The organism is Pyruvatibacter sp., from assembly GCF_040219635.1.
Lineage (GTDB): Bacteria > Pseudomonadota > Alphaproteobacteria > CGMCC-115125 > CGMCC-115125 > Pyruvatibacter.
Map to the genome: position 1 here is coordinate 644010 of NZ_JAVJSC010000003.1, position 454967 is coordinate 1098976.

Genomic DNA, 454967 nt, shown 5'->3' on the forward strand with positions numbered 1-454967 from the left:
GAACAAGGCGGCTGGCCGCTCACCATGTTTTTGACACCTGATGGGGAGCCGTTTTGGGGCGGCACTTATTTTCCAAAGACAGCGGGCTACGGGCGGCCCGGGTTTCCAGACGTGCTGCGCGAAGTGTCGCGCATCTACCATGACGAAGGCGACAAGGTTGCCAAAAACCGCGACGCCCTGCGTGAAGCCCTCAGGGCGCAGGCAGCCCGGCAGGCCCCCGGAAAGCCCGCCCCGCAAATCCTTGACGAAGTCGCGGACCGTCTTGTGCGCAACATCGATCCGGAGAACGGCGGCATTGGCGCAGCACCCAAGTTCCCGCAGCCGTTCTTGCTAGAGCTTTTGTGGCGCACCTGGCTGCGCATCGGCGACGAGCGCTGCCGCAACGCTGTGACCCTCACCCTCACCCGCATGTGCCAGGGCGGTATCTACGATCATCTGGGCGGCGGGCTGGCCCGCTATGCGGTGGATGACACATGGCTGGTCCCGCATTTTGAAAAGATGCTCTACGACAATGCCAGTTTCATAGGCCTGCTGACCCACGTCGCCAAAGGCACCGCCAACCCGCTGTTTGAAAACCGTCTGCGCGAAACAATCAGTTGGGTGCTGCGCGAAATGGTGACCGCCGAAGGTGCCTTCGCAGCCAGCATCGATGCCGACAGCGAGGGCGAAGAAGGCAAGTTTTATGTCTGGAGTGAGGCGGAAGTTGACGCTGCCCTGTCAGACTTTGCCCCGGCTGAAGTCACGCACTTCAAACAGGTGTACGACGTAACCCCTCACGGCAACTTCGAGGGCCACACCATTCTCAACCGGCTGGCCCACCCCGACGCACTGCCCGATGAAACCGAAGCCCTGTTTGCCCGCATGCGCCAGGTGCTGTTCACCACCCGCAAACCACGCGTCCGCCCCGGCTGGGACGACAAGGCCCTTACGGACTGGAACGGCCAGATGATTGCAGCCCTCGCCCGTGCGGCAGGGGCCTTCGATGAACCCATATGGCTGGAAGCAGCCTCCACCGCATTCAGTTTTATCCGTACACAGATGATTAGAAATGGCAGGCTGCACCACGCATTCAGGGCAGGCCGCCTGCAACACCTTGCCATGGCGGACGGCTACGCCAACATGATTTCCGCAGCGCTGGCGCTCTACGAGACAACCGGCACCGACACCTATCTGGCACAGGCACGCCAGTGGGCGGATGAGCTGCACACCCATTACTGGGATGCTGAAGGCGGCGGCTATTTCTTTACAGCCGACGATGCCGAAGCGCTGGTTGTGCGCACCCGCAGCGTCACAGACGACGCAACACCCTCAGCCAACGGCACCATGATCGAAAACCTGGCCCGCCTTTGGTATCTGACCGGCGACACCACATATCAGGACCGCGCCAATAGCCTGGTCCGGACGTTTGCCGGTGAACTGGCGCGCAATTTCTTCCCCATGTGCACCTACCTTAACGGGCTGGATACACTGCTGAACGCCGTACAGGTGGTTATCGCCGGCGACGGCGAGGAAGCCGACGACATGCGCGCCACAGCCCTTTCCGCCTCGTTGCCCTATCGCGTCATCAACTATGCACGGGCAGATCTGCCCCCGGGGCACCCGGCATTTGAAAAAACCGTGCCCTCCGGCTGGCAGGCCGCAGCTTATGTGTGCGAAGGCACAAACTGCTCTTTGCCGGTTGAAACAGCAAACGCCCTGCACAGCATGTTGGCGCGGCCGGTTTGATCCGCCAAACAGGCCGTCACCAACAAGGCTTGCGCAGCCCTTCAACCGCGTTAAGGTGCCGGTAAATTACCCCCATCAAGACACAACCAGACACAAAATGGAGCCTCGACCGTGAGCGGACGCGACATTGAGATCAAAGGCCCGGACGGCACCTTCAGCGGCTATCTGGCGACGCCCGATAACGGCAAGGGCCCCGGCATCGTCGTCATTCAGGAGATTTTCGGCGTCAACCAGGTGATGCGCGACATCTGCGACGACCTTGCCCGTGAGGGTTTTGTAGCGCTGTGCCCGGATCTGTTCTGGCGGCTTGAACCCGGTATTCAGATTACCGACAAGACCGACGAAGAATGGGCCAAGGCATTTGAGCTGTTCGGCAAGTTCGATGTGGATGCAGGCATCATTGATGTGGACGCAACCATCGAGCATCTGCGCCAGATGGAGGTGTGCAACAACAAGGTGGGTGCTGTGGGATATTGCCTCGGCGGCCTGCTTGCCTACCTGACGGCAGCGCGCACGGACGCTGACGCCAGCGTCGGCTTTTACGGCGTCAACATTCAGGAGAAGCTCGACGAAGCCGAGCAGATCAAAAAACCATTGATGCTGCACATTGCCGAACTCGATGAGTTCGTTCCCGCTGAGGCGCAGGCCGCGGTGAAGGCGGGACTCAAGGAAAACCCTAATGTCACTATCCACACTTATGCAGGCCGCGACCACGCATTTGCCCGCGAAGGCGGTGCACATTATCACAAGAGTGACGCGGACCTCGCCAATGGCCGCACGCTGGCATTCTTCCGGCAGCACCTGAAATAGCCGCCGGACTGACTCAATCCGGCCATCGTTCCGTACACGAATCAAATTACCCCTGAAAGTAATCCACGATGGTCAAAGCTGTTCGTATTCACAAAACCGGCGGGCCCGAGGTTCTCTCCTATGAAGACATTGACCTCACCCCTCCCGGTGCCGGTCAGGTGCGCGTGCGGCACACAGCGATCGGCCTCAATTACATCGACACCTATTTCAGGTCAGGCCTTTACCCGGCCCCCATTCCCTGCGGCCTTGGGCTTGAAGCCGCCGGCGTCGTCGAGGAACTGGGCGACGGCGTAACCACACTGGTTGTGGGCGATCGTGTTGCTTACGGCTCAGGCCCGCTGGGTGCCTATTCGCAGGCCCAGAACGCTCCCGCCAATCGTCTGGTCAAAATCCCCGACGGTGTGAGCGATAAAGATGCCGCAGCCATGATGCTCAAAGGCATGACGGTGCAGTATCTTCTGCGCCGCACATATGAAGTTAAGGCCGGTGACACGATCTTGTTTCACGCAGCCGCCGGTGGCGTCGGCCTCATCGCCTGCCAATGGGCAAAGCACCTGGGCGCAACCGTGATCGGCACTGCTGGCAGCGAAGAAAAAGCACAGCTAGCCAAACAGGCCGGTGCCGATCATGTGATCCTCTATCGCGACGAAGACGTGCCTGCCCGTGTCCGCGACATTACCGACGGCAAAATGGTGCCGGTTGTTTATGACGGTGTTGGCAAAGATACGTTCGACATGTCGCTTGATTGCCTTGCGCCCCTCGGCCTGATGGTGAGTTTTGGCAATGCGTCCGGTGCCGTGCCACCTATCGACATCAGCATCCTCAACCTCAAGGGGTCACTGTTCGTCACCCGCCCGTCCCTGGCCGCCTACACGGCAAGCGATGCAGACCTGGCAATGACCGCAGCAGACCTGTTTGACGTCATGGCAAAGGGTGCTGTGAAAGCAGATGTGCGTCAGGAATATGCTCTGGCCGATGCGGCACAGGCACACACAGACCTTGAGGCCCGCAAAACGACCGGCGCGACAGTGCTTATTCCGTAGTCAGCCGCTTATCCGCAGACACAGGCAGGCCAAACCCCAAGTCAAGATAGCCGATACGCTTGATGACTGTGCGCGGCCCGGCATCCAGCTCAAAGCGGTCAGCAGCCTGTTCATCGCACATGGTGCCGGTGCCGATCATCCGCAGCGCGCCATCCGCACCAGCCGACACCGGCAATGTCAGAAACTCGAACACATGCACCAGCCCGCGCGTGTCGGTAACCTCACGATGTTGCACAAATCCACACGGCATCGAATGCAGCAAACGCATCCGCTCCTGCTCAACAGAGCGCTCCTTCTCAGGAAGCAGATCAAAAACGTTGTCTCCGGTAAGATCGGTTTTCATCCACTCCGCCAGCATTGTGCCCCATACCCGGTACACCACACGGTCAGACCCCTCCCATCGCAGATATCGCATGTAAGGCAGAAGTGAAACAAACGCGGACGGATCAATGTCATCGGGAGACGGCATCGACGCGGAGCCTCGCGCCCTCATCCAGTAGGCCAAAAACGCAGCACCGCGCTGCGACAGGTCACCCGTTTCGATAAAGCCGCAAAGCGGACTTGCCTGTGCAGGGCCGTCGGCATGGCGGGCCGACAACAAGCCACTCATGCGCCCGCCCCGGGAATACCAAAACCGACATCGATATAGCTGAAGTCAAGTGTATCCATGGGCCGCGTGCGATCAGCCTCACCGTTCCAGCGCTCAGGAATCTCGCGCACCATGACCGTGCCAAGAATACGGCTGGGGTGTCCGCGAACGGGCAGATGAACAAGTTCAATCTCACGTGCGCTGCCGCCTTCAAAATAGGCATGGCGCACCGTAACACTACCGCAGGGCTGAGCGTGCAGTGCTCTGAATCGTTCCACCTCAAGTGGCAGTGTTTCGGGCTCAAAAAGGTCGAGCAGGTTGAACCCCGTAAGATCCATCCCGAACGCGGTACTTAACGCACTGCCAAAAACGCGGATCCGCAGATCCTCCGGCCCGTCCCAGCTCATGTAGCGCGCATAAGGCAAAATCTCGTGAAAGTTTTTCGGACTGATGTCAGACGTTGCGGGAACCGGATTGTCGCCGCGTGCACCATGCCAGTAAGCGATCAACTCCTGACCCACATTGGTGAGCGCAATACCACCATGAGCAGACGCCAGACTTTGACGCAGCCCTGACGAAGCCGTTTTCGCCGTTCTTGCATGGTGCGGATCAAAGGCCTTTGTCGCCCAACCGGGAACAACGCCACTTTGTCGTGACCCGAGCAACCAACCTGAAGCGTCTTTGGGCACCCGATTACTCCACCCCCGCACCTGCCAACATGGCAGGCGAGCATCAGCAGACTAGGGCTCGAAGGTTACGTATTCATTGAATCGAAGAACTCGTCGTTCGATTTTGTCTGCTTGAGCTTGTCGAGCAGGAACTCGATGGCATCCGTTGTGCCCATCGGGTTGAGGATACGCCGCAGCACATACATTTTCTGCAGCACTTTCTTGTCCACCAGCAGCTCTTCCTTGCGGGTGCCGGACTTGAGAATGTCCATCGCCGGGAACGTCCGCTTGTCGGCCACCTTGCGATCCAGAACGATTTCCGAGTTGCCGGTACCCTTGAACTCTTCAAAGATCACTTCGTCCATCCGGCTGCCGGTATCAATCAACGCCGTTGAAATGATGGTCAGCGAGCCGCCTTCCTCAATGTTGCGGGCCGCACCAAAAAAGCGCTTGGGACGCTGCAGCGCATTGGCATCCACACCACCGGTCAATACCTTGCCGGACGATGGCACCACCGTGTTGTAGGCACGGCCAAGGCGGGTGATGGAGTCGAGCAGGATCACAACGTCGCGGCCATGTTCCACCAGGCGCTTGGCCTTCTCGATCACCATTTCAGCCACCTGCACGTGGCGCACGGCCGGTTCATCAAAGGTGGAGGACACAACCTCGCCTTTTACCGAGCGCTGCATGTCGGTCACTTCTTCGGGTCGCTCATCAATCAGCAGCACAATCAGGTAGCATTCGGGATGGTTGGCTGCGACCGAGTGCGCAATGTTTTGCAGCAACACGGTCTTACCGGTGCGCGGCGGCGCTACAATCAGGGCGCGTTGCCCCTTGCCGAGCGGCGCCACAATGTCGATCACGCGGGCCGACTTGTCCTTGAGGGTCGGGTCTTCCACTTCCATGTTCAGCCGCTCATCAGGATAAAGCGGCGTCAGGTTGTCGAAGTGAACTTTATGCTTGGCGGCATCCGGGTCTTCGAAATTGATCGAGTTGACCTTGAGCAGCGCAAAGTAGCGTTCGCCGTCCTTGGGGCTGCGAATGTCGCCCTCAACGGTGTCACCTGTGCGCAGCGAGAAGCGGCGGATCTGGGTCGGCGAGACATAAATGTCGTCAGGGCCGGGCAGATAATTTGATTCAGGAGACCGCAAAAAGCCAAAGCCATCCTGAAGCACCTCCAACACGCCTTCACCGATAATATCGATTTCTTTTTCAGCGAGGTTTTTGAGGATAGCAAACAACAGCTCCTGCTTGCGCAGGGCGCTGGCGTTTTCCACTTCGTGCTCGTCTGCGGTGGCCAGCAGCTCAGTGGGGCTCTTGGCTTTCAGGTCAGCAAGTTTAACGGGTTCCATCGGGTCTCTTCATAACTCTATCAAAGGGGTCCGCGGCAGCCGGTTCTCAGGCGTCGGCGAACTTCAAACAAACACTGTGGTGCTCACAACCAAAGCGGTCGGCACCGAATGGGAAAAATCCTTCTGGCCGGGTCTGCCTGGGATACGGCCCCGGCAGCCTGGTTCTCGTGGCCTTCCAACAACCGGTCATCCCGGCGTCTGGTTTCAACTCAAAACCCGCTCGCGAAGAGCAGCAGGCGAAAATCGTCGGCGAGGATTCAGTATCGGGCGGGATGTTTGCCAAAACCAAAAAGGCTTTTGCGCGAAATCAAGTGCGCGGCAGCAATCTGAAATACAGCAAACGGGAAAAGGGGTTCCGGTGCGCTTCTTGATATGCTGGATCGGGCAAAAAGCACGTCACAACAACAGCGGCGATCAGGAAAACAGTCAAGAAGCGCCTATTATAGCGCTAAAAGTCGAAAACCGGAAGCATCTTTCAGACACAGTCAGAACGGTTTTACGATCACCAGAATGACGATGAAAATAGTCGCTACAGGGGCGATTTCATTGATCAGCCGGAAGAACCGTTCCGTCTTTGGCCGTTCATCGCGCTCAAATGCCTTGCGCCAACCCGACAACATGCCGTGCAGCGCACTCAGACCCACAACAACCAACAGCTTTGCGTGCAACCAGCCCGCCTGCGCAAAGCCGTCAAGGCCCGGATACAAAATAAAGACAAGCCAGATGCCAAGCAGCCATGTCGCCATCATCGCCGGATTGATGATGATGCGTAACAAGCGGCGCTCTGCGGCTTTCATCGTTTCCGACAGCTCAGAACCAGTCGGCGCTGGATAGTGATACACAAACAGACGCGGCAGCATGTACATCCCCGCCATCCAGAAGATGACGGCAATGAGATGAAAGGCTTTTACCCACAGGTATAAATCCGCCATCGAAATATTCCTTGCCTGCCGCTGTTCTTATTTGTTTCAGGCCGCTTTGCAGGGGCACTTTGAGAAACCGCGCGGGCACACGCGCCTGCCACCAACAGGCGCAACGCCCGGCCCGGCCGCCATAACAGACTGCGTCAGCGCCCTCACATAAGATGCATCCGTCCCCAGTGCCGGCACCCGCTTGTAGGAGGGGACACCGGCTTTGTGCGCCAGTTCGCCATACTCGATATCAAGCTCGACCAGCGTTTCGGAGTGCTCTGACACGAACGCTATGGGTACAACGACAAGCGACTTGCCTTCATCTCCCGCGCGCTCAATCTCATCCTCCGTAGCAGGCCCGATCCACTCCAGCGGGCCGACACGGCTTTGATAGCAGGTAACATAATCAAGGTCGGGTTTACCCAGTGCTGCCACTGTTGCAGCAACGGTCTGCTCGATTTGCCACTGATAAGGGTCACCGCGCTCAACAACACGTTTGGGCAGGCCATGGGCTGAAAAAAGAACCCGCGTATTTGCATCACCAACATAGGGAGCCAGCATTGCGGCATGGGCCGCCACAAAATCAGACTGTGTCGGATAACAGCACACTGTCTTTGTCGGCACGTCGCCAAGGCCGGCCTGACGCGCCACTTTTTCCCATTCAAGGGCGGATGATCCGGTGGTGGTGGTTGAAAACTGCGGATAGAGCGGCAGCAGGGTTATTTCATCGGGCAAAAACGCCTTGAGCTGCTGCGCTGCTTCGCTGGCAAACGGATGCCAGTAGCGCATGGCAATGACAACCTTGAACTCATCTTCCGGTGCCGCTGCATCGAGCGCCACTTTCAATGCATCCGCCTGGGCCTGCGTCAGGTCCAGCAAGGGCGATTTTCCCCCGATATGCGCGTAAATCTCCTGCGCAACAGGTGCCCGCCGCGTGGAAATCAGCTTTGCAACCAGCCAGCGCAACGGCTGCGGCAGAGCGATGATTGCCCGATCACTGAACAGATTGAACAAAAACGGCTGCACGGAGTGAGGCGCATCCGGCCCGCCCAGATTGAACAGTACAATTGCCCGCTTCATTCGCCCCTCACCCGCTTTACAAGCTGACCGACATGCTCCGGCGGCGTTTGCGGCACAATGCCGTGGCCCAGGTTGAACACAAACGGCCTGCCATCAAATGCCTCAAGAATGGCATCCACCGCACGCACCATCCCGTCGCCCCCTGCCACCAGCAAGAGCGGATCAAGATTGCCCTGACAAACAGTTTTATCCGCAACGTGAGGCACAGCCCATGACAGCGGCGTCGACGGATCAAGGCCGACAGCATCAACACCGGTCTCAGCCACATACCGGGGCAATAAGGCCCCAGCACCCTTGGGAAAGCCGATGATAGGCACCCTCACACCCAGCGCCCTCAAACGAGCGACCAGCGCCTTGGTAGGCGCTATCGACCACCGGGCAAACTCTGCTTCCGGCAATACCCCCGCCCAGGTATCGAACAACTGCAACACATCCGCCCCGGCCTTCACCTGAGCAGCCAGGTAGATGGCTGTTGCCTCGACCAGTACATCCATCAGCGCCTGAAAGGCGACCGGATCACGATACGCAAACAATCTGGCCGGTGCCTGATCCGGTGTGCCGCGCCCGGCAATCATGTAGGTCGCCACCGTCCACGGCGAACCGGCAAAGCCGATCAAATCCGTTTCGCCCGGCAATGCGGTCCGCAGGCGGTCCACGGTTTCAAAAACCGGTGCGAGATGAGCTTCAACATTGCCGATATCCAGCGCCGCAATGGCAGCACCACCCTCCAGCGGATCAAGCCGTGGTCCCTCGCCGGTTTCAAACCAGAGCTTTTGCCCAAGTGCCTGCGGGATCAGCAATATGTCAGCAAACAGGATCGCCGCATCAAAGCCATATCGTCTGATTGGCTGAAGTGTGACTTCCGCTGCCATCTGCGGCGCGTAGCACAAATCCAAAAACCCGCCCGCTTTGGCACGAAGCTCACGATACTCAGGCAGATAACGTCCGGCCTGCCGCATCAGCCATATGGGAGGAGGTGACAAACACTCTCCCTTGAGAGCCTTAAGAAGCCTGCCGTCTGGCCGGGACGCTGTTTGATCGGATTGAAGTGCAGACACGTTACTCTTCCAGACTATGGAGTCTTATTAGGTAGTTGAGGGAAGTAGGAGGGATGCAAAGCGGGGATCAAACCCATATTCTTTTTTTGCCCGCATGTTGTCCCCATATCGCAGCAGCACAAAAGCACACCGGCAAAACCATCCTCAAGTCGGACACCACGCTGTTTGTAACTGCTCAACTAGCAGGAAAACTAAGCCAAAGGAAAACGGGGAAAACCGGGTTAAGTGACGCAGGCAAATCGTGTTGATCTGTTTTCTCCCTGCAATCCACATGCTTTGGTATGCCAGCAACCTTTTTCACCCCCAGACTCATGGGTTTGCCGTTAAGGTTTCATTAACCCTTGTGACTCACAGCCCTTCGCCTAAACCACTTACTTATCCCCGCTGGCAAAAGCTGCTCCACGCGTTGTCCCGATATTCAGCCCTCATATTTGAGCCCGCCTGACGGTAAGCAAAAACACGTCGCTGATTGCCTCTCAGCCAAACAGCCTGTAACCACCCCACAGCACCTGTCGCAAAATCCTTTCCGTCGAGGGACAAAACCCTGTGTCAGCAGCAGACGCAAACAAGTCGTTTTTCCACCTGCACCTCGTCTCGGATTCAACCGGCGAGACCCTCAACGCTGTAGCCAAGGCGGCGGTTGCCCAGTTTGAGATGGTGCATCCCGTGGAGCATATTTATGCGCTGGTGCGCGGGCCCCGCCAGCTGGACCGGGTTCTGCGCCAGATCGAGGCGGCACCCGGCATCGTCATGTTCACAATGGTCAACGACAAGCTGCGCCGCGAGCTTGAAACGCGCTGCCGCGACCTTCAGGTCCCCTGCATTGCGGTGCTTGACCCGGTGATGCAGGTGCTGGGTGCTTATCTGGGTACCGAACGCACCCACAAGCCCGGCTCGCAGCACACGCTGGACGCGGATTATTTCGGCCGTATCGACGCGCTGAACTACACCATGGCCCATGATGACGGTCAGGGCCTTGAAAGCCTGGAGGATGCAGACGTGGTGCTGGTGGGTGTCAGCCGCACATCCAAAACACCCACCTGCATGTATCTGGCAAACCGCGGCATCAAGGCAGCCAATTATCCGCTGGTGCCGGAAATACCGGTGCCTGACGAGATTGAAAACCTGACCGCGCCGCTTGTGGTGGGGCTGTTGGCGTCACCCGAACGGCTGATGCAGATCCGCCGCCAGCGCCTGCTGTCTTTGAAGGAAGAAACCCAGACCGAATATGTGGACCTTGACCGCATCCGGGCCGAAGTAACCGCCGCCCGCAGATTGTATGCACGCCACGGCTGGCCGGTTATTGATGTCAGCCGCCGCTCCATCGAAGAAACTGCCGCGGCTATTCTCAATCATGTGGCAGACCGCAAGGCCTCTTTTTCACAATGACGTCACTACCGCAAAACATCATTCTTGCTTCCGGCTCAGCCGTGCGCGCCACCTTGATGCGCGGCGCACACATTCCCTTTAAACAGGTGCCCGCAGACCTCGATGAAAGTGTGCTGAAACAAAAACTGGAAAATGATCCCGCAAGCCAAACGGAGCATGGCGCAGGCCCCGCCATAGCCGTGGCGCTTGCAAAGGCCAAGGCCGAACAGGTATCGGCTGCCAACCCGCAGGCCCTGGTGATTGGTGCAGATCAGGTCATGACCCTGGGAACCGCGTGTTACGACAAACCAAAAGACATGGTCGAAGCCCGCGCCCGCCTTCAGCAGTTTCGTGGACACCCGCATGTGCTGCACGCAGGCGTAGCGCTCGCGGTGGCTGGCAAAACGATCTGGCATCACTACCAGCCGTCGCATCTCACCATGCGCACTTTCTCCGACGCGTTTCTGGATGCGTATCTCGCACAGGCTGGCGAGGCGGTTCTTGCAAGCGTTGGTGCGTATCAACTTGAAGGCATCGGTGCGCAACTGTTTGACAAAATCGACGGTGACTATTTTTCAATTCTGGGTCTGCCGATGTTGCCGCTGATGGATGAGCTGCGCCGCCATGGGGCCATCGCAACGTGACAGACACATCTCCATCAGGCCCGAAAAAAGTCTGCGTCATCGGCTGGCCGGTCGAGCATTCCCGCTCTCCGCTGATCCATAATACCTGGCTGGCGCGCCATCACATTGAGGGTGAATACACGAGACTTGCTGTTTCACCCGACGAATTGGCAGACACGTTGCGCTACCTGCCGACACTGGGGTTCAGGGGTGCAAACATCACCGTTCCCCACAAGGAAGCAGCGTTTGAGGCGCTGACACCTTTTGTTGATGAACCTGCCGCCCGCCTTGAGGCAGTTAACACCATTTATCGTGATGCACATACCGGCGAGATGCGCGGCACCAACACGGATGGTGCAGGTTTCTGGACCCACCTCAAACAATCCGTACCCGGATTTAACGGGAAGACCGCTGTTGTGCTTGGCGCCGGTGGTGCTGCCCGCGCTATTGTTGATGTACTGGAGAATGAGGCCGGCATGTCCGTGCGCCTCGTCAATCGTACCGTTGCGCGCGCCGCCGACATGGTGGCCGCCCTTGACCTCAAGGCGACAGTCTATGACTGGCGACACCTGCCCGGTGCTCTTGAGGGGGCGGACCTGCTGGTCAACACAACGTCGCTTGGCATGACCGGCGAGCCACCTCTTGAAATCGATCTGGCGCCACTGCCTGCCACCGCTGTTGTTTATGACATTGTGTATGTGCCGCTTGAAACGCCGTTGCTGGCGCAGGCCCGCGCGCGCGGTCTCAAAACAGTGGATGGTCTTGGCATGTTGCTGTGGCAGGCAGCCCCCGGTTTTGCCAGATGGTTTGGCGGCGAGGTTGATGCCGACGACGTGGCCGCGGCCCGCACGCTGATTGAGGCGGATCTGAAAAAGGAAAGGTCGTAATGCTTCTCGTTGGCCTCACCGGCTCCATTGGGATGGGCAAATCGGAAACCGCCAAAATGTTCGCGCGCCTTGGCCTGCCGGTCTATGACGCGGACGCCGCTGTCCATGCGATCTATGAAAAAGGGGGTGCCGCCGTTGAACCGCTGCGCGCGGTCTTTCCCACCGCCATCGTCGATGGGGCGGTTGACCGCGCCAGACTGTCCGGCCTTGTGCTCAACGACAAGGATGCGCTGAAGAAACTTGAAAACATCGTGCATCCGCTGGTTGGCCAGTCGCAGATGCAGTTTTTGCAAGACGCTCTTGCATCGGGCGCACCTATGGCAGTGCTCGACATTCCGCTGCTCTATGAAACCGGCGGTGAAGCGCGGGTGGATGCAGTGGTGGTTGTATCGGCCCCGGCGGATGTGCAACGGGCGCGCGTTCTGGAGCGCCCCGGCATGACCGTTGAAAAGTTCGAGCAGATTGTAGCCAAGCAGGTGCCCGATGCTGAAAAACGTCAGCGTGCGGACTTTATAGTGGAAACCGACAAGGGCCTCGATCACGCATTTGAACAAGTGACGCGAATCACCGAGGATTTGAAGTCCTGGCCTGCCAAAGTGCTGGCTAAACGGATGAAGTAGCATCTTTCATGTGCGGGCGAGGTGCATTGAACGATGGCTGGGACCAACGCGGCTCTCGAGTGTGCAGAGCGGGGTGTGTGTGCCTATTGGGGTGAGTGATGCGCGAAATTGTGTTTGATACCGAAACAACCGGCTTAAGACCGGCCGAGGGCCATCGGTTGGTTGAAATCGGTTGCGTCGAACTGCTCAACCACATGCCCACGGGTGAGGTGTTTCACCAGTATATCAATCCTGAGCGCGACATGCCTGACGGGGCGTTTCAGGTGCACGGCCTGTCCGAACAGTTTTTGTCCGACAAGCCGCTTTTTGCCGATGTTGCTGACGCCTTTCTGGCGTTTGTCGGCTACGCACCTTTGGTGGCGCACAATGCCAGTTTCGACATGGGCTTCATCAACGCAGAGCTTGAGGCAATAGGCCGCGCACCACTGCCCGATTCTCAGTCGATAGATACGATGCAAATCGCCAAGGCGCGGTTTCCCGGTGCCCAGGCGTCACTTGATGCCCTGTGCCGCCGGTTCAACGTGGACAATTCAGCGCGCGAAAAACACGGTGCATTACTGGATGCTGAATTGCTGGCAGAAGTATATCTGGAACTGATCGGCGGCCGCGAGCCGGGGCTCATTCTTGAAGAAGCGGGGGGCGACACCAGCAACAGCTCGACCGCGGCCGCAAAAACCCGCCGCACCCGTCCACAACCGCTGGCAACCTTGCTGAGCGATGACGAACGCCTCGCCCACAAAGCCTTTGTCGCGGATCTGGGCGGCGAGCCACTGTGGCTCAAGCCCTCGTCTGACTAGGTTCTGAACTCAGCTGGTGCCGGCGGTGGCATGCTGGTCGGCCTGCGCCTTTTCAAGCTTTTGCCGATACAGCCCGGCAAAGTCGATCGGGTCAATCATCAGCGGCGGGAAGCCGCCGTCGCGGGTCATGTCGGCGACAATCCGACGGGCAAACGGAAACAGGATGCGCGGACATTCAATCAGCAGCACGGGCTGCAAACCCTGTGCGGGAATGTTTTCCAGCCTGAACACAGCGCCATAGACCAGCTCAACGAGAAAAACCTGTTGCTCGTTTACCTTGGCATCCGCTGTCAGCCGCAGCTCAATTTCGTAGTCGTCTTCCTTCTGGCCCGCCACGCGCACATCAACACCCACATTGATTTGCGGGGCTTCGTTGGCAAACCCCCCCGGCGCATTCGGGTTCTCGAACGACAGATCCTTGATGTACTGGCCCAGAATCCTGATCTGCGGCGGCATCTGCTGCTCGCCTGCCCCGTTGCCGCCGTTGGCAGCACCATTTTCGGATGACGATGTGTCGGACATTGAGCAAGCCTTCTGAGTGCAAATAAACAAGGGTGCCGCGCCGGTGGCGCAGTCATGGTGGGGGGTGGCTAACACGCAGCGCTTAAGGCCCGCAAGCCATCCCCGCCATTCAGCGCGTTATCGGTCACGCCACGGGCTGTCATCACGTGGCGGCGTTGGCGTGTTGTCGGGGTCCCCGCTTTCAATATCAGTCGCTTCAATATCTGTTGCATTGCGGTCAATCGCCGGCCCCTTGCCGCTATCGCCGCGCTGCGGGGTGGGGTCACGCCACATATCGCTTTCATGCGCATGAGCCGTACCGGTGGCCGTGCTGGCGGCAGCACCCGTCGAATACACTTCAAACGCGCCGCGCTTTTTGGCGGCTGAGATCAGCCGACCTCGCAGCCACCCGCGTATCTGCGGTACGAACAGCGAAAAGCCAATAGCATCCGTCATGAAGCCGGGCGTCAGCAGCAGCCCTCCGGCAAACACCAGGAACATGCCGTCAAACGCCTGTTCGACGGGCATTTCGCCGCGTGAGAGCTTGGTTTGCGCCATCCGCGCCGTGGACATGCCTTGTTGGCGCAGCAGCGAGGCCCCCAAAACAGCCGTGGCGATCACGATTGCGATGGTGGCCACCGTGCCAATGGCCCCGCCGATCTCAATGAACAGCGCAATTTCGATGAGCGGGATGCCCACAAATGCGAGCAGAAGATAAAAAAACATCAGGTCTCCGGACGGGCCTGCTTGTTTGGCCCTCATCAGGTAAGGTGTTGCAGTAGCAGTTATAGATGCTATCTCACCAATGAAGGTGCAATGCGGCGATTGCTGGACCCGGACAGGCTGCCGAAGGTATGATCGCCCAAATGCTGTGCGTTTAGATCGCGGCCAAACTCAACAGAAAATGCGCATCCCCCATGACCGGCTATGACCTGATCAACCTGTTTTTTCTCGCCATCGCGGTGGTTGTGTTCTTCCGCCTGCGCAGTGTGCTGGGCAAACGCACCGGCAATGAGCGACCACCCAGCGACCCTTATTCGTCAGGCCCGTTTGAGCGCCGTTCGCAGGATGACGACACCGGGGATAACGCGGGCGACGACAATGTCATTCGCCTTCCCGGCAGTGACGAGCCTGCAAAGTCGGCGAAGCCCGCCTATGCCCCTGAGGGCACATCGCTGGCTGCGGGCCTCGCTCAGATTGAACTGGCGGATCGTTCGTTCACACCAGAAGGTTTTCTCGATGGGGCCGGCAAGGCCCACGAGATGATCGTCACAGCTTTTGCCGCTGCCGACCGCAAAACCCTGGCGCAGCTCCTCGATGACCAAATCTATCGTGACTTTGAAGCCGCCATCGAAGAGCGCGAAGTTGAAGGCCGCATTCTTGAACAAAGCTATGTAGGCCTCACGGGTGCCACCATTACCGATGCTGAACTCGACGGGTCGCGCTCCCGCATCACCGTGCGCTTCACCAGCGACATGACCTCAGCCCTGCGCGCCGCCAATGGCGACATTGTGGAAGGCAGCCCGGAAGCGGTGCGGCAGGTGATTGATGTGTGGACCTTCGAGCGCGACACCACCAGCCGCGACCCGAACTGGAAGCTCGTCGCCACCGGCACCAGCTAGAGCGTGGACGCACGCGATGTGGGCAACTGCCATCCGCACGCTGCGCTCCGGCCCGCCCCTGTGGATTGCAGGCGGGGTGTTGTTCGCGGGTATGGCCCTACTTTGGGGAGCGGTCGTACTTTTCATGGACGAGGGTGAGACCCGGCGGCTGATACTTGCCGAAACCCGGTTTGCTGATCTGCAGGGCTGGCAGGCCGATGATCATGCCAAAGCACTGGCGGCCCTTGCCCGGTCGTGCACGGTTTTGGCCCCGTTGCCGCCGGATCGCTCATTGCGCGGCGATCCCCGCCTGGCGCTCACGGCAGGCGACATGCACGGTGTGTGTGCCGCCATCCCTGAAGTGACCCCGGATCAGGCAAGGGATTTTTTCGAATCTGAGTTCATTCCGTTTCGCATCCGGAACGGAGACGAAAAAACAGGGCTCATGACGGGCTATTTCGAACCCGAAATAAAAGGGTCGCGGGTCAGAACCGCAGACTTTCCGGCCCCTGTTCTGGCGAGGCCTGATGATCTGGTGTCCATCGAACTGGGGGATTTCCGCGACAACCTGCGCGGTCAACGGCTGGCCGGGCGCGTGGAAGATGGTCGTTTGGTACCCTACCCGGACCGCGAAGCCATTATGGCGGGGGAACTGGCCCACCACGAGGCCGAGCTGATATGGTTGCCCAGCCCCATCGATGTCTTTTTCCTCGAAATACAGGGTTCTGGCCGGGTCATACTCGCGGGCGGACCCGACGCGGGAAAAGTCATACGCTTGTCCTACGCAGGCCAGAACGGACACCCTTACACAGCCATCGGTAAGCCCCTGATCGAGCGCGGGCACATACCGCGCGAGGCCATGTCGATGGCGGCCATCCGGCAATGGCTTGAGGCCAACCCCGACGAGGCGCAGGGCGTGATGAACCTCAACGCATCTTTTGTGTTCTTCACCGAACTGGAGGTCGAGCACCCGCAGCTTGGTCCCCCCGGCGCGCAGACCGCCCTGCTCACGCCAGGCCGCAGCATTGCGGTAGATCGAAAATACCATGCGCTGGGATTGCCTGTGTGGTTTGAACTTCCCGACCCCACGCCGGTCTCTCCCGATGGTCCGATGCGCCGGTTAATGGTGGCGCAGGACACCGGCGGGGCCATTCGCGGGCCGGTGCGGGCTGATTATTTTGCCGGTGTCGGTGCGAATGCGGGTGAGATTGCCGGAAGTATGCAGCACGACGGCAGCCTGACCTTGCTGTTGCCCAAAAGCGCCGCCGAGCGTGCCCGGACTGTTACATGGTAAAGCTCCAGGTAACGCAGATTCGCCCGCTGCCGGAACAACCTGTCCCCGCGGGATTCGCCGCTGGCGAAAGGCGCTGTCTTTCTGCCTTTCGGGCGGGGCGCTGACATGGCCCGACGGCGCGGCAGGCGCGGGCTCGATGACGAGGAAGCGCGCCTGTGGCGCACGGTGACGGATGTAGTCACGCCCCTTGAAACCAAGCCCCCCGGGACAATGGCCGGGCTGAAAGCGACCACCAGCGCTGGCGGCCAGATGCCTGACACACCGGCATGGCCGCCAAAAAAGCTGACGAAAAAAGGCGCCTCAAAGCCAAGTCTCTCTCCCGGCCGCACGGCAGACAGTATTATGCCCCGGCCCGTGGCCCGGCACCCCGCCCCCCATGACCCCGGCTCCATTGATGGGGGGTTACAGCGCAAGTTGCGGCGCGGGCGCATTGAGCCCGACGCCAAGATCGACCTTCACGGACTGACGCAGGCCCAGGCCCATCAGCGTTTAAGGGCAGAAGTCCCGCGTTTGAAGGCGTCAGGAGCCCGGTGTTTGCTGGTGGTCACGGGCAAGGGCTCTGCCACCTCGCTGACCCGCCACACCCTGCACGGCAGCGATATTTCCCATACACCCGAGCGGCGCGGCGTGCTGCGCGACAGCCTGCCCCACTGGCTGGCCGACGCCGAGTTCCGGCCCCACGTCGCTGCAGTGCGTCCGGCACATCCCCGCCATGGCGGCGGCGGTGCCTTCTATGTGTGGCTTCGCCGCCAGCGGTGAGAACGCGGGACAGGTTGCTGGATTCGCGATCGGCGAAAAACAATCCGGGGCCGAATCAAGCCATATTTCAAAACGGATTCGCTTCTGGCCAGGGCCGCATCGCGTGCCGGATTCGCAAGCGGCGACTAATTCGGCACGAACCCGCTTTGCTGAAGCGCATCAATCACTTCGGGTTCTGTCGGTGCAAGGCCGTGCGCCTTGAGATAATCAGAGCGTGCTGCGGCGTGCGCGCCCCGGTCCCAATGGACATGCCCGCGATAAAGCCATGTCTCCCACATGCCCGGGCCAAGTCCGACAGCGGCATCAAGGTCGGCAAGCGCCAACTCAAAATCGCCCTTCAGCCGATAAATGTCGCCCCGTGTGGCCAGTAAAATGGCATCGGTCGCATTCAAGGCGAGGCCGACGTTACATGCGGTCAGGGCGGTGTCGTACATGCCCGATAACCCCAGCACCCAGCATTGGTTGTTGAATGTCGGTGCGTCGTCAGGGTCCAGCTCTGCCGCTCGGTCCAGATCAAGCATTGCCGGTCCAAAGTCCTCCAGCCCCGCATAGGCGATGGCGCGGTTGTTGAGCGCGTACACGTCGTCAGGGCTGATCTCAAGCGCGCGCGTGGCATCAGCAATCGACTTGTCAAAAAGCCCGAGCGTCAGGTAGCTCGACGCCCGATTGTTGTATAGCGCACCCAGGTCGGCATCTCTCACCTGGCCCGAATTGATCGCGCGCGTGCAGGCTTCAACGCCTGCCCTGGCGTCGTACGCCAGCGCGTAACATCGCTCCGCGTCATCCGTCCAGTCCGCGTGCGCAGGCGCGACCACAAGGAGCCCGCCAAACCCGGCTGCGAGCGCGAAAAGCAGAATGCGTGTCACCAAACCCTCCTGAGCACACTAAAGCTCAGCTTAGGCCAGGCAGGCCACTTACAAAATGAACTTCTGCAGGTCAGTGTTGCGCGCCAGATCACCGATGCGGCTTTCCACATAGGCACGGTCAACGCTGATGGTCACACCGCCCGCATCCGTGGCCTCGAAGCTGATTTCATCCAGCACCCGCTCCATCACGGTATGCAGCCGCCGCGCGCCGATGTTTTCAACGCTGCCGTTCACGTCGGCCGCGATATCGGCGATTGCGTCAATGCCCTCATCGGTGAAGGTCAGGGTTACGTTTTCTGTGCCCATCAGCGCCACATATTGTGTAACGAGACTGGCTTCAGGCTCCGTCAGAATCCGTTTGAGGTCATCGCGGGTGAGCGCGTTCATCTCAACACGAATGGGCAGACGCCCCTGCAGTTCCGGCAGCAGGTCTGACGGTTTGGCAATGTGAAAGGCACCCGACGCGATGAACAGTACATGGTCCGTCTTGACCGGCCCGTGCTTGGTCGAAACCGTCGTTCCTTCAATAAGCGGCAACAAATCCCGCTGCACACCTTCGCGGCTGACATCAGCTCCTTGCCGCTCCGACCTGGCGCATACTTTGTCAATTTCATCCAGAAACACGATGCCGCTGTTTTCGACCAGGGAAATGGCGTCGCGGGTCAGCTGTTCATTATCAAGTAGCTTGTCACTTTCGTCGGCGATCAGCACTTCGTAGCTGTCGCGCACTTTCAGGCGCCGCGGCTTGGTGCGACCGCCAAAGGCTTTTCCCAGCATGTCGCTGAGGTTGATCATGCCCACATTGCCCGCTCCGCCCATGTCGGGCATGCCGGGAATATCCATCATGCCCATGCCGCCGGTGTCGCGCACTTCCAGATCAATTTCCTTGTCGTCCAGCAGCCCGTCACGCAGCTTCTTTCGGAAGCTGTCGCGCGTGGCGGCGCTGGCACCTGCGCCCACCAGAGCCTCCAGCACCCGGTCTTCCGCCGCCGCATGGGCCTTTGCCTTCACGTCCTCGCGCCTGGTTTCGCGCACCATGCCGATGGCTGCTTCCACCAGATCGCGTACAATCTGCTCAACGTCGCGGCCCACATAGCCAACTTCTGTAAACTTGGTGGCCTCCACCTTGATGAACGGGGCCTGTGCCAGCTTGGCCAGCCGCCGCGAAATCTCGGTCTTGCCGACACCTGTCGGCCCGATCATCAAAATGTTTTTGGGCATCACCTCTTCGCGCAGTCCGGCGTCAAGCTGTTGCCGCCGCCAGCGGTTGCGCAGGGCAATCGCAACGGCCCGCTTGGCATCCTTCTGGCCGACAATATGACGGTCCAGTTCAGCAACAATCTGGCGAGGCGAAAGCGCGGTCATGCGTGATTCCTTGAGTGGTGAAAGACAGCGAAAATGAAGTGGGCGCCGGAACGGGCGAAGTCAGTCGGCATCCAGCACTTCGACAACCAGATTGCCGTTTGTATAAACACAGATATCCGCCGCGATGCCCATTGCCTTGCGGGCAATGGTTTCAGCGTCAAGATCCGTGTCGGCCAGCGCGCGGGCCGCAGCCAGCGCGTAATTGCCGCCGGAGCCGATGCCGGCAATGCCGTTTTCAGGCTCCAGTACGTCGCCGGTACCCGTCAGAATAAAACTTTCGTTTTTGTCCGCGACCAGCATCATCGCTTCGAGCTTGCGCAGATAGCGGTCCGTGCGCCAGTCCTTGGCCAGCTCCACGCACGCGCGCGCCAGTTGTCCGGGATATTGTTCCAGCCGCGATTCAAGCCGCTCAAACAGCGTGAACGCATCCGCCGTGGCGCCGGCAAACCCGCCGATGACGGCCCCGTCAGCCAGCCGCCGCACCTTGCGGGCGGTGGATTTCATCACCGTGTCGCCCATCGACACCTGCCCGTCCCCCGCAATCACCACCTTGCCGCCCTTGCGCACGGTGAGAATGGTGGTTGCATGCCAGTTGGGAAAGTCGGAACGAGTAGCCATGAGGTCGAGCGTCCTGCTGAAAGGTAATTGTGTTGTGCTGCAACAGGTGGCCCGCCGGGCGTGCGGGGTCAAGCCATGCCCCCAAATCACCCGGTTTCAGGCTGCACACGGTAGCTAATCTGTCGGCAGACCGGCCTTAGCCAACCGCTGCTCCAGCCGGGCCAGCCGGGCGGTCAGGGGGGCCACCGCCTGGTCCACGTCGGCCTGCGTAAAGCGCTGCGAAATATGCGCGTTGCAGTTGGTTTCCCAATATTCGATGCGGATAACGATCGCCCGCTCCACCTGTGCATCGTAATTGGGGTCAGCCAGCGAACGAATGACATCCGGGTCGGTGACAATCCCCGCCGTGCCTCTGATCTTGAGGCGGCGCTGCGCCGGGTAATCCATCAGGAACAAAAACACGTTGTCGTTCTCGCCCAGATTACCAACGGTCACATAGCGCCGGTTGCCGGCGTAGTCAGCGAAGCCCAGCGTGCGCTCATCCATCACCTTCAAAAATCCGGCAGGCCCGCCGCGATGCTGAACGTAAGGGCGGGCCTTGGCATCAGCCGTCGCCAGATAAAAATGCGTCTGCCGGGCAATGAAGTCAGCCACGGGCTGTGTGATGTCTGAAGGCATGAAGTATCTGTCCTGCGTTAAGAGCGGTCTTTACGGGTGCTGCGCGAAAACCTGTCATGTGGTGCCGCATATGGCACCTTGTGCGCGAAGCTGCTAGACCGCGTATCACTTCGTGACGTATCGGCCAGGCATCTGGCCAGCCAATAACGGACCCGTGCCATGGAACGCGAAAACGGCAACCGCATTGCCACCGTCGAACGCAAAACCAAGGAGACAGAAGTCTTCGTCTCCCTCGACCTCGACGGCACCGGTGAATATGACGTGGATACCGGCATCGGTTTCCTCGACCACATGCTCGAGCAGCTGTCACGCCACTCGCTGATAGACCTAAAGGTGCGCGCCGAGGGCGACCTGCACATTGATTTTCACCACACCACAGAAGACACGGGCATCGTCATTGGCGAAGCCGTGTTGCAGGCGCTGGGCGACCTCAAGGGCATCACCCGCTACGGCAACGCGGTCATCCCCATGGATGAAACCTGCACGCGTGTGACGCTTGATGTGTCGCAGCGCCCCTACCTGATCTGGAAGGTCAACTTTACGCGCCCCAAGCTGGGCGACATGGACACCGAGTTGTTCAAGGAATGGTTCCAGGCGTTTGCTCAGGCGGCCGGTATCACGCTGCATGTTGAAAACATGTATGGCGAAAACAACCACCACATTGTGGAGAGCTGCTTCAAGGGTCTGGCGCGCGCATTGCGGCAGGCAATTGAAATTGATCCGCGCAAGGCAGACGCTATTCCCTCCACCAAGGGCGTGCTGGGCAGCTAGGACAAAGCCGTGACCGTCGCCATCATTGATTACGGCTCCGGCAATCTGCGGTCCGCAGAAAAGTCGTTTGAACGTGCCGCGCGCGAGACCGGCGCGGACACGGACATTCGCGTGACTGACAATCCGCATGTCGTTGCCAGGGCAGACCGCATCGTACTGCCCGGCGTTGGCGCGTTCGCTGATTGCAGGCGCGGGCTGTACGCTGTGGACGGTATGGTTGAGGCCCTGCGCGAAGCGGTTGAGCAGCGCGCCGTGCCGTTCTTTGGCATTTGTGTGGGGATGCAGCTCATGGCCTCGCGCGGCCTTGAGCACGGCACCCATGAAGGCCTTGGCTGGATTCCCGGTGACGTGGACAAGATCACCCCTGACGACACGCGCCTCAAAATCCCCCATATGGGCTGGAATGCTCTTGAGCCGGTGGATGTGGCGGGTCGCCCGCATCCGGTGTTTGAGGGGCTGGAACACGGCGAACACGCCTATTTCGTGCACTCCTACGCCCTCAGGCCCACAACACCTGAACATGTGCTGGCGCGGGTCCATTATGGCGGCGAAATCACCGCTGCCGTGGGCCGCAACAACATGATTGGCACGCAGTTTCACCCTGAAAAAAGCCAGCTTGTCGGTCTGCGCCTGATCGCCAATTTTCTGCAATGGACGCCTTAAAACCCATGATTCTGTTCCCCGCCATCGACCTCAAAGACGGCCAATGCGTGCGCCTTGTGCAAGGCGACATGGCGCGCGCCACCGTGTTTTCAGACACCCCCGCAGCACAGGCCAGAACATTTGAGGATCAGGGCTTCGAGTGGCTGCATCTGGTGGATTTGAACGGGGCCTTTGAAGGCAAGCCCGTGAATGCCGCAGCAGTTGAAGACATCCTCAAAACTGTCTCTATCCCTGCCCAGCTTGGCGGCGGCATCCGCTCGCTGGCGCAGATCGAAGCCTGGCTGGATAACGGCATCACACGCGTCATTCTGGGCACCGCCGCCCTGCGTGACCCGGCGCTGGTTATCGAAGCCTGCAAAAAATGGCCCGGCAAAATCGCCGTCGGCGTGGACGCCAAAGACGGCTACGTGGCCGTTGAAGGCTGGGCTGAAGTCTCTGACATCAAGGCCCTTGATTTGGCCAAGCGCTTTGAAGATGCCGGCGTGGCAGCGCTCATTTACACCGACATTGCCCGTGATGGCGCCATGCAGGGCATGAACGTGGAAGGCACAGCCCAGCTTGCCAACTCAGTTGGCATTCCGGTTATTGCCTCAGGCGGTGTGACGTCGCTGGAAGACTTAACAGCCCTCAAACAGGTTAACGCGCCAGGCATCATCGGCGTCATCTCAGGCCGCGCCCTTTATGATGGGCGTCTGGACCCGGCGCAGGCGCTGGCATTGCTGAAGGACGCCGCATGAGCCTCAAAGCCCGCGTCATTCCGTGCCTCGACGTCAAGGACGGCCGCGTCGTCAAGGGTGTCAACTTCGTTGATCTGCGCGATGCGGGTGACCCTGTGGAAGCGGCCACAGCCTATGATGCGGCGGGGGCGGATGAGCTGTGTTTTCTCGACATTACCGCCAGCCACGAAAACCGCGGCACGTTGATGGATGTGGTGCGGCGCACCGCTGAGCGCTGTTTCATGCCGCTCACGGTCGGCGGTGGGGTGCGCACCGTGGAGGATGTGCGGCAACTGCTGCTGGCGGGGGCCGACAAGGTGGCAATCAATACGGCTGCTGTCACGAACCCTGAGTTTGTGCGCGAGGCCGCACAAAAGTTTGGCTCGCAATGCATCGTTGTGGCGATCGACGCCAAGCGGGTGTCTGCAGACGGCGAAACACCGAAATGGGAGATATTCACCCATGGCGGACGTACCGCGACAGGCATTGATGCGGTGCAGTTTGCCAATAAGGTTGTCAAGCTGGGTGCAGGCGAACTGCTGCTGACCTCCATGGACCGCGACGGCACCCGGTCAGGCTTTGACGTTGAGTTGACCCGCACCATTGCCGACAGTGTGCCCGTGCCGGTCATTGCGTCGGGCGGCGTTGGTACGCTCGACCATCTGGTGGACGGCGTGAAACAGGGCCACGCAACGGCGGTTCTGGCCGCGTCGATTTTCCATTTCGGCGACCATACCGTTGGCGAAGCCAAGGCGTATATGGCGCAAAACGGCGTTGCCGTGCGCCTCTGAAGCTTACAGATCTGCAAAAACGCCGAAAGATCGCATTTGAGCGATTGTGTCACCGCCGGTTTAACGTCTTACGCGGCAGACTATTTTCTCATACTTGAGCCCGATTTGGTTCAAAGCCGAGTGAGAGGATTTTTTGTACGCCCATGAGTGAGACCGCCCCCTCACCCACAACCGCTGCGCCCCCAACGGCCACACCGATCGCCGCCCCCAGGGGAACGGCCCCCGGCCCGGCTGATGGCCTGGGACGCCGCAACCGGCTGCCCGAAATCCCGGCCGGTGCGCGCATTGAGCTGGATTTGCTGCGCGCCCTGTGTGTGCTGCATGAGCGGTATCTGCGCGGTATCCGCGGCGGCCGGAAAATCATCCTGCGGGCCTGCGATCTGTCCAACATAGACCTGTCGGGCCTTGATCTGGAGGGTGCGGATTTTCTGGGTTGCGACTTTTCCGGTGCCCGTCTTGAAACCACCCGCCTGTGCCACGCCAACCTGTTTGGCTCCAACTTCACCGGCGCCAACCTCACCGACGCCGATTTCGAGCGGGCCGACATGCGCGGCACCCGTCTGGACGAGACCGACATGAGCTACGCCAACCTGCTGCAGGCCGATTTGCGCGCCGGGACTGTGCTGGATGCTGAAAAGGCAACCGACAGCGGTCCAAAGCTGCCCCGGTCCGGCGTTGTGTCGCTGGTGGGGGCCAAGCTGCTGGAAACGGACATGTCGGAAGTGCGCATGAAGGGCGCAAACCTGTCACAGGCCCGGCTGTTGTCGGCCCGGCTGACCCAGGCAGATGCCCGCGCTGCCAGTTTTACCCGCGCCCAGCTTCGCTCGGTTGACCTGCACAGTGCCCAGTTGGCCGACGCAGACTTTGAAGGGGCGAGCATCGACCGGCCAACCCGCATGAGTGCCAATCTCATCCGCTCCACAAACATTGCACCCCTGCCATCTCAAAACCTGATCGAGGAAAAGCTTTCATTGCATCAGCGCTGGGTTGCCAGCGATGGCAAGCTGGGCACCCGCGGCGACTTCTGCCGTCAGGATCTGTCGGGCATGGATCTGTCGGGTCGGATGCTGGCGGCCGCTTTGATGACCGATGCCGTATTGGTGGGAACCGACCTTACCGGGGCGCGCCTGGCCGCGGCCGATCTGTCCGGTGCCAACCTGATGGGGGCCAGTCTGTCCAGGGCAGACCTCAGGGGTACCGATTTGCGCGATGCCTGTATGCGCGGCGTCGCCATGGATGCTGCAAGGTCCGGCGAACTGTCAGGCACCGGCCTCAAAACCCGCACGCTTGCGGCAAACTAGCCAGCAGAACCCGACCGCGAACCCATATGGTAGGGCGCGGCCATATCTGGTAGGGCTGTGCCCATGAGCGACCCAAAATCATCCCCCGACATTGAGACGACAGCCGCCGCGCTGGACCGTCTTGCGGCGTCCATCGCGGCGCGCAAGGGCGGCGACCCGGCGCAAAGCTATACAGCAAAACTGCTCGACAAGGGCATCGAGAAGTGCGCCCAGAAGCTGGGCGAGGAGGCGGTTGAAACCGCAATCGCGGCCGCTGCAAACAAGCGCGACGAGGTGGTGAGCGAAAGCGCCGACGTGCTCTATCACCTTCTGGTGCTTTGGGCGGCAATGGATATTGAGCCTGCCGAGGTTTATGCCGAGCTTGCCCGCCGCGAAGGCATTTCGGGCATCGCCGAAAAGGCATCCCGCCCCAAAAGCTGACCTTCCGGATCAGCCCGTCACTCAAGGCAAACCTGACCGGAGACATTTCAGAGGCATTTCAATGGCTGATCCCTACGACCACGACAATATTTTCGCCAAAATCCTCCGCGATGAGATTCCGGCGAAGAAAGTCTATGAAGACATCCACGCGCTCGCCTTTCACGATATCAATCCGCAGGCTCCGGTGCATGTGCTGGTCATTCCCAAAGGCCCCTATGTGAGCCTCGACGATTTTCTGGCCGATGCACCCGACGCTCTGGTGACCGGATTTTTCCGCGCGGTGGGAAAGGTTTCCCGCGAGCTTGGCATCGCTGAGAGCGAAGGCGGGACCGGCTTCAGGGCCATGGCGAACGCAGGATCGGACGCCCATCAGGAAGTGCCCCACCTGCATATTCATTTGTTCGGCGGCAAGCCGCTTGGCCCGATGCTGGTCAAATAGGGGTCATTTGGCCCCCGAATGCATCAATGACTCGCCAGTCGCGAACGCTGATGCCCTACATTGATTCACAAGGCTGATTGTTCCGTTTCCGGAACTATCAAGATTCGCTGTTTGCTATCCCGCGCGTGTCTAAACGATTCACAGGCCTTTTGAGGCAACCAGCTCTGCAAGCACCACTTCGGGCCGTGGGCCCATATGCGAAATCACTTCTGACGCACAGATCGACCCCATGCGCCCGCACTCGGCCGCAGGCCGTCCGGTGGCCCACCCGGTGAGGAACCCGGCCGCGAACTGATCGCCCGCGCCGGTGGTGTCCACCAGTGCAGAAGGCTTCTCGGCGTCCACAACGTGCACTTCCCCGTCCACCACAATAACCGAGCCTGCTTCCGAACGCGTGAGGGCGGCGACGCGGGCGTCTCCACGCACCGCCTGCAGCGCTTCATCGAAGGTTTTCACCTGATACAGCGAAATGATCTCGTCCTCGTTGGCAAACAGAATGTCGATGTCGTCCTTCACCAGCTTGCGGAACTCATCGCGGTAGCGATCAACGCAAAACGAGTCAGACAGGGTGAGCGCCACCTGACGATCTGCATCGTGGGCAATTTGCGCGGCCTTCAAAAACGCCTCTTTTGCGGCGGGCGGGTCCCACAAATAGCCTTCAAGGAATGTAATTGCGGAGCGCGAGATCACCTCCGGGTCCACATCCGCAGGCGTCAGGTCCTGCGCCGCGCCCAGATATGTGCTCATCGAGCGCTGAGCATCCGGCGTTACCAGGATGAAGCAGCGCCCCGTCGCCGGCCCCCGGTCCGCCGGAGCGGTATCGAAGTGAACCCCCAGCGAGCGGATATCGTGGGTGAAGGCCGTGCCCAACTGATCGTTGCGGACCTTGCCAAGAAACGCGGCCTTGCCGCCAAGCGAAGCCACGCCCGCAATGGTATTGGCGGCGGACCCGCCGGATACCTGCACCGTCTGCCCCAGCGCATCGTAAAGCTGGGTCGCGCGCGCTTCGTCCACCAGCGTCATCGCGCCTTTCTCGACACCATGCGCGACAAGAAAGTTGTCATCTGCGTGGCTCAGCACATCAACAATGGCGTTGCCCAGTCCGGCAACGTGAAACTCTGGCGCACTCATGGGCGGTGTCACTTTCAAATTAGGGAAACGGATTTTGATACTGGAAAGTCGGCGCGACTATAGGCTGCACAAAGGCGAAGGGCCAAGGGCCAGCCACCTGGCCCATGCGCAAATATGACAAACACCCTGAAACAGTCACTTTTACCCGGCCCCGCTTTGGGGCATGGTGCGCGCCTAATGATTGGTGCATTCGGCAAAACCCTGTCGCAGATATTCTCGCGCCCGTTCCGCAGCATCCTGTGGCGGTCGCTGGGCATGACAATACTGTTGCTGGTCACGCTGGGGGCGCTGGGCCTGTGGGGCACGGGTTTCATTCCCAATCTGGGCATTGCCTGGGCCGACACGATCATCGATGTGTTAATCGACGCGCTGGTGATTATTGCGCTGATCTTTCTGGTCATCCCGGTGACGGCCATTTTCATTCCGCTGTTTCAGGATGAGGTCGCAACGGCGGTAGAAACACGCCATTACCCCGCAGAGTCCGGCCCCCGCGAGCAGGGCATTTTTGAGGGAATATGGCTCGGCCTAAAGGCGTTGTTTGTGCTCCTGGGCGTCAACCTGCTCGCGCTGCCGCTGGTCTTTTTGCTGCCGGGCCTTGGCTTTGTTATCTTCCTCATCGTCAACGGCTTTTTGCTCGGCCGTGAGTTTTTTGAGGCCGCTGCCGTGCGTCACTATCCACCGGCCCAGATCAAAACCCTGCGCAGGCGCCATTCCGGTCGGGTTTTTCTGGCCGGCATGGTGGTGGCCGGTGTGCTGGCGATACCTTTCATCAACATTCTGGTGCCACTGTTCGGGACCGCCTTCATGGTGCATGTGCTGCACCGGATAATGGCAAAAGATGCAGCCAAAGGAACGCCCGGTGCGGTCTAGACTTTTTGTTTCAGCCGCGCTGGCGTTGACGGTTACGGCATGTGCCGCGCCCACGGCGTCAGGCCCCCAATCCAGTCTGACGGCACCTGCGCCCCAGCGCACGGCTTTGCTCCGCCCAGCACCAAGTCCGCTAAGCCTGATGGATGCCACACCCCAGGCCGTTGAACAGGCGTTGGGTGCCCCCGCATTCAAGGGCCATGACGGTGACGCGCGGATCTGGCGCTACTCAGGCACCACCTGCGCCGTGCTCATTTTCTTCTATGAAGGGGAGGGCGGTCTTGTTCGGTCTGCCCACGTGGACGCCCGTCGCTTGTCCGGCGGCAGTGCAGATGTGTCGGCCTGTCTGCGCGAAGTGGTCAATACACCTCAGGCCTAGCCACGCTTCTTCGGTCGGGCTTTCGGCTTCGCCGGTACTTTCGCTGTTGGTGCTTCCATAGTCGTTTTGGCCTTGAAGCTGCACAAATCCGACACATAGCAGGCGGGGCATTCAGGCTTGCGCGCCTTGCAGATGTACCGTCCATGCAGGATCAGCCAGTGATGTGCGTGCTGCCGATACGCCTTGGGAATACGCTTGTTGAGCTTGAGCTCAACCTCAAGCGGGGTTTTGCCCGGCGCCAGCCCAAGCCGGTTGGACAGTCGGAAAATATGCGTGTCCACCGCCATGGTCTCTTCGCCAAACGCCACGTTGAGCACCACGTTGGCAGTCTTGCGCCCCACCCCCGGCAACGCTTCCAGCGCCTCGCGGCTTTGCGGAACCTTGCCACCATGTTGGGTCAAAAGCTGCTGCGACAGCGCGATCACGTTTTTGGCCTTGGTGCGATACAGGCCGATCGTCTTGATGTAGTCGCGCACTTTGGCTTCCCCCAGCGCGACAATCTTTTCCGGCGTATCGGCCACCGCAAACAACGGCCCCGTTGCCTTGTTGACACCCACATCCGTAGCCTGCGCCGACAGCACAACGGCCACCAGCAACGTATAGGTGCTTGAGTACTCAAGCTCCGTTTCGGGGTTCGGGTTTTGCGCTTCAAAGAGCCTGAAAAGCTCTTCGCGGATTTCGGGCTTCATGGACGTAACTCTAGCCGAGCTGCACCGCACTGGCACCTGCACCTTCCCGGGCAACGGCATGTCACCTTGCGGCATCTGGCCGCGCCCAGTTGGCACGCACCGGGGCCGCGCCCTAGGTTTTGGGTATGTCCGATACCTCACCAGACCACGTCTATTTTGATGCCGTGCTGCACCCGCATCGCTCGCTGCCCCCCAAAGGCTTTCTGGCGGTGATGGTCGCCATCGGCCTCATCAGCTTCGTCGCCGGTGGCGCCTTCCTGCTGATGGGCGCGTGGCCGGTGTTCGGGTTTTTTGGTCTCGACGTCCTGCTCATCTATTGGGCGTTCCGCATGAACTACAGGGCAGGCCGCATGATCGAACATGTGCGCCTTACCGATACGGAACTGTCCATTGAACGCGTCCACCCATCCGGCAAAATCCAAAGATGGTCTTTTGAGCCTGCATGGGCCCGTGCTACCATCACCGCCACGGCGCGCGGGCGAATGCTGCGTATGAAATCAAAATCCCACTGGGTGGAGCTGGGCCGGTTTCTGCCTGACGATGAACGCGAAAGCTTTGCAGACGCCTTTGCAAAGGCTCAACTGCGCCGCCGCGACGGCATGGTTGCTGCCGCGCAACTGGCGGCCTACGAGTAGTCGCGGTCCACCAGCACTTTCTTTGACAACACCTTGCCCGCATCATCCAGCTCATAGGCAATGGGAACGCCGGTCGCAATATTGACCTCGACAATTTCGTCGGGACCCAGATCATCAAGCTGCATGACGAGGGCCCGCAGGGAGTTGCCATGCGCGGCCACCAGCACCCGCTCACCCTTGAGTACGCGCGGCATGATTTCTGCGTCAAAATAGGGCAGCACACGTTCAGCCGTCATTTTCAGGCTCTCGCCGCCGGGAGGGGGAATGTCGAACGAGCGCCGCCAGATATGCACTTGTTCTTCGCCCCATTTTTCGCGGGCATCGTCCTTGTTGAGGCCCGCCAGGTCGCCGTAATCACGCTCGTTCAGCGCTTCGTTCTCAATGATGGGAAGGTCGCGCTGGCCAAGAGCCTCAAGCGCCAGCGCGTTGGTTTCCTGTGCTCGCTTGAGACCGGACGTAAACGCCACATCAAACCTGTAGCCCGCAGCTTTCATCAGCTCGCCAGCCTCGCGCGCCTCCTTGCGGCCCTGCTCGGTCAGCTCCACGTCGCGCCACCCGGTAAACAGGTTCTTCTTGTTCCATTCGCTCTGGCCATGGCGGACCAGCACAAGCGTATGAGCCACGTCATTACTCCGTATAAGGATAAAAATGCTTCAAAAGTCTGAGAGGCCGAGCACATCCAGCATGGAAAAAGTACCGGGGCCTTTTCCTTGCCCCCATTGCGCCGCCTTGACGGCACCGCGGGCAAATATCGAGCGGTCCTCTGCAATGTGGGACAGCACAATGCGTTCTTTTTCGCCTGCAAAAATCGCCGAGTGATCGCCCACGACCGAGCCGCCGCGCAGGGCTGCAAAGCCGATGTCGCCGCGTGTGCGTTCGCCGGTCTGGCCGTCACGACCACGATCAGCCACGTCATCCAGCGCAACACCGCGCCCGGCAGCGGCAGCATCACCCAGCATCAAGGCTGTGCCCGATGGCGCATCCACCTTGTGCCGGTGATGCATCTCGACAATTTCAATGTCCCAGTCCGCATCCAGCGCCTGCGCCACCCGTTTTGTAAGCGCGGCCAGCAGATTGACGCCCAGCGACATGTTGCCCGCGCGCACCAGAGTTGCGTGTCGGGCCGCAGCGGCCAGACGGGTTTCATGCTCGGCGCCAAAGCCGGTGGTGCCGATCACATGAACAATGCGCGCCTGTGCGGCGAGATCCGCAAAATCAACGGTTGCATCAGGTGTGGTGAAATCAAGTACCGCATGGGCTGACGCGAACGCAGGCAGTGCATCATCGGTGATCGGAACGCCAATTTCGCCCACGCCCGCGAGCACACCGGCGTCCTTGCCAAGGTCCGCATGACCGGCATATTCCAGCGCGCCAGAGATCCGGCAGTCATCTGTTGCCTGCACAGCCTCAATCAGCGCGCGGCCCATGCGTCCGGCGGCACCTGTCACAACTATGGATAACGTACTCATCGGCTGAGGTCCGTGGGGAAGGGGCGCTGACGCGCCTTGTATCAGGCCCGTCCCGATCGGCAAACCCTAGCTGCCGGCCCCATTCAAAAACTCTTTGACCCGCGAAAAGAAGCCGGTGGATTCAGGGCTCGTCTTGTCGCTGGATTCGCTCTGGAACTCTTCGAGCAGTTTTTTCTGTTTTTTGGTGAGATTCATCGGTGTTTCCACCGTCACCTGAATGTACAGATCGCCATGCTGCGAGGAGCGCAGCACCGGCATACCCTTGCCCTTGAGGCGGAACTGCTTGCCGCTCTGGGTGCCTTCGGGAACCTTCACCTTTACCCGCGCCCCCTTGAGAGAAGGCACTTCAATTTCGCCGCCCAGCGCGGCTGTCGGCATCGAGATCGGCACGCGGCAGAAAAGATCCGCCCCGTCGCGCTGGAAGAACTGATGCGGCTTTATCGACAGGAAAATGTAGAGATCGCCCGCGGGTCCGCCGCGCATCCCCGCTTCGCCTTCACCGGCAAGCCTGATGCGCGTGCCGTCTTCCACGCCTGAGGGAATGTTGACTTGCAGGGTACGCTCTTTTTCCGTGCGGCCTGCGCCGTTGCACGCGTCGCAGGGCTCCTGAATGACCTCGCCACGTCCACCGCAGGTCGGGCAGGTGCGCTCAACCGTGAAAAAGCCCTGCGAGGCCCGCACTTTGCCTGCACCCTGGCACATGCCGCAGGTGGACGGCGAAGTACCTTTTTTTGCTCCGGACCCGGAACATGTATCGCAGGCGACTGCTGTCGGCACGCGGATTTGCGCTGTCTTGCCTTCATACGCCTCTGTCAGGCTGACTTCCATGTTGTAGCGAAGGTCAGCGCCGCGTGTGCGCCCGCCTGAGCGTCGCCCGCCGCCGCGCTGGCCCTGTCCGCCCATGAACTCGCCGAAAAGATCGTCAAAAATATCCGACATGGACGACGCGAAGTCCTGTCCGAAGCCGGGACCGCCCGGCGCACCCGGCCCGCCGGGGCTGCCGTTTTCAAACGCCTGATGGCCAAACCTGTCATAGGCCGCTCGGCTCTGCGGATCCTTGAGGGCATCATAGGCCTCGTTCAGTTCCTTGAACTTGGCCTCAGCATCAGGGTTGTCGCGGTTCTGGTCCGGGTGAAACTTCTTTGCGAGCTGACGATAGGCAGATTTGAGCGCCGCGGCGTCCGCGGTTCGCTCAACGCCCAGTATCTCGTAAAAATCGCGCTTGGCCATTTGCTTGGAATATCCGTATGCGGATCGTTATCTCCTCGCGGGAGGAAATCGGCCCGGCACTGCACAGAGGTAGCGCCGGGCCTTGTCCCGTGGGGAGCGCAGGGCGCGTTACGCCGTGCCGTCCTTCTTGTTGGCGTCGTCATCAACTTCAGTGAAGTCGGCATCAACCACGTCATCACCGTCAGATTTACCCGATGACGCTGCTTCAGACATGGCGTCTGCGGCCGCATCCGCGTTGGCCTGCTCGGCCTGGCTTGCCGCATACATGGCTTCACCAAGTTTCATGCTTGCCTGGGCCAGTTCCGCAGCCTTGGTCTTGATGGCTTCGGGGTCGTCGCCTTCAAGGGCCGTCTTGACGTCGGCAATCGCGGTTTCAATGGTTTCCTTGGTTTCGGCGTCCACTTTGTCGCCGTTTTCTTCCATCGCTTTTTCGGTGGAATGAACCAGGGCTTCCGCATTGTTGCGGGCTTCAACCATTTCGCGACGCTTCTTGTCGTCTTCAGCGTGGCTTTCCGCATCCTTCACCATCGCGTCGATGTCAGCGTCTGACAGACCCGAAGATGCCTGAATGCGGATTGCCTGCTCCTTGCCGGTGGCCTTGTCCTTGGCGGTCACATTCACAATACCGTTGGCATCAATGTCGAACGCCACTTCCACCTGTGGCACCCCGCGCGGTGCGGGCGGAATGCCCACAAGGTCGAACTGCCCGAGGATCTTGTTGTCCGCCGCCATTTCGCGCTCGCCCTGGAACACGCGGATGGTCACCGCGTTCTGGTTGTCCTCGGCGGTCGAGAAGGTCTGAGCCTTTTTGGTGGGGATCGTCGTATTGCGCTCGATGAGGCGCGTGAATACACCGCCCAGCGTTTCAATGCCAAGCGACAGCGGCGTCACGTCGAGCAGCAGCACGTCCTTGACGTCGCCCTGCAACACGCCCGCCTGAATGGCGGCGCCCATGGCCACAACCTCATCCGGGTTCACACCCTTATGCGGTTCCTTGCCAAAGAACTTCTGCACCACTTCCTGGATTTTCGGCATCCGCGTCATGCCGCCAACGAGCACAACCTCGTCGATGTCCGATGCCTTGAGGCCCGCGTCTTCCAGTGCCTTCTTGCACGGGTCAACCGTGCGCTGCACCAGCTTGTCCACGAGCTGCTCCAGCTTGGCGCGGGTCAGCTTCATGGTCAGGTGCTTGGGGCCGGATGCATCAGCGGTGATGAACGGCAGGTTCACTTCGGTCTGGGTGGCCGATGACAGCTCAATCTTGGCTTTTTCAGCGGCTTCCTTGAGGCGCTGCAGGGCCAGCTTGTCGCCCTTGAGGTCAATGCCGTTGTCCTTCTTGAACTCTGCGGCCAGAAAATCAACCAGCAGCATGTCGAAGTCTTCACCGCCCAGGAACGTGTCCCCGTTGGTGGACTTCACTTCAAATACGCCGTCGCCGATTTCAAGAATGGACACGTCAAACGTACCGCCGCCAAGGTCATAAACGGCAATCGTCTGCCCTTCGCCCTTGTCCAGCCCGTAGGCCAGGGCGGCGGCCGTCGGCTCGTTGATGATGCGCAGCACTTCGAGGCCGGCGATTTTGCCGGCGTCTTTTGTGGCCTGTCGCTGGGCGTCGTCGAAATAGGCAGGAACGGTAATCACCGCCTGCTCGACTTTTTCGCCAAGATAGCTCTCAGCGGTTTCTTTCATTTTCTGCAGAATGAAAGCCGAAATCTGCTGCGGTGAATATTTCTCGCCATGGGCTTCCACCCATGCAGCACCATTGTCGGCCTCAACAATGGAGTAGGGCACCATCTTTTTGTCTTTTTGCACCGTCGGATCAGAAATCCGGCGGCCGATCAGCCGCTTGATCGCAAACAATGTATTTTCAGGGTTGGTGACCGCCTGGCGTTTGGCCGGTTGGCCGGTCAGACGTTCGCCGTCTGCCGTGAAAGCCACCATGGAGGGCGTTGTGCGCGCGCCTTCCGAGTTTTCAATAACTTTCGGGTTTGCCCCGTCCATGACCGCGATGCACGAGTTTGTCGTGCCAAGGTCAATACCGATGACTTTCGCCATTTTTATTTGTCTCCACGTTAGTTTAGGCGGACCAGGACTGCTCCGGCCTTGCTTTTCAAGCACCGGATGCGCCCGTGTTGCGGGGTCTATACGCGCCTTGACGGCAAAGTGTTAGACCCTGCGGGTCCCCTCGTGATGAACCCAGTGAGCAGCGTGTCCCAAAAGACCCGCCAATTCAGCCGTGTATATAGGAAGCAGGGTGGTGCACCGCAACACCGCCCGCCCGGTTTTCCACCCAATTTGTGTGAATCAGCAGCGTCCGCCAGATGACCTCAACGAAAATCGCCCCCGGCGTTGACCTTCTCAGCGCCCATCTTGATACGAGGGCCCAAAAGGCAATGGTGTCCGCCGTGCGTAAGACTGTGAGAGCCGCCCCGCTCTATACGCCCACCATGCCGCGCACCGGCAAGCCGTGGACCGTCCGCATGACCAATTGCGGCCCTCTGGGCTGGGTGTCGGACCGGTCAGGCTACCGCTATCAGCCAACCCACCCGGACACCGGGCGGCCGTGGCCCGCCATTCCGCAGATGCTTCTGGATCTCTGGGACGAGACCACCGGCTACAAAGCACCGCCGGAATGCTGTCTGGTCAATTTCTACACAGACAAAGCCCGTATGGGCCTGCACCGCGACGAAGACGAACAGGCACTGGACGCCCCGGTTCTCTCCGTCTCACTGGGCGACACCGCCACGTTCCGGCTTGGCGGCCTGGAGCGCAAAAGCAAAACTCAGAGCTTCAAACTCCACTCAGGCGACGTGCTGCTCATCGGCGGTGACAACCGCCTCGCCTACCACGGCATCGACCGCGTGTTCCCCGGCACATCAACCCTGCTGAAAGACGGCGGTCGCATCAACCTCACCTTGCGGCGGGTGACAAAGCCTTGATGCAATCCGCAAACTGATCTTTTAGGCTCGAGCGTGAAGTAGAGTCGGGAGAGACCAAATGGGCGCAGCACATGATATCGGCGTGGCTTTCAAGCGCTGGCGCTATATCAGCAAGCACGGCAAGGCCGAGCCGCCCATGTCCAGCGAGCAGTTCAGGACACAGGCACAGCCACTGATTGATGCAGCAGCAGCGCAGATTGCCGAAGCAGCCTTTATTGACCTGCCGCCTGCGCGCATGCCCTGGACGTCCACGGATATTGTTCTGGAAGACGGCGATGAAGTGACGTTGCTGTCGGTCGGACGGCTGTGGCTGAGCCGGGGCCTCGACATCTGGGTCGGGCCGCAGTTTCAGGTCTGGGGGCGCATCGGTGAAACCGGCGAGGTCTTCAATGGCAGCCGCGAAACCATGACGGTGCGGGCATCCAAAACAGATGCGACCGGCGGCAGGCTGTATCTGGGTGGTCAGTTTCCCGGTCAGTTCTCTGACAAGCAGGGCCGTATGCTGCCGGACCTCAACGCCTATGAGGGCGCGGACGGCGAGTTCACTGTGCTGGCGATCAGGTGGCGCGGCAGTGCTGCCGACGGGCTGGCTGCCATGGCGTCCGGGGGTGCGGCAGGCAGCGCGTCAGGTGAGGTGTCGGCGCTTGTTGCAGCCGAGCGTCAGCGTCTCGCTGAGCCTGACACCCCGCCGGAAGGCTGGAACCACCTTTGGTTTCTGGGACAGAACAATATCTATACGGATCAATCCGTCAGCGAGACCGGCAAGCCATGCATCCACTGCCATACGGACAAGAATGTCGGCATCCTGCAAAAGGAAACACCCTTTGCGTTGACGCCGGAAACAGAAATTTCCTGGGACTGGAAGGTGGATGCGCTGCCGTCAGCCCTGCCCGAAGACACAGCCGCCAGCCATGACTACATCTCGATTGCCGTCGAGTTCGAGAATGGCCGCGATATTACCTACTACTGGAGCCGCGACCTGCCAGTGGGGCATTCCTACTGGTGCCCGCTGCCCACCTGGAAAGACCGGGAGTTTCATGTGGTGATCCGCTCAGGCGAGCGCGAGCTTGGGCAATGGCTGAGCGAAACACGCAATCTGTATACGGACTATGAGAAGTATATGGGCGCACCGCCCGAACGCGTGGTGCGGGTGTGGTTTATCGCCAATAGCCTGTTTCAGCGCATCCCCGGACGCGCCGACTTTAGCAATATTGAACTTGTCAACGGCAGCGACAAGCTGCGGGTACTCTAAAGCGGGCGCTTTGCGTACGGTGATGAGGGAGTGCTGCCCCCCAACGTGCCTTTCCGCGACTGGAACGCGGAATCCAGGGGCGACACGTAAGCATGTAGCCAGGTAGCCCTGGGCCCCGCGATCAAGTCGCGGGGAGACAGGGGCGGTTAAAGGTTCAGGCCGCTAAGCCTTGGTGTCGATCTTGGAACCCGGCGTTGGCTTGTCGTCACCGCCTTTTGCAGCGTCCGGTGTGTCCGTCGCTGCGGGGGTGTCAGCTGCATCCGATTTGGGGGCTACCGCGGGGCCGCCCTTGGAGACGCCCACCATGGCCGGGCGCAGCAACCGGTCGCCGATGATGTAGCCGGTTGCGACCACTTCCATCACCGTGCCGGCGGGCTGTGTGGGGTCGGGCGCTTCAAACATGGCCTGATGCAGGTTGGGATCGAACTTCTCGCCTTTGGGGTCGATGGCTTTGACGCCGTGGCGCTCCATCACCGACAAGAACTCGCGCTCGGTCATTTCCACACCCTCAATGAGATTGCGGATCGGATCAGGCACGCCCTTTTTGTCGTCGTCTGACAATGTGTCGATGGCGCGGCGCATATTGTCGCCAACGCTCAGTACGTCGCGGGCAAAGCTGGTGACGGCATATTTGCTGGCATCCTGCTTGTCGCGCTCGGCACGCTTGCGGGTGTTTTCAGCGTCTGCCACCGCGCGCAGCAACCGGTCCGTGAGGTCGCTTACCTGCGCTTCAAGCTCGGCAATGCGGGCGTCCGGCCCGACGGCCTCCGGCGCATCGTCCTGTGCCCACGGTGTGTCGTGTGCATCATCCGGGGCAGCCTGTTCGGGGGTCGCGCCGGGTGCATCAGCGCTGTCAGGTGTTTCGTCGGGATTTTGGTCTTTGGGGTTGTTCATCGTCGTTGCATCTACCGTTTCAAATATCGCGAATGGGTCGCCGCGACACAATCCGAGCCCTCATCTGGAGCCTGCGGCGGCGTATGGCAACCCCCATAAACCCGGCATCGCGTGGACTCACCGCACCAGTTGCGTGACCAGACGAGCGGTATAATCCACAATCGGGATCACGCGGGCATAGTTAAGCCGCGTCGGACCCACCACGCCCAGAACCCCCACAATCTGGTTTTCAGCATTGGTGTAGGGCGACACGATGACGGACGAGCCCGACAGCGAAAACAGCTTGGTTTCAGAGCCGATGAAAATGCGCACGCCTTCAGCCTCTTCGGCGAGCGTGAGCAGTTGCAGAAGCTCTTCCTTGGTTTCAAGGTCGTTGAACAGGCGGCGTACGCGCTCAAGGTCTTCCTGCGCCTGCACATCCTCCAGCAGGTTGGCCCGCCCGCGCACAATGAGCGACCGGCCAGCAGACCCGGACACGGCATCGGTGCCGGACCATACCGCAAGCCCCGCCTCAACCACGCGGGTGGTCAGCTCATCAAGCTCGGCACGGCGGGCGTCAATTTCCTGCTGCACACGCCTTTGCGCTTCATCGAAGTTGCGGCCCTTGAGGCGCGCGTTGAGATAGTTTGAGGCCATCGTCAGCGACGACGCAGGCATGTCGCGCGGCGTATCAATGATGCGGTTTTCAACCGAGCCGTCCTCAAACACGATGACGGCCAGCGTCTGCCCCGGCGACACCGGCACAAACTCAAGCTGCTTGAGCCGCGCCTGACGTTTGGGCGCCACCACCAGGCCCGCGCAGTGCGACAGGCCGGAGAGGGTCTGTGATACCTGCGCCAGCGGGCCGTCAGCGGTCCGATTGGAGCCGGACAACTGGCTTTCAATGCCCGCGCGTTCATCATCGGTGAGGTCGCCCACCTGCAACAGCGCATCCACAAACAGCCGCAAACCTGCCTCTGTCGGCATCCGCCCGGCGGATGTATGCGGCGACGACAAAAGCCCCAGTTCTTCGAGGTCCGCCATCACATTGCGGATCGAGGCAGGCGACAGCGTTACACCGCCGGTCCTGGAACCCGCCTTGGAGAGCGTGCGCGAGCCCACGGGGTCGCCGGTGGCCAGATAGGTTTCCACAAGCTGCCGAAAAACCTCGCGCGAGCGCTGGTTGAGGTCGAGCAGCGTATTGGGGCCATCGGGCATCTATCAGACCTGTGAAAAAGAAAACTGCCGGCAGGCGGCGCACCTGCAGCTTTGGCGCACTATGACACTGAATCTAGGAACACCCTCATCCAACGTCAATTTTGTGAAGGGCTTGCGAGTGCGGCGTCGCGGCGATAGGACAGGTCCGACATTTTCCCCAAAGCACTGGAGTGCCCATGCGCCCGTCTGGCCGCCGCCCCGATCAAATGCGTTCTGTCTCTTTCGAGCCGGGTTTTTCCAAACACGCGGAAGGCTCATGCCTTGTGCGCTTTGGTGACACCCATGTGCTGGTCACCGCCAGCCTTGAAGAACGCGTGCCGCCATTTCTGCGCAACTCAGGACGCGGCTGGGTGACGGCTGAATACGGTATGCTGCCGCGCGCCACAGGCGAGCGTATGCGCCGTGAAGCATCGACAGGCAAGCAGTCCGGCCGCACGCAGGAAATCCAGCGGCTAATTGGCCGTTCCCTGCGCGCTGTGGTGGACCTGGGTGCCATGGGCGAACGTCAGGTGTCGGTAGATTGCGATGTTCTTCAGGCCGATGGCGGCACCCGCACCGCATCCATAACGGGTGCATGGGTCGCCCTGCACCAGTGTTTTTCATGGATGAAAGAGCGCGACATGATTTCAGAGATACCACTGAAAGATCATGTGGCGGCCATTTCCTGTGGCATCTATCAGGGCATGCCTGTGTCTGATCTGGACTACGACGAGGATTCAACCGCCGACACCGACGCAAACTTCGTCATGACCGGCGCCGGCGGTATTGTCGAGATTCAGGGCACCGCCGAGGGTGATCCGTTCACGGAAGAACAGTTCAAGGACCTTATGGGCCTCGCCAAAGCCTCTATCCGTGATCTGGTGGAAATGCAAAAGCAGGCGGTGGCCTGAGCCATGCAGCCCCCGCTGCCGCATCGCCGCTTTTCGGCTTCAAAGCTGGTGGTCGCCAGCCACAACGAAGGCAAGGTCACGGAAATCCGTGATCTGCTCAAGCCCTTCGGTGTGGAAACCGTGTCGGCCAGCGAGCTGGACCTGCCCGAACCCGAAGAAACCGGCACGACATTCAGGGCCAATGCCGAACTCAAGGCGTTGGCAGCAGCAACGGCTGCCGACATGCCCGCGCTGTCGGATGATTCGGGGCTTGCAGTCGAGGCGCTTGACGGCGAGCCTGGCATTTATTCTGCGCGCTGGGCGCAAATGCCGGGCGGGCGGGATTTTGATGCGGCAATGACGCGCGTCGAAAAAGAGGTCTGCGCCCGTAACGGCGGACCCGGCGGCAACCGCGCCGCCAGCTTTGTGTGTGCCCTGACGTTGGCCTGGCCCGACGGTCACATGGAAACATTTGAAGGTTCCGTGGCGGGAACGCTTGTGTGGCCGGGGCGCGGCACGCGCGGTTTCGGGTATGATCCCGTGTTCGTGCCCAACGGACACACAAAAACCTTTGGCGAGATGGACCCGGCGGCGAAACATGCAATCTCCCACCGTGCAGATGCCTTTGAACAGCTCATTGACGCCTGCTTCGCACAGCCCGCGCGTAGCTGACGCCACAAATGACGCGTTTGGCGTTTATGTGCACTGGCCGTTCTGTCAGGCCAAATGCCCGTATTGCGATTTCAACAGTCACGTAAAGCAGGGCGTCGATCAGGCCCGCTACGCAAAAGCGCTTGCCCGCGAACTTGCCACCATGGCGCAGCGTATGCCGGACCGCACGGTGACCAGCATCTTTTTCGGCGGCGGCACGCCCTCCCTGATGGATGTTGCAAGCGTTGAAACGGTGCTCGACGCGATTGCCGCGCGGTGGGCGGTGGACCCGCAGGCGGAAATAACGCTGGAGGCCAATCCCACCAGCGTCGAGGCTGAGCGCTTTCGCGGCTATCGCGCAGCAGGCGTCAACCGCGTGTCGCTGGGCGTTCAGGCGCTGGACGACAAAAGCCTCAAGGCTCTGGGCCGATTGCATACGGCTGACGAAGCGCTGGCGGCTGTGGCGCTGGCGCGCACTACGTTTGAGCGCATCTCATTTGATCTCATCTATGCCCGCCCGCATCAAACAGTTGACAACTGGCGCGCCGAACTTGCCACTGCCCTTGCCTACACAGCAGGCCACATGTCGCTCTACCAGCTCACCCTTGAAGAGGGCACGCCGTTCGCCGCCCTCCATGCGGCGGGCAAGCTGCAGGTGCCCGACCAGGATGTCGGGGCGCATCTGTACGAAGTGACGCAGGAGCTGTGCAGTGCGGCGGGCCTTGCGGCCTACGAGGTGTCTAACCACGCGCGGCCCGGCGATGAAAGCCGCCACAACCTGGTTTACTGGCGGGGCCAGCCTTACGCGGCTGTTGGTCCCGGTGCCCACGGCAGGTTGCTTGTCGAGGGGGTGTGGCATGCCACCAAGGCCCACGACGACCCGATGCGCTGGCTCACGCAGGTGGAACGCACCGGCCATGGCCTGGATGTGGATGAACCTGTGGATAACATCGCGCGTGCCGTGGAAATGATGCTCATGGGCCTGCGGCTGCAAGAGGGCGTGGCGCTCTCAGCCCTGCCTGCCCCTGCGTCCGCCATCATTGACAAGCAGGCTGCCGACGCACTGACCGTGGACGGCCTTCTGGCGCGAACAGGGGATAACCTGCGGGTAACGGCCCTGGGCCGCCCGGTTCTCAACGCCGTGTTGCGCGAAATACTGCTCTAGAACCGGTCTGTTAAAAAACAGGCCCCGCAATAAGCGATTGCGGCGCCGGGCTGACCACCACAAACCCGCCGGGCCGCACTTCCATCACCGCCAGCCCGCGCTCATTGAGGCCGTCAGGGCGGAACCTGAACACGCCGTCGATGCCGGCAAACCCGTCATCTGCGGTGAGTTCGCTCACAGTGTAGCGCTGACCGGGCGTGCCGCCGGACAGGGCAATCGACAGGCTCATGGCATCATAGGCAAGACTTGCAATGCGGTGTGGCTGTGTGCCGTACACCCGCTCAAACCGGCTTTGAAAGGCGGTGCGGGCCTCAGGCGGCGGGGCGGCAAACCAGCCGCCTACAAGAGCCGGCTCGCGCATAACCGACGGGTCGTCCCACAGCCCGGTGCCGATGAACTTCACCTGCCGCGGGTCCACGTCATAATACGGCAACAGCGGTGCCAGTCCCTGTAACTCGGTGCCGCCTGCGGGCAGCAACACAATGTCGTAGGTGTCCTTGAGTTTTGCCAGCCGCTCGGCGGGGGCCAACATGCCGTCGGTGGTGGGGGTGTATGTTTCGGTTGCGGCAAGCTGCGCCCCGCGGGCTGTCACCGCCTGCGACAACTGCATACGCACCCGCTGGCCATATTCGTTTTGCGGCAGCATCGCTGCAAACCGCAAATGGCCTTCAAGCACGGCAAAATCGACAATCCGCTCGATGTCTTCTTCCGGCAGGAAGCTGAGCAGATAAACTCCGCCGCCCGCCACGTTGCGGTCGGTCGAAAACGCAATCACCGGCACGCCGCTAAGTTGCGCAGGCCCAGCAACGGCTGAAACAGACGATGCAAACAGCGGCCCCAGAATGATGTCCGCGCCCTCGCTGATGGCCTCGCGCGCCACGGTTGCCGCCCGGTCCGGGTTGCCGGCCGTGTCTTTGGGGATCAGCAAAATGTTGGGGTCATCAAACTCGAACAGCGCCAGTTGGGCAGCGTCCAGCATCGCCTGACCGACCTCCGCCGCCTGACCCGACAGCGGCACAAGCAGGGCGACCCGCACCGGCTCCGCCACATCAAGATGGCGCGGGCGCAGGAAGCCAGCCGTATTGCGCACGGGTCCGGCCTGTGGCGGTGGTGTAATCGATACATTGGGTTGTGTGGGTTGCTGAGGCGGCGGCGGTGTGTTGGAGCCCCCTGACGTACACGCGGCGAGCGTTAAACCAAGCACCCCGATTACGCCAAGCCGGACAAACTCCGCCCCAAGCATTTTGCCGAGTGATGAGATTGAAAACCGCCGTACCGAAATCACCACATCAGCCTCTTGCATCTGTTGCCGCACCACCCGCGCGCATAGTTCTTGTCGCTATATACCGGCTGACGCCGACAAATGCATCTACGCCGTTTCTGCGTGCTGTCTTGCCGCGCCCTTTCGCGTAGCCTATTGGGCAGCATGACATCCGGCAAAGACATATCGCAGGCGAGCATCGCCGCAGCATCGGGCAGCAATAGGGCAGGACGGCCCCTTGAGCCGGGCCTGCACATTGCAGCCACCCCCATCGGCAACGCCCGCGACGTGACGCTGCGGCTGCTGGATGCGTTCGCGGCGGCCGATCTTGTGCTGTGCGAAGACACCCGCGAGACTGCGAAGCTGCTTGCCATTCATGGCATTGCAGCGCGCCTTGAGAGTTATCACGAGCATAACGCTGAGCGAATGCGCCCGCGCATTCTCAAACGCCTGGCGGATGGCAACGCGGTGGTGCTGGTAAGTGACGCAGGCACGCCGCTCATTTCAGACCCCGGTTACAAGCTGGCGCGCGATGTCATTGCGGCAGGTCATGCCATAACAGCCCTGCCTGGCCCTTCGTCCGTGCTGGCGGCGCTATGCGTTGCGGGTCTGCCGACCGACCGTTTTTTCTTTCAGGGGTTTTTGCCTGCCAAGGCAGGTGCGCGCGACAAAACCATCGCCGAGCTGAACAGTGTTCCTGCCACGCTGGTGATCCTTGAAGCGGCAAAACGGCTGCAACCAACCCTTGATGCGCTGGCGCTTGGCCTTGGTGCCCGCGATGCCGCTGTGACCCGCGAACTGACAAAGCGCTTTGAAGAAGCCCGACGCGGCAGCCTTGATGAGCTGGCCGCGCACTACAAGGCCGAAGGCCCGCCACGCGGGGAAATCGTCATCGTCGTGGCCCCCCCGCAGGACGTGCAGACGGATGATGCGACGCTCGACACGGCCCTTGCCGTCGCGATGAAAACCCAAAGTGCCAGCCGCGCCGCCGCCGATGTTGCCAGGGCGCTTGGCATTCCGCGCAAGCGCGCCTATGCCCGGGCTTTGGAGCTTGCGCCTGCCGACCCGCCCCACAACGAACCATGACGCCTGTCCCGCGCAAACGTGCCGCTGAAATCCGCGGGCGCAGGGCCGAGACGCTGGCCGTCTGGATGCTGCGCCTCAAGGGCTATCGCATTCTGGCGCGGCGTCTGCGCACGCCATTGGGCGAAATCGATATCGTCGCCCGACGGGGCAACACGGTTGCCATTGTAGAGGTCAAAGCCCGCGCCACCCATGACGCTGCCGTGGCCTCGTTGTCGCCGCATCAGCAACAGCGCCTTGCCGCCGCCGCTGCATGGCTTCCAAACTGGAAGCCCGCCCTGACCGGGCTTGATATGCGCCTTGACGTTGTGGCCGTCGCCCCACGCTCGTTGCCGTTGCATGTCCAGAATGCGTGGACCGCCTAACATTCCGGGTCCGACTCAAATGACCATTGCTCGAAGTTTCGGCCCGTGTGTGCTATGAACGGGTGTCTGCCGCGAATCAGTTACATGAAGTTGGAACTGAAACACACGCCACCAGAACACCGGCACCAAACCGCCGGAACCAAAAACAAGGCGTGAACCATAGCGGACCAGACGCGCTGCCCAGAAAGGCGCAGCGACCCTTACCGGCTTACCGGGAGGGATCCGGCCATGAAGGCTTTTCCCCAACAGGGATGCGTTTGCCCCAAGCCAGCCACCACTTCTGTGCGTGCGCGTTTGCGCGTGCCCGCAGGAGCCGTTGCCGCGTGCCGCCTGATCGCAGGGCTGCCCTCGGTGTCATGTGTCCGCCGCGTTCAGCCCCTTGTGGGGCGGGATGCGCTGTCATCAGGTGAAAAGCTCATGCCCCGCATGTCTCTTGTTCTTTTCTGTTCCTGCGTTGCTGCACTTGTGGCGGCGTGCTCCCCCATCGGCATGGCGGTTGGTGCCGGTGCCACCGCAGGCGTTGCCGCCTTTCAGGAGCGCCCGATCGGCGAGGCGATGGATGACGCCGGCATCAAGCTGGGTCTGACGGACCGGTTGATAAAAAGCGACGCTGATCTGTTTGGCGATGTCTCATCCAAAGTGATGGAAGGCCGCGTGATGCTGACGGGCCTTGTGTCCGGCGAACAGGAACGTGCCGAGGCGACGCGGCTGGCCTGGTCCATTGAAGGCGTCCGCGAAGTCATCAACGAAATTGAGGTCGCCGACCGCTCCACATTCGAGGCCATGCCCGGCGACACCTGGATCGACACCAAGCTGCGCGCCCGGTTGCTGACTGACTTCAGCATCTCCGACATCAACTACTCAACGGATGTGGTCAACGGCTCGGTCTATATTCTGGGCATTGGCCGCGATCCGACCGAGATTGACCGGGTGGCTGCCCATGCGCGCGACATTTCAGGGGTGCGACGCGTGGTGATGCACGCCATTACCGTTGACGACAGCCGCCGCCTTGCGTCGCGTCCGCCAAGCGCGCCCGCGCCGGAGCCGTTCAGGCGTGAACCGTCCGGCGACCGGCAGGGCCACGTGCTGACCGAGGCCCAGCCGCACGAAGATCTGCTGACCGGGCAGGCCCCCCTGCGCAAGGACTTTTCAGCCTACGAAAATACACCCGCTATCGAAACAGCCTCCACCCAGCCCGCATATTATTACGAGCAACCTGCCTATCAGCCGCCCGCGCCCGCACCAGCTGCAGCCGCCTCGTCAAGTGGCCCCCGCTCGCTGGCTCCGCAGGACCGGGCAGCGGTTGAAAGCCGGGCCTTAGCGCCGATCCGATGAGAGCGCTATCATTCACCCGCCGGGGCGAGGCCGATGCGCGGGCTCGCCGCTCACCTGTGGGATACGCGACCATGACGCCGGAACAAGACCGCGTGCTGCGCGCTGCGGGCGACGCTGCCGACGACGCTATTGATCTTGCACAAACAGCGCTCGCGCTGGGCGCTGCTGACATGCCGGATTTGGTGCTCGACCCCTATCGCGCTCACCTTGCACGCATCGTTGCTGATGTCGCGGCGCGTGCCGCAGTCCTGCAGGCGCAGGCAGACAAGCGTCACTCGCCCGGCGATCCGGCCATCGAGGCCCACGCTAAAGCACTGTTGCAGGCTCACGCGCTGGCAGACGTTATTGCCGGAGACTTCGGCTATGACGGTGACCGGGTGACGTATGACGACATGGCCAACGCCAATCTGGTCCGTGTCATTGACCGCAAGCGCGGTCTGCCGGTGGCGCTGGGGCTGATTTATATTCACGCAGGCCGTGCCAATGGCTGGGCGGTGTCCGGTGTCAACTTCCCCGGCCACTTCCTCATCCGGTTGAACGGCATGGTGCGTGGCGGCCCGCCGCCGGTGCTGATTGATCCGTTCTCAGGCGGAAGCATTCTGGACGAACAGGGCGTCGTTGCCCTTCTGGCCCGTGTGCAGGGCCTCGAGGACGAAGACCCGACAAAGGCCGACCTTGAGCGCGCCCTGGCGCCGGTGTCTGCCCGTGCCGTGCTGCTGCGGTTGCAAAACAACATTTATGCGCGCGCAACCAGGGCCCGCGATACGGCCCGCGCCAGTGCCATTCTCGCCCGCATGACAGCCATTGCCCCGCGTGACCCGGCGCTGTGGCTTGAGCGAGGCGACCTTGACGGGGCGACAGGCAGCCTGATGTCGGCACGCACCGCCTACGCCCGTGCCGCCGAACTGGCCCTTGCCGAAGGCCGCACGCAGCTTGCCCGCGACGCCAGGACCCGCTCCGACAAGCTGCGTATCAGCCTCAACTGATCGCCGCGCCGGGCAATGCGGCGAATCCGCATTGACCTTGGCCGTCCGCACCCCGACATTCCGCCGGACACAAAAACGATCATGTTCGAGGGGGCGCGCTGCGCATGGGCTTGAAAGTGGCAATTCAGATGGACCCGGTTGAGGCCATCGACATCAAGGGCGATTCAACCTTCCGTCTGGCGCTCGAAGCGCAGATGCGCGGCCACACGCTAAGCTATTATCTGCCCCGCGACCTGTCGCTGCATGACGGCAGGGTGCTGGCCCGCACGCGGTCACTGGAAGTGCGCGATGCAAAGGGCGACCACTTCACCCAAGGCAACCAGATTGTCACAAACCTGCGCGACGTGGATGTGGTGCTGATGCGCCAGGACCCGCCCTTTGACATGAGCTACATCACGGCGACCCACATCCTCGATCACATCCACCCCCATACGCTGGTGGTCAATGATCCCGCGCATGTGCGCAACGCACCCGAGAAACTCTTTGTTACACAGTTTGAAGGCGTCATGCCGCCGACGCTGATTTCCTCTAATGAAGACGACATCCGGGCGTTTCGGGCCGAACACAAGGATATCATCCTCAAACCGCTGTATGGCAATGGCGGTGCGGGCGTGTTCAGGGTCAGGCCTGACGATGAAAACATGGCATCGCTGCTGGAAATGTTCACCCAGATGTTCCGCGAGCCGCTCATCGCACAGGCCTATTTGCCGGCGGTGCGCGCAGGCGACAAGCGCATCATTCTGGTGGACGGCGAAATTGCCGGGGCGATCAATCGGGTGCCTGCCGAGGGTGAAAGCCGCTCCAACATGCATGTGGGCGGCAGGCCGGAAGCAACTCAGTTGACAGATCGTGAACGGGAGATCTGCGCCACCATCGGCCCCGAGCTCAAGCGCCGCGGGCTGATTTTCGTCGGCATCGACGTGATCGGCGATTACATGACAGAGATCAACGTCACCTCCCCCACCGGCCTGCGCGAAATAGAACGCTTTGACGGCACCAACATCGCCGCCATGATCTGGGATGCGATTGAAGCGAAGGTCAGCTAAGCCCTTTTTAGCCTGCCATAAACGTTAACAACGACCCCCCAAAAAGAACGCGCGTTCTTTTAATGTTCGTGTTATGATCCTGCTACGCGGGCCTGATTGGGGACAAGTCGTCTGGGTTGTCACTTTGACCTGACTAAAACGGAACACGGCCTGAACATCCCAAACGACCGTCAGTGTGCGGAATACGCAGCGACTGTATCTGTTGGTGCCCGGGGCGGGCTGATTAGGGGCAAGGCGATGGTGGCGCGGGTTTATACGGTTGCATTTGAGGGCGTTGAAGCGCGCGAGGTGGGCGTTCAGGTGCAAATCTCGCCCGGTGTTCCGGCCTTCGCGGTGGTTGGCCTTGGCGACAAAGCAGTTGCTGAAAGCCGCGAACGGGTGCGCGCGGCCCTTACTGCCATCGGTCTGGCGCTGCCGCCCAAGCGTATCACCGTCAATCTCGCGCCTGCTGATCTGCCCAAGGAAGGCAGTCATTACGACCTGCCCATTGCGCTTGCCCTTATGACTGCGCTGGGCGTGGTGCCTCAGGATGCCATGGACGGCCTGACGGTGCTGGGTGAGCTGGGTCTTGATGGCACAATCGCACCCGTCACCGGCGCGTTGCCTGCAGCCATTGCCGCCAACGCCGCAGATCGCGGGCTGGTGTGCCCTGCCGCCTGCGGGCCCGAAGCGGCATGGGCAGGCGATATGCAGATTATTGCCCCGGCAACCCTGCTTGAGTTTGTAAATCACATCAAGGGCGTCCAGACATTGGCAGCCCCGCAGCCCGGTCAGCCTCCACAGCTTGGCTCGGTGCCCGATATGGCCGACATCAAGGGTCAGGAAACCGCCAAGCGCGCCATCGAGGTGGCGGCTGCGGGCGGCCACAACCTGCTGTTTGTCGGTCCGCCCGGCGCGGGCAAATCCATGTTGGCAAGTAGGTTGCCAGGTATCTTGCCCCCTATGAGCCCGCGCGAGATGCTCGGCATTCGGTAGCAAACACACCAAGCTACCGAAGCCGCTTCCAACAGAAAGGAAGACGGCTATGATCGGGCGATGTGGAGTTTGCAGCGAATCCTGCGCTGGGCAGCCGCCGGGCTGTTGGGCCTTATGTTGTCTCCTGTGGTCAGTGAGTTCTTTATCGAACTTGCCCGCGAGCGCGGCGTTTACGATAACCCAACAGAAACGTTGGAAGGCGGCATAGCCATGTTGTCTGGCCTCGTAAACTCACAATACTTCATATCCACATTAGCACTAGTTGCTGGACTCAGCGTTGGCCTGTGGCTGGACCACTTCCTGCGCCGCATTGAGCGCAAACATGCGCCTGAAGCGACTGCCGGTGAACAAGAAGACAAAGAAACAAGACGGCCCTTGTCTATGGACGACACTGTTTTGCTTGCGAAAGTCGAAGAGCTTGCGTCGAAGCTGTTATCTCATGGTCAATTTAGCGAAGAGAAGCCGCGCTTATTGGAGCTTTATAGAGAAATAGCCGAGGCAAAGCACGGGTACTTGTTCAATCAGCCTACATACTTGGCACTAGATGAGTTTCTCGCGGCTTGTGGGTTGCATATCGAAAATAGGAAGGAACCACGCGCAAAAGAGGAATGGAATGAGGTCCGAGCCAACATAAAAAAATACGCTTTTGACCTGCGCAACAAACTCAGTGGGCGCATTTAATCCTAGATAAAGTCTGTTTTCTCTGAAGCGCTTAGCGCCTTTAAGCAAGCCAGCATAAACGCTGCCGTAAACTTCCCCCGGCTCACCTTGTTTCTGAGGTTCCGTTCATCTTCGGAAACCCCAATTTCCGCCAATTTTTCAACTAACTGCGCGTAAGTCACGTTCTGCCGGGCCATTTCCGCCCGAATAATCCCACGGGCCTTGGCTTCCCAGTCTGTACGTTCCGGCATGTCATTCTCCAATTATGTGGCGAATGTCATCATATAGAGTGCGAAAGCCCTTGAAAAGATGATTATCTATCATCATATTTAGTGCACAAGCACTGGAAATGATGACAATGGCACAGCACTTCTTACTTTCAGCCTCAGCCCGCACACTCTCGCTGGCAAAGGTCATGCGCCTGAGCGATCAGGAAGCCTATGACGCATTCAAGGCGCTGCGCTGGCATGAGAATGATGGGAACCCCATCTGTCCTCGCTGTGGCTGTGCAGAGGCTTACGAGTACGCCTCACGCCGCATCTTCAAGTGTAAGGGCTGTCATTCGCAGTTCTCAGTCACCACGGCAACCATCTTTGCCAGCCGCAAGCTGGCTTACCGGGATGTGCTGGCTGCCATCGCCCTGTTCGTGAATGGGGCCAAGGGCATGAGCGCCCTTCAACTGAGCCGCGATCTGGACGTTCAGTACAAGACGGCCTTCGTCCTGGCTCACAAGCTGCGTGAGGCTATGGGCGAGGAAATGAAGCAAGCCAAGGTATCAGGCGACGTTGAGGTTGATGGGGCCTATTTCGGCGGTCATGTGAAGCCCGCCAACCGGAAGGCTGACCGCAAGGACTTGCGATTGAAAGAAAACCGGACTGGCAAGCGTCGTGTGGTGGTTGTCCTGCGGGAACGTAATGGCCGCTCACTGCCGTTTGTGGTGAAGCATGAAGCCGACGCAGTGCCCACCATTGAGGCTCGCGTAGCCACTGGCTCAACGGTATATGCAGACGAAGCATCATCATGGGATGCCCTGCACGCCACCTATGAGACGAAGCGGGTCAATCACTCGGTTGAGTTCAAGGACAAGGACGCTTGCACGAACGAGGCTGAGAGCTTCTTTAGCCGCCTGCGCCGGGCTGAGATCGGCACGCACCACCACATTTCGGGGCGTTACTTGGATCAGTACGCTAACGAAATGGCTTGGCGTGAGAACAACCGGCGAGTTTCAAACGGTGGCCAGTTTGTGTTGGCTACGGTTGCGGCGCTTGGTTGTGGGGTGTCGCGGGACTGGAAGGGGTATTGGCAACGGAAAGCTGCTTAAATGAAAAACCCCGGGCCGAAGCCCGGGGGGTGCTAGCGGCGTACCGCATCGCGTTGATAGAGAATCATGTACGTTAAGTCGGCCACATTGTCAATAGGATTGTAATTTGAAACGCGCCGCCTTATACATTGACGGGTTCAATTTGTATCATGCAATCAATGACTTAGGTGAGCCGTTCCTAAAGTGGTGTGACTTGTGGCGGCTTGGTGAGATTATTTTACCTTCTACCACAGAGAAGCTTGTTAGGTCTGTTTACTGCTCCGCTTTTTATCCGGGCGACGACAAAAAGAAATGGCGTCATAAAGAATATATTGCAGCACTTGAAGTAAAAGGGGTCGAAGTCGTTCTCGGTCACTACATCCATGAACCGCAAGAATGCCGCGATTGTGGACGACGGTGGGAAAAGCCAACTGAGAAAGAATCGGATGTTAATGTGGCCCTCCATCTTATTAGGGATGGGTTACATGACCGATTTGACGTTGCTTACTTAATCACGGCTGACTCGGATCAGGCGGCAACAGTAAGAATGTTCAAGGCTGAGTTTCCCAGCAAAGAGTTTGTAACTGTTGCCCCGCCGGACAGGAACTTTTCCACCTCCATCAATACCCTCTCTCACCGCCGAATTGCACTGAACAGGGATCATCTGGATAGATGTGTGATGCCTGAGATTGTAATGGGCAACAACAAACGAGCTGCTCGACGCCCGCGGGAGTATGCGCCGCCAGCAGCGTGGGTACATCCAGACCATCGTCCAAAATGAACTTCACCTACGCCCCAGCCGCCCTAGCGATCCTCGCCCTAGTGGCCCTGTATTTTAGTAATAGCTTGGGCCTTATCTAACTCCCAAAGCATGTACTGCCCCGGCCCCTGAGTGGCTTTGACCACACCGCCCTCTCTCTGGCGTCTCAGGGCCACCCCTACACGCTTTGCCATGAGCCGGAGCAGCTTGGGTTCATCTGGGTCTAAACCCCTCTCAGAAATCAATCTGGCGGCTACGTCGCGGGTTGTGAGGGGTTCTTTAGCCAGTCTGAGAATGCCCAATACGATACGGGTCATTTCACCCCGTTTGGACCAGTTCTCAGGGGGGCGGAACCTTGGGGCTATGGTCTGTGTCTCGATATGCGGGGCGAATACCTGGAGGCTCCGATCAATACCCTCTAGGTCTTTGATTAGTTGGGCGATGCGGTCATGCAGGGTTTCTATCTCGCCTGATATGTCAGCGCGTTTCTTTATCAGTGCTGTGACTACGTGAGGTTCTGCCATTTACTTCGGCTATATCGCGCTGGAGGGCTAGTATTTGCTCCCGGATAGAAGGCTGTTTGGCAATACCCTTGGAGGGTCTGCCTAGTGGGGTCCGGGGTTCTTTTGGTGCGATACTCATGACACGAGCCTAGCATATCTGTCTTGGTGTGGTTGCTACCTAATGGCGGAGATGCTGGATGTGGCAATGGTAGCCTCTTTGGCCGGCGTGCTTGAGGGCGGTGCCCTCAGCCCACAACGGCCGTTTCGGGCCCCGCATCATTCAGCGTCCATGGCAGCGCTCGTGGGCGGCGGCATCAAGGCCAAGCCCGGCGAAGTCTCGCTGGCCCACAATGGCGTGCTGTTTCTGGATGAACTGGCCGAGTTTGCGCGCCCGGTGCTGGACGCCCTGCGCCAGCCGCTTGAAACCGGTACCGCGGTTATTGCCCGCGCCAATCACCACGTCACATATCCCGCCCGCGTGCAGCTTGTAGCTGCCATGAACCCGTGCCGCTGTGGCTATGCGGGCGAACCTGGCATGGCCTGCGGACGGTTGCCGCGCTGCGCGCAGGACTACCAGACCCGCGTCTCCGGCCCCCTCATGGACCGGATTGACATCCAGCTTGACGTGCCGCCCGTCTCCGCCGCCGACATGCGCCACGGCGCCGCCGGGGAACCCTCCGCCGCAATTGCCGCACGCGTGCGCGCTGCCCGGCAAATGCAGGTTGAGCGCTATGCAGCGCTGGGCCCGCAAAACGCCGATGGCACACCTGCCGTAACAACCAACGCCCAGGCCGACGGCAGGCTGCTGGAGAAGGTGGTGAATCTTGATGCTGCCGGGCTCGACCTGATGGATAAGGCTGCGGCCGGTATGCGGCTTTCAGCGCGCGGCTATGTACGTGTCTTGCGGGTTGCGCGTACCCTTGCCGACATCGAAGCGGCTGTGGCCGGTACGGGTGAGTGCGGTGTTACGCGCGCCCATCTGGCGGAGGCCCTGAGTTTCCGCCGCGCTCCGGCGCAGGCGTTCGCTGCGGCCTGACCGGCGGCTTCCCATTGCCATCTTTTGAGATAATCCACAGTTTTCGCTGATTTTCCGCGGCTTTTGCTGCTGGCTTAACGCGATCTTCAACGGTTCGGCGCCATTTTAGGCAGGTTGGAGCGGCATCAGCTTGATGCCCGGCTGCCACCCAGAACCGGAGACCGCCGCCATATGCGCCGCGCGCACATCTTTCCAGCCCTGCAGTCGGCGATCAGCTTAGCGCGCGCCGCATTTTTTCGTGTGGGTGTCTGGACGCGTGCCCGGGCGCGTGTCTGGACACATATCTGGCCGAACGAGAAAGCAGCCCTGCGCGAAGAAGTGCGCCTGTTGCGCGGACTGCTGGCGGGGCAGGCTGACATCATTTTCAGGCGGAACACACGCGGCCAACTGACATTCGTCAATGATGTTTTCTGCACCACGTTTGGCATCACGCGAGAGCAGGCACTTGGGCACCCGTTTACGCCTCACGTCGATGCCAGTACCGGCGAAGGCCTGGTCGGCCATGCGCCCGCTCCCCGTCCCACCCAAACGAGGGATGTCACGGGCATAAAGTTCCGCATCCGAACCGACCAGCGAGTGAGAACGGTGTCGGGCTGGCGATGGATCGGCTGGGAGGAGTTGCCGATCCGCAATGCGGACGGCCAGCTTGTTGAAATCCAGTGTGCCGGGCGCGACATCACCGAGCGCAAGGAAACCGAACACGCCCTTGCCCGCGCCCGTGACGAAGCCGAACAGGCCAACCACGCAAAATCAGCATTTCTGGCAACCATCAGCCATGAAATCCGCACGCCGATGAATGGCATCATCGGTATTTCGGCGCTGTTGAACGAGACTGATCTGTCGCCTGAACAAGCCAACTATGTGCAGGCGGTGCGCCGGTCGGGCCGCGCATTGCTGCGCCTGATCGACGACATTCTGGATTTCTCCAAAATTGAAGCCGGACATCTGGAGCTTGAAAAACAGCCGTTTTCCCTGGAAGAAATGGCGGAGGGCCTTGCCGAGTTGCTGGCACCGCGTGCCCAGCAGCGCGGCATCAGCCTGTCAACGGTCATTGACCCGTCGCTGCCCGAGCAGGTTATTGGCGATCAGGGTCGGCTCCATCAGGTTTTTGCCAATCTGGTTGGCAATGCCATCAAGTTCACCGACAAAGGCGGCGTCACGCTGCTCCTCGAACGCGGCCCGCGGATGCCTGATCAAGCCCCAAACGAGGAGACCGTCCCGCTCGTGGCGCGCATCATAGACACCGGCATCGGCATGGGCCCCGAAGACCAGCGCATTGTCTTTGAGGAGTTTCAGCAGGCCCGCGCTGCGGCCGCCCAACGTCGCGGCGGCACCGGTCTTGGCCTTGCCATCTCGCGGCGCCTGGTGGCCACCATGGGCGGCGACATACACCTTGAAAGTGCGCCTGGCGCAGGCACCACTTTTACCGTCAGTGTGCCTCTGCCAATCCATGCAGAAGCGCCATCGGCAGCCCCCGCGCCGCTTGCGGATAACTATGTAGTGGTGGCCCTCAAATCGCCCGCCGCCCATGCGCTTGCCCAGACAGTGACCCATCACGGCGGCAGCACATGGGTACCCGAAAACCCCGCCACGGCGCTGGCGTCCGCTGCATTCAAAAACACCCAGGCCATCATCGCACCGGCAGATGTTCTGGACCCGGAGATGGTCGCATCGCTGCGCCACCGCGCGCCTGACATGCGCATTGTCGCCGCAGCCCAGGCAGACGACCGCACAACCGCCCGCAGCGCAATCTCGCGCGATGACAACCCGGTTGACGCTTACGTCCTGCTCCCGGCCCGCCGCCAGACGCTCATCGCTGCGCTCTCCGGTAACCTTGAGCAGCAAGCGTCCGAGCCTGCCGATGTGGACGATGCGCCCCGCGACGCGCCGCCCGTTATTGGCCGCCGCGTGCTGCTCGCTGAAGACAACGACGTGAATGCCCTCCTGACGGTCAGCGTGCTTGAGCGCGACGGCCACGAGGTCATTCGTGTGCTCAACGGGCGTGAAGCTGTTGAGGCACTGGACACAAAAGCGCGCTTCGACATTGTGCTGATGGACATGCACATGCCAGAAATGGATGGCATTGAGGCCACCAAAGCGCTGCGCGCAGCGGGCCACATGGTGCATGTGGTGGCGCTCACGGCCAATGCCTATTCGCAGGATCGCCAGCGCTGCCTTGATGCAGGCATGAACGACTACCTGTCCAAGCCGGTTGAGCCTGATGCGCTGCGTGAGGTGCTGGCGGCCCTGCCGCCGCCAACCACGAGCAGCGAAGCCGCCTGACATCACGACACAAAACGGCCTTCGTTGTGTCGTCCTGCCATAGCAGATATAGTCGTTTTCAGTCCTTCGGCGCGCGACGTCAGATACGCAAGCGCGTCCAAAAGGGCTGGACAAGGCTCGTTAATCTGACGACAACCGCACCCGACAGCCGCGCCCGCTAGCCGCACCCGACAGCCGGGTGAAAAAGGCGGGTGAGAAAGCCGGGTTAAGAGCGCGACGGCCACACTTGAAGTGGCCGCACGTGCCCCGCACGTAACGCGCAGGTAGATGCCCCGCTCCATTTCCAGGAGCGCCCGTTTCGCGGACGATGGGCTGACACAAGGGAGACGCCGGTTTGCTGAAGAAGCTCGCAGCGCGGGGGCTGCGCCGAAATCTTGGCGCGCGCACCCCACTATCCATGAGGGCCTCCACTGGCGGATCTGCCCTCACCGCATCCCCACGCGGCGCGTCCCGCACGCCCGCGCGCACCTCAAAGTCCGGCCAACCCGTCAACCGCGCCGCGCGCTTTGCCGGCAAATATGGCCCGCCGCCGCGTCCGCTCGCCCGGCGCAAATCGCTGGAAGTGCGCGTCGCTGAAACAGAAGCAGAAGTGCGTGCCGCCCAGCGCCTGCGGTATCAGGTGTTCTATGAGGAGATGTCAGCCTCCGCGAGCCCGCGCATGGCCGCTGAGCGCCGTGACTTTGACAATTTTGATGTCTTCGCCGACCACCTGCTGGTGATTGACCATTCCCGCATCCCCGCCGACTATGAAGGCCGCGAGGTACCCGAAGACGCTGTTGTGGGCACCTACCGGCTGATCCGTCAGGAAGTAGCCGAGCCTCATGGCGGCTTTTACACCGCCAGCGAGTTTGACATTGGTCCATGGGTCGAGGCGGCAGGGCCGAACACCCGGTTTCTGGAGCTTGGCCGCTCGTGCGTCCACGCCGATCACCGTTCCCGCCCGACGCTTGAACTCATGTGGCACGCCATCATCAGCTATCTGGTGCACTACGACCTGGATGTGATGTTCGGCTGCGCCAGCCTCGACAGCACGGACCCCGACGCGCTGGCCCTGCCGCTGTCGTTCATGCATCACTTCTGCCTGGGCCAAACCCCGTCAGGCGAACCGATGGTGAAGGCGCGCCAGGAACTGTACGTCTCCATGAACCGGATGCCCGTTGAGCAGGTGGATGCCAAAAAAGGCCTGCGCGCCCTGCCGCCACTCATCAAGGGCTATCTGCGCGCGGGCGCCAAGATCGGCGACGGTGCCGTGGTGGACCACCAGTTCGGCACAACCGACGTGCTGATTATCTTCCCGTCCAGCCAGTTGAACGATCGCTACCGCGGCAAGTTCGGCAAGGGCGACATGCGCGACGAGAAAACAGATCCCGTCCCATAAGGCCGCCGCATAAAAACGCCTAGCTGTCGAGTCCGTATGCTGCAATCGCAGCCAGGTTCACGAGGTCAGAAACCGTTGCCCCCATGGGCGCGATCTGCACCGACTTTTCAAGACCCACCAGCAGCGGCCCGATGATCGACGCGCCGCCCAGTTCCGCCAGCATCTTGGTGGATATCGACGCCGAGTGAATGGCCGGCATCACCAGCACGTTTGCCGGTTCCGACAGGCGACAGAACGGGTACATCGCCATCGCCTCTCGGTTGAGCGCTACGTCAGCGGCAATCTCGCCGTCATATTCAAAATCACGCTGCGTGCGGTCCAGAATCTCAACCGCCTCGCGCACCCGCTCCGAGCGCTCGCCCATAGGGTGGCCGAAGGTGGAGTAGGCCAGCATCGCCACGCGCGGCTCATAGCCAAGCCGCCGCGCCACTTCGGCGCTTTGAATGGCAATCTCGGCAAGTTCCTGCGCGGTCGGCATGTCGTGCACGTTGGTGTCGGCTACCAGTACGGTGCGCCCGCGCGCCAGCACCATGGATATGCCCATGGCGCGCTTGTTGGCGGCATCGTCAATGACGCGGCGTACGTCACCCAGCGCCACCGAGTAAGAGCGCGTGACGCCGGTAATCATCGCATCGGCGTCACCCACCTGCACCATGGAGGCGGCATAGATGTTGCGGTCATTGTACACCATGCGCGTGCAGTCACGCGCCAGGTAGCCGCGCCGTTGCAGCTTGCCGTAGAGCGCATCGGCATAATCAGGCGCTGCATCCGACGTGCGCTGGTTGATGATCTCGATGCCGTCGGCATCTTCCAGCCCCATCTGTTTCATCTGTGTAAGGATGATTTCTTCGCGGCCCAGCAATATGGGCGTGCCCAGACCCTGGTCGCGGAAGGCAACAGCCGCACGCACGACTTTTTCTTCCTCGCCCTCGGCAAACACAACCCGCTTCGGCTCGCGGCGAACGCGGGCCACAATGAAACCAAGCGATGCCGCCGTTGGGTCCAGCCGCACGGTCAGTTCGTGCTGATAGCCTTCCATGTCGATGATCGGTCGCTGCGCCACACCTGATTCCATGGCGGCTTTGGCCACCGCAGGCGGAATGGTGGTGATCAGCCGCGGGTCAAACGGCACCGGAATAATGTAGTCGCGCCCATAGCGCGGGCGCATACCGTGATAGGCTGCCGCCACTTCGTCGGGCACGTCCTCGCGCGCCAGAGAGGCCAGCGCTTCAGCGGCGGCAATTTTCATGGGTTCGTTGATGGTGGATGCGCGCACATCCAAAGCGCCCCGAAAAATATACGGGAACCCCAGCACGTTGTTCACCTGGTTGGGATAGTCCGAGCGGCCCGTCGCCATGATGACGTCGTCGCGCACCTCGTGGGCTTCTTCGGGCGTAATTTCCGGGTCCGGGTTCGCCATCGCGAAAATGATCGGGTTGGCGGCCATCGACGCCACCATGCTCGGCGTCAGCGCGCCTTTGACCGACACACCGAAAAACGCGTCGGCACCGTCCATCGCTTCTTCGAGGGTGCGTTTGTCGGTGGGGGCGGCATGAGCCGACTTCCACTGGTTCATGCCTTCGGTGCGGCCCTGATAGATCACGCCTTTGGTATCGCACAACAGCGCGTTTTCGGTTCTGACACCCATCGCCTTCACCAGCTCAAGGCAGGCAATGCCCGCCGAGCCCGCGCCGTTGACCACCAGTTTCATGTCTTCAAACTTGCGGCCTGTCAGATGACACGCATTGATGAGGCCGGCGGCTGCAATGATCGCCGTGCCGTGCTGGTCGTCATGAAACACCGGAATGTCCATGAGTTCGCGCAGGCGCTCTTCAACGATGAAGCACTCCGGTGCCTTGATGTCCTCAAGGTTGATGCCGCCAAACGAAGGGCCCAGATAGCGCACCGCGTTGATGAAATCGTCTGCGTCTTCGGCGTCCACTTCAAGGTCGATCGAGTCCACGTCGGCAAAGCGCTTGAACAGCACGGCCTTGCCTTCCATCACCGGCTTGGAGGCCAGCGCGCCCAGGTTGCCAAGCCCCAGAATGGCCGTGCCGTTGGAGATCACGGCCACCATGTTGCCCTTGGCGGTGTAGTCATAGGCGCACGCCGGGTTTTCGGCGATGGCGCGCACGGGGGCGGCCACGCCGGGCGAATAGGCCAGCGACAGATCGCGCTGGCTCGCCATCGGTTTGGTGGCGGTAATCTCAAGTTTGCCGGGCCGCCCCTCCGCGTGAAACAGCAGGGCTTCTTCATCAGTATAGCGGCGACGATCTTTGGCGTGGTCGCTGGAACTCTTAGTCATGGGTGAAGCGCCTGTTTCTAAAGCGGGAGGTCACAAAGTGTCATATGCGGCGAATGACGCAGGGGCGGGCAGGGCAGAGCCTTGAAAAACCGCCGGGGCGCTGTGGTGTAGCCGAGGGGTGCCGCTATAGGCAAGTGCGTGCCACGTAACAAACGCTGCTGTGACCTAAGTATCTCGCGGTCATCGCGCACACTTGCTAGGGTCCGGGCATCATGAACTCCCCTGTCATTAAAGAAACAGCACCCCCCCAGCCGCAGGAGCGATCTGCGCCCACGCCCATGATGGCGCAATATCTCGACATCAAGCAGGCCCACGACGATTGCTTGCTGTTCTACCGGATGGGCGACTTTTACGAGCTGTTCTTCGATGACGCCGTCAAGGCGTCCGCCGCCCTCGACATCGCACTCACCAAACGCGGCAAGCATCTGGGTGAGGACATTCCCATGTGTGGCGTGCCGGTTCACGCCGCTGACGCCTATCTGTCGCGGTTGATCCGCAAGGGCTTTCGGGTGGCTGTCTGTGAGCAGACCGAAGACCCGGCCGAAGCGAAGAAACGCGGCTCAAAGTCGGTGGTGGCCCGCGCCGTGGTGCGCATCGTCACGCCGGGCACCCTTACCGAAGACGCGCTGCTTGAAGCCCGCGACGCCAATCTGCTGGCAGCGCTTGCAAGAGTGCGTGCCGACGGCGACCACGCGCTGGGGCTGGCCTATGCGGACGTCTCCACCGGCGCGTTCCACGTGGAAGCGATTGAGGCTGACGGTCTGGGTGCTGCGCTCGCGCGCTTGTCCCCCAGCGAACTTGTGTTGCACGAAGGCCTGCTGTCAGACGAGACCGTTGCTGATGCCATCACCAGCGCAGGTACACCGCTGACCCCGTTGCGGGCATCTGCCTTTGACAGCGATGCCGCCCGCAGCCGCCTCGAAACCCTGTTTGGCGTAAAAGCGCTGGACGGCTTCGGCGATTTTTCCCGCGCCCAGATAGCAGCGGCAGGCGCGCTGGTGGACTATGTGACGCTGACCCAGGCAGGCAGGGCCCCGGTGTTGTCGCCGCCACGCACCCCCGGCGATGCGGCACTGATGGACATAGATGCCGCCACCCGCGCCAGTCTGGAGCTCACCCGGGGGGCGTCCGGCAGCCGCGAGGGCAGCCTTCTGTCCATCATGGACATGACGGTCACAGCCGCTGGTGCCCGTGCCCTCAAGGCCCGGGTCGCAGCGCCGCTTGCCAGCGCGGTGCCCATCAACCGCCGCCTTGCGGCCGTCACCCTGTTTGCCGAGCACGGCCGCCTGCGTGCTGACCTGCGGGATGTGCTGCGCACCGTCCCTGATCTTGAACGTGCCATGTCACGGCTGGCGCTGGGGCGCGGCGGCCCGCGCGATCTGGCCGCCGTCGGCACATCCATAAAGGCCGCGGCCGCAATGGCGACATTGCTTGACCCCGCGTCCGGCACCGCCCCTGACTTTCCGCCCCTGCCTGAAGACGTGGCGCAGGCCGCCCGCACCCTGGATAACGCCCGCACAGGCGCGCCCGCCGCCCTGTGTACCCTGCTCGCGCGCGCCCTCGTTCCTGAACCGCCGCTGCTGGGTCGCGACGGCGGTTTCATTGCGCGCGGCTATGACGCGGACCTTGATGATCTGGTGGCGCTGCGCGACGGCAGCCGCAAGGTGGTTGCCGGACTTGAGGCTGAGTATCGCGAGAAAACCGGCATAAAAACACTGAAAGTCCGCCACAACAATGTGCTGGGATATTTCATCGAGGTATCCGCGAGCCAATCCGACCGGATGATGACCGGTGATCTGGCAGATGATTTCCGCCACCGCCAGACGCTGGCCAACGCCATGCGGTTTTCAACGGTTGAGCTGGCCGAACTGGACGCAAAAATAGCGCGCGCAGGCGAAAGCGCGCTGGCCCGAGAAAAAGAACTGTTTGAGGCGCTGGTTGCACAGGTTCTGGACATCACGGCGCTTGCAGACATTGCCCGCGCCCTGGCCTCCCTCGATGTGGCGTCGGCGCTGGCAGAGGTCGCCCGCGCCAATGGCTGGACGCGACCGCTGATGGACAACTCGCTTGCCTTCAACATCGATGCAGGCCGTCATCCTGTGGTGGAGCGGGCGCTCAAGGCTTCCGGCTCCGGCGCATTCGTTCCCAATACCTGTGATCTGTCCGCCGATGCCGAAAATGAAGCCGCCCGCTCCCTATGGTTGCTCACCGGCCCCAACATGGCAGGCAAATCAACATTTTTGCGTCAAAACGCGCTCATTGCCGTGATGGCGCAGGCGGGCAGCTTTGTGCCTGCGACGTCGGCCCATATTGGCATCATTGACCGGCTGTTTTCGCGCGTCGGTGCGTCAGATGATCTGGCGCGCGGCCGCTCGACATTCATGGTGGAAATGGTTGAAGCCGCCGCAATCCTCAACCGCGCGACCGACAAATCGCTTGTCATTCTGGATGAGATAGGCCGCGGCACCGCCACCTATGACGGCCTCTCCATCGCTTGGGCGACCCTTGAGCATCTGCATGAGGTCAACCGCGCCCGCACGCTGTTTGCTACCCACTATCACGAGCTGACGGGCCTTGCGGGCACGCTGGCGCGCCTTGGCAACGCCACCATGCGCGTGGCCGAACACGGCCAGGATGTTGTGTTTCTGCACGAAGTGGTGCCCGGCGCGGCTGACCGCTCCTACGGCATTCACGTGGCGCGCCTGGCTGGCCTGCCACCGGCCGCTATCGCCCGCGCCGAGCAGGTGCTTGAGGCGCTTGAAGCGGGGGAAACCCAAAGCGGCGGGCAAAATGGCTGGCGCGCTGACCTTGCAACCGACCTGCCGCTGTTCGCCGCCGCCACGCGCCCCCGGTCATCAGGTCACGCCACCAAAGGCACGGACCCTATTCACGAGGCGCTGAGCACCGCCGCCCCCGACGAAATGACCCCCCGCGAGGCGCTGGACCTGATCTATGCCCTGCGGCGCAAGCTCGACGATAAGCGTTAATTGTCCAGGTGCTGAAACCTGCTGCCAGATACAAATCAGCGCGCTACATGGTTAATCCTGAGACTTTGATTAAACAGCCCAACACCCTCCCAAACCAAAAGAATTGTTGCCCCCCGGTGCGCAAACCCTGTGCAAAAGCGCTATATGTGTGCCCATGAGCACAGCAAACCCAACACCCAACCCCGCCGCCAAACCCGCCAGCAATCCGGCCGCGCGCAAGCGCGATTCCACGGCTGTCACTCTGACACCGGATGAGATTGTGGATGGCGAGGCGCTGCGCATCGCCCTGACGGCTTCTTTCCGGGAGAATGACGGCGATGAAGCCGCCCGCCGCGCGGCAGCCCTCGACATTCTCAAATCCACCATGGGCACCGGTCGGGCGCTGATCCGCGAGAAACTTGAAGCGGGCATGAAAGGCATCGAGACGGCGCAGGCGCTGTGTTACCTGCAGGATGTCATCATTCAGGCGCTGTATGACTATTGCCGGGTGCACGCGTTTCCCTCCGCGCATCACACCGAAGCTGAAAATATCTGCATCGTGGCCGTCGGCGGCTACGGGCGCGGCACGCTCGCCCCGTCCTCCGACATCGACCTGCTGTTTGTGCTGCCCCACAAGCAAACCCCGTGGGGCGAGAGCGTGGTCGAATACATGCTCTACATGTTGTGGGACATGGGCCTCAAGGTCGGTCATGCCACACGCTCGATCAACGAATGCATCCGGCTTGCGCGCGAAGACATCACCATCCGCACCACCATTTTGGAGGCGCGTTACCTGTGGGGCCACGAGCCGCTGCTTGATGACCTGATGGATGCGTTCTGGAACCAGCTTGTGCCGGGCACCGGCCGCGAGTTCGTGCGCCTCAAACTTGAAGAGCGCGACCAGCGCCACAGGCGGGCCGGCCAGTCACGCTATCTGGTGGAACCCAACATCAAGGAGAGCAAGGGCGGGATGCGCGACCTCCAGACCCTGTTCTGGATCGGCAAATATCTCTACGGCGTTCGCGATCCCCAGGAGCTGGTGGACAAGGGTGTGTTCCGCGCCAGTGAAATGCGCACCTTCATGAAGGCTGAGGAGTTTTTGTGGGCGGTGCGCTGCCACCTGCATTTTGTCACCGGCCGCGCCGAAGACCGGCTGAGCTTCGACATCCAGATCGAAATGGCGCGCCGTCTTGGCTATGTCAGCCACGGCGGCATGAAGGATGTCGAGCGCTTCATGAAGCACTATTTTCTGGTTGCCAAGGATGTGGGGGATCTGACGCGCATCTTCTGCGCCACCCTGGAAGACCAGCAGCGCAAGGCGGCCCCTGCTGCAAGCGCTGCCACCTCCCTGCGCAACAAGCTCGAACCGCTGATGAACGCTGTCGGGCTTGGTGCCCGCCTGCGCAAAAGTGCGGCTGCCCTGCCGCCTGGTTTCGAGCTTGACGGCGCGCGCATCAATGCCGCCAGCGAGGATTTGTTCAGCAAGGACCCGGTCAATATCATCCGCCTGTTTCACATTGCAGAAATGACGGGTACGGACATTCACCCCGACGCGCTGCGGCTGGTCCGCCGCTCGCTCAAACTGGTGAACGCAGACCTGCGCGCTGACGACGAAGCCAACCGCTTGTTCTGCGAGATACTGGTATCAAAGCACACCCCCGACATCGCCCTGCGCCGCATGAACGAGGCGGGCGTATTGGGCCGCTTCGTGCTGGACTTTGGCCGCATCGTCGCGCTGATGCAGTTCAACATGTATCACCACTACACAGCCGACGAGCATCTGATCCACGCGATTCATATTTTGTCCGGCATTGAAAAGGGTGTGGACGCCGACCAGCACAGGCTGGCCAACGACCTGATGAAAAAAGTGCAGTCCCGCAAGGTGATTTACCTCGCCATGTTCCTGCACGACATTGCAAAAGGCCGCCCCGAAGACCACTCCATTGCCGGCGCCAAGATTGCCCGCAAACTCGGCCCCCGTCTGGGCCTGAGCCCGGCGGAAACAGAAACCGTCGAGTGGCTGGTGCTTGAACATCTCATCATGTCTGACGTGGCCCAGACCCGCGACATCTCGGACCCGCAAACGGTCAAGGCCTTTGCTGACAAGGTGCAAAGCCCCGAGCGCCTCAAATTGCTCACCATACTGACGACCGCTGACATCAAGGCTGTTGGCCCCGGTGTATGGAACGGCTGGAAGGCGCAGTTGATTGAGCAACTGTACGATGAAACCCTGCCGTTGCTCTCCGGCAAAAACAATGCGCCCAGCCGCGCCAGCCGCATTGAAGCCGCCAAGGAAACGTTCCGCGCGCGTCTGGCGGACCTTGGCACCTCGACCATTGACACGCTGATCGAGCGTCAAAGCCCCAGCTACTGGCTGGTGGTGGACGCCGATACCCAGGAGCGTCACGCCCGCCTGATGGCCGGGGCTGACGAAAGCAACGGCTCAAACAGCGTGCTCGAAATTGGCGTCACCCCGCTGCCCGACGACGAAGCCACCGAAATCACCGTGTTCACGCCCGACCATGCGGGGCTGTTCTCGCGCATTGCAGGCGCGGTGGACATGACCGGCGCCAACATTGTGGACGCGAAGATTTTCACCACCACCGACGGCATGGCGCTGGATACGTTCTGGGTCCAGTCCGACAACTCCAAGGTGGTGGATGAAGCCCGCCGGGTTGAACGCCTGAAAGAACTGATCGAGAAAAACCTGCGCGGCGAAACCCTGCCCAAGGAAGCCATCGCCCGCGAGCGCAAACGCACCCGCCGTCAGCAGGCTTTTGAAATTGAGCCGCAGGTCATCATCGACAACACCGCCACAGACCGCTTCACCCTGATTGAAGTCAACGCGCTGGACCGCCCCGGCATCTTGTATGACCTCACCCGCGCGCTGTTTCACCTGGGCCTGACAATCACCTCAGCCCACATCGCCACCTACGGCGAACGGATCGTGGACGTGTTCTACGTGAAGGATGTCACCGGCGGCCAGGTGGTGCAGGATGGCAAGAAGGAAGCCGTCACCACCGGACTTCTGTCAGCCATCAACTCCCGCCTCAGCCCGCAGCCCAAAGACGTCAAGGACCGCGTCCAAAAACGCAACGAACGCCGCAAAGCCGCGGGTGAGACGGGCAAGAAGGCAAGGGCAGCGAGGACCAAGCGGCTGAAGGGGGCGGCGGGGTAGAACAGCTTGCTTTCGCCATCAATCACGCGCATCCCTTAGCCCTATGAACCTCCTCCGCGCCTTCGCCACCGTTGGTGGCATGACGATGATCAGCCGGGTGCTTGGCTTTGTGCGCGATATATTGATCGCAGCCGTGCTGGGGACCGGGCCGGTGGCGGACGCGTTTTTTGTGGCGTTCAAGTTTCCCAATCTGTTTCGGCGGTTGTTTGCCGAAGGGGCGTTCAACTCGGCCTTTGTGCCGTTGTTTGCCAGGCGGCTGGAAGGCGAAGGGGCGAAGTCGGCGCGCCAGTTTGCCGATGAAGCCTTCGCGGTGCTGCTCACCGTCCTGCTGATCTTCACGGTACTCGCCCAGCTGGCCATGCCGTGGCTGATGTATGTGATCGCGCCGGGCTTTGCGGATACGCCGGACAAGTTCGATATGGCGGTGGTGTTCACGCAGATCGCGTTTCCCTATCTCTTGTTCATGTCGCTGGTGGCGCTGCTGTCGGGCGTGCTCAACTCGTTGGGCCGGTTTGCCGCCGCTGCCTTCGCGCCGGTGCTGCTCAACATCATTCTCATTGCCACGCTGACGCTGGCCGCGCCCTATTTTGCCAACCCTGGTCTCGCGCTGGTGTGGGGCGTGGCGCTGGCGGGGCTGGTGCAGTTTGCCATGCTGGTGTGGGCCGCCCACCGCGCGGGCTTCGCGCCGCGCCTGCGGATGCCCAAGATGACACCGGGCGTAAAGCGGCTTGTGACGCTGGGCATTCCCGGCGTGATTGCCGGTGGCATTGCCCAGATCAACTTGCTGATCGGGACGATCATTGCGTCCCTGCAGGACGGCGCCGTCTCGTGGCTGTATTACGCCGACCGGGTGTACCAGTTGCCGCTGGGCGTCATCGGCATTGCCATCGGCATTGTGCTGCTGCCTGATCTGGCGCGACGCCTGCGCGGCGATGATGCGGCGGGTGCCATGTGGTCGCAAAACCGGGCGATGGAGTTTGCCATGCTGCTGACGCTGCCTGCCGCTGCGGCCCTCGTCGCCATTCCCGGCCCGATCATTGCCACCCTGTTTGAGCGCGGTGCGTTTGACGCGGCCGATACCCTCAAAACCCAGATGGCGCTGGCCGCGTTTGCCGTCGGCCTGCCGGCATTTGTGCTGATAAAAGTGTTCTCGCCGGGCTTTTTCGCCCGCGAAAATACCATGACGCCGATGCGCTTTGCGGCCATCGGCATCGCGGTCAATATCGCGGGCTCTCTGATCCTGTTCTATCAGATCGGCTTTGTCGGCATTGCCATGGCCACGTCAGCGGCGGCCTGGGTCAATGCCGGGTTGCTGTGGTGGAGGTTGGTCGCCAACGGCCACTTTGAGAGCGACGCGCGCCTCAAAAAACGTCTGCCGCTGATCGTGCTGGCGAGTGCCGCCATGGGCGGGTTGTTGTGGGCAACGGCGACGTATGCAGGCCCCTACGCTGCCTCCTTCATGCCCGGCGGCTGGACGGCGGAAGCGCTGGGCATCATTGCGCTTGCGGGTCTCGTTGCAGGCGGGGGGCTGGTCTATGCACTGCTGTGCCAGATCACCGGCGCCGCACGCTTGTCAGATATCCGGCAGGCCATCCGCCGTTAGCCGCTTGCAGCATCCCGACGGGCACGCCATAAGGCGCGTGCCCGGCCTCCACCTCCGGGTGTATTGGAGCAAGTCGCAAAATGTCTTTCGCTGAACGTGTGTTTTCCGGTGTGCAGCCCACAGGCACGCTGACCCTTGGCAACTATCTGGGTGCCATCCGCCGCTTTGCTGACTTTCAGGACAGCTACGAGTGCCTGTATTGCGTTGTGGATATGCACGCCATCACCGTGTTTCAGGATCCCAAAGAGCTGCACCGAAATACGCTGGGCGTAACCGCAGCCTATCTGGCGGCGGGCCTCGACCCTGCCAAAAACATCATCTTCAACCAGAGCCAGGTGGCCGCCCACGCTGAAATGGCGTGGATATTCAATTGCGTGACGCGCATCGGCTGGCTTAACCGCATGACCCAGTTCAAGGAAAAGGCCGGCAAAAACCGCGAGAATGCGTCTGCGGGCCTGTATGTGTATCCAAGCCTGATGGCGGCGGACATTCTCACCTACAAGGCAACGCATGTGCCGGTGGGCGAGGATCAAAAGCAGCACCTCGAGCTGGCCCGCGACATTGCCCAGAAGTTCAACCATGACTATGGCGATGCTATCCGTACACAGACGAATACAGATGAGTTCTTCCCGCAGCCCGAGCCGTTGATTGAAGGCCCCGCCATGCGCGTGATGAGCCTGCGCGACGGCACCAAGAAAATGTCGAAGAGCGACCCCTCCGACATGAGCCGTATCAACATGGATGATGACGCCGACACCATCGCCCAGAAAATCCGCAAGGCCAAAACAGACCCTGAACCGCTGCCCGGCGAAGCAACCGGCTTTATCGGCCGCCCGGAAGCAGAAAATCTGATCGGCATCTATGCCGCCCTTGCGCAGGAGCCAAAGCTCGCTGTCGTGGACCGATTTGCCGGGACGCAGTTTTCAGAGTTCAAGAAAGACCTGACCGAATTGGCGGTGTCCACGCTCGCGCCGGTGTCCGATGAACTGCGCCGCCTCAAGGCAGACCCCGGCCACCTTGAAACCGTGCTGAACGAAGGCGCTGGCCGTGCGGCAGCGCTGGCCGCGCCCATCATCGCGGATACCAAGGCAATTGTGGGGTTTGTGGGAGCCTGACCGGGCGCTGACTTGATCCAAACCCCAGGGTTCTTATGTAGAAGCAGCGCTTCACTTTGATGCGCCGCCGGCCACACAGCTTTGGCCACACAGCTAAAGAGGCACATCCGCCATATGGGCATGCTCGACAAGGTTCGCGACAGCGCCAACTCCCTGCGCACCAAATGGGCCTATCGCGACGCCGGCACCAAAGCCGCGCGTCCGGCGCGCTCAGGGGCCCGTAGCTGGATGCCGCGCCTTGAAGGCGTATGGCTGCGCCGCATCGCGCTCGTGCTGGCGGTATTTTTGCTGCTGTATTATCCGCTCGGCGCGTGGTGGTCCCACAAGGTGGACGACAATCTCAATTTTGAAATCCAGGGCGAGGTCTTGCCCGGTCAAAGCCGCGCGGTGGCCATCGCCGCTGATCTGATCGACCGTGAGGTCAACCAGAATGGCTGGGTGGCCAATGACCCGTTCTTCATGCCCACCGCCATCATCGACAACATGCCCAATTTCCAAAAGGGCGTTATCGCCGCGTTGGCACGCTTCTCGTTTGAACTGACAGACCAACTGGGCCGTACCCGCGGTTCCAGCGAAGCAGACGCAGACCTGCAATCAGCCGCAGGCCTGCTGCAATATCCCGGCGACGTATGGGTGTGGGACCCAACGGTGTCGCTTGCCCCCACCGCCACGTCCGAAGCGCAATACCGCCGTGCCCTGCGCGCGCTGCGCACCTACAACTCGCGCCTTGCCGCCGGTGACGCCACGTTCCAGAAGCGCGCCGACAATCTGCTGGCCACGCTGGACCGTATTGCGCTCGACATCGGCTCCACGTCTGCGGTGCTTGACCGGCACGTGGTTGAATCGTCGGGGTTCCCGATTGATCCGGACGCGGACGATATCTTCTATTTCACCAAGGGCCAGGTCTATGGCTATTACCTGATCCTGCGCGAACTGCGCCGTGATTTTGATGCGCTCATTGTGGAGCGCGAACTGGGCGACGCATGGGACGAGCTGATGTCCTCGATGCAGCAGACCGTTGATCTCAATCCGTGGGTGATTATTGATGGCGCGCCGGACGCGCAGTTTGTGCCCAGCCACCTGGCATCGCAGGGTTTTTACCTGCTGCGCGCCCGCACCCAGCTGCGCGAGATCAGCAACATTCTGCTGAAATAAGTCATTAAACCTGTGGGCGTGGTTAAGTCGCGGCCGGACAAACTTGCCGCTTGCAGCATCCCCCCAAGGTCGGGCAGCCTTCGTACATGAGCAAAGCACCCACCCCAACCGGGTCCAAAACCGAGTGGTCAGAGCCGATGCCTGACAATCCGGCACCCAAAGCGCCGCCGGTGCGCAAGCGCAAGTTTCTGGTGATTGCCGATGGCTCACCGGAAGCAAGCAAGGCGTTGCATTTTGCCACTCTGCGTGCCGCCCACACGGATGGCGCGGTAACGCTGCTGGCGGTCATCGGCCCGGCTGATTTTCAGCATTGGCTGGGCGTAGAAAACCTGATGCGCGAAGAAGCCATGGAAGAAGCCGAGCGCGTGCTGCACAAGTTGGCCGCCCAGGCCTATGACCAGTTTGGTGTGCGCCCTGAACTCATCATCCGCGAAGGCAAGCTGCGTGAACAAATGGCGCAGCTGATTTCAGAAGACCCTGACATTTCCGTTCTCGTGCTGGGCGCAGGCACCAGCAAGGAAGGCCCCGGCCCGCTGGTCTCCTCCATCGCCAGCGACGCGGCGGGCGGTTTCGGCATCCCCGTCACCATCGTGCCCGGCGATTTGTCCGAAGAGCAGATCAACCTGCTGGCCTAGACCCAAATCCCGGCACGCGGTTATTCCCACACGGTTCAAATGGTTGAACTGGGGCATGGTTTGCTCCATTTAGAACATAACCAACGCTACAAGTCGGGTATTCACCCGCAACCGGAGAACAAGCATGTTTATCCAGACCGAATCCACGCCCAACCCGGCCACAATGAAGTTTTTGCCGGGACAGCAAGTGATGCCGTCAGGCACAGCTGATTTCACCGATGCGCAAGGCGCCAAGGCCTCGCCGCTGGCAGACCGGCTGTTCGCGCTGGGCGACATTGAGGGTGTGTTTTTCGGCAGCGACTTTGTAACCGTCACCAAGTCGGATGCCGTGGACTGGACCCACATCCGCCCCTCGGTGCTGGGCGCGATCATGGATCATTTCACATCGGGCGCTCCGCTGATGGCCGAAGGGGCTGAAAACGCCACCGGCCATGCCGCCGCCGGGGACGACGACGGCCCGCTGGTCACCCAGATCAAGGACATTCTCGACACCCGCGTGCGCCCCGCCGTTGCGCAGGACGGTGGCGACATCGTGTTTCACGGCTTTGAGGATGGCGTCGTCTATCTCAACATGATCGGTGCCTGCGCCGGTTGCCCGGCCTCAACAGCAACGCTCAAAAACGGCGTTGAAAACCTGCTCAAACATTTCGTGCCCGAAGTTCAGGAAGTCCGCGCGGTCTAGTCGCCCTTCTAATTTTTCCAGCGCATGTCGTCCCGGATCAGCTCCTCCCGGATCGGGTCTGAGATGACGCGTGCTTTTGTGTACTATGCCGCACCACGAACCGCGCAATATCAGGACAAGCCTCATGGCCGAAAAGATCGCTCAATCCGCCCTCGACCAGATTTTCATGGATGCCCGCACGCACAATTTCTGGCTCGAAAAGCCCGTGAGCGAGGCGACGCTGACAGAACTCTACAACATCATGCGCATGGGGCCGACCTCGGCCAACTGTTCACCGGCGCGGATCATCTTTGTACAGAGCAAAGAGGCAAAGGAAAAACTCAAGCCGCTGCTGATGGAAGGCAATCAGCAAAAGACCATGGCGGCGCCCGTCTGCGCCATCATCGGCCATGACCTTGAGTTCTATGAAAAAATACCGGAGCTTTTTCCGCACAACCCGGATGCAAAAAACTGGTTCAACTGGTCTGCGGAGTTTGCCGAGCAGACAGCGTTTCGCAACGGCACCCTGCAGGGCGCCTATTTCATAATTGCTGCCCGCGCGCTGGGGCTTGATTGCGGGCCGATGTCGGGTTTCGATCAGGCGGGTGTGGACGCTGAGTTTTTTGCCGGCACAACGATCAAGTCAAACTTCCTGTGCAACATCGGCTACGGCGATGCGGCAAAACTCGACCCGCGTTCGCCGCGCCTTGCGTTCGACGACGCTGCAAAAATAATCTGACGGCGGAACGCTCCGTGCCCCCCCCTTCAGATGTTTATGTGCTCGGCTTTGATACGGCGATGGATGCCTGTCAGGTCGCTGTCGTGTCCCGCACGGGTCATGTTGTGGCGAGTGCCTGCGAGCCCATGAAGCGCGGCCACGCCGAAGCGCTGATCCCGATGATCGGGGCTGTGCTGGAGGCCGCAGACATTGGCCTTGAAGACCTGACGCGTATCGGCGTTACCGTCGGCCCCGGCACATTTGCGGGACTTCGCGTCGGCCTCGCGGCTGCGCGCAGCTTTGGCGTGTCTCACGACATTCCCATAGTTGGCGTATCGACGCTTGAAGCAGTGGCCGTGACGCTTCCAGAGCCCGAAGCCGACCAGCCGTTGCGCGCGGGCGTCATCGCGTTTGATGCGCGTAATGATGAAGTCTATCTGCAGATTGTTGATCCCCTGGGCACGCTGGTCGTCGCGCCATCCGTTGTGGACATCACAACCGCCGCCGATGCAGTGCCATCGGGGCTGGTAAACCTGACGGGTTCCGGTGCGCCCAAACTGGCTGAGGCCCTGGCCGCGCAGCAGCGCAGCAGCGACGTTGTGGTGGTGGACCAAAGCCTCTGGGCCCCCAAAGCTGACTGGGTTGCGCGGCTGGCGCTGGTCGCACCTGACGACCGCGTTGGCCCGCCGTCGCCGCTTTATCTGCGCCCGCCTGACGCCAAAGAGCCTGCAAATGGCGGGGCGCTGCCCCATGCCTGAAGCCAATGCGGACAAGGATCAGGCCGCAGGCCCTGGCAAAACCGACTTTGCGCCCGACATTCGCCCGGCAACGGTGCATGACGTTGCGGACCTTGCTGATATTCATGCCCGCGCGTTTCCACCCGAAGCTACATGGCACGCTCCTGCCATTTTGCGCCTCCTGCAAACGCCGGGCACGTTCGGGCTTGTGTCCGGCAGCGACGCAGCGCTTACCGGCTTCATCCTGATGCGCGCCGCAGCAGGCGAGGCTGAAATACTGACGCTCGCCGTGGACCCTGACCATGAACGGCGCGGCAATGCCCGTGCGCTGGTGATCGGCGGCCTCACAACCACGCTGGCGGTGGACTGCCCGGAGGTTTATCTGGAGGTGGCCGCCACCAACGCCCCGGCAATTGCGCTCTACCAAAGCCTTGGTTTTGTGCAGACAGGCCTGCGCAAGGGTTATTACACCCACCTGGGGACAACGCCTGTGGATGCGCTCGTGCTGCGATGGGCGCCTGACAAAGACGCCTAACCCCATAAAGGGCATATGGGATTGGGCGCGGCAAAAAGATGACGCCGCCCCCCTCATGGACTAGGTTAATTGCGGCGCGCGGTGGCCGACAAGCTCGACCGCGTCTGCGCGATTGAGCAAAAGACGGATAGTTGAGACACATGGACAGGCTGGAAAATCTCTGCATCGAAAAAGGTATGCGCATGACCGAGCAGCGCCGCGTCATTGCGCGCGTGCTCTCTGCCGCCGACGACCACCCGGACGTGGAAGAACTCTATCGCCGGGCCTCGGCGGTTGATTCAAACATCTCTATTGCCACCGTCTATCGCACCGTGCGCCTGTTTGAAGAGGCGGGCATTCTGGAGCGCCATGATTTTCGGGATGGCCGCTCGCGCTATGAACCTGCTACCGACGACCACCACGACCACCTGATTGATGTGCAGACCGGCGAAGTTGTTGAGTTCAACAACGAAGAAATCGAGCGTCTTCAGGAGATTGTCGCCCGCGAACTGGGCTACGAACTGGTGGACCATCGCCTTGAACTGTATGGCGTGCCGATTGCAAAGAAAAACACCGCAACCGGCTAGCCCGCATCAGGGCGGGCGGATGGTCCGCTGCGGGTTTCAAGAAGGCGAAAAAAGATGGCGACCTGGCGTGCGGTAACAAGAGCATTCTGCTTTGTGGCGATGACGCTGGTCATGATGCCGTTCCAGTGGGTGCTGGTGAAGTTCAACCTTCCCGGCTCGCGCAGACTGCCGCAGATATATCACCGGCTCCTGTGTCTGGTGATCGGCATCCGCGTCACCGTCAAGGGCAAGCCCGTCACCGATAAACCAGTGCTGATCTGCGCCAACCACACGTCCTATCTCGATATTCCGGTCATGAGCACGGTGACGCCGGTGTCGTTCATTGCCAAAAGCGAGGTGGCGACATGGCCCCTGTTCGGGCAGATGGCCAAGCTTCAGCGCACGGTATTTGTCGAGCGCGAACGCCGCACCAAAACCCGTGAACACCGCAACCAGATACATGGCCGCATCGTCGCGGGCGATACGCTGATCCTGTTTCCCGAAGGCACCTCAAGCGACGGCAACCGGGTGTTGCCGTTCAAGAGCGCATTGATGTCGGTGGCACAAATGAGTGTCGTGGGCGATGACGGCGCGCTCGACGATATGGTGATGGTGCAGCCCGTGTCGCTGGCTTATACGCGCGTGCACGGCATTCCGATGGGGCGCTATTACCGGCCCTATTTTGCCTGGTATGGCGACATGGATCTGGTGCCGCATCTGTGGGAAGTTTTCCAGACCGGGCCGATTGACGTGGTGATGGAATATCACGATCCGGTCTCCATCACCCATGCAGGTACGCGCAAGGCGCTGGCCACCTATTGCGAGGCGAAAGTGGCCGACGGCGTGGCGCGCGCGATCTCAGGCCGGGTGGCTGCCTGACCCGCAGCTGGCCAATGCCCCCGTGAGTAAGGGGCGCGCGCGCGAACGCGAAGCGGCTGTCATCAGCCTGCAACACCTCTGTGGGCAAGGTCCATATCACCGGTGCCCGTTAAGGCTGTGAGTTGAGGTCTGGGTAAAACGGGCGCATAAATAGGCTCTGATCTTCGTCGCGTATCCGCCATTTGAAAGATGTGATCCCATAAGGAGCCACCCACCCGCTTTGCCGAACATACCCAACAGTCCCAAGCTCTTTATCAAGACCTATGGCTGCCAGATGAATGTCTATGACAGCGACCGCATGTCGGACGCTTTGGCGCCTCAGGGCTACCAGACAGTGCCCGCCGCAGACGGCGCAGACCTTGTCATTCTCAACACCTGCCACATCCGCGAAAAAGCTGCCGAAAAGGTCTATTCGGAGCTTGGCCGCCTGCGCGCCCTCAAGGAGCGCCGTCTCAAGGCAGGCCAGCCACTCACCATCGGTGTGGCCGGCTGCGTCGCGCAGGCGGAAGGCGAGGAGATGCTGGCGCGTGCCCCGGTTGTGGATTTTGTCGTCGGCCCGCAGGCCTATCACCGGCTGCCCGGCCTTGTTGAGCGCGCCCGCGACGGCGAGCGTCCGGTGGAAACCGAGTTTCCCGAAGAAGACAAGTTCGAGCACCTGCCTGCCGCCAGCAAGAAAGTCACGCTTGGCCGTGGCCCCACGGCATTTCTTACGGTGCAGGAAGGCTGCGACAAGTTTTGCACGTTTTGCGTTGTGCCCTACACCCGCGGCTCTGAAGTCTCGCGCCCGATGGCACAGTTGCTGGCAGAAGCGCGCGGGCTGGTGGACGCGGGCGTGAAGGAAATCACGCTGCTGGGCCAGAACGTCAACGCCTGGCATGGCGATGACGGCACCGGCGCGCCGTCAAACCTTGGCCGCCTTTTGTTTGCGCTGGCGGACATTCACGGCGTCGAGCGCCTGCGCTACACAACAAGTCACCCGCGCGACATGCACGATGATCTGTTCGCTGCTCACCGTGATCTTGAAAAAGTCATGCCCTATCTGCATCTGCCGGTGCAGGCGGGTTCGGACCGTATTCTCAAGGCGATGAATCGTCAGCATACGGCGCATGACTATCTCACACTGATCGAAAAGCTGCGCGCTATCCGCCCCGACATTGCGCTGTCCGGTGACTTCATCGTCGGCTTCCCAGGTGAAACCGACGCCGACTTTGACGCAACCATGAGCCTCGTCCGTGAGGTCGGCTACGCGCAGGCCTATTCATTCAAATACTCCCAGCGCCCCGGCACGCCCGCCGCCACCAATGACGCGCAGGTGCCGGAAGACGTGAAGGCTGGACGGCTTGCCCGCCTGCAGACGCTGCTGAGTGAGCAATCACATGCGTTCAATCAGTCAGTGGTTGGCCGCACCTTGCCGGTGTTGCTGGACCGTGTGGGAAAACGTGATGGTCAGCTTGCCGGCCGCACACCCTATTTGCAGGCGGTGCATCTCGACGCCCCCGCCCACCGCCGCGGACAGATTGCCGACGTTGTGATTGAAGCGGCCCACCCCAACAGCCTGTCCGGACGGCTGGCGAACGCGCCTGACCACACACCCCACCACACCCCCCACCCCACACATGCCGATCTGGCCAAGGGAGATGCTGCTTGAGCGTTGGAACACCCGCACCCGCTGCAAACGCTGATGCTCAGTCAACACCACAGTCCGGCCCCCAATCAAGCGGCGTGCGCGCCCAGAGCGGCGCCCGGCCTGACGTTGTGGTGCTTGATTTTGATGACAACCACCTGCTGGGCGCATTGGCCGGCGTTGCCGATTGCAACCTTGCACGGGTTGAGCAACTGACCGGCGTCACCCTCACCCCGCGCGGCAACCGCGTGGCCATTCGCGGCTCGCAGGAGGCGCGCGATCAGGCAGCGCGTGCACTGAGCGACCTTTATGCCAAACTCAAGCGGGGGCAGGATGTTGCCATGGCCGATGTGGACGGGGCCGTGCGCATGACCGCCAGCACGGTGCCTGCCGCGCGGCGCGGCTCCGGCAGTGTGCAGCTTGTCACCAAGCGCCGCATAATTGAGCCGCGCTCGGAAAATCAGGCGTTGTATATGCAGGCGCTGCAATCAAGCGAACTTGTGTTTGGTCTTGGCCCTGCGGGCACCGGCAAAACCTATCTGGCGGTGGCGGCTGGTGTATCGCTGTTCATTCAGGGCCAGGTGGACCGTATCATCCTGTCGCGTCCCGCTGTTGAAGCAGGCGAGCGGCTGGGCTTTTTGCCCGGCGACCTGCGCGAAAAAATCGACCCGTATCTGCGCCCCTTGTATGACGCGCTGTATGACACGCTGCCCGCCGAGCAGGTGGCGCGCTCGCTTGAGTCCGGCGAAATAGAAGTCGCCCCGCTTGCCTTCATGCGCGGGCGCACGCTCTCCAACGCCTATATCATTCTCGACGAAGCACAGAACTGCACATCCGTGCAGATGAAAATGTTTCTGACCCGTCTGGGCGAAAACTCCCGCATGGCCATTACCGGCGACCCGACACAGGTTGACCTGCCGCTGGGGGCCAAGTCCGGCCTGCGCGAAGCCCGCGACGTGCTCGACGGTGTTCCCGGCGTGGCCGTCACCGAGTTTGCCAATGTGGACGTGGTGCGACACCCGCTGGTGACACGCATTGTCGAGGCCTATTCGCGCAGCGAGCGGTCGTTGCTGGAGACCAAAACCACCCCCCGCACAGCCCCGACCGCCCCCAGGGCAACCCCCGAGTCAGATGCCGACAATGCCGACGATTAGCCATCCCGGCACCGCTGAACTGCAGGTGCCCGGGTCGTCCGCTTCGGTGGTGATTGATGTCACCCATGCGCACGAGGCATGGAAAAACATTCCGTATGCAGAGCAATGCGTGCGCAGTGCCGCCATGGCCTCACTCGATCGCGGGTTTGTGGGTGAGGTCAGCGTCGCCCTTGAAAGCGACGCAGCCATGCAGGCGCTCAACCTTGAATGGCGCGGCAAGGACAAGCCCACAAATGTGCTGTCATTCCCCTCCCCGCAGGTCGCGCCGCCGCTGCCGGACATGCCGCGCCACCTGGGCGATATCGCGCTTGGCCTTGAAACACTGATCGCTGAAGCCGATGCGCAGGGCAAATCGCTGGCCCATCACCTGACGCATCTTGTGGTGCATGGCATGTTGCATTTACAGGGCATGGACCACGAAACGGATGCCGATGCTGAGGCGATGGAGGCCCGCGAACGTGCTATTCTTGCGGGTCTTGGCGTGCCCGACCCATATGCGGCATAACTGATAAAACACACCAAAGCCGGGCCGACCGAACACACATCGCCCTCCCGCCCGGCAACAGGAATCTTACCCTCATGGCTCTGGCCTCCAAGACCCCAGTCGAAACGCCGACCCAAGCCCCCCGCGAGATACCCGCAAACGGCACGGCAAGCGCAAACGGCAGCAGCACCCAGCCGCTGGGCCAGCGTCTTGCACGCGCCTGGCGCTATGTTATGGGCGGCACCGAACCCGGCTCGCTTGGCGCATCGCTGGATGCGGTGTTCGGCGACGACCGCGAAGGCGGGCCGGAACTGTCTCCCGCTGAACGCGATATGTTCGTTAATCTGCTTGGGTTCAGCGAACTGCGCACTGAAGACGTCATGGTGCCCCGCCTCGACATTGTGGCGGTGGAAGAGGGCATTTCGCTGGACGACCTTGTGGCAGCCTTCCGCGAGGCCAATCACTCCCGCCTGCCGGTCTATCGTGAGACCCTCGATGACCCGCGCGGCATGGTCCACATCAAGGATCTGCTGGGCTGGATGGCCGACACCCAGCCCGACTCCAAAGCAGAAGCCAAAGCACCCTTCACCGTCGCCAGCATCCAGCGCGACCTCATTTATGTGCCCCCCTCCATGCCGGCCATCGACCTGCTGTTGAAGATGCAGGCCAGCCGCGTCCACATGGCGCTGGTGATTGATGAATATGGCGGCACCGACGGCCTCGTCACCATCGAAAATCTGGTTGAGGAAATAGTCGGTGAAATCGAAGACGAGCACGACACCGAAGAATTGCCCGACCTCGTGCGCCGCCCTGATGGCCTGATAGACGCTGCCGCCCGCGCCGAAATCAACGACCTCGAAGAGATGCTGGGTATCACCCTGCTGGACGAGGAGCGCGAAGCCGAGCTCGATACGCTGGGCGGCCTTGTGTTCGACATGCTGGGCCGCGTGCCGCAGCGCGGCGAGATGGTGCCGCACCCTTGCGGCATTGAGTTTGAAATTGCCGACGCTGACCCGAGGCGCATCAAGCGTCTTGTGGTGCATCCCGGTACGGCCGCGATTTCCGCTGCAAAAACGGCCGACACCAGTAACGACCCTGATACCAAGCCGACGACGGACTGAATATGCGCCTTGTCGCTTCTATTGCTGCGTGGTGCGCGGCGCGCACTGCGCGTCAGCGTCTCGCGCTGTCACTCGCGGCGGGCGCGATCACCGTTCTGGCAATGCCGCCTTTCGGGCTCTGGCCGTTGCTGTTCGTCACGTATCCGCTGCTGATCTGGATGCTCGACGGCATTGAGCCGGATGCTGACCATCCGTTTGCCGGCTGGCGCGCAACGGCGCTTGCGGCATGGGGCTTCGGCTTTGGTTTTTTTCTCGCAGGCCTCTACTGGATCGGCTCGGCGTTTTTGGTCGAAGCAGATGCCTTTGCGTGGATGATCCCGTTTGTGGCCGCCATCCTGCCCGGCGGACTGGCCTTGTTCTTTGCCTTTGCCGCCGTCGCCGCGCGCGCTATCGCGCGCCGGGGTGTTGCGCGCGTGTTGGCGTTGGCCTTGATGTTTGTCATCGCCGAATGGCTGCGCGGCAACATTTTGACGGGTCTGCCGTGGAACACGCTGGGCTACACGCTTTCGGTGTCGGACGCCTTGGTGCAGGCCACATCGGTGTGGGGCTTGTATGGCCACACGGTGGTTGCAGCGCTGGTGGCCACAGCGCCAGCGCTGCTGGCCGGCCCCGGCCTTGCGGCAAGCCCCAAAGCCGTGCGTGCCCGCGTGATTGCAGCGGGCGTTCTGGCCATCGGCCTGCCTGCGGGCCTGCTGGTGTTCGGCATGGTGCGGCTGGCGCAGCCCCTGCCCGCAGATGTTGGGGGTGTCACCCTGCGCATCGTCCAGCCCAACATTGCCCAGAAAGACAAATGGCGCCCGGAACTGCGTGCCGCCAATTTCTCCCGTCTGCTGCGCCTGAGCCGTGGACAAAATGATCTGGCGGGTATCACCCATGTGATCTGGCCCGAAAGCGCGCCGCCCTTCTTGCTGGCCGACAACGCCGATGCCCGCGCGCTGGTGGCAGACATATTGCCTGACGGCGTGCACCTCATTACCGGGGCGGTGCGCGCGGAGCCCCTGCCCCGCGCTGAGCCCGATGGCCGGTGGGCGCGCTTTTTCAATTCCGTGATGGTGCTGGATCACGATGCCCGCATCGGCGCGATTTACGACAAGGCACACCTGGTGCCGTTTGGCGAATATCTGCCCGCCCAGGGGCTGCTTGAGGCCATCGGCCTGCAACAACTCACTCGCCAGCGTGGCGGTTACGAGACAGGCCCCGGCCCGCGCACCATTTCGGTGCCCGGCGCACCGGCCATGGGACCGCTGGTCTGCTACGAGGTGATATTTCCCGGTAATGTTGTGGGAGAGACCCGTCCCGGTTGGCTGCTGAATGCAACAAACGACGCATGGTTTGGTGATTCGATCGGCCCCCGCCAGCATCTGTATCAGGCCCGGATGCGTGCAGTGGAGGAGGGGCTTCCGCTTGTCCGTGCCGCCAATACAGGCATTTCCGCAGTTATCGGCCCGCGTGGTCAAATGCGCCGAACGCTGGACATTGGAGAAGCCGGAGTAATAGATGAGTATTTGCCCGGTGCATTAAATGAAACCATTTACGCGCGCGCAGGATATTCCATCTTCATTGTACTCCTTGTGCTTCTGGCGGCATCTATATATTGGTTGAGACCTGCCCGACCTAACGAGTAGTTTCGCATATTAACCACAACCATAAGTTGTGCGGCAGGGCGCGCCTATAGTCTTTGACATACGCTTCCGGTAAAGGCCAAAGTCGTGCGATGCACTCATAGGTATGTGTGCATTTCAGGAAAACACGAAATATTTGTGTAATTTTGGCCGGAAGGAACACCAGGTGGCCCGCAAAGAGCCTAATCCGATCGACGTTCATGTCGGCAGCCGTGTGCGGCTGCGCCGCCTGTTGGTGGGCATGAGCCAGGAGAAGCTGGGCGAGCAGCTTGGGCTTACCTTCCAGCAGGTTCAAAAATACGAAAAGGGCACCAACCGTATCGGTGCCAGCCGCCTTTTTGAGGTGTCGCGCATTCTGGGCGTTCCGGTGCAGTATTTTTATGAAGAACTGGCTCCCGCGTCTGCGGGCGAGGGTGAAATGGCCTTCGCCGAAGGCGACGGCGCATCCTTTGTCATGGATTTTGTCTCGAGCTCAGAAGGCCTGCAGCTCAACCGCGCTTTCTTCGAGATCAGGGATCCTGCCGTCCGCCGCTCGGTCATCGACCTGCTGAAGCATATGGCGAAGGCGCAGGACGTAGCTGCCGATTAACATGGCTGCCCGCGCATACATTCTCACGCCACACCGTTCCAGCCACCTGTAGCCCCCGCACCTTGACGGCAAGCGGCAAACCCGGCAAGAACGCCAGCGTTTCCAAGTCCCGCCGCCTTTTGGCCTTAAGCCGCATCTTGTGACCAGCCCCTTGCCGGTCCGCATTCCAGTTGGGGAGATTTTCCGCCGTGGCACGTTCAAGCTACCTGTTCACCAGTGAATCCGTTTCAGAAGGCCACCCGGACAAGGTCTGTGATCGTGTCTCCGACGAAATTGTCGATCTGATTTTCCGTACCGCCGCCGATGAAGGCATGGATGCCTCGCTGGTGCGCGTCGCCGCTGAAACCCTCACCACCACAAACAAGGTGGTGATTGCCGGTGAGGTCCGCGTGCCCGACAGCCTGCATGGCGACGGCGACCGGGTGAAGCCCGCCCCGTTTGAGGAAGTGGCCCGCGCCGCCATCAGGGATATCGGCTACGAGCAGGACGGCTTCCACTGGAAAAATGCTGATGTCGACGTGCTGCTGCACGCCCAGTCCGTGGATATTGCCCAGGGTGTGGACGCTGCCGGCAACAAGGATGAAGGTGCGGGCGACCAGGGCATCATGTTCGGCTATGCCTGCCGCGAAAGCGACGTGCTGATGCCCGCCCCCATCGTGTTCTCCCACCGCATTTTGAAATCGCTGGCCGATGCCCGCCACGCCGACGCCAAATCCGGCCTTGGCCCAGACAGCAAGAGCCAGGTGACCCTGCGCTATGAAAACGGCAAGCCCGTCGCCGCCACCTCTGTTGTGGTGTCCACCCAGCATGATGAAGGCCTCACCACCGAGCAGGTGCGCGAGATTGTCCGCCCGCATGTGCTGGATGTATTGCCTGACGGCTGGATGTGCCCGGAAGAAGAGTTTTACGTGAACCCCACCGGCAAGTTCGTGATCGGCGGCCCCGACGGTGACGCGGGCCTGACCGGCCGCAAGATCATTGTCGATACCTATGGCGGGGCCGCTCCCCACGGCGGCGGCGCCTTCTCCGGCAAGGATCCCACAAAGGTGGACCGTTCCGCCGCCTATGCAGCGCGCTACGTTGCCAAGAACGTTGTGGCCGCGGGCTTTGCCGACAAATGTACGTTGCAGCTTGCCTACGCCATTGGCGTCTCCAAGCCCCTGTCTGTCTATGTGGACCTGCACGGCACCGGCAATGTGGACGAAGCCAAACTTGAAGCCGCCATTCAGGAAGCCATGAACCTCAGCCCGCGCGGCATCCGCGAGCATCTTGCTCTCAACAAGGCGATCTATGCCCGCTCGGCAGCCTACGGCCACTTTGGCCGCGACGCTGACGCCGACGGCGGCTTCTCGTGGGAAAAGACCGATCTGGTCGAGCCGCTCAAGGCAGCGCTTAGCTAGTCGGCATCATCACCCCCTCTATGGCTGAAACAGACAAAAAACAGGGGCTGCCGTTCACACGGCGGCCCCTTATTTATGGCCGCGCCAAAGGCAAGGCCCTGTCACCACGCCAGCAAAAGCTGTTTGCCGGGGTGTTGCCGCGCGTTGCGGTTCCGCAAACAAAACCACTTGATCCGTATACAGTGTTTTCCTGCGTTTGCGCTGTGCACCTGGAAATTGGCTTTGGCGGTGGCGAACATCTCATCGCGCGGGCACGCCAGAACCCGGACACCGGCTTCATCGGCTGCGAGCCGTTTCTCAATGGCGTGGCCAAAACGCTTGCCGCCATCGAAGAGCACGATGTGGGCAATGTCCGCCTGCACCATGGCGACGCCCGTGATGTGCTCGACCGACTGGAGACAGCCTCGCTTGACCGCGTGTATCTGCTCTATCCCGACCCCTGGCCCAAGACCCGCCAGAACAAGCGCCGCTTCGTGGGGGCGGATACGCTTGAAAGCCTCGCCCGCGTCATCCGCCCCGGCGGCATTCTGGAAATCGCCAGCGACATTCCCGATTATATCGTCTGGACGCTGCGTGAGATCGCAGCCGACGGCCATTTCACCGAATGCGCCGGGAATGATCGCGCAACACCCCCTGACGCCTGGCCCGGCACCCGCTACGAAGCCAAGGCCCTGCGCGAAGGGCGGACACCCTGCTACCTTGAGTTCGCCCGCCGCAGCTAATCCGCAGACGGATCAGGCGTCGAGGATCATCTCGAAGCCGCCGAAGATCATGCGCTGCCCGTCAAACGGCATGGCGGCATCCTCGCTGGCCATGCGCGCGTCCGACATCACCTTCTGCATTCCCGCGTCCCTCACGCTGCGCGATGGCCACTCGATGAGCGAACAGCACACGGTCTCGTCCGCCGCGCATTTCACCGCCAGAGGAAACGATGTGACCTTGCCCTGCGGAACATCATCGCCCCAGAACTCGAGCACCCGCAGTGCGCCGTGCTCCTTGAATATCTCCGCCGCCATGCGGGCATGGGCGATATAGGCGTCCTTGTTGGCGGTCGGCACGGCGGCCGCCATCACATCCACATACGTCACGTCTTTTCTCCCCTGAACGCCGCTTCCAGCGCGGCAATGTCGATCTTGCTCATGGTCATCATGCTGGCATGGGCACGTTGCGCGGCTTTCTTGTCATCCGACATCATCAGCCGGGGCAGAACCTCCGGCACGATCTGCCAGGAGACCCCGAACCGGTCCGTCAGCCAGCCGCATTGACTTGGTGTCCCGCCGTCCGCCGTCAGCGCGGCCCACAAGGAGTCTGTTTCCGTCTGATCTTTCGTCAGGACACTGATGGACGCCGCCGGGCTGTGATCGAAATGCGGCCCGCCATTGAGCGTCATGTAGGGCGCGCCCGCCAGCGTGAACTCGACCACCAGCGCCGGGCCAGCGGGGTCCGGCCGCGAGACGGACTCGATAAAACTTTCCGGCATCAGCGAGACATAGAAACTCGCCGCGTCTTCGCCCTGGGTGTCGAACCACAGGCAGGTGCGGACTTTGGATGTAGGGTTCATTGTCTGCTCTCCTCTCTCCGGTTCGAATGACTAATCCCCGGGCATCTGTGACGGGTCCATCCACATGATTTCCCAGATATGGCCGTCGGGGTCGCGGAAGGCCCGGCCATACATGAAGCCGTGATCCTGGGCGGGTCGGAACTCGTCGCCGCCATGGTCGCGTGCGGCACCGACCAGTCGGTCGACCTCTGCGCGCGTATCGACCTGCAAGGCGACCAGCACTTCCGTCACCGCGTGGGCGTCGGCTGGCGGGGTCGGCGCGAACTGTGCGAGCTTCTCATGGGTGAGAAGCATGGCCGACATCTGTGCGCCGATTTCCATGCCGGCCGCAGTGTCGTCACTGAAGTCCTCGTTGAACGAGAAGCCCACGCCTTCGAAGAAGCGGCGGGACCGGCCGAGGTCTGCCACAGGAAGATTGACGTAGATGTGCTGGATCATGGGGAGTCACTCCGTTGTGGGTCTGGTCTCAAACAACAGCTCGATGTAACGGCGCAGATGGCGCGTGCTGGAAATGGCCACGCCCACATTGCCGGTGGCCTTAGCCAGAACGAACGCGCCCTGCAGCACCGCCTGGGTGTGCAGGGCAAGGCTGCTCGGTGACCAGTCAACTCTGTCCGGAGCAATGCCGTGGTCAGCCATGGCAGCGGCAATGTCAGCTTCGAGTGTGGCGGCATGGCCGCAGATGCTGTTGGCGCAGGCATCGCGGATCGCCGGGCTGGTATCATAGGCCTCCTGCACCATAGTGCCGACAAGACATGTCACCTGTTCGACAGGGCCATCAAGAAGCGCAATGCGGAAATCCACATAGGCGAGTACGCGCTCAAGCGGATCCGCCGGTGCATGGTAGGGCGCGGCGGCGAACAGGGCGCTTGTCGTTTCGTGCCAGAAATCCGCAGCCGCGACGCCCAGCGCATCCTTGCTCGCGAAATGATGGAAGAACGCGCCCTTGGTGACCCCGGCAGCCGCACACAGGTCATCCACCGTCGTGGCTGAGAAGCCCTGCGCCCGGATGACGTCCCGGGCGGCCTCCAGCAGCTTTGTTCGTGCCATCGCTTTGCGCACTCATGCCTCCATTCCAAATAACATACCAACCAGTTGGTATGTTATGCAATGCCGATTTGCGGGTGGGGCCGATATGCGGGTGGGGTGGCCTGGCCCCATGCCTGCCTTCTGCCGGGCCAACCGGTTGCAATTCCCAACGAAAAGCGTATGGTCCGCGCCAAGTTGAGACCCCGGTTGTTTTGCTGACCAAGGCAAAATGGCTGCGACGGTAGGTTTGGGGCCCTCGCGGGGCCCTTTTTTTTGCCTTTTTGCGGCATCAGGAGACATCTGGTTTGAGCCTCAAGGCCAAAACACCGGCGGAAGAAAAGATCGAGGCGCTGATAGCACCGCTCATCGAGAGCATGGGCTATGAGATTGTCCGTATCCGGATCATCGGCTCCGGCACGCCGGTGTTGCAGGTGATGGCGCAGCGCGCTGACGGCACCATGCCGATTGAAGGCTGCGAGGAAGTATCGCGGGCCATTTCGGCGGCGCTGGATGTGGATGACCCGATTTCGGGCAAATACACGCTTGAAGTGTCGTCACCCGGCATCGACCGTCCGCTGACCCGCGAAAAGGATTTTGACACCTGGGCCGGGCATCTCGCCAAGGTGGAACTGCAAATGCCCATTGATGGCCGCAAACGCTTTCGCGGTCTGCTGGACGGATACGCCGACGGTGAAATACGCATCGCCGTTGAGATTGAAGGATTTTCGCAACCGCAGGTCGTCGGCCTGCCGTTCGCTGATCTGCACGACGCCAAACTTGTTTTGACCGACGCGCTTATCAAGCAGGCCCAAAAATCAGGCGGTGCCAATCCGGCACCTACCGAACTTGAAACACTCGAAGAAGACATAACGGAGTAAGTCACCCATGGCACAGGCTGTTAGCGCCAACCGGCTGGAGTTGTTGCAGATCGCAGATGCGGTCGCCCGCGAAAAGTCGATCGACAAGGCCATCGTCATTGAAGCGCTGGAAGACGCCATTCAAAAGGCGGCGCGCTCACGCTATGGCGCGGAAAACGAAATCCGCGCCGAGATTGATCCCACCACCGGCGAGATCAAGCTCAACCGTCTGCAGGAAGTGGTGGAGGAAGTCGAAAACGACGCCACCGAGATTTCCCTCAAGGACGCGCAGGTCCGCAACCCGGCTGCCGTGGTTGGCGACTTTCTGACCGAGCCGCTGCCGCCGATTGATTTTGGTCGTATCGCCGCCCAGACCGCCAAGCAGGTGATCGTGCAAAAAGTGCGCGACGCAGAACGCGACCGCCAGTTCGATGAATACAAGGACCGTATCGGCGACATCATTCACGGGCTGGTCAAGCGCGTTGAATATGGCCACGTCATTGTTGACCTTGGTCGCGCCGAAGCCATTGTCCGCCGCGACGAACAGATCCCCCGCGAGGCATTCCGCACCGGCGACCGCATCCGCGCCTATGTGTTTGATGTGCGCCGCGAGCCGCGCGGCCCGCAGATTTTCCTGTCGCGCACCCACCCGCAATTCATGGCCAAGCTGTTTGAACAGGAAGTGCCGGAAATCTACGATGGCATCATCGAAATCCGTGCCGTGGCGCGTGATCCCGGCAGCCGTGCCAAGATCGCCGTGATCTCCAACGACGGCTCGATTGACCCTGTTGGCGCCTGCGTGGGTATGCGCGGCAGCCGTGTGCAGGCCGTGGTCAACGAGTTGCAGGGCGAAAAGATCGACATCATCCAGTGGTCGCCGGACCCTGCAACCTTCATCGTCAACGGGCTGGCCCCGGCGGAAGTGGTGAAGGTGGTGCTCGACGAAGATGCCGAGCGCATTGAAGTGGTGGTGCCCGACGACCAGTTGTCGCTGGCCATTGGCCGCCGTGGCCAGAACGTGCGCCTGGCCTCGCAGCTGTCCGGCTGGACCATTGATATTCTGACCGAGGCCGAAGAAAGCGAACGCCGTCAGGCAGAGTTCGCCGAACGCTCGCAACTGTTTGAACAGGCGCTGGACGTGGACGAGGTAATTGCACAGCTTCTGGCGTCCGAAGGCTTCGCCACGGTCGAAGAAATCGCCTATGTGGACGCCGAGGAAGTGGCTGACATCGAAGGTTTTGATGAAGAGACGGCGTCCGAGATCCAGGCGCGCGCCACCGAATATCTTGAAAAGCTCGACGCGGAACGCGACGCCAAACGCAAGGAGCTTGGCGTGGCCGATGAAGTGGGCGAGGTGCCCGGCATCACCGCGGCCATGCTGGTATCGCTTGGCGAAAACGACGTGAAATCGCTGGAAGACCTGGCGGGCTGTGCAACGGACGACCTCACCGGATACTACGAAACGGTGGATGGCGAACGCCGCCGCGAGCCGGGCTTCCTTGATGGCCACGATGTGTCGGCGGCGGACGCCGAAGACATCATCATGGCGGCCCGCGTCAAGGCCGGCTGGATCACCGAAGAAGATCTGGCGGCCATGCGGGCTGACGCCGAAGCGGCGGAAGCAGGAGACGACGCGGGCGACGGTGAGGTGGACGCTGAGGAGGCACCGGCTGAGTGAAGCCTGAGGACGTAACCACACCGCAGCAACGCCGCGAGCGCGCCGGCCACAAGAAGCGCCCGGAGCGCAAATGCATTGTCACCGGCGAGCCGGGCACCCCGCAGACCCTTGTGCGGTTTGCGGTCAGCCCGGATGGCACCGTGGTGCCGGATATTGACGGCAAGTTGCCGGGGCGCGGTATCTGGGTGTCGGCCTCCCGGCAGGCGGTGGACAAGGCGGCCCAAAAAGGGCTGTTTGCCCGCGCCGCCAAGGCAAAGGTGAAGGCCGCAGAAACACTGGCGGATCAGGTGGAAGCGGGCCTGAAGGCGCGGATTCTGGCGCTTTTGGGGCTGGCAAAGAAGGCGGGGCAGCTTTATGCGGGCCTCACCAAAGTTGAAGAAGCGGTTGAACAGACAACAGCCAGAACCCACGTGGCGGCGCTGTTTCTGGCGTCTGATGCAGGCAATGAAGGCCAGCGCAACGGGCGGTCGCTGGCGGCCAAAGTCGAGGCCCCCGTTATTGCCGTTTTTTCGGCAGAACAATTGGGTTTGGCATTGGGGCGGGCAAATGTGGTACATGCTGCCCTGACTGCAGGCGGCCCCCCCCCAAAAGGAGGGGTGCCGGATAGGTTGCCATCCGATGCGCCGGACACGGTTAAGGGTCCACGGGCGCGGACGGACGACAGGTTAGCCGACCTCATTTTGGGTGAGGTCGGGCGTTTGCAGGGGTTCCTCGGCGGAGCTTGAGTGGGGGGTTGCCCCCGTATGGTGGGTCATGCCACGCCTTGGATATTGGGCGGGCGGCACCCGTGACGACAAGGTTTTGAAGGGTTCGCATGAGCGAGACGAAGGATACGGACACCGAAGACGGCGAAACCGGCGGAGCAGCAGGCCCCACCCGGACGCCGCGCGCATCCGGCGGCAAGCTGACGCTTGGCCGCACGGTCGAGTCCGGTCATGTGCGGCAGAACTTCTCCCATGGCCGCTCCAAGGCGGTGCTGGTTGAGAAGAAGCGCCGTCGTGTTGCGCCGACAAAAGACAAGGCGGCAGCCGCGGCTGCTGCCGAAAAGAAGCCTGCGGCGAAAACCGCCGCCAAGGCACCTGAGGCTGTACCGGCAGCAGAGAAAAAAGCCGCCAGCACGCCCGCGGCCGAACAGGCCGCAGCTACGCCTGCCGCGAAGTCCACGGCAAAGGCTGCCTCCACACCAGCCGCCAAACCGGCTGCCAAGCCTGCCGCTAAGTCTGCCGCCAAAAAAGCCGCACCCGCAGCAGCCCCCCAGGACGCCAAACCCGCCCGTGCCGAACGCCCCGAGCGTGAAGCCCGCGCGCGCGGCAACATGGTGCTGCGCACGCTGACCGATGATGAAAAAGACGCCCGCGGTCGCGCCCTTGTAGAGGCCCGCGAACGCGAAAAGACCGAACGTCAAAAAGCCAAGGAAGACGCCGAGCGCCGCAAGATTGCCGAAGAGGCCGAGCGCGTGGCAGCCCTTGAGGAAGCCGAGCGTCTGGCGCAGGAAGAAGAGCGCGCGCGTCGCGAGGCCGAAGCCAAGGCCAAGGCCGACAAGGCCGCCGCCCTGCAGGCCAAGGAAGAAGCCGAAGCCGACGGTGTGCCCCTTGAGCCCGGCGAAGCTAAGCCTGGCGCCAAGACCAAAACACCCACGCCGGTCACCAAGAAGCGCGAAGAAGATGCAGCAACCACCAAGCGCGCGCCCACTGCCGAGCGCCGCCGTGGCCGACTGACCATCTCAAACGCATTGGACGACGAACCGCGCCAGCGCTCGCTTGCCGCCATGCGCCGCCGCCAGCAGCGCGAAAAGCGCGCCCGGGGCGGTCAGCAGGAGCAGGTGAAGGTTCACCGCGAGGTCAAGATTCCCGACACCATCACGGTTCAGGAACTGGCCAGCCGCATGACCGAGCGCGCCGTGGACGTGATCAAGCTGCTGATGGCACAGGGCCAGATGATGCAGATAAATGACGTGATCGACGCGGATACCGCGCAGTTGATTGCCGAAGAAATGGGTCACACCGTCAAGCGCGTGTCTGCTGCTGACGTGGAAGTCGGCCTTGAAGGCACGGACGACGACGAAGCTGATCTGCGTCCGCGCGCGCCGGTTGTCACCGTCATGGGCCACGTTGACCACGGCAAGACATCACTTCTTGATGCCCTGCGCCAGACCGATGTTGTGGCGGGCGAGGCCGGTGGCATCACCCAGCACATTGGCGCCTATCAGGTGCGGATGCCGGGCGGTGAGCGGATTACCTTCCTTGATACGCCGGGCCATGAAGCCTTCACCACCATGCGTGCGCGTGGGGCCAAGGCGACTGACATCGTTATCCTGGTTGTGGCAGGCGATGACGGCGTGATGCCGCAGACCATCGAAGCCATCAATCACGCCAGGGCGGCGAACGTGCCCATCATCGTGGCCATCAACAAGATGGACAAACCTGATGTGGATGCCAACCGTGTACGGACGGATTTGCTGCAACACGAAATTGTCGTGGAAAGCATGTCCGGCGACGTGCAGGAAGTTGAAGTCTCCGCGCTCAAGAAAATGAATCTCGACAAGCTGGAAGAAGCCATTCTTCTGCAGTCGGAGCTTCTTGAGCTCAAAGCCAACCCGGACCGGGCCGCCGACGGCCTTGTGATTGAAGCCCAGCTCGACAAGGGCCGTGGCCCCGTGGCCACCGTGCTTGTTCAGCGCGGCACGCTGAAAGTCGGCGACGTGCTGGTCGCCGGTGCTGAGTGGGGCAAGGTCCGCGCCCTCATCAATGATCGCGGCGAGCAGGTAAGCGAAGCCGGCCCGTCTGAGCCCGTTGCCGTGCTTGGCCTCGGCGGCACACCGGAGGCCGGCGACAGCATTTCCGTTGTGGAAGACGAAGCCCGCGCCCGTGAAATCACTGAATACCGTACGGGCCTCGCTCGCGACAAACGCGCTGCCGGTTCAGCGCGCGGCTCGCTGGAGCAGATGTTCACCCAGCTTCAGACCGCAGACAAAAAAGAAGTGCCGCTGGTTGTGAAGGGTGACGTGCAGGGGTCGGTTGAAGCCATCATCGGTGCGCTCGATAAGGCGGGTACGGACGATATCATGGCCCGCATACTGCACGCAGGTGTTGGCGGCATCACCGAAAGTGATGTCACGCTGGCAGCAGCTTCGGGCGCTGCCATTCTGGGCTTCAACGTGCGTGCCAATGCGCCCGCACGGGATGCGGCCCGCCAGCAGGGTGTGGACATTCGCTACTATGCGGTGATCTACGATCTGGTGGACGACGTCAAAGCCGCCATGGCCGGTGTGCTTGGGCCGGAATTGCGCGAGACGTTCCTCGGCAATGCCGAGATTCTGGAGGTCTTCAACGTCTCGAAGGTTGGCAAGGTGGCCGGCTGTCGCGTCACCGAAGGCACCGTCAAGCGCGGCTCGAAAGTGCGCCTGCTGCGCGATGACGTGGTGATCCACGAAGGCACGCTGTCAACGCTCAAGCGCTTCAAGGATGAAGTGAAGGAAGTTCAGTCGGGTCAGGAATGCGGCATGTCGTTTGAGAACTATCAGGACATCCGCAAGGGCGACACCATTGAGTGTTTCGATGTGACCGAAGTGGAGCGGGTGCTCTAGGGAACTCCGGGGTCATCCCAAACCGGTTACAAACATGCAGCGACGTGAAAAAGCCTCAGGCCCGCGCGGCCCCTCGCAACGCCAGTTGCGGGTTGGAGAACTCATTCGCCATGTGCTGAGTGAGCTTCTTGCGCGCGGAGATGTGCACGACCCGGTGCTGGAAACCACCATCGTGACCGTAACCGAAGTGCGCCCGTCGCCGGACCTGCGCAATGCCCGTGTGGCTATTGAGCCGCTGGGCGGTAAGGGCGAGGCAGACGTGCTGGAAGCACTCCGGCGCAACCGCAAATATCTGCGCGGCGAACTGGGCAAGCGCATGACCACCAAATACACCCCCGATCTTACCTTCGAGATCGACAAGAGCTTCGCCGAGGGCTCCCACATCGACAGCCTGTTGCGGTCGCCCGAAGTGGCCCGCGACACCAACTCAACCGATAAGAGCGACTAACCCATGGGTCGCCGCAAAAAAGGCCTGCCTGTTTCAGGATGGGTGGTGGTCGATAAGCCCGTTGGCCCCACATCCACCCACGTGGTGTCAAAAGTCCGCCGTGCGTTCAACGCGCAAAAGGCCGGGCACGCGGGCACGCTGGACCCGCTTGGCTCCGGCATTTTGCCGGTCGCTCTGGGCGAGGCGACCAAGACCGTGCCCTTTTTGGTGGATGCCTCCAAGGAATACCGCTTCACCATCCGCTGGGGCGAGGCCCGCGACACCGATGACCGCGAAGGCAGGGTGACGAACACCAGCGATGCACGCCCCACCCGCGAGCAGATCATTGCTGGTCTGCCAAAATATATCGGTGAAATCAGCCAGACCCCGCCGCAATATTCTGCCGTCAAGATCAATGGCGAACGCGCCTATGATTTGGCCCGCGACGGCGAAACGGTCGAGATAAAGTCCCGGACGGTCGAAATCCACCGTCTGGAGCTGATCGACCAGCCATCCGCGGACGAAGCAACGCTGGAAATGACCTGCGGCAAGGGCACGTATGTGAGGGCCGTTGCCCGCGATCTGGCGCAGGATCTGGGGACTTTTGGCCATGTGGCCATGCTGCGCCGCCTGCGCGTCGGCCCGTTCAGCGAGGCGGACGCCGTGGCGCTGGACACGCTCACCCAGGCAGGCTCCCAATTACAGGTGGAAAAGCCGGACGATTTGAGCAATAGTCCGCCCGCGCCAGACCCCAAGGCGCCTTTTTTATTGCCCCTTGAGACCGCGCTGGACGACATCCCGGCACTGGCCGTGAGTGGCAATGATGCGGCGCGATTAAAGCAAGGTCAGGCGGTTCTGTCGCGTGGACGGGACGCTCCCATTGTCAACGGCACTGTATGCGCCATGCTTCACGGGCAACCTGTTGCCTTGTGTGAAGCCGGACAAGGCGAGCTTCGCCCCACGCGCGTTTTCAACCTTCCCTCCTGAGGGAAGACATCAAACAGCGCCTCGTTTTGGACGGGGTGCCAAAGAAAGGACGCCCGATGTCGATTACCCAAGAGCGCAAAACAGCGCTCATCAAAGAATACGGCACCAAGGACGGCGACACAGGCTCTCCCGAAGTGCAGGTCGCCATCCTCACCGAGCGGATTGCAAATCTGACGGATCACTTCAAGGGCCACGGCAAGGACAATCACTCCCGCCGCGGCTTGCTGAAAATGGTCAGCCAGCGCCGCCGCCTGCTGGATTACGTCAAAGCCAAGGACGAGCCGCGCTACAAGGACTTGATCCAGCGTCTGGGCATCCGCCGCTAACACACCAAAAACAAACGCCCGCCCCGGCAATTTTCCGCGGCGGGCGTTGGTACAAAAAAATCCGCACACGGATCATCGGGAAGGCCCGCTTGGTTCGCGTGCGGTCCGGCAGAACGGGAAGGCCCGTTTTCCGGCATCTGGGCGGCCCTAGGCAAACGAATGCCCCCGCCCGTGCCACATGACGGCACACGATCAGGAAATGAAATATGTTCGATATCCACAAGCAAGAAATTGAATGGGGCGGGCGCACGCTCACCCTCGAAACCGGCCGCATCGCCCGTCAGGCTGACGGTGCCGTGCTGGCGACATATGGCGAGACAACAGTGCTCGCAACCGTGGTTGCCGACCGGCAGCCAAAACCGGGGCTGGATTTTTTCCCCCTTACGGTGAACTACCAGGAGAAGTATTACGCAGCGGGCAAGATCCCCGGCGGCTTCTTCAAGCGCGAAGGCCGCCCCACCGAAAAAGAAACGCTGACCTCGCGTTTGATCGACCGGCCCATCCGCCCGCTCTTCGTCAAGGGCTTCAAGAACGAAACGCAGGTGATTGCGACGGTTCTGAGCCACGACCTTGAAAATGATCCCGACATCGTGGCCATGGTCGCTGTGTCTGCGGCACTCACCATCTCCGGCGTGCCGTTCCTCGGCCCCATCGGTGGTGCCCGCGTTGGCTTCAAGGACGGCGCCTACATTCTTAATCCGACCACGGACGAACTGCCCGAAAGCGACCTTGATCTGGTCGTGGCCGGCACCGGCGACGCCGTGCTGATGGTTGAATCAGAAGCAAAAGAGCTGGACGAAGACACCATGCTGGGTGCCGTGATGTTTGGTCACCGGGAAATGCAGCCGGTGCTCGACATGATCGTCAAGCTGGCGGAAGGCGCTGCAAAAGAGCCGCGTGATTTCACACCGCCCGACAACTCAGCCCTCGAAGCCAAGGTGCGTGAGATCGTTGAGGCTGACCTGCGGGCGGCTTATCAGATTGCTGACAAGGCCCAGCGTCAGGAAGCCATCGCCATCGCCAAGGACAAGGCCGTTGCGGCCCTTTGCACCGGCGAAGACGGCGCGGCTGATGCTCAGGGCGTTGGTGGGTCATTCAAGGCCATCGAGTCCGACATTGTGCGTAACTCGATCCTTGATACGTCCAAGCGCATTGATGGTCGCGGTCTTGCTGATGTGCGCCCGATTGTCTCTGAAGTGGGCGTGCTTCCGCGCACCCACGGCTCGGCGCTGTTCACCCGTGGTGAAACCCAGGGCCTTATTGTGGCAACGCTGGGCACCGGCGACGACGAGCAGATGATTGATGCTCTGACCGGCACCTACAAAGAAAACTTCATGCTCCACTACAACTTCCCCCCTTACTCTGTGGGTGAGACGGGGCGTGTGGGCTTTACCGGCCGCCGCGAAGTCGGCCACGGCAAGCTCGCCTGGCGGGCTCTGCGCGCCATGCTGCCGGAAAAGACCGAGTTCCCGTACACCATCCGTCTGGTGTCAGAAATCACCGAGTCCAACGGGTCGTCTTCCATGGCAACCGTCTGCGGTGGGTCACTGGCCATGATGGACGCGGGCGTTCCGCTCAAGGGTCCGGTGTCGGGCATTGCCATGGGTTTGATCAAGGAAGGCGACAAGTTTGCCGTCCTGTCAGACATTCTGGGCGACGAATATCACCTCGGCGACATGGACTTCAAGGTGGCGGGGTCTGAATCAGGCATCACGTCGCTGCAGATGGACATCAAGATCACCGGCATCACCGAAGAGATCATGAAGACGGCGCTGGAGCAGGCCAAGGGTGGGCGTATGCACATTCTGGGCGAAATGGCGAAGGCCCTGACGGCAGGCCGCGATGAAGTGGGCGAATTCGCCCCGCGCATCGAGGTCATCACCGTGCCCAAGGACAAGATCCGTGACGTGATCGGCACCGGCGGCAAGGTTGTGCGTCAGATCGTTGAAGAGACGGGCGCGAAAGTGAACATCTCTGACGACGGCTCCATTTCGGTTGCATCCAACGATGCCAACTCCATCAAGGCCGCCATCGACTGGATCCGCGGTCTGACGGCGGAACCTGAAATCGGCCAGATCTACGACGGCAAGATCGTCAAGGTGATGGACTTTGGTGCCTTCGTGAACTTCTTCGGCCCCAAAGATGGCCTCGTGCACATTTCACAGCTTGCCGCCAACCGGGTGGAAAAGGTGTCCGATGTGGTCAATGAGGGCGACAGCGTGAAAGTGAAGCTCCTGGGCTTTGATGATCGCGGCAAGGTGCGCCTCTCCATGAAGGTCGTCGATCAGGAAACCGGCGAAGACCTTGAAGGCAAAGACGACTAGTCTTTTACCTGCCGGAGTGAACTGAAACGGGCGCTGGGGTCACTCAGCGCCCGTTTTTCGTTATCCTGTTTTGCGTGCCCGCCTGAACTGAAAGAACGCGCCATGAGAATTGTTGCCCTTACCGCCACGCTACTGCTTCTGCCGTTTGCAGCCCTCGCCGCAGACGACTGGCGCGAGGTGGCGCATCCCTATGACGTGGAACGGATAGATACGCTGCGCGCCGCCATCAACAAGGGCGACGCGGAAGCACAGGGCGCAGGCTCGGGCTACGAACAGGCCGTCAAAACCCTGCTGATGCATGCCCCCGCCGGTGACATTGATCCAGGCGGGATGGTGGGCACATGGCAGTGCCGCACCATCAAGGTCGGCGGCACGTTCGTAAGGCTGGTGATATACGACTGGTTCAAATGCCGGATCAGCTTTGATGCGGAAACGCTCAAAGTCCAGAAAATCACCGGCTCGCAAAACTTCGCAGGCACGCTCTATGCGGATGGCCCGCGCCGCATGGTGTTTCTGGGCGGCGGTTTTTACGGCTACGAAGACCCGCGCCCCTACCAGGCCGCCGACAGCGCGCGCGGCAGGTCACCGGACAACCGCGACAAGGTGGCGGTCGCCCAGATGCTCAGCCCCGACTGGCTGCGCTTCGTCTTCCCATACCCCGCCCGCGAAAGCACCTACGACATCATCGAGTTCCGCCGCGGCGAGTAGCCCTCCTGTGGCCTCACTCTCGCTTGGTTACGCTGGGGGGCGTGGCTGTTTGGACAATAATTCTCCGGATCCCCGGACCTGATCCGGGGTCCACTGGCATTGCAGCACACCAAAAAACTTTTTTGCAAAAGTTATCCACGGTCGCGCTCATGCCCGCATACTTGTGCTCACCTGCCGCCTGAGGACACCCCGGACCGTCCGGGATTGGGTGGCAGGGTGAATGCCCGGAATGCCGGTGCGCCAGTACCTCCTTGGGAACATGGAGCAAAAACGCATGAGGCGCGGTGTGCGAGTAACGCGCGCATGTCAGATGGGCGGCATATTTCCGGCCCCGGTCACGCCCTGAAAAAGCTGGCCCCGTCTTAAACCGTGCAGTTCCAAAGTGCGGGAGGCGGACGCAAGGGGTCGCGCAACGAGTGTAGGTGTAATCAGCCGACACCGTTGCGGGACGAGATATGCCGAAGAGCATTCATGAGCAGGAGCGCCGCGCGGCGGCAAACTCTTTGCGCAACCACCATCGGCACCGCTTCCGGCGGCGCTCCTGCTCTTCCTCATTTTTGAGGGGGGAGACCATCGACGACCTTCGCAGACCTTATGGTATGCGGGGCTTTTGGTGGTGCACTGCTGCTCCACCCTCGCCATTCTGCTTCCCCGCGGCTTGACCGCGGGGTCCAGGGTTGAACGGCACGGCATTGCCGTATTGCTCTGGGCTCCGCGGTCAAGCCGCGGGGAGGCGGGGCTGTGGGTTTGAGGGCAAGGGTTTCAGGCGTCGGCAAGACATCAGGAGTGTGGACACGTCTCCCACCCATCAGTACACGGACGGCCTATTCAGCGGCGTCATTCAGCCGCGTCGGAGGCACCCGCACTGTCATTGTCTGGAGCCTTCGTAGCGTCATTGCTTTTGCCGTTGCGGGATTTGGCGACCTTGGCGTAGCCGTTGCCAACCAGATCCTTGTCCAGATCGCGCGCCTGCGGCATACCCACCACGTTGTAGCCTGCATCAACGTGGTGCACTTCGCCGGTCACACTGCGCGACAGATCAGAGAGCAGGTAAACACCAGCACCGCCCACGTCATCCAACTCAATGGGTTGCTTCAGCGGTGCGTGCGTCAGGTTCCAGTTGAACACCATCTTGGCGTCTGAAATGGCAGAGCCGGCCAGCGTGCGCATGGGCCCGGCCGAAATCGCGTTGACGCGAATACCGTCGCGGCCAAGATCCACGGCCATGTAGCGCACCGATGCTTCAAGCGCGGCCTTGGCAACACCCATCACATTGTAGTTGGGCATCACGCGTTCAGCGCCCGCATAAGTGAGCGTCACCATGGAGCCGCCCGCCGTCATCAACGGCGCAGCCCGCCGGGCAATGTCCACAAAGGAGAAGCACGAAATATCCATCGTCTGATGAAAGTTCTTGCGGGTCGTATCGACATAGCGGCCTTTAAGCTCGTTCTTGTCGGAATAGGCGATGGCGTGAACCAGAAAATCGATCCGGCCCCATTCGGCCCTCAGCTTTTCAAACACCGCATCCAGCGATGCTTCGTCAGCCACATCCGCCGGCAGCACGAGGGTGGACCCGACGCTTTGCGCAAGCGGTGTGACCCGGCGGCCAAACGCATCCCCCTGATATGTGAAAGCCAGTTCCGCGCCCTGCGCGGCGCAGGCCCTGGCGATGCCCCAGGCAATCGAGTGGTCATTGGCGACGCCCATGATGAGGCCGCGCTTGCCGTGCATAAGGTTGCCTGCAGGCGTCCCGGTTGCAGTCATGATCGGATGTCCCCCATCCACGAACCCCGGAAAGCCGTTACCCGGCTAACCGTTATAACGTTTGAACACAAGCGAACCATTTGTGCCTCCAAATCCAAAACTGTTTGAAAGGACACAGTTAAGCTCCGCGTTATCCACCCGTTTTCGGACGATGTTGGCATCTCCCAAAGCCGGGTCGAGTTCTTCAATGTTGGCGCTTTCACAGATGAAGCCCTGCTCCATCATGATGAGCGAATAAATGGCCTCGTGAACGCCCGCAGCCCCCTGGGCATGGCCCGACAGGGATTTGGTGGCGGAGATCGGCGGCATGTCGTTGCCGAACACTTCACGAATGGCGTTGATTTCCGGAATGTCACCAACCGGCGTCGAGGTGGCGTGCGGGTTGATGTAGTCAACCTTTTCGCCCACGCCGTCGAGCGCGATACGCATACAGCGCGCCGCACCTTCGCCGGACGGCGCCACCATGTCGGCCCCGTCAGACGTGGCACCGTAACCCGCCACTTCCGCGTAGATTTTTGCACCGCGCGCCTTGGCCACTTCAAGCTCTTCCAGCACCACAACGCCGCCGCCGCCGGTAATCACAAACCCGTCGCGGTTGACGTCATAGGCGCGCGACGCCTTGGTGGGTGTGTCGTTGTACTTGGAGGACATCGCGCCCATCGCATCAAACAATGACGAAAGCGACCACGCCAGTTCCTCGCCGCCGCCGGCAAACATCCGGTCCTGCTTGCCCCACTGGATTTGCTCCGTTGCATTGCCGATGCAGTGGGTGGAGGTGGTGCAGGCAGATGCAATGGAGTAGCTCGGCCCCTTGATCTTGAACAGCGTCGAGAGGTTGGCCGAGATGGTTGACGACATCGCCTTGGGCACGCTTGTCGGGCCAATTTTCCGCGGACCTTTTTCGCGGGTGATGTCAGCGGCCGCCACAATGGCCGATGTGGATGGCCCGCCGGATCCCAGAATGGCCCCGGTGCGTTCGTTCGACACTTCGCTGTCTTCAAGGCCTGCGTCACGCACCGCCTGCTGCATGGCGAGATAGGCATAGGCCGCCCCATCGCCCATGAAGCGGCGTGTCTTGCGGTCCAGCACCTCTTCCAGGTCAATCTTCAGCGTACCCGCCACCTGACTGCGAAAGCCCATCTCCGCATAAGTGGGTTCGGCCACGATGCCTGATTTCGCTTCGCGCAGGGAGGCAGACACCTCCTGCGTGTTGTTGCCGATCGAAGACACGATGCCCATGCCGGTAACGACCACTCGCCTCATCGAAAAACCCTCTTCAAAAGGATGTGGAACCTGAACGGTGCGCGCCCGTCTGTCTGGCGCACGCTACCGTTACGCGGTGGACAGGCCGACCTTCAGGTCGCTCGCCTCAAAAATTGTTTCGCCGTCAGCCTTCACGATGCCGTCCGCAATGCCCAGCACCAGCTTGCGGTTCATCACGCGCTTGAAGGTCACGTGATAGGTCACGAGTTTGGTCTCCGGCACGATCTTGCCCTTGAACCGTACTTCTCCGACGCCCAGCGCAAAGCCCGCGCCCTTGCCGCCGGTCCAGCCCAGATAAAAGCCCACCATCTGCCACAGGGCATCAAGACCCAGACAGCCGGGCATCACCGGGTTGCCTTCAAAATGGCACGGGAAGAACCACAGGTCCGGTTTGATGTCGAGTTCGGCAATCATCTCGCCCTTGCCGTTGGCCCCGCCGTCGGCGTTGATTTCCGTCACCCGGTCAAACATCAGCATTGGCGGCAGCGGCAGTTGCGCATTGCCGGGGCCAAACAGGCGGGAATGGCCGCACTCTATGAGGTCGTCATAGGTGTAACTCGACTTTTGGGTGTGCTCGACCTGGTTTTGTGCGGCTGTATCCATGAAAAGTCTCGACGGTTCCTGGTGCGTATTTTTATGTCGTGTCTTAGCGTTGGTAGCACACGCTGCCGACAAGCAAAAGCAAGCAAAATCCGGCGAAACATGGCTTTATGGGGCGGACAAAGCGCCCTGGCGCTGCAAAACCTTATTCCCGCTCCCAATTCAGATGAGAGACTGAGCAGATGATCGTAATCCACCACCTCAACAACTCCCGCTCGCAGCGCATTTTGTGGCTGCTGGAGGAGCTTGGCCTTGAATACGAGATCAGGTTCTACAAGCGCAACGAGATCAACCGCGCCCCACCCGAACTCAAACAGGCCCACCCGCTGGGCAAATCTCCCATTGTCGAAGACGGCGTGCACAAGATCGCTGAATCAGGTGCTGCCGTTGACTACCTCATCCGCACCTATGGCGGCGGCAAATACATGCCCGCGCCCGGCGCTGCGGTGTTTGAAAAATACAACGAGTGGATGCACTACGCCGAAGGCTCCGCCATGGTGCCATTCCTGATGAAGCTGTTCACGTCCATGCTGGGTGAGGGCGGCGAGCCGCTGCAACCCGTCATCGACGCGGAAATCGCGCTGCATCTGGGCTACATGAACGATGAGCTTGGCAGCAAACCGTTCTTCATGGGTGATGAGCTGACCGGTGCCGACATCATGCTCACCTTCATCTGCGAAGCCGCAGACAGTCGGATCGGCCTTGATGGCTACGACAACCTGAGTGCCTATGTGGAGCGTATGCACGCCCGCCCGGCCTACCAGCGCGGTCTTGAAAAAGGCGGACCGTACGAGCTTATCCGCACGCGCAAAGATTAGGCGAAACCACAATGGCAGACCCGGACATCCACCGTACAGGGCGCGTTATCCTGCTTGATCCTGCGGGCCGGGTTTTGCTGTTGCGGTTTTTGGTAGAGCAGGCCGGGGAGCCGTTTGAGTTCTGGGCCACCCCCGGCGGCAGGGCCGAGGAGGGGGAGACGGACCATCACGCTGCCACCCGCGAATTGGCTGAGGAGCTGGGGCTGTCAGTACCGCTGGAAGGCCCGGTCCACAGCCACGCCAGCACCTTTGAGGTCAATGGCCAAACCTGGCGGGGGCAGGACGTGTTTTTCACGGCTCGCTGCGCACCGGATGATCCGGTGTTCAGCGGCGGCACGGATGCGCAGGAGCGCGCCACCCTTCAGGAGATGCGATGGTGGGCGCCGGACGATGTGGAAATGTCCCCGACACCTGTTTTCCCGCCGGATCTGGTGCGTGTTTTGCGGCGGCTTGTGCCTTGACAACCCTTTGATGCACACCACATTTTGACTGTTGTTGTAACCGTTCCAAACACCCGTACACATTCCCCGTACAGATTCAAAGGGTGCCGGGGTTCGTTCCGGCCTTACCGCCCATGCCACCGCTAAATCCGCACGAACGCCCTTATGCCCACACGCTCACCGCGTTGCGCGAAAAAGGCCTGCGCCCGACGCGTCAGCGGCTTGCGCTGGGACGGCTGTTGTTTGAGGGCGGCAACCGTCACGTGACGGCGGAAGCGCTGCATGGAGAGGCTGCGCAAACCGGCGTCAAAGTCTCGCTGGCCACGGTGTACAACACCCTGCACCAGTTCACCGATGCCGGCTTGTTGCGGCAGGTGGCGGTGGATGGCGGGCGGACGTATTTCGATACCAATCTCGACGACCACCATCATTTTTACCACGTGGACGAAGCGCGCCTTGAAGACATTCCAGGCATTGGCGCAGCCGGTGCCATTGAAGTGCATGGACTGCCGGACGTGCCTCAGGGGGCGCGCCTTGAGCGCGTTGATGTGATTGTGCGTGTGCGCGGGAGCAAGGCGGAAGCCTAGGGGCCATTTGCGGCCATACGGCGGATTTTTCTTTTGTCTCAAGGGCTTGCCAAAACCGACACGCACAACGGCAAATTGGTGCTTGATGTTGCTGCGAATGACTCTCAGAAAACCCCCAAAAAATCTTTGGAAAACAAGGCTTTTTGTCCTTGTTTAGACGTATTCCAGTCTTGACGCACAAGCATGTGCCACTACGTTTGCGGTGTACAGCGTCGCCTGCGGTTTCGCGGGCCAGCGCCGCGGACCATACCGGGGCGGATCGCTACGGATTTTACCGTTTGCCTGTTCCTCTATAAGGAGAAACCCTGAAATGTCGTCACTCGCAGAGTCCAAGACCCTCGAAAATCTGAAAGAAGCCTTTTCCGGCGAAAGCCAGGCCAATCGCCGTTACCTCTACTTCGCCCAGAAGGCCGACGTGGAAGGCTACAACGACGTGGCAGCCGTGTTCCGCTCAACGGCGGAAGGTGAAACCGGCCACGCCCACGGCCACCTTGAGTTCATGGAAGCTGTTGGCGATCCCGCAACGGGCGAGCCGATCGGCTCCACCGACAACAACCTCAAGGCCGCCATTGCCGGTGAAACCCACGAGTACACCGACATGTATCCCGGCATGGCGCGCACTGCGCGCGAAGAAGGCTTCGACGAGATCGCTGACTGGTTCGAGACGCTTGCAAAAGCAGAAAAGAGCCACGCCGGCCGTTTCCAGAAGGCTCTGGATACGATGGACGCCTAGTCCACTGACACGTCTGGCAGGGCCGGGGCATGAACCCCCCGGCCCTGTTTGCATTTCCGGCACACCCCGCACCAAACATCAGGCAGAACAAAATGGCAGAAGGCAGCCTGGAGGCCCCGACCCGGCATCCGATCAACTGGCAGGACGACGCGTTTTACGACGAGGCCGCGCTCGACGAAGAGCTGCGCCGCGTCTTTGACATTTGTCATGGCTGCCGCCGCTGCTTCAATTTGTGTGACTCGTTCCCGCGCCTGTTCGACATGATCGACGAAAGCGAAAGCGGCGAGCTGGACAGTGTCACGTCTGATCAGTTCGCAGCTGTGGAGGAAGCCTGCACCCTGTGTGACATGTGCTTCATGACCAAGTGCCCCTACGTGCCGCCGCACGAGTTCAATCTTGATTTCCCGCATTTGATGCTGCGCTACCGCGCCGTGAATGCCAAAAACGGCAAGACCAATTTCACAGCCAGACAACTTGCCGAGATGGACCGTAACGGCAGGCTCTTGAGCCCGGTTGCAGGGCTCGCAAACTGGGGTGCGAAAAAAGACAACAAGCTCACCCGCCCGCTGATGGAAAAAGTTGCGGGCATTGACGCGAAAGCCGAGCTGCCGACCTTTGCCCGCACGCCGCTGATGAAGCGCGCGGCGGCGAGCCAAAAATCCGGTGCGCTTGCTCCATCGCCTGATGGTAAGGCGCACGGCCGCAAGGCGGCGCTGTTTGCCACCTGCAACGGCAATTACAACAACCCGCAGATGGGCGAAGCCGCCCTTAAAGTGCTGGCACGCCAGGGCGTGACGGCAAAGCCTGTGTATCCGGGGTGCTGCGGTATGCCATTCCTTGAGCAGGCCGACATGAAGCGCGTCGCCGAGCAGGCCAAAAAAGTGTCTGCTGATCTGCGCCCGCTGGTGGATGAGGGCTGGGATATCATCACCCTCATTGCGTCCTGCGGTTTGATGATGAAGTTCGAGTGGCCGCTCATCGTGCCCGACAACGACGACGTGATTGCGCTGTCGAAGGCTGTGAAAGACATCGACGAATACATTGTTGATATCGCCAGGACCGAAGGCATGGCCGACGGCATGAAACCCCTTGAGGGCGGGGTTGCCGTGCATCTGGCGTGTCATGCGCGGGCACAAAATGTAGGCGCAAAGGCCGTTGAGCTTCTGAAGCTCATTCCTGACGCAAAAGTGACGCCCGTTGAGCGGTGCGCAGGACACGGCGGCACATTTGGTGTGCTCAAAGAAACACATGATGTGGCGATGAAGGTTGGCAAAACCGCTGCGCGTAATATCTCCAGGGCTGAAGCCGCGCATGTGGTGAGCGAGTGCCCGCTGGCCCTCAAACACATCATGCAGGAAATTGATGAGCTGGGCCTCGCGGACGTTACAAAACCCAGGCCCTCGTCATCCCACCCGGTAGAACTGATTGCGCGCGCCTACGGCCTTTGAGCCAATAAGGATTTCCGCGCTGAGTGAATAAGGACGCAAATGACTGTAATGCCAAACCCCACACAGATCACCCACGCCGACATCATGCCTGTTGAAGACTATGGCAAGCAACGCGCCGAACGGCGCAAGGCCATGATGCCGGTCAAGCGCGAGCGCCGCATAGAAGTTGGTCCCCATGCGACGTTCTATTTCGAGAGCTACGAGACCATGTGGCATCAGGTCCACGAGATGCTCTACATCGAAAAAGGCGGCGAAGAGCAGATCGAGGACGAACTGTCCGCCTACAACCCGCTCATCCCCAAGGGCAAGGAGCTGGTGGCGACGGTGATGTTCGAGATTGATGATCCCGTGCGCCGCAAGAACGTGCTCTACAAACTGGCAGGCATCGAGGAAACAGCCTTCATTGATATTGACGGCGACCGCGTGATGTCTGACCCCGAACACGACATTGACCGCACATCCGAAGACGGCAAGTCATCATCGGTGCACTTCCTGCATTTTCCGTTCACGGACGAACAGATTGCAGCGTTCAAAAAGCCCGGCGCGAAAGTGATGATCGGCTTCAGCCACGACAACTACCAGCATCTGGCCGTGGTTTCGGATGCGATGGTGGCACGGCTGGCGGGTGATTTCGCTTAACGGCTTGCGGCGCGGCGGCTAGTCCACTTCGCGGGCATAAACGCCGTAAAGCGCATCTGCCTGCACAAAGCCCTCATAGCCGCCCGCGCGCACGGCGCACCAGCCCTGGCCGCATTGCGCCAGTTCGCCAACGACGCCCGGTTCAATCAGCGCCACGGTGTCGCTGGCGGTATCGGGGGCAAACTGCAATGCCACAAGGTCGCCGGTGCGTGGGCTTGAGGCATCCGGCCCCACCACCATCACGGTGCGTCCGCCATCAATCAGGGTATGAAAAACCCACCCCTGGTCGCCGTCCACGTCGCGGATGCGGCGCCAGTTTTCAAACTCCGCCGTCACTTCCACCGGCACGCCCTTGCGCACGAACACCCATGCCACCTGATGGTTGGTTGACGGCCCGCCGCGCACATTGACGGGGCTGGACTTGATCGCCACGAAGCGCGGCATCGGCAGCCCGGTCACCGTGCCGATCTTGATGCCGCCGGACAGCGTGCTGGCCGCAGAGGGCTGCGCCATGCTCGCAGGGCCGGTGGCGACGCCTGCCATGCATAGGGCGGCGAACAGGGCAATGGCGCGCAGGGCGCGAGGCATGTAGGGGGCAACCAGAAGGGACACGGGCGAGCGTTCTTGTTGTGCCGGGTGGTTCGGAAAACCGGCTGTTTATCGTGGGTGTCGTTGTTATGCCAAGCAGGTTCCCGTGTGGTCAAGCAGACTGGCCCACGGCATGTGCAGCCCGCAATCTGTGCAAGGGCTTTGATAGCCGCACGGGCTGGTGCTAGGAATAGGGGTCACATCCTATCAGGGTTGAAGTTTCGTGCCGCACACCAAGCCCCTTGTCACCGTCACCCGCAAACTCCCCGACATCGTGGAAACGCGGATGCGCGAGCTGTTCAACACCCGCCTTAACCTCGATGACACCGCCCTGTCGCGTGAGGCGCTGGAGCGCGCGGTGGCTGAAAGCACAGTGCTTGTGCCCACCGTGACCGACCGCATTGACGCAGCCTTGCTTGAAAAAGCAGGCGACAAGTTCAAACTCATCGCCAATTTTGGTGCGGGCGTGGACAACATCGATGTGGACGCCGCCCACGCGCGCGGAATCACCGTTACCAATACCCCCAATGTGCTGACCGAAGACACTGCCGACCTGACCCTGGCGCTTATCCTGGCTGTGCCGCGCCGCCTCACCGAAGGCGCGCAGATCATTTCAGCGGATAACCAATGGCAGGGCTGGTCGCCCACCTGGATGCTTGGACACAGGATTCACGGCAAGCGGCTGGGCATCATCGGTATGGGCCGCATCGGCCAGGCAGTGGCGCGGCGGGCAAAGGCGTTTGGCCTGTCGATCCATTATCACAACCGCAAGCCCGCGAATTCCGCCATAGAAGAAGAGCTTGAAGCCACCTACTGGGACTCGCTGGACCAGATGCTGGCGCGTATGGACATCGTGTCCATCAACTGTCCGCATACGCCCGCGACCTATCACCTGCTCAATGCGCGCCGGTTGAAGCTGATGAAGCCGGACGCCTTCATCGTCAACACCGCGCGCGGCGAAATCATCGACGAGACGGCGCTGGCGCAGGCGATTGACGCGGGTGAGATTGCCGGCGCGGGCCTTGATGTGTTTGAAAACGAACCCGCCGTAAACCCCAAGCTGCTGGGGCGTGCCAACGTTGTGCTGCTGCCGCATATGGGTTCGTCCACCTATGAAAGCCGCATCGAGATGGGCGAAAAGGTGGTCATCAATATCCGCAGCTTCGTAGATGGCAACGCACCGCCCGACCGGGTGCTGCCGATCGACGTTTAGGCGCTACTCAGCCACTCCCGCTCCCGCCTGCGTCGCCACCTCGTGTTGGCCACTCAGTATATTTGCCGGGTCATGCACGATCCGAACCTTGCGGATGCGTGTATCCAGTGCGTCATACAACAACACGTGACCCGCCATGCTGGTTCCCGCGCCGGTAATTTCCTTGATCGCCTCCATTGCCATCATCGAGCCGATGACGCCGGTAAGCGCACCCACCACCCCGGCCTCCTCGCAGGTCGGCACGCTGCCCGGCGGCGGTACCTCCGGCACAAGATCGCGGTAATTGGGTGCGGGGGTATCGTCGTTATCGGTTTCCCACGCGCGGAACACTGCAAGCTGCCCGTCAAAGCGGCCAACAGCGCCAGAGACAAGCGGCACGCGCGCGCGATAGCACGCATCATTGACCAGAAAACGCGTCTCGAAATTGTCGCAGCCATCAAGCACCAGATCGTAGCCGCTGATGATCTCGTCCGCATTGTCAGCCGTCAGTCGCTGAGTATAAGACACAATATCCGTATCCGGATTAAGTGCCCTGAGTGTTCGTGTGGCACTTGCTGTCTTGGTTTCACCAACGGCACTGGTGGTATGCGCAATCTGCCGTTGCAGGTTGGACAGCGACACCGTGTCGTCATCCACAAGCCCAATGGTGCCCACGCCTGCTGCTGCCAGATAAAGCGCCGCCGGAGACCCAAGGCCGCCCGCGCCGATAATCAGCACCCGCGCCGCCAGCAATGCCTGCTGCCCGGGCCCGCCAATCTCCTTCAACAGAATATGCCGCGCATACCGTTCAAGCTGCGTGTCGGTTAGCGGCATGGCGGCTGCGATCCTAAAGCCCGTCGAACAACGCGGTGGAGAGATAGCGCTCGGCGAAGCTGGGTATGATGGCGACGATTGTCTTGCCTGCCATGTCAGGGCGCTCGGACACTTCAAGGGCCGCCGCAATGGCAGCGCCTGATGAAATGCCGCCGGGGATGCCTTCTTCGCGGGCCGCCTGACGGGCGGTCTCGAAGGCTGTTTCATTGCCGATGGTAATCACTTCATCAATCAGGCTCTTGTCGAGGTTGCCGGGGATGAAGCCTGCACCGATGCCCTGAATCTTGTGTGGACCAGGCTGACCGCCCGAGAGAATGGGAGAATCCTCCGGCTCAATGGCGATCATCTTGAGCTCAGGTTTTCTGGCCTTCAGCACGGAGCCCACGCCGGTAAACGTGCCTGCCGTGCCGATGCCGGAAATCACCACATCCACCTTGCCATCGGTATCATTCCATATCTCTTCGGCTGTCGTGCGGCGGTGGATTTCGGGGTTGGCCGGGTTGTCAAACTGCTGCGGCATCACGGCATTGGGTGTGGACTGCAACAGCTCTTCGGCGCGTGCGACTGCGCCCTTCATGCCTTTTGCAGCTTCGGTCAATTCAAGCTCCGCGCCCAGCAACGCCAGCATCTTGCGGCGTTCCAGCGACATGCTTTCGGGCATCACCAAAATCAGCTTGTAGCCTTTGGCGGCTGCCACAAACGCCAGCGCAATGCCGGTGTTGCCGGACGTCGGCTCAATCAGCACGGTGTTTTCGTCGATCTTGCCCGCAGCTTCCAGCGCCTCGATCATCGCCACGCCGATGCGGTCCTTGACGCTGGCGAGCGGATTGAAGAACTCAAGTTTCAGCAGCACGTCTGCCTTGCCGTTGGCGTTCATACGCTTGAGGCGCACCAGCGGCGTATTGCCGATTGTCTCGGTGATGCAGTCATAGATGCGGCCGCGGCCTGGCTTGTCAGTCATCGTGTTGCCTCCTGTCGGCGCGCCGGGGGTGCGCGCATTAGATTGTGAAGTCAGTGCCCACCATTGCTGCGGGCTTGATGTCTTTGCTCTCTGCCTCTCGGCACAGATCGTCAATGGTTATGGCATTGAGTTTGTCCATGATGTCGGTCTGGAAGGTGTCCCACATGGGCCGCACAACCTGCTCGCCCAGCGGCGAACCGCCACCGGACATCGGCATGTCGTCGGACCGGGCATGGCCATTGGCTTCGCGCGCTGCCGCCTTGGCTTCATCGCGTGCGTCGTCCGCCGCTTCCATGGCACCGACAATGCGCACGATCTCGCCAACCGTAATGCGCCGCCGCTCGCGCGCCAGCCGGTAGCCGCCGCGCGGGCCGCGCACACCCTTGAGCACACCCTCACGCACAAGCTGCTGCATCACCTGTTCAAGATAGCGCTGGGGAATGCCCTGCCGCTTTGTAATCTCTTTGGATTGCACCGGATCAGGCCGCGCGTTGTAGGCCACGTCCACAACGGCTTCGAGCGCCAGCAGTGTTTTTTTGGAAAGCCGCAACATACCCGTCACCCGGCCTTCTTGACATCGGTGCCGGTCGAGCCGAAGCCACCCGCACCGCGCGCTGTTTCATCCAGCGTCTCAACCGCCATAAACGTGCCGCGTGTGACCGGCGCAAACAGCATCTGCGCAATGCGCATACCGCGTGTGATCAACACCGGCTCATCGCCGTGGTTGATGAGAATGACCTTGACCTCACCACGATAATCCGCATCCACCGTACCCGGACTATTGAGCACCGTAACGCCCTGCTTGGCCGCCAGCCCGGAACGTGGACGCACCTGCGCCTCAAAGCCTTCGGGCAGTGCAATGGCCAGCCCCGTTGGCACCATGGCGCGCGCACCTGGTGCAAGCGTCACCTGTTCGCCGTCAGCCAGCGCGGCGCGCAGATCCATGCCCGCCGCGTGATCCGTTTCATAGGCCGGCAGATCAAGCCCCCTGCCGTGGGGCAACTGCATGACCTTGATGTTGATAGCTGTCATGACATTGCTCCCAGCGCGTCCGCCACGCGGGCGGCAAGCTGCGTTGCCACCTGCGCCTTTGGCATCGGTGCCCAGTTTTCGGTGCCGGACGCTGAAATCAGATGCACCGTGTTGCTGTCGCCACCCATGATGCCGGTGCCTGGTGACACATCATTGGCCACTATCCAGTCGCAGCCCTTGCGCTGGCGTTTGGCCGTGGCGTGGGCAACCACATCATCCGTCTCCGCGGCAAACCCGATCACAAGCCGGGGGCGATCAGGGCCTGCGCTGCTCAGCGTCGCCAGAATGTCCGGGTTTTCAATCAGGGCGAGCGGCGGCACGGCACCCGTCCCGTCCTTCTTGAGTTTTGAATTGGTGGACGTATCCGCCCGCCAGTCCGCAACGGCTGCGGCACACACCGCAACATCGGCAGGCAGGCACGCCTGCGTCGCCGCCAGCATTTCGCGCGCCGTTTCAACGCGGGTCACACGCACACCGCGCGGGTCCGCAAGGCTGGTGGGGCCGGACACCAGATGCGTCTCCGCGCCAAGCTGCGCCAAAGCTTGCGCAATCGCATAGCCCTGTTTGCCTGAAGAGCGGTTGGCGATGTAGCGCACCGGGTCAATCGGTTCATGGGTCGGCCCGGCAGTCACGATCGCGCGGCGTCCTGCTAACACGCCCGATCCGCCAAGCTGTTGTTCAATGGCGGCCAGAATGTCTTCGGGCTCCGCCAGCCTGCCGGGGCCAAACTCGCCACACGCCATGGAGCCCTCGCGTGGCCCCACAACGCTCACGCCGTCAGCTATCAACTGCGCCAGGTTGCGCTGCGTCGCCGGGTGCTCCCACATGCGCACATTCATGGCAGGGGCAATCAGCACCGGCTTGTCAGTGGCCAGCAGCGCTGTGGACGCCATGTCATCAGCGCGGCCTTGGGCGATCTTGGCCATCAGGTCTGCGGTGGCGGGTGATACCACCAGCAGGTCCGCGTCGCGCGACAACTGGATGTGGCCCATGTCGGCTTCGGCGGTGAGGTCAAACAGATCCGTATAGACCTTGTCATGGGTCAGCCCGCCAACAGACAGCGGCGTTACAAACTCCTGCCCCGCCTTGGTCAGGATCGCCCGCACCTCGCCATTGCGCCGCCGGATAAGCCGCGCCAGCTCCAGCGACTTGTAGGCCGCGATACCGCCGCCGATGATCAGAAGTATCCGTTTGCCGTCGAGCACGTTGAAAAGCCTTTCACGACCAGCGCCGAAGATTCCCGCCGCATTCACGGCCAATATAAGTATTTACGGGCCAAATGTGTAGATAGGCCCTCAAAAGTCATTTGAGACCTGATCAGGGGCAATATTAAAGTGCCGGGGCCGGGCTAGATCACCACCGCCACGGCAATAACCGCCAGCGCCACAGCACCCACCCACAGGGCAATGCGGTTAGGCCGTTCACGTTCTGCCTGGGCATTGGCGATGGCCTTGGCGGTGTCGGGGTGGAGTTTCAGGCCGTCCGCAACGCCACCTCCGCCCCCGAACCCACGCGGCCCGGCAAGGCTGCGCGCGGCGCGTTCGGCGGTTTCCAGAAGGTCCGGCAGGTCACCCATCAGGCGGCCCATGCGTTCAGCGCCTTTGACGGCATCCTGCAACCGGCCTTCGGGGCCGATGCGGCTTTCAAGCCACTGGCGCAACACCGGCTCGGCGGTTTTCCACATGTTGAAATCCGGGTCCAGGTCGCGGGCAACGCCTTCCACCACGACCATGGTTTTTTGCAGCATGATGAGTTCGGGCCGGGTTTCCATCTCGAACTGGCCGGTCACTTCAAAGAGCTGTGCCAGCAACCGCGCCATGGAAATCTCGTGCGCCTCACGGCCCAAAATCGGCTCGCCGATGGCCCGCAACGCCTGCGCGAACCCGTCAACGGATTTGTTCTCCGGCACATAGCCCGCCTCGAAATGCACTTCCGCCACGCGGCGATAGTCGCGGATCACGAAGCCAAACAATATCTCCGCCAGAAACCGGCTCTCCTTGGCGTTGAGACGCCCCATGATGCCGTAATCCACCGCCACCAGAGTACCGCCGGGCGAGCCGTCGGCTTCCACAAACAGATTGCCGGGGTGCATGTCGGCGTGGAAATAGCCTTCGCGCACCGCATGGGTCAGAAACGTGGTGATGAGATTGGCCGCCACAGCCTTCGGGTCCAGATTGGCGGCACTGATGCGAGCCCTGTCGGCGATGGGAATGCCCGGTATCCACTCAAGCGTCATCACCCGCTTTGATGTGCGCTCCCAGTCAATGGCGGGCGTGCGAAAGCCCGCGTCGCCTTTGGTGCGCTCGGCCATTTCCGACATGGCGGCGGCCTCAAGGCGCAAATCCATTTCCAGCGCCATCGAGTCGGCAAGTGTTTGCACAACGTCAATGGGCTTGAGCCGACGCGACGACGGCACCGCGCGGTCAATCAGACGGGCCACCCAGAAGAACGTTTCAAGGTCTGCCGCAAACCGCTGCTCAATGCCGGGGCGCAGCACTTTCACGGCCACATCACGTGTGGTGCCGTCCGCCTCAACGGTGGTGGCTTTGTGCACCTGTGCGATGGAGGCCGCCGCAATCGCGTCACTCATCTCGCCATAAAGCGCAGACCACGGCTCCCCGAACTCTTCCACGATGATGGCTTGTGCGGTGTCCGTATCAAACGGCGGCAGCCGGTCCTGCAGTTTGGCGAGGTCGCGGGCCAGCGCCGGGTCCACCACGTCAGGCCGCGTCGCCAGAAACTGGCCCAGCTTGATGTAGCTGGGGCCAAGCTCTGTGAGAGCGGCTGCCAGCCTGTCGCCTTCAGAAGCCTGAGCCCCGTCCGCTAATTTGTTTGCGCCGCCGATTTTCTGGCGTACGCGGGCAATGGCGCGGGCGGCCTTCACCGGTGCTGGCGGCTCGCCTGCATCAATGGCAAACAGGGCGTCGTAGCGCGACAGCACCCATGCGGCGCGGATCAGCCGACCAAGATTGCGCACATGGCTGAACATCCGTGTACGCCTTAAATCTTGAAACCGGAATGCATCGCCGCGATGCCGCCGGTAAGGTTACGGTGAGACACCCGCGCAAAGCCCGCTTTGGCAATGCGCTGTTCAAACGCCTTTTGCTGCGGAAACTTGCGGATGCTCTCAACCAGGTACTGGTAGGAGTCGCGATCGCCCGCCACCAGTTCGCCGATGCGCGGTATCACACCAAACGACCAGCGTTCGTAAATGTCGTCCAGCAACGGCACCACCACATGGCTGAACTCAAGACACAAGAACCGCCCGCCGGGCTTGAGCACCCGGTAGGCCTCAGCCAGCGCCGCATCAAGGTCCGGCACATTACGAATGCCAAACGCGATTGTGTAGGCGTCAAATCGGTTGTCTTCGAGCGGCAGACGCTCCGCATTCATGCAGGCAAATGACAGTTGCTTGCCCATTGCGTCACCGGCGGCGCGCACCTTGCCTTCGCCCAGCATGGCATCGTTGATGTCGGCCACCAGCACCTTGGCGTGGCCGTGTGAGCGCTCGGCAATGCGCTGGGCAATGTCGCCGGTGCCGCCCGCCATATCCAGCGTCTCATAGGCGCGGCCACGTTTGGGCGGTGCAAGCCATGCCACCAGCGCGTCTTTCCACAGACGGTGAACGCCTGCGGACATCAGGTCGTTCATCAGGTCATAGCGCCCCGCCACATTGCGGAACACGCCATTGACCAGCCCCTGCTTCTCAGCAGGGTCCACGTCGCGAAACCCGAAATGGGTCGCGTTGCTGGGTGCGGTGTCACTCATGGGCGCGGACCATAGCGCAAGAGGGCCTGATTGCGCTATGAGACCTGCCCGAAGTGGTAAAATGCCGCTGCGCTCAAGGATAAGCCGCACCCGATGCCCGAACTTCCCGAAGTTGAAACCGTCCGCCGCGGCCTCGCGCCCGCCATGGAAGGTCAACGCTTCATGCATGTGGAAGCCAAGCGGCCTGACCTGCGGTTTCCCCTGCCGGAGGATTTTGCCAATCGCCTGACAGGTGCCCGCGTGGAGACGCTTGCGCGGCGCGGCAAATATCTGATTGCGCGGCTCGATGATGCGGCCCTGCTCATCATGCATCTGGGTATGTCGGGCCGGTTTGTGGTCGAGATGCCCGATGTGGTGGCACGGCCCGGCGCATTCCACCTTGATACCGGGGCCAATGCCCACGCCATGCATGAGCATATTGTGTTCCGCATGGAAGGGGGCGGCGTGGTGCGCTACTCCGACCCGCGCCGGTTTGGTTTCATGGTGATTGAAGAAACCGGCGACGAAACCAAAAACAGCTTTTTGAAACTGCTCGGCCCCGAACCGCTGTCGCGCGACTTTGATGCGGACGCTCTGGCGCGCGGGCTTGCAGGCCGCAAATCCCCGATCAAGATGGCACTGCTTGATCAGGCGGTGGTCGCGGGCCTTGGCAATATATATGTGTGTGAGGCGCTGTTTCGGTCGCGCATATCGCCAAAGCGCATTGCTTCGTCGTTGGTAAAGCAATCAGGCGCGCCGACGGACCGGCTCAAAAAACTGACCGCCGAAATAAAGCACGTTCTGCGCGAGGCCATTGAGGCGGGCGGCAGTTCGTTGCGCGACCATGCCCAGGCAGATGGCTCGCTGGGTTACTTCCAGCACACCTTCAAGGTCTATGACCGCGAAGGCGACCCGTGTTCAACGCCGGGGTGTAACAAAGACATCCGGCGTATTGTGCAATCAGGACGCTCGACATTTTACTGCGGACAATGCCAGAGGTAACGTTCTCTCGCTTCTATCCGCCCCGACACTTAAGGATTTTTCCCCATGGCCTACGACACCATCAAAACCGAAAAGCGCGGCGGCGTGGCGCTCATTACGCTCAACCGGCCCGATGCGCTCAATGCGCTCAATGCCCAACTGGTGGACGAGCTGATTGATGCCGTGCGCGGGTTTGATGCGGACGACGCCATCGGCTGCATGGTGATCACGGGTTCTGAAAAAGCGTTTGCAGCCGGGGCCGACATCAAGGAAATGCAGCCCAAAAGTTATATGGATGCCTATAAGGAAGACCTGTTCGAAAAAGCAGGCCGCATCGCCGAAGCACGCAAACCCGTTATTGCAGCCGTTTCCGGCTATGCGCTGGGCGGTGGCTGCGAGCTGGCCATGTTGTGCGACTTTATTCTGGCGTCAGACACGGCCAAGTTCGGCCAGCCTGAAATCTCCCTGGGCGTGATGCCCGGCATTGGCGGTTCACAGCGGCTCACGCGGTTTGTGGGTAAATCAAAATCCATGGAAATGTGCCTGACAGGCCGCATGATGGATGCAGAGGAAGCCGAGCGAGCGGGCCTTGTCAGCCGCATCATTCCCGCCGCTGACCTCGTGGAAGAGGCCGTCAAGACAGGCGAGAAGATTGCCGGCATGTCGCGGCCCGTCACCTCGCTCACCAAGGAAGCGGTCAACCGCTCCTACGAGACAACGCTTTCTGAGGGTGTGCGCTTCGAGCGGCGCCTGTTCCACTCGCTGTTTGCCCTTGAAGACCAAAAAGAAGGCATGGCCGCCTTCATCGACAAGCGCAAACCCTCTTTCAAGCACAAATAGGCGCGGTTTCCAGCGGTCTGCACAGGTGGAAAAATCCGCAGCCTGGTGCGCTTGACCGCGCTATGGTGCGCGGTTATAACGCCGCCTCTTTAATTACCTGATCCAAGCGCTGTCTGCCTTGGCCTTTTTCGGGCCGGATGACGTGCCGCTGAGACAAGAAAATGGTTCTGCCACATGGCTAATACACGTTCTGCAAAGAAGATGGTCCGCAAGATTGCGCGCCGCACCGAAGTGAACCGCGCGCGCCGCAGCCGCATGCGCACGTTCATTCGTCAGGTGGAAGAAGCTATCGCCACCGGCGATGCGGCAGCCTCAAAGGCCGCCCTTCAGGCCGCACAGCCTGAAATCATGCGCGCTGCGGGCCGGGGCATCCTTCACAAGAACACAGCCTCTCGGAAGGTCTCGCGCCTTTCAAGCCGCATTAAGGCGCTTGGATAGCCGCCAACCGGCACGGCTTGATTTGTGTGCCAGGAACATGTGCCAGGAACAAAGGCGCCTCCCGCAATCGGGGGCGCCTTTTTCGTGCGCGCCACACGGTGGCTTCATGCGCTAACCCTGTGGCGAGTGCCTTGCGGCGCCGGGCCATCATTCCCGGTGGGGAATGGTTTTATTTGTGCTTGACTTAAATATATCTGTACGAAAATCACGCCTCCTATGGGGTGAAAAGGCGTCCACCACAACCCGCGCTGTGTGCGCATTTGGCAACGATGGTTAATTTTTGCCGCCGCCATCCGAATCGGCCTTGCGCTTGCGGCAAAGCCTTTCCTAAACTCGGTTTCCCGATGTTTTGGCCTCGCATCCGCGAGCTGAAACCCGGGCGTGCCTGATGATCCGGCGTGACGGTTGAACAAAAGATTTGCGACGTTCACCAAATGGTCCGGTTGATGTTTCAGGGGCACGAGCGTTAATATTGGTTTCTCGGCGGCGGCAGTCATTACTTGAAGTTTAAGCATACATCCGGCCATTCATTTGCATCTTGTGTAATGGTGGCAAGCAGATTTGCTTTGCTTAAATAAAGTTATGGCATCCATTAGTTTAGTGTAGTGCGTTTGTTGGGTGGCGGCCTTCCTGGGCGAGCCGTGTGGCAAGCGCGTAGCTGACGGCAAGTGCCGCTGGGCATGAGCTTTATTGCTCCGCAAGGAAACACGCTGTGCGACGGAAGGAAACACGCTGTGTGACGGGCTGTCGGCGCGGTGTGTTTGAGGGATTGGATTGACGCGGCGCGACACACAGGGCCGCGTTTGGGGGGACAAGCTACGCAGATGAGCGGATATGCAGGCGACATAGATGTGCATGAGGCATGGCGCATTCTCAATGAGGACGCGCGCAGCGTTCTGATTGATGTGCGCACACAGGCCGAATGGGCCTTTGTCGGCCTGCCCGACATCAGCGCGACGGGACGTCCGTTGATTACCGAAGAATGGCAGGGCTTTCCCGGTGGTGCGCCAAACACGTCGTTTGCCGACAACGTGGCGTCACAGCTTGCTGCGGCCGGTGTGACGGCGGAAGTGCCGGTGCTGTGCATCTGCCGCTCTGGCCAGCGCAGCGCGGCTGCCGCGCAGGCGCTGACGGGGCTTGGTTTTTCTGCCTGTTTCAATGTCGCGGGAGGCTTTGAAGGCCCGTTGGATGGTGATGGGCATCGCGGTGGAGTTGGCGGCTGGAAGGCGGCAGGCCTGCCCTGGCGGCAAAGTTAAACGGCCGACAAGGCTGCTGTCCGCCCGCGCTTGGTACGTGAGCCGCGGGGCAAGTGAGCAGCGGGGTTGGTGAATTGAGAAGCAAAAGCCCGGTTGCGGGCTGAAAAGCCTCAGCTGAGGTGATTGGGACGAGATGATTACGCGAAAAACAAACCCCGGCATGGTTGCCGAAGAAACGCCCCACGTGGCTGCGCCCGACCTTTCTTCAAATGAGCACTCTGCTGTTGGCGGCCCGCCCCGCGAGCAGGCGGCCCCCCACACCCCGGCGGCATCCGCTGTGCAGCGCGACATGTTCATGAAAAACCCGGAGACCGACGCGATGCATGATGATGTTGCGGACCAATGGAGCGCAATTCAGGCCAAGCTGTGCACAAACCTGGGGACAGCGCGCTTCAAGAGCTGGTTTGGCAACGTATTGCTTATTGGTGTCGGCGATGGTGCAGTCTCCTATTCGGTGCCGACGGCTTTTTCGCGCGACTACATCCGCCGCGAGTTTGGTGACCAGTTGCTTGCCTTGTGGCGCCAGCAGGATGCCTCCATCACCAAGATAACGTTGATTGCGGAAGGCGCCGCCAGCGCGGCAGATGCGGCCCGCACGCTGGCCGCGCGCTCTTTGCCGGGGCGCGCCCCGGTTGCAAGCCCCGGCCCGGATAACGACGCGCCACGCGCCGCAACACGAAACCCGTTCCCCGTGTCAGCCGCGTCGCATTCTTCAGCCGGTGCAACCATGACCGCGCCCTTTACCGCAACAGCGGGTGACGACACACCCATCGGAGCACCGCTGCTGCCGCATCTCACCTTCGACAATTTTGTTGTCGGCAAGTCCAACCAGCTTGCCTATGCCGCCGCGCGTCGGGTCGCCGAGTCGGATGGGGCCGTGCCGTTCAACCCGCTTTATCTGTATGGCCCGGTCGGCCTTGGCAAAACGCACCTGATGCATGCAATTGGCACAGAGATTTTGCGGCGCGACCCCGGCAAGAAAGTTGTCTATCTGTCGGCTGAGCGCTTCATGTATCACTTCGTCAATGCGTTACGCCACAAGGACACCGTGGCCTTCAAGCATGCCTACCGCTCGGTGGATGTGCTGATGGTGGATGACGTGCAGTTCATTGGCGGCAAGGATTCAACGCAGGAAGAGTTCTTCCACACGTTCAACGCGCTGGTAGATCACAACCGCCAGATCATCATCTCTGCTGATCGCTCGCCGTCGCACCTTGAAAACATCGAGGAACGCATTCGCTCGCGTCTGGGTCAGGGTCTGGCCTGCGATATTCTGCCGACGGATTATGAGCTGCGTCTGGGCATCTTGCAGGCCAAGGCCGAAACGATGCTGCCCAACCACCCCGGTGTGCAGTTAAGCCCTGACGTCATTGATTATCTTGCAGCGTCCATTTCGTCGTCCATCCGCGAGCTGGAAGGCGCGCTGACCACGCTCATTGCACATGCGGAACTGATCGGCCGCCCCCTCACCATCGAACATGCGCAGGATATTTTGCGCCATCTGGTGCGCGCCAACGAAAAGCGCATCACCATTGACGACATCCAGCGCAAGGTGACCGACTACTACAATCTGCGCATTGTCGATATGTCATCGCCGCGCCGTTCGCGCTCAGTTGCCCGGCCCCGACAGGTGGCGATGTATCTGTGCAAGCACCTGACAACGCGCTCGCTGCCGGAGATCGGTCGCAAGTTCGGTGGCCGGGATCACACCACGGTTTTGCACGGCATCAATAAAATTGAGGAGCTGCGCGCTCAGGATAAAAGCCTGGACGAAGACATCAACGTCATCCGCCGCACGATTGAAGAATAGGGCATCACGCCCGGGCGCTGAAACATGCATCTTGGGGCAGCATGTGTCGCGGCAGCGAACAAACCGGGGCGCTGGTGATTCCAGCGTCCCGGTTTTTTTGTCTACAATCGCCGATCAATCCGCATATGCGGGGTGCCATCCGACAACCTGGTTGGTGCCACCAGATCGCGGTCCAGCGTGCAACTCACCCGCTGGCGAAACGACGAAAAGCTGTCGAACGTCACCACGTCCACCGGCGTGTCAAAATGCAGCGTCAGCCGCATATGCCCACCCGGCAGGGAGTGCACCCCCTTGACGCACCCGGTAAACGGCTGTCCCAGATAAGTGCCGGCCACAGCATCTCCAACCCCTGGGGGTCGTTGTGCGTCGGCCGTGTTCAGGGCGTTTTGCTGCTGGCGTTTGACCGCCGCACTCAACGTATTCCAGTCCGCATACCCGTGTGCACCCGCCACAAGCTCAAGAGCCTGGGCGTGCGACATGGGGGCTTCAGGCGTGTCAAGGCGCGCACGCAGGCGTTTGGCCTGTGCTTTCAGCGCGTCAGTCCCCGGCAGCCCTACGGGTGTATTCGGGGCGCCCGTTTTTGTCATGTCAGATGTCATGACCATCTCAAGCCTCATTGTTTCCGCACATGCCGGATGTTTCGAATGATGGAGCCCGCATTGCCACCAATCAGCATGTGCTGAAAAGGCTGACATGGTTCGATGTACCGGAACTTCACCGTGGGTCAGGGCAAAAAGCGCAAGACCTGCGGGCGGCGGGGGTCCGGACCCCATATGCGGGGCATACGCCCGCACGCTGTGTATGTCAAAGCCCGCAGCCGGTTTTTCAAGGGGGCAAGGGCGTGGGCACCTGAAGGTGGCACCTGAAGGAAGCGGGGCGATGTGTGTTTGATCAGCGGCGCATCATCAAAAACCCCTTTTACAAACAGCGGATTTTGTACATTAGCCGGTTGAAGCTGCTATAACTTTGAGGCTGATTCTGGCCTCTTGTACCCCTGCTTCGGGGGCGCTGGCCAAAGCGGGGTTGGCACAGGCCGACCCGGCATGGGCGCTGTCTGTTTTTCACCCCGCATGTCAGCAAACGCCTTGTTCTGCCCTGCCTTATCCGCCCCAACTGACCTGCCACAACTGACCCGCCACAACGGAAAAAACATAAGTCCCATGAAGATCACGATTGAACGCGGTGCCCTCCTCAAGGCCCTCAACCACGTGCAAAGCGTTGTCGAGCGGCGCAATACCATCCCTATTCTCGCCAATGTGCTGCTCAGCGCCGAGGACGGCCAGCTAAACCTCACCGCCACCGATCTGGATATCGAGATTGTTGAGGGCGTGACGGCGGATGTGGCCACAAGCGGCGGCACAACGGCCCCCGCTCACACCATGTACGACATCGTGCGCAAACTGCCCGACGGCGCGCAGGTGGAAATCAATCTCGACCAGGAAAACGGCAAGGTCACGATTGTGGCCGGTCGCTCGCGTTTTGCCCTACAAAGCCTGCCGCGCGAGGATTTTCCCGCCGCTGCCGCAGGCGACCTGCCCTACAGCTTTGAGGTCACCACCAAAGACCTGTTCCGACTGGTCGAAAAAACCCGTTTTGCCATTTCAACGGAAGAAACCCGCTATTACCTCAACGGCATCTACCTGCATCCGGTCGAGGGCAAGCTGCGCGCTGTTGCAACCGACGGCCACAGGCTGGCCCGCGTGGACATGCCGCTGCCAAAGGGCGCCGACGGGATGCCCGGCATCATTGTGCCGCGCAAGACCGTGACCGAACTGCTGAAACTTCTGGAAGCCGGTGACGGCACCGTCCGGATTTCCGTGTCCGACACCAAAATCCGCTTTGAGGTCGGCACGGTAACGCTCACCTCCAAGCTGATTGACGGCACGTTCCCCGATTATGGCCGCGTCATCCCGTCTGAGAGCAACAAGTCCATGGAAGTGGACGGCAAGCTGTTTGCGTCGGCCGTTGACCGCGTCTCGACCATTTCCACCGAGCGCAGCCGCGCCGTAAAACTTGACCTTGACGACGGCAGGGTAACCCTCGCCGTCAACAACCCTGATTCAGGGTCTGCCACGGAGGAGTTGGGTGTGGACTACAAGGGCGAAGCCCTGGAAATCGGCTTCAACGCCCGTTACCTGCTCGACATAACCCAGCAGCTTGATGGCCCGACGGCGCATTTCGAATTGTCGGACGCAGGTTCCCCCACCGTCGTGCGCGATGGCGACGACCCTGAAGCGCTGTATGTGCTGATGCCAATGCGGGTCTGAGCCCGCGCCGCACCTGATTTGGACATATCGTGTTGACCCTTGCCGAAACAGACCGCCCCGTGACGGCGTCAACGCATAACACTGCGTCGCGCCTTGCGGTGCTGCGGCTGGTCGTCACCGGCTTTCGCAATTACAGCCGCACGGCGCTGGCGCTCGATTCGCGTAGCGTGGTTCTGGTCGGCGACAATGGCGCAGGCAAAACCAATCTGCTGGAGGCAGTGTCGTTTCTGGCCCCCGGTCGTGGCCTGCGCGGTGTGCGGCTGTCTGATATTTCCACCCGCGACATGAGTGTGGAAGATCCGGCGCCTGCCGCAGGCCCCTGGGGTGTGGCTGCCACACTCACAACGCCTGATGGCACCATTGACCTTGGCACCGGCATCGAGCGCGGGGCAGACGGCGACAAGCGCATCGTCAAGGTGGACGGCGCGGCCAGATCCGGCTCCGGCGTGCTTGGGCATTATGTGCGGGCCTTGTGGCTGACACCGCAGATGGACCGGCTGTTTGCTGAAGGCGCGGGCGGCAGACGCCGCTTTTTGGATCGTATGGTGCTCGGCTTTGACCCCGGCCACTCTGCCCGCGTCTCCTCCTATGAGCGCGCCATGCGCGAGCGCACCCGTCTGTTGGCCGAAGACACCTGGAACACATCCTGGCTGGCAGCCCTTGAAGGCCAGATGGCTGAACACGGCATTGCCATTGCCGTGGCGCGTGCCCACATCATATCTCAACTGGCAGCAGCCATTGCCGAACACACAGGGCCTGACGCGGGCGCGTTTCCCCGGGCCTCCATCGCGCTGGCTTCGGGCTTTGCAGACGCCACGCTTCAAACCGGCGCGTCGGTTGATGCGGAGGATGCCTTTGCAAAACGCCTCGCGTCATCGCGCGGGCGCGATGCAGCGGCGGGCCGCGCCCTTGAAGGCCCTCACCGGGCCGATATGCTGGTGCGCCACGCGCCCAAAAACATGGATGCGCAGGCGTGTTCTACCGGCGAACAAAAAGCGCTGCTGATCGGCCTCGTGCTCGCCAATGCGCGGTTGCACTGCGCAAGCTTTGGTGCGCCGCCGCTGCTGCTGCTCGACGAAGTGGCTGCCCACCTGGATGCCACCCGCCGCTCGGCCCTGTTCAACGAACTGGACAGGCTGGGCGCGCAGGCCTGGATGACCGGAACCGACGCCGCCCTGTTTGAAAGCATGGGCACCCGCGCCCAGCTTTTTGATGTGGCCGATGGAGACATCACCCCGCGCGGATAGTCCGCGCACGGACATTACTGAAACAACACGAAATAAATCACGCAGGAAAGACCAGACACAATGAACGATGCAGACCCGATGGACATCGCCAAGAGCTTCGCCAACCCGCTGATGGAAACCGCGCTTTTCAAGTCGCGCACCGTGCTCGTGACCGGCGAAGTCAACGACCGCCTTGCCCGCGCCACCACCGAACGGTTGTTGGCCCTGTCCGCTGAAAGCGACGACCCGATCACCATGATTGTGTCATCGCCCGGCGGCCATGTTGAATCCGGCGACATGATCCATGACATGGTGAAGTTCGTGAAACCCAAAGTCCGCATGGTCGGCTCGGGCTGGTGTGCCTCTGCCGGTGCGCTCATTTATGTGGCTGCCGACAAGGAAGACCGCGTATGCCTGCCCAACACGCGCTTTTTGCTGCACGAACCGCGCGGCGGCATTGGCGGCTCTGCGTCCGACATCGACATTCAGGCCCGCGAGGTCATCAAGATGCGCGAACGCCTCAACCGCATTTTTGCGGAAGCCACCGGCCAGTCCTACGAGCAGATCGTCAAGGACACCCACCGTGACTACTGGATGAGCGCGCAGGAAGCCAAAGAGTATGGCGTCGTGTCCCGCATCATCACCAATATCAGCGAACTTGGCTAAAGCAACCTCGTCCGCATACGGACAAAGGATACCAAAATGACCAATGACGCCAGCACACCGCAAGATCAGGACACCAGCGATTATGGTGCGGATTCGATCAAGGTTCTCAAGGGTCTTGATGCGGTGCGCAAGCGTCCGGGCATGTATATCGGCGACACCGATGACGGGTCGGGCCTGCATCACATGGTCTATGAGGTGGTGGACAACGCCATTGACGAGGCGCTGGCGGGCCATTGCGACACGGTGGATATTTCGCTCAACGCGGATGGCTCCGTCACCGTGCGCGACAATGGTCGCGGCATCCCCACCCAGATGCATTCGGAAGAAGGCATTTCAGCTGCTGAAGTCATCATGACCCAGCTTCATGCCGGCGGTAAGTTTGACCAGAACTCCTACAAGGTATCGGGCGGTTTGCACGGCGTGGGGGTGTCGGTGGTCAATGCATTGTCTGTGCGTCTTGATCTGGTGATCTGGCGCGGCGGCAAAACCCACGAAATGCGCTTTGTGCATGGCGACGCCGAAGGCCCGCTGGCTGTCACCGGCGATGCCCCGCTGGATGAGGCCAAGGGCAAGAAGCGAACGGGCACGGAAATTACGTTCCTGCCGTCGTCCGATACCTTCACCATGACGGACTTCGATTTTGCCACGCTGGAACACCGGCTGCGCGAACTCGCCTTCCTCAACTCCGGCGTCCGCATCAACCTTTCAGACCTGCGCGGCGTTGAGCCCAAAGAGGTGGAACTGTATTATGAAGGCGGCATTGAAGCCTTCGTGCGCTACCTCGACCGCAATCGCGGCTCGCTGTTTGATGCGCCGGTTGCCATCCACGCCGAGAAGGACGACATCACCGTTGATGTGGCGCTGTGGTGGAACGACAGCTACCACGAGAACGTGCTGACCTTCACCAACAACATTCCCCAGCGCGACGGCGGCACGCACCTTGCGGGCTTTCGCGGCGCGCTCACCCGCGTCATCAATGGCTATGCCAATGCGCATGGCCTGCTGAAACGTGAAAAAGTATCACTCACCGGCGACGACGCGCGCGAAGGCCTCACCTGCATCGTGTCGGTGAAAGTGCCCGACCCCAAGTTCTCGTCTCAAACCAAAGACAAGCTGGTGTCATCCGAAGTGCGCCCCGTCGTTGAAAGCGTCGTCAACGACCAGCTTGCAAGCTGGTTTGAGGAGCACCCCGCCGAAGCCAAAAGCGTCATTGGCAAGGTGGTGGATGCCGCCGCCGCCCGTGAAGCCGCCCGCAAGGCGCGCGAACTCACCCGGCGCAAAGGCGCGCTTGATGTGTCGTCGCTGCCCGGCAAGCTTGCCGACTGCCAGTCCAAGGATCCCGCCGTCTCCGAGCTTTTTCTGGTGGAGGGCGATTCAGCCGGTGGGTCTGCCAAGCAGGCGCGTGACCGCGCCAACCAGGCGGTGCTGCCATTGCGCGGCAAGATCCTCAACGTCGAGCGCGCACGCTTTGACAAGATGCTGTCGTCCAACGAAATCGGCACGCTCATTACAGCGCTGGGCACCGGCATCGGCCGCGATGATTTCAACATCGCCAAGCTGCGCTATCACAAGATCATCATCATGACCGACGCCGACGTGGACGGCGCACACATTCGCACGCTGCTGCTCACCTTCTTCTATCGGCAGATGCCTGAAGTGATCGAGGGCGGCTACCTCTACATTGCCCAGCCGCCGCTCTATAAAATCAAGCGCGGCCAGTCAGAAACCTACGTCAAGGATGAACGCGGCCTTGAAGACTATTTGATCGCCACCGGCCTCGACGGTGCCGTGCTGAAACTGCACACCGGCGAGCAGATTGGCGGCGCCGACCTTGCTGCGGTGGTCGAAGAAGCCCGTCAGGCCCGCACATCTCTTGATTCAGTGCGCGCCCGCTACCCGGTATTCATCGTCGAGCAGGCAGCTATCGCCGGGGCCCTCAATCCTGAGCTGATGGCCGACGAGGCCAAAGCCGGTGACGCCGCCACCTACATCGCCGCCCGCCTTGATCTGCTGTCGGATGAAACCGAACGCGGCTGGAAAGGTCAGCCTACAGACGATGGAGGGCTGGCATTCGAGCGCGAAGTGCGCGGCGTGCGCGAAGTGCAGGTCATTGATGGCCGCCTGATGGCCTCCGCCGATGCCCGCCGCCTTGACCGCATCTCGGCGCGCCTGCAGGAAGTCTATCTCAAGGCTGCAACCCTCACCCGCAAGGATGGCACAACGATTGAGATCCGCAGTCCAATGGCGCTGCTGGATGCGATTTTTGATGCAGGCCGCAAGGGCAACGCCATGCAGCGCTACAAGGGCCTTGGCGAAATGAACCCGGACCAGCTCTGGGAAACCACGCTTGACCCCTCCGCCCGCACCTTGTTGCAGGTCAAGGTCGAGCACATGGACGAAGCCAACGACCTGTTCGAAAAACTCATGGGCGACGTCGTAGAACCCCGCCGCGCCTTCATCCAGGAAAACGCGCTGCAGGTGGCAAACCTGGACGTTTAGCTAGTGTGGTCGATTCGGATGTAGGAAACTACGAGGACGCCATAGTTCCATTTCTGCTCCGTTAGCCCCCACTTGTCCCATGATCCAAGATACGGCATCGGCCCGCATGTTGAGGCGCGCCTTACCCAGCCGTCACTCTCTGCAGGTTCTTTTTCTAGTTCAGCTAAGAGCTGCTTCTGCTTCGCTGATACTCCATCCCCTTTCTCAGCGAGAAAGCCGACGAAGGCTGTTTGAGCGATGTGGTCGCTATTCCGGGCAACATCTATGCGTTTTAGATCTTCCCCCCATTTGCCCCATGTTCGCTTGACCTCAATAATAACTGATTTGGAGCCTGCCGCCTCATTTGGCGGGTTAATACAGATATCCGCACGGGCCTTGCCGAGCGTGGCAACGCCTACTTTGGAATATGGCATTTCTAGGCGTACCGGGAGTTGCCATTCACTACGGATCAAGTCTGCGATTGACGCGACAAGGTAGCCCTCTCCTGCGATATCGCTAAGCCAGCTTCCATCTGACATTGCAAATATCTTTCGGTTCGCCTGTAGAACCGCCTCAATCAACATGCCGTGGTCAATCATCCTACCCTCTTTCTGCCGCCCAATTCACGCCATCGCGCCGCCTCACTGCGGCCTTCACCTGCCGTTAAGACATTGGCACAGACAATAACGTCTGGTTAACCAATTCGAGTGCGGGCGGCTGGCTCGCGGGGCGTATGACGACGCGAAAAACGGCAGGACGCCGGGGGTTCCGTGATGGCGGTGGCCCCCGCGACAATGATGACGAGCAGGACATGCCGGATGAAGGCGTGATCCCGCGCGACCGCATTGCGCGTGCCGTTGCCGGCAAGCCTGAGCGACCGCGCCCTGCTGCCGTATCGCCACGCGAGATGCTGGCAGGCGTTGAAGCGCGTCGCGAGCGTATGCGGCGTGCGCGCGCAGCCGAGCCGGATGCTGTTCCCGATACATCTTTTGACACGGGCTTTGAGCCGGGCAGCCGATCGGCAACGACATCCGGCCCGCGTATCATCCGTCCACGGAGCATGCCGGTTTCTGAAACAGCTGATCTTGATGAAGATGTTCCGCGTCAGCCTCTCAAAACCCGCAAGCCAAACCCAAAGACACGATCTGACAAACGCCGGTCGGCACCAAAACCCGGCAGTGGCCATGGTGGTGGCGGTCGTGGCGGTCAGGGCGGCGGCAACACCAGCAACAGGGGTTCAGGCGGCGGTGGATTCACGCCACCGGCCTTCATAAAGCGCATCACCGCGCGGCATCTGGGGTATTGGGCTGCCGTTGCCTTGCTGTGGCTGGGCGTTGGCACCGTTGGGCTAGCGTTCACCTGGGCCATGGAACTTCCCGAAACGCAGGATCTGGCCGTGCCCACCCGCGCGCCGACCGTCACCATTCTGGCCAATGACGGCACGGTTCTGGCGCGGCGCGGCTCGGGCTTTGCGCGCGCGGTGGGGGTGGATGAACTGCCGCCGCATGTGGCGCACGCCTTTGTGGCCATCGAAGACCGCCGGTTTTATTCCCATGCGGGCGTGGACCCCTACGGCATCGCCCGCGCCATGGTGGCCAATTTCAAGGCCATGGATGTGGTGCAGGGCGGCTCGACCATTACCCAGCAGCTTGCCAAAAACCTGTTCCTCCAGCCTGACCGTACATTGAAGCGCAAAGTGCAGGAGACCATGCTGGCCCTGTGGCTGGAGAGCGAATACACCAAGGACGAATTGCTGACGCTGTATTTAAACCGCGTCTATTTCGGTGCGGGTGCTTACGGTATCGAGGCGGCAAGCCAGCGCTATTTCGACAAGCCCGCCGCTGAAATCACTGTTCCCGAAGCCGCCATGCTGGCCGGCCTCGTCAAGGCCCCGTCACGCCTCGCGCCGACAAATAACCCCGACGCTGCGCAGGCCCGCGCCAACATCGTGATCGACGCCATGCAGCGATACGGGTATCTGCCGCAGGCGCAGGCCGATACCGCGTCTGCGTTCCCCGCCGAACTGGCCCGCCGCGCTACGACTGAAACAGGCTATGCCGTTGACTGGATCGAGGAGCAACTGACCGATTTTGTCGGGCGCGCCGACCGCGACGTGACCGTTGAAACGACCCTCGACCCTGCGCTGCAAGTGGCGGCTGTCGGCGCTGTAAAAAGCGGTCTGGCGCTGGTCGGCGAAGCTGCCCGGGTCAGCCAGGGTGCGTTGGTGGCGTTGTCGCCCGACGGTGCCGTGCTGGCGCTTGTGGGCGGACGGTCATACCGCGACAGTCAGTTCAACCGCGCCACAACAGCGCAGCGCCAGCCCGGCTCCGCGTTCAAGACATTTGTGTATCTCACGGCCATGGAGCGCGGACTGACCCCCGTGACCATCCGGCGCGATGCCCCCGTCCAGATCGCCAACTATGCGCCGGGCAACTATGCCGACCGCTATGAAGGCGATGTGACGCTGATGCACGCGCTGTCCAAAAGCATCAACACCGTGGCCGTGCGGCTGACCCACGAAGCAGGCCCTGCCGCCGTTGCCCGCACGGCGCAGCGCATGGGTATCACCTCGCCCCTGCGCGCCGATTTGTCTTTGGCGCTTGGCTCGTCCGAAGTAACCCTCGCGGAGCTGACAGGTGCCTATGCCCCGTTTGCCAACGGCGGCAACGGCGTTATCGCGCACATCATCAACCGTGTGCTGATCGAAGCCGAAACCCAGCCTGAGGGTGATTTGCCTCCCGTCATGGAGGTGATCTATGAGCGCACCGGCGGCGGGCCGGGCAGGGTAATGACCCACACCAATGTGGCACGCATGAACGCCATGCTGGCCAGAACCATTTCAGACGGTACCGGGCGCCGCGCCCAGATAGGCCGCCCGGCCGCCGGCAAGACCGGCACCAGCCAGGACAATCGTGACGCCTGGTTCATCGGCTATACGGCAGATGTTGTGGCGGGTGTTTGGGTGGGTAATGACGACGGGTCATCCATGGTGGATGTCACCGGCGGCAAACTGCCCGCCGACATCTGGCGCAACTTCATGACTGCCGCCCATACCGGCAAAGCCCCGCGCGACCTGCCGGGCAACTGGCAGCCGCCCGTTGCTGTCGCCGCAGCGCCAATCTATGACCCGGCCATTCTGGCACCCGCCCCGGCGGGGGGGCCGGCAGCGGCACCGGCCTACGACCCGCGGTTCGGCCCGCCCGGCTATACACCCAACGGCTATGAGCGCCGCACCCCCGACCCCGAGCCCGGCTTCTTCGCCCGCCTGTTCGGCGGCAACTAGAGCGCCAACGCCCTTCGACAAAAGCCATGTCATCCCGGCCCGCGGCGGCGGGTGTTTTCTGGCGACGGTCTTGTCGGGCTTTAGTCCGTCTCGACAGTATCCATGATCGCCTGCGGGTAGCGCGCGCCGGTGACGGCATCGGCGCTGAAAATCGCATCGAGCTCTGCCATATCATCCGCAGACAGAATAATATCTGATGCCGCCGCGTTCTCCTCCAGATAGGCGCGGCGTTTGGTGCCGGGAATGGGCACGATGTTGCCCCCTTTCGCCATGACCCATGCCAGCGCCACTTGCCCTGCTTTGACGCCGCGCGTGGCAGCCATGTCTTCTACAGCAGATACAAGCGCCCGGTTGGCATCAAAGTTTTCATCGCTGAAGCGCGGCAGGATCGTGCGCATGTCGCCCTTGCCAAGGTCGTGCTTCTTGAGGGCCCCGGTGAGGAACCCGCGACCCAGCGGCGAGAACGGCACAAAGCCGATGCCAAGCTCGGCGCAGGCGGGCAGTACGTGGGCTTCCACGTCCCGCGTCCACAGCGAATACTCCGATTGTATCGCCGTGATCGGATGCACCGCATGAGCACGGCGAATGGTTTTGGCGGACACTTCACATAGCCCCAGATGCTTCACTTTGCCCGCCGCCACCAGATCAGCCATCGCGCCCACCGTGTCTTCAATGGGCACGGTGGGGTCGAGCCGGTGCATGTAGTAAAGGTCGATGTGGTCCAGTCCCAGCCGGGCAAGGCTCGCGTCGCAGGCCTGCTTCACATAAGCGGGGTCGCATTGTACGCCCATCAGTTTGCCGTCCTTGCCTGGCACAATGGCAAACTTGGTGGCGAGCTGAACGCGGTCGCGATGCGGCTTGAGCACCCGGCCCACCAGTTCCTCGTTGTGGCCCGCGCCGTAGGCATCAGCGGTATCGAAGAACGTAATGCCAAGGTCGAGCGCCCTGAGCAGCGTCGCCTCGGATTCAGCCATGTCCGCCACACCATAGGACTGCGACATGCCCATGCAGCCCAGGCCCTGTGCCGAAACGTCAAAGTCAGTGCCGAGTGTTCGCCGGTCCATCTGCCGCCCTCCTAAATGACTTATGGTCATTTAGATAGACGCTGCACCAAAGCGATGCAAGGCCGCGCCGTTCTCGGTCAGCCAGATTTTTGCCCGGTCTATGTCGTCAATGCGCGTGCGCACCAACGCCCAGAAGCGCGGCCCGTGATTGTGCTCAATCAGGTGGGCGGCTTCGTGCGCGGCCACATAATCCAGCGCATAGGGCGGTGCGAAAATCAGCCGCCAGGAATAATTGATGACCCGCGATGTAGAGCATGAGCCCCACCGGCTGGCGGTGTCGCGCAGGGTGATGCGTGCGGGGGCTGTGCCAAAGGCGGCAGCGTGCGCCAGGGTCGCCTGCGTCAGGTCGTGGCGGGCCTCCCGCTTGAGCCAGTCAGCAACCCGGCGGCTGATATGCGCCTTATCGCCGGAGACGATGAGGCGGGGTGCCACATTATCCTGCGCAAAAAGCGGCAGGTCAGGCTCTGTGTTCATGCAATGCGCCTCGGCACGCACGGGCGCCCGCGCCTTGCCGGATGCATCATGCGTGATCTGATGCCCGATCCCACGCACGGGAACGATTGCCCCGTCCGCAAACGGCACCGGGTCCGGCAACGCGTCCAGCCGTTCGGCAATCCAGCTTTCGTGCTGGCGGGCAAAGGTCAGAGCCTTTGCAAACCCGCGTGCGGTAGGGCTGGTGATGGTCACCTCGCGGGCAACGGGGTCCACCTTGAGGATCATCCGACGCGCCCGCTTGTTGGCGCGCAGCACCACGGGCACCTCGCGCCCGGCCACCTCAATGGTGGTGGGCAAAACTGCGCCGGTACTGGTCAGGGCCTTGTTCACGCGGGGGCTGCCATTATGGTTTGCACAGGAACTGTACGGAATCTGTACAGAATCAATTTCACACTACACCGCAAGGATACGCTTAATGAGCCCGCCACGCTTTCACCTGGCGTTCCCGGTTGATGATCTCGCCCGCGCCCGCACATTTTACGGCGATTTGCTTGGCTGTGCGCAAGGCCGCTCATCAGACGACTGGGTGGATTTCAATTTCCACGGCCACCAGATCGTTGCCCATCTCGCCCCTGCCGAATGCGCTCCGGCGGCAACCAATGCGGTGGATGGTGACGCTGTGCCCGTCCGCCATTTTGGGCTGATACTGGACTGGCAGGCGTGGGAAGCCCTTGCACAACGCCTGCGCGCTGCAAACACGCAGTTCATCATCGAACCGCATGTGCGCTTTGCCGGTCAGCCCGGCGAACAGGCGACGATGTTTTTGCAGGACCCGGCGGGCAACGCCCTTGAGTTCAAGGCATTTCGTGATGATGCAGATATTTTCGCAACAAGCTAAAGAAACTGGCGCAGGCGCGCGGCCATACGGTCAGGCAAGGTTTCATGGGTGAAGTTGGCCAGAAACGTGCCGTCCTCACCCATCAGATATACGACAGACGAATGGTCCATCGTGTAGCCACCGCTTGATGCCGGGTCCTCGACCTTGCGGAAATACACCTTGTAGGCTTTGGCAGTGGCTGCAATCTGCTCCGGCGTGCCGGTCAGCCCCACGAAGTTGTCGCCAAAATGATTGACGTAGGCCGCCATGGTTTCCACGTCGTCGCGTTCAGGGTCCACGGTGATAAACACCGGGGTAATCGCATCGGCATCCTCACCCAGTTCTTCCAGCGCCACGGCCATCACCTGCAGGGCGGTGGGGCACACATCAGGGCAGAACGTAAAGCCGAAATAGACCAGCGTCTTGCGACCCTCGAAGTCTGCTTGCGTCACAGCTTTCCCCGTATGATCAACCAGTGAAAACGGGCCGCCGATATTAGGTACACCAGTGCTGCGAACCGGCGCGGATTTGGCAGCGCTTTGCCCCTGCGGTGAGGAAAAACCGCCGGTTGCTAGCAAGCCAATCCCCGTGAGGGCAATGGTGGCAGTGGCGGCAATGGAGACGATCAACAGGCGGTTCATGGTACGTTCAGCCTCACAGGGTCACGATCACATTTCACTATGCGCCCGCCGGGTGCTTGACGTGGTGAAACGTCATGGCTTTAACAGCGGGCAGACGGGCACTCCAATCAGCGACCCGCCACACCAAAGACTATAACCAACAGGCCATCGGATCATGCAGACCAAGCGTCGCACACACAAAAGTAATCAGTCTCGCCCCGGCACGGTAGTGATTGTGGCCCTCACATTCATTGCGTCCGCACTTTTTGTGTCAGCCCCCGCATCCGCCCAGCTTGTGGCGGAAAACGACATGATAATCGCCGTGCGCAGCGGTGATGTCGCGCGGGTTGAAGAACAGTTTCTGGCGGGTCTTTCCGCTAATGAGCGCAGCATCCGCACGGTGCCGGCCCTCATTGAAGCGGTGACGGCAGGCAGCAAGGATGTGGTGGCGCTGCTGCTTGAGCGCGGCGCACGCGTGAACACGACACCCATTCGTGCCAACCAGACCGCCCTTGAAGCGGCGGTCCGCACCAACCGCATGGACATTGCCCAATTGCTGATTGATGCCGGAGCCGACGTGGACAAGGCAGGCACAGACAATGAAACCCCATTGATGATCGCCGCCAAACTTGGCCACACCAATATGGTGCAGTTGCTGATTGACGCCGGTGCCTACCTCAACGACACCGACAATACCGGCCGCACCCCGCTTATGCTGGCGGTCGAGCGCCGCCACCGCAGCACGGTTGAGGTGCTGGAGGCTGCCGGAGCCCAGTAGGCAGATGCAGCGCAGCAGGCACCAGGCGCTGGTTTCGTGAGCCCTTGCCTGTGTGCGCGCAATGCGTATATCCCCAAGCATGGATCGCAAATGGCCGGTGATCGGCAAACAGACACCGGTAGCCAAAGGGCAGCCCCAAAACGGCGCTGACAAAACGCCTTGGCATCATTTGCCTGACGGGCGTTTTCGCAACCCGCCGGGCAGCCCCAACCGCACTGCGGGCCTCAGGGACATGCTGCCCTTCATGGAGCGCATGTTCCGCCACAGCTTTCGTGATATTGAGATTCCCGACCACCACGTGGTGCCGCGCGAACAGGCGCGTGGTGCCCTCAACAAGGCGCTTGCGCCGGGCAACGCAGACCGTGGCGTTGTCACGTGGCTGGGTCATGCCTCTTTTTTGCTGCGCATCGGCGGCAAGACAATTCTGACGGACCCCTACCTCACCACCTATGCAGGCCCCGTCGGCTTTGGCCCCAGGCGCTACGTGCCGTCAGGCATCGCCGTGCGCGACCTGCCGCCCATTGATGTGCTGGCAATCAGCCACAACCACTATGACCATCTGGACGAAACAGCCCTGCACCGCCTGCCCGGCAAGGACACCATGACTGTTGTGGCGCCGTTGGGGCTGGGCGATTTTTTCCGCGAGCGCGGGTTCCGGTTTGTGGTGGATATGGACTGGTATCAGTCGCTGACGCTCAACGACCTCACCATCAAGGCGCTGCCGTGCATTCACTGGTCACGGCGCTCCGGCCTCGACACCAACAGGTCACTGTGGGCAGCGTTCTCCTTTGAGGGGCCCCAAGGCCGTGTGTTCTTTGGCGGTGACACAGCCTATGGCCCTGTCTTTGAGGAAATAGGCACCCGCGAAGGCCCATTTGATCTGGCGCTGATCGGCATCGGTGCCTACGAGCCGCGCGCCATCATGAAGGCCAGCCACGCCAACCCGGAAGAAGCCGTGCAGATCGGCATTGATATTGGTGCACGCACATTGGTGGGTATGCATTGGGGCACCGTCATTCTCACCGAGGAGCCGCCGTTTGAGCCACCTGAACGGTTTGTGGCCGCAGGCCGCGAGCGCGGTTTTGCCGACGACGACATCTGGATCATGCGCATCGGTGAAACGCGCTTTTTGCCGTCGCGGCGGACTGACATTGATGGCCATGACGGCAACGACTAGCGCTCGTTTCGCTGGTTATTCCCCAATCGTCAGCAACATGCCGCGCTCTTTGGCAGCGCGCAGAAACGCCATGAAAATGACGTAACCACCGGCAAAAAACACAACATTGAGAGCCGCCGCAAAGGCCAGCCGGCTCCAGTCAATCACGCCGTCAAACAAAATGCTCCGCATACCCTCAAATACATATGTCGGTGGCAGACACAGCGCGATGGCTTCAAGCCAGCCGGGCATCACACTGACCGGGTAATAGATGCCGCACAGCGGCACGAAAATAAACGGCACTGCCCAGGCCAGGCTTTCAGCCCCCAGTCCGTTGCGCAGAATGATGCCGGTCACAACCAGCGCCACCGCCCAGCCAAACACAACCAGGTTGGCAAAGAACGCCACCAGCGCAATACCCAACTCAAAAAGGTTGAACCCGAAAAACCACACGGCGATCAGCAGCGCCGGTGCCATGCCGATGATCGTGCGGATGATACTCATGCCAACAAGTGCGGTAACAAACTCAACAGGTCTCAATGGCGACACCATGAGATGCCCGAAATTGCGGCTCCACATCTCTTCAAAAAATGAAATTGTAAAGCCAAGCTGGCCGCGAAACATCAGCTCCCACAGCAAGACCGATCCCACTAGCACCCCGCCTGCCATGGCAAACACGTCTGTTGTTTCCGCCAGAAAGGTTTGCAGAAACCCCCACATGACAAGGTTCATGCTCGGCCAGTAACCAAGCTCAAGCAGGCGCGGCCACGACCCGCGCAGCAGATACCAGTAACGCAACACCATGGCGCCGATGCGGGCAAACGAAAACGCCGGGTTGGCGCGGGTGATCGGCGGCAGACGGGTGGCCGTGCTGGTGGGTGTGCTGGTGCCCGTGCTCGTTGGTGTGCGGTGTGTGTCCGGAACGCTCATGACACGGATCCTTGCAGTTCGGCGGCGCGGATGCCTGTGCCGCGCGCCACATCCAGAAACACGTCCTCAAGTTTTGTGCGGCCATAGCGGCCCAGCAACTCAGCCGGACTGCCACGGTCAACGATGCGGCCTTTGGTCATCATCAACACCTGGTCGGCCAGCCGCTCTACCTCGCCCATATTGTGAGAAGCCAGCAGAATACTTGCGCCGGTGCGCGCCTTGTAGGCTTCGAAATAGCCGCGCACCCAATCCGCCGTATCCGGATCAAGTGAGGCTGTGGGTTCATCCAGCAGCAACAGTTCCGGTTCATTGATAAGTGCCTTCGCCAGTCCGACGCGGGTTTTCTGCCCGGCTGACAGCTTGCCTGACGGCCGGTCGAGGAACTCCGTCAACGCCAGATCATCCGCGATTGCCAGCACCCGCTCGCGCACATGGTCTAGGCCGTAGAGACGTGCATACACCGTGAGATTTTCCCGCACGGTCAGTCGCATGGGCATGTCCACATAGGGGCTTTCAAAGTTCATCAGCGCGTTGGCCTGCCGCCGGTGCGTTGTCAGATCAAAGCCAAGCGCGTGCAGTGTGCCGCTGCTGGGTGTCACCAGTCCCAGAATCATTGCAATGGTCGTGGTCTTGCCTGCGCCGTTGCCGCCCAGCAAGGCCAGGGTGCCGCCGCGTTCCATCGTGAAGCTCACACCATCCACCGCCACCACGTTGCCGTAGTGTTTCACCAGGTTGGCGACGTCAAGTGCGGGTGTGTCGGGTGGGTGTGACATGCAGTCTCCGTCAGCGGGCAAACAGGTGGTACAAGTGTCTATACTCCTGATGTCGCCTCTTGCGCGACCACCAAAGAGGTTTTGTTGTACCCATGGCAGCAGACAATCAACTGCTGGCGCCCGACGCCCCTGAACGCGGCGGTGCATTGGCGCGCGCGGTGACGGATATTTTCGAGGCCGGGCGGCTGCGGCTTCAAACGCTTATTTTGTTGCGCTGGCTTGCGGTCGGCGGCCAGCTTGCGGCGGTGTTGTTCACAGCCTTCGTGTTGAACTTCGACCTGCCGCTTGAACTGTGCCTTGGTGCCATTGCAGCATCTGCCTGGCTCAACATCATTTTGGCGCTGCGTTACCCCGCACCACGCCGGCTGGGTGAAACAGAAGCAGCGCTGTATCTGGCCTATGACATTTTGCAGCTTGCGGTGCTGCTCTATCTGACGGGCGGCCTGGAAAACCCGTTCGCATTCCTGTTCCTCGTGCCGGTAACTATTTCGGCAACCACCTTGTCTTTGCGCGCCACCATGTGGCTGGCAGCGCTTGCCTTTGTGGCCATCACTTTACTGGGCCCGTTTCACCTGCCGTTGCCGTGGTTTGCAGGTGAGGAAGTGAAACTGCCGCCGCTGTGGATTCTCGGCATGTGGGTGGCGCTCGTACTGGGGTTGGCGTTCATGGCGGCGTATGCGTTCAGGGTTGCGCGCGAAGGGCGACGCATGGCGGCAGCGTTGTCTGCGACACAACTGGTGTTGGCGCGCGAGCAGCGGCTGTCAGCGCTCGACGGATTGGCGGCAGCCGCGGCCCATGAACTGGGCACACCGCTGGCCACCATCACACTTGTGACCAAGGAAATGAAACGCGACGCTGCCCCAGGCACCGACCCCGCGATGCTTGAGGATCTTGATCTGCTGCACAGCCAGGCCGAGCGGTGCCGCGATATTCTGGCAACGCTCAGTATGCGCAGCGAGGCGGGAGACGAAATGCACGCGCGCATGTCGCTGGCCGTTTTGCTGGACGAAGCTGCGGGCCCGTTCCGCGACAGGGGCTGCGACATTGCCATCGAGTTGTCGCCACAAAGCGGTGCCGATGCAGGCGAGCCCCCTGATTTTGTCCGCCGCACGGAGATCCTCTATGCGTTGCGCAATCTCATCGAAAACGCCGTTGCCTTCGCCAAGAGCCACGTCACGGTGAGCGCCCGCTGGTGGGCGGACACGGTGGAAATTGCCATCACCGATGACGGGCCGGGATTTTCGCCCGATATCATCGACCAGCTTGGCGAGCCCTATGTTTCCACCCGCCGCACCGTACCCGGCGAACATGCCCCCGACAGTGCAGTTGATGGCGGCGGGATGGGGCTGGGCTTTTTTATCGCCAAAACGCTGGTCGAGCGCAGCGGCGCACGCCTCATTGCCGCCAACCGTACGCGCGGCCAGCGCGGTGCGGTCGTGCGGCTGGTGTGGCCGCGGGCAATGATTGAAGCACCGAGGAGCGAGTTAACCCATTGAAAATTCATGGATATAGGTCCGGAATAGCGCCAAATCTGCTTTGATTTCGGGCTCAACTGCGCCATATATCGGGGTGAATGAAAGTGCATGACGCGTGTGCGGCCCCCCAAGTCTGCCAGGAAGCCCGCAACCTCAGAAGCCGAAACCTCAGAAGCCCGCAAAGGTGCCAGTGATGAATATGCCGGACAATGTCGATACCCAGCGTGATACGACGCGAGTTGATGCGTTGGCCGACAAGTCCCTGTTGATTGTTGATGACGATCAGCCGTTTCTGACGCGTCTGGGCCGGGCGATGGAGCGACGCGGTTTTGAGGTGCGGCTTGCATCAAGCGTGGTCGAAGGCTTGAGCGAAGTGCGCAAACAGCCCCCGGCATTCGCCGTGGTTGACCTGCGCCTTGAAGACGGCACCGGGTTGGATGTGGTGCAGGCGCTGCATGGCGCCCGCGCAGATGCGCGCGCCATCATGCTGACAGGCTATGGCAACATCACAACCGCAGTTGCCGCCGTAAAGCTTGGTGCCGTGGACTATCTGGCAAAGCCTGCGGATGCGGACGACGTGGAAGCAGCCTTGCTGGCCCAGCCGGATGCGTTGCCTGAGCCACCGGAGAACCCCATGTCCGCTGATCGTGTGCGGTGGGAACATATTCAGCGCGTTTATGAACTGTGCGGGCGCAACGTCTCAGAGACCGCGCGCCGCCTCAACATGCACCGACGCACCCTGCAGCGCATTCTGGCCAAGCGCTCACCCCGCTAGGCGGCCTATCGGTATGGGTTGTCGGTTTCCAGATACGAGCGCACATACTCCGCCACACCATCTTCGAGTGACGTAGGTGTGCCGGTATAGCCCGCCGCGCGCAGCCGCTGCATGTCGGCCTGCGTAAAATACTGATACTTGTCGCGGATCGCCACCGGCGTATCGACGTACGAAATATCCGGCGTGCGGTTGAGGGCAGCAAACACCGCTGTTGCCAGATCCTTGAAGCTGCGCGCCTCGCCGGTGCCAACATTAAAAAGTCCGCTTACGGACGGTGTATCCAGAAGCCACGCGATGATCGCAGCACAGTCCTTCACATACACGAAGTCGCGCAGTTGTCCGCCGTCCTCGTAGGCAGGGTTGTGTGAGCGGAACAGCTTTACTGTTTCACCCGCGCTGGCGGCCGGGTGAATATGCGCCACAACGCTCTTCTGGCCGCCCTTGTGATATTCGTTTGGCCCGTAAACATTGAAGAACTTGAGCCCCGCCCATTGCGGCGGTGTTCTGTCGCCTGCAGCCACGCGTCGGGCAATGCGCTGGTCCACCAGATGCTTTGACCAGCCATAGGCGTTGAGCGGCGCGAGAGTGCGCAGCGCATCCACGCTCATGTCATCATCAAAGCCCGCCTCGCCATTCCCATAAGTTGCCGCCGATGAGGCATAAATGAATGGCGTTTGTGTGCGCGTGCACCAATCCCAAATGTCGTTGGTCAGGCGGATGTTGGAACGAACAATCAGGTCAACGTCAGTTTCAGTTGTTGATGATATGGCCCCCATGTGAATGACCGCCTCAATCGCATCGGCGTTGTCATCCAGAAATCTTGCCAGTGCTTCGGGCGCGATCACATCGTCGATGGCGCTGCTGGCAATGTTGCGCCACTTGTCACCGCTCTCCAGCCAGTCGCACACGACAAGCTGCGACCGCCTGCTTTCAGACAAATGCGCCAGAACGTTGGAGCCGATGAACCCGGCTCCGCCGGTAACAATAATCATGTGAAGCGTCTCATTCGAAAATCAGCCGGTCATGCGTTTGACTGTGTGCGACGTGCTTTCGCCCGGCACCAGCTTCGCCAGCACAATGCGGCCTCCCGCGGCCTGCACAACATCTGCGCCTACGACGGTGTCCACGGTGTAGTCAGCACCCTTCACCAGCACGTCCGGTTCAAGGATTTTGATCAGCTCCAGCGGTGTGTCGTCTGAAAAGATCACCACCATATCCACGTCTTCGAGGGATGCCAGAACCAGCGCGCGGGCCATCTCTGATTGCAACGGCCGCGCCTCGCCCTTGAGCCTTTTTACCGAACTGTCGGAGTTGAGCCCCACCACCAGCCGGTCGCACTCTGCTTTTGATTGCCGCAGCAGCGACAGGTGGCCGGGGTGAATGAGATCAAAGCAGCCATTGGTAAAGCCGACGCTTTGACCCTGTGCTTTCCAGCGGTGCGCCATGCCGGCGGCCTCATCACGGGCGCAGATTTTGCGATCAGCCTTGCTGACACCTTCAGACTGCAGCGCGTGGGACACCTCGTCTGCGCGCACAACGGCAGTGCCGATCTTGGCGACCACCAGCCCCGCAGCGGCATTGGCAATGCGTGCTGCCTGCGCCATGGGTGCGCCCGCAGCAATCGCCAGCCCCAAAACCGCAAGCACCGTGTCACCTGCGCCTGACACGTCAAACACTTCAATGGCCCGCGCCGGAAAGTGTGCCGCATCAAGGCCATCGTCCGTGCGGGTCACAAGCGTCATGCCGTGCTGCGACCGGGTGATGAGCAAGGCAGTGGCATTGGATTTTGTCAGCGCTTCATGCGCGGCATCCATAATCTGCGAATCCGTCTCGCAGGGCAGGCCTGTGGCCAGCGCCAGTTCCTTGAGGTTGGGTTTGATGAGTGTCGCGCCGCTGTAGCGGGTGAAGTCTGCCGACTTGGGGTCAACAATCACCGGCAGTTTCATCTCGCGGGCAGCGCCGATGATGGCCTGCAGCACGTTGTCCGACAGGCACCCCTTGGCGTAGTCCGACAGAACAATGGCACCGGCATTTTCCATTTCAGCGCGCGCAGCGGACACCACATCATCCACGGCGGTCTGCGACAGTGGCAACGACACTTCATGGTCTGCGCGCAGCAGTTGCTGGGCTGCGGCCACAAACCGTGTCTTGACGGTGGTGGCGCGGCCGATGTCAGTGATGAGATCCGGCTCAATGCGTGTTTCGTCCGCCAGCAGTCGCACAACTTCGCGGCCCGCGTCATCGTCGCCGATGGTGGCAACCAGGCTGGCTGTGCCACCCAATGCCGCAACATTGCGTGCGACGTTTCCAACGCCGCCCAGCATCGCCGCCTCACGCTCGACGGTGATGACAGGAATGGGTGCCTCAGGCGAAATGCGGTCCACCCGGCCATACACATAGCGGTCCAGCATGATATCGCCCAGGCACACAACGCGTGCCGTTGCGAACCTGCCGATCACCTCAGGGTCGGTAGGCGCATCTGTGTCGGCAGGAGTTGCTGGTGGTGTCATGGGGCCGGTTATATCGCGAGGGGGTGTGTGACGCGCTGACTGCGCAGGGTCGCAAGGCAGGGTTTAGGAGTGGTGTAAGCAACAATCATAGGGCGCTAACCCACGGGCTGAAAGGCCGCAGCATCAGGCCGGTTAATGCCGACCATCCGCTGCGGCATCTGCTTTCCTATCCCATTCCGGCCCGTTATCCCATACCCGCCTCAGGGTCTGCCAGATGCGACAGGCGCAACGCGCCGGCCCGTGCGATGCGCAGCGTCACGGCCCTGCGGCGTGCCGCATTGAGCTTGTCCAGCGGGGCTTCCCGCAACATGTCAGCACCATACCGGTCAGCCACCAAAAGACCTGCGTCGCGGGGCAGCTCATGCATGGGAAAGTCGCCGGGCACGGCAAAAAACAGCCGATCACAAAAATCGAGATAATCAGGCCATTTGCTGTCGGCCCGCAGGTCCGCGAGGCTGGTCTTGATTTCAATGATGAGGATTTCGCCGCCGCTGCCCAGCGCCACCACGTCGGCCCGCCTGCCGCCGGCCAGCGTGAACTCTGTGAGCGGTGCAAGCCCCAGCCCCATCAGATGGCGGCAAACGCCACGCTGTACATCAAGCGCGCGGGCCGACTGTCGCCCGTCGTGCGGCAATGTGAGGTCTCGCCAGCGGGCTTGCTGATCGGTGTCAGGTATCCGGGACATGGCGCAACGCTAGCCGCCCCGAAAGAACAAAACAAGATCAACCAAGAGCCTTGAGGGCTTCTTTGGCGCGGTCGCGCGCGGCGTCTGCATCAAGCTCTTTGACCGTACCCAAAGTTGCGATGGCAAGCGTGCCCAGCGCGTTGAGGGCAAAAGCCGCCGCCAGTCGATGCGGGTCGGGCGGTGGTCCGCCTGCCGCGCAATACCCGTCGATCAGGGCCTGCGGTGGCCCGCCAAGGTCGTGGGCGTGGCGCAACTCCACCTCGATACACCCCGCCTGAGCCTCACCCAGATCAACGAACCCGACACCGTGCGGGCCTGTGTCTGCCGATGGGCCGTCGGCCAGCAGCACATTGCCTGCGTTGATGTCGCCATGCAGAAACGGGTGCGGCGCACCGGACGCGAACACCGCCTCAACCTCGGCACATGCTGCTGCCATGTCAGGAACAATCTCGGCGATTTGCGCCAGCCGAACATGTGTGAGGTTGGGCAGGGGGGCGTGACGAGCTGCAATCGCAATACTGAGCATCTGGAATTGCGCGGCAGCCGCTCCGATACGCTGCATGATGCTGTTGCGGGCCTGTTCGTCAGTGGCATCGGCCAGAGCTGCCGATGCGCGAACGCCCGGCAATATGCTCATGCGTATCCAGCCATAATAGTGTGCCAGCTGATGCCTGCCCTGGGGGACCAGACCTGACGCCACCAGCCGCGCAGTGCGCACATCACCGCCAAGCCCGTTCAGCCGCGCCAGAGCCTGCACTTCACCGTCAAAAATGGTCACACCGGAGCCAATGCCGCCGGTGTGTCTGACCAGCTTGAGCGCCGTGCCGTCGCCCAGATCAAAAACGTCACCCCACACGCCGCCGCCAATGCGGCACCAGCGTGAGGCGTCGGGCAGCGGGGTGGCTGTGAGAGTCTGCGCAATGATGTGGGGGGATGACATTGCCAAGCCTATCCATGCGCGGCGGCAAAAGAAAAGCGGCCCCCCGGTTTGCCGGGAGGCCGCCTTTTTGTTTTGACAGTGAGACGCGCGCCTTATTCGGCAGCGGACACCGTCTTGAGAGCATCAGAGCGGGCACCGAAATTGATGGTCTGAAGGAACTTGATGCCTTCTTCCGCAATGTCGTCACCAACCATGTGATCGCCTTCTGCCTTCAGTTCGTCCATGTCAACATAGGTTGCATAGAACGCCTTGGTGCGATCAGTGATGATGCCGGCCTTGAGCAGCGTTTTAATCAGCACACGGAAAATATCCGTGCCCGACTTCATGCGCTCCTTGCGGTCCTCGTCGGTGAAGGCTTCGAGCATTTCAGCCTGAACCTGCTGCCAGTCGAGACCAAAGCTTTCATAGATCACTTTTTTCTGTTCCGGGTTCACCAGATTGAACAGCAGTGTCTGGAAGCATTCAGCCGCCCAGTCTTCAATCAGGTGCTGCTCTTCTTCGGAAAGATTGGGAACCGTGCGGTCTGCCCAGATCTTGCCGAACTTGTGGTGGAACGCTTCGTCGGTCATGACGAGCTGCGTCAGGCGCACCAGCAGCGGATCCTTGGCGTGGGTGTACAGCATGGCAAAGGCGCCCATGGCGAGGCCTTCAACCAGCATCTGCATCCCAACAACTTTCTTGTACACCTCAGGTGCATTGACGATGTCGGTGAGCAGGTTTTTCAGGGTTTCACCGCACGGCAGCGGTGTGCCCCAGCGGGCCTTCACGTAAGCGGCAAAGCCTGTGACGTGACGGGCTTCTTCGCGGGTCTGGTTGGCGGCATATTCCTGCGCGCCGGGATCACGAAGGATGTGGCAGAGCGAGGCAGAGAGGCCAAGCGCGCCCGATTCGCCGTGCAGAATGGCTGACAGGTTCCAGCGCGCGCTTTCATTGATGAAGCGGATGCGCTCTTTCTGCGGCATGTTCTTGAAGCTGGGCAACTGAAGCTCAGGCACCATGTCTTCAGGCATGATCGACTCGTTTTCCATGTCGAACGGCTCGGAAAAGTCGATGTACTTCGTGTCCAGCGGGTCCCAGAAATGGTCATGGGTGGCTGAAATGATCTTGTCGAACGCAGTTGAGCGGGCGCCATAGCGGTCCACTTCAATCATCGCAGCGAAGTCATCAGGCGCAACCGCGTCGTAGGCGGCGTCATAGGTAATCTGGCGCGTCGTCATGAGTGAGGTGCCTCCTTGCAAGAAGCCAGCATCCCCCCACTAAAAGGTGCCGGCAAACAACTCTGAAATCAGGATGCTGCAACGCTATGCCGCGTTGGCATGACCTGATGCATGTGCCCCCAGGGCTCATTTCGCCGCCGTTTTCGATAGTTTTCGAAGGAAAACCGGCAAAAAAGCGCGCAAATGACCGCCGAGCAGACAGTGCTGACAAAAAAGTAGGTGTGCCATGCCGTCTGGGCAAGTGAAAAGTGACGCAGGTGTCACTTTTCGTGGGCACGGGCATGGGCTGGGGCAGGGGCAGGGGCTGGGGCTTGGCTGACGACTGACATGATGCTGATGGGCATCCATCCGCCATTAACCATGTCACAAGCTTCACGGCGCATCGGGCAAGGTTATGACTGGTGCTGCTGTGGCAAATTTGCTCATGTTCTGACAAGGTTTTGATACCAAGATGCCGCGTGGCATGCTATCGGGAGCATTGGAATGCGGTTAAATAGTCACCGAAACGGGTGGCCGGTCGCAAACCAACCAGAGAAGAAGCCGATGTCAATTCGGCCGCTGATAACAAAAAGACGACAAACGAAGGTCCCGGTATTCATCCGGGCACGGAGGAAACCATTGGGGAGGGGTGCATTCGGGCTAGCGTCCGTATGCAGTTGATCACGCGGGGGGGCGTACACCTTGTAGGTTTGGGTGGTACGCCGAAGAACACGATCAGCAAGACTGCCCCTGACACTGGTATGATTAAATATCTGGTGCTTGGCAACGGGACTTTCCTGGTGTTTGGCATCGGACGGTACTGTTATGTGCGTTGGCGGTTTGTCGCCTGAGCTTAAAGGCGAGCTTCGCGAGCGCACTCAATTCAGAACCGACATAAAGTGATTGGGTTTGAGTACGCGCGGCAGCAATGGGGTGTTCTGCCTTTAAGCCCGCGCGGCGTGGAGCGAAACGGAACTTAAAATGATCAAAGTCCTGGAAAACATGTTGTTTGGCGCAAAGCCCATTATTTTGGGCCTGTTTGCGCTGATCACCATTTACTGCGCGTATTTTGCCTTCCAGCTTCGGATGGATGCAGGCTTTGAAAAGCAGCTTCCCACCGGCCATGAATACATCGAGACCTTCCAGGAATACCGCGACAGGCTGTTCGGCTCGAACCGTGTCATCATTGTGCTCGCCGAGCGTGAAGGCACGATCTGGAACGAAGACTTCTTCCGCACCTACAAGGACGTCACCGACGAACTGTTTTACCTGCCCGGCGTTGACCGCCGCACGGTGACATCGCTGTGGACGCCCAATACGCGCTATCTGGAAATCACTGAAGAAGGCATCAACGCCGACGACGTGATCCCCGGCACAGTGACCGTCAACAACATGACGCCCGAAGCGCTGGAGCGGATCGAGAACAACGTGGTCCGAGGCAACTTCCTTGGCCGCCTGGTGGCGGAGGATTCAACCGCCGCCATGGTGGTGGCCGAACTGCTGGAAATTGATCCGCAAACACAGGAACGGCTCGACTACTTCGACCTCGCCGACCAGCTTGAAGAGAAAATACGCGGCAAGTACGAAAACGAAGACTACACGGTCCACATCATCGGTTTTGCCAAGCTGATTGGTGATATCGCCGATGGGGCGCAAACCGTGGTGATCTTCTTCATCATCGCGTTCATTCTTACCGCCATATCCGTGCATCTGTATGCGCAGTCATGGTCCCTTACCTTCCTGGCGCTGTTCTGTTCGCTCACCTCGCTGATCTGGCAATTTGGTGTGCTGCATATTCTGGGCTTCGGGTTGGATCCATTGGCGATCCTTGTGCCCTTCCTGGTGTTCGCCATCGGGGTGTCCCATGGCGTGCAACAAATCAACCTCATAACCAAAGAGATTACCTCCGGGGCCAATGGGGACGAGGCGGCGCGGGCCAGCTTCCGCCTGCTGTTCATTCCCGGGTCCATGGCGCTTATCACTGACCTTGTGGGCTTTGGCACACTGATCCTGATACCGATCGGCATGATTCAGGAACTGGCGATTACGGCCTCCATTGGTGTGGCGCTCAAGATCATCACCAACCTGGTGATGCTGCCGCTGCTCGCCAGTTACTTCACCTTCGACGAGAAGTTTGTTGACCGTGCCAACAAGGCCCGCGATTTCCGTATCCGCGTGATGACCCATGTGGGCCGCCTCGCCGAGCCGCGTATTGCCGTGGTGGTTTTCTTCGGTACGATCGTTTTGTTCGGTGTTGCCTTCTGGCAGAGCATGGGCCGCCACGTGGGCGACCTGCACGCCGGTGCCCCTGAACTGCGTGAAGATGCGCGCTACAACCAGGACAGCCGGTTTGTGGTGGACAAGTTTGCGCTTGGCCTCAACCTGCTGACGGTCATCAACGAAACACCATCAGAAGCGTGTATCGATCACGATGTGATGCAGTACCTCGCCCGCTTCTCCTGGTACATGGAAAACGTGCCAGGCGTTGCAGCAGTGATTTCACTGCCAACAGCCGCCAAGGCATCGTCTGCGGGCTGGAACGAAGGCAACCTCAAATACCAGACCCTGCCGCGCAACAAGTTTGCCCTTGTGCAGGCTGTGGGGCCGGTGCCCACGTCGTCCGGCCTGCTTGACGTGGATTGCACCACGTTGCCATTGCAGATCTTCACTGATGACTCAAAGGCAACAACGGTTGAGGGCGTGATTGCCGGCGTGAAAACATGGCGCGAAGCCAACCCGCGCGATGACGTCACCATCCGCCTGGCCTCAGGCAATGTGGGTGTTATGGCGGCGGTGAACGAGGAAATTGAAACCTCCGAACTGCCGATGATGCTCTATGTGTATGCCACCATCATTTTGCTGGTGTATCTCACCTACCGCGATTGGCGGGCCACGATCTGCTGTTGTGTGCCGCTCACCGTGGCGACCTTCCTTGGCTACTGGTTCATGAAGGAACTGGAAATCGGCCTCAAGGTGGCGACGCTGCCGGTGATGGTGCTGGCTGTGGGTCTGGGCGTGGACTACGCGTTCTACATATACAACCGCCTGCAGTTCCACCTGGCTGAGGGCCTCAACATCACTGACAGCTTCAAGCAGTCAATGTTCGAGACCGGCATGGCCGTTGTGTTCACGGCGATCACGCTGGCCATCGGCGTCAGCACTTGGACCTTCTCACCGCTGAAGTTCCAGGCTGACATGGGCCTGCTGCTGACATTCATGTTCCTGGTCAACATGATTATGTCGATTACGGTTCTGCCTGCTATCGCTGTGGTGCTCGACATGGTGTTCCCACGCCGCGCACCCATCAAGGCGCCATCGGGCATTCTGGCTCACTAGGAGCCTGAGCAGACAAACAAACACCGGCGCGGGCAGCAATGCCCGCGCCACTTAAAACAATCGGGTTTGGAAGGGTCTTGCTCAATGAGCAGGGCTGCTACCAGCAGCGCCACACCACTCATGGCGCGCTCGCAAGGGGAAGCAAAATATGCTTGATCGAATTGTTGCCTTTCTTGAACGCCGTCCGGATGCAGACCAGTCCGGGTCCGACCCGTTTTCCGTCAAACAGGTTGCCGCGGCTGCCCTGATGGTGGAAGGCGCGCGTCTCGACAAGGACTTTGACGCCAGCGAACGAGCCGCGATGGAGCGTATCGTTGGCGAGCGGTTTGAGCTCAATGCTGACGATGCATCAACCCTCATCGACATTGCGTATGCGCGTCAGTCGGCCAACTATGACAATTGGCAGTTCGCAAACGCCGTCAAAAAGAACTTCAGCCCGGAAGAGCAAATCGACATCCTCTCCATGATGTGGGAAGTCGCTTATGCTGATGGCGAACTGCATCGCTTCGAGGTGCACCAGATCAAGAGCGTGGCAAGCCAGCTTGGCCTGAGCGACGCCGATCTCGAAAAAGCCCGCAAGGATGCACAGGCACGGCTGGGCATCACTGACTAGTCATGCGCCGCATCCATAAACGAAAAAGCCCCGGCAGGAATGCCGGGGCTTTTTTGTGTGCTCTGCCTGGACCCGTCAGCGCAACGCGAAGCCCACCAGCGCCTCAAGATCACTTATGGCCTGCTCGGCAGTTGTGACTTTGATGGCTTTCATGCCCACCTCATGCGCCGCCTTGCAGTTGATGCCCAGGTCATCAAGATAAATGGCATCCGCTGCCGACACACCCAGTGCCTCAAGCGCCATTTCATAAATCTGCGGGTGCGGCTTGCGCACGCCCGCCTTGCTGGATTCAATAATGTGCTCGAACTCGTCCATGATGGCCTGAACGGCTTGCGCCTTGCTGTGGCTGGTCGCCATGCCCGCGCCTTCGCCCGCCGCCACATTATTGGTGATGCACCCGACCCTGAGACCATGAGCCTTTACGGTCTTGAGGGCGTGCACCATTTCAGGGCGCACATCGCCTGACAGCAGCGCAATAATTTCACGTCCGCGCACCTCATGGCCCAGCGCACTTGCTTCCTGCGCAAACAGATCGTCAAACTCATCCATGGTTACGTCCGAGCGTTCAAACCTGGCCCAGGCATTGTCCAGATAGTTGGTTGAGTTGATCTTGCGGATCAGGTCCACCGGCAGCCCGCGCTCACGTTCAAAGCGTGCAAACGCTTCGAACGGGCTTGTTGTGAAAACGCCACCAAAATCCCAGATAACCGCCTTGACCATTTTCTTATGCCTCTTGTGTGTGCCGTGTGCCCCAGTCACGCACGACCCCTACCATGGCTGACGTTATCTGCATCAGCTCGGCAGGAGAAATGACCAGCGGTGGCGTTGTATAGACGATGTGACCGAACGGGCGGTTCCACACCCCGCGCGCAATGAACTCAGCCTTCATCCAGTCATGGTCCGTATGCGGATGAAGGTCAATAGCACCGATCGCCCCTTTAACGCGCACATCACGCACGCCCGGAAGCGCACGCGCTGGTTCAAGTTCGCGCCTGAGCTGTGCTTCAATCGCAGCAACGCGCGGGCCGGGCGGGTCATGCTCAAACAGGTCCAGCGCCGCGTTGGCGGCAGCGCACCCAAGCGCGTTGCCCATGTAGGTCGGGCCATGCATCAGCGCGGTATCGCCCTTGTCAGATAAAAAGGCATCGAACACATGTTGCCGCGCCAAAGTTGCCGCCAGCGGCAGCGTGCCACCTGTCAGCGCCTTTGAAAGTGTCATGATGTCCGGCACGACATTGGCCTGTTCGCAGGCAAACAGCGTGCCCGTGCGGCCAAAGCCCGTAAAAATCTCGTCCAGTATCAAGAGCACGCCGTGCCGGTCGCAGGCAGCGCGAATGAAGGCCAGTGTTTCGGGTGGGTGCATAATCATGCCACCTGCGCCCTGCACCAGCGGCTCCATTACGACAGCCGCAATGTCACCGCGCCGCGTTTCAAGCAACGCATCAAATGCCTGTTCACGGTCCGCTGTTGTGGGCAGGTCGGTAATGATCTGTTCTGCCAGAAGCCCCGCAAAAAGCGAGTGCATGCCTTCTTCGGGGTCACACACCGACATGGTGGCAAAAGTGTCGCCGTGATACCCGCCGGTAAACGACACAAACTGCGCACGGCCCTTCTCACCTTTGTTAATCCAGTACTGCACCGCCATCTTCATGGCGATTTCAACTGAGACCGATCCTGATTCAGAAAAAAACACCCGCGTCAGATCGCCCGGCGCAAGCGCTGCAAGCCGCGCGGCCAGTTTGTAGGCCTGTTCATGCGCCAGCCCGCCCAGCATCACATGCGGCATGGTCTCCAGTTGCCGGGCTACGGCATCGCGGATATGGGGATGGTTATAGCCATGAGCTGCGGTCCACCAGGAGGCCACTGCGTCCACCAGTTCGCGGCCGTCTTCAAGTATCAGCTTGCAGCCGTGGGTGCGGGCAATGGCAGCGGGCAGGGGCGTCGTCTGCATTTGCGTGTAGGGAAGCCAGATGTGCTCGTATCCATCGGTCAGCCAGTGCGGCGCAGCAGCGGGTGTTGGTCGCGTGTCAGCCATAAAAAGCGGGAAATCCTTGAGGCAAAGTGGGTGGCAGAGCATAGTGTCGCCTGCGCATCCTACAAGAGTTGCACAGACACAATCTTGAAAACCCGGAAACATAAGAGGGCGAATGCCCAGCCTTGATGATTTTGCCCGCAGCAAACTGACGAACCTTGAAGCGCGGGGCCAGCGCCGCGATCTTACCGTCACCCGGCGTGGCCTGGCGGGCGCAGCGCAGCGCGATGGCCACGAGGTCATTTCGTTTTGCTGCAACGATTACCTCAACCTGTCGCAGCACCCCGATGTCAAACAGGCTGCCATGCGCGCCGTGGAAACTGAGGGCGCAGGCACCGGTGCCTCGCGGCTGGTCACCGGCAATTCGCCGCTGTTTGTGCAGCTCGAGAACAAGCTGGCAGAACTTAAGGGCACGCAGGCTGCTTTGGTTTTCGGCTCCGGCTACATGGCAAATATGGGGATAATTCCCAGCCTTGTTAGCGCCGGTGATCTGGTGCTGGCTGACGAACTGAGCCATGCCTGCCTTGTATCCGGCTCGCGGCTTTCAGGGGCGCGGTTTCATACCTTCCGCCACAATGACATGGCGGACCTCGAAAGCCATCTCGTTCGTCTGCGCGCACAGGCCCGCAACGCGCTGATTGTAACCGATGGTGTGTTTTCGATGGACGGTGATCTCGCGCCGTTGCCTCAGTTGGCAGCTCTCGCACGCGCTCATGATGCCTGGCTGATGACGGACGACGCGCATGGTCTGGGCGTTGTGGGGGGCGGGCGCGGGTCATCCTTTGCATTTGGCGCTGACAAAATGGACGTACCCCTGCAAATGGGTACGCTATCGAAGGCTGTGGGCGGCTATGGCGGCTATCTGTGCGCCAGCCAGCCGGTGATTGACCTGCTCAAGAGCCGCGCCCGCACGCTGGTCTATTCGACAGGTTTGCCGCCGGCCAGCATTGCCGCCGCCAGCGCCGCGCTGACCATCATCGCGGGCAACAAGTCGCTGGTGGAAAAACCCGTTGCAAACGCTGCGCAGTTTTGTAGCGAAGCCGGGTTGCCCGTGCCTCAAAGTCCGATTGTGCCGGTGCTGATAGGCGATGAGCGTGCAGCCCTCCAAGCCTCACACATACTTTTCAACGAAGGTTTCCTTGTAACCGCCATCCGCCCGCCCACAGTGCCCGCAGGCACCGCGCGGTTAAGGCTTACCTTTATGGCAGAACACACAGCAGCCGACATTTCCCGGCTGGCAAAAATAATCCGTGAACAAATTATCCGCAGGCCCGCAGCATGACCGGCAAGACCTTGTTCATCACATCTTCCGGTACCGAAATCGGCAAGACGTATGTCACGGTCGGCCTCATCGGGGCGCTTCGCGCACGCGGCATTGGCGTCCGTGCCCTCAAACCCCTGATTACCGAATTCACCCCGCAAACTGCGCCCGGCAGCGACACGGCGCTCATTCTCAAGGCGTTGGACGAGCCCGTGAATGACGCCACCCTGGCCGCGTGCTCTCCGTGGCGATATGCAGCCGCCCTCGCCCCCGACATGGCCGCTGCCCGCGAAGGCAAAACCGTGCCGTATGATGATGTGGTCGCCTTCTGTGCGGCACAGCGGGCAGCTAACCCGAATGATGTGCTCATTGTAGAGGGCGCAGGGGGTGTGCTGGTGCCGGTGGACGACACTCACACCATGCGTGATTTGATGGTTGCCGTTTCAGCCACACCGATTGTTGTGGTCGGCAGCTATCTGGGAACCATCAGTCATACGCTCACCGCCGTAGAGGCGCTTGAACGTTCCGGCCTGCCGCCCATGGCGGTGGTGGTAAGTGAAAGCCCGGATGCCGGCATTCCGCTGGATGAGACGTGCGCGGCCATCAGGCGCTTTCTGGGCCCCGTGCCGCTGGTGCCGCTGCCACGCAACACCACGGCAGCATTTGCTGATCTGGCAGACCTGGTGCTGGCCTGAACGTCCGCGCCGAAAATCAGCCTTGAATGCAAAAAAGGCCGGGATCAATGAAGCTGATCCCGGCCTTTTGGTGTTTACGAGCTACTGCCCTAATGGTGTGGATGCAGTTTGTAAAACGCCATCCGGCGCAAAAAGGACTGCTCATCCTCTGGTGTATGACCGGCGATGACGCGGCGCTCCTGGCGCGGCTGCCGCCGGGGGGTGACCCCGAGCGAAAGCCAGTACATCATATTTCTAAGCATATGTTGGCCCTCTGATAAGTGGACGCCTCAAGTACGAGACCTGAAAGACGGACGTTTGTGAACGACAAGAAGTGTCATAAAACCGTAACGTACTACCTATATACGCACAGGGTGCGCAGAAGTCAACATAAAAGCGCACAAAGTGCGTAAATGCGTCTTTTGAGAGCGACAAGTCAGGAAGTAAAAACCATGAATGAAAAAGATTTCAAGAGTTGGCGTAAGTCTCTTGGCATGTCCCAGAAAGATGCTGCTAAAGCACTCGGCCTAAAGCCGCGCATCATTCAGTATTATGAAAAAGGAGAGCGTAATGGAGAGAAGGTAAAAGTACCCCGTTCCATTCGCCTGGCCTGCTACGCACTGTCACAAGGAGTTACAGACTATAACGGCCCAAAAGAAGGCGAAGAAGTTAACGACCGTTAATCGATACTTGCGTGTCATATTCCGCAGAAAAAAGAGGGAAAAATTTCAAAAAGGGACTGAAAATCAGGGTGTTACACAGTCCAGAAGAGGCCCTAACTGGTCAATTCTGTTGGCCACGACGCGCGCCTGACGGGTGACGTGTCCCGTAGAGGCCGTGGCGTGCAGGTCAATAGGATTTGGCAGAATAACCGCCAGCCGTGCAGCTTCCTGCCGGGTCAGGCTTTGTGCGGATACACCGAAGTGATGCCGGGCTGCCGCTTCAATGCCAAACACCCCCGGTCCCCATTCCGCAATGTTGAGATAGACCTCGAGTATCCGCTGCTTGGGCCATAGCGCCTCAATAAGAGTGGCGACATACAGTTCCAGCCCCTTGCGGATGTAGCTGCGCTGTGGCCACAGCATGAGGTTGCGCGCCGTCTGCATGGTAATGGTGCTGGCCCCGCCCCGTGCGCCGCCATCCAGTTCGGCCCCGGCCGCCCGCCAAAGCGCCGTCCAGTCAACCCCGCGATGGGCACAAAACCGATTGTCCTCCGATGCCAGCACCGCATACCGCACATTTGGGGCAATATCACGCAATGGCACCCAGTCGCGGCTGATCGCCTGGCCTTCCAGCAGCCTCAGCATCATGACTGACGTCACCGGCGGCGGCACGACCCGGTACAGCAAAATCAGCAGCACGGGCAGGGCAACGAACACCACCAGGAGCGCTGCCACGACCCACTCCAAGATCGACAGGTCACCATGCATCACCCGGCCGATGAAGCCGCGCCCGCGATGTCTGATGTCGTCTGAGCTGCGTGTCCGTCTGCGCGCCAACCGTGTGTCCGCCGATAGTCATGTTCAGGGAATGCCGCAGCATACCGCCTGAACACAAACAAAAAGAAACCGGGACCAGCATAACAGGCTGATCCCGGTTTGATTGTGGCAGACTTTTCAGGCGTCACCGGCGCCCGATCAGGCGGCTTTCATGTTCCTGAGAAAGCCCTCGATTTCAGCGCTTGAGTGACCCCAAAACACCGCGAATAAGTTCGCGCCCCAGCACCCGGCCCACCTGCCGAACCATTGATTTCACGAAGGCTTCAGTGGTGCTCTGGCGATTGGAGGCACGCGGACGCGCCCTGGCTTCAGCCTTCTCGCGGGCGATGCGTTCTTTCTCGGCTGTTGCGGCCTGTTCTTGCCTGGCTTTGGCCGCTTCAAGTTCGTCACGGCGCTTGCTCAAAATCTCGTAAGCAGATTCACGGTCAACCGCCGCGTCATACAGCCCGCCGACCGGGCTGCCTCCCATCGCCGCCTTGCGCTCGTCCGGCGTTGCCGGGCCGAGCCGCGAACGAGGGGGCCGAATAAGTGTACGTTCGACAATTCCGGGCACACCCTTTTCACCAAGTGTTGACGTCAGCGCCTCGCCTACGCCCAACTCCGTGATGACAGTCGCGGTATCGAGATTAGGGTTTGCCCGAAAAGTATCTGCTGCCACCCGCACGGCCTTCTGGTCGCGCGGCGTAAAGGCGCGCAACGCATGTTGAATGCGGTTACCAAGCTGGCCCAAAACCTCGTCGGGAATATCAAGCGGATTCTGCGTCACAAAATAGATGCCAACGCCCTTGGAGCGGATCAGCTTCACCACCTGGGCAATCCGGTCCAGCAGGTGTTTGGGCGCGTCATCAAACAGCAGATGCGCTTCGTCAAAAAAGAACACCAGCTTTGGCTTGTCCGGGTCGCCTACCTCTGGCAGTTCCTCAAACAGTTCCGACATCAGCCACAGCAAAAACGTCGCATAGAGCTGCGGCGCCTGAATGAGCTTGTCAGACGCCAGTATGTTGACCTGGCCGCGCCCGTCATAGGTGGTGCGCATCAAATCCTGCAGCTTGAGTGCGGGCTCGCCAAAAAACTTGTCGCCGCCTTGCGTTTCCAGCGTCAGCAGCCGCCGCTGAATGGCGCCAATAGAGGCCCCCGTCACATTGCCGTAGCGCGCTGAAATGTCTTTGGCATTGTCGGCCAGAAATACCAGCATCTCGCGCAGGTCTTTGAGGTCAAGCAGCAGCAGGCCTTCTTCGTCGGCGATTTTGAAGGCGATCGTCAGCACACCTTCCTGCGTGTCGTTGAGCCCTAGTTGCCGCGACAGCAAAATAGGCCCCATTTCCGAAATGGTGGTGCGTACCGGGTGGCCCTGTTCACCAAACACATCCCAGAACACAACCGGATACTGAGTGAACGAATAATCATCCAGCCCGATCGTGGCCGCGCGCTTCGACAAAAAGTCTTTGGCCACGCCCGCCTGACACAGCCCCGACAGATCGCCCTTCACATCTGCCATGAACACTGGCACGCCCGCTTCTGAAAAGCCCTCCGCCAGTATCTGCAACGACACTGTCTTGCCGGTGCCGGTCGCCCCGGCAATCAACCCATGCCTGTTGGCAAGTTTAAGCGACAAATGCTGGTCAATCGTGCCGCGCCCGATAAAAAGCTGTTCGGTCATGAGGTTTGCCTGTTTCAAGGTAATGCGTGTACGGAATACTAGTCGTCGAGAAAGGTACGCGCCAGCGTCAAAAACTCGTCCAGCCGGTCGTGATGAACCCAGTGCCCGGCCCCTTCCACATTCACAGCCTTCGCATTCCGAAACGCCTTGATGCGGCCGTCCTCCACCGGGTCAGATGCCCAGCTGTCAGTGCCGCGCACAAGCATTACCGGCGCGTCAATGCGGCCCCAAAGTTCGTTGCTTTCGTCCGAGTCCCACCGGTCCGGCGGGAACGCCCGCACATAGTTGTCAAACTTCCACGACCACGTGCCGTCTTCATTCTGGATCATGCCGTGCACAGTGAGGTGGCGGGAGCGATCTGGGCTCAGATGCGGGTTTTCCGTCTGCATCCGCTTCACAGCGTCTTCAAGCTCCGGGTATTTGCGCGGCGTGCGGCCGGACAGCCCGCGCATCTGGTCAATCCAGCCCGACAGGCGCTCATGGGCCGGTTTGCCCGTGCGCTCCGCAATCATCTTGGGCGGCGGTCCAAGCCCTTCGATGGCAATCAGCTTTTCAACGGTTTCAGGATAGATGCCCGCATATCGCAGCGAAATGGCGCCGCCAAACGAGTGCGCCAGAATCTTGAGCGGCGCGAGCTTCAACTGATGGATGAGTTGCGCAATGTCATACACATAGTCATTCACAAGGTAGGTGCCCCCCACCATCCACTGGCTATCACCATGCCCGCGCAGGTCCGGCGCAATGATGTGATACTCATCGCGCAGAGACTCAGCAACCCAATCCCAGTTGCGGCAATGATCCCGCCCGCCATGCACCAACAACAGCGGTGGCGCATCCGGGTTGCCCCAATCCACATAATGCAGCCGCAGCCGCTGCGAATAATACGTGCGCGAGGCAGGCCCGATTGTGTTGGGAGACATGTCTGCAAAATCCGGATTCTCAAGAGATGTGGCACTATAGCAGAAAGCGTCGCGATACCAGTAAGGGCCGGACAGCAATGAGTTACGCCTTTTTGAGAATCCGCTTTCTGCGCGCTAGTGTAGGTGGCAATGCCGATCCGGGGCCCGCACTGCACGGACAAACCCTCAGATGAGTGAGCGCAATACATGATCATCGATGCATGGGGTCAGCACCCCACCCTGCGCCACAGTCAGGATCCGGTGTTTGACAGCCTGCGCCGCTGGACCCGTACCGGGCCGCCAACTGAGCAATTGCCCGTCTCCGCCACGCTCGCACTAATGGATCAGGCGAATGTGGACATGATGCTCACAAGTGCCTGGATCGCGCCGCGCAACGTCATGATCTCCAACGACGAAGTGGCAGGATTTGTCGCCGAAGCGCCAAAGCGGCTTATGGGCGTCGGTTCGGTTGATATCTCCCGGCCTATGCAGGCAGTCCGCGAAGTACGCCACTGCGTCCGCGAACTTGGCTTCAAGGCCATCCGCGTGCTGCCCTGGCTGTGGGAAGTGCCGCCGACGGACCGGCGGTTCTATCCGGTCTATGCCGCCTGCGTTGAAGAGGGCGTACCCTTTTGCACCCAGATTGGCCACACCGGGCCATTGATGCCCTCGGAAGTCGGCAGGCCCATCTATTTGGATCAGGTGGCGCTTGATTTCCCCGAACTCGTCATCGTCGCCGGCCACATAGGTTATCCGTGGACGGACGAAGCGATTGCCGTTGCAACCAAACACGAGAATGTCTTCATCGATACCTCTGCCTACACCGCCAGGCGCTACCCGCCCCAACTGTTGGACTTCATGCGAGCCAATGGAGCCCGCAAGATTCTGTTTGGCACCAACTACCCCATGCTGACCCCGGCACAGGCCCTCAAAGACCTCGACACCCTCTCCCTGCCGCCTGAGGCCCGCTCAGCCTTTCTGGGACAAAACGCCCAACGCATTTTTGGCCTCTAGCAGCCTGCAAATGGTGCACGGTACAGCTGGAACATGCCCTCAGGCACCTATCCATAACGGTCAGGCGCAGGCATTCTCGGCGAGTGAAGAGTTAAAGTGGCGCGCACAAGCGAAAAAGTGCGAATGAGCTTTTCAACGCCTTGGCTGACTGGAATGAGCAGCTAGGTAGCTCAAAACCGGCGGATGCTTTGCCTCACAGCCGATGCGGCCGTCCTTATCCCCGGTTCTGAAGTTCATGAGAAAATTGCATTTTGCAAACCTCAAGGACATTCAAATGCATGACGCTCAATCCTGCTGGTATCTGGGGCCACCGACCCCGCACAGCACACTGCTTCGACTGAAAAAATCCAGCCCGAAGACTCTCGTCCGTAAGATGAGACTCGATGACGCCTATCGAAGATATCGATGTCTTCTCGAGGCGAAGAAGGCTTCATTTGATTTCTTACGGCAAGTGACTGCGGGAACCACTCTGTTAGTTGTTGAAGGAAATCTCAGTTTTGCTCTAAGTCTGGCGAAAGTGAGTTCACATCATGCACGCAACCTTTTCGCGACAACCTTCGAGCCGGCCACTGACTTATCGAACCTAACCAAATTTAACGTTTATCAACTGAGATCACTCGGCTCGTGCGTAGAACACAATGTTGACGCGACCAAATTGACCAAGTCCATTGGTCTGGTGCAGTTCCGGCACATCATTTTCAGTTTCCCAACGTCCACAGCAGGGATCCAATCCACGGCAGAAACCCAAACCATGTGATGATGCGCCGGTTCCTGAGGTGCGCCAAGAGCCACCTTTTGCCTGGCGGGATGGTGGTGACTTCTATTGTGGACAGCCCCTACTATCTTGGAGCGTTCAGCATGCCCGATGCTGCGGGCGCTGCGGGCTTTGGCGACGCGGAGGTCTACCCATTCCGTCCGAAGGATTTTGCAGGTTACGTCCATGTAAATACAGACGGCCCTGACAGTGCACTGGTGCAATACGACTCGTTCAGCACCTGGGTTTTCAGACCAAAGCAGCGAGACGTCTCATGAACAACGTTTTGACGAATGTCCCTTCTGAGTTGCCGCCCGGTGCTGTGATGATCCCCGATTTCGTGTCTTCAAGGCGCGAGTCGGAATTGTTGTGCTGGATTGATGATCAGCGCTGGCGAGATGATCTGCGGCGCCGGGTCCAGCATTATGGGTGGGCATATGATTATCGTGCCAGGCATGTTTCGACCGATGCTTATATCGGCCCACTACCAGCAGAACTGCGGGCAGAGTGTAATACGCTGTGCAGTACTGGCCTGTTTGACGAAGAGCCAAGCCAGATCATCGTGAATGACTATCAGCCCGGGCAGGGAATAACGCCGCACATTGATTGCGTGCCGTGTTTTGGACCGGTCATCGCGTCGCTTTCATTGGGGTCTCAATGCGAGATCGTTTTCACCAAGAAGGGCAACAGCGCAAAAGTCAGCTGGTTGCTCGAGCCTCGAAGCCTGCTGGTTCTTGCAGGAACCGCCCGCTTTGAATGGTTACACGGCATTCCTGCCCGCAAGTCAGACCCAGTTTCCGGAACGCGCAAACCTCGCAAACGACGCGTGTCGCTGACCTATAGAACCATGCAGTTTGAATAGCCGCCTTCGCGGTAGGGTGCTGTGATCCCCAGCGCGCATACCACTGCCGTAGCGTATTGCGGAAAAGTGGCGCGCCCGTTCGAACTGCGTTCGACTCACCTTTTAAAGAGAGGCGACTATTCCTGAAAGGAATGGCGCGCCGGGGAAGATTCGAACTCCCGACCCCCAGATTCGTAGTCTGGTGCTCTATCCAGCTGAGCTACCGGCGCAGGTTTCGCGGACATGGATGGGTTGCTTGGTGCAACAAGTGACAGCGTGCCGCCACTTTGCGGGGCGCAGGAAGGCCTCGACCGCGAAGGCGCGTAGCTCTAATGCAGGTTGGCGGGATGCGCAAGTGGCAAGGCGCGTCTTGGGCAAATTCATGGCTGCCGATTGCATTATTGGGGCGATCGGGGGCTGATCGCGTCCAAAAGCAGTGTCAGGAGCCCAAATTCACCATAAAACCCCGGCTTGTGAGCGGATTCTGCATTGGTTAGAGTGACTTCGGTTTCGCGCTGCACTATAGGAGCAGGGTGGAGCCAATGTCGGTATCAGTTATCAACCGGTCGCCAGGCAACTTTGTGTCTGGGCGCCAGTTTCAGGGGGGTGGACCCTCCCTGCATACAACAAAGGGTAATAAGAGCGCGTGATGACCACCCCCCATTTCTCAAAGACACCCCGCGCCCATTCTTTCAAACTCTCGTCGGCGGTCATGTTGACCGGTGCTGCGCTCCTGCTGAGCGGCTGTGCGGCGCTGGGTGGTTCGGATCTGTTCAGCGGGTCTGGCTCCGGCACCACATCCGCCTCCAACGCTGCAGGCACCACCGCCGTTGCAACGGACGTAGGTGTTTCAGCCCGCAGCTTTGAGACCCTGAGCGTCACCGATGGCCGCAATACCGGCACAACTGTGGGCGCGCGCGTTGAAACGCTGCGCAGCGAACTGCGCACCCTGCAGGACACGATGGTGACGCAGACCGGCCGCGTGAACACGCGCCGTGCGCAGGCCACCGCCAATTCCCGCGATTACCACACAACCCGCGGTGCCATTACCTCGCGCCTGCAGCGCGGCACCACGCCGGGCAACCCGGAGCTTGTGGCCCAGTGGAACCAGGCGCAGGCCCAGCTTGACGCCATCTCGTCCGACATCAACGCGATGTCCGGCCTTTCAACCGAAATTGCCACCAACGCGTCCACGGCCAACTATCTGCTGGAAGCAACCCAGGCCACGTTCTCCCTGTCCGGTGCCATCGAGGAAGACCACCGCCAGTTGCGCATCCTTCAGGATGAAACCCGCCAGACAACAGTGCTGATCGAGCGCCTGCTCACTGAGCTGCGGGACGACATCGCGCGCCAGACAACATACGTGGCGAATGAGCGCGCCAGCCTCACCACGCTGGCCAACGCCATCAAGGCGGGCGAACTTTTCGGCTCCGGGCTGACCGTTTCCAATATCGCACCGGCCGCGGCCACAGCGGGGGCAATGTCGGCTCCCGCTGCCGCAGGAACGCCGGCACTGGTCACTATCTCGTTTGACCGTCCCGACGTGCAGTATCAGCAGGCGCTGTACACAGCATTGAGCCGCGCCCTTGAAGTGCGCCCGGCGGCCCAGTTCGACGTTGTCGCAATCAGCCCGTCAGCGGGCAGTCCGGACCGCGTGCAGATTGCGCAGAGCCAGTCGCGCCGCAACGCTGAAACAGTGGTGCGCACCATGAACGAGATGGGCCTGCCTGCAGATCGCATCCGTCTGTCCGCCACCACCCGTGGCGATATTGCAGCCAATGAAGTGCGCATCTACGTTCGCTAAAACGTGAATGTAGCAGGTGGGGCATGTCTGACCGACCGGATACGCCGTCCAATACTCTCGACCATGAGGCCATGCAGGACGCCGCCGCCGAGGGGCGTCCGCAGCCCCATCACCGGCGTGCCGGTTTGTGGGGCGGCATTGCAGCTTTTGCAGTCATTGTTGTCGTAGGCCCCCCTGAAAACATAAGTGAGCCCGCATGGCTGACGCTTGCGGTCGCGGCGCTGATGGCGGTGTGGTGGGCAACCGAAGCCCTGCCGCTGGCGGCAACGGCGCTGGTGCCGCTGGTCGCGTTTCCATTGCTGGGCGTACATGATTTTCGCCCTACGGCCGCGTCCTACGCCCATCCGCTGATCTTCTTGTTCATGGGCGGGTTTCTGGTCGCGCAGGCCATGCAGCGGTGGGATCTGCATCGTCGTATCGCGCTTGCCATCGCCGTGCGCGCGGGGGCCGAGCCAAGCAGGCTGATTGCAGGCTTCATGGCTGCCACGGCGTTTTTGAGCATGTGGGTCTCCAACACCGCAACCACCATCATGATGCTGCCGATTGCAGCGTCAGTGGTGTCGGTAATCATTCTCAACAGCCCGCACGCCTCGCATACCGACACACAGCGGTTCGGCCTCGCCACCATGCTGGCCATTGCCTACTCCGCCAGCGTTGGCGGGCTGGCGACACTGGTTGGCACGCCGCCAAATGCCCTGTTTGCTGCTTTCTTCGCGCAGCAATATGGCATCGAGATTTCGTTCGTCGGCTGGATGATTGTGGCCATGCCGCTGGTCATCATCATGCTGCCGCTGATCTGGTTGCTGCTGACCAAAGTCGTTTATCGGTTCGACCTTGCCCACACCGCCGACGAAGCCGCCCAAGGCCATCAGGTGGTGCAGGACCAACTCGCCGCCATGGGAAAAATGTCGTCAGCTGAAAAGCGGGTGGCAGTGGTTTTTGCGTGCATGGCCGGTCTATGGCTTGTGCGTCCGCTGCTTGATGATCTGCCTTTGCTCGGGGGCCTGTCAGACAGCGGTATTGCAGTGGCTGGTGCGCTGGCCCTGTTCCTGATCCCCGCAGGCAAGGTTCACCGTGACAGTGCGCCATTGGAAGACGGCACACGCCTGCTCGACTGGGAGCACGCCCGGCGGATTTCGTGGGACGTGTTGATTTTGTTTGGCGGTGGACTGGCGCTGGCTGGCGCATTTTCGCACACAGGCCTTGCGGCCGCCCTGGGTAACGGGCTGAGCGGCCTTGCATGGTTGCCTTTGATCGTCTTCGTCCTCGCCATAGCCGCAATGGTGATTTTCCTCACCGAACTCACCAGCAATACGGCAACTGTCGCAGCCCTGCTTCCGGTCATTGCCGCCATTGCGGAAGCAACCGGCCATGCCCCCATGGTGTTGGCGGTAGCGGCGGTGCTGGCTGCGTCCTGTGCTTTCATGTTGCCGGTGGCCACACCGCCAAACGCCATTGTGTTTGCCTCAGGCTACGTCACGGTGCCGCAAATGATGCGCGCAGGGTTTGCCCTTAACATCATCGGCATCGTACTGATCGCGCTGCTGGCGACATTCCTTGCACCGGTCGTTTTTGGTGCGGGCGGTTAAACCCCGAATACATCCCGGTAAGCCTGCGCCTCGCCCAGCGTGCGCGCTTCATACACACCGCGCGCCACAGCGCGCGCCAGTGTGTCGGCTGCAAGCGCCCCCAGCATGGCAACCATGGCCGGACGTCCCGGTTCATCGGGCAGGGCGCGGGTGCCGGTGGAAAGCGCGAACACAATGTCACCATCAAAAGGCGTATGAACGGGCCGTACGGCGCGGGCATAGCCATCCTGCGCCATCATCGCAATGCGCCGCGTTTCAGCGGGCGTCAGCGCTGCATCCGTCGCCACAACGCCGATGGTCGTGTTCATGCCGGGCGACGCGCCCAGCTTGCTGTCCGTATAAGGATCATCGGGGAGCGGATCCGGTGTGCCATGCCGGCTCTGCCCGCCAAGTTCGTTTGCTTTTTCAAAAGGCGCTGCCCAGAACCGCGCACTGCCCGGCATCACCGTTGAGCCAAATGGGTTGCTGGCCGCGAGCGCACCCACAGTAAATCCCGCCGGTGCAGCAACAGAAGCACTGCCGATGCCGCCTTTCAGTGCGCCCGCCCGCGCCCCAAGCCCCGCACCGGCGTTGCCAAGCGCAAAGGCCGTGCCCGCATTCTGCAAGGCCTGTATGCCCAGCGTGCGATAGGGCGGTGTCTCACCCCAGTCCTTGTCGCCGCCATTTGTCAGATCAAACAGAATAGCCTGGGGTACAATCGGCGCGACCAGATGCGTCGAGTTGAAGGTAAAGCCGCGCCCGCGCGCGCCAAGCCATGCCGCAACCCCTGACGCCGCCTCAAGCCCATAGACGGACCCGCCGGACAAGACCACCGCGTCCACCGCGTCCACCAGACACTCAGCCGACAGCAGGTCCGTTTCGCGCGTGCCCGGCCCGCCGCCACGCACATCAACAGCCGCGATCGCCCGACCCGTGGGTACCACCACCGTGACACCGGATCGCGCGCCGGTGTCTTCCGCCTGCCCGACATGAATGCCTTCGACATCTGTAATCAGGTTCAATGGACCGGGAGAAAATATCTGCGTGCTCATGAGGTCTCGCTGACGGGAAATATGCGGTTAAGGCCCGCGATAATACGCGGTCAGTATGCGCGCAAAGTGTAGTGCTGAGCAAAGCGCGCCCGCGAAATCCCGGATCTGTGCATATTGATGCTGGCATAGTCGTCGGTCGCCCCGCTATTGTGCGACCCCGCCTGTTCCCTGCCTTGCGCGCACACACCCGAAAGCAGAAAATGGCCCGCCTGAAACTTTTCCTTACCTTGCTTGGTTCATTGCTGGGCTTTGCCGCAATCGGTGTCTTGCTGACTGCGGCTTTGACGCCGCGCCCGGTTCACATGGTCAGCGCAGCACACCCGTTGGCCAGTGCTGCGGGTCTTGAAATGCTTGAGGCGGGCGGCTCTGCGGTTGATGCAGCCATAGCCGTGCAGCTTGTGCTGACGCTGGTGGAGCCGCAATCAAGCGGCATCGGCGGCGGCGCGTTTTTAGTCTATTGGAATGACGACACCAAGAAAGTTGAAACATGGGACGGGCGGGAAACCGCGCCGGCCAGTGTAACGCCGAGCCATTTTCTCAAAGCCGACGGCACCCCCATGGGCTTCATAGAAGCCGTGGTCGGTGGCCACGCCGTTGGTGTGCCGGGTGTTGTGGCAATGCTGGCGGAAGCCCACGCCGAACATGGGCGGCTTGCCTGGCCAGATCTGTTCGCCCCGGCAATCCGGCTGGCAGAAGGCGGCTTTGAAGTCACACCCCGCCTCAATAAACTCATCAACTGGTCTCCCGCGCTGCCCCGTATGCCGGGCACCAGCAGCTATTTTTTTACACCGCCCGAAACAGCAGATGGCGCGCCCGTCCCGCTGCAGGTCGGAACCGTGCTGCGCAACCCCGACTATGCGCAGACGCTGCGCATTCTGGCGGAGCAAGGCCCGCGCGCATTTTATGAAGGCCCCATTGCCGACCAGATCTTGGACGCCGTCAACAACGCGCCGGTCAGCCCCGGCATCATGACGGCCGACGACATGGCGTCGTACACACCGACAAAGCGCGAGCCCGTCTGCGCGCCCTACCGCATCTACACCGTCTGTGGCGCGCCGCCGCCCACATCAGGCGGCACAACGGTGCTGCAGATACTGGGCCTGCTTGAAAGCTTCTATATGGCCGGTGCGCCGCACCAGTCGGCGGGGGCCATCCATCTGATTTCCGAAGCCAGCAGGCTGGCGTATGCGGACCGTGATCTGTTCCTGGCCGACCCTGACTTTGTGGACGTGCCGCTGGAAGGCATGATCGACCGTGCGTATCTGCGCCTGCGCAGCCGGTTAATTCATCCCGATGAAACGACCAGCGCCGAGCCACTGAAAGCAGGCCGTCCTGCAGGCGCGGATGCATCTTTGGCCCCGACGGCACCAAAGCCGGCGCACTCAACATCGCATTTTTCAATCCGCGACCGCTGGGGCCATGCCGTATCGATGACTACGTCCATCGAGGCGCCTTTTGGCAGCCACCTGATGGTTGGCGGGTTCTTGCTGAATAATCAGCTTACGGATTTTTCGTTTGTGCCTGAGAAAGACGGCAGGCTGATCGCCAACAGGCCCGAACCCGGCAAGCGCCCGCGCTCCTCAATGTCACCCATGGTTGTGCTTGATGAAAACGGAGAGCTATACGCGCTGGTGGGGTCGCCGGGCGGCAGTCGCATCATTGCCTTCGTCGCACAAACGCTGATCGGCATTCTCGATTGGAACATGACGATGCAGGAGGCAATCAATATGCCCCGTCACGTTCACCGCAACACTGTGCTGGAGCTGGAAGAAAATACACCGCTTGCAACGCTGGCGGCGGGCTTGCGTGCGCGCGGCCATACGGTAGAGGTCAAGGAAATCACCAGCGGCCTGCACGGCATTCGCATTGTGGGCGGTAAGCTGGAAGGCGGAGCTGACCCGCGCCGTGAAGGCGTCGTTCTCGACTAGGCGCGCACCAGTGACGCAAGCCCGGTCAGCGCCACATCCTTGGCCGTAATCAAAAGGATCGGGATGTCCGCAAGGTAGCTCTTGAACCGTCCCTTTGCTTCAAACCTGTGCCGCAGCAACCGTTCATCAAGCAAGGATCCCCAGCGCGGCAGAATACCGCCTGCGAGAAAGACGCCCCCGCGCGCACCAAGCGTCAGCGCCAGGTCACCCGCGACCGCGCCAAGCTGCCCGGTGAAAACCTCAATGGTCTCCCGTGCCAGGGGCGATGTCCCATCCCCGGCCATGCGTGCGATGTCGGCCGCCGTTGGCCTGCCGATTTCGGCCGACCCGGTGAGCGCGCCAAGGGCTCCATAAAGCTCCTCAAGCCCCGGCCCGCACAAAATACGCTCCGCCGACACATGGCCGTGGGTCTGCATCAACTGAAACAAAACCGAGATTTCGCGCTCGTTGCCCGGAGCCAGCGACACATGCCCGCCTTCCCCCGACAGCGGCACATACCGGCCCGTGCCGGTGGGTATTAATGCGGATACGCCAAGGCCTGTTCCAGGTCCAAGTACCGCCATCGGCGCGCCGCGTGCTGCCGTGCCGCCGCCAATCTGCGTGTAGTCATCACTGGTCAGATGCGGCAACGACAGGGCAACGGCGGTAAAGTCATTGACCAGCATGGGTTCTGCAACACCTGTTGCATCCGTAATCGTCGCGGTATCCACAACCCATGGGCAGTTGGTCATGGCGATGGACGCCATACCTGCCTCGCCCTCAACCGGCCCCGCCGCGCACAGTGCCGCGCCGCCAAGTTCGGTTACGCCCTTTTGATCCAAAAACGCTTTCAATGCGTCCTGCAGGGTGGGGTAGAGCGCCGTCATCAAAACCACCGGCTCATCCGCGCGCACAGCGCGAGGCTGCACGAGCGAAAAGCGCGCATGGGTGCCGCCAATATCAGCCACCAGCGCAGGCAGGTCATCGCGCCGCGTCATTCAGGCAACATTGCCGTTACGGTCCGGGCGGTCCGCATGAATGCTGCCGCCGGTAATGCCCGCATTTTCGACGCTGCCCAGCGCAGCAATGAATGTGGTGCGCCAGTGGTCGATGTCTTCTTCGGAAATATTCTTCAACAGCGCCTGATGCCGTTGCCGACGCTCGTCAAGTGGCATGTCCAGTGCCTGCGCCAGGGCATCAGCCATGCCCTGCACATCATAAGGGTTGACGATTACCGCGTCAGTCAGCTGCTTGGCGGCGCCCGCAAAGCGCGACAGAACCAGCACGCCGGGGTCATCCGCATCCTGTGCGGCCACATATTCCTTGGCAACAAGGTTCATGCCGTCGCGCAGCGGTGTCACCAGCCCCACATGGCTGGCGCGATACAGCCCCGCCAGCGCCTGGCGCGCAAATGAGCGGTTGAGGTAGCGGATCGGCGTCCAGTTGAACTCGGCAAAGCGCCCGTTTACATGCCCGGCCATACCTTCAAGATCGGCGCGCAGGTCCTGATACTCAGTCACCTCCGAGCGTGATGGCGGTGCCACCTGCAACAGACTGACCTCACCGCGTTTTTCAGGATAGTCCTCAAGCAACCGTTCAAACGCATTGAAGCGTTCCGGCAGGCCCTTGGTATAGTCCAGCCGGTCCACCCCGATGATCTGCTTGCGACCGCGCAGCATGTCGCGCATCGAGGTGAACTGTTTCTGGCCTTCGTCTGATGTTGCAAACTCCTTGAAGGTTGCAGCATCAATGCCGATGGGGAAGTGCCGCGCCGTCACCGTGCGGCCAAAGCACCGCGCCTTGTCGCCCAGCACGCTGCCGCCCACTTCCATGCGTACATAATCAAAAAACCGGTCGCGGTCATGTTCGGTCTGGAAGCCCAGTATGTCGAAAGCAAACAGCGCCTTCACCAGTTGCTCGTGGTGGGGAAGCGTCGTCAGCAATTCGCGCGGCGGAAACGGGATGTGCAAAAAATGCCCGATCGGGCGTGTGCAGCCCAGCTTGCGGAGTTCTTCGGCGAACAGCAAAAAATGATAGTCATGCACCCAGATCAGATCATCCTGCTGCAACAGCGGCATCAGTGTTTTTGCAAAGCTCGCATTGACGCGCTCATAGCCTTCAAAGTTCTGCCGGTCATATTGCACAAGGCCGGTACGGAAGTGAAACAGCGGCCACAGTGAACTGTTTGCAAACCCGTTGTAGTAGTCTTCATAATCATCCGCAGACAGATCAACGGTTGCGAGCGTCAATGGTCCTGCTGATTCAAGTTTCAGTCGTGTGTCCGGTTCAGGCGTCACCTCGCCAGTCCAGCCAAACCAAACCCCGCCGGATGTCTTGAGCGCTTCAACCAGCGCAATGGCTAGGCCGCCAGCCCGCTTTGCGTCGTCGATTGGCCCCACACGATTGGACACAACAACAAGCCGGCTCATACCGCTTCCTCCCAGTTGCGTGACAGGCGCATGGCAGCGTTGATGATGCCCACCAGCGAATAGGTTTGCGGGTAATTGCCCCACAGCTCGCCGGTTTTCACCTCGGTATCTTCGGACAGCAGACCAAGCGCATTGCGCGCGCTCAGCATCTCTTCAAAAATCTCCCGTGCTTCGTCCGTGCGCCCCACGCGCGCCAACGCATCAATGTACCAGAAGGTGCAGATGTTGAAGGCTGTCTCCGGTTCGCCAAAGTCGTCGGCTTCCGCATAACGGTACATGTGCTTGCCGCGCCGCAGCGTTTTCTCGATGGAATCCAGCGTCTTCAAAAACCGGTCATCGTCCGGCTTGAGAAAGCCCACTTCCGCCATCAGCAGCAGGCCGGCTTCCACGCCTTTTCCACCAAAGCTTTCAGCAAACGCACCTTTGCCGCCATTCATCTCAGGGTTCCATGCCTTTGTTGTAATGGTGTGGTGGATCGTGTCCGCCCGCTCCTGCCAGTATGCGGCGCGATCTGTGAAGCCCATGTGACGCGCAATTTTTGCCAGCCGGTCACACGCCGCCCAGCACATGAGGCTGGACGATGTATGAACCCGTGCGCGGGTGCGAAGTTCCCACATGCCCGCGTCAGGCTCGTCGTGATTTTTGAAAGCCAGCTCGCCCATATGCTCAAGCCGCTGGAAGTTTTCAGCCGTGCCCGGTTTGAACAGCCGCTCATCCAGAAACGACTGCGCCGCCGCCAGCACAACATTGCCATATACGTCGTGTTGAAAATGTTCGTAGGCCTGATTGCCTACGCGCACCGGCCCCATGCCGCGATAGCCCGACAACGATGTGATTTCACGCTCCACAAGGTGCGCTTCGCGGCTGATGCCCCACACCGGCTGCAAATGCGCGTTCGCCTCGCCTACAATGTTGTGCAGGTAACGCAGATAATTCTCCATCGTCTCCACTTCGGAGAGTGAGTTGAGCGCGCGAACCACAAAAAACGCGTCGCGCAACCAGCAATAGCGATAATCCCAGTTGCGCTGGGTGCCGGCTGCTTCCGGCACAGATGTGGTCATTGCAGCAATAATTGCCCCGGTCTCTTCATAGGTGCACATCTTGAGCGTAATCGCCGCGCGGATAACCGCCTCCTGCCACTCAAGTGGCAGCGCCAGCCGCCGCACCCAGGTGCGCCAGTAGTCTGCTGTGCGTTCCTCAAAGATATTGGCAGTCTCGCGCAGGCTACCGGCCAGCGGCTCGTCAGGCCCCAGCATCATGTCCACCGGTTCTTCCAGCAGAAACGGAACTTCATCCATCACGTAGGGCAGCGGGGCGTTGGTGTTGAGGCGCAACGTCTGGGCGGTGTGGAAATAGCGGATATGGTTGGACCCATAACTCACATCCGGCTGGCGTGCCCCCCAGTTAAAGCGAGGCCGCAGGCGGATGGTAATGCGTGGCGTGCCCGCGATGGGGCGCAGACGGCGCATGATGGCGACGGGCCGGAACATGCGCCCCAGATTCATGTAGCGCGGGGCAAAGTCAGTTATCTCAACCGCATTGCCGTCGTCGTCAAACAGCCGGGTCTTGAGAATGGCGGTGTTGCGTTCGTAGTGCTGTTCCGAGCGTGTAAAGCCCGCAAGCAACACATCCCAGAAGCCGATCTCGCCTTCTTCAACGGCATTGTCGCCGCCATTCAGAAGGTCGCAGAACACCGGGTCACCGTCAAAGCGCGGCAGGCAAGACCAGACCACACGTCCGCGCGGGTCTATGAGTGCGCCATAGCTGCTGTTGCCGATAACGCCGAGATCAAGTGTGGACATGGAGACGCTTGCAACCATTTAGAAAGGGGCCGGAAAATCAAGAAAGCCAAGGGTCGCAGACCACGCGCTTGGTTGCAATGCACCATAGGCCGGCGGCCGGGCTTTAAAGCGCAGCCACAATGAAAATGCGTTTGAACGCAAACAGCGTGGTCCCATCAGGCTCGCGCGGATAGGCATCTGCAAGTTTGTCCCGGTACAGGCCCACAAAATCATCGCGTGCGGTGCCGTGCAGGGCTGATGTAAACGGCATGAGCGCAGTTGCGCTGGTCCATGCCAGCACCGCATCGTCGCCGCTCAGAACCTGTGTGTAGGTGGTTTCCCAAATGTCGGTGCGCGCGACAAGGGGCGCCAGCATCCGGTGATACACCTGCGGCGCTGCGACGGGATCGTGACGCACAAGCGCTGCAAGCGACGGATCGCCCGTCGCCGCGCACCACTCGGTAACCGTATCGCGCAGCAGCGTATGGCTGGGTGCATCGAAATTACGCGGCATCTGCACCGCCAATACGCCACCGGGAGCAAGCTGCGCCACCATCCGCGCGAAAAGCACATCATGGCGGTCAAGCCATTGCAGCGCGGCGTTGGAAAAAATCACGTCCGGCGGACAGGCGGCTTTCCATGTATTGATATCCGCTTCAAGCCAGTCTGCCGAAACGCCGGATGTTTGAGCCCTCTCAAGCATCTCAGGCGAGCTGTCCAGGCCTGTCAGGGTGGCATCCGGCCAGCGGTCCGCCAGTAAAGCTGTCGAATTGCCCGGTCCGCAGCCAAGGTCAACAATCGTGCGCGGTGCTGCATGGCGCACACGGGCCAGAAGCTCGATGGCCGGCCGTGTTCGGTGGTCGTCAAAGGCCAGATAGATTTGTGGATCCCAACTCATGCGCCGGATTTAACATCCAGCGCCCCGGCGAAACCACCGCGCACGGCTGCATGACTGCCATCAGGTCCGCCACCTTCTGGCGGCAGATAAATGTGGAAAACCGTGCGGCCGGGGCGTGTTTCGTGCAGCTTGATGGTGCCGCCGTGGGCACGCACCAGATCAGCGGCCACAGCCATGCCAAGACCAGTGCCACCCTTGCGTGCGCTGCCAGTAAATGGCTCGAACAAATGATCGCGTGCGGTCTCTGACAGGCCGGGGCCGGTATCTGCGATCATCAGCCGCCCGCCGCCATCAACCATCTCGCAGGCAATGGTAAGCGTGCCGCCATCCCCGTCCGTATCGTCCATCGCCTGCACCGCGTTGCGTGCCAGATTAAGCAGTACACGGAACATCTGATCCGGGTCAGCGAAAATGGTTTCAGATGGATCAATGTCAATATCCGTCCTGATGCGCGTCTGTTCGGCGGGAAGCACGGCTTCCGCCACTTCATCTGCCAGCGCTTTGAGCAATATATGCTGCTTGCGCGGCGGTGCCTCTTCCGCCTTGCCGAACTTCATGGTGTCGGTCGCCAGTGCAATGGCACGGTCAATTGAGGAAAACAGACGCGGCGCGAGCTTTTGCACCTGCGGATCATCAACACCACTCAGGCGATCTGAAATAAGTTGAGCGCTTGCCAGAATGTTGCGCAGGTCGTGGTTGATCTTGCTCACTGCCGTGCCCAATGCGGCAAGCCGGGTTTTTTGGCGCAATGCCTGGCGAATATCGCCCTGCATTTCGGCCAGTTCGCGCTCGGCAGTGCCAATCTCGTCGCGCCGCCCGGAGGGCACCATCACGCGCGAGGCATCCTCCGGGTACTGACGGAACCGCACCATGTTCTCCGACATGCGCATCATCGGCTGCACAAGCACACGGTTGAGTGCCAGGAAAACCAGCGCGGCCGTAATAACAGAGATGAAAATCGACAGCGCCAGGATATTGCCGGAAAAAGCAACCAGCGCCTGCCGCAGCGGAGCTTCATCAATAACAATTTCAATGAACTCGCCGCCGCCAAACCGCGGCTCGGCAGCAACCGCAATGGTCCGGTTGCCACCAAACAACAATGTGTCGAATGCATCCATGATCAGCGTTAGCGGCCCGGCGGTGCGCAGGTCAAAGCGCGCTGCCACCATGCCGGGCATCGGGCTTGCCAGCAGCAGTTCGCGGCGGTTGTCTCGCTTGAGCGCCACAGCCTTTACCTCGGCGTTTTGCAACAGCTCCGCTTCAAGCTCCGGCATCACGCCCTGTTCAGCGGCGGCCTCCACAGCCAGCGTGGCAAGTTGCGCCGCATTCACCCGGTCCATCAGCCAGTTGGCGCGAAAATTGGCAATCGACGGGACATAGATCAGCACTTCCGCGATCATCACAAACAAAACGGTGAGCACCAGAAGCTGTGCTGACAAGCGTCGCGCCAGCCAGTTGGGTAGCGCCCGGCGCAACCGCGTTGATGGACGTGTCACAGGGAGGGGAAGAGTGTCTTCTCCCGTATTGTGTGACGTCTCATCCGCCATTTATGCACCACCTCCACGCAGGCGTTGTTTCAGCCAAACAGCCGCATCAGCAGCCGAACCACAAAGCGGGTGCGCGGGCTGTACAGCGTGCCGGTATAGTAGGAGCCTGCCGCGCGCTTGGACACTTCCGTCATGGTCGGGTAAGGCGCAATGAATTGCGCCATGGTGCCTATCTTCTGCTTCTGACCAACAGCCAGAATCCATGGTGCCAGCAGGTCTCCCGCACCGGCTCCCACAATCGACGCGCCGATCACAACACCCTTGGGGTTGGTCATCACCTTGATGAGGCCTTCGGTGCGGCGCTCTGCTTGTGCGCGGTCATTCTCGTCGAAGCCCCAGTGCAGCACGCGCGCCTTGTCGCCATGTGCGTCACGGGCCTGCGCTTCAGTCAGCCCCACATGCGCCATTTCCGGGTCCGTGTAGGTCACCCAAGGCACAGCCGAATGGTCAGCCTTCGCAGGCAACTTGAACAACGCATTGCGGATGACAATGCCTGCGTGATAGCCGGCCACATGCGTGAATTGCAGCCCGCCGGATACATCGCCAATGGCAAACACTTTCTTGTTGGTGGTGCGCAGACGCTCATCCACGGTGATGCCACGGCGGCTGTACTCAATGCCGGCCTTTTCAAGTTCAAGCCCGTTTACGTTGGCGGCACGCCCAACTGCCAGCAGCAGATGCGACCCTTCGACATTTTGCTCTCGGCCATCCTTTTCAAAGACCACCCGAACGCCGCTATCAGCTTTTTCAATACGCTGAACCATGGCGTTCTCACGCAAATCAATGCCTTCTTCCACCAGCCGCCTTTTGACGATGGCCGTAAGCTCCGGGTCGTCCTTGCCCAGCGCCGTGCCGCCTTCCAGCGTGGTCACTTTCGCACCCAACCGCCGGTGCGCCTGGCTCATTTCCATGCCGATCGGCCCACCACCGATCACAATCAGATGCTCCGGCAGAACTTCATTGTCGAAGATGGTTTCGTTGGTAAAGAACGGCACGCTGTCGAGGCCGGGGATCGGCGGCTCCATCGGGCTGGACCCGGTGGCCACCACAATCCGCCTGGCAGTGATTTCCGTCTCACCCGCCACAACCGTGCGGGCATCCTTGAACTTTGCAAACTCACGAATGACCGTGACACCCAGACCTTCAAACCGTTCCTGACTGTCGATCGGGGCGATGGTGGCAATCACGTCCTTGACGTGGTCATGCACCTTCTTGAAATCCACCTGCGGAACAGCAGCCGCAATGCCAAACGCCTCGGAGTGGCCAAACATATGCGCGTGCTTGCCTGCCGCCAGCAACGCTTTTGATGGCACGCAGCCATAGTTCAGGCAGTCGCCGCCCATCTCACCAGCCTCGATCAGCACCACCCTGGCACCCATCTGTACCGCGCCTGCAGCCACCGACAGCCCGCCTGAACCTGCTCCAATAACGCAGATATCTGTTGAGATCTTTTTCATGTGACGTGTCCTTAAGAGGCGTTTTTGCGGTCGCGGATGCGGCGGATGGCAACGGGGATCAATGCGACCACACCCAGCGCTGCAAAAGCGAGGAGTATTTCAGGTGTCAGGAGTGAACCGGGATCAAGCGCAAAGCTGCACCCGCCGTCGGTACCTTGTGCAGCAACACATGCATCAAACGACGCCTGCTGCGCTTCAATGATTGAGTCAAGGCCCGCTCCCACAAAGGCAAAGGCGAATGTGCCGGGAATGATGCCCACGAATGTGCCGATTGCGTAAGTGCCAAGGCCCACGCCCAGAACGGCAGGCGCAAGGTTCACGAGCCAGAATGGAAAGGCGGGGACCAGTCGCAGGAACAGCAGATAAGACAGCGCATCTTTCCGAAATCCGTCGCGCAGCTTTTCAAGCCACGGCCCGGCCCGCGCGGCCAGCGGCTCACCAAAAGATGTTTTGGCAATGAGGAAAATGATCGTCGCGCCGATGGTGGCTCCGATAACGGCCACCAGCCCGCCCAGCCACGGCCCGAACAGAAAACCGCTGGTAATGGTCATCAGAGCGCCACCGGGCAGCGACAGCGCAACCACCACCACATAGATGCCAATGAAGGCAAGAATGGCGACCAGAATGTTGGCCGCAACAAAGCCCGTAAGTGCTTCACGGTTCTCTGCTACCGTCTGCAATGAAAGATACGTATGCAGATCAAAATAGAACGCCAGCGCGATGAGGGACGCCAGAATGATAAGTGGCAGCGAGCGCCCAAGGCTGAAGCCCTTTGTCCCTTGGGTCTTCTTATTGTCCGTTTCGTTGTTGTCAGTCATCGCGTTGTCCCCCGCAGATGAGAATATGAAAAAGAGCCTAGCTGTCTGACCCTTCCGGTGCGTTTGCCGTGTCGTTGAGTGACCAGTCATAGGCATAGCGGATGCGGCCTGTATGGGCCCTGAGCTTTTTGGCAAGCGCCGGTTTGGCGTGCTGCGCAATACTCTCAAGCAGTTGGGCGTTTGAAGAGCCAAAGTCCTTGCCGTACCAGTCGTAGATCTTCGAGATGGTCAGCCGGTCGCCATCAAACGAAACACCGCGCGGATGATTGACATAGCCAACGGCCGCCGCCTCAAGCATCGCTTCCAGTGTTTTGCCGGTGAAAGGCTTCAGTGCCAGGTTCGGGCAGCCATAGGATGCGCAGTTGACGGCGTAATGCACGCGCGGTTCATCCCACACCTTGCGCAGAATATCGTGCTCGATGTTGTCCAGCGACAGGTCTTCGCCCTCAACGGTCACCAGCTTCTTGCCCCATGGACCGGTGGAAAACAGACCCGGTGAAATGCCAATGTCGCGGATCGAGGCGACCGGGTAGTGATCCAGGATAACCTCTACTGTCACCGCGTTATACAGATTGACCCAAAAAGCGTATTGCTCGTCGCGGTTGAGCGCCGACACCTTCGTGTCCTGAAGCAGGTCAATATATGCGCTGAGCTTTTGACTATCTGCCTTGTTGGCGCCCAACGCTGCATAATCCACACGCGTCAGCCCGTCGCTGGAGGCTGATACATAGGTGGACAACAGGTCTGCCCACCCGCTGTGGTCAACGGTTTTTGTGCTCATGGCATCGTGGCCTTTGAAAATGTCGGCAAGGTCGGCGGCATCGGCTGGCTTGGGCCCGGCAAGCAGGGCTATCGCCAACACAACCATGCCGGTGACGAGGGTGAAAGCTCTCCCCATATACGGGGCCTCATGCATCATGGATGGAGCGGGCATCGGGTTTGATCCTTCGCGGAGGTGTGCAAAGCATAGGGGGTATGCGTGTCGCGCCCTAACTGGCCCATGTAACCGGTCTGTAAAACCCCGCATCGCGCGCTTGTGAACGGGCGTTCCCTAAAGTGAAGTACGTATGCAGTCTTTGCGCGTCCATGGCTGCGAAACCAGCAGCCATTGGTGGCCGACTGATTGACAAGCCCCTGCAGCTTCCTTAAAACCCGCCGCTTACAGCGGTTGGGCATGTGTCCAACGCCCGCTGGCCTGCGCGCGGCGCTTAATCTGCTCGCGTGCGGCAAAAATTGGCGGTTGTGCCCGCCCATCGTGAATTTTCCCCGATTTTCGGGGCTAAGACCGGAGTTTTATGCCGTGAAACGCACATTTCAGCCAAGCCGCCTCGTGCGTAAGCGCCGTCACGGCTTTCGCGCCCGCCTTGCCACCAAGAATGGCCGCAAGGTGCTGCAGCGCCGCCGCGCCAAGGGCCGCAAGGTGCTTTCTGCCTAAAGGCAAAGCCCTTTTTGGCTGATACCGGCCAATTTTGGCATAACGTCGGATCAAAAAATGATTGAGCGCCTGACGCGCCGGGCGGATTTTCTCAAGGCCGCCCGCGCCAGACGTGTGGCCATGCCTGGTCTGGTGATGCAAATGCGCGCCCGGCCCGAAGCGCCTGAAGCCCCTTTTCGCATCGGCTTTACCGTCACAAAAAAGGTTGGCAATGCGGTTGTCCGCAACCGCGCCAAGCGTCGGCTGCGCGCGGCAGCGGATGCGACACTGCCACGCTATGGCCTTCCGGGCCGTGATTATGTAGTTATCGGGCGTGCTGGCACGCTCACCCGGCCGTTCGCCCTGCTGCTCACCGATTATGAGCGGGCACTGGCAAAGCTGCATGGGGGCGCCAAGGCCCCGACTGCACACATATCGCCTGTCTGAAAACTGTCTGATGACCCGTCATCCCCTCATAATGCACGAGACGCACAACGCCGATGACCGACGAAAATCGTAATTTTATCCTCGCCGCTATCATGTGCGTCGCCGTCCTTGTGGGCTGGCAGTACTTTTTCATTACGCCGCCTGATCCCGCAGCGGACCGCCAGACTGCCGGCCAGAGCGTCGATCCCGCATCCGGCGAAAGCGTTTCGGCAGGCACTGCGGGCACAGCCCCCGTCCCCACAAATGACATGGCCGGTGTTGCAGGCTCGGCCCCAGTTGTTGATGAGCCCGCCGCATTGCCCGGCGGTGCTGCTGCCCGTGCCGTGCTGCCGCGCGCACTTGCCCTTGAGCAGTCACCGCGCATCATTCTGGACAGCCCGCGCGTTGACGGGTCGATCTCACTTGTAGGTGCGCGCATTGATGATCTGCAGCTCAAGCAGTATCGCCAGACGGTTGACCCCACGAGCCCGGAAATTGTGCTGCTGTCGCCGCGTGGCTCCGAGAGACCGTACTACGCCGAGTTTGGCTGGACAGCGCCTGCATCTGCCGACGTAACGCTGCCAAAAAGCGACACGCTGTGGACGGCTGAAACATCCAGCACACTGACGCCGCAAACGCCGGTCACGCTTGCCTACAACAACGGCGAAGGCGTCATCTTCCGCAAGACCATCTCGCTCGATGACAAATACATGTTCACCATCGAACAGACGGTGGAAAACAACACCGGCGAAGCTCTCACGCTTTTCCCCTATGGCCTGGTTGCCCGCACAGGCACGCCGGAAACCGAAGGCATCTGGATTTTGCATGAAGGCCTCATTGGCTATTTTCCGGATGCGGACGGTTTGCAGGAGCTTGATTACGACGACCTGCAGGACACAGGCGCCCTGCGCTCCCGCACGTCCGGCGGCTGGCTCGGCATCACCGACAAATACTGGATGACGGCACTGGTGCCAGACCAGTCCACGGAAAGTCGCGTGTCGTTCTCAGACACACCGGTGCGGGGCCAGGATGTGTATCAGGCTGATTTCCTGCGTGACCCGTTGGTGGTACCCGCAGGCGGCACGGTGACGGCCACTGACCGGCTCTTTGCCGGCGCTAAAGTAGTCGAGATCGTGGACGGCTACGAGGCGCAGTACGGCATCACCAACTTTGAACTCGCCATCGACTGGGGCTGGTTCTACTTCATTACCAAGCCGCTGTTTCTGGCGCTGCTTTATATTCAGGGCATGGTCGGCAACTTCGGTGTGGCCATCCTTGTGCTGACGGTTCTCATCAAGCTCGTTTTCTTCCCCCTTGCCAACACGTCCTACGTGGCCATGAGCAAGATGAAAAAAGTGCAGCCGGACATGATGAAAATCCGCGAGCGCTTTGCCGACGACAAGCAAAAGCAGCAACAGGAACTGATGGAGCTGTACAAGCGCGAGAAGGTAAATCCGCTTGCAGGCTGCCTGCCCATCCTGATCCAGATTCCGGTGTTCTTCGCGCTCTACAAGGTGCTGTTTGTTACCATCGAAATGCGCCATGCGCCGTTCTTCGGCTGGATCAACGATCTGTCGGCACAGGACCCCACATCGGTTTTCAACCTGTTCGGCTTGATCCCGTGGGATACGCCTGCCTTCCTCACCATCGGCATCTGGCCGGTGCTGATGGGTGTCACGATGTATCTTCAGATGAAGATGAACCCGGCACCGACGGATGAAATCCAGCAGCAGATTTTCCGCTGGATGCCGATCATCTTTACCTTCGTTCTGGCAACATTCCCTGCCGGTCTGGTCATCTACTGGACGTGGAACAACGCCCTGTCGATTTTGCAGCAATACATCATCATGCGCCGTCAGGGTGTGTCGCCTGAATGGGGTCAGGACTTTGAGTGGCTGACCAAGCGCATCAAGGCGCGTACCGGCGGCGGCAAAGACGCCTCCTGAGGAAAGCGGTTTGATGGCGAACAGCGACGAGGCAGAAGCCGCCCGGCTGACTGAAGCAGGCCGCCTGCTGTTTGCTCAGCCCGTTGCGTTCGTCAAAGGCGTGGTCAACGTGGATGGCTTGCCCCCCGGCGACCGGCCTGAGTTTGCCTTTGCCGGACGCTCCAACGTGGGAAAATCAAGCCTCATCAACGCGTTGACCAACCGCAAGGACCTGGCACGCACATCCAACACACCCGGCCGCACCCAGGAAATCAATTTCTTTGCACTTCCCGCTCAGGATCCTGACAGCGTCTATCTGGTGGATTTGCCGGGCTATGGGTATGCCCGCGAAAGCAAATCGAAAGTCCGCACCTGGACATCGCTCATCACCCGCTATCTGGCGGGGCGCGCATCCCTGCGTCGGGTCTTTGTGCTGATCGACAGCCGCCACGGCGTCAAAGCCAATGATGAGGAGATTTTCACGTTGATGGACACCGCCGCCGTGTCCTACCAGGTGGTGCTTACCAAGGCCGACAAGCCAAAACGCGACGAGCTTGAAGCCGTAATTGCAAAGACCGAAGAAATCATCCGTAAACATGTGGCCGCATTTCCCCAGGTGCTGGTGACAGCGTCGCGCACGGGTGCGGGGCTGGAAGACGTCCGCTCTGCGGTCGCGCAGCTACGCGAGCATTAACGTCCTTTAAGCATCGCCTGTTGGCCGAACGCGGTGTGTTTCGCTATAGAAAGACAGCGGTCGTCCAGAAAACCGCCCGAAACGAACAAACCAACCCGGACCCAGATGGCGGACATCCGCGCAATGACAGACAAAACCGCTGAGGAATGGCTTGAAAAAGCCCACATCCTTTCAGAAGCGCTACCCTATATGCAGCGCTACGAGAACGAAGTGGTGGTCGTGAAATACGGTGGCCACGCGATGGGCGACGCCCTTTTGGCGGCGCAGTTTGCCCGCGACATTGTGCTGCTCAAACAGGTCGGCATCGACGTGATCGTTGTGCATGGCGGTGGCCCGCAGATAGGGTCCATGCTTGAGCGACTGGCCATTGAAAGCGAGTTCAAGGGCGGCCTGCGTGTGACCGATGAAGCCACCGTTGAAGTGGTTGAAATGGTCCTGTCCGGCAAGATCAATGGCGAGGTCGTGACCGCCATCAATCAGGCGGGCGGCAAGGCTGTGGGTCTGTCCGGCAAGGATGGACGGTTGATCGTCGCCAGCAAGGTCACGAAAACCGTGCGCGATACCGACAGCAACATCGAAAATGTTCTCGATCTTGGCTTCGTCGGTGAACCGGCGCAGATCAATCCGGATGTGCTCAAGGTTCTGCTCGGCTCCGACCTTATTCCGGTGATTGCGCCCATAGGTGTGTCCATTGAGGGTGACACATACAACATCAACGCAGATACAGCCGCCGGGGCCATCGCTGGCGCACTCAACGCCAAGCGCTTGCTGATGCTGACAGATGTGCGCGGTGTGCTGGACAAAGACGGCAATCTCCTCACCAACATCACGCCCGCAGACGCGCAGCGGTTCATCGAGGATGGGACAATATCGGGCGGCATGATCCCCAAGATCGAAACCTGCCTTGCGGCGCGCGCGGCGGGAACCGAGGCGGCCGTTATTCTTGATGGGCGCGTCCCTCATGCGGTGTTGCTGGAGCTGTTCACCGAACACGGTGCGGGGTCACTCATTGGCTAGGGCTCTCCATATTGGCGCTGCTGCTCTGGCATTTTTCCTCTGTGCACTGATGATATCTGCCCCTGCACACGCTGCGCTGGAGTTCTGCAATCGCTCCAGCTATCTGCTCGACGCGGCAAGCGCGCAGGAGGTGGAGGGCGGCTGGCGGGTCAGGGGCTGGGTCAAGCTTAATCCCGGCCAGTGCAGGGAGGTGGTGTCCGGCGCGCTTGGTGAGGGCGAGTATTTTGCCTTCGCCCGCACCCGGCAGGCTCATGGGGCAAGCCGCCGACTCACATCCGGTGACCGGATGCTGTGTATTGATACCGGTGATTTTGATTTTGTCAGCGCTAACGGCTGCACGCAGCGCGGTCTTCAAAAAGTAGAGTTTGCGCGGATAGACACCCAGGGCAGGGCCGAGTGGACGGCAACATTTGCGGAAAGTGGCAACTTTGATAACAAGCGCGCCCGTATTGCCGGCGCCCAGCGTTTGTTGCGCGAACTGGGCTATGAAGCCGGCGCGGTAGATGGTTTCTCAGGCGGCCGCACCACGCGCGCTATCAAGGAGTTTCAGGCCGCAAACGGCCTCGCGGCATCAGGTGAGGTGAACGCCACGCTTTTTGCAGCGCTTGAGGCGGCGGGCGAACGTCGCCAGCGCCGCAGCGGCTTTCACTTTTGCAACGACACCCAGCTTCTTGTTTGGGCGGCCATCGGCTACCGCCAGTCTGACGAATGGCGCTCGTCGGGCTGGATACGTGTGCCTGCAGGCAACTGCGCACCCGCCATGACAAGCGCGCTGGATCAGCCGGTATATTATGCGTATGCGGAAGCTGTGGGCGAAAATGGCGAGATAGCAACCCGCAACAGCGTACCGCTGGTGTGGGGTGGCGACAGAACATTCTGCACCAAGCCCACGCGATTTTTCATCGGCGGACGTACCAACTGCGCGGCCCGCGGCTATGATGAAGTGCCGTTTCAGGAAGTGGATGTGTCGGGCGCTGAAACCTACACCATGCGCCTTCGCTAGCCTTGCGTGCTAACACAGGCTTTATGCAGCAAGCCCGAAATAGTCGAGCAGCCGCGTCATCTCTTCGTCACTCATGGGAAAGTCACTGCCCCCGCGCGCAGGCAACAACGCCGGCGGCGTGAGATGCATCACATGTGTCTGGATCAGAACCGAAACCCGCATCGGCAAACGCGCACGCCACACCAGCGACGTCACAGCCTTGCCGTTGCCCGACGCCAGCACCCGGCGCACATCGGCAAGACCAAGCCCTGACAACATCGTCAGTGCCAGCGCCACCTGCTCGCCTAGTCCGGCTTCAGCTGCCTCTGAAACAAAGCCTGCATCGAGGCGGCCCTGCTCGCGGGCGCGCTGAACAATCTTTGCCGCTGTGGCCTGCGTCTGCGATTCAGGTGTTTTCTCCAGCCGGTCATGCAGGCGACCTGAGAGCAACCGCCTTGTTTCGTCATCAAGACCCAGCCTGTCTGCCAGCCCAAAAAGCAGATCCCGGCCCACAAACTGTGCAATGCGGCGCACGGCGCGGATCGAGAGATCAGGACGCATGGTGATCGGCGCGTGCCACTGCGCCACTTGTTCGGCGTTTCGCACAATCTCTTCCATTGTGCTGGCTCGTATCTGTGCGCTTGGGTTGGCAAGCAGGGTGGCCACGGCGGGAATATCCAGTGACGCCACCACCTCGTCGGAAACATCAGCGCTCAGGGTATCGCGCCCGGCAATCGCTTCGATCACGCCGGTGATCTGTGTTGTGGCAATCAACTCAATAAGGTCCGCATCGCTTAGCAGTGGCGAATAGCGCAAAACAGGTCCGCATACGGATAGCTTATTGTCATGAGCGAGCAGCCGCACAACATCGCGCGGCACGAAAGTGGACGACTTTATCTCTTCTGCGAGAATGGCCCGCACACGCGGTTCCTGGTCGCGGGCAAGCTTTTCAATCAGATCTATCGTCTGGTCGCGTAGCTGCTCTGTGGCATGTTTTGAAAGATCAGGAAGCAGCCGCGCAATCTTGCCTGCGAGTTCAGCGCGCACGCTTTCTTCGTCGTCGTCGGCAAGGTTCTGGTTGGCCTGATGCGGTGTTGTGGGATTTGCAGCCACAAGCGCACGGGTAGGCGTGTCGTCGTCGGATGCCAGAAAATACAGCATCTCCGGCTCAAGGTCATCGCGTGCCGCAAGCGCCCTGCGTGCCCTCGTGTCTTTTGACTCCAGCAACGTGCGGGCTTCCTCATAGGCCAGCGCCTCGCGCGACTGCGCGTTAGGGCCGGTAAGCCGCTTGAGAAAGTCCAGCATCTGGTCGTGCCTCTGAGTAAACCCACGGTCTTCTGCAAGACTAGCGGGACGTGCCTAATGGGAAATTAACCTCCCCGCCGCCGTCAGAATCCGCATGAAACGCCTCGACACCAGTTGCCAAGTGGCAGGGCGCGCGCCACATTCGTGTGCATGACAGACACACTCACATCCTTGGCGGCAACCATCAGCCACCCTGAGTTCGACCATGTGGACGCGTGGATTTTCGATCTCGACAACACGCTCTACCCTGCGCATTGCAACCTGTTTGCCCAGATTGATGAGCGCATGGGGTCGTTCATTGCCAAAGAGCTGCAGGTTGACCGGGTCGAGGCGCGCCGTATCCAGAAGAAGTTTTATGTTGAACACGGCACGACGCTGGCAGGCCTGATGGCCGAACACGGCATGAAGCCCGGCCCGTTTCTCGATTACGTTCACGACATTGATCTTGCCGTTGTGGAGGAAAGCAAAGCGCTGGACGAGGCTCTTGCCCGGCTGCCGGGAAAACGTTTCATCTTTACCAACGGCTCGCGTCGACACGCGGAAAATGTTGCAGGTAAGTTGGGCGTGCTGAACAGGTTTGACGCCATCATCGACATTGCGGCGTGCGATTTTGTGCCGAAACCTCATGCGGATGCATTTGGTCGTTTTCTCGGCCACTCAAGCGCCAACGCTCGAAAAGCCGCCATGTTTGAAGATATTGCCCGTAATCTGGAAGTGCCCCATCAGCTTGGTATGCGCACCGTATGGGTGCATACCGGCGAGGAATGGGCCACGGAGAAAGCTCATCATGGCAGCGATGGCGAACACGTCCACCATGTTACAGACAATCTTATCGGCTTTCTCGAAGCGCTTTAGGCTGTTGCCGCCCGCCACGGCTTGACTGGAAACGGGCGGCGGCTATCGTGCCCGCGCATCCCTTGAATCTGCCCAAAAATGAGACCTCACCCATGAGCCTGGACCTCGCCGCCACCATCAACGCAGCCTTTGACGCCCGCGACACCATCAACACGTCGACCCGTGGCGAGGTGCGCGACGCTGTGGATCACGCGTTGCTGGCGCTCGATAGCGGCAAACAGCGCGTGGCTGAAAAACAGGGTGACACATGGGTGGTGCATGAGTGGCTGAAAAAGGCCGTGCTCCTGTCATTCCGCCTCAACGACATGGCCCCCATCGAAGGCGGCCCCGGCGAGGGCACCACCTGGTGGGATAAAGTACCCAGCAAGTTTGAAGGCTGGGGCGACAACCAGTGGCGCGCAGCAGGTTTCCGCGCCGTGCCCAACTGCACCGTGCGCCGCTCGGCCTATATTGCGCCCGGCGTAGTGCTCATGCCTTCGTTCGTCAATCTGGGTGCCTATGTGGACTCGGGCACCATGGTGGACACCTGGGCCACCGTCGGCTCCTGCGCTCAGATTGGCAAAGATGTCCACATCTCGGGGGGCGCCGGCATCGGCGGCGTGCTGGAGCCGTTGCAGGCAAGCCCTGTGGTCATCGAGGACAACTGCTTTATCGGGGCCCGCTCCGAAGTGGCCGAAGGCGTGATCGTGCGAGAGGGTTCCGTTCTGTCCATGGGCGTGTTCCTCGGCCAATCGACAAAAATCATTGACCGCGCCACGGGTGAAATCTTCATGGGCGAGGTGCCTGCCTATTCAGTTGTGGTGCCCGGCTCATTGCCCGGCAAGCCACTTCCTGACGGCACGCCAGGCCCAAGCCTCTATTGTGCTGTCATCGTCAAGCGCGTGGATGCACAAACGCGCTCCAAGACCTCCATTAACGAGCTGTTGCGCGATTGACCGGCAACCCCACCAGCATCAACCCTGTCGAGTTGGCGGCCGCGCTTATCCGCTGTCCCAGCGTCACGCCCGCGGAAGGCGGCGCGCTCGATCTGCTTGAAAAGACACTCAGTAACCTGGGCTTTGTTTGCCATCGCTTGCCGTTTGAAGAGGCGGGCGAGGACCGGGTGGATAACCTCTACGCCCGCATTGGCACGTCAGCGCCCAACCTCTGCTTTGCAGGGCACACGGACGTTGTGCCCGTGGGTAGCTCTGCTGACTGGCAGGTTGGCCCGTTCGATGGACGCGTCGAGAACGGCATCGTGTGGGGCAGGGGGGCCGCCGACATGAAAGGCGCCATCGCAGCCTTTGCATCCGCCGCATCACAATATGTGAACGCCAACAGCAGCAATGGTGGCAGCAACGCGGGTTCCATCAGCTTCCTCATTACCGGCGACGAAGAGGGCCCCGCCGTCAATGGCACCATCAAGATGCTGGACTGGCTGGAACGCCACAATGAGAAAATTGACCATTGCGTTGTCGGCGAGCCCACCAATCCGCACGCGCTGGGCGACATGATAAAGATCGGCCGCCGCGGCAGCGTCAATTTTGTCATTACCGCCACCGGCAAACAGGGCCACGTCGCCTATCCACACCTGGCGGACAACCCGGTGCCGCATCTGATTGCCGCCCTTGGCGCGCTGAACGCTCTGGAACTCGATCAGGGTACAGATCACTTCCAGCCGTCAAACCTTGAAGTGACCACGGTTGATGTTGGCAACGAAGCAACAAACGTTATTCCGGCATCCGCTCGTGCGCGCGTAAATATCCGCTTCAACGATCAGCATACGGGTGCAAGTCTGGTAGCGCTGATTGAGAAAACCGTGGCTGTTGCGGCCCGTGAGCGCAACGCGACCCTTAAGGTGACAAGCACAATTTCAGGCGAAAGTTTTGTAACGCAGCCCGGCCCCTTTGTGGAACTTGTTGCAAGGTCCGTTGAAACCATCACGGGCCGCACTCCCGATCTGTCCACGACCGGCGGCACCTCTGACGCGCGTTTCATCAAGAACCACTGCCCGGTGCTGGAGTTCGGCCTTGTGGGCGAGACCATGCACAAGGTGGATGAGCGCGTTCCCGCCGCCGATATTGAAAAACTGGCCGCAGTTTATCACGCTGTCATTGAAGGCTATTTTGCCAACGCGGCGGAGTTTGCCGCCGAACGCGCACAGCGAGGCTAGCCATGCCGACATTCGCCGAAGCCCGCAGCACGCTTGAAGGGTCCATCGCCATTGCCCGGCGAGACCCCAAAGCAGACCGGTTTTTTGATCTGTCGGCGGACGCGTTCTGGCGCTCATTCGGGGCGATCATGTTCATCGCGCCGGTCTATCTCATTTTCGTGCTTGCAGAAGCGCGCATGGCGGCTGAACTCGTCACCGAGCCGGCAGCACCGCTCCCCGGCATGGGCGTGCTTCTGGTGTCAGAAATGGTGACACTTGGCCTCGACTGGATAGCGTATCCGTTGGCAATGTACTTCATTACACGGCAGTTCGGGCTGGGTGCACGGTTTGTTGCCTACATCATTGTGTACAACTGGTCGTCGCTTCTGGTGGCGCTCGTCATGGCACCGCCCTTCCTGCTTTATGCGGCAGGGTTCTTGCCTGCCGAGTTGACGGTTCTTCTCAACCTCATGACGGTCATTGCCGTGCTGTGGTATCGCTGGCTGCTGGCGACCGAGATTCTGGGTGCGCCGGGAATGACAGCAGCAGGTTTTGTGGCCCTCGATGTTGTGTTGAGCCTGTTCATCAATTTGAGCATTGCCGCCGCGCTCGTCAGCCCGGCCTGACCATGCCAGACCCGCGCCCGATCGGCGTTTTCGATAGCGGCGTCGGCGGTATCACCGTGCTGCGCGCGATCAAGGACCTTCTTCCTGCCGAAAACCTGATTTATCTGGGCGACACAGCCCGCCTTCCCTATGGCACCAAGAGTGCGGACACGGTTGTGCGTTATGCGTCGCAGGCCGCCCGAAAGCTGATCGCGCAGGACGTCAAGTTGCTGGTGATTGCGTGCAACACCGCAAGTGCGGTGGCGACATCCGCCCTTGCTGGCCAGTTCGCGCCCGTGCCGGTTATTGGCGTGGTGGAGCCAGGGGCGGAAGCAGCTGTTGCCGCCAGCCAAACCGGCAATATCGCGGTGATCGCCACGGAAGGCACCGTGCGCGGCGAGGCATACCCGCGCGCCATCAACGCCCGCGCCCCAACCGCAAAAATTGTGCAGGCATCGGCAACCGTGTTCGTGGCACTCGCAGAGGAAGGCTGGACATCAACTGCCGTCACACGTGAGGTCGCCCGTGCCTATCTCGCGCCGTTGTTCTCAGGGCCTGAAAAGCCAGACACGCTGGTGCTCGGCTGCACGCATTTTCCAGTATTGCTGGACGCCATCCGCGCCGAACTTCCCGCCGGCGTGGCGATTGTCGATTCAGCCAGCACGACAGCGCAGGCTGTGGCTGCTGCACTCAAAGATGGTTCCGCCGCCCCGGCAAACCAGAAAGGCGCTGTAAGGTTTATTGCAACTGATGGACGGGAGCGCTTTGCCCGCGTCGGCCGCATCTTTTTCGGCAATGAAATAGACGCCGACGCGGTCGAGTTAACGGACCTTTAGCGGCGCGGGTCAGTCATAATCAACCCGCATCAGATAAAGCCCGTCAGCGGGTGCAACTGCGGCACAGCGTGACCTGTCTCGCGCCTCAAGCGCCCGCTGCACATCACGCGGCGTCATCTTCCCTTCACCCACTGCCTTGAGCGTTCCTGCAAAAGACCGCACCTGACTGTGCAGGAATGAGCGCGCCCGCGCGGTGATGACAATCGCGTCCGCCTCACGGCGCACATCCAGGGCATCCAGCGTCTTGACCGGTGACGCTGCCTGGCACTGGGCGGCGCGAAAAGTCGTAAAATCGTGTTGGCCAACCAGAAGCTGCGCTGCCTCGTCCATCGGTGTCACGTCCAGCGGCACGGCAACCTGCCATGCGCGATGCCGGTCAACTGTCAGCGGCGCGCGCCGGTTGATGATGCGGTAGAGATAATGCCGCCGCGTGGCAGAGAACCGTGCGTCAAACCCGTTGTCCACAGCCTGCACAGCAATGATTGCGACCGGCTCAGGCTTGAGATGAAAGTTCAGCGCATCCCGTACTGTATTGGCATCAGTGTCGCGGGCAATATCTATGTGCGCCACCTGTCCAAGCGCATGAACACCTGTGTCCGTACGCCCGGCCCCGGCCACGGTCACCCGTTCGCCGCAAAACCTGTGGACGGCATCGGCAATCGCATCCTGCACACCGCGCCCGTTGTCCTGCTTCTGCCAGCCCACAAAGGGTGTGCCATCATACTCAATGGTAAGTTTATAGCGCTGCATCAGACAAGCTTCGTACCAGCAGGCACAGAAAACCCACGCAAAAACTCGTCCGTCTGCTGAACACCTTTGCCCGCACGCTGAACCTGCACAAGCTGCAACGCGTCTGTACCGCAAGCGATGGTCAGCCTGTCGTCAAGGGCTGTACCTGCACCGCCTGATCCTGAAACGGGCGTTGCCCGCAGCACTTTCACACGCGTCGGTTTGCCGTCCTTTACAATCTCGCACCACGCACCGGGAAAGGGTGACAGGCCGCGAATGTGGCAATCAAGGGCGCTCGCCGACAAAGACCAGTCAATGCGCGCCTCGGCCTTGTCTATCTTGTGGGCGTAGGTCACGCCCTGCGCAGGTTGTGCGGTCGCTTCCAGCGACCCACGCTCAAGTGCTGCCAGTGCCCGCACCATGAGGCCGCCACCGATGAGCGACAGCCGGTCGTGCAGCTCGGCGGCGGTGTCCGTGGGCCCAATCTCCACGCGCTCCACCAGCAGCATGTCGCCGGTATCAAGTCCCGCATCCATCTGCATGATGGTGACACCTGTCTGCGTGTCACCCGCCATGATGGCACGCTGAATGGGGGCGGCTCCCCGCCAGCGTGGCAGCAGGGACGCATGAATGTTGAGGCATCCAAGCCGGGGCGCATCCAGTATCGCCTGCGGCAAAATCAACCCGTAGGCCGCAACCACGGCGCAATCCAGATCGAGCGCTGCAAAGGCTTGCTGCGGGTCTGTTTTTTTCAGTGAAAGGGGCGTGCGCACGTCAATGCCGTGCGATTGAGCAAACGCATGTACCGGCGACGGTGTTTGCGCCATGCCGCGCCCGGCCTTGCGCGGGGGCTGGGTATAGACGGCCACCACGTCGTGCCCTGCCGCAAGCAGCTCGGCCAACGCAGGCACAGAAAAATCCGGGGTGCCCATAAAGGCAAGGCGCAGGGTCATTGGCCCCTCACGCGGGTTCAGCGAGCTTCTTCGCCTTGGCCAGTTTTTTAAGCACCATGGAGCGCTTCACCCGCGACAGGTGATCGACAAACAGGATGCCTTCCAGATGGTCCATCTCGTGCTGAATGCAGGTGGCCAGAAGCCCGTCACACTCAATTTCGCGCAGCTCGTTTTGATAATCCAGAAACTTGACGCGGCACGTGGCGGGTCGCTCCACGTCCTCATAAAACTCCGGCACCGACAGGCAGCCTTCTTCATAGGTCACCATTTCATCAGTGGTGGGAGTGATTTCAGGGTTAGCAAAGTACATCGGCTGCGGCTCTTCTCCGTCCCGCGCCAGATCAATGACAATCACCCGCTTGGGCACGCCAATCTGGATCGCCGCAAGCCCGATGCCTGGTGCCGCATACATCGTCTCCAGCATGTCATCCATCAACGCGCGAACGCTGTCGTCCACCTTCTCAATGGGCGCTGAAACCTGCTTTAGCCGGGCGTCCGGCGCAGTAATGATCTTACGAATGGCCATGAGCGGTGAGATAAGCGAGCCTGCGGGAGCCGTCAACCTGAACGCCCGCGCTATACTGTAAATGTGTACCGCCGATTCTCCCGCCGTTTTGAAGGGTTTTCCTGCCGATGGATATGGTTCTGGTCATTGCTGCAAGCGTGGTTGCCGTCCTGCTTTTGGCAATTCTGGGCGTATTGGTGCTGCGCCGCCCTTCCACAAGCAGCGCGGATGAAGCGGCGGCGCGGGCTGCTGAAATCCAGCAAAAAGCTTTCGCCAGCCTGATGGAGACCCAGTCACATCTTTCCGGTCGGCTGGCCGCCATGGCGGATGCACAGGCCAAGCGCGAAGCCGAACTGACCCGCACACTGAACGAGCGTCTGGATGCCGTTTCCAAACGGCTGGGGGACGGACTTGAAGACAACACCAAGAAAACCAGCGAGACCCTCGGCACCCTGAACACCCGCCTTGCGCTGATCGACGAAGCCCAAAAGAAGCTCGGCGAACTGTCCGGCCAGATGGTGGGCCTGCAGGATATTCTGGCCAACAAGCAGGCACGCGGTGCGTTTGGTGAAATCCAGTTGCAGGATCTGGTAAGCGCCGCCCTGCCGCCATCGGCCTATGCGTTTCAGGCCACGCTCTCCAACAAGGCGCGTGCCGATTGCCTGATAAAACTGCCCAACCCGCCCGGCTCCATCGCGGTTGATTCAAAGTTTCCGCTGGAAAGCTACCGCGCGCTGGTGGACGCCAAGACCGAAGACGAAAGCACCAGGGCCAAGCGGTTTTTTCGCGACAGCATGCTCAAGCACGTCAACGACATTGCAGCCAAATACATTGTGCCCGGCGAAACCGCCGATTCAGCCCTGATGTTTTTGCCGTCAGAAGCGGTCTATGCCGAGCTGCATGCCAACTTCCCCGCAACCGTAGAAGCCAGTTTCAAATCCAAGGTGTGGATCGTGTCGCCGACAACACTCATGGCCACGCTCAACACCGTGCGCGCCATTTTGAAAGATGCCCAGATGCGCGAGCAGGCCGGCGTCATTCAGGCGGAAGTCGGGAAGATGCTGGAAGATGTGGGTCGGCTTGATGGCCGGGTCTCAAAACTCAAGACACACTTCTCGCAGGCTGAAGATGATTTACGTCAGATCGGCATCTCCACCGATAAGATCACTCGCCGTGGAGACCGCATTACGGAGCTTGAGCTTGGAGATGACGACGAGGCGGAAGTGCTTGAGCCCACGCCGCCGCAGTTGAAGTTGTCAGGCGGATAGGGCCTGCCGCATATCCATCCAAACGCCCCTTAAAAAGGCCGCCGGGCTTTCATGGCGGCCGCCAGCGTGCCGTCATCCAGATAGTCCATCTCGCCGCCCACAGGCACGCCGTGTGCCACCTGGCTGATGCTGGCCCCGTAGCTTTGCACCTGATCCGTAATGTAATGTGCCGTCGCCTGGCCATCCACGGTTGCGTTGAGTGCCAGCACAATCTCGCGCACGTCTCCGCCTGATATGCGGTCAACCAGTCCGGCAATGTTCAGATCATCGGGGCCAATACCATCAAGCGCAGACAGCGTGCCGCCTAACACATGATACTGACCGGAGTTGGCGCCCGCACGTTCAAGCGCCCACAGGTCCGCAACGTGTTCGACCACGCAGATGACGCCCGCATCGCGCCGCGTATCGGTGCAGATGGAGCAGGGGTCTTTCGTATCCATGTTGCCGCAGGTGCTGCATGTCAGCACATGGTCGGCCGCCTGGCTGATGGCATCCGCGAGCGGGCGCATCAGTGTTTCTTTCTTGCCGAGCATTTGCAGGGCCGCCCGCCGTGCCGAGCGCGGCCCAAGCCCGGGCAGTCGCGCCAGAAGCTGGATCAGCCGCTCAATCTCAGCGCCTGCGCTGTGTCCTGACATGTCCGGTGCCTAAAGTGAGAAGCCGGGCGGCAGGGCAATGCCGCCGGTGACCGCTTTCATCTCGTCCTGCAGCTTTGCGTCCAGTTTTGCCTTTGCATCCGTGTGGGCTGCCACCAGCAGGTCTTCCAGAATCTCGGCTTCGTCAGGTACCATCAGGCTGGGGTCGATTTTGACGCCGCGCAGTTCACCCTTGCCCGCCAGCGTGACTGTGACCAGTCCACCGCCGGATGACCCTTCCACTTCAAGTGCTGCGACTTTTTCCTGCATTTCGGCCATGCGGGCCTGCATTTCCTGAGCCTGCTTCATCAGGCCGCCAAGGTTTTTCATCAGATCAAATCCTCTGTATCCGGATTATCATCACCGTCAGTCGGCGCGGGTGACGTGGCTGCTTCAGCCGCAGCATCCGCGGCAAGGTCACGTACCTCAATGATTTTCGCCCCGGGAAATGTCTCCAGCGCTGCCTTGACAAGTGGCTCCGCGCTTATGGATGCCATCAGCGCATCTTGCGCATCGCGCCTAGCTTCAGCGATGGTGGGTTGGGCGACCGGGGCATCCTGCCTGGCCTGCGTCACGAACCAGCGCTCGTTTGTCCAGCTTTGCAGCTTGGCGGAGAGTTGCTGGATAACGCTGCTGTCGCCCTTGAGCACAGCAAGTTCAATACGTCCCGGAGCAAAGGCTACAAGCCGAACATCATGCTCAAGGGCATTTTGCAGCATCACGTCACGCTTGTTCTCGGCAAGCGCCACGACGTCTTCAAACCGCTTGAGTTGAATACGTGGAGGCAACTCCTCCTGGGGTGCCGTTTGGACGCCCGTCTGCGCCATTCTGGAAGCCGACTGCGGTGCTGACGAGCCGACGCTGGCGGTTGGTCTGGCTCCTGTCGGCATCATTGCAGATGTGCGGCCGCCATCTGCAGCCTGCGTACCCGCAGAACCGCCCGCGCCAGCGGACGTTGGCGCATTCTGCAGCTTCTTTATCAGTTCGTCCGGGGTTGGAAGGTCAGCCGCATAGGCAAGCCGCACAAGCACCATTTCAGCCGCTGCCAAAGGCCACGGCGCGCGCTCCACTTCACCCAGACCCTTGAGCAGCATTTGCCATGTGCGCGCCAGCGACTTGACCGACAGCGTGGCCACCATGTCGGTGCCGCGCTTGCGGTCCATGTCCGAAACGGTTTTGTCGTCGGCGGCAGCATCAACCAGTTTCAGCCGGGTCAGCCAGTGCGTCAGTTCCGCCATGTCAGATATGACCACGGCCGGGTCAGCACCATCCTGGTATTGCGCGGTCAGTTCGCCAAGGGCTGACGCCACATCACCCTTCATGACGTGCTCATACAGGTCGAACACCCGGCCTCTGTCCGCCAGCCCCAGCATGGCCCGCACGCTGTCGGCTGAAATTGTCTCGCCTTGTGTGCCGTGTGCAATGGCCTGATCCAGCAACGACAGGCCGTCACGTACAGAGCCTTCAGCAGCGCGCCCAATCAGCGCCAGTGCCCCGTCATCGACACTCACGCCTTCCTTGCCCGCAATGTTTGCCAGATGCTGGCTCATGGCTTCCGTATCAAGCCGGCGCAGATCAAACCGCTGGCACCGCGAGAGCACCGTCACTGGCACCTTGCGGATTTCTGTGGTGGCAAAAATAAACTTCACATGTGCGGGCGGTTCTTCAAGCGTCTTCAGCAGCCCGTTGAAGGCCGCGTTCGACAGCATGTGAACTTCGTCGATGATATAAACCTTGTAGCGCGCTGACGTGGGCGCATAGCGCACACTTTCAATGATCTCGCGAATGTCGCCGATGCCGGTGCGCGAGGCCGCATCCATTTCCAGCACATCCTGATGGCGTGATTCCATGATGGCCTGGCAGTTGATTCCAGGCCCCGGCATGTCGATGGTCGGCCCGTCAAACCCATCGGCTTCATAGTTGAGGGCGCGCGCCAGAATGCGTGCAGTGGTTGTTTTGCCAATACCGCGCACGCCGGTGAGAATAAACGCGTGCGCAATGCGGTTGGTGGCAAACGCATTGTGCAGGGTGCGCACCATGGCGTCCTGGCCAACAAGATCGTCAAATGTCTGAGGGCGGTACTTGCGCGCAAGCACCTGATATTCGACAGGTGCCGCTGGCGCTTTGGCCTCACCGCCCAGCAGGTCGAAGCCGCCATCCTCCGCTGTCATGCCCAGATTGGGCTCGCCCTCCTCAGGCCCTTTATCGTCAACGGATGTATCGGACGGGGGCGTCATGAGAAGGGGCGGCACTCCGGAGCAAACGGCGGTAAAAGAGGTGGGAGGCTGGACAAACGACCCAGGCCGAATTCGTTACGGCTGCTTCCTTCCGGATCTGACCGGGTTGGCGACTTGGCCTGTCCATCGCCAACCTCCCAACGGCACTATATCAGACGCGGGGGTGGCAAGTGCAACCCGCCAGCGGTCTAATTCGGCCCGGCTGGGGCGTTAAAGTGAGGCTGTTTGCGCCAATTCCCGGCGCGTGGCAGGTTTCGGCCCGAAACCAACACATTACATGACAAACAAGAGGCCGCACGCCCATGGCGCTGGAAGCAAACCCCAACATTTTCGCCAACAATCCGCTTGATCGCGTGAGCGACAAACGCACGGATGATGATTGGCTGGCTGAAAAAATGGCGGACCCCGAAAGCCGCTATGTGCCTTTTTACAAGCTGATGCCGTTTGTGTTGCCCGAAGCCGCCCCCAGCGAAGGCAAGGACATTGCGTGGATGCCACCAGACATGGTGAAGCCGCTGATGAACCCGGCGTCCGTCACCGTGCTGCTGGGCATCAACAAGCGCGGACGCGCGCTGTTTGCCACCGACGTCACCTTTGGTGAAAACCCGGAAAACGGTGCTCTCAAGGGCATGGGGGAGTTTGAAGACCTGCGCGGCCTTGCCATGAAAGGCGAGATTACCTCCGGTGAACTGGCCATCATGGCGCAGGGCAAGAGCATGATCGACTGGCACCTGCGCCACGGCTATTGCTCCGCCTGCGGGCATCCCAGTCGCCTGGCCGAAGCCGGGTACAAGCGCGTATGCCCGGAATGCAAAGCCGAGCATTTCCCGCGCACAGACCCGGTGGTCATCATGCTGGCCACACGTGGCGACAAGGCGTTGCTGGGGCGACAGCCGATGTTCCCGCGTGGCATGTTTTCCTCGCTCGCGGGCTTCATCGAGCCGGGCGAATCCATCGAAGAAGCCGTTGCCCGCGAAATGATGGAAGAGGCAGGCGTTGCGGTGCGCAATGTGCGCTACCACTCAACACAGCCCTGGCCCTACCCGTCGCAACTGATGATCGGCTGCCACGCCGAAGCTGAAACCGAGGAAATCACCGTGGACGGCGTCGAGATAGCAGAGGCCCGCTGGTTCTCCCGCGACGACCTGCGCGCTGTTTTGGCTGGTGAAGACAAAGGCTTCTGGGTGCCCCCTCCTTTCGCCATTGCCCATCAGCTCATTAAAAGTTGGGTGGAGGAAGGCTAGGGGCCTGCGATCTCCGCGCGATATTTGTTGGCGGGATAAATGCCGAGAATCTTCAGTTCGCTGCAAAAGAACTGCAGTTCCTCTAGCGCCAGCCGCACATTGCGCCGGTCCGGGTGGCCTTCGATGTCGGCATAAAACTGCGTCGCGTTGAACGAGCCTGACACCTGATAGCTTTCAAGCTTGGTCATGTTCACGCCATTGGTCGCAAACCCGCCCATGGCTTTGTAAAGTGCCGCAGGCACGTTCCGTACACGGAACACAAAACTGGTAATCACCGGCTCTTCTTCCGGCGTTGCGTCGTCTGGTTCAGCGGCCATGATGAGAAAGCGCGTTGTGTTGTGGTCCGCGTCTTCCATGTCGGTTCGCAGAATATCAAGGCCGTACATTTCGGCCGCCGCCGGCGCGGCCAGGGCTGCGTGCGTAATGTCGCCGCGCTCGGCTACCTGGCGTGCAGAGCCGGCCGTGTCCGCGGCCACTTCGGAAAACAAGCCCAGTGCCTGCAGCGTCTTGCGGCACTGCCCAAGCGCCATCACGTGGCTCTGCACGGATTTGACGGTCTCCAGCGTTGCGCCTTTGGGCGCCATCAACGCAAAACGGATACGCAAAAAATGTTCGCCGATAATGTAGAGGCCTGAATCCGGCAGCAGATGATGAATGTCCGCCACCCGCCCCGCCAGCGAGTTTTCAATCGGGATCATGCCAAGACGTGCGTCACCGTCGGCAATGGCGGCGAATGCTTCCTCGAAGGTGGCGCAGGCCCGCGCCTGCATGTCCGGATAGACCTCGCTGCAGGCAATCTGCGAATTGGCACCCGGTTCGCCCTGATAAACGATGGTGTTGTCTGCGCTCATGCGCCTGCTTCGCTCCCGGCTTTATCGTGGTCAAAATAGGCCCGTGCACGCGCCAGATCATCCGGTCCGTCCACACCAATGCGCGTACCGGTTGGAATGATCGCCGCATCTATACGCATATCATGTTCAAGAGCACGCAACTGCTCCAGCTTTTCGCGGATTTCCAGCGGTGACGGCGCAAGCCTGACAAATCGCTCAAGGGCTGCGCGCCTGAACGCATAGATGCCCACATGATGATAGAGCGGCCCGTCACCGGTGGGGGCAACAGCGCGGGTGAAGTAAAGCGCGCGTGCCAGCGGCACATCCGGGTTGGGAAAGCTGGGCACCAGTTTCACCACGTTGGGGTTGGTGCGTTCGTTGCTGTCGCGAATGACCGACGCCAGCGTCGCGATGTCAACCCGCGCATCTGTGAGGGGCGTCAAAACCGCGCTCAGACTGTCCGCGTCAAATACCGGCTGGTCGCCCTGAAGGTTCACTACCACGTCGAAGGCACCATCAGGGTCGAGTACTTGCGCCGCAGCGTAACATCTGTCCGTGCCTGAAGGCAGGTCAGGGTCGGTCAGCACGGCCTTGCCACCCGCATTTGTCACGACATCGACAATTTCCGGGTCACCAGCGGCTACCACAACCTCAGCGCCGGGCATTTTCTGCGCCCACGCAGCGGCAATTTCCCACACGCGCACAATCATCGGTTTGCCGGCGATATCCAGCAGCGGTTTCCCCGGCAGGCGCGTGGCGGCCATGCGCGCAGGAATGGCAACAAGGGGACGGATACCGGAAGGCGGGGAAGGAAGCGCCAAGACGTCAGGCTCCTGAAGACAAATGGGAGTCGGTAAAACCCGCATGGAGGGCGGGCCACACCCGTTGAAACGGCTGATGCGACGCTTCGCCGCGCCTGTCAGCTTGCTTCAGCCCCAAAAGATGAGCGAAAGGTGAGATGACCATATGATTGCAGGGCTTATACGGCTTGCCCGCCAAAACCGGAAGCGGGTAGTGTGCCACCGCTACTGCACAGCGCTGCTTTGCCCGGTTCGCCGGGCTGGGTGGTGCGGCAACCCGCCTCTTGGCGCGCCGGACAAAATGACCTTTGTTCTGGTGCGTTGCCTTAAATGACATCCACACCCTATTTGACACCTGCAAACGAAACACCGGACACCGAGCATTATGGACAGTTTTGAATTCAATAAAATTGCAGGCGCCGTTCTGGCGTCGCTTCTGGTGCTTCTGGGCGTCGGCATGTTCCTCGTACCGGCGCTCTATGATGCAGCCGAACCTGAACAGCAGGCCTATGTCGTGGAAGGTCTTGAGGAAGAAGGCGGCGAGGCTGCCGGTGGCGGCGAACCTGTTGCCGACGTACCCATTGAGGCGCTTATCGCCATGGCAACCGCTGACCGCGGCGAGCGTGTGGCTCGCAGATGTGTGGCCTGCCACTCTTTTGATGATGGCGGTGCCAACAAGATTGGTCCCAATCTGTGGAACATCATGGGCGGAAAGAAAGCCCATCTGGATAATTTCAATTATTCATCTGCCATGGCCACATTCCCCGGGGAGTGGAACTGGGAGACCATGAATGCGTTTCTGGAAAAGCCCAGCGAATATATTCCCGGCACCATCATGTCGTTTGCCGGCCTCAGCAAGCCTGAAGACCGTGCCGCTGTGATGGTTTATCTGGCGGCCCAGGCACCAACGCCATATGCCAAGCCCGCTGTGCCGGAAATGGAAGCGGCCCCGGAAGCGGAAGCGACACCCGAAGAAGCGGCTCCGGCGGCAGAAACAGCTGGTGGCGGTTCAGACAATGAGCGCGACGGCACACCAGGTACCGAAACAAACGCGCCGTAGCACCAACACACCCACAACACGGTTTTTTGAAGAGGCGGGCGCTCCAAAGGCGTCCGCCTCTCGCATATGCGGCGCACTTTCGTCACAATAGGCAAGTCATCTGGTTCACCCCGCAATGATTTGTCAGGCATCTTTCATGTTCATGTGGCCCCGCGCGGCAGTTTGTTTCACGCCCCTCATCCTGGTTGCGGCCACGCTTGGCCTTGCTTCCGCACCTGAACCTGTCAAAGCGCAAGAGGTATCCTCCCGGACCACCCACGCCCTGTCGCTCATCGGTGAGCCCAAATATCCGGCCGACTACGCCCATTTTGACTATGTGAACCCCGCCGCCCCCAAAGGCGGCCGCCTGCGTCAGGCGGTGCCCGGCTCGTTTGACAGCCTCAACCCCTTCGTCGTGAAGGGTGTGCCCGGTGCCATCACCCCGATCTACGAAACGCTGATGTCCAATTCCATGGACGAGCCGGGCGCTGAATACGGCCTGATCGCCAAAACCGTGACGTATCCGGAGGATTACAGTTGGGTTGAATTCGATCTGCACCCTCAGGCCCGCTGGCACGACGGTGAGCCGCTCACGGCGGCAGATGTTATTTTCAGCTTTGAAGCGCTGACCAAAAATCACCCGCATTTTGCAGGCTACTACGCCAACGTCACAAAAGCTGAGGCGCTGAATGACCACCGCGTGCGCTTCGAGTTTGATGAAACCGGCAATCGTGAACTGCCGCAGATCATGGGCCAGCTTTATGTGCTGCCCGAACACTATTGGGACGGGTCCGACGGTCGGGATATCGCGTCGTCAACGCTCGTGCCGCCGCTTGGCTCCGGCCCCTACCGGCTGGTGACGGTGGATGCAGGCCGCCGTCTGGTCTTTGAGCGTGTGGAGGACTATTGGGCCAGAGACCTGCCGGTGAATGTGGGCAAACACAATTTTGATCGGCTGATCTACGACTATTATCTTGAAGAAACAGCGATGGTCGAAGCCTTCAAAGGCGATAACTATGACTTCCGTATTGAAAACAGCGCCAAGCGCTGGGCCACAGAGTATGATTTTGATGCGGTGAAAGATGGCCGCGTGGTGTTGCAAACCTTCACCACGCAAAGTGCCGCCCCCATGCAGGCGTTCATCTTCAACCTGCGCCGCGACAAGTTTTCAGACCCCCGCGTGCGGCAGGCGTTCAACCTGGCGTTTGACTATGAGTGGATGAACAAGAACATCTTCTTCAGCCAATACGCCCGTACCGATTCATTCTTTGAAGGCTCCGAACTTGAAGCCACGGGCCTGCCCGGACCCATAGAACTGGAACTTCTGGAGCCATTGCGCGACCAGGTGCCGCCGGAGGTTTTTACCACCGACTACGAAAACCCCGTCAACGGCGATCCCGCTGCCGTGCGTGCAAATCTGCGAACGGCCACGGCCCTGCTTCAGGAAGCAGGTTGGGGCATTACAGATGGCAAACTCACGAAGAACGACACCGGCGAGAAGCTCACTGTCGAGTTCCTGCTGGTATCGCCTACCTTCGAGCGCGTCGTACTGCCCTACAAGCAAAGCCTTGAGCGGCTGGGAATCGATTCGACCATTCGCGTTGTGGACACGTCGCAATATCAGGCCCGCGTCGATACGTTTGATTACGACATCATTGTCAATTCGTTTGCCCAGTCCCTGTCACCCGGTAATGAGCAGCGCGATTTCTGGGGCTCTGCGTCTGCGGACCGTGAAGGCAGCCGCAACCGCATCGGCATCAAGAACCCGGCTGTGGATGCGCTGATCGAAAAAATCATTTTTGCTCCTGACCGCGAAACGCTTATAGCGGCATCGCGCGCGCTGGATCGTGTGCTGCTGTGGAACCATTATGTCGTGCCGCAATGGTGGAGCCCGCTGCGCACCGCGCGGTGGGACAGATTCGGTCTGCCTGAAACACTACCCGCTCATGCAGCCGCAGGCGGCTTTCCGGACATCTGGTGGTACGAAGAAGGCGCTGCGGCCACAGCCGCCGCCAACACGCAGGCAAGCGAATGAGGCCCGCACGCTGGGCGCTTGCCGCCAGCCTCTTCGTGTCGCTCGCTATTCCTGCCGCTGCACAGGACTGGATGTCTGACCCCGCGCCCAACGGCGGCGACTGGCGCCACGGCATATCGATTTTCGGCGACCTCAAATATCCCGCCGACTTCACGCATTTTGACTACGCCAACCCGGATGCACCAAAGGGCGGCACGCTGCGCCTCACGCCCTCAGAAGCCTATCTCAATCAGGGTTTTACCACGTTCGATACGCTCAACGTGTTTGTTCTCAAGGGCACCGGCGGGCACGGCATTCGCCTCAACTTTGATACGTTGATGACCCGCGCCCATGATGAACCAGACGCGATGTATGGTCTTGCCGCTGAAGCCGCCGCCATTGCGCCCGACGGCATGTCAGTGGCCTTTCGGCTGCGCGACACCATCACCTTTCACGACGGCACCAGGGCAACGGCAGACGATGTGGTGTTCACATTTGATCTGCTGAAAGAGCATGGACACCCCCACATCACCACCGCTATTCGCGATGTGATATCAGCCAAGGCGCTGGACGAACTGACAGTACTTTATACGTTTGAGGGTGATTTCGTACGCGACCTGCCTTTTACCGTGGCGGACCTGCCTGTTCTCTCAAAGGCTTACTACACTGCCAATGACTTTAAAGCCTCCACACTTGAGCCGCCATTGATGTCCGGACCCTATCAGGTGAGCGATGTGCAGCAGGGCCGCAGCATCACTCATCGTCTGGACCCGGACTATTGGGGCCGCGATCTGCCGGTCAACGCAGGGCGCTTCAACTTTGGCGAAATCCGCTACGAATATTTCCGTGAGCGTACTGCGGGCTTTGAGGCGTTCAAGTCTGGCGAATATGATTTCCACGAAGAGTTTACATCCCGCTTCTGGGCCACAAAATATGATTTTCCCGCGGTGCTGGATGGGCGTGTCCTCAAGCTGACCATGCCCGATAACCGCCCGTCGGGCACGCAAGGCTGGTTCATCAACACCCGCCGCGCCCATCTGTCAGACCCCAAAGTGCGCGAGGCCCTGAACCACGCCTTTGATTTTGAGTGGACCAACCGGTTTCATTTCCACGACCTCTACAAACGCACCCACAGCTACTTTGAAAACTCCGACATGAAGGCAATGGGGGTGCCAGATGGCGCGGAACTGGCGCTGCTTGAACCGTTCCGCGATCAACTGCCTGAAAGCGTTTTTGGCGAAGCTTACGTACCGCCGGTGTCTGATGGTTCCGGTCAGGACCGCCGGCAACTCAAGATCGCCCGCGACATGCTGGCTGACGCAGGATGGGAAGTGCGCGATGGCGTGCTGAAGAACGCCGCCGACGAGGTGCTTGAGATCGAGTTCTTGACCGACGCGCCTACGTTTGAGCGGGTTATCCAGCCCGTCGTCAAGAACCTCGCGCTGCTGGGGATAGATGCCAAAATGCGGCTGGTGGACCCCGCACAATATGAGGAGCGCCTCAAGGATTTTGATTTTGACATTACCACCCGCCGCTTCTCCATGCAGGAAACGCCGGGCGTCGAGCTTCGGGCCTTTATGGGGTCGCGAGCGGCCGCGGAACCTGGCAGCCGCAACCTTGCGGGCATTTCAAGTCCGGTGGTGGATGCCCTCATTGACCGCGCCATCAGCGCCACATCGCGCGAGGAACTGACAACTGCCGCCCGCGCGCTGGACCGTGTGCTGCGGGCCGGGCACTACTGGATACCCCAATGGTACAAGGCCGAGCACAATCTGGCGGTCTGGAACAAGTTCGGCTGGCCTGACACCAAACCGAAATACCATCGCGGCGTTGTTCACCTGTGGTGGATAGACCCGGAAAAAGAAGCCGCCCTTAACCGGTAGGCTGTATGTTGCGCTTACTGTTTGAGACATCTGCCGATTAGGGCACACTGCGATTCGGCGTCTTCGTGCCGCCCCTCATCTTCTGACGACGGATACAGTTTCCCGCCCGATGGCTGCTTACATCATCAGACGCCTGCTGCTCATGATACCGACTATTCTCGGTATTCTTCTGGTTGCGTTCGCCATTGTGCAGTTTGCGCCCGGCGGCCCGATTGAGCGTATCATCGCGCAGCTTTCAGGAAATGACGTGTCGGCCACCGCCCGCATCGGTGGCTCTCCCGGTGGCGACATGGGTGCCGGCAACCAGGCGGCAGCCGGGGACGCAGGCGCAACCGCCAAATATCGCGGTGCCCAGGGTCTGGACCCAGAGTTCATCGCCGACCTTGAGCGCCAGTTCGGGTTCGACAAACCAGTGTATGAGCGTTTCGCCGACATGGTGTGGAATTATGTGCGCTTCGATTTTGGTGAAAGCTACTTCCGCGACGTGAAAGTGATTGACCTGATTGCGGAAAAACTCCCGGTCTCCATTTCACTTGGCCTGTGGACCATGCTGATTGCCTATGGCGTGTCCATCCCGCTGGGCGTCATGAAGGCCGTGCGTGACGGTGCGCCCTTTGACGTGTGGACCTCCGCTGTCATCGTTGTCGGATACGCTATCCCTGGCTTCCTGTTTGCCGTCCTGCTCATCGTGTTGTTTGCCGGCGGCAGTTACTGGGATTTGTTCCCGTTACGCGGGCTTACCTCCGACAACTTCGACGAATTGTCCGTATTCGGAAAAATACTCGATTATCTCTGGCACATCGTTTTGCCGGTGGCCTCACTGGTCATCTCAGCCTTTGCCACAACAACCCTGCTGACAAAAAACTCGTTCCTCGACGAAATAAAAAAGCACTACGTGGTCACAGCCCGCGCCAAGGGTTTGAGCGAGCAGCAGGTTCTGTACGGCCACGTGTTCCGCAACGCGATGCTGATTGTGATTGCCGGTTTCCCCGGTGCTTTTGTCGGCGCGTTCTTCACCGGCTCGCTACTGATCGAAACCGTTTTCTCGCTGGACGGGCTGGGGTTGCTTGGCTTTGAATCCATCGTCAACCGCGACTACGCGGTGGTTTTCGCCACGCTGTACATCTTCGGACTGATCGGCCTCATCGTCACTCTCATCTCGGACCTGACCTACACGCTGGTCGATCCGCGCATCGATTTTGAGGCGCGCTGACCATGGCGCTGCTTGCAAAAACACCCCTCGCGCGCGTCAACTGGGAAGCGACCTGGTTTGGTCGGGTCAACAAGGCCCGCACGTCGCCCATCAATCAACGGCGCTGGCGCAACTTCAAGGCCAACAAACGCGGCTACTGGGCCATGTGGCTGTTCGGCACGCTGTTTGTGGTGAGCCTGTTTGCGGAGTTCATTGCCAATGACAAACCGCTGCTCATCACGTTCGACGGCGCCATCTACGCGCCGGTGTTTTTCGCCTATGCGGAAACAGAGTTTGGCGGTGACTTCGCAACCGAGGCTGACTATCGCGACCCGTTTGTTCAGGAACTCATAGAGGACAAGGGCGGCAGCATCATCTGGCCGTTGATCCCCTACAGCTACGACACCATCAACCTCGACCTGCCGGTGCCCGCCCCTGCACCGCCAAGCACTGAAAACTGGCTGGGCACCGACGATCAGGGTCGCGACGTGCTCGCGCGCGTCATCTATGGCTTTCGCATTTCCGTTCTGTTCGGCCTGATCCTGACACTGTTTTCCTCCATCGTCGGCGTTGCGGCCGGGGCTGTGCAGGGGTTCTTTGGCGGCTGGACGGACCTGATTTTCCAGCGCTTCATAGAAATATGGACATCCATACCCGCGCTCTATCTCATCATCATTATTGCGGCCGTCATCGAACCCACCTTCTGGATATTGCTCGGCACGCTTTTGCTGTTCTCATGGGTGGCGCTGGTGGGCGTTGTGCGTGCCGAGTTCCTGCGCGGCCGCAATCTTGAATATGTGGCTGCTGCGCGTGCGCTTGGGCTGCGCAACCTCACCATCATGTTCAAGCACGTGTTGCCCAACGCCATGGTAGCAACACTCACCTTCCTGCCGTTCATTCTCAACGCCTCCATCACCACCCTCACAGCGCTGGATTTTTTGGGCTTTGGCCTGCCGCCCGGCTCCCCGTCACTGGGCGAATTGTTGGCGCAGGGCAAAAACAATCTCCAGGCGCCGTGGCTCGGCTTCACCGGCTTTTTTGTGATCGCCATCATGCTTAGCCTGCTGGTGTTTGTCGGCGAAGCCGTGCGGGATGCATTTGACCCCAGAAAGACGCTGCAGTAATGGCGTATACGGATCAAAAGCTCGTTGAGGTCAAAGATCTGTCCGTTGCGTTTACGCAGGACGGCGAACAAACCCTTGCTGTCAACAAAGTGTCTTTCGACATGGCGGAAGGCGAAACGCTGGCATTGGTAGGCGAAAGTGGTTCCGGTAAGTCTGTGACGGCATTGTCGTTGATGCAGCTTCTGCCCTATCCAGCGGCGTCCCATCCGTCAGGCACCATCCACTATCGCGGGCAATCCGTGGTGGGTGCCAGCGAACGCACACTGATGGGCATTCGCGGCAACGAGATTTCGATGATCTTTCAGGAGCCGATGACATCCCTCAACCCGCTGCATACCATTGAGCGGCAGGTGGGGGAGGTGCTGGAAGTGCATCGGGGTATGAGGCCCGAAGCCGCGCGTGTGCGCGTGCTCGAATTGCTCAACAAGGTGGGCCTGCAAAATCCTGAAAAACGCTTGGGCGCCTATCCTCATGAACTGTCCGGTGGACAGCGCCAGCGCGTAATGATTGCCATGGCACTGGCCAACGAGCCGCGCCTGTTGATCGCCGACGAGCCGACCACCGCGCTTGATGTCACCGTACAGGCGCAAATCCTCAAGCTGTTGAAGCAACTGAGCAGCGACATGGGCATGGGGATGCTGCTCATCACCCACGACCTGGGCATCGTGCGCAAGATGGCAGATCGGGTCTGCGTCATGAAGCAAGGCCAGATCGTGGAGAGTGGTGAAACGAAGAGCCTGTTCGCCAATCCGCAGCACGAATATACGCAGCACCTGCTTAGCAGCGAGCCAAAGGGCAAACCGCTGACCGCGCGCGCAGATGCGCCGGAAATCATGTCCACCGAAAACCTCAAGGTCTGGTTCCCGATCAAGAAGGGCGTGCTGAAGCGCACTGTCGATCACGTCAAAGCGGTTGACGGCATTTCACTCACCGTGCGGCGTGGTCATACGGTGGGCGTGGTCGGTGAAAGCGGCTCCGGCAAAACCACGCTGGGTCTTGGTCTCCTGCGACTGATAGATAGTGAAGGCCCGATCGTCTTCATGGGTCAGAACATCGAAGCTGATAGCTGGTCAGACCTCCGGGCACGCCGCGCAGACATGCAGATTGTTTTTCAGGACCCATTTGGTTCATTGAGCCCGCGGCTGTCAGTGGCGCAGATCGTGGAAGAGGGCTTGCTGGTTCATGGCACGGACCTCAACTATGAAGGCCGCCGCCAGCGCGTCGCCGAGGCCCTGACGGAAGTGGGCCTTGATCCGGCGACAATGGATCGCTATCCGCACGAATTTTCAGGCGGCCAGCGCCAGCGCATCGCAATCGCCCGCGCCATGGCGCTGAAACCTGACTTTGTTGTGTTGGATGAACCCACCAGCGCGCTTGATATGTCGGTGCAGGCACAGATTGTTGACCTCCTGCGCGACCTGCAACAGCGCCACGACCTGGCTTATCTGTTTATCAGCCATGATTTGAAGGTAGTCCGTGCACTTGCCGACGAAGTGATTGTCATGCGCAACGGCAAGGTGGTGGAGCAAGGGGCATCAGACCAGATTTTTGACGCTCCGCAGACGGACTATACCAAGGCGCTGATGGCCGCGGCCTTCGACCTTGAAGCAGCTCCCGAGGGCGTGGTGGCGTCTTAGCGCTTGCCAGTGGATGGCAAACGCCGGACCGACGTGACCGGCCCGTCTGTTTCAGCAATACGCCTGATGGCCAGCTCCACAGGTTCCAGAACAGTTTTCATATGGGTGGCGTTGGCATGAAGCAGGGTTCTTGCATCCCGCATGATGCCTACATGCCCTTTCCAGAAAACAAGGTCACCGCGCTGCATTGGTTCTGTCTCAGCCAAGGCAATCCCAACAGCCGACTCCTGCATATCCGTGTCCCTCGGGCATTCGATGCCTGCCGCTTCAAGGGCGCATTGCACCAGTGCTGAGCAATCAAGCCCCAGGCTTGACCGGCCCCCCCACAGATACGGCGTTTCAAGAAACCCCTCAGCCACCCCCACGAAATCTGGCGCGGTCTCGTTCGTGGCGTGCAGATGGTCCGTGAACACGCAACCTCCGCCTGAAAGCAGGCTGAAACGGTCCTGCTGGGAAATAACCTGAACCGGTGAGTTCAGTGACATCCACCCAAGCACCGGCGATTTCAGGTTAGCAGCCGCATAGATGAAGGTGCGCAGTGCCGCAACACGATGCGTGGGTGTCTGTTCATGACGGGCCAGCGTATCACCTGCTACATACCCCACATAGCGATCGCGATCTGCCTGCACCCATGCCCACCCCTGTGCCTCATCAAGGACGACCACGCTTTCACCAAACAAAAGCTCTGTGTCCCGCGGTCCATCTGGCGCAGGCGTGCGGCGCAGGGCGGTCACTGGTACGGTTACGCAGGCGGGCGTTCCCGTAACAAAGCGCGGCGCCGCCACTCTGCCTTCCAGCGTCGCCCGTGCAAGGTCAGGTCTGAATGCATTGACGCGCGGATCCAACGTCTCCTGCATCGTCTGGGGTGGGTCGGGTTGAGGCATTACAGTTCTTTGGCGCGCCTTGAGATCAGGTCTGCGAAGTCTGAAAGATAGACCGAGCCCTTTACCGTTCGCTGAACAAGCACGTTGCGGCGATCTGTTTCATCACGTTTGCGTTTCAACAGTTCAAGGCGGCCAAGCGCGTCCAGCGCGCGCGTAATGGCGGGTTTGGAAATGTTCAGACCCTCCGCCAGACCCCGCACCGTATGGGGTGGGGGCGACAGATAGATCGTGAGCAAAATAGCCATCTGCCGCGACGACAAATCGGGCCCGTCATCACGCACGGTCGTAGCAACAACATCATGCCACAGCTTCAAAGCCTCAACCGGCTTCAGCTCCATTTCGATGTGCCCCCAAGCCCCGACTATCCCATGCCGTTTTGCACGGTTGCCGACCTTCCCCCCAAGGTAAGGTCCGGCGCGTCCTGTTTATGGTTAATGGTAGCGGTCACCGGTAACGAAGTGCAACCGCCTGCGAAATGAAAGTGCGCGGCCGATTCAGCCGTAGCGCGTGCACAAAAGGTGATAGATCGCGCGCACGGCCTGCAATTCACCGCCTACGGGTCGTCCTGGTCGCGGTTTCGCATTCCACCCGTAAATATCAAAATGAGCGTATGAGCGTGTTTGTGTAACAAAACGGTTGAGAAACAGCGCGGCCGTTATGGAGCCCGCAAATGGTCCGTCGGAAATGTGGTTCAGGTCGGCAATTTTGCTGTCGAGCCATGCGTCATAGGGCTCCCAAAGCGGTAGCCGCCACATCGGGTCGGCGGCATGGTCACCGGCCTGCGAAAGCTCGGCTGCCAGTGCGTCGTCCTTTGTGTAAAAGGGCGGCAGTTCCGGTCCAAGCGCCACGCGGGCAGCCCCTGTGAGGGTGGCAAAATCAAGCAGCAGGTCAGGTGCTTGCGTGTCAGCTTCTGCCAGCGCGTCCGCCAGTATCAACCGGCCTTCAGCATCTGTATTCCCAATTTCGACGCTCAGGCCCTTACGACTTGCCAGAACATCGCTGGGACGAAAGGCGTTGCCGGAAACCGAGTTCTCAACAGCGGCCACGAGCAGCCGCAGCCGCACATCCAGCCCGCGCTCCATAATCATCTGCGCCAGCGCCATGGCGGCAGCAGCACCCCCCATATCCTTTTTCATCAGCGCCATGGAATTGCCGGGCTTGAGATTGAGCCCGCCGGTATCAAAGCAAACGCCCTTGCCCACCAGCGTAATGGCAGGCGCATCAGCACGCCCCCATGTGAGATCAATCAGCCGTGGAGCCCGGTCACTCGCGCGACCCACGGCATGGATCATCGGGTAATTGTCACGCAGAAGCTCATCGCCGGTGGTGACCGTAAGGTGCGTGTCAAAGCGCCGCCGAAGCGTGTCGGCGGCGGCCTCAAGCTCCGCCGGTCCCATGTCGCTGGCGGGTGTATTGATGAGGTCTCGCGCCAGAAATACGCCGCGCGCAATGAGTGATGCCTCGTCGCATCCTGAACCATCCGGCACGACCAGGCGCACATTTGCCTGTGTGGTTCTGGACTTGTAGCGATCAAAACCATAGGTGCCCAAGGCAAAGCCCAGCAGCGCGCGGGGCATGTCTGCCGGGGCCGGGTCAAACCTATAGTCGCCGGGCTGAAGCTGTGCAGCCAGCGCGCCATACACAAACGGGTCAGTTTCGTTTCCCAGGCCGAACAATACGCGGGCGAACCCGCCAGCGCTGTCGGGCAGCATCAGCGTTTCGCCAGCCTGCGCCTTGAACCCATGCGCCCGTACCCATGCGGCATGGTGCGGCTCGGCAGCATCCAGCCATGCATCCACGGCCTCGCTTGCCAATGGTGTAACGGGGATGGCGGGGCCGTTGTCGAGAAACACATCAAGCATCAAAATACACTTATCCGGGGTGTCGGGCGCAGGTGCCGGTGGCGGGGTTCAAATCTATATGGCACGGTCTTGCAGCGTTTTGGAATACGCAACGGCCTGAGGCAGGAGAACCCCATGAAAATGCCGCCGCTCACTTTGGTCATCGGAGATAAAAACTGGTCGTCGTGGAGCCTGCGGCCCTGGCTCGCCATGAAGCGCGCGGGTCTTGCCTTTGAAGAGGCGCACGTAACCTTGCGCCAGGGGGACGACACAAAGGCGCAATGTCTGGCTTATTCCCCTGCGGGCAAGGTGCCGGTGCTCAAATGGGGTGACGAAACCATCTGGGATTCGCTGGCCATTCTCGAAACGCTGAACGAGCGTGTGCCGGGGGCGCATCTTTGGCCTGCCGACGGTGTCGCCCGCGCCCATGGCCGCGCCATCAGCGCTGAAATGCATTCGGGCTTCACAGCCCTGCGCCGCGACATGCCCATGGACTGCACCCATCACCGTCCCGGCGAAGGCATGAATGATGCTGTTGCCCACAACATCAGCCGCATCATTGCCATCTGGACGGAAGCGCGCGGACGTTTTGGCGTCACGGGCGGCGGCCCCTATTTGCTGGGTCCATTTTCCATTGCCGACGCGATGTATGCTCCTGTGGTCTCGCGGTTTGATACCTATGCGCCGGATCTTGTGGCTCTGGGCGACCGCGACAGCGTGGCCCGCGCCTATATGGAGACGATTAACGCCATGCCTGAAATGCGTGAGTGGGTAATGGACGCACGGGCGCAGATGATGGCTGCGTCCTGAAGGTGGCCCGCTGCCGCACAACACGCTTAAACGCCTGCCGACAATCCGGCTTTCATGTTTAACAGTTTCTTGACCGCTGCCTGCCACCATAGCGCCATATGATTTTGGCCCACCCTGTCTTTGGGCAGCAACTGGTGGAACACGCCCGGTGAAAACACGGTCACATTCTGTTTCGAGTACTCCTCCGAATGCGCGCACCGTCCGCCGCATGGCGGTCGCCTGTGCGCTTGCAGCGCTGCTGGCCGGGTGCCAGACGGTAGGCGCGGGATCGCCATCAGGCCCTGACCTTGATACACGCCTTCACGATGCAGACGTGATGTCCGAGGTGAACGGAAATGTTGTGGCCAAGGCTGCCTATTGGGGCGGTCTTTATGAACAAGACCCCCGAGATGCAGAAGCGGCTGCGGAATATGCATCAGCCCTGCGGGCTGTAGGTTCAACCGCCGCGGCAATTGACGTGCTGCGCCGGGCAGAAAGCCTCAACCCGGATGACCCGCGGATTCTGGCTGAATATGGCAAGACACTGACATCATCCGGTCGTGCAGCAGAGGCCCTGCCCGTATTCGACAAAGCCTTGGCGGTTGATCCGGATAACTGGCGCACGTTGAGTGCGCAGGGTGTGGCGCTGGATCAGGTTGGCCAGCACGACGCGGCTCGCGCTGTTTATCGCGCTGCTATTGCAGCGGCACCTGGCGAACCCACGCCGTGGAATAATCTGGGCATGTCGTATGCCCTTACAAACGATCTCAAAGACGCTGAACTGGCTATGCGAAAAGCCGTATCTACGCCCAGGGCGACGGGAAAAATGCGCCAGAACCTTGCTTTGGTGCTGGGCCTGCGTGGCGATTACACCGACGCTGAACGCCTTGCCAGTGCCCCGACTGCACCTGCGGCAATCAGCGGTGACGCTGAAAAACTCCGCGCCATTGTCACCCAGCCCGCGTTGTGGGCTCGCGAGGCAAACGCCGACAACAACCCCGTCATCATCGAGTAGCTCACCAACGCTCTCACTTTTCCATGCGTCGTCCCGGACTTGATCCGGGATCGGGCTAGTGACGTGTGTGGCGTACCGCGCGCGATCCGAGGTCAAGTCCGGGATGACAGACTATCTTTGACGAGCGGAAGTCTTGCGCCTGCATGGTGGCGCGGGCCTGCGGCTGATAGACCACCCCAAACCTAGTTCATGGTAAAGCGGATAACTGCTGGACCAAGAATGACGACGAACAGCACCGGCAGAAAGAACGCAATCATCGGTACCGTCAGTTTCGGCGGCAGGCCTGCTGCTTTTTTCTCGGCGGCCGCCATGCGTATGTCACGGTTTTCCTGCGCCATGACCCGTAGGGCAGAACCAAGCGGCGTGCCATAGCGCTCTGCCTGAATGAGCGATGTGGTGACGGCCTTCACGCCTGGTAAGCCCGTGCGTTTGCCAAGGTTCTCATAGGCCACGCGCCGGTCCTGCAGGTAGGAAAGCTCAGCCGTCGTCAGTCCCAGTTCCTCGGCCAGTTCAACAGACTGGACGCCAATCTCTGCGGCTACCTTGTTGAAGGCAGCCTCCACCGACATGCCAGCCTCAACACAGATCAACAGCAGGTCCAGTGCATCGGGAAAAGCCTGCTGAATCGCCTGCTGGCGGCGCGTGATGATGTTCTGCAGAAACACATTTGGCAGATAGAACCCGGCCAGTCCTGCCAGCCCCGCCATGCCCAGCTTCGCCATTGGCGGCTGGCTCAAATCAAGCACAAAAAAGACGTAGAACGCAGCTATCGCAAACACGATGGGGGGCATGGCGATGCGGAAAAACAAGAACGTGTAGATCGGCCCCTGACCCCGAAATCCGGCCATCTTCATTTTAAGTTGCGTGTCTTCGCTCTCCAGCATGGTGCGCAGGTTGAGACTATCCACCAGCTTCTTGGCAAAGCCCTTGGGTGTGGACCGCAGCGTGCCGCGTTTGCTGCCTGCGCGGTCTTCCATCTCGGCGCGCAGCTTGGCCCGCAAGGCCTCGCGTTCGCTCGCCACATATTTCATCCGCGTGGCAAGCGTGTCTTGGCTGAGATAGGGCATACCGAGCGTTATGATTGTGGCAAACGCAGCGCCGCCTGCAAGCAGCATCACCATGAGCTGCGGGTTGGTCACAAAATCTACGAATGCCATCATCGAAAACCAATGCCCCCCGGGAGCTGTCATTAGCCAGACCAGTCTAGTAGTCGAAGCTGATCATCTTCTTCATAACCAGCACGCCGAGCAGCATCCAGAATGCGCCACCAATCAGCATTGCGTTGCCCATCCGCTCTTCAAACAGCAGGTTTATGTAGTCGGGCGTAGTGATGTAAACCAGCACCATCACGCCAGGTGGCAGCGCGCCAATTATGGCGGCAGACGACTTGGCCTCCTGGCTCATTGCCTGGATCTTGCCCTGCAACACCTTGCGCTCACGCAACACCTTCGACAGGTTGCCAAGCGCTTCCGACAGGTTGCCGCCTGTCTTTTGCTGGATTGAAATAACAATCTGGAAAAACCTGAGTTCTGCCGTTGGCACGCGGTGGGTCATCTTCTCAAGACCCTGCTCAAGCGTGATGCCAACCCGCTGACCTTCAACCAGTTCCCTGAATTCTTCGCGAACAGGCCCCTGGGCTTCTGATGCAATAATCATGATGCAGTCATGCAGTGGCAGCCCGGCTTTGAGCCCGCGGACAATCACATCCACAGCGTTTGCAAACTCCTCGGTAAACTGCTTGAGGCGTCGTTTGGTCAAAAAAGACAGCGTCCAGCGCGGCAGGCCAAAGCCCGCTGCAAAGCCCGTTAGAAAACCAACAAATGGTGTCTGACCAGCCAGCATCACACACCCCGCCGTCACAAGACCCACTATGGCGCTGATGATGGTGAAGGTTCGCACAGGCATTTCAAGGCCGGCCTGCTCGATACGTTCGCGCATTGACACCTTCTTCTTGCGCGCGGCCTGAGCCTCGTCCAACTCCTTCAGGGTTTCCTGAACCTGTTTGCGCCGTTGCGCGTTCTGGTCCACTTCCGCGCCGCCGCGCCGCGCGCTGCGTGCGCGCTTGCCACCGGTAGCCACATTCATGCGTTTGTTGTTCTGCTGGCGCTTTTGAAGCGCCGGCGCAATGGCTGCATAGGCCAAACCGCCGACACCAAGTACGCCCATAAAAACTGTGGCAATAAAGACAAGTTGCGCATCAAGCATAGCTTTGCACCCCTAAATCTCAGCGGCTTCAAGCGCTGCAACCAGCTCACGTTCCAGGCCATAGTAGCGTGCGCGATCCCAGAAAGCCGGGCGGGCGATGCCGGTCGATTTGTGGCGCCCTGTGATCTTGCCCTGGGCGTCTTCGCCGTCCATGTCATAGACGAAAAGATCCTGCGTAATAATCACGTCGCCTTCCATGCCCGTCACTTCAGTGATGTGGGTGATGCGGCGCGAACCGTCGCGCAGGCGTGCCGCCTGAATGATGACATCAATCGATCCCGAAATCATTTCGCGGATCGTTTTGGACGGCAGCGAGAAACCGCCCATGGTAATCATGCTTTCAAGACGTGACATGGCTTCGCGCGGGGTGTTGGCGTGCAGCGTGCCCATTGAGCCGTCATGGCCGGTGTTCATGGCCTGCAGCAAGTCAAACGCTTCTGGTCCACGCACCTCGCCCACAATAATGCGTTCAGGACGCATACGCAGACAGTTGCGCACAAGCTCGCGCATGGTGATCTCGCCTGACCCTTCAAGGTTCGGCGGGCGCGTTTCAAGACGCACCACGTGGGGCTGTTGCAACTGAAGCTCAGCGGCGTCCTCACACGTGATCACGCGCTCATCCTCTTCGATGAACGCCGTCATGGTGTTGAGCAAAGTGGTTTTCCCGGAGCCCGTGCCCCCGGAAATCAAAACATTGCAGCGGCACTTTCCGATGATGCTGAGAACCTTTGCGCCTTCTGGCGAGATAGACCCGAACTTCACGAGGTCATCCATCCGCAGTTTGTCTTTTTTGAACTTGCGAATAGTCAGTGTGGGGCCATCAATCGCCAGCGGCGGCGCAATGACGTTGACGCGGCTGCCGTCAGGCAGGCGGGCATCACATATGGGGCTTGATTCATCAACGCGGCGGCCAACCTGGCTTACAATGCGCTGGCAGATATTCATCAGCTGCGAGTTGTCGCGGAACTTGATGCCGGTTGCCTGCGTCTTGCCAGACACTTCAATGAACACGTGTGCCGCCCCATTGACCATGATGTCGGCAATGTCATCACGCGCCAGCAGGGGTTCAAGCGGACCATAGCCCAGCACGTCGTTGCAGATATCCTGCAGCAGCTCTTCCTGCTCGGAAATCGACATGACAACGTTTTTGATCGAGATGATCTCGTTGACGATATCGCGAATCTCTTCGCGTGCGCTCACGGCATCAAGCTGGGCAAGCTGTGTGAGGTCAATCGTATCGATCAACGCATTAAAGATCGTGGTCTTGATGCGGTAATAGTCTGATGAGCGTTCGGGCGCGCGCGCCGGTGCAGCCGCGACAGGCGCTGGCGCTGAAACCTTTACGGTCGCGGACGCCGACGGCATTGCACTGGTCTTGGGAGCAGCCTGCCTGGGCGCTGAGGTCTTTTGGGCTGCGGGGCGTGGGGCGGCAGGCGGTGCAGCCGGTCCCTCCGTATCGCGACGACCAAACATGTCAGATTATCCCTTCCTGCCCAGCAGCCGCGAGAGCAATGACCCTCCCACAGCAGCCCTGGCTGAGATGGGCCGACCCGAAACCACAGATGCCAGATGGCGCATTCCCTGCGCAGTTTTGCTGCGCGCATCAATCTCTTCAATCATCTGGCCGTTGTTGGCAGCTTCACCAAACAATGCCGCATCAAAAGGCAAAACAAGCGCCGGATCGCTGCCAAGCGCCTCGGCAAAATCCTTGATGGGAATCTCTGGCCGCTTGGCAACGCCCACCTGATTGATAACAAGATGCGGCGTTACGTCGTTGGGGCGCGCTGCCGATAACATGTCCAGCAGGTTTTTTGTGTTGCGCAGGCTTGCCAGATCAGGCGTTGCCGTTATGACGATCTCGTCGGCTTCCAGAAGCAGCTTGCGAGTCCACGGACCCCACACATGCGGCAGGTCCAGCACAACGCAGGGCACCGAATGGCGCACCACATCAAGCACCACTTCAAACGTATCGTTATCAATCGCGTAATCGCGATCAAGTGTGGCGGGCGCTGCAAACAGGCTTAAATGCTCCGTACACCGCACAAGAAGTCGTTCAAGCAGCACATCATCAAGCCGCTCAGGCGCATACAGGGCGTCCGCAACGCCTTGTGCGGGATCCTGGTTGAAATCCAGGCCACCGGTGCCAAACGCGAGATCAAGATCAACAATCGTCACGTCTTCGTTCATGTGCTCCGAAATGCACCAGCCTGCGTTGTGCGCAATGGTGCTGGAGCCGGTGCCGCCGCGTGCGCCGGTGAACGCGATGGTGCGTCCTAGCGGTGGAGCTTCCGGGTCTGCATACAGCGTTGAAATGCTTTCAACGATTGAAATCGGGTGGAGCGGAGCAACCAGATAGTCATTCACACCTTTGCGGATAAGTTCGCGGTAGAGCGAAATATCGTTGGCGTGACCGACCACGACAATGCGTGTGCCCGCGTCACACACTTCCGCGAGGCGATCCAGTGAATCAAGCAACTGCTGACCACCCAAAGCACTTTCGACAATAATAAGGCCGGGCGTTGGTGTGTCGGAATAGTGTGAAATAGCAGAGAGAATGCCGCCCATATGGACAGTCAAATGCGCCTTGGCCAGTCGCCGGTCCTGTGCCGCCCGCTGCAATGAGACGCCCACATCAGGCGTTTCGCAAAATGCCTGAATGGTGACGCGCGGCACCGGCCGAATGACCGTGCCGTCGCTCGTGTGCGGGGCTTCGTGTACACGCCCAGGCTCACCTTGCGCTTCATTTGGAAACGGTGGCATCTGCGGGTCTATCTGATGGGCTTCGCTCATCTTCTTTACGCTCAGTTCTGATTGACCTGGCTGACCGCGCCGGATTCTTCTTCCGAGCGTTCAGACTGGGTTGTTTCACCGGCGCGATAGCGCTCAAGAATGTCGTCGCGGCGTTGTGCATCCGCAGGGTCCATGCCGCGTGGCGCAACAAGATCTCCGGGATCAGCCACCATCACCGCGAGGTTATTGCGTGCTGCGCAGCCAAAATTGGGTGACGCCGTATTGCGTGGGTTAAATGCATAATCCTGTGACCAGTTTCCACATGGGCTTGGCGTTGCCACATGCTGAGTGAACGACAGAATGAGGGGCGCATTAGAGGCTGCGCCGGACGCGCGGTAATGGCTCAGGCGTACATCGCGCGCACCCAGTGCAAGTGCATCGAGACGTGTTTCAACTTCTGCAGCTGCCCGCGACGCAGCACCTCGGTTGGGTGCGCCGGTGGGAATGGACATGACCATTGGCCCGTCACCACGTGCTTTGTATCGCGCGGCAAAGCCGTCAATGCGCGCAATATCATCATCGCTAAGCGACACGCTGTCTGGCGCAACATCAATCATCAGCGTTGCTGCCTGTGTATCCACCGTAATCGGATGACGTTCGGAAATGTTCGTCGCCTGCAACGGACCATTCTGACCAAGATTGGCGCAAGCGGTGAGGCCCAATGCCAGTATGGCAAAGCCGACCGTACGAAGATTGAAAAACACATCCATCGCCGCACTACTCCATGATGAAGCCAACAGGGCCCTGAAGTGTCTTCTTCAGGTCGCTCTTGCTGGCGCTCTCGGTGCCGTTCAGGCGGCCGAGCAGAATGGTTTCAAGGTCGCTGGCTGGGATGCTGTCGTCAGTTGGCAACACGAACTCGCTTTCGTGTTTGGGGTCCACCAGATAAGGCGTCACGATCACAACAAGTTCGGTTTCAGCATTCAGATAGTCGCGTGACCTGAACAGGGAGCCGAGAATGGGAATGTCCTTTGCGCCGGGAACACCATCAATGTTCTGGCGCGTTGTTTCCTGAAGCAGGCCGGCAAGCGCCAGCGAGCCACCGGATGGCAGCTCGACCGCTGTTTCAGCGCGCCGTACCCGCAAGGCTGGAATGGTCACGCCGTTGACCTGCACAAGATTACCGTCAGAGTTGGTGAATGTGCCGCCCTGCGCTACGAACGCACCGTCTGACGACAGTTCACTGACTTCAGTTGAAATCTTGAGGCTGATCCGCCCCTCGGAAAGCACAACGGGCGTGAAAGCAAGGCCCACACCAAAGGGTTTGAACTCAATGCGCACATTGCCGTTGGTATCGCGGTCAGACGGCACCGGAAACTCGCCACCCACAAGGAAGTTAGCGCTTTCACCGGAGATCGCAGTCAGGTTGGGTTCCGCCAGCGTACGCAGCAGGCCTGAACGTTCAAGCGCACGAATGGCGCCATCCACATAAGACCCGCCATTGGCATCGCTGAAGTTGGCCCCGCTTGACTGCGGAAACACAGAGCCGCCCGCCGTGGGCGCACGCTGGCTTGTGGGAGCCGTCGTCAGCCCGCCAAGCGACTGCCCCTGAAGCGAAAAATTGTTGCTGGTGGCAAGCCGAAGTGCCAGATCACCGATTGATGTGACGGAAGAAAGGTCGATGCCGAGTTGTTTAATCAGGGTACGTTGCATTTCAGCAATCGTAACTTTGAGCAGCACCTGCTCCTTGCCTTCAATCGACAGCATGTTGAGGACTTTGGCTTCGTCCCCCACAAACCGGGCAGCGATGTCGCGTGCCTTGCTGGCAGCCGCTGCATTGGGGACGGCACCCGTCAGCATGATGTTGTCGTTGATTGCTTCAACCTCAATGCGCGCTGTCGGCAAATGCCGCCCAAGCACGCTGAGGAGTGAATCAAGGTCGCGTTCGACCCGGATTTCCAGGTTCAATACCTGTCGTCCGGCGGCGTCGAAGAAAAATGCATTTGTCTCGCCAACTTCCATACCCAGAAGGTACGTGCGGCGTGCGCTGCGCACGATGGCGTCAGCAATCTCAGGATTGGATATCAGCACATCGGCGGCATCAACCGGAAGTTCCACAACGGCCGCCTTGTTGAGACCAAGCGACATGATCTGGCTTTTGGCGCTCTCTCCGCCCGGATCAATCCGAACAACGGGCGTGCCCTCTTCCCCGCCCAGGAGCTGAGCGGCGTTTGTCGGGGCCGCTGCAGGGCCCGCGACGAAAACGAAGGCTGCAAATGCCGCAAAACTGACATGCCGGGACAGAAACCCGGCGCGCTGTGCAAGGCAGCTCAAATGATGTGCATAAAGGCTCATCGGCTACTCCTTGGCTGCTCAAGCGACCGCACGCCATAGCGCACGACGGTTACAGTATCGCCGTGCGATGTGTTTGCGGGTTTGTTTGCTGAAAGGGCGCCTGTGTCCTGCGGCCCACCCGTGGACATGTCGGCCAGGCTGCGAAGCGACAGCCAGATGTCGCCAACAGCCTGCGAGCGTGCCAGCGTTTCAGCCTGCATGGGTGTCAGCTCCAGCGTTGCGGTTTTACCCACCACAACTTTTTCGCCGGTTTCGTCCGTTGCTTCGGCAAAGGCCTGGTCGATCGCCAGCACCCGCACATTGGTCAGCACGGTATCGCTGCGCACTTCAGGCTCGCGGCTGCCGTCGCTGCGTCCTTCGCGGGTTACAATCACATCCACCCGGTCGCCGGGCAGAATGAACCCGCCGGCACCGGTTTCAGGTGATATGCCCACAGAGACGGCGCGCATTCCCTCGCCCAGCCGTGCTGCCATGAACCCCGTGGCATCTCCGCTGATGACTTTGGCATCGGTAACGGGTTCGCCTTTGAGCATTGGCGCACGCACAAGCGCCCCCTGCATGGTGGTGGTGATTTCAGGCGAGCGGGCCTTGACGATGAACCCTGGTGCCAGTGCCTCGCTGGGCCAGGTCTGCCACCGCAGATCGCCCGGCGCGATGCGTGAGCCGACCGGCAGATCATTTGCAGCCACCAACACCTGATCTGTAACCATCTGCGGTTCAGGTGCCTGGGCTATCTGCTGATCGCTGCCGACAAACGACGAGGCAAGCCATGCTGCTGCAGCCGCAGCGAGCACGGCTAGAATAAGAACGGCGATGCGGGCAACAGACATAAGCCAGGCTTTCGCGATGAGGTGGGATGCAGGGCCTGCCTGATCCGCACGGAAGGGTTCAGGCGGTATCAGACCGGGAATTCGTCAATTCCCGGTTAACCGTGTTGGTCAGAATTTCGGTCAAATGAGATGTGATTGCGCAGCGTCGGGTCATGCCGCACCTGCCAGCCACCCGCTTTGGGCAAATGCGATGAGGCCGCCGGCAGCGAGCGCAATGCCATATGGCACGCCTTCTTTAGGGTCGTGCAGGCGCATGATCCAGCCTTGTGCTGCCAATGGCCCGGGCATGGGCAGTTTGCGGAATGACAACAAGAACAGCGTCAACAGGCCGCCCAGAACAGTGGAAATCAGGGTGAAGGCCAACACCTGGTCCGGCCCCAGCCATAGGACCGTGGCGGCAAAAAACTTGGCGTCCCCACCACCAATCCAGCCGGTTGCAAACAGCCCCATGCCTACCAGCAGCGCCGCAAAGCCCACAAGCCCATGCCAGCCCAGCGCTTCAAGTGGCATGGCTGTGCCCGCAGCCGCAATCGGGAATGCCAATGCCAAAGTGCCGGTCAACCAGTTGGGGATGCGCATTGAGGCCGCATCACTTGCAGCGGCTGCAAGCATGAAAACGGGGAATGTGCTGATGACGAGCCATTGCAGCAGCGTGTAGTCGGGCAGGGTGGCAAGGTTGAGCATAAGGACCATCGCAAAAGGCGGCGGAGGAACGTTGGCCCATTAGGCGCTGCAAGCTGTAAAGGGTGGGTAAACCTTAAAATGCGACGCACCGTCTAAACGGTCGGGTATCAGCGGGCACCACATGAAAAAGGCCGCCGGATTGCTCCGGCAGCCTTCATCTGTTCAGACGGCAAGAGCCGTCCGATCATGCCTTGCGGCTTACTGCATTTCGTCAGAAACGCTACCGAACGTCGTGCCGATGTTCGTGCCGAGCGTGTTGACGGCCGTGATGATCGCAACAGCGATGCCGGCAGCAATAAGACCATATTCGATGGCAGTGGCGCCGGACTCATCACCGGCAAAGCGCTTGATAAAATGGCTCATGAAAGCCTCCTCTGGATCAATCCAAGTTCGCGAACTGCATAGTCAACAGTCCCAGTTCAGTGCTGACGGTCGGGACAGGCCGCCTTCGCACCTGTGCAGACCTTAGCGCTGACGGCTTACCTGCTCCTTAATTTCAAAGTTAAAATCAGATATCTCAAGCGAAAATGTCAGGGTATGAGAAAACGAATATGTATAGACATAATAAAAATAAATATAGAATAGGTCGAAGAGTGAATGGCGATTTATATATGCTGACTCTGATACGTAGTTTGGTTAACAATATGTTATTCGCTCAGATAAAGACGAGTTATTCAAGGCTGTGTTGTGGGAAGGTGAGCATGGATGTAGAGATTTAGGGCCGGGAAGCGGTATCTTCAGTGTTCGTTTCCTGACCAACGGCCAGAACGCGCAGTCTGTCGGCGTCCAGTATGCCCAGTCCTGGGTATCGGCGCGCGGCACAGCCCGTTTTGACCAATGCGGCAAGCGCTGCAGCCACGTCGTCTTCGTGCAAATCCGTCCATTGGGCCAGTTCACGATGCCGGGGCAAGCGGGCAATGGTGAGTTCGCCGGGCATGTTCGGGTCTGGTTCCGCCATTCGCAGAAGTTCAGCATAAAGCTTGTGGGCGCCTGCGTTTGCGACACCCAGCGTACGGGGTGCCGCATTCACCGTCTCGTGCGCCTGTATGCGCAACAATGCCAGCGCCACCTTGGGGCTGTCTTCGAGAAGGCCAACAAAGGCTGATGCGGGCACCAGCACGACACGCGTTGCTGTCAGGCAGACAGCGGAAAGATTGGGCGTGTGGTTCGCCAGCGCCTCAATATGCCCAAACAAGCCACCCGTTGGCACGTCATGGAATGCGACTTCACCATGCCTGTCGGGCGGGTAGGAGACCCTGACTGAACCCTCGCAGAGCATGGCAACACTCGCCAGTCCGGATGCGGGTCCTCCCACAATATCGCCTGCTGCATATGAAACAGCGCGCCCCTGAGCAGCAAATGCCGCAAGAGACACATCATCCAGATGGGCAAGGCACGCAATGCTGCGAAGCGCCTGCGCTACATCGTCGGCAAATCCAGGGGCGTCTTTGGCCTGAACCGTCTGTGTCATGGCTGTGTGCGGCTCGCGTGAATGAGGAGTGGAATGATGTTCAGGCTAGCCTGCCAGCGAATAAGCGGCGTTTAAGCCCATTGCCAAATCCTTAAACAAAGCTGATCCCCCGCCTTTGGTGTTTCTTCACCATTTCCGGCGACGCTGCTCCCACGCTTTTCAGCCAGCGCCACCTGACACCGTCATACGCTGGCCATGACCCCGGGAGCAGGCTAATGCGCCGCACGACCAATTCACCGTTCAACGCCAAGGTGATTACAGCCCTTGCTGCTGCTTTGCCGTTTGCTGCCATAGGTGCATCAACGGCACCATCACATGCCGGCGGTATGTATGAAATGGTATCTCACGACTACAAGGTGGGCATTGATCAGGCAAAGGTGCTGCGCATTGAAGGCGCAGCCTCCATCGTTGCCGTAGGCAATCCATCAATCGCAGATGCGATCATTCAAGGGTCCGACATGCTGCTGCTCATTGGTCGCTCCTACGGCGCCACCAATATTCTGGTGTTTGACCATGATGGAAATGAAACAGCATCGCTGATTGTAAACGTGGTGGACATGGCGCCTCGCCTGCTGACGGTCAATCGCGGTGGCGCCCAGGCCAGCTACAACTGCGCACCGGACTGCAAGCCTATACTGCGTATCGGTGATGCGCCTGAATACAACGAGACAATTGGCAAGCAGACCGGCGTGAAAATGGGTCTTGCTGCTGATGGTGCATCAGCAACTGCTGAGGGTGCCTCTGAGGAATAGAACCAAACTGACGACGAACGAAAAAGCCCCGGCACGCATCTGCGCGCCGGGGCTTTTGTTTGGTGGAAAAACCCTAACGGGCAATGCGCAGGTTACTGAGGTCAAAAGCGATAGACTGAAAGACACGCCGCAGCTCCTCGTTGCTTGGCGAATCGAAATACAACTCAGGCTCAGTGGCGCAGTTGCGGAAGATCTCGGCCAGGCTCGACGAGTTCAGCTGGAATGTAATTGTGTAGATACGCACGCCGTCAGCCTTCACGCGCGTGCACATTTCAGCAACCTTCTGGTCAATGATATTGCGGGCAGTGCCGCGGTTTGTCGTGCCCAGGCGGCCCGTGCCGACATATCCAAAGCTTGTGTAATCGGAATCGTTGTGGGTGCTCTGACTGACGATCTCATTGTTGCCGTCAGTCAGCAGGATCAGCGCCTTTTGAACATCCGGGTTGCCAAAACTCGCGCCTTCACTGAACGGAGCCCCCGGCGATAGCACACGCCACCCCCAGGCAAGACCCTCGGCAATGTTGGTGCCTGAATTATACCAGGGTTCCATCGCGCGCACTTCGTTGATGAGTGTGCTCTTGGAGTTTGTCAGTGGCACCAACGGGCGCGCGCAGGCCTTGTTTGGGCCTTCTGTGCTGGACGGTGTCTCATCAACCGAGACGTTGCGGTTCATGTATTTTCCGCCATTGCTTTGGCGCTTATTCTTGTTCCCGCCGATGCGGTCATTGGCGTAATTGTTGTTGTAGCCGCTGCCGTTGTCGGGTTCATCGGGCCAGAAATAAGGAACAAACAAAGTATCCGCGTTACCCAATGTAGGCGCAGTATCCAGGGTGTCATATGGCTCAGGCCGCATCTCAACGCAGCCCTTCCACGAAGCATTGTTGATGCCGTCAAAAAGTTCAAAGTGGTTTGTCGGTCCCCGGTTGGGGTCAAAGTTCTCACCGTGAAACTCCGAGTTGCCGTCCACATCCATCCAGTTCATGTCAAAGCCGGGTGTTTTGATGTTGACGGCAGTAACGAACGGCACCAGCGACATTGTCAAAAGATCGGGCGTGTCCTGATCGCCGAACAGAATACTTACCAGGTCTTCGGCTGCCGTGCGCAACGCTCCAATCTTGCCGTTCCACGCCATCGATCCGGTGTTGTCCAGAACCATCGCGACTTCCAGAGCCTTGGATTCACGCACGACCTCAATTTCACTGCCGACAGTCAGTTTGTCATAACCGATGATCTTCATGATCGTTGTGGGCAGTTCGGCTGTGGCTGAAAGCGTAACGCGCCCGTTAGCCGCTGCCAGCACCAGTTCCCCTGGTACGCCCATTTCTTCGTCATTGTAGTTGGCGTCAAAGAAGCTCTGCGCCATTGCCTTCATCTCAGCGTCGCTTGCCGCGGGGGCTGACCCCACGGCAAGTCCTGCCGCGTCAAGCGCGCGCTCAAGCCTTTGCTGCACAATGAAAGCCCGGTTGAGGTCAATGGCCGCGCCTGCCGCTGCTGAAAGCGGCATCAGCGACAATGCGAATATGATCGCCAGGTTGCCGCGTTTGTTGCGGAAAAATCGGGTGAGGAACGTATTGTCCGTTTGTTGTGTGCACGGAGGTTTACAGTCGCATGGCCGTTCGCCAGGGAGTGCCGCGCAGGCCGCCGCCTTACCGCGACTATGACGGTCTGAGAATATACGCATCTGTTTCTACCGATGCTCCTTGTACCGACATAATGTCGGACATGATCCGCCCCGGACCTCTTGTGATCACAAAAATAGCGCCGGGATCATGAAGCAGGACTTAAGAAAGCTGGTTAGCAAAAGGTGAAGCCGCGACGGACAATTCACGATTGTCCGTATGCCTTGCGGTAACGCATCAGCGCTAAAACTGGCGTCATGAAACAGGCCCGCACCATCACTCCTGGCAAGCTGCTAAGCCGTCGCGTACGTGGCGGTGTGCTGCGTAGGTTCCGACGCTCAAGCGAAGGCTCCTCAGCGGTAGAGTTTGCTTTGCTGGCAATGCCGTTCTTCGGAATCCTGTTTGCGACGCTTGAAGCAACGGCTGTTTTTTTCGCCTCAGTCAGTCTTGAAACAGGTGCTGCTGAAGCGTCACGTATGGTGCGTACAGGTCAGGTGCAGTTGCAGGGCCTGTCGCGTGAAGATATTCGCAACACCATTTGCGATGCAATGTTCATGGGCTGCGATAACCGGATGCAGATTGACGTGCGCCGGTTTGATAATTTTTCGGCGATTGATTTCACCGACCCGCTGACCGAGGACGGTGATCTGCGTACGGATCTTATGTTCCAGCCTGGCAACCCGGGTGACATCGTGCTTGTGCGCGTTTTTTACGTCTGGGAAATAGCAACGCCGTTTCTGGGTGCGGCCATGTCAAACATGTCATCAGGGTCACGCCTCATCATCTCAAGCGCAGCGTTCCGGAACGAACCGTTTGGCAACGCACAGGCGGCGGGAGGCTAACTGCTCATGACTTGCTTCAGTTATCCATTGCGGCGCATACAAAAAGATGACCGGGGTATGTCTTCGGTCGAGTTTGCGCTTTTGCTCCCGGTGATGACTGCCATGTATTTTGGCGCGGTTGAACTGTCCGCTGCGTTGATAGCCGATCGCAAGGCAACCGCCGTCGCCAGCACCGCTGCTGACCTTGCCGCGCAATCAATGGTGCTCAACAATGCACAGATTGCGGATATTTTTGGTGCATCGACGGCCATCCTTGAACCATTTGATGGAACCGGCACGAGGATAATTCTCAGCAGCGTGTCAGATCATGGTGGCGGCAATTACCGCGTGGATTGGAGCGACGCGCTCAATGCCACCGCGTATGCCAGGGGCGCGTCATATGCAGTGCCGGATGATCTCATCATCGGTAACGGCAGCGTTATTGTTGCGGAAGTGACCTACACGTACTCGTCCACGATGGGGCAGTACCTGACCGGCGATCTGGTGATGGAGGATGTTTTTTATGCCCGTCCACGCCGCACCCTTGTGGTTGCCCGCGTAAACTAGCACCCCTCCCGTTAAGGTGCCTGTGGCGCCCGCTGCATACCCCCGATCATGCGTTAACCAACATTCATCGCGGTGTGTCACATCAATACCGCACGCTGTCGCGGCCCTGGTGGTGCGTGAAAAATGCTTTTGGTGCCAAGGGGTATCAGGCGTATCAGCGCTGGCGTCTGGCGGTAAAAACCAGGCAGCTTTGTGCCGTTCCGCCGATCTGACATGCAGTGTCGCGATGCCGGGTTAACCAGAATAAATGGCGGAGAGAGAGGGATTCGAACCCTCGAGACGGTTACCCGCCTACACACTTTCCAGGCGTGCGCCTTCGACCACTCGGCCACCTCTCCGCGAAGTTCCCTTAAGTCTGCAAGACCGGGGAGGGGCGGGAATAGCCCATCAGATGGTCCGCATCAAGCGGCATCGGTAAAGGTGAGGCGCATATCTGCCTTAAATCCGGGCATTCTTTAGGCTTGCGTCATGCAGGCTAGTTCGGGTTGACTATAGGCAGCGACGTTGCAGCCGCATCGCGATGCGATTGCCATGGTCATGTGCGTGTTTGTTCGGGGGCATGGGGATGCCCGAAACACGGTTTTGCAGGACAAGTTTGAGTTGGTTCGGCCGCTGGGGGGCCTGAGAGACAATGGTTATTTTCCGACTGATCGGTTTGATTTTTATCGCCGGCGCTTTGATGGTATTTGGCGCTGATGTGTTGCGTTCGCTTGAAACCGGCGAAGTGGGCATCAACTCGTTTGCGCAGGTATGGGCGCTTCTTGATGAGCGCATTGGCCTGACAACACTCGAAGGCTTCAGGGCATGGGCAGAAGCAACCCTGCCACCCGCAGCCTGGGATCCCGGAGTGGTCTCCGTTCTCAGCTATCCTGCATGGGCGGTGCTGGGTGTGTTTGGTATCATCATCGCGTTGATCTTCCGCCCCCGAAACGGTTAGTCGATCCCAACCCCGCGTTAACCTCGGTACTGGACTGTAGAGCCCATGATCCTGCGTGTGCTCACAGTTTTGTTTCTGGCGGCCACCATTGCATCGGCCGCAAACGATCTCCTATCCCGGCAGGGATTGGCATCGTTGGGCGAGCTGTGGTTCGCGGTGCATTCAGGCTCGCTCAATCTGAGCCAGGCTGTTGTTCAACGCTATATCTCACCTGATCTGTGGGACCCTACGATCATCTGGTTTTTGGGTCAGCCGGCGACGATCATCTTCGGGCTTCTGGCACTGGTGTTTTTTATCGGTGCCTGGCTACGCAGCCGTAACAGCTAGTTGTCGTCCATCTTGAGGGCGGAGATAAACGCTTCCTGCGGTATCTCGACACGGCCGAACTGACGCATCTTCTTTTTGCCCTCCTTCTGCTTGTCCAGAAGTTTGCGCTTTCGGGTTGCGTCCCCGCCGTAGCACTTCGCGGTCACGTCCTTGCGCATGGCAGCAATGGTCTCGCGCGCAATCACCCGTCCGCCAATGGCCGCCTGCACAGGTATTTTGAACAGATGCCGGGGGATCAGATCCTTGAGCTTTTCGCACATCGAACGGCCCCGCGCCTCGGCGCGGGCGCGATGCACAATCATTGCCAGCGCGTCCACCGGCTCCGCGTTGACCAGCACCGACATACGAACAAGATCGCCAGGCTGATAATCTTCGATATGATAATCAAAGCTCGCATAACCGCGCGTGACGGATTTCAGTCGGTCGTAAAAGTCGAACACAACCTCGTTTAGCGGAATGCGATAGACCGCCATCGCCCGTCCGCCCACATAGGTGAGGTTCTGCTGCACGCCGCGCCGGTCTTCACACAATTTGAGAACAGCTCCCAGATATTCGTCGGGCACCAGAATTGTCGCGTTGATCCACGGCTCATCAATGGTGTCGATCTTCATCGGGTCAGGCATGTCGGCCGGGTTGTGCATGTCGATGGTGGTGCCATCGGTCATGTGCAGATGGTAGATCACGCTGGGCGCGGTTGTGATGAGATCAATGTTGAACTCACGCTCAATCCGTTCACGGACAATTTCAAGGTGCAGCAAACCCAAAAAGCCACAGCGGAAGCCAAAGCCAAGTGCTGCTGACGTTTCCATCTCATATTCAAAGCTTGCATCGTTGAGCCGCAGTCGGCCCAGCGCCTCACGCAAATCCTCAAACTGGGCCGCGTCCACCGGGAACAGGCCACAGAACACTACGGGCTGCGCGGGTTTAAAGCCCGGCAGCGGTTTTTCGGTGCGGCGCTTGTCATCGGTAATCGTGTCGCCGACGGCGGTATCGGCCACCTGTTTGATGGATGCTGTGAGATACCCGATCTCGCCGGGGCCAAGGGTTTGAACCTTTTCTTTTTTGGGCCGCATTACGCCCACCTCATCCACCTGGTAAGTGGCGTCGGTGCGCATCATGTGAATGCGCTGACCCTTCTTAAGCTCGCCATCGATGATGCGCACCAGCACAACGACCCCAAGATAGGAATCATACCAACTGTCCACCAGCATCGCCTTCAGGGGCGCTGTGCGATCGCCGACGGGCGGTGGCAGCTTGTGCACGATGGCTTCAAGCACCTTGTCGATGCCAAGACCAGTCTTTGCCGAAATCTCGATGGCGTCGGACGCATCCAGCCCGATCACATCCTCAATCTGTTGTTTGACCCGGTCTGGTTCTGCCGCAGGCAGGTCAATCTTGTTGAGGACGGGCACAATTTCGTGGTTCACCTCAATGGCCTGATAGACATTGGCCAGCGTCTGCGCTTCCACGCCCTGGCTTGCATCCACCACCAGCAGCGAGCCTTCGCAGGCCGCAAGCGAACGGTTCACTTCATAGGCAAAGTCCACATGGCCCGGCGTGTCGATGAGGTTCAGCACATAGGCCTCGCCGTTCTGGGCAGTGTATTCCAGCCGTACGGTCTGCGCCTTGATGGTGATGCCGCGTTCGCGCTCGATATCCATCGAATCGAGCACCTGCTCTTTCATCTCGCGCTGGGTCAGCCCGCCGGTGAACTGAATCAGCCGGTCGGCCAGTGTTGATTTACCGTGGTCAATGTGGGCCACGATGGAGAAGTTGCGGATGTGTGAAAGATCGGTCATTTGCAGCGGCATATAGCACCCGCAAACCCTTGCGCCTAGCGGAATTGACGACAGCAGGCATGGCGGGCTGATTACATGCCCGGCCGTGGCCGTGCTTCCTCTTCGGCTTCAGCTTGTTCGCGCTCGCGGCGCTGGCGCAATTCATCCTGAAAGGCGCCCGCAATAATGCCGGAGGGAAGGCTCACAAGGCCGATGGCACCCAAAATGAGCAGGCCTGCTGCCACTCTGCCACCAAGCGTCGCCGGCACCACATCGCCATAACCAACCGTCGAGAGCGTGACCACGCTCCACCACATGGCCTTGGGTATGGACCCAAAAGCCTCCGGCATGGTGTCGCGCTCAAACAGATACATGATGACGGCGGCGGAATAGATCACCAGCGAGGCAATGACGGCTGCGACCAGAAGTTGTCGCCATGTAGAGCGCAATACCCGCACCACTACCCTCGCGGGCTCAAAATATTTTGCCAGCTTGAACAAACGGGCCAGTCGGAACGCCCGAAGCCAGGCAAGGTCGGCTCCCGTAAAACCTGTAATAATCAGCATGATCAGTTCCGGCCCGAATGCCAGAAAATCAATTGTTAGCCAAAACCGTCCTGCGTACTGCGCGCGGTTGCGCAGGCCACTGACGCCCCGTGTTTCGCCTGCACACCAAAGCCGCAGGCAGAACTCGACAGCAAACACCAATAAAATGGCATCGTTGGCCAGATCCAGCAAAAATGCAGTGCCCGGAGCGAGCCCTTCGATGGTCTCGACCGTGAACAGCACCACACTGAGAATAATCAGAACAAGGATGACCCAGTTGAGTGGTGAAAGGCCCGGACCATCCCACGATTCAAGGAGCAATTGACGGTCAAACCAGTTCCGCGCGTCACTGGCACCTTGCTCGTAGGCGGGTTCATCAGATGGTGGCATGTTGCCGTTTGGAGCGGTCATTGGGTCTTTATCCGCAATATGGGCCGTTCGCGAATCACGGAACGGCCAATGGGCAAGGTTACCCTCGCAACGTGCCTCCCGTCGCCTTGTTCACGGCTGCGATGACTTTATCTGACACAGCATCAATATCTTTGTCGGTCAGTGTCTGGCCGGTAGGTTGCAATGTTACCTCGATAGCCATCGACTTGCTGTCGGTGTCGATACCGGCCCCCTGATAGATGTCAAACACCTGTGCATCTGTAATCAGCTTCTTGTCGGCGCCCCTGGCAGCGCGCAAAAGCGCATCTGCCGCAACATCACTGGCAACAACAAAGGCAAAGTCGCGGCGCACCGGCATCAGGTCTGCCGCCTCAAGCGGCGGCTTGGCGCGTGTGGGCTTCTTGCGCGGTGCGGGTATGGCATCAAGATACACCTCAAAGGCTGCGACGCGGCCAGACAGCCCCATCGCCTCAACGACGCGCGGATGCAACTCGCCGAACTGGGCAAGGATTGTCTTCGGCCCAAGGGTCAGCAGGCCCGAGCGACCCGGATGATACCAGTGAGCGGCACCCGTCGAGACCTGAACACTTTCAGCCGGACCACCCGCAGCGGCCAAAGCCGCCAGTGCATCTTCTTTAGCAGTAAACACGTCCGGTGCCGCCGACCCGCGCCAGTCGCGGGTTGTATTGCCCGCACGCAGACCTGCCGCAGATATGCGTTGCCCCTCGGGCGTTTCGTCTGCGTAGTGTGCGCCCACTTCAAACAGCGCCACGTCACGAATGCCGCGGTCAACATTGCGCTGGGCTGCCGCTGTCAGCGTTGCCAGAATGCTCGGGCGCATGTCTGACAATTCAGACGAAATGGGGTTGGCAAGTTCCAGCGTTTTTTCACCGCCGCCAAACAACTCAGCTTGCTGCTTTGAGCAAAACGCCCATGTCACGGCTTCTGATAGTCCGCGCGCCGCCAACGCCCTCCGCGCCTGCCGGACCCGACTTTGCATCGGTGTCAGAATAGCCGTCGCCACCGCGTGGCGGCGCGTAAGCGGCACAGGCTTCACTTCATTGATGCCATGCACGCGCACAGCCTCTTCCACCAGATCAGCCGACCCATGCACATCAGGCCGCCACGAAGGCGGTGTAACGCGTGCCGGGGAGGATGCGCGGTCGCTTTCAAACCCCAGCGCATCAAGGATTGTAAAAATACGGTCATCCGAGAGCTCAAGGCCGGTCAGCTTGCGCACGCGCGACGTATCGAAGGCAATGTCGCGTCGCCACGCAGGAACACTGCCCGTACTTTCAACCTTGCTGGCCTCACCGCCGCACATATCAAGAATTAGCTGCGTGGCCATTTCCATGCCGTCAGCCGCAAACGCAGGGTCCACACCGCGCTCAAAGCGAAAGCGGGCATCGGAGGTAATGCCTGTCTTGCGTCCGGCAGTAGCAATGGTGATCGGGTCAAACAGGGCGCATTCCACAAACACATTTACGGTGTTCTCGGTGCAACCGGTTGCCTCGCCGCCCATCACGCCACCCAAACCCAGCATCCCGCTATCATCGGCAATGACACACATGCTTTCGTCGGCGGAATATTCTTTACCGTCGAGCGCCAGGAACTTCTCCCCCGGCTTCCCCATGCGCGCATGAACCGTTCCCTTGAGCTTGTCAGCATCAAACACGTGTAGCGGTCGTGCCCGGTCAAACGACATGTAATTGGTAACATCCACCAGCGCATTTATCGGGCGCAGACCGATTGCGCGTAGTTTCTGCTGCAGCCAGTCAGGGGAGGGGCCGTTCCTTACGCCCCGTATCATCCGTCCAAGGAACAAGTGGCAGGCGGGATCACCCGCAAACTCAAGCCCCACCTTCGTGGCGCTTTCAAATGTTCCCGCTACACGCTTGATCGCATCCGGCCTAAGCGTGCCAATACCCATAGCCGCCAGATCGCGGGCGATGCCACGCACACCTGTGCAGTCAGGTCGGTTGGGTGTGATGGCAATTTCAATCACCGGGTCATTGATGCCGAGCGCATCAGCTGCAGGCGTCCCCACCTCAAAGTCACCTTCAAGGTCGATGATGCCGTTATGCTCATCTGAAAGTTCAAGCTCACGCTCGGAACACAACATGCCGTTGGACTGAACGCCGCGTATTTCTGTAGGCTTCAGCGTCATGTCGATGCCCGGCACATAGGCGCCTTCGGGGGCAAAAATACCTGTCAGGCCTGCGCGCGCGTTGGCAGCACCGCACACCACCTGCATTTCACCGCGAGCCGTAGCAACCTTGCAGAGTTTCAGCTTGTCTGCGTTAGGGTGCGGCTCGGCTGAAATAACTTTGGCAACCGTAAAAGCAGACAGCGCCTTCGCCGGATCGTGGATGTCTTCCACCTCCAGCCCCAGCATGGTCAGGGCATCGGAAATCTCGTCCAGCGTGGCTGTGGTCTCAAGGTGGTTCTTGAGCCAGGAGAGGGAGAACTTCATCGGCTCAATCCTCCGTACAGGGAGGGTATGTCGAGCGCAGCAAATCCATAATGCCTGAGCCAGCGAAGATCGCCGTCAAAAAACGCCCGCAGGTCCGGGGCGCCATATTTGAGCATCGCCAGCCGGTCGATGCCGATGCCGAACGCAAATCCCTGATACACATCAGGGTTCAGCCCCGACGCACTCAGTACATTCGGGTTCACCATGCCGCAGCCCAGAATCTCCATCCAGTCGTCGCCCTGGCCAATCTTGATATCCTTGCCGGAACGATCACAGCGGATGTCCACTTCCATGGACGGTTCGGTGAACGGGAAATAGCTGGGGCGGAACCGCATCTCGACGGTGTCCACCTCAAAATACGCGCGCGCAAACTCTTCAAGCGTCCAGCGCAAGTGCCCCATATGGGTTTCTTCATCAATGACCATGCCCTCCACCTGATGGAACATCGGCGTGTGGGTCTGGTCACTGTCGCAGCGGAATGTGCGGCCCGGCGCAATGAAGCGATGCGGCGGCTTTTCGCTGCGCATCGTGCGCACCTGCACGGGGCTTGTATGCGTGCGCAGCAGCAGCCGCGAGCCATCCTCGTGCTCATGGAAATAGAACGTGTCATGCATCTGCCGGGCAGGGTGCTCAGGCGGAATGTTGAGGGCTGTAAAGTTATGCTCGTCCGTCTCGATGTCCGGGCCTTCTTTTACGTCAAAGCCCATATCCGCAAAAATCGCGATGATTTCGTCCATCACCTGGCTGTTGGGGTGAATGCGGCCCTGCTCGGCAGGCGGCAGCGCCACGGGCAGCGTTACGTCTACACGTTCCTGTTCCAGCTTCACCTCGAGGGCTGCGTCATGCAGCATGGCTTGGCGCGCGGTGATGGCATCCGCAATGCGCGTCTTGAGGCCGTTGAGCAGGGGGCCGGCATCCTTGCGCTCCTCCGGGCTCATCTTGCCCAGACCCTTCATCAGCTCCGAGACGCGCCCTTTTTTGCCAAGAGCCGCCACGCGCACCTGCTCCAGCGCATCGAGGCTCTCAGCATCTGCGATGGCAGATGTGAACTGGTCTTCGAGGGTTTTGGCTTCGGCTTGAAGGTCGCTCATCTGGTCTAATTCCCGGCCTGTTGGCCACCTGCTTGATGCAGGCCTTGTTGCATAAAAAAATCGCTGTTGCACGCGCGTGACTGCTGATGCGGTTCTGGTCAGAACCGGCAGCAGCCCGCGCGGGCAAACAGCGATGTGTATCGTGTGGTAAGTCCGGGAGGACTACTTCAGCGCGGCGGCCGCCTGATCGACCAGAGCCTTGAAGGCCTCAGGTTCGCGGATCGCGATGTCGGACAGCACTTTGCGGTCCACTTCGATGCCCGCAACACTAAGGCCGTTGATAAATCGGCCATAGGTCATGCCATGCTCGCGCGTGGCGGCGTTGATGCGTTGAATCCACAGCGAACGGAACGTCCGCTTGCGGACCTTGCGGTCGCGATACTGGTACTGGCCAGCCTTGTCCACGGCCTGGGTGGCGACGCGGAAAGTGTTTTTGCGGGCGCCGTAGTAGCCCTTGGCGGCCTTGATAACTTTGCGGTGACGGGCGTGAGTTGTGACGCCCCGTTTGACACGTGCCATGTCGGGTTCTCCTCAAACGAGATTTCTAAAGGTGGGGCGCTCAGCCGTAAGGCAGGAACTTTTTGACAATCTTTGCATCCTGCGGTGACAGGATGGTTGTGCCGCGCAGATTGCGGATCTGCGTCTGCGTGCGCTTTATCATGCCGTGACGCTTGCCGGCCTGGCCCGCGCGCACTTTCCCTTTAGCCGTAAGAGAGAAACGCTTCTTGGCGCCGCTCTTTGTCTTCAGTTTGGGCATTTCGCATCTTCCTTCACATCAAAGCGCCGGACCAAAAATCCGACGCTGGAACAGCAACCAAGCCGCCATGGCATGCCCTACAGGCCAGGCGGCACTAAGACGCGGGGTTATAGAGGGGGTTTGAGGGTGGTGCAAGGGGTGTTGGCGGCTGCAAATAAGGTGCGAGACCCTCCGGTCAAGCCATTGAGTTTATGAGGGATGTGAGAAAAGGGGGTGAAACCCAACGACTGAACGCGGCGCGGTTTGCCTCAAAGGTAATATCTGGAAATATTCCTCCGGCTCACCTTCCGGGCAAAACTCAGGATATAGTTTGAAGCCAAAGCGACTGTAATAAGCCGGATCCCCGACCAACACACAGCCCGCAGCATCGCGTTCGCGCAGCATGGCCAGCCCCCTCTCAATCAGACGAGCGCCAATGCGCCGTTTTTGAAGGCCGGGTTCAACGGCCACTGGCCCCAAGGCGTACCAGTTGGCTGATCCATCCGCTGCAAATGCCGGTGTGTAGGCAATGTGTCCTGCAACTGTGCCTTCGTATTCGGCCACAAGCGAGATGGCCAACACGCCGGCATCTCGCAACTTGCCGATCAGCTCATGCTCGTCGCCGTCTGAGAACGGCATTGGGGCAAATGCACGTTCGGTAATGCTCGCAATAACGGCATAGTCATCAGCCATTTCTTCCCGGATTATCAGGTCCATCCGTAGCTTCCAAGCATGTGCCGTTACTCCGCCGCCGTCTGGTTGACCTGCGGTTTGGAAACAGCCGCGGGAATAACCGGAATGTCCTTGTCGGCGATTGGCGGCATCGTCTGTTTGCGGGCCAGTGCCGCCTCAACGTAAGGCGCAAGTTCCTCAGCCTTTTCAGCCTCGCGGTTTGCCACGTCAGCCTTGAAGTCCGGCATCACATCGGAGGCAAACAGCTCCAGACTTTCACAGATATGCTGATGCGAGTTGTTGCCCGCCTGCTGCATGAAGATCACCTGGTCCACGCCTGCGCTCTGCATGGCCTTGAGATGCGCGCGCATGTCGTCCGGCGTGCCGATGCCGCCAAGCCCGCCCGGCGCCTGCGACGCCGCCTCCTTGATGACATCTTCCGTGCGGTCGCCCCGGCGCTCGATGTATTCGGCCCACATGTCCGTGCGGCCGGGCACAAAGTCCTGCGTTACCATGCGGCCAAGCGCGTAGCCGAAAAATTCAAAACCCTCATGGCCCCGGCGGATCGCCTCCTCACGGTCATGATGGATAGAGAACGACGACACCATGGCGATGTTGGCATTCACCCGGTGGCCCAGCGGCACGCACTGGTCGGACTTGATGATACCGTAATAGATGTCCGCCCACGCGCGGGCTTCATCAGGGTCAACAAACGAAAACGCCAGCGCGCCAAGGCCAAGAGATGCCGCCACCTTAATGGTGTCGCGGTTGGTGCACGCCATCCACATCGGCGGATGCGGCTTTTGCAACGGCTTGGGAATGACATTGCGGCATGGCATGGAGAACGTCTTGCCTTCAAACCCCGGATACGGGTCCATCACCATCATGTTGGCAATCTGTTCGGCGGCCTCCAGTGACATGGCGCGTTTTTCGCGGGCGGGGATGTCGAAGCCGCCAAGCTCAAGCCGGGTCGCGCCTTCGCCAATGCCAAAATCAACGCGGCCATCGGAAATGAGGTCCAGCGTGCCGATGCACTCAGCCGTGCGGGCAGGGTGATTGTAGTTGGCGATTACCTGACGGATGCCGTGGCCAAGGCGGATGTTTTGGGTTTGTCCGGCGGCGGCGGCGAGAAAAACCTCAGGCGCTGCGGAGTGTGAATACTCTTCAAGGAAGTGATGCTCCACCTCCCATGCGTAATCATAGCCGAGTTTGTCAGCCAGAACGATCTGCTCCAGCGCCTCTTTGAAAAGACGATGTTCCCCGTCCTCGCCCCACGGGCGCGGCAGTTGAAGCTCGTAAAAGACCCCAAAACGCATGGGTTCAGTCCTCCCGGTTTTTGTTTCGGGAAGTATGACGCTGAATGGCACGAATGCAAAAGGCCGACATGCGTCCACGCGTCGGCCTTTTGAACTCTGTGATGGACATAGCCCTTTAGCGCGGTGCGAGCACCATAATCATCTGCCGGCCTTCGAGCTTGGGGTGCAACTCCACCTTGGCAATCTCGTCCACCTGATCGCGGACCCGGTGCAGCAGCTTCATGCCCAGATCCTGGTGCGCCATTTCGCGGCCCCGGAAACGAAGCGTGACCTTCACTTTGTCCCCTTCTTCAAAGAATCGCAGCATGTTGCGCATCTTCACGTCGTAATCGTGCGTGTCGATGTTGGGACGCATCTTGATTTCCTTGACGTCCACCGTCTTCTGGTTCTTGCGCGCTTCGGCGGCTTTTTTCTGGGCCTGATACTTGTATTTGCCAAGGTCCATGATTTTGGCGACGGGCGGTGCGGCGTTGGGAGACACCTCCACCAGATCAAGGCCTGCTGCATCGGCCATTTCCTGGGCGCGTTGTGTGGCGACAACGCCTACGTTTTCGCCTTCAGCGTCGATAAGTCGAACGTCAGGGGTGTTGATCTGTTCATTGGCGCGCGGGCCCTCCTGCTTTTGAGGGGGCGCCATATTGGGGCGGCGTGCGATGTTGGTTCTCTCCCGTCAAGACGGCGCGGGAGTTCGTCCAATTCAAGTGTCCCGCAAGCCCCGTCCAGTTAAAACAAAGGTGTGTAGCCGTTATATTTCGTGAATCCGCGCATTTTTCAAGTTTTTAAGGTGGAGGCCTCTAACGCTTCCATAACGCGGGCGGGCGAATGCGCTGAAATATCAGGGGCTTCCAGCACACAGACTTGTGGGCCGCGCGGAGCACAAAGGGCGGGGTCACTGTCCGCGCCGAACAGAGCCACGCTTGGCGTGCCGGCCAGTGACACCAGATGCATGGGCCCGGTATCGTTGCCCACAGCGTACTTTGCCCCCAGCGCCAGCGTCACGATGTCGTTCAGGCTGGTGGAGCCGGTCAGGTCCACCGCAGTGGGTTCATGGGCGCAAATCCACGCTGCAAGCGGCGTTTCGGCCTGCGTGCCCAGCACCAGCGGGCGAACGCCGTTTGTGGCCCAGATCGAAGCCACTTCGGCAAACCGCTCAACCGGCCAGCGCTTGGCAGGGCGGTGGGGAGCCGCGCCGGGGATCAGCAGCCCATAAGGGCCCTCGTGCCCCATGATTTCCCCGGCGCTTCGCACTCCGGCGAGCGGGGCGACATTTGCCAACGGGGTGCGGGCAATGCCTGCATCGCGCAACTGCTCAGCCTGCCGCTCGACGGTATGCATGAAGTCACGTTGCGGGTTTGTGTGTGGATGGGAGCAGCCGCGCGCAATGCCTGACCACTGCGTGCGCGGCCACAGCAGATGAAAGTAAAGCGACGAGCGCGACGAGGTTTGCAGATCATATACCCGCGTGAACTGTGCCCAGCTCATGCGCCGCACAAGCGACAGCAGCGCGCCAAATCCTTTGGCCCGGCCATCTTCCCACACGTCGTCAAAAAAACCTGAGTCGCGGGCAAGCCCGGCAAACGGCGGCGTGGTCAGCAGCGTGATGTGGGCGTGGTCCGTATCGTCCAGCGCATTGTGATGTGCCCTTATGGCCTCAAACGGTCCCAGCGCCTGAACAAAGTCTCCAAGCGCACCCAGCTTGATAACCAAAATCCGCTGCGCCGTCATAAGCCCAGTACATCCCGATAGACTTTGAGTGTAGCCGCACACATGGCGTCAGACGTGAAGGCGCTGACGGCATGGTGACGTGCCCGCGTGCCCATCGCTGTTGCTTCTTCCGGTGTCAATGCCAGCGCATCGTCCAGCGCGCCGGCCAGTGCGTCTGCATCTCCTGGCTCAAACAGCCATCCGGTACGGTGGTGAGCGGGTTCGGTTATCAACTGTTCGCGCGCACCGCCATGGTCGGGCGCAATCATCAGCTTTGCCATCGCCTGGGCTTCAACACCAATGCGCCCGAACGGTTCAGGGTCAAGCGATGCGGACACCACAATGTCTGCAGCCTTGTACGCGGCAGGCATGTCGTCCACATGGTCTGCAAGCGTCACCTGTCCAGTCAGGCCAAGCTCGGCGATGCGGGCACGCACTTCTGCCTGAAAATCATCACGGCCCTGGGCATCCCCGGCAATCACGTAGCGTGCGGGCATACCCACCTTTGCGGCGGCATCGAGAAGCAGCAACGGGCCTTTCCAGCGCGTGAGCCGCGCGGGCAATAAAACCAGCGGCCTGGTGTCACCCTCAATGCCCCATCGGGCGCGCAATGCCGCTACACGGTCAGCATCCACAGCGGCGGGATCAAACTGTGCAAGGTCAAAGCCGCGCGGTATCGGGTGAACGCGCTTCGCCGGCGTGCCGTGCACCTTCATGATGCGGTCTGCCGTAAACTGCGAATTGGCAATCACCGCCTGACCTGCCGCCATCACCGAATTGTAGCCGACCTTCCAGCGCGGGCGCTCATGCACCTTGCTGTGATAGGTGGTCACGAAATACCGGTTCTCCGCCCGCGCGGCCGCATATGCACTCCATGCTGGCGCGCGGCTGCGGGCATGAATAATGAAAATATCGCGCGCACGGATGATGCGGCGCAGCTTGCCTACATTTTCAAGCATCACCAGCGGGTTTTTGGACGCGGCCTGCATATGAAAAACAGTCACGCCTGCGCGCAGCAGATCGCTTTCAAGTCGCCCGCCCTGCGTTGCCACGAACGACCGCCACCCGGCGCGCGCCACAGCACTTGCCACCTCAACGCAGGAGCGCTCAGCACCTCCCGCGTCAAGCTGCGGGATTACCTGCAGCACACCAGGTACGCTAGGCTCGTGTTGAGTGTCGTCGCTCACCGGTTTTTCGCTATTCACCAAAGGCCCCCATGACCATTGTTCAAAACCTTACCCGCCCTGACGGACAAACGCTCGCTTTTCAAAAACGCGAGGCCGTCGCTGGCACCGCCGCGTCGCCCACAGTCGTCTGGTTCGGCGGCTTTAAGTCCGACATGACGGGCACAAAAGCAACCGCCGTGGACGACTGGGCCAAAGCTCATGGCCGCGCTTTTGTGCGGTTTGACTATTTTGGCCACGGCGCATCTTCCGGTGCTTTTGAAGATGGCACGATCAGTCGCTGGCTGGACGATGGTCTGCATGTGCTGCGGGAGCTTGCACCCGGTCCGGTCGTGCTTGTTGGGTCCAGCATGGGCGGCTGGCTGTCGTTGCTTGTCGCCCGCGCGCTTTCAGCGTCGGGCGAGGCACAAAGGCTCAGAGCCATGGTGCTGATTGCGCCGGCTCCGGACTTTACGGAGGCATTGATGTGGGAGGGGTTCTCAGACGAAGTCAAAAACCAGATCATGACTGCAGGGGCTTATCGTCAGCCTTCGGATTATGACGACGAGCCATATGTCATTACGCGCAACCTAATTGAAGATGGGCGCGCGCACCTGCTGATGGACAGGCCCGTGGCTGTTTCGTGCCCGGTGCGCATTCTGCAGGGTATGCGGGACGAAGATGTGCCCTGGCAACATGCCCTGAAGCTGGTTGATCTGCTGGAGGCCGACGATGTGATCTACACGCTGATCAAATCCGGTGATCACCGGCTCTCAACGCCCTCCGATATTGCCCGGTTGCACACTGTGCTGGATGAAGTGGCGCGGTGTAAATAAGGGGTGAGCCGCCCGCCAGCTCCCTCATTTTACCCGTGCCCTTCACCGGCATCCAACAGCGCTTTCAGCCCCTCACGGTAGGTTGGGTGCTTCAGCCGAACGCCCAATACGTCCTTTATACGGTCATTCTTTACCCGCTTGGATTCGCTGTAGAAGCTGCGGCCCATAGGCGACATATCCGCCTCGTCATATGGCACCAGTGGTGGCGGGTCCAACCCCAAAAGGGTTGCGGCGTGGGCCACCACCTCCTGTGGAGGGGATGCTTCGTCATCGCACACGTTAAACGCCTGCGATGGAGCATCGCTGATGGCTGCAGCCACCAGCACCTGCGCAATGTCATCCACATGAATGCGCGAGAAAACCTGCCCCTGCTTGTCAATACGCTTTGCCGTGCCTTTGCGCAGGCTTTCAAGCTGGTTGCGACCCGGCCCGTAAATGCCCGCCAGTCTGAACACGTGCAGCGCAACACCCGCCTCGACAGCAAGGTCGCCCCATCCAAGCTCGGCGGTCACGCGCCGCTTGCCGCGATCTGTCGAGGGTACCAGCATACTGGTCTCGTTGACCCAACCACCTTGCCTGTCGCCATAGACGCCAGTCGTCGAGAGATAGCCAATCCACTGCAGGGTCGAAATCGCGGCAATATCGGCTGAATGCATCTGCAATACCGGGTCGCCTGTCTGGCCGGGCGGCACCGAGGCCAGCAGGTGTGTTGTACCAGCCAGCGCTGTTTGGGCATCGTCAAGCGGCGCATCGCCAAAAACAAATGCTTCAATGCCCTGTGCTTTTAGTGCGTCAGCTTTTTCAGCGGTGCGGCAGGTGCCCGCAACATGCCAGCCCTGCGCCTGAACGCGCCGGGCAAAGGCCAATGCTGAAAAGCCAAGACCAAAACAAAACAGTCGGTATGAGGACACGTCAATGCCTGCTTTCTTTTTAGTGTCGGGTTGTTGCCCGCCCAGCGCCTTGAAAACGCCACGCGTGTTGGCGACGTTACCCGCCATGAAAGACATCATAAATGCCATAAGACTGTTTTTTATCTGGGTGTGCGTGCTAATAGCAGGCGGCCTTGGCCTTCTGTTTTTCATCAGTCCGGCACCGGCATTGGCGCAGGGCACGGCGCCAAACCTCGACAGCGCCGCGCGCTACGCACAATGCATACAGCTCGTCTCGCGCGATCCCGACCAGGCGTTTGATCGCGCTCAGGCATGGCGCACAGATGGGGGTGGAGCTGCTGCCCGCCACTGCGAAGCACTGGCGCTGGTTGAACTCAAGCTTTATGGCGAGGCTGCAGTCCGGTTGGGCGATCTGGCTGATGCGCCCGATGCCGGCGGGCCGGGTGATCGCGCGGCCCTGCTTGCGCAGGCAGGGAATGCCTGGCTTCTTGCAGGCTCCGGCGAAAACGCAGTTGTCGCGCTTAGCGCCGCGCTGACCCTTACCCCCGGCGACGTTGATATGCTGATTGACCGTGCCCGTGGTCATGCAGCAGTCCAAAACTATGCTGCCGCTGATGCTGATCTGACGCAGGCCCTTGCCCAACGCCCTGACGCTACGAATGTGCTGGTCCTGCGCGCTGCCGCCCGTCGCGTGGACAACAATCTTGATGCTGCAAGCGCAGATATTAGCCAGGCACTGTCCCTCACACCCAACGATCCGTTTGCTCTGGTTGAGCGTGGCTCAATCAGATTGGCGCGCGGCGATACGCAAGGTGCTCGCGCCGACTGGGTGGCTGTTGCGCGCATCGTTGGCGAGGTGGACCCGGATGATCCACACGCAACGGCCCTGCGCGATGCACAGCGCAACCTTGAAGCGCTGGACGTTGAGCAGTAGCTAGAAATCCAGGTTGGCGTAGTGCTGCGCGGCGGGCATGCCTGGCACATGGTCTGCCAGCAACGGCCTGAAGGATGGGCGCGACTTGATGCGCGCATACCATTCCTTCGCCTGGGGAAAATCCGTCCACGGAACATTTCCCAGATAATCAACAGCTGAAAAATGCGCCGCTGCGGCAAGGTCAGCGATGGTCAGGGAATCACCGGCCAGCCAGTTGCGCCGTTCCACCAGAAATGAAACATAGTCCAGGTGGTAACTCACATTGTGCATACCGATGCGCACAATTTCTGTGTCAGGCGGCCCGCCACCCAGATCGCGCGGCAAAAAGCGCTTGACGATTTTTTCGTCCACCAGATTGCGGGTCACTTCGTCAGCAAACTTATCATCGAACCAGTCTGCAATGCGCCGGGCTTCTGCGCGATCCACAGGCCCGCCGGGCAACAGCACCATGCCGCCATCGGGGTCCTGGTAAATCTCGTCCAGATATTCCTGGATCACCCGGTCGCCGGCTACAGTGGTGCCATCCGGTTCCACAAGCACAGGCAGCATACCGGCAGGGTTGAGCACCAAAAGCTCTTCGCGCCGGTCCCATGGCCGTTCGGTTTCCATCTCGAAGGCAAGTTTCTTTTCGGCCAGCGCCAGACGGATCTTGCGGCATTTGGGGTCAAGCGGCTGGTGAAGGAGACGTCTCATGAGGCGCGCACTCTAACTGAATCGGCCATTTACAGCTGCCTCAAATGTATCTTTGCAACGGCCTCTTTGTAACGGGGCCATCATTGCGTAATGGTTTGGCGCTAGTCTGATTTGCAGCGCCCGCTTTCAGCCCACCTTACACCGAGACGCAAATGCCCCTCACCCAACTTATCGTCCTGGCCATCATTCAGGGGCTGACCGAGTTTTTGCCCATCAGTTCGTCCGGCCATCTGGCGCTTGTCGATGAATTGACCGGCTGGGCAGATCAGGGCGTGCTCATTGATGTGGCGATCCATGTGGGCTCGCTGTTTGCTGTACTCATCTATTTTCGCAGGGACGTGGCGGAACTGGTCGCCGGATCATTTTCTCTGCTTCGGGGCGAGATGACACAGGCCGGGCGGCTGGCGCTTTATCTCGTTGCTGCGAGCATTCCGATTTTTGTCATCGGCTTTGCCGTTGTGAACGCCGGGCTGGTGGATGGTCTGCGGGCCGCTGCCACAATCGCCTGGGCCAACATGATTTTCGCGCTGCTGCTTTACTGGAGCGATAAAGCGGGTGGCACAACACGTAAACTCGAAGACATGACATGGGGTCAGGCGATGCTCATCGGCATCGTGCAAATTGCTGCCATTGTACCCGGTGCCAGCCGGTCCGGTGTCACCATGATGATGGCGCGTTTTCTGGACTTTGACCGCCGCGAGGCAGCGCGTTTTTCCATGTTGCTCGCGATCCCAACTATTTTGGGTGCCGGCGCTGCTGCAACGCTGGAACTGGCGCAGACCGCAGATGTAACGTTGCAGGGCGACGCCGTTCTGGCTGCGGTGCTGTCGTTTGTTGCAGCACTGGCATCCATTGCCATTTTTATGCGACTGCTGGAAAAAATCTCGCTGACGCCATTCGTAATTTACCGCGTCGTACTCGGCGCGGCTTTGCTCGGGTGGCTCTATCTGGCCTAGGCGTTTTCGCGGTTGATATCGTGCTGGTACTGGCCCTGTCGGCGGTACATCCACAAATAGCCCGGCACAATCGCTTCCACTGATTTGGGCGTTATGCCCAGCGCCTCGATTGTGCGGTTCTCAGCCTTGGCCGTATCACTCACCACATTGTCGCTTTGCAGCATCTTGACCTGGTCAAGCGTCAGCAGCGGTGCGGGCAACAGTCCCAGAATACGTCCCTGCAATTTGGCGATGCCCCAGGGCACCGGTGCCAACAGGCGCTTGCGCTGGGTTTCACGCAGCACGATCTGCATCAGTTCCTTGAATGTGTAGGCCTCAGGGCCGCCCAACTCGTAGATTTTGCCGGACGTTGATGTGTCCGCCAGAGCCGTGCAAACAGCATCCGCCACATCATCCACGTAAACCGGCTGCATGCGGGTGTGCCCGCCGCCCAGCAGTGGAAGTGCAGGCAGGTATTTGGCCATTGCCGCAAACCGGTTGAAAAAACCGTCGCCGCTGCCAAACACGATCGAAGGCCGCAAAATCACAGCGTTAGGCAAGGCATCCAATACGGCCTGTTCGCCTTCGCCCTTTGAGCTTGCGTAGTCAGCAGCGCTTTCTTCATCTGCGCCAATGGCAGATACATGCACCAGCCGCTTGATGCCCTTTGTCTTGGCCGTCCACGCCACGCGCCCCGCGCCTTCCGTCTGCAGCGCGTCAAATGTCTGTTTGCCGGTCTCATACAAAATGCCGACCAGGTTGACGGCCATCTGCGCGCCGGAAAGAGCGCGCGCGACAGAATCGTCATCGCTGATGTCGGCATAAACAGCCTCGACCTGACCCGGAAGCCCCATGGTGCGCAAAAATCCGGCCCGCGAGGGGTGCCGCACGGCAGCGCGCACCCGATAGCCGCGCTTGGCCAGTTCGCGCACGACATGCCGCCCGATAAATCCCGATCCGCCGAAAACCGTTACGATTGTAGCGCTCACGCTGGTTATATCCTCAATCCAAGAAACCCCATCTACCGCCGGTTCGCGCACCGAACGGCATACCGTGTAGATAGCCCAGCACAACCTCCACGCCTAGGGGCGCACGGCACCATCATGAAATCGTCCTCAGAATCTCCTCAACCGCATCGACCGGCGCCATTGCAGATGACGCAATGGCTTGCTCGATAGAATCAACCCGAAGATAGAGCGCGCCCAATCGACCGGCCAAAGGGCGCGACGCGGTTGTCTTGCCGGTGCCGGGCAGGCCGCACATCACGATCAATCGGGGCAAGGAGCGTTCCTGAGGTCAAAGCGCAAAAGCAGTTCAACGTATTCTACTCTTGATCCGCTGTCAGCGCAGCGCTATGTCTCGCCCCCCGCACACACGGTTGGTGCGGGATTAAGGCCCAGGTGGCGGAATTGGTAGACGCGCTAGCTTCAGGTGCTAGTGTCCGAAAGGACGTGGAAGTTCGAGTCTTCTCCTGGGCACCACTCTTCTTTGACTTATGGTATGGCAGCAGTTTTTGGGAGCATGGTCGATAGATGACAACCACGCTCCACAAGTCTGATCTGCCGGATGGCCTCGACCTTGGGGCTGTTGTCGCCGTTGATACGGAGACAATGGGCCTTAACCCGCACCGCGATGAATTGTGCGTTGTGCAGTTGTCGTCCGGTGATGGCACCGCTCACGTGGTGCAGATGGATCGGGCGACCTACAACTGCCCCAATCTCAAGGCGCTGTTTTCCGACCCCGATTCCGTGAAGTTGTTCCACTTCGCGCGCTTTGACGTGGGTATGATCCGCAAATATCTGGGGGTTGAGTGTGCCCCTGTGTACTGCACAAAAATTGCCTCCAGACTGGTGCGCACCTATACGGATCGCCATGGGTTGAAGGACCTGAGCCGCGAGTTGCTGGGCCTTGATATGTCCAAGCAACAACAAAGCTCTGATTGGGGCGCGGATACGCTGACCGACGCGCAACTGGCCTATGCAGCGTCTGATGTGCTGCATCTGCATGAGTTGAAGGCGACGCTGGACATGATGCTGGCCCGCGAGGGCCGAAGTGAACTGGCTCAGGCGTGCTTCGATTTCCTGCCGACCCGTGCAGCACTTGATCTGGCTGGCTGGCCCGAAACCGACATTTTCGCGCACTAAGCGCCCAAAACTGCTTGTCGGCCAGTGCCTCTAAAGCGCCCGATTTTTGGGCAATATCATTGACCTCACGCGACTGCCGGACACATACTCCGCACCGGTAGCTTGCGTTTGGCAAGGTTTTTGCTTAAACGCGCCGCTTGCGTGCTCCGCGAGCCCCGTATTTTCCCGTGACCATCAGGACAGCGGCACTTCAACCAATGGCAAAGACGCAAAAACCGCTGCCCACATCGCCCGTTAAGGCGGCTGGTCCGGCTCTCAGCGCGCAGGACCGCGAGGCTGCGGGGCGCGTTCTGACTTTGGCGTCCCAGGCGCTTGCACACCTGCGCGACACCTTGGATGGAAGGTTTGCTCAGGCCATTGATGCCGTGTTGCAGACCCAGGGCCGCGTGATTGTGTCGGGCATGGGCAAGAGCGGTCATGTGGCCCGCAAGATTGCAGCGACGCTGGCCTCCACAGGCACGCCTGCGCAATACGTTCATCCCGGCGAGGCCAGCCATGGCGACCTTGGCATGGTGACGCGCGCGGATTGCCTGCTGGTGCTTTCCAACTCCGGTGAAAATCAGGAACTGGGTGACATTATTGCGCACGGCAAGCGCATAGCCATTCCATTGATTGCCATTACCAGCAAGCCTGCATCCACGCTGGCGCGTGCGGCCACCATATTGCTGCCGCTGCCTGCTGCTGAAGAAGCCTGCCCCATGGGCATGGCCCCCACCACGTCGTCCACCATGATGATCGCGCTGGGCGATGCGCTGGCTGTGGCCTTAATGGAGCGGCGCGGTTTCACCAAGGACAAGTATCGCGAACTGCACCCCGGCGGCAGGCTTGGCCAGATGCTGGTGCGAGTCGCTGACGTGATGCGCCCTGCTGATCGTGTGCCGCTTGTTGCACCTGATACATCCGTGCCTGACGCTGTGGCGCGCATTACCGAAGCTGGTGTCGGGTGTACCGGCGTTGCTGATGCGCAGGGCCGTCTTATTGGTGTCATCACCGATGGTGACCTGCGGCGGCATCTGGGCGCTGACCTTGTCACCAGAACGGCGCAGAGCATCATGACAAACACTCCGCGCATCATCTCGCATGACGCGCTGGCAGGCGAGGCGATTGCGCGCATGAACGATGTCAGTCCCCCCGTCATGGTGTTGTTTGTCGTACCCCAAGAAGGTGCGCAGCCGCAGGTACCGGTGGGCATTTTGCATATGCATGATCTGTTACGGGCGGGCTTTGCATGAGCGCAGCCTCACCCACATCCAAACACCGGCGCCGCGTGGCACCCTCGCGCCCGCGCAGGCAGGTCGATGCTGCGCGCACGGCAGCCTATAGCCGTTTTGTCAGTGCCATGAAAGCGGGCCTTGCCCTCACGGCCCTGTCGCTTGTCGGTGCGCTGTTGTTCTTGTCGGGTACGTTTGACGGGCCGGACGAACTGGACATTACCTTTGCCGAGGTTACGTCGCGCACGGATGATCTGCGCATGGTCAGCCCGCGCATTGCTGACGTGGATGAGTTGGGCCGCCCCTACACCATCACTGCCGCCAGCGCCGTTCAGGATGCGGACAATCCCGGTCTTATTCACCTTGATGATGTGGCCGGTGATCTTGTTGGCAATACCGGTGCCTCATGGACGGCTGTAACGTCCAGAAACGGGCAGCTCAACACTGATGAAGAATGGATCGACCTCATAACGGACGTTGAGCTGTTCACTGATGACGGCTTTCAGTTTCGCGGCGACGTTGTGCGCGTCAATCTTGGCTCCGGTGATATTTCCAGCGACACGCCTGTTTTTGCTCAGGGACCTGCGGGCACCGCTGAGGGTGGCGGGCTGCGTGTGACCGATTCAGGCGACACCATCACACTCATCAACGGGTCGCGGCTGGTGATATTTGATAGCGGCACAGGCGGCGGTTTTGCCAGCCTGTTTGAGCCGGGGGACGGCTAGGGGCCATTGAGAAGGCGCAAAATAAAGTGAACAAGCAAATGACACCTGACCTTACCCGAACTTTTGTGGCGCGTGCCGCCGCGTCATTTTTGGCGTTGGCGTTGGCGCTGACCGCCAGTGCTGTATTTGCTCAGGGTACGGATGGGTCAGGTGGCGGGTTTACGTCTGATCCCGGCGAACCCATTGAGGTTGTGTCCGACACCGCAGAGTGGAAGCGAGCTGAAAGCGTGGCGATCTTCACAGGCCGCGTGGACGCGGTGCAGGGCACCATGCGGCTGCGCGCAGACCAGGTGTTTGTGCATTATGTTCAGCACGATGATGAGTCAGAAGCCATCCCAACGCCCTCTGAAAATGTGCCTCCAGGCTTTGAAGCAGACCCGGTGCCCGCTGAACAGGGCCCCGCGCCAGGGCAGAGCATCACCAAGATTGACGCCAGGGGAAACGTCATCATCACCGATGTGGACGAGCAGACCGCTAACGGCGACTGGGCACTCTATGACGTTGCAACCCGGCGTATTTATATGGGCGACACAGTTGTGCTGACCCAGGGAGCGAGCGTTATCCGGGGTCAGAAGCTGGTGATGAATCTCGACACCGGCGAAACCGTGGTGGATGCAGGTGACGCAGGTGTTGGCGGAACCCAGGGCGGCCGTGTTCGCTCGCTGTTTGTGCCTGCTGAAAACGCCTCGGACCCCACACCCTGACCAGACATTGAGGGCAAAACACCCTGCTTGGGCGTCATAGAGGCAAAAATCGTGCCTTTTTCTCCGTAGCCTCAACATGGTTCACAGAATTTTAAGCGCAAGGCGAACTAATGAACGGTATGAACCGCACGACAACACACCCTGGCACACAAAAAGCTGACACGGCGGCAGGCTCAGGCCCGCGCCTTGTTGCGGCCTCGTCGGGTCTTGTCGTGGAGGCAATCGGCAAAACCTACAACAAACGCCCTGTCGTGCGCGGCGTTTCCATGCATGTGGAACGTGGTGAGGCTGTAGGTCTGCTCGGCCCGAACGGCGCGGGCAAAACCACTTGTTTTTATATGATTGCCGGGTTGGTGGAAGCTGATTACGGGCGCGTCGAACTCGACGGTGTGGATATTTCAAACCTGCCAATGTACCGCCGCGCCCGCATGGGCATTGGTTACCTGCCACAGGAAGCATCTATCTTCCGTGGGCTGACGGTTGAAGAGAACATTCGTGCCGTCATTGAGCTGGTGGAATCGGATCACGCGAGCCGCGAAAACATGCTGGACGAGCTTCTGGCAGAGTTTTCCATCACGCATCTGCGCCGGACTCCATCCATTGCGCTGTCAGGCGGTGAACGGCGCCGCGTCGAGATTGCCCGCGCCATGGCGGCCCAGCCTAACTACATGCTGCTCGATGAGCCGTTTGCGGGCATTGACCCCATTGCCACAGGCGACATCCACGAACTTGTCAGCCATTTGAAAGAGCGCGGCATCGGCGTGCTCATCACGGATCACAATGTGCGTGAAACCCTCGAATTGATTGACCGCGCCTACATCATTCACGATGGGCAGCTTCTTCTGGAAGGCCTGCCCTCCGAGATCGTCGGCAACGAAGACGTGCGCCGCCTTTATCTCGGCGAGCGCTTTTCGCTGTAGGCGGGAAGGCGGGGCGCGATGGCATTAGCACCACGTCTGGAGATGCGTCAGGGCCAGTCCCTTGTCATGACGCCGCAACTCCAGCAGGCCATCAAGCTCCTGCAACTCTCCAACATCGAGCTCGCGTCGTTCGTAGAGCAGGAACTCGAAAAAAACCCGCTTCTTGATCGCGACGAACGCCCCGACGTGCCGGACGCAGCTGCTGAAAGCGCCGACCGTGATACGGCAGGTGCTGAGGCCGACACGGCAATGAACGGTGATGCCTCGGCGGCAGGCGGTGATGATTTTGCTGACCCCGACCCGGCACCCATGTCGCTGGACGACGCGTCGGCAACCTCTGAAATCGACACCAGTTTCGACGATATCCATCCTGAAGATGCGGGGTCTGACCGGGCAGGAACGGACGGCGACACGCCGCCCGCAGCGTTGGGCGGTTCCGACTGGTCATCGTCGGCAGGCGGCAGTGGCGGTGGCGGCATGGACGGGTCCGACATGGACCTTGAGGGCCGCCTGACCCGCGACCTTACCTTGTGGGAAGCCCTCACCGAACAGCTTGATATGGCGATTTTTGACCCTGACAAACGGATGATCGGCCGGTTTCTGATTGATGGCGTGGATGACGCCGGGTACCTGCGTCTTGACGCAGGCGAAGATGGCGCACCCGGTACACTGGCTGACCTCGCCGAACGCCTTGGTGCCTCGTTGCAGGACGTGGAGCAGGTTCTGCAGGTTTGTCAGGGTTTTGAACCTACCGGTGTCTTCGCCCGTTCTTTGAAGGAGTGCATGGCGCTTCAACTGGCGGAAAAAAACCGCCTTGACCCGGTCATGCAGTGCTTCCTCGACAACCTTGAGCTTGTCGCGCGCCACGACCTCAACCAGCTGTGCAAGGTGTGCGGCGTGGATGAAGAAGACATCCGCGACATGATCGATGAAGTCCGCGCGCTTGATCCGCGTCCGGGCCTGGTCATGGGCGGCGAAACTGCGGCTCCTGTTGTGCCGGACGTGTTTGTGCGCGCCGCTCAGGGGGGTGGTTGGACCGTTGAGCTCAATACCGAAACCCTGCCGCGCGTGTTGGTGAACCAGCAGTATTACGCAACCGTTGCCGGGGCGACCCAAAAGAAAGACGACAAACTGTATCTGTCAGACTGTCTGCAGACAGCAAACTGGCTGGTGAAGAGCCTTGACCAGCGCGCCCGCACGATTTTGAAGGTCAGCCGGGAAATCGTCCGTCAGCAGGACGGATTCTTCGCCCATGGCATTTCGCATTTGCGCCCGCTCAATCTCAAGACGATTGCAGACGCGATCGAGATGCATGAATCAACGGTCAGCCGGGTGACCTCAAACAAGTTCATGGCCACATCGCGTGGCGTATTTGAACTGAAATATTTTTTCACGTCCGCCATTTCAGCAACCGATGGCGGCGACGCGCATTCCGCTGAAGCCGTGCGCCATCGCATCCGCGAACTGGTAGATGCAGAAAGCCCTGCAAAAATCCTGTCGGACGACAAAATTGTCGAGATTCTCAAACTGAGCGGCATTGATATTGCCCGGCGCACCGTCGCCAAGTACCGAGAGGCGCTGCATATACCATCGTCTGTTGAGCGCCGCCGCGCGAAGCGGCTAAGCGCCTGATAGGTAAGTATAATTCAGGCCAGCCTCTGTGCTCGTTGAGGCTCTTAAAGGGCGTGTTGACACCCATGGGGGAGATAACTAGGGTCCGGCGCTCAGGCGATGTGTGCAGTGTTATGCAGGCATATCCTGGACCCGGCGGGACCACCGCCAACGCGCATTGAACGACTACGCGTTATACCTACTGGCAAGCGCGCCACCGGCGCAAATGAGGCTCATGCAGGTTCAAGTCACCGGCAAACACATCGATGTGGGAGACGCACTGCGCACCCACGTTACGGACCGTCTTGCAGCGGCTGCCGAAAAATATCTCAACCGCGCAACGGATGCACATGTGGTGTTCTCGAAAGAGGGGCATGAGTACCAGGCTGACTGCACGCTGCGGTTGGGCCACGGCGTGGTGTTGCAAAGCAAGGATCGCGCAGGCGACATTTATGCAAGTTTTGACGGCGCTGCCGACAAGATGGAAAAGCGCCTGCGCCGCCACAAGCGCCGTCTGAAAGACCACCATGCAGAAGGACGGGCCGCTCCGGACGAGTTCGAGTTGCCAGCCCGCGTTCTTGCGGGCGAGAGCAGCGATGCCGATATTGATACTGAAATGAGTGATGACGGGTCAGACGGCCCGGCAGACGACCAGCCCGTCATCATCGCCGAAACAACAACCAAGTTGCAGCGCCTGTCCGTGGGTGAAGCCGTGATGCGGTTGGATTTGGCGGATAAGCCTTTCCTGCTGTTCAAGGCCGGATCGGATGAGGTCGTGAGTATGGTATATCGCCGCGACGACGGAAACATCGGCTGGGTGGAACTGGGCAAATAGCCCGACACATGAAGGCGCACAACAGACGGACACAAGCTCCGCGAGCGCGCAGTTTATAGTTTGACTTTTTGCTCGCTCTGGGCGCCCCGCAAGCGGGGCCGGGCGTGCAGCATTTAGGGACGTGATATGGATCTGTCAGATCTCGTGACGGCCGATCGTGTTTTTGCGAGCCTGCATTCAGGCAGCAAAAAACAGGTGCTTCAGGATCTCGCGAGCCGCGCCAGTGAGGCCAGCGGCATTGATACGCGTGTTATTTTTGAAGCACTGATTGAACGCGAACGGCTTGGCTCCACCGGCGTTGGTCATGGTATTGCCATACCCCATGCCCGCTTGGCGGACATGACGCAGCTTGAGGGCTTTTTTGCGCGTCTTGAAACACCCATAGAGTTTGATGCTGTGGACAGCGCGCCGGTTGATCTGGTTTTCCTGCTGCTGGTCCCCGAAGAATCAGGCGCGGACCATCTTAAGGCTCTGGCCCGCATTTCGCGCCTGCTGCGAAATGAAGCCGTGACCAACCAGCTTCGCAGTGCGAGCACGGTAGCCGAACTCTTTCAGACACTCACACGGCCCGCTGAAAGCCACGCCGCCTAGTCTGCGCCGGACTTCGTCGGCTTATGCGTACATTAGTGTACGCTGACGGGATCCAGGTCATACTGGCGCGCGCCCGCAAAGGCTGCTTCACGATCATCAACAATAGCCATACGGGTACCGTCAGCGGCGTGCACCGCAAAGAACCGGGCATCCGTTGGAATGTCGGTGTCATCGCCGATAACATCGCGCACTGCGTCCTGTCCGACTTCTCGCACATACACAATCTTGGGCGCGCCAAGCGCTGCAAAGTCCTGTGTGCTCATTGCGCTACGGACCATGGGTGAAACCTGTTCGTTATTCATGACGCATACTCCTTGTTACGCCTGCCTCTGGGTTAGACGGCAGATTTTTGCGACACGGGTTCGGGGGCGGTGTCATCAAGCTGGCGGACTTTCTGGCGCGTGTTTCCAGTTGAGGGGCCAATCTCGATACGTCGCACCGATTGAGCGGGTTCCGGCTTGACCAGATCAATGCTCAAGAGCCCATTTTCAAGGTCTGCGGCAATAACATCCAGACCATCTGCCAGCACAAAAACACGCACGAACTGCCGTGCGGCAATGCCGCGATGTAGATAGGCGCGATCTTCGTCCTCGGACTGCTTGCCGCGGATCACAAGCTCGTTACCTTCAACGCTCACGGCTAGCTCGTCGCGGGTGAAGCCGGCAACGGCAAGCGTAATGCGGAACCGGTGGAGATCACCATCTCCGGCACTGTCAGCGCTGTGCGTCTGCTCAATGTTGAAGGGAGGGTAGCCATCATTCGACAGCCTGCCGACCCGATCCAGAAGCTGCTCAAGGCCATCAAAACCCAGCAGCAACGGGTGGGTAAAAGGGGTAACCCGTGTCATGTGCAAAAGCCCTCATACAAAAGCGGCTTTATCTCAGGGCTGATGCGCGGAAAACCCGCAAAGTCAGCCCATCCAGCCCCAGTATGGGCACCAGACCCTTAATAAATGGGGGCATTGCCACCAAGATCAAGATGCCCGAGTGAGTGTGCTCTACTGCGCCTTAACCCTTGGAAACCGCAACAATGTGCCCGTCTCCGGGGACTACACCTTCAAGTAGCGAGGCATAGGTCGTCCCCATGTCGGTAAAGGCGTGGCTTCGCAGCTCAACCCAGTTTTCAGCGACGCTGCAAAACGCCAGCGACCCTTCCGCAATGCGCGCGTCATGCGCTGCAAGCCCGTCCTTCTCGCGCTGCTCAACCATGTGGGTTGGCACAAAAAAGAAGTCCGGAACGGGGCCTGGCAAGGGGGCTGCATCATTACGGGGCGCATCCCAGTGGGTGGCCCCTACGCCCGTGCTGTTTTTCAGCCTGTCACCTAAATGCGCGTGAACCTGCGCAAGCACGCTGCGATTGCCCGACATGTCCACATATATGCTTGGTTCACTTCGAGGGAGTTTCGCAACCTCGTCATAGGACAATACCGTGTCGTAGAGGCCCAGCCCCTCGACAAAGCTCTTGTTTGATTCCGACGTAAGGCCAACCACCTTTACGCCAGGTCGCTTGCCGGCGAGATAGGCCAGCCCGTACCCGGTTTTGCTGGAAGCGCTGCCGATGATGAGCGTAGATGCACCAAAAAAACCGTTGGCCGCAAAATGATCGTCCATATGCATCGACGTCACGTACAGAATACGCAGGATGCATTGCAGGTCGTCCGTCCTGCCGTCAAAACCGTTGGCGGGCGTGACTGCCAGATACTCCTGATAGATAGCAGGCAGGTCGGCGCGATGGCTTGATCCGTCATTGAAGCCCCGCGCCGACACCGCCACCGGCATCATCAACACCTCATTGGACATCGGCACATAGCCGAAAAATCTGTCACCGACGGTTATGCCGGGATGATTGCTTTTGGTTACACGGGCAATGCCCCAGGCCGGAATGCGGCCCAGTCCCTCGCTGGCCGGGAAAAAGTTCCAATAGCCCAGCATGTCGCCCGCCATGCCATAGGAAATGTTGTTGGCGGTCAGCGCGAACCGCTCAACCGCCAGCACCACCTGGCCGTTACCAGGCTTAAGAGGGGCAGCCTTGGCAAGGCGGGCATCCCGCAGGTCGGCGCGGCTGACCACAAAATCATGAGTCATCGGGTGTCCTTGTGTTGAGCTTTAGTGTTTTCCGCAAAATGGTGCCTGCAGTGTCCATGCTGATCAAGAGCTCCTTGTTGCTCAGGGCCCCGTATTGCTCAGGGCCCCGTATTGCTCAGGGAGGTGAACTGCCTATTGTGGTGCGCGAAAAAAACAACCTGAGGAAACGCCATAATGATCCCCTATCAGCCACTTGACCGGTCTATTGCCGGACGTACCGCCATCGTCACCGGAGCCGCCAGCGGCATGGGCCGGGCGACGGCGCATCTGTTTGCCCGAGAGGGCGCAAATGTGGCCGTCACCGATTTGGAGCAAGTGGGATGTGACGCCGTGGTTGCGGAGATTGAGGCCGCCGGTTTCAAGACCGCCAAAGCATGGGCACTCGATGTTGGGGATCATGACGCGATCAAGCGGGTGGTTGCGGCAACGGCTGAGACATTCGGCGGCATAGACATCATCGTCAACAACGCGGGCCTTGCGCGACCCGTACCGCTGGGCGAGGACGGATATGACGAAAGCTGGGATCTGAGCCTCAACGTGATGCTTACCTCGCACCAGCGCATGGTGCGCGCCGCTCTGCCGCATCTGCGAAAGTCTGACGCTGCGCGCATTGTTAATGTGGCCTCGACCGAGGGGCTGGGCGCGACGCCAATGAACTCAGCCTATGTTGCCGCCAAAACAGGTGTCATCGGCCTGACACGCGCGATGGCTGTTGAGTTTGGCCGCGATGGGATTACGGCCAACTGCATTTGTCCGGGGCCGATCATTACAGGCATCACGTCGGGCATCTCAGACGAACACAAAGAGATCTTTGCCAAGCGCCGTGTTCCCCTGCGCCGTTATGGCATTCCCGAAGAAGTGGCAAATGTCACGTTATCCGTTGTGCTCCCTGCTTCCAGCTTCCTCACGGGTGCAACCATTCCCGTGGATGGAGGCCTGACGATCAAGAACGCCTGACGCAAAGTCGGCAGCATCACGATTTACATATCCAGGCAAGGGAGAGAAGACTGTGACGAATTACATTGAAAACAAAGTCATTATCGTGACGGGTGCGGGCGGCGGCTTTGGCCGTCTGGTCGCGCAAAAGGCAGCTGCACTAGGCGCAAAAATCATTTGCGCCGACATTGATGAGGCCGCGCTCGCTGAAACCGTGCAGCAAGTGACGGATGCCGGTGGCACAGCATCGGGCATTGCCACCAATGTGGCCGACTTGGCGCAGATGCGCGCAATGGCAAAACATGCCGTCGATACCTATGGCGTCATTGATGTGATGGTAAATAATGCCGGCACCATGCCGCTGGCTTTCTTTGCCGATCATGAGGCCGCCGCCGACCAGTGGTCGCGGTGCATCGACGTCAACATCAAGGGCGTGCTGAACGGGATTTCATCCGTGTACGATCAAATGATGGTGCAGGGCCGTGGCCACGTCATCAACCTATCGTCGATCTACGGCAATTTTCCGGTGCTCGGCTCCGGGGTATATCAGGCTACCAAGACGGCTGTAAATTATCTGTCGGAGTCGCTGCGCGTCGAAGCGCAGGGCAAAATCAAGGTCACGGTCATCAGGCCAACAGGCGTGCCGGGCACAGCGCTTGGCACCGGCGTTGTCAACCCTGACGCGGTGGTGGGCATCCTTGGGCAAAACGCGCTCAGCTATGGCGAGATCATGGCAAAGTATGCAGAAGGCCAGCTCAGTGCCGACCAGGCCAACCCCGACAGCCCGCAATATGCCGTGCTCGATCCCGGCTATATCGCAGATGCCATTATCATGGTCATTAACCAGCCATGGGGTGTGTCGCTAGGCGACGTCACCGTGCGCGCCACTGGCGATGGGTACATTCTTTAAAAATCCGTACAGGGAGCAAATAGATGCAGATAGACAGCACGACGGCCGCCGTTGTTACGGGTGGCGCATCAGGTCTTGGCAAGGCAAGCGCACAGGCGCTGGCAGATGCGGGTGTGAAGGTTGCAATCTTTGATCTGAACGAAGATGCAGGCGAAGCAATGGCCAAATCGATTGGCGGCCTCTTTTGCAGGGTGGACGTCACGGACGAGGACAGTGTGATTGCCGGTTTTGAAAAAGCTCGCGCCGCCCAAGGCCAGGAGCGCATTTGCGTCCACTGCGCCATGACCTCGCGCGGCGGCAAAAAGACAGTGGGGCGAAATCGCGATACTGGTGAGTTCATGCGCTTTCCCACCGAAGACTATGCGTATTCGATCAATGGTATTCTGGTTGCGAGCTATCGTGTCGCGTCCTTGTCGGCACTTGGCATGGCATCCCTTGAGCCAAACGAAGACGGCGAGCGCGGTGTCATCATCATGACGTCGTCAGTCGCGGCACAGGATGCCCAGATGGGGCAGGTCGGCTATGGCTCCGGCAAGGCGGGTGTGAACGGGCTGGTGCTGCCGATGGCCCGCGACATGATGGATCTTGGCATTCGCGTCAATTCCATCATGCCCGGCATCTTTGCAACGCCGCCCATGCAGGCCGCGCCGCCAAAGGTCTTGCAGGGTCTGTCGGCTTCCGTGCCGTTCCCCAAGCGCCTTGGCAACCCGCCGGAGTTTGCAAGTCTGGTGCTGGAACTGGTCCGCAACACCTACTTTAACGGTCAGGCCATTCGCCTGGACGGCGGCATCAGAATGCCACCACGCTAAACGCGCTCAAGCGGCACAAATGGCTCCGGCGGAAGTGTCACCTCAATGACATCGCCGGGGCGTACCGTTCCGCCCAGCACTACAACACCCATAATGCCCGCTTTGCGGACAAGCTTTCCGTCCGCACCTCTTTGCACAACCGCCTTCAACAGGTTTGTGCGAAAGGCCTCTATTTGCTGGCACGGGTTGCGCAGACCGGTGACTGCCACCAGTGCCGTGTCACCTATTTTCAGCATTGCGCCGGTAGGCAGGGACAACAGGTCGATGCCACGGGTGGTGATATTCTCCCCCAGATCACCTCCGTTGATGTCAAAGTCCGGCCGCAGTTCGTCGAACAGCTCTGCAGGCATCAAATGCACCTGCCGCAGATTGGGCTGCCCGGGGTCCGCCGCAACACGCGATCGATGCCTCACCTGTGCCCCCATGTGGCAATCACCCATGACCCCAAGCCCGGCTACAAGCTCGATCCCGGAAACCGGCTGTTTACTGAAACTATGCTCTGCGCTGATGTAAACACCCTGCACGCAGCTCGAGGTTTGTGTGCTCATGGCACGCATTTAATTGCACAGCGTCAAAAACGCATCAACCATGACAGCCATCAACCCGAACCGGATATAACCTGAAGATCACTTCGTCCATTACCGGCCTGCGGACTTGCCCCCCGGCACCCCAATAGGGTACCTCCCGGTCAGCAAATTGGCAGCGCTCTGGCTTTCAGCGGGCGAATGTCCTGCCGCCGCGAGCGCGTCCCACAGGTATTGAGGAAAATCCATGAACTATCTCGACAAGGCTGACATCAAGGTCGCAGCTCCTCTGGTGGAGTTTGTTGAAACCAAATGCCTGCCCGGAACGGGTCTCGATGCCGATGCCTTTTGGGCCGGTGCATCTGCTATCTTCACTCGGTTTTCTGCCCAAAATGATGCTCTGCTCGCCGAGCGCGAAGATCTTCAGGCGAAGATTGATGCCTGGCACACGGCCAACCCCGGCCCAATCACCGATCACGCAGCTTACGAAGCATTCCTGCGCGAGATTGGCTATCTGGTCGATGAGCCTGCACCGTTTGAAATCACCACGGCCAATGTGGATCCCGAAATTGCAACCATGGCTGGGCCGCAGCTTGTTGTGCCATCGCTCAACGCCCGTTTTGTGCTCAACGCCGCTAACGCGCGCTGGGGCAGTCTGTATGACGCGTTCTACGGCACGGATGCGCTGCCGGGCAAAGCCAAAAGTCCCGGCTATGACGAAGACCGTGGTGCACAGGTTGTGGAGCGCGCCAAGAGTATGCTCGACGAGGTGGCACCGCTGGCTTCTGGCAGCCACAAGGACGTAAAAGGCTACACGGTAGAGGGCGGCGCGCTGGTGCCGGCGCTCAAAGACCCGTCGCTGTTCGCGGGTTTCACCGGCCTGCCCGCCGACCCGCAGTCGATATTGCTGAAGCACAACGGCCTGCACATCGAAATCCTGATCAACCGCTCCACAAATGTCGGCTCGACGGACCCCGCGGGCGTCACCGACATTCTGATGGAAGCAGCGCTTACCACCATTGTTGACCTGGAAGACTCAGTCGCCGCTGTTGATTGCGCGGATAAAGTGGACGCCTACACAAACTGGCTCGGCCTGATGAATGGCGACCTTGTGGAGAGTTTTGAAAAGGGCGGCGCAACGCTGACCCGCAAACTGGCCGCTGACAAGGACTATACAACCCCGGACGGCAAAGCCGCCACGCTGCAGGGCCGCAGCACGCTGCTGGTGCGCAACGTAGGGCATCTCATGAAAACCGAGGCCGTGCTGCTTGCCGATGGCAGTCAGGCCCCTGAGGGCGTGCTCGACGGCATTATCACCAACCTCATTTCCCTGCGCGATGTCGGCAGGAACGGTCGCCGCGTCAACAGCCCGGCAGGGTCTATTTATGTTGTGAAGCCCAAGATGCACGGGCCGAAGGAAGTTGCCTTCACCGACAGTCTGTTTGCTGCCGTTGAAGACCTGCTGGGTCTCGCCCGCAACACCATCAAGGTGGGCGTCATGGACGAGGAGCGGCGCACGTCCGCCAACCTTGCTGCCTGCATCAAGGCAGTTTCGGGGCGCATCGTGTTCATCAACACAGGTTTTCTGGATCGCACCGGCGATGAAATGCATACCAGCATGAAAGCCGGACCGATGATCCTTAAGGCCGACATGAAAACTACCGACTGGATCAAGGCCTATGAAGAGCGCAATGTCGCCATTGGCCTGGCCTGCGGTTTGTCGGGCAAGGCACAGATAGGCAAGGGCATGTGGGCCGCCCCTGACCGTATGGGCGATATGCTGGAACAGAAAATCGGCCACCCGAAAACGGGCGCCAATACCGCCTGGGTACCAAGCCCCACAGCCGCTACGCTGCACGCCATCCACTATCATCAGGTTGATGTGTTCGGCCTGCGTGCCGAAATTGCCAAACGCGAAACCCCGGCACTCAGCACGCTTTTGACAATCCCGCTGGCAAAAGACACCAACTGGCCAACAGACGTTGTGGAGCGCGAGCTGGAAAACAACGCCCAAGGCATTTTGGGCTATGTCGTGCGCTGGATCGACCAGGGCGTTGGGTGTTCAAAGGTGCCGGACGTCAACGACATCGGCCTGATGGAAGACCGCGCAACCTTGCGCATCTCGTCCCAGCATATGGCCAACTGGCTGATGCACGGTATCTGCACCCCTGCGCAGGTGGATGCAGCCTTTGAACGCATGGCCACAAAAGTTGACGGCCAGAATGCGGGCGACGCGGCCTACGAACCAATGGCACCAAAGTTTGACGGTCTGGCCTACGAAGCCGCCAAGGCTCTGGTCTATGAAGGCGCCAAACAGCCCAGCGGCTATACCGAGCCGCTGCTGCACGCCTACCGCGTCAAAAAGAAGGCGCCGTAGACCAGTCAATCTGATCCGTACAAAGACATAAACCCCGGCGGACCATCGCCGGGGTTATTGTGTTTTGCGGGGTTGCGCTGGTTCCTTAGCTAAGGGACCTCGCAAGATCACCACCCGCGGCGGATACCGCCCGTGTGAATCGGCAATGCGCGGTTCTCAGCCTTACGATCTGTTGTACCCGCTGACCTGGCAGCTGACCTGCCAGCGGGCGTGGGCCGCGCACCGCAGCGAACCTGGTAGTTCCCTCAGGCGTTGAAACGCAGGTCGAGCGTTAGCGGAAACGACGGATTGTGTTCTGGCTGTGGGACCGAAACTTTGCCAGGCGTGTGCCCCATGGCCTCGAAGCGCGACAGTCGGCGCCCCTCCGCCTCATTTTCATTGACCGGAAACGTGTCGTAATTGCGCCCGCCAGGATGGGCAACGTGGTAGGTGAAGCCGCCAATCGAGCGCGCCCGCGCTGTGTCGATCACATCAAAAACAAGCGGCGCATTGACCGGCAACTTTGGATGCAGGCTGGAGGGTTGCGCCCACGCCTTGAATCGCACACCCGCAACCTGAACACCATTCTCATGTGTTTGTTGAAGGGGCACGCGCCGACCATTGCAGGTCACAATGTGGCGGCCATCGGTGAGACCACTTGCCGTTAGCTGCAAGCGCTCAACGGTTGCATCGACAGACCGGCTGACGCCGCCGCCTGCTGGTTCCTCGCCCATAACCGGCCACGGCTCCAGCGCAGTGCACAGGGAGAGCGTTGTACTGCCAACCTGGGTGCGCCCGCATTCAGGAAACCGAAAAGTGAAAAACGGCTCAAACCATTCCTCAGAAAATGCATATCCGCCCGATTTCAACACATGCAGCACATCGCGAAAATCGTCGCGGATGTAATGCGGCAACATGAACTGGTCATGCAGCCGTGTGCCCCACCGCACGAACTGGCCGTCATAGGGACGTTTCCAGAAGTGAGCAATGCAGGCACGCAGCAACAGGGCCTGCACCAGCCCCATCTGTGAATGTGGCGGCATTTCAAAGCCCCGCATCTCAAGCAGCCCAAGTCGGCCGCGGTCGCTGTCGGGACTGTAGAGCTTGTCGATGCAGAACTCGGCACGGTGGGTGTTGCCTGTCAGATCAACCAGAAGGTTGCGCAACAACCGATCTACCAACCAGGGTGACACTTCGTTGCCCTTCTCCGGCATCTGCTGGAAGGCGATTTCCAGTTCATAGAGAGCGTCGTGGCGCGCCTCGTCTATCCGCGGCGACTGGCTGGTCGGGCCGATATACAAACCCGCAAACAGGTAGGAGAGCGAAGGGTGGTTTTGCCAGAATGTGACAAGCGACTGCAGCAGGTCGGGACGTCGCAGAAACGGGCTGTCAGCAGGCTTTGCGGCCCCCATAACAATATGGTTGCCCCCGCCGGTGCCGATCCGTCTGCCATCAAGACTGAACTTCTCAGACGACAGGCGCGTTTCGCGTGCTTCGCGATACACAGTGCTGCTGATGGTTTTAAGCTCTTCCCATGTCCCTGCCGGCTGAACGTTGACTTCGATGACACCGGGGTCTGGCGTCACACTGAAGTGCCCCAGTCGCTGATCGGCGGTCGGTGTGTAGCCTTCCAACACAACGGGTGTTTTCAGTTTTTTCGCAACGGTTTCGATGGCTGCGATCAATTCGAGAAAATGCACAGCCCACGGCACAGGCGGCAGGAACAGATGCAGCACGCCATCACGAACCTCCGCACACAGAGCAGAGTAAACCAGTCCGTTGGGATCATCACGGAAAGCCGTATCGTCGGCATCCAGGCGTGCCGAAATCCGTTTCCTGAATGAGCTGTGTGAGGGCAAAGGCTCAACAGCTTCAAAGGCACTCAGTTCGGGACTTTTCTCCTGCTCTGCCTCTTTGGGGGAGGGAAGACTTGCAAGAGGCAGTCTTAGCCCGATTGGCGAGTTGCCCGTCAACAAAACCATATGCGGACTTTTGAATGTCCAGCGATTGCTGATCCATTGGTTGCGCCGATGTGAATAGTGAAGCGGTAACGCATAGCCCACCGGTTCATTCAGGTCCTTCTCCATCAGCGTCTGCAGACGCTCACGTTCAGTTTTTTCAAAAACGTCTGCGCCCATCATGTCGTCCTGCAAAGGAAGACGGCGTTCTTTCCAAAGGTAGTACGGCGTATCCTCGCGTGCCGGAATAACGTATTCGTCGGGTATGCCAAGGGTTTGCGCCACGGCACCAAGAAAACGCTCAGCGGTTTTCAGTGTGTGTTTCAGCGGTGTGTCGGGATCAGCAAGCAAGTCCGGGTCTTGCCATATAGGCTTGCCGTCCAGACGCCAGAAGCACGGCAGTGCCCATCGCGGAAGGATTTCGCCCGGATACCATTTGCCCTGGGTGAACATATGCAACCCGCCAGGCGCAAAGCGCCCACGCAGCCGGCGCGCCATCTCCTTACCAAGTTTTTTCTTGTCGGCACCCAGGGCCGCGTAGTGCCAAGCATTGTGCTCGCGGTCATCAAGCGACACAAATGTGGGTTCACCTCCCATCGTCAGTCGGACGTCTTGCTTCTCCAGTTTTTCGTCAACCTTGCTGCCCAGCGCGTCAATATTCTGCCACATCGCGTCGCTGTAGGGCTTGGTGACACGCGGCCCCTCAGTGATCCGCGTGACCGTCATTTCATGCATGAGTGTCGCCTGAACACCGCTTTCCAGCGTGCCCGTTACCGGTGCAGCGCTCGACGGGTTGGGCGTGCAACACAGCGGGATATGCCCCTCGCCTGCAAACAGGCCGGATGTCGGATCAAGCCCCACCCAGCCCGCGCCAGGCAGATAGACCTCGGTCCATGCGTGCAAATCCGTGAAGTCCACTTCGGTTCCCGACGGACCATCAAGTGATTTTACGTCTGCGGCCAGCTGAATGAGATACCCGGACGCAAATCGTGTTGCCAGACCAAGGTGCCGAAGGGCCTGGCACAGCAGCCACGCCATATCGCGGCATGATCCGCTGCCCAGTTGCAGGGTTTCATCGCACCCCTGAATGCCTGGTTCCAGCCGCACCACGTATTTTAGGGAGCCACTCAGTTTCTGGCAGGCGGCGACCAGAAAATCGATGATGCTTTGTGGTTTGCGGTCGAGGGTATCAATCCAGGCCATCAGGGCCGGATCGCCCTCCTTGATTTCCAGATAGGGGGCCAGTTCGTCACGAAGGTCTTTCTCATACGAAAAGGGAAAGTCCTTGGCATAGTCTTCAAGAAAAAAGTCGAAAGGATTGAACACGCGTATTTCAGAAAGCAGGTCTACTTCAATCTTGAAATTACGCACCGGCTCCGGAAAGACGACGCGGGCCAGAAAGTTGCCAAAAGGGTCCTGCTGCCAGTTTATGAAATGGTCCTTTGGCGAAACTTTCAGGGAATAGGACTGGATATTGGAGCGGACATGCGGAGCTGGCCGAAGGCGGATCGTTTGCGTTCCCAGCGCTGCCGACTTGTCGTATCGATACTCGGTGACGTGGTGCAGCGCGACAAGGATGCTCATAGGCAAAGGCCTTCCGGTAAGACGAAAACGCGACTGGGCGAACCATAGTCCAATAGTGAGTGTCGGATGCCCCATTTTGTTCAGGGCAGCAGTCTCCAGATGTCCGGCGTTGTCATGCCGTCATTTGGAGAAAGGGCGAAGGGGGCAGGTTAACCCTTGAACCGGAACAAGTCTGCGACCGCAGGCAGGGCTTTGGTTGACCTCCACGCAGGAACCAAGCGACGCGGGTTTTCCGTTAGTGAGAAATGGTGGAGCCAGGCGGAATCGAACCGCCGACCTCTTGCATGCCATGCAAGCGCTCTCCCAACTGAGCTATGGCCCCTGAAGTTCAGGTTTGACCGCGCGTGGCACATTCCACGCGGCACATTCTCTGTGCGGGCGGTGTCAGGACGGCACTTGGGGGTGCGCCCTTTGAAAGAGGCGGGACATTACGTCTGCGCCCGGTTCATTTCAAGCAGCCATTTAGTGCTGCTGGATGAGCAATGTGTTGCTCATCTCGCTATCGCTAGTCGTTATCTTTCTTACCGGGGATGACGTCTGACAGGTCATCGTCGTCCTCATCATCATCGGTGAGGAAAGTGTCGTCGTCCTCGTCATCGTCATCAAGGTCGGTATCTATATCGTCGTCGCCCAGATCCGGCAGATCGTCATCGTCCTCTTCATCCTCGTCCTCATCATCGTCAAGGCTGGGTGCGCGCTTGCGCCCGGATGATGTCTTTTTCTCGCCGGTCGCCACCTCGTCGAGGCTTTCGGTGCCGTCGTCCTCAACATCGTCCTCGTCTTCCAGTTCCTCAGCCTCTTCTTCTTCGGCTTCCTTGGCTTCGGCTTCCTTGGCTTTTGCCTTGGCGCCACGACGCGGCTTTGGCGGTGCTGCCTGGGGCCATTCGTAGTCGCATTTCGGGCAATGGATGGGATCTTTCTTGAAGTCATAGAACTTCGCCCCGCATTCAGGACAAAGCTGCTTCGTTCCCCATTCGGGCTTTGGCACGGGCAAGCCTCTTTCAAGCAATTCTGGATGCGGCGGAGGTTTCCGCCTGACATAATTCGGGCTGCGGCGGACGTTTCCGCCGACAAGGGTTTTCCCATTGCCACGATCATTGGGGACTGTCAAAAGAGAAATGCGCGCTAACGCCCTTATATTTGGTAAGGGAGACAATTTGCGCACGCTGAAACCCACCACGCCAGACCTGTAAGGCCGCATGTCCCCTCACGCCCACACCCCCCAATCTCCCTGGCGCGCCGCCTGTGCAGGCCCTTTGAAAGGAACTGTCCGCGTGCCGGGCGACAAGTCGATGTCGCATCGGGCACTCATTCTGGGCGCGTTGGCCGTGGGCCGCACGCAGGTGCATGGCCTGCTTGAGAGCGACGACGTATTGGCTACCGCTGGTGCCGTCAATGCATTGGGAGCCCGCGCGACAGATTGCGGCGGCGGCCATTGGACGGTTGACGGTGTTGGCATCGGCGCGCTGGCAGAACCAACGGGCGCCCTTGATTTTGGCAATTCCGGCACCGGCTGCCGCCTGATGATGGGCGTTGTAGCGGGCCATCCGATTGCAGCAACTTTCATTGGTGATGCCAGCCTGTCGCGCCGCCCGATGCGCCGCATCACAACTCCGCTGGCGTTGATGGGTGCAACTTTTGCAGGCCCGGCAGCGGGCACCCTGCCATTGACGCTTACCGGTGCACGACCGCCCCTGCCCATCACCTACACATTGCCGGTGGCCTCCGCGCAGGTGAAATCAGCTGTGTTGCTCGCCGGCTTGTCCGCACCCGGACAAACCACCGTGCTGGAGCCTGTCCGCACCCGCGATCACACCGAAAACATGCTGCGCGCCTTTGGGTGCCACGTATCAGTTGAAGAAGGCCCGCACGGCATTCATGCGGTGCATGTCACAGGTGAGTGCGAATTGACGCCTGCTGCTATTTCGGTGCCTGCAGACCCTTCATCGGCGGCTTTTCCTCTGGTTGCGGCCCTGCTGGTCGAAGGGTCTGATGTAGTGGCAACAGACGTGATGATAAACCCGCTGCGCGCCGGGCTGTTCACAACGCTTCAGGAGATGGGGGCGGACATCACGTTTGAAAACGAGCGCGAGGAAGGCGGGGAGCGGGTGGCCGACATTCGTGCCCGTCATTCTGCGCTTACAGGCATTGATGTGCCGCCGGAACGTGCCGCCTCAATGATCGACGAATACCCTGTGCTCGCTGTTGCCGCTGCGTTTGCGCAGGGCAAAACCACCATGCGTGGCCTTGAAGAACTGCGGGTCAAGGAAAGCGACCGCATCTCGGCCACCGTGGCAATGCTACAGGCCTGCGGCGCGCAGGTGCGCGAGCTTGAAGACGGCATGATCGTTACCGGTGCAGGTGGTGTCATCGCGGGTGGCGGCCATGTGGCCACAGGCATGGATCACCGTATTGCCATGTCCGGTCTTGTTGCAGGGCTGGCGGCAAAATCCGCCGTGAGCATTGATGATGCGACGATGATCGCCACCAGCTTTCCCGCCTTCCGTGACCTGATGACCGGTCTGGGCGCGCAGATTGCGCCCGCCAATGGTTGATGTTGCGCCAATGGCTGATGATACAGCGACCAGGAGCCTCGTAATTGCCATTGATGGACCCGCGGCGGCCGGCAAGGGCACCATCGCACGCAACGTTGCCGAGGTGCTGAACCTTGCGTATCTCGACACCGGCTCACTCTATCGCGCGGTCGCCCACGCAGTGATCTGCGCTGATGGTAACCCTGCCGATGAAACAGACGCTGTGACGGCAGCAAAGACGCTGGACGTTGATGCGATTGACCCCGTTGCCATTCGCACCCGTGAGGTGGGAGCGGCCGCATCATTGGTGGCGGCCAAACCGGCGGTGCGCGCAGAACTTCTGGAAACCCAGCGCCGCATCGCCAAGCACCCGCCAAAAGGCAAAGCGGGCGTGGTGATGGACGGGCGCGACATCGGCACGGTTGTGTGCCCGGATGCGGACGTAAAACTGTTTGTTACAGCGTCTGATGATGCCCGCGCTCACCGACGGTGGCTGGAGTTGAAGGGCAACACTCCCGACTTGACCCCGCAAGAGGTGCTGGAAGACCTGCGTGAGCGTGACCGGCGGGACTCTGAACGCGCTGCATCGCCGCTGGTTCAGGCACCTGATGCCACCTTGCTCGATACCACCAATTTGAGTATAGAAGCGGCGATCCAAGCGGCGCTCGATATTGTCGGGCGGCGATAGTCACGTTTTTAAGGGGACATGCTCTTAACGAACCGCTGTCTGACGCCACTCACTTTATTCGCCGTCGCAAGGTGTGATTGACCCCAAAACCGGGAGATTTCGCGCCTTTTTTATTGGGTCGTACAACGACCAATAAAGCCGCAATCAAGCGGAAGACCGCCGGAGACAACCGTGCGGCCCGAAAAATCGATCAAATTGGAGCTACCACCTATATGTCTCAAACAGCCGCCGATCCCGGCCTGAACCCCAGCACAGACGATTTTGAAGCCCTCCTGATGGAGAGCCTGGAATCCACCAACATGACCGAGGGTTATGTTGTTAAAGGCACTGTCACCGCCGTCGAAAACGACATGGCGATTGTGGACGTGGGCCTTAAAACCGAAGGCCGCGTGCCTTTGAAAGAGTTTGCAACCCCCGGACAGGACGCCAACATCAAGGTTGGCGATATTGTTGAGGTCTATCTCGAGCGCGTGGAAAACGCGATGGGGGAGGCTGTTCTCTCCCGCGATAAAGCCCGCCGCGAAGAAGCCTGGGAAGTGCTTGAGCAGGCCTTTGAAAAGCAGGAGCGTGTGGAAGGCCACATCTTCGGTCGCGTCAAAGGCGGCTTTACAGTTGACCTGGGCGGCGCGGTCGCGTTTCTGCCCGGCAGCCAGGTGGACATCCGCCCGGTGCGCGACATCACTCCGCTGTTGAACATTCCCCAGCCCTTCCAGGTGTTGAAGATGGACCGCCGCCGCGGCAACATCGTTGTATCCCGCCGCGCCGTTCTGGAAGAAACTCGTGCCGAACAGCGTGCAGAGTTGGTCGAGAACCTCACTGAAGGTCAGGTGCTTGAAGGCGTGGTGAAAAACATCACGGACTACGGCGCATTCGTTGATCTGGGCGGCGTTGATGGCCTGCTCCACGTCACCGACATTGCATGGCGTCGCGTCAACCATCCGACAGACGTCCTGTCCATCGGCCAGTCGGTCAATGTGCAGGTCATCAAGGTCAATCAGGATACACAGCGCATTTCGCTTGGCATGAAGCAGCTTGAAGCTGATCCATGGGATGGAGTTGAAGCGAAGTATCCGGTCGATATGAAGATCAAGGGTCGCGTCACCAACATCACTGATTACGGCGCATTCGTTGAGCTTGAGCCAGGGGTTGAAGGTCTGGTTCACGTCTCTGAAATGAGCTGGACCAAGAAGAACGTTCATCCGGGCAAGATCGTTTCCACTTCGCAGGAAGTGGAAGTGATGGTGCTGGAAGTCGACCCGGTGAAACGTCGCATTTCGCTTGGCCTCAAGCAGTGCCTCGACAACCCGTGGTCATCGTTCCTCGACCGCTACCCGACGGGCACCGAAGTCGAAGGCGAGATCAAGAACATCACCGAGTTTGGTTTGTTCGTTGGGCTCGACGGCGATGTGGACGGCATGGTCCATCTTTCGGACCTCGACTGGAACCGTCCCGGCGAAGAAGCCATTGCCGAGTACAACAAGGGCGACATGGTGAAAGCCACCGTTCTGGATGTGGACCCGGACAAGGAGCGTATTTCGCTGGGCATCAAGCAGCTTGGCGGTGATCCGTTTGAAAGCGTTGGCGACATCCGCCGCGGTGAAGTCATTACCGTGACCGTCACCAATGTGGAAGAAAACGGCCTTGAAGTGTCTGTGGGTGAGGAGAAGTTTACGTCCTACATCCGCCGCTCCGAACTGAGCCGGGACCGTTCCGAGCAGCGCCCGGACCGTTACAATGTGGGCGACAAGATCGATGCCCGCGTCACACAGATCGACAAGGCTGGCCGTCGCGTCTCCCTGTCGATCAAGGCCAAGGAAATTGCGGAGGAAAAAGAAGCGGTGGAGCAGTATGGCTCGTCCGATTCAGGTGCCTCACTGGGCGATATTCTGGGTGCAGCCCTCAAGGGCAAGGACGACGAATAAGTCAGCCTACGTTGCCGGTCCGCCTGATTTTTCAGGCTGACCCTGCGAAAAACACACAAGTTGCACAATGGCGGCAGGTAAACCCCTGCCGCCATTGGTGTTTTACGCCCCGCCTCCACTGTGATGCGTCAAAATGACACCGGCGTCACCAAATCGCCTGCCGCACTGCTGAAAATGTATAAGCCTTTGAAAAGGCTACCTAGTTTGCACGTCTGCAACTTGACGCCCCCCGTCGTGTCAGGCATCGTTCAGCCTCAGGAAACAGAGGCAAGAACCTGATGATTAAGTCAGAACTCGTGCAGCGTTTGGCGCAAGCCAATCCGCATCTTTATCAGCGTGACGTTGAGCGCATTGTCGGCACAATCTTCGAGGAGATTTCGCAGGCACTGGCCAATGGTGACCGGGTTGAACTGCGCGGCTTTGGCGCGTTCTCGGTCAAAACGCGCCCCGCTCGCACCGGCCGTAACCCGCGCACCGGCGAGCCTGTGGAAGTTGACGCCAAGTGTGTGCCCTTCTTCAAAACCGGCAAGGAGCTGCGTGAACGCCTCAATAAGCGTCCGCTGGGAGCGAAGGCTGCGAACGACGAAGCGGGCACGACTGATGGATTCCGTGAAGCTGAACGCGACATGCCATCAGGTGTGGCGGCAGGTGAATAATTCGCACCTTCTGCGCTTCTGCCGTGGTCCACACTTCAAAATCTGACCCTTCGCGCGAAAGCTGTATGACGTGAAACTCAAGACCTTGTTCATCCTCGTTCCCTGCGCGCTGATTGGTATTGTTTTGACGCTGGCCAATCTCACCCCGGTCCAGTTCAGTCTTGATCCGTTTTCGGACACGCGCCCGGCGCTGGCGGTCACCGTACCGCTGTTCGTTGTGATCCTTGCAGCGTTTCTGGCCGGGTTGCTGGCAGGCGGGCTTGGTGCATGGATCGGGCAGGGCGGCCACCGTCGGGAGGAGCGCGTTGCCAAGCGCGAACTAAAGCGTGTGCAAAAACAGACGACTGCTGCCAACGCCAACACGCCTGCAACCGGCACGGCATTGGCACTCCAGCCCATCGGAACTGCGCCAGTAGCACATGCGCCTCGTAACGGCGGCTGAGCTTTCAGAAGCGCTTGATGTCCGCTCGTTGATGGAGCGGCTGCGCAGCGCATTTCGCGACGATATTGCGAGCCCGCCGCGTACCATCCACCACATCTCGTCACATCTGGGCGACGGCGAACCTGGCGGTGGCGACCTGATGCTCATGCCTGCTTGGGTGAAGGGCACAGCGCGTGCAGGCGATATGCGCGGGCGGCGCGGTTTCATCGGCGTCAAGGTGCAAGCGGTGTTCCCTGAGAACCGCCAGCACAAAGTCCCCTCGCTTACTGGCGTTTATGTGCTGATGTCGGGACGTACGGGCGAGCCTGTCGGCCTGATGGATGCGCCAACCTTGACTGCGTGTCGCACAGCGGCAGCCTCCGCGCTGGCCGCAAGCTACCTCGCCCGGCAGGACGCGCAACGCTTGCTGATGGTCGGCGCAGGCGCGCTGGCACCGCACCTCATACGAGCCCACGCACAAGCCCGCCCCATCTGCAACGTGCTGGTCTGGAACCGTACCCCTGCAACGGCTCAAAAACTCGCAAAGCGCCTTACCCGCCCGGACCTGAAGGTCGCCGCCACCACTGACCTTGAAGGCGCCGTACGCGGCGCTGACATAATCTGCACCGCCACCGGCAGCACGCAGCCGCTTGTCAAAGGCGACTGGCTACAGCCCGGTGTACATCTTGATCTGGTCGGTGGCTATCGGCAGGACATGCGCGAAGTGGATGACACGGCCATTTCTCGCGCCCGCCTGTTTGTCGATACCCGCGCCGGGGCCATGGCCGAGGCAGGTGACATCACCGCGCCCATGGAAGCAGGCATAATCTCAGCCGACGACATCACCGCTGACCTCTATGAATTGGCCCGCGGCGAAAAAGCCGGCCGCCGCTACCATGACCAGATCACGCTGTTTAAGTCAGTCGGCACTGCGCTGGAGGACCTGGCAGCGGCCACACTCGCGTTTGAGCGGACATAGCATCGCGATGAACAAGGGGAGAGATGTGGTTTCACGGCTGGGTGACCTATTCGAATCTGCCGCTTATCCAGATCATGCCGCGTTGCTTCGTGAAACACTTGAACACGACTCCGAGCAGGAATTCCTATTAGCACTCAATTCCAATAACATCTGGGGTGGAGCTGGTTCGATCGCCGATCAGGCGTTCTCATCGTCGCCACTATCCGACGTTAACAGAGCTGAGTTCGCCCGGCTCATGGCGGAACTGGCCGATTTCATGCTGGATTGCGATGTTGTGAAAAACGACCGTCTGCACATGTGGCGCAAGTCTTTCAGGCAGACATAGATCTGGATCTTTCGGCATTTTCAATGCTGTACCCAAAGCCACATACTAACCGAAGGCGCGCCACACACTCGAAAAGCTCCGCGTCCCCGGACTTGATCCGGGGCCTACTCGCAGATACCACACACCGCAGCGAAAGAGAGTGGACCCCGGATCAAGTCCGGGGATGCGTGAGGGTGACTGATTTCTGGGTCACCCAAGTCTGAAAATACAAAGCCTGACTCGGCGCTTTTCTCACGGTATGCTTTTTCCAAACGCTGACGACCGCCACCAAAAGAACGGCGCAGCTGGAGGAAACTGATGAGGGGAGGCGGGCTTCATGAGCAACGCCATTACGATTGATCGGCTGACGCCGACCATTGGCGCGGAAATTTCCGGCGTGGATATGCGCCAGCCGTTGGGAAATGAAACCTTCACCGTCGTCCACGATGCGCTGATGGAACACGGCGTCATCTTTTTCCGCGACCAGGAGATCACGCCCCAGCAGCACAAGGATTTTGCCGGTCGGTTCGGCCACCTGCAGGTGCATCCTTTTGCGCCCAATCTGGGCGACGATCACCCGGAGATCATCGTCATTGAACATGGCGAAAAACGTCCGCCCGATCTCAACAACTGGCACACCGATGTCACCTTCATGGCGGAGCCGCCGCTTGGTTCTGTCCTGCACGCCAAAGTGATGCCGGATACCGGCGGCGACACCATGTGGGCCAGCATGTATGCCGCTTATGATGCGCTCTCTGACAAGATGCAGCGCCTGCTCGGCGAGCTGACAGCGGTGCATGATTTTGAACATGTGTTTGGCAAGTCCGGTCGCCTGTATCGAAATCAGGGCGATGGCAAAATGGACACCGAGCGTCAGAAGCATCCAGCCGCTGAACATCCGGTTATCCGCACACACCCTGTCACCGGCAAGAACGGCATCTTCGTCAATTCCAGTTTCACGGTCCGCATCAAGGACATGAAAACCAAGGAGAGCGATGCTCTGCTTGCGTTCCTGCACGAGCACATCAAGTTGCCGGAGTTCCAGTGTCGCTTCCGCTGGCAGAAAAACTCGGTAGCCTTCTGGGATAACCGCTGCACCCAGCACTACGCCATCGCCGATTACTTCCCGCAGCACCGCATGATGCACCGCGTTACCATTGATGGAGACGCACCGCGCTACCTGCCTAACTAAGAACCAAAAAGCAAAAGAGGAGAGGAAAAAATGGAAGACATCGTCAACACCGTCACAGCCTCCGCCACCTATTCAGGCGATATGCTGGGCGCGCTTTACGTCATGGCTGCCTGGACCGCCATCACATGGATCATCATGACTTTTGTGCGGCTGGGGGCCATGAACGCCGCCGGCCTTAAGCCGGACGACGCAAAACACACGGACGCACTTTCCGTGCTCCCAACGCGCCCGCGTCAGATGGCAGATAACTACAACCACCTTTTTGAAGTTCCGGTTGTGTTCTATGCCGTGGTCCTGGCAGTCATCGTCAGCGGCAGTGCTGACCAGATCCACATGTATTGCGCCTGGGGCTTTGTTGCGTCCCGCGTTGTCCATTCGCTATGGCAGTGGACTTCAAATGCGGTCGCCATCCGCTTCCCGCTATTCGCTCTGGGCTGGATTTTGCTGATGGTCATGATCGTGCGCGAGCTTCTGGCCTATCTCGGCTAGCACGCCAGAAATGTGATCCCCGGAGCAGCATGTTCCGTAACCTATTGAACTGTTGCTCCGGGAGACTGCCCCAATGTCAGACGAACGCCGCCAGGTCCTCAACATTGTAACCGCCATTTCGCAAGCGCTTGCACCCGCCATGCCTGCGCTGGGTTTTGGCATCACGGTCGGCGCGCGTGACGGCGTATCGTCGCCGCTGGAAGTACCTGCCGGATACGCGTTTTCCATCTGGGGTCTGATTTTTCTGCTCGGCCTTATCTACGCCGTGATGCAGGCGCTTCCATCTGCCCGCACATCGCCACTTTACCGCGCAATTGGCACCGGCACCTGGATGCTGTTTGGTCTGTCCACCGCATGGATGCTCGTTGCCCAGTTCGAGGGGCCTAACATCGTTCTCGCCACAATCATTGTCATCATGCTGGTGATTTCCCTGCGGATCCTCGTCGTCGCCTTCAAGACGGGCGACGAGACCCGGAACACTGTCCGGCAAACTGTCGTCTTGCCGTTGCTGGGGCTGTATGCGGGGTGGCTGACGCTTGCAACGGCCCTCAATGTCTCAGGCGTGCTGCGCGATTATGCGCTTGCGCCCTTTGGTCTGCAGGAATGGCAATATGTTGCGCTTGTGCTCGGTGCCGCTGCTCTGGTCGCTGTGCCTATGCTCCTGCGTTTGCGCGGTCTGATCTGGTACGCCGCGGCCGCCATCTGGGGCCTTGTCGGGATCATTCTTAAGGCATATCCGCTGGCCGCTCCTGAGGCCTATGTGGCCTATGTCGCCGCGGCTATCACGACACTGTTGCTGCTCATCGTTCTGCGCGGCTTTCGCAGGGCATAGCAGCCTTTTGCGTTCAGGAGTTGGGGCCATGCGTGCGGTGCTGCTATAAGCCAGCCCATGAGCACACTTGAAAATCCGGTTTTCTGCGCCCTCGACACCCCGTCGCCTGACAAGGCCGCGAAACTCACGCGCGATTTGGGCGCGGCTGTAGGTGGCATCAAGCTGGGTCTTGAGTTTTTCATGGCAGCAGGCCCTGAGGGCTACGGCATTGTCGCCAGGGAAGGCCGCCCGGTTTTCCTTGATCTCAAGCTGCACGACATTCCCAACACCGTGGCGGGTGCCGTACGTTCTTTGTTGCCGCTGGCACCGGCAATCCTCAACGTCCACGCGCAGGGCGGCATGGCCATGATGCGCGCCGCAAAGGCCGCCGCTGACGACGCCCCAGACGGCAAGCGCCCGATGATGATTGGCGTCACCATGATGACCAGCCTGGACCAGTCCGACATAAAAAGTCAGGGCAACAGTCTTTCCACAACGGATTATGTCCGCCGCCTCGCGGAGCAAACAGCGCAGGCAGGGCTGGATGGCGTTGTATGTTCCGCCCTCGAAATTGAAACCCTGCGCGCTGATTTGGGCCCCGACTTCAAACTCATCGTCCCCGGCATCCGCCCGGCAGGGGCTGATATCGGCGACCAGAAGCGCGTCATGACCCCGGCACAGGCGCGCGCACTGGGGGCGGATGTGTTGGTTATCGGCAGACCCATCACAGCCGCTGAAGACCCCGCCGCAGCCGCCCGCAGCATTGCTGCTGAACTGGGCCTGTAAATGACTGCGCCCGTCATCAAGATTTGCGGCCTTACCACGCTGGAGGCGGTAACAGCGGTCAATGACATCAAGGCCGATATGGCGGGTTTCAACTTTGTTGAAAAAAGCACCCGCTATGTAACGCCCCAGCGTGCCGGCGAGCTGGTGTCGGCGCTCACCCCGCATGTCCAGTCCGTCGCTCTCGTTCTCGATGCGGATGACGTTGAACTCGATGCCATCATTGCTACCGTATCCCCAGATCTCATTCAGATGCATGGGCGCGAAAGCCCTGAGCGTGTGGCACAGACCAGGGCAAAGTACAGCCTGCCGGTCATCAAGGCTTTGTCAGTGGAAAATGCTGACGACGTGCAAAAAGCCCATCTTTACGAAGGTGTGGCTGACTGGTTGCTGTTTGACGCCAAACCCCCTAAATCACTCGCTAATGCCTTGCCCGGCGGCAATGGGCTGGTCTTTGACTGGAACCTGTTGGCAGGCTTCACGAGCACATGCCCGTGGATGCTCTCCGGCGGGCTGGATGCCGATAACGTGGCCGAGGCCATCCGGATTTCCGGGGCAACGGCTGTTGATGTCGCATCCGGCGTTGAGAGCGCGCCGGGCATGAAAGATCCCCGGCGGATCAAGGATTTTGCCGCTGCAGCGCGGGCATAAGCACCGGCGCGGCGTGAAAGGATATGTCAGTGAGCGCGTCAGCCTCTTCAGCGGATATGCCAAACTCGTTTAGGACGGGTCCGGACGATACCGGCCATTTCGGCATTTACGGTGGCCGCTTTGTAGCTGAAACCCTGATGCCCAACGTGCTGGAACTTGATGAGGCCTACCGTGCCGCCAGGCTGGACCCGACATTCGCGCAGGAGCTGCAGGACTATTCGCAGCACTATGCCGGCCGTCCCAGCCCGCTCTATTTTGCGGAGCGCCTGACGGAACATCTGGGCGGAGCCAAAATCTACTTCAAGCGCGATGAGTTGAACCATACAGGCAGCCACAAGATCAACAACTGCCTTGGCCAGATTTTGCTTGCCAAACGCATGGGTAAAAAGCGCATCATCGCTGAAACCGGAGCCGGTCAGCACGGCGTTGCGACTGCTACGGTCGCTGCCCGCTTTGGTTTTCCGTGTACGATCTATATGGGCGCAACCGACATTGAGCGCCAGGCGCCCAACGTATTCCGCATGAAATTGCTGGGTGCGGAAGTGGTGCCGGTTACATCTGGCACCGGCACCCTGAAGGATGCCATGAACGAAGCCCTGCGCGACTGGGTAACCAACGTAGAGGGTACTTTCTACATTATCGGCACCGTCGCAGGTCCGCACCCGTATCCTGAGCTTGTGCGCGACTTCCAGTCAGTCATTGGCAAGGAAGTCCGTACACAGATGATGGAGCGCGAAGGTCGTCTGCCGGATTCGCTGGTGGCATGCATTGGTGGCGGTTCAAATGCCATGGGGCTGTTCTACGATTTTCTTGACGAGCCATCGGTTGATATCTATGGCGTTGAAGCGGCGGGGCACGGCGTGGACAAGCCCGGCGAGCACGCAGCCTCGCTGACAGGCGGGTCGCCCGGCGTGCTGCACGGCAACCGTACTTACCTTTTGCAGGACGCCGACGGCCAGATCACCGAAGGCCATTCAATCTCCGCGGGTCTGGATTATCCCGGCATTGGCCCCGAACACGCATGGCTCAAGGATCAGGGCCGCGTCACATATCTGTCAGCTACCGACAACGAGGCGCTTGATGCGTTTCAGATGTGCACGAAACTCGAAGGCATTATCCCCGCCCTTGAGCCGAGCCACGCCTTGGCAAAGGTGAAAGAACTGGCACCCACTTTGCCCCGCGATCATCTGATGGTGATGAACTTGTGCGGCCGGGGTGACAAGGATGTTTTTGCTGTTGCGGGCTACTTGGGTGTGGAACTCTAGGCAATGACCACTCGTATTGAAGCCCGGTTTGCCGACCTCAAAGGCCAGGGCAAAAAAGCCTTTGTGGCTTTCGTCACCGCCGGTGATCCGGACGCCGACACATCGCTTGAAATCGTACGGGGTCTGCCTGCCGCCGGTGCAGACATCATTGAACTTGGTATGCCGTTTTCAGACCCAATGGCGGATGGCCCGGCCATACAGGCTTCCGGCAAGCGCGCGCTGGACGCTGGCGCAACAATGATAAAGACACTCGATCTTGTGCGGGCATTCAGAAACGACGACGGCACAACACCGATTGTGCTGATGGGCTATTACAACCCCATCTATATCTACGGCGTAGAACGTTTTCTGGCTGACGCAAAGGCTGCGGGCGTTGACGGTTTGATTGTTGTCGATCTGCCGCCGGAAGAAGACGACGAACTGTGCCTTCCAGCGATGCAGGCTGGCATCAACTTCATTCGTCTGGCAACACCGACAACCGACGAAAAACGCCTTCCTGCGGTCCTCGCCAACACGTCTGGCTTTGTCTATTACGTGTCTATTGCGGGCATCACAGGTTCGGCGTCTGCGGATACTAATAAGGTGGCCGAAGCGGTAAAGCGGGTTAAAGCCTCAACTGACCTGCCGGTTGCCATTGGCTTTGGCATCAAGACACCGCAACAGGCGTGCGCAATGGCAGGCGTGGCTGACGGTGCCGTGGTAGGCTCTGCGCTGGTGGAGTGTGTGGCGGCAAGTCTGGACGTGCAGGGACGCGCAACAGCGGGCACAGTTGAGAATGTTCTGGCGCTGGTGCGCAGCCTTGCCGATGGTGCACACGCGGCGGAATAACCGCTTCAAGTTTTTGCCTGATTTCTCCGGCACTGTCGGATGGCACGGCACAAGAGATGGTTGGGAGATGTTGAGATGAGTTGGCTTGATAATGTAGTGCGGCCAAAAATCCGTACTTTTCTCTCCGCCAAACGCGATACGCCGGACAATCTCTGGCACAAGTGCAAGAACTGCGGTGAGATGATTTTCCACCGTGACCTCGCAGAAAATCTTCAGGTCTGTACCAACTGTGGTTTTCACGGGCGCATCGGCGCACAGGAGCGCCTCGACGGACTCTTCGGCGAAGGCAAATGGGAGAAAATCCCGATGCCGGACGTGCCCGCAGATCCACTCAGGTTTCGCGACCAGCGTAAATACACCGACCGCCTGAAAGAGGCCCGCGCCAAGACCGGCGAAAAGGATGCAGTGACGATCGCCCTTGGCCAGCTTGGTGCGCACAAATCTGTTGTACTGGTGCAGGACTTTGCCTTTATGGGCGGCTCGCTCGGCATGGCGGCAGGTGAGAGCATTGTGAAGGGTGCCGAGCTTGCGGTTGAGCACCGCGCGCCCCTCATCATTTTTGCCGCCGCCGGGGGTGCGCGTATGCAGGAAGGCATTTTGTCCCTGATGCAGATGCCGCGCTCAACGGTTGCTGTGCAGATGGTGCGAGAAGCAGGGCTGCCCTACATCGTGGTGATGACGGACCCGACAACGGGTGGTGTCACCGCGTCTTACGCCATGCTGGGCGATGTCCACATTGCCGAGCCGGGTGCCCTCATCGGCTTTGCGGGCCCGCGCGTGATTGAACAGACCATCCGCGAGAAGCTGCCGGATGGCTTCCAGCGCGCTGAATATCTTCTCGATCACGGCATGGTCGATATGGTGGTGAAGCGCGGCGACATGCGCGAAACGCTGACACGGCTTGTATCGCTTTTGATGGTGGAGTCAGTTGCAGCGCCCGCTGCGCCGAAAACCGCCAACGCCCCGGTGCCCTATCAGGCATCCCAGGCAGCGCCTGCTGCAGATGGTGCCTAGAAACCAGCGCCTGTGAGCAATCCGCCATCCAAATCGTCTGAGCCATCAGGTGGAAAAACACCCGCAGGGTCGCCGCCCTATGCGCCGCCGTCTGAAGCCCGACGGCAGCCGAGCGACGCGATTCTGGAGCGGCTCACGGGCCTGCACCCCAAACTCATAGACCTGTCACTGGGGCGGCTTGAACGCCTTTTGGCAGCGCTGGGCAATCCACAGCAAAACCTGCCACCGGTGATTCACGTCGCGGGAACAAACGGCAAAGGCTCCGTTGTGGCCTATCTGCGGGCCATGTGCGAAGCGCAGGGGCTGCGTGTGCACGCATATACGTCGCCGCATCTTGTGAACTTCCACGAACGCATCCGCCTGGCAACGGATGCCGGTACGAGCGCACCAGTGAATGAGGATGCGCTGGCGAAGTTGCTCGCGGACTGTGAGGCCGCCAACGCGGGCGAGGCGATTACCTTCTTTGAAATCACCACGGCCGCAGCCTTTCTGGCGTTCTCGCGCGTGCCTGCCGATATTGTGTTGCTGGAAGTCGGGCTGGGTGGTCGCTTTGATGCCACCAACGTTGTCGCGACACCGAAGGTATGTGTCATCACGCCCGTGTCGCTCGATCATCAAAGTTTTCTCGGCGACACAGTGGCAAAAATCGCCGGCGAAAAAGCCGGCATTTTGAAGCGGTGTGTGCCAGCTATTATTGCTCCGCAGACGGACGATGCGCTTGGTGTTATTGAAGAGCAGGCAATGTCCCTCGCGGTGCCGCTCGCCCGCTTCGGGCAGGAGTTCACAGCCTGTGAAGAGCATGGACGACTCGTGTTTCAGGATGAAACCGGCTTACTGGACCTGCCGATGCCCGGCCTGCGGGGTCGCCACCAGATTGCGAATGCGGCAACAGCAATTGCGGCGGCACGGGCGTTTGGGGGCATTGAAGAGGCTTCCATTGCTGCGGGGTTGGAGCGCGTGGAGTGGCCTGCACGTATGCAAAGGCTGAGCGCAGGCCTGCTTGCCGAAAGTGTCAAAGGGGCGGAACTCTGGCTTGATGGTGGTCACAATCCAGCGGCTGGTGAGGTCATTGCCGAAACGCTCGCAGACCTTGAAGATACCAATCCGCGTCCGCTTGTGCTTGTGAGTGGCATGATGGCATCCAAGGATACTGGCGGTTTCTTCGATGCCTTTCAGGGCCTTGCTTCCCGCGTCCTCACGGTTGGTATTCCGGGTCAGGAAAATGCGCGAAGTGCCGGCGATGTGGCGCTGCTCGCACGAGAGGCCGGACTGGAAGCAACGCCGATGGCGAGTATTGAGGAGGCGCTGGCCCTCGCGGCAAAAACAGAACCAAGCCCACGGATTGTCATCTGCGGGTCGCTCTATCTGGCAGGTGAAGTCCTGGCACGCAATTTCGGCCGCTAAAACGCTGCGCGTGGCCGAAACAAAAAAAGGGACGGCCGATCAGACGGCAGCCCCTCTTTGATTTGCCCGATTTCGGCGGCAAGATCTCTGCGGCAAGGCGTGTGTCGGCTATTCAGCAGCGCGCAATGGCACAACCTTTGTGTCCGTCGTAGCGGCGGTGGCCTTGGCTTTTGCCGAAACAGGTTTCTTCTTCGTGGCTGTCTTTTTCTTGGCCGTCGTTTTGCGCTTCGCCTTTGTTTTGGCCTTTGCCTTTGTTTGTGCCTTAGCGACAGGTAGCTCGTCCGTGGTGCGGCTGCCGAGACTTGTATCGGATTGATGCGCAGGTACCGCTGAACGGGTCAGCGACGCCCGTTTCTTTGGCGAGGCCGCCATCATTTTCTTGAACTTTGGTGATGCCGCACGGGTTTTTGCAGCAGCCATCAGCTCGTCAAAGCTCTCCTGAATGCACTGTGCGAAGAACGCAGGATCCGGCACCATCTCACGGCATGACGTAAGCGAGATAGTAATCTGCCCGCCATAGCTGAACACCGGCATGATGAGGCCCATGCCATCCAGAATGGGCCCAAGACCAAACTGCGTGACCAGACGTGCGCCGGTCATGTAGAGCGGGATATTGGGTCCGGGAACATTGGTGATGACGCAGTTCATCGGCAGCGTCATGCGGTTGGCAAGTCCAAGGCCTGTATAAAGCCGTGCCGCCAGCCCGGCTGTCGTGGACGGAATGAACTGGGTGTAGTCCGTCATCGTCTTGGCACCAACGGCGTTGGTCAGTTCCTTGGAGTCAGTGGTGTGTTCAAAAACCGCTTCCAGACGCTTCATCGGATCTGCAATGTCGGAACCAACGGCAACTGTCATTGCTGACACTTGATTACCGGCCGATTTCTGGTTTTCCGGGGGGCGCACTGAAATAGGTGTCATCGCAATCAGGCTGTCGCCGGGTAGCTCTTCTTTGTCTTCAAGGTACTTACGCAGCGCGCCGCCACAGATGGTCAGCACCACATCATTGATGGTGGCACCAGGCACGACAGTGCGAATGAACTTAAGATCGTCGATGGCAAAGCTGCGGCCATCAAATACCCGATGCGGTGAGACGCAGGCATTGAAGCGTGTGCGCGGCACGGGACCAGACGATTTGAGATCGCCGGTGGACATTTTAAGGCCGGCACGGGCCAATGCGGGAACCGACCGGGCGATTACGTTTGCTAGTCGGAACGGCTGCACCGCCGTGTGGCCTGCCGTGCGCGCCAAAAGCTCAAGTGCCAGCGGTTCGCGTTCCGGCACCCATGGTTCTTTGGGCGGCTCTGGCTTGGCGTCAGGCTTGAGGTCGTGAATGGCAGCGGTCATTTCTGCGCCGGACACACCATCAATGATGGCGTGATGCACCTTTGAAACGACGGCAAACGACCCCTTGGGAATGCCTTCAACATTGTCGAGGCCTTCCAGCACATAAAACTCCCAAAGCGGCCGGTTGGTATCCAACGCGCGGCTGTGCAGCCGGGCAACTTGAATGCACAACTGCCGCCAGTCACCGGGGTGCGGCAGCGCGATGTGGCGCACATGGAACTCGATGTCGAAATCAGGGTCTTCAAACCAGTAGGGATGGTCCAGATTGGCAGGCACATAAGCCAACCGTTGGCGGAAGGCGCGTGACAGGTGCAGGCGCGCTTCGTAGTTTTTCAGTATTTCCTTGAAGGCCAGAACGCCGCCGGGCACCGTGGTCTGATCATAAACGGCGACCGAGCCGATATGCATTGGCGCGTTCTTCGTTTCAAAATACAGAAACGATGCGTCCATTCCGCTGAGCTGTTCCACGGCCTTAGTCTCCCCATTGGTTTTGTTGGGATAATTTCACCACACTTCGCACGCTCGTCAAAGGGCCATGCGCAACGGCGTGCCGGATCGGTGTATTTCCGGGCTATTTCAAAAGACGTAGCGGCTTCAATGATATAGCCCGGTGCGCAAACCACCGGCAATGTAAAACCCACCGCCTTACTGAAACGGCAACCAACACTCAACGAAAAAGCCGATGGTCCTTTAGGACCATCGGCTTGGTTGTTCTCGGCCTCAAGGAACTGCCTTGAGGGAAAAAGTTAGAGTGAGGCTTCAATCCATTCGCTGATCTTGCTCTTGGGTTGCGCGCCAACCTTGGTGGCAGCAACCTGACCGTCCTTGAAAATCATCATGGTCGGAATGCCCCGCACGCCGTACTTCGTGGGAATGTTGGGGTTTTCGTCGATGTTGATTTTGGCAATCGTGAGTTTGCCACTCATCTCGCTGGCGAGTTCTTCCAGGGCCGGGGCAATTTGCTTGCATGGGCCGCACCATTCAGCCCAGAAGTCCACCAGCACAGGGCCGGATGCATCAATCACGTCGCCTTCAAAACTGTCGTCCGTCACTTTGGTCGTAGCCATGCGACATCTCCTGAAAAAAGCCCCAAAAATCTGTGGGGCTGGCGGCCTGCGGTGCGTTGCAGACCAGTTGGTTCGTGTTGGGGTGAATGTAGGAATGCCCGGCGGGAGGGTCAAGCACATTAACAATATGTGATATATCTTAAATCACAGTTTTTTGCTGTTGTATAAGCAGTGAGTCAGGAATATCCATCAGCCGTGGCCCGTCGGTCCATACCAGGGCGCATCTCACCTGCCGGCCCGGATAGGCTGCCGCCACCAGCGCCCGATAGGCTGCCATTTGGTCGATATAAATCTGCGCAACTCCCTTCACGTCAGCAGGTGGTGGCCTGTTGGTTTTGTAGTCCGCAATCATGACGGTGGTTTGTGTGACTGCGAGGCGATCTATTTGTCCGGCCACTGGCACGGATTTGCCCTTCCACATGATACGTCCGGCCAGCGCGACTTCGGCACGGCTGCCGGGTGCAAACAGCGGCGCAAACTTCGGGTCGTCAAGCACCGCCATCACTTCGTCGGCCATACCTTCACATGCTGATGCATCAAATGCCGGGTCCGCGTTGGCCTTGAGATAGGCAAGTGCCGCCGGTCGGCGGTCCCTGGATGCAATGTCCGGCAGATGCTGCAGCAGCGTGTGAATAAGCCGCCCGCGCGCAAACCGCTGCGATACGCCAGCTTCATGCCCAAACCCGGTCAGCGGGGAAAGGGCAGGCGGCAGTGCGGCGCTGGCAGATCCTTCTTCATCCGATGGCATGAGGGAGGGGGCAAGCGGCCCCATGGGTGCCGCATCTGCCGGCGCGCGTGCCGTGACCCAATCGGGAAGGTTTACTGCGCCGGCCGCCGCGTCGTGCGCCTTGTCGGGGGCCGCTGCAACCTTCTGCGGGCTTTCAAGTCGCAACACGGTTGCGGGGCCATCGGCAAACTCGACATCCACGGTCTTCGCGTGCGGTTGGGCTTCAAGGATTTTATACACGCGCTCATACCAGCTTGTTTCGCGCGGCTTGGTCTTGCCGTGATAGGCGGCGATATAGAGCCGGTCCATGGCGCGGGTCATGGCCACATACAACAGCCGCCGATACTCCTCGTTGTCGCGCTGCTCGCGCGCCAGTATGGCGGCGGCGGAGGCTGCGTCTGCGTCGGTCTTGCTGGGGCTATAGGTCACCAGCCCGGTTTCATGGGTCAGCAATGCTGCCCGTCCACCTGCGGCCCCCGTCACAATTGTGTCTGGCAGAATGACCACATTGGCTTCAAGGCCCTTGGCACCGTGCACGGTCATGATGCGCACCTTGTTGCCGCTCTGGTCCAGGTCGCGCTTGATCTGCGTGGTATCCGCATCCATCCATGCCACAAAGTCCTGCAGGGAAGGCGTATTGGTTGCCTCATAGGCAAGGGTCTGGTTCAAAAACTCATCAATGGGATCATGGGCATCCATGCCCAGCCGCGTCACCAGCGCCTCGCGGCCTCGCCGCGGCCCCAATACCTGGCTGAAAAACTCGTGCGGACGCAGCCGCCCTACATCATTGCGAATATCGGTCAGATACTCATAGGCAGCGCTCGCTCCGGGCACTTCAGCGCGGCGGTTTTTGAGCGTTTCCCAAAGGGTTGCGTCACCACGGTCATGCGCCAGCGCGAACAGGCCCGTTTCATCAATGTCACAGAGTGGACTGCGCAAGACGGTTGCAAGGGTCAGGTCATCCTCCGGCAAGAGGGCAAACCGGGCCAGCGCCATCAGGTCCATCACGGCGATGTGGTCTCCCAGCACCAGCCGGTCCACGCCGGCGACGGGAATGTCCTTTTCCTTCATCTTGCGGATCAACTCATCCACCAGCGCATTGCGGCGGCGAACCAGAATGAGAATGTCACCAGCCTGCATCGTGCGGCCGCGCTGGGGCAACATCTCGGTGCCAATCCAGCCCGCTATCGCGTCGGTGATGCGGTCTGCCAGTCGTGCCAGCGGGCTGGTGGCGCTGACGGCATTCAGCGGCGCATCCCACAGAGAACTTTCCTCTGCGTCCTGCGGCCCGATTGCGGGCCAGACTTCCACGAGGCCCGCACGTCCGGTCCACACGCTCTCGTGATGGATCGGGCTTTTATCTGCCGACTGATTGCCCGCCACAACACCCTGCCGCATGTCCATGGGTTCAAACACCGCATCAACGCTGTCCAGTATTTCCTGAGCCGTGCGCCATGACACCGTCAGGTCCAGGTCCCGCCATGTTTGTTCGGCTGCTTTTGCGGCGTCGCGAAACTGTTGCCGCTTCTGCGCAAATGTTCCCGGCTCTGCGCCCTGAAACGAAAAGATGGATTGTTTCTCGTCGCCCACAGCAAACAGGGTGCGCGTTACACCCATTCGGCCCGCATCGTCAGGCGCAAAGGCGCGCGCGCCGTCGCCGGCAAAAAACTCCTGCACCAGCGCTTCGATCACTTTCCATTGCTGGGGGCTGGTGTCCTGCGCCTCGTCAACCAGAACATGGTCAAGGCCGCGGTCCAGCTTGTAAAGCACCCATTGCGCGGATGTGCGGCTCGACAAAAGCTGCGCCGTGCGCGTGATAAGATCGTCATAATCAAGCAATGCATGGTGCGTTTTGAGGGCCTCGTATGCCGCCAGCACCCCATGCCCCAGCCGCAACACGGCACAGGTCATGGCGGATGTCTGCGCTGCGCGGCACCTGAACACTGCTTCAACAATGTTCGACCGCTCCTTAATCAACCAATCCTTGATATGCGGCGAACCATCAGCAAGCGATTTGGTGATGATGTCTTTATCGGTGCGCCCTTCGCGGTTCTGCTTCAGAAAAACCCACTGAAAATACGTCAGCCAGCCAGAGGGTGTGGGGTCATTCAGAAAGGCTGCAATCGATTTCGCCTTCTTCTTGTCGTTGGTTGAGCCGGTACTCAAGACGCTCATCGCTTCGCGCACAGCGCCCATATCCAGTTGGGCAATGGCATCGGCCAGAATGCTGGTCTCGTCGGCGCCCGGCGGCACGCTCAGGGCATCGGCAACAGCACGCTCTGCCCCGTCAATGCCCTGCGCGGCGTCTATCCAGCGCGCCAGCTTGTGCCTGTGGCTGCTGACTTCGGTCAGCAATCCCTCAAGCGCGGCCTCGTCGGCCACACCGGCAATGCGCACCATCGCCTGCGCCAGTGGAGTTTCGGGGGCATCAACGGTTTGTTGCAAAACCTGATCGCGCGCTTCGGCCAGAAGCTCCGCAGACTGACGGTCGTCTGCTAGGGCGAAATGCGGGCTCACACCGGCTTCCAGTGGAAAGCGACCCAGCAGGCTTTCGCAAAACGCATGAATGGTCTGGATTTTGAGGCCGCCGGGGGTTTCAAGGGCGCTGGCAAATAGTCGGCGCGCTTTGGCAATTTCGTCTGCCTCAAGGTCGCGCCCTTCCAGGAAAGCCAGTTCCCCGGCCAGTTTGTGTTCGGGCATGGTGGACCATTCGCCCAGCCGCTCATACAGCTTGGTCTGCATCTGGGCGGCGGCCGCGCGGGTGAAGGTCAGGCACAGAATGTGTTCGGGGCGCGTGCCGTTGAGCAGCAACCGTGCCACACGGCTGGTCAGCGTGTAGGTCTTGCCGGTACCCGCATTGGCAGACACCCAGACGCTTGCGCGCGGGTCGGCCGCCGCCAGTTGACTGGCGGACGAGCGTTGGCGCAATTGGGCGTTTGCACCATCAAAAGGCTTTGCCGACGCGTCTGTGGCGTCGTCGCCTGCCTTTAGTCCGGGTCGGATGCCGTCTGCCATTCCTTCACCCGTGCCAGATGGTTGTAATTGCTGAATGCCGCCAGGAACTGCGGACGCGGTTGCGAGAGGTACGGCGTTTCTTCTTTCTCGAATGTCTCGAGCAGCGCCAGTGTGTGCTCCATAATTGACGCTGCCAGGCCCATCGGGTCGTCCAGTGGCTTGATGGCGCCCGGTTCGCGTCCGCCGCGCAGCTCCACGTAGGCGAGTTCGGATGTGTCGGCTGCGGGGAGCACAAAGTCCTTTTTGCCAAAGGTTCCGGCTCGTGCCATTTCGGCCTCAAGCGGCAACTGCACGGAAAACTTTGCGTTGGTTTGCTTGACCGTAGGTACAACGCCGGTCTTGTAATCGAGAATGGCAAGTGTGCCGTCGGAAAGAACGTCTATGCGGTCTGCGATACCGGACAGGGTAAAAGTCCGGGTGCCGACGGGGAACACATATTTGCCTTTCATCTCCACATGGGTCCGGGCAATGCGCGTGCGTCGCTCGGTCTCCCACGGGATGAACCATTCCGCCACCCGCAAAAAACGCGGATACCAGATAGCCCGCACGGCCGGGCGCGTCGCGGCGGCGTCGAATGCCTCGCGGGCAATGGCCAGCAGACGCTGGTAGCCATCGGCTGGCATCGGTCCCGGGTTTTGCTCCGAGAAGGTTTCCAGAATGGTGTGAATGAGGTTGCCGCGGTCAGCCGCACCGGCAAACGCATCCAGATCATCCAGTGGCGATAGTCCCAGAACACTCTCGGCATAAATTGAGTAAGGGTCGCGGAACAGGTCGTTGATGCGGGTGACGGACAAACGGCTAGGTCGCGCGGCCACCGGCGGTTTTGGGGCCGGACGCGGTGCCTGTAGCGCTTCACGTTGCGGCCTGTCCAGTGTGCGGGCCACTTCCAGCCACGGGCCGCTATCAATAGCGTGGTCCAGTCCGCGCGTGAGGTTTTCAATCCTCAGCCACCAGCGTGACGGTACGGTGGGTTGCCCCTCGGCGCGTTCTGCGCGGGTGAGAATAATGTCTTCGGAGCCCAGCCCCTGCGCTACGTCATGCGCTGCCAGACCGATTTGCCGCTCCGGCACTTCAAGGCCAAGCTGGATACGCATCGGGCGGTTCAGCCACGCGCCGGTTTCAGCGCGTGCGGGCCACACACCTTCATTCAGCCCGCCCATGATGAGCCGGTCTGCATGTTGCAGGCGGGCTTCGAGCGGACCCAGTATTTGTAACCGCGAATGAGAGCGTCGCACGGGCCGCACCATACGCCCCGCCATCAGCGCACCCAGAATGGACGGATAGTCCGCGCATGACAGTGTGCCAAGCAAATCTGCGTGGGTCAGCACATCGGCCATCAGCGACGCTGCCGCCTCGCCCGCCACATCGCTCCACATGGCGTGCGCCCCGGTGGTCTTGTGTGTTGCCGCCAGTGCCTCCACGGCCTGCAGATGAGCTGTCGCCAGTTCCGCAGCGTCTGCTTCGTCGCGTGCAAAAAGTTCCGCAGCAGGTCCGATGAGGGTTCGCAGCGTTCCGGCCGCCTTGCGCGCTGTTTCCAAACGCGCGCCTTTAAGGCCTCCATGTCTGAGGTCGGGGTTGGTCAGTGCGGTGATGGCGCTATCAAGCCCGTCAAGACCGGGGGCCGGGCGCGGGCCCCTTAAAACATGCTTATCCAAAAAGCCAATGCGGCGATGAAACACGCCGGGGCCTTCGCCGCCCTGGGCCAGCCGGTGCTTGAGGGCGGCGAGCATCGGCACCGGGGCAAGGTTCTCTGCCAGCATCTGCGCAGTCAGCAGCAGAAAACTTCCGGGCAGGCTATGCATCAGCGGTTGACCGCCGCTATCGTCAACGGCAATGCCCCAGCGCGCCAGATCACCAGCTACACGGCGGGCAAGGGCGCGGTCTGGCGTCACCAGCGCGGCCGTCCTGCCGGGGGTCTCCAGCGTTTCGCGCATGGCAAGAGCAATGGATAGCGATTCAAGCTGCGGGGTGTCCGCCGTCAGCATGGTCAGGCCCGCAAGCGCATCATCCATTTGCGGTCCAAGTGTTGCACCCGCATCGCGCCACTTGTCGGTTGTCTCGGCTGGCCGCAGTGCTTCACTTACAAGCCGGGTGCGGGCTGATGCCTCTTTACGTGTGTGGGTGCAGGTATCGGTGTGGGGCCATATCTGCACGTCACTGCGATCAACGCCCATGCGCTCGAGCAACTGCCGCATACCAAACTGCGGATGGGCGGGGCCGCAGGCTGCCCATGACGCATCATCAAGGCGCTGGTCGAGCCCCGGCAGAACCACCGCGCCGTCTTGTTGGGCGGCAATTTGCGCCAGCAGCCGTGCGGTTGCGGGAATGGAGCCGGTGGAGCCGGCGGCAATCACCGGGCCGGGCGGGTTTGCCTGCCAGCGCACGCAAGTGGCGTCAATCAACATGCGCCGCCGCCGGGCGGCTTCCACCAGCCCAAGGTCGCTGAGCATTTTGGGCCAAGCATCGGTGATGACCTCAAGAAACGCCAGTGTCTCTTTCCAGTGGCCGGCAAAGTCGTCATGCACCACGCCTGGCAGTTGATCGAGGCTCACTTCCTCGGTGGCGAACGCATCCAGCAGGGCGGCCAGTTCATCCGCCAGCGCAATGGCCTGCGCGGCGTTCTCAGGCCCCAGCCCCGTGGCGTGTGCGCGTGCCATGATGAGCCGGGCCAGCGCCAGCGTGCGGTGCATGGGGGCGATGGCTGCAGGCAGTGTCAGCGCGTCATTGCCGTCGGTCGTGGATGCGGCCTGCGCGGGAAACTCTTCGTCCACATCGCCGAGCGGGCGGATGACGGGCAGCAACACGGCATCTGCGTCGCTTGCCTCCAGCAGGGCTTCTGCCAGTGCCCGCGCCGCCCGTCGCGTTGGTACCAGCACCGTAACGTCAGGCAGGGCATCGCCATGCGCCAGAAGCCCGTGTGCCAGCGCCTGCAAGAACGGCACATGCGGGGGAATCGTGAATACCTGTCCCATGAGTACATGGTAGCGCGAAACCGCGAGGCTGAGGCGGATAAGTTGCGCCTAGAGGCTTTGCAGAAACTCCTGCGCGTCGGCAAGTGCTGCGGGTGTCCCCACATGCATCCACACGCCGTCATGGCGCAGGCCAAAGGCGCGTCCTGCATCAAAGATGCCTCGCCAGACCCTGGTGGTTGAAAACGCCGTCTCGTCGATGTCGGCAAATAGCTGTGGCTTGATGATCTGGACGCCGGTGTACATGAAGGGTGCAACGGAGCTTGGCTCGCGCCACTCAAGTTTGCCTGCCGCATCCATGATGAAGTCGCCCCTCGACACATCGCCGATGATCGAGGCTGTAACGGCCACAACCAGCAGCGCGTCCATCTTGCCGGCGTCAAACGTTTCGATCAGGCGTGGCAGGGTCTTGCCCATGCCTTCCACCCACACGCTGTCGCAATTGTGCGTGATGATGGGTTTGTCGCCCAGCAACGGCAGCGCTTTTTTGATGCCGCCGCCGGTTTCCAGCAATTCGCCGCTTTCATCCGAAATGAGAATGTCGGGGTCGTTGCGCGCTTCGAGATGCGCCCGCATCAGGTCGGCGAAGGCATGAATGTTGACGACGATGCGCTTGATGCCCGCGGCCTTGAGACGGTCAATCGCATGGTCCACCATCGCCTTGCCGCCCACTTCAATCAGCGCCTTGGGCTTGTCGTCTGTGAGCGGTTTCATGCGGGTGCCGTGGCCCGCCGCCAGCACCATGGCTGTATCGATTGCGTTGCTCATGGTTTGACCGTGCCCGGATCAATGGGGGTGCGCATCTGTGCCAGCGACACATTTTCCGCATACCACTTTGCAACCGGCGCAAGCGCTGGATGCGCCAGATCGCGGGCCAGATAATCCGCAAGGCGCGGCATATGTGCAAGATACTGCGGCTTGCCGTCGCGCAGCAAAAGTCGGGCGAAAATGCCGATGATCTTGGTGTTGCGCTGCGCACCCATGATGGCATAAGCGGCGCGGAACTGCTCGGCATCAAAACCGGTGTCCTGGGCTGTGCGGGCAGCCTCGTAGCGCGCCAGAAGCCGGGCTTCGGTCTGCGCAGGCACCGTGCGGCGGGCGTCCTGCAACAGTGAGACCACGTCATAGGCTGCAGGACCGATCAGCGAATCCTGAAAATCAATGATGCCGACGCGCGCAAGGCCGGTGCGCTGCTCAAGCAACAGCAGATTGGGTGAATGGTAGTCGCGCAGCACCAGCACATCCGCAGCACCACGCGCATGGGGCAATATGCCTGCCCACGCGGTGTGAAAGTCAGCTTGCGCCTGTGCGCTGGCTTCGCTGCCGGTTGCAAGGCGCACATACCAGGCTGGCAGCAAGGCCACTTCGGTCAGCAGTGCCGCGTCATCATAGGGCGGCACATGATGCAGCGGGCCGTCATCACCACAGGGCAGCGCGTCGGGCGCGGCAAGTGTATGCAGTGCGGCGAGTGCATCCACAGCAATGCCATACAATTCTTCTTCGCTGTCGCCTGCCGCAATGCGTGAGGCGAACAAGCCGTCGCCCAAATCTTCGAGCAGCAAAAATCCGTTGGTCAGATCCTGTGCGAAAATCTCCGGCGCGCTGAAGCCGTGTGCTGAGAGATGCCGGGCTATGGCCGCAAAGGGGCGCATGTTCTCGGCCAGGTGCACAATCGTGCTGTAGCTCTTGCCATCCACAATGGGTGGGCCGTCGGGGCCAGGCGGAGCGTTCATCAGCACGGCGCGCTTGCCGTTCAGTGTCAGGCGCTCGTAGCTGCGGCTTGAGGCGTCACCCGCCAGCGGACCGGACGTGGCATCAGCCCATCCCGCGCGTGCCAGAAATGTGTCACGCATCTGTATGCGGTCAGACATCTAGTGTGCCACCCGTTTCAGTTTTGCGGCCCACGCCCCATGACCGGTCATGGTCAGTTTGCGTTTCTCGCTGGTCGGGTCGGCGTCCGCATCATCCAGCGTCAGCACAATGTCGAGCCGGCCTTTGACCCGCGATGCGTCAAATGCGCGGCCAAGACGCGCGGGCCATTCAACCACCAGCGCGCCGTAGTCCAGCGCATCTTCAAGGCCCAGTTCTTCAATCTCGCTGTCATCCTCAATGCGGTAGAGGTCCACATGGGCGACCATCAAATAGGGCGTGTCGTATTGCTGAATGAGCGTGAATGTCGGGCTGGGGATTTCACCGGTCACACCAAGCGCCCGAATAAGGCCGCGGGCAAGAGTGGATTTTCCAGCCCCTAGATCACCGGCAAGGGCGATGATCTCGCCGGGCTCAAGCAGGGCAGCCAGCCGTGCGCCAAGTGCCTGCGTAGCAGCTTCGTCGGCCATCACAAACTCAGCCGTTTCAACGTCAACAAGACCTGGCATTCAAGGGTCCGGCAAATGAACGACGATACACAACAGGTGTACGCTATTGGCGCTTTTAGACGGGCGCCCGCCGCGCCTCAACCCCCCGGTAATATACTGCGTGCGGGCGTGCCTCTTGGCTGGTTTCCGCCTTTCATGCTACCCGCTCACCTGACTACGCACTATGAGCACAGGACGCCGCCCTAAAAGCGCACGAACAATCGAAGGACGCGATCAATCATGAGCAACACTGTGGTGATTATCGGCGCTGGCCACGCGGCCGGCCAAGCCGTTGCCAGCCTTCGGCAGGAAAAGTTCGAGGGCAACATCGTGGTTGTTGGCGAAGAGAGCGTGGTGCCGTATCAGCGCCCGCCGCTGTCGAAAAAGTTTCTGGCCGGCGAGATTGGCCTTGATCGGGTGCTGTTCAAGCCGGTGGAGTTTTATGCCAAGGCCGACGCCGACATGATTTTGGACACGGTCGTCGAAAAAATTGATACCGCTGCCCACAAAGTGCATCTCGAAGAAGGCCGCACGCTGGACTACTCCAAGCTCATCATCACCACCGGCGGGCGGGTGCGCAAACTCACCTGCCCCGGCGCTGATCTGCCCGGTGTGCATTACCTGCGCACGATCGCTGATGTTGAAGCCATCCGCGCTGATTTCTCGCCCGGTGCAAAACTTGTGATTGTCGGCGGTGGCTATATCGGTCTTGAGGTGGCGGCTGTGGCGGTGAAGCACGGCATTGATGTGACAGTGCTGGAGATGGCGCCGACAGTGCTGGGCCGGGTGACATGCAAGGAAGTTGCGCATTTCTTTGAGCGCGTGCACGGCGAGGAAGGAGTCAAAATCCTCACCAATACAGCGCTCGAAAGCATTGAAGGCGACGGCAAGGTATCGGGCATTAAAACCGGCAACGGCGATATTATTCCCGCAGATTTCGTGATCGCCGGCATCGGCATCCTGCCCAATATGGAGCTGGCGGCGGACGCGGGCATTGAATGTGGCAACGGCATCGTGGTGGATGACCTGTGCCAGACATCTGACCCCGATGTGTATGCAGCGGGCGACTGCACGTTTCACCCCAACCCGATTTACCAGACCAGCCTGCGCCTTGAATCCGTACATAACGCGCTGGAACAGGCCAAGACGGCCGCTGCCGCCATTTGCGGCAAGCAGAAGCCATATGGCCAGGTGCCATGGTTCTGGTCCGACCAGTATGACCTGAAGTTGCAGATTGCAGGGCTGAGCCAGGGCTTTGACCAGGTGGTGATCCGTGGCGATATTTCAGGCCGTTCGTTTGCAGCCTTCTATCTCAAGGACGGCAAGATGATCGCGGTAGATGCCATCAACCGCGCGCCTGAGTTCATGATGTCGCGGATGCTGCTGCAAAAAGGCACGACCGTGAGTGCGGAGCGGCTGGCGGATGAAAGCATCGACATGAAAGAGATTGCCGACTGACTCACATGCCGTGCAGGTGCCGGATGTCAGGGCGCTTGACGTAACGCGCGTGAGCACTTATTTCGGCAGGTATAAAAATGACGGGTGCGTCAACTTTGCGGAGTGCGGAGCGGGGTTTGCCGTCCGCGCTTGTGGCTGCCATGCGGGACTTGCGCTCACCTGTGGCAACCCCGTAAGAAACGCTCCGGCAGTAAAATCAATTCGTGGGTCTGCGTCCTGCAGCCCGCCCCGGGGGCTCCCCCCAGGAGAGTTACGCGAGAGGGAACATGGCGAAGATCACCTATGTTGAGCATGACGGAACCGAGCATGTTGTGGATGTGGACAATGGCCTGTCCGTCATGGAAGGGGCGGTCAACAACCTGGTCCCTGGCATTGACGCTGACTGCGGTGGCGCGTGCGCCTGCGCGACTTGCCATGTGCATGTAGATGAAAAATGGCTGAGCAAGCTCGATCCGAAAGAAGACATGGAACAGACCATGCTCGACTTTGCGCCTGAAGTTCAGGAGAACTCCCGCCTGTCCTGCCAGATCAAGGTATCTGACGAGCTGGACGGCATGATTGTTCGGATGCCTGAAAGCCAGCACTAGAGGCTTTGACAAGGGTCGAGATTAAAAACGCCCTCTGCCGGACATCCGGGAGAGGGCGTTTTTGTGTCTTCCCGCATCCCCGGATCAAGGCCGGGGATGCGGATCAGAAAAAACCTAGGACGCTGCCGCGTTGCCTGGCTCTTCGGGCTGCGGGGCTGCGAGCGGCTTTGCATCCGCAGGCAGGTGACACGTCACCCGCGTACCTTCGCGCGGGGCGCTTTCAAGCGATACCCAGCCGCCATGCATCTCAACGAAGCTGCGCACAAGTGTGAGGCCAAGCCCCGCACCGCGACGTTTTTCAGAGCTGCCGCGTGCCTCAAAGCGGTCAAATACGGTGGCCTGATGTTCGGGTTTGATGCCGTCGCCGGTATCACGCACCCACAGACGGATTTCATCGCCTTCGCGGTCGCCGCCAAGCGTAATTGTGTCGCCGGGGTTGGTGAACGAAATGGCGTTGGACAGCAGGTTGAACAAAATCTGCTTGAGGCGCCGCGCATCCGCCTTGATGACGCCAAGGTCGCTGGCCGCTTCAAGTTCAAGCATCCGCTTGCCCTGCTGCGCACGGGGGTGCGCCATATCAAACACCTGACGCATCACCGGCGAGAGCCGCACGTCGTCCACATCAAGTGCCATCGCCCCGGCTTCAATGCTGGCGAGGTCGATGATGTCGTTCACCAGATCAAGCAGTTCGCTGGCTGATTTGAGAACGCCACTGGCATATTCAGACTGCTTTTCGTTGAGCGGCCCGAAAAGCTCCGTGTTCAGTATTTCGCCAAAGCCGATGATGTTGGTGAGCGGTGTGCGCAACTGATACGACACGTGGCTGATGAACTCTGACTTGAGCCGGTCGGCCGTCTCCAGCGCATCGTTGCGGTCGCGCAGCGCGCGTTCAATGCGCGAGGTGTCGGTGACATCAACATAGGTCAGCAACGTGTTGCCGTCTGGCAGGGGAACGCTTGCGTAATCCACCACGCTGCCGTCGGGCCGTTGCAGACGACCCGTCTTGCCGCGATCGTCGGCCGCCTGTTCGTCACTCACAGATGTGATGCGGGCCTTGATGGCGTTCCAGTCGTCTGCGTTGTCGTACAACCCGCGACACCACTCGATAATCTGGTCGATATGCGGCTCGCCTGAAAGCTGCGCCGTGTCCAGATGCCAGATGCGCTGATAGGCGGGGTTGTGCAGCTTGAGCCTGCCGTCCGAGCCAAACACTGCAACGCCTTCATACAGCTTGTTGAGCGTTTCAGACTGCACATGCTGCGCGGTGGTCAGGCTGGACTCGAGTTTCAACTGGGTGGTGACGTTCTCATAGAGATACAGCAGCCCGCCAAACGGATGCGGCTGGCCGATGACTCTCAATGTCTGACCATCAGGCAGATGCCAAAGCTCGTCGGTTTGTTCGTTGCGGGTGTAAAGCCCAAGGCGGCTTTGCTTCCACTGCCTGAAATCCGCTTGTTCGGGAAGCCTGCGGGCCTCGCGCAGCATTTCCAGCAGTTCGCCCTCGGCAGGCTCGGTGTCGAGGAAACTCTCCTCCAAGCGCCACAGTTTCTGGAAGGCGCGGTTGTAGTACCGCAACCGCCGGTCGGGGCCAAAGATTGCCACCGCGCTTGCCAGCCGGTTGAGAGTGTCGCCGTGTGCCTCCAGATGCCGTTTCAGGTCGGCTTCGGATTCGGCAAGCGGCGTGATGTCGATGGCAAAGCCCGCGCTGCCGCCATCGGTGAGCGGCAACTCGATGACATCCAGCACCTGCCGCTCCCCACCCACAACGGCGCTGCTGCGATCACGGTATTTTGTCTGCGTGGCAATGGCGGCCGCTGCGGCTTTGCGCGTCGCAGCATCCAGCAGTTCGCGCGGGTCACTCACAACAGCGTCGGCGTTGGGGGCATCAACGGCGGTGGCATAGGCCTGATTGACCCATATAAGTGTCCCGTCCGCTGAGCGCCGCCATGCGGGGAACGGGGCTGCGTCCGTTACCTGGCTGAGCAACGTGCGGTCACGCTCGGCCTTGCGGGCTGTCTCAACCAACCGCGTTTCTTCCTCGCGCTCGCCGGTAATGTCGCGCATCCACAGCACGGCCTGCGCGCCTGCCGGGCGGCCTTCTGCCTCATAGGTGCGCCCGTCGCGCATTTGCAGGTTGAGCGAGAACCGGGCCCCGCGTTCGCGCAACCGCGATACGCCGTTGCGCAGGCTTTCAGAATCTTCAGGCTGAAGCCGCGACAGCACAAAGTCAAAATCGACCGTGCCCGATGATGGGTCGGCCAGGCCCGCCGTTGAGCCTACGACGTGCGGTCGCCCCCAACTGCGCGTGCCGGTGGTGGGTGCCACGGAGCGCTCCGGTGCCCATATGAAGACGGCATCAGGTTCGGCCGCCAGAATGCTTTCGGCGCTATCAAGCTTGGTCTCAAGCTCGGCCATGCGATCCGCGCGCACAGCGAGGTCGCGGCGGTTGCGTTTGAATGCGCGGCCCGCTGCCCAAAGCGCGCCCAGTGCCAAAACAACCGCACCAATGGCGACGCTGGCCAGCAGTGTTTCAATGGAAGCTGCGGTCAGTGATGCGGAGGCGTCAGCAGTCGTCTGTGCGCGTGCGTCTGCAGGGGCTGTTGCGCAGATAGCAATGCCCAAAGCAACGGCCGTACCGCCGTCTTTGCCGAGATATGGCTGCCTGATGCGCATTGGTTCCAATGTTGATTCGCGGGTTCCCCCGCTAGAAAACCCGCATCCCGCGCCCTATGCAACCATCCGCGCGTAAACATGCGCCGATGCACGTCGTGACGCCCAACAAAAAGGGGCGTCTGTACGCAACAGACGCCCCGATTCCACCGTTGAAACGGTCTTAGTAGCGGTAATGTTCCGGCTTGAACGGACCCTGCTTGGGCACGCCGATGTATGACGACTGCTCGTCTGACATTTCAGTAAGCTGCACGCCCAGCTTGGCGAGGTGCAGGCGGGCCACTTTCTCATCAAGATGCTTGGGCAGCACATACACTTTGTTTTCGTACTGCTCGCCCTTGGTGAACAGTTCTATCTGCGCCAGCACCTGGTTGGTGAACGAGGCGGACATCACGAATGACGGGTGACCCGTAGCGTTGCCAAGGTTGAGCAACCGGCCTTCCGACAGCAAAATCATTCGCTTGCCATCAGGGAACTCAATCATGTCCACCTGTGGCTTGATGTTGGTCCATTTGTGGTTCTTGAGCTCGGCAACCTGAATCTCGTTATCGAAGTGGCCGATATTGCCGACAATCGCCATGTCCTTGAACGACCGCATGTGGTCGATGGTCACAACGTCCTTGTTGCCGGTGGTGGTGATAATGATGTCGGCGTTGGGCGCAGCGGCTTCCAGCGTCACGACTTCATAGCCGTCCATGGCCGCCTGCAGCGCACAGATCGGGTCAACTTCAGTGACCTTCACGCGCGCGCCGGCACCCTGCAATGATGCAGCCGAGCCTTTGCCTACATCGCCGTAGCCGCACACAACGGCGGTCTTGCCGGCCATCATCACGTCGGTGCCGCGGCGGATGCCGTCCACGAGTGACTCTTTGCAGCCATACTTGTTGTCGAACTTCGACTTGGTAACCGAGTCATTGACGTTGATGGCCGGGAACGGCAGGTGGCCCTTGTCCATCAACTGATACAGCCGGTTCACGCCGGTGGTGGTTTCTTCAGACACACCGCGAATGGCGTGGCGCTGCTTCACAAAGAAGCCCGGCGTTGCCGCCATGCGCTTCTTGATCTGTGCAAACAGATATTCTTCTTCCTCGGAACCCGGCTTGGACAAAATGTCCTCGCCTTCCTCAGCGCGTGCGCCCAGCAGAATGTACATGGTGGCATCGCCGCCATCATCCAGAATCATGTTGGTGGGCTCACCATCGGGCCACTGGAAAATGGCGTCCGTATAGGTCCAGTAGTCTTCCAGGCTTTCACCCTTCACGGCAAATACCGGCGTGCCGGCCGCAGCGATGGCAGCGGCGGCGTGGTCCTGCGTCGAGAAGATGTTGCATGATGCCCAGCGTACTTTTGCGCCGAGTTTTTCCAGCGTCTGGATCAGCACTGCGGTCTGGATGGTCATGTGCAATGAGCCGGTAATGCGCGCGCCGGTGAGCGGCTTGCTGTCGCCAAACTCCTCAACGCAGGCCATCAGGCCGGGCATTTCGGTTTCAGCAATCTCGATTTCCTTGTTGCCGTACTCGGCAAGCGAGATATCAGCGACGACATAATCCTGCGCGGTCATGGGGCGGGTACTCCGGAGTGGTTGGGGTGCCGAAAACCGGCACCTGAAAGTGTGAAATTGAGCCGATAGTTGAAAACCAGCTTTCAGGCTGGGGTTCTATCAGCCCAGCCGCAGCGCATCAAGGAGCATATAAAGACATGTTTATATGCGTGTTGCCAGACGCGCTGAAATGCACGCGATACAAACATTCACTAAAAATTACAACTTATACGTGAATATGCATTCAAGAGGCTCCGGCAGGTTCGGGTCTTGAAGGGGCATGTGCCGTGTTCAGGTCAATCAACAGTCTTTTGCGGTGGCGTTTGGGGTTGCTGGCTCTGCTCATTGTGCTCGTGGGGGCCGTGCTGGCGCAGACCACCTATCAACTGCACCGGCAGGCAGCCGAGCTGGAGGCCTATATTGGTGCCCGTGCCCCGCGTCATGCGGCTCTCAACCACCTGCGGTTTCAGCTCGGATATGGCGGGCTGGTGCACCATTTCTATGACTATGTTCTGAGTGGTGACACAACGCTCGCGCGCCAGGTTTTTGTTGATCTGGGCATCGTCCGCGCTGCGCTGCTTGAATACCGCGCGCTTCAACCCTCGCGGACCGAGCTCGACGCAGTGCGCAGGCTTGACGGTCAGTTGAATGCGATTGAAAGGGCGATGCCGTATCTTGAACGGCCGCGTGCAACGCAACGCGCGGATGCGAACATGTCAACCGCGCTCAGTCGCCATGGCATTGTATTGTCTGAGGTCCGTGTTGCCGTTGATACGCTGGAGCAAAGCCTTATCGACCAAACGCCCGACCTGACAGGCGGGCGATACTGGACCGATCTGAGAAAGCTGCGCGGCGCAACGGGGCTTGGCGGCTTCATTCATCAGTACAAGTCATTTGTTTTGACGGCAGACCCGCATGACCACAAAGCGGCCCTGGCGTCATACGACGCAATCACGCAAATTGTTGCCGATATGCGAATGCAGGCCGGGACACCTGCTGAAGTTGCCGCGCTGAGCACAATTCTCGAGACATTCACCATTTATGTCGGCAATCTTGAGCGTGTCGTCCAAATGCAGGGCCGCAGTCTTTCGCCTCTCATGATTGATCGCGATCTGTTTGTTGAGGACGGTCCGGCGCAAAGCGCGTTCTGGACGTTGCACCATGCTGAAGCCATGCGAACGGAAGCACGCGCCGCGTCGGCACTGAGACGTGTGGATTCGTTGCAGCGCTGGGCGTTGGGCGGCCTGTTGGGGTTTTTGGTACCACTGACAGTGCTGGGTACGCATGATGGCCTGCGTTTGCGCCGCGCAGTGCGCAAGTGGCTGGGGTCAATCAGCGATGCGGTGGAGGACGTGCTGGGCGGCGGCGTGGTGCCCGCATACACACACGAAGGCCTGCCTCATGAACTAAGGCCTCTGCGCGACGCGGTATCGCGCTTTGGCGATGCCCTGAGCGAAGCCCGCGACAACCAGATCATGACGCAGATGATCGTGGACAAGCTGCCCCACGGCGTTGCGGCGTTTGATCCTGAAGGTGACTTTCAATTCTGCAATGCCCGTATGCCTGACCTACTGGAAATGCCTGCGGCGTGGTTCGCGAGCACACCCACCGTCTCAGACCTGCTGCTGGCAATTTCAACACGTGGTGATCTTGGCCGCGACCGCGATCACGACGAAGCGCTGCACCAGATCAGCAACATTAAAACCCTGCCTCATGACACCCACACATTGCTGCGGCTGACAACGCCTGCGGGTCGCCACCTCGACCTGCAGGTGCATCGTGATCCGGCGGGTGCTTTGGTGTTCAGCGCCATGGATGTAACCGAGCTTGAAGAAGTGTCGCGTCAGAACCGGGCGGATGCCTGCACGGACCCGCTGACCGGCCTTGAAAACCGCAAGGCCTTTGGCGACCGCGCCCGCCAGACACTGGCCCATGCCCGGCGAGGACACCAGGGTGTTGCGTTTCTGGCCATTGATCTGGACGACTTCAAGCCCGTAAACGACACGCATGGCCACGCGGCCGGTGACCAAGTGCTGGTTGAGGTGGCCCGGCGCCTGCGTGTTGCGATACGTGAAACGGACTATGCGGCGCGGCTTGGCGGTGACGAGTTTGTGGTGATGCTCACCCACCTGGATGATGAGCGTGGTGCGCTGCGTTTTGCTCACCGCCTAAGCAATGCTCTGGCAGAACCCTTTATGCTGGCGAGCGGCAGTGTGGCGGTGTCGCGCGCTTCAATCGGCATTTCGGTTTTTCCCGCTCACGCCATGGAGGTGGATGACCTGATGCATCTGGCCGACAAGGCGCTGTATGCCGCCAAGCGTTCGCCCACCGATCAGGTGCGCATGCACGGCATGAATGAAGAGGGGGTGATGAGCCCCAAACCGGCATGTGGAATGCTGGCGCAGTACCTGCCTTCCAAAGCCGCAGGTGCCAAAGCCGGTTTCACGCCGCAAACCGCTGTAAACCCGCTTGATCGCCCCTATGGATAGGGTGTCAGGGTTTTAGCGGCCTGACTTATCCATCCACACGTTATTCTTCGCCGAAATTGTCCGTTACCAGGGCCACCAGCGCCTCCATGGCCTCGCTCGCCTGTGGCCCCGAGGTTTCAATGGTGATGCCAGATCCGGTGGAAGCCGCAAGCATCATCAATCCCATGATCGACGTTCCGGCAACGGTTTGTCCGTCGCGGGTAACGCGCACAGTGGCATCAAAACTCTCTGCGGTTCTGACAAAACGGGCAGAGGCGCGTGCATGTAGCCCGCGCATATTTGTAATGGTTACGTCGCGGGAGAGTGCCGCGTGGTCAGCGGCGCTTTTGTCTGCTCCGTCCATGGTGCCGCCCCGATAGTCGTCCTGCCGCCGCAGCGCAGTGTTATTTTTGGTCGCCTGCAAGCAACTCGCTGGCGACATTTATGTACTTGCGTCCGGAGTCCTGAGCAAGCGCTGCGGCTTCCGCCAGCGGCGTGTCGGCCCGCACACTGGCGAGTTTTATCAGCATCGGCAGGTTGATGCCGGCCAGTACCTCTACCTTGGCATGTTCCATCACCGAGATGGCCAGGTTGGACGGCGTGCCGCCGAACATGTCGGTCAGCAAAATAACCCCGTCGCCGGTATCAACAGCGGCCACATCGCTGATAATTTCCTTGCGGCGTTCTTCCATGTCGTCATCAGGGCCGATGCATACGGTGCGCATATTGGACTGTGGTCCCACCACATGTTCCATCGCGGACGCAAACTCGGTTGCGAGGTTTCCGTGGGTCACAAGCACAAGGCCAATCATGATGGTCCATTCATCCGTGGTCGGTATAACGCAGCATTTTTCAATGCGATGTTTCAAAGTCAGGGCGCGCACCAGCCCATACCTTGGCCTGATGCGGCGTCGATCTCAACGCCTTGCAACCCTGTTTGGCAAGTGACTTTTGCAAGGGCCGGGTGGGGGTGATTGTCACACCAGCAGGCCATCATCGCCGGGAAATGCGCCACCGCCGATTGTTTCCAGTGCCAGCGCCAGTTTCAGCGGTGCCGATGCCTCGAAAGGTGCAATCGGGATGACCGGCAAAAGTACGCCGCACAGCGTCTCGAAGCGTGGCTCCGCAATGCGCGGTGGCGTGCCTGTGTGCATCATGTCCACAATCAGACACACCGGCATGGCATGGGGCGCCGCCGGCACCGCACGGCGCAGCAACCCAAGTCCGCGGACTTCAAGCAGCCCGCGTAGCGCAGCGGGTGCGGATGCAATCACCTGTTGATTGCGCGCGGTAAGCACTACCTGATCGTCTGCAATCAGCCATGCGTCCGGGTAGGTGGAAAGAAAGCGCAGCGCCAGATCCGACTTGCCGCTACCCGGTGTGCCGCGCAGCAATGCTGAGCGGCCGCCCCGCGCGACGCAGCTGCCATGAACACTATGCGGGGTTTTGCTCATGCGGCTTGGCTCATACAGCTGGCAGCCGGATCACGAAACGTGCGCCGGCAACGTCGCCGTCTTCGTCCAGCCGGTTTTCCGCGTGCAGACTGCCGCCATGAGCTTCGATGATCTGCCGCGAAATGGACAGGCCAAGGCCGGAGTTCTTGCCAAACGCATCCGGGTCGGGACGGTCGGTGTAAAACCGCTTGAAAATCGTATCGAGATTTTCAGGCCGGATGCCAGGACCATCGTCATCAATCATGATGTTGATGTCATCACCTGACCGTTCAATGCCGATATGTACCTCGCTGCCTGGCGGGCTGAACGACACCGCATTGTCCACGAGATTGGCCAGTACCTGTCCAAAGCGCAGCTCTATGACGTTCACATCAAAGGAACCAGCGCCCGTGGCGGCACCTTGTGCCGGTGCGTCAAACACGACCTGGGCCGCGTCCGGCAGGTCGCCGCCCGCACGCGACTGGGTGTAGGTGCGCACAAAGGTTGTGAGCAGGCTCGCAAGGTCAACGGGCACAGCTTCCGCACGGCTCATTTCCGCGTCGATGCGGCTGGCTTCGGAAATGTCCGTAATCAAACGATCAAGCCGCGACACGTCGTCGGCGATGATCTCCTGCAGACGCGCGCGGGCATCAGGGTCTTTGGCAATGGCAAAGGTCTCAATAGCGCTGCGCAACGATGTGAGCGGATTTTTCAATTCGTGGGATACGTCCGCCGCAAAGCGCTCGGTGGCGTCAATGCGCGCATACAGTTCCCGCGTCATGTCGCGCAATGCGCCGGACAGTTCGCCAATCTCGTCGCGGCGGTCACGAAAATCGGGAATATCCACCCGCGTATGCCGCTGACTGCGCACCCGCTCTGCGGCTTCCGCGAGGCGGCGCACCGGGGCGGCAATCGTTCCCGCCAGCAAAATTGCCAGCAGCACGGTGACAACCAGCAGCACGGCGAACACCCGCAAGACCGCCATACGCTCCGCGCGCACCAGCGCATCAATGTCACCGCCTTCGGTGGACAGCAGCAGCGCGCCCATAACAGCCTTGAACCGCTGCACGGGCACAGCAACAGAGACAATCAACTGCTCGCGCTCATTCACCCGTACCATGCTGGTGGGCTCGGCGCGCAACGCCCCGCGCACTTCGCGGTAGCCAAGGCCCTTGTCGCCCGGCAGCTCTTCGTAGGCGGGAACGTTGGTTCCGCGCAGCACGCCGGAGATCATCACATTGAGCCAGTCAATCAGCGTGAACTCGTCATTCCTGGGGGGCGGCAGTTCGTAGGCAATGACGTCTCGGCCCGCATCAATAAACTGCGAATCCACGACAATTACACCGTTGGTATTATAGAGACGCGCACGCGCATCCGTCGGCAACACAAGGCGCCGCAAAATCGCCGCCGCCCGGTCGGGGTCAATCGGCGCCTGGCGAGCTGCCACCGTGAGGTCGATCTGGGGAACCGGCCCGTCAGGCACGATGATTTGTGTTTCAAGCTCAATCGTGGCGGCTTCCGCCAGTGCCCCGGCGATAATTTCGCCCTGCGCCCGAAGGTTCTGCACGCGCTGATCTATCAGCCCGGCCTGAAACTGGTTCACATACAAAATACCCGCTGCCAGCAGTGCCAGCGCCAGCACATTAAACGCCACAATGCGTCGCGTCAGTGTTGAGAACCGCCCGCGCACCTGAATGTCATTCAGTCGGCGCCAGGCCCGCGCGGCGAATGGCGCAATCGTGGCGCGTAGCCGGGCCGACCAGCCGGGCTGGTTTTTTATTCCGGGTGTGCGCGGTATGTCTGCCATGGGAGTGCGTCAGGCGGGCGCGTACGGGTAGCGCCTACTCTTCCTTGTAGCGGTAGCCGACACCATACAATGTCTCGATCGCGTCAAACTGCGTATCGACTGATTTGAACTTCTTGCGCAGCCGCTTTATGTGGCTGTCGATTGTGCGGTCATCCACATACACCTGGTCGTCGTAGGCCGCATCCATCAGCGCGTCGCGGCTTTTCACATAGCCGGGGCGCTGGGCAAGCGAGTGCAAAATCAAAAACTCGGTGACGGTCAGTGTCACCTGTTTGCCGCCCCAGGTACAGGCGTGGCGCTCAGGGTCCATCTCAAGGCGTCCGCGTTCAATCACGCCCGCAGCGTCATCTCCTGCTGATACGGCGCTGGAGGTTGAGGTCTTTGCTCCGGTGCCATTGCCGTCGCGTGGGGCCCCCCGCCGCAACACAGCCTTGATGCGCTCAATCAGCAGCCGCTGCGAAAATGGCTTCTTGATGTAATCGTCGGCCCCCAGCTTGAGGCCAAACAGCTCATCAATCTCGTCGTCCTTTGATGTCAGGAATATCACCGGCATCTCGGTGGCCTGCCGCAACCGGCGCAGCAGCTCCATCCCGTCCATGCGCGGCATCTTGATGTCGAACACGCCAATGTCGCACGGCTTGGCCGCCAGCCCTTCAAGGGCCGCGGCACCGTCGCTGTAGGCGCGCACGGTGAAGCCTTCCGCCTCCAGCGCCATCTGCACGGATGTAAGAATGTTTCGGTCGTCATCCACAAGGGCAACTGTCGGCATGGCTATCGGGTCGCTTTTTGCTTGAGCGGGCTGGTCGCCTGAAGGGGCAAATCAACCTGCAGATGGAACCGGGAATCGGGCATCAACATGGCGTGCCTGCCTTTGTAGCGTTTTATGGTGAACACGCCAAAGCGTAGCCCGCCCTCATCGCGGGCTTTCTGGCATCTTGGTGTGCCACGCTAACCTCATGAGCGGAAAAATGCCGGTCGCCTGTTGCGCCCCTGTTTGCACCATCATATTTTGGTCGCCCTTTGAGGCAACGCCGTACCAACTGCCTGATTTTACTGGGAAAACCGGGGCTTGGGTGGTGCTGTGCGGTTTTCGGCAATGTTTTTACCGCCAGCCGCAGCATCGGCACGGGCATGTTTCGGGCGTTTGGGTGTGCCTGACCCTGGACGTTTTGCAGCTTTTGTGGATCGACTCCGACCCGCCAAAGCGTTAAGCCACGCTGCATTCAGGCATTTTGTCTGCCGCTCGTCGCTGGCAGACTGCACCGGGCGGATTGTCCGCCATCCTGCCCACATCTGTGTGGGAACGCCGCCCCCGCGCGAAACGCGATCTGCAGCGGGGCCGGCCAGTACGGAGAGACAAGAACGTGACACAGACCGGCCCCAAGGTATCCAGCCACGGCCTCGACAAAATGGGCTTCACCGGCATCAAGGCCTCCCACTGGAACCATGGCGCGGCATCGCTCGTTGAGCAGGCCATTTTGCGCAATGAAGGCAAGCTCGCAGCAGACGGTCCGTTTGTGGTTGAGACCGGCCAGCACACCGGCCGCTCGGCGCAGGACAAGTTCATTGTCCGCAACGCCGCTACCGAAGACCAGGTCTGGTGGGACAACAATAAAGGCATGGACGAAAGCGCGTTCGACACGCTGCACGCCGACATGCTGAAGCACGCCGAAGGCAAGGAACTGTTCGTGCAGGACCTGTTCGGCGGCGCTGACAAGGACCACCGCCTGCCGACCCGCGTTGTCACCGAGTTTGCCTGGCACTCGCTGTTCATCCAGCATCTGCTGATTGAACCGACGGATGCCGAGCGCGAAGATTTTGTGCCGCAGTTCACCATCATTGATCTGCCCAGCTTCAAGGCTGACCCCAAGCGCCACGGCTGCCGCACCGAAACCGTGATCGCGTGCGACTTTGATCGTCAGATCGTGCTGATTGGCGGCACGTCCTACGCGGGCGAAATGAAGAAGTCTGTGTTCTCGATGCTGAACTACAAACTTCCGCCCAAAAAGATCATGCCCATGCATTGCTCGGTCAACACGGGCAAGGATGGCGACGCGGCCATTTTCTTCGGCCTGTCGGGCACCGGCAAGACCACGCTGTCTGCTGATCCTGATCGCCAGCTTATTGGCGATGACGAGCATGGCTGGGGCCCCAACGGCCTGTTCAATTTTGAGGGCGGTTGCTACGCCAAGATGATCAAGCTCTCTGCTGCCGCAGAGCCTGAGATTTTCTCCACCACCAAGCGGTTTGCCACCGTACTTGAAAATGTGGTGATGGACCCCGACACCCGCCAGCTTGATTTCAATGACGCCACGCTCACCGAAAACACCCGCGGTGCGTACCCCATCAAATATATTCCCAATGCCAGCCTTACCGGCATTGCGGGCCAGCCCAACACCATCATCATGCTGACAGCGGATGCATTTGGTGTATTGCCGCCTATCGCAAAGCTGACACCCAGCCAGGCCATGTATCATTTCCTGTCGGGTTATACCGCCAAGGTAGCCGGCACCGAAAAAGGTGTGACCGAACCCGAAGCCACTTTCTCCACCTGCTTTGGTGCGCCCTTCATGTCGCGTCACCCCAGCGAATACGGCAACCTGCTGCGTGACCTCATTCACGAGCACAAGGTGAATTGCTGGCTGGTCAATACCGGCTGGACCGGCGGCGTCTATGGCGTTGGACACCGTATGCCGATCAAGGAAACCCGCGCGCTGCTGAATGCTGCTCTCGACGGCAGCCTTCTTGAGGCAGAGATGCGTACCGATGCGAACTTCGGTTTTGAAGTGCCCGTTTCGCTGCACGGCGTGGACGACCGCCTGCTCAACCCGCGCGACACATGGGCCGACGGCGAGGCCTACGACAAGCAGGCGCGCGCGCTGGTGACCATGTTCATCGAGAACTTTGAAAAGTTCGAGGCGCATGTGGACCCTGACGTGCGCGATGCAGCGCCTGTGTCCGCTGCGGCCGCTGAGTAAGCCGGAGCGAAGCGAAGAAGATGCCGGACAAGGGAGCCGTTGCCGCAGGCCATGAGGTCACAGCGGCGGCGGCTCTTGAGCTTCTGGAGGATGGCGGCAACGCGTTTGATGCCGTCATTGCAGCACTGCTTGCGGCGTGCGTTGCGGAGCCGATACTTGCATCTCCCGGCGGCGGGGGGTTCCTCACGGCACATGCGGGGGGCGACACCCGCGTGTTCGATTTCTTCGCCCAGACTCCGCGGCGCAAACGGTCCCGCGACGACACAGACTTTCGTGAAGTTCATGTCGATTTTGGCAACGTCACGCAGGGCTTTCATATTGGCCTTGGTGCTGCCGCCACGCCGGGTTTCCTGCCGGGCTTGTTCGCCGTGCATCAGCGGCTTGGCCGCGTGCCGATGACGCGCATCGCCGAGCCCGCCATTCGGGCGGCGAAGGAAGGCGTGCGGGTAACAGCGTTTCAGGCGTATCTGTTCGGCGTTGTTGAGCCGATTGTTACAGCAACGCCTGCCCTGCGAGATCTGTTCACGGACGAAACCGGCGCGCTGCTGAAAGCAGGCATGGTTCAGAAAAATCCGCGTCTGGCAGATGCCTTTGATGCGCTGGCGCGTGAAGGTCTGGTGCTCGCTACCAAGGGCGAAATTGCACAGGCCATGGCACGGCAGGCCGAAGACGCAGGCGGTCATCTGACGGCGGACGATTTTCGGTTTTACGAAACTACCACCCGTGCCCCGCTGACAGCACAGGCGGGCACTCTGACATTTGAAACAACGCCTCCGCCATCATCAGGGGGGGTCATGGTGGCGCTGGGTCTCGACAGGCTGGAAGGCTCCCACAAGCGCACGCGCGTGCCCGCGCCGGACATTGCCTCCACCCTGGTATGGATGAATACCATGCGCGACGATTGCAAGGGCGACCCGGATGCGCTGGTGGCCCTGCGTCAGCAACGCGACGGATCACCAAAGCAACGACCACAGGCCTTGCGCGGCACAACCCATGTGAGTGTGGTGGACGCGATGGGCAATGCGGCCTCGGCGACCGTCTCCAATGGCGAAGGCTGCGGCGCGCTGGTGCCGGGCTGCGGCTTCATGCTCAACAATATGCTGGGCGAAGATGATATCAATCCACAGGGGTTTCATCAGTGGACGGAGAATATGCGCATGTGCTCCATGATGGCGCCTATGCTGGCCCATGACGGGCGCGGCGGTGTCACAGCGCTTGGCTCCGGCGGCTCAAACCGCATTCGCTCTGCGCTGCTGCAAACAGCGGTGCTGCTCGCGCGCGGCGCGCATCTGCAAGACGCGGTGACGCATCCCCGCCTGCATGTGGAGGGAACGCGCGCCAGCAAAACCGCTCCGGCCAAGCTCAGCTATGAGCAAGGCTGGCCGGAAGCAGAAGTCGATGCCATGTCAAAGGAGTTTGATCTGGTCGAACCGTGGGCTGAACCAAACATGTTCTTCGGCGGTGTTCATGTTGCGTCCCGCGATGCGCGGGGCAATATGGAAGGCGCCGGCGATGTGCGCCGTGCAGGCGTGTTCGGCAAAGTCTAATGTGCCTCTGCCCAGCTTAGCGCGGCGTTGGCATCAACGACCAGCGGCACCGACAGGTCAACAGCTGGCGCGGCGGCACCCTCCATCACCGCGCGTGCAACATCTATTGTTTTGTCGGCTTGCGCCTTGGGCACCTCGAAAATCAGTTCGTCATGCACCTGCAACAACATGCGCGCGGGCAGCTTTGCGTTCTCTAGTGCCTGATGCATACGGATCATCGCCCGACGGATGATGTCGGCGGCTGACCCCTGAATGGGCGCGTTGATGGCGGCCCGCTCTGTGAACGAGCGTTGCGCACCGTTTTTGGAGTTGATTTCGGGCAGGTGAGTCTTGCGGCCAAACAGCGTTTCCACATAGCCGTGCTCGCGCGCGAAGGCCTTGGTGTCATCCATGTAAGCGCGAATGCCGGGAAAGCGCTCAAAGTACTTGTCGATATAGGCGGCCGCTTCCGAGCGCGGAATGGATAGCTGGTTGGCCAGTCCGAACGCCGAAATGCCGTAGATGATGCCAAAGTTGATGGCCTTGGCGCGACGGCGAACCATCGGGTCCATCCCCTCAATCGGCACGCCGAACATTTCACTTGCCGTCATGGCGTGAATGTCCTGCCCATCCGCAAACGCCTGCCGCAACGTATCGATGCCCGCCATATGCGCCAGCACGCGTAACTCAATCTGGCTGTAATCAGCCGAGATCAGCACATTGCCTTCGTCCGCAATGAAGGCTGTGCGTATCTTGCGGCCTTCATCTGTGCGAATGGGAATGTTCTGCAGGTTGGGGTCAGACGATGACAGACGCCCGGTGGTGGTGGACGCAAGCGAGTAACTTGTATGCACGCGGCCGGTATCGTCGTTTATGAAGTCCGGCAATGCATCCGTGTACGTACTTTTGAGCTTTGACAGCTGCCGCCACTCAAGCACCCGAATAGGCATGTCGTGGCCCTGCGCGGCCAGTGTCTCCAGCACATCGGCGCCGGTGCCCCAGGCGCCAGTCTTGGTTTTCTTGCCACCTTCAAGGTTCATCTTGTCGAACAGGATTTCGCCAAGCTGCTTGGGACTGCCGATATTGAACTGTTCGCCCGCCAGCTCGTGAATGTCGGCTTCAAGTCCCGCCAGCTTCTGCGCGAAGTCGCCGGACATGCGCCTGAGAATGGCAGGGTCGAGCTTGATGCCCGACATTTCCATTTGCGCCAGCACGCCCACCATCGGGCGCTCAAGCGTTTCGTAAACAGTGGCCATCCGCTCGCCCGCCAGGCGCGGCTTGAGCGCGTGCCACAGCCGCAGTGTCACGTCTGCATCTTCGGCCGCGTACTGCGTGGCTTTGTCGAGGGGCACCAGATCAAACGTGATCTGTGATTTGCCGGTGCCGGCCACCTGCTTGAAGGGAATGGGCTTGTGACCCAAGAACCGCTCTGACAGCGCATCCATGCCATGCCCGTGCAGCCCCGTATCCAGCGCATAAGACAGCAGCATCGTGTCGTCGATTGGTGCCACGTCAATGCCGATGCGCTTGAGTACGACGAGGTCGTATTTGGCGTTCTGCAAGACTTTCAGAACGCCTGCATCTTCGAGCATCGGTTTGAGCCGCGCGACCGCATCCTTGAGCGCTATTTGCTCCGGGGCCGGACCATCCAGCGCCAGTGCTCCATCGCCCGCCATGCCGTGCGTCAGCGGAACATAGCAGGCACGACCGGGCGCGGTGGCCAGCGATATGCCGACAAGCCGGCCGGACATTGGGTCAAGCGACGTTGTTTCTGTATCCAGCGCCACAAGCCCCGCAGTGGTGGCCTCGGCAATCCATGTGTCGAGCGCGTCTAGCGTGGTGACGCATTCATAGGCGGTTGCATCAAGGGGCGGTGTGTCGATCAGGGTTGTGTTGAGTGCGCCGGGCGTGCCGCCTTTTTCATCTGCCTGTTCAGGTTGCGACGCCGCAGGCTTTTCTGCTGCATGGTCGCCAGCCGCCTCAATGGCATCCGCGTCTGCATTCAGCGCCTCCGCCATGCGCCGCGTCAGGGTGTTGAACTCCATGTCTTTCAAAAACCCGATCAGCACCTGTGCGTCCGGCTCCACCACGGCCATGTCGCCCAGCGGCACATCCACGGGCACGTTGCAATCCAGCAGCACCAGTTGCCGCGAGATGCGGGCCTGCTCGGCAAACTCGATCAGGTTTTCGCGCCGTTTGTTCTGTTTGATGGTGGCGGCATTGGCCAACAGGTTTTCAAGGTCGCCGAACTCGTCAATCAACTGAGCGGCGGTCTTGATGCCGATGCCCGGCACGCCGGGCACGTTGTCAGAGGAGTCGCCGGCCAGCGCCTGCACTTCCACAACCTTGTCCGGCGTCACGCCAAACTTTTCCACCACGCCATCGCTGTCGATGATCTTGTCTTTCATCGGGTCCAGCATCTCGATCTTGTCATCGACGAGTTGCATCAGGTCCTTGTCCGACGACACGATGGTGACTTCGGCCCCCAGTGCGGCGGCCTGCTTTGCATAGGTTGCAATCAGGTCGTCTGCCTCAAACCCGGTCATCTCGATGCAGGGCAGACCAAACGCGCGCGTAGCATCCCGCACCAGGGGAAACTGCGGCACCATGTCTTCGGGCGGTGCATCGCGGTTGGCCTTGTAGTCCGCATAAATCGCGTTGCGGAACGTGTCGCCCTTGGCATCAAAAATTACCGCAAAATGCGTTGGCGCATCGCGGTCACCGCGCGCCTTGGATGACAGCACCAGCTTGTGCAGCATGTTGCAAAAGCCCGACACCGCGCCGACCGGCAATCCGTCCGACTTGCGCGTCAGTGGCGGCAGCGCGTGGTAGGCGCGAAACAGATAGGCCGACCCGTCCACAAGATAAAGATGACTGTCTTTGGTTACGGGTGTGCCGGGTGTTGCGGCTTTTTTTGAGGTGCTCATGGGGGCGGAATATGACACCGCTTGAGCGCGGCTGCCAGCACTCCCATATGTATCTCTTCAGGTGGCGCGGTTTGACCCGCCACCCGATGCGGGTGTACCTACGCCACCCGGTTCACAAAACCGCCGGGGGAGGACGACAAAGATGGACATGGAAACCACACCCGGCAGCGCGGCCAGCATTCCCGCACGCACCGCCGCCATTGAGGCGCGCGGGTTGCGCAAGGTCTATCGCGCATCAGGCAACGAGCCTGAGAAAGAAGCCCTCAAGGGCATTGACCTCACCATCCCGCGCGGCAGCATTTTCGGCCTGCTTGGCCCCAATGGCGCCGGCAAATCCACCTTCATCAATACGCTGGCGGGCCTTGTGACCAAGACGGAAGGCGAAGTGGACGTGTGGGGCTTCGATATCGACAAGAACCCGCGTCAGGCGCGCGCATCCATCGGCGTGGTGCCGCAGGAACTCAACCTTGATCCGTTCTTCACCCCCGGCGAGGTGCTGGAACTGCAGGCGGGCCTGTATGGTGTGCCCAAACGCGAACGCCGCACCGACGAGATTTTGCGCGCCATCGGCCTCGCCGACAAGAAGGATGCCTACGCCCGCACCCTGTCCGGCGGGATGCGCCGACGACTTTTGGTGGGCAAGGCCATGGTGCATGCACCGCCCATCATCGTGCTGGACGAACCAACCGCAGGCGTGGACATCGAACTGCGCCAGCAGCTTTGGGCCTATGTCAAAGACCTGAATGCCCGTGGCGTGACAATTGTTCTGACCACGCACTATCTTGAAGAAGCTGAAAGCCTGTGTGACGAGATTGCCATCATCAATCATGGCGAGGTCGTGGCCTGCGAACCCACGCCCAGGCTGGTGGCGCGGCTTGACCGCAAGGCACTGCGCGTGACACCGGAAGATGACCTCACCCAGGTGCCTGCCGCGTTGAGCACCCTTGATGCCCGCATCATGCCCGGCGGTGTTCTGGAAATTGGCTACAAGCCGTCACAGCAAAATGTTGCGGACCTGCTGGAGCGTGTCAGCCAGGCGGGCGTCAAAATCCGCGACCTGTCCATCGAAGAAGGCCACCTGGAAGATGTGTTTCTGGAAATCACCCGCGCCTCAAACGCAGCCTGACGGCGTGTGCTTAGCCGCTGATTTCGGGAAACTGCGGCTGGTCTTCGCCTGAATACGCAACCAGCGCACACAAGATCATGTCCACCGCCGCGCCATCCGGCGACAATGGCAGATGTACGGCCTCGAATGTCATGTGCGACAGATCGTAGGCGGGCGCCTCAAACGAAGCGCGTTCAGGCGGTGTCCACCAGTCCATCGCCCCCAGCGTCCGCATCGGGCGGCCATATTCAACAACAGCGGTAAACACCGCAGATGCTAGCCGCGCTGCCTGCGGCCCCAATGCGGTGGACAGCGATTTGCCCGTCGGCTCACAGCCAAACAGATCCACAATCGCCGTTCCCGCCAGCCGAAACGCAAAGCTGCCGTCGGGCAGTGCATCAATCATGAAAACGCGGGGCAGGTGCGGCTTGAAATCGCGCGGGTGAATATCGCCGCGCGCGGGGATGGGCGCGATCTGTCGTTTGCCGCGCCAATACTCATGCAATTCCACCAGTCGGCGGTCTTTCAACGCACACACGGGGTCAGCGTAGGCGTGAAACGGAGCGAGCCTGAGCAGGGGCGAGCGCCCGCCAGCCTCGCGGGCGGCCTTCTGGGCTGCCTTGCGCGCGGCGTCGTTTGCTGCCTGCTGGGCGGGTGTCGCCATGGGTGGTCAAGCCTTTATGCCGGTCTGAGACGGTGTTTTGTGCCAACCCGGCACAAAACCGCCCATTGAGAGGCCGCCGACCGAATCAGCAGCCCCTTGTCCCGCACCCCATGCGACTATCGCGCCATCCAGCCCCGTCGCCAATAACTCTCATTTGAGTCGCCAGGGGATTGCCAAGGGATTGCCGTGGTGTTGCCAAGGGATTGATTGCAGCCACCCCCGTTTTCGCGCTAGTTTCCGCCCTCGCCAGCCAGCGCCCGTAGGGTAGCTGCGCCGCGACCCAGCACCCGTAGCTCAGCTGGATAGAGCGCTGCCCTCCGAAGGACGCAACCTTTATCTTTTTGAGGCAAAAATACGAAAGAATTACAAGGAGTTATCTAAGGTTTCATATTTGCGGTCACTATCGAATCAGCACCATGTCAGCACGGATTTCCGCAAGGTCTTGCAAGCTGTGTGGTTTAATACTGGCAGTGAATCAGATTTGCCCTTAAACGAGTGTCAAAGGTCCCTTAGCTCAGCTGGATAGAGTGCTACCCTCCGAAGGTAGAGGTCACAGGTTCGAATCCTGTAGGGACCGCCATCTCGTTCGATTATTCAAAATCGTTTTTAGCCCCGTCCGCGCTCATCGCGCGGAGCGATTCGTGTGAATGGTTTCACAGCCGACGGCGTGACGAAGTTTTGGTTCCTGCAACGTGGGATCCAGATCCTGCGAAAACTGACTCAGCGCTCCAGTACCGTTTAAACTGCCAAGCAAGGGCTAAAAGTCCGCCTCTGAGTTGGAATGGCAATTTTGCACGCGCTTCTTGCCATCGGACAACAATGTGCATTCCGGCCAGATTTCGCCGATAGCAGCCGTTTGTCGTTATGCCGTTTGATGTCTGCTTTGCTCCAAGTCGGCCACCCACGCTATGGTCAAGGATCGGCAGAGTCACCGCAGTCAAATCATGGGGAGGGTAAATCGGCGCGGCGTCCCGACACCTGTTGGCGCGCTATCCTGTCGAGTCTGCTCACGGTACCGACGTCATTCGCTGAACGCGACTCACACATGCCTATCGTTTGGTACGATCACGGCCGAGAACCACTTCCTGCTTGCCTGCTAGAGGGGTCGAGCCTGCCTTTGGCTTTTCTGCTTTTGGCTTGCGAATTTCGCGGTTTGATTTCTTCTGCGATTTGGCCACAGCTTGGTCCTTTCGGGACAAAAATAGAAATACAGGCGGTTAGGCGGCTGCGAACTGCGGTGCGTGGGAAGGGGAATCCGGCACCAGCACTCGGATCGGCGTCTGATAGGCTGAGGCTGCGGGTGATTGGAGATGCCGTTCGAGCATTGTCAGAATCTCGGCGTCATCTTCAGCGTCAAATTTGCGGGCGAAAAGATCGGTACTGCGCTTCAGATCACCGAAATCCTTCGATTCATAATTGCGCGGACGCAGCTTGATGTCGCCATCCGGTACCCAGTCGATCATTCGCAGATCATCGTTCGTCACCGTGCCATGATCGCCACTGTTCATGATCACGGTCTGGAAAAAGGCCTCGTCTGCGATGAGACTGTTGCGATAGAAGTCTTTGAAGCGCTGGGCTTGGGGATCATGGCAGACAAATTCGCAAAAGCTGCGGGTGACCGCTTTCCACTGTGTGCCGATAAAAGGCGTGTCGCCGGCCAGATACGGGCGCGCCAATCCGGTAGCGTTCATGTTGCCGTCTGCCTCGACGAAAAGATGACTGATCCGGTTCAGTGTTTCGGGTCGTTTCTTTCGCTGGTCGAGCGCGCGAATGAATTGCTTACCGGGGTTTGCAGCAAGAAACTGACAGATGTAATTTTGGCTCTTCAATGGGAAGTCCTGCCCAGACAGGTTTATATAATGGGTCCACTCGTCGCCCATTTCGAGAAGGCGGGCCATGCCGCGTAACTCCGCATCAACAAGGCTGTAGCCGCCCCAGAGTGCGTCTCTTGACTCAAGCGTTTCGGCATTCTGATACGGATCCAGAAAGTCAGAAATCTCCTGTGCGAGTTCGGCACCGGAGCTTTTGTCGACATGAACCACATAGACATTGCCCGGCGCATAGATTGCCTTGAAAAGGCGTTTAAATTGCGCGGGATACCGATGCACAAGGACGAAATAGGCGATCATATTGCTGCCCTTTCAGGAGCGCGCATGCCAAGCTGTCGACGATCGCGCATGGCGACCGCACTTTTTGTTTCTTGGAAAGCCAATCAAACGAATTTCTGATTGTCAGGAGGCAACGCCGAACCGAATTGTGCTCGATGGAGCGAAAAGGCGTATCGTTGATATGGGTATGGCCACCTCCCATTACAAGGCGTGGTGATTTTCCGGATTGGGCATTCGGGGCTAGACATTCTGATGCCATCCAAACGACGTCATCCGAGCGACGGAAATGGGCCAATTCGACACGGATTAGTCTAGAATCCTTACGGCTGCTTCTCTAATCGGGCATTCGGGTCAAGCTCCATTGTTTCGTCTTTGATCGGTTCACATCCTCCGAAGGCAGAGGTCGCACGTTCGAATCGTGCCGGGTGCGCCATTATTTTCAGGCATTGGTCTTTCCGGAAAAAAAAGTGGTATCCACTGTTTGGTCCATGCAGGGGGTAGAGCTAACGTCGCCTCTCGATCTGCCCTCCGGTTTCTCCACCCCCCACGGCCTACTCCCCACTCGATCCTCTCCCCTCATTTGTTGATTGCTGATTTTAATGACTGACCTTCTGTCGCAGCTCACCTTCACCAGTGGCCACAGTATGAAAAACCGTTTCATGCTGGCACCGCTCACCAACTGCCAGAGCCATGTGGATGGCACGCTGTCTGATGATGAATACACCTGGCTGACAAAGCGGGCCGAAGGCGGGTTTGGGCTGACCATGACATGTGCTGCCCATGTGCAGGCCATCGGTCAGGGGTTTCCAGGCCAGCTTGGCATCTGGGACGACAAACACATTGCCGGGCTGACCCGGTTGGCGGGCGGCATCAAGGCGCACAACAGTGTGGCACTGGTGCAGCTTCATCATGCGGGTATGCGCTCGTCATTGGTGAAGGAGCTTCTGGACGGTGCACCGGTGTGCCCGTCCGATAATGAGCGCTCCGGCGCGCGCGGGCTGACGCTGGCGGAGACGCAGCAATTGATTGAGGATTTTGTGCGCGCGGCTGAACGTGCACAGGCGGCGGGCTTTGACGGCGTAGAACTGCACGGGGCCCATGGCTATATCCTGTGCCAGTATTTCAGTGCCGCCATCAACGCGCGAGACGACGCCTTTGGCGGCGACACGCAGGGCCGCTATCGCATTTTGTTCGAGATCATTGATGGTGTGCGCACGCGGTGTGGCGCCGACTTTGTGCTGGGCGTGCGGCTGTCGCCGGAGCGGTTTGGAATGCAGCTTGGCGAGGTGCTGGGTGTGGCGGAGCGCCTGCTTACTGATGATCGGGTGGACTTTCTGGACATGTCGCTGTGGGACTGTTTCAAACAGCCCGAAGACGAAGCCTTCAAGGGCAAGTCGCTGATGGAGCATTTCGCAGCACTCAAGCGTGGCAACACCCGGCTTGGCGCGGCAGGTGCGCTGGAGACGCCTGCCGACGCTGAAAAACTAATGGCTGCAGGCTATGATTACGCCATGCTGGGGCGCGCTGCCATGTGGAACCACGACTTTCCAAAACTGTATGCGGACAATCGCACGTTCACGCCCGCAGCCCTGCCGGTCAGTCGCGCCTACCTCAACGCTGAAGGCATCTCGGATACATTCGTGGACTACATCAAGGGCAACTGGCCGCAATACGTGGCTGAGTAAACCGCGCGTCTTACTCGCCGGAGCGGTAGGCGTCCATCCAGCGCAGGGCGTTGGTGATGCCTGCCAGGGAGAACGTGACATTGCCGGTCTGGCCGTGTTCATCCGTGAACCGGACAATCATGCTTGAGCCCGCCAGCATGGCCGGCAGCACACCCAGATTGCTGCGCGATTGGCCAAGCGTGAACTCGTTGATGACGTTGCCCTCGCGGTAGTAGCCGTCGTCCGCATCCGGCTCGAAGGTGCCAAGGCTCTCGTCGTCAATGATGATTTCAAAGGGCTGGCCGGTGTCGGCCATCACCACGATTGGGACGAACATCAGCCGGTGGTCGAGGCCCACAAGGTCTGAGTGAACAAAAAACTGATAGTCGCCCACATGGCCCACCTTGCCCGCATAAGTTACGGCGCGGCAGGCGTCTTCGCCCGGTGTACAGACCGCCAGCCAGTCGCTGAAATAGGCGCGCGTCTCGCCGTACTTTGTCGTGATGCTGTCGGGCACCGGCGCTGAATCGAAGGCAAGTGCAGGTGCAGCAAAGGCGGGTGACAGTGCAAGTAGGGCTGCAGCCAGCAGTGTACGGACGAAAGTCATGGTTTTCTATTTCTCCGGAAGCGGAATAAATTCGTAGTCGTCAGGCACCGTGTCAAAACGCCCTTCGGCCCAGTCGGCCTTGGCCTGCTCAATGCGCTCAGGTCGGGTGGAGACCAGGTTCCACCACAGCTTGCGCGGGCCGATGGGTTCCCCGCCGATCAGCATCAGGTGTGCTCCGTGTGGCGAAGTTATGGCGGGGGCGGCATGTTCTTCCAGCACCAGCATCTGTTTGTCGTCAAACAGTTGCCCCGCGATTTCAATCTGTCCACTGACGATATACAGCGCGCGCTCCGCAGTTCCCAGCGGCACGCCAAACTGCGCGCCAGCCTCAATGCGCACATCTGCATACAGCGTTTCTGAATAGACTTTCATCGGCGACACCATGCCGAATGCGCCACCGGCAATCAGCGCAATGCGCACGCCGCCTTGCTCAACAACGGGAATGTCTTCGGCGCTGTAGTGCTCGAAGCTGGGGTCAATCTCCTCGTGCTCGGCAGGGAGTGCGTGCCATGTCTGGATGCCTTCGATGCGGGCGTTCGCCGCCCGAAAGGCATCAGACGAGCGCTCCGAATGCACAACGCCGGAGCCTGCCGTCATCCAGTTGACTTCACCGGGGCGGATTTCCTTCACCGCGCCCACGCTGTCGCGGTGCACCAGCGAGCCGTCAAACAGCCAGGTGAGTGTCGAAAGGCCGATATGCGGGTGCGGGCGCACGTCAATGCCCTTGCCGGGGGGAAAGACGGCAGGCCCCATGTGATCGAAAAACACAAACGGGCCGATGGAGCGCGCTTCGACGGCGGGCAGCACGCGCCGCACTTCAAAGTCGCCAAGATCGCGGGGCCTGGGTTTGATGGCGTTGCGCACGGGCGGGCAATCTGCCGTGTTGGTGCAGTCGGCGTCATCAGATGGTTGCCAGCTCACGGGTCTCTCCCAATCAAAACAGCGGATTTGCTGCATACTGGCCGGATAGCGCGGGTATTGGAAGCTGCAACTGCCCGCAGATATTACCTCCTGAGTAAGTGTAAGCTGTGCGCGGAGTTCTAATATCTGCTGAGTTCGGTTTTGCCGTTGCGCCGTTGGAGGTCCGCCATGAACGATGTTGTTGCCCGCCCACAGAGCCTTGAAGGTACGGCGCCTGAAACATTCGGCGATCATCTGCGGCTATGGCGGCGGATTCGCGGGTTCAGCCAGCTTCAGTTGAGCGTGCGGGCGGATGTGTCGGCGCGGCATGTGTCGTTCATGGAGTCGGGCCGCGCCAAACCCAGCCGCCAGATGGTGGATACGGTGGCGGACGCTCTCGACATTCCGCTTCGTGCCCGCAACCCGATGTTACTGGCGGCAGGCTTTGCCCCGGCTTACCGCGAAACCGCACTGGAGGCGCCCGACGCCAGCTACATCCGCAAGGTGCTGGAGACAGTGCTCAAGAGCACCGAGCCGTTTCCATCGCTGGTTCTGGACCGTGACTGGCGCGTGTTGATGACCAATCAGGGCGGCGGGTTGCTGATGAGTCTGGCGGGCGAGGGTGCTGCCGACAAAACCATGTTCGAGCTGATGCTGCTGCCCGGCCCGATGCGTGATGCCATCGTCAACTGGGACGAGGTGGTGTCGGACGTATTAAAGCGCGTGCGCCGGGAGGCGGATCACGCGGGGGACGACAGCGTGTTGAAAGAGATGATGCGGATGTTGCCCAAAGGCTGGAAACCGCCGCGCAGGGCCACCAGCCAGGTACCGCTCATCATTCCGCTGCATATGCGGGTTGGCGGCATTGATCTGCGGTTCACGTCGATCATCGGAAGCCTTGGGACGGCTGCCGACATCGGCCTGTCGGAACTCTCCATCGAAACGGTTTTGCCCGCTGACGAAGCCACGGAAAAAAACCTGCGCGCGATGCTGGGCTAGGCGTCTTTGGTTTGGCGCAGATAGGCCCACGCCCCAAGGGCGATGACGCCAAGCATGATGTGGACGGCCAGCACCGGCGGCCAGCCGAACAGATAAATCACGTCATTCGCCAGACCCGGCTTAAATGGGCCGCCGCCAAAGGCAAGGCCGCGGGTGCCAAAAAACGTATTGGCCATGGCCGGCAGGGTAAACAGCCATGCGGTGATCAGGGATGACCACATCAAGATGGTCTGCATCCGGTCGCTCAGCAGCAGATAGCGCCCGCCGAATGCCAGCCCCATCAGCATCAGCCCCTGGGTAATCGCCTCCATGTGCCCCAAACGAAACGCGCGCGCATCGCCGGGAATATCCACTTCAATCTGGATCGGCAGCGGCCACAGCACGATCTCGCCGAGCAGATGAAAAAACCACACCCAGCCAAACAGGCAGGCGACCGCAAACAGGCCAAAGCCGTTGAAAAACAGCAGCGCTCTGCGGCGCTCGGTCAGTACGGTACGTGCAATACCGTCCGTATACGTTGCATCAGCCATGTGACGTCGCCTCCCCTGATTGATTTTTATGCAGCAACAAGCGCTGGCGCGGGTTCGTGAAGCCGGGATGTGTCCAGCCTGCCCAGCTGTTCGCCCATTACAGCAGGTGTATCACCATACAGCGCCCACCACGCCTTCACCCAGTCAGGGTCGGCAACCTTGCTGGGGTGGTAGGTCGGGCTGAGGATGCGGATGATTTTGGGCGTCAGCTTGCGGAAGATACGGCCAAGGCTCTTTGCCAGCCGCCAGCGCGAGCGCCAGTTGCGCCACAGCCCGTCTTCCTTCAACAGCGCGCGATACCCCTGGCCGGTGCGTGCCATGATGTGCACCGTGGCAAACGCCAGCCCGAAGATGCGCCGGAAATAGCCGCCGCCTGCCGCATGAAACACATCAAAGGCTGCGTCCTTGTGCTCAATCTCCTCAACGAAATGCCACAGGATGAGCGACGAGACAGCAGGGTCAGCCCCGCCAAACAAATGCGCGCGGTCTTCCACCAGCATGTGGCCGATGGCCAGCGCCATGGATTCAAACCCTTCTGCGTAAGCGAGGTTGAACATCAACGACCGCTTTTCGCCAAAGCCCGCATAGTCGCGCTTCAACACGTCTTCAAAAGGGGCAACACTTGTGTAACCGCACGCTGCAATCGTGTCATTGAAGGTCTTGTGCTGGCGGTAATGCGTTGTCTCCTGCGCGATGTATTTATTGAGTTCTGCCACCAGCGCGGGATCGTCGATGTGTGGGCGCACCTTCGCCATGGTGCGGATCAGGTAGGGCTCCAGATATGGCATCGCCAGCGAGGCCGCGTTGACGATCTGGCTGAACTCAGGCTGCGTCGGGTTCCAGTGTGCGCCTTGCTCAACAGGAAAGCTGAACGCCATCTTGCGGATGGCCTTGATGCGGCCCTCACTCACTTCGTGCTGTGACGTTTCGCCCTGCATGGTCGCGCCCTCCGCCCGGTGGTTTTGCTTGCGCCGGTATTGGTGACCAGCAACAATTAGAGGTATTCATCTAATTTAGAGGTTTTCCTCTAAAGCTGGGTGAGAGTCAAGTTTGTTGTGTGCAGGGATATGTAAGTGGCCGGAAACCGGGAAAAAATCATTGAGGGTGCCCGCCAGTTGATGAACCGCGAGGGCACATCTGCCAGCGGCACCACCCGCATTGCAGACGCACTGGGCATCAGTCCGGGCAATCTTTATTACCATTTCAAAAGCCGCGAGGAGATTGTCGCGCAGATTTACGCACGCTTTGAACGCGCCTTCCGCGACAGCCTTGTCTCCGGCATCGAACAGGGCATAACGCCGGTACGCTTTGCCGCGTTTTACATCAATGCCATGCAGTTTGCGTGGGAGTACCGGTTCTTCTTTGCCAGCCAGACAGACCTTCTGAGTGCTGACGAAAATCTCGCCGTCCGTCACCATGACCTGCAGACATGGAGCCTTGCGGCACTGGAAAACATCGTTGTCGTGCTGGAAAAACAAGGCACCGCCGCGTTACCCAAGGGACGCGGCGAAGCGGCCCGCCTGCGAAAATCAATCGCCCTCAACACATGGCTCTTGTGGAGCACGTGGATCAGCTTTTTGAAGGTCGAAAAACCCGAAAGCCAACTGGTGCGCGGCGACATGGCGCGCGGCGCGATGCAGATGTTTGACGTGTTCGGCCCGTGGCTGGATGCAGCATTTGAAAAAGCCGCCCGCGAGGCCCTCACGAAAGAACTCGACCGGGCGGAGGCCGTTGCCTAGGTGTCGTCGCTGCCGATGTTCGCCTTGGCCGCAGCGGCCTGCGCTTCATAGTCTGTCTCAGGCTTGCCGTAATACTTCACGCCATGGCGGATCGGCGGGCGACCCTGATCCATGCGGTGCTTGTTGGTGTCGCGCAGCGAATATACGCAACCGCAATATTCCTGCTGGTAAAACTCTTCCTGCTTCGAGACTTCCAACATGCGTTGGCTACCGCCGCCCTTGCGCCAGTTATGCGTCCAGTACGCCATGCCCGGATAGCGCGATGTGGCCCGCGTGCCAGAGCCGTTGATCTGGTCAAAGTCTTTCCAGCGCGAGGTGCCCAGCGTTGAACATATGGTGCCAAAACCGTGCTCGTAGGCGTAAAGGGCGGTGCGTTCAAACCGCATGTCGAAACACAGCGTGCAGCGGTGGCCACGCTCCGGCTCGTTCTCAAAACCCTTCACGCGCTCAAACCAGTTGTCCTTGTCGTAATCAAGGTCGATGAACGGCACGCCAAGCTTCTCGGCAAAGCGCATGTTCTCTTCCTTGCGCAGGTCATACTCCTTACGCGGATGAATGTTCGGATTGTAAAACAAAATCGTGTAGTCGATGCCCGATCGCTCAATCTCGTTCATGACATCACCCGAACACGGCGCGCAGCACGAATGCAGCAACAGCTTGTCTCCCGCTGGCAGGGCAAGCGGCGCGGGTTTTTGCTTCTGGTTGGTTCGATGCGTCATGGGCGGCGTTATATGACGAATTGCGATCCGCGCCAAACGCCGTGGCCTGCCTATCGCCTGTCCACCATTGCCCCCATTTTTAACCGGCTATAGTTTTGAAGGCTGTCGGTCACAAACCTGTGGGAAAAAACATGACCCGCCAACTTCAGTTTTCAGCCATCTGTCTGCTCCTGCTTGCCGCCATCGCGCTGCCGCAGACGGCGTTCGCCCATGCCGGGCACGAGCCCGCGGGCGGTTTTGCCAGCGGGTTCTTTCACCCGGTACTGGGATGGGACCATCTGGTAGCAATGGTGGCGGTCGGCCTGTGGGGTGCTTTTCTGGGCGCGCCGGCCATCTGGCTGTTGCCGGTGGTGTTTCCGCTGGTCATGGCGCTGGGCGCGGTGCTCGGCATCATGGGGATGCCGTTGCCCGGCGTTGAACTGGGCATTGCCGGATCAGCGCTCGTCCTTGGCCTTTTGATCCTCTTCGCAATACGCCTGCCGCTGGGGGCGGCCGCAATCATTGTGGCTGCCTTCGCCATTTTCCACGGGCACGCCCACGGCACCGAGCTGCCGGCCGCTGCCAACCCGTTTGCCTATGGGGCGGGTTTTGTCGTGGCGACGGGGCTGCTGCATCTGGCAGGCATCGCCTTCGGGCTGCTGGTGCGCTGGCCTGTTGGTGTCACGGCGGTGCGGGCAGGTGGAGGCGTTGTTTCACTGGTGGGCGTGGCCTATCTGGCCGGCCTTGCTTAGGTACCGCACATCCGGTGCACCGGTTTTGGTGACTGCTTTGGTTGCCGGGGCAGTGGGCCTGTGGCCCGCTCCGGCGTTGGCCCATAGCCCGATTGATGGCTTTGACGGGTTCTACCTTGGCCTGCTGCACCCCCTCACCAGTGCCGGACAGGTATTGACGCTGATCGCCGTTGGACTGGTTGTGGGCACTGCGGACAAGGCGGCTTTCGCGCGGGCCTGGTTGCTGTTTGCAGCGCTTGCCTTTGCAGGTGTGCTGTTTGGCCAGCTCCTGGGCGTAAGCGGCGGCGAGGAAGGGGCGCTGTTGGGAGCGGCACTGCTCACAGCGCTCATGGTCGCCGCTACGCCGCACGCAGCCCTCAGACGAGCGACGTGGATGCTGATGGCGGCAGGGGTTGGCGGGCTTCTGCTTGGCCTTGCCTCCACACCTGACGAAGGGCCGCTGCTTCCCACGCTTATTACGGTTGCGGGAAGTCTTGTCGGCGTGAACCTGGCTTTTCTCTATCTTGCAGGCGCAACCGGCTGGGTACACGACCGCTACCCATACCCGTGGGCACGTATCGGGCTGCGGGTGGTGGCCTCATGGGTGGCGGCGATTGCCATGCTCATGCTGGCGCTCGCATTTGCCGGTATCTGGCAGGTTTAAGCCTATGAGGCGCGTTCTTCGGGATCGCGAAACAGCCGTCCCAGCAGCTTGTGATACCTGATCGGCATCAGCCGCTGAATCCGATCCAGGAAACGCGCGTCGCCGCCAATCAGAATGCGCGGGTTGTTTTTTTCAATGCCGGTAAAGATGACCCGCGCAGCTTCTTCGGCCGTGGTGCGGGCAAAGTCGTCAAAGCCTTTGGCAATTTCATCCTTGCGGGCCAGCAGTTCTTCGTTCTGGGCCAGCCGGGCGTTGCGCGCCACGTTGGTCTTGATGCCACCGGGATGCACGCACGATATTTCAACGCCGGTTTCGTTGCGCACCATTTCCGTGCGCAGGCTTTCGGTGAAGCCGCGAATGGCAAACTTGGCGGCGTGATAGGCGGAGTTGCCCGGCACCGCGATCATGCCGAAGATCGACGACACATTGACGATGTGCCCGGCCTTGCGCTCAATCATGTGTGGCAGAAACGCTTTCGTGCCGTACACCATGCCCCAGAAATCAATGTCCATGACCCACTCAAAATCCTGATAGGTCATCTCGTGCACCTCGGCGAAAAGCGCCACGCCCGCATTGTTGATGACAATGTCCGCGCCGCCATGGTCTGCCTTGATGCTGTCGGCCAGTGCATAGACCGCGTCCTTGTCGGACACATCCAGCAGGTGGGTCTCGATGATGCCCGTGCCCAGCGCGCCCGCGATTTCAGCCGTTTTGCCAAGGCCGACTGAGTCCACGTCGGTGGCGATCACCCGCGCCGCGCCGTGCTCAATGGCATATTTCACAAGCCCGCGGCCAATGCCTGAAGCGCAGCCCGTGATAAAAATGGTTTTCCCGGCAATCTGGGTCATTTGCTGTTCCCTGAAACGACTATGACTTTTTGTCAGTATAGTTGTGGGAGGTTATGCACGATTGGCCCATGCTGGTGCAATGGCCGCCGCGCGCTTATCGTTGGGAGTGAAACAGCCAAAACGAAACCGTGTGAGGAACGCCCCAATGGAAATCGCGCCCATCCCCGGCCTGTCTGACGAGGTCAACGACATCCGCCTGCGCACGGCGAAGGTGGTGAATGACGAGATTATTCCCGCCGAGCCGGTGCTGTTCAAAGGCGGTGCGGAGGCCGAACCCGTCCGTGCACGTATCAAGAGCCAGGTGAAAGAGCAGGGCCTGTGGGCACCGCATCTGCCGGTGGAGTATGGCGGTATGGGCGTTGGGTTTCTTGCCCACGCATACATGAATGAAGTGATGGCGTGGTCGCCGTTTTCAGCGCGGCTGTTTGGTGTGGTTGCGCCTAACTCCGGCAACCAGAAAGTGCTGCTGAAATACGGCACCGAAGAACAGAAGAAAAAATGGCTTGAGCCGTTGATCTCCGGCGAAATGGAAAGCTGCTTCTCCATGACCGAACCGGACAATGCAGGCTCTGATCCGCGTTCCATCCAGACCCGCGCCGTGCGCGACGGCGACGAGTGGGTCATCAACGGCCACAAGTGGTACACGTCGAATGCGCGTCGGGCCGATTTTGCCATCGTCATGTGCCGCACCGCGCGGCCCGACGCTGAACCCGGCAAGCCGTCCGACACAATGGTGCAGGTGATTGTACCTATGGACTCGCCCGGTCTGGAAATTGTGCGGTCCGTTCCGGTGTGGGGCCACACTCATGGTGACCATTGCGAAATAACGTACACGGACGTTCGGGTGCCGGTTGAAAATGCACTGGGCCGCGTCGGCTCCGGCCATGCCGCAGCCCAGGACCGTCTGGGCGCGGGGCGGGTGTTTCACTGCATGAACTCCATCGGGGCCATGTGGCGTGCCTTCGACATGATGGTGACGCGCGCCATGAGTCGCGAGGTGCATGGCGGCACACTCGACACCAAGCAGTTTGTGCAGGGTTTCATTGCCGACAGCTACATGGACATTCAGGCCGCCCGGCTGATGACCATCAACTGCGCCCGCGTGATGGACGAAGGCGGCGACGCGCGCACTGATATTTCTGCCATCAAGGTGTTTGTGCCCGCAGCCTTTGAGCGCGTGGTGGACCGCGCCATTCAGGTGCATGGCGCGCTGGGTGTGTCTGGCGATACGCCGCTTGCAGGCATGTACACCGGCGCCCGCACGCTGCGGCTGGCAGATGGCCCCGACGAAGTGCATCGCATCCTCATCGCCAAAAATGTCTTCAAACATTACAAGGCCGGTGGTAGCTGGGACTTTGGGACCTAGGCATAAAACATCTGTGCCGCCGCCCCCATCGCCCGGGCCGCTTGTTGATATCACTCCTGTTGGACCAGTAAATGGCAAACGCCAACCGCCCGCCTGAAAAGCCACCCGGCCCTCTTGCCAGTGCTGCCGAACCACGGCTGGGTTTGCGGCCTGCATCTTCTGTGGGCTCGCTGGGTATGCGGGCACGCGATGTTGGGGTCGTGGTTGTGGCGGCGGCGCTTTTGCTCGGCGCGGCTGCGGGCATGAGCGTTTTGTCGGTCAATGCCAGCATCACGCTCACCATCCTGATCGGCGGCGTCGCGCTTGTGTGGTTGCGCTTTTCGCCGACAACCGTGGCGATGCAGCGCCGCGCTGCCAGCCCATCTCCCGTGCAGGCCTCTGCCCGTGCGCAGTTTCCGCTGACGCCTGAAACCGGCGTTGCCATCATTGAGCGTTTGCCGGACCCGATTATTCTGCTGGATAAATCCGGCCGCATTCTTTTGCACAACCGCGCTGCAGGGACCATCGTCGGCAAGTCGGCCGCCCGGCGTCATATCTCAACGGTCATGCGTGCACCGGAAGTCCTGGAGGCCGTTGCCCAGGTGATCGCCGGTGAGCCGGCGCAGGTGGTGGAATATGAACAGCCGGTGCCGATCGAGCGGCACTATCAGGCATTTGTCGCGCCGGTTATTGCTGCGGCGCAAGATATTCCCAAAGAGTCTGCCCGTAATATCCTTATTTTGCTGCACGACCTCACGACCCTGAAACGTGCCGAACAGATGCGCGCCGACTTTGTGGCCAATGCCAGCCATGAGCTGCGCACGCCGCTTGCCTCATTGGCGGGCTTTGTTGAAACCCTGCAGGGCCCCGCCCGCGATGACCCTGAAGCCCGCGATCGTTTTTTGTCCATCATGCAGGATCAGGCCAGACGCATGGGTCGGCTCATCAATGACCTGTTGTCGTTGAGCCGCATTGAGCTCAATGAGCACGTGCGCCCGGCCAACCGCGTGGACCTTGCCTCAATCGTCAACGATACAGCCGATATGCTGACGCCGCTGGCCGAAAAGGAGGGCGTCGAGATTGTCATGGAAATCGAGCCCGATCTGCCGCAGCCGTTTGGTGACCGCGATGAGCTGGTTCAGGTCTGCCAGAACCTGCTGGCAAATGCGCTGAAATATGGTGGTACGGGCAAACGGGTCGAGGTTTTTGTCGGCTGGGCACACCCGCCCGGACAGGATGCCGGCCCCGGATCTTCGGGCCGCCTGAAGGTTTCGTTCCGCGATTTTGGGCCGGGCATTGAGCGTGCCCACCTGCCGCGCCTGACCGAGCGCTTTTATCGGGTGGACGTGGAGCAAAGCCGCCAGCGCGGCGGCACCGGGCTTGGGCTTGCCATCGTCAAGCACATTATGAACCGGCATATGGGATCGCTGACCATCGACAGTGAAATCGGTGCCGGATCAACCTTCACGGTTTTCCTGCCGGTGGAACCAACGGGGCAGCCGAGTCGGGGATCCGACGATGTCACACAAAAGCCCGTTGACGCGCCGTTTGCTGACTGACGCGGCAAAGTGCATTCCCGGAAACTCAAAAAGCGGCTCTGTTCTGCGGGTTTTTTGCCGCACAGGGTGCGCGCGCAGGTGTCACGCAACCGTCATTGAACCGCAATAAATCGTTCTTAAGCGCGCCCTAGGTTCCGCTCAACCGACCCGCTGAGACGGTCGGCTTGGGATGGTGTCACTCATTTTTGGGGCAACCTCGCCTGGGTGTATTTCAGGCGTGGGAGACCCAGACCCTTTGTTGTCTCAGGTCCGTTTCCAGGCTGCCGGTCCGGTGGCTCAGGGGGGCGGATTTAGCCAGATTTCGAAATCGGATGGAGAAATCATGAACTATAGCAAGATGACGTTTGCAGCCGCGGCTGCCATTGCGTCGATCTCGCTCGCTGGCGTTGCGCACGCCCGCGATCAGATCCAGGTCGTCGGCTCCTCGACGGTCTTCCCGTTTGCCACTGCTGTTGCTGAACAGTTTGGCAAGTCCACGTCTTTCGCCACGCCGGTGATTGAGTCCACGGGTTCAGGCGGCGGCATGAAGCTGTTCTGCGCCGGTGTTGGCCTTGAGCACCCTGACGTGACCAACTCGTCACGCCGCATCAAGTCGAGCGAAGCCGAAAAGTGCACCGAAGCTGGCGTGACGCCGATTGAAGTGAAAGTTGGTTTTGACGGCATCGTGCTCGCCAACGCCAAGTCGGCACCGACATATGACCTGTCGATCCGTCAGCTTTATCTGGCTCTTGCCAAGCAGGTTCCCAATGAGAACAACGAACTCATTGATAACCCCTACATGAAGTGGTCTGACATCGACGCATCACTTCCGGCTGTTGAAATTGAAGTTCTTGGTCCGCCCCCCACCTCCGGTACCCGCGACGCGTTTGTGGAACTGGTGATGGACGAGGGTGCTGAGAGCTTTGAGTTTCTCGCGGCTCTGCTGAAAGAAGACAAGTCCGCTTTCCGCACTGCTTCGCGCACCATGCGTGAAGATGGCAAGTTTGTTGAAGCCGGTGAAAACGACAACCTGATCGTGCAGAAGCTCGAAGCAAACCCGCAGGCGCTGGGCATCTTCGGTTTCTCATTCCTCGATCAGAATGCCGACAAGCTGCACGGCTCCATCATCGAAGGCGAAGAGCCTACGTTTGACGCAATTGCCGCCGGCGATTACCCCGTTTCACGTTCGCTCTACTTCTACGTGAAGAAAGAGCATGTGGGCGTTGTTCCCGGTCTCGAAGAGTACATTGCTGAGTTCACGGCTGAAAAAGCCTGGGGCCCGGAAGGTTATCTCGTCGAAAAGGGTCTGATCCCGCTGCCGGAAGCTGACCGCGAAGCAATGCGTGAGTCTGCTACCAGCCTGACACCGCTTTCCATGTAATTGGAAACAAGCTGCGGGGCGGCAGGGTGATTTTTGCCTTGCCGCCCTTTCAGCACCTTACGAGACATTCCTATTCTGCTAGACCGCCATTGACGACCATTCGCGCCCGACGGTTTATTGGGGGTCGTGCGTGAATGTGGCATCTGCTGTTTGCCTGAGGGGCATGTGCCCCGCCAGGTTCAGGATTTTCCCCGCGCATACACAGCCGATGCTTGTAAGAGCGGTGGCAGAACACGGGCAGACGCATGAGCGCACCACTTATCATTCTTGTCATCGTGCTGCTGGCCACCGTGGCCTATTATCTGGGCCGAAGCCGTGCCCATGCGGTGACGAGCGGCAACATCTCAGCCCTCCACAGCCTGCCCGGATATCACGGTGTTTACGTGGCCATGTGGGCTGCTATCCCGGCGCTGCTGGTGCTTGCCGCCTGGCTGATTATCGGTCCACGACTTGCCGAGTGGTATCTGGTGTCTGCGCTGCCGGATTCGCAGATTGCCGGCATGACGCAGGCGCAGATGAACCTGCTTGTCACCGACGTCAAAAATCTTGCAACCGGAAATATCTCCAGCCGCACCCCTGACCCAGCCCTGCTGCAGGCCGCTGAGGGCTATGCCAATGCGCTGACAATTTCAAATGCGGCCATGGTGGTGGTTGTACTGACACTTGCGGTTGTCGGCATCACCCTTGGCCGCAGCAAAATTGCACCTGACATGCGCGCCCGTAATCAGGTGGAGCGCATTTTCCAGGTCATCATGGTGGCGGCATCGTCCATCGCCGTCCTGACAACCATCGGCATCGTCGCCTCGCTTATTTTTGAGGCCGCGCGGTTCTTTACCAAGGTGCCCTGGTACGAGTTCCTGTTCGGCCTGCAATGGAGCCCGCAGATGGCTCTGCGCGCCGAACAAGTGGGGGCGTCGGGCGCATTTGGCGCAGTGCCGATTTTTGCCGGTACGTTTCTCATCACCATCATTGCAATGTCGGTTGCCGTGCCCATCGGGCTGTTCTCGGCCATTTACATGTCTGAGTATGCCAGCCCCCGCGTGCGTGGCATTGCCAAGCCGGCGCTGGAAGTGCTGGCAGGTGTGCCGACGGTTGTGTACGGATTTTTTGCAGCGCTCACCGTGGCGCCGATGTTCCGCGGCTTTGGTGACAGCATCGGCCTTGATGTGTCGTCTGAGTCGGCTTTGGCAGCGGGCATGGTGATGGGCATCATGATTATCCCGTTCGTTTCGTCACTTTCGGATGATGTGATGAACGCCGTTCCTCAGACGCTGCGTGATGGTGCCTATGCGCTGGGGGCCACCAAATCGGAAACCATCAAGCAGGTGATTTTGCCGGCTGCCCTGCCGGGCATTGTGGGTGCTGTTCTGCTGGCTGTCAGCCGCGCCATCGGTGAAACCATGATTGTGGTGATGGCAGCGGGCCTTGCCTCAAACCTGACCGCCAATCCGCTGGAAGCTGTGACCACCGTCACCGTGCAGATTGTTACGCTGCTGGTGGGGGACCAGGAGTTTGACAGCGCCAAGACGCTGGCGGCCTTTGCGCTTGGTCTGGTTCTGTTCGTCGTGACCTTGACGCTTAACGTTTTCGCGCTGAGCATCGTGCGCAAGTATCGGGAAAAATATGACTGATATGTCCACAGATCAGGGCGGAACAACGCCTTCTGTCATGAACCGCAAACCGGACTTGTCGGCAACGCGCGTCAAAAAACGGTATGCGGCCGAAGCGCGGTTCCGGGCGATTGGCCTGGGTGCAATTCTCGTGGCTGTCGCCGTGCTGGCCACCTTGCTGACCACCATCATCTCTCAGGGCCTGCCAGCCTTCATACAGTATGATCTTGATCTTGAGGTCTATCTGGATCCCGCCGAGATTGACCGGGACAACCTGGCGGCGGCCAACTACCAGGCGCTGGTCCGCCGAACGCTTTATGAACGCTTTCCCGATGTGACGGACAGACGCACCAAGCGAAAACTTGCGGGCCTGATAAGCAATGGTGCCGATCTGAAACTCAAAGAGTTTGTCGAGGCCAACCCGGCACTTATTGGCACGACGCAGACGATTTCCATTCCGGCATCAGACGATGTGGACACGTTCCTCAAAGGTCAGATGACGGATATCGTTACTTTCCAACCCGATGCAGAACTTCAGCCGACGGGCACCGCAGGCGACGTCCAGCTTCTTGCGCCGTCCAATGTCTTTGCATCCTTTCTCGAAGACACCAAAACGCTGCTGGAAGTGGAAGCTGACCGCTTGCTGGAAACCTCAGAGCGGGAGCGCCTTGGCGTTGCCAGCTTTGAAGAGAGTGTCCGCACTGCTGAAGCTGATCTTGCGCAGGCCGTTGGTCCGCAGCGCGACGCTCTGGAGGACCGGATTGCCACGTTGCAAACACAGGTTGATCAGCGTATCCGCACGGCTGAAAAAATCGAGGCTGAGGCAAATGCGCTGCGCGCCACAGCGCAAAGCGCGGGCGGTACCGTCGCGCTGACCGACCAGATGCCGTCCATCTTCGTTGAGATAAATGGTGGGCTTGTGAAGGCGCTGGCGGTTTCCAATGAGACGATTACCGGTCGGGTTGTGAACCAGCTCAGCAGTGAGGTGGCGGCACCCTCGGGGTCGTGGCAGCTGATAAAATACACAACACCTGAAAGCAATCGTCGCATCAAGGACGATGAAGCGGGGTGGCTTCGCATCCTTGAAAATGATGGTGTTGTGAGCAGTGGGTTTGCAAATGCCTTCTTCACTGAAGGAGACAGCCGTGAGCCTGAACTGGCGGGTATCTGGGGGGCTGTTGTCGGCTCGTTCCTGACGCTGACGATCACGCTGCTGCTCAGCTTTCCGGTTGGGGTGCTGGCGGCGATTTATCTTGAGGAGTTCGCGCCGCAAAACCGGCTGACGGATCTGATCGAGGTGAACATCAACAATCTGGCGGCCGTGCCGTCCATTGTATTTGGTTTGCTGGGTCTTGCGATGTTTTTGAACTTTTTCGGGTTCCCAAGATCGGCGCCCCTGGTTGGCGGCATGGTGCTTGCGCTGATGACCCTGCCGACCATCATCATTGCCACGCGCGCAGCCCTCAAAGCGGTGCCGCCGTCTATTCGTGAAGCAGCGCTTGGGGTTGGCGCAAGCAAGGTGCAGGTCATTACCCACCATGTGCTGCCTCTGGCCATGCCTGGCATTCTGACCGGCACCATCATCGGCATGGCGCAGGCGCTGGGCGAAACAGCACCCTTGCTGATGATCGGCATGGTTGCCTTTATAGTTGATATTCCCGGCGGGTTCACTGACCCCGCCACCGTATTGCCGGTTCAGATATTTATCTGGGCCGACAGCCCCGAACGCGCGTTTGTGGCCAAGACAAGCGCTGCCATTATGGTTCTGTTGACCTTCCTGGTCATGATGAATGCCCTAGCCGTGCTGTTGCGCCGGCGCTTTGAACGCCGCTGGTAGAAGGAAACGACGAGATGTCCATGGCCGAAGAAACGAACCGGACCAACATATCGCCATCCGTGCAGGTGTCTGCTGTGGCGTCATCTGCCGCCAAGCGGGTGAAGATGCACACGAAGGACGTCAACGTCTTTTATGGGGACAAGCAGGCCCTGTTTGATATTGATCTGGATATCACCGAGCATCAGGTGACGTCGCTCATCGGCCCGTCAGGCTGTGGCAAGTCAACCTATCTGCGGTGCCTCAACCGCATGAATGATGTGATTGATATTGCGCGCATCACCGGCACCATCGAGTTGGACGGCAACAACGTCTATGATCCGAAGGTGGATGTGGTGGAAGTGCGTGCCCGCATCGGCATGGTTTTCCAGAAACCAAACCCGTTTCCCAAGTCGATTTACGACAACATCGCCTATGGCCCGCGCATTCATGGCATTGCCCACAACAAGCAGGAAATGGACGAGATTGTTGAGGTGTCGCTCAAGCGCGCCGGGTTGTGGAACGAGGTAAAGGACCGCTTGCAGGAGCCTGGCACCGGGCTATCGGGTGGTCAGCAGCAGCGTCTGTGCATTGCACGCGCCATTGCAGTGTCTCCGGAAGTGATCCTGATGGATGAGCCCTGCTCGGCGCTGGACCCGATTGCGACGGCCCGCATTGAAGAGCTTATTGACGAGCTCAAGGAAAACTACACGATCGTCATCGTCACTCACTCAATGCAGCAGGCCGCCCGTGTATCTCAGCGCACGGCATTCTTCCATCTTGGGATTCTGGTAGAAGAAGGCGGCACGGAGCAGATATTCACCAACCCGAACGATGAGCGCACGCAGGATTATATAACCGGCCGCTTTGGCTAAATCGCACATGGCTGCTGCACTGCTTGTGAGCGCGCAGCCGAACGGGGAGTAACCCACGTGCAGGAACACATTGTTACGTCCTTTGAAGAGGCGCTTGACCGTATAACCGAGTGCCTTGCGCGTATGGGCGGGCTTGCGGAAAGGAGCCTTGCAGATTCAATCGAGGCGATCACCCGCCGCGATCTGACGCTTGCAGACCAGACCATTGCCGCTGACAAGCAGATTGACGCGCTGGAAGTGGATATCGAGGCCCAGGCCCTGCGGTTGATCGCGCTGCGGCAGCCAATGGCGATTGACCTGCGCGAGACGATATCGGCTATCAAGATTTCATCCGACCTTGAGCGCATCGGCGACCTTTCCAAGAACATTGCCAAGCGTGTGCAGGCCGTGGATCAGGTGCGCCCCAGCCGCGCCATGCAGGGTCTTGAGCGCATGGGCCGGCAGGTGCTGAACCAGCTCAAGGAAGTGCTGGATGCCTATGCCCACCGCGATGACGAAAAGGCACAGGCAGTATGGCGCCGCGACGAAGAAATTGACGAGATGTACAACTCGCTGTTCCGCGAACTGCTGACCTATATGATGGAAGACCCGCGTACCATCAGCCTGTGTACACATTTGTTGTTCGTGGCAAAGAACCTTGAGCGCATTGGCGATCACAGCACCAACATTGCCGAGACAATCCAGTTTCTGGTTACCGGCAAGGTGGTGGGCGAAAGCCGCCCCAAGGGCGACACAACGAGCTTCACGCATCTTGAATATTCCTCACCCAACGGCACGGACAAGACGACGTGAGCATCACGGTTGAAACACCGGTCACAGCAAACGGGGCCAGGCCAATGAAAACAAAACCCCTTGTTTTGATTGTTGAAGACGAGGCGGCGCTGACCACGCTGCTGCAATACAACCTCGAAAAAGAAGGCTATCGCGTCATCGAAACCGCTGACGGCGACGAGGCCGCGATGATTGTGGACGAACAACAGCCAGACCTGGTTCTGCTCGACTGGATGCTTCCGCAGGTGTCAGGCATTGAATTGTGCCGCCGCTTCAGGGGCCGCAGCGAAACCAGAAACATTCCCATCATAATGCTCACAGCGCGGGGCGAAGAGGCTGATCGCGTGCGCGGTCTTGATACGGGGGCGGATGACTACATAACCAAGCCGTTTTCGATGACGGAACTGCTGGCCCGCGTGCGCGCAGTCCTGCGCCGCATCCGCCCGGCTCTTGCGGATGACGTTGTGACGTTTGGCGAGGTGGCTGTTGACCGGGCTACCCACCGGGTGCGGCGGCGTGATCGTGAAATCCATCTTGGTCCCACCGAGTTTCGCCTGCTCGACCACCTGATCCAGCATCCCGGTCGGGTGTTCAGCCGTGAGCAGTTGCTGGATGCGGTCTGGGGCTCGGACGTGTATGTGGAAGCGCGCACGGTGGATGTGCATATTGGCCGTTTGCGCAAGGCGCTCAATAATCCCGGCGAGCAGGATCCTATCCGCACGGTGCGGTCAGCGGGCTATGCGCTGGACGAACATTTCCGCAATTAGCATCCGGCGGCATCAACGGCGATCACTCACAAAAAAGGGCAGCCTGTTTCCGGGCTGCCCTTTTTCGTTTGGTGTTGTACGAGGTGTTTAGCCACTCATCCGATTTGGGAACTGACGCTGAGGCTGCCGGTCGCGACGCTCGCGGCGTGATGGAAGCGGCTGATAGGCCTTTTTGGCGTGAGCCGCACAATAAGGCATTCCGGGGGCTGAGCGCTGACCGCAGAAGTGAAAGTTTTCATCGCCCGGGTCGCCATTTGGCCACTTGCAGGTCTGCTCGTTGAGCTCCAGCAGGTTCGCCTGTGCGTCCGGGTCGCTGATGACTTCCAGTTCTTCGGGCTCGGGTGCGGGCGCTGCGGCCTGTTTTGTGGCCTGTTCGCGGCGCGGTGCTGTGCTCTGGGCACGCGGTGCACGTGGGGTGGAGGGTCTGCGACGCGTCACGCGGGTGGGCGCGCCGCGTCCTGAAAGACCCAGACGGTGAACCTTGCCGATAACAGCATTGCGGGTGACACCGCCAAGCCGACCGGCAATCTGGCTGGCGCTCAGGCCGTCAAGCCACATCTGCTTAAGCTGTTCCACGCGCTCATCTGTCCATGACATGGCCGTCTGTCTCCCCCAATCCGGATATTGCAGCCCCCAACGTGGAAACCACTACATCTCGTGTTAACCTTGTGGAAACCTACTATATGGCCCGACTCAACGGCAAGGGATCTTGTGGTCTGTTAACGGGTTATCCACAATATATTGATTCTTTTGCTTTGCCCGCGTTTCGCTTGTGGATAAAGCCCTTGCGCCGATGCGGCGCGCGGCCTACCTCCTCACCTTGTCGGTTACGTCTCTTGCGGGCCGAAAAGCAGGCCCAGGGGGCAGGGACACATGACAGACACACAGTTTGAGACAGCGGTCACATCCGAACCAGGCGTCCGGCGCTTTGGCGCGGTGAACTGGCTTGGCCTGTGGACCCTGTATCTCAAGGAAGTCCGCCGTTTCATGAAGGTGTTCACGCAGACCGTGGCGGGTCCGGTTGTGACGGCCTTGTTGTTCTTTGCGGTATTTGCGGTTGCCATGGGCCGCGCTGATACGGTTGTGGCGGGGGTGCCCTATCTGGCCTTTCTGGGGCCGGGCCTCATCATGATGACGGTCATTCAAAACGCCTTTGCCAATACATCTTCCTCGCTACTGGTCTCTAAAGTGCAGGGCAATGTGGTGGATTTTTTGATGCCGCCCCTGTCACCGGGCGAACTCAATGCAGCCTTTGCCCTTGGTGGTATGACGCGCGGCGTGGTTGTGGCGGTGGCGTCTGCCATCGTCATTTCGTTTTTTGCACCGATGGCCATCGTGCATTTGTGGGCGATTGTTTTCTTTGTGCTGGCGGCCTCGCTGGCGCTGGCGCTGATGGGCGTTCTGGCAGGGGTCTGGGCTGAAAAGTTTGACCACATGCAGGCGGTTACCAACTTTGTCATCACGCCGCTCGCGTTCCTGTCAGGCACGTTTTATTCGGTTGAGCGCCTGCCGGAGATTGCCCGCGTGGTGAGCAGCTACAACCCGTTTTTTTATATGATCGACGGCTTTCGCTACGGCTTCACCGGCCATGCAGACGGCTCGATCCTCACAGGTGTGATCGTTTTGACCGTACTGAACATCATCCTGTGGGGCATCTGCCACTGGGTGTTCAAGAAGGGCTTCCGCCTCAAGGCGTAGTGGCGATCGTGCAGGCTCGTCGCATATTGACATCGCGTTATGTACGCGATTGAATCCGCAGCTATTTTCAGGGCAAGCCGCCATCCGCTGGCGGCATTTTTTGTTTTCAGCCCTGTAAAGCGTTATCTGACACTTCGCACCATCGGCCCCCAATACCCGGCGGGGCCGTATTTGTTTTTTGGAGCACGACCCCGTGGCCACACCCGTCGCCAGCAGCCCGTCTGCCAGCAGTTCACCCATCACCCCGGTGCTGCCGACCTATGCCCGCGCCGATATTTCGTTTGAGCGTGGCGAAGGGGCATGGCTGATAACGCCCACCGGCGAGCGGTATCTGGATTTTGGTGCCGGGGTGGCGGTCAACGCTCTGGGCCATGCTCACCCCAAACTCATTGCCGCACTCACCGAGCAGGCCCACAAAGTGTGGCATGTCTCCAACCTGTATGAAGTTGAGGGGCAAAAGGCGCTCGCCCAAAAGCTCATTGACCTCACCTTTGCCGACACGGTGTTCTTCGCCAATTCAGGTGCAGAAGCGCTGGAAGCCTCCATCAAGATGGCGCGCAAGTATCATGCAGCGTCCGGCCATCCTGAGCGGTTTGAACTCATAACGTTTGAAGGCGCGTTCCACGGGCGGACGCTGGCGACCATTGCTGCGGGCGGCCAGCAAAAATATCTTGATGGGTTTGGCCCTGCGACGCCCGGCTTTGTTCAGGTGGCCCTCAATGACATTGCGGCCGTCAAAGCCGCCCTCACGGATGCAACAGCAGGTTTCCTGATTGAGCCGGTGCAGGGCGAAGGCGGCATTCGCGAAGCCTCAAAAGAGTTTATCCGCCAGTTGCGCGCTCTCGCTGATGAGCATGGCTTGCTGCTGATTTTCGACGAAGTGCAAAGCGGTGTGGGCCGTACCGGACATCTGTATGCTTACCAGGACCTTGGGATTGAGCCGGATATTCTGGCTACCGCCAAAGGCCTGGGCGGCGGTTTTCCCGTTGGTGCGTGTCTGGCCACCGCCGAAGCGGCCAAAGGCATGACACCGGGCACGCATGGCTCAACATTTGGGGGCAACCCGCTTGCCATGGCGGTCGGCAAGGCTGTGCTCGATGAGGTAAGCCAGCCTTCATTTCTGGAAAATGTGCGGCGGGTCTCGGGCCGGCTATCGCAGGGCCTGACGATGATTGCCGACGAGTACCCCGGCGTGATTGAAAGCGTGCGCGGGCGCGGGCTGATGCTTGGCCTCAAATGCATTGTGCCCAATACCGACATTCAAAAAGCACTGATGGGCAAAGGCCTGCTGACCGTTGCCGCCGGTGACAACGTGGTTCGGCTGTTGCCCCCGTTGATCATTACGGAAGACGAAGCTGCCGACGCTGTATCGCGCATTGAAGCGGTGTGTGCCGACATCGCTGCTCAGCTTGCCGACAAGAAAGAAGCATGATGAGCGCCCGCAAGCATTTTGTTGATCTCAGCGCCATCGCCAATGCTGATCTGCGCGACATGCTTGATCGTGCGCGTGCCATGAAAAAAGCACGTGCCGGCTGGCCTCGCGGCAAGCCGGATGCTGACAAGCCGTTGGCAGGCCACCTGCTGGCGCTCATCTTCGAGCAGCCTTCCACGCGCACCCGCGTGTCGTTTGATGTCGGTATGAAGCAGTTGGGTGGCGAAAGCATTTTTCTCAATGGCAGCGACATGCAGATTGGCCGCGGCGAGACGGTGGCTGATACCGCCCGCGTGCTGTCGCGTTACGTCGACATCATCATGCTGCGCACGGACGATCATGCCAAACTGCGTGAGCTTGCCGAACACGCCTCTGTGCCTGTTATCAACGGGTTGTCCGACGTGGGACATCCCTGTCAGGTGATGGCTGATGTGATGACGTTTGAAGAACATCGCGGACCGATAGCAGGCAAGCGCGTGGCGTGGGTTGGGGATGGCAATAACATGGCGCGCTCATGGATCGAGGCAGCGCCCTGCTTTGATTTTGAACTGTTGCTTGCCTGCCCGCCGGAGCTGGCCCCACCCGCAAAGTGCATTGAAGCCGCCATCGCCCGGGGTGGCCGCGTGCGCCTTACCAACGATGCCCATGAAGCAACGGCTGGCGCGGATGCTGTGGTGACAGATACCTGGGTCTCCATGGGCGACGAAGAAACCGAAAGGCGCCACAACCTGCTGGCCCCCTACCGCGTGGACAGCACGCTCATGGCCACCGCTGACAAGGGCGCTATCTTCATGCATTGCCTGCCTGCCCATCGTGGTGAGGAGGTGACGGCTGACGTTATGGACGGTCCGCAGTCGGTTGTGTTTGATGAAGCCGAAAACCGCCTCCACGCCCAGAAGGGTATTCTGACCTGGTGCCTCGATTGACCGCTTTTCCCCAACGTTCTGTTGCCGGTGAGCGCACTGACGACATGGTGCTGCCGTTTGCCATTGAAGGCATGAGCGTGCGCGGGCGTCTGGCGCGGCTTGGCCCCGCCATCAGCGACATACTCAACCGCCATGACTATCCGTTGCCGGTCTCGCAGCTTCTGGGTGAATCTTTGATGCTGGCGGCCATGCTGGGGACAGCACTCAAGCTTGAAGGCCGGTTTACCGTGCAAACCTCAAGCGATGGGCCGGTGGACTTTCTGATCGCCGACATGACCCACGAGGGGGGGCTGCGCGGCTATGCCCACTTTGATGCCCAACGTGTTGCTGCGCTCACCGGATCAACCAAGCCGACACTGGCAGAGCTTATGGGCAAAGGCAGTATGGCATTGACCGTTGACCAGGGCCCCGGCCGCAACAGCTATCAGGGTGTTGTGCCGCTGGAAGGCGCATCCATTGCTGCATGTGGCGAAGACTATTTTCTGCGCTCCGAGCAACTGCCAACGCTGATAAAGCTGGTTGTGGCGCAGAGTCTTGAGCGCAATGCAGATGGTGCGGCGGATGGTGGCTGGCGCGCCGGGGGCATCATGATCCAGCACATGCCCGCTGACGGCGGCTATGTCCGTGATCTTGATCCCGGTGACGCACCTGCTGGTTCATCCGGCACGGCTGATGAGGCCGAAGACGAAAACTGGAACCGCGCGCAGGTGCTGATGGCGACGGTCGAAGACCACGAGCTTGTTGACCCGACGCTGACATCCGAGCAGTTGCTGTACCGGCTCTATCACGAAGACGGGGTGCGTGCTTTTGCGCCGCACGATCTGTCATTCTCGTGCCGCTGCTCGCAGGACTACATCGCCGGTGTTCTGAGAAGTTTCGGGCCAACTGAAATGGCGGACATGCGTACGGACGAGGGACGCATCGAGGTACGTTGCGAATTTTGCAGCACCACCTATGATTTTGATCCGGCGGAGTTCGCTGAGAAATAGTCCCCCACGCAAACCACGTGCAAAGGAGTATGCGCCCATGAAAGCCGGCACCAGAGCGCTGCTCGGGGCATTTCTTTTTGCCGTTACTCTTGCATTTGGTTTGGCGGGGTGCGCGGGTGCTCCGTCGCCGCCATCAGGGCCTGTCACCGCCACCATTACCTACAAGCACATGCAGCCCCTTGTTGTGGATGTGGCGCGGGTAGAACTGGTGGAGACCTGGCGGCAACCCGGCACGCTGCCGCATATTGGGCACCGCAACATCAATAGTCCGCCTGACATCATTCGTGCCTGGACCCGGGATCGTTTGCGTGCTGAACCTGGCGGTCCCGGCGCACGTGATGGCAGCATTTTGCGCGTTATCCTGCGTGATGGGGCAGTCACACGGACAAACCTGAAAGTTGCCGAAGGTGTGGGTGGCATCTTTCAGGATGAAACAGATACGCGCATAGAAGCCGTCTGCGCGGTGGATGTGGAATTGATTGACCCCAAGGTAGGCCGCATCGGCGGCATAAGTGTGCAGGTCAGGGGCGTGCGCAACATTCTTGAGAGCGCCAGTCTCAACGATCGGGACGTGATTTATTTTGCACTGATGGAAGAACTTGCAGCATCGCTCGATCAGGCGCTGGAAAATGGTCTGCGCGCAGAGCTTGGTTTTGTCCTCAAGCGCTGATGTGATCCACCAGACGACTCAAAAAGGCGTCGCACGCCTCAAGTTGTGATTGCGCCAGCCATTCGTCCGGCTTGTGCGCCTGCAGAATGCTCCCCGGTCCGCACACCAGTGTGGGGATGCCCACATCCTGAAACAGCCCGGCTTCCGTTGCGTAGGACACCGCCTGCCTTTCGTTGGTGCCTGCAAGCATCATCACGGCGGCTTCCAGCGGTGACGCATCGCCTGTGGCCCTGAGGCCGGGTGCCTGCGCCAGCGTGCGGATTGAAACATCCGCACCGGGATGAACGTCCCGCATCGGTGGAAGAATGTCGGTCCGTACATACTCCATCAGCCGCGCAGATATTTCGTCTTCGTCCTGGTCCGGCAGTGTGCGGTGCTCAAATGTAAACCAGCAATGGCGCGGCACGATGTTTGTTGCGGTGCCGCCGGTGATGCGACCTACGGAGAGGCTGGAGTAGGGCGGCGAGAAGCGCCCCGTCGCATCGCCGCGTCGGCGCATTTCTTCGGCGATCCCATCCAGAAACGAAATCATCTTTGCTGCGGCCACAATGGCATTCACGCCTTTGTCGGTCTGGCTTGAGTGGTATTCAAGGCCTGTCACCTCAACCCGAAACGAGCGAATGGCCTTATGTGCGTCCACCACCGCCATGTCAGTAGGTTCGCCGACAATCACAAGGTCAGGCCGGGGCAGATGCTGCGCCAGATGGTCAATCATCGGGCGTACCCCCAAACACCCGATTTCCTCGTCATAGGAAAACGCAAAATGCACAGGTCGGGTCAGCCGCGCCGCGCTGAGCCGGGGAAGCTGGGCCAGTGCACAGGCAACAAAGCCTTTCATGTCGCAGGTGCCGCGCCCGTAGTAGCGCCCGTCGCGCTCATCCAGCGTGAACGGGTCCGTGGTCCAGTCCTGATCGGCCACCGGCACAACATCCGTATGGCCCGACAGCACAATGCCCCCCGGCCCATCGCCGCCGATGGTGCCATATAGGTTGGCCTTGGTGCCGGTCTCATTGGGCAGCACCTGGTAGCGCATACCGTAGGCGTCCATCAGCCCGGTCACATAGTCAATCAGCGCGAGGTTGCTCAAATGACTTGTGGTGTCGAAAGCAACCAGCGCGGCTAACAGATCTGCGCTTTTAAGGGGCGGGGTTTCAGCCATCAAATGAGTGTCCGTAAGAGTGAAAACCGTTGAATATCCGGGATTTTGCGCGTTGTTGCGACGGAATCCCGCAAGCTGGTCGTTTGCTACAGAGCAATCCAGACCGCATAACAGGGTCGTATATCATTTAACGTGCAACAAAGAACTGTCAGCACCTGTTCAGGCTGCGTAGTGCATTCATTCATTCCCTTCAAACCCAGCAGATGAGACGACCGCCCTTAACGCCCTGAAAGGCCCTTGATGTTGGATCGCTACGAGGACGAAGAAAAGCCGGGTCGCTTTTTCAACAAAGCGCACACCCCGTTGCTGCCAGGTGAAGAACCTCGGCGTCCGCTATGGCGCCGATTTCTGCCTGTGTTGATTATCGCCGGTGCCGCTGGCCTTGTCGCAGTGTTGATGTTGACCCGTCCCCAGCTTGTGCCCGAGCCACCCCAGGAGCGTGTATGGACAGTGCAGGCCGCCAGTGTTGCGTTTGCTGACGTGCAGCCCGAACTGCAGGTGTTCGGTGAAGTCGTGCCCGGTCGCAAGGTGGAGCTGCGTGCGCTGGTCACCGGCGAAATACTTGAAACCGGCGTAAACTTTCGCGAAGGCGGCATCATCAAGGAAGATGATTTGCTGGTGACGATTGACCCGTTCGACTATGAAGCCGCCCGTGATGAAGCCAGCGCCCAGCTTGGGGAGGGCAAGGCACGCCTGTCAGAAATCCGCGCCCGCGCCGTGCTTGAGGCGCAGGCACTTGAAAGTGCCCGCGATCAACTGGTGATCCGCCAGCGCGACCTCAACCGCGCCGTGCGCCTTGCCAAGGGCGGCAACATTTCCCAGAAAACTGTCGATGATCGTCGGCTTGCCGTCTCCCAGCAGGAAGCAGCGGTAGATCAGCGCGAGAGCAATGTTGTCGTTGAGCAATCGCGTGTCGAGCAGCAGCAGGCAACCATCCAGCGCCTTGAAGTTGGTCTGCGCCGCGCTGAGCGGGATCTGTCAAACACACGCATCGTGGCACCCTTCACCGGCTTTGTTGGTGGCGTTGCGGCAGAGCAGGGCCAGCGTGTGACGCTCAACGGCAAGATTGCCGATCTGACCGACGCGGACCGGCTGGAAGTCCGCTTTACCCTGTCAGACGCGCAGTATGGCCGGATCATCGCGGCGGAAGGGTCTGTGACCGGGCGTGAGGCCCGCGTCATCTGGCGCGTTGGCAACCGCGCGGTCGAGTATGATGCAGTGATCGAGCGTGTCGGGGCTGAGATATCGGCCGCCTCAGGTGGCGTTGAAGCTTTTGCAAGGCTGGAGACAACCGGCACTGACACACCCCTGCGGCCTGGTGCCTTCGTTGAAGTGCGTCTGCCTGACACCCGCTATACGCAGGTGATACCGTTGCCCGAAACAGCGCTCTACGAGCAGGGCACGGTCTATGTCATTGCGGACGGACGTCTGGAGGCCCGCAACGTTGAGGTTGCCGCCCGCACGCCTGATGGCATTCTGGTCAGCGGCAACCTTGCAGCCGACGAGCGCGTGCTCGTTACACGCTTTGCTGAGGCTGGCCCCGGTGTGCGGGTTGAGGAGCGCTAGATCCGATGGCACGCGATCCTCGCAAAAACACGACGCCTGACGCGGATTACCCGTCTCACATTTCGCCCGAACACCGGCCGCGCGGTATTCTTGGGTTCTTCGTTGTTCATCGCAACGCTGCGAACCTGCTGATGGGGCTTTTGGTTGTCGCGGGTCTGTTTGCTCTTGCCCGGCTCAATACACAGTTCTTTCCAAACACGGACATTCCCTTCATTTCTGTCACCGTCGCATGGCCGGGTGCCAGTGCGGAAGATGTGGAAGGCAATATCGTGGAGGCCATAGAGCCGGAAGTTCGCTTCCTGGATGGCGTCGACAGCGTTGAAAGCTACGCGCGCGAAAGTGTTGCGCAGATTGTCATCGAGTTCTCGCCCTCTGCTGACATGCAAAAAGCACTGTCCGACATTGAACAGGCAGTGGCATCTGTCACCACGCTTCCGCAAGATAGTGAGCGCCCGGTCATCAGCCGTGCGATCCTGTATGAATCCGTTGCCGCACTGGCCATCTCAGGTCCGTTCACGGAAGCATCGCTGCGCGCCTATGCGAAAGACATTCGCGATGTGCTGCTGAGTGCCGGCGTGGACCGGGTGGTGATGCAGGGCGTACGTGACCCTGAGCTGATTGTTGAAGTATCGGAAGCTGATCTGCGTCGTCTTGATTTGTCGGTCGGTGATGTCGCCAGCCGCATCCGTCAGGTGAGCCAGGACTTGCCGTCGGGCACTCTGGAAGGTGCGCAGGAAAAACAGCTCCGCTCTATCGGGCTTGCGACCGACCCGGAGAGCCTGGGCACTATCGAGATCAAGTCGCTGGCGGGCGGCGAAAAAGTACTGCTGCGTGACGTCGCACAGATCCGCGAAGGTTTTGACGAGACCCAGCCGACGGGGCTGCGCGCCGGGCAGATGGCAATCAAACTTGATATCCAGCGTGCCACCACGGCGGATACGCTTGAGGTTCAGGACAAGGTTGAAAAGGCGCTGGCCGGGTTGCGGCCAACGCTGCCGCCGACCCTCAACGTAGAGCTGTTTGACGTGCAGGCTGATCTTGTGGTCGAGCGCGTCATGCTGTTGGTCAAAAACGGCCTTGGCGGCCTCGCGCTGGTGCTGGTCATCCTGTTTATTTTCCTCAACGCGCGCATTGCGTTTTGGGTATCAGTCGGCATTCCCGTGGCCATGATGGCAACGCTCGGCGTGATGGCGGTGACGGACCAGTCCATCAACATGATCTCTTTGTTTGCGCTCATCATGACCATCGGCATCATTGTGGATGACGCGATTGTGGTGGGTGAGCACGCCACCACCCTGCGCGAGCGCGGTCATCCGCCGTCTGTGGCGGCCTATCTGGGGGCCAAGCGGATGTTTGGGCCGGTTCTCGCGGCCATTCTCACAACGGTTGCGGCCTTCGCGCCGATTTTGCTGATCGGCGATGTCATCGGCCAGATGCTCTCGGCCATGCCGTTGGTGGTGATGGCGGTGATGGTCGCCAGCCTTGTTGAGTGCTTTTTGGTATTGCCCGGCCACATGCGACATGCGCTTGAAGGCGGCATGGAGCAAAGCCGGTTTCATACCTGGTTCAACGGCCATTTTGCGCGGTTTCGCGACGGTGTGTTCAAGCGCATTGTCACCGCCAGTTTTGATCAGCGCTACACAACGGTTTCGATCGCCCTCGCAGCGCTTATTCTGTGCATTGGCCTGATGGCATCCGGCAGGGTGGGGTTTCAGTTCTTCCCGTCACCTGAAGGTGAAACCGTCAATGCGTCTGTGGTGTTTGCCCCTGGCACGCCGCGTGAGGAAACAGCGCGTGCGCTTGGCATTGTTGATGAAGCGCTGCGGCGTGCTGAACAAAACCTCACCGGTGAAGCAGGCTCGCTGGTTCAGATTTCATATGGCACGGTGGGCCAGACCGGCGGGTCATTCAGCGTTACCAACGGCGATAACCGCGGCAATCTGCAGGTGGAGCTGGTGGCATCGGAGCGGCGCACGGTGCGGACCCGTGATGTGATTTCTGCGTGGCGCGCTGAACTGCCTCCTATTCCGGGCATGGAAAGCGTCACCATAACCGAACAACAGGGTGGACCTCCGGGGCGCGATCTTGATATTCGCCTCACAGGTGGCAGCCCGCGTGAGCTTAAGGCTGCTGCCCTTGAGGTGCGCGATCTGCTCGCGGCTTTTGAAGGCGTTTCGGATGTGGACGACGACCTTCCATATGGCAAACAGGAACTTATCCTGGGGGTCAGTCCGCGTGGTGCGGCCCTTGGGTTCACAACCGAGAGTGTGGGCCGTCAGGTGCGCAACGCCTTTGAGGGTGCAATCTCCAAACGGTTTGCCCGCAATGACGAGGAAGTGACGGTTCGTGTTCAGTTGCCGGAGCGCGAACAGTCGCGCGCACTGGAAGATTTGTTCCTTCGTACGCCTGCGGGCCTTGAGGTGCCGCTTACGGAAGTTGTGACGATTACGGAACAATCCGGTTTCTCCCGATTGCGCCGCGAAGATGGTACCCGGTTTGTCTCGATAACCGCGGAAGTTGACACAAATGCCACGCGATCAAACGCCGTGGTGCAAAGTTTGCGTACAACCGGACTGCCGGAAATCGCCGCGAAATATAATCTGGACTTCGATTTTGCCGGCCGTGCCGAGGAGCAGGCGGAAGCATTCAATGATCTGGGGCTTGGTGCGCAGATTGCGCTTGTTTCGATCTACATCATTCTGGCCTGGGTGTTTGCCAGCTATGCCCGGCCTATTGTGGTGATGACCATCATTCCTTTCGGCCTGATCGGTGCCGTCCTTGGCCATCTGGTCATGGGCTTCGACCTGACGCTGCTGAGTTTCGTCGCGCTGCTTGGCCTGTCCGGTATTCTGGTCAACGACTCGATCATTCTCGTGGACCAGATCGATAATCGGCTGGATGACGGTGAAAGCGTGCGCGATGCCGTGATCGGCGGTGTGCAGGATCGTCTGCGCGCTGTGCTGCTGACTTCGCTCACCACTGTGGGTGGTCTTTTGCCGCTGCTGTTTGAAACCAGCCTGCAGGCGCAGTTCCTGCTGCCCATGGCCATTACCCTTGCCTGGGGACTGGCAACAGCCACGTTCCTCGTGTTGCTGGTGGTGCCCGCCGTGCTCGGCATACAGGAAGACGCCCGCGCCCTGTTTGGACGCAAGCGTTCCTCCCGCACGGTTGATATTGACCTTGAGGCGTATGAAGCGTTGCCCGACGATGACAAGGTCAGGCGGATACCCCGGCCGGGCGAGTAGCCCGGCCGGCATAAAGCTGGGGGGACCGGGCGAATAGCTCGACCGGGTTCCGGTTTCTACCAGTGAATGCCGCGGGTCAACATGGCCAGCGCAACGGCTTCGTTGCTCACCTTCTGCTGTGGTTGGGCACCATCCTTCTTTGCACCCCGCGCGGCGTCTGAATCGGGGAACAGCCGATAGGTGGTGTTGAAGATCGTGTTCATCGCCTTGGGCGCGAGCGCCCACAACACCTGTGCAAACGTGCCAAGGCGCGTGCTTACACTGGTCGGCTTTTCAACGATTGCCCGGCAAATGAGGTTGGCTGCTTCTTCCGGTGCCAGCGTGGGCACATGGTCATACATTTTGGTGGGTGCAATCATTGGTGTACGGACCAACGGCATATACACATTCGTGAAGTAAATGTTGTTATGCTGAAACTCCGGTTGCGCACACGAGGAAAAAGCCCCCAGCGCCGCCTTTGACGCTACATACGCCGAGAAACGTGGCTGGTTGGCCTGCACACCGATGGACAGCACATTGATGATCTGCCCGCCATTCTGCTCAACCATGTGCGGCAGGAAGCCCATGATGAGGCGCAGAGCGCCGAAATAATTGAGCTGCATGGTACGCTCAAAATCGTGGAAGCGGTCATAGGACAGTGACACAGACCGCCGGATAGAGCGGCCCGCATTGTTGACCAGAATGTCCGCGCGCCCCAGATCATCAATTACGCGCTTCACGAACTTGTCGCAGTCCTCGATTTCCGCAGCATCAAGGGTATAGGTATGAACCTCGCCCTTGCCCTTCTTTTTGAGGTGAATCTTCGTCTCGGCCAGGGTCTCCGCTGTACGTGCGGCGATGACGGTAATGGCACCTGACGCCACAAGTTTTTCAGCGACTGCAAGGCCAATACCGGATGTGGCACCGGTGACTATGACCACCTTGCCTTTGACGGCACCCGACAATGTGCGGTCCTGGAACAGGGCGGGGTCAAGGTTGCGTTCCCAGTAGTCCCACAGCACGGCTGCGTAGCTCTCCAGTGGCGGGCAGGCAATGCCTGAGCCCTTGAGCGCGGAGGCGGCGTCGCGGTTATCGAACTTGGTGGGATAGTTGATGAACTTCATGGTGGCGCGGGGGATGCCAAAATCTGCCAGCACGCCGTCTGTGATGGTGCGAACGGGCGGAAGATTTTTCACGCCGTCGCGCACAGCCTTGGGAATGAAGTTGAACAGGCCCGCGTCAATGCGCATGGCGAACTCAGGCCCGTGGCCGGCGCGCGCAAATGTGTTGAGCACTTCACCAATGCGCATCGCGTCGGGGTTGGTCAGGTGAAAGGTTTTGCCGTTGAGGCCCGTCTTGTGGGCGATGTGGTCCATGGCGTTGGCCACATAGTCCACCGGCACAATGTTCATGTTGCCGCCTTCAATACCCACCAGCGACAGCCAGCGCGGCACCGAGTTGCGAAGACGTTGCAGCATCTTGAAAAAGAAATACGGCCCGTCGATCTTGTCGATGAAGCCGGTTTTGCTGTGTCCCACCACGATGCCGGGGCGGTAGATACGCCACGGCAGGGTGCATTCCTCGCGCACGACCTTTTCGCTGTCGTGCTTGGTGCGGAAGTAGGGGTGCTCGTTGGGCTCCCATTCCTCAAACATGTCCTCACGCCAGTAGCCGTTGAACAGCCCGGCGGCGGCAATGGAGCTTGTGTGGTGGAAGCACTTCGCGTTGACCGCTTCAGCAAAGGTGACCGCATTGCGTGTGCCTTCAACGTTGGCGGTCAGCTGTGTGGCGGCGTCTTCGTTGGCGATGTCATAAATCGCGGCCAGATGAAAAACGTTGCCGATCTTGCCTTTAAGAGTGGAAATCTGCTTGGGCGATACACCAAGGCGCGCTTTGGCCAGGTCGCCGGTCACAGGAATAATCCGCTTCTCGGCGTCGCCGCCCAGGTCGTCCAGCAGCGCTTTCAGTTTGCCCTTGGAGCCTGACCGCACCAGCACATAAATCTTGCCGTTGCGGGCAAGCAGGTTTTCCAGCAGATGCCGGCCAATAAATCCGGTCGCGCCGGTCACAAAGCTGTCCATCGGACATCCTCCCCAAAGTGAAACTTTTCAAACCAGCGGGCTCTTTTGGTGGCCCGCTATTGGTAGCTTGGGGAAAAGACTAGGCGAAACCAGCGCCGGGTGCAGGCAAAAAGTGGGATTTTTGAACCCTAAGATCGCCAAAAGATGCGCGAAAACAGGATCAGCACCGTGAACAGCTCCAATCGACCGATCAACATGCCGATGGCCATCAGCCATTTGGCCGTATCGGGAATACCGGCAAAGTTGGCGGACGGACCAACTTCAGGTCCAAGCCCTGGACCAACATTGGCAATCGAGGTGGCTGCGGACGAAAGTGCTGTGAGCGGTTCAAGCCCTGTGAACGTGAGCAGCAACGCCAACCCGCCAAAACAGGCGATGTAGAGAAAAAAGAAACTCATCACTGACGCTGAGACGCTTTGCGGAATGGCGTTGCGGTTGTAGTGCGGTACAAAAATACCGTGCGGATAAATCATCTGCCGCAAATTGCTGAGGCATGTCGCAAAAATAACCTGCACGCGGAAAATCTTGAGGCCACACGATGTGGAACCTGAGCATCCGCCGATAAACATCAGTATAAAGAATAATGCGATCGCGAACGGTCCCCACGCGCTGTAGTTCTGGGTGGCGTAACCTGTGCCGGTCATAATGGAAATAACATTGAAGGCCGCGTACCGAACCTGCGCTTCAAGTGTTCCTTCCAGCCCGCGCGTGATCTGGTAAATAACCATGGCAACAATCGCGACACAGAGAATACCCAGAAACACCCGCACCTGGGTGTCTGCCAGCAGCGGCTTTGCCTTGCCGCGAAACGCCTGGATATACAGAACAAACGGCAGACTGCCCGCAATCATGCCGAAGATGATGACGTAATGAATGGCCGCATTGTCGTAAAAGCCAACCGATGCATCGCGGGTGGAATACCCGCCGGTCGCAATGGTCGTCATGGCATGGTTGATGCCGTCAAAGAAGTTCATGCCGGCAATCCATAGCGCGAACGCTGTCGCCACCGTAAAGGCCACATAAACAAACGTGATGGACCCGGCGAGGCCGGCGGCACTCGGCAGCACTTTTTCCGGCGTGTCAAATGCCTCCACCTTGAAGAGCTGCATACCGCCCACCTGCAGGATGGGCAGAATGCTGACCGCCATTACAATAATCCCGATACCGCCGAGCCATTGCAGCAGTGAGCGCCACAGCAACAGCCCCGGCGGCGCCGTATCCAGTCCAGAAATCACGGTGGAGCCGGTGGTGGTAAGCCCCGACATGCTTTCAAAAAAAGCATCGGTGTAGGACAGCTCAAGCTCGGAGAACAAGAACGGGACCGCGCCGAAGGCAACAAGCGCCAGCCACACGGCGGGCACCAGCACAAACGCCTGCTTCAGTGTCATGGTGCCGGCGCTGCCCCAGTTCATCAGGGCAAGGCTGACACCAAAAAAAGTTGTGACGATTGCCGACGCCAGAAACACCCGCCAGTCCGGGTGGGACACTGCCGCATCATAAAGAGCAGGCAGCGCCATAGATATGCCCAGCGTGATGAGCAGAATGCCCACAACCAGCAAAATTGGCCGCGCATCAAACACGCCCATGGGGCTTGTCTCCCTTGCCGGGCTCGCCGGTGAATCAATCTGCGTTACCGCAGTGTAAGGGGCAAATGGCTGATTTGGTTAGCGTCAGCGTGTTTTAGTTGATGCGCTTGTAGTCGTGCGGGCTGTCCAGCGAGAACGCCGGAATGACGACCTCAAAGCTGTCGCCCCCGGCCGACACCATGCCGTAGGTCCCGCTCATGATGCCCGATGGCGTCGGCAGTGGTGCGCCTGAGGTATATTCAAAGCACTCACCCGGCTCAATGACCGGCTGTTCACCCACCACGCCGTCCCCGCGCACTTCCTGCACCCGGCCAAATGCATCCGTGATCCGCCAATAGCGATCGCGAAGCTGCACGCTTTCGCTGCCTTCGTTTTCAATCTCCACCTCGTAGGCCCACACATAGTGGTCCTCAGAGGGTTCTGACTGGTCATCCAGATAGACGGGCCGCACGCGCACGCGAATGTTGCGGGTCAGCGCATCATAGAAGAAGTCGTCGTCAATCACGTCGCCATCCCAGTTCGCCTCGGCGAAATCCATGAATATCGGGTCTGCCATAGTGTTCCGGCGTCCTTATAAAACCTTTGTGACCCGCGCGGTCAGGCAACATGCTCCAGCGCGAGGCCAATGTCATCTGTCAGGTCTGCGGCATCTTCAAGGCCGACCGAAAGCCGCAGCATGGCATCTGTTATGCCAAGTTCCGCACGGGCTTCGGGTGCTAACCGCTGGTGAGTGGTGGTGGCGGGGTGCGTGATGAGGCTTTTAGCATCCCCAAGGTTGTTGCTGATCTTGATAACGCCAAGATGGTTAGCAAGGGAAAACGCCGCCGCTTTGCCGCCGTTCACCTCAAAGGCAATCATGTTGCCGGGCATGTCCATCTGCGCATTTGCCAGATTATGCTGAGGGTGGTCTGCGCGGCCGGGATAAATCACGCGCGAAATCTTCTCATGCTGACCCAGAAAGTCAGCAACGTGAATGGCGTTTTCACAGTGGCGGCGCACACGCAAATCCAGCGTCTCCAGGCTCTTAAGCATGACCCATGCGTTGAACGGACTCAACGCTGGCCCGGTCTGCCGCAAGAAGTTTGCCAGATGGTCAGTCACAAACTGGTCTGACCCCAGAACCACGCCGCCCAGGCATCGGCCCTGACCGTCAATATGTTTGGTGGCTGAATAAACCACCACATCTGCGCCAAACTCCAAGGGTTTTTGCAGGACCGGGGTGGCAAACACATTGTCCACCACCAGCCGTGCCCCGGCGTCGTGCGCTATGTCGGCCACTGCCCGCAGGTCGATGATGTCCAAAGTGGGATTTGTGGGTGTTTCGAGAAAGAACACTTTGGTGTTGGGCCGGCGCGCTGCGCGCCACTGTTCAAGATCACACCCGTCCACCAGCGTGCTTTCAATGCCAAAGCGCGGCAGCAGCTCTTCCACGATGTAGCGGCAGGAGCCGAACAGCGCCCGTGCGGCCACCACATGGTCCCCGGCATTGAGCTGGCACAGCATCGAGGCTGTTACGGCGGCCATGCCCGTTGCCGTCGCGCGGGCCGCCTCAGCGCCTTCAAGCGCAATCATCCGCTCTTCAAACATCCGCACTGTGGGGTTTGAAAAGCGGGAATAGATAAAGCCATCATTTTCGCCCTTGAAGCGGGCTTCGGCCTGTTCGGCGGTGTCATAGACATAGCCTGAGGTCAAAAACATGGCTTCAGACGTTTCGCCAAACTCTGAACGCTGGGTGCCACCATGCACCATCTGCGTCTGGGCGCGCAGTACGCGCTCCTTGCCGGATGATCTTGGTGGTTTCTGATCGCCCATACGGACATCTCCCTCGTCAGGTGCCCAAAATAAAACCCGGCCTGTTTCCCCGGCTGGCGCATCTGCCAGTCTGAAGGAACACAAAAGGCCGGGGCGCACCCGTCCGACCTTTTAGCGCTGTTGTTTAACGTGGCCGCAAGCCGGTCGGCTCAAATCACCACGGTTTTCTGTGAAACCGCCCGATAGCGTGTTTCGTCAGAACGGCGGCACAAATACGCCTGATCCCAACGCCGGTCAAGCTGGCGTGTCGCAGCGTGAATCGGGCTATGGTAGGACCACCACCACAGCAAACTGAAGTAAGCACACCGCAGATGAGTGCCGCCCCCCAAACCGACCCGACCGTTAGTCCTCGCCCCGGCATTCTGCCGGCAGACGAAATCCGCGGATTATGGGACGCTGGCGTTATCTTTGCGCAAAGCCCGCCCGCAGAAAATCAGATACAGCCGGCCAGCATTGATCTGCGGCTTGGCGAAACGGCCTATCGCGTGCGCGCCAGTTTTCTGCCCGGCCCCGGCCAGCCTGTGGCCACAAAGCTCGAAAGCCTGAAGCTGCACGAGATTGATCTGCGCAACGGGGCGGTTCTTGAAACCGGGTGCGTCTATCTTGTGCCGCTGCTTGAGAAACTTGCATTGCCCCAAGACCTTGCAGCTGCCGCCAACCCCAAGAGTTCTACCGGGCGTCTGGATGTGTTTACCCGCGTCATTACAGATGGCGCGCGTGAGTTTGACCAGATTGCACCGGGCTATCACGGCACGCTCTATGCTGAAATCAGCCCGCGGACGTTTTCCATCCTCGTGCGCACCGGCTCACGACTGTCGCAGCTTCGGCTTCGGCGTGGCAATGTCGGGGTATCCGCCGCTGACATGCTGACACTTCAGGCAGAGACAGGTCTTGTTCTGGGTGGCGGTTCCGGCGACGACGAGATGATGAATGACGCGCGCGGTATAACGCTGAGCGTTGATCTGCGCGGCGAAGCGGGTACCGGCCTCATCGGCTACCGCGCCAAACGGCATTCCGGCCTGATAGATGTGGACCGCACCAACGCCTATGATGCGCTTGATTTCTGGGACCCTGTCACTGTGCGTGGTGATGCACGCATTATTCTGGACCCGGACGAGTTTTATATTCTGGCCAGCCGCGAAGCTGTGCAGATACCCCCTGATTATGCCGCGGAAATGGTGCCATACGACCCGCTGGTAGGTGAGTTCCGCGTACATTACGCAGGCTTCTTTGACCCTGGCTTCGGAGCCGCAGAAGCAAACGGCGCTGGCGCACGCGCCGTGCTCGAAGTGCGCAGCCATGAAGTGCCGTTTATTCTGGAACACGGCCAGATCATCGGTCGTCTTGTGTATGAGCACATGGCCTCCCGGCCTGGCGAACTGTATGGCCAGTCGCTTGGCTCCAATTACCAGCGACAGGGCCTTAAACTGTCGAAGCATTTCAAGTCGCAGGAGCGCGCGGGGTGACACGGTTTGTGTTGGCTCTGGTGGGCGGCGCGCTGGCGCTTGTGGCGGCGCAGACCATCGGCACCGCCTTGGTGCAGGGCCTGGGTATCCCGGTGCCCGGTGCGGTGGCAGGGCTGGTGCTGATGCTGGCGGCGCTGACATTTGCAGGCAGTGTGCCGCAGGGGCTGGGCACACTTGCCGACGTGCTGCTGCGACATCTCAACCTGTTTTTTGTGCCTGCGGGCGTCGGCCTCATGGCACATCTGGCTTTGCTCGCGCGCGACGGCGGCGCATTGCTGGTGGCTATCAGTGTGAGCACACTTGCAGGCCTTGTTGTGGCTGGCGCGGTATTTGTCTGGGCGCGCAGACGGCAGGAGCGTGCATCGTGAGCGCGCTTCTATGGCTCGGTGCGACGGTGCTGGCATATCTGGCCGCGCTCATATTTGCCCGCCGGGTCAACGCCCACCCGCTCGCCAACCCGGTATTGATTGCATCACTGCTCGTCATTGCGTCCATGCTTGCGACAGATACAGGCATTGGCCCCTACATGGACGGTGGGCAATGGCTTTTGTTTTTACTAGGCCCGGCGACGGTGGCTCTCGCCGTACCCTTGTTTCGCAACTGGTCCGGGGTGCGTCGCGCTGCGGGGCCGTTGTTTCTGGCGATCAGCGCCGGGTCGCTGACGGCTGTAGCAACCGCTCTTGCCACGGCCTGGGCATTGGGCGCTGAAATACCCACGCTGCTGTCTTTGGCTCCAAAGTCGGTGACCACGCCCATTGCCATGGGCATTGCACACAGTACCGGTGGCCTGCAATCGCTGGCCGCGGCCATCGTGATTGTCACAGGCATCATCGGCGCTGTGATCGGGCCATGGCTCCTTAACCGGCTTGGTATCAGGGATCCGCAGGCGCAGGGGGTAGCGCTTGGAACTGCGGCGCACGGCATCGGCACGGCCCGCGCCTTCCAGCAGAGCGAAGAAAGCGGCACGTTCTCCGGCGTTGCGATGGGCGTCAACGGCATTGCCACCGCACTGGTGCTGCCGTGGCTGCTGATCTGGCTATTCGGCTGATCGCGCTTGTCATCCGCCTCCTGCCTGGACTAACGTCCGGCTCCCACACGTCATGCGTTGCGGGCAGTCCGCGGGTGTAGCTCAATGGAAGAGCAGCAGCTTCCCAAGCTGACGACGAGAGTTCGATTCTCTTCACCCGCTCCAGCGCATGTAGGGCAGCCTCGGCATCGCCCGCAAATTACCTCCCTATCGCCACATTCCGTACAGCGCCCGGCCACAAAGCGTTGGCACGGTCGCGGGCATTGCTCGCTGCTTCCGGCGTGGCAGGGGAGGAACACACACAATGCATACACTTACCTTCAATGGTCGGTTTGCCCGCACAGGTGGCTGGGCCGCAGCACTATTCGCGATTGTTTTGGCGGTGGGCGCATTTGCAGGCCACGCAAGAGCCGATGTTGACGCGCTGGATACAACCGTTCGCTACGACCAGCCAGTTATTCCACACGGCACCGACACGACAGTGCACCTGATGATTACGCTGCATTCGCCGCGCGAGGCATGGCCCGGCATCGCAGAACGCCCGCCCGTCAATCTGGCACTGGTGCTTGATCGCTCAGGTTCCATGGAAGACAAGGGCAAGCTTGAGTATGCCAAACGCGCCGCAAAGCTGGTGGTGCAGAGCCTTGGCCCCCGCGACCGGGTTGCGATTGTCGAATATGACGACCGCATCAACGTGTTGTGGCCGTCGGCGCCTGTTGAAAACATACGCGAAATACACCGCCGTATTGACAGTCTCACATCGCGCGGGAGCACAAACCTCACCGGCGGCATGATGCGCGGCGTGGACGAAGTGCTGGAACATTTTGATGCGCGCGACCTCAATCGCGTCGTCCTGCTATCTGACGGTCTGGCCAATCAGGGTGTTACCGATGCATACGACATTGCCCGCCTTGTGCGCGGTGCGCGCCGCGACGGCGTGCGCATTTCAACGATCGGCCTTGGCCTCGACTACGATGAGAACCTCATGCAGTCCATCGCCGAGAATGGTGCCGGAAACTATCACTACGTGGAACATCCCTCACAGATTGCCCGCATCTTTGAAGAAGAGCTCTCGACACTGGTGCGGACCACGGCCCGTGACATTGATCTGCGGCTGGAACATTCAGATGCTGTAAAAAACATCAATGTTCTGTCGATGGAAGATGCACGGGCGGAAGGTCTTGCTGTCGGCGATATGTTTGCCGGCGAGAGCCAGACGGTCATGCTGCGTCTCGACGTCGATGCGACGCAGGCTGATACACTTGATCTTGGCGAACTGACGATTTCCTTCGTTGACGCACGCACCGGCGAAAAGCAGAGCCGTGTTGTTGGTCTCACTCTTGCCGCAAGCAGCAATGCGCAGACCGTTGCAGAGGCACGCGATTCCGACGTGACAGTTGAAGCAGCCTTGTTTGAAGCTGAGCGCACGCATCTGCTTGCTGTTGCAGCCTATGAAGCAGGCGACAACGCACGGGCAGACGGTATGTTGGCTGATCTGGAAACCAAAGTGGCCGTGCAGGCTGATGATACCGGCGATGCCCGCCTGACGGCCAAGCTGGAAGCGTTGAGTGTTGAGCGTGAGCAGATGCAGGCGGTTGCGGCAGCCCCCCAAGAGCGCAGCGCATTTCTCAAAGGCAGCAAGCAGCGGCTGTATCAGGCCCAATCAGGCAAGCGCGACGGCTATCTCCTGGAAGTTGGCGACGAGGGTCTGGAAGTTGAGCGCCTTCAAACGGCATTGGCCGAAGAAGGTTTCTGGAGTGGTCCGGTGGACGGAAAATATACCAGGGAACTAGAGGCCGCTGTGGATAGCTATCAGGCATCAAAGGGCATGAAGGCGGATGGCATCGCCGGCCCGTCAACACTGCAAAACCTGGGACTGTACTAGTCGTTGTTGCGCGAATGCCGGGCCAGTTGCGCCAGCCGGGCGCGGCTGGCCTTGCTTATCGCGTGGCGGGTTTTTTCCCAGTAAAACGGATTGGTGATGAGTTGCCACATCGCCAGATAGGCCCCGGCTGAAATCAACGGCCAGTAAAACGGCATTGAGAATGTATCGGCTACCAGGCCTTTCTCCGGGCGCTGCCGCACCGCGGAAATGCCTGCAGCCACCGAGACGATGTATCCGCCGCCCAGAAGGGCTGCATTGAGTGCCACCAGTAGTGCGGGCACATAGGGGGCAGTCATCAACGCAAGCGCTGATCCGCTTACCACCAATCCCGCAAGCGCAATGAGCCAGATAAGAGGGTGTAAAAGGGCCGACGCTATAGATCCGCCAATCAGCAGGTGGAACCCAAGAAACCCGACACCGCCCAGCGTGCGATACAGCTCCACAGGGCGCCGCATATGCACCAACCATGTTTGTGCATATCCCTTGATCCACCGCGAGCGTTGCCGCAGCCAGTTGCCGGTCTGGCAGTTGGCTTCTTCGTAGGTCGTTGAGTCAAGAATGCCGCATTTGTATCCCTTGCCGGCGAGGCGAATGCCAAGATCGGCATCTTCGGTAACATTATAAGGGTCCCACGCGCCGACACTGCGCAGGGCGTCAATGCGAAAGTGGGTGGAGGTGCCGCCGAGTGGTATCGGCATTCCCAGACGCTCGGCTGTTGGCAGCAACAGCTCAAACCACATGTTGAACTCAATGGTGAACTGCCGGGTCAGCCAGTTTTCGTTTGCGTTGAAATATGTGAGCGGTGCCTGAAGGCACGCAACATCGTCGCCACATTTTGCGAACCCGGCGACTGCCTTTTTCAACTGCAATGGTTCGGGTTGATCTTCGGCGTCAAAAATCACCACATACTCGCCGCGTGCAAAGTGCAGCGCATAGTTGCAGGCCTTAGGCTTTGTGCGTGGTGAGGATGGCGGTACACGGATGAACTCGACATAGCTCTCCAATCCCAGTGACTTGGCCTTGTCCACGGTTTCCAGGTCATCGGCTTCCAACACGAGTTTTATGTCGAGTTTGGCGCGCGGGTAATCCAGCGCCCGCAGACCTTCTGCGAGCAGCGGCAACACGTCAGCCTCGCGAAACAAAGGCACGATTATGGTGTAAACCGGCAAATCCGCATCGTCCGGCAACACAACCTGGGCGGGGCGCGCGGCGCGTGCGGCAAGGCCTATGGGAATAGAGGCTGCGCGCAATGCCAGGACCGCAATGAAAAAGAGCCCGAAGATGAGGTTTAAAACCGCAGCCGTGACAAACGGCCATAGCGCGAAGCCTCCCGCCAGGGCGGCAACGAGAGCAAGAAAAATTAGCCGCTGCGGGCGGGTCAGGCCGAGCTGCGCCGAGTTGATAGGGTCGTGCTCTGTCAGTGCGTCGCGTGCGTTGTGTTCAATTCTGGGGTCAAACTGCGCCTGCAGGGTCCACAGCACGTCCAGCCGCGATGTAATGGCAAACGCAATGTCACCTGTGGGTGTCCAGATTCCAAGGCTGCGCCGATGAGCAATGGTTTGTGCTGCAGCAAGCGGGTCGGGCGTTGCAAATGTTGTGCGGGCACCGTCATGAGAACCGTCATGGGCACCATCATGGGCAACGGGGATGCATTCGGCAGCGATGTAGAAATCAAAGCCCTGACCGTCGAACAGATCAGCGGGAGGCGGGTTCTTGAGCACATCCACAAAAGGCAAACGCAGGTGATCTGCCAGCGTGCGGTAGAGTTGAGGCGGGCGCGCATACCCCAACGCAAGTACCGCCTGTCCAAGCGGGACATTCCATGCCGCAGCAGCCTCCAGTGCAGCCTCAAGCTGTCCGGCATCAACGACGCCGGATGACAACAGCACTTTCCCGAGGAGTTGCCGAGGCGGGGGATGTGCCCGTACAGGAGCGTTCTTTTCGGTACCGTCCGCCATTTCCCGCCCTGCTCCTGATTTTGTCGGAGCATTTCAGGCGCTGTCTGCGTGCGCAAATGTTTCTATTGTGAACGGTTTGCTACAGAAGGTTTTGCCAAATCGGGTGGCTGTGGTCTCAATGCAGCTAAGTCACGTATAAAGATCAGGCAAACTGGGAGGAAACCAAGAAATGAACGAACTGATGTTCCGGCCAAATCTGATGGCAGGTAAGCGCATTCTGGTGACAGGCGGTGGTACGGGTCTGGGCCGTGAAATGACGGAAGGCTTTTTGCGCCTTGGCGCAGAGGTCTATATCTGCGGGCGGCGGCTGCCGGTATTGCAGGAGACGGCAAAGGAACTGATGGACGCCCACGGCGGCAAGGTTCACGCCAGGGCCTGCGACATTCGCGTGCCTGAAGCTGTGGATGAAATGGTTGGTGAGATTTTTGCCGAGGGGCCGCTGGATGGCCTTGTCAACAATGCGGCAGGCAACTTTATCTCGCGGACAAAAGACCTGTCGCATCGCGGGTTTAATGCGATTGCCAACATTGTATTCCACGGGTCGTTCTACATGACGCATTCCGTTGGCACGCGGTGGATCGAGAGTGGCCACAAGGGCAATGTGATTTCGATCCTCACTACGTGGGTGTGGAACGGCGGGCCGTTCACCGTGCCGTCCGCAATGTCCAAGGCCGGTCTCAACATCATGACGAAATCGCTGGCGGTTGAGTGGGCGCCCTACGGCATTCGCCTCAATGCCATTGCGCCCGGGCCGTTTCCGACCAAGGGCGCGTGGGAGCGGTTGTCGCCGGGCCAGTCAACAGACGGCTCCGACACCGCAACCCAGGGCATTCCCATGGGCCGCGTTGGCCAGATGGATGAACTCAAGAACCTTGCGGTGTTTTTGATGGCCGATGGGGTGGACTATCTGACCGGTGAAACCATTGCCATTGATGGCGGCGGCTTCCTAGCGGGTGGCGGCAACTTCTCCCGCCTTGCAGCGCTTGGTGATGATGATTGGGCAGGCATCAAGGAGATGATCACCTCCGCCAACGATCGCGATAAGGCAAAGCGGTCTGTTTAGACGCGCAGCCTTTTTTGGCAAAAGGCAAAAGAAAAGGCCCGGACACTGAGTGTCCGGGCCTTCGCATTTCGCAAGCCTGAAAGGCTGGCTTAGTTCGCAGGTTCCGTCATGGTGTCAGCGGCATCGGAGGCGCCATCTTCAGCAGCGTCCTTTGTTTCTTCCATCATGTCTTCTGCAGCATCAGCCGCATCTGCTGCTGTATCTTCAGCCATGTCAGAGGCAGCTTCTGCACCGTCTTCGACGGCCGCTGCCGCATCTTCGGTCATTTCAGCTGCGGCATCAGCACCTTCAGCAGCAGCATCCGTTGCTTCCTCAGCGGCTGTTTCGCCAGCGCCCGTTGCACTGTCAACGGCACCGTTCACAGCGTCTGCGGTCGCATCAACAGCATCGGTCACAGCTTCGCCTGTTGCTTCCGCCGCATCACTTGCAGCGTCCATGGTTGCATCAGCAGCGTCGTCCGCTGCTTCCATGGTTGCATCAGCAGCGTCGCCTGCAGCTTCCATGGTCGCATCAGCAGCACCGGAAACAGCGTCAGATGCACTTTCCATTGCATCGCCAAGTGCAGAACCGGTTGCTTCGCCGTCGTCATTGGCGGCGTCGCCACATGCAGCCAGGCCCAGGGCAAGAGCTGCGGCAGCGGTTAGTGTCAGTGTTTGTTTGATCATTCTTGCAAAACCCCGGATTTGGCCCCGCCCGCCACATATGCGGCAGGCCTGCAGGGCGGGCCCGCGGCCCCCTACTTGTGAAACTCACCGCGAAAATTACGGCTTGACGACCACTTTGCCTATCACAGCCCGGTCACGCAACTGACACATGGCTTCGGCAGCCTGATCGAGTGCAAAAGTTGCGCAAACATATGGCCGAATTGTGCCCGCGTTAGCCATAGCGTCAATTGCTGCGATATTTTCAGCACCTTTCGCCGGGTCCCTGCGGCCATATTCCCCGGCGCGCACGCCAACAACTGAAAACCCCTTGATAAGCGGCATATTTACCGACACATCAGGTATCCGCCCACTGGCAAAACCGATGACCAGAAGCCGCCCGCCCCAGGCGATGCAGCGCACGCTTTCATCAAAAACATCACCGCCGACAGGGTCATAAACCACGTCAGCACCCTGACCGCCGGTCAGTTCCTTGACTTTGTCCTTGAAGCCCTCGCGCACGTCCAAAACATGGTCAGCGCCGCGTTTGGCAAGCACATCAAGTTTTTGCTGTGAGCTGGCTGTTGCAATTACCGTGGCACCCATCTGCTTGCCCAGATCAACCGCAGCCATGCCTACACCACCCGCAGCGCCATGCACCAAAAGCGTTTCGCTTGGCCGAAGGTGCCCGCGCCGTTCAAGCGCCACATAGGCCGTGAGATACGCGGTCGTGTACCCTGCAGCCTCTTCATATGACATGCCCTGCGGCATTGGGCGGCAGGCTGAGGCGGCGGTGTTGGCCCCTTCCGCCATGCCGCCGGTGCGCAACCCCGCCACGACCCTGTCGCCGGGTTTGAAGGCTGAAACGCCAGGGCCAACCAAAGTCACATCACCGGCCGCCTCCATGCCGGGCGTAAACGGCATCGGCGGTTTGAACTGATATTTGCCCTGCACCATCAGCAGATCAGGAAAGTTGACCGCACACGCCTTGATCGCAATCTGGATTTCGCCGTCGCCAGGCGGTGGCAGTTCAATTTCCTCAAGGTCAATCTGCGTGATGTCCTCTGAGAGACCGTTCACACGCACGGCACGTACACGAACAGTGCTCATCTAGGAAGCCGCCTGAAAAGCTGATGCCAGATCGTCAATGATCTCGTCAGCAACAGCGGCCGCGCGCTTTGATACGCCACCCATGGCCGTGAACCCGTGAGGCATGTCGCCATATTCGCGGAACGTCACCGGCACGCCTGCCTGCTCCAGCCGCTTTGCAAACGCTTCGCCCTGATCACGCAACGGGTCAAACCCTGCGGTGTACACCAGTGCGCGCGGCAGGCCCGACAGATCCTCCACCAGACCTGGCGATGCCTTGGGCGACGTCTTGTCGGCATCTGCGGGCATATACAAACGTTCAAACCACCGCATGGTACTTGTGTTCAGCGGTGCGCAGTCGCCACACGAAATCATGGTGCCTCCGTCTGCCGTCATATTCACCCACGGGTAAATCAAAAGCTGTACATTCGGGCTGGTTTCACCGGCGCGTTTCATTTCCTGTGCAACAATCGCCGCAAGCATTCCGCCGGCGCTATCACCGCCGACGCCAACCATGTCCGGTGTGCCGCCAAACTCAGTGCTGTGGTCGCGAACCCATCGGAAAGCGGCTATGGCGTCGTCGGCTGCTGCCGGAAAAACATGTTCGGGCGCCATCCGGTACTCGACCGAGATAACCCCGGTGCCTGTTTTGGCTGCTATGTGCGAACAAAAACTGTCGCACGCATCAAGGTCGCCGATCACGCAGCCACCCATATGAAAATAAACAAGCAATGCCTTGTTGGGCGTTGCGGATGTTGGCCAGTAATGCCGCGCGGCCATCGCGCCGCCCGGGCCGGGAATGGTCAGGTCGGTAACGCCCGCGTCTTTTGAGCGCGCTGCGTTCATCATCGCAAAGCCATCGCGGGTCGCCTGACGGGCTTCGGCAGGGGTCAACGTTTCCATCGCCGGGCCTTTGCCGGCCTGCGCTGTAAGAAAGCCGATGCCGGGGTCGATTTCGCGGCCGTCAACATTCAGTACAGCCCCTTTCGACATCCGCCTCAAAACGGGCGCGGGCAACCGCATCAGTGTACGCACGATTTTTTGTTGAGCACTCATCTGTGCCTCCGGTCAGAACACGGTATGGAATTGTGTCAGGTCTTGTCTGTCAGAAGGGGTAGGGCTGTGACACCGCCCAGAAAGAGCTTTGTCGAAAACTCCGCCGCCTGTGCTGCATCGAAGGGCGGGCGCAGCAGCATGCGGTCGCCCACTTCAAATGCAATGCCTACAAAGCTCGCTGTCAGATAGTCCGGGTCAACCTTCGGCAAAACGCCCTGCGCAATGGCGCGGTCAATGTCCTGACGCATTTCATCAAAGCCCGCCACAACTTCAGGCGTATCCATCCGTACACGAATGGACCCGGAATTGCGCCGCATCACCCGATGCATCGCTTCGTCATTGGCCAGATAGTCGAAATAAGCCCTGAAGGTGCCTGACACAAACTGCTCGAAATTGCCGGCCCGAATGCGCTCTGCGCGAATGCGCGGGCGCATCCGCAGGGCGCTCGCATCCATCAGCGCCTGAAACACTTCTTCCTTGGACTTGAAGTAATTATAGAATGTGCCCGACGCCAGCCCGGTGCGGCGAATGATGTCGCGCACAGTTGTTTCGCCATAGCCAAGTTCTGCAAACACTGCGCGCGCGGCGTCGATTATGGCCTGACGATTTTCCGCTTTGGTCTTTTCGCGCTTGCCCATCGGGACGGACGCCACAGCAGGTGTGGCGTCGGCCTTTTCACGGGGTGGGGTTTTTGTGGATGTCGAAACCAAGAAACGAGCCTTTCCAGGCAAAATAATGCAGGGGGCACTTTACCCTGCGCAGGTGCTCGCTTCAAACAGATCCACCGACAACGCAATCACTCCGCGGCAACGTTGGTTGACTGCGCTGCCCGGGCGGGAACCGGCAGGCCGGGGTTCCTGGCGGCGCGCTTTGCCCCGCGCTTGATCTCACGCTCCATGTCCCAGACATATTTATTGAAATCAAGCTGCATAGTGTGCCTGGCCGACTTGTAGAAATGCCCGGTGTACATATCCTCGTCGTCCTTGATGACCTGCTCCATTGTCGTCTTGTCCGGCAGGGCGTAGTCGCCCGTGAGGTAGCGGCCCACAAGCTTCATTTGCTGCTCCGCAAAATTGACCAGGGTCGGCAGCGGCTGGGCAAGCGCCATGAAAAACAGGTTTGGCACCTCAGGCGAGAAAATGCGCTTGTATAGCGGCACATGGTTGTTCTCCACCTTGATGACGGTCTCATCCATGAACGGAAACGACACGTTGTAGCCGGTGGCATAGATCACCACGTCAATTTCCTCGCGGCTTGCATCTTCAAACTCAACGACATTGCCGTCAAAACGTTTGATGTTTGGCTTGGCGGTAATGTCGCCACAGCCAACCCGTGTCAAAAACTCTCCGGATACGGATGGATGCGCCTCCAGCGGCTCGTGGTCAGGCTTGGGCAGGCCGTAATCTTCCATGTTGCCCACCAGCCGCTTGATCATCCGCTTGGCGATGGCGCGCTGAACCGAAAGCGGAATCCATGCGGGCATCGCGCCTTTATCCGCAACCTGACCGTTAATGTATTTGGGCATGACCCATACGCCGCGGCGTGCGGCAACAAACAGCTTTTGCGCGATCGGGCGTTGCGACAGTTCGGATGAAATATCCATCGCGCTGTTGCCCATGCCCACAATCACAATGCGCTTGCCCCGCATGTCAGTTGGTTCAAACGGCGTAAGGTAGGAGTGTGCGTGCATCTGCACGCCTGTGAACTCGCCCATGCCTTCGTATTCGGGCCAGCGCGGGTCCCAGTGATGGCCGTTGCACACAAACACCGCGTCATAGAGGCGGGTTTCCGACGACGGTCCACCCGTTGCCGACCTGTCGATTGTCACGTGCCAAAGGCCCGCATCGTCACGGGTGACATGGGTTACGGCCGTGTTGAAACTTATTTTGTCGCGCAGGCCGAAGTGGTCCACATAGTCATTGAAATAATCAAAAATTTGGCTGTGATGGGGGAAATCAGGAAAGTCCGGCGGGATCGGAAAATCCTCAAATGACATCCGCAGCTTTGATGTGTCGATGTGCAGGGATTCATAGCACGCCGACATGCCGTTCTTGTTCTTGTACGCCCAGTTGCCGCCGACCACGTCCGACATCTCGAAACAGTCAAACTCGATGCCCCGATCCTGAAGGGCCTTGGCCGTTGTAAAGCCGGAGCAACCGGCCCCGATGATGCAGCATTTGGGAAGTGCGGACATGTGTTTTCCCCGTTGTGTTTTTCAGCGCAGTCTAGCGCCCTTCAAAGTTTCCGTCGCGGCGCTCGATGAAGGACTTCACGCCTTCGGCCGCATCTTGCGTGTTTGCAAGTTTCGCCTGAACGGCATCAAGCTGGGAAAAGGCTGCCGCCTCGCCCTGCTCGATGAATGTCATGGCGGAGCGTTTGGTTTCCTGGATAGCGAGCGGGGCCAGCTTTGCAATGCGCTTCGCCAGTTCAATGGCGCGCGCTACTTGTTGTCCGGTCTCGACAACTTCCTGAACGATGCCGATGCGCAGCGCTTCGTCTGCGCCAAACTCGCCGTCGCACAGCAGCAGATGATACATGCCGTTGCCCCAGCCGCAGCGCTCAATGAAGCGGATGGTGCCGCCGCCTGCTGCCATCAGCCCGCGTCGCGGCTCAAGCTGTGCAAAGCGGGTGTCTTTTGCGGCAATGGCAATGTCGGACGCCAGCATCATCTCAATGCCTGCCGTGTAACAGATGCCCTGCACGGCGGTGATTACGGGCTTTGAGCATTTTTTCTTGAGCGCAAACGGGTCAACACGCTGTCCGCCTGCTTCGTTGGCCCCGCTGGCGCCTTTTTTCATACCTTCGGCAAACCTGGTGAGTTCAAGCCCTGCCGTAAAGTGTGTTCCAAACGCATACAGCACGCCGACACGCAGCTCCGGGTCGCTGTCCAGCACCGTGTAGGCGTCCGACAGTTCCGAAAACATTTTCGGCGTCAGGCCGTTATATTTTTCGGGTCGGTCAATGCCCATCAACAGTACGGGGCCCTGCCGGGTGACGGCAATTTGTCCGTCCGGTTCAGTGGCAGGGTCGCGGGATGATTGGGGGAGGGTGGCCTTGGACATGGAGCGTTTCCTGGTCGGCTTTTTAAGTGTTCCCAAGAGTCATACAATCGAAACTAGACTTGGGTCCAGTTTCGATTTGCTTGCCCGTGTCCGCGCAACAGGTCATACCCATGCCATGACAGATGACGTTCAAAAGCGCCTCGACATGATGCGTGACATGCTGATTGACCACGTGCCCCACGCCAGGGCGATCGGGCTTGAAGTGGTGGCCGCCGAAAAAGGCATGTGCCGCATGAAAGTGGCCTATGCGCCGCATCTCATCGGTAACCCGGATACGGGCGTCATGCATGGCGGTGTCATTACGTCCATGCTGGACAATGCGTGCGGGGTGGCGGTGCAAATGGCGCTGGGCGAACCCAGCTCAATCGCGACGCTTGATCTGCGCATCGACTACATGCGCCCGGCAACGCCCAGGCTTGATGTCATCGGCGAGGCGCGCTGTTACAAAGTGACAAAATCTGTCGCCTTCGTGCGCGGCACCGCATTTCACGACGATCCGTCTGACCCTATTGCAAGCTGTGTCGGTGCTTTCATGCTGGCCGCCAACCGCGCCGCGCCAACCGCAACTGTTGCGCGGGCGCAGGCAAAGAAAATGCTGGACGCCGAAGAAGCCAAAACAAAAGACGAGGGCTGAGCCATGCGGGACCTCGAAAACATCGCCGAAGGCCGCGACATCAATGACGTGATGGCGAGCATTCCCTATGTCGCGTTTCTGGGCATCACGTTTGAGCCGGTCGCAAACGAACTGCTTGCCAAGCTCACCTTCAAGCCAGACCTGATCGGCAATCCGGTTTTGCCTGCCCTGCATGGCGGTGTCATTGGTGGTTTTCTGGAAACTGCTGCCATTGTGCAGGTGGCACGCGAAAGCAAAATCCGTGTTTTGCCCAAAACCATCGACATCACAATCGACTATCTGCGCTCTGGTCGTCCGCTGGATGTGTATGCGCGGGCAACCATTACCAAGCATGGGCGGCGCGTTGCCAATGTGCAGGTGATTGCCTGGCAGGATGACCCGGCAAAGCCTATTGCCGCTGCCCACGGGCACTTCCTTCTGGAACCGCTCAATGGCGACGATGCCATTGCCTGAGACACCTGCCAGGACCGTATTCGTGTGCGCGGTATCTCCCGAGGCCCTCGCGCTTGAGCAAGCGACTTAGAGAATGGCCAGAACGCTTTCCGGCGGGCGGCCGATTGCAGCCTTTCCTCCGGTTTCGACAATCGGTCGCTCAATCAGTATCGGGTGCGCAGCCATCGCTGTTATCAGCGCCATGTCGGACAGGGATGTGTCGGAAAGTCCGAGCTCTTTGTAGGCTGTCTCGCCCTTGCGCAATATCTCGCGTGGCCTCATGCCAAGCTGTGTGAGGAGTGTCTCAAGGTCGGCGGCGGTCAGCGGTGTTTTGAGATATTCGATCACTTCAGGCGTGTGGCCATGTTGCTCAAGCAGGGCAAGGGTTTGCCGTGACTTGGAGCAGCGCGGGTTATGATAGATGCGCACGGTCATGAGGGTGTTTTCTCCGGTATTTTGACGTCCGTGCCTACAGCATCACTCACCGTGGCAAACCCGTCGCGGCGCAACAGGTCTGCCAGTTCATGCCTGATGCGCGGAATGAGCGATGGTCCTTCATAGCCAAAGGCTGTGTAGAGCTGTACCAGCGAAGCGCCGGCGCGGATTTTCATGTATGCATCTGCACCTGATGCAACGCCTCCGGCCCCTATAAGAGCCAGTCTGCCCTTGTTGGCATAGGCAGCCAGCCTGAGTGCGTCTGTTGAGGGGTGCAGCAATGGTGCACCGGACAGGCCACCTGTTTCATCCTTGTGCGGACTTTTGAGAGAAGTTGTCCGGGCGATTGTCGTGTTGGAGACAATCATGCCGTCGAAGCTGTTTTTACAGGCGATCTCAACGGCATCTACAATGTCCTCAGGTGCCAGATCCGGAGCGATCTTCAAAACCAGCGGAAGCTTGTGGCCTGTACGGCCAACAACACCGTCACGCGCTTCGGCAACACGTTGGGTAAGCTCCTGCAGTGCATCATGCGCCTGCAAATCACGCAGCCCCGGCGTATTGGGGGATGATATGTTGACGGTGACGTAGGAGACCAGCGGGCCAACCCGCTCAACCCCTGTCACGTAATCGGCAATGCGGTTTGCACTGTCCTTGTTGGCTCCGATGTTGGCGCCCACAATGCCCGCAGTTGATACGCGAACATGTGCCCTGCGCGCGTCAAGCCGCTGACAGAACGCATCCAGCCCCTGGTTGTTGAACCCCAGCCGGTTGATAACCGCCTTGTCGTCCACAAGGCGGAACATGCGTGGTTTCGGGTTGCCCGGCTGCGCCAGCGGCGTCACGGTACCGACCTCGGCAAAGCCGAACCCCAGCTTTATCAGCGCGTCCGGCGCGCGGGCATCCTTGTCGAACCCTGCCGCAACACCAAGGGGGTTTGTGAACTCAAGCCCCATGACCTTGGAAGCGAGCACGGGGTCGTGCGCAGATGTGTCGCGTGGCCCAAGTCCCAATGCCAATGCCCGGACAGCCAGCGTATGAGCCATTTCAGCAGGGAGCATCCGCAACGCGCGGGCGCCCAAATCTGCAAGCAGGTTCATGGCGCGGCCTCGTCGCCGAGGGTGCCAAGCTGTGGAATGCCATCCGGATCAAGAGGTGCGGCGCGCACTGACCTTACAGCCTCCAGCGCCAACGGCCCGTAAAGATGCGGGAACAACTCGCCCCCGCGCGATGGTTCCCATTTGAGGCTGTCGCCCAGCGCCGCTGTGTCGACGGTCAGCATTACCAGTCCATCACGACCGTTAAAATGCAGGCGCGCTGTTTCCTGTGCTTGAGAGGCTGTCGAAAAATGGATGTAGCCATCTGCCACATCAATGCCGACACCGGCGAAGGCGCCGGCATTTTGGGCAGCAACCCAGTCATCGCTATGGCAGATTTTGTAGATCAGGTTTGTCATGGTTCCCGTCAGGTGCCACAGGCGGTGTGCGCCGACAAGACTTGCTGACAAAGGACTTTTTTCCTATTGTGGTGCGAGTCGCGGGGAGCATCCGCGCCATCCGCCCAACCATCACGGTTTTACTGTCCGTCATGCTTACCCATCGTCAGATTTGGCAGGCCATCGACATGCTGGCCATGCGGTCCGGCCTCAGCCCTTCGGGGCTGGCGCGCGCGGCGGGGCTGGATCCGACCACGTTCAACAAGTCAAAGCGCCTGTCGTCGTCCGGCAAGCAGCGCTGGCCGAGCACGGAAAGCGTCTCCAAGGCACTGGAGGCAGCAGACAGCAGCATGGAGGATTTTGTCAGCTTTCTGGGTAGCGGCGGCAATATGGATGAACCGACCGGCTTTGCTGAGGGAGGGTTTACCGGTGGTGGCGGCGTGCCGGTTATTGGTCTGGCCCAGGCAGGCGGCGGTGGCTTCTTCGGCGATGGCGGTTTTCCGGTCGGCGGGGCATGGCAGCGGGTGGATTTGCCCGGCGCGTCCCCCGGCAGTGATGACGAAAATATGTATGCGCTTGAAATATCCGGCGACAGCATGGTGCCCGTCTATCGCAAGGGCGACATCATCGTTGTGTCGCCCGCAGCACCTCTCAAGGTGGGGGACCGGGTTGTGGCGAAAACCGTTGACGGCGAGGTCATGGCCAAGGAACTGCGCGTTCACAATGCCCGGCGGATCGTTTTGATGTCGCTCAACCCAGCCTTCGGCGACCGCGAGTTCAAGCCGCAGGACATTGAATGGATGGCCCGCATCATCTGGGCCCGGCAGTAGGTGGCAACACTCGGTATACTCATCGGGTGGCGCTAGTAGCTGGTCTGTTGGCGCTCAATTTCACGCCGCAATAACGACGCGTTGCCTGTGCGCAGCGCGCGCAGCAGCTTGTCTGCCTGCCGCATGGTAAAGCGTTCAAATGCATCAGGTTGAGGCGCACGCGCTGCGATAACAAGCCAGCGCTCGGCTTCAGGTGCAAACGCCTTGGCATCGTGGGTCAGCAGTTGCAGCGCGCATTGATGCAGCACAATCACATTGGCGTTTGCGGTTGCAACGGCGCTGCGCAGTTCAGCCACGCCAACCGCCCGGTCAGCGCCATACAGGGCTGCGGCCAACAGCGGCCCTGCGCCATTCACAATTTCAAGGTGCCAGGTGCCAAGCAGAGCACGCGCCCAGGCATTGTCGGGCTCAAGCGCCAGCGCTGCGTCGATGGTTGTGCGCGCAATGCTGCCAAGTCCTTGTTGGTGCGCGGCAAGGTTGCCCATGGCGCGGCCCTTGAACCCAAGCGCAACGGCAAGTTGAAGGTGCCCTTCGATCTGGGCCTCGTCGCGATTGATGGCTGACTGCGCGGCCGCCAACGCGGCCTCTACCAGTGCCGAACGTTCATCGCGCGGTGCCTTGCGGGCCTCTGCCAGCAGCGCGCGGGCCGCCAACGCGTCTGCCCGCGCATCGCCCAGCCCGCGGGCGATGTCTGCCGCCTGCGCATAGTCACCGCGGGCATAAAGCCGGGCAGCATCATCCAGCGCGACCACCTGTGCATATGCAGCGGTGGTCAGCAGGGCTGACACAGCACCCAAAGCGACAGCGTAAAGCATGGAGGAAAATCGCGTCATCCACAGCAGAATTGACGCGGCAGCACAGCAAAGCAACCACCTTGCATGGGGTCAGGTTTTTGTCGGCGCGTGTTTTGCCAGTGCCGCGTCAATCATCTGACGGGTTTCCTGAATGCCATAGAGCGCCACGAATGACCCAAAGCGCGGCCCCTGGGTTTGCCCCAAAAGCACTTCGTAAAGCGCACTGAACCAGGCCCGCAAAGGCTCAAAGCCATGTTCCTTGCCCACCGCAAACACTTCGTTCTGAAGTGTTTCAGCATCGGCACCTGCTTCCATTTCGCCAAGCCGACGGGCCAAGTCACGCATTGCGTCGGCCTCCTGCGGCGTTGGGGCACGAAACGTCTTGGAAGGCTTCACAAAGTCGTCGAAATAGGAAATTGCGTAGCCTACCAGCTCATCAAGCAGCGGGTGTGTTTGCGGCGTGGCGTCAGGTACATAGCGTGAAATGAAACCCCACAGCACCTGCTTGTCTTCCGAGTTGGAGGCGCTCACCAGGTTGAGCAGAATGTTGAACGAGATTGGCACGCTCTGCGCGGGCGGTGTGCCCTCATGAATGTGCCACACCGGGTTGGTCAGTTGCTTTTCGGGTTCCTGGTCCGGGTAGCTCGCCAGATGCGACAGATATTCGTCCACGTTCTTGGGAATGACATCAAAATACAGCCGCTTGGCCTTGCGTGGTGATGCAAACATGAAGTTGGACAGGCTTTGCGGCGACGCATAGCGCAGCCATTCGTCAATGGTCAGCCCGTTGCCGCGTGACTTTGAAATCTTTTCGCCGTTCTCATCCAGAAAAAGCTCATAGTTGAACCCTTCGGGTGGTTCTGCCCCCATCGCCTTGCAGATGCGGCTGGACAGTTTGACGGACTCGATCAGATCCTTGCCCGCCATTTCATAGTCCACGCCCAGTGCAAACCAGCGCAGCGCCCAGTCGGCTTTCCATTGGCACTTGACCGCGCCCCCGGTGACCGGCACGTCCACGGGGTCACCTGTCTCAGGATCTTCGTAGGTGACAATGCCCTTTGCCACGTCACGCGCCACCAGCGGCACTTGCAGCACCACGCCGGTGCGCGGACAGATGGGCAGGAATGGCGCGTAGGTCGCGCGCCGTTCAGGGCCCAGCGTCGGCAGAATGATATCCATCACCTTGTCATAGACTTCGAGCATCCGCATCAGGGCGTCGTCAAATGTACCCTGGGTGTAATGGTCAGTCGCGCTGGCAAAATCGTAGTCAAAGCCAAACTGATCGAGGAACACCCGCAGCCGCGCATTATTTGCAGCGCCAAAGCTTGGATGCTCGTTCGAGAACGGGTCAGGCACGCGGGTGAGCGGGCGTCCCAGATGCTGCTGCATCATCTCCTTGTTGGGTACATTGTCCGGCACCTTGCGCAGGCCGTCCATGTCGTCGGAGAAGCAGACCAGGCGTGTGGGCATATCGCTCAGCGTACTGAACGCATGGCGCACCATCGAGGTGCGTGCGACTTCGCCAAAGGTGCCTATGTGCGGCAGACCGCTTGGCCCGTAGCCGGTTTCAAACAGAACATGATCTTTTTTGCCGGCATCCGTTTTTTCAATCCGGGCCAGCAGCTTGCGGGCCTCCTCAAAAGGCCATGCCTTGCTGTCGGCAGCAAGCGCTACAAGATCTGCGGGGATTGTGGAGGTGGCGTTGGTCATGCGGGATGTCCCCAATGGAACTGAAAGTGTTAACAAAATTGAAGGCCGCGGACCCTAGAGTCAGCGTCAACGGGCGTCAATTCGGTAAAGTCCCAAAGCATGGGGGCAGAGCCTGAAACACGCGGTGCCTGCCCATATTTCAGGTTTTCCCTCCTGTTTCAGGTTTGTGCCCAAGGTTCAGTATGCCCGCCTCGACCACGCCCCAACCAAGCCGAACAGAAACCGCACTCAAGGCGCGCGTGTTCGCTGACCTGGTAGATTTTCTCTACGCCCAGTCAGCCTCCGGACGTTTCACACCGACGATCTGCTTCAGCGTCTGTGCCCCGCTTTTCCTGATCTACACCCCATGGTGGACCTTTGTCGTTATTCTGGCCGCCCAGCTTGGCGGCACAGCGTTTTGTGAGGTGCTACGACGCCGACATGCGGCCACCACCCCGGAGGAAAGCGCGCGCGCCTATGTAGTTGGCAGTGCGGTCTGCGGGGTAAGCTGGGGTCTGGCGGGGGCCTTGTGGTTTGTTGCAGATGTGCCTGAAATGCAGGTGCTTCTGGTGGTGCTGTTGATCGGCGGTGTAACCGGTTCGCTCATATCCCGCTCGCCCCACCTGCCGGCGCTGTATGCTTTTGTGGCGATGGCTGGTTTGCCGTTCATTGCAGTGCTGGTTTTCACGGGCACGCTTGCCACCTATGCCATGGCGGCACTTGCAGCGTTGTATGCGTTGGCAATTATCGGCTGGGCACGCGGGCTTAACGCCATGTATGTACGCGAAGCAACCGCGCGCCTCAGCAACCATGATTTGTTGAAGGATGTGAAAGCCGCACAACAAGAAGCAGAGCACCGTGCTGATGAAGCGGAAGCTGCCCGCCATGCCGCTGAGGCGGGCGAGCGGGCCAAGATGCAGTTTTTGTCCGTCATGAGCCATGAGGTGCGCACGCCGCTTAATGGCATTCAGGGAATGTCCGGTCTGCTGACCGACACCGACCTGACCGATGACCAGCGCGAGTGCGTGGACATAATCCGGAAAAGCTCGGACAGTTTGCGGCTTATTCTGGAGGACGTCATAGACCTCGCCCAACTTGATACGGGAAGTGCCGCTTTCGACCGCAAACCATTTGCACCTGAAAAGATAGCGCGCCAGGTTGCCACCATTCTGGAACCTGAGGCACGCCGCAAAAAACTTGATCTCGATGTTTACGTAGCTCCCGATGTGCCTGCGTCGGTTGTCGGTGACGAGCAGCGCTGCCGTCAGGTGCTGCTCAATCTGGCGGGCAATGCGGTCAAGTTCACGGATTGTGGAAGGGTACTTGTGCGTATCAGCCTCGAGCCTTTGTCCGGCAGTGCGGATGAGGAGTGCCTGCGGTTTGCGGTGCGTGACACGGGTATCGGGATTGCTGCGGATGATCTGAACCTGCTGTTCAAGGAGTTTTCGCAGGTGGATCAGTCAGAGACCCGTCGCCATGGGGGTGGTGGTCTGGGGCTTGCGCTCGCCCAGCGTATTGTCAGCCAGATGGGCGGTGACGTCGGTGTCCGCAGCACCCCCTGCGAAGGATCTGAGTTCTGGTTTGATATTCCCCTTCAAGAAGCGGCCGGCAAACCAGTCGCCCCTGAGCACAGCGCTGATCTGCGCACGCTTGATCCGGGCAAGGTCATTGAGCTTTGCCGCGCCATCGGCCCGGTCAGAAGCAACGAGATTGTTGAAGCCTGCCTCGATATGGCGTGGAAACTGACAGAGACGATTGAGGCAGCGCGCCGCAACCAGGACATAGCTGCCATTGGTCGCGCTGCGCACGACCTTAAATCAGCGGCGGGCAATATCGGTCTGGTTGCGCTGGCTGGTAAAGCATCCATTCTTGAAGCGGCAGCCCACTGTGGTGATACGGCTGTGGTGCTTGATGAAGCATCGCGTGTGCCCGCCGAAACCGCTGCCGCCAACAACGCGGTGTCAAAGCAGTTTCCCCAATTCATGGCCGCCGCTGCCATTCAGGGCTGAATGTTGGCGGTTAAGTGAGTGACGGGGCGGTTGTCATCGCTATGATAAACCGCCCATGGCCAACGACCCTGATTCATTCCCCGCCGCAGGCTCCCAGCCGCGCCCCCCCACGCCCTCGTCCAAGCGACCCGCGCTGATGCCTGATGTGCCGACGCTGGTCGCCGTGCCCGGCGGTGCCCTCCTGCTCACCACAGACGGCGAGATGCAGGAGTTGACATCTCAGCAGGCAGCGCAACGGCTCAAATCCATTCAGCATAGCGTGGTCCATGCCCGCTTCACCGCGCGGCGGTTTGACGTTCGCCTGATGGATCTGGCGCCGCAGTTTGATGTGCTGGAGCTTTTTGCCTTCACCCATCCGGCCCGGTTCTGCACGCCAACGCCAGCCGGGCTTGCCCGCGCGCTGGATTTGCGCGGCACCGGTGAACATCTAAGTGGTGATGATGCGGCAATGGCGGTGCTGGATGCTGTGCGCACGCTGGTTCATACACTTGCAGATGACGCCTATCCCGGTCGTGAGCAGGCCGCAGCCCTGGCGCGCACCATGCAGTCGGCGGGCTGGGTGTGGGGCGACACCGTGGTGTCGGCTCTTGGCGCTCCGGGCAGTTATGCCGACACTGGCTGGCTTACGGGTCTTGAAGCCTGGAAAAAACTGCCCGAGTGGGAAGAGACGGCAAGCAGGGGTGACCCCGCCAACCGTCCCGTCGCGCCCGAAGAAGCGGCCGGAAGGTTGCGCCAGCTTGTTGGGTCTGACGCTGAAGACCGCCAGGTGCAGCGCGATTATGCGGCCGCCGCATCGCGCGCGTTTTTGCCGCGCGCACCCGGTGAGCCGCATGTAGTGCTGGCGGAGGCGGGCACCGGCACAGGCAAGACCCTTGGCTACATTGCACCGGCAAGCCTGTGGGCGGAGCGCAACGACGCTGCTGTGTGGCTGTCCACCTACACAAAAAACCTTCAACGCCAACTGGACCAAGAACTGACCCGGCTTTATCCGGACCCGGACGAAAAAGCGCAAAAAGTTGTCATCCGCAAAGGCCGCGAGAACTATCTCTGCCTGCTCAACTATGAAGAGGCCGCTGGCCGCGCCAATGCGGGGGCAACACTGCCCGGCTCCGGCGGGTCGGCTTCGGTCATTGCGCTGGGGCTGATTGCGCGGTGGATACGCGCCACCCGCGACGGAGATATGCTGGGCGGTGATTTTCCCTCATGGCTGGTGCCCGGTGCGGCACGCGCCGGTAACGAAGGTGGCATCGGCCTGACCGACCGGCGCGGTGAGTGTGTGTATTCAGCCTGTCCCCACTATCGCACCTGTTTCATTGAGCGTGCGGTGCGCAAATCACGAAACGCCCAGATCGTCGTCGCCAATCATGCATTGGTGCTGACGCAGGCTGCCAATGCATTTATTCCCGAAGCGGATGGTGAACCGCCCGTGCAGGAGGGCACACAGCGCATCGTCTTTGACGAAGGGCATCATGTGTTTGACGCCGCCGACAGTGCGTTCTCGGTCGTGTTGTCCGGTATGGAAAGCGCCGAGTTGCGCCGCTGGTTGCGCGGCTCGGAGGCCCGCCGGTCGCGCCGCACCCGTGGGCTGCGTGAACGTGTGGGCGATCTGATAGAGGATATGGATGACGGCCCACAGTTGCTGGATGAAGCAGAAAGTGCCGCCCGCGCACTGGCCGGACCGGGCTGGCAGTCCCGCATTGCGATGGATGGCGCCAAAGGCGCCTCAGAAACATTTCTCGCACTGGTTCGCCAGCAGGTGCTAACGCGCAGCGATGAGGACGCATCACGGTTTTCCCTTGAAACACAGGTGTCGCCGCCGCTGGAAGACCTGCCAAAGGCTGCGGCCACATTGGCCAATGCATTGTCGGAACTGGCCCGCCCGATGCGCGGCATCGCCGGGCTGTTGTCGAAAAAACTCAAAGATGAAAGTGCAACGCTGGAGACCGCTACGCGCGTTCGCATCGAGGCTGCCCACCGGGCGCTCATCAGGCGAACCGGAGGTCTGTTGCCCGCCTGGATCGCCATGCTGCAGGGCATCGGACGCGATCCTGACGACGGCTTTGTGGAATGGTTCGAGGTTGACCGCATTGACGGGCGCGAACGCGACATAGCCATGCGCCGCCACTGGCTGGACCCCACTCGTGCGTTGGCGGAAGTGGTGCTGGAGAACGCGCAGGGCGTGTTGATGACATCTGCCACCTTGCGTGACGCACCTGCTTTGGTATCAGCCGGGGGGCTGGATGACGCCGCCGCGCTCAGTGCAGATGAAAGCATGGATGTGGACATGGATGTGGACATGGATGTGGAGATGGATCTGGACTGGGCCAGTGCGGATGTGCGCACCGGTGCCATGCATCTGGCGGCCCCGGCGATCCGCGCCAGTTTTGCGTCTCCCTTCGACTATGCCGAACAGGCCCGCGTGTTTGCGATCCATGACCTTGGTCGCGCCCGGCCCGATGTTCTGGCGGGTGCATACAACACACTTTTTCAGGCGTCTGGCGGTGGTGCGCTGGGCATCTTCACAGCCATTGCCCGCCTGCGGGCGGTTCACGAGCGCCTGCGACCCATGCTCGCCACCAAAGGCATGAATCTCTATGCCCAGCACATGGACGCCATGGATGTGGGAACGCTGGTGGATATTTTCCGCAGCGAGCCTGATAGTTGTTTGCTGGGTACAGATGCGGTGCGCGATGGCGTTGACGTGCCCGGTGATGCGCTGCGGATGCTGGTTTTTGATCGCGTGCCGTGGCCACGCCCTGACATTCTCCACAAGGCCCGCCGCGCAGCTTTTGGTGGCGGCAGATATGACGACATGATCGCCCGGCTCAGGCTGCGTCAGGCGTTTGGCCGTCTCATTCGCACCCGCGACGACAAAGGCGTTTTTGTCATTCTCGCGCCGCTCCCTTCCAAGCTGCTGTCTGCCCTGCCGCCGGGGGTGCAGGTGCAGCGGTTGGGGCTGGCGGATGTAGCGCGGGCCAGCGCCGCGTTTCTGGCGCGGTAACGCATAGTCCTGCGCTTGCAGCCCATGCGTCTATTCCCTAGTGTCCGCGAGCATTCGCTACACTTTCATTCCCTGCCATTCCCTGCCCGAAAAGACCGCACGCCATGACATCGACTATCAATCCGCAGACTGCACTAATCTACGTGATGGTCACCATGGCTGCCGTTGACGCCAGCATGTCTGACAAGGAACTGCGCAAGATCGGTAATATCACTGCCGCGCTGCCGGCTTTTGATGAATTCTCGCAGGAGAAACTGTTGCCGGTCGCGCAGGAATGTGCCGCCATTCTTCAGGAAGAAGATGGTCTTGCAACGGTTCTGGGGCTGGCGAAAGAAGCTCTTTCGCCCAACATGCGCGAAACAGCCTATGCCATGGCCGCAGATGTTGCGGTGGCTGACCTCAAGGTCGGTGCCGAAGAGCAGCGCCTGCTTGAAATCATCCGCAATACGCTTGGCGTTGATCGTCTGGTTGCGGTTGCCATTGAGCGCGGCGCGCAGGCCCGCCACCAAACTGCGTAAGTCACTCGGTAGCGGACGTGGTCAGCAGGGCGCTTCATAGACGGCAGTGAGCGCAACTTCTTCAAGCGCCCCGTTGCCCATCATTTCTGCCGTCACACGGCCCTCCGGCTCGTAGCGGGTCATCATGCAGTTTTCGGCATCGTCAAACGTTGAGACAACGCGCTGCTGCAGTAGCAGCGCAGGCCCGTCCCACACATAGATATCGCGTCCGTGGGTGGCAGCATTGCCCCGCCACGTGCTCATCACGGTCTTTGCGTCGGCATCAAACTCCGGCGCACTCAGCGCGTTGAGGCCGGTGGCGGCTATGTGTCGGCTCGTTGCGGGATCATAAATGCCGTTGAAATAAGCGATGTTCGGACCGGCCGGCAGAAACTCGATCAGCCTGAAATCCGTGTAACCGTCAAAATTGACGTCGATAAACTCAAAGCCGTTGGCCTGCATGGTCATCGGTGCACGGCTGTCCACATCCGCAAAAACCGATTTCGCCGGGCCATTTGCGCTGCGTGCAGTCTCGATGCGGACGACATGAAACTCATCCGTGTCGGCCAGAATATCCCAATACAACCGCGCAAATAGCGCCTTGCCCCCGCGGGTCAGGGTGCCCTTGCAGATCACGGGTTCCCCAAACTCCGCCGTCTCAGCAGGCGAGCACGGTGACGTTACTTGGGCCATCGCCGCTCCAACAGGGGTGAGGAGGGTTATCGCCATGACCGCCATGCCCAGACAGGCACATGACGGGGTGAAGATGCGAAACAGTTTTTTCATGATGTCCATTTTTCCAGCCGCTGACGAAGCCGTCAATTGACAGCAAATGAACGAGGCCCGATTAAGTTGTCATGGAACAAATACTGGTAAACAGCGAAGGCGCAATACGGCTCGCAGCCTTTGGCGGGCTGCTGGCGCTGTTTGTGGCGGCTGAAGCCGTGTGGCCCCGCCGCGCGCGTGCCCAGCACCGCACCCGTCGCTGGTCCACCAACCTGCTGATGAGTGTTCTCAATACGCTCGCCCTGCGGGTTGCCGTGCCCGTGCTGGCGGTTGGCGCCGCCGCGTGGGCTCAACAGGCCGACGTCGGTGTATTCAACAAGATCGAGATACCCGGCTGGCTGGCGTTTGGTGTGACGATGGTTTTGCTTGATGTCGTTATCTACGCTCAGCACGTTGTTTTTCACCATGTGCCGATATTGTGGCGTATCCACCGGGTGCATCATGCGGATCGCGACATTGATGTGACGACGGCACTGCGGTTTCACCCGATCGAAATTATCATCAGCATGGGAATCAAGATCGGCCTGGTGATTGCGTTGGGGGCACCGCCTGCGGCGGTCATCGTGTTTGAGGTGGTTCTTAATGCAATGGCGATGTTCAACCATGCCAATCTGAGGCTGCCTGCCGCGCTGGACCGCGTACTGCGCGCCGTCGTGGTGACGCCGGACATGCATCGCGTACATCATTCAGTGCGCATGGCTGAAACAAACAGCAATTTCGGCTTCAATCTGTCGGTGTGGGACCGTATCTTCCGCACATACACTTCCCAGCCACAGGACGGGCACACAGAGATGATCATCGGCCTTGAGACCTATCAGGATGACCGCCCGGCCCGGTTGGGCTTTACCCTGTGGCTGCCATTCGTGCGGGACCAGGCCAAATGAAGCGGCTCATTTTGATGCGCCATGCAAAGTCGTCGTGGTCTGAGGAGGATACGGACGATCATGCCCGACCGCTCAACGCCCGTGGCCAGGCTGCAGCGGCGCGCATGGGGCTGTTCCTGAAACAGCGGGGCATCCTGCCGCAGGCCGTCATTTGCTCAACCGCGCAGCGCACATGTGAAACTCTGAACCTGGTTCTGGAAGCGGCGGGTATTACGCCCTGCGTCATTCACGACCGGCAGATATATCTGGCCATGCCTGAGCAAATGATCGGTGTTGCGATCGAGCACTTGCAGCGCGATGCCCCGACATCTGACTGTGCGATGATTTTGGGGCATAATCCCGGCACTCATGCGCTTGCGCTTGCGCTTGCGAAATCCGGTGACCCGCAAAAGATCCGTGCCCTGAACATGAAGTATCCTACAGGTGCCGTCACTGTCATTGAGTGTGACACGGACACGTGGGAAGGCGTTGTGCGCGGCGGGCGGCTGATGGAGTTCGCACTTCCCCGTGAGATCGACGCCTAGTTCAGCGCAAACGGCAGATACCGGTCCGAGAGTTCTGCAATCTTGCCATCGGCGCGTAGCATTTTAATCGCTGCATTGAGGCTGGCAAGCAGCGTTGCGTCGTCAGCGCGTACGGCAAAACCCACGCCTGTTCCAAAATACGTCGCATCAAATACCGGCTCGCCCGCCATGATGCAGCATGCCGCTGACGGGTCGTGCAGCCAGCGGTTCAATCGCACGGCATCATCCAGAATGGTGTCAACATCACCGCCTGCCAGTGCCTGATAGACTGAAGTCGGGCCTGCAAAGATGCGTATTCGCTCAGGGTCTGTATGTGCTTTCAAATAAGCCGCCATGCGCGTGCCGGCCTCAACGCCTACAACACCAGCACCGACTTGTGGTGGCGCATCAGCCCGTTTTGCAAATGCCGCTCCGGTTTTGAAATAAGGCGCGGAAAATGCGATCCCCTGCGGCAGCGTATCGGGAATGCGTAACGATGCAGCAACCACATCATAGTCGCCGTCCAGCAGCCCCGGAAGCAGCGCATCCCACTCGCGCGTTACCAGCGTGCAGGCAATTCGGAGGGCGGCACATGTCTGGTACACAAAGTCCACTTCAAGGCCGCGCAACGCGCCCGTTTCATCAACAAAGTTAAACGGGGGGAATGTGCCGTCTGTGGCAATCACAAGCGGGCTGGGCAAGGTCGCGCCAGGCGCGGGTGTGTGCGCGCCGACATGTGGAAACGGTTCAATGCTGTCGGGCTCAAACATTACCGGCACGCCATCTGCCATGTGCGGGCCAAACGGCAGGTCAACGAGCGCCATCCCGTTGAGCCGGTCGCTCAAGATGCCGCCTACGAAAAAAACAAACAGCACACCCCAGGCCCGGCCGGCATTGCGTGGCCAGTTCGCCCCCCATGTGAGAGCACGGCGTGCGATAAGTTCTGCAAGCCTGCGAACCGCAGCGGCCATTGCTACGGCTGCTTCTTGCCGCCCAGCAGCACGTCAAACAGCCGCACCACAACCCAGATGGGCACCACGATAATGGCCCCCATAATAAGATACTTGCCGGCCCACCCGAACCAGTCCAGCGCATAGCCCCAGACACTGCCGATGGTGGTGAACGCGTCTTCCCACACCATCACGGGGTCCATGCCGGTGATCGCCAGCAGCAGGCCAACGCAGACGCTGGCAATCGCAATCTTCAAAATGACTGCGGGCGGAGAGCCGCCAAAAATCTTGTTCATGCAAGTGGTCCTTATCGGCACCCGGCGTGCCGCATACAACGCGGCCCCAACACAGTGGATTGGGAAATATACTAGGCCACAAAAACAAGGCACGAAATGTGGCAGTCCGCATCCCCGCGCCCCCTTCGCATTTCGTGGCCGTTTAGCAACACGAATGAAGGATCAGGCATCGGTGGAAATCAGCTTTTCCAGTGTTTCCAGCACATCTGCTTCGGCAGGTGATTTGTCCCAGCGCAACCTCGAGATGCGGGGAAACCGCATCGCCACGCCGGACTTGTGGCGGGTCGAGCGGTTCAGCCCATCAAACGCCACTTCAAAAACCAGTCCCGTATCATGCGTATGCGTCACCTCGCGGACTGGCCCGAAACGATTGGTCGTGTTGCCGCGCACATATGTGTCGATCTGCTTGAGTTCATCGTCCGTAAAGCCGAAGTATGCCTTGCCTACCGGCACCAGTTCGTCATCGCGCCACACGCCAAATGTATAGTCTGAATAAAACGATGAGCGTTTGCCGTGCCCGCGCTGGGCATACATCAACACCGCGTCAATCACATGCGGGTCGCGTTTCCATTTCCACCACTGGCCTTTTGGGCGGCCGGGCAGATACACACTGTCGGCACGTTTGAGCATCAATCCCTCAACGCCGACTGACTGGTTGTATTCCCGCGCCGCAGCCAGCGTCTCCCAGGTGTCAAATGCAAGCTGAGGCGACAGGTCAACGCGCGCGGGTTGTGTCACTGCGTGCCATGTCTCCAGCCGTGCCCGCCGTTGGGCAAACGGCAGCGCCCGCAGATCATCGCCATCAAGCACAAGCGCATCATAGGCACGAATGAACGCCGGATATTCTGCCAGCATCTTTTTAGAGACTGTCTTGCGGTTCAGCCGTTTTTGCAGGTCCGCGAAGGGCCGTACCACACCGTCAGCGCCGACCAGCAGCTCGCCATCTATGGATGCCTCAAAATCCAGCGCATCCACGACATCCGGAAACGCACGTGAAATATCATCGCCGGTGCGGCTGTACAGCCGCCGCACGCCGCCTTCCGATACCGCCTGAACGCGAATGCCATCCCATTTCCACTCAGCGGCAAAATCATCCGGCGCCAGCTTTTCAAAGTCAGTGTCTGCAATCGGATGGGCCAGCATTACAGGCCGAAACGGTGCCAGTGCAGCGGCAACCGGCTTTTCAGCCTTGCCCCCGGCCCACTCGAAAAGCTCTGTATAAGGAACATCAAGGCCATGCCAGAGTTCTTCGATTTCCGCCACCGGCAGGTCGCCGAACTGCGCCACGGCGGTTTTGGCAAGCCGGGCGGACACGCCCACGCGTAATCCGCCTGTCACAAGTTTAATCAATGCCCATCGGCCGTTTGCATCCAGCGCATCCAGCCACCGCTCAATCAGACCGGGCGTTTCAGCCTTGGCGGCGTTGCGCAGTGTCTCCACCACGTCAGACAGGCCGGGCACGGCGTTTGCGCCGGGCCGTGCAGGCCAGATGAGAGCTGTGGTCTCAGCCAGGTCGCCTACATAATCGTAGGAGAGCTTGAACAGCACCGGATCAACGCGGGCCGATACAAGCTCGCGGATCAGGGATGGTTTGGCGTAACGAAACTCAAGTGCGCCCGTGAGGGCGGCCAGCGCATAGCCACGCTCAGGGTCCGGCACCTCGGCAAAAAAACTCGTCATCAATCGGAGTTTGCCGTTACGGCCCGGCTCGTAGGAGAGCGCATCCAGAAACTGGGCAAACCGGTTCATGAGGTTTTTGTCTGTGCGGATGGCCCGGCATTTGTGCTGTCACCATCCTCATCGTCATAGCCGACAAGGTTCAGCGGTTTGGCGGCAATGCCCATCTGGGTCACCGCATGTACCAATGCGTCCTCCCGCCCGTGAGTAACCCACACTTCCCCGGGCGCGATCTGTTCGATTGTCATCATCAGTTCATCCCAGTCCGCATGGTCTGAAATAATGAGCGGCAACTCAACGGCGGCCTGTCTGGCGCGCGCACGCACGCGCATCCACCCGCTGGCAAAGGCTGTTACGGGGTCGGCAAACCGCCGCGACCACCTGTCCCGCGTGGCAGAAGGAGGGGCGACAACGATCTGGCCAGCCACGGCTTCTTTGGTTGTGCCTGCGACGGGCCGCAGCTCACCCAGATCAACCCCAAATCGCTGATACAGCGCACACAGCTTTTCCATCGCGCCGTGCAGGTAAATCGGCCGGTCATACCCCTGATCGCGCAGATGCCTGATAACCCGCTGCGCCTTGCCCAGCGCATAGGCCCCCACCAGATGCGTTCGCTCGGGAAAGCGCTCAACGGATGTGAGAAGTTTTGCCACTTCTTCGTCCGTAGGCGGGTGCCGGAACACCGGCAAGGCAAATGTCGCTTCGGTAACAAACACATCGCACGGCACTGGTTCAAACAAAGCACACGTCGGGTCAGGCCGTCGTTTGTAGTCGCCCGACACCACAATGCGGGTACCGCGATGCTCAATCACTGCTTGCGCAGACCCCAGCACGTGGCCGGCAGGCACCAGCGTGACTGATACGCCGTTGATACTTATACGCTCGCCATAGTCCGACGCCTGTCGGGTGTGGGTGAAGTCTTCACCATAGCGCTCTGCCATGATGGCAAGCGTTTGAGGTGTTGCCAGCACGGCCCTGTGCCCTGCGCGCGCGTGGTCCGCATGACCGTGGGTAATCACCGCGCGATCCACCGGGCGCACAGGGTCCACATAAAAATCCCCCGGCGGGCAATACAGGCCCTCAGGGCGCGGATGCAGTAATTTGTCGGCAGCGATGGTCATGAGGCTCAATCTAGGCGAACATTACAGGAACCCAATGCCCAAATTGAAAATTCTGCTCCTGACCCATGTCCTCAACTGTTCCCGCCATGTCTGTCTCAGGTGAAGGTGCAGCGCCTCTGCCGGCAAAGTTTGCGAAGTGGTTTGTCAGTCGTGGCTGGGCACCACGAGCGCATCAGCTTGCGCTTGCCAGGGCTGGACTTGAGGGGCGGTCAGCACTTTTGATCGCGCCAACGGGCGGGGGCAAAACGCTGGCCGGCTTTCTGCCCAGCCTCATTGAGATTGCGGCGCAGGGCACACGCAAGCCGGGCCAGACGCGCCGCCTGCACACGCTGTATCTCTCGCCACTCAAGGCGCTGGCAGTAGATGTGGCGCGCAATCTGGAAGCGCCTATCACCGAAATGGGTCTTGATGTGCGCGTTGAAACCCGAACCGGCGACACGCCGCAGAACCGCCGTCAGCGCCAGCGCCGGGACCCGCCTGACATTTTGATGACCACCCCGGAGCAACTTGCGTTGTTGCTGTCCTACACCGACAGCGACAGGTTTTTTGGTGGGCTCAAGGTCGTAGTGCTTGATGAGCTGCACGCGCTGGCGCCGTCCAAACGCGGCGACCTGCTGGCGCTGGGGCTTTCACAGCTCCGTCGGTTGTCACCTGCCGTGCGGATGACCGGCTTGTCTGCGACAGTTGAAAACCCGGAGCGTCTGCGGCGGTATCTGGTGCCGCAGGACGGTACTGACGATGCCCTGGCAGACCTTGTGGTGGGCGAGGGGGGTGCCACGCCCAATGTCTCGATCCTCGCCAGCAAGGAGCGCATTCCCTGGTCAGGTCACTCATCGCGCCATGCCATGCGCGAAGTCTATGATGTGATCTGTGACAACAAGCTGGTGTTGGTGTTCGTCAACACGCGTAGCCAGGCGGAGTTTGTGTTTCAGGCGTTGTGGCACCTCAACGAACAGTCGCTGCCCATCGCGCTGCATCATGGGTCGCTGGCACCGGAAAAACGCCGCAAGGTTGAGGCCGCGATGGCCAAAGGCACGTTGCGCGCCGTCGTATGCACCTCAACGCTTGATCTGGGCATCGACTGGGGCGACGTTGATCTGGTGATCAATATCGGTGCGCCCAAGGGGGCAAGCCGCTTGTTGCAACGTATCGGCCGTGCCAATCACCGGCTGGATGAGCCCAGCAAGGCGCTGCTTGTGCCGTCCAACCGTTTTGAAGTGCTGGAATGCGAGGCCGCTCGCGAGGCGGCACAAACAGCCACGCAGGACGGTGATGTTGACCGCGCAGGCGCGCTCGATGTTTTGGCACAACACATTCTGTGTATCGCCTGTGCCGCGCCCTTTGATGCAGATATTCTGTACAAGGATGTAATTTCAGCCTCACCGTACCGCGATCTGCCGCGCGCAACTTTCGATCAGGCCGTCAGCTTTGTCGCCACCGGTGGCTATGCCCTCAAGAGCTACGACAGGTTTGCCCGGCTGCGGCAGAACCCGGATGGCCTGTGGCGGCTGGCGCACCCGTCCATCGCGCAACGCTACCGCATGAATGTGGGCACCATCGTTGAAGCGCCGATGATGCGGGTACGTCTGGTGCGCAGAGGCAACCGCACCAGCCGGGGCGGTCCTGTGCTCGGCGAGGTAGAGGAATACTTCATTGAGCAGCTTGCCCCCGGCGATACTTTTTTGTTTGCCGGGCAGGTGCTGCGCTTTGAGGGTATTCAGGAGCAGCACGCGCTTGCCTCCCGGACCCGCGACGATACCCCTGCCATCCCCTCCTACTACGGCGGCAAGTTTCCGCTCTCCACCTATCTGGCAGACCGGGTGCGCCAGATGATGTCCGACCCGGCCTACTGGAAGGGCCTGCCCGACCAGGTGTCTGACTGGCTTAAAATCCAGCAATACCGATCGGTACTGCCCAAATATGGCGAACTGCTGGTGGAAATCTTTCCGCGTGCGGACAAGTTTTATATGGTGATGTATCCGTTTGACGGTCGGCTGGCACACCAGACGCTGGGCATGTTGCTGACACGCCGTCTGGAGCGCTACGGCGCGCGGCCAATGGGGTTTGTCGCCAGCGAATATGCCCTGGCCATATGGTGCCTGCGTGATCCGGGGATGATGGCCGAGCAGGGTGCATTCATGTTTGGCGATCTGTTTGATGAGGACATGCTGGGGGATGATCTGGAGGCATGGCTTGCGGAGAGTTATCTGCTCAAACGGACCTTCAGGAACTGCGCGGTCATTGCAGGGCTGATAGAGCGGCGCTTTCCGGGGCATGAAAAATCAGGCCGCCAGGTGACGTTCTCATCAGACCTGATCTATGACGTGCTGCGGGAGCATGAGCCGGACCATATTTTGATGCAGGCCACATGGGCGGATGCGTCGTCGGGATTGCTTGATCTTGGACGGCTGGCGGCGCTGCTGGCACGGATCAAAAACAGAATCGTGGTAAAGCGTCTGGAGCGTGTGTCGCCGCTGGCAGTGCCTGTCATGCTTGAAATCGGCAAGGAGCAGGTGGCGGGTGCGGCAAATGAAAGCCTGCTGGCGGAAGCATCCGACCAGTTGATTGAAGACGCGATGCGGCTGATCTGACGGATTTAGTGATGATTACTGTGTGCGGTGAACGGCTGGTGCCGGATGTGACGGGAGCATTGCATGTGCCCGCGCACGACACGCTGATTGTGTCGGACCTGCACCTTGAAAAAGGTTCGTCCTATGCCCGGCGCGGTATTGCGTTGCCGCCGTATGATACGCGGGCAACTCTCAAGAGGCTGGCGCGTGTTATCCGAAAGTATCAGCCCGCGCGTATTGTCAGTCTGGGCGACAGTTTTCACGATCCTGACGCCCCGCACCGTCTTGCCGCTGCTGACCGCGATGCGCTGACCGCCATGACCCGGGCCCACACCTGGGTTTGGATCGCGGGTAATCATGAAGGTCTGGTGGATGGCGGCGCGCTTGGCGGCATGGCCACCGAAGAAATGAACATCGGCCGTTTGCTGCTGCGTCATGAGCCTGCTGCTGCGCCGGCAACCGGCGAAATATCCGGCCACCTGCACCCGTGCGGCGTTGTGCGCCAGCGCGGGCGTCGTCTCAGGCGGCGATGTTTTGTGTCAGACGGCACGCGACTGGTGATGCCCGCCTTCGGTGCCTATACTGGCAACCTCAATGTGCTGGATCAGGCCTTCGCGCCCTTGTTTGATATGGGCTTCAGCGCCTGGCTGATGGGGGATACGCAGGTATATCCCATGCCTTCGTCCCGGCTTGTGCGCGATGAAGTGTCGCCTAGCTCCGCAAGACAATTCCCAGCACGCTTAACACCAGTGCGCCGATGACAAGGATGCTCAGCCGCACCCGATAGCCGCCATACCATTGCGGTGCTTCGTGCAGTCGCGTTGCGCGAACATCCGAGCCTGCCTGTCCCCAGAATGCGGCAATGAGGATGACCAGCCCCCAGATCGGCGGCACAAACAGGGCAGCCCATGCAGCAATTGACGGCACCACCGAGAGCGCCAGCCGTTTCAGCAACGCTTCGTCTTCTGGAAACAGCATGGCGAGTGACCAGCGGATGCCACCCAGAAACGACAGGATCACCGCGCCATAGGCAATCTGATAGGTGAGGACAATTTGTGCCTCATCGCGCGGATACAGGAAAAATATGATGACCGCCGTGGCGACAAACGGAATGACGCCCGCATAGCCAAGCAGCGCGGCAGCACGCGGCGGCTGCGCCGGGTCGCGCGGATCGTCGGCAATCTCGGTGTCGTGATCGGTCATCGGTTGTTTCCCCAATTGGCCCCGGCCCGCCTCATGCCCCCCGGCATGGGTTGGCAGCAGCACATGCTAGCCAAGCCGTCCGAGCACAGGAAACAAGTCTATCAACCAATAAGCAATGGTTTCGAGTGAGCCGAAGAAAATCAGCAAGCCCGTGCCAACCAGCAAAACACCCGCGGCGATCTCGACCTTGTGCATGTGTTTGCGGAAGCGCTGCGAGAACGCCAGGAACGTGCGCACGCCAAGGGCAGCCATCATGAACGGCAGCCCCAGCCCCAGCGAATAAACGCTGAGCAACGATACGCCATAGGCCAGGTCATCGCGGCTGGCGGCGATGGAAAGAATGGTCGCCAGAATTGGTCCGATGCAGGGCGTCCAGCCAAACCCGAAGGCGAGGCCGATACCATAAGGTGCCAGCGCCTGCATGGCGGGGGAAGGCGGATCAGCCGCAGCACCGTCTGCAGGGCCACCCAGCGTGGCAGGCATCATGCGCATTTCGCGGTCCAGCAGGGCAATGCGAAACAGGCCCATGTAGTGCAGGCCCAAAATCACGATCACCGCCCCGGCGATGTAGCCGATCATCACTTTATTGGCGAGGATCAGGGGACTGATCACCGACGCTGTTGCGCCCAGCGCCACAAATACGGTTGAAAAGCCAAGCACAAAACCGGCCGCCCCGATGACCGTGCGACGGGTCACAGCGTCGTCGTTCTCCTGCAGGGCCTCAAACGTGGTGCCGGCCATATAACTGAGATAGGCGGGTACAAGCGGCAGTACGCACGGGCTCAAAAAGCTGATGAGCCCGCCTGCAAAGGCCGCCAGATAGGTGATGCTGCCGGTGTCCATGGGAAGGTGCGCTGTATCCTGCGGTGAGTGACGCTCTTGCCTAGCCTAAAACGGATGTGGTGCGCGATGCGCCTCAAAGTCGCGTGATAGCTGCGCGGTGGGGGAGGGTGGCCTGCTTTGGTTAACGCTCGCGGAAAACCGTTCCGGCAATCCAGCCCGCCAGGAGCGCAATCAGTACGGCGGCGACGCCATAGAAGAAGGGTGTTTGCTGGGCAAAATTGTACAGCAGCCGCTCAAGGCCTGATTTGTTGATGATGAGATTGATCGACCGCTGCCCGGTAATGGCCCCGTCACGCATCAGATAAACGGTGGCAATGTATGAGCCCACCGGGACATTGGCGGGCAGGGCAATTTCAGCGCGAAACAGCGATGGGCCAACGAACGTGATGGAGCCGGGGGCCTGCGCATACAGGCCCTCGCGCAGCTTGGCACGCAGGACCGCCTCCTGATAGGCGGCGGGAAGGGCTGCATTGGTCGTCTGGTCAGAACTTATGTCGAGTGCAGATAGCCCGATCTGTGCGTCTGCGAAAACCTCAGGCTTGGCGATCTGGTTGAGGGGGCGCGTACTGGCCACATGATAGAAGCCCGGTGCTGCGGGCACATCCCGCGCGTCGGTGTTGACCCATACGCCCGCAATGCGTTGCTTGCGGCGAATGGTCAACGGTTCGTATGGCCCTCGCACCACCGCAACCACATCGCGCTGAAGGGCGGGGGTCACGCCGTCCGGCGCATCCACATTGCCAAACAGCAACAGCTCCGCGCCGGTGAAATTGGAGGTGATGGCAATAAGCTTCTCGCTCAGGTCTGCCACCACGGCTTCACCGGCAGCACCAGGCTGCACGCCAGGCTGGACAGCAGGAGTTTGCGCAAAGGCACCTGTGGCAAACAGGGCAACGCCTGCCAGGCCAGCAGCTATGTGCGCAAGCCGGATCACAGGCCCGTTCCGATCATCACGGTGTAGAGGTCATCCGGTGTTGCCACCAGATCCCACGCCAGCCGTGCGCAAACGGCCAACACAAGCAGCGCCAGCAGCGCGCGCAGTTGCTCGCCGCGCAGCCTGTGGCCGACACGCACACCCAGTTGTGCACCGATGACACCGCCAACCAGCAGCAGCAGCGCCAGCACAATGTCCACTGTCTGGTTGAGCGTCGCATGCATGATGGCCGCCAGGCCCGTCACGAACATGATCTGAAACAGCGATGTGCCCACCACAACATTAGTGGGCATACGCAGCAGATAGATCATGGCCGGTACCATGATGAAGCCACCGCCAACGCCCATGATGGCTGCCAGAATGCCGACCGCGAGGCCGATCAGCAGTGGCGGAATGGCTGAGATGTAGAGCCGCGAGCGCCGGAAGCGCATTTTGAGCGGCAGCCCGTGTATCCACACATGCGAGCCGGGACGTCGCGCAGAGACAGAGCGCCCGGCGCGTGTTGCGCGAATGGCGCGCACGCTTTCGTTCATCATCAGTGCGCCGATAACACCCAGAAACAGCACATAGGCGAGCGAAATAAACAGGTCTATCTGGCCCTGCGAGCGCAATGCACTGAAGATTGCCACGCCGATGATCGAGCCGACCGCGCCGCCTGCAAGCAGCACCCCGGCCATCTTGAAATCAACGGCCTTGCGCCGCCAATGGGCCAGCACGCCCGACATGGAGGTGGCTACAATCTGCACAGCTTCCGTGCCAACGGCGACGGCAGGCGGAATGCCGGTAAAGATGAGCAGCGGCGTCATCAAAAAACCGCCACCGACGCCGAACATGCCCGACAAGAACCCGACCGCACCGCCAAGCCCCAGCAATACAAATGCATTGACTGACATCTCGGCGATGGGGAGGTAAATCTGCACCCTGAGGTTCGACCGTGTTTGATTTTTGTTTTGTCGCCGCAACACTGCGTTCTGGCTGCGGCACCAGATACAACCTTGCTAGCACACCTGCAGGCTTACAGCTACGCAAACCAGCCGGCCCGTTACACCATTGTGGGTCGGCATTTTGGGTCGGCATTGCGGGTCGGCTGACGAACTAGAGTTCCGCCTGTTGCAGCGCGTTGAGAAGGCGCTCATCAATGCGGCCGGTCACGGCCAGACCCTTGTCGCGCTCAAACGCCCGCACGGCATCCAGCGTGCGCTCACCAGGTTGTCCATCGGCGGGACCGGCATCATAGCCAAGCGCCCCCAGCAGGCGCTGGGCTTCACGCACCAGCGCTGGCGGTGTGAGGGATGCCTGCCAGCTCACTTCGTTGGCGGCCGGGTCGGCCGCACGCGGCGTATAGGTGCGGGCGGACAACTCAGCGTCCACCAGCTTCGCCGCATCAACGGAGTTTTTAAGCGCCTCAGCCCGCACGCCTGCGTCGGCGTCGCCGTTGGCAGAGGCAATGGCAAACCACTTGTAGGCTTCCGCCAGGTCACGTTCGACGCCGAGACCGCGCTCATGCAGAATGGCCAGATTGTATTGTGAGTCTGCCAGGCCGTGAGCAGCGGCCGCATTAAAGCTGCGCGCGGCAGCGGCAAAGTCTTGTGGGCCACCGGCCCCTTCGGCCTGCATCACGGCCAGATTGTGCATCGCCTTGACGTTGCCCTGTGCGGCGGCGCTTTCATACCAGGTGCGGGCTCTGGTGGGGTTCTCAGGAACGCCCAGACCTTTTTCAAACATTGTGCCCAGGCGGTATTGTGCAGGGGCCAGGCCCTGTTCAGCGGCGCGGGTCAGCCAGAATGCGGCCTGCTCATTATCCTGTGGCAGCCCGCTGGCACCGTTGGCGTAGCGCTGGCCGATCTCGTACTGGGCGGCGGCGTCGCCTTCCGCAGCCGCTTCGCGCAGTGTCTGTCGTGCCGGTGCTGGCAGGGTGGGGGCTGGCAGGGTGGGTGTTGGCGCGGCTGCAGGTGCTGAGGGTGTTGGCAGCGACGCCACATCAACTTCCTGGCGCGGCGTGATGGATGTGGGGCCGGAGATGGATGATCCCGGTGTTGCAGCTTCGGCAGATGCCTGAGCCGGTGTCACCACGTCCGGCAACTCGCGCGCTGGCGCACGGGTTACATCCGGCAGGCCACTTGACGCTGTATCGCTTGCCGTATCGTCTGATGCTGCGTCGTCCTCAGCTGTGGATGCCGCTTCGGTGACTGAAGGCTCATCAGTGTCCGAAGGCTCATTGGTGGCTGCATCGCCAACAGGTGCGTCAGTGGCGGGGTCATCAAGTGACGCCATTGCGTCAGCCGGGACAGTCACGTCATCGGGCGGTCCTGCAACTTCCTGTGGTCCGCCGCCCATCATCACGAACACCAGTCCGGCAATGGCCAGCACGCCCACAACGGCGGCAATGAGGGCAAGCGATTTCTTGTTGCCAGCAAATGGGCCACTGTTTTGTGCACCATCTTCGGCAAAGGGAGAGCGTGCCCCGTCATTGCCAGGTGTCCCAGCGGCAGCGCGGGCCGCGGCACGCGCGGACTCCAGAAAATCATTGCGAGGCGGTGCGCCTGCACCATCTGACGCAAATGGTGGCTTACCAATACCGGGCCCGTGCGCAGAAGCACCTGCGGACGGTGATGCAAACGGTGGCGCAAACGGTGGCGCGCCCATTTGCGATGCGTCGGGGGGTGGTGGTCCAAAGGGGGAGCCGTCCATTTCATCACGACCAAACGCAGGCGGCGGCGGCCCGAAGGGCGCGTCGTCCTGATCGGCTGTCCAGCCGCCTTGGGCGGGCATCGGCGGCGGTGCAGGTTGTGCTGTGGACGCGGTTGCGCCCATAAAACCAAGCTCCTGGCCGTTTGCGCCGCCACGGCCCTGCGCTTCAATCAGATTAAGGCGCGCGTCAACATTTTCGACGCTCGCCCTGATTTTTTGAATGTCGCCGGTGTTGCCGCCCGTCTCTATCTTGCGCAGCAATTCGTCGGACACTTCTTCCACCTTCGCCAGCGCCTTGGCGGAGCGTTGGTCAGTGGTTTGCAGCCGTGCGGCCATTTCATCAATGGCGGTTTCAAGGGCTGCCAGAGGCTCCGCGAACATCGCCTTGCCGCCCGTGCCAATGTCTGCGATCTCGCGCATCTGCCCGGCGATGTCGCTGACGCTCGTTTCGATGGTGTGAATCGCCTGCGCGCTTTGCTGTTCTGACGTTTCAAGGCGTTTGACGGTTGCGTCCACCCGCTGTTCAAGCTGCGACACAAGCTGGGTTGCTGCGCCGCCTTCGCTGCGTGCGGCTTCCACCGCAGCTGTCACGGCCGCGTCCCGCACCTTGTCCAGACGCCCGCCCATATCGTCGATGGCACCGGCGATCTGGTCCACGTCGCGCCTGGCGTTGGTTTCAACCTGACCCAGCCGCCCGCCAACCTCGGCGATGTTTTGTTGCAGGGCCGCAATCGTGGTTTCCAGCGACTTGATGGCCTCAACGCTGACAGATGGCTTGGCCTCGTTCGAAGCCTTCTCGATTTTTTCCAGATCTTCGCGCAGCGCCGCCATGGCCTTGGCCGTGCGCGCGTCAGATGCTTCGATGTGGTCCACCACGTTGCCGATGGCACGCTCAAGGGCGGCCACTGCATCGTCGCTGGCACCGCCACGATTGTTGAGAACGGCGACGGCCTGCGATGCTTGTTCGCGGGCCGCCTGCGCGGCGGTTTCAGCACCGTCCAGCCGACGGGTGAGGTCGCTTAGCGCAGCCTGCAGGCTGCGGACGGTTTCAGGTGTTTCAGAACTGGCAGAGGCCACGCGCCGGGTGGCTTCTTCTGCCCTGCGTTCGGTTTCTTCAAGACGGTTTGAGATCGCCCGCAGACCGCGCTCAACGGTGCGCATGGCATCGGTGTTCAAAAGCTCGGCGCGCTCAAGACCCCGTTCTGATTTTTCCAGCCGCTCGCGCAACTCGCCCAGTGTGCCGTCGAGCGCGGACACGGGTTCGCGACTGATCCGCTCGGTGCGTTCCAGCCGCGTGGCCATGTCTGCCAGCGTTTCATCAAGTCCGGTCAGTGCGTTTTCGCTCCGCCGTTCCGACCGTTCAAGCCGGTGAACGAGGTCGCGTAACGCATCAGTCACGGGACTGAAATCTATCTGTAGTGCCTGCTGTGGCATACTGGTTCCCGCTTGGGACGCAGGCGAGCCGAACGATGGGTCGGCAGCAAACTCTGCGTCTTCCTCGTCCGATGCGTCGATGATTTTCTGATTGAGCCACTGGCCAAGAGTCTTCCCTTCGCGACGCGCTGCGATTTTCGCAGCTTCGCGCGCTTCGGGCTCTATGCCCTTTACGCTCCAGGGAACCCCAGCTTTCATCCGAATCGTGCCCGCCCTCTTTGATTCGGAAGGTATTCATAGGTGAGTCTTGTGTAAAGGATGCGCCGCACCCCCAATATGTGGAGATGGCAGCGGCAAATGAACGAAAACGGCTGCCCGCGAAACCGGTCACGCCGCGATTTCGTTAATGCTAGTTACCGCTAGGTAAAGAAGGTGTTAACGCGCCTATGACCCCGGTGCGGGCGAACCGGCAGTTTCAGGCGCGTTTTCGCCCCTGTTGTCAGGCAATTGGGGGTCAAGGGAGACTGGCTCATCGATTGATTGCCCGGTGTCAGCCGCATCCGACTCCGGCCTGGGTTGCGGTATTGGGTCAGGTTCGGGCGGCCGCAGTGAGGGTTCGCTGGTCAGCAGCATCACAATATAAATTGCCCGCCCGTTGTCAGCAGCGGAAATGCCTGCGAAGCCGTGGCGCTGATCAAGCAGGTTTTTGCGGTGGGGCGGGCTGTCCATCCACGCCTCAACAGCGGCTGTGGCCGTATCCGCAGCGCTTTCGCCCTCTCTATGAGTGCGCATGGCGATGTTTTCACCGGCAATGCCCAAAAAGTCTGGGAAACGCGCCAATACCCGTTCGCGGGGGCCGTCGCCGTCTGGCGAGCGATGGGCCATATATGTGCGCGCCACCATGTCGCGCGCATGGGCCCGCACGACAGACTCAAACCCTGAATCCCGATCGACCGGCCGTGCCCCCGCGGATGCCCGCGTGGCATTCACCGCCTTGTAGAGCGCCTGACGCAATTCGCTTATGGCCTCTGTCTCAGGCTCCTCAACCGGCACCTCGTCGGAGGTCTGGACGTCTGCTGGTTGTGTTTCGGTAGGCTCTTGTGCCCTTGCCGGCCCCAGACCCATGCCCAGCGTAAGCAGGCCTGTACATACGAAAAGCCATGTCGCGAACAGCCATGTCGCGAAAAGCCATGTCGGCATCCGCAGGGACGAAAGGACTAAAAACAACGGCATTTCTGACGATCCTGACCTTATTTGCGCCCGCACTATGGACCACCGTGCGGGTCCAAACCACCGGCTGCGGGCAGTTGGAAAAATTCGTCCGTTTTGTTTTTGAACTCAGTGTTGACGTTTACGTCAACGGAACCTAGAGTCCGCCTCGCTCACCAAGAGCGCTGCGTCAATGAGCGCAGATGGTCGCAATATGGTCGCAATGGCGTAAGGCGGTGTTCCCGTGGAAACCCAGACAACCAACAATGAGCTTCCCCCCCATGCCGCACGTCCCGGTGAGCCGGGCCATGATGCGGACGGGCCGACATTTTCCATCACGCAACTGGCCGATGAGTTCTCGATCACGACGCGCGCGATCCGCTTTTATGAAGACAAAGACCTGCTGCATCCCGCGCGCGAAGGTCAGACGCGGGTCTATTCCACCCGCGACCGCGCGCGGCTCCAGCTTATTTTGCGCGGCAAGCGCGTTGGGTTCACGCTGACGGAAATCCGCGAAATCATTGATCTGTATGATTTGCGGGACGGCTTCACCAAGCAACTTGAACTGGCGCGTGAAAAATACGCTGCCCAGATCGCCAAGCTGAAGGCCCAGCGCACCGACATTGAGCAGTCGATTGACCTGCTGCAAAACGGCATTGCGTTTGTCGAAGGCGAGCTGGCGAATAGATCAGACGGTGCGGGCACCTAGACAAACGCCCTGTCGCCTCGCAGCGGCCAGTCCCGACCCCACTTGTATTTGCCGTCGCGCGGCGCAACGTCTGTTTCACACGTCTGTTTCATCTGCGCGCTGCCGGCACAAAGGAGCTTCCCCATGCCGACCTACAAAGCCCCGACGCACGAATACGGCTTTTTGCTGCACGAAGTACTGGACCTGTCGCGCTATTCCAACCTTCCGGGTTTTGCCGAAGCCACACCTGACCTGGTCAGCCAGATCATGGAACAGGCTGCCAAGTTCTCGGAAGAAGTGCTGCAACCCCTCAACAAGGTGGGCGATGAGCAGGGCTGTGTCCTGAAAGACGGTGAAGTAAAAACGCCGGACGGCTTTCGGGAAGCTTATCAGCAATTGGTCGAGGGTGGCTGGCCGTCGCTTGTGTGTTCGCCTGATTATGGCGGGCAGGGATTTCCAAATACCATCGGTGTTCTGTTCAATGAGATGGTGTCGTCCGCCAACATGTCGTTTGGCATGTATCCGGGGTTGAGCCACGGCGCATATTCCGCGCTCACCCATCATGGCTCTGATGAGCTCAAGGACCTTTACCTGCCCAAGCTCGTGTCCGGCGAGTGGACCGGCACCATGAACCTCACCGAGCCGCATTGCGGCACCGATGTGGGCATGTTGCGCACAAAAGCTGTGCCCAACGGCGATGGCTCCTACGCGATCACCGGCCAGAAAATCTGGATTTCTGCAGGCGAGCACTCGATGGCAGACAACATCATTCATCTGGTGCTGGCCCGCATCGAAGGCGCGCCTGATGGTGTCGGCGGCATTTCGCTTTTTGTCGTGCCCAAGTTTCTGGTCAACGACGACGGCTCCCTTGGTGACCGCAACACGCTTGCCTGCGGTGGCCTTGAGGAGAAGATGGGCATCCACGGCAATGCCACCTGCGTGATGAATTATGACGGCGCGACGGGCTGGGTTGTGGGTGAGGAAAACAAGGGCCTCAAGGCCATGTTCACCATGATGAATGAAGCACGGCTTGGCGTGGGGATGCAGGGCATCTCGCAGTCCGAAGTGGCGTATCAGAACGCCCGCGACTTTGCGCTGGACCGGTTGCAGGGCCGCGCCCTGACGGGCCCCAAGAACCCGGACGGTCCGGCGGATCCGATCATTGTTCATCCTGATGTGCGCCGTATGCTGATGAATATCCGCGCGTTCAACGAAGGAGCCCGCGCCTTGTTGGTGTGGACGGCGTTGTGGGGCGACCTCGCTGAAAAAGCCGAAGACGAGGAAACCCGTCAGAAGGCGGACGATCTGATGGGCCTGATGACGCCCATCGTGAAGGGCTATTTCACCGACAAGGGTTTTGCCAACGCGGTGGAGGCCCAGCAGGTGTATGGCGGCTCGGGCTACACCAAGGAGTGGGGCGCGGAACAGTTTGTGCGCGATGCGCGCATTGCGATGATTTATGAAGGCACCAACGGCATTCAGGCGCTGGACCTTGTGGGCCGCAAGCTCGCCTCAAAGGGCGGGCGCGCCGTGTTTTCGTTCTTCAAGGAGGTTGATGACTTCGTTGCCGCCAACAAGGACGACGCCTCCATGACGGAGTTCCTGGAGCCTTTGGGTGACGCCCGCAAACAGCTTGAAGAAGCCACCATGTGGTTCATGGAGAATGCGCTGGAGAACCCGGACAACGCCGGTGCCGGCTCGGCAGACTACCTGCATTTGTTTGCTCTCACCGCCATTGCCCTGATGTGGGCGCAGATGGCCAAAGCCGCGCATGACGGCCTGGCGAACGGTGGCGGTGACAAGACATATTACGAAACCAAGCTCGTCACGGGCCGCTACTTCGTCAAACGCATTCTGCCGCAGACCGGCACCCACCTGACTGCCATCAAGGCCGGGTCAGATGAGGTGATGGCGCTCGCGGCATCCGCTTTCTAGATACATAAAACACCAATCGGGAGACACTTGGGAATGTCGTCACTTCAAGTCGAAACACCAGCCTGGATGACCGAAGACCTGCAGATTTTTTCTGACTCGGTCGGCAAGTTCTTTGAAAAGGAATTGGCGCCCCACGTTGAGAAGTGGGAGAAGCAGGAAATTGTTGATCGCGATGCCTGGTACAAGACCGGCGAAGCGGGAATCCTGTGTGCATCCATGCCGGAGGAATATGGCGGCGGCGGCGGTACGTTTGCGCACGAAGCCATCATCATCGACCAGATGGGCAAAAAGGGCATTGCAGGTTTTGGTGCATCGCTCCACAACGCGATTATCGCGCCTTATATCAACGAATACGGTACCGAAGAGCAAAAGCAGAAGTGGCTGCCCAAAATGGCCACTGGCGAACTCGTTGGCGCCATCGCCATGACCGAGCCGGGTACCGGCTCCGACCTGCAGTCGATCAAGTCCACCGCCAAGCTCGACGGCAACGAGTATGTGGTGAACGGCTCCAAGACCTTCATCACCAACGGCCAGACCGCCAACCTGATTATTGTTGTCGCCAAGACAAATCCGGAAGGAGGTGCCAAAGGCACGTCGCTGATGATTGTCGAAACCGATGAGGTGGAAGGCTTCAAGCGTGGCCGCAACCTCGACAAGATCGGTCAGAAGAGCCAGGACACGTCCGAACTGTTTTTTGACAATGTCCGCATTCCAACGTCCAACCTGCTTGGCAACGAAGAAGGCAAGGGCTTTATTCAGTTGATGCAGCAGTTGCCCTCCGAACGACTGCAGATCGGCCTTCAGGGCGTAGCCGCCATGGAGGCAGCGCTGGACGAAACCATCGCCTATGTGAAAGAGCGCAAGGCGTTTGGCAAAGCCATCATCGACTTCCAGAACACCCAGTTCAAGCTGGCCGAATGCAAGACCAAGGCAACGGTCGCCAAGGTGTTTTGCGATTACTGCACCGGCCTTTTGCTTGAGGGCAAGCTGGATGCAGCGACCGCATCCATGGCCAAGTACTGGGTCTCCGACATGCAGTGTGAAGTCATTGACGAATGCCTGCAGCTTTTCGGTGGCTACGGCTACATGAACGAATACCCGATTGCCCGCATGTATCGCGATGCCCGCGTGCAGAAGATTTATGGCGGTACCAACGAGGTTCAGAAAATCCTGATCTCGCGCACGCTGTAGTTGAATAATCAGTTTACGGATCAAGTTTCAGATTTACAAGCCAACAGGGAGGCCTCAAAATGGCTGAATGCTACATTTACGATCACGTCCGCACCCCGCGCGGCAAAGGCAAGTCAGACGGCGCACTGCATGAAGTGACAGCGCTTGAACTTGCGACGCAGGTATTGAAAGAGCTGCGTGATCGCAACGATCTCGACACATCAAAAGTGGATGATGTTGTGATGGGCTGCGTGGACCCTGTCGGCGAAGCGGGCTCCAACATCGCCCGCGTGGCGGTGATGAATGCCGACTACGCGCAGACAACCGCAGGCGTGCAGATCAACCGCTTTTGCGCATCGGGCCTTGAAGCGACCAACATGGCGGCTGCCAAAGTGATGTCCGGTGAGGCCGACATGGCCATCGGCGGCGGCATCGAAAGCATGAGCCGCGTTGGCATGGGCGCTTCAGGCGGTGCCATGGCGTCTGACCCAGCCGTTGCCCTCAAGACCTATTTCACGCCTCAGGGCATTGGTGCGGACCTGATCGCCACCAAATACGGCTTTAGCCGCGATGACGTGGATGCCTACGCCGTCGAGAGCCAGAAGCGCGCACAGAACGCCTGGGACAATGGTTATTTCGACAAGTCTGTGATGGCGGTGAAGGACATCAACGGTCTGACCATTCTGGACCGGGACGAGCACATTCGCCCCGACGCCACCATGCAGTCGCTGGCCGCGCTCAATCCATCCTTTGCGTCGCTTGGCGAGTTTGCTTTTGATGGAGTGGCAACCGATCGCTACCCGGAAGTCGAGCGGCTCAACCACGTGCATCACGCCGGCAACTCGTCAGGCATTGTTGATGGTTCTGCCGGCATTTTGCTGGGCACCAAGGAGATGGGCGAGGCGCTTGGCCTCAAGCCGCGTGCGAAAATCCGCACCATGGCCTCCATCGGCTCCGAGCCGTGCATCATGCTTACCGGCCCTGCCGACGTATCGCGCAAGGCGCTGAAAAAAGCCGGTATGAACGTTGACGACATTGATCTTTACGAACTCAACGAAGCCTTTGCGTCGGTGGTGCTGCGCATGATGCAGGCGCTGGACATCGACCACGAGAAGATGAATGTGAACGGCGGTGCCATCGCCATGGGTCACCCGCTTGGGGCCACCGGCGCCATGATCCTCGGCACGGTGCTTGATGAGCTCGAACGCCGCGACCTCAACACCGCGCTTGCAACGCTGTGCGTTGGGGCGGGCATGGGGACCGCCACAATCATCGAACGGGTTTAACGGAACGGTTTTTCTGATCCCCGCCCAGCCCTCCCCGCAAGGGGGAGGGAGGACGCATACGCCACCACCCAAAACACCCTCCCCTTGATGGGGCGGGCCGGGGTGGGGTGAACGCGCCACGCAAAGCGGGTTATGAAAACCTCCGCAAACGGAGCATATTGAAATGGCTACATACGAAAACTTTGGATTTGAAGTTGATGGTGACGGCATTGCCGTTGCCACCTGGGACATGCCCAACCGCTCAATGAATGTGCTGAGCCAGTCGTCCATGAAGGATCTGGCCGACATCATTGAAAAGGTCGCCTCCGACGACGCCATCAAGGGCCTGGTTATTACATCCGGCAAAAACGCGTTCTGCGCTGGTGCCGATCTGTCCATGATGGGCTCAAGCGCGGGCGGCGGCTCCGGCGGCTCTGAACAGGACAAGGTGAAGGCGCTGTACGAGGGCAACATCGCGTTCAACATGCAGCTTCGGCGCATGGAAAGCTGCGGCAAGCCGATTGCAGCCGCGCTCACCGGCACGGCCCTTGGCGGCGGCCTTGAAGTGGCGCTCGCCTGCCACGCCCGCTTTGTGGCGGATGCCCCCAAGGCACAGCTTGGCCTGCCTGAGTCAAAGGTCGGCCTGCTGCCCGGCGGCGGCGGCACCCAGCGTCTGCCGCGTATGATTGGTGCGGCCGCAGCGTTGCCGCTCATCCTGCAGGGGCAGGCCCTGTCGCCTGAAAAGGCCGCCAAGGCCGGCATCGTCAACAAGGTTGTGTCGGCAGACAAGCTGGTGGACGAAGCCAAGGCCTGGATCAGGCAAGGTCTGGCCGGTGAAACCATCAAGCTTGGCAAGCGCGGACCCGAGGTGCTGGCCGCAGCGCTGCAACCCTGGGACAAGCCGGGCTACAGGGTTCCCGGCGGCGGCCCGCACGACAAGGGCGGCAGCCAGACCTTCGTCATCGGCAACGCGATGCTCAACAAGACCACGCACCAGAACTACCCGGCGCAGAAATACATTCTGTCCTGCGTCTATGAAGGCCTTCAGGTGCCCATCGAGGCCGGGTTGCGGATTGAAAGCCGCTACATGACCAAGCTGATGATGGACCCGCGCTCCAAGGCGATGATCCGCTCGCTGTTCCTCTCCATGCAGGAACTGTCCAAGGGCGCGCGCCGTCCGCAGGGTGTGGACAAGTGGGAAGTCAGGAAACTTGGCATTCTGGGCGCTGGCATGATGGGCGCAGGCATTGCCTATGTGTCCGCGCAGGCGGGTATGGACGTGGTGCTGCTTGACCGGGATCAGGCCGATGCCGACAAGGGCAAAGCCTACTCGGAAGGCCTGCTCGACAAAGCCATCTCACGCGGCAAATCCACCGAAGAGAAAAAGACGGCTCTGCTCGGCAAGATCAAACCCACCACCAACTACGATGATCTTGAAGGCTGCGATCTCGTGATCGAGGCGGTGTTCGAAGATCGCGGCATCAAGGCCGACGTCACCAAGAAGGCCGAACCGAAGATCGCCAAGGGCGGCATCTACGGCTCCAACACCTCGACCCTGCCGATCACCGGTCTGGCCGAGGCATACAGCAAGCCTGCGGAGTTCATCGGCATCCACTTCTTCTCGCCGGTGGACAAGATGCAGCTTGTGGAAATCATCATGGGCGAAAAGACCAATGATGAAACGCTGGCCAAGGCGATGGATTATGTGGCGCAGATCCGCAAGACACCCATCGTCGTCAACGACAGCCGCGGTTTCTACACCTCGCGCTGCTTTGGCACATATGTGGGTGAAGGCATCGCCATGCTGGCGGAAGGCATCGAGCCTGCCATCATTGAAAATGTCGGCAAGATGACCGGCATGCCCATGCCGCCGCTGGCCCTGAACGACGAAGTGTCGCTCGACCTTGGCTACAAGGTGCGCCAGCAAACCAAGAAAGACCTGGGCGACAAATATGTCGAAGGCCCGGCGGACAAGATCATCGAAGAGATGGTTGTTACCCATGGCCGCCTCGGCAAGAAAGTTGGCAAGGGCTTTTACGACTGGCCGGCTGAAAAGGGCGGCGAAAAACGCCTGTGGCCGGACCTGCACAAGGTCGTGGAGCACACCAAGGGTGCCGATGACGTTGACATCGACGAACTGAAGAACCGCTTCCTGTTCATTCAGGCCCTTGAAGCCGCACGTTGCTTCGAGGAAGAAGTGGTGACAGATGTCCGCGATGCCGATGTCGGCGCCATCCTCGGCTGGGGCTACGCGCCGTGGTCCGGCGGACCCCTGTCGCTCATCGACATGACGGGCACAGACAAGTTCGTTGCTGAATGCGACAAGCTCGCCCAGAAATACGGCGACCGCTTCAAGCCCAACGCCCTCCTGCGCGACATGGCCAGCAAGGGCGACACTTTCTACGGCCGCTTCAACCCGGCCACAAAGGTGGCAGCCGCTGCTGAATAAGCAGAAGCGTCATTGAGGAAAACAAGAAGGGCCGCTGAGGAAACTCAGCGGCCCTTTTTGGCAACGCAGACTAGGTATTGTCCTTGCGCCGCTTCCTTGCATCCACTATCCGCAAAAGATGGCTTGCTAAGACAATCATCTCTGCGGCCTCTCCGACGTCTTCGATAGTCTCTGTGCGATGACTGGCTGGGTTCTTATACGAACCGATTGCTCCAGCAAACAATTCTGCGAGTGATTCCTGTTCTGCGATCGGCATAAGTTTATCGGTCAATGGCCCAGCCTCCTTCGCAAACGCTTTGCGCATCATCGGCTTACCATAGTCGGTTGATCCGTAGCCGCTGGCCTCCCGCACAGCAACCTCGACTTCTCTAAATGCACAAAAGACCGCTGTTTCGATATCTCCCTTATGAAATATCGGCAGCGCCTTTTTTCGAATGACAGGATGCAGAAGATCCGCTGGGAGCGCGGAAGAGCGGAGATATGTTGGCAGGTTCATGCTGCCGACAAAGCCGTAAGCTCGTCGCGAGGGAACATACCAAGTGTTGGTCGTCACTTGCGTCGGGTCCAGCACAATCAAGCATTCTGACTGTAGCCATGCCCAAGCCTCTGCGAGTGCCATCGTCAAGTCGTACTCTGGAATGTCGGAGTTTCTGTAGACTCTCAAAACGTCACTGAGCAGGTTGTTCAAGCACTGCTTTGGGCTACCCGAAGCTTCTGAAGTCAAATGGTTGATAATTGCCCAGCCGACTTCTTGAGGATTGGCGTCGGGAATCATTTTTGGGTCGGGAAAGTGCTTGTCGAGCCAATAACTCATTCGATTGCTCCGCTGTTGTAACTCTCACCCAAACCCCACTAAAAGCTCCGTACCCGTTGCTTCTGCCACCTTCATCAGCGTCGTGGTGCTTGGCATCTGGCGGCCGCTTTCCATGCGGGCGATGGCGGACTGGGTGGTGCCCATGCGGGTGGCGAGATCGCCCTGAGTGAGTTTGGCTGTCTTTCGGGCGTCGATGATGGCGCGGGCGATGCGGAACTCGGGCGCAAGCCGGTCATACTCGGCTTTGATGGCCGGATCCGTCAGCGCTTTTTTTCGATAGGCCTCAAGTGTCTTCGTCATGTCGAGGCCTTTCATACGCATCTCCCACCACGTGCCAGCGTGTATAGCAAAAATGATATTATTGCTCAAGAAATATCCTTGAAGCTGAAGTGAGTTGTGGCTGAAAGGCAAGCCGCCCAAGCGGTTACGCCGGAGTCGCACAAGTGCATCGCGCGGGCTAAGGTGCTTCCCAACAGCATTTGAATACAAACAAAACACACAGGGAGACGCATCATGGCGAGCGAAGGTCTGAAGCAGGTTCTGGAGATTTTGGCGGCAGCCCCCATTGCCGAAGGCGAGAAAACTGTGCAGGAGCAGCGCGACGGCATGGTGGCGGCTACTGCCGGTTTTCCGGTTGCCGAGGGGGCCATCATCGAGCCCGTGACGGCCAACGGCGTGCCCGGTGAATGGGTGTCGATGCCCGGTGCCTCCGACAAGCACGCGGTGCTGTATCTGCATGGCGGCGGCTACGTCATCGGCTCGCCTGTCACCCACCGCTCGCTGGCAGCAGCCATTGCGGGCGAAACGAATGCGAAACTGCTGGTGATTGATTATCGCATGGGGCCGGAAGATGCGTGCCCGGCAGCGATTGACGACGCGGTTGCGGCATACCAGTTCCTGCTCGACCAGGGCTATGACGCTGCCAATCTCGCCATCTCCGGCGACAGTGCGGGCGGCGGCCTGACAGTGGCAACGCTTGTGGCCCTGCGTGACAAGGGCGTGGCGCTTCCGGCTGCTGCGGCGCCCATCTCGCCATGGGTGGACCTCACCGGCAATTCGCCGACGCTTGAGAGTCGCGCTGACGTGGACCCAATGGTGCAAAAGGACGGCCTGCTGGACATGGCCGCAAAGTATCGTGGCAGTCTGCCCGCCGACGACCCGCGCGTGTCGCCGCTTTTTGCAGACCTCAAGGGCCTGCCGCCAATGCTCATTCAGGTGGGCGATCACGAGACGCTGCTGGGTGACTCAGAGGAGCTCGACAAGCGCGCCAGGGCAGCAGGCGTTGAGACCAAGCTCGAAATCTGGGACGAGATGATCCACGTGTTTCACATGTTTCATTTCATCATGCCCGAAGCAGCCGAAGCCAATCGCCGCATCGGTGAGTTCTTCCGCGCCAAATGGGGTGTCGCGGCTGCGAACGCGGCTGAGTAATCCCGACTTTTCCTGTCCTTGCCTTTCCGCGGCTTGACTGCGGGACCCAGGGCTACACGAATATACAGTGCCACATGGCTCTGGACCCTGCGATCAAGTCGCGGGGAAGCACTGATGATTGGGTTGCTATGCCTCAAAACACGCTCTATGGCGGCGCCATTTCCCTCTACACGGGCAAGGCGCGCGCCTATATGGACTGGAAGCAGGTTCCGTACACAGAAGTTCAGGCAAATGTTGATGTCTATAAGCAGATCATCCTGCCGCGCGTCGGCTGGCCGGTGATCCCCGTGCTTGTGACGGACACGGATGAAACCGTACAGGACACGTCCGAGATCATCGACCATTTCGAGACGCTGGACCCGGACCCGTCTGTCTATCCAGGCGGCCCGGCGCAAAAAATGGCTGCCCTGCTCATCGAGGTGTTTGGTGATGAGTGGATGAAGCTGCCCGCCATGCACTATCGCTGGAACTACAATGAGGACTGGATCCTCACCCAGTTCGGCGCGCTGTCTGCACCCGATGCCACGCCGCAGGAACAGCGTGAAATCGGCGAAAAGCGCGCCGGGCCGTTTCGTGGGTCGCTGCCGTTTCTGGGTGTGCTGCCTGAAACCCGCAGCGCCATCGAGGAAAGCTACGAGGCGCTGCTGGCGGAGCTGAGTGCGCATTTCGAGCATCACGACTATCTGTTCGGCTCGCGCCCTTCCATTGGCGACTACGGCCTTATAGGTCCGCTTTATGCGCATAATTACCGCGACCCCAAATCCGGCGAAATGATGAAGGCGACCGCGCCGCGTGTTGCGCGCTGGGTGGAGCGGATGGTTGAGCCGCCGACACCGCGCGGCGGCACATTCCTGCCTAACGACACCGTGCCGGATACGATCGTTCCTCTGCTCAACCGTTTTGCTGTCGAGTATCTGCCGGTGCTTGAAAAGACCGCTGCGGCGTTCACCGCATGGGCTGAAGATCAGTCGCCAGGCACCGAGATTCCCCGCGCGTTGGGTACGCACGCTTTCACGCTGGGCGGCGTGACGGCAGAGCGCGCCATCTTCACGTTTGATCTGTGGATGATGCAACGCCCCTTGGACTTTTATGAAAGCCTCAGCGGCGCAGACAAGAAGGCCGTGGACGCGATGCTGGCAAAAGCCGGCTTGTCGGAGGTAGTGTCGCTGTCCGGGTACCCACGCATCACACGTACCAACTTCAAAACCGTCCTTGCCTGACGGACAACTACGGGAGCCTTGCGAATGTCGAGTGAAGGTCTGCATGAACCGATCGAGAAGCTGAGCGAGAAAACGCTCAACATGCATCGTGCCATCGTGTCGTTGATGGAAGAGCTGGAAGCCGCCGACTGGTATCGCCAGCGCGCCGACGGGTGCACGGACGACGCGCTGAAGAAAATCCTCATTCACAACATGAACGAGGAAATCGAGCACGCCGTGATGGTGATGGAGTGGCTGCGCCGCAATGACGAGCAGTTTGCCAAAGAGATGAAAGAGCGGCTGTTTACGGACGACCCCATCGCAGCACCCCACAGCCACCCCGACGACCACTAGAGACGTCGCGCAGCATCAGGCGTAACACCCCTTGCCGCCACCCTGCCACTTGCTAGACTTGGGTCCAGCAAAGTTGACCTGGCATCAAAAGCCGGGCCGCCCAAACGGGCAACAGGGGAGGTGGCAATGGACTACACACAGATAACCTATGCGCGTGATGGCGTTCTCGGAGTCGTCACCATGTCGCGGCCTGAAAAGCTCAATGCATGGACGCCGCGCATGGCCGAAGAAATGGCACATGCCTTCGGCGTCGCCAACAATGACCCGGACGTGGCCTGTATCGTGCTCACCGGCGAGGGCCGCGGCTTTTGTGCCGGTGCCGACATGCAGGAAACATTCAAGTCGCGCCTTGATGGTACCGACCCTGGCAATGACACCGCGGGCGGCTCCGGCGGGCTACCTGCCGGGCTGGACTGGATCGGACTTGTACGGTCGTCCAAGCCGATGATCGCCGCCGTCAACGGTCCGGCCGTGGGCATCGGCGTCACACAGATTTTGCCGTTTGACGTGATTATCGCTGCGGACGATGCGAAGTTCGGGCTGGTGTTTGTGAAGGTCGGCATCGTGCCGGAGCTGGCCTCCTCGCATTATGCAATCGCCCGCATGGGCTTTGCCAGAACCAGCGAAATGATGCTGTCAGGCAAAATATATACGGGAAGCGAAGTCGCCGAGTTCGGTCTTGCCAACTATGCGGTGCCCAAAGAGCAACTGTGGGACAAGGTGCATGAAGTCGCCGCCATGTTTGCCGACAACCCGCAGCCGATGATGCGGATGACCAAGCAGCTATTGTCGCAGAACATGGCAGAAACCGACATGACCCTTGTGCAGCGCCGCGAAACGGATGCGTTGAAAGAGTGCTGGACAACGCCGGAGCATCACGAAGCGGTAGATGCATTCCTCAACAAGCGTGATCCTGACTTCAAGCGCGCCGCGCTGCGCGGAGCGGCTGAATGAGTGCTATCGCCATCGAACACCGCGACGGTGTGGCGCATATTGCGCTTGCGCGACCCGACAAACGAAATGCGCTATCTCTTGCGTTGCAACAGGAACTGGCAGACGCATTGTGGGACGCCGACGAACGCACCGACATTCACTGCGTGGTTATCAGCGGGCAGGGGCAGGACTTCTGCGCAGGGTATGACCTGGGTGAACAGCCGCAGCGTGACACAACAAGGCGCGGTGCCAGAACCATAGACGATGACATCTGGCAGCTCGAACGCCAGCAGCGTCTGCGCATGACGATTTTCGACATGCACAAGCCGGTGATCGCCGCTGTTCACGGGCGTTGCCTTGCAGGTGGAACGGATGTGGCCTTTCTGGCCGATATGGTGATCGCAGCAGATGATGCAGTCATCGCGTTCCCGCCCGCGCGGGACCTGGGCTCATTGCCCAACCAGATGTGGCTTTATCATTGTGGGCCGCAATGGGCCAAGCGTCTGCTGCTGACCGGCGACAGCATCAACGGCAAGGATGCAGCGGGCATTGGACTTGTGCTCAAATCAGTGCCTGCGGATGAGCTTACGGCGGAAGTTGAGCACCTGGCGCGGCGCATGGCACTGATTGACCCGGACCTGCTCTCCACACAAAAACGCATCGTCAATCTGGGGCTGGAACTGATGGGCGCCCGCACTCTACAGCGCCTTGCCTGCGAGAACGATGCGCGCGGACATCGCGCGCGTGCAGCCGATACGTTTCGCAACACCGTTAAAGAGCACGGCCTCAAGGCGGCCTTTGCCCAGCGTGACGAAAAGTTTGGCGACAGCTTCGTTGATCCGCTGGCACCTGAGCATTCGAAACGCACATCATGACATTTCTCAATTCATCATCCGTATCCGGAGGACTCCATGGCTGACCCAAAGGTCTATGACGTCGAGCGCGAGGCGTTTTTCCTGTACTGGACCGAAAAGTCCGCGTTCAAGGAAACCTATGCCGGCGCAATGGATACGGTTGTGGTGGAGGGCCAGCACCTGAAACCCAAAGGCTCTGACAGCAAGACGGTGCTCATTTTCATGCACCCGTCCGGCATCATGAACCTGCTGCCAATGCCAAATGCGCTGGCGGCGGCGGGCATCCCGTGCCTCACATGCGGCAGTCGCTATCCCAATAACGACACGGCGCTCATCATGGAAAAAGTGATCCTCGATATGGGTCACTACATCCGCTACGCGAAAGAGAAGCTGGGCTATGAAAAGGTCATTCTGGCCGGCTGGTCTGGTGGCGGGTCGCTGTCGATGTTCTATCAGTCGCAGGCGGAAAATCCGACAATCGAGACAACGCCCGCCGGTGACCCGGTGGACGTAAAGGGTGCGGACCTTATACCGGCGGATGCCGTGTTGCAGCTCGCAGCGCATGTGAGCCGTGCCATCATTTTGACGGAGTGGATTGACCCCGCCGTCGCCGATGAGCTTGACCCTGAAAAGCGCATAAAAGCCCTGGACCTCTATGATGAGACAGCGCCAAACCAGCCGCCTTACTCCGCGGATTTTCTGGAAACCTTCCGCGCCGCACAGGTCGCCCGTTCAAAACGGATTGATGATTTCGTGCACGACAAGCTGGCGTTTCTGAAAAAGACAGGCCGCCCCAACGAGGAGCACTGTTTTGTTGTGTACGGAACAATGGCGGACCCGCGCTGGCTGGACCCGACCATTGACCCCAATGACCGCAAGGCCCCCAACTGGTGCTACATGGGCGAGCCGCGCGTGGTGAACATGATGCCTGCCGGCATTGCGCGGTTTTGTTCGTTGCGGAGCTGGCTGTCGCAATGGTCATATGCTGAGAGCCGTGCCGACGGCCCTAAATGCGCGGCCGGTATCAAGGTGCCGTTTCTGGTGATTGACAACTCAGCGGATGACGGCTGTACGCCGAGCCACGCGGAGCGCATCTATGCGGGGATCGGCCACGACGACAAGGAGCGTCACACCATCAAGGGAGCCACCCACTACTATATTGGCCAGCCCGACAAGATGGGCGAAGCCGTGACGCTTGTTGTGGACTGGCTGGGGCGCAAGGGCATGTTGGTCTGAGCCTGCATTTTCCCGACGCTGGCATCACACAATAGTCCAAATCCGGCACTATCCAGATCGTGGGTGTCGCTTGAAGGGGAAGTCCCAGTGACAAGAACAATTTTTGCGTTCTCCGCTGCCACTATTGCCGCCGCAATATGTCTGCCTGCATCTGCCGGCATGTTCGACGCGCGTGCTGATGAGCCAGGTCGCTTCACCATGCAGGCCATAGAAGGCGGCTTTTTGCGTCTTGATACGCAAACCGGCGCTGTGTCCGTCTGCTCGGGTGCAGCCAGTGACTGGGCGTGTGCGCCCGCCGCTGATGACCGGTCATCTCTTGAGAATGAAAACGCGCGTCTCAAGGCTGAAAATGCCGACCTGCGGGCACAGATAGTGGAGCTCGGCGCAAAGCCCGATGTCACCACGCCCGAGGATGTGGATGCCGCGATGGATGTTTTTGAAAGCGTGGCGGAGCGGTTTGGGCGGATCGTCAAAATCATGCGGCAGGAAATGGAAGAACTGGATCAGGAAATCGGCGCGCCCCCGAACGGTGATCCTGCGCCCTAGGCTCCAATCCCCGGCACCAGTTTGCTCTCAAGATGCGCGCGCATGGCATCGGGAATGCCGATTGCCCTGCGGGCCACAAGGTCAAGCGTCACCGCCACAGCTTCTGCCGTGGCTACAGCCTTGCCGGTTTCAACATCAAACATCCAGTGCGCCCAGGTGTAGGTCTTGGGGCCTACATGCTTGAGGCCGCTGCGCAATGTCAGGATGTCGCCGACACGCGGCCACTGCCGATAGACAAAACGGTATTCAAGAGCTGCCCCGCCAATGTTCGGGTCTGATGATCGGTCATCGCCGCGTGTCTGCGACAGAAGGTTGGGTATCGAATCTGAAACCAGGCCCATGAAGTGCTGCTGCAACATGAACCCATGCATGTCGCACTGGGCGGGTTTCACCACCCCCTGCCACGTATAGACAAGGCCCATGTCATCTGCCTGCGCCAGTGCTGGCGCATCGACGGCGGGACCCATCTCCAACCCGCGGGCCTGGCCGTGCGGCGGGACGTCGGTCATCATGTTATCAATGGCTTCATCCATCACGCCGGGCAGCGCGAGGCGCGCGCGTGTGGCAGCGTCCGCCAGCACAACATCCGCATTGATGGTGGCGGCCACCACACCGGAGGCTGTGTTGGTCAACTCCTCGTAAACCTTCAGCGTGTCGCCTTCGCGCCCGGTGACACTTCCTTCAAGGGTAAGCGGTGCGCCGGGGCGCTGTTCGCGGTGAAACCGGATGTGGTGCTCGCGGGGCAGCAATATGGCCCCGGCTGTGCCCGCCCCGTTGCCAGGCGTGCGGGCCTGCGTCGGGCCAAAGCCCAGATGGTGCGCCAGCACGTCCAGCCCTTCATTGGCCTTGGCGACGTAGAACTGCACATTCATGTGCCCCATGTCGTCGCATTCCCATGTCTGTACGCTTGAGCGCAGTAGGGGCGCAAGAATTGTCATCGCAAAAGCTCCGGATGCTGATTATGCAAAATTGGATTGCGCAAGTGGTGGCTTGACCGCGCGCCGCGTGCGCAGATCTATCATTACGCCGACGCCTTCCGCCATGAAACAACAAGCCCCCGTCACTATGTCAAACCCCAGATGCTTGTAGTGCAGGGCCTTGCCGGTGGGCGGCGTAAAGCTGGTGACAATTTCAAGGGGTCGCCCCGGCAGGGCAGGGGCAAACCGCGTGACCCTCAACTCGAGCGAAGCGGTGCCAAGCCCGGCTTGTGCCTGTTGGCGCCTGTCAAGGCCCGCCAGCGCCCACAGGTGAGCCTGGCAGCGTGACACCCGTTGCAGGAAGGCCGGGATGGTCATTGTATCGGCGCGACAATCAGCAGGTGAAATGGCTGAAAGGTGGGTGCGCACCATGTGGTCATCACGCTGCGTCAGGTCATGTGTGGCCGGATGTGTGAGGGAGCGTGGCGCGGCATCGTCAGCTATTGCGCCCGCAGGTGCATCCGGTGCTCGTGACGTGCCGTACGTGCTGATCGCCGTGGCGCATACCAGTCGTGTGCCGGCATTTTCTATGTGGTGGACGAGTCGTTGAGATCGCGCATCATCTGCTCGCGCTGAAGTCACGCGCAATCGGTCACCCGCCAGCATTTCACGGTGAAAGCGCAGATGCATTTGTTGCGGGCCACCCCTGCGCCCGCGATCCGCGTTGCCAAGCGCCGACAGCACATCGGCCGCAGCTTCCGCCTTGGCGGCGTAATGCTGAATGTTCATATGCCCCATCTCGTCGCATTCAGCGACGGCAACAGCGCTCAGATAGCTTTCAATCATCGGGCTTTTGGGGTGTGCAGAGGGAGGAGTAACGATTTGAAGTCAGATTATGGCACGGTTCGCCGCAGCGGTGTCAGCTTTCAAAGCGTGCGATGAGCGCTGCAAGGACGGTTTCATCGTCCACATTCAGCGAACCGAACCGACCGCTATCTGCCATCAGGGCAATCCCCGTCAGGCCTGACCAAAGCGCAATCACGTCCAGCGCCTGTGAGCTTCCTTTGATGGTCGGCATCGCTGCATCGAGTAGCCGCAAAACGGCAATCACCCGCCCGGTAAGCACACGTTCTGTTTCTGCGGGCACGTCGCCACTCCTGGCTGCCACAAGCAGCGGCACTACCCGGCGCAAGGCCCGTGTGCAGGCGCGTGACAGATCGCCAAGGTTTGCTGGCTGCTGACGCATCGCTTTTGCCAGCACATCCAGTTCATCTGCGGCAATCGCTGCCAGCAGAGCCTCCCTCGAAGCGAAATAGTTATAGACCGCGCCGGCTGTATATCCCGCCTTTGCGGCCACCGCCCGCATGGTCACGCCGCTTATGCCTGAAGTTGCCAGCACGATAGCCGCCGCCTCCAGAATGCGCGCCGCCCGCGCGTCGCGCGCCTGGGCCTTGCGGGCTTTGCGGGCCGCGTCTCGTGCTGCATCAACCATGCACGTGTCATCCTGTAGCCGGTTCTAGTGCAAAATAAACAGTGTTCAAAAAAATGGCATATAGTCAATAGATATCGAAGATTAGTCGGGCCTGCGCGCGATGCGGGCGGCAGAGGCTGAGAAAAAAGTACATCGTTCAAAATAATGAACGATTAAAGTCTGCTGAGGAAGAATCCGTCAATCTGCGTCAGCGCCTGCTCTGCCAGCGCACCGGGAAAGGCGATAAATCCGTGTGCGCCTCCGGGATAAACACCAAGTTCCGAGGCGTTACCCGCAGCAAGCCAGCGGCCATGCATGAACAGCGTGTCGTCCAGCAAGCCATCCCGCGTGCCGACAACAAACAGTGCATCCGGCAGACCGCCAAGGTCGCCGTGCAGCGGTGAGACATCCGGGTCGCGCAGATCGGTCCCGATGGGCAGGAAGTTGCCGACAAAGTTCTCGACATCGCGGGTGGAGAGCGTTGGCCCTGTATCGCCAAACGCACGGGCGCTGGGGGTCAGGGCCAGATCAAAGCAGCCAAATGTCAGATTGGTGCCCCTGAAAGGTGTCAGTCCATGACGGGTCTTGAGGCGCAGCAGCGTGACGGCTGCAAGGTGGCCACCTGCCGATTCACCGCCGATGAACAGCGGTCCGCCCCCAAAATCATCCGCGTTTGACACCAGCCAGAGCGCCGCCGCCTCGCAATCGTCGGGTGCGGCTGGATAAGGGTTCTCGGGAGCTAACCGGTATTCGACTGAAATACACGCAAGGCCGCAATTGTCTGCCAGCCGCTCCAGCAGCGAATCCTGCTGTTTTGCTCCACCAAACATCCAGCCGCCGCCGTGCAGATGCAGGTAGATGCCCCGGGTGGCGTCCCGTCCGCCCTGCGGCTCGATAATATGCAGTGCAATCGGGCCGGCAGGCCCTGCAATCTCTATGTCCCGCGCCCGCTCGCTGATCGGCGCAACAGGAAACGGCCCCTCACCGCGTTCGCGCATGGCACGCGCCTCCGCCGGCTCAACTGACCAAGGGTCCGGCCCACGTGCCACCAGCGCTGCTATTGCCTGATTGATCTCACGGGTTTCCGTGCTCACGGCACCGGGCAGGAAAAGGGCGGGGGAGGCGAGAGGGGGGGACGAAGATGCCATGTATGAATGCTCCGGGCTGACGCCAGGTGAGTGGGGGGGGCGCAAAGGGTGCCGCGCACCGGCCCGGTGCACAAGTATAGCGTACGGTTCCGCGTCGGTGACCCTGCTGACACTCCAAGACCGTTTCGCTCTAAGTGCGCGCGAATGACGCAGGGCGCCACGCCTGACCCTGATGCAGATCAATTACCTCTCCCGTGTGAGCGATAAAGTGCGGCTCACTAGGCAACCTAGCCGCAATAAGACGAGAGGGGACGCGTATCATGCAGTCCAAAACAATTCTGAAATCACTTGCAACCGCGCTCCTGGCCGCAACCGCGCTGACAGCGCTTCCTGCCACAACCGCGCTTGCTGAAGACGGCGCAACCTCAGGCCAGAGCCCGTGGATGATCCGTGGCCGGATCATCGGGGTTATTCCCGATGAGAGTTCCAGCGTTACACCAAATATCGGCAGCATCGAGGCTGAAGGCGCGGTGGTGCCGGAAATCGACATCACCTATTTCTTCACGCCCAACATCGCTGCTGAGTTGATTGCCGCAACCTCACCCCACGACATGAGTGTGAATCTGAACGGTGGTGGCACCCTTGATCTGGGTGATGTGTGGGTTCTGCCGCCGACGCTTCTGCTGCAGTACCACTTCATTCCCGATGGTCAGATCCGTCCCTATGCGGGTGTCGGTATCAACTACACGCATCTCTACAATGCAGATGATACGGCTGGCACAAGCGTGGACTATGACGGCGGCTTCGGCTGGGCCTTGCAGGCCGGTGTGGATGTGCCCATCAGCGGCAACTGGTCGTGGAACCTCGACGTGAAGAAAATCTTCGTCAACGTCGATGCCACCGTGAACAGCGCTGTACGTGCAGATGTCGATCTTGACCCGTGGGTCATCGGCACAGGCGTAGGCTACCGCTTCTAGCCTCCCCACCAACTGATTGATGTTAAGGGCGGCGTCCATCCGGACGCCGCCCTTTGTCATGTGCGAACACATGTTCGTTGATGGCTGGTGTCCCTGGGTGGACAAAGCCTTTGCGAGCCCTATTGTCCATCGCTGAACCCGAAAAATGGAGTGTATCTTCCCATGGTCGACACTGTTGCCTGCCCGCAGTCGGAAAAAACGTGGCAATCGCTTCATGCCTTCATGGCGGCCTGCGCTCTCGCCCTGGTATTGTTCGTGACCCCGGCATTCGCAAACCCCGCCAATGAGATGCGCCCGCAGCAACCCACCCTTTTGCTTGGCATTGGCGCGGCGGCCGCGCCGGTGTTTGAAGGCTCAGACGATACGCAGTTGTCTGCCCTGCCGTTCGTGGCGCTCAACGACTATTACGGGTTTAATTTTAGACCTGTGCAGTTGTCTTACAATCTGCTGGATGTTTCCGGCAAAAACGGCGCGTGGTCTTTGCGCGCAGGTCCGGCTGTGGGCCTGGCAATAGGTCGCGATCAGGATGACGACGGTGATCTGCGCGGTCTTGGTGATGTGGATACAGGCGTCATGGCAGGCGGGTTCGTGCAGGCAGGTATCGGGCGAATCTCGCTTGGCATTGATGCGGCGCAGGAGGTGGCAGATGGCCACGGTGGTGCGGTTGTCGGCCTCAAGGTTGCAACCCGTCTGCGCCTTAACCAGCGCATGAGCCTGATGCCCGCGGTCACCGGCACATGGGCGAGTGATGACTATATGCAAAGTTTCTTCGGTGTCACCGCAACACAGGCTGCTGCAAGCAACTATGCAACCTATACCGCTGATGCAGGCTTTAAGGATGTGGGTGCGCAGGCCGCCCTGCGCTACAGCCTGGACAATGCCTGGTCTTTGAACTGGAGCGTCGCCTACAGCCGTCTGATTGGTGACGCCGCCGACAGCCCGATTGTGACCGGCCCCGGCGGCACGCGTGATCAGATAACCGGCCGCATCGGCATCACACGGGGTTTTAATCTGTAGGCATCATCCGCCACCATTTCTGCAAAAAAGAGGGCGGCCCGCGAATAGCGGACCGCCCTTGTCTTTTTTTTCCAGCGTTAAATGCTGCTAGTGCGCGTGGGCGACGCCTGCACCTGTTGGCACGCGGATGTCTTCCACCATGTCCTGCACTTCCAGGGGCGGCGCTGCGGTAAACATCCGTACCACGAAGGCCACAACGAAGTTCAGCACCATGCCGACCGTGCCAATGCCTTCAGGCGAGATGCCCAGTAGCCAGTGTTCCGCCGAGTTGAGGTCGGGCGACACGAACTTGAAGTACACGATGTAGGCAAAGGTGAAGGTCAGGCCTGTCACCATGCCGGCAATCGCGCCCTCGCGGTTCATGCCCTTGAGGAAGATGCCCATCAGGATCGCCGGGAACAACGAGGCGGCCGCCAGCCCGAAGGCAAAAGCCACCACCTGCGCCACAAATCCCGGCGGATTGATCCCCAGATAGCCCGCCACACCGATGGCAACCGCCGCTGCAATACGCGCGTATCGCAGCTCCTGCTTGTCAGTGATGTTGGGCATCAGCGTTTTCTTCATCAGGTCATGGCTGATGGAGGTTGAGACCACCAGCAACAGGCCCGCAGCGGTTGAGAGCGCGGCAGCGAGGCCGCCCGCAGCCACCAGTGCAATCACCCAGCCGGGAAGCTGTGCGATTTCCGGGTTGGCCAGAACGAAGATGTCGCGGTCTACATAAATCTCGTTGGCCGCGTCGCTTGGCGTATTGGCCAACGCCCGCTCGCCGCTTGCACCCATCTCGCCCGTAAAGTCCGGTGAACCCGCATATGGCGCACCCGCTCCATACTGAATGATACCGTCGCCGTTCTTGTCCATCCAGCCGATGAGACCTATCTGCTCCCAGTTCTGGAGCCAGGCAGGCGCTTCCTGGTACTGGGTGTTGTTGACCGTCTCAATAAAATTGAGGCGGGCGAATGCCGCCACCGCCGGTGCTGTTGTGTAAAGCAGGGCAATGAAGATGAGCGCCCACAGGGCCGAGATGCGCGCATCCGACACTTTGGGCACCGTGAAGAACCGCACAATCACATGCGGCAGCCCGGCAGTGCCCACCATCAGCGCGAAGGTGATGGCAAACACGTCAATCACCTGTTTTGATCCATCCGTGTATGCACTGAAACCAAGGTCAACAAGTGTGGCATCCAGTTTAGCCAGCACGGAAAGTCCTGAGCCATCGGCCACCGTGGCCCCAAGGCCAAGCTGCGGAATGGGATTGCCGGTAATCAGGATGGAAATGAAGATCGCCGGCACCAGATACGCGAAGATGAGCACGCAATACTGCGCCACCTGCGTATAGGTAATGCCCTTCATGCCGCCGAGCACCGCATAGACGAAAACCACCGCCATGCCGAGCACCACGCCCATCTCGATTTCCACCTCAAGGAACCGCGAAAACACGATGCCCACACCGCGCATCTGCCCGGCCACATAGGTGAAGGAAATAAAAATCAGGCAGATGACACCCACAATGCGTGCTGTCGATGAGTAATACCGCTCGCCTATGAAGTCCGGCACGGTGAACTGGCCGAACTTGCGCAGATAGGGCGCCAGCAGCAGCGCCAGCAGCACATAGCCGCCGGTCCAGCCCATGAGATATACCGAGCCGTCATAGCCGGCAAAGGCAATGATGCCCGCCATCGAAATAAACGAGGCAGCGCTCATCCAGTCCGCCGCGGTTGCCATGCCGTTGGCAATCGGGTGGACGCCGCCGCCTGCAACATAAAACTCGCTTGTTGAACCAGCGCGCGCCCATAGCGCAATGCCGACATAAAGCGCGAATGATGCGCCGACGAAGATGTAAATCAGTGTTTGCGTTTCCATGTGATGTCCCCCTGTGATCCCGATCTAGTCGTCGTCAACGCCGTAGCGCCGATCGATGCGTTTCATCGCCACCACGTAGATGGCGATGAGGGCAATGAAGACGTAGATCGAGCCCTGCTGGGCCCACCAGAAACCGAGTTTGAAGCCGAAGAACTGAATTGAGTTCAGTGGTTCGGCAAACAGAATGCCAAAGCCGAATGACACAATGAACCAGACTGCCAGAAGCACCCCCAGCAGTTGCAGGTTGGCGTGCCAGTATCCGCGCACGCTGGCTTCCGACAAAACTTCCGTATCGTGATGATCGTGGGCAGGCATGTTGCCGCCCTCGTGGTGATAGACGGCAGGTTTGCCGTCGCCGCCACCATTTTGGGGTGTGGACATGCCATCCCCTCCTTGTTTCTGACCCTGAACGCTTTTGTTTTTGTGCGATTAGGCTAAATGCGTGCCCGGGCGATTGATAGCGATTGCTGCTTGACCTAGGTCAAGACTGCTATGCTCAACCAATAGGCAGATTACGGATAAACGCCGTGCGCTGGTTCTCTGAACGCACCTCATATGGCAGGCTTCCCCGATGAAAGCAGTGATTGCAGGTGGCGGTATTGGCGGGCTGACGGCAGCGCTTGCGTTCCGGCATTTTGGCTGGGACGTGGACGTATTTGAGCGCGCGCCTGAGTTGGGCGAGGTGGGGGCCGGCATCCAGATCAGCCCCAACGGCATGAAAGTGCTGCAGGCGCTGGGCGTTGCACAGCGCATTGAGGCGTCAGCCTTCGAGCCCGAAGCACTGGAGTTCCGCATGGGGCAGTCCGGTGTGCGCGTGTTTCGCGTGCCTGTAGGTGACGCTGCCCGCCAGCGCTGGGGTGCGCCATATCTGCATGTGCACCGAGCAGACCTTGTGGCGGCTCTTGCAGCGCAGCTTGAAGCCGGCGACGCGCCAGGCGCTGCGGGCAGCGTGCATCTCTCTACCGCTGTCAGTGGTTATGAAAACACTTCTTCTGGCGTCACAGCAAAGCTGGGCAGCAGCGGAAGTGTGCAAGGCGACGTATTGATCGGCGCAGATGGCATTCATTCATCCATCCGTACACAGATGGTTGGTGCGGACGCACCAGTTTTTACCGGCAACGTGGCCTGGCGCGCTGTAGTGCCTATGGATCAGCTTGGTGACCTTGCCCCACCGCCCACAGCCTGCGTCTGGGCGGGCCCGGGGCGTCATGCGGTTACGTACAGGTTGCGCCGTGGAACCCTCGCCAACTTTGTGGGCGTGGTGGAGCGTGACGATTGGCGCAGCGAAAGCTGGACGCAGCAAGGCACCCGCGACGAAGCGCTGGCAGACTATGCAGGCTGGCACCCGATACTCACCAACCTGATAGAGCGCGCCGATGCCCATTACCGCTGGGCATTGTTCGACCGCAAACCGCTGCCGCGCTGGAGCGATGGTCGCGTGTGCCTTATGGGCGATGCCGCGCACCCCACACTCCCATTCATGGCGCAGGGCGCCGTGATGGCAATCGAGGATGCTTACGTGTTGGCGCGTGAATGTGCGGCGGCACCCGATGATATTTCGTCGGCGCTTGAACGGGTGTATGCACTGCGCATCGCGCGCACCAGCGGCGTGCAAAAAGGATCACGCGCCAACGCCGCAACCTTTCACAAGCGCACATCTCTGGCACAGCTCTCAACCTACGGCCCCATGTGGCTTGCAGGCCAACTGGCACCGGGCTTCGTATTGTCACGGCAGGACTGGCTCTACGCAGAAGACGTTACAGCCCCAACTGCCGCGCGGTCAGGTCGCGCATGATTTCTTCCGAGCCGCCGCCAATGGCGTTGACCCGCACTTCGCGATAAATCCGCTCAACACGTCCGCCACGCAGATAGCCGTTGCCGCCCAAAATCTGCATGGCCTCGCGCGCACAAAACTCCATCGTGGTTGTCGCCTGAACCTTCAGCATGCTGAGGTCTGCCACCGGCGTTTCGCCCTGTCCAACGCGCCACGCACACATTTCAAGATAGGCCTGCGTTGCCTGAATGCGCTGATACATGTCGGCAATCTTGTGGCGGATCACCTGATGGTCTGCCAGCCGCTTGCCAAACGTTGTGCGCTCGCGTGCCCATGCTGCTGCGTCTTCCAGGCACACCCGTGCCATGGCATTGGCACCAGCGGCCATGCCCAGCCGCTCGCCGTTGAAGTTCATCATGATGCCGATAAAGCCGTTGTTTTCAGTGCCGATGAGATCGCTCTTTGGCACTTTCACGTCGTCAAAATAAATCGCCGCGGTGTCAGAGGCCCACCAGCCCATTTTCTTGAGCGGGGTGCGCGAGACACCAGGCAGCTTTGCGTCAATCAGCAACAGCGAAATGCCCTTGGTGCCGTCGCCACCGGTGCGCACGGCAGTGGTAAAATAGTCCGCCCGCATACCGCCGGTGATAAACATCTTGGAGCCGTTGACCAGGTAGTGGTCGCCCTTGTCCACGGCGCGGGTGTGAATGTTGGCCACGTCAGAGCCGCCCGATGGCTCGGTGATGGCCAGAGATATGTGCGTGTCGCCGTCGAGCACGGACGGCGCAATCCGCTCTTTCATTTCTTCAGAACCGATATTGATAATCGGCGGCAGACCGATGCCATGCACCATCAGGCTGGCATTGATGCCGCCCGCGCCAATGCGCGCCAGTTCTTCAGAGGTCACAATGCCGTGGAACTGGTCGATGCCCTCCTTGATGCCGCCATACGCTTCCGGATAGCCCATCCGCAGCAGGCCCACGTCGGCGGCCTTTTTGTACAGCTCCTCAGGAAATGCCTCCGCCTCGTCCCACTCGGAGGCATAGGGCATGATCTCTTTTTCAACCCATTTGCGCAGCGTCTGCCGCCAGGCGTCATGGTCGGCTGTCAGAAACGGCGACGGCGGGCGGGTGGTATCGAAATTGAGATCGGGCCGGGATTTGAGCGGCGTGGCAGCTTGTGACATGGGGCAGATCCTCAAAGGGTTTTGTGATTTCCACCCATTGTGACGCAGGGTTGATGCACGTCAACGCACGATTGGCCTGCGCCTGGCATAACGGGCTGTGCTCCAGACCATGACGGTTGCGTGTGGAGCCGCTACAGGAGGCCACAAAGCCTATGGAGAAAGTCTGCCTTGATCGCCTGAACGACGTCAGCGCGCTGATCGAGTTCAACATGACCAGCGAAGCTGCCGAGCATCTCACTGCGTTTCACACCTGCGCCGAGCGTTCAGACTGTAGCTACTGGCAAAGCTGCGCGCGCAGGGTGGAAGACTTGTGGAGCCGTCAGATGTACGCCGCTCAGCCTGACAGACGGCGTCCGGCCTAAGCGCTAAACAGCTGCTGCATAGGGAGGAGCCGGGTCATATTCCATCGCCCGCTGTGTGGCGCGCGCGTGATCTTCGCCGTGCATCTGTCCCACCAGCCACAGCGCCATATCTATTCCCGCTGACACACCTGCCGCCGTCACAACCTTGCCGTCGCGCACATAGCGTGTGTTTTCCAGAACGCTGGCCGCTTCGTTGCGCTCGCGCAACTGGTCAATGAAGGCCCAGTGTGTTGTGACGCGCTTGTTTTTTGCGGGGCCGGCGGCTGTCAGAATAAGCGCACCTGTGCACACACTGGTTGTCCACGTGGTGCCCGCATCCACCTTCGCGACCCAGTCCAGAACATCGGCATTGTTCACCAGTGTGCGGGTGCCTTCCCCGCCGGGAACAAGCAGCACGTCTAGCGCAGGCGCATCATCAAAGCCTGCATGGGCATTGACCGTCATGCCTTTGCGGCAGGCCACAGGCTTGCCCGACTGCGAAATCAGCATCACGTTGTCCGGCTCCGGCTTACCCAGATAGGTGAACACCTCGTTGGCCATGGTGAACACTTCATAAGGGCCGACAAAATCCAGTTCTTCGGCGTCATCAAAAATCAGCAGGCCAATGTTCATTGTACGGATCCTTGAGTGGGAGATTGCAGGGTGAGGTTTGTGACCGGTCCGTGTGGCCCCACAACAGGCATCCGCCTGAAGCGCGCCCGATAGTCAGCCGGGCTGACGCCAACACGACGATGAAACGCGCGGCGCATTTGTTCAGCGCTTGAAAACCCGCAGGACCAGGCGATGGTTTCGGTGTCGTCGGCTGTTTCTTCAAGGTGGCGGCGTGCTGCTTCCACCCGTGCCACTTCCACAAACCGCCCCGGCGTCAGACCTGTCTCGCTTACAAACGCACGGGCCAATGTGCGCTCGCTCATATGGGCGCGATCTGCCAGTGCGGGCACGGACAAGTCGTCGGCCACATGGTCGAGTACGTATTGCGCAATGTCGCCGATCTTGCCTTTGGACGCATGCTGCGCCACGAGCTGTGCTGAAAATTGTGACTGCCCGCCGGGGCGGATCATGAACAACACATGGCGACGCGCAACCGACAGCGCCATGTCGCGCCCGCAGTCTTCTTCCACCAGCGCCAGCGCCAGATCCATGCCCGCCGTCACACCCGCTGAAGACCACACATGTTCGTCGCGCACATAAATTGAATCCGCGTCCACCGTGAGCGATGGAAACATCCGCGCCAATACGTGCGACACATTCCAGTGCGTTGTGACGCGCCGTCCGTCGATCAGCCCGGCGCGGGCCAGAATGAACGTGCCGGTGCACACCGACGCAATGCGCTTTGCCGCAGCGCCCGCCCGCGCCACAACATCCAGCACGGCGGGGTCATCCATCGCCTGTGCCGTGCCGTCACCGCCGGGCACCATGAGCGTATGCAGACCTTCAAGATAATCGTCCGTAAGCGCATCAAAACCGACATCCGCCACAAGCTGCATACCTGATGTGGTGCGAAACGGGCCGGGCTGTGCTGCGGCAATCACCAGCTCGTAGGCGGGCTGGTCGTCGCCGGGCTGTGGCGTGTAGCCATCCGGTGCCCACGATTTGGGGTTGCGGCGCGCATCGTTGACGCCCGCCAAAATCTCCAGCGGCCCGGTAATGTCGAGAATCTGCACGTCCGGATAGGCAATCATCAGGACGCGGTGCGGCTGCGCAGATGTGCGGGTGTTTTTGCTCATGGCAAAAACACTACGCCCCTCACCGCATGGCGGAAAGGCCAAATACCCCACCAAAACCGCCAAGAAGGAAAAGGGCGAAGGTCAGGAATCCGACGTAACCATGCCTGGAAGCCTAAAACCCCCCGTCTAGCTCGCCAACGTGCACTTGCCGTTGTTGATAACCACCACATCGCGCTCTTTCAGGCGCGCGCGAAACGAGGCCACGTTTGCGTCTTTCCAGATGTCCATCAGAATTGTTTCGCCGGGAAACACCGGCGACGAAAACCGCACGTCAAATCCGGTAATTTTGGTGTGGTCGTAGTCGGCTACTGCGCCCAGCAGCGCCCGGCAGCAGGTGCCGTAGGTACACAGCCCATGCAGAATGGGCGCAGGAAAGCCCGCCGCCTTGGCAAACTCAGGGTCTGAGTGCAGCGGGTTGCGGTCGCCGGACAGCCGGTAGAGCAGTGCCTGGTCGTGCCGTGTATCCACCTCAACGGTCTGGTCGGGTGCGCGATCAGGAATGGCGTGTGGCTTGGGCGCACCGTCCTTGGGCCCGCCAAACCCGCCGTCGCCGCGGGCAAATGTGGTGCTGGTCAGCGTACACAGCGGGTCGCCCGATTCTGCAAGCCGGATGTCGGTCTGCGTGACAATGACCGCGCCTTTATCGGCGCCCTTGTCATATGCGCCAATCACCTTGCTGTCGGCGATGATGTCAGCAGCGGCGGGCAGTGGCTGGTGCAGGGTCAGTTTTTGTTCCCCATGCACGACCATCACATAGTTGATACCGGAATCGCGCAACGGCCCGGCACCCCAGGCGATGACCGTTGCCATGGTAGGCACGGTCTTGAGGCCGCTTTCATAAACATACGGCAGCTCTTTGGGCGCCAGCGGGTCGCGCGCCATGCCGACGCCGAGTGCATAGAGCATCGTTTCGCGGTCGCCATAGGAAAACGTTTCGCCGGTCGATGTCAGCGACATGATGTGATCGTAATCAATAGCCATGGAAAACCTCACCTGGGTTCATTTGCTTGTGTGTTGCGCCAAGCAAAGCGCGGCATTCGTGTTGATGCAAGTGGGGTATAGTGGATGGGCGTTTCTACAGGCGTGGATAAGCGGGAGGTTGCCAGATGAAAAGGTTGGGGCTGAGTATTGCCGTTGCGGTTGGCATTGCATCTGCGGTGCTGTCAGCCCACGCGGAGATTCCCGGCGCGGACATGCAGGTAGTTACGCCGCCGGGCGAAATGACCAGCGCCATCCGCGCCGTCTTCCCGGAGGCCTACTCTCAGTTCATGACGGTGAGTTACGAGCGGCAGGATGCAGGCACGGGCCGCGTGCCGGAGATATGGCCGAAGGACGCAAGTTTTCTGGTGCCCGCCAGCGCCTATTCAAACACCATTGAGGCAGAGCTTGATGGCAGGGTGGCAGACGTCATCGCCCGCGTGTTACGCCCCGGCGACGCCCACTGCGAAAGCGTGCAGGTGGGCGACGTCGAGGAGTATGGCTGGATGGCGTGGCCAGATAAAACCGTCCGCAAGATCACCATCACATTTGGCGTGGCGTGCTAGCCGTCAGGCCGCCGTGCGGTCACCGATGAGCAGCTTCACCGCGTCACCCTTGGCGTCGGCGATGGCCCACAACAGGTAGGGCGTGAGAAACAGAATGCCGCCCACCTGCGCCAGCGGCATTAGCAAAATGCCGCCGGTTGAAAACTTGTGTCGCCACCCAATCCATATGGCCGACAAAGTGAGGTAGGCTGCAAAATCAACGTTGAACTGTCCCGACCAGTTCATCGCGGCAATGTCACCGACAAAAACGTCGATCAGGTTCCAGCCGGTCTGCATCGTCGCGGTATAGGTCAGAGCCGCAACGGCAATGAAATAGAAGATCGCAACAGCGCGAAGTATCATCATGGTCGTTTCCCCTTTTTAAAGCGCGTGTTTAAGCACGGGTGATGGTGAGCAATCAGCTTGCTGCGGCGCGCTGTTTGCCAAGAAACAGCGTCTTGATATCGCCGTCCGCGTCATAGCTCGCCCACAGCAGATAGGGCGCAAGAAAGCCGATGCCGCCGAACAGGCCGCACAGCCCAAGCACAAACGCGCCGGGTGTGAAGTGATGCCGCCAGGTCAGCCAGAGCGCTGACAGGGTGAGGAACCCGAAAAAATCCAGATTGAACTGGCCCGGCCATTCCATTTTCAGCATGTCGCCGAAGAAAACCGCGAACAGGCCCATGCCATGGTTCATGATGACAATGGCCGTATAAACGGCCAACACCACCCAGATCACGATCAGATGTATACGAAAGCCCTGCATTCTCGCCTCCCCCTCATGTATGTCAGTTGCCGATAAAGTCGGCATTTGACGAAACAGAGTAGAGACTGCGTGACGCTGCACAATTACCTGCGGCGTAATGATGTGCCTATGGTTCGCCCAGCACCTTCCACAGACTGGTGGCCTGGCAGATCAACACGTCATCAACAAAAAAGTCTGCCGCACAGAACACAACGCTGCGGGTTTTCTTGGTCAGCCGTGTCTTGCCGATCACCAGATCACCCACTTTGGCGGTGCCTGTGTAACTCGTCTGCATACTGAGGGTCACGCACGGTCTCCGCCCGGTTGCATTCCATGCCGTGCTGCCAACGATGGCGTCGGCGAATGTCATCAACGCGCCCGGGTGCAGCTTTCCGGCTGCATCAATATGGCGTTCATCAACCCGGAAGGCTTCGGTCCGCGCCAGGCCGTCGTTGGGGGTGGTTTCGCTGTAGTAGGGCCCCACAAACGCCTCGAACGGGTCGCGCAACTCCATGGCGCGAAAGCCGTCCAGGTGTTCCTCAGGCCGTGGCGACGCGATTGGCGGGCGTTCGCCGTCGCCTTTTTCGGCGTCACGCGCCTCAGTCATCTTTAACAACCCGATAAACGCCGGTGGCCGTCATCAACATGCGGTCGCCGACGGATACATCGCATGACAGGAAAACAATCGTCCGTGTTCGCCGCGTCACTTGCGCCACAGCCGTTACCATGTCGCCTGGTTTGCCGGGGCCGGTAAAGTCACAGTTTACGGACAGGGCTTCCACGTCACTGTCGGCGGCCTTACGCGCTGCACCCGCCAGCACCACAGAGGCAAACGACATCATCATGCCGCCATGCAACATATCGGCACCATTGAGGTGATGTGGTTCAATCTTGAAGCCAAGGCTGAACCCGTCGCCGTCAACGGGTGTGACGGGACCGATATAGGCTTCAAAGCCGGAACTCTCCGGTGCGCTCATGGTGTGCCTGCTGTGGAATTGAGATGCTGAAAAGGGCGTGCTGTGCCCTATGTACCGGCAAGCCCTGCGGGTTAAAAGGGGGCATGCGCCCGCACCTTGAAACACTTGCCGTTGCAACGCCCGGCCCCGGCCTCACGGACATTACCCGTGAGGTGGCGGATGTTGTGCGGGCATCCACAATACGCGAAGGCCAGGTCACGCTGTTCATCCGCCACACATCGGCATCGCTGGTCATTCAGGAAAACGCCGACCCGGATGTGCTGCACGATCTGCAGACATTCTTTGCGCGCATTGCCCCGCAAACAGATACCTACCGCCACGCCACCGAAGGGCCGGACGACATGCCCGCCCACATCAAGTCAGCACTCACCGCGACCAGCCTGACGGTGCCGGTTTCAAACGGCAACATGCTGCTGGGCACGTGGCAGGGCATATATGTGTTTGAGCACCGCGCCCGCCAGCACACCCGCAGCGTAGTGGTGCAGGTGGTCGGCGCGTAACGCAGCGCTCGTTGTCGCGTGTCGGTAGCCGTGCGTAGCCGGCTAGATGTTCAGCGGGGCCATGCTGACCGGACCAATGGCGGCGGGGGCAGCAGGCGCTTCACCAATCCAGCGGGCAGGGACGCCAAGCTCGATCAGCGCATCGCGCACAACCTGCGTGCGGGCGTCAGGGCCTGCATCGTTGCTCAATGTAACCCGGCTCAGTTCAAGCCCGGTCACTTCGTCGGCGATGGCAGCAAGCATGTCGTTTGCGGGTGCAGTCAGGTCAGCACCGCCAACCGGAAAATACACCACATAGGAGTAGCCGAAGGGAGCGGTCTGCGCATCAGCGGTCATGCCCACATCGTCTGAGCGCTCAACAAGTGACGGGGCTGCAGCGGTAATGGTTACAACCGATGTGGCAATGGCCGGAGGCTGCGCGCCGTCAAAGGGAACCGCGGACGTGTCGCCGCTGGCAAAGGCCGCCATGCCGCCGAGCAAGAACGCACCGGCTCCAATCAGACCCATAATTCCAAACTGGCGGCGCATGTCATGTCTCCCCAAAGTCAAAATCCGGTGCGCCAATCGCACCTTCCATGACGCCAATATGCTGCGTGAATCTGGCGCAGACTTGATGGTGCGGAGGTGAAGCGTTGTTCATTTCGTGGCCCAAATGCGGCGGCGATGGCCGCGCGCCGGGCTAATGCGTTGATTCCAGTGCGATTCCAGAAGTGACCCGCACATCGCCAATTAACCCTTCCGGCGCGGCCCTGAACCCCCTATGGTTCGCGCCGACTGGCGGGTTTCAAATTGATACCCGCTGCCTTCGACATTTTGTAAAGCCCGGACCAGGCGCTGCATGACGCGGCGGAAATCCAAGCGGGCGAACACTAATCCCAACAAGGAGTGACAGCATGAGAGAAGCAGTCATCGTTTCCACGGCCCGCACGGGCCTTGCCAAATCAGGCCGCGGCGGCTTCAACATGACCCACGGTGCCGCCATGGGTGGCCACGCCCTCAAGCATGCCATCGAGCGCGCCAAGATTGAGCCGGGCCACGTTGACGACGTCATCATGGGCTGCGGCACACCTGAAGGTGCCACCGGCCAGAACGTTGGCCGCCTTGCCGCCATCTGGGCCGGTTGCCCGGTCACAACGTCTGGCGTAACCGTCAACCGTTTCTGCTCGTCCGGTCTCCAGACCATTGCCATGGCCGCTGGCCGCATCGTCAATGATGGTGTGGACGTGGTTGCCGCTGGTGGCGTTGAATCCATTTCGCTGGTGCAGATGTCCGGCGCGATGAACCTCAACAACATCACCGAAGAAAAGCTGATGGAGAGCTATCCGGCTCTTTGGATGCCGATGATCGAAACCGCCGACATCGTGGCCAAGCGCTACAATGTGAGCCGTGAAGCGCAGGACGAGTATTCGCTCCAGTCGCAGCAGCGCACCGCGGCCGCCCAGCAGGCTGGCAAGTTCGACGACGAAATCGTGCCGATGAACACGAAGATGAAAGTCGTCAACAAGGAAACCAAGGAAGAGTCGATCGTTGACTACGTGGTGGACAAGGACGAATGCAACCGTCCCCAGACCACCCTTGAAGGCCTGAATGGTCTGCCGCCTGTTCGTGGCGAAGGCAACTACATCACGGCCGGCAATGCTTCGCAGCTTTCCGATGGTGCCTCCATGGTGATCATGATGGAACGCAAGGAAGCCGAGCGCCGTGGCCTCGACATCATGGGCGTGTTCCGCGGGTTCCAGGTTGCAGGCTGCGAGCCGGACGAAATGGGCATTGGCCCCGTGTTCGCTGTGCCCAAGCTGCTGGACAAGGCTGGCGTCAAGAAGGACGACATCGACCTGTGGGAACTCAACGAAGCGTTTGCCTCGCAGTGCCTCTACAGCCGCGACAAGCTGGAAATCGACAATGACAAATACAACGTCAATGGCGGGTCGATCTCCATCGGTCATCCCTTCGGCATGACCGGCGCGCGCTGCACCGGCCACCTGATGATCGAAGGCAAGCGCCGCAACGCCAAGCTCGGCGTCGTGACCATGTGCATCGGCGGCGGCATGGGTGCTGCCGGCCTGTTCGAGATGTAATTCGACGCAGACCTTGCTACGATTGAAAGGCCCGGCAGCAATGCCGGGCCTTTTTTCATGAGAGTCGGCATGACCACGCGCTATTTTGATGATTTTGACGTCGGTGAGCAGTGGCCCATCACCGAGACCTATGAAATGACCCGCGACGAAATTGTATCGTTTGCCACCAAGTGGGACCCACAGCCGTTTCATGTTGATGAGGCGGCCGCCAAAAAATCCGTTTACGGAACACTGACAGCCTGCGGTACCCATATTCAGGCTGTGGTGCTGAAACTGGCGCAGGCGCTTCCGCATGAAACAGCCGTCATCGGCGCGCTGGGCTATGACGAAGTGCGCTTTCACAAGGCCGCTTGTCTGGATGATGTGCTGTCGCTCACCATCGAGTGCATCGAGAAGCGCCCCTCGTCGTCGAAGCCTGATCGCGGCATCATCAAGAACTGTCATACGCTTGTTAATCAGGCGGGCGACACCGTGTTCTCCCAAATCACCACGCTGCTTATCGCTCGCGCATAATATCGGGCAGCGTGCACAGGAGACCTGGCCATGAATGACCTGAAGATTACCGGCTACCGTATTTTCGTGCCGGATGTGGCCACGGCACTTCCCTTCTACCGCGACCTGTTGAGCCTGCCGGTGCGCGCTGTGGCGGATGACGGCGGGTTTGCTGTTCTGGACGCGGGCATCATGCTCATTCTTGAACCCGTGGGGGATGACCCGAACCTGACCCGGCGTTTTACCGGCGTCTCGTTTGAGGTGGCCGACATCACGGCGGCCTATCAGGAGTTGCGCGGCAAAGGCGTGGAGTTCGCTGATGGCCCGCACATGCAGGAGTGGGGCGGCAAGCTGGCACACTTTATGGATCCCGGTGGCAATACGCTCACCATTGTGGAATACCCAACGCGATAGCAACCCGCCGCCATAAGGAACAAACAGCATGGGACGCCTCACAGGAAAACGCGCCATCGTCACCGGAGCAGGCTCAGGCATCGGCCGCGCCGCCTCTCGCCGCTTCGCCGAAGAAGGCGCAACCGTGCTCGCCGTTGATCTGAACGCCGATGGTGTGGCGGAAACCGTTGAAGGCCGCGAGCGCATGAGCGCTGAGACAGGCGACGTATCGGACGAAGCCTACGTGTCCGGCTCGGTTACAAACTTTGTAAAGCAGCAGGGTGGCATCGACATCGTGTTTGCCAATGCGGGCATTTCCGGCGGGTGGATGCCACTGGCAGACCAGACGCCGGACTATTGGGAAAACATCCTCCGGGTAAATCTCATTGGTCCTTTCTTGTATGTGAAGCACGCCAGCCCGCACATGGTGGCGCAGGGGCACGGCTCCATTGTATGTACGGCATCCGTGGCGGGGATAAGGGCGAATGCGGGTGTGCATCCCTATTCAGCCTCCAAGGCCGGCGTCATCTCACTGGTGCAGACTGTGGCCTATGATCTGGCCGGCACCGGCGTGCGCATCAATGCTGTGTGCCCCGGCCTCATTGAAACCGGCATGACCAAGCCCGTGTTCGACATGGCGCGTGAGCGCGGTTCTGAAGATCGCATCGGCCAGATCAACCCGATGAAGCGGGCAGGCCGCCCCGAAGAAATTGCCAACATGGCGCTGTTTCTGGCGAGCGACGAAGCCTCGTATGTTAACGGTCAGGCGTTCCCCGTTGATGGCGGCCTGTCGGCATCGCACCCTTACGCCATGGGCTCCGGTCAGCAGCGGGCGTTCAAGAAGGCGGGCGAATAGATGACAGGTCTGCGCATCCTCTCCGCCATACTGGGCCTCGCCTTCGGCGCATCGCTCATCTGGGGCTTTGCCGATGGCGGCTCCGTGGTGCCGCTGCTCACCCTCATGCTGGCGGAACCCTGGGGCGTCGTCACCCTTGCGGACCTCTATCTCGGCTTTGTGCTGTTTGCGGGTCTGGTGCTGGTGCTGGAGCACAGCAAGCTCACTGGCATCTTGTGGGCGATTGCCATCGTGTTGCTCGGCAACATCATCACCGCCGCCTGGATCGTCTTCAGGTTGCCCGGCGTGCTTCAGCGCCTGCGCAACTCACCATCCCCTTGAAGGGCCCGCTCAAGCATGCGCTGTGGGATGCATGGCCCTACCACACCCGTGTCCCCGGACTTGATCCGGGGCCTACTCGCGGTGCGGCAGGCATAAATGCAGGCCACCGCAGTAGGCATGTGCTGCTCATCACGACATCAGTGTTGACCGACCCGAAGGTCTGAAACGCGAGTGGACCCCGGATCAAGTCCGGGGACACGGATGTGGCGAAGTCTGGCAGCGCCGCCTAAAGCCCCAGCACCAGCTTTGCCATGATGCCGCGCTGGATTTCGTTGGAGCCGCCGTAGATGGATGACGCCCGGTTATTCAGCATGGTCGGCACCACCGTCATGGAGGATGCGGGTCCCACCGGCGCAACATTTGACCCCGGCTGCCGCGCATCCGGCTGCATCGGCATGGCGTAGGTGCCAATCGCTTCCACCGCCAGCGTGTCCAGCTTCTGGCGCATCTCGGTGCCGACCACTTTCAGCATGGAGGAGGCCGGGCCGGGGTTCTGGCCGTTGGACAAGGCCGTCATGACGCGGTGCTCGGTAATTTCCTGCGCATCAAGCTCTACTTCAAACGCTGCCAGCTTGCGCTTGAAGGCATCGCCTTCAAGCAGTGAACCACCGGCCCCATCAGCCTCGGCACCCGCCAGCGCTTTGAGTTTTTCAACCGCCACCCGCAGCCCCGGCGCGTAGGCGCCGCCGCGCTCGAACTCCAGCAGATATTTGGCCACCGTCCAGCCATCATTTTCCTCGCCCACACGGTTTGCCTTTGGCACGCGCACATTATCGAAAAACACCTGGTTCACTTCGTGCTCGCCCGCCATGGTGATGATCGGCTCCACGCTGATGCCCGGCGTATCCATGTCGATCAAAACAAACGTGATGCCCTGCTGCGGTTTGCCCGATGCATCCGTGCGCACAAGACAAAACATGCGGTTGGCGAAGTGGGCGTGCGTCGTCCAGATTTTGGTGCCGTTGATGACATAGTCATCGCCATCGCTGTCTGCCCTGCACTTGAGTGAGGCAAGGTCTGAGCCTGAGCCGGGTTCGGAATATCCCTGACACCAGTAATCATCGCCCGACAAAATGCGCGGCAGATATTTTGCCTTCTGCTCGTCGGTGCCAAACCCCATCAACATCGGCCCGCACATGCGCAGACCCATGGGTGACAGGGCAGGGGCCCCGGCGCGCGAACATTCAGCGGCAAAAATATAGCGTTGCATCTCGCTCCACCCGGTGCCGCCGTGCTCCTTCGGCCAATGCGGCGCCACCCAGCCCTTGGCGTGCAGGATTTTATGCCATTTCAGGTTCCAGTCCTTGTCGGTGAACACCGACGTTGTGAGGCTGCCCGCCTCACGCAGTTCCGGTGTGAGTTCCGCATCCAGAAACGCACGCACTTCCTGGCGGAAGGTTTCGTCTTCGGGGGCAAGTCCAAGGTCCATCGGTTTTCCTTCAGCGCGCGGCGATTAAGCGGTTGTTGTTTTCGGGCACCATTCTAGGATGCCTGCCAGCAAGAAACCAATCAGCAGGAGCGGCATTATGGATCTGGGTCTTACAGGCAAGAAGGCAATCGTCACTGGTGGTACGCGGGGCATCGGCCGCGCCATTGCCGAAACACTGGCAGCAGAAGGCTGCGACGTGGCGATCTGCGCCCGCAACGCCGACCAGATTGCCGACGCTGTGGCCGACATGTCCAAGACCCACGGCACCAGGGTCTGGGGGGCCGTCGCCGATATTGCCGATCCTGACAGCCTGAAAGGATTTATCGCCGACGCCGCCAAACAGCTTGGCGGCATTGATGTGCTGGTCTCCAATGCCTCCGCTCTTGCCATCGGCAACACGGAGGCTGCCTGGAAAAGCGGCTTTGACATCGACATCATGGGTGCAGTGCGCTCGGTAGAAGCGGCCCTGCCCGAGTTGAAAAAGTCTGCCGAAGCAAATGGCGACGCCTCGATCATTGCCATCGGTTCTGTTTCCTCGGTGTCCGCAACAGATGCCTCCGCGTATGGGGCGGTCAAAGGCGCTATGGTGCATCTCATCAAGGGTCTGGCCAAGGAACTGGCAGGCTCCCACGTGCGCGCCAATGTGGTGTCGCCGGGCACGGTGTATTTCAAGGGCGGCGTCTGGCACATGGTTGAGGAAAACATGCCCGACATGTTCAAGGCCACAATGGGCCGCAACCCCATGGGCCGTATGGCCACGCCGCAGGATATCGCTAATGCAACGGTGTTTCTCGCCAGCCCGAAATCCTCCTTCACCACCGGCATCAACATGATTGTGGATGGTGCCATCACCGACCGCGTCAACTACTAGCGCCATTCTAGCTGCACGCCGCGAGGCGGGGATAACTATGCAATGATTTATGAGTTCGACGACATTCTGACGGCTGATGAACTTGCCAAGGTCGTCAGCATTGTTGAGTCCGGCACCTACCATGATGGTGCGCAGGGCGCAGGCTGGCAGGCAAAATCCGTCAAGAAGAACGAGGAACTGGACGCCAAGATCACCCAGCAGGTGGGGCAGATTGTCGGCCAGGCGCTGGCGCGGTCATCCAAGTTCAAGGCGCTGGCCTGGCCCAAACGCCTCGCAGGGTTTCTGGTCAGCCGTTATAAGCCGGGCATGACCTATGGCACCCATGTGGACAACGCCATTCTCAATAATGCCCGCTCCGACATGTCGTTCACGCTGTTTCTCAGCGACCCGGACAGCTATACCGGCGGCGAACTGGTGATTGAGCAGGGCGATACGGCACGCATCATCAAGCCCGCAAAAGGCCACATGGTGCTGTATTCCACCAGTGCCCTGCATCACGTCGCGGAAGTGACCAATGGCGAGCGGCTGGCAGTAGTTGGCTGGGTACGCAGCTATGTGCGCGACCCTCAGGCCCGCGAGATGCTGTATGACCTGGACCTTGTGATGCTTGACCTCAAGGACAAGCCAAAGCAGCGGGCCGTTCTTGATCGGGTGGCGAAAGTACGCACCAATCTGCTGCGGCGCTGGATGGACGACTAATCCCGAACTCCAGAGCGGAACTCTAGACCCGCATATGCGCGCGTGAATCAAACCGCTCTTCGGCCTCACGTTTGAGCGTGCGGGAGAGTTCGGCCATGACGTGCTCAAGCTCGGCCGGCGCAACTGTTCCGTAGGCCCCCACAATTCCGGCAATCACCGTTGGTACGTAGCGTTGCGGCTGCATGGCATTGTCGCCCGCACGCAGGCGCTCGCGTGCCGCAGCTTCGATGGCTGCTGAAAAGGCAGGGCGCAGACTGACGGGCAGTCGTGTTGCGTCGTACATGGCCTTGAACAGATCCGTATGGCCGGGCGACATGGCGGTCGCTACATAGTCAGCGGATTTTTTTGACAGTCGTCCAAACGCCATTTCAACAAACCGCAGATCGCCCGAGCACAGCGAGCGCAGCAGCATGGTGGGCGTCAGTCTCCCCGCCTTGTGCAGCACGCCCACAAACTCGGCAACCTTGCCGTCGTCAATTTCGCCTGCCGTCATGTCAGCCACGGCTTGTTCACGGGCGTGCGCCACAATTTCAGCGGCCATTTCTTCGGGCAGGTGCTGCTGGCGCACCAGATAGCGCCGCATCTCGTTGGCAACATCGGCTTCCAACTGGTCGGCCACTATGAGCGACACGCACTGCAGGCAGGTTTCCGGGGTCAGGTCCGGGCGTTTGGTGACAAGCACCGGAATGGTCTCGTGGTCCGCGTGGTCATCAAGAACGCGCTTCAGGGCGTCGGCTGAAATGTTGGCGTTCTCGTTTTCCAGCAGCACGCTGACGACGTTTGAATTGCCCGTGTCAATCAGCGCGCCCGACACCCGCTCCGACACCGCGTCGCGCTGTGCGATGGCAATCTGCTTGGCTTCTATTTCTTCCTCGATCACCGACACCAGCAGATCATCAGACAGGTGCGGCCAGTGCTGCAGAACCGGAATGCTCACCTCTGCTATGTCGCGCGCCATGCGCTCTGCCATTTCGGTGGGCAGCAGGGGGTAGAGCGCGATCTGCCGTGACAGGGCGGAGCGCACCAGCACGTCGGCGTCTTCCGCCATCCGCAGCACAACGTCGCGGGCCAGATCAGCCTCAATGCTTTGCAATTTGCCCTCGGCCATGAGCGGGCCGATTTTCATCACGGCGGATTCACGGTTGAGCGGTGAGTTTTCGCGCTCAAGCCGTTTCACGTCTTCGACGCTGAGGGTCGCATCCGTCATCAAGGTGCCCGCCGGAGTTGATAGAGTATTTCAACCCAAGCGTGCGCCTGATGCCGTAAAGAGCGCGTTAAGCGGAATGCTTAACGCAGTGCAAACCACCATATGAACCGGCTTAATGAACCGGCTTTGTTATTGTGCCGGTTCGTCAGACACTTTCACCAGCAATTTGCCGATGTTCTCGCCGGTAAACAGCCGCCCCAATGCTTTGGGTGCTGTCTCCAGACCCTCCACAATGTCGGTGCGGTATTTGAGTTTGCCTTCCGCCAGCCACTGGCCCATCTCGGCCTGGCCTTCGGCAAAGCGCGCCAGATAATCAATGATGATGAAGCCTTCCACCCGCGCCCGCTTCATCAGGATATTGCGGAACATGTACGGCCCCGGCACATCACCCTCGGCGTTGTAAGTGGAGATGAGGCCGCACAGGGCAATGCGCGCGTTCTCATTGATCAGTGTAAGGATGGCATCCAGTATCTCGCCGCCGACATTTTCAAAGTCAACGTCAATGCCGTTGGGGCATTCACGTTTGAGCGCTTCAAGGACGTTTTCCTTTTTGTAGTTGATGCAGGCGTCAAACCCCAGATCATCCACCACCCATCTGCATTTTTCGTCAGAGCCCGCGAGGCCGACGACGCGGCAGCCCTTGAGCTTTGCGATCTGCCCCACCGTTGAGCCAACAGCGCCCGCTGCTGCTGACACCACAACCGTTTCGCCGGCTTTGGGCTGGCCGATATCCAGCAGGCCGAAATAGGCGGTCATGCCGGTGGCGCCCAGAACGCTCATAAAGGCATCCAGCGGAATGCCAAGCCCTGCCGGGATCTTGGACACGCCGGTGCCGTCCGACACGGTGTAGTCCTGCCAGCCGCCAAGGCCGGGCACCACAATGTCGCCCACGTCAAAGCCTGCCAGCTTGGATTGCTCGACCACGCCCAGGGTGCCGCCGCGCATGACATCGCCAATTTCAACCGGCGGCATGTACTGGTCCATGTCGCTCATCCAGATGCGGTTGGTCGGGTCCAGCGACAGATAGATGGTGCGGATCAGGATTTCGCCATCACCTGCTTCGGGCTTGGGCGCATCCACAAGTTCAAGATCACCCTCCGCAATTTCGCCCGTTGGCCGCTTGCGCAGCACCCACTGCCTGTTTGAGTTCCGCATGATGTTTGCTCCCGGTTGGTTTGTGTCTGGTTCGGCGTGATCGTGACGTGTGGCACCGTGCTTGGCTAGGTCCACAAAACCTTATCTTCAAACTCTCAAATCTGCCTCCCCGCGGCTCGACCGCGGGGCCCAGGGCTGAGCGGGGCCCAGGGCTGAATAGCAAAGCATCACCGCATTGCACTGGACCCCGCGGTCTAGCCGCGGGGAGGCAATAGTTCGTGACCAAATGCCCCAACTGCACCGCCTTGTGCTCGGCACTTGAAGCCGCGGGGAAGCAATGATCCACCACCAAAAGCCCCGCACACCATGAGGTCTGCGAAGGGTGTCGATTGTCTCCTCCCCAAAATGAGGGAGAGCGGGAGCACTGCCCGTTGGCCGTGCTGATGGCGTAGCTGCGCTAAGAGTGTGCCGCAGGGCGGCGCTCCCGCTATGGATGGTCTTCGGCACATTTCTGCCCACGCAGTACTGGCTGATTAAACCAGACGACTGCGTGCAACCCCTTTGCGTCCGCCTCCCGCACTTTGGAACCGCACGGTCTGAGACGGGGCCAGCTTTTTCACGGCGTGACCGGGGCTGGATATGTGCCGCCCATCTGGCATGCGCGCGTTACTCGCACACCACGCCCGTACATTTTCCCTCCACGTTCCCAAGGAGGTACCCATGCACCGGCATTCCGGGCATCCACCCCGCCGCCCAGGCCCGGACGGTCCGGGGTGCCCTCAGGCGGCAGGTGAGCACAAGTATGAGGGCTGCTCGGCGACCGTGGATAACTTTTGCAAAAAAGTTTTGGCAAAGCGGGCAACTGCATCCCCGTTCGAACAAAGTTCGAACTGTTTTTTATTGATAAGGCGACCATTCCTCAAAGGAATGGCGCGCCGGACCTGATCCGGGGTCCAGAGCCACACGGAACAAAACCCAGCACAATCAACGGCGCAATCACCGGCGCATTCACAAGTGCAAACCGCCAAAATCCGCCATTTGGGGCAAAGTGTCGCGCAACGTCTGTGGCGGGTCGCTCAAGCCCTTGTGCGCGCTATACTTTCCAACAGAAATCCGGGGGCCGGATTCGGTTTTTCTGCCCCCTCGCGCCTTTGCGGGCGTAATGCCACGTTGCTTGCCGGGAATGGTGTGTTATCCGTTCTCCCTTGTTTTGTGCCCCCTCAGCACTCTTAAAAACTGCTGCCGGGGCCGCCATCAGATCCACGACCCGGGGATGTCGAGAATGACAAAGATTTTTACCGCTCTGGCCTTTTTCGGCGCAGTGATCGCTGCAACTGCTGCAGGCGCGGCACAGCCCGTTGACTGGCAGATGGGGTTTCAGCCGGCGTCCTCTCCGGTGATGGAAGATATCAACTCGTTCCATAACTTCCTGCTGGTCATCATTACCGCCATTACGCTGTTTGTGCTGGCGCTGCTGGTCTATTGCATGGTGCGGTTCAACGCGAAGGCCAACCCCACGCCTTCCAAGACCACGCACAACACCTTCATCGAAGTCGTGTGGACCGTTGTGCCGGTGCTCATTCTGGTGGCGATCGCCATTCCCTCGTTCCGCCTGCTGTATTTCGAAGCGGTGGTGCCGGAGAGCGAAGTCACCATCAAGGCCACGGGCTACCAGTGGTATTGGGGCTATTCCTACCCGGACCATGGTGACTTCGAGTTTTTCGCCAACATGATCGAAGAAGAAGACCTGGACCCCGGTCAGCCGCGCCTGCTGGCGACCGACACCAAAATGGTGGTGCCCGTTGATACCAATGTGCGCGTGATCGTGACGGCCGCCGACGTGATCCACAACTGGGCGATGCCTGCATTCGGTGTGAAAATGGACGCCGTGCCCGGTCGCCTCAACGAAACATGGTTCCGCGCCACGCAGACCGGCATTTTCTATGGCCAGTGCTCGGAACTGTGCGGCGTGCGCCACGCTTTCATGCCCATCGAAGTGCATGTGGTAGCCAAGGACGACTATGAGGCATGGGTAACCGAAGCGCAGGCAGAATATGCGCTCAACGGCACCATTCCCGCTTCACCGCTGGAGCAGCAAACCCAATTGGCGGATGTGCGCCAGTAAGCGCTGCATTCAGCCCACCCAACACACAAACACAAGACCGCTTCATTAAAGGACCAAGCCGATGGCGAGCGACGTAACACACGCAGATCATCACGAAGATCACCCAACCGGTTGGCGGCGCTATGCGTACTCCACCAACCACAAGGACATCGGCACGATGTACCTGATCTTCGCCATCATTGCCGGCGTTATCGGCGGGTTGATGTCGGTCATCATCCGCGCCGAGCTGCAATATCCCGGCGACGGTCCTCTGGGCGGTGACTATCACTTCTATAATGTGCTGGTGACGGCGCACGGCCTCATCATGATCTTCTTCATGGTGATGCCCGCGATGATCGGCGGCTTTGGCAACTGGTTTGTGCCGCTGATGATCGGCGCGCCGGACATGGCCTTCCCGCGCATGAACAACGTGTCGTTCTGGCTGCTGCCGGTGGCGCTTGGCCTCTTGGTGCTGTCGCTGTTTGTTCCCGGACCGCCCGGCGGCCTTGGCGTTGGTGGCGGCTGGACCATTTATCCGCCGCTCTCCACATCAGGCCAACCTGGCCCTGCCATGGACTTTGCCATCCTCGCGCTACACGTGGCGGGTGCCTCATCCATTCTGGGTGCCATCAACTTCATCACGACGATTTTCAACATGCGTGCGCCGGGCATGACCCTGCACAAGATGCCGCTGTTTGCCTGGTCGGTGCTGATCACCGCCTTCCTGCTGCTGTTGTCGCTGCCGGTTCTCGCCGGTGCGATCACGATGCTGCTGACCGACCGCAATTTCGGCACGGCCTTCTTCGATCCGGCCGGCGGCGGTGACCCGATCCTGTTCCAGCACCTGTTCTGGTTCTTCGGCCACCCCGAGGTCTACATCCTGATCCTGCCGGCCTTCGGCATCATCAGCCACATCGTGTCGACCTTCTCGAAAAAGCCGATCTTCGGCTATCTGGGCATGGCCTACGCGATGGTCGCCATCGGCGTCGTCGGCTTCATCGTCTGGGCCCACCACATGTACACGGTCGGCCTGTCGCTCGACACGCAGCGCTACTTCGTGTTCGCCACCATGGTCATCGCGGTGCCCACGGGCATCAAGATCTTCTCGTGGATCGCGACCATGTGGGGCGGCTCGATCGAACTGCGCACGCCGATGCTGTGGGCGATCGGCTTCATCTTCCTGTTCACCGTGGGCGGTGTGACGGGCGTCCAACTCGCCAATGCCGGCCTCGACCGGGCCCTGCACGACACCTATTACGTGGTCGCGCACTTCCACTACGTGCTGTCGCTGGGCGCCGTGTTCGGCATCTTCGCGGCCTGGTACTACTGGTTCCCGAAGATGTTCGGCTACATGTACAACTCGACGGTCGCCCGGCTGCACTTCTGGGTCACCTTCATCGGCGTGAACCTGATCTTCTTCCCGCAGCACTTCCTGGGTCTGGCCGGCATGCCGCGCCGCTACATCGACTATCCGGAAGCCTATGCGGGCTGGAACATGGTCTCGTCCTGGGGATCGTACATCTCGGCGATCGGCGTGCTGATCTTCCTTTACGGCGTGTTCGAGGCCTTCGCCCGCAAGCGCGAGGCCGGGGCGAACCCCTGGGGCGAAGGTGCGACGACGCTCGAATGGACGCTGTCCTCGCCGCCGCCCTACCACCAGTGGGAACAGCTCCCGCGCATCAAGTAGGCACGGGACAAAATGGCGGGATGGCGCGGCCGCGCCGTCCCGCGAAACCGAAGAGCCGGGCAACCGGCCACCGCCGGCCGATCCGGCCGGCCAAACGATTGGGACAGGAGCCGCCGCATGGCGCTCGTTGACAACATCGAAGCAGCAGAGCCGCGCATATCCGAGGCGACGCCGCGCGACTATTTCGACCTGCTCAAGCCGCGGGTGATGTCGCTGGTCGTCTTCACCGCGCTGGTCGGCATGCTGGTCGCGCCCGGCGCGATCAACCCGTTCATCGCCGCCGTCGCGATCCTCGCCATTGCCGTGGGGGCGGGCGCGTCCGGCGCGCTGAACATGTGGTATGACGCCGATGTCGACGCGGTCATGAGCCGCACGGCCAGGCGACCCATACCGTCAGGCCGCGTCGGTCGCGACGAAACGTTGGTCTTCGGCCTTGTCCTGTCGGTGCTTTCGGTGATGACGCTCGGCCTCGTCACCAACTGGGTGGCCGGCGGCCTTCTCGCCTTCACCATCTTCTTCTACGCCGTCATCTACACGATGTGGCTGAAGCGGACGACGCCGCAGAACATCGTGATCGGCGGCGCGGCCGGCGCGTTTCCGCCGATGATCGGCTGGGCCGCGGTAAGCGGCACGCTGACGCTCGAATCGGCCGTTCTGTTCATGATCATCTTCCTGTGGACGCCGCCGCACTTCTGGGCGCTGGCCCTGTTCAAGCTGCGCGACTACGAGATCGCCGGCATGCCGATGATGCCCAACGTCGCCGGCGAGCGCTCGACCAAACGCCAGATGCTGGTCTATTCGGTGCTGCTCGCGGCCTTTGCCGTGCTGCCCTGGCCGCTCGGCTTTGCCGGTCCCGTCTACGGCGCGGCGGCGATCCTGCTCGGCGCCAACTTCATCCGTCATGCGGTGGCGGTGTGGCGCATGGCCGACGGCGACGCGACCATGGTGCCGGCAAAGCGCCTTTTCGGCTTCTCGCTGACCTACCTGTTCGCGATCTTCGCGGTCCTCTTCGTCGAAACCGTCCTCATGCGGGTGCTGGCGTGAACGCGATGGCCGAAGACCGCAAGACCGTCGAACTCACCGAGGCCCAGCAGAAGGCCCGCCGCAAGCGCTCGATCGCCATCGCGCTGTGCCTGGCCGCCTTCGTCGTCATCTTCTATGTGGTGACCGTCATCAAGCTCGGTCCCGATGTCATCAACCGGCCACTCTAGGAAAGCCATGAGCACCGCCGACCCGACCCGCCAGCAGGACAGCAAGCATCGCTCCAACGTGCGCATCGCCGCGCTGTGTCTTGCGTTCTTCGCGGGAATGGTCGGGCTCGCCTACGCCTCGGTGCCGCTCTATGAGCTGTTCTGCCGTGTCACCGGCTATGGCGGCACGACGCAGGTCGCCGACACATCGCCCGTCCAGGTGCTCGACAAGACGATCAATGTGCGTTTCGACGCCAACACGGGCGCCGGGCTGGGCTGGGAGTTCAAGCCCGTCGACCGGCAGGTCACGCTGAAGATCGGCGAGTTGAAGCAGGTCGCCTACACGGCGCGCAACTGGCGCGAGATGGCCTCGACCGGTTCCGCGACGTTCAACGTCACGCCGCAGGCGGCCGGCGCCTACTTCAACAAGATGGAATGCTTCTGCTTCACCGAGACGACGCTGGAACCGGGCGAGCAGATGGACATGCCGGTGGTCTTCTTCATCGATCCGGCCATCGTCGACGCCAAGGAACTCAAGGACGTGTCGACCATCACGCTGTCCTACACCTTCTTCAAGATCGACGCGCCGGCCGAAACCGCCGACGCAGGCGCCGACGCGCCCGTCGAGATCGAAACCAATCCGGACGCCGACGAGGCCGTTCGCAATGACAATCGGGGATGACTGACATGGCCGATACCCACGCCAAGAACCATGACTATCACATTCTGGACCCCAGCCCCTGGCCGCTGATCGGTGCCATCGGGGCGCTGGTGATGGCGATCGGCGCCGTCGGCTGGATGCAGGCGGGGCAGGGCAACGAGTTCTCGTTCCTCGGCATTCCCATGGCCAATCCTTGGACGTTCCTGATCGGGCTACTGATCGTGCTCTACACCATGTTCGGCTGGTGGTCGGACACGGTGCGCGAGTCGCTTCAGGGCCACCACACCCGCGTTGTGTCCCTGCACCTGCGCTACGGCATGATCATGTTCATCGCCTCGGAGGTGATGTTCTTTGCGGCATGGTTCTGGGCGGTGTTCGATGCCAGCCTTTTCTACGGCGAGGCCCAGCAGGTCGGCCGCATGGAGTATACGGGCGGCCAGTGGCCCCCGGCGGGTCTGGAAGTGCTCGATCCGCTGCACCTGCCGCTCTACAACACCGTCATCCTGCTGCTGTCGGGCACGACGGTCACCTGGGCGCACCACGCGCTTCTGCACAATGACCGCGACGGCCTGAAGATGGGTCTGTGGCTGACGATCCTGCTCGCCATCCTGTTCACCTGCGTGCAGATCTACGAGTTCGCCGTCGCGCCCTATTCCTTCTCCGGATCGCTTTATGGCGCGACCTTCTTCATGGCGACGGGTTTCCACGGCTTCCATGTCTTCGTCGGAACGATCTTCCTGATCGTGTGCCTGGTACGGGCCTATGCGGGCCATTTCACGCCGCAGAAGCATTTCGGCTTCGAGGCCGCGGCCTGGTACTGGCACTTCGTCGACGTCGTCTGGCTGTTCCTGTTCTTCGTCGTCTATGTCTGGGGAACCTGGGGCGCGCCGATCTATCACCACTGATCGGTTTGGCACCAAGAACCGGGGCGGTCGTGGAAACGCGGCCGCCCCTTGTCTATCTGAGGTTCGATGAGCGCACCGACCAAGACCGATGAGCCCGACCAGGACCGCCGCTTTCCGTGGCTGGTCGTCGTGTGCGCGCTGCCGGTGCTCGTTGCGCTCGTCATGCTCGGCAACTGGCAGGTTCAGCGGCTCGCGTGGAAGCAGGATTTGCTCGCGACGATCGAGGCTCGGCTCGATGCGGCGCCGGTCCCGGCCGCCGGGATCGCCGGTCTGGTGTCGGCAGGCGATGACATCCGTTACCGCCCCGTCGAGGCGATGGGCACCTTCGCGCACGAGCGGGAGCAGCATTTCTTCGCCACCCACAATGGCGCCTCGGGCTACTACCTCTACACGCCGCTCGAGATGGAAGGCGGCGAGGTCGTCTTCGTCAATCGCGGTTTCGTGCCGTTCGATCTCAAGGAGCCGGAGACTCGGCCCGAAAGCCTCACCGAAGGCCCTGTGACGGTCACGGGTCTGGCGCGCGAGAGGCTGGACGGAAAGCCGTCGTTCATCGTGCCCGACAACGATCGGGAAAAGAACATCTACTACTGGAAGGACTGGAACCTGATGGTGGACCGCGCCGGCTACGCGCCGGACGATGTGCTGCCGTTCTTCATCGACGCGTTCGAGGACGAGGTGGCCGGCGGCTGGCCGATCGGCGGCGTCACCCGCATCGACCTGCCCAACAACCATCTGCAGTATGCGGTGACCTGGTACGGTCTGGCCGTGACGCTGGTGATCGTGCTTGGCGCCTTCGTCTGGCGGCGGACACGCTGATCTTCACACGCCGTCGGCGGCGACCCGACGCGCCATCCATTCGATGAAGCTCACGCGCGTCATGTTCCGGCGCTTTGCTTCCTCGTCGATGAAGGCGGCGACCCCCTCGTCGAGGGTCAGGTTCGCACGAACCGTACGACCGGTCAGACGAATGAGCGGCACGAGCACGAGGGATGAACCTTCGGGAACGATGACGGCCTCCGGCGGCGTGGGCTCCGCGATCGCCAAGCCGTCCGCTTCCATCTCCAGGACATAGTCGCGCAAGGCTTCCTCGGCATTGAGAAGCGCCTCATCGATCGTCGCTCCCATCGCCACGACACCGTCCAGATCCGGGAAGGCGACGCCATAGGCGCCCCTCTTGCCATCTATGAGCGCGGGATATCGCATCGCCCCTTTCCCTGTCCTCAATTCCAGTTCGCCTTCTTCGAGATGCTGCGCAGAACACCGGGCGACAGCGTCTTGTGCCGAGGAACGGTGATGATGCCCTTGATGTGCGGGTGGCGGTAGATGTCGTGACCCGCCCCGTGCCGCGCCAGATACCAGCCTTCGGCTTTCAGTCTCCGAACGACGTCGGACGTCCGATTATCCACCCATCACTCCTCCGTGCATATATATGCACCTGTTCATGAGCGCCGCAAGGCGATAGTCTGCCATGGGTTGAGGTCCGCCGCCTTGACACCGGCATTCAAACCCTCGACATCTCTGCCATGAACGTCCACGCCACCAAACCGCCGCTGACGATCCGCCTGTGCGAGCCGCGCGGCTTCTGCGCGGGCGTCGACCGCGCGATCCAGATCGTCGTGCTGGCGCTCAAGAAGCACGGCGCACCGGTCTATGTCCGCCACGAGATCGTGCACAACAAGTTCGTCGTCGAGGCGCTGCGCGAGCGCGGCGCCGTGTTCGTCAAGGAACTTGGCGACATTCCCCCCGAGCACACCGACCGGCCGGTCGTCTTTTCCGCCCACGGCGTGCCGAAATCCGTGCCGGCCGACGCCGAGGCCCGCAATCTCCTCTATCTCGATGCCACGTGCCCGCTCGTCTCCAAAGTTCACAAGCAGGCCATGCGGCACCAGCGTCTGGGCCGGCACGTGCTGCTGGTCGGCCATGCCGGCCATCCCGAGGTGATCGGCACGATGGGGCAACTGCCCGAGGGCGCCGTCACGCTCGTGGAGACGGCCGAACAGGTGGCCGGCCTTCGGGTGCCGGACGAGGACAATCTGGGCTTCGTCACCCAGACGACGCTGTCGGTCGACGACACCGCCGACGTGATCGCCGCGCTTCGCGAGCGGTTTCCGGCGCTCGCCGCACCATCGTCGGACAGCATCTGCTATGCGACCACCAATCGCCAAGAAGCGGTCAAGCAGGCCGCGCCGGGAACCGACATCTTCCTGATCGTCGGCGCGCCGAATTCGTCCAATTCCATGCGTCTGGTCGAAGTCGCCAAAAGGCATGGCGCCGCCGACTCCATGCTGATCCAGCGCGCCGCCGACATTGACTGGAGCCGCATCGGCAATGCGGCGACGATCGGCATGTCGGCGGGCGCCTCGGCTCCCGAGATCGTCGTCGAGGAGATCATCGATGCCCTGCGCGAACGGCGCAACGTGACCGTCGATATCGCCCTGACCGCCGAGGAAACCGAGATGTTCCCGGTCATGCGTTCGCTGCGCGACACGCCGCTGACCGGCGACGACATGGCCTTCCTGAACGGCACCGGCAACTGACGGGCAGGGCCTCTTGGCGGTCTACACAGATATCTCCGAAGACCAGCTTCGCGCATTCCTGGAGCCTTATCGCGTCGGCGAGCTTCTGTCCTACAAGGGCATCGCCGAGGGCGTCGAGAACTCCAACTTCGCCGTGCACACGCGCGGCGGGCAGTTCATCCTGACGCTCTACGAAAAGCGCGTCCGGCGCGAGGATCTTCCCTATTTCCTCGGGCTGATGGAGCATCTGGCGACCAAGGGCATCTCATGCCCCCTGCCGGTGCGGCGCGCCGACGGCGAGATGCTGGGCGAACTGGCCGGCCGGCCAGCGGCGATGGTCACCTTTCTTGAGGGCATCTGGATGCGTCGCCCGACGCCGGTCCATTGCGCCGGCGTCGGAGCGGGCATGGCGGCGATGCACTTGGCCGGCGAGGATTTTCCCATGCGCCGCCGCAACGGGCTGACGCTGCAGGACTGGCGCCCGCTTTGGAAAGACTGCCTGGATGCGCATCCGGCGATGGAGGCGGGCCTTGCCGATGAGACCGAGGCGCTTCTTGCGCACCTCGAACGCGGTTGGCCCGGCGGGCTGCCGGAGGGCAACATCCATGCCGACCTGTTTCCGGACAACGTCTTCTTTCTGGGCGACGAACTGTCGGGCATCATCGACTTCTACTTCGCCTGCACCGATGCGCTCGCCTACGACGTCGCGGTCGCGCTCAATGCATGGTGCTTCGAGCGCGACCATTCCTTCAACATCACCAAGGGCAAGGCGCTGCTCGATGCCTATCACGCCGTGCGGCCGCTGACCGCACCGGAGATCGAGGCCCTTCCGACCCTTGCGGCCGGCGCGGCGCTGCGGTTCATGCTGACCCGGCTCTATGACTGGGTGACCACGCCGGAGGGCTCGCTCGTGGTGAAGAAGGACCCGGACGAATATGTCCGCAAGATGCGCTTTCATCAGACGATCGGCTCGGCGTCCGAATACGGTCTCGACACCGCACTGCGCGCGACGGGCTGAACCATGGCCGAGGCCAAGCGCATCACCATTCACACCGACGGCGCCTGCTCGGGAAATCCGGGTCCCGGCGGGTGGGGGGCGATCCTGGAATGGAACGGCACCCGCAAGGAGCTCTCGGGCGGCGAGGCGAAGACGACCAACAATCGCATGGAACTGACCGCCGCGATCCGGGCCCTGGAAGCGCTCAGGGGCGGCCCGCACACCGTCGAACTCTACACGGACTCCAATTACGTCAAGGACGGCATTTCGGGCTGGATCCACGGCTGGAAGAAGAACGGCTGGAAGACGGCCTCCAAGAAGCCGGTCAAGAACGCCGAACTGTGGCAGGCGCTCGATGCGGCGACGCGGCGCCACGATGTGCGCTGGCACTGGCTGAAGGGCCATGCCGGCCATGAACAGAACGAGCGCGCCGACGAACTCGCCCGCGAGGCGATGAAGCCGTTCAAGGCGCCGAAAGCCGAAAAAGAGGAAGCCACGCGCGATGACTGAGCCGAACCGGCCGCCGGGCACGCCGGCGCAGCGCTACGCCGCCTACGCGCTGATCGGCGCGGCCATCGGCGCGATCGCCGTGTGGTTCGTCGCCGATGCGGTATCGCTTGCCACGCTCGGCTCGGGCCTTGCGGGCGGGGCGGTTGCCGGCGTCATCGCCGGCTTCGTCCGCACCCGCGCCGGACTCGATCGCTGATGCGACAGGCGGCCTATGCCGCCGTGGCCGAACCCGCTTCGTCGAGTTGCTCCAGCATCCGCGCGGCACCGGAGATTTCGGCTTCGCCCGGATTGTCCTCGACGTTCAGGGATTTGATGACGCCATCCTCGACCAGCATCGAATAGCGCTTCGTGCGCACGCCCAGGCCAGCCGCCGACAGGTCGGCGTCCATGCCGATCGCCCTGGTGAACGCCCCGTCCCAGTCGGCCAGAAAGTCGATCTTGTCCATCCCGCCCGACTGCTCGGCCCATGCCTTCATGACGAAGGGGTCGTTCACGGAGACGACCGCGATTGCGTCGACACCCTTGGCGAGGATTTCGTCCCGGTTCTCGAGGTAGCCGGGCAGATGGTTGAGCGTGCAGGTCGGCGTGAACGCTCCGGGCACGGCGAAAAGCACGACCGTCTTGCCGCCGAAGATGTCGGCCGTCTCGACATTGCCGGGTCCGTCGGCGTCGACGGTCTTGAGCGTCATTTCCGGCAGTTTCTCGCCGATCGCGATGGTCATCTGATCATCCTCTCCTGAGTGTTTGGGACCCGGTGTACATAGGCGCTCGACGGCGCCGATAAAGAGCCCGAAAGCCGGGCACGATCAACGCTCTAGCCTCCCCGTCCGGCGATGTGGAGGGCGTGCGTCCGCTCGCGGGCATGATCGCCCGCGCTGACCGTGACGATCGCGTCAACCGTGCGCGCGGCCATACCGGGCTTGACCGGTTCGAGCGCGAAGCGCGTCCGGCCTTCGGCACGTTCGACGACGCGGGGCGGCTTGAACTGCGTGCCGTCCGGTGCGTGCACGAACAGCGACGGCGGCGAGCCGAGGGGGTGGGCAACGGTGACGAGCGCATGGCCGGCCGGCGGGTCGGGCTCGACCGTGACCTCGAGCGCGTCCGAAGCATCGGGCGGCAGCGCCGCATGGGCCGCTTCGACGCGCATGGCATCGAGCGTGGAGCCACTGGCGTAGTCGACATCGAGCCTGAAGTCGGCCTGCACCGGAATGCAGATGTCCTCGCAGATGCCCATGAAGACGCTTGCCACCAGCCTCGCCTTTCCGTTGGCCGTGCGCTTGAGCGTGAAGGGCAGGGCGACCGGGCGGTCATAGCCGGCGAAATCGCCGTAGGGGTTCTCTATCCAGACCGGGGCGGGGTAATGGATGATCGGTTCGGCCAAGCCCGCGCTGCCCGCAACGCTCATCTGCGGCGGAATGCCGGACGATCCCGGATCGCGCCAGTATGTCTTCCAGCCGGGCTCCAGCCGCACCTCGATCACCCCGCGCAGGTCGGCATCGCCCCTTTGCGGCGGGGCGACGACCAGCCGAACGTCGCCGCCGACCGTGTCGAACCAGTCGGTCGACTGGGCGAGGGCCTGGCCAGCGACCGCCGCCATGAGGGGCAGCGCGACAAGGGCGCCGAGAAGCGTGGTGCAGCGGGTCATGATCAGGGTATGGCCGGCGGCCGCGGGCCGATCAACTCGCATCGTTTCGCTCCCGCGTCACAGGTTCGTGATCGTCCGAGCCCGCCGGGCGCTGAAACAAAAGCCGGCGGCGGGACTTCTCATTTGGCCCACCGCTGCTACGCTGAAAGGATGAACATGCTCAAGCAGCGCGATCAACGTTCCGATAGCGGCCAGTTCGAGGGCCGGTTCCTCGTCGCCATGCCGGGCATGAACACGTCGATCTTCGCCGAGTCGGTGGTCTATCTGTGTGCCCACAGCGAGGAGGGCGCGATGGGCTTTCTGCTCAACAAGCCTGCCACGATCACCCTGTCGGAGCTGATCGGCCACACCGAGTTCGGCAAGGCGATGGCGCTCGACACGGCAACCGTCGACCGGGCGGCGGGGCCGGTGCGCATCGGCGGACCGGTCGACGAACACCGCGGCTTCGTGCTGCATTCGGGCGACTATTCGATCGACACCACGATCCCGGTCTCCGACACGATATTCCTGACGTCCACCGTCGAGATCCTCAAGTCGATCGTCGCCGGACAGGGGCCGCATCAGGCGGCCGTGGCGCTGGGCTATGCCGGTTGGGGCGCCGGGCAGCTCGAGCGCGAGATTCGCGACAATGCCTGGCTGACGATGGACGCCGACCCCGACATCGTCTTCGCCCACAATCATGACGACAAGTATCCGGCCCTGATCGATCGTTTGGGGATCGGCGCGGCCAACTTCATCGCCGAGGGCGGCCGCGCCTGAAAAGGGCGGTGACGGGGGCTACTCGGCCGCCTGATCGTTGCCGCTGACGGCCGGTATCTGCCGGGCGACGAGCGCGGCGGCGGCCTCCGGATCGAGCGGCTGGCCGGTGATGAAGCCCTGCAGATAGTCCGCGCCCATTTCGGCGAGCAGGGCCCTGTCGTCCTCGTCCTCGACGCCTTCGGCGACGACGGTCAGGGAAAGGGCATGGGCCATGTCGACGATCGACTTGAGCAGCGCGTCCCGTCCGGTCGAGACCGGCTGCATGAAGGACCGGTCGATCTTCAGCACGTCGAACGGAAACCGCGACAGGTAGGACAGCGACGAATAGCCGGTGCCGAAATCGTCGAGCGCCAGATCGACGCCAAGCGCCTTGACCCGTTCGAGAACGCGCACGTTCTGTTCGGGGTTCTGCATCAGCGAGGTCTCAGTGATCTCGATGCGCAGCGTGTGCGTGCGCTGCGGATGCCGCGCCAGGATGCCGGCGACCTGATTGGTGAAGTCGCGCCGCACGAGCTGGTGGCTGGAGACGTTGACCGACACGAAGACCGGCGCGTCGGGCAGCGCCGTCTCCCATTCCATCAGTTGCATCGCCGCCATCTCGAGCGCATGCGCGCCCAGATCGCCGATCAGGTCCGACCGTTCGGCGATCGTGATGAACTCCGAGGGGGGCACGTCGCCGCGCCTCGGGTGGTTCCAGCGCATCAGCGCCTCGAACCCGGCGACATCGCCGGTGTCGGCACGGATGATCGGCTGGTAGACGAGCGAAATCTGCCCCCGCTCGATCGCCCGGTGCAGGTCCGCCTCCATCTGCACGACATTGGCGCTGCCGTCGCGGAAGGCGGGCCGGAACGGCTCGACGCGGTCACCGCCGAAGCGCTTGGCCTGGTGCAGGGCCAGTTCGGTGTCCTTGAACAGTTCCTCGCCGCGCCGGCACTCGGGCGACCATGTCGCAAGCCCGACCGAGGGCGTCAGCACGATCTCGCGTTCGGCGAAGCTGATCGGCGTCTTCACCGTCTTCTTCACCGCTTCGGCGAACGAGGCGATCTCCGACGGTTCGGTTTCCGAGACGAGCACGATGCCGAACTGGTCGCCGCCGATCCGCGCCAGCGTGTCCTCGTTGCGCAACTGGCGCTTCAGGCGCCGCGCGACGGTGATCAGCAGCGTGTCACCGGCATTCATGCCGACGCTCTCGTTGACCTCCTTGAACCGGTCGATGTCGACGATGAACACGGTCGGGCGCACGCCGCTGCCGGCGGCCGCCAGCGACACGGCCGTGCGGATGCGGTCGAAGAACAGCTCCCGGTTCGGCAGGCCCGTCAGATTGTCGTGCACCGCATCGTGCAGCAGCCTCTCCTCTGCACGCTTCTGCGCGCTCACGTCGGTCGCCGTGCCGATGCAGCGGATCACCGAACCGTCCGCGCCGATCACCGGGCGCGCCGAAATACGGTACCAGGCATGCTGGGTTTCGCCGGTGCGCATGCGCAGCACCAGATCGATCTTGCCGCGCCGCTTTTCGACCACCGCATCGAGCGCGGCGCGGAAGTTCTCGCGATCGTCGGCGTGCACGTGTCGCAGCCAGTTCTTGGCCGGGCCCTGAAGCGCCGTCGGCCCCAGGCCGAGCTGGACGCCCAGATTGGGCGTCGTCGTCAGCCGGTCGCGGCCCACGTCCCAGTCCCAGACGATGCCGCCCGAGCCGGTCACGGCCAGCGCCTGCAACTCGACGTTCGAGAACAGGTTCTCGTGGAAGGCGCCGCCCGAAAAGGCGCTCTGCAGGATCGTGAAGCCGATCAGCAGCATGACGAGGACGAGCCCGCCGGCGAGCGCGGGCTGGATGATGTCATTGTCGACCTGTCCGGTGATCGTCATCCAGCCAGCGGCGACCCAGGCGAGCAGCAGCGACCAGGCGGGTATCAGCATGATCGCCTTGTCGAAGCCGCGAAGGCTCAGAACGATGATCAGCGCAAGACCGAACGCCGCCGTCGCGGCAAGCGCCAGCCGGGCGATGCCCGCGGCGACGGCCGGGTCGTAGCCGACGAGCGCGGCGAGGGCGCCGATGCCGAGCAGCCAGATCAGCGCGCCCCAGCGCATCCGGTCGCTCCACCGGTCAAGGCTCAGGTGCGTGAACAGGAACAGGCCGAGCGTGGCGACCACGGCGACCTCCGCCATGGCGCGCCAGGTCCGGATCGCGTCGGTGGCGAGCACACCGAACTGGCTGACGAAGCCGAAATCGATCGACACATAGGCGAGGATCGCCCAGGCCAGCGCGGCGGCCGCCGGGAAGGTGGCCGTGCCACGTACGACGAACAGGATCGTCAGGAACAGCGCCAGCAGGCCGGCGATCCCCAGCACGATGCCGTGGTAGAGCGAATAGGAATTGACGATGTCGCGATAGGCATCCTCTTCCCACAGATAGAGCTGCGGCAGGCTGGGCGAGGCCAGTTCGGCGACCAGCGTGATCACCGCGCCCGGGTCGAGCGTGATCGCGAAGATGTCGGCGTGCGGGTCCTCGATACGGTCGAGCGAGAAGCCGGCACTGGGGGTGAACGAGACGATTCGCTGGGCGCCCAGATCGGGCCAGAACAGGCCCGAATCGACGAGCCTGAAGCGCGGCGCGACCAGCAGCCGGTCGATCTGCACATCCGACGTGTTGGTCAGGACGAGCACCGCCCAGTCGCCGGCGGTCTCCTCGTTGACGGCCTGCACCTCGATCGTGCGGACGATGCCTTCGGCGTCGGGCGCGGTCGAGACGCGGAACGCGCCGCCCCGGTCGCGGTAGATCGTCACCGCCTCGGTCAGGTCGAGCGCCGTGTCGTCACGGTCGATCGAGATCGGCTCGTTGGCCTGGGCAAGGGCGGGCGTGCCCGCCAGCACGAAAAGCGCGGCGGCGCAAAATGCCAGCATGGACGCGGTCAGAAGACGCGTCCAGGAACGGACATCGAAATGGAAGCGGTCGCGCCGGGGCAATGCGTCAATCCGTATGGGCTCGGCGGGCGTTGTCTTCGTGCATCGGGTTGATGCGCGCGTAAAGGACATGGTCGCGCCACTGGCCGTTGATCTTCAGATAGGCGCGCAGCACGCCCTCGCGTTCAAATCCGTTCTTCTCCAGGAGGCGGATCGACCTGCCATTGTCCGGAATGCAGGCAGCTTCAAGGCGGTGCAGACCCGATCGTGCGAAGGCGAACTCGCACACCAGCCCGACCGCTTCGCTCATGTAGCCGTTGCCGGAGAACCGTTCGCCGATCCAGTAGCCGATCTGTCCGTTCTGGGCGACCCCGCGCCTGATATTGCCCAGCGTGATCCCGCCCAGCAGCGCCTCGTCGGAATTGCGCACGATGAAGAAGGGATAGCCCGTGCCGGCGCGGATTTCGGCGCCGTAGCGGCGCAGGCGCGCGCGAAAGGCCGGCCGCGTCAGGTCGTCGCGGGGCCAGACCGGCTCCCATGGACGCAGGAACTGCGCGCTCGCCGCGCGCAGGCGCGACCATTGCTCATGGTCGGACAGTTCGGGGTGGCGCAGGTGAACGGCCCGGCCCTCGATGACCGCGCCGGCATTTCCGCGACTGGAAAATGCGAACATCGCCGTCCTCCGCCCTTCCGCCGGCCGCGCCTCAGCCAACGGCGGCACGGCGATGATGCATCGGTCCCTGATTGGGCGCATGGGCGACCAGCCGCGCCCGGATGTCGTCGATTTCCATGAGGCTGTCGACCGGGCCGACCGCCGAGACGGTCGGCGGCGAGTCCACGAAGATACGCCCGGCGAGGTCGCGCAGTCGCCCGACGGTCAGATTGTCGAGCCGCAGCAGCAGTTCCTCGTTCGGGATCGGCCGGCCGAACAGCAGGATCTGCCGCGCGATCTGGCCGGCGCGGCTGGGTGCGCTCTCCCCGGACATCAGAAGGCTGGCGCGAAACTGGGCCCGGGCGCGGTCGAGTTCGCTCTGCTCGATGTCGTAGGCCGCCCGCGACAGTTCGCCCAGCACCAGGTCCATCAGCTGCGGCAGATCGCCCGGCTCGGTGGCCGCGTGCACGCCGAAGATGCCGGTGTCGGAAAAGCCCCAGTGAAAGGCATAGATCGAATAGCACAGCCCGTGCTTTTCACGCACTTCCTGGAACAGGCGCGAGGACATGGCGCCGCCGAGCAGCATCGCCAGCACCTGGCTGCAATAATAGTCGCGCACGTGATAGGCGCGGCCCTCGAAGCCGAGAACGACCTGCGTGTCCTGCAGCGGGCGATGCTCGCGATAATCACCGCCGACATAGTGGGCAAGCCGCAGGTCGCCGCCCTTCGCCGAGGTCTTCATCGTCGAAAAGCGCGCTTCGACCAGCTTGACGATCTCGTCATGGTCGACCGCGCCGGTCGCCGCGAACACCATCCGCTCGCCGCAATATTCGCGCTCGACATAGGCGCGGATCATGTCCGAGGTGAACTCGCAGATCGTCTGACGCGTGCCCAGGATCGACCGGCCGACCGGCTGGTGCCGGAACGCGGTCTCGGCGAAATGATCGAAGACCACGTCGTCGGGCGTATCGACGACCGCGCCCAGTTCCTGGAGCACGACGTGTTTTTCGCGCTCCAGCTCGTCGGCATCGAAACGCGAGTTCTGAAGGATGTCAGCCAGGACGTCGACGGCCAGCGCGATGTCCTGCTTGAGCACGCGGACGAAGAAGGAGGTGGTCTCGACGCTCGTCGCCGCGTTGATGTCGCCGCCGACATTCTCCACCGCCTCGGCCAGTTCGCGCGCATTGCGATTGGCCGTGCCCTTGAAGGCCATGTGTTCGAGCATGTGGGCGATGCCGTGCTCGTGATCGAGTTCGTTGCGCGTTCCGGCCTTGAACCAAGCGCCCAGCGAGACGCTCTCGACATTGTCGAAGCGTTGGGTCGCTACGGTTATTCCGTTCTTCAGGACGGTGGTCTGAACTGCCATCGTTACGCGAACTCCCCGGGGCGGTGGTGGTCAACCGGCCCTTTCGTTTCCTCCTGCGGCCCGTGTCCGGGCCGATATATGAGTTTCCACCATTTTCAGGTCAGATGGAAGGGTCGCGAAGTGCTCCTCGCGCTCCATCAGGTCGCCGAGCCATTCGGGCAGGGCGGGCCGCTCGCCCGTGGCCTGCTCGACCGCGTCGGGAAACTTGGCCGGATGCGCCGTCGCCAGAACCACCATCGGAACGGCGGTCTCGGCCCGCTGGCGCGCGACATGGATCGCGACCGCCGTGTGCGGGTCGGCGCGATAGCCCGACGCCGACACAAGGTGTGCCATCATTCGCGCCGCTTCCTCGGTATCGGCGCGCCCGGCCTCGAAATCCGCCGCGATCGCCCGGTGCACGGCCGTGCCGAGATCGAACCGGTGCGACTGCTTGAGATTGTCCATCGCGCCGCGCACATAGGCCGCCTCGCGTCCCGACGCTTCGAACAGGAGCCGTTCGAAATTCGACGAGATCTGGATGTCCATCGACGGGGAGGTGGTCGGCACGACCTCGCGCATCTCGTAGGCGCCGCCCGCAAGCGTCCGCGCCAGGATGTCGTTGTCGTTGGTGGCGATGACCAGCCGGTCGATCGGCAGCCCCATACGCTTGGCCGCATAGCCGGCGAAGATGTCGCCGAAATTACCGGTCGGAACGGTGAACGACACCGGACGGTCCGGCGCGCCGAGCGCGATCGCCGAGGTGAAGTAGTAGACGATCTGGGCCATGATGCGGGCCCAGTTGATCGAGTTGACGCCCGAAAGGCGCACCCGGTCGCGAAACGTGCCATGGCCGAACATGGCTTTGACCAGCGCCTGGCAGTCGTCGAAATTGCCTTCGACAGCCAGCGCATGAACGTTGGATGCGGCCGAGCCGGTCATCTGCCGTTGCTGCACGGGCGACACGCGCCCCAGCGGAAACAGGATGAAGATGTCGGTGCGCTCGCGACCGGCAAAGGCGTCGATCGCCGCCCCGCCCGTGTCGCCCGATGTCGCGCCGACGATGGTCGCGCGCTCGTTGCGCTCGGCGAGCACATGGTCCATCAGGCGGCTGACGAGCTGCATCGCCACGTCCTTGAAGGCCAGCGTCGGCCCGTGAAACAGCTCCAGCACGAACTCGTTCGGCCCGGTCTGCACCAGCGGGCAGACGGCCTCGTGCCGGAACGTGCCATAGGCCTCGGCGACGATCGCCTCGAAGACCGCCCGGTCGATTTCGCCTTCGACGAACGGCCACATCACCGCCACGGCGACCTCGGCGAAGGAGCCGCCGCGCAGCGCGGCGATCTGCTCGTGCGACAGCTGCGGCCATTGTTCAGGAAGATAGAGCCCGCCATCATTGGCGAGGCCGGCAAGGATCACGTCGCGGAACCCCAGTTCCGGCGCCAGACCGCGTGTGGAAACGAACTTCAACGTGCTCTCGTCCTCGCCAGTCGACGGTGCGCCTGCGGCATGTGGAAACGGGTCAGGTTGCGGCCGATCTCGACCATTGCACAAAATGCGCCGGACCCTTATCGGAATTCGGGCCGGTTCGAAAGCCCTTGGGCCGGGTCCATCCGCCGCATGGTTGACACGATGGCACACTAGCCGAATGGTGCGCGCCGCCGGCCGGGCGGGAACTTACGGGGAGCGAAGATGATGGCGACGGAAACCAACTCGGGCGAACGCAGTGCCGGTCGCGGGCGGACCCGCCGGACGGCGCGCGCGCTTGCGGCGTTCGTCGGCCTCGCCACGCTGGCGGCCTGCCAGGCGGCCGGAACCGGTGACGTGCTCGACCTGTCGACCGGCGAGGAGTCCTTCACCGAAGCGGACCTTCGCGCCTACTGCCCGCGCGTCTCCCTGCTCGAGGGCACGGCCTATCTGCGCACCTATACGAACGGCAATGACGGCAATCCCGACGAGGTCGTCCATCAGGCCGTGATCACCGATGTCACCCGGACATGCCGCTACCGGAACGGCCAGCTCTTCATGACGGTCGCCGCCGCCGGCCGGGTCGTCAATGGACCCAAGGGCTCGCCCGGCTCGCTCGACCTGCCGATCCGCGTGGCGATCCGGCAGGGTGAGAACCTGCCCTATTCGCAGCTCGGCCGGCTCGATGTCGCGATGGGCGGAAGCGCCACGCAGTTCATCTACCGCGACGACCAGATCGTCCTGCCCGAACCGCAGGTGCGCAATCTCCAGGTGCTGGTCGGGTTCGACGAAGGCCCCTACAATACGCCCTGAGCCGGCCGCGAACGCCGGTTAAGTCTCCGTTTACCATGATGCTGAACGCCATGTTTACCAGCGCCGGTAACCATGGGCCCGATCGCAATTTTCCAGATCGGGTGCTTCATGTCTCGCGTACACCTGACCCAATCGGCCGCACCGACGGCCGGCCGGTCCAGCCCGCCCGCCCTTGCCCTCGACACGATCGTCAAGGGCGACTGCGTCGCCGCCATGGATCGGCTTCCCGAGAAGTCGGTGGACATGATCTTCGCCGACCCGCCCTACAATCTGCAGCTCGACGGCACGCTTCACCGGCCCGATCAGTCCAAGGTCGATGCCTGCGACGACCATTGGGACCAGTTCGCTTCGTTCGAGGCCTATGACGCCTTCACCCGCGCATGGCTGCTGGCCGCCCGGCGCGTGCTCAAGCCGACCGGCACGATCTGGGTCATCGGCTCCTATCACAACATCTTCCGCGTCGGCGCCTCGCTGCAGGATCTGGGCTATTGGATCCTCAACGACGTCGTCTGGCGCAAGACCAACCCGATGCCGAACTTTCGCGGTCGCCGGTTCCAGAACGCGCACGAAACGCTGATCTGGGCGTCCCGCGACCAGAAGGCGAAGAGCTACACGTTCAACTATGAATCGCTCAAGGCGGCCAACGACGATGTCCAGATGCGCTCGGACTGGCTGTTTCCGATCTGCAACGGCGGCGAGCGTCTCAAGGACGGCGCCGGCGAGAAGGTCCATCCCACGCAGAAGCCCGAAGCGCTGCTCGCACGCGTGCTGATGGCCGCCTCCAGGCCCGGCGACGTGGTCCTCGATCCGTTCTTCGGCACCGGAACCACCGGAGCTGTCGCCAAGCGTCTCGGCAGGCACTTCATCGGCATCGAGCGTGAGCAGGCCTACATCGACGCCGCCGAGGCGCGGATCGCGGCGGTCGAACCGCTCGACGGCGCCAACCTGACGCTGGTCACCGGCAAGCGCGCCCTGCCGCGCGTCGCCTTCGTTTCGCTGATCGAGGCCGGCTTGCTCGCGCCGGGTATGACGCTGACCGACTCAAGGCGTCGCTGGACGGCGACCGTTCAGGCCGACGGGTCGCTCATGACCGATGGCGAGCAGGGCTCGATTCACAAGACCGGCGCGCGCGTGCAGGGGCTCGACGCCTGCAACGGCTGGACCTTTTGGCATTTCGAGGAGGCCGGAACGCTCAAGCCCATTGATGCGTTACGACAAAAGGTCCGCGACGGCATGACCGCGGCGGGCTGAACGAGCAATCGACGCCTGACCTCCAGTTCAATCCAGGCGAAGATCGAAGCGCTGCAGGTCCGCCTGCAGCGCTTCGGCGTTTTCGAACCGCACGGCGTTCCATCCGAACGCCCGGGCCGCATCGACATTGTCGGCATTGTCGTCGATGAACAGCGTCGCCTCGGGGTCGAGATCGAATGTCCGCGTGTGAAGATCGTATATGGCCGGATCGGGCTTGATGACGCGAACCCGGCCCGAAACCGTCACGCCGCGTCCAGCCTTCAGGAACGGATAGAGTTCCTGCGCCTCGACGAACGTGTCGGCGGCGAAATTGGTCAGGAAGGTGATGTCGCGCCCCTCTTCGATGAGGCCGAGCAGGATGGAGACCGTGCCGTCAAAGGCGTGCGGCACCATTTCGTGCCAGTGCGCGCGGAAGGCACGGATTTCCGTCTCCCAGTCCGGATGGGCCGCGATCAGTTCGGCTTCCGCCTCGTCCCACGGCCGCCCGCGATCCTGTTCGAGGTTCCAGTCGGATGTGCACACATTGGCCAGAAACCAGGTCCGCCTTTCCGCGTCGGGAATGATCCTCCGGTAGGGAAGTTCGGGATCGTAATGGATCAGCACCTTGCCGATGTCGAAGACGATGTGGCGGATTGTCATGGTCTCTCCCCCCTCAGAACGTGCCCGGTAGAGCACAGCCGATTGCCTTCTTCATGACGGTCGGCAGCGCTTCGCCGCCGAGTTCCTCCGCTGGCGACCACCACTGGCCGGCACGCGGGGCGAGATCGCCGGTGGCGCGCCAGACCGTCAGGTCGAGCGAAAAATGCGTGAACACATGGGCGACGGTGCCGCATCGGACCCAGTCGAACGTTTGGAACGGCGCGGCCTCGCGGCCGGTCTCGCCGTCGGCGCGCGCCGTCCAGCCCGTGGTCGGCACCTGCGTCATCCCGGCCAGGAGCCCCGTGCCTCCCCGCTTTTCCAGAAGCACCGCGCCGTCGGGCCGGACCAGCACGAACGCCGCGCCGACGCGCTTCGGCTTGTCCTTTTTGGGCGCCTTGACGGGGAAGCGCTCCGGATCGCCAGTCGCCAGCGCCCGGCAGTCCTGCCGCAACGGACAATGCAGGCACGCCGGCCGTTTCGGCGTGCAGATGGTCGCGCCTAGATCCATCATCGCCTGGGCGAAATCGCCGGGCCGGTCGGCATCGAGCATCCCGGCGACGACCGCCCGGACCTCCGGCTTGGCCCGCGGCAGCGCCGTGTCGATCGCATCAAGCCGCGCGACCACCCGTTCGACATTGCCGTCGACGACCGGGGCGGGCACATCGAAGGCAATCGCCGCGATGGCGTTGGAGGTGTACTCGCCGATGCCCGGCAGCGCGCGCAGCCCTTCGACGGTCCGCGGAAAGGTGCCGCCATGGTCGGCGACGATCGCATCGGCGCATTTCTTCAGGTTGCGCGCCCGCGAATAATAGCCGAGCCCGGCCCAGGCCTTGAGGATATCGTCCTCGGGCGCGGCCGCGAGCGCGGCGACGGTCGGCCAGCGCGTGGTGAAAGTGTGAAAATAGGCACGCACGGCGGCCACCGTTGTCTGCTGGAGCATGATTTCCGACAGCCAGACGCGGTACGGATCGGGCCGTACCCCGCGCGCCCGCTCGGCCGGGCCGACGCGCCAGGGCAGATCGCGGGCGTGATTGTCATACCAGGCGAGCAGCTTGCGGGCGGCGGGGGAGGGGAGGTCGGAATCGGCGGCGGCGGACATGGCCGCCACTATCCACCGCTTGCCCCCAAGTGCAATGGTGCAGGTATGGCCGCTTCATCGCCGTCGGGCGAACTGCTATGGTCGGTCATGGCCAAACCCGCTGCCCGCCTCGTCAACGCCGTGCTCGACCCGGTTCTCGCAAAGCGCGCAGGACTGTCGCTGGCGGTCGTCGACGCTTGGCCGGAAATCGCCGGCGCGCGCATCGCCGATTGCTCGTGCCCGCTGAAGATCAACTGGCCGCGCCGCGCCCACGAGGACGATCCGTTCGAACCCGGTGTGCTCGTCGTCGCCGCCGACGCGATGGCGGCTTTGCACATCCAGCATCAGTCGGGCGAAATCGTCTCACGCATCAACGCCTTCATGGGGTTTCAGGCGATCGCCCGCGTCAAGCTGGTGCAGAAGACGGTTACGCCCGCGCCACCGCCCGAAAGGCGGGCGAGACCGTTGACCGACGCCGAAAAGGGTCGGATCGACGCGCTGGCGAACGATTTCGACGATGAAGGCCTGCGCGAGGCGGTGCGCCGGCTCGGCCACAGCGTCATCGCCGAGCGGCCACGCCATTGATCCCGCGACAAAAGCGCCCGGCTCGACCTTTGGGCTCGCGCGCTATCTCCGCCGGCATGGAGAAGAACAGGGCGAAACGGCAAACCTCCGACCCGCGCAAGGGCGGCCCCGTCATCGCGGTCTTCCACGATGGCGATTGCCCGGTCTGCCGCCTCGAGGTGGGCTACTACGGGCGGCTCGACCGGGCCGGGCGAATCGACTGGGTCGACATCACCGCGTTGACCGACGCCCAACTGCCTGCCGGAAAGAGCCGCGACGACCTGCTCGGCCGCTTTCACGTGCGCGAGATCGGCGGCGATAAATGGCATGTCGGCGTCGACGCGTTCGCCCGCATCTGGCGCGAACTGCCCTACTGGCGGCATTTCGCGTTCCTGTTTTCCGTGCCGGGGCTTCGCGGGCTGGCCGAATTGGGCTATCGGGGGTTCCTGCGCTGGCAGCGATGGCACCGCGCCCGCCGCCGGCAACGCCACGGCCAGACCGCCTGAGGAGCCCATGTCCGCCGATCCGGCACGATCCCGCCCGTTCTGGGAGACCAAGACGCTTGCCGAGATGACGGCCGGCGAATGGGAAAGCCTGTGCGACGGCTGCGGCAAGTGCTGCATGTCCAAGCTGATCGACGAGGACACCGAGGAGATCCACTATACCACGGTCGCCTGCCGCCTGTTCGACGCGGCGAGCTGCCGTTGTTCGGACTATGAGAACCGGCAGGCAAGGGTGCCCGACTGCGTGCGCCTGACGCCGGACAATGTCGGCCGGCTGGCCTGGCTGCCCTCCACCTGCGCCTATCGGCTGATCGACGACGGCAAGCCGCTGTTTGACTGGCATCCGCTCGTTTCCGGCGATCCGATGAGCGTTCACGAGGCCGGTGTTTCCGTGTTCGGCCGGATCACGGCGCGCGAACAGCACATGGCCCATGACGGTGAATATCTCGATCATCTGGTCGACGGGGAACTGTGAAATCGCCGATTGCGTTTGCGTCTGGCGCCGGTAACGTCCGGCCGGACCGATGAGGGAGCGTATGCCGTGAGCCAAGCCGACACCCGCGCGCTGATCGAGCGCTATTTCGCCGCGTTCAACGCCAGCGATTTCGACGCGATGGACGAACTGCTGCACGAGGACGTCGCCCACGACATCAACCAGGGCGGGCGCGAGATTGGCCGTCAGGCCTTCCGGCGGTTCAACGCCATGATGTCGCGGCACTATCGCGAGACGCTCAGGGACATCGAGATCATGGTCTCCGAGAGCGGCGTGCGCGCGGCCGCCGAGTTCACCGTCGACGGCCAGTACATTGCCACCGCCGAGGGCCTGCCGCCGGCGGACGGCCAGAACTATTCGCTGCCCGCCGGCATCTTCTTCGAGATCGACGACGGCCGCATCAGCCGGGTGACGACCTACTACAATCTCAAGCAGTGGATCGCCCAGGTTTCTTGAGGAGAAGCGTCTCGTGACGGACACGTTGGATGTGCGCCCGCTCTCGCGCGCCGAAGCCGCCGCGCGCTTCGACGATCTCGCCGGTCTGCGCATCACCGTCTTCCGCGCCTTTCCCTATCTCTATGATGGCGACATGGCCTATGAGCGCGACTATCTGGCGACCTACATGGAGGCGCCGGGCGCGTTCATCGCAGGCGCGTTCGACGGCGATGCGCTCGTTGGCGCCTCGACCGCCGCGCCGCTCGGCGAGCACAAGGCCGCCTTCGCCGAACCGTTCGCCGCGCGCGGGCTCGACCCGGACGATTTCTTCTATTTCGGCGAATCGGTGCTGCTGCCGGCCTATCGCGGCCGCGGTGCAGGCGTCGCCTTCTTCGACCTGCGCGAGGCCGAGGCGCGTCGGCAGGGCTTTGCCCATTGCCTGTTCTCCGCCGTCATCCGGCCCGAGGACCATCCGATGCGGCCGGCCGACTACGTGCCGCTCGACGATTTCTGGCGCAAGCGCGGCTACCGCCGGCTCGAAGGGGTTCGCACCAGCTTTGCCTGGAAGGATATCGGCGAGACGGGCGAGACCGAAAAGCCGATGGAATACTGGGTGAAATCTCTCGGCTGACTCACGCAGATGTGTCGGGGCGTCAGCAGTTGCGATTTGAACGCGGCGCCGCGCTTTGCCACCTTCGGGTCCGTTACGGCACGAAGCGATGGAGATCGTCATGTCCGCTCATGTTGTCCGTGGAAAGGTCAAGGCCGCAACAGCAAGGCTCGACCGTCGCGCCTTTCTGGCGCTCGGCGGCGGCGCGCTGGCCACCGCCCTGATGGCGGCGGGTGCGCGCAAGGCGCGTGCCGAAAAGCTCAACCTCGACGGCGGCGTCGCGATAAAGGGGCACGATCCGGTCGCCTATTTCGCATCGGGCGAAGCCGTGCCGGGCGATCCGGCGATCACGGCAGACCATGACGGCGCCACCTACCGGTTCGCTTCGGCCGAAAACCGACAGACCTTCCTCGCCGAGCCCGAACGCTACGCCCCGCAATATGGCGGCTTCTGCGCCTATGCGGTCGCCAACGGCTACACCGCGCCGATCGACCCGGAGGCCTTCACGGTCCACGACGGAAAGCTCTATCTGAACTTCTCCAAGGGCGTGCGCAGCCGCTGGGAGCGCGACATCCCCGGCAACATCACCCGGGGCGACGCCAACTGGCCGTCTCTGTCGGCCGGCTGACGCGCCCGCCGGCGACTACTGGTCGAGTTCGAAGGTGACGTTGACGGTCACCTGATAGCTGTTCTCGCCCGCCGCCACCGGCACCGGTGCCGCATTGCCCATGTCCGACTGCATGACGGCGGCCCGCTCGATCGCCATAGGGCGGGGCCCGTTCGAATTCTCAGAGATCGACAGGATGCGTCCCAGACCGATGCCGGCCGCTTCGGTCAGCGTCTCGGCCTTGGCGATGGCGTTGCGCATCGCCTCGGAGCGTGCCTGCGCGATCGCCTCGGCCGGATCGTCATTGGTGAAGCGGATGCCGCCGCCCCGATTGACGCCGAGGGTGACCGAGGTGTCGAGAATGGCGCCCACGCGCTCGAGGTCGCGGATGCGCACGGTCAGCGAGTTGGAGACCTCGTAGCCGACGATGCGCGGGGCGGGCCGCTCGCCGTCGACCGGTTCGGGATAGACGTAGCGCGGCTGGATGTTGAAGTTCGAGGTCTGAAGGTCGCGCTCGGCAATCCCCTCGGCCTGCATCGCCGCGAGCACCTCGCTCATCGCCGCCGTGTTCGCATCGAGCGCCTCGCGCGCGGTTTCGGCTTCGCGCACCACGGTCAGGTTGATCACCGCCATGTCGGGCGCGACCTCGGCGCTGCCGGTCGCCGAGACCGATATCTGGGGCGTCACATCGTTCTCGTCGGCGGTTGCCGGGCCGACGCCGGTCATGATGAGGGCGCCGACGGCGATGGCGGGCAGGAGGCTTTTATGGGTCAAGGCACGATCCTTTCGGTGGGGTCCCTTCGGCGGAGGACTTGGCCGATGATTGGGGCAAATTGTGGTCCCGCGCGCGGGCGCGCCAGTCCGCTTGCCGATGCCAATCGTTTCGGATACGCACGAGACGCGTGGGGCCCGTAGCTCAATTGGTTAGAGCCGGCGGCTCATAACCGCTTGGTTGGGGGTTCGAGTCCCTCCGGGCCCACCAGAATATCGCTATCTGGCAAAGCCGCGCAGGTCGAACGCTTCGTCGGCCACCATGTCCGGCGTCAGCGGTTTGCCCTCGGCGAGGATCTTTCGGCTCATCGCATAGGTCGCCGCATCGTTCAGGCAGTCGACCGCCAGGAACGTCTCGCCCGCGAAATAGAAATGCGAGATGCTGCCCTCGCGCTTGCCGGGCCGGGCGACGACGCGGTCATAGCCGCGATTGAAGCCGGCGATCTGCAGCTTCATGTCGTACTGGTCCGACCAGAACCACGGATGCGGATCGTATTCGGTGTCCTGGCCCATGATGTTGGCGGCGACGATGCCGGCCTGATCGTGCGCGTTCTGCACCGATTCGAGCCGCGTCGGCGTGTGGTGGAACGGAAAGACGGTGCAGTCGCCACAGGCATAGATCGCCGGATCGGAGGTCCGGCCATGCGCGTCGACCGAAATGCCGACCGCCACTTCGAGCCCGGCCGCCTCGGCCAGTTCGGCGTTGGGCACGATGCCGATGCCGACGACGACGAGATCGCACGGCAGCGACGTGCCGTCTTCCAGTTCGACGGCGGCCGCCGTGCCGGTTCCGTCGTCCGCGATCCGGGCGATCTGCGTGTTCTCGAGAATGGTCACGCCATGGCTTTCGTGCAGCGC

At 60.4% G+C, this 454967-nt stretch carries 434 protein-coding genes, 7 tRNA genes, 1 other RNA gene, 5 pseudogenes and 1 riboswitch (2 of these 448 cut by a window edge); of the genes and pseudogenes, 250 read left to right on the plus strand and 197 right to left on the minus strand.

What is annotated here, in order from left to right; all coding sequences use genetic code 11:
* From RIB87_RS06490 to RIB87_RS06500, 3 genes are all read left to right on the plus strand, one after another.
* On the plus strand, nucleotides 1–1725 hold the 3' portion of the coding sequence (locus RIB87_RS06490; RefSeq protein WP_350144746.1) for a thioredoxin domain-containing protein. 300 nt of this gene lie to the left of the window's left edge; the window shows 1725 of its 2025 coding nt (coding positions 301–2025); its start codon lies off the left edge, out of view; the stop codon is at nucleotides 1723–1725.
* 111 nt (nucleotides 1726–1836) lie between these two features.
* Nucleotides 1837–2535: a dienelactone hydrolase family protein gene (locus tag RIB87_RS06495; RefSeq protein ID WP_350144748.1), complete on the plus strand. Its 699-nt coding sequence runs from the start codon at nucleotides 1837–1839 to the stop codon at nucleotides 2533–2535.
* 68 nt (nucleotides 2536–2603) lie between these two features.
* On the plus strand, nucleotides 2604–3578 hold the full coding sequence (locus RIB87_RS06500) for a quinone oxidoreductase family protein (RefSeq protein ID WP_350144750.1): 975 nt from the start codon (nucleotides 2604–2606) through the stop codon (nucleotides 3576–3578).
* Here the strand turns inward: RIB87_RS06500 and RIB87_RS06505 are convergent.
* The 3 genes from RIB87_RS06505 to rho all read right to left on the minus strand — a co-directional run bounded on the left by RIB87_RS06505 (nucleotide 3568) and on the right by rho (nucleotide 6187).
* Nucleotides 3568–4188: a PAS domain-containing protein gene (locus RIB87_RS06505; protein ID WP_350144752.1), complete on the minus strand. Its 621-nt coding sequence runs from the start codon at nucleotides 4186–4188 to the stop codon at nucleotides 3568–3570. The genes RIB87_RS06500 and RIB87_RS06505 overlap by 11 nt on opposite strands.
* A complete protein-coding gene (locus RIB87_RS06510) occupies nucleotides 4185–4856 on the minus strand; it encodes a PAS domain-containing protein (protein WP_350144754.1) in 672 nt (223 codons plus the stop codon). The genes RIB87_RS06505 and RIB87_RS06510 overlap by 4 nt, the downstream gene beginning before the upstream one ends.
* 65 nt (nucleotides 4857–4921) lie before the next feature.
* Nucleotides 4922–6187, minus strand: coding sequence for a transcription termination factor Rho (rho, locus tag RIB87_RS06515; protein WP_350144756.1), 1266 nt, complete (start codon nucleotides 6185–6187; stop codon nucleotides 4922–4924).
* Between the two features lie 167 nt (nucleotides 6188–6354).
* Here rho and RIB87_RS06520 point away from each other — a divergent pair, with 167 nt between their 5' ends.
* Nucleotides 6355–6558 carry a hypothetical protein gene (locus RIB87_RS06520; protein WP_350144758.1) on the plus strand — a complete coding sequence of 68 codons (204 nt, stop codon included), beginning with the start codon at nucleotides 6355–6357 and terminating at the stop codon, nucleotides 6556–6558.
* Between the two features lie 114 nt (nucleotides 6559–6672).
* On the opposite strand, the gene hemJ is transcribed toward RIB87_RS06520, so the two are convergent.
* From hemJ to hemE, 3 genes are read right to left on the minus strand one after another with little or no spacing between them, the layout of a single operon-like run.
* Nucleotides 6673–7119: a protoporphyrinogen oxidase HemJ gene (gene hemJ, locus RIB87_RS06525; RefSeq protein WP_350144760.1), complete on the minus strand. Its 447-nt coding sequence runs from the start codon at nucleotides 7117–7119 to the stop codon at nucleotides 6673–6675.
* Between the two features lie 36 nt (nucleotides 7120–7155).
* A complete protein-coding gene (gene hemH, locus RIB87_RS06530; protein WP_350144762.1) occupies nucleotides 7156–8178 on the minus strand; it encodes a ferrochelatase in 1023 nt (340 codons plus the stop codon).
* Nucleotides 8175–9236: a uroporphyrinogen decarboxylase gene (gene hemE / locus RIB87_RS06535; protein ID WP_350144764.1), complete on the minus strand. Its 1062-nt coding sequence runs from the start codon at nucleotides 9234–9236 to the stop codon at nucleotides 8175–8177. Before hemE ends, hemH begins: the two co-directional genes overlap by 4 nt.
* Nucleotides 9237–9782: 546 nt before the next feature.
* Between hemE and RIB87_RS06540 the strand changes: the two genes are divergently transcribed.
* From RIB87_RS06540 to dnaQ, 5 genes are all read left to right on the plus strand, one after another.
* Nucleotides 9783–10625, plus strand: coding sequence for a pyruvate, water dikinase regulatory protein (locus RIB87_RS06540; RefSeq protein WP_350144766.1), 843 nt, complete (start codon nucleotides 9783–9785; stop codon nucleotides 10623–10625).
* On the plus strand, nucleotides 10622–11248 hold the full coding sequence (locus RIB87_RS06545; protein ID WP_350144768.1) for a Maf family protein: 627 nt from the start codon (nucleotides 10622–10624) through the stop codon (nucleotides 11246–11248). The genes RIB87_RS06540 and RIB87_RS06545 overlap by 4 nt, the downstream gene beginning before the upstream one ends.
* Nucleotides 11245–12114, plus strand: coding sequence for a shikimate dehydrogenase (locus RIB87_RS06550; RefSeq protein ID WP_350144770.1), 870 nt, complete (start codon nucleotides 11245–11247; stop codon nucleotides 12112–12114). The genes RIB87_RS06545 and RIB87_RS06550 overlap by 4 nt, the downstream gene beginning before the upstream one ends.
* Nucleotides 12114–12734 (plus strand): dephospho-CoA kinase, encoded by a 621-nt coding sequence (gene coaE / locus RIB87_RS06555; protein ID WP_350144772.1) that lies wholly within the window; start codon nucleotides 12114–12116, stop codon nucleotides 12732–12734. Before RIB87_RS06550 ends, coaE begins: the two co-directional genes overlap by 1 nt.
* Nucleotides 12735–12832: 98 nt before the next feature.
* Entirely contained in the window at nucleotides 12833–13531 is a 699-nt protein-coding gene (dnaQ, locus tag RIB87_RS06560; protein WP_350144774.1) for a DNA polymerase III subunit epsilon, read from the plus strand.
* Nucleotides 13532–13540: 9 nt separating this feature from the next.
* On the opposite strand, the gene secB is transcribed toward dnaQ, so the two are convergent.
* The gene (secB, locus tag RIB87_RS06565) at nucleotides 13541–14053 is read right to left on the minus strand and encodes a protein-export chaperone SecB (RefSeq protein ID WP_350144776.1); all 513 of its coding nucleotides are present in this window, start codon (nucleotides 14051–14053) and stop codon (nucleotides 13541–13543) included.
* Nucleotides 14054–14170: 117 nt separating this feature from the next.
* The gene (locus RIB87_RS06570; protein WP_350144778.1) at nucleotides 14171–14758 is read right to left on the minus strand and encodes an FxsA family protein; all 588 of its coding nucleotides are present in this window, start codon (nucleotides 14756–14758) and stop codon (nucleotides 14171–14173) included.
* A gap of 191 nt (nucleotides 14759–14949) precedes the next feature.
* Here RIB87_RS06570 and RIB87_RS06575 point away from each other — a divergent pair, with 191 nt between their 5' ends.
* The 3 genes from RIB87_RS06575 to RIB87_RS06585 all read left to right on the plus strand — a co-directional run bounded on the left by RIB87_RS06575 (nucleotide 14950) and on the right by RIB87_RS06585 (nucleotide 17686).
* Nucleotides 14950–15654: a Tim44/TimA family putative adaptor protein gene (locus RIB87_RS06575; RefSeq protein ID WP_350144780.1), complete on the plus strand. Its 705-nt coding sequence runs from the start codon at nucleotides 14950–14952 to the stop codon at nucleotides 15652–15654.
* A gap of 16 nt (nucleotides 15655–15670) precedes the next feature.
* Complete coding sequence (mltA, locus tag RIB87_RS06580) at nucleotides 15671–16927, plus strand: murein transglycosylase A (protein WP_350144782.1); 1257 nt, start codon at nucleotides 15671–15673, stop codon at nucleotides 16925–16927.
* 105 nt (nucleotides 16928–17032) lie between these two features.
* Nucleotides 17033–17686: a Smr/MutS family protein gene (locus tag RIB87_RS06585; RefSeq protein ID WP_350144784.1), complete on the plus strand. Its 654-nt coding sequence runs from the start codon at nucleotides 17033–17035 to the stop codon at nucleotides 17684–17686.
* A gap of 125 nt (nucleotides 17687–17811) precedes the next feature.
* On the opposite strand, the gene RIB87_RS06590 is transcribed toward RIB87_RS06585, so the two are convergent.
* The 4 genes from RIB87_RS06590 to RIB87_RS06605 all read right to left on the minus strand — a co-directional run bounded on the left by RIB87_RS06590 (nucleotide 17812) and on the right by RIB87_RS06605 (nucleotide 21153).
* Complete coding sequence (locus RIB87_RS06590) at nucleotides 17812–18552, minus strand: tetratricopeptide repeat protein (protein WP_350144786.1); 741 nt, start codon at nucleotides 18550–18552, stop codon at nucleotides 17812–17814.
* Between the two features lie 48 nt (nucleotides 18553–18600).
* On the minus strand, nucleotides 18601–19917 hold the full coding sequence (gene hslU / locus RIB87_RS06595; RefSeq protein WP_350144788.1) for an ATP-dependent protease ATPase subunit HslU: 1317 nt from the start codon (nucleotides 19915–19917) through the stop codon (nucleotides 18601–18603).
* 60 nt (nucleotides 19918–19977) lie between these two features.
* The gene (gene hslV / locus RIB87_RS06600; RefSeq protein WP_350144790.1) at nucleotides 19978–20535 is read right to left on the minus strand and encodes an ATP-dependent protease subunit HslV; all 558 of its coding nucleotides are present in this window, start codon (nucleotides 20533–20535) and stop codon (nucleotides 19978–19980) included.
* 114 nt (nucleotides 20536–20649) lie between these two features.
* Complete coding sequence (locus RIB87_RS06605) at nucleotides 20650–21153, minus strand: pyridoxamine 5'-phosphate oxidase family protein (RefSeq protein ID WP_350144792.1); 504 nt, start codon at nucleotides 21151–21153, stop codon at nucleotides 20650–20652.
* A gap of 159 nt (nucleotides 21154–21312) precedes the next feature.
* Between RIB87_RS06605 and hisB the strand changes: the two genes are divergently transcribed.
* From hisB to RIB87_RS06640, 7 genes are all read left to right on the plus strand, one after another.
* On the plus strand, nucleotides 21313–21924 hold the full coding sequence (gene hisB / locus RIB87_RS06610) for an imidazoleglycerol-phosphate dehydratase HisB (protein WP_350144794.1): 612 nt from the start codon (nucleotides 21313–21315) through the stop codon (nucleotides 21922–21924).
* Nucleotides 21925–21933: 9 nt separating this feature from the next.
* The gene (gene hisH / locus RIB87_RS06615) at nucleotides 21934–22587 is read left to right on the plus strand and encodes an imidazole glycerol phosphate synthase subunit HisH (RefSeq protein WP_350144796.1); all 654 of its coding nucleotides are present in this window, start codon (nucleotides 21934–21936) and stop codon (nucleotides 22585–22587) included.
* A 5-nt stretch (nucleotides 22588–22592) separates the two neighbouring features.
* Nucleotides 22593–23324, plus strand: coding sequence for a 1-(5-phosphoribosyl)-5-[(5-phosphoribosylamino)methylideneamino]imidazole-4-carboxamide isomerase (gene hisA, locus RIB87_RS06620; protein ID WP_350144798.1), 732 nt, complete (start codon nucleotides 22593–22595; stop codon nucleotides 23322–23324).
* Entirely contained in the window at nucleotides 23321–24094 is a 774-nt protein-coding gene (gene hisF / locus RIB87_RS06625; protein WP_350144800.1) for an imidazole glycerol phosphate synthase subunit HisF, read from the plus strand. Before hisA ends, hisF begins: the two co-directional genes overlap by 4 nt.
* A gap of 143 nt (nucleotides 24095–24237) precedes the next feature.
* Entirely contained in the window at nucleotides 24238–25395 is a 1158-nt protein-coding gene (locus RIB87_RS06630; RefSeq protein ID WP_350144802.1) for a pentapeptide repeat-containing protein, read from the plus strand.
* A 63-nt stretch (nucleotides 25396–25458) separates the two neighbouring features.
* Entirely contained in the window at nucleotides 25459–25815 is a 357-nt protein-coding gene (locus tag RIB87_RS06635) for a phosphoribosyl-ATP diphosphatase (protein WP_350144804.1), read from the plus strand.
* 61 nt (nucleotides 25816–25876) lie between these two features.
* Entirely contained in the window at nucleotides 25877–26254 is a 378-nt protein-coding gene (locus RIB87_RS06640) for a histidine triad nucleotide-binding protein (RefSeq protein ID WP_350144806.1), read from the plus strand.
* Nucleotides 26255–26392: 138 nt separating this feature from the next.
* Here RIB87_RS06640 and RIB87_RS06645 read toward each other — a convergent pair whose 3' ends face one another.
* The gene (locus RIB87_RS06645) at nucleotides 26393–27385 is read right to left on the minus strand and encodes an adenosine kinase (RefSeq protein ID WP_350144808.1); all 993 of its coding nucleotides are present in this window, start codon (nucleotides 27383–27385) and stop codon (nucleotides 26393–26395) included.
* Between the two features lie 177 nt (nucleotides 27386–27562).
* On the opposite strand from RIB87_RS06645, the gene RIB87_RS06650 reads away from it, so the two are divergent.
* Both RIB87_RS06650 and RIB87_RS06655 read left to right on the plus strand, forming a co-directional pair.
* Nucleotides 27563–28255, plus strand: a complete 693-nt coding sequence (locus RIB87_RS06650; protein ID WP_350144810.1) for an EI24 domain-containing protein — start codon at nucleotides 27563–27565, stop codon at nucleotides 28253–28255.
* Nucleotides 28256–28394: 139 nt separating this feature from the next.
* Complete coding sequence (locus RIB87_RS06655; RefSeq protein WP_350144812.1) at nucleotides 28395–28631, plus strand: hypothetical protein; 237 nt, start codon at nucleotides 28395–28397, stop codon at nucleotides 28629–28631.
* Here RIB87_RS06655 and nth read toward each other — a convergent pair.
* The gene (gene nth / locus RIB87_RS06660; RefSeq protein WP_350144814.1) at nucleotides 28628–29395 is read right to left on the minus strand and encodes an endonuclease III; all 768 of its coding nucleotides are present in this window, start codon (nucleotides 29393–29395) and stop codon (nucleotides 28628–28630) included. The two genes, RIB87_RS06655 and nth, sit on opposite strands and share 4 nt — an antisense overlap.
* A 50-nt stretch (nucleotides 29396–29445) precedes the next feature.
* Here nth and RIB87_RS06665 point away from each other — a divergent pair, with 50 nt between their 5' ends.
* Nucleotides 29446–29955, plus strand: a complete 510-nt coding sequence (locus RIB87_RS06665; RefSeq protein ID WP_350144816.1) for a DUF2244 domain-containing protein — start codon at nucleotides 29446–29448, stop codon at nucleotides 29953–29955.
* On the opposite strand, the gene RIB87_RS06670 is transcribed toward RIB87_RS06665, so the two are convergent.
* The 4 genes from RIB87_RS06670 to dnaK form a co-directional block, all read right to left on the minus strand.
* Nucleotides 29946–30578, minus strand: a complete 633-nt coding sequence (locus tag RIB87_RS06670; protein WP_350144818.1) for a 2,3-bisphosphoglycerate-dependent phosphoglycerate mutase — start codon at nucleotides 30576–30578, stop codon at nucleotides 29946–29948. The two genes, RIB87_RS06665 and RIB87_RS06670, sit on opposite strands and share 10 nt — an antisense overlap.
* A gap of 30 nt (nucleotides 30579–30608) precedes the next feature.
* Entirely contained in the window at nucleotides 30609–31424 is an 816-nt protein-coding gene (gene dapB / locus RIB87_RS06675) for a 4-hydroxy-tetrahydrodipicolinate reductase (protein ID WP_350144820.1), read from the minus strand.
* A gap of 66 nt (nucleotides 31425–31490) precedes the next feature.
* Nucleotides 31491–32654 (minus strand): molecular chaperone DnaJ, encoded by a 1164-nt coding sequence (gene dnaJ, locus RIB87_RS06680; RefSeq protein WP_350144822.1) that lies wholly within the window; start codon nucleotides 32652–32654, stop codon nucleotides 31491–31493.
* A gap of 108 nt (nucleotides 32655–32762) precedes the next feature.
* A complete protein-coding gene (gene dnaK / locus RIB87_RS06685) occupies nucleotides 32763–34709 on the minus strand; it encodes a molecular chaperone DnaK (RefSeq protein ID WP_350144824.1) in 1947 nt (648 codons plus the stop codon).
* Nucleotides 34710–34975: 266 nt separating this feature from the next.
* Between dnaK and RIB87_RS06690 the strand changes: the two genes are divergently transcribed.
* Together RIB87_RS06690 and RIB87_RS06695 are read left to right on the plus strand one after the other, a co-directional pair.
* Nucleotides 34976–35593, plus strand: a complete 618-nt coding sequence (locus RIB87_RS06690; RefSeq protein ID WP_350144826.1) for an alpha-ketoglutarate-dependent dioxygenase AlkB family protein — start codon at nucleotides 34976–34978, stop codon at nucleotides 35591–35593.
* Between the two features lie 58 nt (nucleotides 35594–35651).
* The gene (locus tag RIB87_RS06695; RefSeq protein ID WP_350144828.1) at nucleotides 35652–36845 is read left to right on the plus strand and encodes a DUF3047 domain-containing protein; all 1194 of its coding nucleotides are present in this window, start codon (nucleotides 35652–35654) and stop codon (nucleotides 36843–36845) included.
* Between the two features lie 162 nt (nucleotides 36846–37007).
* Here RIB87_RS06695 and grpE read toward each other — a convergent pair whose 3' ends face one another.
* Both grpE and hrcA read right to left on the minus strand, forming a co-directional pair.
* The gene (gene grpE / locus RIB87_RS06700) at nucleotides 37008–37739 is read right to left on the minus strand and encodes a nucleotide exchange factor GrpE (RefSeq protein WP_350144830.1); all 732 of its coding nucleotides are present in this window, start codon (nucleotides 37737–37739) and stop codon (nucleotides 37008–37010) included.
* A 117-nt stretch (nucleotides 37740–37856) separates the two neighbouring features.
* Nucleotides 37857–38936: a heat-inducible transcriptional repressor HrcA gene (gene hrcA / locus RIB87_RS06705; RefSeq protein WP_350144832.1), complete on the minus strand. Its 1080-nt coding sequence runs from the start codon at nucleotides 38934–38936 to the stop codon at nucleotides 37857–37859.
* Nucleotides 38937–39112: 176 nt separating this feature from the next.
* On the opposite strand from hrcA, the gene rph reads away from it, so the two are divergent.
* From rph to hemW, 3 genes are read left to right on the plus strand one after another with little or no spacing between them, the layout of a single operon-like run.
* Nucleotides 39113–39826 carry a ribonuclease PH gene (gene rph / locus RIB87_RS06710; protein ID WP_350144834.1) on the plus strand — a complete coding sequence of 238 codons (714 nt, stop codon included), beginning with the start codon at nucleotides 39113–39115 and terminating at the stop codon, nucleotides 39824–39826.
* Nucleotides 39827–39829: 3 nt separating this feature from the next.
* Nucleotides 39830–40477, plus strand: coding sequence for an RdgB/HAM1 family non-canonical purine NTP pyrophosphatase (gene rdgB, locus RIB87_RS06715; protein WP_350144836.1), 648 nt, complete (start codon nucleotides 39830–39832; stop codon nucleotides 40475–40477).
* Nucleotides 40425–41621: a radical SAM family heme chaperone HemW gene (hemW, locus tag RIB87_RS06720; protein WP_502943227.1), complete on the plus strand. Its 1197-nt coding sequence runs from the start codon at nucleotides 40425–40427 to the stop codon at nucleotides 41619–41621. The genes rdgB and hemW overlap by 53 nt, the downstream gene beginning before the upstream one ends.
* 10 nt (nucleotides 41622–41631) lie before the next feature.
* On the opposite strand, the gene RIB87_RS06725 is transcribed toward hemW, so the two are convergent.
* Entirely contained in the window at nucleotides 41632–42924 is a 1293-nt protein-coding gene (locus RIB87_RS06725) for a penicillin-binding protein activator (RefSeq protein WP_350144840.1), read from the minus strand.
* Nucleotides 42925–43047: 123 nt separating this feature from the next.
* On the opposite strand from RIB87_RS06725, the gene rsmI reads away from it, so the two are divergent.
* From rsmI to RIB87_RS06760, 7 genes and pseudogenes are all read left to right on the plus strand, one after another.
* A complete protein-coding gene (gene rsmI, locus RIB87_RS06730) occupies nucleotides 43048–43968 on the plus strand; it encodes a 16S rRNA (cytidine(1402)-2'-O)-methyltransferase (RefSeq protein ID WP_350144842.1) in 921 nt (306 codons plus the stop codon).
* A complete protein-coding gene (locus RIB87_RS06735) occupies nucleotides 43965–44330 on the plus strand; it encodes a YraN family protein (protein WP_350144844.1) in 366 nt (121 codons plus the stop codon). The genes rsmI and RIB87_RS06735 overlap by 4 nt, the downstream gene beginning before the upstream one ends.
* A 426-nt stretch (nucleotides 44331–44756) precedes the next feature.
* Nucleotides 44757–45665, plus strand: a complete 909-nt coding sequence (locus RIB87_RS06740; RefSeq protein ID WP_350144846.1) for a BON domain-containing protein — start codon at nucleotides 44757–44759, stop codon at nucleotides 45663–45665.
* Nucleotides 45666–45736: 71 nt separating this feature from the next.
* Nucleotides 45737–46651, plus strand: coding sequence for a transglutaminase family protein (locus RIB87_RS06745; protein WP_350144848.1), 915 nt, complete (start codon nucleotides 45737–45739; stop codon nucleotides 46649–46651).
* 104 nt (nucleotides 46652–46755) lie between these two features.
* Nucleotides 46756–47697: a glutathione synthase gene (gene gshB, locus RIB87_RS06750; RefSeq protein ID WP_350144850.1), complete on the plus strand. Its 942-nt coding sequence runs from the start codon at nucleotides 46756–46758 to the stop codon at nucleotides 47695–47697.
* 237 nt (nucleotides 47698–47934) lie between these two features.
* Nucleotides 47935–48666 (plus strand): annotated as a pseudogene (locus tag RIB87_RS06755) (magnesium chelatase domain-containing protein); the annotation flags it as partial.
* 66 nt (nucleotides 48667–48732) lie between these two features.
* A complete protein-coding gene (locus tag RIB87_RS06760; protein ID WP_350144852.1) occupies nucleotides 48733–49353 on the plus strand; it encodes a hypothetical protein in 621 nt (206 codons plus the stop codon).
* Between the two features lie 2 nt (nucleotides 49354–49355).
* On the opposite strand, the gene RIB87_RS06765 is transcribed toward RIB87_RS06760, so the two are convergent.
* On the minus strand, nucleotides 49356–49583 hold the full coding sequence (locus tag RIB87_RS06765; protein WP_350144854.1) for a DUF6471 domain-containing protein: 228 nt from the start codon (nucleotides 49581–49583) through the stop codon (nucleotides 49356–49358).
* Between the two features lie 107 nt (nucleotides 49584–49690).
* On the opposite strand from RIB87_RS06765, the gene RIB87_RS06770 reads away from it, so the two are divergent.
* Nucleotides 49691–50653 (plus strand): IS1595 family transposase, encoded by a 963-nt coding sequence (locus RIB87_RS06770; RefSeq protein WP_350144856.1) that lies wholly within the window; start codon nucleotides 49691–49693, stop codon nucleotides 50651–50653.
* Between the two features lie 106 nt (nucleotides 50654–50759).
* Nucleotides 50760–51413, plus strand: coding sequence for an NYN domain-containing protein (locus RIB87_RS06775; RefSeq protein WP_350144858.1), 654 nt, complete (start codon nucleotides 50760–50762; stop codon nucleotides 51411–51413).
* A 38-nt stretch (nucleotides 51414–51451) separates the two neighbouring features.
* Here the strand turns inward: RIB87_RS06775 and RIB87_RS06780 are convergent, their stop codons facing one another.
* The gene (locus RIB87_RS06780; RefSeq protein ID WP_350144860.1) at nucleotides 51452–51916 is read right to left on the minus strand and encodes a hypothetical protein; all 465 of its coding nucleotides are present in this window, start codon (nucleotides 51914–51916) and stop codon (nucleotides 51452–51454) included.
* 163 nt (nucleotides 51917–52079) lie between these two features.
* Between RIB87_RS06780 and RIB87_RS06785 the strand changes: the two are divergent.
* The 3 genes and pseudogenes from RIB87_RS06785 to RIB87_RS06795 all read left to right on the plus strand — a co-directional run.
* Nucleotides 52080–52931: pseudogene (locus RIB87_RS06785) on the plus strand (ATP-binding protein); the annotation flags it as partial.
* 171 nt (nucleotides 52932–53102) lie between these two features.
* On the plus strand, nucleotides 53103–55214 hold the full coding sequence (locus RIB87_RS06790; protein ID WP_350144862.1) for a PAS domain-containing hybrid sensor histidine kinase/response regulator: 2112 nt from the start codon (nucleotides 53103–53105) through the stop codon (nucleotides 55212–55214).
* A 334-nt stretch (nucleotides 55215–55548) separates the two neighbouring features.
* The gene (locus RIB87_RS06795; RefSeq protein ID WP_350144864.1) at nucleotides 55549–56592 is read left to right on the plus strand and encodes a GNAT family N-acetyltransferase; all 1044 of its coding nucleotides are present in this window, start codon (nucleotides 55549–55551) and stop codon (nucleotides 56590–56592) included.
* 19 nt (nucleotides 56593–56611) lie between these two features.
* Here the strand turns inward: RIB87_RS06795 and RIB87_RS06800 are convergent, their stop codons facing one another.
* Nucleotides 56612–58897, minus strand: a complete 2286-nt coding sequence (locus RIB87_RS06800; RefSeq protein ID WP_350144866.1) for an NADP-dependent malic enzyme — start codon at nucleotides 58895–58897, stop codon at nucleotides 56612–56614.
* A gap of 212 nt (nucleotides 58898–59109) precedes the next feature.
* Here RIB87_RS06800 and mutS point away from each other — a divergent pair, with 212 nt between their 5' ends.
* The 20 genes from mutS (at nucleotide 59110) to trmB (ending at nucleotide 82340) form a co-directional block, all read left to right on the plus strand.
* A complete protein-coding gene (gene mutS / locus RIB87_RS06805; protein ID WP_350144868.1) occupies nucleotides 59110–61884 on the plus strand; it encodes a DNA mismatch repair protein MutS in 2775 nt (924 codons plus the stop codon).
* Between the two features lie 154 nt (nucleotides 61885–62038).
* The gene (locus tag RIB87_RS06810; RefSeq protein WP_350144870.1) at nucleotides 62039–65041 is read left to right on the plus strand and encodes a [protein-PII] uridylyltransferase; all 3003 of its coding nucleotides are present in this window, start codon (nucleotides 62039–62041) and stop codon (nucleotides 65039–65041) included.
* A 43-nt stretch (nucleotides 65042–65084) separates the two neighbouring features.
* On the plus strand, nucleotides 65085–66644 hold the full coding sequence (murJ, locus tag RIB87_RS06815) for a murein biosynthesis integral membrane protein MurJ (RefSeq protein ID WP_350144872.1): 1560 nt from the start codon (nucleotides 65085–65087) through the stop codon (nucleotides 66642–66644).
* 80 nt (nucleotides 66645–66724) lie between these two features.
* On the plus strand, nucleotides 66725–67759 hold the full coding sequence (trpS, locus tag RIB87_RS06820; protein WP_350144874.1) for a tryptophan--tRNA ligase: 1035 nt from the start codon (nucleotides 66725–66727) through the stop codon (nucleotides 67757–67759).
* A 114-nt stretch (nucleotides 67760–67873) separates the two neighbouring features.
* On the plus strand, nucleotides 67874–68914 hold the full coding sequence (locus RIB87_RS06825; protein WP_350144876.1) for a DUF2333 family protein: 1041 nt from the start codon (nucleotides 67874–67876) through the stop codon (nucleotides 68912–68914).
* Nucleotides 68915–69051: 137 nt separating this feature from the next.
* Entirely contained in the window at nucleotides 69052–69549 is a 498-nt protein-coding gene (locus RIB87_RS06830; RefSeq protein ID WP_350145594.1) for a universal stress protein, read from the plus strand.
* A gap of 124 nt (nucleotides 69550–69673) precedes the next feature.
* The gene (locus RIB87_RS06835; RefSeq protein WP_350144878.1) at nucleotides 69674–70231 is read left to right on the plus strand and encodes a NifU family protein; all 558 of its coding nucleotides are present in this window, start codon (nucleotides 69674–69676) and stop codon (nucleotides 70229–70231) included.
* A gap of 124 nt (nucleotides 70232–70355) precedes the next feature.
* Nucleotides 70356–70949, plus strand: coding sequence for a malonic semialdehyde reductase (locus RIB87_RS06840; protein ID WP_350144880.1), 594 nt, complete (start codon nucleotides 70356–70358; stop codon nucleotides 70947–70949).
* Nucleotides 70950–70963: 14 nt separating this feature from the next.
* Nucleotides 70964–71686: a tRNA (adenosine(37)-N6)-threonylcarbamoyltransferase complex dimerization subunit type 1 TsaB gene (gene tsaB, locus RIB87_RS06845; protein ID WP_350144882.1), complete on the plus strand. Its 723-nt coding sequence runs from the start codon at nucleotides 70964–70966 to the stop codon at nucleotides 71684–71686.
* Nucleotides 71679–72200: a GNAT family N-acetyltransferase gene (locus RIB87_RS06850; RefSeq protein WP_350144884.1), complete on the plus strand. Its 522-nt coding sequence runs from the start codon at nucleotides 71679–71681 to the stop codon at nucleotides 72198–72200. The genes tsaB and RIB87_RS06850 overlap by 8 nt, the downstream gene beginning before the upstream one ends.
* 140 nt (nucleotides 72201–72340) lie before the next feature.
* Nucleotides 72341–72766, plus strand: coding sequence for a Fur family transcriptional regulator (locus RIB87_RS06855; RefSeq protein WP_350144886.1), 426 nt, complete (start codon nucleotides 72341–72343; stop codon nucleotides 72764–72766).
* A 54-nt stretch (nucleotides 72767–72820) separates the two neighbouring features.
* Nucleotides 72821–73624 carry a lyso-ornithine lipid O-acyltransferase gene (olsA, locus tag RIB87_RS06860; protein WP_350144888.1) on the plus strand — a complete coding sequence of 268 codons (804 nt, stop codon included), beginning with the start codon at nucleotides 72821–72823 and terminating at the stop codon, nucleotides 73622–73624.
* A gap of 220 nt (nucleotides 73625–73844) precedes the next feature.
* Complete coding sequence (gene miaB / locus RIB87_RS06865) at nucleotides 73845–75272, plus strand: tRNA (N6-isopentenyl adenosine(37)-C2)-methylthiotransferase MiaB (RefSeq protein ID WP_350144890.1); 1428 nt, start codon at nucleotides 73845–73847, stop codon at nucleotides 75270–75272.
* Between the two features lie 74 nt (nucleotides 75273–75346).
* Nucleotides 75347–76402: a PhoH family protein gene (locus tag RIB87_RS06870; protein WP_350145596.1), complete on the plus strand. Its 1056-nt coding sequence runs from the start codon at nucleotides 75347–75349 to the stop codon at nucleotides 76400–76402.
* Nucleotides 76389–76907, plus strand: coding sequence for an rRNA maturation RNase YbeY (ybeY, locus tag RIB87_RS06875; RefSeq protein ID WP_350144892.1), 519 nt, complete (start codon nucleotides 76389–76391; stop codon nucleotides 76905–76907). The genes RIB87_RS06870 and ybeY overlap by 14 nt, the downstream gene beginning before the upstream one ends.
* Nucleotides 76908–76981: 74 nt before the next feature.
* Nucleotides 76982–78007 (plus strand): hemolysin family protein, encoded by a 1026-nt coding sequence (locus tag RIB87_RS06880; protein WP_350144894.1) that lies wholly within the window; start codon nucleotides 76982–76984, stop codon nucleotides 78005–78007.
* A 2-nt stretch (nucleotides 78008–78009) separates the two neighbouring features.
* Nucleotides 78010–79632 carry an apolipoprotein N-acyltransferase gene (lnt, locus tag RIB87_RS06885; RefSeq protein WP_350144896.1) on the plus strand — a complete coding sequence of 541 codons (1623 nt, stop codon included), beginning with the start codon at nucleotides 78010–78012 and terminating at the stop codon, nucleotides 79630–79632.
* A gap of 163 nt (nucleotides 79633–79795) precedes the next feature.
* Nucleotides 79796–80218: a helix-turn-helix domain-containing protein gene (locus RIB87_RS06890; protein WP_350144898.1), complete on the plus strand. Its 423-nt coding sequence runs from the start codon at nucleotides 79796–79798 to the stop codon at nucleotides 80216–80218.
* A 188-nt stretch (nucleotides 80219–80406) separates the two neighbouring features.
* On the plus strand, nucleotides 80407–81618 hold the full coding sequence (metK, locus tag RIB87_RS06895; RefSeq protein ID WP_350144900.1) for a methionine adenosyltransferase: 1212 nt from the start codon (nucleotides 80407–80409) through the stop codon (nucleotides 81616–81618).
* Nucleotides 81619–81638: 20 nt separating this feature from the next.
* The gene (gene trmB / locus RIB87_RS06900) at nucleotides 81639–82340 is read left to right on the plus strand and encodes a tRNA (guanosine(46)-N7)-methyltransferase TrmB (RefSeq protein ID WP_350144902.1); all 702 of its coding nucleotides are present in this window, start codon (nucleotides 81639–81641) and stop codon (nucleotides 82338–82340) included.
* A 12-nt stretch (nucleotides 82341–82352) separates the two neighbouring features.
* Here trmB and RIB87_RS06905 read toward each other — a convergent pair whose 3' ends face one another.
* Genes RIB87_RS06905 through RIB87_RS06920 form a run of 4 tightly spaced genes read right to left on the minus strand, consistent with a single transcriptional unit; the run spans nucleotide 82353 to nucleotide 84229 of the window.
* Entirely contained in the window at nucleotides 82353–82706 is a 354-nt protein-coding gene (locus tag RIB87_RS06905; RefSeq protein ID WP_350144904.1) for a DUF1428 domain-containing protein, read from the minus strand.
* Nucleotides 82703–83179, minus strand: a complete 477-nt coding sequence (locus RIB87_RS06910) for a VOC family protein (protein ID WP_350144906.1) — start codon at nucleotides 83177–83179, stop codon at nucleotides 82703–82705. Before RIB87_RS06910 ends, RIB87_RS06905 begins: the two co-directional genes overlap by 4 nt.
* A gap of 30 nt (nucleotides 83180–83209) precedes the next feature.
* Nucleotides 83210–83617 carry a VOC family protein gene (locus RIB87_RS06915; protein ID WP_350144908.1) on the minus strand — a complete coding sequence of 136 codons (408 nt, stop codon included), beginning with the start codon at nucleotides 83615–83617 and terminating at the stop codon, nucleotides 83210–83212.
* A gap of 6 nt (nucleotides 83618–83623) precedes the next feature.
* Nucleotides 83624–84229 (minus strand): TetR/AcrR family transcriptional regulator, encoded by a 606-nt coding sequence (locus RIB87_RS06920; protein WP_350144910.1) that lies wholly within the window; start codon nucleotides 84227–84229, stop codon nucleotides 83624–83626.
* A gap of 284 nt (nucleotides 84230–84513) precedes the next feature.
* Between RIB87_RS06920 and rimP the strand changes: the two genes are divergently transcribed.
* The 9 genes from rimP (at nucleotide 84514) to RIB87_RS06965 (ending at nucleotide 95101) form a co-directional block, all read left to right on the plus strand.
* On the plus strand, nucleotides 84514–85086 hold the full coding sequence (rimP, locus tag RIB87_RS06925) for a ribosome maturation factor RimP (protein ID WP_350144912.1): 573 nt from the start codon (nucleotides 84514–84516) through the stop codon (nucleotides 85084–85086).
* Nucleotides 85087–85093: 7 nt separating this feature from the next.
* Complete coding sequence (nusA, locus tag RIB87_RS06930; protein ID WP_350144914.1) at nucleotides 85094–86743, plus strand: transcription termination factor NusA; 1650 nt, start codon at nucleotides 85094–85096, stop codon at nucleotides 86741–86743.
* Nucleotides 86740–87468, plus strand: a complete 729-nt coding sequence (locus RIB87_RS06935) for an RNA-binding protein (RefSeq protein ID WP_350144916.1) — start codon at nucleotides 86740–86742, stop codon at nucleotides 87466–87468. Before nusA ends, RIB87_RS06935 begins: the two co-directional genes overlap by 4 nt.
* Nucleotides 87469–87557: 89 nt before the next feature.
* Nucleotides 87558–90329: a translation initiation factor IF-2 gene (gene infB, locus RIB87_RS06940; protein WP_350144918.1), complete on the plus strand. Its 2772-nt coding sequence runs from the start codon at nucleotides 87558–87560 to the stop codon at nucleotides 90327–90329.
* Between the two features lie 34 nt (nucleotides 90330–90363).
* Nucleotides 90364–90777 (plus strand): 30S ribosome-binding factor RbfA, encoded by a 414-nt coding sequence (gene rbfA, locus RIB87_RS06945; RefSeq protein WP_350144920.1) that lies wholly within the window; start codon nucleotides 90364–90366, stop codon nucleotides 90775–90777.
* A 3-nt stretch (nucleotides 90778–90780) separates the two neighbouring features.
* Nucleotides 90781–91743 carry a tRNA pseudouridine(55) synthase TruB gene (gene truB, locus RIB87_RS06950; protein WP_350144922.1) on the plus strand — a complete coding sequence of 321 codons (963 nt, stop codon included), beginning with the start codon at nucleotides 90781–90783 and terminating at the stop codon, nucleotides 91741–91743.
* Between the two features lie 56 nt (nucleotides 91744–91799).
* A complete protein-coding gene (gene rpsO, locus RIB87_RS06955; RefSeq protein ID WP_350144924.1) occupies nucleotides 91800–92069 on the plus strand; it encodes a 30S ribosomal protein S15 in 270 nt (89 codons plus the stop codon).
* Nucleotides 92070–92275: 206 nt separating this feature from the next.
* On the plus strand, nucleotides 92276–94393 hold the full coding sequence (gene pnp / locus RIB87_RS06960) for a polyribonucleotide nucleotidyltransferase (RefSeq protein WP_350144926.1): 2118 nt from the start codon (nucleotides 92276–92278) through the stop codon (nucleotides 94391–94393).
* A gap of 102 nt (nucleotides 94394–94495) precedes the next feature.
* A complete protein-coding gene (locus RIB87_RS06965) occupies nucleotides 94496–95101 on the plus strand; it encodes a DUF4893 domain-containing protein (protein WP_350144928.1) in 606 nt (201 codons plus the stop codon).
* 837 nt (nucleotides 95102–95938) lie between these two features.
* Here RIB87_RS06965 and fabI read toward each other — a convergent pair.
* From fabI to fabA, 3 genes are all read right to left on the minus strand, one after another.
* On the minus strand, nucleotides 95939–96865 hold the full coding sequence (gene fabI / locus RIB87_RS06970) for an enoyl-ACP reductase FabI (protein ID WP_350144930.1): 927 nt from the start codon (nucleotides 96863–96865) through the stop codon (nucleotides 95939–95941).
* Between the two features lie 45 nt (nucleotides 96866–96910).
* The gene (gene fabB, locus RIB87_RS06975; protein WP_350144932.1) at nucleotides 96911–98128 is read right to left on the minus strand and encodes a beta-ketoacyl-ACP synthase I; all 1218 of its coding nucleotides are present in this window, start codon (nucleotides 98126–98128) and stop codon (nucleotides 96911–96913) included.
* Nucleotides 98129–98197: 69 nt separating this feature from the next.
* Entirely contained in the window at nucleotides 98198–98731 is a 534-nt protein-coding gene (fabA, locus tag RIB87_RS06980; RefSeq protein ID WP_350144934.1) for a bifunctional 3-hydroxydecanoyl-ACP dehydratase/trans-2-decenoyl-ACP isomerase, read from the minus strand.
* A gap of 179 nt (nucleotides 98732–98910) precedes the next feature.
* Here fabA and RIB87_RS06985 point away from each other — a divergent pair, with 179 nt between their 5' ends.
* The 6 genes from RIB87_RS06985 to RIB87_RS07010 all read left to right on the plus strand — a co-directional run bounded on the left by RIB87_RS06985 (nucleotide 98911) and on the right by RIB87_RS07010 (nucleotide 103393).
* On the plus strand, nucleotides 98911–99546 hold the full coding sequence (locus tag RIB87_RS06985) for a glutathione S-transferase family protein (protein ID WP_350144936.1): 636 nt from the start codon (nucleotides 98911–98913) through the stop codon (nucleotides 99544–99546).
* A gap of 11 nt (nucleotides 99547–99557) precedes the next feature.
* Nucleotides 99558–100007, plus strand: a complete 450-nt coding sequence (locus RIB87_RS06990; RefSeq protein ID WP_350144938.1) for an NUDIX hydrolase — start codon at nucleotides 99558–99560, stop codon at nucleotides 100005–100007.
* A gap of 113 nt (nucleotides 100008–100120) precedes the next feature.
* On the plus strand, nucleotides 100121–100573 hold the full coding sequence (irrA, locus tag RIB87_RS06995; protein WP_350144940.1) for an iron response transcriptional regulator IrrA: 453 nt from the start codon (nucleotides 100121–100123) through the stop codon (nucleotides 100571–100573).
* Between the two features lie 310 nt (nucleotides 100574–100883).
* A complete protein-coding gene (locus tag RIB87_RS07000; RefSeq protein ID WP_350144942.1) occupies nucleotides 100884–101306 on the plus strand; it encodes a rubrerythrin family protein in 423 nt (140 codons plus the stop codon).
* A gap of 92 nt (nucleotides 101307–101398) precedes the next feature.
* Nucleotides 101399–102754, plus strand: a complete 1356-nt coding sequence (locus RIB87_RS07005; RefSeq protein ID WP_350144945.1) for a (Fe-S)-binding protein — start codon at nucleotides 101399–101401, stop codon at nucleotides 102752–102754.
* A gap of 48 nt (nucleotides 102755–102802) precedes the next feature.
* Nucleotides 102803–103393, plus strand: coding sequence for a DUF3501 family protein (locus tag RIB87_RS07010; protein ID WP_350144947.1), 591 nt, complete (start codon nucleotides 102803–102805; stop codon nucleotides 103391–103393).
* Nucleotides 103394–103411: 18 nt separating this feature from the next.
* On the opposite strand, the gene RIB87_RS07015 is transcribed toward RIB87_RS07010, so the two are convergent.
* A complete protein-coding gene (locus tag RIB87_RS07015) occupies nucleotides 103412–104005 on the minus strand; it encodes an SH3 domain-containing protein (protein ID WP_350144949.1) in 594 nt (197 codons plus the stop codon).
* A 199-nt stretch (nucleotides 104006–104204) separates the two neighbouring features.
* Here RIB87_RS07015 and RIB87_RS07020 point away from each other — a divergent pair, with 199 nt between their 5' ends.
* The gene (locus RIB87_RS07020) at nucleotides 104205–105194 is read left to right on the plus strand and encodes a 2-hydroxyacid dehydrogenase (RefSeq protein ID WP_350144951.1); all 990 of its coding nucleotides are present in this window, start codon (nucleotides 104205–104207) and stop codon (nucleotides 105192–105194) included.
* 3 nt (nucleotides 105195–105197) lie between these two features.
* Here RIB87_RS07020 and RIB87_RS07025 read toward each other — a convergent pair whose 3' ends face one another.
* The 7 genes from RIB87_RS07025 to ubiE all read right to left on the minus strand — a co-directional run bounded on the left by RIB87_RS07025 (nucleotide 105198) and on the right by ubiE (nucleotide 111768).
* Complete coding sequence (locus RIB87_RS07025) at nucleotides 105198–106007, minus strand: HesA/MoeB/ThiF family protein (RefSeq protein ID WP_350144952.1); 810 nt, start codon at nucleotides 106005–106007, stop codon at nucleotides 105198–105200.
* Nucleotides 106008–106020: 13 nt separating this feature from the next.
* The gene (gene cysK / locus RIB87_RS07030; protein ID WP_350144955.1) at nucleotides 106021–106968 is read right to left on the minus strand and encodes a cysteine synthase A; all 948 of its coding nucleotides are present in this window, start codon (nucleotides 106966–106968) and stop codon (nucleotides 106021–106023) included.
* Nucleotides 106969–107005: 37 nt separating this feature from the next.
* Complete coding sequence (locus tag RIB87_RS07035; RefSeq protein WP_350144957.1) at nucleotides 107006–107521, minus strand: RrF2 family transcriptional regulator; 516 nt, start codon at nucleotides 107519–107521, stop codon at nucleotides 107006–107008.
* A gap of 5 nt (nucleotides 107522–107526) precedes the next feature.
* The gene (gene dut, locus RIB87_RS07040; RefSeq protein ID WP_350144959.1) at nucleotides 107527–108000 is read right to left on the minus strand and encodes a dUTP diphosphatase; all 474 of its coding nucleotides are present in this window, start codon (nucleotides 107998–108000) and stop codon (nucleotides 107527–107529) included.
* Nucleotides 107997–109205 (minus strand): bifunctional phosphopantothenoylcysteine decarboxylase/phosphopantothenate--cysteine ligase CoaBC, encoded by a 1209-nt coding sequence (coaBC, locus tag RIB87_RS07045; RefSeq protein ID WP_350144961.1) that lies wholly within the window; start codon nucleotides 109203–109205, stop codon nucleotides 107997–107999. The genes dut and coaBC overlap by 4 nt, the downstream gene beginning before the upstream one ends.
* 143 nt (nucleotides 109206–109348) lie before the next feature.
* Nucleotides 109349–110989, minus strand: a complete 1641-nt coding sequence (ubiB, locus tag RIB87_RS07050; protein WP_350144963.1) for a 2-polyprenylphenol 6-hydroxylase — start codon at nucleotides 110987–110989, stop codon at nucleotides 109349–109351.
* A gap of 11 nt (nucleotides 110990–111000) precedes the next feature.
* Nucleotides 111001–111768, minus strand: a complete 768-nt coding sequence (ubiE, locus tag RIB87_RS07055) for a bifunctional demethylmenaquinone methyltransferase/2-methoxy-6-polyprenyl-1,4-benzoquinol methylase UbiE (protein WP_350144965.1) — start codon at nucleotides 111766–111768, stop codon at nucleotides 111001–111003.
* A 93-nt stretch (nucleotides 111769–111861) separates the two neighbouring features.
* Here ubiE and mutM point away from each other — a divergent pair, with 93 nt between their 5' ends.
* The 5 genes from mutM to dnaA all read left to right on the plus strand — a co-directional run bounded on the left by mutM (nucleotide 111862) and on the right by dnaA (nucleotide 117072).
* Nucleotides 111862–112749: a bifunctional DNA-formamidopyrimidine glycosylase/DNA-(apurinic or apyrimidinic site) lyase gene (gene mutM, locus RIB87_RS07060; protein ID WP_350144968.1), complete on the plus strand. Its 888-nt coding sequence runs from the start codon at nucleotides 111862–111864 to the stop codon at nucleotides 112747–112749.
* Nucleotides 112750–112794: 45 nt separating this feature from the next.
* Nucleotides 112795–113568, plus strand: a complete 774-nt coding sequence (locus tag RIB87_RS07065) for an enoyl-CoA hydratase (protein ID WP_350144970.1) — start codon at nucleotides 112795–112797, stop codon at nucleotides 113566–113568.
* 174 nt (nucleotides 113569–113742) lie between these two features.
* The gene (gene rpsT, locus RIB87_RS07070; protein ID WP_350144972.1) at nucleotides 113743–114006 is read left to right on the plus strand and encodes a 30S ribosomal protein S20; all 264 of its coding nucleotides are present in this window, start codon (nucleotides 113743–113745) and stop codon (nucleotides 114004–114006) included.
* A gap of 824 nt (nucleotides 114007–114830) precedes the next feature.
* A complete protein-coding gene (locus tag RIB87_RS07075) occupies nucleotides 114831–115262 on the plus strand; it encodes a rhodanese-like domain-containing protein (RefSeq protein ID WP_350144974.1) in 432 nt (143 codons plus the stop codon).
* 133 nt (nucleotides 115263–115395) lie between these two features.
* Entirely contained in the window at nucleotides 115396–117072 is a 1677-nt protein-coding gene (gene dnaA, locus RIB87_RS07080) for a chromosomal replication initiator protein DnaA (RefSeq protein WP_350144976.1), read from the plus strand.
* Between the two features lie 101 nt (nucleotides 117073–117173).
* Here the strand turns inward: dnaA and RIB87_RS07085 are convergent, their stop codons facing one another.
* A complete protein-coding gene (locus tag RIB87_RS07085) occupies nucleotides 117174–117659 on the minus strand; it encodes a glyoxalase superfamily protein (protein WP_350144978.1) in 486 nt (161 codons plus the stop codon).
* A 573-nt stretch (nucleotides 117660–118232) separates the two neighbouring features.
* On the opposite strand from RIB87_RS07085, the gene dnaN reads away from it, so the two are divergent.
* Genes dnaN through gyrB form a run of 4 tightly spaced genes read left to right on the plus strand, consistent with a single transcriptional unit; the run spans nucleotide 118233 to nucleotide 123730 of the window.
* Complete coding sequence (gene dnaN / locus RIB87_RS07090; RefSeq protein WP_350144980.1) at nucleotides 118233–119339, plus strand: DNA polymerase III subunit beta; 1107 nt, start codon at nucleotides 118233–118235, stop codon at nucleotides 119337–119339.
* A gap of 32 nt (nucleotides 119340–119371) precedes the next feature.
* Entirely contained in the window at nucleotides 119372–120586 is a 1215-nt protein-coding gene (gene recF, locus RIB87_RS07095) for a DNA replication/repair protein RecF (RefSeq protein WP_350144982.1), read from the plus strand.
* A gap of 60 nt (nucleotides 120587–120646) precedes the next feature.
* The gene (locus RIB87_RS07100) at nucleotides 120647–121231 is read left to right on the plus strand and encodes an ATP-dependent Clp protease proteolytic subunit (RefSeq protein WP_502943216.1); all 585 of its coding nucleotides are present in this window, start codon (nucleotides 120647–120649) and stop codon (nucleotides 121229–121231) included.
* Nucleotides 121232–121267: 36 nt separating this feature from the next.
* On the plus strand, nucleotides 121268–123730 hold the full coding sequence (gene gyrB / locus RIB87_RS07105) for a DNA topoisomerase (ATP-hydrolyzing) subunit B (protein WP_350144984.1): 2463 nt from the start codon (nucleotides 121268–121270) through the stop codon (nucleotides 123728–123730).
* Here gyrB and RIB87_RS07110 read toward each other — a convergent pair.
* The gene (locus RIB87_RS07110; protein WP_350144986.1) at nucleotides 123727–124308 is read right to left on the minus strand and encodes a hypothetical protein; all 582 of its coding nucleotides are present in this window, start codon (nucleotides 124306–124308) and stop codon (nucleotides 123727–123729) included. The genes gyrB and RIB87_RS07110 overlap by 4 nt on opposite strands.
* A 134-nt stretch (nucleotides 124309–124442) precedes the next feature.
* Between RIB87_RS07110 and RIB87_RS07115 the strand changes: the two genes are divergently transcribed.
* Nucleotides 124443–126992 carry a transglycosylase domain-containing protein gene (locus RIB87_RS07115; protein WP_350144988.1) on the plus strand — a complete coding sequence of 850 codons (2550 nt, stop codon included), beginning with the start codon at nucleotides 124443–124445 and terminating at the stop codon, nucleotides 126990–126992.
* A gap of 80 nt (nucleotides 126993–127072) precedes the next feature.
* On the opposite strand, the gene RIB87_RS07120 is transcribed toward RIB87_RS07115, so the two are convergent.
* On the minus strand, nucleotides 127073–128056 hold the full coding sequence (locus tag RIB87_RS07120; protein WP_350144990.1) for an aldo/keto reductase: 984 nt from the start codon (nucleotides 128054–128056) through the stop codon (nucleotides 127073–127075).
* Between the two features lie 30 nt (nucleotides 128057–128086).
* Entirely contained in the window at nucleotides 128087–128881 is a 795-nt protein-coding gene (locus RIB87_RS07125) for a M48 family metallopeptidase (RefSeq protein ID WP_350144992.1), read from the minus strand.
* An 85-nt stretch (nucleotides 128882–128966) separates the two neighbouring features.
* Between RIB87_RS07125 and RIB87_RS07130 the strand changes: the two genes are divergently transcribed.
* Nucleotides 128967–129389, plus strand: coding sequence for a VOC family protein (locus RIB87_RS07130; protein ID WP_350144994.1), 423 nt, complete (start codon nucleotides 128967–128969; stop codon nucleotides 129387–129389).
* Here RIB87_RS07130 and RIB87_RS07135 read toward each other — a convergent pair.
* Complete coding sequence (locus RIB87_RS07135; RefSeq protein WP_350144996.1) at nucleotides 129386–130009, minus strand: SCO family protein; 624 nt, start codon at nucleotides 130007–130009, stop codon at nucleotides 129386–129388. The two genes, RIB87_RS07130 and RIB87_RS07135, sit on opposite strands and share 4 nt — an antisense overlap.
* Before the next feature lie 154 nt (nucleotides 130010–130163).
* Between RIB87_RS07135 and RIB87_RS07140 the strand changes: the two genes are divergently transcribed.
* Nucleotides 130164–130766: an ankyrin repeat domain-containing protein gene (locus RIB87_RS07140; RefSeq protein WP_350144998.1), complete on the plus strand. Its 603-nt coding sequence runs from the start codon at nucleotides 130164–130166 to the stop codon at nucleotides 130764–130766.
* A 61-nt stretch (nucleotides 130767–130827) separates the two neighbouring features.
* Nucleotides 130828–131943: an MBL fold metallo-hydrolase gene (locus RIB87_RS07145; protein ID WP_350145000.1), complete on the plus strand. Its 1116-nt coding sequence runs from the start codon at nucleotides 130828–130830 to the stop codon at nucleotides 131941–131943.
* 15 nt (nucleotides 131944–131958) lie between these two features.
* Here the strand turns inward: RIB87_RS07145 and RIB87_RS07150 are convergent, their stop codons facing one another.
* Together RIB87_RS07150 and RIB87_RS07155 are read right to left on the minus strand one after the other, a co-directional pair.
* Nucleotides 131959–132726 (minus strand): ABC transporter permease, encoded by a 768-nt coding sequence (locus RIB87_RS07150; RefSeq protein ID WP_350145600.1) that lies wholly within the window; start codon nucleotides 132724–132726, stop codon nucleotides 131959–131961.
* Nucleotides 132727–132848: 122 nt separating this feature from the next.
* Nucleotides 132849–133625 carry an ABC transporter ATP-binding protein gene (locus RIB87_RS07155; RefSeq protein WP_350145002.1) on the minus strand — a complete coding sequence of 259 codons (777 nt, stop codon included), beginning with the start codon at nucleotides 133623–133625 and terminating at the stop codon, nucleotides 132849–132851.
* Nucleotides 133626–133717: 92 nt separating this feature from the next.
* Here RIB87_RS07155 and RIB87_RS07160 point away from each other — a divergent pair, with 92 nt between their 5' ends.
* Both RIB87_RS07160 and RIB87_RS07165 read left to right on the plus strand, forming a co-directional pair.
* Nucleotides 133718–135121, plus strand: coding sequence for an ActS/PrrB/RegB family redox-sensitive histidine kinase (locus RIB87_RS07160; protein ID WP_350145004.1), 1404 nt, complete (start codon nucleotides 133718–133720; stop codon nucleotides 135119–135121).
* A 172-nt stretch (nucleotides 135122–135293) separates the two neighbouring features.
* On the plus strand, nucleotides 135294–135875 hold the full coding sequence (locus tag RIB87_RS07165; RefSeq protein ID WP_350145006.1) for an ActR/PrrA/RegA family redox response regulator transcription factor: 582 nt from the start codon (nucleotides 135294–135296) through the stop codon (nucleotides 135873–135875).
* A 5-nt stretch (nucleotides 135876–135880) separates the two neighbouring features.
* Here RIB87_RS07165 and rfaD read toward each other — a convergent pair whose 3' ends face one another.
* From rfaD to RIB87_RS07190, 5 genes are all read right to left on the minus strand, one after another.
* Nucleotides 135881–136867 carry an ADP-glyceromanno-heptose 6-epimerase gene (gene rfaD, locus RIB87_RS07170; RefSeq protein WP_350145008.1) on the minus strand — a complete coding sequence of 329 codons (987 nt, stop codon included), beginning with the start codon at nucleotides 136865–136867 and terminating at the stop codon, nucleotides 135881–135883.
* 21 nt (nucleotides 136868–136888) lie between these two features.
* Complete coding sequence (rfaE1, locus tag RIB87_RS07175; protein ID WP_350145010.1) at nucleotides 136889–138385, minus strand: D-glycero-beta-D-manno-heptose-7-phosphate kinase; 1497 nt, start codon at nucleotides 138383–138385, stop codon at nucleotides 136889–136891.
* Between the two features lie 184 nt (nucleotides 138386–138569).
* Nucleotides 138570–139070, minus strand: a complete 501-nt coding sequence (locus RIB87_RS07180) for an MmcB family DNA repair protein (RefSeq protein ID WP_350145012.1) — start codon at nucleotides 139068–139070, stop codon at nucleotides 138570–138572.
* A 37-nt stretch (nucleotides 139071–139107) separates the two neighbouring features.
* Nucleotides 139108–140010, minus strand: a complete 903-nt coding sequence (locus tag RIB87_RS07185; protein ID WP_350145014.1) for a phosphotransferase — start codon at nucleotides 140008–140010, stop codon at nucleotides 139108–139110.
* 92 nt (nucleotides 140011–140102) lie between these two features.
* Nucleotides 140103–141227 carry a ferritin-like domain-containing protein gene (locus RIB87_RS07190; RefSeq protein WP_350145016.1) on the minus strand — a complete coding sequence of 375 codons (1125 nt, stop codon included), beginning with the start codon at nucleotides 141225–141227 and terminating at the stop codon, nucleotides 140103–140105.
* Between the two features lie 960 nt (nucleotides 141228–142187).
* On the opposite strand from RIB87_RS07190, the gene RIB87_RS07195 reads away from it, so the two are divergent.
* Together RIB87_RS07195 and RIB87_RS07200 are read left to right on the plus strand one after the other, a co-directional pair.
* Nucleotides 142188–144542 (plus strand): efflux RND transporter permease subunit, encoded by a 2355-nt coding sequence (locus tag RIB87_RS07195; RefSeq protein WP_350145019.1) that lies wholly within the window; start codon nucleotides 142188–142190, stop codon nucleotides 144540–144542.
* A gap of 148 nt (nucleotides 144543–144690) precedes the next feature.
* Nucleotides 144691–145155, plus strand: coding sequence for a tellurite resistance TerB family protein (locus tag RIB87_RS07200; protein ID WP_350145021.1), 465 nt, complete (start codon nucleotides 144691–144693; stop codon nucleotides 145153–145155).
* Between the two features lie 75 nt (nucleotides 145156–145230).
* Here the strand turns inward: RIB87_RS07200 and RIB87_RS07205 are convergent, their stop codons facing one another.
* Both RIB87_RS07205 and RIB87_RS07210 read right to left on the minus strand, forming a co-directional pair.
* The gene (locus RIB87_RS07205) at nucleotides 145231–145875 is read right to left on the minus strand and encodes an HAD-IA family hydrolase (RefSeq protein ID WP_350145023.1); all 645 of its coding nucleotides are present in this window, start codon (nucleotides 145873–145875) and stop codon (nucleotides 145231–145233) included.
* Between the two features lie 4 nt (nucleotides 145876–145879).
* Nucleotides 145880–147190, minus strand: a complete 1311-nt coding sequence (locus RIB87_RS07210; RefSeq protein WP_350145025.1) for an adenosylmethionine--8-amino-7-oxononanoate transaminase — start codon at nucleotides 147188–147190, stop codon at nucleotides 145880–145882.
* Between the two features lie 112 nt (nucleotides 147191–147302).
* Between RIB87_RS07210 and bioF the strand changes: the two genes are divergently transcribed.
* The 3 genes from bioF (at nucleotide 147303) to RIB87_RS07225 (ending at nucleotide 149805) form a co-directional block, all read left to right on the plus strand.
* Complete coding sequence (bioF, locus tag RIB87_RS07215; RefSeq protein ID WP_350145027.1) at nucleotides 147303–148469, plus strand: 8-amino-7-oxononanoate synthase; 1167 nt, start codon at nucleotides 147303–147305, stop codon at nucleotides 148467–148469.
* Nucleotides 148466–149143, plus strand: a complete 678-nt coding sequence (gene bioD / locus RIB87_RS07220; RefSeq protein ID WP_350145029.1) for a dethiobiotin synthase — start codon at nucleotides 148466–148468, stop codon at nucleotides 149141–149143. Before bioF ends, bioD begins: the two co-directional genes overlap by 4 nt.
* 431 nt (nucleotides 149144–149574) lie before the next feature.
* Complete coding sequence (locus RIB87_RS07225; RefSeq protein WP_350145031.1) at nucleotides 149575–149805, plus strand: helix-turn-helix domain-containing protein; 231 nt, start codon at nucleotides 149575–149577, stop codon at nucleotides 149803–149805.
* Nucleotides 149806–149868: 63 nt separating this feature from the next.
* Here RIB87_RS07225 and mtgA read toward each other — a convergent pair whose 3' ends face one another.
* From mtgA to RIB87_RS07240, 3 genes are all read right to left on the minus strand, one after another.
* A complete protein-coding gene (gene mtgA / locus RIB87_RS07230; RefSeq protein WP_350145033.1) occupies nucleotides 149869–150519 on the minus strand; it encodes a monofunctional biosynthetic peptidoglycan transglycosylase in 651 nt (216 codons plus the stop codon).
* Nucleotides 150520–150796: 277 nt separating this feature from the next.
* Nucleotides 150797–152281, minus strand: coding sequence for a helicase HerA-like C-terminal domain-containing protein (locus tag RIB87_RS07235; protein WP_350145035.1), 1485 nt, complete (start codon nucleotides 152279–152281; stop codon nucleotides 150797–150799).
* Between the two features lie 38 nt (nucleotides 152282–152319).
* Complete coding sequence (locus tag RIB87_RS07240) at nucleotides 152320–153201, minus strand: alpha/beta fold hydrolase (RefSeq protein WP_350145037.1); 882 nt, start codon at nucleotides 153199–153201, stop codon at nucleotides 152320–152322.
* 186 nt (nucleotides 153202–153387) lie between these two features.
* Here RIB87_RS07240 and RIB87_RS07245 point away from each other — a divergent pair, with 186 nt between their 5' ends.
* From RIB87_RS07245 to RIB87_RS07255, 3 genes are all read left to right on the plus strand, one after another.
* The gene (locus RIB87_RS07245; RefSeq protein WP_350145039.1) at nucleotides 153388–154194 is read left to right on the plus strand and encodes an amidohydrolase family protein; all 807 of its coding nucleotides are present in this window, start codon (nucleotides 153388–153390) and stop codon (nucleotides 154192–154194) included.
* A gap of 373 nt (nucleotides 154195–154567) precedes the next feature.
* The gene (locus tag RIB87_RS07250) at nucleotides 154568–154951 is read left to right on the plus strand and encodes a Rossmann-like fold-containing protein (RefSeq protein ID WP_350145602.1); all 384 of its coding nucleotides are present in this window, start codon (nucleotides 154568–154570) and stop codon (nucleotides 154949–154951) included.
* A gap of 271 nt (nucleotides 154952–155222) precedes the next feature.
* On the plus strand, nucleotides 155223–155810 hold the full coding sequence (locus tag RIB87_RS07255) for an alpha-ketoglutarate-dependent dioxygenase AlkB (protein WP_350145041.1): 588 nt from the start codon (nucleotides 155223–155225) through the stop codon (nucleotides 155808–155810).
* A 132-nt stretch (nucleotides 155811–155942) separates the two neighbouring features.
* Here the strand turns inward: RIB87_RS07255 and RIB87_RS07260 are convergent.
* Nucleotides 155943–156019 (minus strand) — tRNA-Arg (locus RIB87_RS07260).
* A 419-nt stretch (nucleotides 156020–156438) separates the two neighbouring features.
* Here RIB87_RS07260 and RIB87_RS07265 point away from each other — a divergent pair.
* Together RIB87_RS07265 and RIB87_RS07270 are read left to right on the plus strand one after the other, a co-directional pair.
* Nucleotides 156439–157593: a hypothetical protein gene (locus tag RIB87_RS07265; RefSeq protein ID WP_350145043.1), complete on the plus strand. Its 1155-nt coding sequence runs from the start codon at nucleotides 156439–156441 to the stop codon at nucleotides 157591–157593.
* A 23-nt stretch (nucleotides 157594–157616) separates the two neighbouring features.
* Complete coding sequence (locus RIB87_RS07270; protein WP_350145045.1) at nucleotides 157617–159182, plus strand: SLC13 family permease; 1566 nt, start codon at nucleotides 157617–157619, stop codon at nucleotides 159180–159182.
* On the opposite strand, the gene RIB87_RS07275 is transcribed toward RIB87_RS07270, so the two are convergent.
* Entirely contained in the window at nucleotides 159179–160213 is a 1035-nt protein-coding gene (locus tag RIB87_RS07275; protein WP_350145047.1) for a P1 family peptidase, read from the minus strand. The two genes, RIB87_RS07270 and RIB87_RS07275, sit on opposite strands and share 4 nt — an antisense overlap.
* A gap of 200 nt (nucleotides 160214–160413) precedes the next feature.
* Between RIB87_RS07275 and ggt the strand changes: the two genes are divergently transcribed.
* Nucleotides 160414–162141 (plus strand): gamma-glutamyltransferase, encoded by a 1728-nt coding sequence (gene ggt / locus RIB87_RS07280; RefSeq protein ID WP_350145049.1) that lies wholly within the window; start codon nucleotides 160414–160416, stop codon nucleotides 162139–162141.
* On the opposite strand, the gene glk is transcribed toward ggt, so the two are convergent.
* The 8 genes from glk to RIB87_RS07320 form a co-directional block, all read right to left on the minus strand.
* Nucleotides 162138–163118, minus strand: a complete 981-nt coding sequence (glk, locus tag RIB87_RS07285) for a glucokinase (RefSeq protein WP_350145051.1) — start codon at nucleotides 163116–163118, stop codon at nucleotides 162138–162140. The genes ggt and glk overlap by 4 nt on opposite strands.
* Complete coding sequence (gene otsA, locus RIB87_RS07290; RefSeq protein WP_350145053.1) at nucleotides 163119–164549, minus strand: alpha,alpha-trehalose-phosphate synthase (UDP-forming); 1431 nt, start codon at nucleotides 164547–164549, stop codon at nucleotides 163119–163121. It abuts the gene before it with no gap.
* On the minus strand, nucleotides 164546–166351 hold the full coding sequence (locus tag RIB87_RS07295) for a glycoside hydrolase family 15 protein (protein ID WP_350145055.1): 1806 nt from the start codon (nucleotides 166349–166351) through the stop codon (nucleotides 164546–164548). Before RIB87_RS07295 ends, otsA begins: the two co-directional genes overlap by 4 nt.
* A 103-nt stretch (nucleotides 166352–166454) precedes the next feature.
* Entirely contained in the window at nucleotides 166455–167228 is a 774-nt protein-coding gene (locus tag RIB87_RS07300; RefSeq protein WP_350145057.1) for a methyltransferase domain-containing protein, read from the minus strand.
* Nucleotides 167225–168724, minus strand: coding sequence for an ATP-binding protein (locus tag RIB87_RS07305; protein WP_350145059.1), 1500 nt, complete (start codon nucleotides 168722–168724; stop codon nucleotides 167225–167227). Before RIB87_RS07305 ends, RIB87_RS07300 begins: the two co-directional genes overlap by 4 nt.
* Nucleotides 168725–168804: 80 nt before the next feature.
* Nucleotides 168805–170232 carry a dihydrolipoyl dehydrogenase family protein gene (locus tag RIB87_RS07310; protein ID WP_350145061.1) on the minus strand — a complete coding sequence of 476 codons (1428 nt, stop codon included), beginning with the start codon at nucleotides 170230–170232 and terminating at the stop codon, nucleotides 168805–168807.
* Nucleotides 170233–170243: 11 nt separating this feature from the next.
* Nucleotides 170244–171050, minus strand: a complete 807-nt coding sequence (locus RIB87_RS07315; protein WP_350145063.1) for a TVP38/TMEM64 family protein — start codon at nucleotides 171048–171050, stop codon at nucleotides 170244–170246.
* Between the two features lie 37 nt (nucleotides 171051–171087).
* A complete protein-coding gene (locus RIB87_RS07320) occupies nucleotides 171088–171984 on the minus strand; it encodes a DUF547 domain-containing protein (protein WP_350145065.1) in 897 nt (298 codons plus the stop codon).
* Between the two features lie 366 nt (nucleotides 171985–172350).
* Between RIB87_RS07320 and rpmH the strand changes: the two genes are divergently transcribed.
* The 6 genes from rpmH (at nucleotide 172351) to RIB87_RS07350 (ending at nucleotide 177529) form a co-directional block, all read left to right on the plus strand.
* The gene (gene rpmH / locus RIB87_RS07325; RefSeq protein ID WP_350145067.1) at nucleotides 172351–172485 is read left to right on the plus strand and encodes a 50S ribosomal protein L34; all 135 of its coding nucleotides are present in this window, start codon (nucleotides 172351–172353) and stop codon (nucleotides 172483–172485) included.
* 57 nt (nucleotides 172486–172542) lie between these two features.
* Nucleotides 172543–172911 (plus strand): ribonuclease P protein component, encoded by a 369-nt coding sequence (gene rnpA / locus RIB87_RS07330; protein WP_350145069.1) that lies wholly within the window; start codon nucleotides 172543–172545, stop codon nucleotides 172909–172911.
* 53 nt (nucleotides 172912–172964) lie between these two features.
* Nucleotides 172965–174836, plus strand: coding sequence for a membrane protein insertase YidC (yidC, locus tag RIB87_RS07335; RefSeq protein WP_350145071.1), 1872 nt, complete (start codon nucleotides 172965–172967; stop codon nucleotides 174834–174836).
* Nucleotides 174837–174849: 13 nt separating this feature from the next.
* Nucleotides 174850–175509 (plus strand): ribosome biogenesis GTP-binding protein YihA/YsxC, encoded by a 660-nt coding sequence (gene yihA / locus RIB87_RS07340; protein ID WP_350145074.1) that lies wholly within the window; start codon nucleotides 174850–174852, stop codon nucleotides 175507–175509.
* Between the two features lie 123 nt (nucleotides 175510–175632).
* Nucleotides 175633–176526 carry an acetylglutamate kinase gene (gene argB / locus RIB87_RS07345; RefSeq protein ID WP_350145076.1) on the plus strand — a complete coding sequence of 298 codons (894 nt, stop codon included), beginning with the start codon at nucleotides 175633–175635 and terminating at the stop codon, nucleotides 176524–176526.
* A gap of 49 nt (nucleotides 176527–176575) precedes the next feature.
* Entirely contained in the window at nucleotides 176576–177529 is a 954-nt protein-coding gene (locus RIB87_RS07350; protein WP_350145079.1) for a DUF1036 domain-containing protein, read from the plus strand.
* A gap of 21 nt (nucleotides 177530–177550) precedes the next feature.
* Here RIB87_RS07350 and RIB87_RS07355 read toward each other — a convergent pair whose 3' ends face one another.
* The gene (locus RIB87_RS07355; protein ID WP_350145082.1) at nucleotides 177551–178813 is read right to left on the minus strand and encodes a DUF2336 domain-containing protein; all 1263 of its coding nucleotides are present in this window, start codon (nucleotides 178811–178813) and stop codon (nucleotides 177551–177553) included.
* Nucleotides 178814–178963: 150 nt separating this feature from the next.
* On the opposite strand from RIB87_RS07355, the gene RIB87_RS07360 reads away from it, so the two are divergent.
* The 5 genes from RIB87_RS07360 (at nucleotide 178964) to murI (ending at nucleotide 183240) form a co-directional block, all read left to right on the plus strand.
* The gene (locus RIB87_RS07360; RefSeq protein ID WP_350145084.1) at nucleotides 178964–179668 is read left to right on the plus strand and encodes a pyrimidine 5'-nucleotidase; all 705 of its coding nucleotides are present in this window, start codon (nucleotides 178964–178966) and stop codon (nucleotides 179666–179668) included.
* 92 nt (nucleotides 179669–179760) lie between these two features.
* Nucleotides 179761–180603, plus strand: a complete 843-nt coding sequence (dapD, locus tag RIB87_RS07365) for a 2,3,4,5-tetrahydropyridine-2,6-dicarboxylate N-succinyltransferase (RefSeq protein ID WP_350145086.1) — start codon at nucleotides 179761–179763, stop codon at nucleotides 180601–180603.
* Nucleotides 180600–181820 carry a succinyl-diaminopimelate desuccinylase gene (gene dapE / locus RIB87_RS07370; RefSeq protein WP_350145088.1) on the plus strand — a complete coding sequence of 407 codons (1221 nt, stop codon included), beginning with the start codon at nucleotides 180600–180602 and terminating at the stop codon, nucleotides 181818–181820. Before dapD ends, dapE begins: the two co-directional genes overlap by 4 nt.
* Before the next feature lie 2 nt (nucleotides 181821–181822).
* A complete protein-coding gene (locus tag RIB87_RS07375) occupies nucleotides 181823–182425 on the plus strand; it encodes a hypothetical protein (RefSeq protein ID WP_350145090.1) in 603 nt (200 codons plus the stop codon).
* Nucleotides 182426–182427: 2 nt separating this feature from the next.
* Nucleotides 182428–183240 (plus strand): glutamate racemase, encoded by an 813-nt coding sequence (gene murI, locus RIB87_RS07380; protein ID WP_350145092.1) that lies wholly within the window; start codon nucleotides 182428–182430, stop codon nucleotides 183238–183240.
* A gap of 9 nt (nucleotides 183241–183249) precedes the next feature.
* Here murI and truA read toward each other — a convergent pair whose 3' ends face one another.
* From truA to def, 3 genes are read right to left on the minus strand one after another with little or no spacing between them, the layout of a single operon-like run.
* Nucleotides 183250–183990 carry a tRNA pseudouridine(38-40) synthase TruA gene (truA, locus tag RIB87_RS07385; protein WP_350145095.1) on the minus strand — a complete coding sequence of 247 codons (741 nt, stop codon included), beginning with the start codon at nucleotides 183988–183990 and terminating at the stop codon, nucleotides 183250–183252.
* Complete coding sequence (fmt, locus tag RIB87_RS07390) at nucleotides 183990–184922, minus strand: methionyl-tRNA formyltransferase (protein ID WP_350145097.1); 933 nt, start codon at nucleotides 184920–184922, stop codon at nucleotides 183990–183992. The genes truA and fmt overlap by 1 nt, the downstream gene beginning before the upstream one ends.
* A gap of 7 nt (nucleotides 184923–184929) precedes the next feature.
* A complete protein-coding gene (gene def / locus RIB87_RS07395; RefSeq protein WP_350145604.1) occupies nucleotides 184930–185448 on the minus strand; it encodes a peptide deformylase in 519 nt (172 codons plus the stop codon).
* Between the two features lie 107 nt (nucleotides 185449–185555).
* Between def and RIB87_RS07400 the strand changes: the two genes are divergently transcribed.
* A complete protein-coding gene (locus RIB87_RS07400) occupies nucleotides 185556–186695 on the plus strand; it encodes a DNA recombination protein RmuC (protein ID WP_350145099.1) in 1140 nt (379 codons plus the stop codon).
* A 29-nt stretch (nucleotides 186696–186724) separates the two neighbouring features.
* Here RIB87_RS07400 and recR read toward each other — a convergent pair whose 3' ends face one another.
* The 4 genes from recR to ffs all read right to left on the minus strand — a co-directional run bounded on the left by recR (nucleotide 186725) and on the right by ffs (nucleotide 189702).
* The gene (gene recR, locus RIB87_RS07405) at nucleotides 186725–187330 is read right to left on the minus strand and encodes a recombination mediator RecR (protein WP_350145102.1); all 606 of its coding nucleotides are present in this window, start codon (nucleotides 187328–187330) and stop codon (nucleotides 186725–186727) included.
* Nucleotides 187331–187339: 9 nt separating this feature from the next.
* The gene (locus tag RIB87_RS07410) at nucleotides 187340–187657 is read right to left on the minus strand and encodes a YbaB/EbfC family nucleoid-associated protein (protein WP_350145104.1); all 318 of its coding nucleotides are present in this window, start codon (nucleotides 187655–187657) and stop codon (nucleotides 187340–187342) included.
* Nucleotides 187657–189498: a DNA polymerase III subunit gamma/tau gene (locus RIB87_RS07415; RefSeq protein WP_502943228.1), complete on the minus strand. Its 1842-nt coding sequence runs from the start codon at nucleotides 189496–189498 to the stop codon at nucleotides 187657–187659. The genes RIB87_RS07410 and RIB87_RS07415 overlap by 1 nt, the downstream gene beginning before the upstream one ends.
* A gap of 106 nt (nucleotides 189499–189604) precedes the next feature.
* Nucleotides 189605–189702: signal recognition particle sRNA small type (ffs, locus tag RIB87_RS07420), an RNA gene on the minus strand.
* A gap of 164 nt (nucleotides 189703–189866) precedes the next feature.
* Between ffs and nudC the strand changes: the two genes are divergently transcribed.
* Nucleotides 189867–190808, plus strand: a complete 942-nt coding sequence (gene nudC / locus RIB87_RS07425) for an NAD(+) diphosphatase (RefSeq protein WP_350145108.1) — start codon at nucleotides 189867–189869, stop codon at nucleotides 190806–190808.
* On the opposite strand, the gene RIB87_RS07430 is transcribed toward nudC, so the two are convergent.
* Both RIB87_RS07430 and RIB87_RS07435 read right to left on the minus strand, forming a co-directional pair.
* Complete coding sequence (locus RIB87_RS07430; RefSeq protein ID WP_350145110.1) at nucleotides 190805–191659, minus strand: prephenate dehydratase; 855 nt, start codon at nucleotides 191657–191659, stop codon at nucleotides 190805–190807. The two genes, nudC and RIB87_RS07430, sit on opposite strands and share 4 nt — an antisense overlap.
* Complete coding sequence (locus RIB87_RS07435) at nucleotides 191656–192459, minus strand: 3-deoxy-manno-octulosonate cytidylyltransferase (protein WP_350145112.1); 804 nt, start codon at nucleotides 192457–192459, stop codon at nucleotides 191656–191658. Before RIB87_RS07435 ends, RIB87_RS07430 begins: the two co-directional genes overlap by 4 nt.
* 364 nt (nucleotides 192460–192823) lie before the next feature.
* Between RIB87_RS07435 and RIB87_RS07440 the strand changes: the two genes are divergently transcribed.
* The 6 genes from RIB87_RS07440 to RIB87_RS07465 all read left to right on the plus strand — a co-directional run bounded on the left by RIB87_RS07440 (nucleotide 192824) and on the right by RIB87_RS07465 (nucleotide 201327).
* A complete protein-coding gene (locus tag RIB87_RS07440; RefSeq protein ID WP_350145114.1) occupies nucleotides 192824–193498 on the plus strand; it encodes a c-type cytochrome in 675 nt (224 codons plus the stop codon).
* A gap of 142 nt (nucleotides 193499–193640) precedes the next feature.
* A complete protein-coding gene (locus tag RIB87_RS07445) occupies nucleotides 193641–195512 on the plus strand; it encodes an extracellular solute-binding protein (protein WP_502943229.1) in 1872 nt (623 codons plus the stop codon).
* Nucleotides 195509–197374 (plus strand): extracellular solute-binding protein, encoded by a 1866-nt coding sequence (locus RIB87_RS07450; RefSeq protein ID WP_350145118.1) that lies wholly within the window; start codon nucleotides 195509–195511, stop codon nucleotides 197372–197374. The genes RIB87_RS07445 and RIB87_RS07450 overlap by 4 nt, the downstream gene beginning before the upstream one ends.
* 109 nt (nucleotides 197375–197483) lie before the next feature.
* Nucleotides 197484–198587: a microcin C ABC transporter permease YejB gene (locus tag RIB87_RS07455; RefSeq protein WP_350145120.1), complete on the plus strand. Its 1104-nt coding sequence runs from the start codon at nucleotides 197484–197486 to the stop codon at nucleotides 198585–198587.
* 2 nt (nucleotides 198588–198589) lie between these two features.
* Nucleotides 198590–199690 (plus strand): ABC transporter permease, encoded by a 1101-nt coding sequence (locus tag RIB87_RS07460; RefSeq protein WP_350145122.1) that lies wholly within the window; start codon nucleotides 198590–198592, stop codon nucleotides 199688–199690.
* Nucleotides 199690–201327 (plus strand): ABC transporter ATP-binding protein, encoded by a 1638-nt coding sequence (locus RIB87_RS07465; protein WP_350145124.1) that lies wholly within the window; start codon nucleotides 199690–199692, stop codon nucleotides 201325–201327. The genes RIB87_RS07460 and RIB87_RS07465 overlap by 1 nt, the downstream gene beginning before the upstream one ends.
* Here the strand turns inward: RIB87_RS07465 and RIB87_RS07470 are convergent.
* The 3 genes from RIB87_RS07470 to RIB87_RS07480 form a co-directional block, all read right to left on the minus strand.
* The gene (locus tag RIB87_RS07470; protein ID WP_350145126.1) at nucleotides 201324–202211 is read right to left on the minus strand and encodes a C40 family peptidase; all 888 of its coding nucleotides are present in this window, start codon (nucleotides 202209–202211) and stop codon (nucleotides 201324–201326) included. The two genes, RIB87_RS07465 and RIB87_RS07470, sit on opposite strands and share 4 nt — an antisense overlap.
* A complete protein-coding gene (locus RIB87_RS07475; protein ID WP_350145606.1) occupies nucleotides 202211–202555 on the minus strand; it encodes a MarR family transcriptional regulator in 345 nt (114 codons plus the stop codon). The genes RIB87_RS07470 and RIB87_RS07475 overlap by 1 nt, the downstream gene beginning before the upstream one ends.
* Nucleotides 202556–202705: 150 nt before the next feature.
* Nucleotides 202706–204073 (minus strand): leucyl aminopeptidase family protein, encoded by a 1368-nt coding sequence (locus RIB87_RS07480; protein ID WP_350145128.1) that lies wholly within the window; start codon nucleotides 204071–204073, stop codon nucleotides 202706–202708.
* Between the two features lie 114 nt (nucleotides 204074–204187).
* Between RIB87_RS07480 and RIB87_RS07485 the strand changes: the two genes are divergently transcribed.
* Together RIB87_RS07485 and RIB87_RS07490 are read left to right on the plus strand one after the other, a co-directional pair.
* On the plus strand, nucleotides 204188–204862 hold the full coding sequence (locus RIB87_RS07485) for a glutathione S-transferase family protein (protein WP_350145131.1): 675 nt from the start codon (nucleotides 204188–204190) through the stop codon (nucleotides 204860–204862).
* Between the two features lie 208 nt (nucleotides 204863–205070).
* Nucleotides 205071–205856, plus strand: a complete 786-nt coding sequence (locus tag RIB87_RS07490) for a tetratricopeptide repeat protein (protein WP_350145133.1) — start codon at nucleotides 205071–205073, stop codon at nucleotides 205854–205856.
* A gap of 182 nt (nucleotides 205857–206038) precedes the next feature.
* Here RIB87_RS07490 and RIB87_RS07495 read toward each other — a convergent pair whose 3' ends face one another.
* From RIB87_RS07495 to RIB87_RS07540, 10 genes are all read right to left on the minus strand, one after another.
* Nucleotides 206039–207016 carry a type II secretion system F family protein gene (locus RIB87_RS07495; protein WP_350145135.1) on the minus strand — a complete coding sequence of 326 codons (978 nt, stop codon included), beginning with the start codon at nucleotides 207014–207016 and terminating at the stop codon, nucleotides 206039–206041.
* A 43-nt stretch (nucleotides 207017–207059) separates the two neighbouring features.
* On the minus strand, nucleotides 207060–208061 hold the full coding sequence (locus RIB87_RS07500) for a type II secretion system F family protein (RefSeq protein ID WP_350145137.1): 1002 nt from the start codon (nucleotides 208059–208061) through the stop codon (nucleotides 207060–207062).
* Nucleotides 208062–208073: 12 nt separating this feature from the next.
* Nucleotides 208074–209534, minus strand: coding sequence for a TadA family conjugal transfer-associated ATPase (locus RIB87_RS07505; RefSeq protein WP_502943218.1), 1461 nt, complete (start codon nucleotides 209532–209534; stop codon nucleotides 208074–208076).
* A 6-nt stretch (nucleotides 209535–209540) separates the two neighbouring features.
* The gene (locus RIB87_RS07510) at nucleotides 209541–210851 is read right to left on the minus strand and encodes a cellulose synthase operon protein YhjQ/BcsQ (protein WP_350145141.1); all 1311 of its coding nucleotides are present in this window, start codon (nucleotides 210849–210851) and stop codon (nucleotides 209541–209543) included.
* Between the two features lie 11 nt (nucleotides 210852–210862).
* Nucleotides 210863–211561 (minus strand): CpaD family pilus assembly protein, encoded by a 699-nt coding sequence (locus RIB87_RS07515; RefSeq protein ID WP_350145143.1) that lies wholly within the window; start codon nucleotides 211559–211561, stop codon nucleotides 210863–210865.
* Nucleotides 211562–211568: 7 nt separating this feature from the next.
* Complete coding sequence (locus RIB87_RS07520) at nucleotides 211569–213146, minus strand: type II and III secretion system protein family protein (protein ID WP_350145146.1); 1578 nt, start codon at nucleotides 213144–213146, stop codon at nucleotides 211569–211571.
* A complete protein-coding gene (gene cpaB, locus RIB87_RS07525; protein ID WP_350145148.1) occupies nucleotides 213143–213976 on the minus strand; it encodes a Flp pilus assembly protein CpaB in 834 nt (277 codons plus the stop codon). The genes RIB87_RS07520 and cpaB overlap by 4 nt, the downstream gene beginning before the upstream one ends.
* Nucleotides 213977–214126: 150 nt before the next feature.
* Complete coding sequence (locus RIB87_RS07530) at nucleotides 214127–214660, minus strand: A24 family peptidase (RefSeq protein ID WP_350145150.1); 534 nt, start codon at nucleotides 214658–214660, stop codon at nucleotides 214127–214129.
* A gap of 198 nt (nucleotides 214661–214858) precedes the next feature.
* The gene (locus RIB87_RS07535; protein WP_350145152.1) at nucleotides 214859–215023 is read right to left on the minus strand and encodes a Flp family type IVb pilin; all 165 of its coding nucleotides are present in this window, start codon (nucleotides 215021–215023) and stop codon (nucleotides 214859–214861) included.
* Nucleotides 215024–215375: 352 nt separating this feature from the next.
* Nucleotides 215376–216131, minus strand: coding sequence for a Crp/Fnr family transcriptional regulator (locus tag RIB87_RS07540; protein ID WP_350145154.1), 756 nt, complete (start codon nucleotides 216129–216131; stop codon nucleotides 215376–215378).
* A 215-nt stretch (nucleotides 216132–216346) separates the two neighbouring features.
* Here RIB87_RS07540 and RIB87_RS07545 point away from each other — a divergent pair, with 215 nt between their 5' ends.
* Nucleotides 216347–216883: a pilus assembly protein N-terminal domain-containing protein gene (locus RIB87_RS07545; RefSeq protein ID WP_350145156.1), complete on the plus strand. Its 537-nt coding sequence runs from the start codon at nucleotides 216347–216349 to the stop codon at nucleotides 216881–216883.
* A 73-nt stretch (nucleotides 216884–216956) separates the two neighbouring features.
* Here RIB87_RS07545 and RIB87_RS07550 read toward each other — a convergent pair whose 3' ends face one another.
* The gene (locus RIB87_RS07550) at nucleotides 216957–218564 is read right to left on the minus strand and encodes a TadE/TadG family type IV pilus assembly protein (protein WP_350145158.1); all 1608 of its coding nucleotides are present in this window, start codon (nucleotides 218562–218564) and stop codon (nucleotides 216957–216959) included.
* A gap of 195 nt (nucleotides 218565–218759) precedes the next feature.
* On the opposite strand from RIB87_RS07550, the gene RIB87_RS07555 reads away from it, so the two are divergent.
* Complete coding sequence (locus RIB87_RS07555; RefSeq protein WP_350145160.1) at nucleotides 218760–219344, plus strand: TadE/TadG family type IV pilus assembly protein; 585 nt, start codon at nucleotides 218760–218762, stop codon at nucleotides 219342–219344.
* A gap of 57 nt (nucleotides 219345–219401) precedes the next feature.
* A complete protein-coding gene (locus tag RIB87_RS07560) occupies nucleotides 219402–219890 on the plus strand; it encodes a TadE/TadG family type IV pilus assembly protein (protein WP_350145162.1) in 489 nt (162 codons plus the stop codon).
* A 248-nt stretch (nucleotides 219891–220138) separates the two neighbouring features.
* On the opposite strand, the gene RIB87_RS07565 is transcribed toward RIB87_RS07560, so the two are convergent.
* Nucleotides 220139–220228, minus strand: a tRNA-Ser gene (locus tag RIB87_RS07565).
* 293 nt (nucleotides 220229–220521) lie between these two features.
* Between RIB87_RS07565 and RIB87_RS07570 the strand changes: the two genes are divergently transcribed.
* Together RIB87_RS07570 and RIB87_RS07575 are read left to right on the plus strand one after the other, a co-directional pair.
* Complete coding sequence (locus RIB87_RS07570; RefSeq protein ID WP_350145164.1) at nucleotides 220522–220827, plus strand: hypothetical protein; 306 nt, start codon at nucleotides 220522–220524, stop codon at nucleotides 220825–220827.
* A gap of 45 nt (nucleotides 220828–220872) precedes the next feature.
* Entirely contained in the window at nucleotides 220873–221154 is a 282-nt protein-coding gene (locus tag RIB87_RS07575; protein ID WP_350145166.1) for a hypothetical protein, read from the plus strand.
* On the opposite strand, the gene lepA is transcribed toward RIB87_RS07575, so the two are convergent.
* The 11 genes from lepA to RIB87_RS07630 all read right to left on the minus strand — a co-directional run bounded on the left by lepA (nucleotide 221151) and on the right by RIB87_RS07630 (nucleotide 233064).
* Nucleotides 221151–222953: a translation elongation factor 4 gene (gene lepA / locus RIB87_RS07580; RefSeq protein WP_350145169.1), complete on the minus strand. Its 1803-nt coding sequence runs from the start codon at nucleotides 222951–222953 to the stop codon at nucleotides 221151–221153. The two genes, RIB87_RS07575 and lepA, sit on opposite strands and share 4 nt — an antisense overlap.
* 71 nt (nucleotides 222954–223024) lie before the next feature.
* Nucleotides 223025–223888, minus strand: a complete 864-nt coding sequence (locus RIB87_RS07585; RefSeq protein ID WP_350145171.1) for an ion transporter — start codon at nucleotides 223886–223888, stop codon at nucleotides 223025–223027.
* Nucleotides 223889–223946: 58 nt separating this feature from the next.
* Complete coding sequence (gene pheT / locus RIB87_RS07590) at nucleotides 223947–226340, minus strand: phenylalanine--tRNA ligase subunit beta (protein ID WP_350145173.1); 2394 nt, start codon at nucleotides 226338–226340, stop codon at nucleotides 223947–223949.
* A complete protein-coding gene (gene pheS / locus RIB87_RS07595) occupies nucleotides 226337–227431 on the minus strand; it encodes a phenylalanine--tRNA ligase subunit alpha (RefSeq protein WP_350145175.1) in 1095 nt (364 codons plus the stop codon). Before pheS ends, pheT begins: the two co-directional genes overlap by 4 nt.
* Before the next feature lie 162 nt (nucleotides 227432–227593).
* The gene (rplT, locus tag RIB87_RS07600; protein ID WP_350145177.1) at nucleotides 227594–227950 is read right to left on the minus strand and encodes a 50S ribosomal protein L20; all 357 of its coding nucleotides are present in this window, start codon (nucleotides 227948–227950) and stop codon (nucleotides 227594–227596) included.
* A 40-nt stretch (nucleotides 227951–227990) separates the two neighbouring features.
* Nucleotides 227991–228188, minus strand: a complete 198-nt coding sequence (gene rpmI, locus RIB87_RS07605; RefSeq protein ID WP_350145179.1) for a 50S ribosomal protein L35 — start codon at nucleotides 228186–228188, stop codon at nucleotides 227991–227993.
* A 189-nt stretch (nucleotides 228189–228377) separates the two neighbouring features.
* Nucleotides 228378–228884: a GNAT family N-acetyltransferase gene (locus RIB87_RS07610; RefSeq protein WP_350145181.1), complete on the minus strand. Its 507-nt coding sequence runs from the start codon at nucleotides 228882–228884 to the stop codon at nucleotides 228378–228380.
* A gap of 23 nt (nucleotides 228885–228907) precedes the next feature.
* Nucleotides 228908–230155, minus strand: coding sequence for an LLM class flavin-dependent oxidoreductase (locus RIB87_RS07615; RefSeq protein ID WP_350145183.1), 1248 nt, complete (start codon nucleotides 230153–230155; stop codon nucleotides 228908–228910).
* A 115-nt stretch (nucleotides 230156–230270) separates the two neighbouring features.
* Nucleotides 230271–230792, minus strand: coding sequence for a translation initiation factor IF-3 (gene infC, locus RIB87_RS07620; protein WP_350145185.1), 522 nt, complete (start codon nucleotides 230790–230792; stop codon nucleotides 230271–230273).
* Between the two features lie 134 nt (nucleotides 230793–230926).
* Entirely contained in the window at nucleotides 230927–231880 is a 954-nt protein-coding gene (locus tag RIB87_RS07625; RefSeq protein WP_350145187.1) for a glycosyltransferase family 9 protein, read from the minus strand.
* Nucleotides 231877–233064 (minus strand): glycosyltransferase family 4 protein, encoded by a 1188-nt coding sequence (locus RIB87_RS07630; protein WP_350145189.1) that lies wholly within the window; start codon nucleotides 233062–233064, stop codon nucleotides 231877–231879. The genes RIB87_RS07625 and RIB87_RS07630 overlap by 4 nt, the downstream gene beginning before the upstream one ends.
* Before the next feature lie 11 nt (nucleotides 233065–233075).
* Between RIB87_RS07630 and RIB87_RS07635 the strand changes: the two genes are divergently transcribed.
* Nucleotides 233076–233858 carry an alpha/beta hydrolase gene (locus RIB87_RS07635; protein WP_350145191.1) on the plus strand — a complete coding sequence of 261 codons (783 nt, stop codon included), beginning with the start codon at nucleotides 233076–233078 and terminating at the stop codon, nucleotides 233856–233858.
* 29 nt (nucleotides 233859–233887) lie between these two features.
* On the opposite strand, the gene RIB87_RS07640 is transcribed toward RIB87_RS07635, so the two are convergent.
* Nucleotides 233888–234856, minus strand: coding sequence for an SDR family oxidoreductase (locus tag RIB87_RS07640; protein ID WP_350145193.1), 969 nt, complete (start codon nucleotides 234854–234856; stop codon nucleotides 233888–233890).
* Between RIB87_RS07640 and RIB87_RS07645 the strand changes: the two genes are divergently transcribed.
* Nucleotides 234855–235682: a tetratricopeptide repeat protein gene (locus RIB87_RS07645; protein WP_350145195.1), complete on the plus strand. Its 828-nt coding sequence runs from the start codon at nucleotides 234855–234857 to the stop codon at nucleotides 235680–235682. The genes RIB87_RS07640 and RIB87_RS07645 overlap by 2 nt on opposite strands.
* On the opposite strand, the gene RIB87_RS07650 is transcribed toward RIB87_RS07645, so the two are convergent.
* Nucleotides 235683–236375, minus strand: coding sequence for a glutathione S-transferase family protein (locus tag RIB87_RS07650; protein WP_350145197.1), 693 nt, complete (start codon nucleotides 236373–236375; stop codon nucleotides 235683–235685).
* A 152-nt stretch (nucleotides 236376–236527) separates the two neighbouring features.
* On the opposite strand from RIB87_RS07650, the gene RIB87_RS07655 reads away from it, so the two are divergent.
* Nucleotides 236528–237331, plus strand: coding sequence for an undecaprenyl-diphosphate phosphatase (locus RIB87_RS07655; RefSeq protein WP_350145199.1), 804 nt, complete (start codon nucleotides 236528–236530; stop codon nucleotides 237329–237331).
* On the opposite strand, the gene RIB87_RS07660 is transcribed toward RIB87_RS07655, so the two are convergent.
* Nucleotides 237328–238308, minus strand: coding sequence for a complex I NDUFA9 subunit family protein (locus tag RIB87_RS07660; protein ID WP_502943230.1), 981 nt, complete (start codon nucleotides 238306–238308; stop codon nucleotides 237328–237330). The two genes, RIB87_RS07655 and RIB87_RS07660, sit on opposite strands and share 4 nt — an antisense overlap.
* A 103-nt stretch (nucleotides 238309–238411) precedes the next feature.
* Nucleotides 238412–238591, minus strand: a complete 180-nt coding sequence (locus RIB87_RS07665; protein WP_502943219.1) for a P-loop nucleotide/nucleoside kinase family protein — start codon at nucleotides 238589–238591, stop codon at nucleotides 238412–238414.
* 113 nt (nucleotides 238592–238704) lie between these two features.
* Between RIB87_RS07665 and RIB87_RS07670 the strand changes: the two genes are divergently transcribed.
* The 9 genes from RIB87_RS07670 to ptsN all read left to right on the plus strand — a co-directional run bounded on the left by RIB87_RS07670 (nucleotide 238705) and on the right by ptsN (nucleotide 246051).
* Nucleotides 238705–238791: transfer RNA gene (locus tag RIB87_RS07670), tRNA-Leu, on the plus strand.
* Between the two features lie 51 nt (nucleotides 238792–238842).
* Nucleotides 238843–239454, plus strand: a complete 612-nt coding sequence (locus RIB87_RS07675; protein WP_350145203.1) for a ribonuclease D — start codon at nucleotides 238843–238845, stop codon at nucleotides 239452–239454.
* A gap of 197 nt (nucleotides 239455–239651) precedes the next feature.
* Nucleotides 239652–240686: a KpsF/GutQ family sugar-phosphate isomerase gene (locus tag RIB87_RS07680; protein ID WP_350145205.1), complete on the plus strand. Its 1035-nt coding sequence runs from the start codon at nucleotides 239652–239654 to the stop codon at nucleotides 240684–240686.
* Nucleotides 240683–241390: an LPS export ABC transporter periplasmic protein LptC gene (gene lptC / locus RIB87_RS07685; RefSeq protein WP_350145207.1), complete on the plus strand. Its 708-nt coding sequence runs from the start codon at nucleotides 240683–240685 to the stop codon at nucleotides 241388–241390. Before RIB87_RS07680 ends, lptC begins: the two co-directional genes overlap by 4 nt.
* 38 nt (nucleotides 241391–241428) lie before the next feature.
* Nucleotides 241429–242094, plus strand: coding sequence for an LptA/OstA family protein (locus RIB87_RS07690; protein ID WP_350145209.1), 666 nt, complete (start codon nucleotides 241429–241431; stop codon nucleotides 242092–242094).
* 119 nt (nucleotides 242095–242213) lie between these two features.
* Nucleotides 242214–243014 carry an LPS export ABC transporter ATP-binding protein gene (gene lptB / locus RIB87_RS07695; protein WP_350145610.1) on the plus strand — a complete coding sequence of 267 codons (801 nt, stop codon included), beginning with the start codon at nucleotides 242214–242216 and terminating at the stop codon, nucleotides 243012–243014.
* 18 nt (nucleotides 243015–243032) lie between these two features.
* Entirely contained in the window at nucleotides 243033–244646 is a 1614-nt protein-coding gene (rpoN, locus tag RIB87_RS07700; RefSeq protein ID WP_350145211.1) for an RNA polymerase factor sigma-54, read from the plus strand.
* Between the two features lie 214 nt (nucleotides 244647–244860).
* The gene (gene hpf, locus RIB87_RS07705) at nucleotides 244861–245460 is read left to right on the plus strand and encodes a ribosome hibernation-promoting factor, HPF/YfiA family (RefSeq protein WP_350145213.1); all 600 of its coding nucleotides are present in this window, start codon (nucleotides 244861–244863) and stop codon (nucleotides 245458–245460) included.
* A 126-nt stretch (nucleotides 245461–245586) separates the two neighbouring features.
* Nucleotides 245587–246051 (plus strand): PTS IIA-like nitrogen regulatory protein PtsN, encoded by a 465-nt coding sequence (gene ptsN, locus RIB87_RS07710; RefSeq protein ID WP_350145215.1) that lies wholly within the window; start codon nucleotides 245587–245589, stop codon nucleotides 246049–246051.
* Nucleotides 246052–246083: 32 nt separating this feature from the next.
* Here the strand turns inward: ptsN and RIB87_RS07715 are convergent, their stop codons facing one another.
* The 3 genes from RIB87_RS07715 to RIB87_RS07725 form a co-directional block, all read right to left on the minus strand.
* Nucleotides 246084–246353: a DUF1150 family protein gene (locus tag RIB87_RS07715; RefSeq protein ID WP_350145217.1), complete on the minus strand. Its 270-nt coding sequence runs from the start codon at nucleotides 246351–246353 to the stop codon at nucleotides 246084–246086.
* A 32-nt stretch (nucleotides 246354–246385) separates the two neighbouring features.
* Nucleotides 246386–246898, minus strand: coding sequence for an Hsp20 family protein (locus tag RIB87_RS07720; RefSeq protein ID WP_350145219.1), 513 nt, complete (start codon nucleotides 246896–246898; stop codon nucleotides 246386–246388).
* 160 nt (nucleotides 246899–247058) lie between these two features.
* A complete protein-coding gene (locus RIB87_RS07725) occupies nucleotides 247059–248135 on the minus strand; it encodes a DUF2855 family protein (RefSeq protein ID WP_350145221.1) in 1077 nt (358 codons plus the stop codon).
* Nucleotides 248136–248309: 174 nt separating this feature from the next.
* Here RIB87_RS07725 and RIB87_RS07730 point away from each other — a divergent pair, with 174 nt between their 5' ends.
* The 3 genes from RIB87_RS07730 to RIB87_RS07740 are packed head-to-tail and all read left to right on the plus strand — an operon-like array spanning nucleotide 248310 to nucleotide 250790.
* The gene (locus RIB87_RS07730; RefSeq protein WP_350145223.1) at nucleotides 248310–249092 is read left to right on the plus strand and encodes an SDR family NAD(P)-dependent oxidoreductase; all 783 of its coding nucleotides are present in this window, start codon (nucleotides 248310–248312) and stop codon (nucleotides 249090–249092) included.
* A gap of 52 nt (nucleotides 249093–249144) precedes the next feature.
* On the plus strand, nucleotides 249145–249981 hold the full coding sequence (locus tag RIB87_RS07735; RefSeq protein ID WP_350145225.1) for an SDR family oxidoreductase: 837 nt from the start codon (nucleotides 249145–249147) through the stop codon (nucleotides 249979–249981).
* A gap of 23 nt (nucleotides 249982–250004) precedes the next feature.
* The gene (locus RIB87_RS07740; RefSeq protein WP_350145227.1) at nucleotides 250005–250790 is read left to right on the plus strand and encodes an SDR family oxidoreductase; all 786 of its coding nucleotides are present in this window, start codon (nucleotides 250005–250007) and stop codon (nucleotides 250788–250790) included.
* Here RIB87_RS07740 and RIB87_RS07745 read toward each other — a convergent pair.
* A complete protein-coding gene (locus RIB87_RS07745) occupies nucleotides 250787–251347 on the minus strand; it encodes an MOSC domain-containing protein (protein WP_350145229.1) in 561 nt (186 codons plus the stop codon). The two genes, RIB87_RS07740 and RIB87_RS07745, sit on opposite strands and share 4 nt — an antisense overlap.
* Before the next feature lie 214 nt (nucleotides 251348–251561).
* On the opposite strand from RIB87_RS07745, the gene RIB87_RS07750 reads away from it, so the two are divergent.
* A complete protein-coding gene (locus RIB87_RS07750) occupies nucleotides 251562–253691 on the plus strand; it encodes a malate synthase G (RefSeq protein ID WP_350145231.1) in 2130 nt (709 codons plus the stop codon).
* 245 nt (nucleotides 253692–253936) lie between these two features.
* Here the strand turns inward: RIB87_RS07750 and RIB87_RS07755 are convergent, their stop codons facing one another.
* The 3 genes from RIB87_RS07755 to RIB87_RS07765 all read right to left on the minus strand — a co-directional run bounded on the left by RIB87_RS07755 (nucleotide 253937) and on the right by RIB87_RS07765 (nucleotide 258200).
* Entirely contained in the window at nucleotides 253937–257212 is a 3276-nt protein-coding gene (locus RIB87_RS07755) for a transglutaminase family protein (protein ID WP_350145233.1), read from the minus strand.
* Between the two features lie 246 nt (nucleotides 257213–257458).
* Nucleotides 257459–257534: transfer RNA gene (locus RIB87_RS07760), tRNA-Ala, on the minus strand.
* A gap of 183 nt (nucleotides 257535–257717) precedes the next feature.
* The gene (locus RIB87_RS07765) at nucleotides 257718–258200 is read right to left on the minus strand and encodes a TIGR02300 family protein (protein WP_350145235.1); all 483 of its coding nucleotides are present in this window, start codon (nucleotides 258198–258200) and stop codon (nucleotides 257718–257720) included.
* Between the two features lie 211 nt (nucleotides 258201–258411).
* On the opposite strand from RIB87_RS07765, the gene aroA reads away from it, so the two are divergent.
* From aroA to RIB87_RS07845, 16 genes are all read left to right on the plus strand, one after another.
* Complete coding sequence (gene aroA / locus RIB87_RS07770) at nucleotides 258412–259767, plus strand: 3-phosphoshikimate 1-carboxyvinyltransferase (RefSeq protein WP_350145237.1); 1356 nt, start codon at nucleotides 258412–258414, stop codon at nucleotides 259765–259767.
* Between the two features lie 10 nt (nucleotides 259768–259777).
* Nucleotides 259778–260434: a (d)CMP kinase gene (cmk, locus tag RIB87_RS07775; protein WP_350145239.1), complete on the plus strand. Its 657-nt coding sequence runs from the start codon at nucleotides 259778–259780 to the stop codon at nucleotides 260432–260434.
* A gap of 212 nt (nucleotides 260435–260646) precedes the next feature.
* Complete coding sequence (gene rpsA / locus RIB87_RS07780) at nucleotides 260647–262356, plus strand: 30S ribosomal protein S1 (RefSeq protein WP_350145241.1); 1710 nt, start codon at nucleotides 260647–260649, stop codon at nucleotides 262354–262356.
* 278 nt (nucleotides 262357–262634) lie between these two features.
* Nucleotides 262635–263012, plus strand: a complete 378-nt coding sequence (ihfB, locus tag RIB87_RS07785; protein ID WP_350145243.1) for an integration host factor subunit beta — start codon at nucleotides 262635–262637, stop codon at nucleotides 263010–263012.
* 70 nt (nucleotides 263013–263082) lie between these two features.
* Nucleotides 263083–263454: a lipopolysaccharide assembly protein LapA domain-containing protein gene (locus RIB87_RS07790; RefSeq protein ID WP_350145245.1), complete on the plus strand. Its 372-nt coding sequence runs from the start codon at nucleotides 263083–263085 to the stop codon at nucleotides 263452–263454.
* Nucleotides 263432–264412, plus strand: a complete 981-nt coding sequence (gene lhpI / locus RIB87_RS07795) for a bifunctional Delta(1)-pyrroline-2-carboxylate/Delta(1)-piperideine-2-carboxylate reductase (protein WP_350145247.1) — start codon at nucleotides 263432–263434, stop codon at nucleotides 264410–264412. The genes RIB87_RS07790 and lhpI overlap by 23 nt, the downstream gene beginning before the upstream one ends.
* A 7-nt stretch (nucleotides 264413–264419) precedes the next feature.
* Nucleotides 264420–264737 (plus strand): hypothetical protein, encoded by a 318-nt coding sequence (locus tag RIB87_RS07800; protein WP_350145249.1) that lies wholly within the window; start codon nucleotides 264420–264422, stop codon nucleotides 264735–264737.
* 316 nt (nucleotides 264738–265053) lie between these two features.
* On the plus strand, nucleotides 265054–265908 hold the full coding sequence (tauD, locus tag RIB87_RS07805) for a taurine dioxygenase (protein ID WP_350145251.1): 855 nt from the start codon (nucleotides 265054–265056) through the stop codon (nucleotides 265906–265908).
* 30 nt (nucleotides 265909–265938) lie between these two features.
* Nucleotides 265939–266397, plus strand: a complete 459-nt coding sequence (locus RIB87_RS07810) for an MAPEG family protein (protein WP_350145253.1) — start codon at nucleotides 265939–265941, stop codon at nucleotides 266395–266397.
* Nucleotides 266398–266470: 73 nt separating this feature from the next.
* Nucleotides 266471–267229 carry a TspO-related membrane protein gene (locus tag RIB87_RS07815; RefSeq protein ID WP_350145255.1) on the plus strand — a complete coding sequence of 253 codons (759 nt, stop codon included), beginning with the start codon at nucleotides 266471–266473 and terminating at the stop codon, nucleotides 267227–267229.
* A gap of 57 nt (nucleotides 267230–267286) precedes the next feature.
* Nucleotides 267287–267994, plus strand: coding sequence for an orotidine-5'-phosphate decarboxylase (gene pyrF / locus RIB87_RS07820; RefSeq protein ID WP_350145257.1), 708 nt, complete (start codon nucleotides 267287–267289; stop codon nucleotides 267992–267994).
* Nucleotides 267995–268642, plus strand: coding sequence for a phosphoribosylanthranilate isomerase (locus RIB87_RS07825; RefSeq protein ID WP_350145259.1), 648 nt, complete (start codon nucleotides 267995–267997; stop codon nucleotides 268640–268642).
* Nucleotides 268643–268665: 23 nt separating this feature from the next.
* Nucleotides 268666–269907, plus strand: a complete 1242-nt coding sequence (gene trpB, locus RIB87_RS07830; protein ID WP_350145261.1) for a tryptophan synthase subunit beta — start codon at nucleotides 268666–268668, stop codon at nucleotides 269905–269907.
* Nucleotides 269908–269910: 3 nt separating this feature from the next.
* A complete protein-coding gene (trpA, locus tag RIB87_RS07835) occupies nucleotides 269911–270735 on the plus strand; it encodes a tryptophan synthase subunit alpha (RefSeq protein ID WP_350145263.1) in 825 nt (274 codons plus the stop codon).
* Nucleotides 270736–270810: 75 nt separating this feature from the next.
* Nucleotides 270811–271749, plus strand: coding sequence for an acetyl-CoA carboxylase, carboxyltransferase subunit beta (accD, locus tag RIB87_RS07840; RefSeq protein WP_350145265.1), 939 nt, complete (start codon nucleotides 270811–270813; stop codon nucleotides 271747–271749).
* Nucleotides 271750–271761: 12 nt separating this feature from the next.
* Entirely contained in the window at nucleotides 271762–273153 is a 1392-nt protein-coding gene (locus RIB87_RS07845; protein ID WP_350145267.1) for a bifunctional folylpolyglutamate synthase/dihydrofolate synthase, read from the plus strand.
* Between the two features lie 108 nt (nucleotides 273154–273261).
* Here the strand turns inward: RIB87_RS07845 and RIB87_RS07850 are convergent, their stop codons facing one another.
* The 7 genes from RIB87_RS07850 to tsaE form a co-directional block, all read right to left on the minus strand.
* Entirely contained in the window at nucleotides 273262–274965 is a 1704-nt protein-coding gene (locus RIB87_RS07850) for a WS/DGAT/MGAT family O-acyltransferase (protein ID WP_350145269.1), read from the minus strand.
* Nucleotides 274966–275243: 278 nt separating this feature from the next.
* Nucleotides 275244–275564 (minus strand): thioredoxin TrxA, encoded by a 321-nt coding sequence (gene trxA, locus RIB87_RS07855; RefSeq protein WP_350145271.1) that lies wholly within the window; start codon nucleotides 275562–275564, stop codon nucleotides 275244–275246.
* A gap of 139 nt (nucleotides 275565–275703) precedes the next feature.
* Nucleotides 275704–279306 carry a double-strand break repair helicase AddA gene (gene addA / locus RIB87_RS07860; protein WP_350145273.1) on the minus strand — a complete coding sequence of 1201 codons (3603 nt, stop codon included), beginning with the start codon at nucleotides 279304–279306 and terminating at the stop codon, nucleotides 275704–275706.
* Nucleotides 279279–282278, minus strand: a complete 3000-nt coding sequence (addB, locus tag RIB87_RS07865) for a double-strand break repair protein AddB (RefSeq protein ID WP_350145275.1) — start codon at nucleotides 282276–282278, stop codon at nucleotides 279279–279281. Before addB ends, addA begins: the two co-directional genes overlap by 28 nt.
* 48 nt (nucleotides 282279–282326) lie before the next feature.
* On the minus strand, nucleotides 282327–283043 hold the full coding sequence (locus RIB87_RS07870; RefSeq protein WP_350145277.1) for a nucleotidyltransferase family protein: 717 nt from the start codon (nucleotides 283041–283043) through the stop codon (nucleotides 282327–282329).
* Entirely contained in the window at nucleotides 283040–284146 is a 1107-nt protein-coding gene (locus tag RIB87_RS07875) for an aminoglycoside phosphotransferase family protein (protein ID WP_350145279.1), read from the minus strand. Before RIB87_RS07875 ends, RIB87_RS07870 begins: the two co-directional genes overlap by 4 nt.
* On the minus strand, nucleotides 284147–284653 hold the full coding sequence (tsaE, locus tag RIB87_RS07880) for a tRNA (adenosine(37)-N6)-threonylcarbamoyltransferase complex ATPase subunit type 1 TsaE (protein ID WP_350145281.1): 507 nt from the start codon (nucleotides 284651–284653) through the stop codon (nucleotides 284147–284149).
* A gap of 219 nt (nucleotides 284654–284872) precedes the next feature.
* Between tsaE and RIB87_RS07885 the strand changes: the two genes are divergently transcribed.
* Both RIB87_RS07885 and RIB87_RS07890 read left to right on the plus strand, forming a co-directional pair.
* Nucleotides 284873–286090 (plus strand): NAD(P)/FAD-dependent oxidoreductase, encoded by a 1218-nt coding sequence (locus tag RIB87_RS07885; protein WP_350145284.1) that lies wholly within the window; start codon nucleotides 284873–284875, stop codon nucleotides 286088–286090.
* A gap of 266 nt (nucleotides 286091–286356) precedes the next feature.
* The gene (locus RIB87_RS07890) at nucleotides 286357–286677 is read left to right on the plus strand and encodes a 2Fe-2S iron-sulfur cluster-binding protein (protein ID WP_350145286.1); all 321 of its coding nucleotides are present in this window, start codon (nucleotides 286357–286359) and stop codon (nucleotides 286675–286677) included.
* Nucleotides 286678–286791: 114 nt separating this feature from the next.
* On the opposite strand, the gene RIB87_RS07895 is transcribed toward RIB87_RS07890, so the two are convergent.
* A complete protein-coding gene (locus tag RIB87_RS07895; RefSeq protein WP_350145288.1) occupies nucleotides 286792–289350 on the minus strand; it encodes a PAS domain-containing sensor histidine kinase in 2559 nt (852 codons plus the stop codon).
* Between the two features lie 160 nt (nucleotides 289351–289510).
* Nucleotides 289511–290908: an adenosylhomocysteinase gene (ahcY, locus tag RIB87_RS07900; protein WP_350145290.1), complete on the minus strand. Its 1398-nt coding sequence runs from the start codon at nucleotides 290906–290908 to the stop codon at nucleotides 289511–289513.
* Nucleotides 290909–291174: 266 nt separating this feature from the next.
* Here ahcY and RIB87_RS07905 point away from each other — a divergent pair, with 266 nt between their 5' ends.
* Nucleotides 291175–293376, plus strand: a complete 2202-nt coding sequence (locus RIB87_RS07905) for a diguanylate cyclase domain-containing protein (protein WP_350145292.1) — start codon at nucleotides 291175–291177, stop codon at nucleotides 293374–293376.
* Between the two features lie 40 nt (nucleotides 293377–293416).
* Here the strand turns inward: RIB87_RS07905 and RIB87_RS07910 are convergent, their stop codons facing one another.
* From RIB87_RS07910 to RIB87_RS07930, 5 genes are all read right to left on the minus strand, one after another.
* Nucleotides 293417–293719, minus strand: a complete 303-nt coding sequence (locus RIB87_RS07910) for an HPr family phosphocarrier protein (RefSeq protein WP_350145294.1) — start codon at nucleotides 293717–293719, stop codon at nucleotides 293417–293419.
* A gap of 40 nt (nucleotides 293720–293759) precedes the next feature.
* Complete coding sequence (locus RIB87_RS07915; protein ID WP_350145296.1) at nucleotides 293760–294167, minus strand: PTS sugar transporter subunit IIA; 408 nt, start codon at nucleotides 294165–294167, stop codon at nucleotides 293760–293762.
* 165 nt (nucleotides 294168–294332) lie between these two features.
* Nucleotides 294333–294809 (minus strand): HPr kinase/phosphorylase, encoded by a 477-nt coding sequence (locus RIB87_RS07920; protein WP_350145298.1) that lies wholly within the window; start codon nucleotides 294807–294809, stop codon nucleotides 294333–294335.
* 10 nt (nucleotides 294810–294819) lie between these two features.
* Nucleotides 294820–296595 (minus strand): sensor histidine kinase, encoded by a 1776-nt coding sequence (locus RIB87_RS07925; RefSeq protein WP_350145300.1) that lies wholly within the window; start codon nucleotides 296593–296595, stop codon nucleotides 294820–294822.
* 34 nt (nucleotides 296596–296629) lie between these two features.
* Nucleotides 296630–297364 (minus strand): response regulator transcription factor, encoded by a 735-nt coding sequence (locus tag RIB87_RS07930; RefSeq protein ID WP_350145302.1) that lies wholly within the window; start codon nucleotides 297362–297364, stop codon nucleotides 296630–296632.
* Between the two features lie 595 nt (nucleotides 297365–297959).
* Between RIB87_RS07930 and RIB87_RS07935 the strand changes: the two genes are divergently transcribed.
* Both RIB87_RS07935 and RIB87_RS07940 read left to right on the plus strand, forming a co-directional pair.
* Complete coding sequence (locus RIB87_RS07935) at nucleotides 297960–299573, plus strand: phosphoenolpyruvate carboxykinase (protein WP_350145304.1); 1614 nt, start codon at nucleotides 297960–297962, stop codon at nucleotides 299571–299573.
* A gap of 20 nt (nucleotides 299574–299593) precedes the next feature.
* Nucleotides 299594–301120: a gamma-glutamyltransferase gene (locus RIB87_RS07940; RefSeq protein ID WP_350145306.1), complete on the plus strand. Its 1527-nt coding sequence runs from the start codon at nucleotides 299594–299596 to the stop codon at nucleotides 301118–301120.
* On the opposite strand, the gene polA is transcribed toward RIB87_RS07940, so the two are convergent.
* Entirely contained in the window at nucleotides 301117–304026 is a 2910-nt protein-coding gene (polA, locus tag RIB87_RS07945) for a DNA polymerase I (protein ID WP_350145308.1), read from the minus strand. The two genes, RIB87_RS07940 and polA, sit on opposite strands and share 4 nt — an antisense overlap.
* A 142-nt stretch (nucleotides 304027–304168) precedes the next feature.
* Here polA and RIB87_RS07950 point away from each other — a divergent pair, with 142 nt between their 5' ends.
* Nucleotides 304169–305152: an ABC transporter ATP-binding protein gene (locus RIB87_RS07950; RefSeq protein ID WP_350145310.1), complete on the plus strand. Its 984-nt coding sequence runs from the start codon at nucleotides 304169–304171 to the stop codon at nucleotides 305150–305152.
* 10 nt (nucleotides 305153–305162) lie between these two features.
* On the opposite strand, the gene RIB87_RS07955 is transcribed toward RIB87_RS07950, so the two are convergent.
* Nucleotides 305163–305795, minus strand: coding sequence for a PAS domain-containing protein (locus RIB87_RS07955; RefSeq protein ID WP_350145312.1), 633 nt, complete (start codon nucleotides 305793–305795; stop codon nucleotides 305163–305165).
* Nucleotides 305796–306298: 503 nt separating this feature from the next.
* Here RIB87_RS07955 and RIB87_RS07960 point away from each other — a divergent pair.
* Nucleotides 306299–306375, plus strand: a tRNA-Arg gene (locus tag RIB87_RS07960).
* 637 nt (nucleotides 306376–307012) lie between these two features.
* Here RIB87_RS07960 and RIB87_RS07965 read toward each other — a convergent pair.
* A complete protein-coding gene (locus tag RIB87_RS07965) occupies nucleotides 307013–307924 on the minus strand; it encodes a beta-1,6-N-acetylglucosaminyltransferase (protein WP_350145314.1) in 912 nt (303 codons plus the stop codon).
* A gap of 578 nt (nucleotides 307925–308502) precedes the next feature.
* Between RIB87_RS07965 and RIB87_RS07970 the strand changes: the two genes are divergently transcribed.
* Entirely contained in the window at nucleotides 308503–309588 is a 1086-nt protein-coding gene (locus RIB87_RS07970) for an NADH:flavin oxidoreductase (protein WP_350145316.1), read from the plus strand.
* Nucleotides 309589–309598: 10 nt separating this feature from the next.
* Here RIB87_RS07970 and RIB87_RS07975 read toward each other — a convergent pair whose 3' ends face one another.
* Complete coding sequence (locus tag RIB87_RS07975; protein WP_350145318.1) at nucleotides 309599–310174, minus strand: DUF1176 domain-containing protein; 576 nt, start codon at nucleotides 310172–310174, stop codon at nucleotides 309599–309601.
* Nucleotides 310175–310180: 6 nt separating this feature from the next.
* Complete coding sequence (locus RIB87_RS07980; protein ID WP_350145320.1) at nucleotides 310181–311095, minus strand: pirin family protein; 915 nt, start codon at nucleotides 311093–311095, stop codon at nucleotides 310181–310183.
* A gap of 168 nt (nucleotides 311096–311263) precedes the next feature.
* Here RIB87_RS07980 and RIB87_RS07985 point away from each other — a divergent pair, with 168 nt between their 5' ends.
* The gene (locus RIB87_RS07985; protein WP_350145322.1) at nucleotides 311264–312073 is read left to right on the plus strand and encodes a helix-turn-helix domain-containing protein; all 810 of its coding nucleotides are present in this window, start codon (nucleotides 311264–311266) and stop codon (nucleotides 312071–312073) included.
* Here RIB87_RS07985 and RIB87_RS07990 read toward each other — a convergent pair.
* Entirely contained in the window at nucleotides 312070–312603 is a 534-nt protein-coding gene (locus RIB87_RS07990) for a styrene oxide isomerase (RefSeq protein WP_350145324.1), read from the minus strand. The genes RIB87_RS07985 and RIB87_RS07990 overlap by 4 nt on opposite strands.
* 26 nt (nucleotides 312604–312629) lie before the next feature.
* A complete protein-coding gene (locus RIB87_RS07995) occupies nucleotides 312630–313541 on the minus strand; it encodes a metal-dependent hydrolase (RefSeq protein WP_350145326.1) in 912 nt (303 codons plus the stop codon).
* Nucleotides 313542–313676: 135 nt separating this feature from the next.
* On the opposite strand from RIB87_RS07995, the gene RIB87_RS08000 reads away from it, so the two are divergent.
* Nucleotides 313677–314342 carry a TetR/AcrR family transcriptional regulator gene (locus tag RIB87_RS08000; RefSeq protein ID WP_350145328.1) on the plus strand — a complete coding sequence of 222 codons (666 nt, stop codon included), beginning with the start codon at nucleotides 313677–313679 and terminating at the stop codon, nucleotides 314340–314342.
* Here the strand turns inward: RIB87_RS08000 and RIB87_RS08005 are convergent.
* Nucleotides 314339–315061 carry an epoxyqueuosine reductase QueH gene (locus RIB87_RS08005; protein WP_350145330.1) on the minus strand — a complete coding sequence of 241 codons (723 nt, stop codon included), beginning with the start codon at nucleotides 315059–315061 and terminating at the stop codon, nucleotides 314339–314341. The genes RIB87_RS08000 and RIB87_RS08005 overlap by 4 nt on opposite strands.
* Before the next feature lie 131 nt (nucleotides 315062–315192).
* On the opposite strand from RIB87_RS08005, the gene RIB87_RS08010 reads away from it, so the two are divergent.
* Nucleotides 315193–315792, plus strand: a complete 600-nt coding sequence (locus RIB87_RS08010; protein ID WP_350145332.1) for a HupE/UreJ family protein — start codon at nucleotides 315193–315195, stop codon at nucleotides 315790–315792.
* Between the two features lie 28 nt (nucleotides 315793–315820).
* On the plus strand, nucleotides 315821–316435 hold the full coding sequence (locus RIB87_RS08015; RefSeq protein ID WP_350145334.1) for a HupE/UreJ family protein: 615 nt from the start codon (nucleotides 315821–315823) through the stop codon (nucleotides 316433–316435).
* A 2-nt stretch (nucleotides 316436–316437) separates the two neighbouring features.
* On the opposite strand, the gene RIB87_RS08020 is transcribed toward RIB87_RS08015, so the two are convergent.
* On the minus strand, nucleotides 316438–317283 hold the full coding sequence (locus tag RIB87_RS08020; protein ID WP_350145336.1) for an SDR family NAD(P)-dependent oxidoreductase: 846 nt from the start codon (nucleotides 317281–317283) through the stop codon (nucleotides 316438–316440).
* Between the two features lie 145 nt (nucleotides 317284–317428).
* On the opposite strand from RIB87_RS08020, the gene RIB87_RS08025 reads away from it, so the two are divergent.
* The 9 genes and pseudogenes from RIB87_RS08025 to phoB all read left to right on the plus strand — a co-directional run bounded on the left by RIB87_RS08025 (nucleotide 317429) and on the right by phoB (nucleotide 327383).
* Nucleotides 317429–318649 carry an acyl-CoA dehydrogenase family protein gene (locus RIB87_RS08025; RefSeq protein WP_350145338.1) on the plus strand — a complete coding sequence of 407 codons (1221 nt, stop codon included), beginning with the start codon at nucleotides 317429–317431 and terminating at the stop codon, nucleotides 318647–318649.
* Between the two features lie 71 nt (nucleotides 318650–318720).
* Nucleotides 318721–320187, plus strand: coding sequence for an ATP-binding protein (locus RIB87_RS08030; protein WP_350145340.1), 1467 nt, complete (start codon nucleotides 318721–318723; stop codon nucleotides 320185–320187).
* 322 nt (nucleotides 320188–320509) lie between these two features.
* Entirely contained in the window at nucleotides 320510–321547 is a 1038-nt protein-coding gene (locus tag RIB87_RS08035) for a substrate-binding domain-containing protein (protein WP_350145342.1), read from the plus strand.
* Nucleotides 321548–321792: 245 nt separating this feature from the next.
* Entirely contained in the window at nucleotides 321793–323178 is a 1386-nt protein-coding gene (pstC, locus tag RIB87_RS08040; protein WP_350145344.1) for a phosphate ABC transporter permease subunit PstC, read from the plus strand.
* 37 nt (nucleotides 323179–323215) lie between these two features.
* A pseudogene (locus RIB87_RS08045) lies at nucleotides 323216–323647 on the plus strand (DUF3333 domain-containing protein); the annotation flags it as partial.
* Nucleotides 323648–324076: 429 nt separating this feature from the next.
* Nucleotides 324077–324994: pseudogene (gene pstA, locus RIB87_RS08050) on the plus strand (phosphate ABC transporter permease PstA); the annotation flags it as partial.
* Between the two features lie 104 nt (nucleotides 324995–325098).
* Complete coding sequence (gene pstB / locus RIB87_RS08055; protein WP_350145612.1) at nucleotides 325099–325845, plus strand: phosphate ABC transporter ATP-binding protein PstB; 747 nt, start codon at nucleotides 325099–325101, stop codon at nucleotides 325843–325845.
* Between the two features lie 57 nt (nucleotides 325846–325902).
* On the plus strand, nucleotides 325903–326637 hold the full coding sequence (gene phoU, locus RIB87_RS08060; protein ID WP_350145346.1) for a phosphate signaling complex protein PhoU: 735 nt from the start codon (nucleotides 325903–325905) through the stop codon (nucleotides 326635–326637).
* Between the two features lie 44 nt (nucleotides 326638–326681).
* Complete coding sequence (gene phoB, locus RIB87_RS08065; protein ID WP_350145348.1) at nucleotides 326682–327383, plus strand: phosphate regulon transcriptional regulator PhoB; 702 nt, start codon at nucleotides 326682–326684, stop codon at nucleotides 327381–327383.
* Between the two features lie 87 nt (nucleotides 327384–327470).
* Here the strand turns inward: phoB and RIB87_RS08070 are convergent, their stop codons facing one another.
* The gene (locus RIB87_RS08070; protein WP_350145351.1) at nucleotides 327471–327980 is read right to left on the minus strand and encodes a GcrA family cell cycle regulator; all 510 of its coding nucleotides are present in this window, start codon (nucleotides 327978–327980) and stop codon (nucleotides 327471–327473) included.
* Nucleotides 327981–328256: 276 nt separating this feature from the next.
* Between RIB87_RS08070 and RIB87_RS08075 the strand changes: the two genes are divergently transcribed.
* From RIB87_RS08075 to RIB87_RS08095, 5 genes are all read left to right on the plus strand, one after another.
* On the plus strand, nucleotides 328257–329081 hold the full coding sequence (locus RIB87_RS08075) for an ABC transporter permease (protein ID WP_350145353.1): 825 nt from the start codon (nucleotides 328257–328259) through the stop codon (nucleotides 329079–329081).
* A 193-nt stretch (nucleotides 329082–329274) separates the two neighbouring features.
* Nucleotides 329275–330513: an aspartate aminotransferase family protein gene (locus RIB87_RS08080; RefSeq protein ID WP_350145355.1), complete on the plus strand. Its 1239-nt coding sequence runs from the start codon at nucleotides 329275–329277 to the stop codon at nucleotides 330511–330513.
* Entirely contained in the window at nucleotides 330510–331439 is a 930-nt protein-coding gene (gene argF, locus RIB87_RS08085; RefSeq protein ID WP_350145357.1) for an ornithine carbamoyltransferase, read from the plus strand. The genes RIB87_RS08080 and argF overlap by 4 nt, the downstream gene beginning before the upstream one ends.
* Entirely contained in the window at nucleotides 331427–332428 is a 1002-nt protein-coding gene (locus RIB87_RS08090; RefSeq protein WP_502943220.1) for an Hsp33 family molecular chaperone, read from the plus strand. Before argF ends, RIB87_RS08090 begins: the two co-directional genes overlap by 13 nt.
* A 37-nt stretch (nucleotides 332429–332465) precedes the next feature.
* Nucleotides 332466–333098 carry a hypothetical protein gene (locus RIB87_RS08095; protein WP_350145361.1) on the plus strand — a complete coding sequence of 211 codons (633 nt, stop codon included), beginning with the start codon at nucleotides 332466–332468 and terminating at the stop codon, nucleotides 333096–333098.
* Here RIB87_RS08095 and argE read toward each other — a convergent pair.
* Nucleotides 333088–334257 (minus strand): acetylornithine deacetylase, encoded by a 1170-nt coding sequence (argE, locus tag RIB87_RS08100; protein WP_350145363.1) that lies wholly within the window; start codon nucleotides 334255–334257, stop codon nucleotides 333088–333090. The two genes, RIB87_RS08095 and argE, sit on opposite strands and share 11 nt — an antisense overlap.
* A 240-nt stretch (nucleotides 334258–334497) precedes the next feature.
* Here argE and RIB87_RS08105 point away from each other — a divergent pair, with 240 nt between their 5' ends.
* Together RIB87_RS08105 and RIB87_RS08110 are read left to right on the plus strand one after the other, a co-directional pair.
* The gene (locus RIB87_RS08105) at nucleotides 334498–335823 is read left to right on the plus strand and encodes an efflux RND transporter periplasmic adaptor subunit (RefSeq protein WP_350145365.1); all 1326 of its coding nucleotides are present in this window, start codon (nucleotides 334498–334500) and stop codon (nucleotides 335821–335823) included.
* 5 nt (nucleotides 335824–335828) lie between these two features.
* Complete coding sequence (locus tag RIB87_RS08110; RefSeq protein WP_350145367.1) at nucleotides 335829–339068, plus strand: efflux RND transporter permease subunit; 3240 nt, start codon at nucleotides 335829–335831, stop codon at nucleotides 339066–339068.
* A gap of 56 nt (nucleotides 339069–339124) precedes the next feature.
* On the opposite strand, the gene RIB87_RS08115 is transcribed toward RIB87_RS08110, so the two are convergent.
* The 4 genes from RIB87_RS08115 to RIB87_RS08130 all read right to left on the minus strand — a co-directional run bounded on the left by RIB87_RS08115 (nucleotide 339125) and on the right by RIB87_RS08130 (nucleotide 344526).
* Nucleotides 339125–341128, minus strand: a complete 2004-nt coding sequence (locus RIB87_RS08115; protein ID WP_350145369.1) for an SDR family oxidoreductase — start codon at nucleotides 341126–341128, stop codon at nucleotides 339125–339127.
* Nucleotides 341129–341256: 128 nt separating this feature from the next.
* The gene (locus RIB87_RS08120) at nucleotides 341257–342714 is read right to left on the minus strand and encodes a TrkH family potassium uptake protein (RefSeq protein WP_350145371.1); all 1458 of its coding nucleotides are present in this window, start codon (nucleotides 342712–342714) and stop codon (nucleotides 341257–341259) included.
* A 94-nt stretch (nucleotides 342715–342808) separates the two neighbouring features.
* Nucleotides 342809–343252, minus strand: a complete 444-nt coding sequence (gene apaG / locus RIB87_RS08125; protein WP_350145614.1) for a Co2+/Mg2+ efflux facilitator ApaG/CorD — start codon at nucleotides 343250–343252, stop codon at nucleotides 342809–342811.
* Between the two features lie 59 nt (nucleotides 343253–343311).
* Nucleotides 343312–344526: an O-succinylhomoserine sulfhydrylase gene (locus RIB87_RS08130; RefSeq protein ID WP_350145373.1), complete on the minus strand. Its 1215-nt coding sequence runs from the start codon at nucleotides 344524–344526 to the stop codon at nucleotides 343312–343314.
* A gap of 91 nt (nucleotides 344527–344617) precedes the next feature.
* Nucleotides 344618–344697, minus strand: a riboswitch (SAM riboswitch).
* A gap of 140 nt (nucleotides 344698–344837) precedes the next feature.
* Here RIB87_RS08130 and RIB87_RS08135 point away from each other — a divergent pair.
* The 5 genes from RIB87_RS08135 (at nucleotide 344838) to RIB87_RS08155 (ending at nucleotide 348904) form a co-directional block, all read left to right on the plus strand.
* Nucleotides 344838–345992, plus strand: a complete 1155-nt coding sequence (locus tag RIB87_RS08135) for a 2'-deoxycytidine 5'-triphosphate deaminase (protein WP_350145375.1) — start codon at nucleotides 344838–344840, stop codon at nucleotides 345990–345992.
* Complete coding sequence (locus tag RIB87_RS08140; RefSeq protein ID WP_350145377.1) at nucleotides 345989–346360, plus strand: CidA/LrgA family protein; 372 nt, start codon at nucleotides 345989–345991, stop codon at nucleotides 346358–346360. The genes RIB87_RS08135 and RIB87_RS08140 overlap by 4 nt, the downstream gene beginning before the upstream one ends.
* On the plus strand, nucleotides 346357–347040 hold the full coding sequence (locus RIB87_RS08145; protein WP_350145379.1) for an LrgB family protein: 684 nt from the start codon (nucleotides 346357–346359) through the stop codon (nucleotides 347038–347040). The genes RIB87_RS08140 and RIB87_RS08145 overlap by 4 nt, the downstream gene beginning before the upstream one ends.
* A 70-nt stretch (nucleotides 347041–347110) precedes the next feature.
* Nucleotides 347111–347184: transfer RNA gene (locus tag RIB87_RS08150), tRNA-Gly, on the plus strand.
* A 139-nt stretch (nucleotides 347185–347323) separates the two neighbouring features.
* Nucleotides 347324–348904 carry a VWA domain-containing protein gene (locus tag RIB87_RS08155; protein ID WP_350145381.1) on the plus strand — a complete coding sequence of 527 codons (1581 nt, stop codon included), beginning with the start codon at nucleotides 347324–347326 and terminating at the stop codon, nucleotides 348902–348904.
* Here RIB87_RS08155 and RIB87_RS08160 read toward each other — a convergent pair.
* Nucleotides 348901–350787 (minus strand): glycosyltransferase family 2 protein, encoded by a 1887-nt coding sequence (locus RIB87_RS08160; RefSeq protein ID WP_350145383.1) that lies wholly within the window; start codon nucleotides 350785–350787, stop codon nucleotides 348901–348903. The genes RIB87_RS08155 and RIB87_RS08160 overlap by 4 nt on opposite strands.
* 256 nt (nucleotides 350788–351043) lie before the next feature.
* Here RIB87_RS08160 and RIB87_RS08165 point away from each other — a divergent pair, with 256 nt between their 5' ends.
* Nucleotides 351044–351925, plus strand: a complete 882-nt coding sequence (locus tag RIB87_RS08165; protein ID WP_350145616.1) for an SDR family oxidoreductase — start codon at nucleotides 351044–351046, stop codon at nucleotides 351923–351925.
* A gap of 89 nt (nucleotides 351926–352014) precedes the next feature.
* Here RIB87_RS08165 and RIB87_RS08170 read toward each other — a convergent pair whose 3' ends face one another.
* The 6 genes from RIB87_RS08170 to RIB87_RS08195 all read right to left on the minus strand — a co-directional run bounded on the left by RIB87_RS08170 (nucleotide 352015) and on the right by RIB87_RS08195 (nucleotide 357773).
* Complete coding sequence (locus RIB87_RS08170; protein ID WP_350145385.1) at nucleotides 352015–352590, minus strand: hypothetical protein; 576 nt, start codon at nucleotides 352588–352590, stop codon at nucleotides 352015–352017.
* 96 nt (nucleotides 352591–352686) lie between these two features.
* Nucleotides 352687–353676 (minus strand): NADPH:quinone oxidoreductase family protein, encoded by a 990-nt coding sequence (locus tag RIB87_RS08175; protein ID WP_350145387.1) that lies wholly within the window; start codon nucleotides 353674–353676, stop codon nucleotides 352687–352689.
* Nucleotides 353677–354711, minus strand: coding sequence for an alpha/beta hydrolase (locus tag RIB87_RS08180; protein ID WP_350145389.1), 1035 nt, complete (start codon nucleotides 354709–354711; stop codon nucleotides 353677–353679).
* Between the two features lie 35 nt (nucleotides 354712–354746).
* Nucleotides 354747–355421 carry a TetR/AcrR family transcriptional regulator gene (locus tag RIB87_RS08185; RefSeq protein WP_350145391.1) on the minus strand — a complete coding sequence of 225 codons (675 nt, stop codon included), beginning with the start codon at nucleotides 355419–355421 and terminating at the stop codon, nucleotides 354747–354749.
* Between the two features lie 86 nt (nucleotides 355422–355507).
* Entirely contained in the window at nucleotides 355508–356905 is a 1398-nt protein-coding gene (locus RIB87_RS08190) for a flavin-containing monooxygenase (protein ID WP_350145393.1), read from the minus strand.
* A 31-nt stretch (nucleotides 356906–356936) separates the two neighbouring features.
* The gene (locus tag RIB87_RS08195) at nucleotides 356937–357773 is read right to left on the minus strand and encodes a crotonase/enoyl-CoA hydratase family protein (RefSeq protein ID WP_350145395.1); all 837 of its coding nucleotides are present in this window, start codon (nucleotides 357771–357773) and stop codon (nucleotides 356937–356939) included.
* Between the two features lie 115 nt (nucleotides 357774–357888).
* Here RIB87_RS08195 and RIB87_RS08200 point away from each other — a divergent pair, with 115 nt between their 5' ends.
* Nucleotides 357889–358407 (plus strand): PaaI family thioesterase, encoded by a 519-nt coding sequence (locus RIB87_RS08200; protein WP_350145397.1) that lies wholly within the window; start codon nucleotides 357889–357891, stop codon nucleotides 358405–358407.
* A 3-nt stretch (nucleotides 358408–358410) separates the two neighbouring features.
* A complete protein-coding gene (locus tag RIB87_RS08205) occupies nucleotides 358411–358860 on the plus strand; it encodes a PaaI family thioesterase (protein WP_350145399.1) in 450 nt (149 codons plus the stop codon).
* A gap of 66 nt (nucleotides 358861–358926) precedes the next feature.
* Here RIB87_RS08205 and arsC read toward each other — a convergent pair whose 3' ends face one another.
* From arsC to RIB87_RS08220, 3 genes are read right to left on the minus strand one after another with little or no spacing between them, the layout of a single operon-like run.
* The gene (gene arsC, locus RIB87_RS08210) at nucleotides 358927–359274 is read right to left on the minus strand and encodes an arsenate reductase (glutaredoxin) (RefSeq protein ID WP_350145401.1); all 348 of its coding nucleotides are present in this window, start codon (nucleotides 359272–359274) and stop codon (nucleotides 358927–358929) included.
* Nucleotides 359271–360374 (minus strand): quinone-dependent dihydroorotate dehydrogenase, encoded by a 1104-nt coding sequence (locus RIB87_RS08215; protein WP_350145403.1) that lies wholly within the window; start codon nucleotides 360372–360374, stop codon nucleotides 359271–359273. Before RIB87_RS08215 ends, arsC begins: the two co-directional genes overlap by 4 nt.
* Nucleotides 360371–360781 carry a DUF952 domain-containing protein gene (locus RIB87_RS08220; protein WP_502943222.1) on the minus strand — a complete coding sequence of 137 codons (411 nt, stop codon included), beginning with the start codon at nucleotides 360779–360781 and terminating at the stop codon, nucleotides 360371–360373. Before RIB87_RS08220 ends, RIB87_RS08215 begins: the two co-directional genes overlap by 4 nt.
* Before the next feature lie 80 nt (nucleotides 360782–360861).
* Between RIB87_RS08220 and RIB87_RS08225 the strand changes: the two genes are divergently transcribed.
* Nucleotides 360862–361539, plus strand: coding sequence for a S24 family peptidase (locus tag RIB87_RS08225; protein ID WP_350145405.1), 678 nt, complete (start codon nucleotides 360862–360864; stop codon nucleotides 361537–361539).
* Nucleotides 361540–361901: 362 nt separating this feature from the next.
* On the opposite strand, the pseudogene RIB87_RS15505 reads toward RIB87_RS08225, so the two are convergent.
* Nucleotides 361902–362372 (minus strand): annotated as a pseudogene (locus RIB87_RS15505) (hypothetical protein); the annotation flags it as partial.
* Between the two features lie 51 nt (nucleotides 362373–362423).
* Nucleotides 362424–364043 carry a lysine--tRNA ligase gene (locus RIB87_RS08235; RefSeq protein WP_350145410.1) on the minus strand — a complete coding sequence of 540 codons (1620 nt, stop codon included), beginning with the start codon at nucleotides 364041–364043 and terminating at the stop codon, nucleotides 362424–362426.
* 182 nt (nucleotides 364044–364225) lie between these two features.
* Between RIB87_RS08235 and RIB87_RS08240 the strand changes: the two genes are divergently transcribed.
* From RIB87_RS08240 to RIB87_RS08250, 3 genes are all read left to right on the plus strand, one after another.
* The gene (locus RIB87_RS08240; protein WP_350145412.1) at nucleotides 364226–366031 is read left to right on the plus strand and encodes an ATP-binding protein; all 1806 of its coding nucleotides are present in this window, start codon (nucleotides 364226–364228) and stop codon (nucleotides 366029–366031) included.
* Between the two features lie 55 nt (nucleotides 366032–366086).
* Nucleotides 366087–369032, plus strand: a complete 2946-nt coding sequence (locus RIB87_RS08245; protein WP_350145414.1) for an ATP-dependent DNA helicase — start codon at nucleotides 366087–366089, stop codon at nucleotides 369030–369032.
* Between the two features lie 104 nt (nucleotides 369033–369136).
* Nucleotides 369137–369550, plus strand: coding sequence for a tellurite resistance TerB family protein (locus tag RIB87_RS08250; RefSeq protein WP_350145416.1), 414 nt, complete (start codon nucleotides 369137–369139; stop codon nucleotides 369548–369550).
* Nucleotides 369551–369571: 21 nt separating this feature from the next.
* On the opposite strand, the gene RIB87_RS08255 is transcribed toward RIB87_RS08250, so the two are convergent.
* Nucleotides 369572–370315 carry an XAC2610-related protein gene (locus RIB87_RS08255; RefSeq protein ID WP_350145418.1) on the minus strand — a complete coding sequence of 248 codons (744 nt, stop codon included), beginning with the start codon at nucleotides 370313–370315 and terminating at the stop codon, nucleotides 369572–369574.
* Between the two features lie 71 nt (nucleotides 370316–370386).
* On the opposite strand from RIB87_RS08255, the gene RIB87_RS08260 reads away from it, so the two are divergent.
* Both RIB87_RS08260 and RIB87_RS08265 read left to right on the plus strand, forming a co-directional pair.
* A complete protein-coding gene (locus RIB87_RS08260; RefSeq protein WP_350145420.1) occupies nucleotides 370387–371199 on the plus strand; it encodes a sterol desaturase family protein in 813 nt (270 codons plus the stop codon).
* The gene (locus tag RIB87_RS08265) at nucleotides 371196–371723 is read left to right on the plus strand and encodes a SixA phosphatase family protein (protein WP_350145422.1); all 528 of its coding nucleotides are present in this window, start codon (nucleotides 371196–371198) and stop codon (nucleotides 371721–371723) included. The genes RIB87_RS08260 and RIB87_RS08265 overlap by 4 nt, the downstream gene beginning before the upstream one ends.
* Here the strand turns inward: RIB87_RS08265 and RIB87_RS08270 are convergent.
* The 4 genes from RIB87_RS08270 to RIB87_RS08285 all read right to left on the minus strand — a co-directional run bounded on the left by RIB87_RS08270 (nucleotide 371720) and on the right by RIB87_RS08285 (nucleotide 375740).
* Nucleotides 371720–372673 carry a transporter substrate-binding domain-containing protein gene (locus RIB87_RS08270; protein WP_350145424.1) on the minus strand — a complete coding sequence of 318 codons (954 nt, stop codon included), beginning with the start codon at nucleotides 372671–372673 and terminating at the stop codon, nucleotides 371720–371722. The two genes, RIB87_RS08265 and RIB87_RS08270, sit on opposite strands and share 4 nt — an antisense overlap.
* Before the next feature lie 2 nt (nucleotides 372674–372675).
* Nucleotides 372676–372948 (minus strand): DUF6460 domain-containing protein, encoded by a 273-nt coding sequence (locus RIB87_RS08275; protein WP_350145426.1) that lies wholly within the window; start codon nucleotides 372946–372948, stop codon nucleotides 372676–372678.
* Between the two features lie 162 nt (nucleotides 372949–373110).
* Entirely contained in the window at nucleotides 373111–374697 is a 1587-nt protein-coding gene (locus RIB87_RS08280) for a cisplatin damage response ATP-dependent DNA ligase (protein WP_350145428.1), read from the minus strand.
* Nucleotides 374694–375740 (minus strand): ligase-associated DNA damage response exonuclease, encoded by a 1047-nt coding sequence (locus tag RIB87_RS08285; RefSeq protein WP_350145620.1) that lies wholly within the window; start codon nucleotides 375738–375740, stop codon nucleotides 374694–374696. The genes RIB87_RS08280 and RIB87_RS08285 overlap by 4 nt, the downstream gene beginning before the upstream one ends.
* A 71-nt stretch (nucleotides 375741–375811) precedes the next feature.
* Here RIB87_RS08285 and RIB87_RS08290 point away from each other — a divergent pair, with 71 nt between their 5' ends.
* Entirely contained in the window at nucleotides 375812–378337 is a 2526-nt protein-coding gene (locus tag RIB87_RS08290) for a ligase-associated DNA damage response DEXH box helicase (RefSeq protein WP_350145430.1), read from the plus strand.
* 11 nt (nucleotides 378338–378348) lie between these two features.
* Nucleotides 378349–379077 (plus strand): ligase-associated DNA damage response endonuclease PdeM, encoded by a 729-nt coding sequence (gene pdeM / locus RIB87_RS08295; RefSeq protein WP_350145432.1) that lies wholly within the window; start codon nucleotides 378349–378351, stop codon nucleotides 379075–379077.
* Here the strand turns inward: pdeM and RIB87_RS08300 are convergent.
* The 6 genes from RIB87_RS08300 to RIB87_RS08325 all read right to left on the minus strand — a co-directional run bounded on the left by RIB87_RS08300 (nucleotide 379028) and on the right by RIB87_RS08325 (nucleotide 386594).
* On the minus strand, nucleotides 379028–379519 hold the full coding sequence (locus RIB87_RS08300; protein WP_350145434.1) for a DUF3429 domain-containing protein: 492 nt from the start codon (nucleotides 379517–379519) through the stop codon (nucleotides 379028–379030). The genes pdeM and RIB87_RS08300 overlap by 50 nt on opposite strands.
* A 66-nt stretch (nucleotides 379520–379585) precedes the next feature.
* Nucleotides 379586–380362, minus strand: coding sequence for a cytochrome c biogenesis CcdA family protein (locus RIB87_RS08305; RefSeq protein WP_350145436.1), 777 nt, complete (start codon nucleotides 380360–380362; stop codon nucleotides 379586–379588).
* A gap of 121 nt (nucleotides 380363–380483) precedes the next feature.
* A complete protein-coding gene (locus RIB87_RS08310) occupies nucleotides 380484–381296 on the minus strand; it encodes a TIGR02186 family protein (RefSeq protein ID WP_350145438.1) in 813 nt (270 codons plus the stop codon).
* Nucleotides 381293–382216 (minus strand): sulfite exporter TauE/SafE family protein, encoded by a 924-nt coding sequence (locus RIB87_RS08315; protein ID WP_350145440.1) that lies wholly within the window; start codon nucleotides 382214–382216, stop codon nucleotides 381293–381295. The genes RIB87_RS08310 and RIB87_RS08315 overlap by 4 nt, the downstream gene beginning before the upstream one ends.
* A 175-nt stretch (nucleotides 382217–382391) precedes the next feature.
* On the minus strand, nucleotides 382392–385619 hold the full coding sequence (locus tag RIB87_RS08320) for a peptidoglycan-binding protein (protein ID WP_350145442.1): 3228 nt from the start codon (nucleotides 385617–385619) through the stop codon (nucleotides 382392–382394).
* A 186-nt stretch (nucleotides 385620–385805) separates the two neighbouring features.
* Nucleotides 385806–386594, minus strand: coding sequence for a CAP domain-containing protein (locus RIB87_RS08325; protein ID WP_350145444.1), 789 nt, complete (start codon nucleotides 386592–386594; stop codon nucleotides 385806–385808).
* A gap of 220 nt (nucleotides 386595–386814) precedes the next feature.
* Between RIB87_RS08325 and RIB87_RS08330 the strand changes: the two genes are divergently transcribed.
* The 5 genes from RIB87_RS08330 (at nucleotide 386815) to RIB87_RS08350 (ending at nucleotide 394077) form a co-directional block, all read left to right on the plus strand.
* A complete protein-coding gene (locus RIB87_RS08330) occupies nucleotides 386815–387279 on the plus strand; it encodes a MerR family transcriptional regulator (RefSeq protein ID WP_350145446.1) in 465 nt (154 codons plus the stop codon).
* A gap of 123 nt (nucleotides 387280–387402) precedes the next feature.
* The gene (locus RIB87_RS08335) at nucleotides 387403–389193 is read left to right on the plus strand and encodes an acyl-CoA dehydrogenase C-terminal domain-containing protein (protein ID WP_350145448.1); all 1791 of its coding nucleotides are present in this window, start codon (nucleotides 387403–387405) and stop codon (nucleotides 389191–389193) included.
* Between the two features lie 33 nt (nucleotides 389194–389226).
* Nucleotides 389227–390384: an acyl-CoA dehydrogenase family protein gene (locus RIB87_RS08340; protein WP_350145450.1), complete on the plus strand. Its 1158-nt coding sequence runs from the start codon at nucleotides 389227–389229 to the stop codon at nucleotides 390382–390384.
* 59 nt (nucleotides 390385–390443) lie between these two features.
* Nucleotides 390444–391649: an acetyl-CoA C-acetyltransferase gene (locus tag RIB87_RS08345; protein ID WP_350145452.1), complete on the plus strand. Its 1206-nt coding sequence runs from the start codon at nucleotides 390444–390446 to the stop codon at nucleotides 391647–391649.
* 163 nt (nucleotides 391650–391812) lie between these two features.
* Entirely contained in the window at nucleotides 391813–394077 is a 2265-nt protein-coding gene (locus tag RIB87_RS08350; protein ID WP_350145454.1) for a 3-hydroxyacyl-CoA dehydrogenase NAD-binding domain-containing protein, read from the plus strand.
* A gap of 70 nt (nucleotides 394078–394147) precedes the next feature.
* Here the strand turns inward: RIB87_RS08350 and RIB87_RS08355 are convergent, their stop codons facing one another.
* The gene (locus RIB87_RS08355; RefSeq protein ID WP_350145456.1) at nucleotides 394148–394891 is read right to left on the minus strand and encodes a TIGR02391 family protein; all 744 of its coding nucleotides are present in this window, start codon (nucleotides 394889–394891) and stop codon (nucleotides 394148–394150) included.
* A gap of 24 nt (nucleotides 394892–394915) precedes the next feature.
* The gene (locus RIB87_RS08360; RefSeq protein WP_350145458.1) at nucleotides 394916–395191 is read right to left on the minus strand and encodes a helix-turn-helix domain-containing protein; all 276 of its coding nucleotides are present in this window, start codon (nucleotides 395189–395191) and stop codon (nucleotides 394916–394918) included.
* 213 nt (nucleotides 395192–395404) lie between these two features.
* Here RIB87_RS08360 and RIB87_RS08365 point away from each other — a divergent pair, with 213 nt between their 5' ends.
* From RIB87_RS08365 to RIB87_RS08395, 7 genes are all read left to right on the plus strand, one after another.
* Entirely contained in the window at nucleotides 395405–396322 is a 918-nt protein-coding gene (locus RIB87_RS08365) for an alpha/beta hydrolase (RefSeq protein WP_350145460.1), read from the plus strand.
* Nucleotides 396323–396450: 128 nt separating this feature from the next.
* Complete coding sequence (locus RIB87_RS08370; protein WP_350145462.1) at nucleotides 396451–397542, plus strand: glutathione S-transferase family protein; 1092 nt, start codon at nucleotides 396451–396453, stop codon at nucleotides 397540–397542.
* 24 nt (nucleotides 397543–397566) lie between these two features.
* Complete coding sequence (locus tag RIB87_RS08375) at nucleotides 397567–397875, plus strand: ferritin family protein (protein WP_350145464.1); 309 nt, start codon at nucleotides 397567–397569, stop codon at nucleotides 397873–397875.
* A 126-nt stretch (nucleotides 397876–398001) separates the two neighbouring features.
* Nucleotides 398002–398829 (plus strand): enoyl-CoA hydratase/isomerase family protein, encoded by an 828-nt coding sequence (locus RIB87_RS08380; RefSeq protein WP_350145466.1) that lies wholly within the window; start codon nucleotides 398002–398004, stop codon nucleotides 398827–398829.
* Nucleotides 398826–399683, plus strand: coding sequence for a crotonase/enoyl-CoA hydratase family protein (locus RIB87_RS08385; RefSeq protein WP_350145468.1), 858 nt, complete (start codon nucleotides 398826–398828; stop codon nucleotides 399681–399683). Before RIB87_RS08380 ends, RIB87_RS08385 begins: the two co-directional genes overlap by 4 nt.
* A 36-nt stretch (nucleotides 399684–399719) precedes the next feature.
* Nucleotides 399720–400898: an alpha/beta hydrolase gene (locus tag RIB87_RS08390; protein WP_350145470.1), complete on the plus strand. Its 1179-nt coding sequence runs from the start codon at nucleotides 399720–399722 to the stop codon at nucleotides 400896–400898.
* A gap of 87 nt (nucleotides 400899–400985) precedes the next feature.
* On the plus strand, nucleotides 400986–401444 hold the full coding sequence (locus RIB87_RS08395) for a hypothetical protein (RefSeq protein WP_350145472.1): 459 nt from the start codon (nucleotides 400986–400988) through the stop codon (nucleotides 401442–401444).
* Here RIB87_RS08395 and RIB87_RS08400 read toward each other — a convergent pair.
* From RIB87_RS08400 to RIB87_RS08415, 4 genes are all read right to left on the minus strand, one after another.
* Nucleotides 401441–402382, minus strand: a complete 942-nt coding sequence (locus RIB87_RS08400; RefSeq protein WP_350145474.1) for a thioesterase family protein — start codon at nucleotides 402380–402382, stop codon at nucleotides 401441–401443. The genes RIB87_RS08395 and RIB87_RS08400 overlap by 4 nt on opposite strands.
* Before the next feature lie 21 nt (nucleotides 402383–402403).
* The gene (locus tag RIB87_RS08405) at nucleotides 402404–403207 is read right to left on the minus strand and encodes a thioesterase family protein (RefSeq protein WP_350145476.1); all 804 of its coding nucleotides are present in this window, start codon (nucleotides 403205–403207) and stop codon (nucleotides 402404–402406) included.
* A gap of 73 nt (nucleotides 403208–403280) precedes the next feature.
* Entirely contained in the window at nucleotides 403281–403853 is a 573-nt protein-coding gene (locus RIB87_RS08410; protein WP_350145478.1) for a TetR/AcrR family transcriptional regulator, read from the minus strand.
* A gap of 152 nt (nucleotides 403854–404005) precedes the next feature.
* The gene (locus RIB87_RS08415; protein ID WP_350145480.1) at nucleotides 404006–404980 is read right to left on the minus strand and encodes an alpha/beta hydrolase; all 975 of its coding nucleotides are present in this window, start codon (nucleotides 404978–404980) and stop codon (nucleotides 404006–404008) included.
* A 260-nt stretch (nucleotides 404981–405240) separates the two neighbouring features.
* Between RIB87_RS08415 and RIB87_RS08420 the strand changes: the two genes are divergently transcribed.
* A complete protein-coding gene (locus RIB87_RS08420; RefSeq protein WP_350145482.1) occupies nucleotides 405241–405897 on the plus strand; it encodes an OmpW/AlkL family protein in 657 nt (218 codons plus the stop codon).
* Nucleotides 405898–406059: 162 nt separating this feature from the next.
* Complete coding sequence (locus RIB87_RS08425) at nucleotides 406060–406914, plus strand: MipA/OmpV family protein (protein ID WP_350145484.1); 855 nt, start codon at nucleotides 406060–406062, stop codon at nucleotides 406912–406914.
* Between the two features lie 87 nt (nucleotides 406915–407001).
* On the opposite strand, the gene RIB87_RS08430 is transcribed toward RIB87_RS08425, so the two are convergent.
* Together RIB87_RS08430 and RIB87_RS08435 are read right to left on the minus strand one after the other, a co-directional pair.
* Complete coding sequence (locus tag RIB87_RS08430) at nucleotides 407002–408774, minus strand: sodium:solute symporter family protein (RefSeq protein WP_350145486.1); 1773 nt, start codon at nucleotides 408772–408774, stop codon at nucleotides 407002–407004.
* 24 nt (nucleotides 408775–408798) lie between these two features.
* Entirely contained in the window at nucleotides 408799–409155 is a 357-nt protein-coding gene (locus RIB87_RS08435; RefSeq protein WP_350145488.1) for a DUF4212 domain-containing protein, read from the minus strand.
* Between the two features lie 190 nt (nucleotides 409156–409345).
* Between RIB87_RS08435 and RIB87_RS08440 the strand changes: the two genes are divergently transcribed.
* Nucleotides 409346–410569 (plus strand): FAD-dependent monooxygenase, encoded by a 1224-nt coding sequence (locus RIB87_RS08440; protein WP_350145490.1) that lies wholly within the window; start codon nucleotides 409346–409348, stop codon nucleotides 410567–410569.
* Here RIB87_RS08440 and RIB87_RS08445 read toward each other — a convergent pair.
* Nucleotides 410532–411734: an acyl-CoA dehydrogenase family protein gene (locus RIB87_RS08445; RefSeq protein WP_350145492.1), complete on the minus strand. Its 1203-nt coding sequence runs from the start codon at nucleotides 411732–411734 to the stop codon at nucleotides 410532–410534. The genes RIB87_RS08440 and RIB87_RS08445 overlap by 38 nt on opposite strands.
* A gap of 152 nt (nucleotides 411735–411886) precedes the next feature.
* Here RIB87_RS08445 and RIB87_RS08450 point away from each other — a divergent pair, with 152 nt between their 5' ends.
* Entirely contained in the window at nucleotides 411887–412096 is a 210-nt protein-coding gene (locus RIB87_RS08450) for a hypothetical protein (RefSeq protein ID WP_350145494.1), read from the plus strand.
* A gap of 3 nt (nucleotides 412097–412099) precedes the next feature.
* Here the strand turns inward: RIB87_RS08450 and RIB87_RS08455 are convergent, their stop codons facing one another.
* Both RIB87_RS08455 and RIB87_RS08460 read right to left on the minus strand, forming a co-directional pair.
* Nucleotides 412100–412708, minus strand: a complete 609-nt coding sequence (locus RIB87_RS08455; RefSeq protein WP_350145496.1) for a DJ-1/PfpI family protein — start codon at nucleotides 412706–412708, stop codon at nucleotides 412100–412102.
* Nucleotides 412705–413823 carry a GlxA family transcriptional regulator gene (locus tag RIB87_RS08460; protein WP_350145498.1) on the minus strand — a complete coding sequence of 373 codons (1119 nt, stop codon included), beginning with the start codon at nucleotides 413821–413823 and terminating at the stop codon, nucleotides 412705–412707. Before RIB87_RS08460 ends, RIB87_RS08455 begins: the two co-directional genes overlap by 4 nt.
* On the opposite strand from RIB87_RS08460, the gene RIB87_RS08465 reads away from it, so the two are divergent.
* Nucleotides 413822–413953, plus strand: a complete 132-nt coding sequence (locus tag RIB87_RS08465; protein ID WP_350145500.1) for a hypothetical protein — start codon at nucleotides 413822–413824, stop codon at nucleotides 413951–413953. The genes RIB87_RS08460 and RIB87_RS08465 overlap by 2 nt on opposite strands.
* On the opposite strand, the gene RIB87_RS08470 is transcribed toward RIB87_RS08465, so the two are convergent.
* Entirely contained in the window at nucleotides 413950–414804 is an 855-nt protein-coding gene (locus RIB87_RS08470; RefSeq protein WP_350145502.1) for a MaoC/PaaZ C-terminal domain-containing protein, read from the minus strand. The genes RIB87_RS08465 and RIB87_RS08470 overlap by 4 nt on opposite strands.
* Before the next feature lie 125 nt (nucleotides 414805–414929).
* Here RIB87_RS08470 and RIB87_RS08475 point away from each other — a divergent pair, with 125 nt between their 5' ends.
* The gene (locus RIB87_RS08475; protein WP_350145504.1) at nucleotides 414930–415367 is read left to right on the plus strand and encodes a hypothetical protein; all 438 of its coding nucleotides are present in this window, start codon (nucleotides 414930–414932) and stop codon (nucleotides 415365–415367) included.
* Nucleotides 415368–415370: 3 nt separating this feature from the next.
* Here the strand turns inward: RIB87_RS08475 and RIB87_RS08480 are convergent, their stop codons facing one another.
* The 4 genes from RIB87_RS08480 to RIB87_RS08495 form a co-directional block, all read right to left on the minus strand.
* On the minus strand, nucleotides 415371–415712 hold the full coding sequence (locus RIB87_RS08480; protein WP_350145506.1) for a hypothetical protein: 342 nt from the start codon (nucleotides 415710–415712) through the stop codon (nucleotides 415371–415373).
* Between the two features lie 52 nt (nucleotides 415713–415764).
* Nucleotides 415765–416112, minus strand: coding sequence for a hypothetical protein (locus RIB87_RS08485; protein WP_350145508.1), 348 nt, complete (start codon nucleotides 416110–416112; stop codon nucleotides 415765–415767).
* Between the two features lie 106 nt (nucleotides 416113–416218).
* Nucleotides 416219–416698, minus strand: coding sequence for a PaaI family thioesterase (locus RIB87_RS08490; protein WP_350145510.1), 480 nt, complete (start codon nucleotides 416696–416698; stop codon nucleotides 416219–416221).
* Nucleotides 416691–417068 (minus strand): PaaI family thioesterase, encoded by a 378-nt coding sequence (locus RIB87_RS08495; protein ID WP_350145512.1) that lies wholly within the window; start codon nucleotides 417066–417068, stop codon nucleotides 416691–416693. The genes RIB87_RS08490 and RIB87_RS08495 overlap by 8 nt, the downstream gene beginning before the upstream one ends.
* An 83-nt stretch (nucleotides 417069–417151) precedes the next feature.
* On the opposite strand from RIB87_RS08495, the gene RIB87_RS08500 reads away from it, so the two are divergent.
* Nucleotides 417152–417568, plus strand: a complete 417-nt coding sequence (locus tag RIB87_RS08500) for a secondary thiamine-phosphate synthase enzyme YjbQ (protein WP_350145514.1) — start codon at nucleotides 417152–417154, stop codon at nucleotides 417566–417568.
* Between the two features lie 42 nt (nucleotides 417569–417610).
* Here the strand turns inward: RIB87_RS08500 and RIB87_RS08505 are convergent, their stop codons facing one another.
* A complete protein-coding gene (locus tag RIB87_RS08505) occupies nucleotides 417611–418096 on the minus strand; it encodes an OmpA family protein (RefSeq protein ID WP_350145517.1) in 486 nt (161 codons plus the stop codon).
* 365 nt (nucleotides 418097–418461) lie between these two features.
* On the opposite strand from RIB87_RS08505, the gene RIB87_RS08510 reads away from it, so the two are divergent.
* The 5 genes from RIB87_RS08510 (at nucleotide 418462) to RIB87_RS08530 (ending at nucleotide 421708) form a co-directional block, all read left to right on the plus strand.
* Nucleotides 418462–419646 (plus strand): acetyl-CoA C-acyltransferase, encoded by a 1185-nt coding sequence (locus RIB87_RS08510; RefSeq protein ID WP_350145519.1) that lies wholly within the window; start codon nucleotides 418462–418464, stop codon nucleotides 419644–419646.
* Nucleotides 419647–419715: 69 nt separating this feature from the next.
* Nucleotides 419716–420159, plus strand: a complete 444-nt coding sequence (locus tag RIB87_RS08515) for a MaoC/PaaZ C-terminal domain-containing protein (protein ID WP_350145521.1) — start codon at nucleotides 419716–419718, stop codon at nucleotides 420157–420159.
* Nucleotides 420160–420189: 30 nt separating this feature from the next.
* Nucleotides 420190–420552, plus strand: coding sequence for a VOC family protein (locus RIB87_RS08520; RefSeq protein WP_350145523.1), 363 nt, complete (start codon nucleotides 420190–420192; stop codon nucleotides 420550–420552).
* Nucleotides 420553–420580: 28 nt separating this feature from the next.
* A complete protein-coding gene (locus RIB87_RS08525) occupies nucleotides 420581–421387 on the plus strand; it encodes an SDR family NAD(P)-dependent oxidoreductase (RefSeq protein ID WP_350145525.1) in 807 nt (268 codons plus the stop codon).
* Nucleotides 421388–421708 (plus strand): DUF1475 family protein, encoded by a 321-nt coding sequence (locus RIB87_RS08530; RefSeq protein WP_350145527.1) that lies wholly within the window; start codon nucleotides 421388–421390, stop codon nucleotides 421706–421708.
* Nucleotides 421709–421934: 226 nt separating this feature from the next.
* On the opposite strand, the gene RIB87_RS08535 is transcribed toward RIB87_RS08530, so the two are convergent.
* Entirely contained in the window at nucleotides 421935–423137 is a 1203-nt protein-coding gene (locus RIB87_RS08535; RefSeq protein WP_350145529.1) for an acyl-CoA dehydrogenase family protein, read from the minus strand.
* A 97-nt stretch (nucleotides 423138–423234) separates the two neighbouring features.
* Here RIB87_RS08535 and RIB87_RS08540 point away from each other — a divergent pair, with 97 nt between their 5' ends.
* Nucleotides 423235–424008, plus strand: coding sequence for an SDR family NAD(P)-dependent oxidoreductase (locus tag RIB87_RS08540; protein ID WP_350145531.1), 774 nt, complete (start codon nucleotides 423235–423237; stop codon nucleotides 424006–424008).
* Nucleotides 424009–424050: 42 nt separating this feature from the next.
* Entirely contained in the window at nucleotides 424051–424707 is a 657-nt protein-coding gene (locus tag RIB87_RS08545; protein ID WP_350145533.1) for a Fe2+-dependent dioxygenase, read from the plus strand.
* Between the two features lie 22 nt (nucleotides 424708–424729).
* Here the strand turns inward: RIB87_RS08545 and RIB87_RS08550 are convergent, their stop codons facing one another.
* On the minus strand, nucleotides 424730–425914 hold the full coding sequence (locus RIB87_RS08550; RefSeq protein WP_350145535.1) for a DUF2336 domain-containing protein: 1185 nt from the start codon (nucleotides 425912–425914) through the stop codon (nucleotides 424730–424732).
* Between the two features lie 129 nt (nucleotides 425915–426043).
* Nucleotides 426044–427069 carry an NADP-dependent oxidoreductase gene (locus tag RIB87_RS08555; RefSeq protein WP_350145537.1) on the minus strand — a complete coding sequence of 342 codons (1026 nt, stop codon included), beginning with the start codon at nucleotides 427067–427069 and terminating at the stop codon, nucleotides 426044–426046.
* Between the two features lie 1222 nt (nucleotides 427070–428291).
* Between RIB87_RS08555 and coxB the strand changes: the two genes are divergently transcribed.
* From coxB to RIB87_RS08590, 7 genes are all read left to right on the plus strand, one after another.
* On the plus strand, nucleotides 428292–429134 hold the full coding sequence (gene coxB / locus RIB87_RS08560) for a cytochrome c oxidase subunit II (RefSeq protein ID WP_350145539.1): 843 nt from the start codon (nucleotides 428292–428294) through the stop codon (nucleotides 429132–429134).
* Between the two features lie 61 nt (nucleotides 429135–429195).
* Entirely contained in the window at nucleotides 429196–430800 is a 1605-nt protein-coding gene (gene ctaD / locus RIB87_RS08565; protein WP_350145541.1) for a cytochrome c oxidase subunit I, read from the plus strand.
* Between the two features lie 117 nt (nucleotides 430801–430917).
* Complete coding sequence (locus RIB87_RS08570; protein WP_349363944.1) at nucleotides 430918–431844, plus strand: heme o synthase; 927 nt, start codon at nucleotides 430918–430920, stop codon at nucleotides 431842–431844.
* Between the two features lie 5 nt (nucleotides 431845–431849).
* Nucleotides 431850–432011 carry a cytochrome c oxidase system small membrane protein gene (locus RIB87_RS08575; RefSeq protein WP_192900440.1) on the plus strand — a complete coding sequence of 54 codons (162 nt, stop codon included), beginning with the start codon at nucleotides 431850–431852 and terminating at the stop codon, nucleotides 432009–432011.
* Nucleotides 432012–432018: 7 nt separating this feature from the next.
* On the plus strand, nucleotides 432019–432672 hold the full coding sequence (locus tag RIB87_RS08580) for a cytochrome c oxidase assembly protein (RefSeq protein ID WP_350065648.1): 654 nt from the start codon (nucleotides 432019–432021) through the stop codon (nucleotides 432670–432672).
* Nucleotides 432673–432677: 5 nt separating this feature from the next.
* Nucleotides 432678–433556 carry a cytochrome c oxidase subunit 3 gene (locus RIB87_RS08585; RefSeq protein WP_350065646.1) on the plus strand — a complete coding sequence of 293 codons (879 nt, stop codon included), beginning with the start codon at nucleotides 432678–432680 and terminating at the stop codon, nucleotides 433554–433556.
* 66 nt (nucleotides 433557–433622) lie between these two features.
* A complete protein-coding gene (locus RIB87_RS08590) occupies nucleotides 433623–434372 on the plus strand; it encodes an SURF1 family protein (RefSeq protein ID WP_350065644.1) in 750 nt (249 codons plus the stop codon).
* A gap of 3 nt (nucleotides 434373–434375) precedes the next feature.
* On the opposite strand, the gene RIB87_RS08595 is transcribed toward RIB87_RS08590, so the two are convergent.
* Nucleotides 434376–434759 (minus strand): type II toxin-antitoxin system HicB family antitoxin, encoded by a 384-nt coding sequence (locus tag RIB87_RS08595; protein ID WP_349363947.1) that lies wholly within the window; start codon nucleotides 434757–434759, stop codon nucleotides 434376–434378.
* A gap of 17 nt (nucleotides 434760–434776) precedes the next feature.
* Nucleotides 434777–434962 (minus strand): type II toxin-antitoxin system HicA family toxin, encoded by a 186-nt coding sequence (locus RIB87_RS08600; protein WP_072041235.1) that lies wholly within the window; start codon nucleotides 434960–434962, stop codon nucleotides 434777–434779.
* Nucleotides 434963–435079: 117 nt separating this feature from the next.
* On the opposite strand from RIB87_RS08600, the gene ispH reads away from it, so the two are divergent.
* From ispH to RIB87_RS08620, 4 genes are read left to right on the plus strand one after another with little or no spacing between them, the layout of a single operon-like run.
* Nucleotides 435080–436093, plus strand: a complete 1014-nt coding sequence (gene ispH / locus RIB87_RS08605) for a 4-hydroxy-3-methylbut-2-enyl diphosphate reductase (RefSeq protein WP_350065642.1) — start codon at nucleotides 435080–435082, stop codon at nucleotides 436091–436093.
* A gap of 13 nt (nucleotides 436094–436106) precedes the next feature.
* Nucleotides 436107–437090 carry a homoserine kinase gene (locus RIB87_RS08610; protein WP_350065640.1) on the plus strand — a complete coding sequence of 328 codons (984 nt, stop codon included), beginning with the start codon at nucleotides 436107–436109 and terminating at the stop codon, nucleotides 437088–437090.
* A 3-nt stretch (nucleotides 437091–437093) separates the two neighbouring features.
* Complete coding sequence (rnhA, locus tag RIB87_RS08615) at nucleotides 437094–437579, plus strand: ribonuclease HI (protein WP_350065638.1); 486 nt, start codon at nucleotides 437094–437096, stop codon at nucleotides 437577–437579.
* The gene (locus RIB87_RS08620) at nucleotides 437572–437775 is read left to right on the plus strand and encodes a hypothetical protein (RefSeq protein WP_039722897.1); all 204 of its coding nucleotides are present in this window, start codon (nucleotides 437572–437574) and stop codon (nucleotides 437773–437775) included. The genes rnhA and RIB87_RS08620 overlap by 8 nt, the downstream gene beginning before the upstream one ends.
* Before the next feature lie 13 nt (nucleotides 437776–437788).
* On the opposite strand, the gene RIB87_RS08625 is transcribed toward RIB87_RS08620, so the two are convergent.
* Together RIB87_RS08625 and RIB87_RS08630 are read right to left on the minus strand one after the other, a co-directional pair.
* Nucleotides 437789–438301, minus strand: coding sequence for a peroxiredoxin (locus tag RIB87_RS08625; protein ID WP_350065636.1), 513 nt, complete (start codon nucleotides 438299–438301; stop codon nucleotides 437789–437791).
* Between the two features lie 92 nt (nucleotides 438302–438393).
* Nucleotides 438394–439266, minus strand: coding sequence for a protein-disulfide reductase DsbD domain-containing protein (locus RIB87_RS08630; RefSeq protein ID WP_350065634.1), 873 nt, complete (start codon nucleotides 439264–439266; stop codon nucleotides 438394–438396).
* A gap of 108 nt (nucleotides 439267–439374) precedes the next feature.
* Here RIB87_RS08630 and RIB87_RS08635 point away from each other — a divergent pair, with 108 nt between their 5' ends.
* Nucleotides 439375–439983 carry a YqgE/AlgH family protein gene (locus tag RIB87_RS08635; RefSeq protein WP_350065632.1) on the plus strand — a complete coding sequence of 203 codons (609 nt, stop codon included), beginning with the start codon at nucleotides 439375–439377 and terminating at the stop codon, nucleotides 439981–439983.
* An 18-nt stretch (nucleotides 439984–440001) separates the two neighbouring features.
* On the opposite strand, the gene RIB87_RS08640 is transcribed toward RIB87_RS08635, so the two are convergent.
* The 4 genes from RIB87_RS08640 to thrC form a co-directional block, all read right to left on the minus strand.
* Entirely contained in the window at nucleotides 440002–442884 is a 2883-nt protein-coding gene (locus tag RIB87_RS08640; RefSeq protein ID WP_350065630.1) for a putative bifunctional diguanylate cyclase/phosphodiesterase, read from the minus strand.
* 67 nt (nucleotides 442885–442951) lie between these two features.
* Complete coding sequence (locus RIB87_RS08645; protein ID WP_350065628.1) at nucleotides 442952–443557, minus strand: GNAT family N-acetyltransferase; 606 nt, start codon at nucleotides 443555–443557, stop codon at nucleotides 442952–442954.
* 31 nt (nucleotides 443558–443588) lie between these two features.
* Entirely contained in the window at nucleotides 443589–444902 is a 1314-nt protein-coding gene (locus tag RIB87_RS08650) for a M16 family metallopeptidase (protein WP_350065626.1), read from the minus strand.
* A 30-nt stretch (nucleotides 444903–444932) separates the two neighbouring features.
* Nucleotides 444933–446348 (minus strand): threonine synthase, encoded by a 1416-nt coding sequence (gene thrC, locus RIB87_RS08655; RefSeq protein ID WP_350065624.1) that lies wholly within the window; start codon nucleotides 446346–446348, stop codon nucleotides 444933–444935.
* 222 nt (nucleotides 446349–446570) lie between these two features.
* On the opposite strand from thrC, the gene RIB87_RS08660 reads away from it, so the two are divergent.
* On the plus strand, nucleotides 446571–447158 hold the full coding sequence (locus RIB87_RS08660) for a hypothetical protein (RefSeq protein WP_350065622.1): 588 nt from the start codon (nucleotides 446571–446573) through the stop codon (nucleotides 447156–447158).
* 108 nt (nucleotides 447159–447266) lie between these two features.
* Nucleotides 447267–448409 (plus strand): site-specific DNA-methyltransferase, encoded by a 1143-nt coding sequence (locus RIB87_RS08665; protein WP_350065620.1) that lies wholly within the window; start codon nucleotides 447267–447269, stop codon nucleotides 448407–448409.
* A 27-nt stretch (nucleotides 448410–448436) separates the two neighbouring features.
* On the opposite strand, the gene RIB87_RS08670 is transcribed toward RIB87_RS08665, so the two are convergent.
* Both RIB87_RS08670 and mutY read right to left on the minus strand, forming a co-directional pair.
* On the minus strand, nucleotides 448437–449048 hold the full coding sequence (locus RIB87_RS08670; protein ID WP_350065618.1) for an HAD family hydrolase: 612 nt from the start codon (nucleotides 449046–449048) through the stop codon (nucleotides 448437–448439).
* 13 nt (nucleotides 449049–449061) lie between these two features.
* Nucleotides 449062–450147 (minus strand): A/G-specific adenine glycosylase, encoded by a 1086-nt coding sequence (mutY, locus tag RIB87_RS08675; RefSeq protein ID WP_350065616.1) that lies wholly within the window; start codon nucleotides 450145–450147, stop codon nucleotides 449062–449064.
* 45 nt (nucleotides 450148–450192) lie between these two features.
* Between mutY and RIB87_RS08680 the strand changes: the two genes are divergently transcribed.
* The 6 genes from RIB87_RS08680 to RIB87_RS08705 all read left to right on the plus strand — a co-directional run bounded on the left by RIB87_RS08680 (nucleotide 450193) and on the right by RIB87_RS08705 (nucleotide 453359).
* On the plus strand, nucleotides 450193–450711 hold the full coding sequence (locus RIB87_RS08680) for a DUF721 domain-containing protein (RefSeq protein WP_350065614.1): 519 nt from the start codon (nucleotides 450193–450195) through the stop codon (nucleotides 450709–450711).
* Nucleotides 450712–450740: 29 nt separating this feature from the next.
* Nucleotides 450741–451196, plus strand: coding sequence for a thiol-disulfide oxidoreductase DCC family protein (locus tag RIB87_RS08685; RefSeq protein WP_350065612.1), 456 nt, complete (start codon nucleotides 450741–450743; stop codon nucleotides 451194–451196).
* 7 nt (nucleotides 451197–451203) lie between these two features.
* Nucleotides 451204–451668 (plus strand): YcgN family cysteine cluster protein, encoded by a 465-nt coding sequence (locus RIB87_RS08690; protein ID WP_350065610.1) that lies wholly within the window; start codon nucleotides 451204–451206, stop codon nucleotides 451666–451668.
* Between the two features lie 66 nt (nucleotides 451669–451734).
* Entirely contained in the window at nucleotides 451735–452142 is a 408-nt protein-coding gene (locus RIB87_RS08695; protein WP_350065608.1) for a ketosteroid isomerase-related protein, read from the plus strand.
* Between the two features lie 13 nt (nucleotides 452143–452155).
* Nucleotides 452156–452752: a GNAT family N-acetyltransferase gene (locus RIB87_RS08700; protein WP_350065606.1), complete on the plus strand. Its 597-nt coding sequence runs from the start codon at nucleotides 452156–452158 to the stop codon at nucleotides 452750–452752.
* Between the two features lie 100 nt (nucleotides 452753–452852).
* Nucleotides 452853–453359 carry a YHS domain-containing (seleno)protein gene (locus RIB87_RS08705; protein WP_350065604.1) on the plus strand — a complete coding sequence of 169 codons (507 nt, stop codon included), beginning with the start codon at nucleotides 452853–452855 and terminating at the stop codon, nucleotides 453357–453359.
* Between the two features lie 15 nt (nucleotides 453360–453374).
* Here the strand turns inward: RIB87_RS08705 and RIB87_RS08710 are convergent, their stop codons facing one another.
* Nucleotides 453375–454064 (minus strand): SIMPL domain-containing protein, encoded by a 690-nt coding sequence (locus RIB87_RS08710; RefSeq protein ID WP_433962877.1) that lies wholly within the window; start codon nucleotides 454062–454064, stop codon nucleotides 453375–453377.
* 179 nt (nucleotides 454065–454243) lie between these two features.
* On the opposite strand from RIB87_RS08710, the gene RIB87_RS08715 reads away from it, so the two are divergent.
* Nucleotides 454244–454320 (plus strand) — tRNA-Ile (locus RIB87_RS08715).
* 8 nt (nucleotides 454321–454328) lie between these two features.
* On the opposite strand, the gene RIB87_RS08720 is transcribed toward RIB87_RS08715, so the two are convergent.
* Nucleotides 454329–454967 carry the 3' portion of an NAD(P)/FAD-dependent oxidoreductase gene (locus tag RIB87_RS08720; RefSeq protein WP_350069721.1) on the minus strand. Its footprint extends 582 nt past the window's final position, so only the last 639 of its 1221 coding nucleotides appear in the window; the start codon falls outside the window, past its right edge — the gene reads right to left on this strand; its stop codon occupies nucleotides 454329–454331.

Excerpts from the sequence above, each read along its gene's own strand:
- RIB87_RS06500 (WP_350144750.1), top strand. The coding sequence starts at position 2,604 with ATGGTCAAAGCTGTTCGTATTCACAAAACCGGCGGGCCCGAGGTTCTC.
- RIB87_RS06505 (WP_350144752.1), bottom strand. The coding sequence starts at position 4,188 with ATGAGTGGCTTGTTGTCGGCCCGCCATGCCGACGGCCCTGCACAGGCA.
- rho (WP_350144756.1), bottom strand. The coding sequence starts at position 6,187 with ATGGAACCCGTTAAACTTGCTGACCTGAAAGCCAAGAGCCCCACTGAG.
- hemJ (WP_350144760.1), bottom strand. The coding sequence starts at position 7,119 with ATGGCGGATTTATACCTGTGGGTAAAAGCCTTTCATCTCATTGCCGTC.
- hemH (WP_350144762.1), bottom strand. The coding sequence starts at position 8,178 with ATGAAGCGGGCAATTGTACTGTTCAATCTGGGCGGGCCGGATGCGCCT.
- RIB87_RS06545 (WP_350144768.1), top strand. The coding sequence starts at position 10,622 with ATGACGTCACTACCGCAAAACATCATTCTTGCTTCCGGCTCAGCCGTG.
- coaE (WP_350144772.1), top strand. The coding sequence starts at position 12,114 with ATGCTTCTCGTTGGCCTCACCGGCTCCATTGGGATGGGCAAATCGGAA.
- dnaQ (WP_350144774.1), top strand. The coding sequence starts at position 12,833 with ATGCGCGAAATTGTGTTTGATACCGAAACAACCGGCTTAAGACCGGCC.
- secB (WP_350144776.1), bottom strand. The coding sequence starts at position 14,053 with ATGTCCGACACATCGTCATCCGAAAATGGTGCTGCCAACGGCGGCAAC.
- RIB87_RS06570 (WP_350144778.1), bottom strand. The coding sequence starts at position 14,758 with ATGTTTTTTTATCTTCTGCTCGCATTTGTGGGCATCCCGCTCATCGAA.
- RIB87_RS06575 (WP_350144780.1), top strand. The coding sequence starts at position 14,950 with ATGACCGGCTATGACCTGATCAACCTGTTTTTTCTCGCCATCGCGGTG.
- mltA (WP_350144782.1), top strand. The coding sequence starts at position 15,671 with ATGTGGGCAACTGCCATCCGCACGCTGCGCTCCGGCCCGCCCCTGTGG.
- RIB87_RS06585 (WP_350144784.1), top strand. The coding sequence starts at position 17,033 with ATGGCCCGACGGCGCGGCAGGCGCGGGCTCGATGACGAGGAAGCGCGC.
- hslU (WP_350144788.1), bottom strand. The coding sequence starts at position 19,917 with ATGACCGCGCTTTCGCCTCGCCAGATTGTTGCTGAACTGGACCGTCAT.
- hslV (WP_350144790.1), bottom strand. The coding sequence starts at position 20,535 with ATGGCTACTCGTTCCGACTTTCCCAACTGGCATGCAACCACCATTCTC.
- RIB87_RS06605 (WP_350144792.1), bottom strand. The coding sequence starts at position 21,153 with ATGCCTTCAGACATCACACAGCCCGTGGCTGACTTCATTGCCCGGCAG.
- hisB (WP_350144794.1), top strand. The coding sequence starts at position 21,313 with ATGGAACGCGAAAACGGCAACCGCATTGCCACCGTCGAACGCAAAACC.
- hisA (WP_350144798.1), top strand. The coding sequence starts at position 22,593 with ATGATTCTGTTCCCCGCCATCGACCTCAAAGACGGCCAATGCGTGCGC.
- hisF (WP_350144800.1), top strand. The coding sequence starts at position 23,321 with ATGAGCCTCAAAGCCCGCGTCATTCCGTGCCTCGACGTCAAGGACGGC.
- RIB87_RS06630 (WP_350144802.1), top strand. The coding sequence starts at position 24,238 with ATGAGTGAGACCGCCCCCTCACCCACAACCGCTGCGCCCCCAACGGCC.
- RIB87_RS06635 (WP_350144804.1), top strand. The coding sequence starts at position 25,459 with ATGAGCGACCCAAAATCATCCCCCGACATTGAGACGACAGCCGCCGCG.
- RIB87_RS06640 (WP_350144806.1), top strand. The coding sequence starts at position 25,877 with ATGGCTGATCCCTACGACCACGACAATATTTTCGCCAAAATCCTCCGC.
- RIB87_RS06645 (WP_350144808.1), bottom strand. The coding sequence starts at position 27,385 with ATGAGTGCGCCAGAGTTTCACGTTGCCGGACTGGGCAACGCCATTGTT.
- RIB87_RS06650 (WP_350144810.1), top strand. The coding sequence starts at position 27,563 with ATGATTGGTGCATTCGGCAAAACCCTGTCGCAGATATTCTCGCGCCCG.
- RIB87_RS06655 (WP_350144812.1), top strand. The coding sequence starts at position 28,395 with ATGGATGCCACACCCCAGGCCGTTGAACAGGCGTTGGGTGCCCCCGCA.
- nth (WP_350144814.1), bottom strand. The coding sequence starts at position 29,395 with ATGCCGCAAGGTGACATGCCGTTGCCCGGGAAGGTGCAGGTGCCAGTG.
- RIB87_RS06665 (WP_350144816.1), top strand. The coding sequence starts at position 29,446 with ATGTCCGATACCTCACCAGACCACGTCTATTTTGATGCCGTGCTGCAC.
- dapB (WP_350144820.1), bottom strand. The coding sequence starts at position 31,424 with ATGAGTACGTTATCCATAGTTGTGACAGGTGCCGCCGGACGCATGGGC.
- dnaJ (WP_350144822.1), bottom strand. The coding sequence starts at position 32,654 with ATGGCCAAGCGCGATTTTTACGAGATACTGGGCGTTGAGCGAACCGCG.
- dnaK (WP_350144824.1), bottom strand. The coding sequence starts at position 34,709 with ATGGCGAAAGTCATCGGTATTGACCTTGGCACGACAAACTCGTGCATC.
- RIB87_RS06690 (WP_350144826.1), top strand. The coding sequence starts at position 34,976 with ATGACCTCAACGAAAATCGCCCCCGGCGTTGACCTTCTCAGCGCCCAT.
- RIB87_RS06695 (WP_350144828.1), top strand. The coding sequence starts at position 35,652 with ATGGGCGCAGCACATGATATCGGCGTGGCTTTCAAGCGCTGGCGCTAT.
- grpE (WP_350144830.1), bottom strand. The coding sequence starts at position 37,739 with ATGAACAACCCCAAAGACCAAAATCCCGACGAAACACCTGACAGCGCT.
- hrcA (WP_350144832.1), bottom strand. The coding sequence starts at position 38,936 with ATGCCCGATGGCCCCAATACGCTGCTCGACCTCAACCAGCGCTCGCGC.
- rph (WP_350144834.1), top strand. The coding sequence starts at position 39,113 with ATGCGCCCGTCTGGCCGCCGCCCCGATCAAATGCGTTCTGTCTCTTTC.
- rdgB (WP_350144836.1), top strand. The coding sequence starts at position 39,830 with ATGCAGCCCCCGCTGCCGCATCGCCGCTTTTCGGCTTCAAAGCTGGTG.
- hemW (WP_502943227.1), top strand. The coding sequence starts at position 40,425 with ATGCCTTTGAACAGCTCATTGACGCCTGCTTCGCACAGCCCGCGCGTA.
- RIB87_RS06725 (WP_350144840.1), bottom strand. The coding sequence starts at position 42,924 with ATGCAAGAGGCTGATGTGGTGATTTCGGTACGGCGGTTTTCAATCTCA.
- rsmI (WP_350144842.1), top strand. The coding sequence starts at position 43,048 with ATGACATCCGGCAAAGACATATCGCAGGCGAGCATCGCCGCAGCATCG.
- RIB87_RS06735 (WP_350144844.1), top strand. The coding sequence starts at position 43,965 with ATGACGCCTGTCCCGCGCAAACGTGCCGCTGAAATCCGCGGGCGCAGG.
- RIB87_RS06740 (WP_350144846.1), top strand. The coding sequence starts at position 44,757 with ATGTCTCTTGTTCTTTTCTGTTCCTGCGTTGCTGCACTTGTGGCGGCG.
- RIB87_RS06745 (WP_350144848.1), top strand. The coding sequence starts at position 45,737 with ATGACGCCGGAACAAGACCGCGTGCTGCGCGCTGCGGGCGACGCTGCC.
- gshB (WP_350144850.1), top strand. The coding sequence starts at position 46,756 with ATGGGCTTGAAAGTGGCAATTCAGATGGACCCGGTTGAGGCCATCGAC.
- RIB87_RS06760 (WP_350144852.1), top strand. The coding sequence starts at position 48,733 with ATGTGGAGTTTGCAGCGAATCCTGCGCTGGGCAGCCGCCGGGCTGTTG.
- RIB87_RS06765 (WP_350144854.1), bottom strand. The coding sequence starts at position 49,583 with ATGCCGGAACGTACAGACTGGGAAGCCAAGGCCCGTGGGATTATTCGG.
- RIB87_RS06770 (WP_350144856.1), top strand. The coding sequence starts at position 49,691 with ATGGCACAGCACTTCTTACTTTCAGCCTCAGCCCGCACACTCTCGCTG.
- RIB87_RS06780 (WP_350144860.1), bottom strand. The coding sequence starts at position 51,916 with ATGGCAGAACCTCACGTAGTCACAGCACTGATAAAGAAACGCGCTGAC.
- RIB87_RS06790 (WP_350144862.1), top strand. The coding sequence starts at position 53,103 with ATGCGCCGCGCGCACATCTTTCCAGCCCTGCAGTCGGCGATCAGCTTA.
- RIB87_RS06800 (WP_350144866.1), bottom strand. The coding sequence starts at position 58,897 with ATGACTAAGAGTTCCAGCGACCACGCCAAAGATCGTCGCCGCTATACT.
- mutS (WP_350144868.1), top strand. The coding sequence starts at position 59,110 with ATGAACTCCCCTGTCATTAAAGAAACAGCACCCCCCCAGCCGCAGGAG.
- RIB87_RS06810 (WP_350144870.1), top strand. The coding sequence starts at position 62,039 with ATGAGCACAGCAAACCCAACACCCAACCCCGCCGCCAAACCCGCCAGC.
- murJ (WP_350144872.1), top strand. The coding sequence starts at position 65,085 with ATGAACCTCCTCCGCGCCTTCGCCACCGTTGGTGGCATGACGATGATC.
- trpS (WP_350144874.1), top strand. The coding sequence starts at position 66,725 with ATGTCTTTCGCTGAACGTGTGTTTTCCGGTGTGCAGCCCACAGGCACG.
- RIB87_RS06825 (WP_350144876.1), top strand. The coding sequence starts at position 67,874 with ATGGGCATGCTCGACAAGGTTCGCGACAGCGCCAACTCCCTGCGCACC.
- RIB87_RS06830 (WP_350145594.1), top strand. The coding sequence starts at position 69,052 with ATGCCTGACAATCCGGCACCCAAAGCGCCGCCGGTGCGCAAGCGCAAG.
- RIB87_RS06835 (WP_350144878.1), top strand. The coding sequence starts at position 69,674 with ATGTTTATCCAGACCGAATCCACGCCCAACCCGGCCACAATGAAGTTT.
- RIB87_RS06840 (WP_350144880.1), top strand. The coding sequence starts at position 70,356 with ATGGCCGAAAAGATCGCTCAATCCGCCCTCGACCAGATTTTCATGGAT.
- RIB87_RS06850 (WP_350144884.1), top strand. The coding sequence starts at position 71,679 with ATGCCTGAAGCCAATGCGGACAAGGATCAGGCCGCAGGCCCTGGCAAA.
- RIB87_RS06855 (WP_350144886.1), top strand. The coding sequence starts at position 72,341 with ATGGACAGGCTGGAAAATCTCTGCATCGAAAAAGGTATGCGCATGACC.
- olsA (WP_350144888.1), top strand. The coding sequence starts at position 72,821 with ATGGCGACCTGGCGTGCGGTAACAAGAGCATTCTGCTTTGTGGCGATG.
- ybeY (WP_350144892.1), top strand. The coding sequence starts at position 76,389 with ATGCCGACGATTAGCCATCCCGGCACCGCTGAACTGCAGGTGCCCGGG.
- RIB87_RS06880 (WP_350144894.1), top strand. The coding sequence starts at position 76,982 with ATGGCTCTGGCCTCCAAGACCCCAGTCGAAACGCCGACCCAAGCCCCC.
- lnt (WP_350144896.1), top strand. The coding sequence starts at position 78,010 with ATGCGCCTTGTCGCTTCTATTGCTGCGTGGTGCGCGGCGCGCACTGCG.
- trmB (WP_350144902.1), top strand. The coding sequence starts at position 81,639 with ATGGCTGAAACAGACAAAAAACAGGGGCTGCCGTTCACACGGCGGCCC.
- RIB87_RS06910 (WP_350144906.1), bottom strand. The coding sequence starts at position 83,179 with ATGAACCCTACATCCAAAGTCCGCACCTGCCTGTGGTTCGACACCCAG.
- RIB87_RS06915 (WP_350144908.1), bottom strand. The coding sequence starts at position 83,617 with ATGATCCAGCACATCTACGTCAATCTTCCTGTGGCAGACCTCGGCCGG.
- RIB87_RS06920 (WP_350144910.1), bottom strand. The coding sequence starts at position 84,229 with ATGGCACGAACAAAGCTGCTGGAGGCCGCCCGGGACGTCATCCGGGCG.
- nusA (WP_350144914.1), top strand. The coding sequence starts at position 85,094 with ATGGCACAGGCTGTTAGCGCCAACCGGCTGGAGTTGTTGCAGATCGCA.
- infB (WP_350144918.1), top strand. The coding sequence starts at position 87,558 with ATGAGCGAGACGAAGGATACGGACACCGAAGACGGCGAAACCGGCGGA.
- rbfA (WP_350144920.1), top strand. The coding sequence starts at position 90,364 with ATGCAGCGACGTGAAAAAGCCTCAGGCCCGCGCGGCCCCTCGCAACGC.
- truB (WP_350144922.1), top strand. The coding sequence starts at position 90,781 with ATGGGTCGCCGCAAAAAAGGCCTGCCTGTTTCAGGATGGGTGGTGGTC.
- rpsO (WP_350144924.1), top strand. The coding sequence starts at position 91,800 with ATGTCGATTACCCAAGAGCGCAAAACAGCGCTCATCAAAGAATACGGC.
- pnp (WP_350144926.1), top strand. The coding sequence starts at position 92,276 with ATGTTCGATATCCACAAGCAAGAAATTGAATGGGGCGGGCGCACGCTC.
- RIB87_RS06965 (WP_350144928.1), top strand. The coding sequence starts at position 94,496 with ATGAGAATTGTTGCCCTTACCGCCACGCTACTGCTTCTGCCGTTTGCA.
- fabI (WP_350144930.1), bottom strand. The coding sequence starts at position 96,865 with ATGACTGCAACCGGGACGCCTGCAGGCAACCTTATGCACGGCAAGCGC.
- fabB (WP_350144932.1), bottom strand. The coding sequence starts at position 98,128 with ATGAGGCGAGTGGTCGTTACCGGCATGGGCATCGTGTCTTCGATCGGC.
- fabA (WP_350144934.1), bottom strand. The coding sequence starts at position 98,731 with ATGGATACAGCCGCACAAAACCAGGTCGAGCACACCCAAAAGTCGAGT.
- RIB87_RS06985 (WP_350144936.1), top strand. The coding sequence starts at position 98,911 with ATGATCGTAATCCACCACCTCAACAACTCCCGCTCGCAGCGCATTTTG.
- RIB87_RS06990 (WP_350144938.1), top strand. The coding sequence starts at position 99,558 with ATGGCAGACCCGGACATCCACCGTACAGGGCGCGTTATCCTGCTTGAT.
- irrA (WP_350144940.1), top strand. The coding sequence starts at position 100,121 with ATGCCACCGCTAAATCCGCACGAACGCCCTTATGCCCACACGCTCACC.
- RIB87_RS07000 (WP_350144942.1), top strand. The coding sequence starts at position 100,884 with ATGTCGTCACTCGCAGAGTCCAAGACCCTCGAAAATCTGAAAGAAGCC.
- RIB87_RS07005 (WP_350144945.1), top strand. The coding sequence starts at position 101,399 with ATGGCAGAAGGCAGCCTGGAGGCCCCGACCCGGCATCCGATCAACTGG.
- RIB87_RS07010 (WP_350144947.1), top strand. The coding sequence starts at position 102,803 with ATGCCAAACCCCACACAGATCACCCACGCCGACATCATGCCTGTTGAA.
- RIB87_RS07025 (WP_350144952.1), bottom strand. The coding sequence starts at position 106,007 with ATGCCGCTAACCGACACGCAGCTTGAACGGTATGCGCGGCATATTCTG.
- cysK (WP_350144955.1), bottom strand. The coding sequence starts at position 106,968 with ATGACTGACAAGCCAGGCCGCGGCCGCATCTATGACTGCATCACCGAG.
- RIB87_RS07035 (WP_350144957.1), bottom strand. The coding sequence starts at position 107,521 with ATGTTGCGGCTTTCCAAAAAAACACTGCTGGCGCTCGAAGCCGTTGTG.
- dut (WP_350144959.1), bottom strand. The coding sequence starts at position 108,000 with ATGACAGCTATCAACATCAAGGTCATGCAGTTGCCCCACGGCAGGGGG.
- ubiB (WP_350144963.1), bottom strand. The coding sequence starts at position 110,989 with ATGTTCAGCCATGTGCGCAATCTTGGTCGGCTGATCCGCGCCGCATGG.
- ubiE (WP_350144965.1), bottom strand. The coding sequence starts at position 111,768 with ATGAGTGACACCGCACCCAGCAACGCGACCCATTTCGGGTTTCGCGAC.
- mutM (WP_350144968.1), top strand. The coding sequence starts at position 111,862 with ATGCCCGAACTTCCCGAAGTTGAAACCGTCCGCCGCGGCCTCGCGCCC.
- RIB87_RS07065 (WP_350144970.1), top strand. The coding sequence starts at position 112,795 with ATGGCCTACGACACCATCAAAACCGAAAAGCGCGGCGGCGTGGCGCTC.
- rpsT (WP_350144972.1), top strand. The coding sequence starts at position 113,743 with ATGGCTAATACACGTTCTGCAAAGAAGATGGTCCGCAAGATTGCGCGC.
- RIB87_RS07075 (WP_350144974.1), top strand. The coding sequence starts at position 114,831 with ATGAGCGGATATGCAGGCGACATAGATGTGCATGAGGCATGGCGCATT.
- dnaA (WP_350144976.1), top strand. The coding sequence starts at position 115,396 with ATGATTACGCGAAAAACAAACCCCGGCATGGTTGCCGAAGAAACGCCC.
- RIB87_RS07085 (WP_350144978.1), bottom strand. The coding sequence starts at position 117,659 with ATGACAAAAACGGGCGCCCCGAATACACCCGTAGGGCTGCCGGGGACT.
- dnaN (WP_350144980.1), top strand. The coding sequence starts at position 118,233 with ATGAAGATCACGATTGAACGCGGTGCCCTCCTCAAGGCCCTCAACCAC.
- RIB87_RS07100 (WP_502943216.1), top strand. The coding sequence starts at position 120,647 with ATGAACGATGCAGACCCGATGGACATCGCCAAGAGCTTCGCCAACCCG.
- gyrB (WP_350144984.1), top strand. The coding sequence starts at position 121,268 with ATGACCAATGACGCCAGCACACCGCAAGATCAGGACACCAGCGATTAT.
- RIB87_RS07110 (WP_350144986.1), bottom strand. The coding sequence starts at position 124,308 with ATGATTGACCACGGCATGTTGATTGAGGCGGTTCTACAGGCGAACCGA.
- RIB87_RS07115 (WP_350144988.1), top strand. The coding sequence starts at position 124,443 with ATGACGACGCGAAAAACGGCAGGACGCCGGGGGTTCCGTGATGGCGGT.
- RIB87_RS07120 (WP_350144990.1), bottom strand. The coding sequence starts at position 128,056 with ATGGACCGGCGAACACTCGGCACTGACTTTGACGTTTCGGCACAGGGC.
- RIB87_RS07130 (WP_350144994.1), top strand. The coding sequence starts at position 128,967 with ATGAGCCCGCCACGCTTTCACCTGGCGTTCCCGGTTGATGATCTCGCC.
- RIB87_RS07135 (WP_350144996.1), bottom strand. The coding sequence starts at position 130,009 with ATGAACCGCCTGTTGATCGTCTCCATTGCCGCCACTGCCACCATTGCC.
- RIB87_RS07140 (WP_350144998.1), top strand. The coding sequence starts at position 130,164 with ATGCAGACCAAGCGTCGCACACACAAAAGTAATCAGTCTCGCCCCGGC.
- RIB87_RS07145 (WP_350145000.1), top strand. The coding sequence starts at position 130,828 with ATGCGTATATCCCCAAGCATGGATCGCAAATGGCCGGTGATCGGCAAA.
- RIB87_RS07150 (WP_350145600.1), bottom strand. The coding sequence starts at position 132,726 with ATGGTGTTGCGTTACTGGTATCTGCTGCGCGGGTCGTGGCCGCGCCTG.
- RIB87_RS07155 (WP_350145002.1), bottom strand. The coding sequence starts at position 133,625 with ATGTCACACCCACCCGACACACCCGCACTTGACGTCGCCAACCTGGTG.
- RIB87_RS07160 (WP_350145004.1), top strand. The coding sequence starts at position 133,718 with ATGGCAGCAGACAATCAACTGCTGGCGCCCGACGCCCCTGAACGCGGC.
- RIB87_RS07165 (WP_350145006.1), top strand. The coding sequence starts at position 135,294 with ATGAATATGCCGGACAATGTCGATACCCAGCGTGATACGACGCGAGTT.
- rfaD (WP_350145008.1), bottom strand. The coding sequence starts at position 136,867 with ATGATTATTGTTACCGGCGGAGCCGGGTTCATCGGCTCCAACGTTCTG.
- rfaE1 (WP_350145010.1), bottom strand. The coding sequence starts at position 138,385 with ATGACACCACCAGCAACTCCTGCCGACACAGATGCGCCTACCGACCCT.
- RIB87_RS07180 (WP_350145012.1), bottom strand. The coding sequence starts at position 139,070 with ATGTCCCGGATACCTGACACCGATCAGCAAGCCCGCTGGCGAGACCTC.
- RIB87_RS07185 (WP_350145014.1), bottom strand. The coding sequence starts at position 140,010 with ATGTCATCCCCCCACATCATTGCGCAGACTCTCACAGCCACCCCGCTG.
- RIB87_RS07190 (WP_350145016.1), bottom strand. The coding sequence starts at position 141,227 with ATGACGACGCGCCAGATTACCTATGACGCCGCCTACGACGCGGTTGCG.
- RIB87_RS07195 (WP_350145019.1), top strand. The coding sequence starts at position 142,188 with ATGATCAAAGTCCTGGAAAACATGTTGTTTGGCGCAAAGCCCATTATT.
- RIB87_RS07200 (WP_350145021.1), top strand. The coding sequence starts at position 144,691 with ATGCTTGATCGAATTGTTGCCTTTCTTGAACGCCGTCCGGATGCAGAC.
- RIB87_RS07205 (WP_350145023.1), bottom strand. The coding sequence starts at position 145,875 with ATGGTCAAGGCGGTTATCTGGGATTTTGGTGGCGTTTTCACAACAAGC.
- RIB87_RS07210 (WP_350145025.1), bottom strand. The coding sequence starts at position 147,190 with ATGGCTGACACGCGACCAACACCCGCTGCTGCGCCGCACTGGCTGACC.
- bioF (WP_350145027.1), top strand. The coding sequence starts at position 147,303 with ATGCCCAGCCTTGATGATTTTGCCCGCAGCAAACTGACGAACCTTGAA.
- bioD (WP_350145029.1), top strand. The coding sequence starts at position 148,466 with ATGACCGGCAAGACCTTGTTCATCACATCTTCCGGTACCGAAATCGGC.
- RIB87_RS07225 (WP_350145031.1), top strand. The coding sequence starts at position 149,575 with ATGAATGAAAAAGATTTCAAGAGTTGGCGTAAGTCTCTTGGCATGTCC.
- RIB87_RS07235 (WP_350145035.1), bottom strand. The coding sequence starts at position 152,281 with ATGACCGAACAGCTTTTTATCGGGCGCGGCACGATTGACCAGCATTTG.
- RIB87_RS07240 (WP_350145037.1), bottom strand. The coding sequence starts at position 153,201 with ATGTCTCCCAACACAATCGGGCCTGCCTCGCGCACGTATTATTCGCAG.
- RIB87_RS07245 (WP_350145039.1), top strand. The coding sequence starts at position 153,388 with ATGATCATCGATGCATGGGGTCAGCACCCCACCCTGCGCCACAGTCAG.
- RIB87_RS07250 (WP_350145602.1), top strand. The coding sequence starts at position 154,568 with ATGAGACTCGATGACGCCTATCGAAGATATCGATGTCTTCTCGAGGCG.
- RIB87_RS07255 (WP_350145041.1), top strand. The coding sequence starts at position 155,223 with ATGAACAACGTTTTGACGAATGTCCCTTCTGAGTTGCCGCCCGGTGCT.
- RIB87_RS07265 (WP_350145043.1), top strand. The coding sequence starts at position 156,439 with ATGACCACCCCCCATTTCTCAAAGACACCCCGCGCCCATTCTTTCAAA.
- RIB87_RS07270 (WP_350145045.1), top strand. The coding sequence starts at position 157,617 with ATGTCTGACCGACCGGATACGCCGTCCAATACTCTCGACCATGAGGCC.
- RIB87_RS07275 (WP_350145047.1), bottom strand. The coding sequence starts at position 160,213 with ATGAGCACGCAGATATTTTCTCCCGGTCCATTGAACCTGATTACAGAT.
- ggt (WP_350145049.1), top strand. The coding sequence starts at position 160,414 with ATGGCCCGCCTGAAACTTTTCCTTACCTTGCTTGGTTCATTGCTGGGC.
- glk (WP_350145051.1), bottom strand. The coding sequence starts at position 163,118 with ATGACGCGGCGCGATGACCTGCCTGCGCTGGTGGCTGATATTGGCGGC.
- otsA (WP_350145053.1), bottom strand. The coding sequence starts at position 164,549 with ATGAGCCGGCTTGTTGTTGTGTCCAATCGTGTGGGGCCAATCGACGAC.
- RIB87_RS07295 (WP_350145055.1), bottom strand. The coding sequence starts at position 166,351 with ATGTCCACACTTGATCTCGGCGTTATCGGCAACAGCAGCTATGGCGCA.
- RIB87_RS07300 (WP_350145057.1), bottom strand. The coding sequence starts at position 167,228 with ATGAGTTGGGATCCACAAATCTATCTGGCCTTTGACGACCACCGAACA.
- RIB87_RS07310 (WP_350145061.1), bottom strand. The coding sequence starts at position 170,232 with ATGAAAAAGATCTCAACAGATATCTGCGTTATTGGAGCAGGTTCAGGC.
- RIB87_RS07315 (WP_350145063.1), bottom strand. The coding sequence starts at position 171,050 with ATGACTGACAACAACGAAACGGACAATAAGAAGACCCAAGGGACAAAG.
- RIB87_RS07320 (WP_350145065.1), bottom strand. The coding sequence starts at position 171,984 with ATGCCCGCTCCATCCATGATGCATGAGGCCCCGTATATGGGGAGAGCT.
- rnpA (WP_350145069.1), top strand. The coding sequence starts at position 172,543 with ATGATTGAGCGCCTGACGCGCCGGGCGGATTTTCTCAAGGCCGCCCGC.
- yidC (WP_350145071.1), top strand. The coding sequence starts at position 172,965 with ATGACCGACGAAAATCGTAATTTTATCCTCGCCGCTATCATGTGCGTC.
- yihA (WP_350145074.1), top strand. The coding sequence starts at position 174,850 with ATGGCGAACAGCGACGAGGCAGAAGCCGCCCGGCTGACTGAAGCAGGC.
- argB (WP_350145076.1), top strand. The coding sequence starts at position 175,633 with ATGACAGACAAAACCGCTGAGGAATGGCTTGAAAAAGCCCACATCCTT.
- RIB87_RS07350 (WP_350145079.1), top strand. The coding sequence starts at position 176,576 with ATGATATCTGCCCCTGCACACGCTGCGCTGGAGTTCTGCAATCGCTCC.
- RIB87_RS07355 (WP_350145082.1), bottom strand. The coding sequence starts at position 178,813 with ATGCTGGACTTTCTCAAGCGGCTTACCGGCCCTAACGCGCAGTCGCGC.
- RIB87_RS07360 (WP_350145084.1), top strand. The coding sequence starts at position 178,964 with ATGACAGACACACTCACATCCTTGGCGGCAACCATCAGCCACCCTGAG.
- dapD (WP_350145086.1), top strand. The coding sequence starts at position 179,761 with ATGAGCCTGGACCTCGCCGCCACCATCAACGCAGCCTTTGACGCCCGC.
- RIB87_RS07375 (WP_350145090.1), top strand. The coding sequence starts at position 181,823 with ATGCCGACATTCGCCGAAGCCCGCAGCACGCTTGAAGGGTCCATCGCC.
- murI (WP_350145092.1), top strand. The coding sequence starts at position 182,428 with ATGCCAGACCCGCGCCCGATCGGCGTTTTCGATAGCGGCGTCGGCGGT.
- truA (WP_350145095.1), bottom strand. The coding sequence starts at position 183,990 with ATGCAGCGCTATAAACTTACCATTGAGTATGATGGCACACCCTTTGTG.
- fmt (WP_350145097.1), bottom strand. The coding sequence starts at position 184,922 with ATGACCCTGCGCCTTGCCTTTATGGGCACCCCGGATTTTTCTGTGCCT.
- def (WP_350145604.1), bottom strand. The coding sequence starts at position 185,448 with ATGGCCATTCGTAAGATCATTACTGCGCCGGACGCCCGGCTAAAGCAG.
- RIB87_RS07400 (WP_350145099.1), top strand. The coding sequence starts at position 185,556 with ATGGATATGGTTCTGGTCATTGCTGCAAGCGTGGTTGCCGTCCTGCTT.
- recR (WP_350145102.1), bottom strand. The coding sequence starts at position 187,330 with ATGTCAGGACACAGCGCAGGCGCTGAGATTGAGCGGCTGATCCAGCTT.
- RIB87_RS07410 (WP_350145104.1), bottom strand. The coding sequence starts at position 187,657 with ATGAAAAACCTTGGCGGCCTGATGAAGCAGGCTCAGGAAATGCAGGCC.
- RIB87_RS07415 (WP_502943228.1), bottom strand. The coding sequence starts at position 189,498 with ATGACAGCGGAGGATGGCGGCTTCGACCTGCTGGGCGGTGAGGCCAAA.
- nudC (WP_350145108.1), top strand. The coding sequence starts at position 189,867 with ATGGCGCTGGAAGCAAACCCCAACATTTTCGCCAACAATCCGCTTGAT.
- RIB87_RS07430 (WP_350145110.1), bottom strand. The coding sequence starts at position 191,659 with ATGAGCGCAGACAACACCATCGTTTATCAGGGCGAACCGGGTGCCAAT.
- RIB87_RS07440 (WP_350145114.1), top strand. The coding sequence starts at position 192,824 with ATGGACAGTTTTGAATTCAATAAAATTGCAGGCGCCGTTCTGGCGTCG.
- RIB87_RS07445 (WP_502943229.1), top strand. The coding sequence starts at position 193,641 with ATGTGGCCCCGCGCGGCAGTTTGTTTCACGCCCCTCATCCTGGTTGCG.
- RIB87_RS07450 (WP_350145118.1), top strand. The coding sequence starts at position 195,509 with ATGAGGCCCGCACGCTGGGCGCTTGCCGCCAGCCTCTTCGTGTCGCTC.
- RIB87_RS07455 (WP_350145120.1), top strand. The coding sequence starts at position 197,484 with ATGGCTGCTTACATCATCAGACGCCTGCTGCTCATGATACCGACTATT.
- RIB87_RS07460 (WP_350145122.1), top strand. The coding sequence starts at position 198,590 with ATGGCGCTGCTTGCAAAAACACCCCTCGCGCGCGTCAACTGGGAAGCG.
- RIB87_RS07465 (WP_350145124.1), top strand. The coding sequence starts at position 199,690 with ATGGCGTATACGGATCAAAAGCTCGTTGAGGTCAAAGATCTGTCCGTT.
- RIB87_RS07470 (WP_350145126.1), bottom strand. The coding sequence starts at position 202,211 with ATGCCTCAACCCGACCCACCCCAGACGATGCAGGAGACGTTGGATCCG.
- RIB87_RS07480 (WP_350145128.1), bottom strand. The coding sequence starts at position 204,073 with ATGCTTGATGTGTTTCTCGACAACGGCCCCGCCATCCCCGTTACACCA.
- RIB87_RS07485 (WP_350145131.1), top strand. The coding sequence starts at position 204,188 with ATGAAAATGCCGCCGCTCACTTTGGTCATCGGAGATAAAAACTGGTCG.
- RIB87_RS07490 (WP_350145133.1), top strand. The coding sequence starts at position 205,071 with ATGGCGGTCGCCTGTGCGCTTGCAGCGCTGCTGGCCGGGTGCCAGACG.
- RIB87_RS07495 (WP_350145135.1), bottom strand. The coding sequence starts at position 207,016 with ATGATGGCATTCGTAGATTTTGTGACCAACCCGCAGCTCATGGTGATG.
- RIB87_RS07500 (WP_350145137.1), bottom strand. The coding sequence starts at position 208,061 with ATGCTTGATGCGCAACTTGTCTTTATTGCCACAGTTTTTATGGGCGTA.
- RIB87_RS07505 (WP_502943218.1), bottom strand. The coding sequence starts at position 209,534 with ATGTTTGGTCGTCGCGATACGGAGGGACCGGCTGCACCGCCTGCCGCC.
- RIB87_RS07510 (WP_350145141.1), bottom strand. The coding sequence starts at position 210,851 with ATGAGCGAAGCCCATCAGATAGACCCGCAGATGCCACCGTTTCCAAAT.
- RIB87_RS07515 (WP_350145143.1), bottom strand. The coding sequence starts at position 211,561 with ATGGATGTGTTTTTCAATCTTCGTACGGTCGGCTTTGCCATACTGGCA.
- RIB87_RS07520 (WP_350145146.1), bottom strand. The coding sequence starts at position 213,146 with ATGAGCCTTTATGCACATCATTTGAGCTGCCTTGCACAGCGCGCCGGG.
- cpaB (WP_350145148.1), bottom strand. The coding sequence starts at position 213,976 with ATGTCTGTTGCCCGCATCGCCGTTCTTATTCTAGCCGTGCTCGCTGCG.
- RIB87_RS07530 (WP_350145150.1), bottom strand. The coding sequence starts at position 214,660 with ATGCTCAACCTTGCCACCCTGCCCGACTACACGCTGCTGCAATGGCTC.
- RIB87_RS07535 (WP_350145152.1), bottom strand. The coding sequence starts at position 215,023 with ATGAGCCATTTTATCAAGCGCTTTGCCGGTGATGAGTCCGGCGCCACT.
- RIB87_RS07540 (WP_350145154.1), bottom strand. The coding sequence starts at position 216,131 with ATGACACAGACGGTTCAGGCCAAAGACGCCCCTGGATTTGCCGACGAT.
- RIB87_RS07545 (WP_350145156.1), top strand. The coding sequence starts at position 216,347 with ATGCGCCGCACGACCAATTCACCGTTCAACGCCAAGGTGATTACAGCC.
- RIB87_RS07550 (WP_350145158.1), bottom strand. The coding sequence starts at position 218,564 with ATGCGTATATTCTCAGACCGTCATAGTCGCGGTAAGGCGGCGGCCTGC.
- RIB87_RS07555 (WP_350145160.1), top strand. The coding sequence starts at position 218,760 with ATGAAACAGGCCCGCACCATCACTCCTGGCAAGCTGCTAAGCCGTCGC.
- RIB87_RS07560 (WP_350145162.1), top strand. The coding sequence starts at position 219,402 with ATGTCTTCGGTCGAGTTTGCGCTTTTGCTCCCGGTGATGACTGCCATG.
- RIB87_RS07570 (WP_350145164.1), top strand. The coding sequence starts at position 220,522 with ATGGTTATTTTCCGACTGATCGGTTTGATTTTTATCGCCGGCGCTTTG.
- RIB87_RS07575 (WP_350145166.1), top strand. The coding sequence starts at position 220,873 with ATGATCCTGCGTGTGCTCACAGTTTTGTTTCTGGCGGCCACCATTGCA.
- lepA (WP_350145169.1), bottom strand. The coding sequence starts at position 222,953 with ATGACCGATCTTTCACACATCCGCAACTTCTCCATCGTGGCCCACATT.
- RIB87_RS07585 (WP_350145171.1), bottom strand. The coding sequence starts at position 223,888 with ATGACCGCTCCAAACGGCAACATGCCACCATCTGATGAACCCGCCTAC.
- pheT (WP_350145173.1), bottom strand. The coding sequence starts at position 226,340 with ATGAAGTTCTCCCTCTCCTGGCTCAAGAACCACCTTGAGACCACAGCC.
- pheS (WP_350145175.1), bottom strand. The coding sequence starts at position 227,431 with ATGAGCGACCTTCAAGCCGAAGCCAAAACCCTCGAAGACCAGTTCACA.
- rplT (WP_350145177.1), bottom strand. The coding sequence starts at position 227,950 with ATGGCACGTGTCAAACGGGGCGTCACAACTCACGCCCGTCACCGCAAA.
- rpmI (WP_350145179.1), bottom strand. The coding sequence starts at position 228,188 with ATGCCCAAACTGAAGACAAAGAGCGGCGCCAAGAAGCGTTTCTCTCTT.
- RIB87_RS07610 (WP_350145181.1), bottom strand. The coding sequence starts at position 228,884 with ATGGACCTGATAATCCGGGAAGAAATGGCTGATGACTATGCCGTTATT.
- RIB87_RS07615 (WP_350145183.1), bottom strand. The coding sequence starts at position 230,155 with ATGCGTTTTGGGGTCTTTTACGAGCTTCAACTGCCGCGCCCGTGGGGC.
- infC (WP_350145185.1), bottom strand. The coding sequence starts at position 230,792 with ATGGCGCCCCCTCAAAAGCAGGAGGGCCCGCGCGCCAATGAACAGATC.
- RIB87_RS07625 (WP_350145187.1), bottom strand. The coding sequence starts at position 231,880 with ATGACGGCGCAGCGGATTTTGGTTATCAAGCTGGGTGCGCTTGGAGAC.
- RIB87_RS07635 (WP_350145191.1), top strand. The coding sequence starts at position 233,076 with ATGACCATTGTTCAAAACCTTACCCGCCCTGACGGACAAACGCTCGCT.
- RIB87_RS07645 (WP_350145195.1), top strand. The coding sequence starts at position 234,855 with ATGAAAGACATCATAAATGCCATAAGACTGTTTTTTATCTGGGTGTGC.
- RIB87_RS07640 (WP_350145193.1), bottom strand. The coding sequence starts at position 234,856 with ATGGCGGGTAACGTCGCCAACACGCGTGGCGTTTTCAAGGCGCTGGGC.
- RIB87_RS07650 (WP_350145197.1), bottom strand. The coding sequence starts at position 236,375 with ATGAGACGTCTCCTTCACCAGCCGCTTGACCCCAAATGCCGCAAGATC.
- RIB87_RS07655 (WP_350145199.1), top strand. The coding sequence starts at position 236,528 with ATGCCCCTCACCCAACTTATCGTCCTGGCCATCATTCAGGGGCTGACC.
- RIB87_RS07675 (WP_350145203.1), top strand. The coding sequence starts at position 238,843 with ATGACAACCACGCTCCACAAGTCTGATCTGCCGGATGGCCTCGACCTT.
- RIB87_RS07680 (WP_350145205.1), top strand. The coding sequence starts at position 239,652 with ATGGCAAAGACGCAAAAACCGCTGCCCACATCGCCCGTTAAGGCGGCT.
- lptC (WP_350145207.1), top strand. The coding sequence starts at position 240,683 with ATGAGCGCAGCCTCACCCACATCCAAACACCGGCGCCGCGTGGCACCC.
- RIB87_RS07690 (WP_350145209.1), top strand. The coding sequence starts at position 241,429 with ATGACACCTGACCTTACCCGAACTTTTGTGGCGCGTGCCGCCGCGTCA.
- lptB (WP_350145610.1), top strand. The coding sequence starts at position 242,214 with ATGAACCGCACGACAACACACCCTGGCACACAAAAAGCTGACACGGCG.
- rpoN (WP_350145211.1), top strand. The coding sequence starts at position 243,033 with ATGGCATTAGCACCACGTCTGGAGATGCGTCAGGGCCAGTCCCTTGTC.
- hpf (WP_350145213.1), top strand. The coding sequence starts at position 244,861 with ATGCAGGTTCAAGTCACCGGCAAACACATCGATGTGGGAGACGCACTG.
- ptsN (WP_350145215.1), top strand. The coding sequence starts at position 245,587 with ATGGATCTGTCAGATCTCGTGACGGCCGATCGTGTTTTTGCGAGCCTG.
- RIB87_RS07715 (WP_350145217.1), bottom strand. The coding sequence starts at position 246,353 with ATGAATAACGAACAGGTTTCACCCATGGTCCGTAGCGCAATGAGCACA.
- RIB87_RS07720 (WP_350145219.1), bottom strand. The coding sequence starts at position 246,898 with ATGACACGGGTTACCCCTTTTACCCACCCGTTGCTGCTGGGTTTTGAT.
- RIB87_RS07725 (WP_350145221.1), bottom strand. The coding sequence starts at position 248,135 with ATGACTCATGATTTTGTGGTCAGCCGCGCCGACCTGCGGGATGCCCGC.
- RIB87_RS07730 (WP_350145223.1), top strand. The coding sequence starts at position 248,310 with ATGATCCCCTATCAGCCACTTGACCGGTCTATTGCCGGACGTACCGCC.
- RIB87_RS07740 (WP_350145227.1), top strand. The coding sequence starts at position 250,005 with ATGCAGATAGACAGCACGACGGCCGCCGTTGTTACGGGTGGCGCATCA.
- RIB87_RS07745 (WP_350145229.1), bottom strand. The coding sequence starts at position 251,347 with ATGCGTGCCATGAGCACACAAACCTCGAGCTGCGTGCAGGGTGTTTAC.
- RIB87_RS07750 (WP_350145231.1), top strand. The coding sequence starts at position 251,562 with ATGAACTATCTCGACAAGGCTGACATCAAGGTCGCAGCTCCTCTGGTG.
- RIB87_RS07755 (WP_350145233.1), bottom strand. The coding sequence starts at position 257,212 with ATGAGCATCCTTGTCGCGCTGCACCACGTCACCGAGTATCGATACGAC.
- aroA (WP_350145237.1), top strand. The coding sequence starts at position 258,412 with ATGTCCCCTCACGCCCACACCCCCCAATCTCCCTGGCGCGCCGCCTGT.
- cmk (WP_350145239.1), top strand. The coding sequence starts at position 259,778 with ATGGCTGATGATACAGCGACCAGGAGCCTCGTAATTGCCATTGATGGA.
- rpsA (WP_350145241.1), top strand. The coding sequence starts at position 260,647 with ATGTCTCAAACAGCCGCCGATCCCGGCCTGAACCCCAGCACAGACGAT.
- ihfB (WP_350145243.1), top strand. The coding sequence starts at position 262,635 with ATGATTAAGTCAGAACTCGTGCAGCGTTTGGCGCAAGCCAATCCGCAT.
- lhpI (WP_350145247.1), top strand. The coding sequence starts at position 263,432 with ATGCGCCTCGTAACGGCGGCTGAGCTTTCAGAAGCGCTTGATGTCCGC.
- RIB87_RS07800 (WP_350145249.1), top strand. The coding sequence starts at position 264,420 with ATGAACAAGGGGAGAGATGTGGTTTCACGGCTGGGTGACCTATTCGAA.
- tauD (WP_350145251.1), top strand. The coding sequence starts at position 265,054 with ATGAGCAACGCCATTACGATTGATCGGCTGACGCCGACCATTGGCGCG.
- RIB87_RS07810 (WP_350145253.1), top strand. The coding sequence starts at position 265,939 with ATGGAAGACATCGTCAACACCGTCACAGCCTCCGCCACCTATTCAGGC.
- RIB87_RS07815 (WP_350145255.1), top strand. The coding sequence starts at position 266,471 with ATGTCAGACGAACGCCGCCAGGTCCTCAACATTGTAACCGCCATTTCG.
- pyrF (WP_350145257.1), top strand. The coding sequence starts at position 267,287 with ATGAGCACACTTGAAAATCCGGTTTTCTGCGCCCTCGACACCCCGTCG.
- RIB87_RS07825 (WP_350145259.1), top strand. The coding sequence starts at position 267,995 with ATGACTGCGCCCGTCATCAAGATTTGCGGCCTTACCACGCTGGAGGCG.
- trpB (WP_350145261.1), top strand. The coding sequence starts at position 268,666 with ATGTCAGTGAGCGCGTCAGCCTCTTCAGCGGATATGCCAAACTCGTTT.
- trpA (WP_350145263.1), top strand. The coding sequence starts at position 269,911 with ATGACCACTCGTATTGAAGCCCGGTTTGCCGACCTCAAAGGCCAGGGC.
- accD (WP_350145265.1), top strand. The coding sequence starts at position 270,811 with ATGAGTTGGCTTGATAATGTAGTGCGGCCAAAAATCCGTACTTTTCTC.
- trxA (WP_350145271.1), bottom strand. The coding sequence starts at position 275,564 with ATGGCTACGACCAAAGTGACGGACGACAGTTTTGAAGGCGACGTGATT.
- addA (WP_350145273.1), bottom strand. The coding sequence starts at position 279,306 with ATGGCAGACGGCATCCGACCCGGACTAAAGGCAGGCGACGACGCCACA.
- addB (WP_350145275.1), bottom strand. The coding sequence starts at position 282,278 with ATGGGACAGGTATTCACGATTCCCCCGCATGTGCCGTTCTTGCAGGCG.
- RIB87_RS07870 (WP_350145277.1), bottom strand. The coding sequence starts at position 283,043 with ATGAGCAACGCAATCGATACAGCCATGGTGCTGGCGGCGGGCCACGGC.
- RIB87_RS07875 (WP_350145279.1), bottom strand. The coding sequence starts at position 284,146 with ATGTCTGACCGCATACAGATGCGTGACACATTTCTGGCACGCGCGGGA.
- tsaE (WP_350145281.1), bottom strand. The coding sequence starts at position 284,653 with ATGCCAGGTCTTGTTGACGTTGAAACGGCTGAGTTTGTGATGGCCGAC.
- RIB87_RS07885 (WP_350145284.1), top strand. The coding sequence starts at position 284,873 with ATGAGCAACACTGTGGTGATTATCGGCGCTGGCCACGCGGCCGGCCAA.
- RIB87_RS07890 (WP_350145286.1), top strand. The coding sequence starts at position 286,357 with ATGGCGAAGATCACCTATGTTGAGCATGACGGAACCGAGCATGTTGTG.
- RIB87_RS07895 (WP_350145288.1), bottom strand. The coding sequence starts at position 289,350 with ATGCGCATCAGGCAGCCATATCTCGGCAAAGACGGCGGTACGGCCGTT.
- ahcY (WP_350145290.1), bottom strand. The coding sequence starts at position 290,908 with ATGACCGCGCAGGATTATGTCGTCGCTGATATCTCGCTTGCCGAGTAC.
- RIB87_RS07910 (WP_350145294.1), bottom strand. The coding sequence starts at position 293,719 with ATGGACGGAGCAGACAAAAGCGCCGCTGACCACGCGGCACTCTCCCGC.
- RIB87_RS07915 (WP_350145296.1), bottom strand. The coding sequence starts at position 294,167 with ATGATTGGCCTTGTGCTTGTGACCCACGGAAACCTCGCAACCGAGTTT.
- RIB87_RS07920 (WP_350145298.1), bottom strand. The coding sequence starts at position 294,809 with ATGAGCAAAACCCCGCATAGTGTTCATGGCAGCTGCGTCGCGCGGGGC.
- RIB87_RS07925 (WP_350145300.1), bottom strand. The coding sequence starts at position 296,595 with ATGGCAGACATACCGCGCACACCCGGAATAAAAAACCAGCCCGGCTGG.
- RIB87_RS07930 (WP_350145302.1), bottom strand. The coding sequence starts at position 297,364 with ATGCCGACAGTTGCCCTTGTGGATGACGACCGAAACATTCTTACATCC.
- RIB87_RS07940 (WP_350145306.1), top strand. The coding sequence starts at position 299,594 with ATGCCGGACAAGGGAGCCGTTGCCGCAGGCCATGAGGTCACAGCGGCG.
- polA (WP_350145308.1), bottom strand. The coding sequence starts at position 304,026 with ATGAGCACCTCAAAAAAAGCCGCAACACCCGGCACACCCGTAACCAAA.
- RIB87_RS07950 (WP_350145310.1), top strand. The coding sequence starts at position 304,169 with ATGGACATGGAAACCACACCCGGCAGCGCGGCCAGCATTCCCGCACGC.
- RIB87_RS07955 (WP_350145312.1), bottom strand. The coding sequence starts at position 305,795 with ATGGCGACACCCGCCCAGCAGGCAGCAAACGACGCCGCGCGCAAGGCA.
- RIB87_RS07965 (WP_350145314.1), bottom strand. The coding sequence starts at position 307,924 with ATGATCGCCTATTTCGTCCTTGTGCATCGGTATCCCGCGCAATTTAAA.
- RIB87_RS07970 (WP_350145316.1), top strand. The coding sequence starts at position 308,503 with ATGACTGACCTTCTGTCGCAGCTCACCTTCACCAGTGGCCACAGTATG.
- RIB87_RS07975 (WP_350145318.1), bottom strand. The coding sequence starts at position 310,174 with ATGACTTTCGTCCGTACACTGCTGGCTGCAGCCCTACTTGCACTGTCA.
- RIB87_RS07985 (WP_350145322.1), top strand. The coding sequence starts at position 311,264 with ATGAACGATGTTGTTGCCCGCCCACAGAGCCTTGAAGGTACGGCGCCT.
- RIB87_RS07990 (WP_350145324.1), bottom strand. The coding sequence starts at position 312,603 with ATGGCTGATGCAACGTATACGGACGGTATTGCACGTACCGTACTGACC.
- RIB87_RS07995 (WP_350145326.1), bottom strand. The coding sequence starts at position 313,541 with ATGCAGGGCGAAACGTCACAGCACGAAGTGAGTGAGGGCCGCATCAAG.
- RIB87_RS08005 (WP_350145330.1), bottom strand. The coding sequence starts at position 315,061 with ATGACGCATCGAACCAACCAGAAGCAAAAACCCGCGCCGCTTGCCCTG.
- RIB87_RS08010 (WP_350145332.1), top strand. The coding sequence starts at position 315,193 with ATGACCCGCCAACTTCAGTTTTCAGCCATCTGTCTGCTCCTGCTTGCC.
- RIB87_RS08020 (WP_350145336.1), bottom strand. The coding sequence starts at position 317,283 with ATGACCCAGATTGCCGGGAAAACCATTTTTATCACGGGCTGCGCTTCA.
- RIB87_RS08025 (WP_350145338.1), top strand. The coding sequence starts at position 317,429 with ATGGAAATCGCGCCCATCCCCGGCCTGTCTGACGAGGTCAACGACATC.
- RIB87_RS08030 (WP_350145340.1), top strand. The coding sequence starts at position 318,721 with ATGGCAAACGCCAACCGCCCGCCTGAAAAGCCACCCGGCCCTCTTGCC.
- RIB87_RS08035 (WP_350145342.1), top strand. The coding sequence starts at position 320,510 with ATGAACTATAGCAAGATGACGTTTGCAGCCGCGGCTGCCATTGCGTCG.
- pstC (WP_350145344.1), top strand. The coding sequence starts at position 321,793 with ATGAGCGCACCACTTATCATTCTTGTCATCGTGCTGCTGGCCACCGTG.
- pstB (WP_350145612.1), top strand. The coding sequence starts at position 325,099 with ATGCACACGAAGGACGTCAACGTCTTTTATGGGGACAAGCAGGCCCTG.
- phoB (WP_350145348.1), top strand. The coding sequence starts at position 326,682 with ATGAAAACAAAACCCCTTGTTTTGATTGTTGAAGACGAGGCGGCGCTG.
- RIB87_RS08070 (WP_350145351.1), bottom strand. The coding sequence starts at position 327,980 with ATGTCATGGACAGATGAGCGCGTGGAACAGCTTAAGCAGATGTGGCTT.
- RIB87_RS08075 (WP_350145353.1), top strand. The coding sequence starts at position 328,257 with ATGACAGACACACAGTTTGAGACAGCGGTCACATCCGAACCAGGCGTC.
- argF (WP_350145357.1), top strand. The coding sequence starts at position 330,510 with ATGATGAGCGCCCGCAAGCATTTTGTTGATCTCAGCGCCATCGCCAAT.
- RIB87_RS08095 (WP_350145361.1), top strand. The coding sequence starts at position 332,466 with ATGAAAGCCGGCACCAGAGCGCTGCTCGGGGCATTTCTTTTTGCCGTT.
- argE (WP_350145363.1), bottom strand. The coding sequence starts at position 334,257 with ATGGCTGAAACCCCGCCCCTTAAAAGCGCAGATCTGTTAGCCGCGCTG.
- RIB87_RS08105 (WP_350145365.1), top strand. The coding sequence starts at position 334,498 with ATGTTGGATCGCTACGAGGACGAAGAAAAGCCGGGTCGCTTTTTCAAC.
- RIB87_RS08110 (WP_350145367.1), top strand. The coding sequence starts at position 335,829 with ATGGCACGCGATCCTCGCAAAAACACGACGCCTGACGCGGATTACCCG.
- RIB87_RS08115 (WP_350145369.1), bottom strand. The coding sequence starts at position 341,128 with ATGGACAGCTTTGTGACCGGCGCGACCGGATTTATTGGCCGGCATCTG.
- RIB87_RS08120 (WP_350145371.1), bottom strand. The coding sequence starts at position 342,714 with ATGGGCGTGTTTGATGCGCGGCCAATTTTGCTGGTTGTGGGCATTCTG.
- apaG (WP_350145614.1), bottom strand. The coding sequence starts at position 343,252 with ATGGATTTCGCCGAGGCGAACTGGGATGGCGACGTGATTGACGACGAC.
- RIB87_RS08130 (WP_350145373.1), bottom strand. The coding sequence starts at position 344,526 with ATGGGCGATCAGAAACCACCAAGATCATCCGGCAAGGAGCGCGTACTG.
- RIB87_RS08135 (WP_350145375.1), top strand. The coding sequence starts at position 344,838 with ATGAGTGCCGCCCCCCAAACCGACCCGACCGTTAGTCCTCGCCCCGGC.
- RIB87_RS08155 (WP_350145381.1), top strand. The coding sequence starts at position 347,324 with ATGCATACACTTACCTTCAATGGTCGGTTTGCCCGCACAGGTGGCTGG.
- RIB87_RS08165 (WP_350145616.1), top strand. The coding sequence starts at position 351,044 with ATGTTCCGGCCAAATCTGATGGCAGGTAAGCGCATTCTGGTGACAGGC.
- RIB87_RS08170 (WP_350145385.1), bottom strand. The coding sequence starts at position 352,590 with ATGATCAAACAAACACTGACACTAACCGCTGCCGCAGCTCTTGCCCTG.
- RIB87_RS08175 (WP_350145387.1), bottom strand. The coding sequence starts at position 353,676 with ATGAGCACTGTTCGTGTACGTGCCGTGCGTGTGAACGGTCTCTCAGAG.
- RIB87_RS08180 (WP_350145389.1), bottom strand. The coding sequence starts at position 354,711 with ATGAGTGCTCAACAAAAAATCGTGCGTACACTGATGCGGTTGCCCGCG.
- RIB87_RS08190 (WP_350145393.1), bottom strand. The coding sequence starts at position 356,905 with ATGTCCGCACTTCCCAAATGCTGCATCATCGGGGCCGGTTGCTCCGGC.
- RIB87_RS08195 (WP_350145395.1), bottom strand. The coding sequence starts at position 357,773 with ATGTCCAAGGCCACCCTCCCCCAATCATCCCGCGACCCTGCCACTGAA.
- RIB87_RS08200 (WP_350145397.1), top strand. The coding sequence starts at position 357,889 with ATGACAGATGACGTTCAAAAGCGCCTCGACATGATGCGTGACATGCTG.
- RIB87_RS08205 (WP_350145399.1), top strand. The coding sequence starts at position 358,411 with ATGCGGGACCTCGAAAACATCGCCGAAGGCCGCGACATCAATGACGTG.
- arsC (WP_350145401.1), bottom strand. The coding sequence starts at position 359,274 with ATGACCGTGCGCATCTATCATAACCCGCGCTGCTCCAAGTCACGGCAA.
- RIB87_RS08215 (WP_350145403.1), bottom strand. The coding sequence starts at position 360,374 with ATGAACCTGCTTGCAGATTTGGGCGCCCGCGCGTTGCGGATGCTCCCT.
- RIB87_RS08225 (WP_350145405.1), top strand. The coding sequence starts at position 360,862 with ATGCTTACCCATCGTCAGATTTGGCAGGCCATCGACATGCTGGCCATG.
- RIB87_RS08235 (WP_350145410.1), bottom strand. The coding sequence starts at position 364,043 with ATGACCAACGCCACCTCCACAATCCCCGCAGATCTTGTAGCGCTTGCT.
- RIB87_RS08240 (WP_350145412.1), top strand. The coding sequence starts at position 364,226 with ATGCCCGCCTCGACCACGCCCCAACCAAGCCGAACAGAAACCGCACTC.
- RIB87_RS08245 (WP_350145414.1), top strand. The coding sequence starts at position 366,087 with ATGGCCAACGACCCTGATTCATTCCCCGCCGCAGGCTCCCAGCCGCGC.
- RIB87_RS08250 (WP_350145416.1), top strand. The coding sequence starts at position 369,137 with ATGACATCGACTATCAATCCGCAGACTGCACTAATCTACGTGATGGTC.
- RIB87_RS08255 (WP_350145418.1), bottom strand. The coding sequence starts at position 370,315 with ATGAAAAAACTGTTTCGCATCTTCACCCCGTCATGTGCCTGTCTGGGC.
- RIB87_RS08260 (WP_350145420.1), top strand. The coding sequence starts at position 370,387 with ATGGAACAAATACTGGTAAACAGCGAAGGCGCAATACGGCTCGCAGCC.
- RIB87_RS08265 (WP_350145422.1), top strand. The coding sequence starts at position 371,196 with ATGAAGCGGCTCATTTTGATGCGCCATGCAAAGTCGTCGTGGTCTGAG.
- RIB87_RS08270 (WP_350145424.1), bottom strand. The coding sequence starts at position 372,673 with ATGGCCGCTGCGGTTCGCAGGCTTGCAGAACTTATCGCACGCCGTGCT.
- RIB87_RS08275 (WP_350145426.1), bottom strand. The coding sequence starts at position 372,948 with ATGAACAAGATTTTTGGCGGCTCTCCGCCCGCAGTCATTTTGAAGATT.
- RIB87_RS08280 (WP_350145428.1), bottom strand. The coding sequence starts at position 374,697 with ATGAACCGGTTTGCCCAGTTTCTGGATGCGCTCTCCTACGAGCCGGGC.
- RIB87_RS08290 (WP_350145430.1), top strand. The coding sequence starts at position 375,812 with ATGTCCTCAACTGTTCCCGCCATGTCTGTCTCAGGTGAAGGTGCAGCG.
- pdeM (WP_350145432.1), top strand. The coding sequence starts at position 378,349 with ATGATTACTGTGTGCGGTGAACGGCTGGTGCCGGATGTGACGGGAGCA.
- RIB87_RS08300 (WP_350145434.1), bottom strand. The coding sequence starts at position 379,519 with ATGACCGATCACGACACCGAGATTGCCGACGATCCGCGCGACCCGGCG.
- RIB87_RS08305 (WP_350145436.1), bottom strand. The coding sequence starts at position 380,362 with ATGGACACCGGCAGCATCACCTATCTGGCGGCCTTTGCAGGCGGGCTC.
- RIB87_RS08320 (WP_350145442.1), bottom strand. The coding sequence starts at position 385,619 with ATGAAAGCTGGGGTTCCCTGGAGCGTAAAGGGCATAGAGCCCGAAGCG.
- RIB87_RS08325 (WP_350145444.1), bottom strand. The coding sequence starts at position 386,594 with ATGCCGTTGTTTTTAGTCCTTTCGTCCCTGCGGATGCCGACATGGCTT.
- RIB87_RS08335 (WP_350145448.1), top strand. The coding sequence starts at position 387,403 with ATGCCGACCTACAAAGCCCCGACGCACGAATACGGCTTTTTGCTGCAC.
- RIB87_RS08340 (WP_350145450.1), top strand. The coding sequence starts at position 389,227 with ATGTCGTCACTTCAAGTCGAAACACCAGCCTGGATGACCGAAGACCTG.
- RIB87_RS08345 (WP_350145452.1), top strand. The coding sequence starts at position 390,444 with ATGGCTGAATGCTACATTTACGATCACGTCCGCACCCCGCGCGGCAAA.
- RIB87_RS08350 (WP_350145454.1), top strand. The coding sequence starts at position 391,813 with ATGGCTACATACGAAAACTTTGGATTTGAAGTTGATGGTGACGGCATT.
- RIB87_RS08355 (WP_350145456.1), bottom strand. The coding sequence starts at position 394,891 with ATGAGTTATTGGCTCGACAAGCACTTTCCCGACCCAAAAATGATTCCC.
- RIB87_RS08360 (WP_350145458.1), bottom strand. The coding sequence starts at position 395,191 with ATGACGAAGACACTTGAGGCCTATCGAAAAAAAGCGCTGACGGATCCG.
- RIB87_RS08365 (WP_350145460.1), top strand. The coding sequence starts at position 395,405 with ATGGCGAGCGAAGGTCTGAAGCAGGTTCTGGAGATTTTGGCGGCAGCC.
- RIB87_RS08370 (WP_350145462.1), top strand. The coding sequence starts at position 396,451 with ATGCCTCAAAACACGCTCTATGGCGGCGCCATTTCCCTCTACACGGGC.
- RIB87_RS08375 (WP_350145464.1), top strand. The coding sequence starts at position 397,567 with ATGTCGAGTGAAGGTCTGCATGAACCGATCGAGAAGCTGAGCGAGAAA.
- RIB87_RS08380 (WP_350145466.1), top strand. The coding sequence starts at position 398,002 with ATGGACTACACACAGATAACCTATGCGCGTGATGGCGTTCTCGGAGTC.
- RIB87_RS08385 (WP_350145468.1), top strand. The coding sequence starts at position 398,826 with ATGAGTGCTATCGCCATCGAACACCGCGACGGTGTGGCGCATATTGCG.
- RIB87_RS08390 (WP_350145470.1), top strand. The coding sequence starts at position 399,720 with ATGGCTGACCCAAAGGTCTATGACGTCGAGCGCGAGGCGTTTTTCCTG.
- RIB87_RS08400 (WP_350145474.1), bottom strand. The coding sequence starts at position 402,382 with ATGACAATTCTTGCGCCCCTACTGCGCTCAAGCGTACAGACATGGGAA.
- RIB87_RS08405 (WP_350145476.1), bottom strand. The coding sequence starts at position 403,207 with ATGATTGAAAGCTATCTGAGCGCTGTTGCCGTCGCTGAATGCGACGAG.
- RIB87_RS08410 (WP_350145478.1), bottom strand. The coding sequence starts at position 403,853 with ATGGTTGATGCAGCACGAGACGCGGCCCGCAAAGCCCGCAAGGCCCAG.
- RIB87_RS08415 (WP_350145480.1), bottom strand. The coding sequence starts at position 404,980 with ATGGCATCTTCGTCCCCCCCTCTCGCCTCCCCCGCCCTTTTCCTGCCC.
- RIB87_RS08420 (WP_350145482.1), top strand. The coding sequence starts at position 405,241 with ATGCAGTCCAAAACAATTCTGAAATCACTTGCAACCGCGCTCCTGGCC.
- RIB87_RS08425 (WP_350145484.1), top strand. The coding sequence starts at position 406,060 with ATGGTCGACACTGTTGCCTGCCCGCAGTCGGAAAAAACGTGGCAATCG.
- RIB87_RS08430 (WP_350145486.1), bottom strand. The coding sequence starts at position 408,774 with ATGGAAACGCAAACACTGATTTACATCTTCGTCGGCGCATCATTCGCG.
- RIB87_RS08435 (WP_350145488.1), bottom strand. The coding sequence starts at position 409,155 with ATGTCCACACCCCAAAATGGTGGCGGCGACGGCAAACCTGCCGTCTAT.
- RIB87_RS08440 (WP_350145490.1), top strand. The coding sequence starts at position 409,346 with ATGAAAGCAGTGATTGCAGGTGGCGGTATTGGCGGGCTGACGGCAGCG.
- RIB87_RS08445 (WP_350145492.1), bottom strand. The coding sequence starts at position 411,734 with ATGTCACAAGCTGCCACGCCGCTCAAATCCCGGCCCGATCTCAATTTC.
- RIB87_RS08450 (WP_350145494.1), top strand. The coding sequence starts at position 411,887 with ATGGAGAAAGTCTGCCTTGATCGCCTGAACGACGTCAGCGCGCTGATC.
- RIB87_RS08455 (WP_350145496.1), bottom strand. The coding sequence starts at position 412,708 with ATGAACATTGGCCTGCTGATTTTTGATGACGCCGAAGAACTGGATTTT.
- RIB87_RS08465 (WP_350145500.1), top strand. The coding sequence starts at position 413,822 with ATGGCAAAAACACTACGCCCCTCACCGCATGGCGGAAAGGCCAAATAC.
- RIB87_RS08460 (WP_350145498.1), bottom strand. The coding sequence starts at position 413,823 with ATGAGCAAAAACACCCGCACATCTGCGCAGCCGCACCGCGTCCTGATG.
- RIB87_RS08470 (WP_350145502.1), bottom strand. The coding sequence starts at position 414,804 with ATGGCTATTGATTACGATCACATCATGTCGCTGACATCGACCGGCGAA.
- RIB87_RS08475 (WP_350145504.1), top strand. The coding sequence starts at position 414,930 with ATGAAAAGGTTGGGGCTGAGTATTGCCGTTGCGGTTGGCATTGCATCT.
- RIB87_RS08480 (WP_350145506.1), bottom strand. The coding sequence starts at position 415,712 with ATGATGATACTTCGCGCTGTTGCGATCTTCTATTTCATTGCCGTTGCG.
- RIB87_RS08485 (WP_350145508.1), bottom strand. The coding sequence starts at position 416,112 with ATGCAGGGCTTTCGTATACATCTGATCGTGATCTGGGTGGTGTTGGCC.
- RIB87_RS08490 (WP_350145510.1), bottom strand. The coding sequence starts at position 416,698 with ATGACTGAGGCGCGTGACGCCGAAAAAGGCGACGGCGAACGCCCGCCA.
- RIB87_RS08495 (WP_350145512.1), bottom strand. The coding sequence starts at position 417,068 with ATGAGCGCACCGGAGAGTTCCGGCTTTGAAGCCTATATCGGTCCCGTC.
- RIB87_RS08500 (WP_350145514.1), top strand. The coding sequence starts at position 417,152 with ATGCGCCCGCACCTTGAAACACTTGCCGTTGCAACGCCCGGCCCCGGC.
- RIB87_RS08505 (WP_350145517.1), bottom strand. The coding sequence starts at position 418,096 with ATGCGCCGCCAGTTTGGAATTATGGGTCTGATTGGAGCCGGTGCGTTC.
- RIB87_RS08510 (WP_350145519.1), top strand. The coding sequence starts at position 418,462 with ATGAGAGAAGCAGTCATCGTTTCCACGGCCCGCACGGGCCTTGCCAAA.
- RIB87_RS08515 (WP_350145521.1), top strand. The coding sequence starts at position 419,716 with ATGACCACGCGCTATTTTGATGATTTTGACGTCGGTGAGCAGTGGCCC.
- RIB87_RS08520 (WP_350145523.1), top strand. The coding sequence starts at position 420,190 with ATGAATGACCTGAAGATTACCGGCTACCGTATTTTCGTGCCGGATGTG.
- RIB87_RS08525 (WP_350145525.1), top strand. The coding sequence starts at position 420,581 with ATGGGACGCCTCACAGGAAAACGCGCCATCGTCACCGGAGCAGGCTCA.
- RIB87_RS08530 (WP_350145527.1), top strand. The coding sequence starts at position 421,388 with ATGACAGGTCTGCGCATCCTCTCCGCCATACTGGGCCTCGCCTTCGGC.
- RIB87_RS08535 (WP_350145529.1), bottom strand. The coding sequence starts at position 423,137 with ATGGACCTTGGACTTGCCCCCGAAGACGAAACCTTCCGCCAGGAAGTG.
- RIB87_RS08540 (WP_350145531.1), top strand. The coding sequence starts at position 423,235 with ATGGATCTGGGTCTTACAGGCAAGAAGGCAATCGTCACTGGTGGTACG.
- RIB87_RS08545 (WP_350145533.1), top strand. The coding sequence starts at position 424,051 with ATGATTTATGAGTTCGACGACATTCTGACGGCTGATGAACTTGCCAAG.
- RIB87_RS08550 (WP_350145535.1), bottom strand. The coding sequence starts at position 425,914 with ATGACGGATGCGACCCTCAGCGTCGAAGACGTGAAACGGCTTGAGCGC.
- RIB87_RS08555 (WP_350145537.1), bottom strand. The coding sequence starts at position 427,069 with ATGCGGAACTCAAACAGGCAGTGGGTGCTGCGCAAGCGGCCAACGGGC.
- coxB (WP_350145539.1), top strand. The coding sequence starts at position 428,292 with ATGACAAAGATTTTTACCGCTCTGGCCTTTTTCGGCGCAGTGATCGCT.
- ctaD (WP_350145541.1), top strand. The coding sequence starts at position 429,196 with ATGGCGAGCGACGTAACACACGCAGATCATCACGAAGATCACCCAACC.
- RIB87_RS08570 (WP_349363944.1), top strand. The coding sequence starts at position 430,918 with ATGGCGCTCGTTGACAACATCGAAGCAGCAGAGCCGCGCATATCCGAG.
- RIB87_RS08575 (WP_192900440.1), top strand. The coding sequence starts at position 431,850 with ATGGCCGAAGACCGCAAGACCGTCGAACTCACCGAGGCCCAGCAGAAG.
- RIB87_RS08580 (WP_350065648.1), top strand. The coding sequence starts at position 432,019 with ATGAGCACCGCCGACCCGACCCGCCAGCAGGACAGCAAGCATCGCTCC.
- RIB87_RS08585 (WP_350065646.1), top strand. The coding sequence starts at position 432,678 with ATGGCCGATACCCACGCCAAGAACCATGACTATCACATTCTGGACCCC.
- RIB87_RS08590 (WP_350065644.1), top strand. The coding sequence starts at position 433,623 with ATGAGCGCACCGACCAAGACCGATGAGCCCGACCAGGACCGCCGCTTT.
- RIB87_RS08595 (WP_349363947.1), bottom strand. The coding sequence starts at position 434,759 with ATGCGATATCCCGCGCTCATAGATGGCAAGAGGGGCGCCTATGGCGTC.
- ispH (WP_350065642.1), top strand. The coding sequence starts at position 435,080 with ATGAACGTCCACGCCACCAAACCGCCGCTGACGATCCGCCTGTGCGAG.
- rnhA (WP_350065638.1), top strand. The coding sequence starts at position 437,094 with ATGGCCGAGGCCAAGCGCATCACCATTCACACCGACGGCGCCTGCTCG.
- RIB87_RS08620 (WP_039722897.1), top strand. The coding sequence starts at position 437,572 with ATGACTGAGCCGAACCGGCCGCCGGGCACGCCGGCGCAGCGCTACGCC.
- RIB87_RS08625 (WP_350065636.1), bottom strand. The coding sequence starts at position 438,301 with ATGACCATCGCGATCGGCGAGAAACTGCCGGAAATGACGCTCAAGACC.
- RIB87_RS08630 (WP_350065634.1), bottom strand. The coding sequence starts at position 439,266 with ATGCGAGTTGATCGGCCCGCGGCCGCCGGCCATACCCTGATCATGACC.
- RIB87_RS08635 (WP_350065632.1), top strand. The coding sequence starts at position 439,375 with ATGAACATGCTCAAGCAGCGCGATCAACGTTCCGATAGCGGCCAGTTC.
- RIB87_RS08640 (WP_350065630.1), bottom strand. The coding sequence starts at position 442,884 with ATGCTGGCATTTTGCGCCGCCGCGCTTTTCGTGCTGGCGGGCACGCCC.
- RIB87_RS08645 (WP_350065628.1), bottom strand. The coding sequence starts at position 443,557 with ATGTTCGCATTTTCCAGTCGCGGAAATGCCGGCGCGGTCATCGAGGGC.
- RIB87_RS08650 (WP_350065626.1), bottom strand. The coding sequence starts at position 444,902 with ATGGCAGTTCAGACCACCGTCCTGAAGAACGGAATAACCGTAGCGACC.
- RIB87_RS08660 (WP_350065622.1), top strand. The coding sequence starts at position 446,571 with ATGATGGCGACGGAAACCAACTCGGGCGAACGCAGTGCCGGTCGCGGG.
- RIB87_RS08665 (WP_350065620.1), top strand. The coding sequence starts at position 447,267 with ATGTCTCGCGTACACCTGACCCAATCGGCCGCACCGACGGCCGGCCGG.
- RIB87_RS08670 (WP_350065618.1), bottom strand. The coding sequence starts at position 449,048 with ATGACAATCCGCCACATCGTCTTCGACATCGGCAAGGTGCTGATCCAT.
- mutY (WP_350065616.1), bottom strand. The coding sequence starts at position 450,147 with ATGTCCGCCGCCGCCGATTCCGACCTCCCCTCCCCCGCCGCCCGCAAG.
- RIB87_RS08680 (WP_350065614.1), top strand. The coding sequence starts at position 450,193 with ATGGCCGCTTCATCGCCGTCGGGCGAACTGCTATGGTCGGTCATGGCC.
- RIB87_RS08690 (WP_350065610.1), top strand. The coding sequence starts at position 451,204 with ATGTCCGCCGATCCGGCACGATCCCGCCCGTTCTGGGAGACCAAGACG.
- RIB87_RS08705 (WP_350065604.1), top strand. The coding sequence starts at position 452,853 with ATGTCCGCTCATGTTGTCCGTGGAAAGGTCAAGGCCGCAACAGCAAGG.
- RIB87_RS08710 (WP_433962877.1), bottom strand. The coding sequence starts at position 454,064 with ATGACCGGCGTCGGCCCGGCAACCGCCGACGAGAACGATGTGACGCCC.